Source organism: Marinobacter sp. LV10R520-4 (assembly GCF_002563815.1).
In the GTDB taxonomy this organism is placed as follows: Bacteria; Pseudomonadota; Gammaproteobacteria; order Pseudomonadales; family Oleiphilaceae; genus Marinobacter.
In genome coordinates, this window is record NZ_PDJM01000001.1 from 2,290,736 (window position 1) to 2,745,474 (window position 454,739).

The 454,739-nt window shown below is 53.8% G+C and carries 451 protein-coding genes, 7 tRNA genes and 17 pseudogenes (2 of these 475 running past the window's edge); 239 read left to right on the plus strand and 236 right to left on the minus strand.

All coding sequences use genetic code 11. From position 1 onward, the window contains the following. A protein-coding gene (locus ATG98_RS11040) for an MFS transporter (protein WP_098421145.1) crosses the window boundary here: on the minus strand, positions 1–712 show its 5' portion. The gene continues 287 nt to the left of window position 1, outside the view; only the first 712 of its 999 coding nucleotides appear in the window; the start codon lies at positions 710–712; its stop codon lies beyond the left edge, outside the window. Between the two features lie 280 nt (positions 713–992). Here ATG98_RS11040 and ATG98_RS11045 point away from each other — a divergent pair, with 280 nt between their 5' ends. Together ATG98_RS11045 and ATG98_RS11050 are read left to right on the plus strand one after the other, a co-directional pair. Then, complete coding sequence (locus ATG98_RS11045) at positions 993–1,454, plus strand: universal stress protein (RefSeq protein WP_098421146.1); 462 nt, start codon at positions 993–995, stop codon at positions 1,452–1,454. Positions 1,455–1,497: 43 nt separating this feature from the next. Continuing rightward, positions 1,498–2,997 (plus strand): MFS transporter, encoded by a 1,500-nt coding sequence (locus ATG98_RS11050; RefSeq protein WP_098421147.1) that lies wholly within the window; start codon positions 1,498–1,500, stop codon positions 2,995–2,997. Positions 2,998–3,091: 94 nt separating this feature from the next. On the opposite strand, the gene cysQ is transcribed toward ATG98_RS11050, so the two are convergent. The 4 genes from cysQ to ATG98_RS11070 form a co-directional block, all read right to left on the minus strand. Continuing rightward, positions 3,092–3,877, minus strand: a complete 786-nt coding sequence (cysQ, locus tag ATG98_RS11055) for a 3'(2'),5'-bisphosphate nucleotidase CysQ (RefSeq protein WP_098423039.1) — start codon at positions 3,875–3,877, stop codon at positions 3,092–3,094. Beyond that, a complete protein-coding gene (locus ATG98_RS11060) occupies positions 3,874–5,184 on the minus strand; it encodes a DUF3422 domain-containing protein (RefSeq protein WP_098421817.1) in 1,311 nt (436 codons plus the stop codon). The genes cysQ and ATG98_RS11060 overlap by 4 nt, the downstream gene beginning before the upstream one ends. A gap of 194 nt (positions 5,185–5,378) precedes the next feature. Further along, a complete protein-coding gene (locus tag ATG98_RS11065) occupies positions 5,379–6,971 on the minus strand; it encodes an antiporter (protein WP_098421149.1) in 1,593 nt (530 codons plus the stop codon). A 229-nt stretch (positions 6,972–7,200) separates the two neighbouring features. Next, positions 7,201–8,355 carry an NnrS family protein gene (locus ATG98_RS11070; RefSeq protein WP_098421150.1) on the minus strand — a complete coding sequence of 385 codons (1,155 nt, stop codon included), beginning with the start codon at positions 8,353–8,355 and terminating at the stop codon, positions 7,201–7,203. A gap of 163 nt (positions 8,356–8,518) precedes the next feature. On the opposite strand from ATG98_RS11070, the gene ATG98_RS11075 reads away from it, so the two are divergent. Next, on the plus strand, positions 8,519–9,481 hold the full coding sequence (locus ATG98_RS11075; RefSeq protein WP_098421151.1) for a 2-hydroxyacid dehydrogenase: 963 nt from the start codon (positions 8,519–8,521) through the stop codon (positions 9,479–9,481). Between the two features lie 40 nt (positions 9,482–9,521). Here ATG98_RS11075 and ATG98_RS11080 read toward each other — a convergent pair whose 3' ends face one another. Next, on the minus strand, positions 9,522–10,235 hold the full coding sequence (locus ATG98_RS11080) for a Crp/Fnr family transcriptional regulator (protein ID WP_098423041.1): 714 nt from the start codon (positions 10,233–10,235) through the stop codon (positions 9,522–9,524). Between the two features lie 228 nt (positions 10,236–10,463). On the opposite strand from ATG98_RS11080, the gene ATG98_RS11085 reads away from it, so the two are divergent. The 3 genes from ATG98_RS11085 to ATG98_RS11095 all read left to right on the plus strand — a co-directional run bounded on the left by ATG98_RS11085 (position 10,464) and on the right by ATG98_RS11095 (position 13,603). Then, complete coding sequence (locus tag ATG98_RS11085) at positions 10,464–11,381, plus strand: AEC family transporter (protein ID WP_098423043.1); 918 nt, start codon at positions 10,464–10,466, stop codon at positions 11,379–11,381. A gap of 139 nt (positions 11,382–11,520) precedes the next feature. Next, complete coding sequence (locus ATG98_RS11090) at positions 11,521–13,122, plus strand: BCCT family transporter (RefSeq protein WP_098423045.1); 1,602 nt, start codon at positions 11,521–11,523, stop codon at positions 13,120–13,122. After that, a complete protein-coding gene (locus tag ATG98_RS11095; RefSeq protein WP_098421155.1) occupies positions 13,112–13,603 on the plus strand; it encodes a universal stress protein in 492 nt (163 codons plus the stop codon). Before ATG98_RS11090 ends, ATG98_RS11095 begins: the two co-directional genes overlap by 11 nt. 69 nt (positions 13,604–13,672) lie before the next feature. On the opposite strand, the gene ATG98_RS11100 is transcribed toward ATG98_RS11095, so the two are convergent. Both ATG98_RS11100 and ATG98_RS11105 read right to left on the minus strand, forming a co-directional pair. After that, positions 13,673–14,290: an SCO family protein gene (locus tag ATG98_RS11100; protein ID WP_098423047.1), complete on the minus strand. Its 618-nt coding sequence runs from the start codon at positions 14,288–14,290 to the stop codon at positions 13,673–13,675. Positions 14,291–14,305: 15 nt separating this feature from the next. Further along, on the minus strand, positions 14,306–15,160 hold the full coding sequence (locus ATG98_RS11105) for a cytochrome c oxidase assembly protein (protein ID WP_098423049.1): 855 nt from the start codon (positions 15,158–15,160) through the stop codon (positions 14,306–14,308). A 207-nt stretch (positions 15,161–15,367) separates the two neighbouring features. Between ATG98_RS11105 and ATG98_RS11110 the strand changes: the two genes are divergently transcribed. Continuing rightward, positions 15,368–16,156, plus strand: coding sequence for a CbbQ/NirQ/NorQ/GpvN family protein (locus tag ATG98_RS11110; RefSeq protein ID WP_098423051.1), 789 nt, complete (start codon positions 15,368–15,370; stop codon positions 16,154–16,156). Between the two features lie 28 nt (positions 16,157–16,184). Then, a complete protein-coding gene (locus ATG98_RS11115) occupies positions 16,185–16,496 on the plus strand; it encodes a hypothetical protein (protein WP_228706093.1) in 312 nt (103 codons plus the stop codon). Between the two features lie 66 nt (positions 16,497–16,562). Here ATG98_RS11115 and ATG98_RS11120 read toward each other — a convergent pair whose 3' ends face one another. From ATG98_RS11120 to ATG98_RS11160, 9 genes are all read right to left on the minus strand, one after another. After that, the gene (locus tag ATG98_RS11120) at positions 16,563–16,802 is read right to left on the minus strand and encodes a cytochrome C oxidase subunit IV family protein (RefSeq protein ID WP_098421160.1); all 240 of its coding nucleotides are present in this window, start codon (positions 16,800–16,802) and stop codon (positions 16,563–16,565) included. A 12-nt stretch (positions 16,803–16,814) separates the two neighbouring features. Further along, on the minus strand, positions 16,815–17,399 hold the full coding sequence (locus ATG98_RS11125; protein ID WP_098423055.1) for a cytochrome c oxidase subunit 3: 585 nt from the start codon (positions 17,397–17,399) through the stop codon (positions 16,815–16,817). Position 17,400: 1 nt separating this feature from the next. Beyond that, positions 17,401–19,224 carry a nitric oxide reductase activation protein NorD gene (locus ATG98_RS11130; protein ID WP_098421162.1) on the minus strand — a complete coding sequence of 608 codons (1,824 nt, stop codon included), beginning with the start codon at positions 19,222–19,224 and terminating at the stop codon, positions 17,401–17,403. Positions 19,225–19,269: 45 nt separating this feature from the next. Then, positions 19,270–20,220 carry a 4Fe-4S binding protein gene (locus ATG98_RS11135; RefSeq protein WP_098421818.1) on the minus strand — a complete coding sequence of 317 codons (951 nt, stop codon included), beginning with the start codon at positions 20,218–20,220 and terminating at the stop codon, positions 19,270–19,272. Positions 20,221–20,298: 78 nt separating this feature from the next. Further along, the gene (locus tag ATG98_RS11140) at positions 20,299–21,714 is read right to left on the minus strand and encodes a cbb3-type cytochrome c oxidase subunit I (RefSeq protein WP_098423057.1); all 1,416 of its coding nucleotides are present in this window, start codon (positions 21,712–21,714) and stop codon (positions 20,299–20,301) included. Positions 21,715–21,724: 10 nt separating this feature from the next. After that, positions 21,725–22,174, minus strand: a complete 450-nt coding sequence (locus ATG98_RS11145) for a c-type cytochrome (RefSeq protein ID WP_098421164.1) — start codon at positions 22,172–22,174, stop codon at positions 21,725–21,727. 159 nt (positions 22,175–22,333) lie between these two features. Next, entirely contained in the window at positions 22,334–22,786 is a 453-nt protein-coding gene (locus ATG98_RS11150) for a cation diffusion facilitator family transporter (protein ID WP_098421165.1), read from the minus strand. A gap of 87 nt (positions 22,787–22,873) precedes the next feature. Further along, positions 22,874–23,338, minus strand: a complete 465-nt coding sequence (locus ATG98_RS11155) for a Cd(II)/Pb(II)-responsive transcriptional regulator (RefSeq protein WP_098423059.1) — start codon at positions 23,336–23,338, stop codon at positions 22,874–22,876. A gap of 37 nt (positions 23,339–23,375) precedes the next feature. After that, complete coding sequence (locus tag ATG98_RS11160; protein ID WP_098423061.1) at positions 23,376–24,908, minus strand: cryptochrome/photolyase family protein; 1,533 nt, start codon at positions 24,906–24,908, stop codon at positions 23,376–23,378. A gap of 235 nt (positions 24,909–25,143) precedes the next feature. Between ATG98_RS11160 and hemN the strand changes: the two genes are divergently transcribed. Continuing rightward, complete coding sequence (gene hemN / locus ATG98_RS11165; protein WP_416376595.1) at positions 25,144–26,526, plus strand: oxygen-independent coproporphyrinogen III oxidase; 1,383 nt, start codon at positions 25,144–25,146, stop codon at positions 26,524–26,526. A 109-nt stretch (positions 26,527–26,635) separates the two neighbouring features. Here the strand turns inward: hemN and ATG98_RS11170 are convergent, their stop codons facing one another. Further along, positions 26,636–28,660 carry a methyl-accepting chemotaxis protein gene (locus ATG98_RS11170; protein WP_098421168.1) on the minus strand — a complete coding sequence of 675 codons (2,025 nt, stop codon included), beginning with the start codon at positions 28,658–28,660 and terminating at the stop codon, positions 26,636–26,638. A 287-nt stretch (positions 28,661–28,947) separates the two neighbouring features. Here ATG98_RS11170 and ubiU point away from each other — a divergent pair, with 287 nt between their 5' ends. The 4 genes and pseudogenes from ubiU to ATG98_RS22945 all read left to right on the plus strand — a co-directional run. Further along, entirely contained in the window at positions 28,948–29,943 is a 996-nt protein-coding gene (gene ubiU, locus ATG98_RS11175; RefSeq protein WP_098421169.1) for a ubiquinone anaerobic biosynthesis protein UbiU, read from the plus strand. A gap of 13 nt (positions 29,944–29,956) precedes the next feature. Next, positions 29,957–30,871 (plus strand): U32 family peptidase, encoded by a 915-nt coding sequence (locus tag ATG98_RS11180; protein WP_098421819.1) that lies wholly within the window; start codon positions 29,957–29,959, stop codon positions 30,869–30,871. Between the two features lie 76 nt (positions 30,872–30,947). Then, the gene (locus ATG98_RS11185; protein ID WP_098421170.1) at positions 30,948–32,039 is read left to right on the plus strand and encodes a methyl-accepting chemotaxis protein; all 1,092 of its coding nucleotides are present in this window, start codon (positions 30,948–30,950) and stop codon (positions 32,037–32,039) included. Positions 32,040–32,083: 44 nt separating this feature from the next. Next, a pseudogene (locus ATG98_RS22945) lies at positions 32,084–32,143 on the plus strand (hexameric tyrosine-coordinated heme protein); the annotation flags it as partial. Positions 32,144–32,268: 125 nt separating this feature from the next. On the opposite strand, the gene ATG98_RS11190 reads toward ATG98_RS22945, so the two are convergent. Then, positions 32,269–32,982: a succinate dehydrogenase iron-sulfur subunit gene (locus ATG98_RS11190; protein ID WP_098421171.1), complete on the minus strand. Its 714-nt coding sequence runs from the start codon at positions 32,980–32,982 to the stop codon at positions 32,269–32,271. Positions 32,983–33,160: 178 nt separating this feature from the next. Beyond that, a complete protein-coding gene (locus ATG98_RS11195; protein WP_179888124.1) occupies positions 33,161–33,832 on the minus strand; it encodes a hemerythrin domain-containing protein in 672 nt (223 codons plus the stop codon). 297 nt (positions 33,833–34,129) lie between these two features. Between ATG98_RS11195 and ATG98_RS11200 the strand changes: the two genes are divergently transcribed. From ATG98_RS11200 to ATG98_RS11210, 3 genes are all read left to right on the plus strand, one after another. Next, a complete protein-coding gene (locus ATG98_RS11200) occupies positions 34,130–34,795 on the plus strand; it encodes a response regulator transcription factor (protein WP_098421173.1) in 666 nt (221 codons plus the stop codon). Further along, positions 34,792–36,123 (plus strand): ATP-binding protein, encoded by a 1,332-nt coding sequence (locus tag ATG98_RS11205; protein ID WP_098423067.1) that lies wholly within the window; start codon positions 34,792–34,794, stop codon positions 36,121–36,123. Before ATG98_RS11200 ends, ATG98_RS11205 begins: the two co-directional genes overlap by 4 nt. A 112-nt stretch (positions 36,124–36,235) precedes the next feature. Further along, complete coding sequence (locus tag ATG98_RS11210) at positions 36,236–36,721, plus strand: hypothetical protein (protein WP_098421175.1); 486 nt, start codon at positions 36,236–36,238, stop codon at positions 36,719–36,721. A gap of 297 nt (positions 36,722–37,018) precedes the next feature. Here the strand turns inward: ATG98_RS11210 and ubiT are convergent, their stop codons facing one another. From ubiT to ATG98_RS11225, 3 genes are all read right to left on the minus strand, one after another. Further along, positions 37,019–37,579: a ubiquinone anaerobic biosynthesis accessory factor UbiT gene (ubiT, locus tag ATG98_RS11215; protein WP_098421176.1), complete on the minus strand. Its 561-nt coding sequence runs from the start codon at positions 37,577–37,579 to the stop codon at positions 37,019–37,021. A 92-nt stretch (positions 37,580–37,671) separates the two neighbouring features. Then, positions 37,672–38,331, minus strand: a complete 660-nt coding sequence (narL, locus tag ATG98_RS11220; RefSeq protein ID WP_098421177.1) for a two-component system response regulator NarL — start codon at positions 38,329–38,331, stop codon at positions 37,672–37,674. A gap of 26 nt (positions 38,332–38,357) precedes the next feature. Beyond that, positions 38,358–40,244 (minus strand): histidine kinase, encoded by a 1,887-nt coding sequence (locus tag ATG98_RS11225; RefSeq protein WP_098424427.1) that lies wholly within the window; start codon positions 40,242–40,244, stop codon positions 38,358–38,360. Between the two features lie 157 nt (positions 40,245–40,401). On the opposite strand from ATG98_RS11225, the gene ATG98_RS11230 reads away from it, so the two are divergent. The 14 genes from ATG98_RS11230 (at position 40,402) to ATG98_RS11295 (ending at position 59,094) form a co-directional block, all read left to right on the plus strand. After that, positions 40,402–41,739, plus strand: coding sequence for an MFS transporter (locus tag ATG98_RS11230; RefSeq protein ID WP_098423069.1), 1,338 nt, complete (start codon positions 40,402–40,404; stop codon positions 41,737–41,739). Positions 41,740–41,863: 124 nt separating this feature from the next. Continuing rightward, on the plus strand, positions 41,864–45,607 hold the full coding sequence (locus tag ATG98_RS11235; protein WP_098423071.1) for a nitrate reductase subunit alpha: 3,744 nt from the start codon (positions 41,864–41,866) through the stop codon (positions 45,605–45,607). Continuing rightward, positions 45,604–47,175 (plus strand): nitrate reductase subunit beta, encoded by a 1,572-nt coding sequence (narH, locus tag ATG98_RS11240; protein ID WP_098423073.1) that lies wholly within the window; start codon positions 45,604–45,606, stop codon positions 47,173–47,175. Before ATG98_RS11235 ends, narH begins: the two co-directional genes overlap by 4 nt. A gap of 10 nt (positions 47,176–47,185) precedes the next feature. Further along, positions 47,186–47,938, plus strand: coding sequence for a nitrate reductase molybdenum cofactor assembly chaperone (narJ, locus tag ATG98_RS11245; RefSeq protein ID WP_098423075.1), 753 nt, complete (start codon positions 47,186–47,188; stop codon positions 47,936–47,938). Positions 47,939–47,958: 20 nt separating this feature from the next. After that, positions 47,959–48,636: a respiratory nitrate reductase subunit gamma gene (gene narI, locus ATG98_RS11250; RefSeq protein WP_098423077.1), complete on the plus strand. Its 678-nt coding sequence runs from the start codon at positions 47,959–47,961 to the stop codon at positions 48,634–48,636. A 24-nt stretch (positions 48,637–48,660) separates the two neighbouring features. Further along, positions 48,661–49,467: a peptidylprolyl isomerase gene (locus ATG98_RS11255; RefSeq protein ID WP_098423079.1), complete on the plus strand. Its 807-nt coding sequence runs from the start codon at positions 48,661–48,663 to the stop codon at positions 49,465–49,467. A gap of 134 nt (positions 49,468–49,601) precedes the next feature. Continuing rightward, the gene (locus ATG98_RS11260) at positions 49,602–50,399 is read left to right on the plus strand and encodes a Crp/Fnr family transcriptional regulator (RefSeq protein WP_179888126.1); all 798 of its coding nucleotides are present in this window, start codon (positions 49,602–49,604) and stop codon (positions 50,397–50,399) included. Positions 50,400–50,421: 22 nt separating this feature from the next. Beyond that, entirely contained in the window at positions 50,422–50,823 is a 402-nt protein-coding gene (locus tag ATG98_RS11265; protein WP_098423081.1) for a ribonucleotide reductase subunit alpha, read from the plus strand. Positions 50,824–50,969: 146 nt separating this feature from the next. Continuing rightward, on the plus strand, positions 50,970–53,135 hold the full coding sequence (nosR, locus tag ATG98_RS11270) for a transcriptional regulator NosR (RefSeq protein WP_098423083.1): 2,166 nt from the start codon (positions 50,970–50,972) through the stop codon (positions 53,133–53,135). A gap of 59 nt (positions 53,136–53,194) precedes the next feature. Next, positions 53,195–55,093 (plus strand): TAT-dependent nitrous-oxide reductase, encoded by a 1,899-nt coding sequence (gene nosZ, locus ATG98_RS11275; protein WP_098424429.1) that lies wholly within the window; start codon positions 53,195–53,197, stop codon positions 55,091–55,093. A gap of 277 nt (positions 55,094–55,370) precedes the next feature. Next, positions 55,371–56,669, plus strand: a complete 1,299-nt coding sequence (locus tag ATG98_RS11280) for a nitrous oxide reductase family maturation protein NosD (RefSeq protein WP_098423085.1) — start codon at positions 55,371–55,373, stop codon at positions 56,667–56,669. After that, positions 56,666–57,598 carry an ABC transporter ATP-binding protein gene (locus ATG98_RS11285; RefSeq protein ID WP_098421189.1) on the plus strand — a complete coding sequence of 311 codons (933 nt, stop codon included), beginning with the start codon at positions 56,666–56,668 and terminating at the stop codon, positions 57,596–57,598. Before ATG98_RS11280 ends, ATG98_RS11285 begins: the two co-directional genes overlap by 4 nt. Further along, entirely contained in the window at positions 57,595–58,425 is an 831-nt protein-coding gene (locus tag ATG98_RS11290; RefSeq protein WP_098423087.1) for an ABC transporter permease, read from the plus strand. The genes ATG98_RS11285 and ATG98_RS11290 overlap by 4 nt, the downstream gene beginning before the upstream one ends. 66 nt (positions 58,426–58,491) lie before the next feature. After that, positions 58,492–59,094 carry a nitrous oxide reductase accessory protein NosL gene (locus ATG98_RS11295; RefSeq protein WP_098421191.1) on the plus strand — a complete coding sequence of 201 codons (603 nt, stop codon included), beginning with the start codon at positions 58,492–58,494 and terminating at the stop codon, positions 59,092–59,094. Here the strand turns inward: ATG98_RS11295 and ATG98_RS11300 are convergent. Both ATG98_RS11300 and moaA read right to left on the minus strand, forming a co-directional pair. Next, entirely contained in the window at positions 59,073–59,690 is a 618-nt protein-coding gene (locus ATG98_RS11300; RefSeq protein WP_098421192.1) for an FAD-dependent oxidoreductase, read from the minus strand. The two genes, ATG98_RS11295 and ATG98_RS11300, sit on opposite strands and share 22 nt — an antisense overlap. Positions 59,691–59,891: 201 nt before the next feature. Then, positions 59,892–60,884 (minus strand): GTP 3',8-cyclase MoaA, encoded by a 993-nt coding sequence (gene moaA / locus ATG98_RS11305; protein WP_098421193.1) that lies wholly within the window; start codon positions 60,882–60,884, stop codon positions 59,892–59,894. 194 nt (positions 60,885–61,078) lie between these two features. Here moaA and ATG98_RS11310 point away from each other — a divergent pair, with 194 nt between their 5' ends. From ATG98_RS11310 to ATG98_RS11320, 3 genes are read left to right on the plus strand one after another with little or no spacing between them, the layout of a single operon-like run. After that, entirely contained in the window at positions 61,079–61,312 is a 234-nt protein-coding gene (locus ATG98_RS11310) for a hypothetical protein (protein WP_228706095.1), read from the plus strand. Positions 61,313–61,359: 47 nt separating this feature from the next. After that, the gene (locus tag ATG98_RS11315) at positions 61,360–61,728 is read left to right on the plus strand and encodes a YbaN family protein (RefSeq protein ID WP_098421194.1); all 369 of its coding nucleotides are present in this window, start codon (positions 61,360–61,362) and stop codon (positions 61,726–61,728) included. Positions 61,729–61,757: 29 nt separating this feature from the next. Beyond that, entirely contained in the window at positions 61,758–62,195 is a 438-nt protein-coding gene (locus tag ATG98_RS11320; RefSeq protein ID WP_098421195.1) for an RrF2 family transcriptional regulator, read from the plus strand. Here the strand turns inward: ATG98_RS11320 and ATG98_RS11325 are convergent. The 5 genes from ATG98_RS11325 to tmpT all read right to left on the minus strand — a co-directional run bounded on the left by ATG98_RS11325 (position 62,188) and on the right by tmpT (position 69,582). Continuing rightward, positions 62,188–63,657, minus strand: a complete 1,470-nt coding sequence (locus tag ATG98_RS11325) for a WS/DGAT/MGAT family O-acyltransferase (protein ID WP_098421196.1) — start codon at positions 63,655–63,657, stop codon at positions 62,188–62,190. The two genes, ATG98_RS11320 and ATG98_RS11325, sit on opposite strands and share 8 nt — an antisense overlap. Before the next feature lie 192 nt (positions 63,658–63,849). Further along, positions 63,850–65,421 (minus strand): SpoVR family protein, encoded by a 1,572-nt coding sequence (locus ATG98_RS11330; protein WP_179888128.1) that lies wholly within the window; start codon positions 65,419–65,421, stop codon positions 63,850–63,852. Continuing rightward, a complete protein-coding gene (locus ATG98_RS11335; protein ID WP_098421197.1) occupies positions 65,418–66,713 on the minus strand; it encodes a YeaH/YhbH family protein in 1,296 nt (431 codons plus the stop codon). Before ATG98_RS11335 ends, ATG98_RS11330 begins: the two co-directional genes overlap by 4 nt. A gap of 58 nt (positions 66,714–66,771) precedes the next feature. Further along, positions 66,772–68,694: a PrkA family serine protein kinase gene (locus ATG98_RS11340; RefSeq protein ID WP_098423089.1), complete on the minus strand. Its 1,923-nt coding sequence runs from the start codon at positions 68,692–68,694 to the stop codon at positions 66,772–66,774. A gap of 228 nt (positions 68,695–68,922) precedes the next feature. After that, positions 68,923–69,582: a thiopurine S-methyltransferase gene (gene tmpT, locus ATG98_RS11345; RefSeq protein WP_098423091.1), complete on the minus strand. Its 660-nt coding sequence runs from the start codon at positions 69,580–69,582 to the stop codon at positions 68,923–68,925. 130 nt (positions 69,583–69,712) lie between these two features. Between tmpT and ATG98_RS11350 the strand changes: the two genes are divergently transcribed. From ATG98_RS11350 to ATG98_RS11365, 4 genes are all read left to right on the plus strand, one after another. Then, positions 69,713–71,212, plus strand: a complete 1,500-nt coding sequence (locus ATG98_RS11350; RefSeq protein ID WP_098421200.1) for a COG3014 family protein — start codon at positions 69,713–69,715, stop codon at positions 71,210–71,212. Between the two features lie 34 nt (positions 71,213–71,246). Continuing rightward, the gene (locus tag ATG98_RS11355) at positions 71,247–71,651 is read left to right on the plus strand and encodes a YcfL family protein (protein WP_228706096.1); all 405 of its coding nucleotides are present in this window, start codon (positions 71,247–71,249) and stop codon (positions 71,649–71,651) included. Positions 71,652–71,660: 9 nt separating this feature from the next. Further along, on the plus strand, positions 71,661–72,263 hold the full coding sequence (gene lpoB, locus ATG98_RS11360; protein WP_098421202.1) for a penicillin-binding protein activator LpoB: 603 nt from the start codon (positions 71,661–71,663) through the stop codon (positions 72,261–72,263). Between the two features lie 135 nt (positions 72,264–72,398). Continuing rightward, positions 72,399–73,736: a YihY/virulence factor BrkB family protein gene (locus ATG98_RS11365; RefSeq protein ID WP_098423095.1), complete on the plus strand. Its 1,338-nt coding sequence runs from the start codon at positions 72,399–72,401 to the stop codon at positions 73,734–73,736. Positions 73,737–73,824: 88 nt separating this feature from the next. Here the strand turns inward: ATG98_RS11365 and ATG98_RS11370 are convergent, their stop codons facing one another. From ATG98_RS11370 to ATG98_RS11380, 3 genes are all read right to left on the minus strand, one after another. Then, positions 73,825–75,054 carry a DUF445 domain-containing protein gene (locus ATG98_RS11370; RefSeq protein ID WP_098421204.1) on the minus strand — a complete coding sequence of 410 codons (1,230 nt, stop codon included), beginning with the start codon at positions 75,052–75,054 and terminating at the stop codon, positions 73,825–73,827. 63 nt (positions 75,055–75,117) lie between these two features. Further along, the gene (locus ATG98_RS11375; RefSeq protein WP_098423097.1) at positions 75,118–75,852 is read right to left on the minus strand and encodes a 16S rRNA (uracil(1498)-N(3))-methyltransferase; all 735 of its coding nucleotides are present in this window, start codon (positions 75,850–75,852) and stop codon (positions 75,118–75,120) included. Between the two features lie 24 nt (positions 75,853–75,876). Then, positions 75,877–77,226: an adenosylmethionine--8-amino-7-oxononanoate transaminase gene (locus ATG98_RS11380; RefSeq protein WP_098423099.1), complete on the minus strand. Its 1,350-nt coding sequence runs from the start codon at positions 77,224–77,226 to the stop codon at positions 75,877–75,879. A gap of 206 nt (positions 77,227–77,432) precedes the next feature. Here ATG98_RS11380 and ATG98_RS11385 point away from each other — a divergent pair, with 206 nt between their 5' ends. From ATG98_RS11385 to ATG98_RS11395, 3 genes are all read left to right on the plus strand, one after another. Further along, entirely contained in the window at positions 77,433–77,723 is a 291-nt protein-coding gene (locus ATG98_RS11385) for a type VI secretion system PAAR protein (RefSeq protein ID WP_098421207.1), read from the plus strand. A 72-nt stretch (positions 77,724–77,795) separates the two neighbouring features. Then, positions 77,796–78,068, plus strand: a complete 273-nt coding sequence (locus ATG98_RS22360) for a hypothetical protein (protein ID WP_098421208.1) — start codon at positions 77,796–77,798, stop codon at positions 78,066–78,068. Continuing rightward, a complete protein-coding gene (locus tag ATG98_RS11395; RefSeq protein ID WP_416376573.1) occupies positions 78,058–78,582 on the plus strand; it encodes a helix-turn-helix transcriptional regulator in 525 nt (174 codons plus the stop codon). Before ATG98_RS22360 ends, ATG98_RS11395 begins: the two co-directional genes overlap by 11 nt. A gap of 151 nt (positions 78,583–78,733) precedes the next feature. Here ATG98_RS11395 and ATG98_RS11405 read toward each other — a convergent pair whose 3' ends face one another. From ATG98_RS11405 to ATG98_RS11440, 8 genes are all read right to left on the minus strand, one after another. Next, on the minus strand, positions 78,734–78,940 hold the full coding sequence (locus ATG98_RS11405) for a type II toxin-antitoxin system VapB family antitoxin (RefSeq protein WP_098421209.1): 207 nt from the start codon (positions 78,938–78,940) through the stop codon (positions 78,734–78,736). A gap of 210 nt (positions 78,941–79,150) precedes the next feature. Continuing rightward, positions 79,151–79,897 carry an amino acid ABC transporter ATP-binding protein gene (locus tag ATG98_RS11410; protein WP_098421210.1) on the minus strand — a complete coding sequence of 249 codons (747 nt, stop codon included), beginning with the start codon at positions 79,895–79,897 and terminating at the stop codon, positions 79,151–79,153. A gap of 13 nt (positions 79,898–79,910) precedes the next feature. Next, positions 79,911–80,582, minus strand: coding sequence for an amino acid ABC transporter permease (locus tag ATG98_RS11415; protein WP_098421211.1), 672 nt, complete (start codon positions 80,580–80,582; stop codon positions 79,911–79,913). An 85-nt stretch (positions 80,583–80,667) separates the two neighbouring features. After that, a complete protein-coding gene (locus ATG98_RS11420; protein WP_098423101.1) occupies positions 80,668–81,426 on the minus strand; it encodes a transporter substrate-binding domain-containing protein in 759 nt (252 codons plus the stop codon). Positions 81,427–81,719: 293 nt separating this feature from the next. Then, positions 81,720–82,589, minus strand: coding sequence for a methylenetetrahydrofolate reductase [NAD(P)H] (metF, locus tag ATG98_RS11425; RefSeq protein WP_098421824.1), 870 nt, complete (start codon positions 82,587–82,589; stop codon positions 81,720–81,722). Between the two features lie 110 nt (positions 82,590–82,699). After that, positions 82,700–84,094 (minus strand): adenosylhomocysteinase, encoded by a 1,395-nt coding sequence (gene ahcY / locus ATG98_RS11430; protein WP_098423103.1) that lies wholly within the window; start codon positions 84,092–84,094, stop codon positions 82,700–82,702. A 26-nt stretch (positions 84,095–84,120) separates the two neighbouring features. Continuing rightward, positions 84,121–85,311, minus strand: a complete 1,191-nt coding sequence (metK, locus tag ATG98_RS11435) for a methionine adenosyltransferase (protein ID WP_098423105.1) — start codon at positions 85,309–85,311, stop codon at positions 84,121–84,123. Positions 85,312–85,462: 151 nt separating this feature from the next. Next, positions 85,463–86,464 carry a metalloregulator ArsR/SmtB family transcription factor gene (locus tag ATG98_RS11440; protein WP_098423107.1) on the minus strand — a complete coding sequence of 334 codons (1,002 nt, stop codon included), beginning with the start codon at positions 86,462–86,464 and terminating at the stop codon, positions 85,463–85,465. A gap of 214 nt (positions 86,465–86,678) precedes the next feature. Here ATG98_RS11440 and tkt point away from each other — a divergent pair, with 214 nt between their 5' ends. From tkt to ATG98_RS11470, 6 genes are all read left to right on the plus strand, one after another. Then, positions 86,679–88,679 carry a transketolase gene (tkt, locus tag ATG98_RS11445; protein WP_098423109.1) on the plus strand — a complete coding sequence of 667 codons (2,001 nt, stop codon included), beginning with the start codon at positions 86,679–86,681 and terminating at the stop codon, positions 88,677–88,679. Next, positions 88,679–89,710: a type I glyceraldehyde-3-phosphate dehydrogenase gene (locus ATG98_RS11450; protein ID WP_098423111.1), complete on the plus strand. Its 1,032-nt coding sequence runs from the start codon at positions 88,679–88,681 to the stop codon at positions 89,708–89,710. Before tkt ends, ATG98_RS11450 begins: the two co-directional genes overlap by 1 nt. A 77-nt stretch (positions 89,711–89,787) precedes the next feature. Continuing rightward, positions 89,788–90,954: a phosphoglycerate kinase gene (locus ATG98_RS11455; protein ID WP_098423113.1), complete on the plus strand. Its 1,167-nt coding sequence runs from the start codon at positions 89,788–89,790 to the stop codon at positions 90,952–90,954. Between the two features lie 42 nt (positions 90,955–90,996). Further along, the gene (fba, locus tag ATG98_RS11460; RefSeq protein ID WP_098423115.1) at positions 90,997–92,061 is read left to right on the plus strand and encodes a class II fructose-bisphosphate aldolase; all 1,065 of its coding nucleotides are present in this window, start codon (positions 90,997–90,999) and stop codon (positions 92,059–92,061) included. A gap of 598 nt (positions 92,062–92,659) precedes the next feature. Then, positions 92,660–93,511, plus strand: coding sequence for a tyrosine-type recombinase/integrase (locus tag ATG98_RS11465; RefSeq protein WP_098423117.1), 852 nt, complete (start codon positions 92,660–92,662; stop codon positions 93,509–93,511). Further along, positions 93,508–94,632: an IS91 family transposase gene (locus tag ATG98_RS11470; RefSeq protein ID WP_228706097.1), complete on the plus strand. Its 1,125-nt coding sequence runs from the start codon at positions 93,508–93,510 to the stop codon at positions 94,630–94,632. Before ATG98_RS11465 ends, ATG98_RS11470 begins: the two co-directional genes overlap by 4 nt. Positions 94,633–95,946: 1,314 nt before the next feature. Here ATG98_RS11470 and ATG98_RS11480 read toward each other — a convergent pair. Both ATG98_RS11480 and ATG98_RS11485 read right to left on the minus strand, forming a co-directional pair. Continuing rightward, entirely contained in the window at positions 95,947–97,020 is a 1,074-nt protein-coding gene (locus ATG98_RS11480) for a transposase (RefSeq protein ID WP_098423121.1), read from the minus strand. Then, positions 97,017–97,928: a tyrosine-type recombinase/integrase gene (locus tag ATG98_RS11485; RefSeq protein WP_007350691.1), complete on the minus strand. Its 912-nt coding sequence runs from the start codon at positions 97,926–97,928 to the stop codon at positions 97,017–97,019. Before ATG98_RS11485 ends, ATG98_RS11480 begins: the two co-directional genes overlap by 4 nt. 574 nt (positions 97,929–98,502) lie before the next feature. On the opposite strand from ATG98_RS11485, the gene ATG98_RS11495 reads away from it, so the two are divergent. The 3 genes from ATG98_RS11495 (at position 98,503) to ATG98_RS11505 (ending at position 101,196) form a co-directional block, all read left to right on the plus strand. Then, a complete protein-coding gene (locus ATG98_RS11495) occupies positions 98,503–99,312 on the plus strand; it encodes a hypothetical protein (protein ID WP_098423123.1) in 810 nt (269 codons plus the stop codon). Between the two features lie 312 nt (positions 99,313–99,624). Next, entirely contained in the window at positions 99,625–100,119 is a 495-nt protein-coding gene (locus ATG98_RS11500) for a hypothetical protein (protein ID WP_098423125.1), read from the plus strand. A 3-nt stretch (positions 100,120–100,122) separates the two neighbouring features. Further along, a complete protein-coding gene (locus ATG98_RS11505) occupies positions 100,123–101,196 on the plus strand; it encodes a ComEC/Rec2 family competence protein (protein WP_098423127.1) in 1,074 nt (357 codons plus the stop codon). Positions 101,197–101,559: 363 nt separating this feature from the next. Here the strand turns inward: ATG98_RS11505 and ATG98_RS11515 are convergent, their stop codons facing one another. After that, positions 101,560–102,339 (minus strand): DDE-type integrase/transposase/recombinase, encoded by a 780-nt coding sequence (locus ATG98_RS11515; protein WP_179888130.1) that lies wholly within the window; start codon positions 102,337–102,339, stop codon positions 101,560–101,562. 353 nt (positions 102,340–102,692) lie between these two features. Continuing rightward, positions 102,693–103,535 (minus strand): transposase, encoded by an 843-nt coding sequence (locus ATG98_RS11520; protein WP_228706098.1) that lies wholly within the window; start codon positions 103,533–103,535, stop codon positions 102,693–102,695. A 604-nt stretch (positions 103,536–104,139) separates the two neighbouring features. Here ATG98_RS11520 and ATG98_RS11525 point away from each other — a divergent pair. From ATG98_RS11525 to ATG98_RS11535, 3 genes are read left to right on the plus strand one after another with little or no spacing between them, the layout of a single operon-like run. Beyond that, positions 104,140–105,981 carry a Z1 domain-containing protein gene (locus ATG98_RS11525; protein WP_098423133.1) on the plus strand — a complete coding sequence of 614 codons (1,842 nt, stop codon included), beginning with the start codon at positions 104,140–104,142 and terminating at the stop codon, positions 105,979–105,981. Beyond that, the gene (locus tag ATG98_RS11530) at positions 105,978–106,421 is read left to right on the plus strand and encodes a hypothetical protein (RefSeq protein WP_098423135.1); all 444 of its coding nucleotides are present in this window, start codon (positions 105,978–105,980) and stop codon (positions 106,419–106,421) included. Before ATG98_RS11525 ends, ATG98_RS11530 begins: the two co-directional genes overlap by 4 nt. A 17-nt stretch (positions 106,422–106,438) precedes the next feature. After that, positions 106,439–107,620 (plus strand): hypothetical protein, encoded by a 1,182-nt coding sequence (locus ATG98_RS11535; protein WP_098423137.1) that lies wholly within the window; start codon positions 106,439–106,441, stop codon positions 107,618–107,620. Between the two features lie 376 nt (positions 107,621–107,996). Here ATG98_RS11535 and ATG98_RS11540 read toward each other — a convergent pair whose 3' ends face one another. Together ATG98_RS11540 and ATG98_RS11545 are read right to left on the minus strand one after the other, a co-directional pair. Then, entirely contained in the window at positions 107,997–108,284 is a 288-nt protein-coding gene (locus ATG98_RS11540) for a hypothetical protein (RefSeq protein ID WP_228706099.1), read from the minus strand. Between the two features lie 331 nt (positions 108,285–108,615). Continuing rightward, positions 108,616–109,503 (minus strand): transposase, encoded by an 888-nt coding sequence (locus ATG98_RS11545; protein WP_228706100.1) that lies wholly within the window; start codon positions 109,501–109,503, stop codon positions 108,616–108,618. A gap of 250 nt (positions 109,504–109,753) precedes the next feature. On the opposite strand from ATG98_RS11545, the gene ATG98_RS22950 reads away from it, so the two are divergent. The 3 genes from ATG98_RS22950 (at position 109,754) to ATG98_RS22955 (ending at position 111,007) form a co-directional block, all read left to right on the plus strand. Then, entirely contained in the window at positions 109,754–110,152 is a 399-nt protein-coding gene (locus tag ATG98_RS22950; RefSeq protein ID WP_098423139.1) for a GFA family protein, read from the plus strand. 274 nt (positions 110,153–110,426) lie between these two features. Then, positions 110,427–110,699: a CopG family ribbon-helix-helix protein gene (locus ATG98_RS11555; protein WP_098423141.1), complete on the plus strand. Its 273-nt coding sequence runs from the start codon at positions 110,427–110,429 to the stop codon at positions 110,697–110,699. Between the two features lie 188 nt (positions 110,700–110,887). Next, positions 110,888–111,007, plus strand: coding sequence for an SHOCT domain-containing protein (locus ATG98_RS22955; RefSeq protein ID WP_179888132.1), 120 nt, complete (start codon positions 110,888–110,890; stop codon positions 111,005–111,007). 101 nt (positions 111,008–111,108) lie between these two features. Here the strand turns inward: ATG98_RS22955 and ATG98_RS11560 are convergent, their stop codons facing one another. After that, on the minus strand, positions 111,109–111,399 hold the full coding sequence (locus tag ATG98_RS11560) for a type II toxin-antitoxin system RelE/ParE family toxin (protein ID WP_098423143.1): 291 nt from the start codon (positions 111,397–111,399) through the stop codon (positions 111,109–111,111). Beyond that, positions 111,392–111,613: a TA system antitoxin ParD family protein gene (locus ATG98_RS11565; protein WP_007349581.1), complete on the minus strand. Its 222-nt coding sequence runs from the start codon at positions 111,611–111,613 to the stop codon at positions 111,392–111,394. The genes ATG98_RS11560 and ATG98_RS11565 overlap by 8 nt, the downstream gene beginning before the upstream one ends. 216 nt (positions 111,614–111,829) lie before the next feature. Here ATG98_RS11565 and ATG98_RS11570 point away from each other — a divergent pair, with 216 nt between their 5' ends. Continuing rightward, a complete protein-coding gene (locus tag ATG98_RS11570; protein WP_098423145.1) occupies positions 111,830–112,753 on the plus strand; it encodes a M14 family metallopeptidase in 924 nt (307 codons plus the stop codon). A gap of 147 nt (positions 112,754–112,900) precedes the next feature. On the opposite strand, the gene ATG98_RS11575 is transcribed toward ATG98_RS11570, so the two are convergent. The 5 genes and pseudogenes from ATG98_RS11575 to ATG98_RS11595 form a co-directional block, all read right to left on the minus strand. Further along, positions 112,901–114,112 (minus strand): c-type cytochrome, encoded by a 1,212-nt coding sequence (locus ATG98_RS11575; RefSeq protein WP_098423147.1) that lies wholly within the window; start codon positions 114,110–114,112, stop codon positions 112,901–112,903. A 2-nt stretch (positions 114,113–114,114) separates the two neighbouring features. Next, on the minus strand, positions 114,115–114,660 hold the full coding sequence (locus ATG98_RS11580; protein ID WP_228706264.1) for a (2Fe-2S)-binding protein: 546 nt from the start codon (positions 114,658–114,660) through the stop codon (positions 114,115–114,117). Between the two features lie 26 nt (positions 114,661–114,686). Further along, positions 114,687–117,518, minus strand: coding sequence for a xanthine dehydrogenase family protein molybdopterin-binding subunit (locus ATG98_RS11585; protein WP_098423151.1), 2,832 nt, complete (start codon positions 117,516–117,518; stop codon positions 114,687–114,689). Positions 117,519–118,112: 594 nt separating this feature from the next. Next, a complete protein-coding gene (locus ATG98_RS11590) occupies positions 118,113–118,673 on the minus strand; it encodes a YdhK family protein (RefSeq protein WP_098423153.1) in 561 nt (186 codons plus the stop codon). 195 nt (positions 118,674–118,868) lie between these two features. Beyond that, positions 118,869–119,135, minus strand: a pseudogene (locus ATG98_RS11595) (helix-turn-helix domain-containing protein); the annotation flags it as partial. A 741-nt stretch (positions 119,136–119,876) separates the two neighbouring features. Between ATG98_RS11595 and ATG98_RS11605 the strand changes: the two are divergent. The 10 genes from ATG98_RS11605 (at position 119,877) to ATG98_RS22965 (ending at position 128,304) form a co-directional block, all read left to right on the plus strand. Beyond that, complete coding sequence (locus tag ATG98_RS11605; protein WP_098421249.1) at positions 119,877–121,043, plus strand: GTPase; 1,167 nt, start codon at positions 119,877–119,879, stop codon at positions 121,041–121,043. 336 nt (positions 121,044–121,379) lie between these two features. Then, on the plus strand, positions 121,380–122,303 hold the full coding sequence (locus ATG98_RS11610) for an STM3941 family protein (protein WP_098421250.1): 924 nt from the start codon (positions 121,380–121,382) through the stop codon (positions 122,301–122,303). Between the two features lie 288 nt (positions 122,304–122,591). Beyond that, positions 122,592–123,026, plus strand: coding sequence for a DUF4234 domain-containing protein (locus tag ATG98_RS11615; RefSeq protein WP_228706101.1), 435 nt, complete (start codon positions 122,592–122,594; stop codon positions 123,024–123,026). Between the two features lie 971 nt (positions 123,027–123,997). Next, positions 123,998–125,716 carry an L-lactate permease gene (locus tag ATG98_RS11620; protein WP_098421252.1) on the plus strand — a complete coding sequence of 573 codons (1,719 nt, stop codon included), beginning with the start codon at positions 123,998–124,000 and terminating at the stop codon, positions 125,714–125,716. A gap of 192 nt (positions 125,717–125,908) precedes the next feature. Next, entirely contained in the window at positions 125,909–126,085 is a 177-nt protein-coding gene (locus ATG98_RS22960; protein ID WP_416376574.1) for a transposase, read from the plus strand. Between the two features lie 463 nt (positions 126,086–126,548). Beyond that, positions 126,549–126,926: a cupin domain-containing protein gene (locus ATG98_RS11635; protein WP_179888134.1), complete on the plus strand. Its 378-nt coding sequence runs from the start codon at positions 126,549–126,551 to the stop codon at positions 126,924–126,926. A gap of 322 nt (positions 126,927–127,248) precedes the next feature. Then, positions 127,249–127,389, plus strand: coding sequence for a hypothetical protein (locus ATG98_RS11640; RefSeq protein ID WP_218925857.1), 141 nt, complete (start codon positions 127,249–127,251; stop codon positions 127,387–127,389). Between the two features lie 16 nt (positions 127,390–127,405). Continuing rightward, a complete protein-coding gene (locus ATG98_RS11645) occupies positions 127,406–127,678 on the plus strand; it encodes a CopG family ribbon-helix-helix protein (RefSeq protein WP_098423155.1) in 273 nt (90 codons plus the stop codon). Further along, the gene (locus ATG98_RS11650) at positions 127,675–127,956 is read left to right on the plus strand and encodes a type II toxin-antitoxin system RelE/ParE family toxin (protein ID WP_098423156.1); all 282 of its coding nucleotides are present in this window, start codon (positions 127,675–127,677) and stop codon (positions 127,954–127,956) included. The genes ATG98_RS11645 and ATG98_RS11650 overlap by 4 nt, the downstream gene beginning before the upstream one ends. A gap of 195 nt (positions 127,957–128,151) precedes the next feature. Beyond that, positions 128,152–128,304 carry an excalibur calcium-binding domain-containing protein gene (locus ATG98_RS22965; protein WP_416376596.1) on the plus strand — a complete coding sequence of 51 codons (153 nt, stop codon included), beginning with the start codon at positions 128,152–128,154 and terminating at the stop codon, positions 128,302–128,304. A gap of 83 nt (positions 128,305–128,387) precedes the next feature. On the opposite strand, the gene ATG98_RS11660 is transcribed toward ATG98_RS22965, so the two are convergent. Beyond that, positions 128,388–128,696 (minus strand): hypothetical protein, encoded by a 309-nt coding sequence (locus tag ATG98_RS11660; protein ID WP_143751194.1) that lies wholly within the window; start codon positions 128,694–128,696, stop codon positions 128,388–128,390. 208 nt (positions 128,697–128,904) lie between these two features. Between ATG98_RS11660 and ATG98_RS11665 the strand changes: the two genes are divergently transcribed. Continuing rightward, positions 128,905–129,153: a DUF3297 family protein gene (locus ATG98_RS11665; RefSeq protein ID WP_098423158.1), complete on the plus strand. Its 249-nt coding sequence runs from the start codon at positions 128,905–128,907 to the stop codon at positions 129,151–129,153. Positions 129,154–129,370: 217 nt separating this feature from the next. After that, the gene (locus ATG98_RS11670) at positions 129,371–129,856 is read left to right on the plus strand and encodes an acyl-CoA thioesterase (protein WP_098423160.1); all 486 of its coding nucleotides are present in this window, start codon (positions 129,371–129,373) and stop codon (positions 129,854–129,856) included. Positions 129,857–129,927: 71 nt separating this feature from the next. Here the strand turns inward: ATG98_RS11670 and ATG98_RS11675 are convergent, their stop codons facing one another. From ATG98_RS11675 to ATG98_RS11690, 4 genes are all read right to left on the minus strand, one after another. Beyond that, on the minus strand, positions 129,928–130,986 hold the full coding sequence (locus ATG98_RS11675; protein WP_098423162.1) for a betaine/proline/choline family ABC transporter ATP-binding protein: 1,059 nt from the start codon (positions 130,984–130,986) through the stop codon (positions 129,928–129,930). 11 nt (positions 130,987–130,997) lie between these two features. Further along, positions 130,998–132,029: an ABC transporter permease gene (locus ATG98_RS11680; RefSeq protein WP_098423164.1), complete on the minus strand. Its 1,032-nt coding sequence runs from the start codon at positions 132,027–132,029 to the stop codon at positions 130,998–131,000. A gap of 101 nt (positions 132,030–132,130) precedes the next feature. Further along, positions 132,131–133,099 (minus strand): ABC transporter substrate-binding protein, encoded by a 969-nt coding sequence (locus ATG98_RS11685; protein ID WP_098423166.1) that lies wholly within the window; start codon positions 133,097–133,099, stop codon positions 132,131–132,133. A 301-nt stretch (positions 133,100–133,400) separates the two neighbouring features. Beyond that, positions 133,401–134,621 (minus strand): dicarboxylate/amino acid:cation symporter, encoded by a 1,221-nt coding sequence (locus ATG98_RS11690; protein WP_098421261.1) that lies wholly within the window; start codon positions 134,619–134,621, stop codon positions 133,401–133,403. Between the two features lie 233 nt (positions 134,622–134,854). Here ATG98_RS11690 and ATG98_RS11695 point away from each other — a divergent pair, with 233 nt between their 5' ends. Then, positions 134,855–135,235 (plus strand): DUF2237 family protein, encoded by a 381-nt coding sequence (locus tag ATG98_RS11695; protein WP_098423168.1) that lies wholly within the window; start codon positions 134,855–134,857, stop codon positions 135,233–135,235. A 67-nt stretch (positions 135,236–135,302) separates the two neighbouring features. On the opposite strand, the gene ATG98_RS11700 is transcribed toward ATG98_RS11695, so the two are convergent. From ATG98_RS11700 to ATG98_RS11725, 6 genes and pseudogenes are all read right to left on the minus strand, one after another. Beyond that, on the minus strand, positions 135,303–135,971 hold the full coding sequence (locus tag ATG98_RS11700) for a glutathione S-transferase family protein (protein ID WP_098423170.1): 669 nt from the start codon (positions 135,969–135,971) through the stop codon (positions 135,303–135,305). Positions 135,972–136,108: 137 nt separating this feature from the next. Then, positions 136,109–139,260: pseudogene (locus ATG98_RS22970) on the minus strand (efflux RND transporter permease subunit). Continuing rightward, on the minus strand, positions 139,257–140,468 hold the full coding sequence (locus ATG98_RS11710) for an efflux RND transporter periplasmic adaptor subunit (protein WP_098423172.1): 1,212 nt from the start codon (positions 140,466–140,468) through the stop codon (positions 139,257–139,259). The pseudogene ATG98_RS22970 and the gene ATG98_RS11710 overlap by 4 nt, the downstream one beginning before the upstream one ends. A gap of 52 nt (positions 140,469–140,520) precedes the next feature. Further along, positions 140,521–142,818, minus strand: coding sequence for an FdhF/YdeP family oxidoreductase (locus ATG98_RS11715; RefSeq protein WP_098423174.1), 2,298 nt, complete (start codon positions 142,816–142,818; stop codon positions 140,521–140,523). Between the two features lie 49 nt (positions 142,819–142,867). Then, a complete protein-coding gene (locus ATG98_RS11720; RefSeq protein WP_098423176.1) occupies positions 142,868–143,068 on the minus strand; it encodes a PLDc N-terminal domain-containing protein in 201 nt (66 codons plus the stop codon). Positions 143,069–143,127: 59 nt separating this feature from the next. Beyond that, positions 143,128–144,561 carry an aldehyde dehydrogenase family protein gene (locus tag ATG98_RS11725; RefSeq protein WP_098424432.1) on the minus strand — a complete coding sequence of 478 codons (1,434 nt, stop codon included), beginning with the start codon at positions 144,559–144,561 and terminating at the stop codon, positions 143,128–143,130. A gap of 259 nt (positions 144,562–144,820) precedes the next feature. On the opposite strand from ATG98_RS11725, the gene ATG98_RS22375 reads away from it, so the two are divergent. The 3 genes from ATG98_RS22375 to ATG98_RS11735 are packed head-to-tail and all read left to right on the plus strand — an operon-like array spanning position 144,821 to position 146,600. Then, positions 144,821–145,012, plus strand: a complete 192-nt coding sequence (locus ATG98_RS22375; RefSeq protein ID WP_228706102.1) for a hypothetical protein — start codon at positions 144,821–144,823, stop codon at positions 145,010–145,012. Beyond that, on the plus strand, positions 144,972–145,349 hold the full coding sequence (locus ATG98_RS11730) for a hypothetical protein (protein ID WP_267283835.1): 378 nt from the start codon (positions 144,972–144,974) through the stop codon (positions 145,347–145,349). The genes ATG98_RS22375 and ATG98_RS11730 overlap by 41 nt, the downstream gene beginning before the upstream one ends. Positions 145,350–145,385: 36 nt before the next feature. Next, entirely contained in the window at positions 145,386–146,600 is a 1,215-nt protein-coding gene (locus ATG98_RS11735) for a serine hydrolase domain-containing protein (RefSeq protein WP_098423178.1), read from the plus strand. A 74-nt stretch (positions 146,601–146,674) separates the two neighbouring features. Here the strand turns inward: ATG98_RS11735 and ATG98_RS11740 are convergent, their stop codons facing one another. The 5 genes from ATG98_RS11740 to ATG98_RS11760 form a co-directional block, all read right to left on the minus strand. Further along, positions 146,675–146,983, minus strand: coding sequence for a hypothetical protein (locus ATG98_RS11740; protein WP_228706104.1), 309 nt, complete (start codon positions 146,981–146,983; stop codon positions 146,675–146,677). Positions 146,984–147,168: 185 nt separating this feature from the next. Further along, a complete protein-coding gene (locus ATG98_RS11745) occupies positions 147,169–147,813 on the minus strand; it encodes a PEP-CTERM sorting domain-containing protein (protein WP_098421269.1) in 645 nt (214 codons plus the stop codon). A gap of 481 nt (positions 147,814–148,294) precedes the next feature. Beyond that, positions 148,295–150,355 (minus strand): ABC transporter permease, encoded by a 2,061-nt coding sequence (locus ATG98_RS11750; protein ID WP_098423180.1) that lies wholly within the window; start codon positions 150,353–150,355, stop codon positions 148,295–148,297. 17 nt (positions 150,356–150,372) lie between these two features. Next, the gene (locus ATG98_RS11755; protein ID WP_098423182.1) at positions 150,373–151,425 is read right to left on the minus strand and encodes a quaternary amine ABC transporter ATP-binding protein; all 1,053 of its coding nucleotides are present in this window, start codon (positions 151,423–151,425) and stop codon (positions 150,373–150,375) included. Positions 151,426–151,630: 205 nt separating this feature from the next. Further along, a complete protein-coding gene (locus ATG98_RS11760) occupies positions 151,631–152,560 on the minus strand; it encodes an ABC transporter substrate-binding protein (protein ID WP_098423183.1) in 930 nt (309 codons plus the stop codon). Between the two features lie 618 nt (positions 152,561–153,178). On the opposite strand from ATG98_RS11760, the gene ATG98_RS11765 reads away from it, so the two are divergent. From ATG98_RS11765 to ATG98_RS11800, 8 genes are all read left to right on the plus strand, one after another. After that, positions 153,179–153,562, plus strand: coding sequence for a PAS domain-containing protein (locus tag ATG98_RS11765; RefSeq protein ID WP_098421273.1), 384 nt, complete (start codon positions 153,179–153,181; stop codon positions 153,560–153,562). A 69-nt stretch (positions 153,563–153,631) separates the two neighbouring features. Next, positions 153,632–154,774, plus strand: a complete 1,143-nt coding sequence (locus ATG98_RS11770; protein ID WP_098421274.1) for a zinc-binding dehydrogenase — start codon at positions 153,632–153,634, stop codon at positions 154,772–154,774. Next, positions 154,774–155,832 carry a proline racemase family protein gene (locus ATG98_RS11775; RefSeq protein WP_098423185.1) on the plus strand — a complete coding sequence of 353 codons (1,059 nt, stop codon included), beginning with the start codon at positions 154,774–154,776 and terminating at the stop codon, positions 155,830–155,832. Before ATG98_RS11770 ends, ATG98_RS11775 begins: the two co-directional genes overlap by 1 nt. A gap of 21 nt (positions 155,833–155,853) precedes the next feature. Then, positions 155,854–156,159: a hypothetical protein gene (locus ATG98_RS11780; protein ID WP_098421276.1), complete on the plus strand. Its 306-nt coding sequence runs from the start codon at positions 155,854–155,856 to the stop codon at positions 156,157–156,159. 106 nt (positions 156,160–156,265) lie between these two features. Next, positions 156,266–156,919, plus strand: a complete 654-nt coding sequence (betI, locus tag ATG98_RS11785; protein WP_098423187.1) for a transcriptional regulator BetI — start codon at positions 156,266–156,268, stop codon at positions 156,917–156,919. Between the two features lie 12 nt (positions 156,920–156,931). Further along, positions 156,932–158,401, plus strand: coding sequence for a betaine-aldehyde dehydrogenase (gene betB, locus ATG98_RS11790; protein ID WP_098423189.1), 1,470 nt, complete (start codon positions 156,932–156,934; stop codon positions 158,399–158,401). A 26-nt stretch (positions 158,402–158,427) separates the two neighbouring features. Then, positions 158,428–160,113: a choline dehydrogenase gene (gene betA, locus ATG98_RS11795; RefSeq protein WP_098421279.1), complete on the plus strand. Its 1,686-nt coding sequence runs from the start codon at positions 158,428–158,430 to the stop codon at positions 160,111–160,113. 117 nt (positions 160,114–160,230) lie between these two features. Beyond that, positions 160,231–160,653, plus strand: a complete 423-nt coding sequence (locus tag ATG98_RS11800; RefSeq protein ID WP_098423191.1) for a tetratricopeptide repeat protein — start codon at positions 160,231–160,233, stop codon at positions 160,651–160,653. Positions 160,654–160,671: 18 nt separating this feature from the next. On the opposite strand, the gene ATG98_RS11805 is transcribed toward ATG98_RS11800, so the two are convergent. From ATG98_RS11805 to ATG98_RS11820, 4 genes are all read right to left on the minus strand, one after another. Continuing rightward, positions 160,672–162,390 carry a cation:proton antiporter gene (locus ATG98_RS11805; protein WP_098423193.1) on the minus strand — a complete coding sequence of 573 codons (1,719 nt, stop codon included), beginning with the start codon at positions 162,388–162,390 and terminating at the stop codon, positions 160,672–160,674. Next, positions 162,387–165,188, minus strand: coding sequence for a cation-transporting P-type ATPase (locus tag ATG98_RS11810; protein ID WP_098423195.1), 2,802 nt, complete (start codon positions 165,186–165,188; stop codon positions 162,387–162,389). Before ATG98_RS11810 ends, ATG98_RS11805 begins: the two co-directional genes overlap by 4 nt. A 332-nt stretch (positions 165,189–165,520) precedes the next feature. Further along, positions 165,521–166,930 carry a sodium-dependent transporter gene (locus ATG98_RS11815; protein ID WP_098423197.1) on the minus strand — a complete coding sequence of 470 codons (1,410 nt, stop codon included), beginning with the start codon at positions 166,928–166,930 and terminating at the stop codon, positions 165,521–165,523. 84 nt (positions 166,931–167,014) lie between these two features. Beyond that, positions 167,015–168,115, minus strand: a complete 1,101-nt coding sequence (locus tag ATG98_RS11820; RefSeq protein WP_098421284.1) for a Leu/Phe/Val dehydrogenase — start codon at positions 168,113–168,115, stop codon at positions 167,015–167,017. Positions 168,116–168,534: 419 nt separating this feature from the next. Here ATG98_RS11820 and ATG98_RS11825 point away from each other — a divergent pair, with 419 nt between their 5' ends. From ATG98_RS11825 to ATG98_RS11835, 3 genes are all read left to right on the plus strand, one after another. Continuing rightward, on the plus strand, positions 168,535–169,428 hold the full coding sequence (locus ATG98_RS11825; RefSeq protein WP_098423199.1) for a DMT family transporter: 894 nt from the start codon (positions 168,535–168,537) through the stop codon (positions 169,426–169,428). 124 nt (positions 169,429–169,552) lie between these two features. Beyond that, positions 169,553–170,059: a C40 family peptidase gene (locus ATG98_RS11830; protein WP_098423200.1), complete on the plus strand. Its 507-nt coding sequence runs from the start codon at positions 169,553–169,555 to the stop codon at positions 170,057–170,059. A gap of 56 nt (positions 170,060–170,115) precedes the next feature. Continuing rightward, complete coding sequence (locus tag ATG98_RS11835) at positions 170,116–170,355, plus strand: VF530 family DNA-binding protein (RefSeq protein ID WP_098421288.1); 240 nt, start codon at positions 170,116–170,118, stop codon at positions 170,353–170,355. Between the two features lie 195 nt (positions 170,356–170,550). Here the strand turns inward: ATG98_RS11835 and ATG98_RS11840 are convergent, their stop codons facing one another. Genes ATG98_RS11840 through ATG98_RS11850 form a run of 3 tightly spaced genes read right to left on the minus strand, consistent with a single transcriptional unit; the run spans position 170,551 to position 173,318 of the window. Beyond that, a complete protein-coding gene (locus ATG98_RS11840) occupies positions 170,551–170,844 on the minus strand; it encodes a hypothetical protein (protein ID WP_098423202.1) in 294 nt (97 codons plus the stop codon). A gap of 15 nt (positions 170,845–170,859) precedes the next feature. Continuing rightward, a complete protein-coding gene (locus ATG98_RS11845; RefSeq protein WP_098421290.1) occupies positions 170,860–171,951 on the minus strand; it encodes a DMT family transporter in 1,092 nt (363 codons plus the stop codon). Continuing rightward, complete coding sequence (locus ATG98_RS11850) at positions 171,948–173,318, minus strand: NAD(P)-binding domain-containing protein (RefSeq protein ID WP_098423204.1); 1,371 nt, start codon at positions 173,316–173,318, stop codon at positions 171,948–171,950. Before ATG98_RS11850 ends, ATG98_RS11845 begins: the two co-directional genes overlap by 4 nt. Positions 173,319–173,814: 496 nt before the next feature. Here ATG98_RS11850 and ATG98_RS11855 point away from each other — a divergent pair, with 496 nt between their 5' ends. From ATG98_RS11855 to pntB, 3 genes are all read left to right on the plus strand, one after another. Continuing rightward, positions 173,815–175,695 carry a methyl-accepting chemotaxis protein gene (locus ATG98_RS11855; protein WP_228706105.1) on the plus strand — a complete coding sequence of 627 codons (1,881 nt, stop codon included), beginning with the start codon at positions 173,815–173,817 and terminating at the stop codon, positions 175,693–175,695. 143 nt (positions 175,696–175,838) lie between these two features. Continuing rightward, positions 175,839–177,416 carry a Re/Si-specific NAD(P)(+) transhydrogenase subunit alpha gene (locus tag ATG98_RS11860; RefSeq protein ID WP_098423206.1) on the plus strand — a complete coding sequence of 526 codons (1,578 nt, stop codon included), beginning with the start codon at positions 175,839–175,841 and terminating at the stop codon, positions 177,414–177,416. Between the two features lie 12 nt (positions 177,417–177,428). Continuing rightward, entirely contained in the window at positions 177,429–178,823 is a 1,395-nt protein-coding gene (gene pntB, locus ATG98_RS11865; protein ID WP_098423208.1) for a Re/Si-specific NAD(P)(+) transhydrogenase subunit beta, read from the plus strand. 17 nt (positions 178,824–178,840) lie between these two features. Here the strand turns inward: pntB and ATG98_RS11870 are convergent, their stop codons facing one another. Both ATG98_RS11870 and ATG98_RS11875 read right to left on the minus strand, forming a co-directional pair. After that, positions 178,841–179,635 (minus strand): enoyl-CoA hydratase/isomerase family protein, encoded by a 795-nt coding sequence (locus tag ATG98_RS11870; protein WP_098423210.1) that lies wholly within the window; start codon positions 179,633–179,635, stop codon positions 178,841–178,843. 17 nt (positions 179,636–179,652) lie between these two features. Continuing rightward, positions 179,653–180,969 (minus strand): cation:proton antiporter, encoded by a 1,317-nt coding sequence (locus tag ATG98_RS11875; RefSeq protein ID WP_098423212.1) that lies wholly within the window; start codon positions 180,967–180,969, stop codon positions 179,653–179,655. A gap of 294 nt (positions 180,970–181,263) precedes the next feature. Between ATG98_RS11875 and ATG98_RS11880 the strand changes: the two genes are divergently transcribed. From ATG98_RS11880 to ATG98_RS11905, 6 genes are read left to right on the plus strand one after another with little or no spacing between them, the layout of a single operon-like run. Then, complete coding sequence (locus ATG98_RS11880) at positions 181,264–182,130, plus strand: ABC transporter ATP-binding protein (RefSeq protein WP_218925935.1); 867 nt, start codon at positions 181,264–181,266, stop codon at positions 182,128–182,130. Continuing rightward, positions 182,131–183,009, plus strand: a complete 879-nt coding sequence (locus ATG98_RS11885) for a branched-chain amino acid ABC transporter permease (protein WP_098421296.1) — start codon at positions 182,131–182,133, stop codon at positions 183,007–183,009. Position 183,010: 1 nt separating this feature from the next. Then, complete coding sequence (locus ATG98_RS11890; RefSeq protein WP_098423214.1) at positions 183,011–184,054, plus strand: branched-chain amino acid ABC transporter permease; 1,044 nt, start codon at positions 183,011–183,013, stop codon at positions 184,052–184,054. Positions 184,055–184,090: 36 nt separating this feature from the next. Next, complete coding sequence (locus ATG98_RS11895; RefSeq protein ID WP_098423215.1) at positions 184,091–185,299, plus strand: ABC transporter substrate-binding protein; 1,209 nt, start codon at positions 184,091–184,093, stop codon at positions 185,297–185,299. Positions 185,300–185,307: 8 nt separating this feature from the next. Next, entirely contained in the window at positions 185,308–186,117 is an 810-nt protein-coding gene (locus tag ATG98_RS11900; protein WP_098421299.1) for an ABC transporter ATP-binding protein, read from the plus strand. Beyond that, entirely contained in the window at positions 186,114–187,928 is a 1,815-nt protein-coding gene (locus ATG98_RS11905) for an AMP-dependent synthetase/ligase (protein WP_098423216.1), read from the plus strand. The genes ATG98_RS11900 and ATG98_RS11905 overlap by 4 nt, the downstream gene beginning before the upstream one ends. On the opposite strand, the gene ATG98_RS11910 is transcribed toward ATG98_RS11905, so the two are convergent. Continuing rightward, positions 187,922–189,034, minus strand: coding sequence for an NADH:flavin oxidoreductase (locus tag ATG98_RS11910; RefSeq protein WP_098423218.1), 1,113 nt, complete (start codon positions 189,032–189,034; stop codon positions 187,922–187,924). The genes ATG98_RS11905 and ATG98_RS11910 overlap by 7 nt on opposite strands. 226 nt (positions 189,035–189,260) lie before the next feature. On the opposite strand from ATG98_RS11910, the gene ATG98_RS11915 reads away from it, so the two are divergent. From ATG98_RS11915 to ATG98_RS11930, 4 genes are all read left to right on the plus strand, one after another. Then, the gene (locus tag ATG98_RS11915; protein ID WP_098423220.1) at positions 189,261–190,145 is read left to right on the plus strand and encodes a ZIP family metal transporter; all 885 of its coding nucleotides are present in this window, start codon (positions 189,261–189,263) and stop codon (positions 190,143–190,145) included. A 101-nt stretch (positions 190,146–190,246) separates the two neighbouring features. Beyond that, positions 190,247–191,554 carry a short-chain fatty acid transporter gene (locus tag ATG98_RS11920; RefSeq protein ID WP_098423222.1) on the plus strand — a complete coding sequence of 436 codons (1,308 nt, stop codon included), beginning with the start codon at positions 190,247–190,249 and terminating at the stop codon, positions 191,552–191,554. Between the two features lie 160 nt (positions 191,555–191,714). After that, positions 191,715–192,395 carry an AzlC family ABC transporter permease gene (locus tag ATG98_RS11925; RefSeq protein WP_098421304.1) on the plus strand — a complete coding sequence of 227 codons (681 nt, stop codon included), beginning with the start codon at positions 191,715–191,717 and terminating at the stop codon, positions 192,393–192,395. Next, the gene (locus ATG98_RS11930; RefSeq protein ID WP_098423224.1) at positions 192,392–192,703 is read left to right on the plus strand and encodes an AzlD family protein; all 312 of its coding nucleotides are present in this window, start codon (positions 192,392–192,394) and stop codon (positions 192,701–192,703) included. The genes ATG98_RS11925 and ATG98_RS11930 overlap by 4 nt, the downstream gene beginning before the upstream one ends. Before the next feature lie 11 nt (positions 192,704–192,714). Here ATG98_RS11930 and trpS read toward each other — a convergent pair. Beyond that, a pseudogene (trpS, locus tag ATG98_RS11935) lies at positions 192,715–193,716 on the minus strand (tryptophan--tRNA ligase); the annotation flags it as partial. Between the two features lie 271 nt (positions 193,717–193,987). On the opposite strand from trpS, the gene ATG98_RS11940 reads away from it, so the two are divergent. Further along, the gene (locus ATG98_RS11940; RefSeq protein WP_228706106.1) at positions 193,988–194,461 is read left to right on the plus strand and encodes a hypothetical protein; all 474 of its coding nucleotides are present in this window, start codon (positions 193,988–193,990) and stop codon (positions 194,459–194,461) included. 21 nt (positions 194,462–194,482) lie between these two features. Here ATG98_RS11940 and ATG98_RS11945 read toward each other — a convergent pair whose 3' ends face one another. Further along, positions 194,483–195,808 carry an RNA-guided endonuclease InsQ/TnpB family protein gene (locus ATG98_RS11945; protein WP_098423227.1) on the minus strand — a complete coding sequence of 442 codons (1,326 nt, stop codon included), beginning with the start codon at positions 195,806–195,808 and terminating at the stop codon, positions 194,483–194,485. Positions 195,809–195,954: 146 nt separating this feature from the next. Here ATG98_RS11945 and ATG98_RS11950 point away from each other — a divergent pair, with 146 nt between their 5' ends. The 29 genes and pseudogenes from ATG98_RS11950 to ATG98_RS12085 all read left to right on the plus strand — a co-directional run bounded on the left by ATG98_RS11950 (position 195,955) and on the right by ATG98_RS12085 (position 222,966). After that, positions 195,955–196,203 (plus strand): hypothetical protein, encoded by a 249-nt coding sequence (locus ATG98_RS11950; RefSeq protein ID WP_228706107.1) that lies wholly within the window; start codon positions 195,955–195,957, stop codon positions 196,201–196,203. After that, positions 196,196–196,393: pseudogene (gene zapE, locus ATG98_RS11955) on the plus strand (AFG1/ZapE family ATPase); the annotation flags it as partial. The gene ATG98_RS11950 and the pseudogene zapE, both read left to right, overlap by 8 nt. Positions 196,394–196,478: 85 nt before the next feature. Then, a complete protein-coding gene (locus tag ATG98_RS11960; RefSeq protein ID WP_098421308.1) occupies positions 196,479–197,492 on the plus strand; it encodes a zinc-dependent alcohol dehydrogenase family protein in 1,014 nt (337 codons plus the stop codon). A 124-nt stretch (positions 197,493–197,616) separates the two neighbouring features. Further along, complete coding sequence (locus ATG98_RS11965; protein WP_098423229.1) at positions 197,617–198,690, plus strand: extracellular solute-binding protein; 1,074 nt, start codon at positions 197,617–197,619, stop codon at positions 198,688–198,690. Between the two features lie 21 nt (positions 198,691–198,711). Further along, positions 198,712–199,863 (plus strand): ABC transporter ATP-binding protein, encoded by a 1,152-nt coding sequence (locus ATG98_RS11970; RefSeq protein WP_098421310.1) that lies wholly within the window; start codon positions 198,712–198,714, stop codon positions 199,861–199,863. After that, on the plus strand, positions 199,860–200,741 hold the full coding sequence (locus ATG98_RS11975) for an ABC transporter permease (protein ID WP_098421311.1): 882 nt from the start codon (positions 199,860–199,862) through the stop codon (positions 200,739–200,741). The genes ATG98_RS11970 and ATG98_RS11975 overlap by 4 nt, the downstream gene beginning before the upstream one ends. Further along, entirely contained in the window at positions 200,738–201,595 is an 858-nt protein-coding gene (locus tag ATG98_RS11980; RefSeq protein ID WP_098423230.1) for an ABC transporter permease, read from the plus strand. Before ATG98_RS11975 ends, ATG98_RS11980 begins: the two co-directional genes overlap by 4 nt. A gap of 164 nt (positions 201,596–201,759) precedes the next feature. Beyond that, positions 201,760–203,286: a diguanylate cyclase domain-containing protein gene (locus ATG98_RS11985; RefSeq protein WP_098423231.1), complete on the plus strand. Its 1,527-nt coding sequence runs from the start codon at positions 201,760–201,762 to the stop codon at positions 203,284–203,286. Between the two features lie 279 nt (positions 203,287–203,565). Next, on the plus strand, positions 203,566–204,864 hold the full coding sequence (gene urtA, locus ATG98_RS11990; protein WP_098423233.1) for an urea ABC transporter substrate-binding protein: 1,299 nt from the start codon (positions 203,566–203,568) through the stop codon (positions 204,862–204,864). A 123-nt stretch (positions 204,865–204,987) separates the two neighbouring features. Continuing rightward, positions 204,988–206,592 (plus strand): urea ABC transporter permease subunit UrtB, encoded by a 1,605-nt coding sequence (gene urtB / locus ATG98_RS11995; RefSeq protein ID WP_098423235.1) that lies wholly within the window; start codon positions 204,988–204,990, stop codon positions 206,590–206,592. A gap of 87 nt (positions 206,593–206,679) precedes the next feature. Then, positions 206,680–207,804, plus strand: a complete 1,125-nt coding sequence (urtC, locus tag ATG98_RS12000) for an urea ABC transporter permease subunit UrtC (RefSeq protein WP_098423236.1) — start codon at positions 206,680–206,682, stop codon at positions 207,802–207,804. Continuing rightward, the gene (urtD, locus tag ATG98_RS12005; protein ID WP_098423238.1) at positions 207,801–208,625 is read left to right on the plus strand and encodes an urea ABC transporter ATP-binding protein UrtD; all 825 of its coding nucleotides are present in this window, start codon (positions 207,801–207,803) and stop codon (positions 208,623–208,625) included. Before urtC ends, urtD begins: the two co-directional genes overlap by 4 nt. A 53-nt stretch (positions 208,626–208,678) precedes the next feature. Next, positions 208,679–209,377 (plus strand): urea ABC transporter ATP-binding subunit UrtE, encoded by a 699-nt coding sequence (gene urtE / locus ATG98_RS12010; RefSeq protein ID WP_041635655.1) that lies wholly within the window; start codon positions 208,679–208,681, stop codon positions 209,375–209,377. Further along, positions 209,374–210,306 (plus strand): urease accessory protein UreD, encoded by a 933-nt coding sequence (locus tag ATG98_RS12015; RefSeq protein WP_098423240.1) that lies wholly within the window; start codon positions 209,374–209,376, stop codon positions 210,304–210,306. Before urtE ends, ATG98_RS12015 begins: the two co-directional genes overlap by 4 nt. A gap of 18 nt (positions 210,307–210,324) precedes the next feature. Then, the gene (gene ureA, locus ATG98_RS12020; protein WP_007352270.1) at positions 210,325–210,627 is read left to right on the plus strand and encodes an urease subunit gamma; all 303 of its coding nucleotides are present in this window, start codon (positions 210,325–210,327) and stop codon (positions 210,625–210,627) included. 10 nt (positions 210,628–210,637) lie between these two features. Beyond that, the gene (locus ATG98_RS12025) at positions 210,638–210,955 is read left to right on the plus strand and encodes an urease subunit beta (protein ID WP_098424435.1); all 318 of its coding nucleotides are present in this window, start codon (positions 210,638–210,640) and stop codon (positions 210,953–210,955) included. Then, the gene (gene ureC, locus ATG98_RS12030; RefSeq protein ID WP_098423242.1) at positions 210,952–212,655 is read left to right on the plus strand and encodes an urease subunit alpha; all 1,704 of its coding nucleotides are present in this window, start codon (positions 210,952–210,954) and stop codon (positions 212,653–212,655) included. Before ATG98_RS12025 ends, ureC begins: the two co-directional genes overlap by 4 nt. Before the next feature lie 35 nt (positions 212,656–212,690). Further along, complete coding sequence (gene ureE, locus ATG98_RS12035; RefSeq protein WP_098423244.1) at positions 212,691–213,152, plus strand: urease accessory protein UreE; 462 nt, start codon at positions 212,691–212,693, stop codon at positions 213,150–213,152. Positions 213,153–213,157: 5 nt separating this feature from the next. Next, positions 213,158–213,853, plus strand: coding sequence for an urease accessory protein UreF (locus tag ATG98_RS12040; RefSeq protein WP_098423246.1), 696 nt, complete (start codon positions 213,158–213,160; stop codon positions 213,851–213,853). Positions 213,854–213,905: 52 nt separating this feature from the next. Next, positions 213,906–214,544 carry an urease accessory protein UreG gene (ureG, locus tag ATG98_RS12045; RefSeq protein ID WP_098423248.1) on the plus strand — a complete coding sequence of 213 codons (639 nt, stop codon included), beginning with the start codon at positions 213,906–213,908 and terminating at the stop codon, positions 214,542–214,544. Positions 214,545–214,586: 42 nt separating this feature from the next. Further along, the gene (locus ATG98_RS12050) at positions 214,587–214,766 is read left to right on the plus strand and encodes a hypothetical protein (protein WP_098423250.1); all 180 of its coding nucleotides are present in this window, start codon (positions 214,587–214,589) and stop codon (positions 214,764–214,766) included. Between the two features lie 239 nt (positions 214,767–215,005). After that, positions 215,006–215,935, plus strand: a complete 930-nt coding sequence (locus ATG98_RS12055) for a 2-hydroxyacid dehydrogenase (protein ID WP_098423252.1) — start codon at positions 215,006–215,008, stop codon at positions 215,933–215,935. Between the two features lie 76 nt (positions 215,936–216,011). Further along, the gene (locus ATG98_RS22380; RefSeq protein ID WP_228706108.1) at positions 216,012–216,230 is read left to right on the plus strand and encodes a hypothetical protein; all 219 of its coding nucleotides are present in this window, start codon (positions 216,012–216,014) and stop codon (positions 216,228–216,230) included. Beyond that, positions 216,191–216,649 (plus strand): transposase, encoded by a 459-nt coding sequence (locus ATG98_RS12060; RefSeq protein ID WP_228706109.1) that lies wholly within the window; start codon positions 216,191–216,193, stop codon positions 216,647–216,649. The genes ATG98_RS22380 and ATG98_RS12060 overlap by 40 nt, the downstream gene beginning before the upstream one ends. A gap of 357 nt (positions 216,650–217,006) precedes the next feature. Further along, positions 217,007–218,743, plus strand: a complete 1,737-nt coding sequence (locus ATG98_RS12065; protein WP_098423254.1) for a hypothetical protein — start codon at positions 217,007–217,009, stop codon at positions 218,741–218,743. Further along, positions 218,740–220,482 (plus strand): hypothetical protein, encoded by a 1,743-nt coding sequence (locus ATG98_RS12070; RefSeq protein WP_098423256.1) that lies wholly within the window; start codon positions 218,740–218,742, stop codon positions 220,480–220,482. Before ATG98_RS12065 ends, ATG98_RS12070 begins: the two co-directional genes overlap by 4 nt. 116 nt (positions 220,483–220,598) lie before the next feature. Next, positions 220,599–221,846 carry an AAA family ATPase gene (locus ATG98_RS12075; RefSeq protein ID WP_098423258.1) on the plus strand — a complete coding sequence of 416 codons (1,248 nt, stop codon included), beginning with the start codon at positions 220,599–220,601 and terminating at the stop codon, positions 221,844–221,846. Further along, positions 221,839–222,405, plus strand: coding sequence for a DUF4276 family protein (locus ATG98_RS12080; protein ID WP_179888136.1), 567 nt, complete (start codon positions 221,839–221,841; stop codon positions 222,403–222,405). The genes ATG98_RS12075 and ATG98_RS12080 overlap by 8 nt, the downstream gene beginning before the upstream one ends. Positions 222,406–222,771: 366 nt before the next feature. Beyond that, a complete protein-coding gene (locus tag ATG98_RS12085; protein WP_098423262.1) occupies positions 222,772–222,966 on the plus strand; it encodes a hypothetical protein in 195 nt (64 codons plus the stop codon). Between the two features lie 96 nt (positions 222,967–223,062). Here the strand turns inward: ATG98_RS12085 and ATG98_RS12090 are convergent, their stop codons facing one another. The 4 genes from ATG98_RS12090 to ATG98_RS12105 all read right to left on the minus strand — a co-directional run bounded on the left by ATG98_RS12090 (position 223,063) and on the right by ATG98_RS12105 (position 225,906). Further along, positions 223,063–224,316: a hypothetical protein gene (locus tag ATG98_RS12090; protein WP_228706110.1), complete on the minus strand. Its 1,254-nt coding sequence runs from the start codon at positions 224,314–224,316 to the stop codon at positions 223,063–223,065. A 303-nt stretch (positions 224,317–224,619) separates the two neighbouring features. Then, the gene (locus tag ATG98_RS12095; protein WP_007352686.1) at positions 224,620–224,910 is read right to left on the minus strand and encodes a helix-turn-helix domain-containing protein; all 291 of its coding nucleotides are present in this window, start codon (positions 224,908–224,910) and stop codon (positions 224,620–224,622) included. Then, a complete protein-coding gene (locus tag ATG98_RS12100; RefSeq protein WP_098423264.1) occupies positions 224,907–225,230 on the minus strand; it encodes a type II toxin-antitoxin system RelE/ParE family toxin in 324 nt (107 codons plus the stop codon). The genes ATG98_RS12095 and ATG98_RS12100 overlap by 4 nt, the downstream gene beginning before the upstream one ends. A 121-nt stretch (positions 225,231–225,351) precedes the next feature. Then, positions 225,352–225,906 (minus strand): nucleoside 2-deoxyribosyltransferase, encoded by a 555-nt coding sequence (locus ATG98_RS12105; RefSeq protein WP_098423266.1) that lies wholly within the window; start codon positions 225,904–225,906, stop codon positions 225,352–225,354. A gap of 29 nt (positions 225,907–225,935) precedes the next feature. On the opposite strand from ATG98_RS12105, the gene rho reads away from it, so the two are divergent. Further along, positions 225,936–227,009, plus strand: coding sequence for a transcription termination factor Rho (gene rho, locus ATG98_RS12110; protein ID WP_228706111.1), 1,074 nt, complete (start codon positions 225,936–225,938; stop codon positions 227,007–227,009). 89 nt (positions 227,010–227,098) lie between these two features. On the opposite strand, the gene ATG98_RS12115 is transcribed toward rho, so the two are convergent. Beyond that, entirely contained in the window at positions 227,099–227,374 is a 276-nt protein-coding gene (locus tag ATG98_RS12115; RefSeq protein ID WP_228706112.1) for a hypothetical protein, read from the minus strand. Positions 227,375–227,909: 535 nt separating this feature from the next. Further along, positions 227,910–228,240: pseudogene (locus tag ATG98_RS12120) on the minus strand (thioredoxin family protein). Between the two features lie 53 nt (positions 228,241–228,293). Between ATG98_RS12120 and ATG98_RS12125 the strand changes: the two are divergent. From ATG98_RS12125 to ATG98_RS12135, 3 genes and pseudogenes are all read left to right on the plus strand, one after another. Continuing rightward, positions 228,294–228,464: pseudogene (locus ATG98_RS12125) on the plus strand (urease accessory protein UreG); the annotation flags it as partial. A gap of 43 nt (positions 228,465–228,507) precedes the next feature. Further along, positions 228,508–228,693: a DUF6732 family protein gene (locus ATG98_RS12130; protein ID WP_098423270.1), complete on the plus strand. Its 186-nt coding sequence runs from the start codon at positions 228,508–228,510 to the stop codon at positions 228,691–228,693. A gap of 444 nt (positions 228,694–229,137) precedes the next feature. Beyond that, on the plus strand, positions 229,138–229,695 hold the full coding sequence (locus tag ATG98_RS12135; RefSeq protein WP_098423272.1) for a sce7726 family protein: 558 nt from the start codon (positions 229,138–229,140) through the stop codon (positions 229,693–229,695). Here the strand turns inward: ATG98_RS12135 and ATG98_RS12140 are convergent. From ATG98_RS12140 to ATG98_RS12155, 4 genes are all read right to left on the minus strand, one after another. After that, complete coding sequence (locus tag ATG98_RS12140; protein WP_098423274.1) at positions 229,685–230,755, minus strand: beta family protein; 1,071 nt, start codon at positions 230,753–230,755, stop codon at positions 229,685–229,687. The genes ATG98_RS12135 and ATG98_RS12140 overlap by 11 nt on opposite strands. Continuing rightward, positions 230,748–231,641 (minus strand): ImmA/IrrE family metallo-endopeptidase, encoded by an 894-nt coding sequence (locus tag ATG98_RS12145; protein ID WP_098423276.1) that lies wholly within the window; start codon positions 231,639–231,641, stop codon positions 230,748–230,750. The genes ATG98_RS12140 and ATG98_RS12145 overlap by 8 nt, the downstream gene beginning before the upstream one ends. Continuing rightward, on the minus strand, positions 231,638–232,318 hold the full coding sequence (locus ATG98_RS12150; RefSeq protein WP_098423277.1) for an N-acetyltransferase: 681 nt from the start codon (positions 232,316–232,318) through the stop codon (positions 231,638–231,640). The genes ATG98_RS12145 and ATG98_RS12150 overlap by 4 nt, the downstream gene beginning before the upstream one ends. 305 nt (positions 232,319–232,623) lie before the next feature. Beyond that, positions 232,624–233,982: a hypothetical protein gene (locus ATG98_RS12155; RefSeq protein ID WP_228706114.1), complete on the minus strand. Its 1,359-nt coding sequence runs from the start codon at positions 233,980–233,982 to the stop codon at positions 232,624–232,626. Between the two features lie 324 nt (positions 233,983–234,306). On the opposite strand from ATG98_RS12155, the pseudogene ATG98_RS12160 reads away from it, so the two are divergent. Together ATG98_RS12160 and ATG98_RS12165 are read left to right on the plus strand one after the other, a co-directional pair. Next, positions 234,307–234,420: pseudogene (locus ATG98_RS12160) on the plus strand (type II toxin-antitoxin system RelE/ParE family toxin); the annotation flags it as partial. A 17-nt stretch (positions 234,421–234,437) separates the two neighbouring features. Beyond that, entirely contained in the window at positions 234,438–234,731 is a 294-nt protein-coding gene (locus ATG98_RS12165) for a HigA family addiction module antitoxin (RefSeq protein WP_018403444.1), read from the plus strand. 88 nt (positions 234,732–234,819) lie between these two features. On the opposite strand, the gene ATG98_RS12170 is transcribed toward ATG98_RS12165, so the two are convergent. After that, positions 234,820–235,674: an ATP-grasp domain-containing protein gene (locus tag ATG98_RS12170; protein ID WP_098423280.1), complete on the minus strand. Its 855-nt coding sequence runs from the start codon at positions 235,672–235,674 to the stop codon at positions 234,820–234,822. A 254-nt stretch (positions 235,675–235,928) separates the two neighbouring features. Between ATG98_RS12170 and ATG98_RS12175 the strand changes: the two genes are divergently transcribed. Next, positions 235,929–236,576 carry a nucleotidyltransferase domain-containing protein gene (locus tag ATG98_RS12175; protein ID WP_098424438.1) on the plus strand — a complete coding sequence of 216 codons (648 nt, stop codon included), beginning with the start codon at positions 235,929–235,931 and terminating at the stop codon, positions 236,574–236,576. Between the two features lie 262 nt (positions 236,577–236,838). Here ATG98_RS12175 and ATG98_RS12180 read toward each other — a convergent pair whose 3' ends face one another. Together ATG98_RS12180 and ATG98_RS22720 are read right to left on the minus strand one after the other, a co-directional pair. Further along, entirely contained in the window at positions 236,839–237,036 is a 198-nt protein-coding gene (locus tag ATG98_RS12180) for a hypothetical protein (RefSeq protein WP_228706115.1), read from the minus strand. After that, positions 237,036–237,251 (minus strand): hypothetical protein, encoded by a 216-nt coding sequence (locus tag ATG98_RS22720; protein ID WP_267283836.1) that lies wholly within the window; start codon positions 237,249–237,251, stop codon positions 237,036–237,038. Before ATG98_RS22720 ends, ATG98_RS12180 begins: the two co-directional genes overlap by 1 nt. Between ATG98_RS22720 and ATG98_RS12185 the strand changes: the two genes are divergently transcribed. Further along, positions 237,156–237,404 carry a metallophosphoesterase family protein gene (locus tag ATG98_RS12185; protein ID WP_267283860.1) on the plus strand — a complete coding sequence of 83 codons (249 nt, stop codon included), beginning with the start codon at positions 237,156–237,158 and terminating at the stop codon, positions 237,402–237,404. The two genes, ATG98_RS22720 and ATG98_RS12185, sit on opposite strands and share 96 nt — an antisense overlap. 53 nt (positions 237,405–237,457) lie before the next feature. Here the strand turns inward: ATG98_RS12185 and ATG98_RS12190 are convergent, their stop codons facing one another. From ATG98_RS12190 to ATG98_RS12210, 4 genes are all read right to left on the minus strand, one after another. Further along, complete coding sequence (locus tag ATG98_RS12190) at positions 237,458–238,072, minus strand: PEGA domain-containing protein (protein ID WP_098423284.1); 615 nt, start codon at positions 238,070–238,072, stop codon at positions 237,458–237,460. 36 nt (positions 238,073–238,108) lie between these two features. Beyond that, positions 238,109–238,588, minus strand: a complete 480-nt coding sequence (locus tag ATG98_RS12195) for a hypothetical protein (protein ID WP_228706116.1) — start codon at positions 238,586–238,588, stop codon at positions 238,109–238,111. A gap of 519 nt (positions 238,589–239,107) precedes the next feature. Next, a complete protein-coding gene (locus ATG98_RS12200; protein ID WP_098421338.1) occupies positions 239,108–239,911 on the minus strand; it encodes a DUF3750 domain-containing protein in 804 nt (267 codons plus the stop codon). Between the two features lie 756 nt (positions 239,912–240,667). After that, entirely contained in the window at positions 240,668–241,603 is a 936-nt protein-coding gene (locus tag ATG98_RS12210; RefSeq protein ID WP_098421340.1) for a LysR family transcriptional regulator, read from the minus strand. Between the two features lie 263 nt (positions 241,604–241,866). Between ATG98_RS12210 and ATG98_RS12215 the strand changes: the two genes are divergently transcribed. Then, complete coding sequence (locus ATG98_RS12215; RefSeq protein ID WP_098421341.1) at positions 241,867–242,739, plus strand: DMT family transporter; 873 nt, start codon at positions 241,867–241,869, stop codon at positions 242,737–242,739. A 219-nt stretch (positions 242,740–242,958) separates the two neighbouring features. Then, positions 242,959–243,636, plus strand: coding sequence for a glutathione S-transferase (locus ATG98_RS12220; RefSeq protein ID WP_098423288.1), 678 nt, complete (start codon positions 242,959–242,961; stop codon positions 243,634–243,636). A gap of 211 nt (positions 243,637–243,847) precedes the next feature. On the opposite strand, the gene ATG98_RS12225 is transcribed toward ATG98_RS12220, so the two are convergent. The 4 genes and pseudogenes from ATG98_RS12225 to ATG98_RS12240 all read right to left on the minus strand — a co-directional run bounded on the left by ATG98_RS12225 (position 243,848) and on the right by ATG98_RS12240 (position 246,909). After that, positions 243,848–245,206: a hypothetical protein gene (locus ATG98_RS12225; RefSeq protein ID WP_228706117.1), complete on the minus strand. Its 1,359-nt coding sequence runs from the start codon at positions 245,204–245,206 to the stop codon at positions 243,848–243,850. Between the two features lie 64 nt (positions 245,207–245,270). Beyond that, on the minus strand, positions 245,271–246,020 hold the full coding sequence (locus tag ATG98_RS12230; RefSeq protein WP_098418337.1) for an IS5 family transposase: 750 nt from the start codon (positions 246,018–246,020) through the stop codon (positions 245,271–245,273). Between the two features lie 359 nt (positions 246,021–246,379). Continuing rightward, complete coding sequence (locus ATG98_RS12235) at positions 246,380–246,616, minus strand: HigA family addiction module antitoxin (RefSeq protein WP_098421344.1); 237 nt, start codon at positions 246,614–246,616, stop codon at positions 246,380–246,382. A 14-nt stretch (positions 246,617–246,630) separates the two neighbouring features. Continuing rightward, positions 246,631–246,909: pseudogene (locus tag ATG98_RS12240) on the minus strand (type II toxin-antitoxin system RelE/ParE family toxin). Positions 246,910–247,152: 243 nt separating this feature from the next. Between ATG98_RS12240 and ATG98_RS12245 the strand changes: the two are divergent. Further along, complete coding sequence (locus ATG98_RS12245; RefSeq protein ID WP_098423290.1) at positions 247,153–247,632, plus strand: FKBP-type peptidyl-prolyl cis-trans isomerase; 480 nt, start codon at positions 247,153–247,155, stop codon at positions 247,630–247,632. Between the two features lie 41 nt (positions 247,633–247,673). Next, positions 247,674–248,129 (plus strand): metallophosphoesterase family protein, encoded by a 456-nt coding sequence (locus tag ATG98_RS12250; RefSeq protein WP_098423292.1) that lies wholly within the window; start codon positions 247,674–247,676, stop codon positions 248,127–248,129. A 76-nt stretch (positions 248,130–248,205) separates the two neighbouring features. Here ATG98_RS12250 and ATG98_RS12255 read toward each other — a convergent pair whose 3' ends face one another. Then, positions 248,206–248,586 (minus strand): cupin domain-containing protein, encoded by a 381-nt coding sequence (locus ATG98_RS12255; RefSeq protein WP_228706118.1) that lies wholly within the window; start codon positions 248,584–248,586, stop codon positions 248,206–248,208. A gap of 314 nt (positions 248,587–248,900) precedes the next feature. Beyond that, positions 248,901–249,734, minus strand: a complete 834-nt coding sequence (locus ATG98_RS12265; protein ID WP_218925860.1) for an FkbM family methyltransferase — start codon at positions 249,732–249,734, stop codon at positions 248,901–248,903. Positions 249,735–250,433: 699 nt separating this feature from the next. Here ATG98_RS12265 and ATG98_RS12270 point away from each other — a divergent pair. After that, a complete protein-coding gene (locus tag ATG98_RS12270) occupies positions 250,434–250,979 on the plus strand; it encodes a PIN domain-containing protein (RefSeq protein ID WP_098423294.1) in 546 nt (181 codons plus the stop codon). 216 nt (positions 250,980–251,195) lie between these two features. Here the strand turns inward: ATG98_RS12270 and ATG98_RS12275 are convergent, their stop codons facing one another. Further along, on the minus strand, positions 251,196–251,975 hold the full coding sequence (locus tag ATG98_RS12275) for a cobalamin-binding protein (RefSeq protein WP_098421348.1): 780 nt from the start codon (positions 251,973–251,975) through the stop codon (positions 251,196–251,198). 122 nt (positions 251,976–252,097) lie between these two features. On the opposite strand from ATG98_RS12275, the gene ATG98_RS12280 reads away from it, so the two are divergent. Together ATG98_RS12280 and ATG98_RS12285 are read left to right on the plus strand one after the other, a co-directional pair. After that, a complete protein-coding gene (locus ATG98_RS12280; RefSeq protein WP_098421349.1) occupies positions 252,098–252,805 on the plus strand; it encodes an SDR family NAD(P)-dependent oxidoreductase in 708 nt (235 codons plus the stop codon). 176 nt (positions 252,806–252,981) lie between these two features. Beyond that, a complete protein-coding gene (locus tag ATG98_RS12285) occupies positions 252,982–254,778 on the plus strand; it encodes a DEAD/DEAH box helicase (protein ID WP_098421350.1) in 1,797 nt (598 codons plus the stop codon). 109 nt (positions 254,779–254,887) lie between these two features. Here ATG98_RS12285 and ATG98_RS12290 read toward each other — a convergent pair whose 3' ends face one another. From ATG98_RS12290 to rhuM, 12 genes are all read right to left on the minus strand, one after another. Then, the gene (locus ATG98_RS12290) at positions 254,888–255,310 is read right to left on the minus strand and encodes a type II toxin-antitoxin system VapC family toxin (RefSeq protein WP_098421351.1); all 423 of its coding nucleotides are present in this window, start codon (positions 255,308–255,310) and stop codon (positions 254,888–254,890) included. Continuing rightward, a complete protein-coding gene (locus tag ATG98_RS12295) occupies positions 255,310–255,546 on the minus strand; it encodes a type II toxin-antitoxin system Phd/YefM family antitoxin (RefSeq protein ID WP_098421352.1) in 237 nt (78 codons plus the stop codon). The genes ATG98_RS12290 and ATG98_RS12295 overlap by 1 nt, the downstream gene beginning before the upstream one ends. A gap of 170 nt (positions 255,547–255,716) precedes the next feature. Further along, positions 255,717–257,219: a type I restriction-modification system subunit M gene (locus ATG98_RS12300; RefSeq protein ID WP_098423296.1), complete on the minus strand. Its 1,503-nt coding sequence runs from the start codon at positions 257,217–257,219 to the stop codon at positions 255,717–255,719. Further along, positions 257,216–258,274: a virulence RhuM family protein gene (locus tag ATG98_RS12305; RefSeq protein ID WP_098421354.1), complete on the minus strand. Its 1,059-nt coding sequence runs from the start codon at positions 258,272–258,274 to the stop codon at positions 257,216–257,218. The genes ATG98_RS12300 and ATG98_RS12305 overlap by 4 nt, the downstream gene beginning before the upstream one ends. Positions 258,275–258,454: 180 nt before the next feature. Beyond that, positions 258,455–259,498 (minus strand): macro domain-containing protein, encoded by a 1,044-nt coding sequence (locus tag ATG98_RS12310; RefSeq protein ID WP_098421840.1) that lies wholly within the window; start codon positions 259,496–259,498, stop codon positions 258,455–258,457. Positions 259,499–259,515: 17 nt separating this feature from the next. Beyond that, positions 259,516–260,157: a DUF4433 domain-containing protein gene (locus ATG98_RS12315; protein ID WP_098423298.1), complete on the minus strand. Its 642-nt coding sequence runs from the start codon at positions 260,155–260,157 to the stop codon at positions 259,516–259,518. Further along, positions 260,157–261,728 (minus strand): LA2681 family HEPN domain-containing protein, encoded by a 1,572-nt coding sequence (locus tag ATG98_RS12320; protein ID WP_098423300.1) that lies wholly within the window; start codon positions 261,726–261,728, stop codon positions 260,157–260,159. Before ATG98_RS12320 ends, ATG98_RS12315 begins: the two co-directional genes overlap by 1 nt. Next, positions 261,725–263,272 carry a restriction endonuclease subunit S gene (locus ATG98_RS12325; protein ID WP_098423302.1) on the minus strand — a complete coding sequence of 516 codons (1,548 nt, stop codon included), beginning with the start codon at positions 263,270–263,272 and terminating at the stop codon, positions 261,725–261,727. The genes ATG98_RS12320 and ATG98_RS12325 overlap by 4 nt, the downstream gene beginning before the upstream one ends. Beyond that, positions 263,269–266,043 carry a DEAD/DEAH box helicase family protein gene (locus ATG98_RS12330; RefSeq protein ID WP_098423303.1) on the minus strand — a complete coding sequence of 925 codons (2,775 nt, stop codon included), beginning with the start codon at positions 266,041–266,043 and terminating at the stop codon, positions 263,269–263,271. The genes ATG98_RS12325 and ATG98_RS12330 overlap by 4 nt, the downstream gene beginning before the upstream one ends. A gap of 535 nt (positions 266,044–266,578) precedes the next feature. Next, positions 266,579–267,475, minus strand: a complete 897-nt coding sequence (locus ATG98_RS12340; RefSeq protein ID WP_228706119.1) for a crotonase/enoyl-CoA hydratase family protein — start codon at positions 267,473–267,475, stop codon at positions 266,579–266,581. Between the two features lie 113 nt (positions 267,476–267,588). Continuing rightward, complete coding sequence (locus tag ATG98_RS12345; RefSeq protein WP_098423305.1) at positions 267,589–268,557, minus strand: ribonuclease Z; 969 nt, start codon at positions 268,555–268,557, stop codon at positions 267,589–267,591. A 16-nt stretch (positions 268,558–268,573) separates the two neighbouring features. Further along, a complete protein-coding gene (gene rhuM / locus ATG98_RS12350) occupies positions 268,574–268,789 on the minus strand; it encodes a RhuM family protein (RefSeq protein ID WP_267283837.1) in 216 nt (71 codons plus the stop codon). A 166-nt stretch (positions 268,790–268,955) separates the two neighbouring features. Here rhuM and ATG98_RS22850 point away from each other — a divergent pair. From ATG98_RS22850 to ATG98_RS12370, 3 genes and pseudogenes are all read left to right on the plus strand, one after another. Then, positions 268,956–269,304: pseudogene (locus ATG98_RS22850) on the plus strand (DUF1294 domain-containing protein). A 153-nt stretch (positions 269,305–269,457) separates the two neighbouring features. Next, positions 269,458–269,712: a type II toxin-antitoxin system ParD family antitoxin gene (locus ATG98_RS12365; RefSeq protein ID WP_098421363.1), complete on the plus strand. Its 255-nt coding sequence runs from the start codon at positions 269,458–269,460 to the stop codon at positions 269,710–269,712. Continuing rightward, the gene (locus ATG98_RS12370) at positions 269,709–270,008 is read left to right on the plus strand and encodes a type II toxin-antitoxin system RelE/ParE family toxin (RefSeq protein WP_098421364.1); all 300 of its coding nucleotides are present in this window, start codon (positions 269,709–269,711) and stop codon (positions 270,006–270,008) included. The genes ATG98_RS12365 and ATG98_RS12370 overlap by 4 nt, the downstream gene beginning before the upstream one ends. Positions 270,009–270,319: 311 nt before the next feature. Here ATG98_RS12370 and ATG98_RS12375 read toward each other — a convergent pair whose 3' ends face one another. Both ATG98_RS12375 and ATG98_RS12380 read right to left on the minus strand, forming a co-directional pair. Continuing rightward, positions 270,320–270,877, minus strand: coding sequence for a cytochrome b (locus ATG98_RS12375; RefSeq protein WP_098421365.1), 558 nt, complete (start codon positions 270,875–270,877; stop codon positions 270,320–270,322). 90 nt (positions 270,878–270,967) lie between these two features. Further along, a complete protein-coding gene (locus ATG98_RS12380) occupies positions 270,968–272,137 on the minus strand; it encodes a DUF418 domain-containing protein (RefSeq protein ID WP_098423311.1) in 1,170 nt (389 codons plus the stop codon). Positions 272,138–272,301: 164 nt separating this feature from the next. On the opposite strand from ATG98_RS12380, the gene ATG98_RS12385 reads away from it, so the two are divergent. Beyond that, positions 272,302–273,360 (plus strand): serine hydrolase, encoded by a 1,059-nt coding sequence (locus ATG98_RS12385; RefSeq protein ID WP_098423313.1) that lies wholly within the window; start codon positions 272,302–272,304, stop codon positions 273,358–273,360. A 112-nt stretch (positions 273,361–273,472) separates the two neighbouring features. Here ATG98_RS12385 and ATG98_RS12390 read toward each other — a convergent pair whose 3' ends face one another. Continuing rightward, complete coding sequence (locus ATG98_RS12390) at positions 273,473–273,970, minus strand: DUF2780 domain-containing protein (protein WP_098423315.1); 498 nt, start codon at positions 273,968–273,970, stop codon at positions 273,473–273,475. Here ATG98_RS12390 and ATG98_RS21545 point away from each other — a divergent pair. Together ATG98_RS21545 and ATG98_RS12395 are read left to right on the plus strand one after the other, a co-directional pair. Further along, positions 273,954–274,172 carry a hypothetical protein gene (locus ATG98_RS21545; protein WP_143751469.1) on the plus strand — a complete coding sequence of 73 codons (219 nt, stop codon included), beginning with the start codon at positions 273,954–273,956 and terminating at the stop codon, positions 274,170–274,172. The genes ATG98_RS12390 and ATG98_RS21545 overlap by 17 nt on opposite strands. A 105-nt stretch (positions 274,173–274,277) precedes the next feature. Further along, positions 274,278–274,952: a class I SAM-dependent methyltransferase gene (locus ATG98_RS12395; protein WP_179888142.1), complete on the plus strand. Its 675-nt coding sequence runs from the start codon at positions 274,278–274,280 to the stop codon at positions 274,950–274,952. Here ATG98_RS12395 and ATG98_RS12400 read toward each other — a convergent pair. The 6 genes from ATG98_RS12400 to ATG98_RS12420 form a co-directional block, all read right to left on the minus strand. Next, positions 274,882–275,685: a cytochrome c oxidase assembly protein gene (locus ATG98_RS12400; RefSeq protein WP_228706120.1), complete on the minus strand. Its 804-nt coding sequence runs from the start codon at positions 275,683–275,685 to the stop codon at positions 274,882–274,884. The two genes, ATG98_RS12395 and ATG98_RS12400, sit on opposite strands and share 71 nt — an antisense overlap. Next, positions 275,682–276,038 carry a hypothetical protein gene (locus tag ATG98_RS12405; protein WP_098423318.1) on the minus strand — a complete coding sequence of 119 codons (357 nt, stop codon included), beginning with the start codon at positions 276,036–276,038 and terminating at the stop codon, positions 275,682–275,684. Before ATG98_RS12405 ends, ATG98_RS12400 begins: the two co-directional genes overlap by 4 nt. After that, complete coding sequence (locus ATG98_RS22975) at positions 276,035–276,484, minus strand: cbb3-type cytochrome c oxidase subunit I (RefSeq protein WP_416376575.1); 450 nt, start codon at positions 276,482–276,484, stop codon at positions 276,035–276,037. The genes ATG98_RS12405 and ATG98_RS22975 overlap by 4 nt, the downstream gene beginning before the upstream one ends. Before the next feature lie 255 nt (positions 276,485–276,739). Further along, positions 276,740–277,495 carry an ion transporter gene (locus tag ATG98_RS12415; RefSeq protein ID WP_098421370.1) on the minus strand — a complete coding sequence of 252 codons (756 nt, stop codon included), beginning with the start codon at positions 277,493–277,495 and terminating at the stop codon, positions 276,740–276,742. 493 nt (positions 277,496–277,988) lie between these two features. After that, positions 277,989–278,246: a DUF6538 domain-containing protein gene (locus ATG98_RS22980; protein ID WP_416376597.1), complete on the minus strand. Its 258-nt coding sequence runs from the start codon at positions 278,244–278,246 to the stop codon at positions 277,989–277,991. Between the two features lie 150 nt (positions 278,247–278,396). Then, a tRNA-Leu gene (locus tag ATG98_RS12420) sits at positions 278,397–278,483 on the minus strand. 332 nt (positions 278,484–278,815) lie between these two features. Here ATG98_RS12420 and rnr point away from each other — a divergent pair. From rnr to ATG98_RS12465, 9 genes are all read left to right on the plus strand, one after another. Beyond that, complete coding sequence (rnr, locus tag ATG98_RS12425) at positions 278,816–281,377, plus strand: ribonuclease R (protein ID WP_098423320.1); 2,562 nt, start codon at positions 278,816–278,818, stop codon at positions 281,375–281,377. A gap of 111 nt (positions 281,378–281,488) precedes the next feature. Continuing rightward, positions 281,489–282,232 carry a 23S rRNA (guanosine(2251)-2'-O)-methyltransferase RlmB gene (gene rlmB / locus ATG98_RS12430; RefSeq protein ID WP_098423322.1) on the plus strand — a complete coding sequence of 248 codons (744 nt, stop codon included), beginning with the start codon at positions 281,489–281,491 and terminating at the stop codon, positions 282,230–282,232. A 262-nt stretch (positions 282,233–282,494) separates the two neighbouring features. Next, positions 282,495–282,911, plus strand: a complete 417-nt coding sequence (rpsF, locus tag ATG98_RS12435; RefSeq protein ID WP_098421373.1) for a 30S ribosomal protein S6 — start codon at positions 282,495–282,497, stop codon at positions 282,909–282,911. Positions 282,912–282,936: 25 nt separating this feature from the next. Beyond that, complete coding sequence (gene rpsR, locus ATG98_RS12440; protein WP_007348899.1) at positions 282,937–283,167, plus strand: 30S ribosomal protein S18; 231 nt, start codon at positions 282,937–282,939, stop codon at positions 283,165–283,167. Between the two features lie 25 nt (positions 283,168–283,192). Next, positions 283,193–284,059 (plus strand): hypothetical protein, encoded by an 867-nt coding sequence (locus ATG98_RS12445; protein WP_098423324.1) that lies wholly within the window; start codon positions 283,193–283,195, stop codon positions 284,057–284,059. A 20-nt stretch (positions 284,060–284,079) separates the two neighbouring features. After that, positions 284,080–284,526 carry a 50S ribosomal protein L9 gene (gene rplI / locus ATG98_RS12450; protein ID WP_098421375.1) on the plus strand — a complete coding sequence of 149 codons (447 nt, stop codon included), beginning with the start codon at positions 284,080–284,082 and terminating at the stop codon, positions 284,524–284,526. Between the two features lie 192 nt (positions 284,527–284,718). Next, positions 284,719–286,125 (plus strand): replicative DNA helicase, encoded by a 1,407-nt coding sequence (gene dnaB / locus ATG98_RS12455; RefSeq protein WP_018404828.1) that lies wholly within the window; start codon positions 284,719–284,721, stop codon positions 286,123–286,125. Next, positions 286,125–287,204, plus strand: a complete 1,080-nt coding sequence (alr, locus tag ATG98_RS12460; protein ID WP_098421376.1) for an alanine racemase — start codon at positions 286,125–286,127, stop codon at positions 287,202–287,204. The genes dnaB and alr overlap by 1 nt, the downstream gene beginning before the upstream one ends. Positions 287,205–287,239: 35 nt before the next feature. Next, positions 287,240–288,109, plus strand: coding sequence for an SDR family oxidoreductase (locus tag ATG98_RS12465; protein WP_098421377.1), 870 nt, complete (start codon positions 287,240–287,242; stop codon positions 288,107–288,109). Between the two features lie 9 nt (positions 288,110–288,118). Here ATG98_RS12465 and fnr read toward each other — a convergent pair whose 3' ends face one another. The 3 genes from fnr to ylqF all read right to left on the minus strand — a co-directional run bounded on the left by fnr (position 288,119) and on the right by ylqF (position 291,238). After that, complete coding sequence (gene fnr / locus ATG98_RS12470) at positions 288,119–288,871, minus strand: fumarate/nitrate reduction transcriptional regulator Fnr (RefSeq protein ID WP_098421378.1); 753 nt, start codon at positions 288,869–288,871, stop codon at positions 288,119–288,121. Between the two features lie 89 nt (positions 288,872–288,960). Beyond that, positions 288,961–290,169, minus strand: a complete 1,209-nt coding sequence (fabB, locus tag ATG98_RS12475) for a beta-ketoacyl-ACP synthase I (RefSeq protein ID WP_098423326.1) — start codon at positions 290,167–290,169, stop codon at positions 288,961–288,963. Positions 290,170–290,290: 121 nt separating this feature from the next. Continuing rightward, on the minus strand, positions 290,291–291,238 hold the full coding sequence (gene ylqF / locus ATG98_RS12480; RefSeq protein WP_098421380.1) for a ribosome biogenesis GTPase YlqF: 948 nt from the start codon (positions 291,236–291,238) through the stop codon (positions 290,291–290,293). Positions 291,239–291,517: 279 nt separating this feature from the next. On the opposite strand from ylqF, the gene ATG98_RS12485 reads away from it, so the two are divergent. Beyond that, a complete protein-coding gene (locus tag ATG98_RS12485; RefSeq protein WP_228706121.1) occupies positions 291,518–291,952 on the plus strand; it encodes a Spy/CpxP family protein refolding chaperone in 435 nt (144 codons plus the stop codon). 45 nt (positions 291,953–291,997) lie between these two features. Here the strand turns inward: ATG98_RS12485 and lipA are convergent, their stop codons facing one another. The 10 genes from lipA to tnpA (ATG98_RS12540) form a co-directional block, all read right to left on the minus strand. Next, positions 291,998–293,077 carry a lipoyl synthase gene (gene lipA, locus ATG98_RS12490; protein ID WP_098423330.1) on the minus strand — a complete coding sequence of 360 codons (1,080 nt, stop codon included), beginning with the start codon at positions 293,075–293,077 and terminating at the stop codon, positions 291,998–292,000. Between the two features lie 161 nt (positions 293,078–293,238). After that, positions 293,239–294,516 carry an O-acetylhomoserine aminocarboxypropyltransferase/cysteine synthase family protein gene (locus tag ATG98_RS12495; protein WP_098421383.1) on the minus strand — a complete coding sequence of 426 codons (1,278 nt, stop codon included), beginning with the start codon at positions 294,514–294,516 and terminating at the stop codon, positions 293,239–293,241. Between the two features lie 116 nt (positions 294,517–294,632). Then, complete coding sequence (locus ATG98_RS12500; protein ID WP_098421384.1) at positions 294,633–295,253, minus strand: trimeric intracellular cation channel family protein; 621 nt, start codon at positions 295,251–295,253, stop codon at positions 294,633–294,635. 123 nt (positions 295,254–295,376) lie between these two features. Further along, a complete protein-coding gene (locus tag ATG98_RS12505) occupies positions 295,377–295,820 on the minus strand; it encodes a PACE efflux transporter (protein ID WP_098421385.1) in 444 nt (147 codons plus the stop codon). 149 nt (positions 295,821–295,969) lie between these two features. Beyond that, positions 295,970–296,046: transfer RNA gene (locus ATG98_RS12510), tRNA-Met, on the minus strand. 69 nt (positions 296,047–296,115) lie between these two features. After that, positions 296,116–296,778, minus strand: coding sequence for a class I SAM-dependent methyltransferase (locus ATG98_RS12515; RefSeq protein WP_098421386.1), 663 nt, complete (start codon positions 296,776–296,778; stop codon positions 296,116–296,118). Continuing rightward, positions 296,778–298,124, minus strand: a complete 1,347-nt coding sequence (locus ATG98_RS12520) for a PAS domain-containing protein (RefSeq protein ID WP_228706122.1) — start codon at positions 298,122–298,124, stop codon at positions 296,778–296,780. The genes ATG98_RS12515 and ATG98_RS12520 overlap by 1 nt, the downstream gene beginning before the upstream one ends. Positions 298,125–298,340: 216 nt before the next feature. After that, a complete protein-coding gene (gene tnpA / locus ATG98_RS12525; protein WP_098423334.1) occupies positions 298,341–298,745 on the minus strand; it encodes an IS200/IS605 family transposase in 405 nt (134 codons plus the stop codon). 680 nt (positions 298,746–299,425) lie between these two features. Next, complete coding sequence (locus ATG98_RS22390; RefSeq protein WP_098424440.1) at positions 299,426–299,740, minus strand: methyl-accepting chemotaxis protein; 315 nt, start codon at positions 299,738–299,740, stop codon at positions 299,426–299,428. A 48-nt stretch (positions 299,741–299,788) separates the two neighbouring features. Further along, entirely contained in the window at positions 299,789–300,205 is a 417-nt protein-coding gene (gene tnpA, locus ATG98_RS12540) for an IS200/IS605 family transposase (protein WP_098423336.1), read from the minus strand. Between the two features lie 51 nt (positions 300,206–300,256). On the opposite strand from tnpA (ATG98_RS12540), the gene ATG98_RS12545 reads away from it, so the two are divergent. From ATG98_RS12545 to ATG98_RS12560, 3 genes are all read left to right on the plus strand, one after another. Then, positions 300,257–300,784 (plus strand): hypothetical protein, encoded by a 528-nt coding sequence (locus ATG98_RS12545; RefSeq protein ID WP_098423337.1) that lies wholly within the window; start codon positions 300,257–300,259, stop codon positions 300,782–300,784. Positions 300,785–300,790: 6 nt separating this feature from the next. Beyond that, positions 300,791–301,735, plus strand: coding sequence for an RNA-guided endonuclease InsQ/TnpB family protein (locus ATG98_RS12550; protein WP_098423338.1), 945 nt, complete (start codon positions 300,791–300,793; stop codon positions 301,733–301,735). A 301-nt stretch (positions 301,736–302,036) separates the two neighbouring features. Further along, a complete protein-coding gene (locus tag ATG98_RS12560; RefSeq protein WP_098423341.1) occupies positions 302,037–303,005 on the plus strand; it encodes an asparaginase in 969 nt (322 codons plus the stop codon). 73 nt (positions 303,006–303,078) lie between these two features. On the opposite strand, the gene ychF is transcribed toward ATG98_RS12560, so the two are convergent. The 8 genes from ychF to ATG98_RS12600 all read right to left on the minus strand — a co-directional run bounded on the left by ychF (position 303,079) and on the right by ATG98_RS12600 (position 310,240). After that, the gene (gene ychF, locus ATG98_RS12565; protein WP_098421390.1) at positions 303,079–304,170 is read right to left on the minus strand and encodes a redox-regulated ATPase YchF; all 1,092 of its coding nucleotides are present in this window, start codon (positions 304,168–304,170) and stop codon (positions 303,079–303,081) included. Between the two features lie 148 nt (positions 304,171–304,318). Continuing rightward, complete coding sequence (gene pth / locus ATG98_RS12570) at positions 304,319–304,909, minus strand: aminoacyl-tRNA hydrolase (protein WP_098421391.1); 591 nt, start codon at positions 304,907–304,909, stop codon at positions 304,319–304,321. Between the two features lie 24 nt (positions 304,910–304,933). After that, positions 304,934–305,566 carry a 50S ribosomal protein L25/general stress protein Ctc gene (locus ATG98_RS12575; RefSeq protein ID WP_098421392.1) on the minus strand — a complete coding sequence of 211 codons (633 nt, stop codon included), beginning with the start codon at positions 305,564–305,566 and terminating at the stop codon, positions 304,934–304,936. A gap of 186 nt (positions 305,567–305,752) precedes the next feature. After that, a complete protein-coding gene (locus tag ATG98_RS12580; RefSeq protein ID WP_098421393.1) occupies positions 305,753–306,703 on the minus strand; it encodes a ribose-phosphate diphosphokinase in 951 nt (316 codons plus the stop codon). Positions 306,704–306,755: 52 nt separating this feature from the next. Next, positions 306,756–306,830: transfer RNA gene (locus ATG98_RS12585), tRNA-Gln, on the minus strand. A gap of 19 nt (positions 306,831–306,849) precedes the next feature. Continuing rightward, positions 306,850–307,713: a 4-(cytidine 5'-diphospho)-2-C-methyl-D-erythritol kinase gene (gene ispE, locus ATG98_RS12590; protein WP_098421394.1), complete on the minus strand. Its 864-nt coding sequence runs from the start codon at positions 307,711–307,713 to the stop codon at positions 306,850–306,852. Then, positions 307,713–308,312, minus strand: coding sequence for a lipoprotein insertase outer membrane protein LolB (lolB, locus tag ATG98_RS12595; protein ID WP_179888295.1), 600 nt, complete (start codon positions 308,310–308,312; stop codon positions 307,713–307,715). The genes ispE and lolB overlap by 1 nt, the downstream gene beginning before the upstream one ends. Before the next feature lie 50 nt (positions 308,313–308,362). Next, positions 308,363–310,240 carry a tetratricopeptide repeat protein gene (locus ATG98_RS12600; RefSeq protein WP_098423343.1) on the minus strand — a complete coding sequence of 626 codons (1,878 nt, stop codon included), beginning with the start codon at positions 310,238–310,240 and terminating at the stop codon, positions 308,363–308,365. A 206-nt stretch (positions 310,241–310,446) separates the two neighbouring features. On the opposite strand from ATG98_RS12600, the gene hemA reads away from it, so the two are divergent. From hemA to ATG98_RS12620, 4 genes are all read left to right on the plus strand, one after another. Beyond that, positions 310,447–311,736 (plus strand): glutamyl-tRNA reductase, encoded by a 1,290-nt coding sequence (gene hemA / locus ATG98_RS12605; RefSeq protein WP_098424441.1) that lies wholly within the window; start codon positions 310,447–310,449, stop codon positions 311,734–311,736. Continuing rightward, entirely contained in the window at positions 311,733–312,821 is a 1,089-nt protein-coding gene (gene prfA / locus ATG98_RS12610) for a peptide chain release factor 1 (RefSeq protein WP_098423345.1), read from the plus strand. Before hemA ends, prfA begins: the two co-directional genes overlap by 4 nt. After that, positions 312,811–313,713 carry a peptide chain release factor N(5)-glutamine methyltransferase gene (prmC, locus tag ATG98_RS12615; protein ID WP_228706124.1) on the plus strand — a complete coding sequence of 301 codons (903 nt, stop codon included), beginning with the start codon at positions 312,811–312,813 and terminating at the stop codon, positions 313,711–313,713. Before prfA ends, prmC begins: the two co-directional genes overlap by 11 nt. 110 nt (positions 313,714–313,823) lie before the next feature. After that, complete coding sequence (locus tag ATG98_RS12620) at positions 313,824–314,573, plus strand: molybdopterin-synthase adenylyltransferase MoeB (RefSeq protein WP_098423346.1); 750 nt, start codon at positions 313,824–313,826, stop codon at positions 314,571–314,573. Positions 314,574–314,708: 135 nt separating this feature from the next. On the opposite strand, the gene phrB is transcribed toward ATG98_RS12620, so the two are convergent. Continuing rightward, positions 314,709–316,175, minus strand: coding sequence for a deoxyribodipyrimidine photo-lyase (gene phrB / locus ATG98_RS12625; protein ID WP_098423348.1), 1,467 nt, complete (start codon positions 316,173–316,175; stop codon positions 314,709–314,711). Between the two features lie 171 nt (positions 316,176–316,346). Then, a complete protein-coding gene (locus ATG98_RS22395) occupies positions 316,347–316,544 on the minus strand; it encodes a transposase (protein ID WP_416376576.1) in 198 nt (65 codons plus the stop codon). A 69-nt stretch (positions 316,545–316,613) separates the two neighbouring features. On the opposite strand from ATG98_RS22395, the gene ATG98_RS22400 reads away from it, so the two are divergent. The 9 genes from ATG98_RS22400 to ATG98_RS12670 all read left to right on the plus strand — a co-directional run bounded on the left by ATG98_RS22400 (position 316,614) and on the right by ATG98_RS12670 (position 326,730). Next, positions 316,614–316,775, plus strand: coding sequence for a helix-turn-helix domain-containing protein (locus ATG98_RS22400; protein WP_267283862.1), 162 nt, complete (start codon positions 316,614–316,616; stop codon positions 316,773–316,775). Positions 316,776–316,782: 7 nt separating this feature from the next. After that, a complete protein-coding gene (locus ATG98_RS22405) occupies positions 316,783–317,148 on the plus strand; it encodes a transposase (protein ID WP_267283838.1) in 366 nt (121 codons plus the stop codon). After that, entirely contained in the window at positions 317,087–317,287 is a 201-nt protein-coding gene (locus ATG98_RS22410) for a zinc ribbon domain-containing protein (RefSeq protein WP_228706268.1), read from the plus strand. The genes ATG98_RS22405 and ATG98_RS22410 overlap by 62 nt, the downstream gene beginning before the upstream one ends. 532 nt (positions 317,288–317,819) lie before the next feature. After that, a complete protein-coding gene (locus ATG98_RS12645; RefSeq protein ID WP_098421400.1) occupies positions 317,820–318,287 on the plus strand; it encodes an ATP-dependent zinc protease in 468 nt (155 codons plus the stop codon). Continuing rightward, complete coding sequence (gene rimK / locus ATG98_RS12650; RefSeq protein WP_098421401.1) at positions 318,284–319,189, plus strand: 30S ribosomal protein S6--L-glutamate ligase; 906 nt, start codon at positions 318,284–318,286, stop codon at positions 319,187–319,189. Before ATG98_RS12645 ends, rimK begins: the two co-directional genes overlap by 4 nt. 3 nt (positions 319,190–319,192) lie before the next feature. Next, entirely contained in the window at positions 319,193–320,257 is a 1,065-nt protein-coding gene (locus tag ATG98_RS12655) for a succinylglutamate desuccinylase/aspartoacylase family protein (protein ID WP_098421402.1), read from the plus strand. Between the two features lie 181 nt (positions 320,258–320,438). Next, positions 320,439–322,325: a DUF1302 domain-containing protein gene (locus tag ATG98_RS12660; RefSeq protein ID WP_098421403.1), complete on the plus strand. Its 1,887-nt coding sequence runs from the start codon at positions 320,439–320,441 to the stop codon at positions 322,323–322,325. 33 nt (positions 322,326–322,358) lie between these two features. Next, complete coding sequence (locus tag ATG98_RS12665) at positions 322,359–323,720, plus strand: DUF1329 domain-containing protein (protein WP_098421404.1); 1,362 nt, start codon at positions 322,359–322,361, stop codon at positions 323,718–323,720. Positions 323,721–323,976: 256 nt separating this feature from the next. Continuing rightward, the gene (locus tag ATG98_RS12670) at positions 323,977–326,730 is read left to right on the plus strand and encodes a LuxR C-terminal-related transcriptional regulator (RefSeq protein WP_098423350.1); all 2,754 of its coding nucleotides are present in this window, start codon (positions 323,977–323,979) and stop codon (positions 326,728–326,730) included. A 303-nt stretch (positions 326,731–327,033) separates the two neighbouring features. Here the strand turns inward: ATG98_RS12670 and ATG98_RS12675 are convergent, their stop codons facing one another. The 11 genes from ATG98_RS12675 to pilB form a co-directional block, all read right to left on the minus strand. Further along, positions 327,034–327,597 carry an antitoxin Xre/MbcA/ParS toxin-binding domain-containing protein gene (locus ATG98_RS12675; protein ID WP_007348856.1) on the minus strand — a complete coding sequence of 188 codons (564 nt, stop codon included), beginning with the start codon at positions 327,595–327,597 and terminating at the stop codon, positions 327,034–327,036. A gap of 328 nt (positions 327,598–327,925) precedes the next feature. Beyond that, complete coding sequence (locus ATG98_RS12680) at positions 327,926–328,585, minus strand: DUF2235 domain-containing protein (protein WP_228706126.1); 660 nt, start codon at positions 328,583–328,585, stop codon at positions 327,926–327,928. Positions 328,586–328,672: 87 nt separating this feature from the next. After that, positions 328,673–329,602: a glucosaminidase domain-containing protein gene (locus ATG98_RS12685; protein WP_098421406.1), complete on the minus strand. Its 930-nt coding sequence runs from the start codon at positions 329,600–329,602 to the stop codon at positions 328,673–328,675. Positions 329,603–329,740: 138 nt separating this feature from the next. Beyond that, on the minus strand, positions 329,741–330,301 hold the full coding sequence (locus ATG98_RS12690; protein WP_098423352.1) for a YfaZ family outer membrane protein: 561 nt from the start codon (positions 330,299–330,301) through the stop codon (positions 329,741–329,743). 182 nt (positions 330,302–330,483) lie between these two features. Then, a complete protein-coding gene (gene yacG, locus ATG98_RS12695) occupies positions 330,484–330,681 on the minus strand; it encodes a DNA gyrase inhibitor YacG (protein WP_098421408.1) in 198 nt (65 codons plus the stop codon). Positions 330,682–330,754: 73 nt separating this feature from the next. After that, positions 330,755–331,534, minus strand: a complete 780-nt coding sequence (gene tsaA, locus ATG98_RS12700; RefSeq protein ID WP_098423354.1) for a tRNA (N6-threonylcarbamoyladenosine(37)-N6)-methyltransferase TrmO — start codon at positions 331,532–331,534, stop codon at positions 330,755–330,757. A gap of 5 nt (positions 331,535–331,539) precedes the next feature. After that, entirely contained in the window at positions 331,540–332,649 is a 1,110-nt protein-coding gene (locus ATG98_RS12705) for a hypothetical protein (protein WP_179888144.1), read from the minus strand. Next, positions 332,621–333,229 (minus strand): dephospho-CoA kinase, encoded by a 609-nt coding sequence (gene coaE, locus ATG98_RS12710; RefSeq protein WP_098421410.1) that lies wholly within the window; start codon positions 333,227–333,229, stop codon positions 332,621–332,623. The genes ATG98_RS12705 and coaE overlap by 29 nt, the downstream gene beginning before the upstream one ends. A gap of 63 nt (positions 333,230–333,292) precedes the next feature. Continuing rightward, positions 333,293–334,174 (minus strand): prepilin peptidase, encoded by an 882-nt coding sequence (locus ATG98_RS12715; protein ID WP_098421411.1) that lies wholly within the window; start codon positions 334,172–334,174, stop codon positions 333,293–333,295. Between the two features lie 3 nt (positions 334,175–334,177). Beyond that, positions 334,178–335,395, minus strand: a complete 1,218-nt coding sequence (locus tag ATG98_RS12720) for a type II secretion system F family protein (RefSeq protein ID WP_098423356.1) — start codon at positions 335,393–335,395, stop codon at positions 334,178–334,180. A gap of 2 nt (positions 335,396–335,397) precedes the next feature. Then, positions 335,398–337,116, minus strand: coding sequence for a type IV-A pilus assembly ATPase PilB (pilB, locus tag ATG98_RS12725; RefSeq protein WP_098423357.1), 1,719 nt, complete (start codon positions 337,114–337,116; stop codon positions 335,398–335,400). Positions 337,117–337,437: 321 nt separating this feature from the next. Here pilB and ATG98_RS12730 point away from each other — a divergent pair, with 321 nt between their 5' ends. Then, on the plus strand, positions 337,438–337,920 hold the full coding sequence (locus tag ATG98_RS12730) for a pilin (RefSeq protein WP_098421846.1): 483 nt from the start codon (positions 337,438–337,440) through the stop codon (positions 337,918–337,920). Between the two features lie 157 nt (positions 337,921–338,077). On the opposite strand, the gene ATG98_RS12735 is transcribed toward ATG98_RS12730, so the two are convergent. The 7 genes and pseudogenes from ATG98_RS12735 to ATG98_RS12765 form a co-directional block, all read right to left on the minus strand. Then, on the minus strand, positions 338,078–338,485 hold the full coding sequence (locus ATG98_RS12735; RefSeq protein WP_416376598.1) for a MerR family transcriptional regulator: 408 nt from the start codon (positions 338,483–338,485) through the stop codon (positions 338,078–338,080). 87 nt (positions 338,486–338,572) lie between these two features. Further along, positions 338,573–338,893 (minus strand): annotated as a pseudogene (gene ihfA, locus ATG98_RS12740) (integration host factor subunit alpha); the annotation flags it as partial. Between the two features lie 98 nt (positions 338,894–338,991). After that, on the minus strand, positions 338,992–339,315 hold the full coding sequence (locus ATG98_RS12745; RefSeq protein WP_228706127.1) for a hypothetical protein: 324 nt from the start codon (positions 339,313–339,315) through the stop codon (positions 338,992–338,994). A gap of 280 nt (positions 339,316–339,595) precedes the next feature. After that, the gene (locus ATG98_RS12750) at positions 339,596–340,027 is read right to left on the minus strand and encodes a type II toxin-antitoxin system HicB family antitoxin (RefSeq protein ID WP_098423360.1); all 432 of its coding nucleotides are present in this window, start codon (positions 340,025–340,027) and stop codon (positions 339,596–339,598) included. A gap of 40 nt (positions 340,028–340,067) precedes the next feature. After that, the gene (locus tag ATG98_RS12755) at positions 340,068–340,241 is read right to left on the minus strand and encodes a type II toxin-antitoxin system HicA family toxin (RefSeq protein WP_098421416.1); all 174 of its coding nucleotides are present in this window, start codon (positions 340,239–340,241) and stop codon (positions 340,068–340,070) included. A gap of 110 nt (positions 340,242–340,351) precedes the next feature. Then, the gene (locus ATG98_RS12760; protein ID WP_098421417.1) at positions 340,352–340,642 is read right to left on the minus strand and encodes a type II toxin-antitoxin system RelE family toxin; all 291 of its coding nucleotides are present in this window, start codon (positions 340,640–340,642) and stop codon (positions 340,352–340,354) included. Then, positions 340,632–340,880 (minus strand): type II toxin-antitoxin system Phd/YefM family antitoxin, encoded by a 249-nt coding sequence (locus ATG98_RS12765; protein ID WP_098423361.1) that lies wholly within the window; start codon positions 340,878–340,880, stop codon positions 340,632–340,634. The genes ATG98_RS12760 and ATG98_RS12765 overlap by 11 nt, the downstream gene beginning before the upstream one ends. A gap of 203 nt (positions 340,881–341,083) precedes the next feature. Here ATG98_RS12765 and ATG98_RS12770 point away from each other — a divergent pair, with 203 nt between their 5' ends. Continuing rightward, on the plus strand, positions 341,084–341,476 hold the full coding sequence (locus ATG98_RS12770; protein ID WP_179888297.1) for a DUF2784 domain-containing protein: 393 nt from the start codon (positions 341,084–341,086) through the stop codon (positions 341,474–341,476). A 279-nt stretch (positions 341,477–341,755) separates the two neighbouring features. After that, complete coding sequence (locus ATG98_RS12775; RefSeq protein ID WP_098423363.1) at positions 341,756–342,211, plus strand: phosphate-starvation-inducible protein PsiE; 456 nt, start codon at positions 341,756–341,758, stop codon at positions 342,209–342,211. 135 nt (positions 342,212–342,346) lie between these two features. Here the strand turns inward: ATG98_RS12775 and ATG98_RS12780 are convergent, their stop codons facing one another. The 3 genes from ATG98_RS12780 to ATG98_RS12790 all read right to left on the minus strand — a co-directional run bounded on the left by ATG98_RS12780 (position 342,347) and on the right by ATG98_RS12790 (position 344,414). Further along, on the minus strand, positions 342,347–342,553 hold the full coding sequence (locus ATG98_RS12780; protein ID WP_098421420.1) for a hypothetical protein: 207 nt from the start codon (positions 342,551–342,553) through the stop codon (positions 342,347–342,349). Positions 342,554–342,764: 211 nt separating this feature from the next. Then, the gene (locus tag ATG98_RS12785; protein ID WP_098421421.1) at positions 342,765–343,451 is read right to left on the minus strand and encodes a hypothetical protein; all 687 of its coding nucleotides are present in this window, start codon (positions 343,449–343,451) and stop codon (positions 342,765–342,767) included. Between the two features lie 219 nt (positions 343,452–343,670). Continuing rightward, positions 343,671–344,414 carry a ParA family protein gene (locus tag ATG98_RS12790; RefSeq protein ID WP_098423365.1) on the minus strand — a complete coding sequence of 248 codons (744 nt, stop codon included), beginning with the start codon at positions 344,412–344,414 and terminating at the stop codon, positions 343,671–343,673. A gap of 255 nt (positions 344,415–344,669) precedes the next feature. On the opposite strand from ATG98_RS12790, the gene ATG98_RS12795 reads away from it, so the two are divergent. Beyond that, the gene (locus ATG98_RS12795) at positions 344,670–346,445 is read left to right on the plus strand and encodes an acyl-CoA dehydrogenase C-terminal domain-containing protein (protein ID WP_098423367.1); all 1,776 of its coding nucleotides are present in this window, start codon (positions 344,670–344,672) and stop codon (positions 346,443–346,445) included. A gap of 160 nt (positions 346,446–346,605) precedes the next feature. Here ATG98_RS12795 and ATG98_RS12800 read toward each other — a convergent pair whose 3' ends face one another. Next, a complete protein-coding gene (locus tag ATG98_RS12800) occupies positions 346,606–347,406 on the minus strand; it encodes a dienelactone hydrolase family protein (RefSeq protein WP_098421424.1) in 801 nt (266 codons plus the stop codon). A gap of 158 nt (positions 347,407–347,564) precedes the next feature. Here ATG98_RS12800 and ATG98_RS12805 point away from each other — a divergent pair, with 158 nt between their 5' ends. After that, positions 347,565–348,137: a glutathione S-transferase family protein gene (locus tag ATG98_RS12805; protein ID WP_098421425.1), complete on the plus strand. Its 573-nt coding sequence runs from the start codon at positions 347,565–347,567 to the stop codon at positions 348,135–348,137. Positions 348,138–348,206: 69 nt separating this feature from the next. Here ATG98_RS12805 and ATG98_RS12810 read toward each other — a convergent pair whose 3' ends face one another. From ATG98_RS12810 to ATG98_RS12825, 4 genes are all read right to left on the minus strand, one after another. After that, a complete protein-coding gene (locus ATG98_RS12810; RefSeq protein ID WP_228706128.1) occupies positions 348,207–349,523 on the minus strand; it encodes an MATE family efflux transporter in 1,317 nt (438 codons plus the stop codon). Positions 349,524–349,764: 241 nt separating this feature from the next. Continuing rightward, a complete protein-coding gene (locus tag ATG98_RS12815; protein ID WP_098421427.1) occupies positions 349,765–350,316 on the minus strand; it encodes a hypothetical protein in 552 nt (183 codons plus the stop codon). Between the two features lie 138 nt (positions 350,317–350,454). Then, positions 350,455–351,489, minus strand: a complete 1,035-nt coding sequence (locus tag ATG98_RS12820; RefSeq protein ID WP_098423371.1) for a hypothetical protein — start codon at positions 351,487–351,489, stop codon at positions 350,455–350,457. Positions 351,490–351,925: 436 nt separating this feature from the next. Next, positions 351,926–352,420, minus strand: coding sequence for an MgtC/SapB family protein (locus ATG98_RS12825; RefSeq protein ID WP_098421429.1), 495 nt, complete (start codon positions 352,418–352,420; stop codon positions 351,926–351,928). Positions 352,421–352,678: 258 nt separating this feature from the next. Here ATG98_RS12825 and ATG98_RS12830 point away from each other — a divergent pair. Next, positions 352,679–352,945 (plus strand): annotated as a pseudogene (locus ATG98_RS12830) (CoA transferase); the annotation flags it as partial. 194 nt (positions 352,946–353,139) lie between these two features. On the opposite strand, the gene ATG98_RS12835 reads toward ATG98_RS12830, so the two are convergent. Continuing rightward, positions 353,140–354,381, minus strand: a complete 1,242-nt coding sequence (locus tag ATG98_RS12835) for a saccharopine dehydrogenase family protein (RefSeq protein WP_098424443.1) — start codon at positions 354,379–354,381, stop codon at positions 353,140–353,142. Positions 354,382–354,464: 83 nt separating this feature from the next. Continuing rightward, positions 354,465–355,562, minus strand: a complete 1,098-nt coding sequence (nspC, locus tag ATG98_RS12840) for a carboxynorspermidine decarboxylase (RefSeq protein ID WP_098424444.1) — start codon at positions 355,560–355,562, stop codon at positions 354,465–354,467. Between the two features lie 100 nt (positions 355,563–355,662). On the opposite strand from nspC, the gene ATG98_RS12845 reads away from it, so the two are divergent. After that, positions 355,663–355,842 carry a hypothetical protein gene (locus tag ATG98_RS12845; protein WP_048384520.1) on the plus strand — a complete coding sequence of 60 codons (180 nt, stop codon included), beginning with the start codon at positions 355,663–355,665 and terminating at the stop codon, positions 355,840–355,842. A 25-nt stretch (positions 355,843–355,867) separates the two neighbouring features. Here the strand turns inward: ATG98_RS12845 and ATG98_RS12850 are convergent, their stop codons facing one another. Then, on the minus strand, positions 355,868–356,881 hold the full coding sequence (locus tag ATG98_RS12850) for a class I fructose-bisphosphate aldolase (protein WP_098423374.1): 1,014 nt from the start codon (positions 356,879–356,881) through the stop codon (positions 355,868–355,870). Positions 356,882–357,027: 146 nt separating this feature from the next. Continuing rightward, positions 357,028–359,703: a mechanosensitive ion channel domain-containing protein gene (locus ATG98_RS12855; protein WP_098423376.1), complete on the minus strand. Its 2,676-nt coding sequence runs from the start codon at positions 359,701–359,703 to the stop codon at positions 357,028–357,030. Positions 359,704–359,853: 150 nt separating this feature from the next. Here ATG98_RS12855 and ATG98_RS12860 point away from each other — a divergent pair, with 150 nt between their 5' ends. From ATG98_RS12860 to ATG98_RS12870, 3 genes are all read left to right on the plus strand, one after another. After that, a complete protein-coding gene (locus ATG98_RS12860; protein ID WP_098423378.1) occupies positions 359,854–360,936 on the plus strand; it encodes an endonuclease/exonuclease/phosphatase family protein in 1,083 nt (360 codons plus the stop codon). A gap of 202 nt (positions 360,937–361,138) precedes the next feature. Further along, positions 361,139–363,157: a PhoX family protein gene (locus ATG98_RS12865; protein WP_098423380.1), complete on the plus strand. Its 2,019-nt coding sequence runs from the start codon at positions 361,139–361,141 to the stop codon at positions 363,155–363,157. Positions 363,158–363,405: 248 nt separating this feature from the next. After that, positions 363,406–364,785, plus strand: a complete 1,380-nt coding sequence (locus tag ATG98_RS12870) for an NAD-dependent succinate-semialdehyde dehydrogenase (RefSeq protein WP_098421435.1) — start codon at positions 363,406–363,408, stop codon at positions 364,783–364,785. Positions 364,786–364,890: 105 nt separating this feature from the next. Here ATG98_RS12870 and ATG98_RS12875 read toward each other — a convergent pair whose 3' ends face one another. After that, on the minus strand, positions 364,891–365,253 hold the full coding sequence (locus ATG98_RS12875) for a DUF488 domain-containing protein (protein ID WP_098421436.1): 363 nt from the start codon (positions 365,251–365,253) through the stop codon (positions 364,891–364,893). A gap of 271 nt (positions 365,254–365,524) precedes the next feature. Between ATG98_RS12875 and ATG98_RS12880 the strand changes: the two genes are divergently transcribed. After that, positions 365,525–366,133 carry a Yip1 family protein gene (locus ATG98_RS12880; RefSeq protein WP_098421437.1) on the plus strand — a complete coding sequence of 203 codons (609 nt, stop codon included), beginning with the start codon at positions 365,525–365,527 and terminating at the stop codon, positions 366,131–366,133. An 81-nt stretch (positions 366,134–366,214) separates the two neighbouring features. Here ATG98_RS12880 and ATG98_RS12885 read toward each other — a convergent pair whose 3' ends face one another. Then, positions 366,215–367,024, minus strand: a complete 810-nt coding sequence (locus ATG98_RS12885) for an OmpA family protein (protein WP_098423382.1) — start codon at positions 367,022–367,024, stop codon at positions 366,215–366,217. Between the two features lie 24 nt (positions 367,025–367,048). Continuing rightward, positions 367,049–367,435, minus strand: a complete 387-nt coding sequence (locus ATG98_RS12890) for a DUF4398 domain-containing protein (protein ID WP_098421439.1) — start codon at positions 367,433–367,435, stop codon at positions 367,049–367,051. A gap of 169 nt (positions 367,436–367,604) precedes the next feature. Between ATG98_RS12890 and ATG98_RS12895 the strand changes: the two genes are divergently transcribed. Next, positions 367,605–368,354 carry a ZIP family metal transporter gene (locus ATG98_RS12895; RefSeq protein ID WP_098421440.1) on the plus strand — a complete coding sequence of 250 codons (750 nt, stop codon included), beginning with the start codon at positions 367,605–367,607 and terminating at the stop codon, positions 368,352–368,354. On the opposite strand, the gene ATG98_RS12900 is transcribed toward ATG98_RS12895, so the two are convergent. The 10 genes from ATG98_RS12900 to ATG98_RS22415 all read right to left on the minus strand — a co-directional run bounded on the left by ATG98_RS12900 (position 368,296) and on the right by ATG98_RS22415 (position 376,283). After that, positions 368,296–369,351: an ArsA family ATPase gene (locus tag ATG98_RS12900; protein ID WP_098421441.1), complete on the minus strand. Its 1,056-nt coding sequence runs from the start codon at positions 369,349–369,351 to the stop codon at positions 368,296–368,298. The two genes, ATG98_RS12895 and ATG98_RS12900, sit on opposite strands and share 59 nt — an antisense overlap. A 55-nt stretch (positions 369,352–369,406) precedes the next feature. Then, complete coding sequence (locus tag ATG98_RS12905; protein WP_098421442.1) at positions 369,407–369,685, minus strand: cory-CC-star protein; 279 nt, start codon at positions 369,683–369,685, stop codon at positions 369,407–369,409. Positions 369,686–369,792: 107 nt separating this feature from the next. Next, entirely contained in the window at positions 369,793–371,472 is a 1,680-nt protein-coding gene (locus tag ATG98_RS12910) for a carbon starvation protein A (protein ID WP_098421443.1), read from the minus strand. A 183-nt stretch (positions 371,473–371,655) separates the two neighbouring features. After that, positions 371,656–373,011 carry a PhoH family protein gene (locus ATG98_RS12915; protein ID WP_098421444.1) on the minus strand — a complete coding sequence of 452 codons (1,356 nt, stop codon included), beginning with the start codon at positions 373,009–373,011 and terminating at the stop codon, positions 371,656–371,658. Positions 373,012–373,096: 85 nt separating this feature from the next. Further along, positions 373,097–373,588, minus strand: coding sequence for an HPP family protein (locus ATG98_RS12920; RefSeq protein ID WP_098421445.1), 492 nt, complete (start codon positions 373,586–373,588; stop codon positions 373,097–373,099). A 58-nt stretch (positions 373,589–373,646) separates the two neighbouring features. Beyond that, entirely contained in the window at positions 373,647–373,904 is a 258-nt protein-coding gene (gene minE, locus ATG98_RS12925) for a cell division topological specificity factor MinE (protein WP_018403132.1), read from the minus strand. A gap of 3 nt (positions 373,905–373,907) precedes the next feature. Beyond that, positions 373,908–374,720 (minus strand): septum site-determining protein MinD, encoded by an 813-nt coding sequence (minD, locus tag ATG98_RS12930; protein WP_098421446.1) that lies wholly within the window; start codon positions 374,718–374,720, stop codon positions 373,908–373,910. 76 nt (positions 374,721–374,796) lie between these two features. Then, positions 374,797–375,564, minus strand: a complete 768-nt coding sequence (gene minC, locus ATG98_RS12935; protein ID WP_098421447.1) for a septum site-determining protein MinC — start codon at positions 375,562–375,564, stop codon at positions 374,797–374,799. Next, positions 375,564–375,842 (minus strand): DUF1244 domain-containing protein, encoded by a 279-nt coding sequence (locus ATG98_RS12940; protein ID WP_098421448.1) that lies wholly within the window; start codon positions 375,840–375,842, stop codon positions 375,564–375,566. The genes minC and ATG98_RS12940 overlap by 1 nt, the downstream gene beginning before the upstream one ends. A 243-nt stretch (positions 375,843–376,085) precedes the next feature. Continuing rightward, entirely contained in the window at positions 376,086–376,283 is a 198-nt protein-coding gene (locus ATG98_RS22415) for a transposase (protein WP_416376576.1), read from the minus strand. A 9-nt stretch (positions 376,284–376,292) separates the two neighbouring features. Here ATG98_RS22415 and ATG98_RS12950 point away from each other — a divergent pair, with 9 nt between their 5' ends. The 6 genes from ATG98_RS12950 (at position 376,293) to ATG98_RS12975 (ending at position 383,938) form a co-directional block, all read left to right on the plus strand. Beyond that, a complete protein-coding gene (locus ATG98_RS12950; RefSeq protein WP_098423384.1) occupies positions 376,293–377,507 on the plus strand; it encodes an RNA-guided endonuclease InsQ/TnpB family protein in 1,215 nt (404 codons plus the stop codon). After that, positions 377,495–378,613, plus strand: coding sequence for a DNA polymerase IV (dinB, locus tag ATG98_RS12955; protein ID WP_098421450.1), 1,119 nt, complete (start codon positions 377,495–377,497; stop codon positions 378,611–378,613). The genes ATG98_RS12950 and dinB overlap by 13 nt, the downstream gene beginning before the upstream one ends. 183 nt (positions 378,614–378,796) lie before the next feature. Then, positions 378,797–380,989, plus strand: coding sequence for an acetyl-CoA hydrolase/transferase C-terminal domain-containing protein (locus ATG98_RS12960; RefSeq protein WP_098423386.1), 2,193 nt, complete (start codon positions 378,797–378,799; stop codon positions 380,987–380,989). A 17-nt stretch (positions 380,990–381,006) separates the two neighbouring features. Next, positions 381,007–381,477 carry an FKBP-type peptidyl-prolyl cis-trans isomerase gene (locus tag ATG98_RS12965; RefSeq protein WP_098421452.1) on the plus strand — a complete coding sequence of 157 codons (471 nt, stop codon included), beginning with the start codon at positions 381,007–381,009 and terminating at the stop codon, positions 381,475–381,477. A 22-nt stretch (positions 381,478–381,499) separates the two neighbouring features. After that, complete coding sequence (locus ATG98_RS12970) at positions 381,500–382,231, plus strand: response regulator (RefSeq protein WP_098423388.1); 732 nt, start codon at positions 381,500–381,502, stop codon at positions 382,229–382,231. A gap of 99 nt (positions 382,232–382,330) precedes the next feature. After that, positions 382,331–383,938 carry an ATP-binding protein gene (locus ATG98_RS12975; RefSeq protein ID WP_098421454.1) on the plus strand — a complete coding sequence of 536 codons (1,608 nt, stop codon included), beginning with the start codon at positions 382,331–382,333 and terminating at the stop codon, positions 383,936–383,938. On the opposite strand, the gene ATG98_RS12980 is transcribed toward ATG98_RS12975, so the two are convergent. Further along, positions 383,859–384,938: an ABC transporter ATP-binding protein gene (locus tag ATG98_RS12980; RefSeq protein WP_098423390.1), complete on the minus strand. Its 1,080-nt coding sequence runs from the start codon at positions 384,936–384,938 to the stop codon at positions 383,859–383,861. The genes ATG98_RS12975 and ATG98_RS12980 overlap by 80 nt on opposite strands. 2 nt (positions 384,939–384,940) lie before the next feature. Beyond that, the gene (gene argF / locus ATG98_RS12985) at positions 384,941–385,855 is read right to left on the minus strand and encodes an ornithine carbamoyltransferase (protein WP_098421456.1); all 915 of its coding nucleotides are present in this window, start codon (positions 385,853–385,855) and stop codon (positions 384,941–384,943) included. A 312-nt stretch (positions 385,856–386,167) separates the two neighbouring features. On the opposite strand from argF, the gene grxD reads away from it, so the two are divergent. After that, on the plus strand, positions 386,168–386,494 hold the full coding sequence (gene grxD / locus ATG98_RS12990) for a Grx4 family monothiol glutaredoxin (RefSeq protein WP_098421457.1): 327 nt from the start codon (positions 386,168–386,170) through the stop codon (positions 386,492–386,494). Positions 386,495–386,702: 208 nt separating this feature from the next. On the opposite strand, the gene tnpA (ATG98_RS12995) is transcribed toward grxD, so the two are convergent. Next, positions 386,703–387,107, minus strand: coding sequence for an IS200/IS605 family transposase (tnpA, locus tag ATG98_RS12995; protein WP_098423392.1), 405 nt, complete (start codon positions 387,105–387,107; stop codon positions 386,703–386,705). Between the two features lie 60 nt (positions 387,108–387,167). Between tnpA (ATG98_RS12995) and ATG98_RS13000 the strand changes: the two genes are divergently transcribed. Next, positions 387,168–388,331 (plus strand): RNA-guided endonuclease InsQ/TnpB family protein, encoded by a 1,164-nt coding sequence (locus tag ATG98_RS13000; protein ID WP_228706129.1) that lies wholly within the window; start codon positions 387,168–387,170, stop codon positions 388,329–388,331. A 49-nt stretch (positions 388,332–388,380) separates the two neighbouring features. On the opposite strand, the gene ATG98_RS13005 is transcribed toward ATG98_RS13000, so the two are convergent. The 3 genes from ATG98_RS13005 to ATG98_RS13015 all read right to left on the minus strand — a co-directional run bounded on the left by ATG98_RS13005 (position 388,381) and on the right by ATG98_RS13015 (position 392,892). Further along, complete coding sequence (locus tag ATG98_RS13005; RefSeq protein WP_098423394.1) at positions 388,381–390,582, minus strand: DUF1631 domain-containing protein; 2,202 nt, start codon at positions 390,580–390,582, stop codon at positions 388,381–388,383. Positions 390,583–390,757: 175 nt separating this feature from the next. Beyond that, the gene (locus ATG98_RS13010; RefSeq protein WP_098421460.1) at positions 390,758–392,038 is read right to left on the minus strand and encodes an HlyC/CorC family transporter; all 1,281 of its coding nucleotides are present in this window, start codon (positions 392,036–392,038) and stop codon (positions 390,758–390,760) included. A gap of 47 nt (positions 392,039–392,085) precedes the next feature. Beyond that, entirely contained in the window at positions 392,086–392,892 is an 807-nt protein-coding gene (locus tag ATG98_RS13015; protein WP_098421461.1) for a cytochrome C assembly family protein, read from the minus strand. A 192-nt stretch (positions 392,893–393,084) separates the two neighbouring features. Here ATG98_RS13015 and ffh point away from each other — a divergent pair, with 192 nt between their 5' ends. The 14 genes and pseudogenes from ffh to ATG98_RS13085 all read left to right on the plus strand — a co-directional run bounded on the left by ffh (position 393,085) and on the right by ATG98_RS13085 (position 405,336). Beyond that, positions 393,085–394,470 carry a signal recognition particle protein gene (gene ffh / locus ATG98_RS13020; RefSeq protein ID WP_098421462.1) on the plus strand — a complete coding sequence of 462 codons (1,386 nt, stop codon included), beginning with the start codon at positions 393,085–393,087 and terminating at the stop codon, positions 394,468–394,470. Positions 394,471–394,632: 162 nt separating this feature from the next. After that, on the plus strand, positions 394,633–394,872 hold the full coding sequence (gene rpsP / locus ATG98_RS13025; RefSeq protein ID WP_007348783.1) for a 30S ribosomal protein S16: 240 nt from the start codon (positions 394,633–394,635) through the stop codon (positions 394,870–394,872). 50 nt (positions 394,873–394,922) lie between these two features. After that, entirely contained in the window at positions 394,923–395,450 is a 528-nt protein-coding gene (gene rimM, locus ATG98_RS13030) for a ribosome maturation factor RimM (RefSeq protein WP_098421463.1), read from the plus strand. Position 395,451: 1 nt separating this feature from the next. Next, positions 395,452–396,210, plus strand: a complete 759-nt coding sequence (gene trmD, locus ATG98_RS13035; protein ID WP_098421464.1) for a tRNA (guanosine(37)-N1)-methyltransferase TrmD — start codon at positions 395,452–395,454, stop codon at positions 396,208–396,210. Between the two features lie 25 nt (positions 396,211–396,235). Beyond that, positions 396,236–396,592, plus strand: coding sequence for a 50S ribosomal protein L19 (gene rplS, locus ATG98_RS13040; RefSeq protein ID WP_018403116.1), 357 nt, complete (start codon positions 396,236–396,238; stop codon positions 396,590–396,592). 13 nt (positions 396,593–396,605) lie between these two features. Next, positions 396,606–397,405: pseudogene (locus tag ATG98_RS13045) on the plus strand (site-specific tyrosine recombinase XerD). A 99-nt stretch (positions 397,406–397,504) separates the two neighbouring features. Beyond that, positions 397,505–398,254, plus strand: a complete 750-nt coding sequence (locus ATG98_RS13050; RefSeq protein ID WP_098423396.1) for a thioredoxin fold domain-containing protein — start codon at positions 397,505–397,507, stop codon at positions 398,252–398,254. A gap of 120 nt (positions 398,255–398,374) precedes the next feature. Further along, positions 398,375–399,676 (plus strand): homoserine dehydrogenase, encoded by a 1,302-nt coding sequence (locus ATG98_RS13055; protein ID WP_098423398.1) that lies wholly within the window; start codon positions 398,375–398,377, stop codon positions 399,674–399,676. A gap of 26 nt (positions 399,677–399,702) precedes the next feature. Continuing rightward, positions 399,703–401,103, plus strand: a complete 1,401-nt coding sequence (thrC, locus tag ATG98_RS13060) for a threonine synthase (RefSeq protein ID WP_098423400.1) — start codon at positions 399,703–399,705, stop codon at positions 401,101–401,103. 5 nt (positions 401,104–401,108) lie between these two features. Next, positions 401,109–402,839, plus strand: coding sequence for a single-stranded-DNA-specific exonuclease RecJ (gene recJ / locus ATG98_RS13065; RefSeq protein ID WP_098424445.1), 1,731 nt, complete (start codon positions 401,109–401,111; stop codon positions 402,837–402,839). A gap of 247 nt (positions 402,840–403,086) precedes the next feature. Beyond that, positions 403,087–403,338, plus strand: coding sequence for a type II toxin-antitoxin system Phd/YefM family antitoxin (locus ATG98_RS13070; RefSeq protein WP_098423401.1), 252 nt, complete (start codon positions 403,087–403,089; stop codon positions 403,336–403,338). Continuing rightward, positions 403,335–403,589 carry a Txe/YoeB family addiction module toxin gene (locus tag ATG98_RS13075; protein WP_098421470.1) on the plus strand — a complete coding sequence of 85 codons (255 nt, stop codon included), beginning with the start codon at positions 403,335–403,337 and terminating at the stop codon, positions 403,587–403,589. Before ATG98_RS13070 ends, ATG98_RS13075 begins: the two co-directional genes overlap by 4 nt. Before the next feature lie 13 nt (positions 403,590–403,602). Then, positions 403,603–403,818, plus strand: a complete 216-nt coding sequence (locus tag ATG98_RS13080) for a BrnA antitoxin family protein (RefSeq protein WP_228706132.1) — start codon at positions 403,603–403,605, stop codon at positions 403,816–403,818. Between the two features lie 108 nt (positions 403,819–403,926). Continuing rightward, on the plus strand, positions 403,927–405,336 hold the full coding sequence (locus tag ATG98_RS13085; RefSeq protein ID WP_098423402.1) for a plasmid pRiA4b ORF-3 family protein: 1,410 nt from the start codon (positions 403,927–403,929) through the stop codon (positions 405,334–405,336). A gap of 118 nt (positions 405,337–405,454) precedes the next feature. On the opposite strand, the gene ATG98_RS13090 is transcribed toward ATG98_RS13085, so the two are convergent. The 6 genes from ATG98_RS13090 to ATG98_RS13115 all read right to left on the minus strand — a co-directional run bounded on the left by ATG98_RS13090 (position 405,455) and on the right by ATG98_RS13115 (position 408,081). Continuing rightward, a complete protein-coding gene (locus tag ATG98_RS13090; RefSeq protein WP_098421473.1) occupies positions 405,455–405,802 on the minus strand; it encodes a type II toxin-antitoxin system PemK/MazF family toxin in 348 nt (115 codons plus the stop codon). Continuing rightward, positions 405,799–406,032 carry a DUF2281 domain-containing protein gene (locus ATG98_RS13095; RefSeq protein WP_098421474.1) on the minus strand — a complete coding sequence of 78 codons (234 nt, stop codon included), beginning with the start codon at positions 406,030–406,032 and terminating at the stop codon, positions 405,799–405,801. Before ATG98_RS13095 ends, ATG98_RS13090 begins: the two co-directional genes overlap by 4 nt. 525 nt (positions 406,033–406,557) lie before the next feature. Next, entirely contained in the window at positions 406,558–406,884 is a 327-nt protein-coding gene (locus ATG98_RS13100) for an addiction module antidote protein (protein WP_098421475.1), read from the minus strand. Between the two features lie 12 nt (positions 406,885–406,896). After that, positions 406,897–407,193 carry a type II toxin-antitoxin system RelE/ParE family toxin gene (locus ATG98_RS13105; RefSeq protein WP_098421476.1) on the minus strand — a complete coding sequence of 99 codons (297 nt, stop codon included), beginning with the start codon at positions 407,191–407,193 and terminating at the stop codon, positions 406,897–406,899. Between the two features lie 308 nt (positions 407,194–407,501). Beyond that, a complete protein-coding gene (locus ATG98_RS13110; protein WP_098423403.1) occupies positions 407,502–407,789 on the minus strand; it encodes a HigA family addiction module antitoxin in 288 nt (95 codons plus the stop codon). A gap of 13 nt (positions 407,790–407,802) precedes the next feature. Continuing rightward, a complete protein-coding gene (locus ATG98_RS13115) occupies positions 407,803–408,081 on the minus strand; it encodes a type II toxin-antitoxin system RelE/ParE family toxin (RefSeq protein ID WP_098423404.1) in 279 nt (92 codons plus the stop codon). A gap of 737 nt (positions 408,082–408,818) precedes the next feature. On the opposite strand from ATG98_RS13115, the gene ATG98_RS13130 reads away from it, so the two are divergent. Then, positions 408,819–409,412 carry a hypothetical protein gene (locus ATG98_RS13130; protein WP_098421480.1) on the plus strand — a complete coding sequence of 198 codons (594 nt, stop codon included), beginning with the start codon at positions 408,819–408,821 and terminating at the stop codon, positions 409,410–409,412. A gap of 176 nt (positions 409,413–409,588) precedes the next feature. On the opposite strand, the gene ATG98_RS13135 is transcribed toward ATG98_RS13130, so the two are convergent. Further along, positions 409,589–409,969, minus strand: coding sequence for a helix-turn-helix domain-containing protein (locus ATG98_RS13135; protein ID WP_098423405.1), 381 nt, complete (start codon positions 409,967–409,969; stop codon positions 409,589–409,591). Positions 409,970–410,052: 83 nt separating this feature from the next. On the opposite strand from ATG98_RS13135, the gene ATG98_RS13140 reads away from it, so the two are divergent. After that, complete coding sequence (locus tag ATG98_RS13140) at positions 410,053–410,172, plus strand: BrnA antitoxin family protein (RefSeq protein WP_228706133.1); 120 nt, start codon at positions 410,053–410,055, stop codon at positions 410,170–410,172. 118 nt (positions 410,173–410,290) lie between these two features. Here ATG98_RS13140 and ATG98_RS13145 read toward each other — a convergent pair whose 3' ends face one another. Next, positions 410,291–410,578: a HigA family addiction module antitoxin gene (locus ATG98_RS13145; RefSeq protein WP_098421483.1), complete on the minus strand. Its 288-nt coding sequence runs from the start codon at positions 410,576–410,578 to the stop codon at positions 410,291–410,293. A gap of 13 nt (positions 410,579–410,591) precedes the next feature. Then, complete coding sequence (locus tag ATG98_RS13150) at positions 410,592–410,870, minus strand: type II toxin-antitoxin system RelE/ParE family toxin (protein WP_098423406.1); 279 nt, start codon at positions 410,868–410,870, stop codon at positions 410,592–410,594. A gap of 418 nt (positions 410,871–411,288) precedes the next feature. Here ATG98_RS13150 and ATG98_RS13155 point away from each other — a divergent pair, with 418 nt between their 5' ends. Both ATG98_RS13155 and ATG98_RS13160 read left to right on the plus strand, forming a co-directional pair. Beyond that, positions 411,289–411,573, plus strand: a complete 285-nt coding sequence (locus tag ATG98_RS13155; RefSeq protein ID WP_098423407.1) for a type II toxin-antitoxin system RelB/DinJ family antitoxin — start codon at positions 411,289–411,291, stop codon at positions 411,571–411,573. Continuing rightward, positions 411,560–411,829 (plus strand): annotated as a pseudogene (locus ATG98_RS13160) (type II toxin-antitoxin system YafQ family toxin). Before ATG98_RS13155 ends, ATG98_RS13160 begins: the two are co-directional and overlap by 14 nt. Before the next feature lie 160 nt (positions 411,830–411,989). Here the strand turns inward: ATG98_RS13160 and ATG98_RS13165 are convergent. Continuing rightward, on the minus strand, positions 411,990–412,271 hold the full coding sequence (locus ATG98_RS13165; RefSeq protein ID WP_007348764.1) for a type II toxin-antitoxin system ParD family antitoxin: 282 nt from the start codon (positions 412,269–412,271) through the stop codon (positions 411,990–411,992). A gap of 168 nt (positions 412,272–412,439) precedes the next feature. Between ATG98_RS13165 and ATG98_RS13170 the strand changes: the two genes are divergently transcribed. The 3 genes and pseudogenes from ATG98_RS13170 to ATG98_RS13180 all read left to right on the plus strand — a co-directional run bounded on the left by ATG98_RS13170 (position 412,440) and on the right by ATG98_RS13180 (position 413,532). Next, complete coding sequence (locus tag ATG98_RS13170) at positions 412,440–412,763, plus strand: nucleotidyltransferase family protein (protein WP_098423408.1); 324 nt, start codon at positions 412,440–412,442, stop codon at positions 412,761–412,763. Between the two features lie 22 nt (positions 412,764–412,785). Further along, a pseudogene (locus tag ATG98_RS13175) lies at positions 412,786–413,094 on the plus strand (DUF86 domain-containing protein). A 183-nt stretch (positions 413,095–413,277) separates the two neighbouring features. Further along, entirely contained in the window at positions 413,278–413,532 is a 255-nt protein-coding gene (locus tag ATG98_RS13180; RefSeq protein ID WP_098423409.1) for a BrnA antitoxin family protein, read from the plus strand. Positions 413,533–413,637: 105 nt separating this feature from the next. Here the strand turns inward: ATG98_RS13180 and ATG98_RS22430 are convergent, their stop codons facing one another. The 3 genes and pseudogenes from ATG98_RS22430 to ATG98_RS13195 form a co-directional block, all read right to left on the minus strand. Beyond that, the gene (locus ATG98_RS22430; protein WP_228706134.1) at positions 413,638–415,263 is read right to left on the minus strand and encodes a flagellin; all 1,626 of its coding nucleotides are present in this window, start codon (positions 415,261–415,263) and stop codon (positions 413,638–413,640) included. A gap of 59 nt (positions 415,264–415,322) precedes the next feature. Next, positions 415,323–415,619 carry a hypothetical protein gene (locus ATG98_RS13190; protein ID WP_098423410.1) on the minus strand — a complete coding sequence of 99 codons (297 nt, stop codon included), beginning with the start codon at positions 415,617–415,619 and terminating at the stop codon, positions 415,323–415,325. Between the two features lie 95 nt (positions 415,620–415,714). Then, positions 415,715–416,194: pseudogene (locus tag ATG98_RS13195) on the minus strand (flagellin); the annotation flags it as partial. 394 nt (positions 416,195–416,588) lie between these two features. On the opposite strand from ATG98_RS13195, the gene ATG98_RS22855 reads away from it, so the two are divergent. The 10 genes from ATG98_RS22855 (at position 416,589) to ATG98_RS13245 (ending at position 426,071) form a co-directional block, all read left to right on the plus strand. After that, positions 416,589–418,385 carry a flagellin gene (locus ATG98_RS22855; protein ID WP_098423412.1) on the plus strand — a complete coding sequence of 599 codons (1,797 nt, stop codon included), beginning with the start codon at positions 416,589–416,591 and terminating at the stop codon, positions 418,383–418,385. Between the two features lie 70 nt (positions 418,386–418,455). After that, complete coding sequence (locus tag ATG98_RS13205) at positions 418,456–418,932, plus strand: flagellar protein FlaG (protein ID WP_098423413.1); 477 nt, start codon at positions 418,456–418,458, stop codon at positions 418,930–418,932. Positions 418,933–419,214: 282 nt separating this feature from the next. Beyond that, positions 419,215–421,203: a flagellar filament capping protein FliD gene (fliD, locus tag ATG98_RS13210; RefSeq protein ID WP_098423414.1), complete on the plus strand. Its 1,989-nt coding sequence runs from the start codon at positions 419,215–419,217 to the stop codon at positions 421,201–421,203. Between the two features lie 57 nt (positions 421,204–421,260). After that, the gene (fliS, locus tag ATG98_RS13215; protein ID WP_098423415.1) at positions 421,261–421,677 is read left to right on the plus strand and encodes a flagellar export chaperone FliS; all 417 of its coding nucleotides are present in this window, start codon (positions 421,261–421,263) and stop codon (positions 421,675–421,677) included. Between the two features lie 85 nt (positions 421,678–421,762). Next, the gene (locus ATG98_RS13220; RefSeq protein WP_098421510.1) at positions 421,763–422,974 is read left to right on the plus strand and encodes an argininosuccinate synthase; all 1,212 of its coding nucleotides are present in this window, start codon (positions 421,763–421,765) and stop codon (positions 422,972–422,974) included. Between the two features lie 164 nt (positions 422,975–423,138). Further along, positions 423,139–423,339, plus strand: coding sequence for a DUF2281 domain-containing protein (locus ATG98_RS13225; RefSeq protein WP_098421511.1), 201 nt, complete (start codon positions 423,139–423,141; stop codon positions 423,337–423,339). Continuing rightward, positions 423,308–423,670: a type II toxin-antitoxin system PemK/MazF family toxin gene (locus ATG98_RS13230; RefSeq protein ID WP_218925862.1), complete on the plus strand. Its 363-nt coding sequence runs from the start codon at positions 423,308–423,310 to the stop codon at positions 423,668–423,670. Before ATG98_RS13225 ends, ATG98_RS13230 begins: the two co-directional genes overlap by 32 nt. 127 nt (positions 423,671–423,797) lie before the next feature. Next, positions 423,798–424,280, plus strand: a complete 483-nt coding sequence (locus ATG98_RS13235) for a YajQ family cyclic di-GMP-binding protein (RefSeq protein ID WP_098421512.1) — start codon at positions 423,798–423,800, stop codon at positions 424,278–424,280. 74 nt (positions 424,281–424,354) lie between these two features. Beyond that, on the plus strand, positions 424,355–425,701 hold the full coding sequence (locus tag ATG98_RS13240; protein WP_179888146.1) for an AmpG family muropeptide MFS transporter: 1,347 nt from the start codon (positions 424,355–424,357) through the stop codon (positions 425,699–425,701). 16 nt (positions 425,702–425,717) lie between these two features. Beyond that, positions 425,718–426,071, plus strand: a complete 354-nt coding sequence (locus ATG98_RS13245) for an MGMT family protein (RefSeq protein WP_098421513.1) — start codon at positions 425,718–425,720, stop codon at positions 426,069–426,071. Here the strand turns inward: ATG98_RS13245 and ATG98_RS13250 are convergent. Both ATG98_RS13250 and ATG98_RS13255 read right to left on the minus strand, forming a co-directional pair. Further along, the gene (locus tag ATG98_RS13250) at positions 426,066–426,341 is read right to left on the minus strand and encodes a helix-turn-helix domain-containing protein (RefSeq protein WP_098421514.1); all 276 of its coding nucleotides are present in this window, start codon (positions 426,339–426,341) and stop codon (positions 426,066–426,068) included. The genes ATG98_RS13245 and ATG98_RS13250 overlap by 6 nt on opposite strands. Positions 426,342–426,438: 97 nt before the next feature. After that, positions 426,439–427,200, minus strand: coding sequence for an SDR family oxidoreductase (locus ATG98_RS13255; RefSeq protein WP_098421515.1), 762 nt, complete (start codon positions 427,198–427,200; stop codon positions 426,439–426,441). A gap of 139 nt (positions 427,201–427,339) precedes the next feature. Between ATG98_RS13255 and ATG98_RS13260 the strand changes: the two genes are divergently transcribed. The 4 genes from ATG98_RS13260 (at position 427,340) to ATG98_RS13275 (ending at position 430,383) form a co-directional block, all read left to right on the plus strand. Beyond that, on the plus strand, positions 427,340–427,861 hold the full coding sequence (locus ATG98_RS13260) for an FxsA family protein (RefSeq protein ID WP_098423416.1): 522 nt from the start codon (positions 427,340–427,342) through the stop codon (positions 427,859–427,861). A gap of 153 nt (positions 427,862–428,014) precedes the next feature. Next, positions 428,015–428,302 (plus strand): co-chaperone GroES, encoded by a 288-nt coding sequence (gene groES, locus ATG98_RS13265; RefSeq protein ID WP_007348748.1) that lies wholly within the window; start codon positions 428,015–428,017, stop codon positions 428,300–428,302. Positions 428,303–428,384: 82 nt separating this feature from the next. Next, the gene (gene groL, locus ATG98_RS13270; protein WP_098421517.1) at positions 428,385–430,037 is read left to right on the plus strand and encodes a chaperonin GroEL; all 1,653 of its coding nucleotides are present in this window, start codon (positions 428,385–428,387) and stop codon (positions 430,035–430,037) included. 103 nt (positions 430,038–430,140) lie between these two features. After that, on the plus strand, positions 430,141–430,383 hold the full coding sequence (locus ATG98_RS13275; protein WP_228706135.1) for a hypothetical protein: 243 nt from the start codon (positions 430,141–430,143) through the stop codon (positions 430,381–430,383). 84 nt (positions 430,384–430,467) lie between these two features. Here the strand turns inward: ATG98_RS13275 and ATG98_RS13280 are convergent, their stop codons facing one another. The 3 genes from ATG98_RS13280 to purE form a co-directional block, all read right to left on the minus strand. After that, positions 430,468–431,046, minus strand: coding sequence for a superoxide dismutase (locus tag ATG98_RS13280; RefSeq protein WP_098421518.1), 579 nt, complete (start codon positions 431,044–431,046; stop codon positions 430,468–430,470). Between the two features lie 94 nt (positions 431,047–431,140). After that, a complete protein-coding gene (locus ATG98_RS13285; protein WP_098421519.1) occupies positions 431,141–432,259 on the minus strand; it encodes a 5-(carboxyamino)imidazole ribonucleotide synthase in 1,119 nt (372 codons plus the stop codon). A gap of 69 nt (positions 432,260–432,328) precedes the next feature. Next, complete coding sequence (purE, locus tag ATG98_RS13290; RefSeq protein WP_098421520.1) at positions 432,329–432,820, minus strand: 5-(carboxyamino)imidazole ribonucleotide mutase; 492 nt, start codon at positions 432,818–432,820, stop codon at positions 432,329–432,331. 109 nt (positions 432,821–432,929) lie between these two features. On the opposite strand from purE, the gene ATG98_RS13295 reads away from it, so the two are divergent. From ATG98_RS13295 to ATG98_RS13310, 4 genes are all read left to right on the plus strand, one after another. Next, complete coding sequence (locus tag ATG98_RS13295; RefSeq protein ID WP_098423417.1) at positions 432,930–433,928, plus strand: hypothetical protein; 999 nt, start codon at positions 432,930–432,932, stop codon at positions 433,926–433,928. A 176-nt stretch (positions 433,929–434,104) separates the two neighbouring features. After that, positions 434,105–434,180 (plus strand) — tRNA-Val (locus ATG98_RS13300). Between the two features lie 66 nt (positions 434,181–434,246). Further along, positions 434,247–434,323, plus strand: a tRNA-Asp gene (locus tag ATG98_RS13305). A 7-nt stretch (positions 434,324–434,330) separates the two neighbouring features. Continuing rightward, a tRNA-Val gene (locus ATG98_RS13310) sits at positions 434,331–434,406 on the plus strand. Positions 434,407–434,638: 232 nt separating this feature from the next. On the opposite strand, the gene ATG98_RS13315 is transcribed toward ATG98_RS13310, so the two are convergent. The 3 genes from ATG98_RS13315 to ATG98_RS13325 form a co-directional block, all read right to left on the minus strand. Then, positions 434,639–435,751: a HigA family addiction module antitoxin gene (locus ATG98_RS13315; protein WP_098423418.1), complete on the minus strand. Its 1,113-nt coding sequence runs from the start codon at positions 435,749–435,751 to the stop codon at positions 434,639–434,641. Further along, complete coding sequence (locus tag ATG98_RS13320; RefSeq protein WP_098421531.1) at positions 435,744–436,088, minus strand: type II toxin-antitoxin system RelE/ParE family toxin; 345 nt, start codon at positions 436,086–436,088, stop codon at positions 435,744–435,746. The genes ATG98_RS13315 and ATG98_RS13320 overlap by 8 nt, the downstream gene beginning before the upstream one ends. A 301-nt stretch (positions 436,089–436,389) precedes the next feature. Then, complete coding sequence (locus ATG98_RS13325; RefSeq protein WP_098423419.1) at positions 436,390–437,793, minus strand: 3-oxoacyl-ACP reductase; 1,404 nt, start codon at positions 437,791–437,793, stop codon at positions 436,390–436,392. A 236-nt stretch (positions 437,794–438,029) separates the two neighbouring features. Here ATG98_RS13325 and ATG98_RS13330 point away from each other — a divergent pair. Continuing rightward, a tRNA-Met gene (locus tag ATG98_RS13330) sits at positions 438,030–438,106 on the plus strand. Positions 438,107–438,551: 445 nt separating this feature from the next. Here the strand turns inward: ATG98_RS13330 and ATG98_RS13340 are convergent. The 3 genes and pseudogenes from ATG98_RS13340 to ATG98_RS22735 all read right to left on the minus strand — a co-directional run bounded on the left by ATG98_RS13340 (position 438,552) and on the right by ATG98_RS22735 (position 439,458). Then, entirely contained in the window at positions 438,552–438,794 is a 243-nt protein-coding gene (locus ATG98_RS13340) for a BrnA antitoxin family protein (protein WP_098423421.1), read from the minus strand. Then, a pseudogene (locus ATG98_RS22985) lies at positions 438,769–439,026 on the minus strand (BrnT family toxin); the annotation flags it as partial. The gene ATG98_RS13340 and the pseudogene ATG98_RS22985, both read right to left, overlap by 26 nt. Positions 439,027–439,329: 303 nt before the next feature. Beyond that, positions 439,330–439,458 carry a hypothetical protein gene (locus ATG98_RS22735; protein ID WP_267283839.1) on the minus strand — a complete coding sequence of 43 codons (129 nt, stop codon included), beginning with the start codon at positions 439,456–439,458 and terminating at the stop codon, positions 439,330–439,332. Positions 439,459–439,618: 160 nt separating this feature from the next. Between ATG98_RS22735 and ATG98_RS13350 the strand changes: the two genes are divergently transcribed. Next, on the plus strand, positions 439,619–440,980 hold the full coding sequence (locus tag ATG98_RS13350; protein ID WP_098423422.1) for an O-antigen ligase family protein: 1,362 nt from the start codon (positions 439,619–439,621) through the stop codon (positions 440,978–440,980). Between the two features lie 287 nt (positions 440,981–441,267). Here ATG98_RS13350 and ATG98_RS13355 read toward each other — a convergent pair whose 3' ends face one another. Beyond that, a complete protein-coding gene (locus ATG98_RS13355; protein WP_098423423.1) occupies positions 441,268–441,714 on the minus strand; it encodes an REP-associated tyrosine transposase in 447 nt (148 codons plus the stop codon). A 324-nt stretch (positions 441,715–442,038) separates the two neighbouring features. Here ATG98_RS13355 and ATG98_RS13360 point away from each other — a divergent pair, with 324 nt between their 5' ends. Both ATG98_RS13360 and ATG98_RS13365 read left to right on the plus strand, forming a co-directional pair. Then, positions 442,039–442,380 (plus strand): type II toxin-antitoxin system RelE/ParE family toxin, encoded by a 342-nt coding sequence (locus ATG98_RS13360; RefSeq protein WP_098421543.1) that lies wholly within the window; start codon positions 442,039–442,041, stop codon positions 442,378–442,380. Continuing rightward, positions 442,377–442,655: a helix-turn-helix domain-containing protein gene (locus ATG98_RS13365; RefSeq protein WP_098423424.1), complete on the plus strand. Its 279-nt coding sequence runs from the start codon at positions 442,377–442,379 to the stop codon at positions 442,653–442,655. The genes ATG98_RS13360 and ATG98_RS13365 overlap by 4 nt, the downstream gene beginning before the upstream one ends. Positions 442,656–442,668: 13 nt before the next feature. On the opposite strand, the gene ATG98_RS13370 is transcribed toward ATG98_RS13365, so the two are convergent. Continuing rightward, complete coding sequence (locus tag ATG98_RS13370) at positions 442,669–443,391, minus strand: hypothetical protein (RefSeq protein WP_416376577.1); 723 nt, start codon at positions 443,389–443,391, stop codon at positions 442,669–442,671. A gap of 48 nt (positions 443,392–443,439) precedes the next feature. On the opposite strand from ATG98_RS13370, the gene ATG98_RS13375 reads away from it, so the two are divergent. Further along, the gene (locus ATG98_RS13375) at positions 443,440–443,706 is read left to right on the plus strand and encodes a hypothetical protein (RefSeq protein ID WP_098423425.1); all 267 of its coding nucleotides are present in this window, start codon (positions 443,440–443,442) and stop codon (positions 443,704–443,706) included. Positions 443,707–443,813: 107 nt separating this feature from the next. Here ATG98_RS13375 and ATG98_RS22740 read toward each other — a convergent pair whose 3' ends face one another. The 10 genes from ATG98_RS22740 to ATG98_RS13415 form a co-directional block, all read right to left on the minus strand. Beyond that, entirely contained in the window at positions 443,814–443,939 is a 126-nt protein-coding gene (locus tag ATG98_RS22740; RefSeq protein ID WP_267283840.1) for a hypothetical protein, read from the minus strand. Then, positions 443,918–444,364, minus strand: coding sequence for a PhnE/PtxC family ABC transporter permease (locus tag ATG98_RS13380; RefSeq protein ID WP_228706136.1), 447 nt, complete (start codon positions 444,362–444,364; stop codon positions 443,918–443,920). The genes ATG98_RS22740 and ATG98_RS13380 overlap by 22 nt, the downstream gene beginning before the upstream one ends. Then, positions 444,361–445,167 (minus strand): phosphonate ABC transporter, permease protein PhnE, encoded by an 807-nt coding sequence (phnE, locus tag ATG98_RS13385; protein ID WP_098421546.1) that lies wholly within the window; start codon positions 445,165–445,167, stop codon positions 444,361–444,363. The genes ATG98_RS13380 and phnE overlap by 4 nt, the downstream gene beginning before the upstream one ends. Continuing rightward, a complete protein-coding gene (locus tag ATG98_RS22030) occupies positions 445,164–445,319 on the minus strand; it encodes a hypothetical protein (protein ID WP_218925863.1) in 156 nt (51 codons plus the stop codon). Before ATG98_RS22030 ends, phnE begins: the two co-directional genes overlap by 4 nt. Positions 445,320–445,333: 14 nt before the next feature. Further along, positions 445,334–445,582, minus strand: a complete 249-nt coding sequence (locus tag ATG98_RS22035; RefSeq protein WP_218925864.1) for an ATP-binding cassette domain-containing protein — start codon at positions 445,580–445,582, stop codon at positions 445,334–445,336. A 156-nt stretch (positions 445,583–445,738) separates the two neighbouring features. After that, complete coding sequence (gene phnD / locus ATG98_RS13395; RefSeq protein ID WP_228706137.1) at positions 445,739–446,548, minus strand: phosphate/phosphite/phosphonate ABC transporter substrate-binding protein; 810 nt, start codon at positions 446,546–446,548, stop codon at positions 445,739–445,741. 137 nt (positions 446,549–446,685) lie between these two features. Then, the gene (locus tag ATG98_RS13400) at positions 446,686–447,099 is read right to left on the minus strand and encodes a PIN domain-containing protein (RefSeq protein ID WP_098423427.1); all 414 of its coding nucleotides are present in this window, start codon (positions 447,097–447,099) and stop codon (positions 446,686–446,688) included. After that, positions 447,096–447,329 carry an AbrB/MazE/SpoVT family DNA-binding domain-containing protein gene (locus ATG98_RS13405; RefSeq protein ID WP_098423428.1) on the minus strand — a complete coding sequence of 78 codons (234 nt, stop codon included), beginning with the start codon at positions 447,327–447,329 and terminating at the stop codon, positions 447,096–447,098. Before ATG98_RS13405 ends, ATG98_RS13400 begins: the two co-directional genes overlap by 4 nt. Before the next feature lie 64 nt (positions 447,330–447,393). Then, the gene (locus tag ATG98_RS22445) at positions 447,394–447,732 is read right to left on the minus strand and encodes a GAF domain-containing protein (protein ID WP_228706138.1); all 339 of its coding nucleotides are present in this window, start codon (positions 447,730–447,732) and stop codon (positions 447,394–447,396) included. A 47-nt stretch (positions 447,733–447,779) separates the two neighbouring features. Beyond that, positions 447,780–448,787: a hypothetical protein gene (locus tag ATG98_RS13415; RefSeq protein ID WP_098421550.1), complete on the minus strand. Its 1,008-nt coding sequence runs from the start codon at positions 448,785–448,787 to the stop codon at positions 447,780–447,782. A 182-nt stretch (positions 448,788–448,969) separates the two neighbouring features. Here ATG98_RS13415 and ATG98_RS13420 point away from each other — a divergent pair, with 182 nt between their 5' ends. Beyond that, positions 448,970–450,733, plus strand: coding sequence for an autotransporter assembly complex protein TamA (locus ATG98_RS13420; RefSeq protein WP_098423429.1), 1,764 nt, complete (start codon positions 448,970–448,972; stop codon positions 450,731–450,733). Then, positions 450,730–454,533 (plus strand): translocation/assembly module TamB domain-containing protein, encoded by a 3,804-nt coding sequence (locus ATG98_RS13425; protein ID WP_098423430.1) that lies wholly within the window; start codon positions 450,730–450,732, stop codon positions 454,531–454,533. Before ATG98_RS13420 ends, ATG98_RS13425 begins: the two co-directional genes overlap by 4 nt. Positions 454,534–454,562: 29 nt before the next feature. On the opposite strand, the gene ATG98_RS13430 is transcribed toward ATG98_RS13425, so the two are convergent. Next, positions 454,563–454,739: the 3' end of a gamma-glutamyl-gamma-aminobutyrate hydrolase family protein gene (locus ATG98_RS13430; RefSeq protein WP_098423431.1), read on the minus strand. Its footprint extends 555 nt past the window's final position; the window shows 177 of its 732 coding nt (coding positions 556–732); its start codon lies beyond the right edge, outside the window — the gene reads right to left on this strand; the stop codon is at positions 454,563–454,565.

The following is a 454,739-nucleotide window of genomic DNA, read 5'->3' on the forward strand; positions in this document are numbered from 1 at the left end:
TTTGGCTAGATAATGTCGCTTGGCCAAGAGCAAGACATAAGCCCAATGCAATCATCAGCATGGAAAAAAGTGGCAGGCTGAGGCTTAGGGTAAAGAGAATCTCGCGGTCGATGCCATGCACCTGATAATGGGTGGGCGGGTAGCTGAGTATGAACGTCACAATCAATATGCCGGTCAGACTGTGGTACATCATTCGCCGCGCGCCGAATCGCCGCGCCAGCTTTATGGCGGGGGCATGAAATAGCGCGGCGGGTATTATCCAAAGCAAGCCGGTAAGCGCTGCGTGAGCAACATCAAGCTGATACAGCTCCGCCAAATAATGCGGCAGCCACAACGAAAGAACAATAAAACTGGCAGCCACGCCGCTGTAAGACACTGCAAAACGCCACATCAGACGGCTTTGCTGAGCGCAAGGTGTTCCGGCATCGTGCGTAACTTCTGTTGCGCCTATGACATGCGAGAGCATTACCCGCCGGTCAAGATTTATTGCGAACGCCAGGCGTAACGCAGAGCCTGCCAAAACAGCCAGCCCCAATGTCAGGCTCAGGGTGTTTGCCTGCAGGTGCAATCGGTTTTCCAGTATTAATCCGCTGATCCCACAAAGCAGTAGCGCAAAGGCACCCAAAAGGTATGCCAATGTTTTTGGTGCGAGCTCCGGCTCAAGCGGCATTTTCAGCGCTTGATGATGGGATTGAAAGCGGTTTTTTTGCACGCCGCGGCCTCATTTAAACAAATTTTTACCATGTGCAGATGTTACCAAAATCATGAATTTTGGGGCCGAGGCATCAGGGGTACCTCCTGCTGGGGAGCCGTGGGGTAGGCTTTTGCGTGGCAATAGGTGCAGGGTGATAGAGTCTTGATTTCTCTGGTGGGGTAGGCGCCATTAACGTTGATATACGTCAATTATAAGCGACTGTTAAGTGTGGGCTAATACACTCATAGATCACCGCAACGCCTGTAACGGTGCCGATGAATTCGCCGGAAAACGCCTTATGAAAATAATGATCGCCTACGATGGCTCGCGCAACGCCAAACTGGCGTTGGCACAAACCATCACCATGTTTCACGAGCTCAAGCCTACCCTTAGCCTGGTTGCCGTGGCCGAGAACCCGCGGGACATAAGCGCAAGCAACGAGGACTTGTTTCAGGAAGAGCTGGCCAGTTTGAAAAAGGCCCTGCAAGAAGCTCTGGAAATGTGCGTCAAGGAAGGCATAAGTGCCGACTCCCTGTTGCTTGAGGGAGATGCCCGCAAGATGTTGCTCTACGCAGCCGAGAGTAAAGTGCAGCCAAACATGCTGGTGATTGCCCGCCACAGTGAAGAGCCCGACGGCGGTTTTATTGCCCGCTCACTGACTTATTTCGTGGATGAGTTGGACTACATGACATTCGGCAAGGTCAGTTCGTTTCTGGCGCGCCGGGTGCAATGCCCACTGCTTATTCTGCCTAGCTGCTGATGGCCGCTAGTACTGCAAGAACTACGAGCCCCCGGAGGCTTAAATGAAAGTCGCTGCTATATTCGGTTTTAAAAATCCAGAGATCAAAGCGCTGCACCTGACCTGGATCGCGTTCTTTATCACATTTTACGTGTGGTTCAACATGGCGCCTTTGGCGTCGAGCATGCTAAAAAGCGTGAACTGGCTGACCGCCGACGATTTGCGCCTGTTTGCCATCTGTAACGTAGCGCTGACCATACCGGCACGGATTATTGTGGGCATGGCACTGGACCGCTTCGGCCCGCGCCGGGTGTTTTCGATTTTGATGGTGCTGATGTCAATACCGGCGCTGACGTTCGCTTTCGGTAACACGATGACCCAACTGCTGGTAAGCCGTTTGATACTCAGTTCCATTGGCGCCAGCTTTGTAGTGGGTATTCACATGACCGCCATGTGGTTCAAACCCCGTGACATTGGTTTTGCCGAGGGCTTCTACGCCGGTTGGGGCAACTTTGGTTCGGCCGCTGCTGCGCTGACGCTGCCGACCGTTGCCCTGCAAATGTACGGCGGTGATGATGGCTGGCGCTGGGCCATTGCCCAGAGCGCCATCGTGATGGCGCTGTATGGCGTGTACTACTGGTTTGCGGTTACCGATGGCCCGGTGGGAACCGTACATCGCAAGCCCCGTAAATCGAGTGCGATGGAAGTCAGTACCTGGGGCGACATGGTCAAGCTGATTCTGTGGACCATTCCGCTGATTGGTGTACTGGCCATTCTGGTGTGGCGAATTCAGAACATGGGTTATTTGAGCGTAACCGGCGCGATTATTGCCTACGCGGTAATCTGCCTGATCGTTTGCTACCAGATTGTGCAGATTCTACGGGTTAACGTTCCTATCCTGAAAAAGGGCGTACCGGAAGACGACAAGTACCCGTTTAACAGCGTTGCCGCATTGAACAGCACCTACTTTGCCAACTTTGGTGCGGAACTGGCGGTGGTGTCCATGCTGCCGATGTTCTTTGAGGAAACCTGGGGCCTGGGCGCTGCCGCCGCCGGAATGGTGGCTGCCTCTTTCGCCTTTGTGAACCTAGTTGCCCGGCCTATGGGTGGCCTGGTGTCAGACCGCATGGGTAACCGCCGGTTTGTAATGCTGAGTTATATGTTTGGTATTGCGGTGGGCTTTGCGATGATGGGCATGCTGAATTCTAGCTGGCCGCTGATCATTGCTGTAGTGGTCACCGTGTTTACCTCGTTCTTTGTGCAGGGTGCAGAAGGCGCTACCTTTGGTATTATCCCGTCCATAAAGCGCCGCCTGACCGGGCAGATTTCCGGCATGGCCGGCGCTTACGGTAACGTGGGTGCGGTGGTTTATTTGACGATCTTCACGTTTGTGACCCCCTCCCAGTTTTTCTACATTATCGCCGCTGGAGCGTTTATAAGCTGGGTACTGTGCTTTATGTGGCTGAAAGAGCCGGAATCGGGCTTCGCCGATGAGTACGCGGTGTCGTCGGTAGACTTGCAGATCGAGGAAGAGAATCGTATTCGCAAGGCTTCTCTTAGCTGAGACAGTCTGGCGCAAATAAAAACCCCGCTGGGAGCGATTTCAGCGGGGTTTTTGGTGATAGGGGACAGATTTGAAATCTGTCCCCGGTTTCCGTCTAAGATCTGTCCCCAGCCTCCAGGCCCCAGGCTGAAAAGTGCGGGTTGGCAAAATTTGGCTTGCCGTACACCATGGGCGTGTTGTCCAGGGTAATCAGTCGGCCACCGGCTGCACGCAGCACAGCGTCACCGGCGGCAATGTCCCATTCCATGGTGGGTCCCAGTCGGGGATACACATCCGCTTCACCAGCGGCTAGCAGGCACAGCTTTAGTGAAGAGCCCGCACTGGTCTGGCTGGCCACCTTGGAACCGGCTAAAAAGTGCGCCAGAGCAGCCTCGTCGCCGTGGGAGCGGCTGGCCACAACGGTTAACCCGGCCGCTGGCGCCGGGCGGCACTGAATGGTTCTGCGCTCGCCGTTTTCCTCTACAAAAGCACCCAGCCCCAGGCCACCGGCGAACAGGCGCTTCAGCGCCGGCGCCAGAACCACGCCCAGTATCGGCACGCCGTTTTCAATCAAGGCAATGTTAACGGTGAACTCGCCGTTGCGGTTGATGAACTCTTTGGTACCGTCCAGCGGATCAACCAGCCAGAAGCGGTCGCCGGTTTCTGGCGTATTGCCGGCGGCAGCCTGTTCTTCCGCCACAATAGGAATTCGTCTGTCCAGCGCCTGCAAGGCCGGCAAAATAAGAGCTTCAGCCAGCTCGTCGGCTTCCGTTACTGGCGATGCGTCGTCTTTCGTGCGGACGTCAATATCGCCGGCGTAAATGCTCATTATGGCGTTGCCGGCGTTATGAACGATGGGTAGAAGCTTTTCAAGCAGGGATGCGTAAGCGTCTATTTTCATTGATTTTTCGCCATTCGAATAAAGTGGTGGTGAACAAGACGCACGCTGAGATATACCAAAGCCAGAGTTACCGGTATGGCGATGCCCAGAGCAAGAGACTTGTTAAAAACAATACCGGCTTCATAAACGGAATCGAGCACCAGTTTAAGCAGCCCTATCAAATAGTAGGTAATCGCAACCACTGAAAAACCTTCAACGGTGTGTTGCATCATTAGCTGAATTTTGGAACGCCGATCCATAGAATTCAGCAACTGCTGATTCTGGCTTTGAATCGCCAGCTCTACCCGCGTTCGCATCATGTCTGAGGCACGGTCTACCCGCCTCGACAGGTCTTCGAGGCGTTCGCCAACGGCTTCGCAAGTTTTTACCGCCGGCGTCAGGCGCCGTGTCAAAAACTCGGTCAGGGTAAGGTGCCCAGACAGTTCATCTTCTTGGAGTTCTTCCAGACGTGTCATTACCAGCTGGTGATAGGCCCTTGTGGCTGAAAAGCGAAAGGTAGCGCGGGCGCGAAAGGCTTCAATGCGCGCGGCAATGTGGGTCAACTGGGTTAGCAGCGCCTGCTCGTCTACATCTTGATTGTCTGCCAACGTTTGGGTGACCAGTGCGAGCTGCTGATCCATATCATTTAACGAGGGTGTGATCTCGCGAGCGACGGGCAGAGCCATCAATGACATCAGGCGATAAATTTCTATTTCCATCAGGCGCTGGGTCAGTCGCCCTAGCTGGCTGTTCGACATTTTGTGATTTATTACCATAAATCGCCCGAAGCCGTCACTGTGCAGCTGGAACGTACTCCAAACCTTAGCGGCTCCCTCCTGCGGACTGCTGCCTATAAGGCGCAAACCCTCGAAATGTGTACGCACGTAGTCGGGGTTTTCGCGGGCCCTATCAGCACTGCCTTTCTGGACATCCAGATGAAATGCAGCTATGACGGTGCCGCTTAATTCCGCGAGCCAGCCCTCTGGCAACAGGTTAATGGCGTTTTCGGAAAAAGCTACAGACCGGTTGGGGGCCAGATTCACAAACGTGTATGAGGCAAATTCCATATGCATTTCCCGCCTAACCCGCAGGTCACCAAAGGTTTGCTCAAAACAGCCTACTTCTTGCTGGGGTGGAACATGGCCAAGCAATGTATGAAGGGCTTGCAAATGTTGGAACTGCTGCTGGCGTTGCTCTGGAGTGGTCAGCACCGCAATGTGGCTGACTCGCGCAGGCGAGGGAAGTATCTGGAACGGGCGAGAATGCAGCTCGTCATAGAAATCACCCCGTAACGGGTGGATATCGAGGTTGGCCAGTAACTCGCTCACGCTGGGGCTCATCCTGTTCTTTAAATAGAATAGTCTGGAGGATAACCCGGAAGAGGCTAGTGAAACTAGCGACTGAAAAAAGTACGGCTGGAGTGATTCGGGTGCAATGGCCCTGCTGAGCGAATTGCATTTCGCTCTGAATAAAAAACCCCGTCAAGCGATGCCTGGCGGGGTTTTTTATTTGCGCTTTAAGATTAAGGATTCTTGATATAAGCATCCTTACGCAAGTAGAACCACCAGTTCACCACCAGGCACAGGGTATAGAACACCGCGAAGCCGTACATGGCGTACTCTGGGGTGCCCGCCTGAATCTGCTGGCCCAAAAGCTTGGGTGCAATAAAGGCGCCGTAGGCGGCAATCGCGCTGGTCCAGCCCAGTACCGGGCCTTTCTGCTGTTGGTCGAAAATGTAGCCGATGCTGCGGAAGGTAGAGCCGTTGCCGATGCCGCTGGCGGCGAAGATCACCACGAACAGAATCATGAAGATCGCGAACAGGCTGTTGGGGTCGGTGGAGTTGTAGGCCAGCATCATCACGTAACCGGTGGCTACAGAGGCGACCACCATAATCACCGAGATGATCTGGGTAACAATGGATCCACCCACTTTATCGGAAATCCAGCCGCCCACCGGGCGAATCAAAGCGCCTACCAGCGGGCCAATCCAGGCCCAGGTCAGCGCACTTGGCGCATTCGGATTTACAATGCGGGTAATGGTGCCGTCTGCGGCCACATCCATCATATTGCCGAAAATAACGCTGATGGACAGGGGCAGTGCAGCGGAAAAGCCGATAAAGGTACCGAAAGTCAGGATGTACAGAACGGTCATAGACCAGGTGTGTTTGTTACTGAAGATCGCAAACTGATTTTTGATGCTGGGCTTGATATCGCCGGGAATCAGTCGCAACAGAACAACGGTCAGCACGATGGTCAGCGGCAGCGCCAGCCACATGTTCAGCACACTCAGAGCCCATACGCCAACAATCGAGGTAGCGAGACCCACGCCATACAGGCCCAGAATCTTGCCAAAGGCAGACGCCGGCGTACCCGGGTTCGGAGTAACCACCTTCAAGTTGTTCATGCCGAACCAGCCCAGGAAGGCTAGCGGAATCAAAAACACCAGCCAGATAAAACCAGCGTTCTGAATCCAGGTATCTGTGCCCGCTTCAATACGGCCGATAATTGTGCCGCTTGGGTTTTGCAGTGCTAGCGGATCACCCGCCAGAGCGCCAAAAATGCCCACAGTCATCACCAGCGGGATCACCACCTGCATGGTGGTCACGCCAAAGTTGCCCAGCCCGGCGTTCATGCCCAGCCCGTAACCCTGTTTGCTTTTGGGGTAAAAGGTGCTGATGTTACTCATGGAACAGGCAAAGTTCCCACCACCAATACCGGACAGCAGCGCCAGTGCCTGAAACACGATGAAAGGCGTACCCGGGTCCATCAGCGCAAACCCTGTGCCAGCCGCCGGAATCATCAGCAGTGCGGTGGTCAGGAAAACGGTGTTACGGCCACCGGCAATCTTGATCATGAACGATGCCGGAATGCGCAGTGTCGCGCCGGCCAGGCCGGCGATGGCCGACAGAGTAAAGAGCTGGTCGATGGTAAAGGGGAATCCCAGGTTTTTCATCTGGGTGGTAATCATGCCCCACATCAGCCACACCGCAAAACCCATCAGCAAGCTGGGGATAGAGATCCACAGGTTGCGGGACGCAACGCTCTTGCCAGTCTGCTGCCAGAAGGTTTCGTTTTCGACATCCCAGTGTTCAATGTCGCCGTTGAGTTTGCCCATAATCGTGCTCCTTATGATACCCGGCCTGCCGACGCGCAAACGCGCTAGCAGACTACTTGGCACTATTGTGCAGAGAGCGGTGGGTAGTCAGACTTGAGAAAAATCAAGGATTAGGAGCGGTATTCCGAGAGGTGTTTCCAAAAGACTTTTCAAGCCTGTTGGTGATCATTTTTGTTAATATAAATCATAGGCTTGAAAGAGTAATACCTAGCGTTAGGTAGTTACTGGGTCAGGCTGACGCAGTAGAGGTAGCCACTCGTTGCCGGGCCATTTTGCCCAGTCGCAGAAGTTCAACAGTCATCAGCAGCCATACTCCGGCCCACAAAGCCGCCGACCACCAGAGTATCTGTGGATGACTGAAGGGTTCGGTACCGGCCACAAAACGCAGTAAGGTGGCTGCGGCGATAGCAACAGCCAGTGGCACTGTGCGGTTCGCTGGCGGCAGTTGGCGACAGGCGCGCTGCCAGGCCAGCTTCAGCATTACGCTGCCGGCCAGTGTGCCCAGCGCGCCAATGGTAATCAGGTGCAGGCTGGCGCTCATCTGGCGCCCGCTCACTAGCGCAATACCGGAGAGCAGGCCGCCGACCACCAACCAGCTGTAACCCGCTGCGAACACCATCAGATCGGGCCGTTCCAGGCAGCGCCAGAGCTTCCAGCGCGCAAGCCTAACAGTGGTGATCAGGGCCGCTGCAACCAGCAGGGCTCCGGCCGCGTGCCGCAGCGGAGGTATCAGGGAAAAGGGCAGGGCTGCGGCCAACAGAATAATTAACGTACCTTCCACCCGCGGTTGCAGGCGAGCACTCAAGGCAACGCCTTTTTTATCCAGTGTGTTGGCCACCGAAGGCGCCAATATGCGCCCGCCCATAAACGTCATCAGCAATAAAAGGCCAATAATGGCTGCGTGCATGATGCGAAATGGGTCGACCTCCGCTATTTCACTTTGCCAGATAGCGGTGCGGCTCAGGCCGAACGCAACCGCCATGATTGCCAGAGTGCCGATAAGTGGCCCGACCATTTTGTTGCGCCATTTTTTGGCGGCACGAAACCGCGGCAGCACCACCGCAGCCAAAGCCAGGGCAAACGCCGGGCTGAGAGCATTGGCTAACAGAGTGCCGGGCATAAACCACCAGCTGATTCTTGCTGCCAGCCACAAGGCAAATAACAGATACAGGCGCTCCGGCGATTGCGGCCCCAAGGTGTAGCCGGCAATCAATGCCAGAGCAAAGCCAAAAATCATTTCGTGGCCATGGCCGGTATTCAGCAGTCCCGCAGGCCAGCCACCACCGCCCAGCACCGCCCATACCAACAGTGGCACTGCGGCGGCGGCCAGAAGCGCTGCGGCGGGAAAAAACAGCCAGAAAGCCTGGGGGCGACGGGTTGGCATTAAAGCATCCACAAAGTATTTTGGAACAGGTGCTAAGGTTACTAAAATTGAGCCGCTGTAGTCGATGTATCCGTCAGGCTACCAGTCAGTAGAAAAGGCGCAACGTTATAGCGCTAATTCCCGCGGCTGATTATTTACGTTCTAACTTATCAGGTGTTCAACCATGTCTGCATTTAACGCCGTTTTTCTTGATGCCACGTCTCTGAACCAGAACGATCTTGACCTGGACCCGTTGCGCAATGTGTTCTCAAAACTTGACTGTTACGAGCACACCTCTTCCGCCGAGATCCTTCCCCGCCTGCAAGGCGCCCAAGTCGCGATCGTGAATAAGGTGGTTCTCAGTGCCGATGTGCTGAAGGCTTGCCCGGATCTGAAACTGATTCTGGTGTCGGCTACGGGTTTGAATAATGTGGATTTGCAAGCCGCAGAAGAAGCCGGCGTTACGGTGTGTAATTGTCAGGGCTATGGCACCGCCACCGTTGCTCAGCACACCCTGATGTTGCTGCTGGCAATGGCGACACGCCTGCCGGACTATCAGAGCGCGGTTCGAGAGGGGCGTTGGCAAACGTCTACCCATTTCTGCTTTCTGGATTTTCCGATTGTGGAGCTGGATGGAAAAACCCTGGGTGTTCTGGGCAGCGGTGAGATTGGTAGCGCGGTCGCGCGCCTGGGCGAAGCTTTGGGTATGCGGGTGATTGCCGCCAATCTACCGGGCCGTCCGCCAAAAGCAGGACGGGTAAGCCTGGACGAGTTACTGCAGCAGGCCGATGCTATTACGCTGCATTGCCCGTTGAATGAAAACACCCGGCATATGATCGGGGAGGCAGAGTTGGCGAAGATGAAGTCCCACGCATTCATTGTGAACACCGCCCGCGGCGGTTTGATTGACGAGCAGGCATTGGCGGCCGCACTGCGCCGGGGCCACCTGGGTGGCGCGGCAACGGACGTGCTGACTCAAGAGCCCCCGGTGGATGGCAACGTGTTATTGGCGCAGGATATTCCACGGCTGATTGTGACACCGCACACTGCCTGGGGTAGCCAGGAGGCGCGGCAGCGGATAGTGGCTCAGGTAGCAGAAAACGCGGAAGCGTTTCGATCCGGCAAGCCTGTGCGGCGGGTGGCCTGAGGCTCTGCGGACCATTGCAGAGCCAGCTTTGTCATTTCAGTTAACCATGTATATGGCGGCCTGACGCCGCGCTTTTCAGGCGCGAAAATGTCGCGGGCACAACCCCGAGCCAGGCAGCCAACTGGTTGTCTGGCACCCGTTTTGTAAGCTCTGGGTACTCTTCCTGCATCAGCGCATAGCGCTCGCTTGCGGGCATGGTGTGTTTTCGAAACTCGCGCATACTGGCTAACTCGGCCAATTCCTCTGTCAGCGCCAACGCAAATTTGGGCCACTGGCCCTCACCGTGGCTTTGTACTTCCGAGCGGAATGCGGCGAAATCTGCCACCCATGCGGTGACGGCAATACTGCTGTTCAGGCATAAGGTATTTCGCACGGTGCGGCTGCGGCCGAACACCGGCCAAATAATATCGCCCTCCGAGAAAAAGTGATGAATCGCCACCTTACCGCTCGCGGTTTCGCGAAACATTCGCACTACGCCGTGCTGAATCAGGTACACATTGGCCCAAGGGCGGTCGTGTTTTTCCATAACCGTTTCAGCATCTATTTTGCGTACGCTGAATAAGCGTGCCAAATCGCTCAAAAGCAGGCTTTCTGGCGCCGTCTTGTCGTCACTCAGGCGGATACCAAAAACCCGGCTCAAGCTGTTAAGCAAAATCGTTTCGGGGGGCGTGTGCGGCAGCTTAACCATATCCGGATGTTGCTCCGACAACAGACAAGGCGATGAGGACACATCAGGCCGAAAAATACTGTTCATGGCGTTGCCTCCTCCTCATTAATGCAATGACTCAAATAGCCTAACAGAAAACGTGTACTCGAGATGGCTCTGATCATTAACGCTCGCTGATGCCATTTTGCTATAAATGATCATGTCTTAAATACGCAAAAATCCGCTAATAGTTCAGCTCTGCACTGCTTTTCGAAGCTGTTTTGGGGTGAGTGCGGTGCTAGACTTGCGCGCTTCACGAATCGGGATGGAGTCTTCATGGCAGCGGCGCTGGCGCTTTTCTTCAAATTGACACCGCTCTACGTCACCGTGGTGCTGGGTTGGGTGGCCGGGCGCTATTTGCAGGCCAGTGGCCGTCACATTGCCGGCATCATGTTGTATATCGTAACGCCGTCTATCATGTTTTCCGGCGTGATGGCGGCACCCTTGTCCCCTGAAATCATTTTGCTGCCGTTTCTGGTGTTCGGTTTTTGTTGTTTTCTGGGCATTACCCACCAGGCATTTGCCCGGCGCTGGATCGGCGACAGTAGCGCTGCGCTTATGCCCCTGTGCGTTGGCAGCCCGAATGGCGGGTATTTTGGCGTACCGGTGGCGCTGCTGCTATTCGGCGAAGAAGGGCTGGCAATTTATATTGTGTGCGTGCTGGGCACCTCGCTTTACGAAAGCTCGGTGGGTTTTTATCTGGCGGCTCGCGGCCGTTACAGCGCATCCGACGCGCTTAAACGGGTGGCACGGTTGCCGTCTTTGTATGCGTTTGCTCTGGCGGTAATGCTGAATCTTTCGGGCGCTGATATCCCGCAGGTTTTCGAGCCGCTGTTTGATAATTTGCGCGGCACCTACAGTATTCTGGGCATGATGATTATTGGCATGAGCATATCCAGCTTTCGCGGGCTGGCGGGCGACCTGCGGTTCACGGCGCTGGCGTTTTTCGGAAAGTTTGTATCCTGGCCATTACTGGCCAGTGCCTTCTGGTGGCTGGACGCGACCCATATGGGCATCTATTCAGAAGCCGTGCATAAGGCCATTTTCCTGATTTCCATTACCCCGATTGCGGCCAATACGGTGGTGATTGCCACCATGCTGGACACATCGGTAAAACAGGCCGCCGGTACAGTGCTGTTGTCTACGGTAGTGGCGTTGGTGACCATTCCGATCATGGTGGCGATAGCGTTTTAGGTGCTGCGTCTACGTTTCCGTTATGCCGTCACCGTTGCCATGGATGTCAACCTCGTTTGGACGGTGCCGGAGCTTTTCACCTGCTAGTCTATGGTAGGGTAACTAGCAAAGCCTTGCACACGACATAAGGAGAAATATCGTGCTTAACCGGCTACAGCGTCTGATGGGATTACAGACCATTCCGGGGGTGTTCTTTACCTCGGCAGGTATTGCCGTGTTGTTTGTGGCTTTGGCTATTCCGTTTGATGAGGCGGTATCTGGTTTTTTTGGCGGCCTGACGGCCTGGGTTGCACGCAATCTGGGTTGGTTTTACATCGCCACCGTCAGTTTTTTGCTGGTGTTTCTGCTGGGTCTGGCGTTTAGCCGCTTCGGCTCGATTCGGCTGGGTGCAGACGACTCGCGGCCGGATTACTCCAACCTGACCTGGTTTACCATGCTGTTTGCCGCCGGTATTGGCACCATTTTAATGTTCTGGGGCGTGGCCGAGCCGGTGTCGCACTTTGCCAACCCGCCATTTTCAGATGTACTCCCCGGCAGTGAGCGTGCCGCCCGCGATGCGATGACCATATCGTTGTACCACTTCGGGCTTCACACCTGGACGATCTTCGCCATGCCCGGTCTCGCCATCGCCTATTTTGCTTACCGCCATCATTTACCCATGCGCATCAGCAGTCTGTTCTATCCGGTTTTAGGTGACCGAATAAACGGGCCTTTGGGCTGGGCGGTGGATGTAATTGCGGTGCTGGGCACTTTGTTCGGGGTAGCAACATCGCTAGGCCTGGGCACCTTGCAGTTGAACAGCGGTTTGAATTATTTGCTGGGCGTGCCGGTATCCGGTTCTGTGCAGGTGATGCTGATTGCGGTGATTGCCAGTATTGCCGCGGTGTCGGTGGCACTGGGGCTGGATAAGGGCGTACGCCGTCTGTCGCAGCTGAACATCATACTGGCGGGGATTCTGGTTGCGTTTGTGGTGCTAGTCGGCCCAACCGTGTTTATAGCCGAAGGCATGGTGCAAGGGATAGGAGACTATTTAGACGCTTTGCCATGGCTGGCGTTCTGGACCCAAACCTTCAGTGAAACCGACTGGCAGCGCAAGTGGACTCTGTTTTACTGGGCCTGGACAATTTCCTGGGCGCCCTATGTGGGCATCTTTATTGCGCGAATTTCCCGCGGCCGCACCATCCGCGAATTTATTGCGGGCGTGTTGTTTGCGCCCACGGTGTTCACCCTGGTGTGGTTTGGAGTGTTTGGTTTGTCGGCCATCCACGTAGAGATGAACGGCCAGGTCGCGTTGGCTGCGCAGGTTGAACAAAACCCTGCCGTGGCTATTTTTGCCTTTTTGCAGGCGCTGCCCCTTGCGCAGTTTTCATCATCGCTGAGCATCATCATTATCGTGATTTTCTTCACCACCTCGTCGGATTCCGCGTCGCTGGTGATTGATATGCTGACCCGCCGTGACGATCAGCCATCGCTGATACGCCAGCGCATATTCTGGGCTGCCGCCCAGGGCGTGGTGGCGGCAAGTCTGTTACTGGCAGGGGGGCTGGATGCCTTGCAGAATGTAATTACGGCGTTGGGATTGCCGTTCTGTATTTTGCTGATTTTTATGGCGGTGTCTCTGTTCAAAGCGTTGCGAGCAGACAGCCGCGGTTATTCGGTTGATGAATTAGTTCAAGGCCGTGCCTACGACACAGTGTCATCTACCAAAGACGTTAAACAGGAGCATCACGATGTTTCATAAAATATTGTTGGCAATTGACACCGAAGACGACGACGAAGCCAAACGCACTCTGGCTGAAGGCGTTCGCTTGCTGTCTGAGGGCGGCGAGCTGCACCTGGCCAGCGTGTTCAGCCCGGGCGGGTCAGGCTTCTTTCCCCACGTGAGTGACGATACACCGGAAGACCGCGAGAAGGTGGTGCGGGACAAGCTGAACCTGCTGGCGCGTAAATATCTGCCGATGAACCAGGCAGCACACTTACATGTGATGTGCGGCACACCGTCGGAAAAGCTGGTGGCATTGGCGGCACAGGCGGAAGTCGATATGTTGCTGCTGGTGTCCCGCGGTCCGGGTGGGCTTTGGCCCCTGCGCCGGGCAACGGTGGAATACATTACCGTGAATGCGCCCTGCGCAGTGCTGGTCATGCCGTTTGTAGCTGTGGCGGAAAGCGCTGGGGCCAGCAGTAACCCGTCTAACAATGAGGAGGCTGAAGAAAACCGCTGAGTCTCTGTTTTAGGCCCGGTTTCAGGCCTAGTTTTAGGCCCGGTTTCAGGGTTGGTTTTAAGAGCCACTTCAGGACCGGTGCTCCTGGGCCAGCGCGCTGATGTCATCACGAATCTGCGCCACGGTCAGGTCGGGCCTTAGCAACAGTCGCGCCTTACCACGAGTATCGAACACATACACACCGGCGCTGTGAGACACATTATAGTTGTTGTTCTCATCCGGCTCGTCGTAACCGAAGGTGGTGCGATAGCGCTTCACCAGCTGCCGTAGTTGGGACTCGCTGCCGGTCACGCCGGCAATCCGGTCACCGTAGAAGCGGGTGTAGGCGGCAATCTGTTCGGGTGTGTCACGATTCGGGTCTACGCTGACAAACATAATGGTTATCCGTTCACGTTCGTTTTCTGGCAGCTTGCCTACGGCTTGGGACAGCCGTGCCAGCGTGGTGGGGCAAATGTCCGGGCAATGGGTGAAACCAAAAAACACCAACCGCACCTGGCCCTCGGAATCGCTGGCGTTGACCGCTTCGCCCTCGGTGTTTATGAGCTCGAACTCTAAAGGCGGCATCAAATTGCTGATGTCTTTGCCGTGCCATTCGCTGACGCTCTGATTGCAGCCCGCCAGCGCAAAGGCCGCCAGCAATAGCGCCAATAGCACGGCGATTCTTGTGCCTGAAACGAAGGTCGGCATAACAGTGTGCTCCTGTCAGGTGTTCATGTGCCCTGATGGCTGGGCCAGCGTTGCAGTCTGTTTTGGGTAACGGCCATCTTCGTACATGGCCCGGCGCAGAATGATCAAAATGCCCAGCACGCTCATCATTGCCGGCGGAATCCAGGTCAGCAAGCCGCCAAGCAGCTGGTCAGTCTCTGGTGCCAGCGGCCAGGCGCGCCCGCACACCTCGTAAACGTCGTACACCATGCCCCGGGAAAACACGATCCAGGCGCCTAGCAGCATTTGCGGAACCGCAACTACCGCAAGCAAAAGCATTCGTTTGCCGTAGCCCAGAGCGTTGGTCAGGTAAGGGGAGCGGGGGTCGAATATCAGCCACCAGAACAGCAGGCCGTCGAGCAACATGCTCCAGTTCATTACCCAGTAAAGCTGGCGGCTAAGCATTGCGTCGAAGTGGATTCCGGGCGACAGCCAGAAATAAACCAGGCCCACGAACAACACCGGCGCTACTACCGGATTTTGCAAAACCCGGTAACTGATCCGCACGGGTTCCAGCCACGGCAGTGCAGCTTGGGGAATTTTACGGCCCCAGAAACGCATCACCGGTAACGGGTTAGACAACGCGATCAAAAACGGGCCCAGATGATGCAGTATCAGGTGCTGGCCCCGGTGAACAAAAAACATGTACTGGGAATAGTAATCGAAAGCGGTTTGCATCACTGCGTAGCACATCACCACGCCCAGCACGAACGTAATAATGCGCCCGGGGCCGGGGCGTTCGCCATCGGGCATGCGTATCAGCGCCACGCCATAAAACATCAATACCAGCATATAGCTGGCAATGGTCAAAGGTGAAAAATCGTAGGGCAGCAGGGCATTAACGCCGTTCATAGGTGCTACTCGGGATTGCTCTGTTGCAAGCGTTGGCACGGATTTGTTGTTCTACTTAGTAGAGTGTTGACCGCCCTTGCCTTTATTTCAAGTACAGGGCCTACCTAACCGGAGGTATTACCAAAAAAAGGTTGTGAAGAGCAGGCTTTTAAACCAATATTCAATATGAATTTTATAGATTGCACCAGCCGCAAAGGATCTCTGCAGATGACGTTTTACCACCCTGTAGGTAATGAAGTTGAACTTTTCCATGCCGCCGCGAATAACGGCCTGCCAGTTCTGATCAAAGGCCCCACAGGCTGCGGCAAAACCCGCTTTGTTCGTTACATGGCCGAACAACTGAACCGGCCGGTTTATACCGTCGCCTGCCACGACGACCTGACGGCAGCGGACCTGGTTGGGCGGCATCTGATCGGCCCGCAAGGCACCTACTGGCAAGACGGGCCCTTGACCCGCGCGGTTCGTGAAGGCGGCATTTGTTACCTGGATGAAGTGGTAGAAGCGCGCAAAGACACCACGGTTGTACTGCATCCGCTGGCGGATGACCGCCGCGAGCTGCCGATTGAGCGCACCGGTGAGCTGCTGGCGGCGGCACCGGGCTTTATGCTGGTGGTTTCCTATAACCCGGGTTATCAAAGCCTGCTGAAAGGCATGAAACCAAGCACCCGCCAACGATTTGTATCGCTGCGGTTTGATTACCCTTCGGAGGAGATAGAACAAGCCATCGTGATGGAAGAATCCGGTTGCGACCGCGACCTGGCAAAGCAACTGGTTAGCCTGGCGACAGCGCTGCGCAACCTGAAAGACCACGACCTGGAAGAAGCCGCATCCACGCGGTTGCTTATTCACACAGCTCTGCTGATACGGGCAGGTTTGCCAACAGCGGTCGCCTGCCGCGCGGGCATGATCGAGCCGCTTTCAGACGACGAAGCAACAGTCAGTTCATTGATGGAGGTGGTATATGCAGTATTCGGGCGCCCAGACGAAACCCACTAGCGGAGCGGTTGTACCGGTTATCTGGTACTTGCTGAATTTATTGGCAATGCCGGTGGTTGGTTTTGTGATATTGCTCTGGATGTATGTCGGAAGTTCCGGGGTTAACGAACTGCGCCGTGCTCACACGCGAGCGGCTCTTTATATGTCGCTAATCGGCTTCACTTTGATCAGTTCGGGCGTTGCTATCGGCTGGATGTTCTTCGCCGATGTAGGGCATTTCGGGACCTTTGCTTTGGTGTGGGCCATCGCCTTGCATACTGGCTTTGTGCTCTGGGGAATGATTTCATTGGCGCAAGCCATGTCTGATAAAAGACCTTTATTTCCCGCGAAGTGGCTCTAGCCTATTAGCTTGCCGAATTTTGAGAGATGTCCGCCCCCAGTAATCGGTTTCGGGGGCTGCTTATATTCACGTAATCGCATGAAATCCCGCAACCGCAACAATTACCACCGGCGCCCATAGTTGAGCCGCCAACCGCCACCCACGGGGTGCATTCTTCATCTCCATGAAGTGATCCACCAGCAGCAAGGATTTCACGATCACCATCCCGAAAACCAGCCAGGCCAGAAATTCAGGGCCTATACCTGCCTTAAGCGCAATGACCGGTAAAGCCGTGCAAATCATCAGAGCAAAATAAACCGTCAGCATTGCTAACCCTCCCTAGGCCATTACGTAAAGCACCGGAAACATAACCAGCCAAACCAGATCCACCATGTGCCAATAGGAGGCGCCAGATTCCATGCCGTTCATGTCGGAGCCGTCGTAGTCTCCGTTGCCTATTTTTACGGCAAGCACAATCAAAACAATCTGCCCCAGTATCACGTGCATAAAGTGGAAGAAGGTCAGGAAGAAATAAAACATGAAGAAAGTATCTGTGCCGAGGTTATAGCCTTGGCTGTACAGATCCACGTACTCATAAAGTTTGCCAACGGTGTAAATGCAGGAGACTGCAACGGCCAGCCATAAGCGCCATTGCGCGCCGGAGAGCTTTTCACGAAACTGGTGAACGGCAGTCGCGACCAGATAGCTGGAGGTGATCAGTGCAGCGGTATTCAGCAGCCCGATCCAGGCGTGCAGAAGATCGCGGCCGGCGTGGAAGGTGGCTGGGTCGAGGCTGCGGGCCACGGCGAAACCGATGATTATGATTCCGAATACCGCCAGCTCGGCGAAAATGAATAGCCATACGGCGATATCGCCGGGAAGCTGATGGCAATCGGGCTCTGGCTCACCAATCAGACCTGTCATATCACTGTGTCAGGTTCAGGTAGAGCTTGGGCAGCTGCAAGGGCAGTTGTGCCGGGTCGCGAATTACCACGTAATTGTTGCTGCCGAACACATAGGGCAGGTACTCGCTGGCATCGTCATCAATGGTGACGCAAAACGGCGTCAAGCCAGCTTTGATGGCTTCCTGTACCGCCATTCGTGTGTCTTCAACACCGTAGCGGCCTTCATAGATATCCAGATCATTGGGTTTGCCATCGGTCAGCAGCAGCAGAACCTTTTGTTGTTCGTGGCGCGCCTCCAGCAATTTGGTGGCCTGGCGAATGGCGGCGCCCATGCGGGTATAAAAACCCGGTTCCAGCGCCTGAATCCGGCCCCGAATGGTGCTGGTATAGGCTTCATCAAAACCCTTCAGGTGATGAAAGCGCACGTGGTCACGCCGTCGTGATGAAAATGCAAACAGGGCGAAGGGGTCGCGGCTGGCCTGCAGGGCTTCGCTGAGCAGTTGCAGGCCGTCCCGGGCAATGTCGATGACCCGTTGATGATTGTTTATATAGGTCTCGGTTGACAGCGACACATCCGCCAGCACCAGGCAGGCGAGATCGCGCTGGCTCTGCTGGCAGCGGCGAAACAGCTTCTGATCGATCGCGCCCTGGCCGCGCCGGTTTTGAACCTCCCGTTCCAGGCAGGCGTCCAGGTCCAGCTCGTCTCCGTCCAGCTGCCTTTTTTGCCACTGTTTGAGGGGCTTTAGCGCGCTGAACTGGCGCTGAAGAAGTTTGGCGGACCGCCGCAACTCTTCCGGAAGCTCCGCAGGCTTAACGTCTTTTGCCAGCATAGGCTGCACGCAGCAGAAGGCTTCCCGATAGCTCTGGCTGCGCCAGTCCCACTCCGGTAAATGAATACCCGGGCCAAGGCGCAGGTCGTCGTGTTCTTCCGAGGGCAGATCCAGGTCAAACTTGATAGACGACGACGTCTCCTTGCGGTCATTGGACACAGAGATCATGTCCATGTCGTCTGCAACGGCCTCGGCGTCTTCCTCTTTGGTGTCGTCACCCGCTCGGTCAACCGGAATGAAGTCGGTCCAGGAAAACAGACTTTCCAGGCGGAAAATCATCAGCCCCTGATCGCGGTCGAAGGCTTCCACGCGCTCTGCCTGGCGGCGCTTGTTCTTCTTGGTCAGCCCTCCGGGGCTGGATTGAGTGTCTTCATCGCCGGTTACCGGCCCGTTAGCTTTTCCTTGTTCCAGCGCCGGGTATAACCAAAGAATGACCGGCCAGGGATCCGTTCCAGCAGCGGGCAGGGCAGGAACACTGCCCGGATGGATAAGCGCCTGGCGGATCGCCTGTTCACGGATGGCTTCCTCGGCCGAGAGGCCTTCTGGATCCGGGCGCCAGCGCAGAACCTGTTTCACCAGGCGCTGGTAAACACTTTCCAGCCCCGGCCAACGCGCAATCACATCCTGAACCAGCGCCTGATTGCCGGTAAACCAGTCACTATCAGCCGGAGCCGGGTTAGCTGCGAGTGCGGCCAGCCATATATAGAGTTCGCGGTTCAGGCGTTTGGACGGGAATTTAGCCACTTTTTCCGGCAGGCGCAGATTTTGTTCATCCCGCCAGGCCAGCTCAAATTTACGGTGTGTTCCGGCAATTTTGTGCAAAAACCGTCGGCGCAGTCGAAAGTGCCTGGGTTCTGCCGTCACCAGGCTGAGCGCCGGATCGCCGCCGAAGGCGCGGAACACAATGCCGAGGCTGCGGGCTTCGTCTTTTAGATAAACGGCGTGCTCGGGGAATTCCCCCAGAGCCTGGCGGGTAATGTATTCGTGCCACTTGTAGCCGACCCATTCTTCCATTTCAGGCTCCTTTTTACCTAAGATACATCGTCATTTCAGGTGCTGTTAAGCCCGCGGTCTGGCGGGTTTGCTGTCAAGCTGGTGGCTGGGGATCAGAACAGTCTGCCGGCTGGGCTCGCCCGGTTGCCAATGCAGCAGGCTGCCTTCTGGGTTGTTTTTTTGCACCTCACGGCAGGCGCTTACGCATTGCAGGCACTGGGTGCAGGAAAATTTTGCGCGTTTGTGGCTGCGAGTAGGCAGGCGCATAGGGCAGGCCTCGTCGCAGGCTTTTGTGCAGTCGCGGCAGGCCGCGGCGCGGCTGGTGTCAAAGGTCACTAGCTGCCCGCGGCCATGGGCCATCCAGGCAACACTCTGTACGACGCCGAACACGCAACCGTATTTGCAAAAAAGATGGCGGGCAAACAGAAAGTCCAGCGTGAAGGCCGTGGTTGCGGCGGCCAGAAAAATACCCGGGTAAAACGCCAGGTTGCCAGTGATCAAGTCCGTATATAACGGAATAGGTGGCAGTAGGTAAGAAAGCAGAGCGAGGGCCCAGGAAAAACCAATCAGGCCGCAAACCAGGGTCAAGCCCGCCCAGTGTATAACCTTGCCGCGGCGGCCTTTTTTAAGGGCTTCCCAGAGTGTCGGGCGGCCGGTAATACGTGTCATCAGTTGGTTGATGGTTTCCACCACAGAGAAATGCGGGCACAGCCAGCCGCAGTATATTCGTCCCCACTTCCAGGCAACCCAGAGTACAAGGGGAACCAGCACCAGAATGGGAAGAATGAACCACAGCAGTATCTGGCTGGCGACGTCCACAGGAGAACTTTGCACCACCCAGTCGAGATTCAGATTGAACGAGAGCGGAAAACCGAGCAATACAAATCGGGTTTCCGTCAGGTCATAGCGAAAGATATTCAGTACCGGTGCCAGCAGGAACAACCCAAAGAAGGCAGCGCGGGTGATCAGCCGCTTGTCCTGGAGTGTGTCTTTGGGATTTGCTTGCTGCACGGTCACAATTGCGTTCCGGATAAGCAGGGCCGGAAACATGTTCCGGCCCTATGGATTTACCCTATGGATTTCAGGGTGGCGGGCTTACGCGTCCTGAAGTACAGGGCCACGAGCTTCTTCATCAAAGGACGCCTGTCCCTTGATAAAGAAGCTGCAGAAGTACACCACCAATCCGCCTGAAAAGAAGCAGCCAGCGATCAGGCGCGCCCAGTAAAACACCGCGATCTTGTCCTGGGTGACCATAAACGACAATGCTTCACCGCTTTCTGGCATACGTTGCAGCCAGATTTGCAGGATGCCTGCACCCGTCAGGAACAGAGTGATGAACACCATGGAGATGGTCATCAACCAGAATCCCCACATTTCCACCACCTGGGCCTCGTTGCTGTTGCCGTAAGGCCGGCCCCGCATGATTGGCATGGCGTAGGAAATGATGGTGAGCACGATCATCACATAGGCGCCGTAGAACGCCATATGGCCATGGGCTGCCGTGATCTGACTGCCGTGGGTGTAGTAGTTTATCGGTGCCAGCGTATGCAGAAAGCCCCACACGCCTGCGCCCAGAAAAGCCATCACAGCAGTACCCATAGCCCACAGAGTTGCGGCCTTATTGGGGTGGTTACGCTTGCGCCGGTTGATCATAGTGAAGGCAAACAGCACCATCATGAAGAACGGAATCGGTTCCAGTGCGCCGAACACAGAGCCTAGCCACAGCCAGTATTCGGACGGTCCGATCCAGAAGAAGTGGTGACCGGTGCCGATGATGCCGGTAATCAGCGCCATGGCAATGATGACGTACAGCCACTTCTCGATGACTTCCCGATCTACGCCGGTGATTTTGATCAGTACAAAGGCCAGGATGGCGCCCATGATCAGTTCCCACACGCCTTCAACCCACAGGTGTATTACGAACCACCAGTAGTACTTGTCGGTGGTCAGGTTTTCGGGGTTGTAGAAGGAAAACATCCAGAGCACGGTCAGGCCGATCAGGCCGGTGATCAGTATAATATTGACCACGGTTTTGCGGCCTTTGAGGGCGGTCATCAGGATGTTGAACAAAAACCCGATGAACACCAGGGCCAGACCTATTTTGGTAATCGTGGGTTGTTCCAGAAACTCCCGGCCCATAGTGGGCCACAGTTTGTTCATGGTGACTTCCGCCAGAGTGGCGTAATCCACAAACAGGTAACCCAGAATGGTCAGCGTGCCGGCAACCGCAAACACCCAGAACAGAATCCACGCAAGCAGCGGGCTGTATATCTCGGTTTGCGCTTCTTCCGGTACCAGATAATAGGTTGCACCCATAAAGCCGAACAACAGCCAGACGATCAGCAGATTGGTGTGAACCATCCGGGCAACGTTGAAGGGTATTTCCGGGAACAGAAAATCACCCACCACGTATTGCAGGCCCAGAATCAGACCAAATAGGATTTGGCCGGCAAACAGAATCAAGGCAAAGATGAAGTAGGGCATGGCGACCCGTTGAGACTCGAATTTCATATTTTTTCCCTTAGCCTTCGATGTTGGGTGGCCAGCCGTTATCGTCAATCTTGGACGTCCACTCGAGGAACGATGCCAGATCTTCGATTTCCTGGTCTGTCAGGTTGAATTGCGGCATTTGCCGGCGGCCGGGTGCTTTGGTAGGCATGGCGTTCATCCAGGCGTTCATGTACGCCTTGAACACGTCGCTGTTGCCGGCGCCGCGGCGGTCGAATACGTTGGCCAGTTCCGGTGCAAAGTAAGCGCCTTCGCCCATAATGGAGTGGCAGCCGACGCAGTTGTTGTTTTCCCAAATGTGTTTGCCATTAACAACCTGCTCGGTGAGCTGGTCCCGGTTATCCCGCTCGGGCATCGCCCGCGATTGAGTGTCAAAAGTCAGAACCAGAAACAGCAGGATGAAGAAAGTGCTTCCTCCCAGATAGATGTTTCTGGCCATGCTTTTGGTAAAGCGTTCGGCCATTGGACTGCCCCCTTGGTTGGTTTGAAATACCTGACGAGCTCATTAATGAGCAAAAAGATGTATCAGTAATGAATATTATCGGTCGTCATGGCGTTTCATGCCAGCACGCAGGGGAGTTACCTCTAAAGAGGTATGCGGCAGCGTTAGCAGGTTTTTCGGTTAGCGGAACACCGTCTTCACGTTGGCGCCAGTGGGGCTTTTGGCCTCAGAAATATCGATTCGAGCGTGGAGTACAACGCTCAGGTTGGCTATCAGGGCCAGCAGGCCAATGGTGCCCATGGTAAAGGGTTCGGGGATAACGCCCTGTTCCATCACCCAAAGCGCACGGGCCCACACCACAATGCCGAACGCCGTCATGGTAATACCTTTGACCATGGCCGCGCGCCCGCGCCAGAGCATGCCGAGGGACAGAACGGAAAGTGACAGAATGTAGTTGGCGCTATCGCCAAAGAAGTCGATGGCGTCTGCCATCAGGGAAACGGAGCCAGATTGCAAACTGGCAGCACCTTCCACGAAAAACATGGCCAGATTAACCCAAAGGGCGATCCACAGTGCGCGACGAAAACCCGGAGCCGGGGATTTTAGTACTGGACCAGAGCAACCGCACGCCATAAACACCTCGTTCTATTTGGTAGGTGTGTATTAAAAACCCTGTAGTTACTACAGGGTCAATGTCCGGCAAGCTGTTTTCGCAAATTTTTAGTGGTTACCCGGTTTGTGGGTTCCAGGTACGTGATTGCGCTGGTCTGTGTTGTTGCCAGACAGGTCGCCCAACTCTGAACTCAGGCCCCCTATAATGCCGCACTGCTCAACGGTGCCTGCCTTTGCGCAGGCCTGTTGCAGCTGCTGCAGGGCCGTTTCAAGGTTTGCGAGTTCATTCAACCGGTCGCGCACGTGGTTCAGGTGACGAGCCAGAAGGGCGTCAACTTCATAGCAGTCTGCTTCGGGGTTTTCGGACAGCCGAATTAACTCCCGAATTTCGTCCTGAGTCATATCAAGGTTACGGCAACGTTTGATGAACAAAAGGCGGTTCAGGTGTGCGTTACCATAAACGCGGTAACCGCTGGCGTCCCGATCCGGCTTTAGCAGCAGACCGATTTTTTCATAGTAGCGAATCGTTTCCACGGGAACGGATGCGTGCCCGGATACCTCACCAATTTTCATTGCATCGGTTCCCTGTTGTTGGTTTTGCCCGGGAGTTTTACAGGCTGTCCAGGTTGTCCAGCAAATAGTTGGCGCGTTTCAGCAGAGCGTCGCGGCGCTCCGGTTTTTGTTTTTCCCAGTTGCGATACATCATAGTCATGCGCGGATTTTTAGCGAACTGATCACGGTGGCGGTCAATAAAGTGCCAGTACAGCGAGTTGAAGGGGCAGGCGTCGTCTTCGGTGGCTTTGGCCACTTTGTAATGGCAGTTGCTGCAATGGTCAGACTGGCGCTGAATGTACTTGCCGCTGGCGGCGTAGGGTTTTGAGCCTAAATAACCGCCGTCGGCGTGCATCACCATGCCCAGCACGTTGGGCAGTTCCACCCAGTCGTAGGCATCCACATACACCGCCAGATACCAGTCGCAAATTTCATCGGGCGTAATACCGGCCAGCAGGGCGAAGTTGCCGGTCACCATCAAGCGCTGAATGTGGTGGGCGTAGCCATTACGGCGAGTGGCATCAATGGCTTTGTGCATGCAGCGCATACGGGTGTCGCCGGTCCAGTAGAACCCGGGTAGGGCGCGGTCATTGCCCAGCTGGTTGTTGCGGGCGTACTCGGGCATGTGCAACCAGTAAATACCGCGCACAAACTCGCGCCAGCCGACGATTTGACGAATAAACCCTTCCACCGCGTTGATGGGCGCCCGCCCGGTGTACCAGGCTTGCGCCGCCTGCTCGCACACCATAAGTGGGTCTAGCAGGCCACAGTTAATATAGGGCGACAATATGGAATGGAACAGCCAGTCCTCGTGGTCAGAGATTGCGTCTTGATAATCGCCAAAGCAGGGCAGGGCGTAGTCAATGAAGTGTTCCAGGGCTTTCTCGGCGTCGGCGGCGGTCACTGCAAAATGAAAGTCTTCGCTGCTCCCAAAATGGTCGCCCAGGTGTTCTTCAACCATGTCGATGACTTCTTGGGTGACGGCATCCGGTTCAATCCGGAACGGCGAAGGCGCCAGCGGTTTGCCCGTCCATTTGCGGCGGTTTTCGGCGTCGTAGTTCCATTCGCCGCCTTCGGGCTTTTGCTCCGGGGTCATCAGTAGCCCGGTTTTGCGCCGCATTTCCCGGTAGAAATATTCCATGCGCAGCTGTTTGCGGCCTTCGGCCCAGTCGGCAAATTCTTGTTTAGTGGCAATAAAACAGCTGTCCGGGCGAATTTCTGTGGTTACGCCCAGGGTTTTATGCCACTGGCTGATAATGTCGTGCAGCCGCCATTCGCCGCATTCGGTGGTAATAATGCGCTCGGGCTGATGGGCTTTTATCTGCTCGGCCATCACCTGCTCCAGGCTTTGCGCCGTGTTATCCGGGTGATAGCGCTGGTAATGCACACTGTAGCCGTCGGCTTCCAGCTGGCTGGCAAAATGGCGCATGGCGCTGAACAGCAGTATCAGTTTTTTCTTGTGGTGGTTGGTGTAGCTGGCCTCGCTGTGAACTTCCGCCATAACAATGCGGTCGGTATCGCGATCGGCGCCTTCCAGAGCGCTCAGGCCTGGCGTTAGCTGGTCTGCGAGAATCAAAATCAGGTTGGCCATAGTGCTTTATCCAGACAGTGTGTGTTCCAAAAGGGGTAGGCAATATACTCAACAAGCGCAACAGCTGCGTTATTTCTGACTTGATATACTGTTGCCGGTTTCACAGATGATTCGAATCAAGATGGCTGCGCTGAAACACGGTTACGATGCCGGTTTACAGCCTGCTCCATATTCAAGGCGCCCAGAGTTTTTAATTATGGCTTCCACAAACGCAGTTCCGTCTTCTGACACCATTATTCTGCCCGAATTTACCTGGGATGACGCGCTGATTCGCCGCTACGACCTGAGCGGCCCGCGCTATACCTCTTACCCTACGGCGGTGGAATTCAATCAGACGTATCCGATTAACGATATGGTGCAGGCGGCCGCACGCAGCAAGGCCACCGGCCGACCGCTGTCGTTGTACACCCACATCCCGTTTTGCGCGCACCTGTGCTACTACTGCGCGTGCAACAAAGTGATCACCAAAAAGCGTAATAATGCCCAGCCTTATGTGCAGCGCCTGCTAAAAGAAGCGGCCATGCAAGCCGAATTATTCGGTGCTCACCGGCCGGTGAAACAGTTGCATCTGGGTGGTGGAACGCCAACGTTCCTGCCCCGCGATGTGATGCGCGAATTGATGCACGGCTACGGCGAACTGTTCAATCTGCAGACCGATGGCAGCCACGACTACAGTATCGAAATTGATCCCCGTGAAGTGGATGAAGACACCCTTTCCACACTGTGGGAGTTGGGCTTTAACCGTATCAGCCTGGGCGTGCAGGATATAAATCCCGAGGTGCAAAAAGCGGTCAACCGGATACAGCCTAAGGAAATGACCCGCGGGGTGTTGGATGAAGCGCGCCGCCTGGGTTTTGGTTCCATTAACCTGGACCTGATTTACGGCCTGCCGTATCAGACCCCGGACAGCTTTGCGGCAACACTGGAAGAAGTGATCGACATGTCGCCAGACCGGCTGTCGGTGTTCAGTTACGCCCATTTGCCAGAGCGGTTCTACCCGCAAACACGGCTCAAGGGCGACACCATGCCCACGCCGCAGCAAAAGCTGACTATCTTACACAACACCATTAATCGATTGCTGGATGCCGGCTACGAATACATCGGTATGGACCACTTTGCCAAGCCGGATGACAGCCTGGCGTTGGCTCAGCGCGCCGGTCGCCTGCATCGCAATTTTCAGGGTTACACCACCCACTCGGATTGCGATCTGGTGTCGCTGGGTGTGTCGGCCATTGGCCAGACCGATGACGCATACTTCCAGAACAACCACGATCTGCCATCCTGGGAGGCCGCGATAGATTCAGGCCAGCTGGCCATCACCAAAGGCGTAAACCTGACCCGTGACGATCGTTTGCGGCGCTGGGTAATAGGCCAGCTAATCTGCCAGTTCCGTCTGGACCGCCAGCAATTTACCGCCGAATGGAACGAAGACTTTGACCGGTATTTTGCTGATGAGCTGTCGCGTCTGAAGCCGATGATGGCAGACGAGTTGATTGCAGATAACGGCCGCGTGCTGCAGGTGCAGCCGGCCGGACGGCTGCTGATTCGTGCTATCTGCCAGGTTTTTGATGCCTATCGCAAAGAAGGCGCCACTCAGCGGTTTTCGCGAATTATCTGATGTTTATTCGGGCAGTTCTACTCTGGTAAGCCTACCCTGATTTCTGTTAAAGCAATCTGGAACATAAAACAGGGTGCCTTCACGGCACCCTTTTTTTTCACCGTTAAATCTAAGCTGTGGCAACCTTGAACTCGTTGGCCAGGTCATGCAGTTGGCGCGCCAGGCGAGCCTGCTCTTCAGTCACCTGGGTGATTTCCTGGGAGCCGGTCAGGGTCAGCAGTGCTGATTCGCTAACCGATTCCATATTGCCGGCGACCTCTCGGGTGACTGATACCTGCTCCTCAGAAGAAGCGGCAATCTGCGTCGCCATGCCGGAAATGTTGTTAACGTCGGCCAGAATGTCGGCAAAGGTCTGCTCCAGTTCTTCGGCCTGTTGGCTGGTTTCCGTCGCCAACTTGTGGCTACTTATGATGGATCGGCTGGCGCTTGCGGTCATATCCGTCACACCCTTGATGATATCTTCGATGCGGGTGGTCGATTCATGGGTCTGGCGTGCCAGGGTGCGTACTTCGTCGGCCACTACCGCAAAGCCGCGGCCGTGCTCACCGGCGCGGGCGGCTTCAATAGCCGCGTTTAGGGCCAGCAGGTTGGTCTGTTCTGCTACCTGACGAATCACATTGACTACGTCACTGATATGGCTGCTGCGCTCCTCCAGCTCTGCAATCACCTTATTAACCTGCTGCACCGAATCTGCTAGCGAGCGGATACCGCTAACACTGCTGTGCAGCACTTGCTCGCCGGTTTTGCTTTTCGCCATAGCGCTGTTGGCCGCATCTGCCACCTGCTGCACGTTGCGTGAAATTTCTTCTGACGTGGCAGACATTTCTTCGGTCGCTGCTGCAACCTGCTCGATCTGTTGCTGCTGGCTGCGGATTTGCCCCGCATTTTGGCTCGCGGTGGAGCTGGTTTCTTCGGTCGCCGTGGCCAGCTGTATGCTGGACTGGTCGATCAGCTTCAGAGCTCGCCCGAACACACTGAATAGCTCGTTGGTGGCTTTGCCAAAGGAGCCAAGTTCATCGCTGCTGGTAATCACAATGGGCTGGCGCAGATCTTTGTTGTCCATGGCAAAACGGATGCCGTCGAGTAAATTGGTTATTTGCCGGTTAATCGCCTGAATAATCAGCACCATCAGCGCCAGAGCAATCAGCGTTGCCAAACCCGCCAGCACGACGGCAGTAATAAGTTCTGAGCGGGCGCTGTCAAGGTGGCGCTGAGCCATGTTGTGGGCTTCATCCAATATCAGGGTACGAATCTGGTTCATGGCCTGAATACGGTTGGTGGTTGTGTCGAACCACTCAGCGAAATTAAGGTCGAACATGCCAGCTGTTGAACTGAACAGGGTGTTGCGCATTTCAGTCATGGCGAGGCTTTGATTCGACGCTTCAAAATCCACCAGGCTTTGGCGCTGGGGTGAATCAGCTGGCAGCCTGGCAATGGCTGCGCTTATATGCCCGTCTTGTGCACCGGCCAATGCAGCCAGTTGATGCAGGCGGCTCAGGTTGAATTCGCCGGTGTTGATCAATGCTGCGCCTTGGGCTCTTTCTAATCCTGAATTCTCGGCCGCTTCTGCCATATTCAAATAAGCGTTTACCTGGCGGGTCAGTTCGGCGTTGTCGGTGCGGCGGATAATCAATGGAATGCGGTCAATCAGCTGGCGGATCAAAGCCGTATAGCGCGCCGCTGATTCCGGGGGTGTCACGCGGCCATCCAGTACGGATTGACGCAAAGTGGCCAGGTTCGACAGGCTGCTTTGAGATTCTTCGATAGTGGATAGAACACCAGGATCAAATTTTTGGGCCTGCATCATATCGGGTAGCTGGCGACGGTATTCTGCCAGCTGTTGATCGGTGCGCTGTTGCTGGGTTTGCAGCGTCTGCACTGCGGCGCGTCTTTCATCGCTGCCGGCAACGCTGGACAAGACAACGGCGGAACGGCCGCGCTCTACTTGAAGAGCGTCGAGCACAGGATCGGCAAGGGCCACGAGGTCAGTCATGCCCTGCAGTTCACGCATCCCTTTTAAATCACCATAGTTGCTGATGACGCTTTGGCTGGCGAACAACAGCATGGCCAGAAGCACCGGTAAAACAAGAGCTATCAGTTTGCTGCGCATAGATAACGATCTAAGCCAATTCATAGCGTTCTCCTGCGCAGAGGGCCGGTTTTTGATGGTGAGTCAGGCGTGCCTGTCTTTTTGGTGTAAAGGATTAGACCAAGACCAGTCGGGAGAAGTGTGCTCATGGGAATCTGACAACTTAAGATGTGGACGTTGGTGGGAGTCTAAGAAAGAAGCAGAGTAACGTCTAGCTTAGTAATACTACGCAGAATACCTATTTAGAAGTATTCGCTGAACCCCTGACAAAGGTCAATGCACTGCAGATTGCACGGCGTATGGTTTCGTAACTCTATGTATGGAAGACGATTATGGAACTTGTATGTCCGGCCGGCAGCTTGCCGGCGCTGAAAGCAGCGGTGGATAACGGCGCCAACGCGGTTTACCTTGGCTTTAAAGACAGCACCAATGCTCGCCAGTTTAAAGGTTTGAATTTTAATGACAAACGCGCAGCAGAGGGTATTGAGTACGCCCACAAAAACGGCGCGCGGGTGTTCTGCGCAATCAACACCTTTCCTCAGCCTCAGGGCTGGAAAACCTGGACCGCCGCGGTAGACCGAGCCGCAACGCTGGGCATAGACGCGATGATACTGGCAGACATGGGTTTGTTGGATTATGCCGCCAGTCGCTACCCCCAAATAGACAGACATTTGTCTGTACAGGGGTCAGCCACCAGCTACGAAGCGTTACGCTTTTATAAAGATAATTTTGGCATTCGCCGTGCGGTGTTGCCGCGGGTGCTATCGCTGGACCAGATTCGCGGCCTGGCGAAGCACAGCCCGGTAGAGCTTGAAGTATTCGCCTTTGGCAGCCTGTGCATTATGGCCGAAGGCCGCTGTTACTTGTCTTCCTATATCACCGATGAATCTCCTAACACCCGCGGTGCCTGCTCGCCGGCCAAAGCCGTGCGCTGGCAGGAAACTCCCCAGGGATTGGAATCGCGGCTTAATGGCATCTTGATTGACCGCTACGGCAAGGGCGAATCCGCCGGTTACCCAACCCTGTGCAAAGGTCGCTTTGAAGTAGAAGGCAGTGTTTACCATGCTATTGAAGAACCGGTCAGCCTGAACACCATAGACCTGCTACCGCAGTTGCAGGAACTGGGCATCAGCGCGGTGAAAATTGAAGGCCGCCAGCGCAGTCCTGCTTATATCGCCGACGTGGCCCGCACCTGGCGCCAGGCTCTGGACAGGCTTGAAAATAGCGCCGCTGAATTTGCGGTAGACCCGGCCTGGAATGCCACCCTGGCAGGTTTGTCAGAAGGCGGACTGACCACCATCGGCGCCTATCACCGCAAATGGAAATAAGGTGGAATATTCTATGCTCAAACTCTCATTAGGCCCTGTACTTTGGTTTTGGTCACGGCAAACCGTGTTTGATTTCTACGCCAACGCTGCGGAATGGCCGGTAGATACGGTGTACCTGGGTGAAACCGTATGCGCCCGCCGCCGCGAACTGAAACTCGCCGACTGGCTAGACATCGCGGGCGTGCTGAAAGACGCCGGCAAGCAGGTGGTGTTGTCTACCCAAACCCTGATTGAATCCGAAGCCGACCTGCGCCTGCTGCGCCGCATTTGCAGTCAACAGGATTATCTGATTGAAGCCAATGACCAAAGCGCGCTGCAGCTGGCCAGTAGCAATAATTTGCCCTTTGTAACGGGGCCGGGCCTGAATATTTACAACGTTGCGACCTTGAAGGTGCTGGCAAAGCGGGGTTTGAAGGGATGGAACCTGCCCGTGGAGTTGGGCCGTGAAACTCTGGTCGAGTTGATTGCAGAGTTAAAAGCCGAAGGCCTGGATTTGCCGGCTGAAGTGTTTGCCTGGGGTTTTTTGCCGCTGGCCTGGTCGTCGCGCTGCTTTACCGCACGCCATTACAACCTGCCAAAAGACAACTGTGAATTCCGCTGCCTTCAGCATCCGGATGGTTTGGAATTGCGGTCCCGTGAAGCCCAGGAGCTGTTTCGCCTGAACGGCACGTCTACCTTGTCTGGCGCCCGTTATGATTTGTTGCGGGAGCTTCCGGATATGGTCGCCATGGGTGTTGATACCGTGCGCTTGAGCCCGGAGTACCAAGGTATGGCTGAGGTGGTGCAGCGCTTTGATCAGGTGCGCCGGGGTGAAATGCCAGATATTGACCCACTGCAATTGGTGGAAGCGCCCCCCTGTAACGGCTACTGGTACGGCAAACCGGGGATGGATCTGGTGGCGGATCGGCTTTGGGCACCGATGTTATAAAGCGTCATTAAATTTCCCTACGCTGCGCCTAAAACATGTATATAATATAAATCTATTTTGTTGTCGGAGCCTCACCATGTTTTTTTGGCAGTACAAACAGCGGGCTAAAGTGCTTGAGCTGGAGTTGTCTGCGGTACATAACAGTGTGGCGCAGCTCAACGAAGACAAGCGTCTTCTTGAACTCCGGTTCGAAGCAGAAGCCAGCGCGCTAGAGGAGGTAAAAACGCAGCAGGCGTTGAGCCGACGTTTGATGGCAGGGCTAGGCCAGTTTGGCAATTCACTGAAAGAACTGAAGGGTTCTTTCAGTGAATTGTCGCAGCTTCTGGGGTCTCGCCGCAGTGAGGCGCTGAGGACACGAGATGAATCCGGACAAGTAAGAGACCGGATGGTATCGCTGGTGCAAAGACTAGGAGATGCCCGCAATAGTGCTGCCAGCTCGGCACGGGATATGGACTCTTTGGAATCTGAAACTGGCAGCATTACATCACTGGTGGATGTGATTGACGGTGTTTCTGACCAAACGTCGCTGTTGGCATTGAATGCGAGCATTGAGGCTGCCCGCGCTGGCGAACATGGGCGCGGGTTCAGTGTGGTGGCAACAGAGGTCAGAAATCTTGCCCTTCGTGCAGGCGAGGCTACCCAAGAAATTGAGTCAGCCATCGAGCGTATCCGAGCGCAGACGAAAATTGTGGCCGGGGCCAGCCGTTCTAATAGCGAAGAAATGGAAAAGCTTGCTGCAGAGGCTGACGGCGCACGCGAACGGTTGCTGATGTTGATTGATATGGCTGGTACGTCTTCGGATGCATTGGGGCACGCCGCTGTATTGTCTGAAATTGAGTTGGCCAATCTTGAAGAGCTCGACATTAAGCTGACTGTATACCAGATTCTGGCAGGCCTTTCTGACAGGGCAGCCGACAGCTTGCCTGACGCCACGGAGTGCGCATTGGGGCAATGGTATTATCAGGGAGGAGGCCATAAACAGTATGCGGGCCAAGTGGATTTTAGAACCATTGAAAAGCCCCACCGGCTGGTGCACATTTATGCCAAAGAGGCTGTGCGAGCTCATCATGACGGCCGCGCAGAGGATGCTTTAAAGGCCCTGGAAGCCATGGAAAGCAACAACCTGGACGTGATGGCGCGCTTGCGCCGCTTGGTTGCGAGAGGTTAGATAGCTGAAAACGATACTTTGGAACGAGAAGGTCCAGACACGCATCGGAAGTGATTGCTGTTCATTTTCAAACCGTGGCGGCCGCAAATAACTACTGGAAATAATTCATGCGGTGGCGACTGTTGAGGTCGCCACTGTAGCAATCGTGATGAGCTCAAAGATAGTTAGAACGGAAGCAATTGGCGGATATTGGGTCAAATGATCTGAACCAACAAAGGGCCATGGCCGATTATATCTGTTCCCGCAGCAGCATCGTTTTGATGTGACCGATGGCCTTCATGGGGTTGAGCCCCTTCGGACAGTACGCCATGCAGTTACCTATCCCACGGCAGCGAAACACACTGAACGGATCGCCCAGTTTTGCCAAACGCTCGCGGGTGGCAGTGTCCCGTGAGTCCACCAAAAATCTGTTAGCTTGAAGCAAGCCTGCTGGTCCGATGTACTTTTCCGGATTCCACCACCAAGACGGACAGGCAGATGAACAGCAAGCACAGAGAATGCACTCGTATAATCCATCAAGTTTTGCGCGGTCCTCCGGACTTTGCAGTCTTTCAATCGCCGGATTTGGTGTGTCGGTGATCAGCCATGGCTGAATACGTTCGTATTGTTTGAAGAACAGTGCTTGGTCAACCACCAAATCGCGGATCACTGGCATGCCTGGTAGTGGGCGAATCTCCAGAACGTTCTTCTTACCCAAAGCGTCCGCTACCGCAGTAATGCAACCCAGGCCATTGCGGCCATTCATGCTGAGTCCGTCAGAGCCACAGACACCTTCTCGACAAGAGCGCCGAAACGTGAGCGTGGTATCCCGGGTTTTCAGGTGCTCCAGTACATCCAGCACCATGCGGCTCCGAAACTCGTCGCCCACCTCAACATCCTGGTTGTACGGTATGTCGTCCTGCTCGGGGTTATAGCGGTATAGCCTGACGATAAAATCACTCATGACGTTGCACTCCCGCGCATCGGCTTGATGCACTCGAAAAAGAAGTATTCAGTTTGAAGGTTAGCCGATGATCCATACAAACATGTTCGGCGTCAACTATCCTGTCCGACCGGTCATCCTAATTGTCGCCGAACACAAACAAGCGAAATGTTTAAACGCCATGATTTTATCCTCGTCTTCAGAGCTGAAATCTTGGGAATAACACATCCCGTTCAAGATAAATTCGCTCAGACAGCCTGAAATCCAGAGCTTTCAGTTCTCGATAAAACCGCTGCCACGACCGGCAGGCAGATTCTGGAGCGCTATAGCTCTGGGTCATCTGACGCAACTTACGCAGTTGCAACTTAATGAGCGAATGCTCCTCGTTCATCTGAGCGATCGGCGCTTCCAAATTGAGTGGCTGCTCATGCAGCATTCGTTTCAGAACGTGAGCGTTCTCTTGTTCAAGGTGGGCGGTGAGGCTGCGCTCCAGTTTTTTAATGGCCAGCGTGATGCCTTTAGGAACGTCAGGATTTGTTCTGTGGACAGCCTCGATCTTTCGAGCGAGCCGGTGCAGCTTCGACAGTTGTTCAACATGACCGACGTCGTAGCCGCGTAGGATGAGCTCCAGCAGCACGTCTGTATCTAACGTCTCAATCGGTGTCTGTTCCATTATCGTATCGAACAGCTCCTGGCACAACTGATCCGGGTTGATGTCGGCAATAGATGCGACGGCCTCAACGGTGGCCTGGTGATGCGCGTCAAGATCAGGCACATACTTGCACAATATATCAACGGTTTGGGGGCATTGGTTGATGAGCTGGGCGACCGTAGTGTCGTGGTAGCAGCCGAGAATATCCTGATAGTTCATTGTTGATTCTCCTCTTCCATTTAACATACATATATAATAGATGTTATAGGTTGTCAAGAATTGTTCTCATTTTCATTGAGTGCCCCAGAGCAGCCGCCCTTTCATGGGTACTGGCGGCGCCCATATTTATCCAGAGACTGCGTATTCCGGTCGGTCAACTAAGTAGTATTAGCACGTTGGGAGCTAAAGTGTACGGAGGCAGATTTGATAATCATTCACTCTGGCAAAATTCCCGACGCAATCGGGTTGGTCCGGACCTTCTCCGGCTAACAGCATTCACCTTACCAGTTGCTGCGTATGAAAATTCTCCTCGTTGAAGACGACAAACTACTCGGTGACGGAATTGCTGTCGGCATTGCCCAGTCAGGCCTGGTGGTTGACTGGGTATTGGATGGGCAACAGGCTGATACGGCCCTCGCCACGGGCAACTACGACGCTGCCGTTCTTGACCTCGGCCTGCCGCGGCTATCAGGCATGGAACTTTTGAGACGGGTCCGGGCAAGAGGGCAGATCTTACCGATTTTGATCCTGACTGCTCGTGATGCCGTGGAGGACCGAGTCGCTGGCCTGGATGCGGGTGCCGATGATTATCTGGTAAAACCTTTTGATCTCAATGAGTTGCAGGCACGGCTCCGGGCATTGCTGCGACGCTCCAAAGGATACGCTGAACCGATCATCAGTCACGGGGAGCTCCGAGTCGATCCAGCCAGTCATTCGGTGTCTTTGTCTGGCGGCACTGTCGATCTCTCTGCACGTGAATTCGCCATTCTCCACACACTATTGCTCAACGCAGGGCGAGTTATGTCAAAGGCACAAATTGAGGAGCATTTGTACGGCTGGGGGGAGGAAGTCGAGAGCAATGCAATTGAAGTTTTCGTACATCATTTGCGCCGAAAACTGTACCCGCAACTGATCCGTACGATCCGCGGTGTTGGGTACATGATTGAGAAGTCTGGGCTATGACGTCGTCATTGCGTTGGCGTCTTTTTGCGATTCTTGCGGTATCAGTGCTGTTTGCCTGGATTGCGACGGCGTTCTTTACCTACCTTGATGCGCGCAGTGAAATTGGCGCCATGCTTGATGCCCGCTTGGTGAAAACGGCTGAACGTGTCTCAGTGCAGGTTGCGAGTTCAGAGAATTTAGAAAGCATGGGCTCACAACAGATTCCTGACTATACCGACACCATACTGCAGGTATGGCTGCATGACGGCACCTTGCTTTTGAATTCAAGTACGGCTCCTGAACAACGCTTGGGCACACAGTATGATGGATTTGAAAACGCCACCATCAATGGTGCTCGCTACCGTATCTATAGCCATTGGGACAAAGCCGGTCATCGTAATGTGCGCGTTGGCGAGCGTTATGAATTACGCAACGCACTTGCCGAAAGCATAGCCACCCATCTGCTGCATCCCTTGTATTTTGCGGTTCCTGCACTGGGCATACTGATCTGGATATCTGTCGGTGCAGGGCTTGCGCCCCTGTCCCGCTTTACTCGTGAGGTAAAGAAGCGTGAGCCCGACAAGCTTGAACCGCTCGATATCACGGATACCCCCCGTGAAGTTTTACCGTTGCAAGATGCTCTCAATGCTCTTTTTATCCGCTTGCAGGCTTTACTTGAGCACGAGCGTCGTTTTACAGCGGATGCTGCCCACGAACTGCGCACACCGCTTGCCGTCATAAAAACACAGGCGCAGGTGGCCTATGCTGCACTTGATACGAGCCAACGGGAGCAGGCGTTGAAAAAGGTGATCAGTGGTACCGACCGTGCCGCTCATCTGATCGAACAATTGCTTGTGCTTTCGCGTCTTGATCCCGAGAAAACCCCGGTTGATCAACACCAGGTCAAACTCTCTACAGTGGTGAATGAGTGTGTCGCCTTGCATGCACCGGTTGCGATACGCAAGGGCGTAGACCTGGGGTTCGAGGCAAATGATGAAGGGTTGGTCCTTGGTGATCGAACCTTGCTGGCAGTTCTGGTGCGAAATCTCATTGATAACGCCGTTCGTTACACGCCGAGCGGTGGACTGATTGATGTTCGAGTCAAACGGATTGGCAGTCAGGTATTACTTCAGGTTGTTGATACCGGACCCGGAATTCCGGTGAAAGAGCGAAAGGGGGCGGTGTCGCGTTTTTATCGTGTGCTTGGCAGTGGTGAGGAGGGAAGTGGACTGGGGCTATCGATTGTAGAGCGTATAGCCCAACTGCATGGAGCATCGCTAACGCTTGAAGATGGTGATGCGGGGAAAGGCCTGGTTGCAACCGTGTGTTTCAGGGCGATGTCAGTATAAGGGCGGTCGACATTTTATATTGACGGTAATCCGTTTCCTTAAGCTTAGATTAAGGTGAGTCTGAGATACTCCTTTAACGCCGAAGACACGGTGTTACCCACAGGAGAATTTTATGAATATCAAATCCAGACTTTCGAACTTTGCAACCATCACGGGCATGGTGCTGAGTTTGCTGGGGGCTACCGCAATAGCTGCGCCGGCAAATAACGATCATGACCACGGCGACGGTGTGGCGGAACTTAGGCTCGATAACGGCAGCAAGTGGGCGATCGATGCACCGCTAAGTCGGGCTATGACTAATATCCGAAATGCCGTGGACAAAGACTACGAGGCTATCCATTCCAATCAACTAGCAGGCGAAAAGTACGCTGCATTGGCCACGAAGGTCACCAATGAAGTCGCTTACATGGTTGAGAACTGCAATCTTGAGCCTGAAGCAGATGCTCAGCTGCACCTGATCATTGTGGACCTGATGGAAGGCTCAACGGCGATGGAAAGCAAAGCCAATGCGCAGGATGGTGCGGTAAAGGTGATCGGGGCGATTGGAAAATACATCACTTATTTTAATGACCCGGATTTTAAACCGATTAAGCATTGATGGCTAACCCATTCCGGTTTTCTGGGGACCGCACAGGGAGGTAGTATTTCGCGAGGGGTTCAATGCGGTTCGGCATAGAATCCAACCGTAACCGGGGCTTTTTGATAGACTTTTATAGAACGAGTCATTTGGAATGTATCCTGGAGGTTGAGCAAGGGGCAAGAAACGAGCTCTCGAATTGCTGACTCGTAGTAAGCCGGAACTCCAGCCCGTTTTGGCCCCCACGCTCTCAGGCGCCCGCTATGACTCGTTGCGAAAGCTGCCTGACATAGCTGATGGCTCCAACAGTGAAAGATTTCAGAAGAAAAGCAATTGGCGGATATTAAGTTTCCACTCCAGGCTGTCCAGCAGATTTTTCAGTGCCAGGCCCAGTTCGGTGTCGCCCTCAATCACCAGGCGGCGCTGGAAAAACAGCTGGTCTGGGTCCTGATTCCGTTCGGCCAAGGTTTTGAAAGCGCTGAGAGAGCCCCGAATGGTCGCCTCACCTGGGCCGTCTACAATGCGCAGCCTGCCGGCCCAGAATCCAAAGGTGACACCGGGCTGACCTCCATTCAGCTCCAGGCGAATTCTGTGCCCTTCAAAATCATCAAATTCGCCGTCAGCAATGGCCTCGGCAAACAACCGGTTCAGCGGCGCTTCGACGACCAGCTGTTTTAATACCAACGGCAGGCGCTGGTCAATAGCGGCCAGCAGTGGTGAAGGCGAGGGTAAATACTCTTTCACTAGCGCCAGTGAATCGGTCATTAGCGGGTTAGCGGCCAGTTTCTGGCTAACAGCTTGCGCGCGTGACATGCCTGGCAGTGTATGAAATGCGGGTAGCGAGGGGCGCGGCAAAAAGGTTGGCATGTGCAGGGCCATGAATGTCTCCGTTGGTGATCAAACACGCCACTAAGGGCGTGTTCAGAAACACCTACATTAACCAAGGCTGGCCCGTGCCGCGTTGATATAGCTCAGCTCTTGTGCAGACCCTCTTCCACGGCCCACACCGCGACTTCCACCCGCGAGCGCAGGTTGAGTTTTTTCAGCAGGTGCTTTACGTGCACTTTCACAGTGCCGTCGCTGATGTCCAGTTTGCGGCCGATCATCTTGTTGGAAAGACCTTCGGCAATGAGCTTCAGAATGTCTTTTTCCCTTGGCGTGAGGCTGTCGAAGTCTGGCCGCGCCGGCTTTTGCGGTTTGTTATTGCGCAGTGCTTCTGCCAGCAGGGAGGTAAGGCGTTCGCTGATGACCAGCTTGCCTACGGCGGCCTGGTGCAGCTGGTTAATCATATCTTCCGGTTCCATGTCCTTCAGCAGATAGCCGTCGGCACCGGCGCGCAATGCTTCAACCACATCGTCTTGCTGGTCTGACACCGTGAACATAATAATGCGCGAGCTGATGTTGTGGGCTCGTAACTGCCGCAAGGCTTCAATACCGCTCACATCTGGCATATTCAGATCCATCAGAATCAGGTCTGGCTCCAGCTCCAGGGCAATGCGCACACCGTCTGTGGCATTGCTTGCCTCGCCTGCTACCTCAAGGTCTGGTTCCATTTCAATTAGCTGCTTGATGCCTTTGCGTAACAAAGGGTGATCATCTATCAACAGTATGCTTGCAGGTGTGTCAGACATGGCTCTCTCTTTATAGGGGTAAACCGTCAAATGGAATCCGCGGTTTGCGGGTTATTGGCCGGTTTAACCGGGATCAGGTTCCGGGCTTGGGGAATAAAATGCAAACTCACTTCCACACCTCCTTGCGGATGATTAGCAACCGTTAGCTGGCCGCCCAGTGAGCGGGCGCGATCCTGCATAATGATCATGCCGTAATGGTTCTCTGGCTGGCCTGAGTCGGGTAGCCCTCGACCGTTGTCACGGATTTTAGCCTTAACCTGCGGGGACTCGAAACTGACGTCAACCCACACGGCCTCGGCCTTGCTGTGCTTTACCGCGTTGGCCAGCGCTTCGCGCACAACCTGCAGCGTGTGGATTTCTTCATTGGGCGACAGCGTTTGCGCGGGCAGCTTGTACGCCAGATTGACGGGTTTGGCCATGCGTTCAGAAAATTCGAGCACGGTCTGGCGCAGTGCAGCGCCAAGGTCCGGTGTGTCCAGCTTCAAACGGAAGGTTGCTAACAGTTCCCGCAACTGACGATAGGCACTGCTTAAACCTGTACTTAGTTCGTCCAATACCGCGTCGTACCCCGTTTTTTGTGGGCCGTCCATATTCATTCTGCGCAATCGAGTAACCTGGATTTTAAGGTATGACAAAGATTGGGCCAAGGAATCGTGGAGTTCGCGGGCAATAACGGTGCGTTCTTCGGCCAGCGTCCGCTGTTGTTCTTCGGTAACTTGCCGTTCCAGAAATATGGCCGTGGCCAGCTGGTCGCTTAGTGTTTCCAGCAGCCGCCGTGCGGTTTTGGACAAATCCTGGGAGGCCGGGTACCAGACTTCCAGCGTGCCTAGCAGTTGGCCAGGGGTGCGAATGGGCAGCAGCAAACGGCGGCCATCATTGCCAGGCAGTGGCAGCTCGTCATGTTCCTCTTCGGTCACCAGACAGGCGTTGCAGCTGTGATCGCGGCAGTAAAATGGGCGTACTGTGGTGGCAGTGGTGACGGCTTGAACCGGCTCTGCGGAGGCTTTGTCGTGCAGGTACAGGTTGATAGGGCCTATGCCGAGCATCTGCTCCAGCTGTTTTAACATTGGCACTGCACCATCGCACAAGCTGTGATTCGCAAACAAAGAGCGGCTGGACGAATGCAGTAATTCGAGCGCAGCGTGGCTTTTCTCCAGCTCTTCGGTTTTGGCTTTGACCTTGCTTTCCAGTTCGTAGTAGGTGAGCGCCAGCTCGCTGGTCATCTGGTCAAACGCCGACCCGAGCTGCGCCAGCTCATCAGAGCCACGCAGCTCGGCCTTGCGGGAAAAATCTTGCTTGCTCACGGATTCGGCAATGCTCACCAGTTTTCGTAGCGGCCGCAGAACTCGCTTTTTCAAGTCCAGAAACAACGCCAATACGATCAGGATAGCGAACACCAGACTGATCACCTGTATCAGGTCCAGCAGGCGGATGCGGGCTTCAGTTCGGTTTTCAAGCATAGACACCAGTACATCGACATTGTCTACGTAGCTATGGGTGGTGTTGATCATGGAGCCGGTTAGCGGGTCTCCGGGCCGGTGTTGCGCCAGCATGGGGCCAACGCTGGAGCCCCACTGGTTGACGATGTCGCGGTAGCGTTGCGCCAGCGGGTGATCGGCGGTACGTGGTAATGACTGGATGATATCAGCGTGGACCAGGCGCTGATCGTAGCGGCTTATCATCTCATCCAGGGCCTGGCGTGCATTGGCGGCATTATGGTCTTCCAGTCGCGCTACCTGCGCCAGCAACTGATACGCGCCCATGCGCAGAGTGCCCGCCAGGTTGATGGCAGTGGCGTTGCCGGAAATGCTTTGGGACACCCCCAGGGTGACCCCCATGCTGACAATGGCGGTGAGTACCACCGCGCCAACGGCGATGGCAATCCGGTTTACTAGCGAGCTTTTGGAGGCCATAAGGTATTTGTTAGGTGGCGAGTGGGTATCGATGAATGCCATCTACCTCTTTACGGATAGACAGCTACCCACGAGGTTATTAAGCCATCATAGTCTTTGACCGCCAGACAGGCAAAGTAAGACACTCGAAGGCACGTCTGCCAACAGGATAAAATCGATGAATGTGGGGTCAGGACCGTCCGAAATACGAGCCTTACAACTATCGGCCGGCAGCACCGAACCGGATGACGAACTGGGCGACGAACGGGGCGAAGAGCGCTATGCATCGCTGTTGTTAGTGTTACCGCTAGCGCTGGCCGGTTTCATTATTGCGGCCGCCTGCTGGACCCTGTTTGCAGTGGTCGGCGTGACTCTGCGCAACGATTTTCAGCTGAGTGAACTTCAGTTTGGTCTGTTATTGGCAATGCCGATGGCGGTGAGCGCATTGCTAGCGGTTCCGGCAGGACTGTTTGCGGGTGTGTGGGGTGCCAGAAAAGTCATGTTGTGGTGCCTTACAGGCCTTGCGTTAAGTATGGCGCTGGTGTTCTTTGCCGATAGTTTTGCCGGTTATATTGTTGCCGCCGGCGGTTTGGGCCTGGCCGGTGGTTTTTACAGTGCAGGTCTGCAATTTGTGACCATTCATTGCCGGCCGCGACGGCTGGGGCTGGTGTTGGGTGTTTTTGGTGCGGGTATTACCGGCGCCGGTTTCAATTATTACCTGGTGCCGCTTCTGCACCAGGCCTACTCCTGGCAAGGCGTTCCTCTGGCTTACGTCATTGTGCTGCTGTTGATATTGGCACTGTTTCTGATGCTCACCGAGCCCGACGACCAAACCGCACCCTTTGCGAGCAATGCCGTGGCCTGGCGCAAATTTTGTGCGCCAAGGGTTTGGAGTTTGTGTGGTTATTTTTCCATTATTGCCGGCAGTTTTTTCGCATTGGCCCTGTGGCTGCCGGATTACCTGTCAGCACGCTCGGGCCTGCCGGTAGGCTTGGGTGCGCATCGGGCCTTGTGGTTTGTATTGCCGGGCGCTCTGGCACAAATTGCGGGCGGTGCGCTGGCCGATCGTTTGGGTAGCAGCCGGGTTGTTATATGGGCTTTGCTATCGGCGCTGGCAGCGCTATTTGTACTGTCTTACCCACCGATGACTCTGTCGATACAGGGTGTGGGGCGCTCCTATCATTTAGAACTTTTGCTGCCGCGGGTGTGGGAGGGCGGTGTGATGATTATGCTTGGCGCGGCTCTGGGCGCTGCTATTGGTGCGCTGCAGCGGATGATTATTCTGGAAAGCCGCGAAGCGGCGGCGGTAATGGCGGGCGTTTTGCTGCTGGGTGCGTTCGCTGTGGCATTCGTGTTGCCCATTGTATTCGCCGCCATCAATGCCTGGCTGAATGTGCGTTCTGCCGTGTTCATGCTGCTGTTCGTGATGCTGGCGGTCTGTATTTTATTGTTCGCCCGAAACACCCGGCGGTGTGAGCGCCGCAAGCTCTCGTTCGCACAGCCCCGAGTGGTCTAGGTGCCTTCTACCCCGCTGGTGGTAGGGGCTGGTTAAGAGGTAGTAACCACGCTGCTTTCGCTATTGGGTTGTCACACAATGGTCTCAAATCGTTAACGCGATCCGGCAAACGGAGAGAGAGACCATGAGTCATTTGATCGACAAGCTGAGCTACTTCAGCAAAAAGCGTGAATCCTTTTCTGGCGACCACGGCGAAACCCATACCGAAAACCGCGACTGGGAAGACAGCTATCGCCAGCGCTGGCAGCACGACAAAATTGTGCGCTCCACCCACGGCGTAAACTGCACCGGCTCTTGCAGCTGGAAAATCTACGTTAAAAACGGCCTGGTTACCTGGGAAACTCAGCAAACCGACTATCCCCGTACCCGTCCGGATCTGCCCAATCACGAGCCCCGTGGCTGCCCCCGCGGTGCCAGTTATTCCTGGTACATGTACAGTGCGAATCGCCTGAAGTACCCGCTGATGCGCAAGCATCTGATGCAGCTGTGGCGCGCCGCCCGCATTCAGTTCAATGATCCGGTCGATGCCTGGGCCTCGATCGTGGAAGACCCGAAGAAAACCGCTGAATACAAACCTCGCCGCGGCATGGGCGGTTTTGTGCGTTCCGACTGGAACGAAGTGAACGAGCTGATTGCTGCGTCTAACGTTTACACCGCGAAAAAGCACGGCCCGGACCGCATCATCGGCTTCTCGCCGATTCCTGCCATGTCTATGGTGTCTTACGCTGCGGGTAGCCGTTACCTGTCATTGATCGGCGGCGTGTGTCTGAGCTTTTACGACTGGTACTGCGACCTGCCGCCGGCTTCCCCGCAAACCTGGGGTGAACAGACCGACGTTCCTGAGTCCGCAGACTGGTACAACTCCAGCTACATCATTGCCTGGGGCTCCAACGTTCCACAAACCCGTACCCCGGATGCCCATTTCTTTACCGAAGTGCGCTACAAAGGCACCAAAACCGTTGCCATTACTCCGGATTACGCCGAAGTTGCCAAATTGTCCGATGAGTGGCTGAACCCCAAGCAGGGCACGGATGCGGCTCTTGGCATGGCCATGGGCCACGTGATTCTGAAAGAGTTTCACGTTGATAACCCCAGCGCTTACTTCACCGACTACGTGCGCCGCTACACCGATATGCCGTACCTGGTGAAGCTCGACAAAATGGAAGACGGCCGCTACGTGCCGGGCCGGTTCCTGCGCGCCAGCGATCTGGTGGGCGGACTGGGCGAAGAGAACAACCCCGAGTGGAAAACCATTGCCATTGATGAAACCACCAACCAGCTAACCGCGCCTAACGGCTCTATCGGTTACCGCTGGGGTCAAAAAGGCAAGTGGAACCTGAAGCAAACGGCTAAAACAGAAGACGTGAACCTGCAGCTGTCGATGGTTGAAAAGCACGACGAAATTGTGGACGTTGCCTTCCCGTATTTTGGTGGCATCAAGCACGACCACTTTAAATCTGTTGAGATCAGCGACACCCTGACCCACAAACTGGGCAGCCGTAAAATTGAACTGGCAGACGGCGAAAACGCTTTAGTGGTCACCGTATACGACCTGATGATCGCCAACTACGGCATTAGCCGTGGCCTGGGCGAAGACGACGGCGCTACCGACTACGACCAGATCAAGCCGTACACACCCGCCTGGCAGGAAAAGATCACCGGCGTACCGGCCCACAAAGTGACCCGTATTGCCCGTGAGTTCGCCGAGACTGCCCACAAAACCAATGGTCGGTCGATGATCATCGTCGGCGCCGGTATGAACCACTGGTACCACATGGACATGAACTACCGCGCGCTGATCAACATGCTGATCATGTGTGGCTGTGTCGGCCAGAGCGGTGGCGGTTGGGCCCACTATGTAGGTCAGGAAAAACTGCGCCCGCAAACCGGCTGGCAGCCGCTGGCGTTTGGTCTGGACTGGCAGCGCCCGCCACGCCAGATGAACGGCACATCTTTCTTCTACGCCCACTCCGGCCAGTGGCGCTACGAGAAGCTGGATGTGAGCGAGATTCTGTCGCCGCTGGCGGACAAGTCCAAATTTGGTGGCAGCCTGATCGACTACAACGTACGCGCCGAGCGTATGGGCTGGTTGCCGTCTGCGCCGCAGCTTAACCGTAACCCGCTGGGCATTGCCGCCGAAGCTGAAAGCGCCGGTATGGATGTGCCAGCCTACGTGACTCAGTCCCTGAAAGACGGTTCACTGGCATTCGCCGCGGAAGATCCGGAAGCCCCGGAGAACCACCCGCGCAATATGTTTATCTGGCGCTCTAACCTGTTGGGTTCTTCCGGCAAGGGCCACGAGTACATGCTGAAGTACCTGCTGGGTACGACGAGTGGTCTGCAGGGCAAAGACCTGGGTCACGACGGTGGTGTGAAGCCGCAGGAAGTGAAATGGCACGACGAAGCGCCGCAAGGCAAGCTGGACCTGCTGGTGACTCTGGACTTCCGCATGTCCACCACCTGCCTGTATTCCGACATCGTTCTGCCGACCGCTACCTGGTATGAAAAAGACGACCTGAATACCTCGGATATGCACCCGTTCATTCACCCGCTGACCGCAGCGACGGATCCGGCGTGGGAATCCCGCAGCGACTGGGAAATCTACAAAGGCATTGCCAAGGCATTCTCCAAGGCGTCTGAAGGCCACCTGGGTATCGAGAAAGACGTGGTGACCGTGCCTTTAATGCACGACGCGCCCGCCGAACTGGGTCAGCCGTTTGATGTAAAAGACTGGAAGCGCGGCGAGTGCGATCTGATTCCGGGTAAAACCGCGCCCAACTTTATGACGGTTGAACGCGATTACCCGAACACCTACGCGCGCTTTACGTCCCTTGGGCCGCTGCTGGACAAGCTGGGTAACGGTGGCAAAGGCATCAACTGGAACACCGAAAAAGAAGTGACCTTCCTGGGTGAGCTGAACCACAAACACTTGGAAGGCGCGAACGCGGGCCGGCCGAAAATTGATACGGCCATTGATGCCTGTGAGGTGATTCTGAGCCTGGCTCCGGAAACCAACGGCCAAGTTGCCGTGAAAGCCTGGGCTGCGCTGTCTGAATTCACCGGGATGGATCACTCACACCTGGCGCTGAACAAGGAAGACGAGAAAATCCGCTTCCGCGACATAGTGGCGCAGCCACGCAAAATCATCTCTAGCCCAACCTGGTCTGGCCTGGAAGACGAGCATGTGTCCTACAGCGCCGGCTACACCAACGTGCACGAGCTGATTCCCTGGCGCACGCTGACCGGTCGCCAGCAGTTCTATCAAGACCACGAGTGGATGCGCGCCTTTGGCGAAAGCCTGCTGGTATATCGCCCGCCCATCAACACCAAAGCGGCTGCACCGTTGCTGAATGCCAAGCCCAACGGCAACCCGGAAAAAGCGCTGAACTTCCTGACGCCGCACCAGAAGTGGGGCATTCACAGCACCTACAGCGACAACCTGCTGATGCTGACTCTGTCTCGTGGCGGCCCCATTGTGTGGCTGAGTGAAGACGACGCCCGCGATATAGGTGTGGAAGACAACGACTGGATAGAAGTGTTCAACGCCAACGGTTCTTTGTCAGCGCGGGCGGTGGTTAGCCAGCGGGTGATGCCGGGCATGGTGATGATGTACCACGCTCAGGAACGCATTGTGAATATTCCCGGCTCGGAAATTACCGGCAGCCGCGGTGGCATTCACAACTCGGTCACCCGGGTGTGCCCAAAGCCCACCCATATGATTGGTGGCTATGCCCAGTACTCATACGGCTTCAACTACTACGGCACCGTGGGTTCCAACCGCGACGAGTTTGTGGTGGTGCGCAAAATGAAGAACGTTGACTGGCTTGATGGCGAGGGCAACGACACTGTTCAGGAGAGTGTGAAATGAAAATCCGTTCCCAAGTAGGCATGGTGCTGAACCTGGACAAGTGCATTGGTTGCCACACCTGTTCAGTGACCTGTAAAAACGTCTGGACCAGCCGTGAAGGCATGGAGTACGCCTGGTTCAACAACGTTGAAACCAAGCCCGGTATTGGTTACCCGAAAGAGTGGGAAAACCAGGACAAGTGGAAAGGCGGTTGGCTGCGTGACCCCAGCGGCAAAATCCGCCCCCGCATCGGTGGCAAGTTCCGGGTGTTGGCGAACATTTTCGCCAACCCCGATCTGCCGGAAATTGACGACTATTACGAGCCGTTCGATTTCGACTATCAGCACCTGCACACCGCTGACGATAGCAAACACCAGCCGGTTGCACGGCCGCGCTCGCTGATTACCGGCAAGCGTATGCAGAAAATTGAATGGGGCCCGAACTGGGAAGAAATCCTGGGCACCGAGTTTGCCAAGCGTCGCAAGGACAAAAACTTCGATCAGATTCAGGCCGACATTTACGGCCAGTTTGAAAGCACATTCATGATGTACCTGCCGCGTTTGTGCGAGCACTGTCTGAACCCCACCTGTGTGGCTAGCTGCCCCAGCGGCGCTATCTACAAGCGGGAAGAAGACGGCATTGTGCTGATTGACCAAGACAAGTGCCGCGGCTGGCGGATGTGTGTATCCGGCTGCCCGTACAAGAAAATCTACTTTAACTGGAAAACCGGTAAATCCGAGAAATGCATTTTCTGCTACCCGCGGATTGAAGCCGGTATGCCCACCGTGTGCTCGGAAACCTGCGTAGGCCGCATTCGCTATCTGGGCGTGCTGTTGTACGACGCCGATCGCATCGAAGAAGTAGCCAGCACCCCCGGTGAGCAGGATCTATACGAGAAACAGCTGGAAATCTTCCTCGACCCGTTTGATCCGGAAGTGATTGCCCAGGCGACCAAAGACGGCGTGCCCATGAACGTAATTGAAGCGGCCCAGCGCAGCCCGGTGTACAAGATGGCGGTGGACTGGAAACTGGCCCTGCCGTTGCACCCGGAATACCGCACTCTGCCCATGGTGTGGTATGTGCCGCCCCTGAGCCCGATTCAGTCAGCTGCCGAAGCCGGCCAGGTCGAGTTTGACGGCGTACTGCCGAAAATCGAAAGCCTGCGCATTCCGGTGAAGTACCTGGCCAACCTGCTTACCGCCGGTGACGAAAAACCCATCGTACGTGCGCTGAAACGCATCATGGCCATGCGCCTGTACAAGCGTGCTGAAACAGTTGACGGCGTGGAAGACCTGAGGGCGCTGGAAGAAGTCGGTCTGACCAAGGCCCAGGCGGATGAAATGTACCGCTACCTGGCCATTGCCAACTACGAAGACCGCTTCGTGATTCCTACCGGCCATCGTGAGCTTGCAAAGGAAGCATTCCCTGACGCATACGCTGAACGGGGCGGCTGTGGCTTCAGCTTTGGTGACGGTTGTGGTGGCAGCACCAGTGAATTCAACATGTTCGGCGGCAAAAGCCAGACCTCCACCATGGTGCAAAAACTGACCACGGTGAAACAGGTTGACCCGAAACAGCTGCAGGATTGAGGAGCAGATTATGAAAATTCTAAAAGTGATGGCGTTGTTGCTGGAATACCCGAGCGCCGATCTACAGCGTGGCCGCGACGAACTGACGGCTGCGGTGCTGGAAGACAGCCGTCTGCCGCGGAAAAACAAAGAGCAGCTGCTGCGCTGCATTGACATGCTTTGTGACGGCAATCTACTGGACCTGCAGGAAAGCTACGTAGCCACTTTTGACCGGGGCCGCGCCACGTCCCTGCTGTTGTTCGAACACGTGCACGGCGAATCCCGCGATCGCGGGCAGGCCATGGTAGACCTGATGGAGCAATACAAAACCAACGGTCTGGAGATTGATGCCCGCGAACTGCCGGATTACCTGCCGTTGTTCATGGAATATCTGTCTACCCGGCCCTGGGAAGAGATCAAAAACTGGCTGGAAGATATTCACCACATTCTTGGCTTGCTGGGTGAGCGTTTGTATCAGCGTGAAAGCCTGTACCACGGGATTATGGATTCGCTGCTTGAATTGTCTGGTCGTAAAACCGACCGCAAGGAGCTGGCGAAGATTGTGGCCTCGGAAGAGCGCGACGACACCCCCGAAGCGCTGGACAAAGTGTGGGAAGAGGAAATGGTAAAGTTTGTGGATGATCAGGGCAGCTCCTGTAGCACCGGCGGTGTGGTAGGTCAGCGGCGTCGTGAATTGGAGCAAACCCAAACCATTCACTTGAGTGATCAGCTGATGGCGGATGTTACACCTCGCCCGGCTCAACAACCGGTGAACAACGCCTGAGCGCGTAGGAGGAGATGACAATGTCCTATTTACATACACTGGTGTTTGGGATTTATCCCTATATCGCCTTGGTTGTGATGGTTGTTGGTACCTGGGCGCGCTACGACAACGCCCAGTTCACTTGGCGGGCTCAGTCCACCCAGATATTGACCAAGAAAAACATGGTCTGGGCCAGCGCTCTGTTCCATGTGGGCATACTGATCGTGTTCTTTGGCCATTTGGTTGGGTTGTTAACGCCGCATTTTGCATACGAGTGGTTCATGTCGGCCGGCACAAAGCAGATTATGGCCATCGTAGTGGGTGGTATTGCTGGCACCATGGCCCTTATCGGCGGCGGCGTTCTGACAATGCGTCGGCTAACGGACCCCCGGGTCCGGGCCAGCAGCACCTTTGCTGACGACGCCATTATCGTCATCCTGATGATTCAGCTGGCGCTGGGTATGCTGACCATTTACCCCACGTTGGGCCATCTGGATGGCAGCACCATGCTGTTGCTGGCCGCCTGGGCTCAGGGCATCTTTACCTTTCAGTTTGATGCTGCATCGCACATTGCGGATGTGCACTGGATCTACAAAACCCATATGGCTCTGGGCCTGACGATCTTTGTGCTCTTCCCGTTCACGCGTCTGGTGCACATGCTCAGCGTGCCGGTAGAGTATTTTGGCCGCAAGTACCAGGTTGTGCGCAAGCGGGCTTAGTTTCACTGTGACGAGGGTAATGCCATGCAATTAATACCTACCGGCGAAGCCGAAAAACCCAGAAACCGGTTCCCACCGGTGACCGTTGGCGACACGCTGATCAACGAAGATGACATAGCGCGGGAAATGCAGTATCACCCCGCCGATGAAGCCGCAACCGCCTGGCACGACGCGGCCAAAAGCCTGGTAATACGCCAGCTGCTGCTAGACCAGGCCACGCTGTTGAACCTGCCTGAAGAGCTGGATGAAGAAGACCGTATCGCCAAAGTGCTTGAATCAGAGCTGGGTGTTCCAGACCCGACAGAGCAGGACTGCGAGCGCTTCTTTAACGCCAACCCCAGGCGGTTTTGCAGCCCGGTGGTAATGGCCGTGAGCCACATATTGCTGGCGGCGGCACCGGATGACGTGGCCGAGCTAATGCGCCAGGAAGAAGTAGGGGATCAATTGCTGAAAGCGCTGTTTGAAGGTCGTTCACGGTTTGACGACCTGGCCAAGCAGTATTCAGCCTGCGAATCTCGCCATCAGGGCGGCAGCCTCGGGCAGATCAGCAAAGGCCAGACCGTCGACGAGTTTGAGCGCCCGGTGCTGAATTTGAAGGAAGGCCTGCATTCCGAGCTGATCGAAACCCGTTACGGCTACCACATTGTGCGCGTAGACCAGCGCATTGATGGCCAGCCATTGCCTTACGAGCATGTAAAACCACAAATCCGCCAGTACCTGAGCGAAAGTGTGACCCGTCGCGCCTGCCGCCAGTACTTGCTGGTGTTAGCGGCCGAAGCCGGTGTTGAAGGTGTTGATCTGGAACTGCCGGATTCACCGCTGATGCAATAAATCCGGTTGCGGATTTTAAAAGCAATATGTGCGGCCTGGCTGGAAACAGTGCAGGCCGCACTGCTAATGGGTTACCTCCGAAGAGGGAGCGATTTTTGCGGTCGATCCCTCTAGTATTCATACATAGATTATGAATGCATGAACATGCCAAAGAGGATGCCGCCATGGCGCTGATACAGGCTGCCGATACTCGCACGCAGGACACCCCCATGAACTACTCAAAACCGGTTCTGGTGGCGGTTAAGCCTGGTGACCACGAAGACGGCCTGGCGCTGTTGCGTAGCCACGCCATGTTCAGCGCTCTGGAAGAAGACGACTTGCAAGAGCTTCTGCATCATGCCCGCCGCTTGCGGCTGGGCCATCACCAGTTGCTGTATCGGCAGGACATGCCGGCCCACCACTTCTTCTTTGTATTGTCTGGCCGCTTGCGCTTGTACCGGCTGGATCCATCGGGTATTGACCGTACTCTGGACAGCATCGCGCCAGGCGACTGCATTGCCGAAGTGATGATATACGCCGATCCCGCCCGCTACGCCTGTTACGCCGAAGCCTTGAAAACCAGCGAAGTACTGATGATTCCGGTGAAAGCCTATCAGGATTTGCTGGATACCAATCACAGCTATACTCAGGCCGCCTTGCGCCACTACGCGATGCGCGCCGTGACCCGCTTTCACGATCTTGAAATCATGACGGTTCAGAGCGCCCGCGATCGGTTAATTCGCTATTTAGTAGATTTGTTGCCAGAAGGCAGCGAGCAGGGTGGTGAAGTTGAATTGCCACTGCCCAAATGCCTGGTGGCCTCGCGGCTCGCCATGCAGCCGGAAACTTTCTCACGTATTCTGGCGGATCTGAAAGCCAACGGCTTGGTGCGGGTAAATCGCAGCCGGGTGTTTATTTCCGACCCGAGCAAGTTGATTCAGATCAGCCAATAGTTATCATTTAAGGATTTACCAAATGATCAGCAATTACAGCGAATTGATTGCCGCCACCAAACAGGAACACGAGCCCCAGCGACTGTTGTTTGTGTTCTGCCGTGCCGAGTTGCCAGGCGATGCCACAGCCGACGAACGCGCAGCGTTTAAGCGGGGCGAGGGTGGGGCACTCACGCCGGTTATCTGCGTGGATAAAACACCTGCCGAAGTCGCAGACTTCAGTCAGTTGGTGGAGGAGTCCCGCAGCACCGGCGAGAACTGGGAGGTTGTATTTGTGGCGGCTATGTCTGGCCGTGGTGGCGTTCCTCCGTCCAGCGACGAAACACAGCAGCCGATGACCATGATGGTCGAAAGCATTCGTATGGGCCACGTTGGCAATTACTTGCCTTTGGACGCCAGTGGTGAAGCCGTTAGCCTGGGTTAGCTGTAAGCGCTGATGGCCGTCTGCCATCGGCGCTAATCAGAGATAGGGCGGTATCAACAGCCTCCTAGGTGTATCCCATAAGAGGTATTCTAATTACTTTTAAATAATCTAATCTGTGCAACAACTATAGTCAGCGGGGACATGTTGTGAGTATCCGTTTTAGCAATATCGTAAATCTGATTGTAATGGCGTTGGTACTGGCACTGTTCGCAGGCGTCGACCATGTAAAAGCCGACCCCGTTGACCAGTACCAGCCTGTTTCAGGCCGCCAGGTGATCACGCAAACCCTGCCTCAGGTCACCGAGGTGCGCCCCCGCGAGAGCAATCGCGCCATTGGCGAACTCTTCGCTGGCGAAGAGCTGGTGGGCTACACCTACCAAAGCCTCGACTTCGTGCAAACCCCCGCCTATTCGGGCAAACCCCTGAACATTCAGGTATTGATGAATACCGACGGCGAAATCCTTAAAACCCGCGTAATTCATCACTCCGAGCCAATTCTGCTGATCGGCATTCCCGAGTACAAACTGCACGACTTTACCGACCAGTACACCGGCCTGAAAGCTGATCAGCGGGTGACTGTGGGCGGCAACACCAACGAGCGCAAGGTGGCAGTAGACGGCCTGTCCGGCGCGACCGTTACGGTGATGGTGGTGAACGAAGTCATCATGCGCACGGCCCACAGAGTCGGCGTAGAGCTTGGCCTGGTGGAGGATGCGGGCGTAAAACGGCCACCCATTGCTGAGGTTAATAACGAGCAGTTTGAGCAAGCCAACTGGCAGCAACTGACGGGCGATGGCTCCATTCGCCGCCTGCTGCTGACCCGTGGCCAAGTGGATGACTCGTTTAAAGGCACCGACGCGGAAGGCGTAGAGGCCGCCGCTCCCGATCAGCGTGAAGACGCATTGATAGACCTGTATGCAGCCTATCTGGACGCCCCCACCATTGGTCGCAATCTGCTGGGTGAAAGCCAGTACGAATGGTTGAACTCTCTGCTGAAAGAAGGCGAACACGCCATTGCGGTGATGGCCAGCGGCTCCTATTCGTTCAAGGGCTCCGGCTATGTGCGCGGCGGCATTTTCGACCGCATTCAGATTCGCCAGTTTGGTGACACCTTCAACTTCCGCGACCTCGACTTCTATCGTTTAAGCGATGTGTACAGCGAAGGCATGCCGGACTTTTCCGAAATGGCGATCTTCATCATTCGCCAACAGTACAACTTTGACCCGGGTACGCCCTGGACCCTCGAACTGACCGTAAAGCGCCAGACCGGCCCGCTGGACAGCAAATTCCAGGTGTTCCCGCTGGAATACCAACTGCCCGATCAGTATTACACCCGTGCGGATGTTGTGGTCAGCCAGGAAGAATGGCTGGAAACCCAACCCATGTGGGTGCAAGTGTGGTACCAGAAGCAGTTCCAGATTGTGGTACTGGGCGCAGGCATATTGGTGCTGATGTTTGTTCTGTTCTTCCAGGACTGGCTGGTAAAGCGGCCCAATTTAACCCGCTGGATTCGCCACGGCTTTCTTACCTACACCCTGTTCTTTATTGGCTGGTACGCCTTGGGCCAGTTGTCCATCGTGAACGTGCTGACTTTTGTGCACAGTTTCATGTCTGGTTTTAGCTGGCAGACGTTCCTGATCGACCCGATCATGTTCATATTGTGGGCTGTGGTAGCCGGCATTGTGTTGCTTTGGGGCCGCGCGGTCTATTGCGGTTGGTTGTGCCCGTTTGGTGCGCTGCAAGAGCTGTTGAATGAAATCGCCCGCAAGCTGAAAATACCCCAGTACAGCGTGCCGTTTGCCGTGCACGAACGCCTTTGGGCCATCAAGTACATCATTCTGCTGGTGCTTTTCGGGGTGTCGCTGGAATCCATGGCGATGGCAGAAAGACTGGCGGAAATCGAACCTTTCAAAACCTCCATTACCTTACATTTCGCCCGCACCTGGCCGTTTGTGCTCTACGCGGTGGTGTTGCTGGTGATCAACCTGTTCACCCGCAAGGTGTATTGCCGCTACCTGTGCCCGCTGGGCGCCGCGCTGGCGCTGCCCACCAAGCTGCGGGTATTCGACTGGCTCAAGCGTCGCAAGGAATGTGGCACCCCCTGCCGCCTGTGCGAAAAAGAATGCGAGGTACAGGCTATTCACCCAGACGGCACCATCAATTTCATGGAATGCCACTACTGCCTGGACTGCCAGGTAACTTATTTCGACGACAACAAATGCCCGCCGCTGATTGTGAAGCACCGCGGCAAGCGCCGTGGCCAAAATTCGCCGGGGCGTCCGGAACAGATTCCAGTCGTCGAAGTGAAATGAAAAGCAGTGCCATAACGAAAAAAGAACAACCCCTCAAAACTGAACCGGAGTTGAGCATCATGAACAAAGATCATGAGAAGAATCAAAAAGAACTGGTGAAAACGGAACACACCGGCCTGAGCCGCCGGCGTTTTCTGGGCGCCACCGCGGTGGCTGGTGTTGCCGGTGTAGCGGGCCTTGGCGGCGCAGTCATGAGCCGTGAGGCGTTTGCAGCCGCAGCTAAAGAAGCACGCAATAATATTCAGGTGGGCCCTGGCGAGCTGGATGAGTACTACGGTTTCTGGAGCGGTGGCCACCAGGGCGAAGTGCGGATAATGGGTATACCGTCTATGCGCGAGCTGATGCGTATTCCGGTGTTCAACGTGGATTCAGCAACCGGTTGGGGCCTGACCAACGAAAGCAAAGACGTACTGGGCCACGACAACAAATTTCTGAACGGCGACTGTCACCACCCGCACATCTCCATGACCGACGGCCGTTACGACGGTAAGTACCTGTTCATCAACGACAAAGCCAACACCCGCGTGGCCCGTATCCGTCTGGATATCATGAAGTGCGACAAGATTACCCACATTCCTAACGTGCAGGCCATTCACGGTTTGCGCCTGCAGAAAGTGCCTTACACCAAATACGTGTTTTGCAACGCCGAATATGTGATTCCGCACCCGAACGATGGCAGCGACTTCTCGATGGAGAACAGCTACACCATGTTCAACGCCTTGGATGCGGAAACCATGGAAGTGGCCTGGCAGGTGATTGTCGACGGCAACCTGGACAACACTGACGCTGACTACACCGGCAAATACGCGGCCTCTACCTGCTACAACTCTGAGAAAGCGAAAGATCTTGCCGGTACCATGCGTAACGACCGCGACTGGGTGGTGGTGTTTAACGTTGAACGCATCGAACAAGCGGTCAAAAACGGCGACTTCAAAACCCTGGGTGATTCCAAAGTGCCCGTTGTGGATGGCCGTAGTAAATCCCCGTTAACCCGTTACATTCCGGTGCCGAAGAACCCGCACGGCGTGAACACGTCACCGGATGGCAAGTACTTCATTGCTGCCGGCAAGCTGTCGCCAACCTGTTCGGTGATTGCCATCGACAAACTGGATGATGTGTTTGACGACAAAATCGAGCTCCGTGACGTGATTGTTGCTGAGCCCGAGCTGGGTCTCGGGCCTCTTCACACCACGTACGATGGCCGCGGTAACGCCTACACCACGCTGTTTATCGACAGCCAGGTGGTGAAGTGGAACATTGCGGATGCTATCAAGCATTACAACGGTGAAGACGTAAACTACCTGCGCCAGAAACTGGATGTGCATTACCAGCCGGGCCACAACCACGCGTCGCTGACCGAAACCCGCGATGCCGATGGCAAGTGGCTGGTGGTGTTGTCGAAGTTCTCGAAAGACCGTTTCCTGCCGGTTGGCCCTTTGCACCCGGAGAACGATCAGCTGATCGATATTTCTGGCGATGAAATGAAGCTGGTGCACGATGGCCCGGCCTTCGCCGAACCACACGATTGCATTATGGTGCGTCGTGATCAGATCAAAACCAAGAAAATCTATACCCGTGACGATCCGTACTTCGCCAGTGCCCGCGCCCAGGCCGAGAAAGACGGTATCACGCTGGAAGGCGATAACAAGATCATCCGCGACGGCAAAAAAGTGCGCGTTTATATGACGTCGGTGGCGCCTATTTACGGTACAACCGAGTTCACCGTGAAGCAGGGTGACGAGGTGACGGTGTATGTGACCAACCTGGACACTATTGAAGACGTTACCCACGGCTTTTCGGTGGTGAACCACGGTGTGAGCATGGAAATCAGCCCGCAGCAGACGTCGTCGGTGACGTTCGTGGCGGATAAGCCAGGTGTGCATTGGTACTACTGCAACTGGTTCTGTCACGCTCTGCATATGGAGATGACGGGGCGGATGTTGGTCGAAAAGGCCTGATTAAGTGGTTTGGCCGGAGCCCTGTTCTAAGGCTCCGGCTTTTTACTTTGGAGAAGCAAGACACTGAAAGAGCACTTTCCAAAACACGCTCAAGCCCATCCCTGGGGCGCTTGAGCTCCGCCATCCATGGCTCCGCACAGTTTTGGAAAGTGCTCTTCCAGTGTCCTGCCCGAGAGTCGGTAATCGCGCCGCAGATGGGTTTGGGCAGATACTTGAAAAGTCTTTTTACTTCGGTTCGCCAGAGTTTGGCGGTTTTTACCTTACTGAGTAATCATTGATGCACCAACTTTTACGCGTAGTGGCGGTTTTCACCGTCGCTTTGCTGTCGCTAACCGCACAAGCGGATATCCAGCAACAACTGGACGCACTGGAGCCGGGGGCGGTTTTTGAGCTGCCGCCTGAACAGGTTTCACCGATCGTTATCCGGGTAGCGGATGTGACGGTGCGCTGCCATGCCGATACGGTGATTGATGGCGGCGGCGAGGGCAGAACCGTTCATATTGTGGCGGCAGGGGTGACGTTTAGCGGCTGCACGGTGCGTAACTGGGGTTCAGACCTTAACAAGCTGGACGCGGCAATTTTTGTGGCCCGTGAGGCTCAGGGCGTTACGGTTGCGGATAATAACTTGCAGGGTCCGGCGTTTGGGGTGTGGTTGGATGCTACGCCGGATGCGACGGTTCTTGGCAATGTGATTCGTGGCGATGCCAGTATGCGCTCCAACGATCGGGGCAATGGCATTCATTTGTTCAATGTTCAGGGCGCGCTGATTGAAGGCAATGATATTCGTCAGACCCGCGATGGGATTTATATTGAAACCTCTAACAACAACCGCATTCGTAACAATGTGATGGCCGATTTGCGCTATGGCATTCATTACATGTATTCGATGGACAATCTGCTGGAAAACAATGTTACCCGTAATACGCGCACCGGCTATGCGTTGATGCAGAGTAAGCGGTTGACGGTGCTGAACAACCGTTCCGAGAACGATGAGAATTACGGCATTCTGATGAACTTTATTACCCAGTCCGAGCTGCGGGGTAATGTGGTTACCGGTGTGTCCAAGGGGCAGTTTGCCGGGGCGGCGATGTCCGGTGCCGAGGGTAAGGCGGTGTTTATTTACAACTCTCTGTACAACATCTTTACCGATAACGTGTTTGCCAACAGCAATATTGGCATTCACTTAACCGCCGGTTCGGAAGACAACACGATGTTCAACAATGCCTTCGTGAATAACCAGCGCCAGGTAAAGTATGTGGCCACCCGCACCCAGGAGTGGTCGAAAGACGGCGTGGGTAATTACTGGAGTGACTACCTGGGCTGGGATCGTAACCAGGACGGCACCGGTGACGTTCCTTACGAGCCTAATGATAACGTCGATCGTCTTCTATGGACCTATCCGGAAGCCAAAGTGCTGATGTTCAGCCCGGCGGTGGATACCCTGCGCTGGGTGCAGGATGCGTTTCCGGTGATCAAGGCCGCCGGGGTTCAGGATTCCCATCCGCTGATGTATCCACCTGAGCCCGAACGCGTTCCATCGGCTGTTTCTAACCCGAATTCTGCGGAGCCGCAATGAGCTGTTTTCGTCTTGAAAATGTCAGTTACCGTTACGACAAAGCCACTGTGCTGCAGGGTGTGGATTTGCGCCTGGAGCCTGGGGAAATTCTGGGCCTGTTTGGCCACAACGGCGCTGGTAAAACCACCACCATCAAGCTGATTCTGGGTCTAATGCAGCCGGTAGGGGGTTCTTTGTCGGTGCTGGATGGCAGTGCGGGCGACCCCCAGGTAACCCGGCACATCGGTTATTTACCGGAAAACGTGATGTTCTACCCGCAGCTGACCGGCCGTGAAATTCTGGCGCACTTCGCTCGTCTGAAAGGTGCAGACTTGCGCCAGGTGCCGGAGCTGCTGACCCAGGTTGGGTTAGACGATGCCATGGAAGCGCGGGTGAAAACCTATTCGAAGGGCATGCGCCAGCGCCTGGGCCTGGCTCAGGCGTTATTGGGCAAGCCAAAACTGCTGATGCTGGACGAACCCACGGTGGGGCTTGACCCGGTCGCGACCGCCGATCTGTACCGACTACTGCGCATCTTGCGTGATAGCGGCACCGGCATTGTGCTTTGTTCCCACGTGTTGCCGGGTGTGGAGCCTTATATCGACCGCGCGGCGATTCTGACCGACGGCGCCTTGAAGGCCACCGGCAATCTGGAAGCGCTGCGGCGCCAGGCCAATATGCCGGTCACGTTGATGCTGGAGCCGACGGGCTCTCTGGATTCCCTGGAAAACGTCATTCGTCAGTGCGAAAGCGCCACCAGCCCGGTGATGAAATCGGTGAACAACCGTTTGCAGGTTGATGTACGCCCCGCCGATAAAATGCCACTGCTGACGGCGCTAATGGCCTCCGGCGAAGTGGCGGACGTGGGCATTCACCAGCCCACCCTGGAGGACATTTACGTGCACTTTATTGGCTCCGGTGGCCTGGCTCACCGTGGGGGTTTGCAATGAACAGCGTATGGACCATCGCCCGTAAAGAGCTTAGCGACAGCTTGCGTAACCGCTGGCTGCTGGCCATTGCTGTTGTGTTTGCTGTTCTGGCCGTGGGCATCGCCTGGTTTGGTGCGGCTGCGTCCGGTCAGGTCGGCTACGCATCTACCCCCGCGACCATCGCCAGCCTGGCCAGCCTGGGCATCTTCCTGATTCCGTTGATCGCGCTGCTACTGGCCTATGATGCGATCGTTGGCGAAGACGAAGGCGGCACTTTATTGCTGCTTATGACCTATCCCCTTAGCCGCGGTCAGTTGTTGTTCGGCAAGTTTCTGGGCCACGGCCTGACTTTGGCGTTTGCCACGATTCTGGGTTTTGGTGTAGCGGGTATTGCCATTGCCGTGCTGGTAGAAGACGTAGGCATTATAAGCCTGGCACTGGCGATGCTGCGATTTATTGGCTCTACCATTTTGTTGGGCTGGGGCTTTATAGCCCTGGCTTATGTGGTGAGCGTGCGCGCTAGCGAGAAGCCGGTTGCCGCGGGCCTGGCCTTGGCGATCTGGTTTTTCTTTGTGCTGGTGTTCGACCTACTGCTACTGGGCTCACTGGTGGCCAGCGAAGGCAAGCTAAACCCGGAACTGCTGCCCTGGTTGCTGATGCTGAACCCGACAGATATCTACCGTTTGTTGAATATTCTGGCCTTTGGTGAGGGTCGTCAGCTCAGTGGAGTGCTGAGTCTTGGCAACGACTTGCCCATCGGCCAAAGCGGCCTTTGGCTGGGGTTGGTGCTGTGGTGCGTAGCGCCGTTGACTCTCGCCTGGGCGTTATTTCGCAAACGTCGGATTTAAAGCTCTCTGCATGTGTTTCAGGTTGCTGTCACTCAAAAACTGTTCCTTAGAATGGAGTTTTTCCGGATGAGTATCGTTAACGAAGGTCGTCGGTTTACCAGGGTGCCCGCCCTGAGATTGTTGCTGTTGCTCGCGGGCTTTTTCGCGCTGGCAGGCTGTTCTGAGCCGACAACGCAAAGCACAATAGAAAAACCGGCGGCGGTGCATATGGAAGACGGCGACGAGTGCCACGTTTGCGGTATGGCAATAACAGGCTTCCCCGGGCCGAAAGGGGAGGTGATTACCGAGAAGCAACAGCAGGTACACAAGTTTTGCTCCACAAAAGACATGTTCTCTTGGGTGTTGCAGCCAGAAAACGTAAAGCGCGATCACACTCTGTACGTTCACGACATGGCGCAATCCGAATGGGACAGCCCGGTGGATACGGCGCTAATCGATGCCCGCGAGGCGTTTTACGTTATTGGCTCCGAGCGCTTGGGCGCCATGGGCCCCACGCTGGCGTCGTTTGCAGACAGCACGGCTGCCGACGGTTTTGCCGCTGAATTCGGTGGCCAGGTAAAAGCGTTTGCTGACATTACAATGGATGATTTAAACGCTGCCCGTCCGGCAGCTATGGATCATGGCTCTACGGGGCAAGGCTCCATGAATCACGGTTCGATGGAACACTGATCACACCGCAACCAGGGGGGCAGACCGCTTGGCGGACTGACTCCCAAAACACGCCTTAAAACGTCCCTGTGCGGCTTGGGCTCCGCCATCCATGGCTCTGCACAGTTTTGTGAGGCGGTTCCAACCAGCACTTTTCTGATTTTGTTCTGTCGCCATTTTTTACTGAAAACGCTTGGGGATGCCGCCAAGGCTTTTGCGGCTGACCAAGCGTTGACGAATGGCGGCGGGCCGTAGCAGGTGTCCCAGTTTTGGCGTACTTTTTCCAGGTTGCCGTTAATGCCGCCACTGCACACCACGGTGTTGGCGATGCCGCGGCCGCAGCCCCAGGCTATGTGGTCGTCGGCTTGAAATTCGCCGGCGCGCAGCCAGTCTGCCAGTAGCAGTTCGGGGCTGTCTTTTATGCGGTTACGGGCCTGTTCCGCGGTGCCTGTAAGCAGCATGCCACCGAAGGCATCGTTGGCCTGGCCACCCAGAGCTCCGTCTGGCGAGCCGTCCAGTAATGCAACGGTATAGCCGCAATCTAAGAGTTCCAGCGCGGTTACAATGCCGGCCAGGCCGGCACCGATCACGGCAACGTCGGTTTGATAGTTTTTCATGGCGTTTTATGATTGGTTTTGTTAAAGAGCACGTTAGAACAGCATAGCAACCGCGCAAAGTTTGTGTGAAAAATAAGCGAAGTTGAAGTTAATGGGGCTAGCCAACAAAAAACCCCGCGATGCGGGGTTTTCCGGTTCTGTTGAGGCTTTTGTTTGCCTGGAGTGCGTCTGAGGTCTGCTTGAAGCGCGCCTTGGTCCGCCTTAGCCGCCGGTCATGTTCATAAAACGCAGCACCTGCACCTCACCGTTGACGGAAAAGTGGTGTTTTTCCGGTTTTAAATCCATCGCCTGGGCGATGGCATCTTGCAGGCGTTGGTCAGAAATGGGGTTAGCGCGCAGTACTCGACGCAGGTCCACGGAGTGTTCATTGCCCAGACACAGCAGAAGGCGGCCTTCCACGGTGACCCGCACCCGGTTACAGGTAGAGCAGAAGTTGTGGGAATGGGGTGAAATAAAACCAACCTGAATCGGGCTGTCTGTCATGCGGTAATAGCGCGCCGGACCACCGGAGTCTGCGGTGGCAGGCACCAGCTCGTGATGGCGGGTAATGATCTCGCGCACTTCGTCGCTGGTGCAAAGGGCTTCGCCGCGATCGTGTTCGGAAATCTCGCCCAGGGGCATTTCTTCAATAAAGGTGATGTCTACCTGCTTGCGGCGGGCGTACTCAACCAGTTCGGGCACATCCTGATCGTTGCGGCCCTTCATCACTACCGTGTTCAGTTTAATGCCACGGAAGCCGGCCTCGCGGGCGGCGTCTATGCCGTCAAGCACCTTTGACAGTTTGCCCGTGCGGGTAATGCTGTGAAATTTATCGGCGTCTAGCGAATCCAGGCTGATGTTCAGGCGATGAAGTCCTGCTTTGCGCAGCGGCTCTGCCATGGAGGACAGCTGGTTGCCGTTGGTGGTCATGGCGAAATCACGCAGGCCATAACTACCGATTTCTTTTACCAGATCAACAATGCCCTTTCGCACCAGTGGTTCACCGCCGGTCAGGCGTATTTTTTCGGTGCCCAGCTCCACAAAATTGCGCGCCAGCCTGGCGATTTCTTCCAGGGTGAGTACCTGTTGACGGGGCAGAAACGTCATGTCTTCTGCCATGCAGTAAACACAACGGAAGTCGCAACGGTCGGTCACCGATAAACGCACGTAATTGATGGTGCGCCCGAAGCGATCTGTCAGCTTAGTGTTAGACATTGGCACGGTTCCCGTAGCAGCCAGTTCGAATCTTTCAGAAGTTATAGCACAGAGTATCGCAGACCACAGCGTGAAATCCGATACCACTGGCGGGGTAGCTTTGCCTGAATTTGGAGGGCACATCATCTAGATCATTCGCAGGTCAGAAAAGATTGTGCTTTTCTTAAAGATAACTATAAAATAGATCTTTAAAGATGGCAGAGGGTAAAAAGATGGAAAAGATGCTGTTTCGTGCCAATAGCGCAATTGTCTGGTCGGTGCTGGGCCTGCTGGTGAGCGTTGCTCTGGCTTACCCGTTGGCGGGCTGGTTGCCAATGATGCTGCAGGTTCTGGCCCACATTGGCACCTTGTTGTTCGCGGTGGGTATCAAAATTGCCTACATTGTGAGGCTGGTTTTTCTGAGTCGTTTGGGCAGACCGGTCCACTGATCAAGGTTATACTGAAGCTATAGTTTAATGGCTGTGAGATCAGCACTATGAGTAACCATTATCGCAAAACCGGATTCCGTGTACTCGCGTATATCTCGATGTTTTTTGCGATGGTCGGCGTGGTTCTTCCGGTGTTACCGACCACCCCTTTTGTTTTGCTGGCTGCTTTCTTTGCCAGCAAGGGGTCGCCGGCCTTTGCTTTTTGGTTAGATAATCACCCTAAGTTTGGCCCTGTTATTTTGCAGTGGCGCACCCGCCAGGCCGTTCCGGCCAGTGCCAAAGCGCTTGCCTGCTCGATGATGACGCTAAGCTGGGGTTTTTTGTTCTGGGGCGGCGCTAAGCCGCTGGTTTTAATAATAGTGGGGATTACGCTGGTGGCTGTTGCATGCTATTTGCTGACCCGTCCGACCTATTGATGTCAGTTGTATGCTAGCTGGAGTAGTTTATGCACATTACCCGTTATACCGATTATTCCCTGCGAGTGCTGGTTTACCTGGCGGCTTGTGGCGACCGGCTGGTTACCATTCAGGACGTAGCCGATGCCTATGATATTTCCAAGAACCACCTGATGAAGGTGGTGCACCAGCTCAACATTAAGGGCTACATAGAAACAGTGAGAGGCAAAAATGGTGGCATGCGGCTGCGGCGTCTGCCGAGCTCCATCAATATTGGTGCTTTAGTGCGCGATACCGAGCCGGATTTCAATCTGGTTGAGTGCTTTTCCGCGAACAATCAGTGTTGCATTACCCCGGTTTGCGGTTTGCAATCGATGTTACGGGAAGCCTTGCAGGCCTTTTTAGCAACCCTGGACACCTACACCCTGGCCGATGTGGTGCAGCAGCCACAGCAATCGCAGTTGCTGCGGCTGCTACAGATCAGCTAGTGTCGCTTTTCGCAGCCGGCTTCTTTTTTGCAGCCGGTTTAGGCTTGCGCGGGCTGGGCTTTTTCTTTGGCGCTAACACCAGGGTTCTAAGTTCTTCCAATGCTTCCCCGGTATACACCGCTAATTTTTGCATGCTTGGCAAGGTGTCGCGGCAACCGGTAAAGCCAAAGTTCAACGATCCGGCATAGCTCAAGCAAGTAATGTTCAGCGCTCCGCCGTGTGTAATCAGAGACACCGGATACATGGCCTCCAGTTTCGCGCCTTCGTAATAAAGATCTTCGGTGGGCCCCGGAACGTTAGAGATTGTCACGTTCCATACCGGTCGCATGCGCCCGCCCAAGCCAGACATCAGCTGCAATATGTAGGGCGACATCAGCATCATGGTGTATTGGGTCAACGCTTTTTTAGGCAACTTTTGCAAGTGCTCTTTGGCTTTGCACGAGGATTCCTTGATGGATTGCAGGCGCGTTAACGGGTCGGGTTCGTTGGTGGCCAGGGCGGCAATCATAAAGCTGATCTGGGTGCCGGTGGCGTCGTCGCCTGCAGGACGAATATTAACCGGGATACCTGCGGTCAGCGACGTTTCTGGCAGGTCGTCCTGCTCCAGAAGAAAGCGCCGCAGCGCGGTGCCGCACAAATACAGCACAATGTCGTTCATTGAACCGCCAGACGCTTTGGCCATGGCTCTTATGTCTGCCTGCCGGAACTGCTGGGTGGCAAAACGGCGCTGGCCGGTAACCCGATGATTGATTTTGGAAGTCGGCCCAGTGAAAGGAGCGGTCAGGCCGTCTTCCGGATGGCGCACCGAGTGAATCAGGCGATTGCTGGCCTGCCACAGCCGCGGCGCCAGATCCAACTGCAGCTTGAGAGCGCCCATGGCTTGGGAAATGGCGCCCGGTACGCTGGCTTCGCTGTCGGTCTTGCTGCCGCGCCGGCTTTCCGGCCTTACTGACCAGGGCGGCAGCATGCCGCGCTCGTCGGGGGATTTGCTCAGTACTCTTTGCAGCAGTCGCACGCCGCTGATGCCGTCAATCATGCAGTGGTGCATCTTGGTGTACAGGGCAAAACGGTTGTGTTCCAGCCCTTCGATCATGTGGCATTCCCACAGCGGCCGCGACAGGTCCAGCGGATTGGAGTGCAGGCGCGATACAAGTACTCCCAGTTCCCGTTCATCGCCGGGTTTTGGCAAGGCCGAGTGGCGTACGTGATAGTCCAGATCAATGTGCTTGTCGTGCTTCCAGGTGGGCGCTAAAACGCGACCTAGAAAACTTGGCCATACCAGCTTGCATCCCCAGGGGAGCTCAACATTACCGGCTTGCTTCATGCTTTTGACCAGGTCGCCGGTGAAGGTAGGCGCGGCGTTTTCGGGCAGGCTGAAAATTTGCAAGTTGCCCACGTGCATGGGGGTATCGTCAGACTCGACCGCTAGCCAAGACGCATCCAATGTTGCCAGGCGTTTCATTCCGTGCGCACCCCTACTGTATCTGGAACATGAAAAAAGGGCGGTGAGCCCTGATCTGTCAGTATATGAGGTACTGTCACGATAAACGAATGCTGACACAAGAAAATTCTGTAGAAACGGCAAGACTGAAAGCGGGAGAACAGAGGCTGGAACGGGACGGCCGCCTGGTTGAGCGCGGCTGAACCGCCGCCATTAAGCACTTGGCGCTGCCGGCGGGCACTGATATTCCTCCACCACCGTGCCGTCGCTTACGCTTTGAAGATGCACATCGAAGCCCCACAACCGGTGTATGTGGCGCAGCACTTCTTCGCTGTCGTCCGCTAGCGGCCTACGCTCATTCACAATGTGGCGCAGGGTCAGCGAACGGTCGCCACGCAAGTCTACATTCCATACCTGAATATCCGGCTCGCGACTGCTCAGGTTGTATTGCCGCGCCAACTTTTCTCGCAGGGTGCGGTAACCGGTTTCATCGTGAATGGCGGTCACCAGGTAGGCGTCTTCCTCATCGTCGTTTTCAATGGCAAACAGCTTTAGATCGCGCATCACTTTGGGCGACAGAAACTGCTGGATGAAGCTCTCGTCTTTGAAGTTTTTCATGGCGAAATGCAGGGTTTCCCGCCAATCGGAGCCGGCAATGTCCGGGAACCATTCGCGGTCTTCGTCTGTGGGCTGTTCGCACAGACGACGCAGATCGGTGAAGATCGCAAACCCCAAGGTGTAGGGATTTATGCCGGAATAATAACGGCTGTTGAACGGCGGTTGGTACACCACCGCAGTATGGCTAGCCAACAGTTCCAGCATAAAACCATCGGTTACCAGCCCTTTGTCGTACAGGGCGTGAATTAGGGTGTAGTGCCAGAAAGTCGCCCAGCCTTCGTTCATCACCTGGGTTTGCCGCTGAGGGTAAAAGTACTGGCCCAATTTACGCACAATGCGAATAATTTCCCGCTGCCAGGTTTCCAGCAAAGGTGCGTTCTTTTCAATGAAATACAGGATGTTTTCCTGGGCCTCCTCCGGGAAACGCTTTTTCTTACTTTCAGGGTCGCTGTCATCGGTGGGCAGGGGAATGGTGCGCCACAAATCGTTGATGCGGCGCTGCTGGTATTCCTCGCGTTCGGTTTGGCGCAGCTTTTCTTCGCCGGCGGAAATGGGCGACGGCCGCTTGTAGCGATCCACTCCGTAGTTCATCAGCGCGTGGCAGGAGTCTAGTACCTCTTCCACCGCGTCTACACCGTGGCGTTCTTCGCATTCGGCGATGTAGTGCCGTGCAAAAACCAGATAATCAATAATCGCACTGGCGTCGGTCCAGGTGCGAAACAGGTAGTTGCCTTTAAAGAAAGAATTGTGACCATAGCAGGCGTGGGCAATCACCAGCGCTTGCATGGGCAGGGTGTTCTCTTCCATCAGGTAGGCGATGCACGGGTCTGAATTGATGACGATTTCATAGGCCAACCCCATTTGCCCGCGCTGGTAACCTTTTGAGGTGTTGAGGAATTGCTTGCCGAACGACCAGTGGTTGTAGCCTACCGGCATGCCCACAGAGCTGTAGGCGTCCATCATCTGTTCAGCGCTGATCACCTCCACCTGGTTGGGGTAGGTGTCCAGGCCGAACTCGGCTGCACATTTTGCAATTTCTTCGTCGTAGCGCTGTATCAGGTCAAAGGTCCATTCTGACCCGGTCGAAATCGGCTCCCGTGCTTTTAATGCCTTAGGCGGCACGGGCGGGGTGTCAACGCGCGGTGCGCGGTCGTCGTGTTCACTCATGCGGCTTTCCTCTCGAACAGCCGGCGGAAGACCGGGTAAATATCGCTGGCATCGGCAATTTGCTGCATCGCGAATGCGTGCGGAAAGCGCGCCAGAATCTTCTCGTATTCGTACCAGAGCATCTGGTGGTTCTGGGGCGTAATCTCGATGTAGGCGTAATACTGCACCAGCGGAAGCAGCCGGTCTGTTAACAGTTTGCTGCACACCGGGGAGTCGTCATTCCAGTTGTCGCCGTCGGATGCCTGGGCGGCGTAAATGTTCCACTCCGCCGGTGAATAGCGGCTGTCGATGATTTTCTGCATCAGCTTCAGGGCGCTGGACACAATGGTTCCTCCGGTTTCCCGCGAATAAAAAAACTCTTCTTCGTTTACCTCTTTGGCGCTGGTGTGGTGGCGAATAAATACTACGTCGATTTTTTTGTAGTTCTTCTGCAAGAACAGATACAGCAAAATAAAGAAGCGTTTAGCGATGTCCTTGTGGGTTTGAGTCATAGAGCCGGATACGTCCATCAGGCAGAACATCACCGCGCTGGTGGCCGGTTGCGGTTGCTTCAGGTGCTGGCGGTAGCGCAGGTCGATTTCGTCAATAAACGGAATGCGTTTCACGTTGGCTTTCAGCCGTGTAATTTCTTCTTCCAGAACCTGAATCTGGTCGGCGTGGCTGAACGCAGTATTCAGGTCATCCGGCGCAACTTTCAGCGCCGCAAGCTGCTCTTCCAGTTCGCGGATTTTACGTCGGCGGGCTCCGCTTAAGCTCAGGCGGCGAGCGTGGGCTCCGCGTAAAGAACGAATAACATCCAGCTTGGCGGGCACCCCCTGAGTGCTAAAACCAGAGCGTACGTATTTGAACGACTCGGTGTCTTTCAGGCGTTTGCGCACCAGATTAGGCAGCGCCAAATCGTCAAACAGGAAGTTCAGGAACTCTTCTTGGGTAATCTGAAAGGCGAATTCATCCATTCCCTCGCCATCTTGGCTGGCCTGGCCATTGCCTTGCCCCTGCCCACCACCGTCAGGCGGTTTGGGCAGGGTGTCGCCGGCCAGAAACTCCTGGTTGCCGGGGTGCACCACTTCCTGGCGCCCACCTTGGCCGTGGTGAAAAATCGGCTCCTGAATGTCGCGGTTGGGAATGCTCACGCTCTCCCCGTGCTCCACATCGGTAATGGAGCGCTTTTTCACCGCTTCAGCCACGGCCTTCTTTATGTGATGGCGGTAACGGCGCAGGAATCGTTCCCGATTCACTGCGCTTTTGTTTTTACCGTTCAGGCGCCGGTCAATAATGTGGGTGCTTCCCATAACGCTTCCCTCTATAAAGTGCGCCATAAAGCGCGCTATTCAGTGCATCCGCTATCGGTTAATGGGATTTGCGAACCCGCAGGTACCACTCGGCCAGCAACCGCACCTGTTTCTCGGTATAACCGCGGTCTATCATCCGGTCAACGAACTGCTTGTGCTTTTTCTGGTCTTCGTTACTGGCTTTGGGATTGAATGAAATCACCGGCAGCAGGTCTTCGGTGTTCGAGAACATTTTCTTCTCGATTACACTGCGCAGTTTTTCATAGCTCAGCCAGGAAGGGTTGTCGCCCTGGTTATTGGCACGGGCACGCAGCACAAAGTTGACTACCTCGTTGCGGAAATCTTTGGGGTTGCTGATGCCCGCCGGCTTCTCGATTTTCTCCAGTTCTTCGTTAATAGAGACTCTGTCCAGAATTTCCCCGGTGTCCGGGTCGCGGAATTCCTGGTCTTGAATCCACAGGTCGGCATAGGTGACGTAGCGGTCGAACAGGTTCTGGCCGTATTCGCTGTAGCTTTCCAGATACGCAGTCTGAATTTCTTTACCAATAAACTGCACGTAGTGGGGGGCCAGAAATTCCTTGATGTAGCGCAGGTAGCGCTCCTGAATCTCGGGCTGGAACTGTTCCTGTTCAATTTGCTTTTCAATCACATACAGCAAATGCACCGGGTTAGCGGCCACTTCGTTGGTGTCGAAGTTGAACACTTTCGACAGGATTTTGAAGGCGAATCGGGTGGACAGGCCATCCATGCCTTCATTCACACCGGCCGCATCGCGGTATTCCTGAATCGATTTGGCCTTGGGGTCGGTGTCTTTGATGTTCTGGCCATCGTAGACCCGCATTTTCGAGAAAATACTGGAATTGTCCGGGTCTTTTATGCGTGACAGCACAGAGAACTGGGCCAACATGTCTAGGGTGTCCGGCGCGCAGGGCGCACCCGCTAGGGAACTGTGTTCCAGCAGCTTGCGATAGATATCCACTTCTTCGGTTACCCGCACGCAGTAGGGCACTTTTACAATGTACACACGGTCCAGGAAGGCTTCGTTGTGTTTGTTGTTGCGGAAGGTCTGCCACTCTGATTCGTTAGAGTGAGCCAGGATAACGCCATCAAAGGGCACAGAGCCCATGCCTTCGGTGGTGTTGTAGTTGCCTTCCTGGGTGGCGGTCAGCAGCGGGTGCAGAACTTTGATGGGCGCCTTGAACATCTCTACAAATTCAAGTAAGCCCTGGTTGGCTTTGCACAGGCCACCGCTGAAGCTGTAGGCGTCTGGGTCATCCTGGGAATAGTCTTCCAGCATGCGGATATTCACCTTGCCAACCAAAGCGGAAATATCCTGGTTGTTGTCGTCACCCGGTTCGGTTTTGGATACGCCGACCTGGTCCAGAATGGACGGATAACGTTTCACCACCCGGAACTGGCTGACGTCGCCGCCAAATTCGTGCAGGCGCTTCACGGCCCAAGGCGACATGATGCTTTTTAGATAACGCGGGGGGATGCCGTATTCTTCGTGCAGAATTTCGGTGTCTTCAGCTGGATCAAACAAGCCCAATGGCGACTCGTTCACCGGAGAGCCCTTGATGGCGTAAAACGGTATCTTCTGCACCAGAGATTTAAGTTTTTCTGCCAGTGACGATTTACCACCGCCTACCGGGCCCAGCAGGTATAAAATCTGTTTCTTTTCTTCTAGCCCTTGGGCGGCGTGGCGGAAGAAAGACACGATGTTTTCCACCGCTTCTTCCATGCCGTAGAATTCGGAAAATTCCGGATAGCGTTTGATCATTTTATTGGAAAAGATACGCGACAACCGGGTATCACGTGAGGTGTCTATCAGTTCGGGTTCGCCAATAGCCAGTAGTAAACGTTCGGAAGCGCTGGCGTAAGCGCCGGGGTCGTTTTTGCAGATCTCCAAGTATTCCTCTAGAGAAAATTCTTCTTCTTGAGTCCTTTCGTAACGGTTTTTATACTGTTGCAGAATGCTCATGAATGCCCCTCGCTTGCAATGGTTTAGCCGTTCGTAACGCGTATTCCTCATTATGTGTTGTTGCCGCCCGCCTGGGCCGGACTGCCCTCAGCTCGACGTGCGTACTATGACTAGTTATAGAGTTGTTTTTTGTTTTTGGCCTACTTATCGGAAGCTTAGTTTAGCTTTGCCTGTTTGGACAGTGGCTTAACGGTGGCGGTTCCGTGGCCAACCGATAAATCCGCCCAATCAGCGTTTGTGTAGCCGGAACACACTTTCCGTGGCGCTGCCCAGGCCTTTGCGTTTGGCGAAGGGATCGTCTTTCCCCATGCTGTTTTGGCGCAGGCGCTCAACGGTGAAGTCATCGCTGAACAGTTCGTACACCTCGCTGTCAGTCACGTTGAACGGCGGACCGGTCATTTCACTGCCGTCGTAATCCAGGGTAATCAGCAGTATGTCGCAGCTCTCAGGCAAGATAGCGCTCAGGTGGCTGGCATAGCGCTGGCGCATGGACGGCGGCAGGGCAATCAGCGCGGCACGGTCGTATACCCAGCGCACGTTTTTTACGTCCGCCGGAGATAGCTGGTAAAAATCACCGCACCACAATTCCAGGGTGTCGTCATGGCAGAAACGGGTAAACGGCGAACCGGGTGTCACCATTACTTTTTCGCCGGCTTCTTCAAAAAAATCTTTGCAGGCAATGCTGCTGAGCTCTACGCCCAGAATGGGGTGGCCGCGATCGTGAAGCCACCAGATGTCATGGGATTTACCGCACAGCGGCACCAGAACCTGGCTTTTTTCCGGCCCTGTCAGGTCTGGCCAGTGCTCGTGCAAATAGTGATTGACCGACTCTTGGTGGAATCCGATCTCTTTGCGTTCCCAGCGGGTATGCCAAAATTCATGATCCATAATTTCGCCTTTTGCGATTGGTTTTGACGTGTGGGGCAGAATTTCGCCGTATGATGATATTAGGAATAGTATCAGTATAGGCAAAATTGGGCGGCTTGGGCCGCACCTTGTAAGCTCAGGGAGTGTTTGAGTGGAAGTTGTGTTTCGTTTTTTGGTGGCCGCTTTTCTAGCAACGCTGATGGTGGGGTGTTCTTCGTTCCAGCAAAAAAATCAGATGAACGCGTTTAATGATGCTTACGCGGTAGGCGATTACGACCTTGCGTTGCAAGCGGTGAGCTTCAAAACCGCCAAGGGTAAGGCTGTAGATCCCGATGAACATTTGCTGGATCTGTTGCATCAGGCCGAGTTATACCGGTTGTTGGGCCGCTATCAGGAGGCCACCAACACCTATGATTTGGCGGAAGAGGGTATGAAGAACCTGGACCTGGCCAATATTCTGGAACAATCGTCAACGGCCTTCATGGCGTTGATGGTGAACGACTCCGAGCGCGACTATCAAGCGCTGATGTCGGAGGCGATTCTCGTCAACACCTACAAGGGCCTGGCGTTTCTGGCCGAGGGCAATAACGAATTTGCGCGTGTCGAGTTTAACCGGGCGGATGACCGTACACGGCGTGCGGTGGAATACTTCAGTAAGGAAATCACCGAACAGCGGGCGGCGCTGAACCAGCAGGCGCAGAGCGGACAAAACACGGCAGCTATGGTTCGCAACAGTCTGAGTAACCAAAGCCTGCGCAATGGGGTGTCGCAGCGCTACGAGGGAGGATCTGAGTGGTCGGTGCTGCCTGAGTTTATTGTGCCGGCCAGCACATATCTGCATGGCCTGTTCTTCCTGGCCAACGCCGGTGGCCGCGCCGATTACGAAAAAGCCGCCACGTCCCTCACACGTGTTGCCGCTATGAACAGCGCTAGTGGTGTTCTGCAGCGTGACGCCAAACTTGCCGAGGCGCTGGCCGCAGGCCAGCAGTCGATAGCTGAACTTGGCCCGCAGGTGTGGGTTGTTTATGAAAACGGTCTGGGCCCGGTATTGGAAGAAACCCGGATTGATGTGCCTTTGCTGTTGTTTCATGGCAATCAGCAGGCACCCGCTTACTTTGGCATTGCACTGCCCAGATACAGAGACCGTGCGGCTGTTCCGGGGAGCCTGGGGGTGCTTGCCGGCGCTGATGTTGCGGTGCAAACAGAGTTCATATCGGACATGGGGTCGGTGATTCGCACTGAAATGAAAGAGCGATTCCCCGGTGTTTTAGCACGGGCAGTATCGTCTGCTGTGATAAAAGCGGTCATCCAGAACGAAGCTGCAGAAAAGTTTGGCGTTTGGGGTCAGCTCGGTGCTGCCGCGCTGACCATTGCCACTACCCAGGCTGATTTACGCAGCTGGCAGGCGTTGCCTGACCACTGGCAGGCCGCTCGGATCGATCGCCCCGAGAGTGGTAAACTAACGCTAACAGGCACAAATGGCCGTTCTTTGGGTACTATTGTTCTACCTGACCAGCCGTTTACCTTGCTGTACGTAAAACGGCCCACTTTGGCTGGCCCGGCCAGCGTCGTCGCGCTTGATTTGCAAGGGCGTAACCCGGCATCAACGGTGCAACTGTCGGGGAATGATTTGCTGACAGCTACTCAATGAGCCCAATCAGGGACAAGCTATGAGAACCCGAACTATGAAATTTCAAAAACAGATCATCGCCTTCAGTTGCGCACTGGTATTGGCCGGTTGCGCTATCCAGCCACCCGCCGAAACAGTAGCTGCAATCGACCGCGAGCAACTTCAGATCGACCCGGAAGTAAACTATTTTGTGGCCGTAACAGAGCTGCTAAGCCAGCGTATTGCTCAGCCTGGCGGAGAAACCCTGTTGCAAATCCAGTACGCTATTGAGGCACGCTCCAACGGCGATCTGGCTTGGAAAGTGACCTGGTTTGACCCCAACGGCATGGTCGTAAAAGGCGTTGGCGAGGGCTATCGAAAAGTCTCGTTATTAACCGGTCAAACCCGTTATTTCACCGCAACGGCGCCCCACGCCCGCGTTACCGATTATCAGCTCCATCTTCGTGAGCCCCAGCAATAAGGATTCTGTATGTTCAAACTTCCCATTGTGTTTTGTATCAGCATGCTCATGCTTGCCGGCTGCGCGACGCCTACCCGATATATCGACCCGGCTGCTGACGATGGGCCTGTGACCATGACCATGGATTACCGGGATTTCGAAAAAGCGGCCACCGAGGCCGTTGATGACATGCTTGCCAGCGGCGCCGTTAGTAAGCCCAATGGCGAGCGTTACATCATGGTGGTCAGTCGCGTTACCAATGACACCATGCAGCGTATCGACACAGATCAGCTCACCAAGAAGATCCGTGTGGCGCTGCTGCGCTCCGGCAAAGTCGTGACCACCACAGCGGTAGGCCTTGATGGTGCTGAAGATGAAATGAGCGCGCGCGTGCGTGAGCTGCGTGATTCTGAAGAGTTTGACCAGGCGGGTGTGCAACGCAAAGGCACTTTGATAGCGCCAGACCTGAGCCTGTCGGGCAAGATTCTGCAGCGCAACCATAAAGCAGGTAAAGAGCAGCAGGTTGAATATTACATCCAGCTGTCTCTGACCGACCTGGCGACTGGTCTGGCAACCTGGGAGGTAGAAACGCCCATTATCAAGCGTGGGTCCAATGAATCCGTTTCCTGGTAAACGGCTGCGGCTGAAGGTGCGGTTTCTTGTGCGCCAGCGGCTGGTTTCCCCCCGGCACTCATTTGAGCCATACTTGAATCTGTATGCCCCCGCTTCAAGCAGGGGCGCTTTCACACTCTGGCAACGGGACAAAAAGTGGCTTCTCTTCAGATACAGGAACGTCTTGCTGCTGCTGAAAAATGGATCCTGGCAAATCCTAATCCGCCGCAACACTGGCCCTGGACCTGGCTTTATAAAACCGGGCGCTCGCTGTATGCGCTGATTCGGGACTTTATTGGCGGGCAGCTTACTCTTCACGCCATGAGCCTGGTTTACACCACGTTACTGAGCATTGTGCCGTTGCTGGCCCTCAGTTTTTCGGTGCTGAAGGCTTTGGGCGTTCATCAGAAAATGGAGCCGTTCCTGTACCAGTTCTTCCAGCCGCTGGGGCCCGACGGCATTGAAATGGCAGACCGCATTTTGGGCTTTGTGGACAATATAAAAGTGGGTGTGTTGGGCTCGGTAGGCCTGGCGGTGCTGGTGTACACGGTGGTGTCGCTGGTGCAGAAAATAGAGCGCTCGTTTAATATGATCTGGCGGGTGCCAGAGATGCGATCTCTGGCGCAGCGCTTCAGTAACTATTTAAGCGTTATCATGGTTGGGCCGCTGCTGATGGTGTCCGCTATTGGTATCAGCGCCACCATTTTCTCTTCATCGTTTGTGCAAACCCTGATTGCGATAGAACCTTTCGGCTCGGTGATTTTACTGATCAGCCGCTTTACACCCTTCTTCCTGGTAGTGGGTGCATTCACGTTTGTGTACGTGTTCATTCCCAACACCCGAGTGAAGGTACGTTACGCGTTTCTGGCAGGCCTGATTGCGGGTGTGTCCTGGCAGGCCGCCGGAATGCTGTTTGCGTCGTTCGTGGCCGGGTCTGCCAGATACGCCGCCATTTATTCCAGTTTTGCCATCGGCATTATCATGCTGATCTGGCTCTATCTGAACTGGATGATACTGCTGCTGGGCGCCAGTTTGAGCTTTTACCTGCAGAATCCGGGCTCTGTAGCCAAGCGCCACCAGGTGCAGCTGGCGCCGGAGTTGCAGGAACATGTTGCCCTGGCATTGATGTGGATGGTGGCCAAGCCGTTCCACGAGGGCCGGCCCGCGCCGCGGCAGGAGGTGGTTGAGCAAGAGCTCAGAGTTCCGGGGGAGGTAACCCGTAATGTCAGTGACAAACTGATCCGCGCCAAACTGCTGACGCTGGCAGGTAGCCAGGGCGACTGCCTGCACCCGGCCAGGTCGCTGGAGCGAATTTCAGTGGGTGACGTATTGAAGGCGGTGCGTAACGATGAAGATAACGTGGTGGCCCGGTTGCCGGCGCTGCTACCGAAAAGCCTGTTTGGCCGGTCCACGCAGGGCGACGAGCTTACTTTCGCTGAACTGCTGGCCGGTGAAGACAGACAGAACCCGGTAACGCCGGATCAAGCAGTATAAATTGGCATCCAGGTTCCCGACCATCGTTTCTGTGTCTTCCACTGTCTTCCACATAGGCACTCAGCGTTTACCACTTTTGCGGGGTGGCCTACGTCAAGGCTTGCCCAAACACCAGAAGCAGTTGGCCAATACCGGCCAGCATACCCAGCGCCGCACCCACCAGAATCAGTTTGATTTCATCTTCCTGAAAGCACGGTCGCAGCAAATCCTGAAACTCGCCAGAAGACAACGTCATCATGCGCTCGACCATAATGGATTCAATGGCTCGCGCACGGTCTTTCTGAAAAGCCGGTTGGCTTAACGCGCTGCGGGACAGCTCAACGGCTTTGCTTTCCAGCTGGTTGCGTAAGCTGGCAGCGGCAACGGGGCCCAGCGCCATGTGTGCCAGAGTTTGATTGACGCCTGCGTCTGCGTTCAGCAGCGGCCGTAGGTGCGTTTTGATGATATCCAGAGCCTGCCCGCCCCGCGGCCCATCCAGTATGGCCTCTATAATACTGCCCACCGTGAGTATGTCGTGGGCCACAATGTGGCAGAAGGATTCAGCAACCTCTGGCTGACGTTTCAGAAACAGCCCCTGAATGCGCCAACGGCCAATTCGCACCGGGTACAGCGGGCGGAAAATAACGTTCAGGGCAATCCAGTTGGTGGCAAAGCCCACCACTAAACCACCCAGGGGCAGCACCCACCACACTGGAAATACGTACCACAGCAGCATCTGTAACAGGCCAAAGCCAAAACCCAGATACAGGCCTGACTTCACAATAAAGTGGAACTCACGGTAGCCGCAGGTCAAAAATATGCGGTTTAGCAGGGTTTTGTCGGCGGTGAGCTGGTCTATCACCATGGTTTTGATGTCCAGCAACTCTTCTGCGTTTTGCGCTATGTCGTCCATTACCTGCATCACCAGTGCGGGCAAGGCTTTGCGGGCGCGCTCGTACACCAGCCGTTTGGCTGGGCCTGGCAAGCTTTGCCACAACGCCGGCGACTCGCGCATCATCAACTCGTCTACGTAGCCTTCAAGTCGCGGGTTTATGGTGTGGATCAGTTGGGTGGCGAGTACGTTGGGGTCCAGCTGCTGAAAAATTTCTGGCACGGTGCCAATCTTGGCGATGGTGGTGTCTACGCTGATGAGCGCCATTTTGCGGGCTTTGGAGGGAATAATGCCTTGCCAGCCCAGGTACGGTGGCCAGCCGAAAAATTTGATGGGGTAAAAGGTCATTTTAATGGCCAGCCAGTTGGTGACCCAGCCGATTAATGCCGCGATCACCGGGATGCTGAGGTACTGCAAAAGTTCGATGGACGTGGCCAGGCTTGTCATCTGCACGTCTTAACTGTGTGACGTGTGGATGATGTAGCCAGTTTGGGAACGCACATACGGAGATCAGGCACCAAAATCACCCCACAGCCACTGGCACAGTGCCATGGCGGCAACCGGCGCGGTTTCCGTGCGGAGCACTCTCGGGCCGAGCGCAACCGGAAGGAAGCCGGATTTTTCGGCCTGGGCAATTTCGTCGGCGCTCAGGCCGCCTTCGGGGCCGATCATCAGGGCAACGCTGTTGGGTTTGGCCAGAGAATCCAGTGACTGCTCGGTGCGGTGGTGCAGCACCAGGCGCAGATCGCAGTGTTGGCTGTAATCCAGCCATTCGGTGATGTTCATCACCGGTAAAATGTCTGGCACTCGTGCGCGGCCGCATTGTTCGGCGGCGCTGATGGCTACCGAACGCCAGTGGCTCAGGCGCTTGTCTTCGCGGTCGCCTTTCAGGCGTACATCGCAGCGTTCGGTTGAAAGAGGCACGATTCGGCTAACGCCCATTTCCGTCGCTTTCTGCACCGCGTAATCCATGCGGTCACCCTTTGACAGGGTTTGCCCGAGCACTATCTCCAGCGTTGATTCACTGCTGTTTGCAGTGGGTTGCCCCACCTGAACCGTCACGTTTTTCTTGCTGGCGCTGGCAATCAGCGCGGGGTAGTCCTGGCCATCGCCGTTGAACAGGCTTAATGCCTGGCCAGGTTGCATGCGCAATACCCGGCCTATATGTTGTGCGGCCTTGTCGTCCAGCTGCGCTTCTGCGCCGGCCTGTAACGGAGTGTCGGTGTAGATTCGTGGTATTCGCAACGCAGTTTTCCTTAAAGGCGCAACTCAGTCGCGCACAGCGATATTGATGCCCTCCGTGGCTACCCGGGCCAGATGCTGAATCTGATCCTCGATGATCACATAGGGTGGCATAAAATACACCACATTGCCCAGCGGGCGTAACAAGGCCTGGCGGGTGAGTGAGTGCTGGTACACTTTCAAACCGCGCCTTTCTTTCCAGTGGAAGGGTGTTTTGTCGGCTTTGTTTTTAACCATTTCAATGGCCAGTGTCATGCCGTGTTGGCGAATATCACCCACGTTGGGGTGATCGGCCAGATGAGCGACCGACTCGGCCATGCAGGCCGACAGGCGCCGATTATTCTCGATGACCCGATCATCACGGAAAATGTCCAGAGTTGCCAGTGCTACGGCGCAGCCAATGGGGTTGCCGGTGTAACTGTGGCTGTGCAAAAACGCCCGCATGGTTTCGTAATCGTCGTAAAACCCGTTGTAAACGGTATCAGTGGTCAGCACCACAGACAATGGCAGGTAGCCTGCGGTCAGGCCTTTTGACAAACACATGAAATCCGGTGTGATGCCCGCCTGCTCGCAGGCGAACAGGGTCCCGGTGCGGCCAAAGCCCACGGCAATTTCGTCGGCAATCAGATGTACGCCGTACCGGTCACAAGCTTCGCGCAGTTTGGTGTGGTAAACCGGGTGGTGCATGCGCATGCCGCCGGCGCATTGAATAAGCGGCTCTACCACGACCGCGGAGATTTCATGGTGCCTTTCTGCCAGCAACGCTTCCATCGCCTCGAACTGGCGCAGGGCGAAGGCTTCGTCGGTTTCGCCCGGCTCTTTCAGGTAGGCGTCCGGTGAGGGCGCAGTAATCACCTCCATCAACAATGGCTGGTAGGTGTTTTTGTAAAGCGCTACATCACCCAGCGCCAGCGCGCCCAAGGTTTCACCGTGGTAGCTGTTGGCCAGATTCACGAAGTTCTTTTTGCTCGGTTGGCCCTGGTTCTTCCAGTAGTGAAAGCTCATTTTCAGCGCCGCTTCGATAGCCGACGAACCGTTGTCGGCGTAAAAGCATTTGTTCAGTCCTTCCGGCGTTACCTCAATCAATCGCTCTGAAAGATTCACCACCGGCTCATGGCTGAAGCCGGCAAGAATCACGTGTTCCAGCTGGCCGATCTGTTCGATGATGGCGTTGTTGATGCGATCGTTGGAGTGGCCAAACAGATTGACCCACCAAGAGCTGACCGCATCGATATAGCGGTTGTTTTCGAAGTCTTCCAGCCACACGCCTTTGCCCTTTTTAATCGGGATCAGCGGCAGGCTTTCGTGGTCTTTCATCTGGGTACAGGGGTGCCACACGGATTTAAGATCGCGGGCGACAAGATCGGCATTGCGCATTGAGGGGCTCCGGGCAAACAAGAATTTCGGGTTGCGATGAATCGGCTGTTAACCTTTTTAAATTTTACAGTTAACAGCGGGTTCAGGCTACTGCTTTGCAAGAAGCACTGAAGGCGATAACATAAACGCACGCGTTTGTTGGACTAGGATTGTTCGCGGCGCGTAGAAGAAATAACTAGGGACGAACTCAACGCAAAGGATGCGACATGAGCAAAGCAGTGGTGCTTCTCGGAGACTTGGGCTCCGATCATAGTGGATTCCCGCCAACGCCGGTCATTGCCGGCTCCCCCGATGTTTTAATTGATGGCAAACCCGTTGCCCGCCTGGGCGACCCTTTAGCGCCGCACTCAAAACCCAAGCATTCTCCCCATCCCCGTACCATTGCTGGCGGTTCTTCCACCGTTGTTATAAACGGAAGTCCGGCGGCCGTAACCGGCAGCGCGATTTCCTGTGGGGGCGTGGCTATTGGGTCTGGTTCGGTGGTGATTGGGGAATAGCAGATTCTCGCTTTCTGCTTGGTTGTCATCTGACAACTTTAAGAGTATTGTTTAATAAAGGTGCAGCCGATCGTGAAGCGAAAACGCCACACGAATAAAGACATTGAGTCCGCTATTCTCCATGCAGAAGCAAAGGGTTGGCGTATAGAAATGCGCGGTGGCCATGCTTGGGGGCGGATGTATTGCCCCTTTAATGACGCGGCGTGCCGGTGTGGTGAGTTTTGCGTGGCCAGCATTTGGAGTACACCGAGGAATACAGGCAATCATGCCCGGCAGATCCGTCGCATCGTGGATAACTGCGCGGGTCGCTATGACGATACGGGAGAGAAAGGCCATGAGTCCTAGTTTTGATTTTACTCTGACCTTTGCGATTTCAGAGACTCTTGGTGTGGATGAAATGGAGGAGCGGCTCTTTGAGGCTGGCTGCGATGACGCCATCATTGGGTTCGGCCAAAAAGGGCGGTTTGCCCTGAACTTCACTCGTGAGGCTGAATCAGCGGAAGTCGCGATTCTAAGCGCACTGCGGAACGTCAAAGCAGCTCTGCCACATGCCGGTCTTGTTGAGGCCGCGCCTGACTTGGTTGGCGTATCTGATCTGGCAGGAATCCTGGGTTTCTCCCGCCAGAATATGCGCAAGCTTATTCAGACTCACTTCGCCAGTTTTCCTCTGCCATTGCATGACGGCACTTCGGCTATCTGGCATTTGGCAGATGTGCTGGCGTGGTTTTCAGAGAAGCAGAAGCGCGCTATTAAGCAAGAATTGATGGGTGTGGCGCAGGTGACAATGGGCGTGAATCTCACTCGGGAAACGGATCGTGTTGATCGTCGTTTGCTGGCACAGCTGAGAGCTATTGCCTGAGCCCTGAATAATGGATATCAAAGCGTTTCGCAGGCGAGTTCGGCAACCGCTATAGGGTGTGTTAGAACTCTGTCTGAGAGCAACAGCTTGGTAAGCGTTGTATTGCGATTACGAAAGTGCTCTGCCCAAATTGATGTATCAACCAGTACATTCATGACGCCGGAGCGTCTTCATGGCGGCGAGGGATGTCTTGCATTTCGGGTGCGGTACTACCCAGCGCCGCCAGGCGTTTGGCTGCGCGAGTTCTTACGAACACTTTTATTGCTTCCCGAAACAGTTCTGCCTTGTCCATGCCGGGATCAGCCATGCTGAGCGCCTGCTGGTATAACTCGTCGTCGATGGTTACTGTTGTCCGCATGACGCTTCCTGATCTTTAATTTGATGACCATATGCATCAAAATTAGCATCAACAAATGGCGCGTTCAAGTAAGATTTGCTCGAAGTTCCTGCTGACTATGTTGACCCGGCCCGTGAACGAGGCTTAAAACAACAAAGCCCCCGAATACGGGGGCTTTGTTGTTACTCTTTAATTAATGCTGTAACTCTGTAAATCAACTTCAACAATTCATCAGTTTCCCAGTACCCGTGACAAAAATGCCTGGGTCCGTTCGTTCTGGGGATTATCGAACACGTCGTGGGGTTTGCCTTCTTCCACAATCTGGCCTTCGTGGATGTAAATCACCCGGTCGGCCACTTCGCGGGCGAAGCCCATTTCGTGGGTCACCACCATCATGGTCATGCCTTCTTTGGCCAGTTCGCGCATAACGTCCAGCACCTCGCCAACCATTTCCGGGTCTAGCGCCGAGGTGGGTTCGTCGAACAGCATTACTCGCGGCTCCATCGCCAGGGCGCGAGCAATGGCTACCCGTTGCTGCTGGCCGCCAGACAGTTGGCTGGGGAACTTGTCGGCCTGATCGCTGATGCCAACACGCTCAAGCAAACGATCTGCAGTGGCATTAGCAATGGTTTTGTCGGCACTTTTCACCTTCATAGGCGCCAGCATAATGTTCTTCTTCACCGACAGGTGAGGGAACAGATTGAACTGCTGGAATACCATGCCCACTTCTTTGCGGATTTCAGCCAGGGATTCCTGGTTGCCGCCTTTGGGCGCCAGTTTATGGCCGTCGACTTCCAGGTGGCCGGATTCGTATTCTTCCAGACCGTTAACGCAGCGGATCAGGGTGGATTTACCAGAGCCGCTGGCGCCGATAATCACCACTACTTCGCCGGCCTCTACGGCCAGATCAATATCTTTCAGCACGTGAAGCTTGCCAAAGTACTTGTTCATGCGTTTGAGCTGCACAATATGAGTCATCAGTCAGTTTCCTTCACACAGAGGCCCGGCCGCGCTTTTCCATATAGCGCAGAACCATAGACAGTGACAGGGTTATAGCGAGGTACATAAGGGCCACTACAAAGTACACCTCAAAGGCGGTGAAGGTATTGGCAATGTACACCTGGCCCTGGCGAACCAGTTCACCCACGCCGATAACAGAAAACAGCGAGGTGTCTTTAATGCTGACGATGGCCTGGTTACCGAGGGGTGGAATCATCCGGCGAAACGCCTGGGGCCACACAATCGACCAGAAACTCTGGGTACGGGACAGGCCTAACGACAGGCCAGCTTCGGTTTGGCCGCGGTCAATAGACTGCACACCACCACGAACCACTTCAGAGATATAGGCACCCGAGTTCAGAGCGATGGCCGCAATACCGGCGACAAGCGGATCAATCGGGCCGCCAACAAGGTCGGGTAAACCGTAAAATATGAACAGCACCTGCACCAGAATGGGCGTGCCGCGGAATATTTCAATATAAGTCGTTGCGGGCCAGCGGAAATACCAGTGTTTGTTAATGCTCAACAGGCCAAACAGAATGCCCAGGAGAAAACCAATAGCAAGGCCGCCGAACGAAATCATCAACGTGTAAGGAATACCCTTCGCCAGGAAGGGTATGGAATCTATGGCGGCTTGCCAGTCAAATTGGAACTGTGATTCCACAGTGAATGTCTCCGCGGGAGTTAGCGAGATAAAACACCGGGGCTCTTGGCCCCGGTGCAGTAGAACAGATCGTTAAACCCAGAGCTTACTTAGCTTCGGGCAGGGGGCCAAACCATTTTTCATAAATGGTTTTGTAGGTGCCGTCTTCGCGGATTTCTGCCAGGGCAGAGTTCACTTCGTCTACCCATTCGCTACCGGCCTTCAGAGCAATACCGTACTGCTGACCTTCATACAGGGCGCCAACGGTTTTTACTTTGCCTTCGCCTTTGGTACGGGCGAAATAGGCCACGTTGGGGGCGTCGTAGAACACCGCATCAACAGCGCGGGACATCAGCGCCAGATACATGTCTGCGCTGCCCGGATAAGGCGTTACGCCAGCGCTATCTTCGAGATTGTTGGTCAGATAGTCATAGCTGGTGCTGCCGATCTTGGAGCCGATCTTTTTGCCCTCTAGGTCTTTGAATTCCAGAATGTCGTCGTTACCAAGGCGCACCAGCAGGCGCAGGCCTGAATCGTAGTACGGGTCAGAGAAGTCGACGATTTTCCCGCGAGCTTCCGTGATGGTGATGCCCGCAATAGCGATATCGATACTGCCAGTCTGCAGGGCTGGAATAATGCCGTTGAAATCCATGGTGTTCATGTCGTATTCAAAGCCAGCCCGTTTGGCGACTTCGGCAATGATTTCCATGTCGAAACCGATCATTTCACCGGTTTCTGTGTCCAGCATTTCGAAGGGTACGAAGCTTGGGTCGGTTGCAATTTTCAGTTTTTCTGCGCTCACGGTGCCAGCTGCTGCGGTCAGAACCAGACCAGCCGTCAGTGTTTTCAGCCATTTTGTGCTCATGCTTTCTCCTTGTTTTTTATAGGACCCCGGCTGTCGCAATATGAACAGTTTTCCGAGCCGGTAAGGGCAAGGGATAACCGGAGCGAATTGTCGGGGCTATTTTAAGAGCTACGTTAAGAGCTGGGTTCAAAACTATGCTAAGAGCCATGTTTAGAACTGCACTCAGTACACTTTAGACTATTACTCAGACAGCGGTGCAAAATCAAATGTGTGAAACTCGGAAAGGCTTTTCTAAGGCAAAAAAATACCCGTATTAGCAAATGGTTATAAGCTATTACGGGTTTTTGTGTCGGTTAAAACGATATTTTTTCGCGCTCGCCCAATCCAAGATTTTTCCAGATGCCGAGGCTGGGTTCAACCTGGTTCAACGTGTAAAAGTGCAAACCGGGCGCACCGGCTTTCAACAGTTTTTCACACATGCGGGTAACCACTTCCTCGCCGAACTGGCGAATGCTTACGCTGTCGTCGCCGTAGGCTTCCAGCTGCTTGCGTATCCAGCGCGGAATTTCGGCGCCGCACATGTCGGAGAAACGTACCAGGCTGGAGAAATTAACGATGGGCATAATGCCGGGAACCACCGGGATGGTAATGCCTGATTTTTCAAGCCGGTCAATAAAATAGAAATAGCTGTCGGCGTTGAAGAAATATTGGGTAATAGCGCTGTTGGCGCCGGCTTCTACCTTGCGTGCGAAGTTCTTCAGGTCTTCCTCGGCGCTGCGGGCCTGAGGATGAAACTCCGGGTAGGCGGCCACTTCCAGATTGAAATAATCGCCGCTGTGCTCGCGAATAAAGCTCACCAACTCGTTGGCGTAGCGCAATTCACCGGCTGCACCCATGCCTGAGGGCAGGTCGCCGCGAAGCGCCACAATGCGATTAATGCCTTTTTCTTTATAGGTGTCGAGCAGCTCACTGATTTCTGCCCGGGTGCCACCGACGCAAGACAGGTGCGGGGCGGTAGAAATGCCCTGTTGGTGCAGGCTGAAAACGGTTTCCAGTGTGCGGTCACGGGTAGAGCCACCGGCGCCAAACGTCACTGAAAAGAAATCGGGGTTTACGGCTGCCAGTTCGTCGCGAACGCCTTGCAGTTTTATTTTGCCCTGTTCGGTCTTGGGCGGAAAGAACTCAAAACTGAACCGCCGCTTGAATTGTTTTTGGGATTCCATGTTGCTGTCCAGAATGTAAGGTTGGAACCGGGCCAGCCGAAGCTGGCCCGTGATCACATCCGCCGTGGCGGCTTAGTGCTTATACAAGTACTTGTAGATAGCCTTTATAACTAGTATTTGTAGCTTTCCGGCTTGTACGGGCCTTCCACCGGAACACCGATGTAGTTGGCCTGCTTCTCGGTCATTTTGGTGATTACGCCACCAAAACCTTCGACCATGGCACGAGCCACTTCTTCATCCAGGTGCTTGGGCAGAACCTGCACATACACGCCTTTAGCGCGGGCTTCTTCCGGCAGGTCAGCAAACTTGCGCTCAAACAGATACATCTGAGCCAGCACCTGGTTGGCGAAAGAACCGTCCATGATGCGCGACGGGTGACCGGTTGCGTTACCCAGGTTCACCAGACGGCCTTCAGACAGCAGAATCAGGTGGTCGTTGGCCGCTTTGTTGCGGTACACAATGTGAACCTGCGGCTTAACCTCGTCCCATTCCCAGTTCTTACGCATGAACGCGGTGTCAATTTCGTTATCGAAGTGACCGATGTTGCACACAACCGCACCAGACCTCAGAGCCTTCAGCATGTTGGAATCGCACACGTCGTAGTTACCGGTGCTGGTGACCAGAATGTCGATTTTAGACAGCAGGGCTTTGTCGATGCTGGCTTCGGTGCCGTCGTTTTCGCCGTTGATGTACGGTGAAACCACTTCAAAACCGTCCATGCAGGCCTGCATGGCACAAATGGGGTCGGCTTCGGTGACTTTTACAATCATGCCTTCCTGGTTCAAGGAAGCAGCAGAACCTTTGCCCACGTCGCCGTAGCCAATAACCAGTGCTTTCTTACCAGACAGCAGGTGGTCGGTGGCGCGCTTGATCGCGTCGTTCAGGCTGTGACGGCAACCGTATTTGTTGTCGTTCTTGGCCTTGGTGACGGAATCATTCACGTTGATCGCCGGAATCTTCAGGGTGCCGTCGCGCAGCATTTCCTGAAGGCGGTGTACACCGGTGGTGGTTTCTTCGGTCACGCCGTGGCAGTTGGCCAGAATTGCCGGGTATTCTTTGTGCAGCAGTTCGGTCAAATCACCGCCGTCGTCCAGAATCATGTTGGGCGCCCAGCCTTCCACGTTCGCGCCTACGGTTTGATGCAGGCACCACTCGTATTCGTCGTCGGTCTCGCCTTTCCAGGCAAACACCGGAACGCCTACTGCGGCAACGGCAGCTGCGGCCTGATCCTGGGTAGAGAAGATGTTGCACGACGACCAGCGCACGTTGGCACCCAGCTCGATCAGGGTTTCAATCAGCACGGCTGTTTGAATGGTCATGTGGATACAGCCAAGCACGTTAGCACCGGCCAAAGGCTGTTCGGCTTTGTACTTGTGGCGCAGCGCCATCAGTGCCGGCATTTCGCCTTCGGCGATGTTCATTTCCTTACGGCCCCAAGCGGCCAGCGAGATGTCACGTACTTTAAAGTCTTCAGCGGTGTTCATTTTTTCTGCGGGAGTGCTCATTCAGGTGTTCTCCAGTTCATTGTCGATTAAAGGCCGGCTGCGTCTTTCAGAGTTGCCGCGCGATCGGTTTTTTCCCATGGGAATGTGGTAAATGTTTCGCCATTTACGGTGACTTGTTGCGGCTCGCGGCCGAAGTGACCGTAGGCTGCTGTGTTCCGATACATCGGGTGCAGTAGGTCCAGCATGTTGGTAATAGCGTAAGGGCGCAGGTCAAAGTTCTGGCGTATCAGTTCAATGATTTTTTCATCGCTGATTTTGCCAGTGCCGAAGGTGTTTACGGAGATAGACGTGGGTTGTGCCACACCAATCGCGTAAGAAACCTGAATTTCGCATTTCTCGGCCAAACCGGCAGCCACCAGATTCTTCGCCACATAGCGGCCAGCGTAAGCGGCGGAACGGTCAACTTTTGACGGATCTTTGCCGGAAAAGGCACCGCCACCGTGGCGTGCCATGCCGCCGTAGGTGTCTACAATGATTTTACGGCCGGTCAGGCCGCAGTCACCTACCGGGCCACCGATCACGAATTTGCCGGTGGGGTTGATGTGAAACTGGGTGCCTTTGTGCAGCAATTCTGGTGGCAATGCGTGCTTCACAATCATTTCCATCGCCGCTTCTTTCAGGTCGGCCTGGCTGATGTCCGGGTCGTGCTGGGTAGACAGCACCACCGCATCAATGCCCACAACCTTGCCATTTTCATAGCGGCAGGTTACCTGGCTCTTGGCGTCTGGGCGCAACCACGGCAGTGTGCCGTTCTTGCGGGCTTCGGCTTGGCGCTCTACCAAACGGTGAGCGAAGGTGATGGGGGCGGGCATCAGCACGTCGGTTTCGTTGCTGGCGTAGCCAAACATCAGGCCCTGATCGCCGGCGCCTTGGTCTTCTGGTTTCTGGCGGTCTACACCTTGGGCAATGTCCACCGACTGTTTGCCGATGATATTGATAATGCCGCAGGTATCGCCGTCAAAACCGACGTCAGACGATGTATAGCCGATGTCCTTAATCACGCCGCGCACCAGATCTTCCAGGTCTACCCAGGCGCTGGTGGTTACTTCACCACCAATAATAGCCACACCGGTTTTCACCATGGTTTCGCAGGCAACACGGGCGTGCCGGTCTTGGGTAAGGATGGCGTCTAGCACGGCATCCGAAATTTGGTCTGCCAGTTTGTCCGGATGGCCTTCCGAAACGGATTCGGAGGTGAAAACACTGTAGTCAGACATTAGCGGTGGCTCCTTCTATGAGTGATCTATGAGCGATCTAAAATTATGTGAGCGGTCCAAAATTGTACTTCTGAATAGGTATACGTAATAACACTTACACCTATATCAAAGTTTTTTGATATTCATCTTCAATGCCCTGCAAGGCCGGTGTTTATCGCTTTGCAGTGGTCTTCCAAAACTCCCGAACCTGCACCTGAAAGCCGTTGCGCAGGCCAATAAATATGCATTCGCGGGATTGCAGGCCCGCATCGGTGGCCCAGGCGGTCAACTCTTCAGGCTCAAAACCCAGCCACAGGTCACCGCAATTCTCCCGAGCCCACACCTGATCGTGGCGGCACAGCTCGCTGATAATCAGGCAGGCGCCGTTGTTCATAAGAGCTGCAGCGTCTAGAAAAATATCCGCAGGGCTAGGTACGTGGTGCAGCACCATATTGGCCACCACCAGGTCAAACCCATCGCCCCGTGCCAGCAGGGTGTCGGTTACGCCTTCAATCAAATCCACGTTATTCAGATTTTCGTCAATGCAGGTCTGCTGGGCTTTGGCCAGCATGTCACCGCTGTTATCCAGCGCTACCAGGTGATGGCACAGAGGCGACAGTACCGGCAAGAAGCTGCCATCCCCTGGGCCAATTTCCAGCGCGGTTGGCCAGCTTTTTTTAGGTGTACGTTGGCGTATCAGCCTTGCTGCGGGCTTGGCGTAAAGCTCGAACGGTGCAATCAGTTCCTGCTGCTCGCGGAATTGCGCCGCGTGGCGGGAGAAAAACACTTGGGACTGATCGGCCCGCTGGCCGCGAATCACATCTATTTTCTGCTGCAAATGTATGGGTAGCGGCACCTGATCAACGGTGGAGAAAACCTGGCGAATGGTCTGTCCGGTCAGAGTGTTCACGGTCAGGTTTAACGGGCGGCGGTAAAAAATAGAATTGCCTTCGCGCTGTGGCTCCACCAGGCCGGCCTTGTGCATCACCTTCAAGTGATGGCTCATGCCCGACTGGCGCATATCAAACAGTTGGCTCAACTCCAGCACGCCAAACGTGTCCCGCCGTAATACCCGCATAATTTCCAGGCGCAAAGGGTCACCGCTGGCTTTGTAGATAGTGGCCAGGGCGTCCGCCGGAGCGGTGTCGGGAATAGCGGTGCCGGTGTTTGTCATAGAAAGATAGTGTAAGGAGCTTTTTTGAGCCAGGCAAGTGCTATATCAAAGTTTTTTGATATAGCTTGTTAGTGCAAAGTCGATTTGCCCCCACACCCCGTAATCGGCGAAAATATGCGCCTTATTTTTGAGCGCTCTGTGGCTGCTTTATTGAACTGCGGTCAGCAGACCGGGATTTATCCTTACGTCCTTGAAAAACATTGGAGAAATGTTAATGCCCTCTCGTAAAGATCTCGCCAACGCCATTCGCGCGCTGAGCATGGATGCGGTTCAGAAAGCTAAATCTGGCCATCCGGGTGCGCCCATGGGCATGGCTGATATCGCCGAGGTGCTGTGGAATGATTACCTAAGCCACAATCCTGCCAACCCGCAGTGGGCCAACCGCGACCGTTTTATGCTGTCTAACGGCCACGGCTCCATGTTGCAGTACTCCTTGCTGCACTTGAGCGGTTACGACGTTTCCATTGATGACATCAAAAACTTCCGCCAACTGCACTCCAAAACCCCGGGCCACCCGGAATACGGCTACACCCCGGGTGTTGAAACCACCACCGGGCCTTTGGGCCAGGGTTTGGCTAACGCCGTGGGTTTTGCCCTGGCTGAGAAAACCCTGGCGGCGCAGTTCAACCGGCCGGGCCACGACATTGTTGACCACTACACCTATACCTTTGTCGGCGATGGCTGCCTGATGGAAGGCATCTCCCACGAAGTGTCGTCATTGGCCGGCACTCTGGGGCTGGGCAAGCTGATCTGCTTCTATGACGACAACGGCATCTCCATTGACGGCAAAGTAGACGGCTGGTTCACCGACAACACCCCGCAGCGTTTTGAAGCTTACGGCTGGCAGGTGATTGCCGACGTAGACGGCCACAACGCCGACGCCCTGAGTGCGGCCATTGAAGTCGCCCGCGCCAACACCGATCAGCCCACGCTGATTTGCTGCAAAACCGTGATTGGCTTTGGCTCGCCCAACAAACAAGGCAGCGAATCGGCCCACGGCGCACCGCTGGGCGAAGACGAAATCGTTCTGACCCGCGAAGCACTGGGCTGGAAACACGGCGCATTCGAAGTGCCGGAAGACATTTACGCCCAGTGGAACGGAAGAGAAAAAGGCCAGACCGCCGAAAGCGCCTGGAACGACACCTTCGCCGCGTATCAGAAAGCCGAGCCGGAACTGGCCGCAGAGTTCAAGCGCCGCATGGCCGGTGATTTGCCCGCCGATTTCGCTGGCAAAGCCCAGGCTTACATCCAGAGCGTTCAGGACAAAGGCGAAACCATCGCGAGCCGTAAGGCGTCTCAGAACAGCTTGAATACCTTCGGCCCGATGCTGCCGGAACTGTTGGGCGGCTCTGCTGACCTTGCCGGTTCTAACCTGACCATCTGGGGTGGCTGTAACGTTGTCACTAAAGAAGACGCCAGCGGCAACTACATCAATTATGGCGTGCGCGAATTCGGCATGGCCGCCATCATGAACGGCCTGGCCCTGCACGGCGGATTCGTGCCCTACGGCGCCACCTTCCTGATTTTCATGGAATACTGCCGCAACGCCGTACGCATGGCCGCGCTGATGAAGCAGCGCGCCATCTATGTGTTCACCCACGACTCCATTGGCCTGGGTGAAGACGGCCCCACGCACCAACCCGTTGAGCAGCTGGCCAGCCTGCGCACCACACCTAATGTGAGCACCTGGCGCCCGGCCGACGCGGTAGAATCCGCCATTGCCTGGAAAGCCGCGCTTGAGCGTACCGACGGCCCCACTGCGTTGGTATTCAGCCGCCAGAACCTGCCCCACCAAAACCGTTCTGCGCAGCAACTTGCCGACGTTGCCCGCGGTGCCTATGTGTTGTCAGACAGCGAAGGCACGCCAGAGCTGATTCTGATTGCAACAGGTTCCGAAGTTGGCTTGGCGCAAGAAGTAGCCGCCAAGCTGCGCGAGCAGGGCAAAGCCGTTCGCGTGGTGTCTATGCCGTCTACCGACACCTTTGATGCCCAAAGCGCCGACTACAAGCAGCAGGTATTGCCGCTGGACGTCACCAACCGCATCGCGGTGGAAGCCTCCATTGCCGATTACTGGTACAAGTACGTCGGCCTGGACGGCCGCATTGTGGGCATGACCACCTTTGGTGAATCGGCACCTGCTGGCGAACTGTTCAAGGAATTCGGCTTTACCGTCGATAACGTCCTGGACGTGGCCGCCGAGCTATTGGAAGCCTGATGACCCAGCGCGCACCTTTCCGTGTTGCCATCAACGGCTACGGCCGCATCGGCCAGTGCGTGCTGCGGGCGCTGTATGAAAACGGTTATCGCGACCACTTCCAGGTGGTCGCGATTAACGAGTTGTCAAACATCGACACCATTGCGCATTTAACCCGCTACGACTCCACCCACGGCCGCTTTCAAGGCACGGTGTCGGTAAAAGGCGACAGTCTATGGGTGAATGGCGATGTTATTCGTGTTTTAAACAGCACCGACCCGGCCGAACTGCCCTGGCAACAAATGGGCATCGACCTGGTATTGGAATGCTCCGGTGCATTTTCTGACCGTGCGACGGCGGAACAGCACCTGGCCGCTGGTGCTAAACGCCTGCTGTTCTCGCAGCCGGCCGAAGCCGATGTAGACCGCACCGTGGTGTACGGCATCAATCACCTTGAAATGGACAAAGACGACCGCATTGTGGCCGCGGGTTCCTGCACCACCAACTGCCTGGTGCCGATGATCAAAGTGCTAGACGACGCGCTGGGCATAGAGCAGGGCACCACCACCACCATTCACGCGGCAATGAACGACCAGCCGGTGATTGATGCGTACCATCATCAGGATTTGCGCCGCACCCGCAGCGCGCTGCACAACATAGTGCCGGTAGACACCGCGCTGGCCCTTGGCATTGAACGCCTGCTGCCCCACATGCAGGGCCGCTTCAGTTCCGTAGCCATGCGCGTGCCTACGCTGAACGTGTCTGCCATTGATATGGTGCTGAACGTGCGTACGCCGGTGACCGTAGCAGACGTTAACGGCATACTGCAGCGGGCGGCGACCACCTTACCGTTGATGGGCATATTGGGTTACACCAACGAACTGCTGGCAAGCTCCGACTTTAACCACGACTCCCGCTCTGGCGTGGTCGACGGCGGCCAAACCCGGGTAACCGGGGAAACCATGGTGAAAGTGCTGTGCTGGTTTGATAACGAATGGGGCTTTGCCAACCGCATGCTGGATGTCAGCCGGCACTGGCTGGCCGCGCACTGACATTCGATCTGATTCACGATCTGACGAACAACCTGATTCACATTTCACGCTGACGAACTGTTGAAGGGAAAAAGAGTATGGCCATCAAAAAAATGACCGACCTGAATCTGGCAGGAAAGCGCGTACTGATTCGCGAAGACCTGAACGTACCGCTGAAAAACGGCAGCATCACCAGCGACGCCCGCATCCGCGCCGCGCTGCCCACCATTAAAGCGGCCGCAAGCGCCGGCGCCAAAGTCATGCTGATGTCGCACCTGGGCCGTCCGGAAGAAGGCGTGTATGACCAAGCCGCTTCCCTTAAGCCCGTGGCCGAGCACCTGAGTGAAGCCCTGGGCCAGAACGTACGCCTGATCAAAGACTACCTGAACGGCGAAGACCTGCACCTGGCCGACGGCGACGTGGTGCTGTTCGAGAACGTGCGCTTCAACAAAGGCGAAAAGAAAGACGACGAAGCCCTGGCCAAACAATACGCCGTGCTTTGCGATATTTACGTGATGGACGCCTTCGGCACCGCTCACCGCGCCCAGGCCTCTACCCACGGCGTCGGCAAATTTGCCCCCGAAGCGTGCGCCGGTCCGCTGCTGGCGGGTGAGCTGGAAGCTCTGGGTAAAGCCCTGGATAACCCGGCCCGGCCCGTGGTTGCCATTGTTGGCGGCTCCAAAGTCTCCACCAAACTGGACGTGCTCAACGCCCTGGAAAAAATCTGTGACCAGATTATTGTGGGTGGTGGCATAGCCAACACCTTCCTGGCCGCTGCAGGTTATCCAGTCGGCAAGTCCCTGTGCGAGCACGACCTGCTGGATGTTGCAAAAAGCATAGCCTCCCGCGTTGAAATCCCGCTGCCGGTTGACGTAGTGGTTGCCGGCGAGTTCTCTGAAACCGCGACTGCCACCATCCGCAATATTTCGGACGTGACCGAAAACGATATGATTCTGGACGTAGGCCCCGAGACAGCCGGCCAATTTGCCGATCTGCTGAAAAACGCCAAAACCATTTTATGGAACGGCCCGGTGGGTGTATTTGAATTCGACCAGTTTGAAAACGGCACCAAAGTGCTGGCCCATGCCATCGCCGACAGCGCGGCATTTTCACTGGCCGGCGGCGGTGATACTGTGGCGGCCATTGACAAGTACGGTGTAAATGAGAAGATTTCCTATATCTCTACCGGTGGCGGTGCCTTTCTGGAATTCGTAGAAGGCAAAACCCTGCCCGCAGTCGCCATGCTGGAAGAGCGTGGCGCGTAAAACGCATTTAACCAATCGTACAAATTTTAAGGAGACAACCTAATGGCCCTGATTTCGATGCGGCAAATGCTGGACCACGCCGCCGAGCATGGTTACGGTGTGCCAGCCTTTAACGTGAACAACCTGGAACAAATGCGCGCAATTATGGAGGCGGCGGACAAAACCGACTCACCGGTGATTGTTCAAGCCTCTGCCGGCGCCCGCAAATACGCCGGAGCCCCCTTCCTGCGCCGCATGATTCTGGCGGCCATTGAAGAGTTTCCGCACATTCCGGTGGTTATGCACCAAGACCACGGCACCAGCCCCGCCGTGTGCCAGCGTTCCATTCAACTGGGCTTCAGCTCGGTGATGATGGACGGCTCCCTGGGTGAAGACGGTAAAACACCGACCGACTACGACTACAACGTAGACGTTACCCGCCGCGTAGTGGAAATGGCCCACGCCTGTGGCGTATCGGTAGAAGGCGAGCTGGGTTGCCTGGGCTCCCTGGAAACCGGCCAGGCCGGTGAAGAAGACGGCATAGGCGCCGAAGGCACTCTGGACATGAGCCAGATGCTGACCGACCCCGAAGAAGCCGCCGACTTCGTGCAAAAAACCCAAGTAGATGCACTGGCCATTGCCATCGGCACCAGCCACGGCGCTTACAAGTTCAGCCGCCCGCCCACCGGCGACATCCTGGACATCGGGCGAATCAAAGCCATTCACAAGCGCATTCCAGACACTCACTTGGTCATGCACGGCTCTAGCTCTGTACCCCAGGAATGGCTGAAAATCATCAACCAATACGGCGGCCAAATCCCCGAAACCTACGGCGTACCCGTCGAAGAAATCGTGGAAGGCATCAAACACGGTGTGCGTAAAGTCAACATAGACACCGACCTGCGCCTGGCAAGCACCGGCGCCGTTCGCCGCTTCCTGGCCGAAAACCCAGCCGAATTCGACCCACGAAAATTCCTGAAAGCCACCATGGTGGCCATGTCAGATATTTGTATTGCGCGTTACGAAGCGTTTGGTTGCGCGGGTAATGCCAGCAAGATTAAGCCTATTAATCTTGAGCGGATGTATGAGGCTTATGAACGTGGGGAGTTGGATCCTAAGGTGAAGTGATTTGGTGTTGAGGTAGGTAGTGATTTGATGAAAAGCCTTCGGTGCGAGCCGGGGGCTTTTTTTGTGTTGTTTGGTCATTTGGGGAGGTGGGACGGGCCAGAATGGTCTAGTGTGTAGGTATTAGCGCAATGGACGCACCCGCTTGTTAAGGATGACAGACGATGATTTCTTCTGTATTGATTCTGTCTTTTCTTGGCTTTTTGCATCCTGTAGCAACTACATCTTGGGCCACTGACTTTTTTGTGATTCGTGGTGAGTTTGCCTGAAATCCTGCCCGAAGGTGTGGGGGCTTGAGGTGAGGAGGGTAGAGAATTCTTCGTTATTGCAATAACGAAGCGGTCAAACGATTACAGAGAGCTATTTAGCTTTAATTTTTTAAGTAATTGTTATTTATGGGGAAAAGTAATAACCTCCCGTTACAGGATTGCGTGTTATGCGGCGGTCAGTTTTTCGCAATAATGAAGAGCGCTATCTAATACGCTGTTGAACTAAACCGCTTCGCGGTAGCGAATAAGCCTGGAAGTTTCCTGCGAGATCTGGTGAATTGACCGATACTTTTGATAAGCCCGAGTGGGCTTTCAAAAGAGGAGTGTCCGTCATGACACCGTTACGTCAGACCATGATCCAGGCCATGTGCCAACATGGCTTTTCCCCCCGAACCCAGCACAGCTATCTTTACGTCGTCACCGCGCTGGCCCGCTATTATCGGCGCTCGCCCGATCAGTTGAAGGTGGAAGACTTACAAGTCTTTTTCAACTATCTGGTGCAGGAGCGTTCTCTGTCACCGGCCAGTTGCCGTGTTTACCTCCATGGCATTCGGTTTCTGTATCTGAAGGTGCTGCATTGGGCGCACTTCGATGTAACGTTGGTGCTGCCGAAGCGACCTCAGCGTATTCCGGAATTACTGACACGCCAGGAAGTCGCGCGCCTTCTGGCCGCTGTTCTTAACCCCAAGCACCAAGCCCTGTTATCCGTCACCTATGGATGCGGTTTGCGCGTCAGCGAAGCGGTCGCGTTGAAGGTTAAAGACATTGATGGTGAACGCCATCTGCTGCGGATTGAACAAGGTAAGGGCGCCAAAGACCGGATGGTGCCCCTGGCTCCCGGAGTACTCCAGGCGCTCCGTCGCTATTGGCGGATTCGCCATCCCATGCTCTGGTTATTTCCCAGCGATTTACTCCCGGACAGACACCTTCATATCACCACGCCCCAGAAGGTCTACCACACAGCCAAGACAACCAGTGGCATTGAAAAATGCGGTGGCATTCACGCTTTGCGCCATGCCTACGCCACGCACCAGCTGGAGCGGGGGTTGCCCATTCATGAGCTGCAACGGCTCTTGGGGCACAGCGATTTGCGCAGCACTCAACGGTATCTGCACTGGTTGCCAGGCGTCACACCCCAAAACGGGGGTCCCGCTGACCTGATCGCAAATCTCGGAGGTGCATGATGGCGGGCACACTGAGCGTTCAAAACATACTGGCGCGATTTCTGCCAGGTCAGACACTGGACAGTCACCGTCGTAAAGTCTGCGCCCGCCTAACGGACTGCCGAACCGCCCGCATGGGCGGTATGGAAATGCGTTGTGATCATTGCCAGGCCCACTCCGTCTGCTACTACGGATGCCGGGATCGCCATTGTCCGCAATGCCAGGGCCATGCAACTGAACAATGGAGCGCACGTCAGCGCTCCCTGTTACTGCCGGTGCCTTACTTCCATTTGGTGTTTACGCTGCCTCACACCTTGAACGGCTGGGTTCAGCTCCATCCCGACGTGATCTATCGCTGTTTGTTTGCCGCAGTCTGGGACACGCTTAACCAGTTTGGGCGCAACACCCGGCACCTCGGCGGCGAACTGGGCATGACAGCGGTGCTCCACACCTGGGGACAGAACCTGAGCCGTCATGTTCACGTGCATTGCTTGATCCCCGGGGGAGTGTTGACTGGCACCGGTGATTGGCACAAAGCCAAAAGCCACTACCTGTTCCCGGTACGGGCCTTATCCCGGCGTTTTCGAGGACGAATGGTGTCGTTGCTAAGAGCGGCGGTGAACGCCGGCGAACTGCACCGGGTAACCCGCAGCGGTGAGGTTGATGGCGTGCTCAACGGCTTGATGCAACACGAGTGGGTGGTCTACACCCGACACTGCCTGAACCAGGCCGAGAGCGTGGTGGATTATCTGGCTCGCTACACTCACCGAATCGCCATCAGTAATGGGCGTTTGTTGACGATGGAGGATGACCGGATCGCGTTCCGCTATAAGGACTATCGGGATCATTCCCGATTGAAGACCCAATGGCTGGATGGCCAGGAGTTCGTACGGCGATTCCTGATGCATATCCTGCCGAAGGGCTTCATGCGAATTCGCCATTTTGGCTACCTGAGCAACTGCACTCGACGCCGCAAACTGGCGGTTATCCGGCACTGTTTATCGCAGCCGCTCAAATCAGAAGCGACACTGGAGAGCCCGGCGTCTCAGCGATGCTGGCCGTGTCTCCTCTGTGACAGCGGTGTGGTTCGGATGATTCGTCAGATCCCACGGTTCAAAACAACGGCTGTGCCAACGGGCTAGCTTGTCTGCCTTGATCCAGCGGGTGGAAACCGACAGTTCCTTGTGAGCTGGGCGTCTATACGGCCGAAGACTGGAAATACAGGTATCTGCAGGGTAATCTGAGGGAAATCACAACAAGGAAACGCCTCGTGAAGGATCGAATGAGACCAAAACCCGCCGACATTGCTTCGTACCTGGCCACAGATGTACCGTTTCGGTCCGGCCTTCAAATTACTTTATCCTTAAGCGTCGTTCGATAGCTGCGGAGTTGGCGGCTTAGTCCAACAGACATTTAAAGGTCATGCTGCGCACGACCATTAAATGCTTAGGTGTTAGCTGGATTGATGTGGTTCCTTTTTGGTGGCTCGGTATCAGTGGCCTTGGTTCAGGTTTGGCAGCAAACCGGTGAGTTTCGGTGTTTGCCAAGGCCGTCGAAATCAGTGGTCAGTTGGCAGCACAGCGGTTAAAAAGTGGCGACAGAAAATTGGGCGTTCTGTTTGTGGGGCTGTCCGGCGTAAGCAAGTTTTTGGCCTGCTAATCTGGCGTTCTGGTTCATTCGCCGCATCGTTTGCAGTGTTTTTGACACTGTGCATCTGCGGATCTTGGCATAAGGGCAGCAGCGGAATAGGCTATCATTTTGAGTGCCAAGAGTTGGGCTATCAGTTACACCCAGCTAACAAATCGCAGCAGTACGCGGCCTACGGCCGCCGGACGTCACTGTCGTGCCGCCGCTGTGCTCAGCGTTAGGCCTTTAAAGATAGGAGGGTTGAGATGCCACCACCATACCCAAATTGGAACCATGGAATAACGCCGAATACCAACTCTCGAGCGACTGCTAGCTCGTGGCGATATGTAAAAAATGCAACGGTCATAAAGGTCAGTGACTCAACGTATCGAAATTGTAATTTTATCAGCGATACATTTGAGCTAGTCAACCTCAAAATAGTCATGGTGCCCTAAGAATTGAAGCGCTCTGCTCTTGGTTTGGAGTGAAACCACCCACTACTCACCCAAACATAATAGTGATACCAGGGAAGTTCCAAATAGTACAAGGGTATACCGGTGCTGTGGTTGATAACATACAGGCCTAACAAATAAGGATAGGTCGCGCGCAGCCGCGACCTGATCCGGTGTTGGACGAGCCCGGTGCTTCTCTATTAAGGAAATATCATCGGCGAACTGAGAGGTGCTTTGGCCCTGGCATTGGGCGGTCATTTCCGTCAGGCCAGAGGTTCCCGTGACCCTCGGTGGAACCGATAGCCGATCTGTCCTGGTGGTGGTGTCATAGGGTGCTCTGATCCCTCCCTGTGAGGTGCATGTCGGACGGATGTAGGCCTATGCCAGACATCGTCGCCGGGTTGTCGGCACGGGCCACCGGCAGGGGCGCCGCCAAAGCGTGATGCCCATGGGCTCGCCACAACAGGGGCAAACGCGTTGTTTCCGGGGTTGGGTGACGATCCCGGGTAGCGCCACCTGCAAGCGCAACTGCAGCCGGTGTAAGGTTTTGCGGGCACCGCCGTGCAGGAACCCGTATTCCCGCACCCGTCGCAGCCCCTTGGGCAGGACGTGCTGCAGAACCCGCCAGAGGAACCGGCTCGCCGGTTCGGTCAGGGTCTGCCAGCGCCGGGTCTGGCTGTCCTGGTAGCGGAAGGTGACCTGCTCACCGTCGTAATCCACGATGTTCTGCTCCCGGAGCACACCACGATACAGATAGCGGGCCAGATAGGTCAGCGCCTGGTCGCCACGGCCGACCTGCTCGCACTGGGCGACCCAGTGCCCGGGAATCGATTCCGGCAAGGTAAAGCCTTGCTCGCGCATCCGGGTGAGGAATTTGGCGCGGAACACGGTGGCCAGGGCCCGGCCGTTGAACAGGTATCGCCCGGCCCGGGCGTGCCAGTGATGGCCCGTCAGCCCGCCCCCAGGGACCACGATGTGGACATGGGGGTGGAAAGCCAGGCGCCGGGAGTGGGTGTGCAACACCCCGACCAGCCCGAGCTGGCTCCCCAGGCGTGTATCGTTACGGGCGAACTGGGCGAGGACCTCCCGGGCGACCTGGAACAGGGTGTGGCAGGTCCACCGGAGGTGGTGCCAGGCAAAGCCCCGCAACTGGGCCGGGAGGGTGAAGGTCACCAGGAAATAGTCCACCGGCAACAACTTCTGCCGCTGCCGGTCCAGCCATTGGCGGTTGGTGCCGTGCTGACAGGCCGGGCAACTGCGATGGCCGCAGGACGGGTACGCCTGTTGCACCTGCTGACAGGCGCGACAGTGATAGCGGACCTCGCCACAGGCGGGTGTGTGGCAGGCCAGGATCGACTGCAGGGCGGCGTGATGCTCCGGTCGCAGTCGCGCCCCGACGAACTGCTGCAGGCTGGCCTCATGATCGCGCAGAATCTGCGCCAGGGTGATCATTGGGTCACCCAGTCAACTTGCAGCCGCTCCACCAGGGCATTGATCATCAGGGCACTGTTCTGCTGGGCCTCATGGGTCATCCGGGTGTAGCGGGCGGTGGTTACCGGGCTGGCGTGGCCGAGCAGAGTCTGAATCGAGCGCAGGTTCACCCCATTTTCCAGCAGATGGGTGGCAAAGCTGTGGCGCAGGGAGTGAATGTGAACATGCTTGCGGATACCGCAGTCCAGGGCGACCTGCTTGATGGCCTTCTGCACCCCACCCCGGGCCATCACCCGGGGCTTGCCGGAGGTGGCAACCGACGCATACGGCGGGTGCCACCCGGGAAACAGCAGGTCTGGATGACGGTGAGTGGCCCAATAGCGCCGCAAGGCCTTGAGTGTCATCAGCGGTAAAGGCACGAAGCGATCCTTCTTGCCCTTGCCACAGCGCACATGCACCCGCATCAGGTGACTGTCGACATCGGCGATGGTCAGGTTCAGGGACTCGCTCAGTCGCAGGCCCAGACTGTAGGTGGTGAGGAAATAGACCTGATAACTGAGTTTGCGTGTGCGACTGATCAGGCGCTCGACCTCCTTCAGGGAGAGCACGTCCTGCAGGGTCTGAACCTTGGGGGCCTTGACGATAGGGACGTATTCCCAGGGCTTGCCCAGTACATACTGATAGAAACTCTGCAACGCATTGCGGGCAATCTTGACCAGACTCCAGGACCGATGCTCGACCAGATGCATGAAATACTGCTGGAGCTGATCGGTGCTAAGCTGATCGGGACAGGTCTCGAAATAGTCGCAGACCTGTCGCAGGCAACGGGTGTACAGATCGATGGTCTTGGGGCTTTTGCCGCGCAGGGTGAGTTCGGTGAGGTAGCGTTGGTGCAGAGCTTGAAAACGAGCGTGTTCGTTAGCGTTCATCACACTTCTCCTGACAGGCCCTCCGAAATGGAAGGGGTCAGAGAAGTACAGTCGAATTTGGCCTCTGCCGCGTAGCGGCTTCGTTCAACAAGTCACGGAAGACGGACGCGTGAGACGCGCCGCTTCGTTCAGCGTTAGCTGGATTGGTGTGGTGCCTTTTTGGTGGCTTGGTGCCAGTGGCCTTGGCCCCAGGTTCGTAGCAAAACCGGTAACTTTCAACTACGCCAAGGCCGTCTGAGTCCGTGGTCAGTTTGGTAGTTCAATCGTTCACCGGCATTGCCATAAAATTTGGTGTTCGCCGTGTGGGGCCGTCCACGCAAACTTGGGCCTGCGCCTGGTAATCTGGCGTTCAGGTTCATTCGCCGCATCGGCTGCGGTGCTTTTTGACACTGTGCATCGGCGGATTTTGGTGCAAGAGCAGCAGCGGAGTAGGCTATCACTTTGAGTGCCAGGGGCTGGGTTATCAGTTACACCCAGCTAACAAATCGCAGCAGTGCGCGGCCTACGGCCGCCGGACGTCACTGACGTGCCGCCGCTGTGCTCAGCGTTAGGTTTTTCTCGACTGGGAGGTCAAATGTTAAAATTCAGGATTGTATCTTTAATTGCATTTACGATTTTAAGTAATAATGTACTTGGAAATGAATGGGCTTATTCAAATAAGGTTGATGAATTTGCTGATACATCTATACACACAGCACTTGTGAGTTCTCATGATAATAAGGGCATTGCGGTAGTTAAATGTAATGAGAAAGAAAATTTGGAATTGTACTTCTCTGTAGGTGAGTTTATTGGTTCTGAAGATAACTACCCCGTTCGCTATAGAATTGATAAAAATGCTCCAGAATCCAGTAAATGGGGGGTATCAACCAAAGGTACTGCTAGCTTCGTTAGTAACCAAGATAAAGTCCATTTGGCAAGAATGCTAATGTCAGGTAATCAATTTTTGCTAGAGCTAACAGATTTCAGAGGCACTCCTCATAAGTCGAAGTATTCACTAACTGGTAGTAAAGAGACTATCGGTAAAGTTCTAGATGCATGTGCTATCGCTAGAATTGAAACAAAAGTGGAAGGAGTTGATTCTTCTGTCAAAAAACAAATCTCAATGTGGGGGCCGAAAAACACTCAATGTACAAAAGGCATGCTTTTATCACTTGGTTATCCTATTTCAGATAAGAGTTCCTCAAAAACACCTGATGTTTATAAGGCTTTACAACAATATATGGACGACAAATATGCAATATGTGGTACTGATAAAGTCAGCATAACTGATAAAATCTATGCCTGTAAGCAAAAAGATCGTTTCTTAAATGGCGTATATGGAGATGCGGTTAAAGTCGATAAGTCATTTAAAGAACGATGTGGTTCTCTCTATATGGGGGATTAAAAACCTAACAAGGGTTTTCAAGTCGGACAAATTACAGTTGGCTTTTTGTTCGTGCCTCACTTATTTTAGCCAACTGCAATTTGCCGCTTAAAACGGCGTTGAGGCTGTAGAAAAAGGTCAAAGGCTTTTTTCGGCCTTGAATCGATCAATAATTAAGCTAAAAATAGCACCTATTCTTAAAATCTGGAGCACTCCCTTATCGTTGAAGGCAGACCTAGATTTTACGTAGGAACGTTATCACAAAAGGGCTCGAGGGTTTTACTACAGCCTTGTATGCATCCAGATTAGTCATGAATAGGACGAGTAAGCTAGATGAAAGATTTAATTGAGAAGCTTTCTTCATACAACATCTTTAACTATCTCTTGCCGGGAGTAGTATTTGTTGCAATATCCAAATCGTTAACGAAGTATAACTTTGTTCAAGAGGATATTGTTATCGGTGTCTTCTTTTATTATTTCATTGGGTTAGTGATTAGCAGGATCGGTTCTATTGTAATTGAGCCGATCCTTAAGTGGGTTAAATTCGTTAATTTTTCGGAATATAGAGACTATATTGAAGCGTCTAATAAAGACAAACTTATAGAGGTTCTTTCAGAGGCAAACAATATGTATAGAACTTTCTTATCATTATTTCTATCTTTGTCTCTTTTAAAGATATTTGAAGTTTTTTCTGAGCGCTTTCAATTATTAAATAATCTTTCGTCAGGAATAGCGATTGCAGGGTTGCTACTTTTATTTGCTTTCTCATATAAAAAACAAACTGCTTACATAACTAAACGCGTAGCTAGCGCAAAAGACAAGGAATAAATTATGTCTGATTTTTTCGAAATAGATTTCTTAGACGTTGAATCCAAAAAAAGCGGAGATGCAATACCTCTCCGTTATTCAATCGGCGGAGTTACCAGAATCCATGTAACCGATGGGGGGTTTCAAGCTACAGGTGACTTGGTAGTCAAGCATATAAATAAATATTACGGGGCTCCAAAATATATAGATGCTGTAATCGTAACGCACCCTGACGGCGATCACGCGGGTGGACTTAGAAAGCTGTTTGATGAGTACGAGATTGGTGAATTATGGATGCTGTGCCCTTGGTTATATGCTGACGAGCTTATTGATCGATTCAGCCGCTTCACATCTTCAGCTAATCTAGCGAAAAGGTTAAAAGAGATATATCCAAACTTAGCAGTTCTAGAAGAACTCGCACAAGAACATGGGGTAAAAATATCAGAGCCATTTCAGGGTGCAAAGATAGGAGAGTTTAATGTTATGGCTCCATCTAAAACGAGATACTTAGATCTTGTTGTAGAATCGGAAAAAACTCCCGAAGCAACAAAGGTAGAGGAACAAACTTTGGCCGAAGCTGCCGGAACGTTTATTAAAAAAGCTATTGATTTAATCAAGTCGGCGTGGGGGGAAGAGTATTTTCCAGAGGACGATACAAGCCCTGTAAACAACATGAGCGTGATTCAGTATGCTTGCCTATGTGATAAGAAGGTCTTACTAACTGGTGACGCAGGTAGGGCAGCTCTTGATGAGGCGGCAGATTTTGCTCCAAATGTTGGATTGCAACTTCCAGGGATTGATCAAATACAAGTTCCTCACCATGGTTCTAGGCACAATGTATCAACAGAGGTATTGGATAGGTGGCTTGGTACTAAACATGATGCACAGCCTGATTCGGGGAGCTTTACCGCAATCGTTAGTGCCGCAGATGAAGATAAAGATCACCCGCGAAAGTCTGTTGTTCGCGCCTTCATTCATAGAGGAGCAAAAGTAATTTCTACGGAAGGAAGTCACAAGCGAACTGGTCACAACGCACCAGAACGTGAAAATTGGGTGGCTGTCACTCCCCTACCATATCCTCAAGATCAAGAAGATTGATTTGCAGCAATGCCTAACGAATAAGGATAAGTCGCGCTTGCCGCGACTTATTCGGTTGTTGAACGAGCCCGGTCGGCCTCGACACTCTCTATATAGCAAATATCTAAAATGAACTTGAGGGGAATAGCGACGTTATGAAACGCCGCTATTTCTTTCAAGACCCTATGGACAGGCATGCCAGGTCGCGGGGTCAGGTCTTGCGTTTTGCTTCTGCCTTGCTCTTTCGTTGTAATCATTCCATTCTGGTACGTCTCAATTTAGAACTACGGAAGAAGTCAAGGAATGGCCAGACCGCTGCGACTGGAATTTGCCGGTGCGTTGTACCGGAACGTGTCAACCTTTTTTGAACCAACTCTTCACTAATTAAATTGCTTTCAGTATGGCTCTTTGCAGTGTCGGGAAGTTTACTCCTTGTTCGGCGATAGATGGTTCAGCATCGTCCGGTATTGGGTTAATAGTCACCTCTTGTGGTGGCAGTTTGACGAGAGGTCGTCCCTGGCTGAACCGTTCTGGATGCGCGGCAAAGGCTTCATTCAGAGCCCCTTGACGTACTCGGGCAATGTCTACGTATTGGCCTGTAAACACCTGTGCTGGCGTAAATCCTTCAAGACTGCTGTGGTGGTGCACGTGGTTGTACCACTCCACGTAATCGTTACACCAGCGCATGGCGTGATCATAATGATCAAAACGTCGCGGGTAATCTGGCTGGTACTTGAGTGTTTTAAATTGTGCTTCACTCATTGGGTTATCATTGCTCACGCGAGGCCGACTGTGACTGGCGGTGATGGCCAGCTCGGAGAGCAAGTCCAGGTAACAGTGGGCGGTCATGGGCGCACCACGGTCTTGGTGCAGCGTGAGATTTCCAGGCACGATGTCGTAGCGCTGAGCGGCTTCGTCTATCAGTTGTGATGACAGGGCGCTATTTTCCTTGCGGGACAGCATCCAGGCGACAATATAGCGACTGAACAAGTCCATAACCACGTACAGCGACAGGTACTCACCGCGCTTGCGCGTTGGTAATTTAGCAATGTCCCACGTCCAGACCTGATTGGGCGCTGTTGCCAATAAACGCGGCATCGGATTCGATTGTGGTGCGCGCTGGGCGCGTCGTTCGCCCTGCAAAAGACCACTATGGACAGGCACAACATAGCCTGGGCACAACATAGCCTGGGCACAACATAGCCTGACCTGATATAAAAAGCCCGGAGGTTCTGCATTCGGGGCTTTGCTTTTTCTGACGCGGGTATTCCGGGTTTATTTCCAAGCGTGTGTGTGAAAAATGAACAATCTTGTCCAGTAGCGCTGTGTACCAGGCACGCCAAAACTCCGGCAAATCTGCCAGATTAGAAAGTGTTACTCAGAGGGGAGGGAAGCGCTCAGGCTGCCTGTCGTCGGCGGCTCTGTCGGTAATCCTGATAGGTATCCTCAAACCTAGTGGCCCTTTCGCACCATCGGTCAGGATCAAGGTTCAACCGCTCCAAAATCGGCAAAGCCTTCTAATCAATGGTCCCACGCTTGTTGTCCCGGCTAATCCGGCCGGTGCAGTCGACCAATTCCAGGTAATCTTCAAAACTGAACAGGATGCCGTGCTGGAAGCCGTTGCGGATGACGCCTTCAAAGCCCAACAGTGGTTTCAGGGGCACTGCAAATTCGTTCAGCGCCTGTTGCTGGGTCTGGCGGCGAATGGCTTCGGCCAGATCGAACTGCGGAGCAATGCGCTCTTTGATGCTGGTGTGGTTTGACTGCTCTGGAGTCTCTGCCATCGCAGCACGAACCGGATTCAGATCCACATAGGCCATGCAGGAGAGCAGGGCTTCTTCGGTATCCAGGGGCTGGGACTTGAAACGACTTTCCCAGAAATGTCCGGTGCACTGGTCTTCCCGGTTCGCTTGCCACGCAATCGGTTGATTCAGACACTTCATAAACCAGCTCAAGTCCCCGAGCCGAGCCCGAAAGCGGTCCGCATATTCGTCCACCCGCCGCAACTCTGCCGGGCAGAGATTGTCGCCGCGGAGGTAACGTTGAACGAGAGGCGGCCCCTTATGCAGGCTGCACCACCGCGCTAGCACCTCATCATTGCTCCAACAGTCTACTTCTGCCGGGCTGAGTTTCACCACCAGGTGATAATGGTTCGACATAACCGCATAGGCCGCTACATCCAGCGAAAACACAGAGGCCAGCAGGCGAATCCGCTGTTCAATCCAGCCACGCCGGTGTTCGTAAGAGCGCCCGGTAGCCCGGTCTTTGCCACACAGGAATGCGCGCCGTACGCAGCGTGAAATGACATGGTAGAAGGGGGTGTCGGCAATGCTGATCTGCTCGCTGCGTGGCCTGGGCATAATGACTCCTTGTCGTTTTCTGTCCCTGTAAGGTTTATCACAAAAGGCTGTATAAATGTGCAGCTTTTTATCACAATGTGTAGAGTGCCTGTCCTTCGTGCTTCGTGTTTATGGTTTTTCATAGATTCGGGCATGAGGCAGACAGGGTCTATCTTGCCGGATTCTGGATCGCTACGCTTGCGTTGACGTCCGTGGGGATTGGGCTTGGTTCTCTGATGTCGGCGAGGATAGCCGGGTTGGTCGAGCGTTGGGGAGTATTGCGGTTGCTGCAGGGGCAGTTTTGCCGCTGGTTAGTGAATTCGAGAGATCGCAATGGTCTGATGCTCAGGAGTTGCATAGGGAGCTGTGCAGCCTTTTTATTTTTTTTTGGGGGGGGGGTAAATTTTTAATTGAATTACATAGGCATAGAGGATGAATTGGTCTAGGGTTTGTTTGGTGGTGAAGTCACTTGAGCATAATCCAAAAAAAGATCAGGCTTTGCTCAATTGATTGGAGACCTTCGGTTGACTGTTGTTCACCGGTACAACATCTATACGATGTTAGAAATTAGTGCTACATCGTAAGAATGTTTGGATAGAGTTTTCTTGCCAGTTTGGAGCTATTCATGAAATGGAAAGATATTGTAGGAGACGTAGGTAGTAATCAATATAATAAACGCATCGCATCTTTGAAAGAAAAAGGCCTTTACACCGATTCAATAGAGAACACAGTTGACAAAACAATAGAAAACATTAAATCTGGTAATGGGCGTTCATTTGTAATTTTTGGTGAACCTCAAAGCGGAAAAACTGAAATGATGATCGCTTTGAATGCTCGTCTATTAGATGAAGGTAATGGAATCATAATAAATCTTTTGACAGATAGTATTGATCTTTTGGGCCAAAGCCTTGATCGTTTTCGTGAATCTGGGTTGAGTCCATCGCCGAAACAATTTTCTGATCTGCCAAGCGAAAGAAACGACTTGAAAGGAAAGAAGTGGTTAATCTTTTCTAAAAAGAATGCGAGAGATCTTGAAAAGCTTATAGACTTAATAAGCTATGAAAAAAACGTCGTTGTAATTGACGATGAAGCTGACTATGCTTCGCCTAATGCTAAGGTGAACAAAGATGAGAAAACAAAGATTAATCAGTTGATATGCAAGCTGATTGGCAATCACGGCCAATATATCGGGGTAACTGCAACCCCAGCACGATTGAATCTGAACAATACCTTTAAAAACGAGTCTGAACTTTGGGTCGACTTTCCGCCCCATCCAAAATATGTCGGCCAAGAATTTTTCTTCCCGGAGTCAGGAAAAGTTGATTATAGATTGCATACTTTTCATGCGGATGAGGGCTCAGAAAGGGTTGAGCTGCAATCTGCAGTTCTTCATTTTTTATGCGGTGTGGCAGAACAGCATGAACAAGGAAATGAAGAAAATTTCACAATGCTGATACATACCAGTGGGAAAAAGGACGAGCACCAAGATGACGTCCAGGTTATCCAAAAGACCCTGGCAACGTTATCAAATGGAACTGATCTCAATTTTTCAGCAATGACAACGAAGCTTGAGAACATCGCGAGGGAATATGCGGTCAATGACTCCGATTCCTTAGTCGAGTTTGTGATGCGTAATATTAACAGGCATATGATTGTGGAGATCAATTCTAGGGGCGCATCTGGTGGCGTTTCAAAGATAGCTAAACCTACAAGCCTTTTTTCATTTGGTGCTGGCGGTAATATTATTTCACGAGGAGTTACATTTGATAACCTCCTTTCAATGTACTTCACGCGATCTGTTAAGGGGAAGTTCTCTCAAGACACTTATATCCAAAGGGCAAGAATGTTCGGAAGTAGAGAGAACTATAAGAATTGTTTTCAACTCTGGATTCCGGGGTTGTTGCTTGGCAATTGGAGTAAATGTTTTTCATTCCACAAGTTAGCTATACAGGCTATGAGGAGCAAGAGTGGAGCGCCAGTTTGGCTAGCAGATCACAAGACTACCCCCACATCGGCTGCATCAATCGACAAATCCACGGTTGATTTCGAGGGCGGTGAGATGTCTTTTGCTCTTTTTGATTTCAGCAAAAAAAGGCACGAAACTCTCTTCCTAAGAGACAAATATTCTGATTTAGAGATGCTTGAGAAACTGAGGAGAGATTTCTCCAAAGATGAGTTTCCTGAATACCTATATCGTTATCTTAAGCAGCAGATTACTTATAATCCTGATTGTAGGTTGTCATTTCATAAGCCCAGTAAATTCGGCACTGGAAGTGGCGCCTACGACGACGAAGAAAAGAAAACAATACGTCGTAAGAAAGGCATTTTTTCAAACAATGAGTTTTCGAGAAGCGAGAGACCTGAAGCTCTGCATCATCTGAAGATTTTTAACAATGAATACGGCAATGCTAGACTTTTTTATAAAATAAATGGTAGCGCTATAAAATTTATGCAGAATAGAAAATGATAAAAGATTTTAGCCGGTATCATGGGGCAGCGATTATCCAGTTACTAGAAGTTGTTGGTGGTAATTTCAAAATTCGCTCCCATAGCAGCGTAGGATTCTATATAATTGACGATGCGTTTCCTGTCTTCATTAAATATTCAACGAGTCGAAAAGGGCCTTGGGTTTTTAACTTTGCATGTGCTCATCAAGTTGTTGAAAAGGAACTTTTTGAAGAGTTTGGTGGATGCTTAACGGCCTTTGTTTGTGGCAAAGATGGAATAGCGGCCATCCCACATGCAGACCTAAAGCAGTTGCTTGACGAGGATTTTGATGTTCAGGAGTCAGTAATTATTAAGAGAAGACACCAACAGATGTATCAGGTTCGGGGCAGGAACGGCTCACTTGATAGAAAAGTTTCGCGGTCAAGTTTGTCCGATGCGTTTCTCAATTTTCGTCAATAAAGTAAGTTGGTATCAACATGATCCATGTACATCCTTTCCCAGCGCGGATGGCTCCAGAGATTGCACTCTCGAAAATTCAGGCCCTCCCAGAAGGTACCACCGTCCTGGACCCAATGGCGGGGTCTGGCATGGTGTTATCGCAGGCTGCGAGAAATGGATTGAAATCTTTCGGTTATGATTTGGACCCACTTGCACACCTGATTTCTAGAGTAGGTGCTACCAAGGTGAATGAAGAGGAAGTCCTTGAGGCGAGTTTTGCACTAACATCAAGATGTCATACTAGCGCTAATAGGGGGGAAGAAGTAGAGCTTCCATGGATAGATCAGGACTCTGAGACCTCTAAGTTCATAGAGTTTTGGTTTTTTCAAAAGCAGAGAAAGCAACTTCGTATTTTAGCTCACTTTCTGATTGAACAGCCGTTTATCGAAAATTCAATCGTAATTGATGTGCTTAAAGTTGCCGTTTCGCGCTTAATTATCACCAAGGAGCCAAAGGCATCGCTCGCTAGAGATACGGCTCATAGTCGTCCGCACCGGACTATCATAGAAAATGAATTCGATATTTTTGACGAGTTACCCAGGTCAGTAAAGCATGTGCTCAAAGCGCTAAATAGTCCTGGAATTGTTGTGAACGCAGAGAGCCAATTAGGTGACGCGAGAAGGATGAATGGCGTAGAAAATTCTTCCATTGATATAGTTATCACTTCTCCTCCATATTTGAATGCGATCGACTATATGCGCGGCCATAGGTTGTCGCTAGTTTGGTTTGGTTATCGGATCAAGGATCTTAGGTGTATTAGGGGCGAGTCGATCGGAGCTGAAAGCGCTTCACACATTGATATTGAAGAGCCCTTTTGGGATGTGATTTATAAATATAATCTTGAAGGACTTCATATCCGGACGTTAAAGATGTTGAACCGATATTTTGTAGATCTTCGGTCCCAAATGATGGAGACACACCGAGTTCTCCGGAATGGTGGTGAAGCATCATACGTCATAGGAAACTCGAATGTAAGAGGGAAATATGTTCCCAACAACAAATTTCTGCTTTTAGCTGCTGAGATTGCGGGTTTAGAGGTGAATTCCGAAAGTGTTCGCGACCTTCCAGACAACCGACGGTATTTACCGTTTAGTCGGGAATCTAATAGTGCACTATCTGCTCGCATGAGAACGGAGCATATAATTGAATTTAGAAAATAACAGGCACAATACGAAAATCGTAGCACGTCTATTTTTTTGATGATTTTCCGACCTTAAACTGCCGCCAGCTGGGGGTTGGCGTCGCCAAAGGCACCCGAAATCCAGTTCATATAGCCTTTGAAAAAAACAGTGCCGGGTCAGGTCTCGCGTTTTCCAATAGCCTTAATGGACAGGCACAACATAGCCTGACCTGATCTAAAAAGCCCGGAGGTTCAGCCCTCAGGGCTTTACTCTTTCTGGCGCGTGTATTTCGGGTTTATTTCCAAGCGTGTGTGTGAAAAATGAACAATCTTGTCCGGTAGCGCTGTGTGCCAGGCACGCCAAACCGCCGGCCAGTCTGCCAGATTGGGAAGTGTTACTCAGAGGGGAGGCGTGCTTAGGCTGCCTGTTGTCGTCGGCGCTGTCGGTAATCCTGATAGGTGTCCTCAAACCGCGTGGCCCGTTCGCACCATCGGTCAGGATCAAGGTTCAGCCGCTCCAGAATTGGCAAGGCCTTCTCGTTAATGGCCCCACGCTTGTCATCCCGGCTAATCCGGCCGGTGAAGTCGACCAGTTCCAGGTAATCTTCAAAACTGAACAGGATGCCTTGTTGTAAGCCTTTGCGGATGACGCCTTCAAAGCCCAGCAGCGGTTTCAAAGAAGCCTTAATGGACAGGCACAACATAGCCTGACCTGATCTAAAAAGCCCGGAGGTTCAGCCCCCAGGGCTTTACTATTTCTGGCGCGTGTATTTCGGGTTTATTTCCAAGCGTGTGTGTGAAAAATGAACAATCTTGTTTGGTAGCGCTGTGTGCCAGACACGCCAGAACTCCGGCAAATCTGCCAGATTAGAAAGTGTTACTCAGAGGGGAGGGACGTGCTCAGGCTGCCTGTTGTCGTCGGCGCTGTCGGTAATCCTGATAGGTGTCCTCAAACCGCGTGGCCCGTTTGCACCATCGGTCAGGATCAAGGTTCAACCGCTCCAGAATTGGCAAGGCCTTCTTATGCAGCGTCAACTATCTTGTCCGGTTCGGCCAAGTTAATTGTCGCGCTATAGCCTTCTCGTTAATGGCCCCACGCTTGTCGTCCCGACTAATCCGGCCGGTACAGTCGACCAGTTCCAGGTAATCTTCAAAACTGAACAGGATGCCGCGCTGGAAGCCGTTGCGGATGACGCCTTCAAAGCCCAACAGTGGTTTCAGGGGCACTGCAAATTGGTTCAGTGCCTGCTGCTGAGTCTGGCGGCGAATGGCTTCGGCCAGATCGAACTGCGGAGCAATGCGCTCTTTGATGCTGGTGTGGTTTGACTGCTCTGGAGTCTCTGCCATCGCAGCACGAACCGGATTGAGATCCACATAGGCCATGCAGGAGAGTAGGGCTTCTTCGGTATCCAGGGGCTGGGACTTGAAACGACTTTCCCAGAAATGTCCGGTGCACTGGTCTTCCCGGTTCGCTCGCCACGCAATCGGTTGATTCAGACACTTCATAAACCAGCTCAAGTCCCCGAGCCGAGCCCGAAAGCGGTCCGCATATTCGTCCACTTGCCGCAACTCTGCCGGGCAGAGATTGTCGCCCCGGAGGTAACGTTGAACGAGAGGCGGCCCCTTATGCAGGCTGCACCACCGCGCTAGCACCTCATCATTGCTCCAACAGTCTACTTCTGCCGGGCTGAGTTTCACCACCAGGTGATAATGGTTCGACATAACCGCATAGGCCGCTACATCCAGCGAAAACACAGAGGCCAGTAGGCGAATCCGCTCTTCAATCCAGCCGCGCCGGTGTTCGTAACAGCGCCCGGTAGCCCGATCTTTGCCGCACAGGAATGTGCGCCGTACGCAGCGTGAAATGACATGGTAGAAGGGGGTGTCGGCAATGCTGATCTGCTCGCTGCGTGGCCTGGGCATAATGACTCCTTGTCGTTTTCTGTCCCTGTAAGGTTTATCACAAAAGGCTGTATAAATGTCCAGCTTTTTATCACAATGCGTAGAGTGCCTGTCCCTGGTGCTTTCCCTGGTGCTTTCCTTCCAGCGGTGGGTATAGCATGAAGGCGATCGGCGATTTCTTTGGGCTGCATTATTCTCGCATAAGCCGGATTATTCGAGAGGCAAAACGCAAGACCTGACCCCGAGAATTGACCCCATAGGAGATTTTGTTATGACGCATTCTGGACAGTGTTTGTGTGGAGCAATTCGATATCAACTTTCGGGCACACCAAAGGTTGTTGCCTTGTGTCATTGCTGTGATTGTCAAAGAAGCGCAGGAGCGCCGATGGTGGCTTGGGCAGTGTTTTCCGAGACTGATATGACCGTGACAAAGGGGCAGCCGAAGACGATTAATTCATCAGGTACAGCGATGCGTAGTTTCTGCGCCGACTGTGGGAGTGGGTTGTTCTACCGGAATGCAGAGGTGCTTCCAGGAATCGTCAACGTACAGTCTTCAACACTTGACGATCCCGAAGCGTTACCTCCAGTGGTGCAAATACAGACTGCCGAACGGCTAAATTGGATGAAGCGTGCTCATGAACTTCCTGAGCACGAGAGGTTTCCATCATAAGAACAAAGGTCCCGCAAAGGTCCCGGGGTCAGGTCTTGCGTTTTGCCCCTGTCTTGCCCTTTCGTTGTAATCTTTCACTCTATCCGGCATCAATTAGAACCACGAAAGAGCTAGGGAATTGCCAGCCAGCGGCGACTGGAATTTGCCGGCGCGTTTTTCCGTTTGAGGTTTCGCCGAAATCGGCGTGAGATGTTTTTTGAATCTGGCGATGACCGCCACACCTTTACCGACTATAATGTAATACAGTGTAGTTGTTGAGTCTGAGGGTATCGTCATGAGTGTCACTACAGTTCGTCTTCAAGCAGAAGTTGAGCAGCATCTGGAAGCCATCGCCGGTAGGCTTCATCGGAGTAAGAGCTGGGTAATCAACCAAGCATTGTCGGAATACATAGAAAAGCAGCAGTTAGAGCAGGAGCGATGGACGCAAACGCTGGAAGCAATGGAATCTGCCGCACAAGGCAAATTGGTTGATGCCAGTGAGGTACACAGTTGGCTTAATAGTTGGGGAACCGAGAACGAGCAGGATGCGCCGAGGTCAGGTAAGTGAAACTGGTTTACACGGCCTCTACGGTAGTACTGTACCGAGGCCAGGTCTTGCGTTTTGCCTCTGCCTTGCTCTTTCGTTGTAATCGTCTCATTCTGTCTCATCTCAATTAGAACCAAGTTAATTGTCGCGCTATAACGAATATATGGGGAGCGCTAAACGAGTTCGGCAAAGTAGGGCGCAGAGTTGAGGTGGCTGCGATTGAGCGCGGGGAAGACAGATTGGAGGAGCTCCAAACGTTGCGTCCCAAGGGTTTGATAACTGATGAGGAGTACACGCGAGCGAGATCCCAGATTTTAGAAGATCTCTAGCAAATTGTTCCAATGCATTCCGGGCCTGACGGCCCTCCACCGGACGCCCTTTTCTTCGCTTTGTTACAAAAAGGTCGCCGTTGAACAAAAGCGTTACAACGTCACTCTTTCCGCTTGATATCGCGGTAGAAGTTTTCGTGTAAGCCCAGAGCCATCAGTTCAAGGACAAGGGCGCCATCATCAAAACTATAGCCTAACAGTGTCACTTGCTTGTTCATTTTGAACTTATGCACTCGCAGAAAGGCCAGATCCCCTTTCTTCTGCTCGCCAATGTTGGGGTTGGCCATCAGGTCCTTAACGGCCAAATCAAGGTCTTTCTTCTGGTTGGGCTTGAGCTTCTTTACCGCTTTTTTGAATGTAGGGGTCTGTAATACACTCGTGGCTTTAACCAAAATCGTAGGCCTCCAGCTTTCCGGCGTCCCGCTCTGCCTGCGCGATGATGGCCTGTCTTACAAACTCGTAAGGTAAATCGGGGTTATCTTCCATCATCTCGCCGATTTTTGCCCAATGTTCTATTTGTTTGGGCGGCGTTCGATTAAGCGCTTTGGCCATAATAGTGGCCTTTTCAATTAGGTTTTGGTCTAAGCGAATACTGTTTGTAGCCATTTGTACCTCCTGCATTGAGTTGCCTCAATTGTAGCAATACGCCACAATTGAGGCAATTTGTAACAAGGCGCTGTTGTCGGCCTGTTTTTCCGCTGACGCTACAAAGCAGCCGCAAATCGAGGCGTTATGCTTTAGTAGTTCCGGGGTCAGGTCTTGCGTTTTGCCCCTGTCTTGAAGGGTTTACGCCAGCATTGGCCATCACTGGAGAAAAGCGATATGAACACAGCTTTCGCACCCTATCCAATCGGTACGCCCGGCGTTCCTTGGGGCGACGAGGAACGCGCCGAGTGGTTGTCACAACAGCCCCTTCAACGCAGCTACGAGTCCGAGGTGTTGAGTGTGATCGAGCGCCTGCGCCCGCGCTTCGACGCGGAACAATATGGCCTTCTGGACTATGGCCCCGAAAGCTATCCACTGATGGCGATCCGGAGTCGCGACTGGCGTGACGATCTGCCGGTCGTGCTGATAACGGGCGGAGTACACGGCTATGAAACCAGCGGTGTACACGGCGCGCTGCAGTTCGTCGACCGGCATGCGGCGGATTACGCGGGCCGCGTCAACTTGCTGGTTGTGCCCTGTGTTAGCCCTTGGGCTTACGAGCGCATCCATCGTTGGAACCCGAACGCGGTCGACCCGAACCGTTCGTTCCGCCATGGCAGTCCGGCTGAAGAGTCGGCGGCACTCATGCGATTGGTGGCGCTCGTTCGCGATAGAGTACTGATGCATATCGACCTGCACGAAACCACCGATACCGACGAAACCGAGTTTCGTCCCGCGCTGGCTGCTCGCGACGGCAAGCCGTTCGAGCCGGCTGGGATTCCCGATGGCTTTTATCTGGTCGATGACAGCGAGAACCCGCAGCCTGGGTTTCAACAGGCGGTGATCAAGGCGGTGGAACAAGTCACTCATATCGCTCCGACCGATGACAGCGGCGAGCTCATCGGCTCACCGGTGGTCGCTCGGGGCCTTATCCAGTATCCGCTCAAGCAGCTGGGCCTGTGCGCCAGTATTACCAGCGCCCCATACAAAACCACCACCGAGGTCTATCCTGATAGCTCCCGTACAACGCCCGAGCAATGCAATGCCGCCCAGGCTGCCGCAGTGTGTGCGGCCATCGACTACGCGCTGGCGCGTCAGTAATCAGGATGAAGTGGTTGAATTGAGTTTGTATTCCGGATAATTCGAGAGGCAAAACGCAAGACCTGACGCCGATGCCTGTTTTCCCAATCGTAATGCCGATCTTCATCCAGTCCGGTATAAGCCAGCGCATCGGCGCCCTTTGTTTATTTATTCGTTCTTCGCGGTCAACTCGTCCACGGCAGCGGCATCGATGGTCGCATCCAGACCGCCCCACGTCTGGCGCAGATAGTTCACCAGTTCGGCGATTTCCGCACTGCTCAGCTTGTCGGCAAAACCGGGCATGGCCTGCATGCGCTCGAAGCCACTGAATTTCTGGGCGCCAATACCGTCGTGAATTACCTTCACCAGGTTACGGCCATTGTCGAGACGCAAGGTGGTATTCCCCGCCATGGCAACTGCCACATTAGGCACCCCTTGGCCTTGTGCTCCGTGGCAACCGGCGCAGACGTTGAGGTAATGGCGACGGCCAGGGCTGTCTGCGCCTGCACTTTGCCCTGCGTCTACGATCCGGGCCTCCGGCGGGTTTTCGCCCATCAGGTAAAGGCTCATGGCCTTCAGGTCCTCGTCACGCAGATAGCGGGTGCTGTGATGAAAGACGGTGTACATCTCACTGAACATGGTGCCCTGGTCGCTGATGCCTTCGCGCAGGAAGGTTTGCAGATCCTCGGGTGTCCAGCCGCGGCCGGCGAGTTCGTCTGCCGTCAGGCTGGGGGCCTCATAGCCGGCAATAACCCCGCCTTGAAGATGCTTGTCGCGGTCCAGCGCACCCAAGAGATTGCGCGGTGTATGGCATTCCCCGCAATGTCCCAGAACATCCACCATATAACGACCCCGCTGCCATTGCCTGGATTCGCCCTTGGCGTCGCCGGGGCTCTTGCCGGCGAACATGAGGTTCCAGAAGTTAAGCGTCCAGCGCATGCTGAACGGCCAGCTGAGGTCGGTTTCCGGAGCCTCAATGTTCACTGGCCTAAGACTCATCAGGTAGGCATACATGGCATCCGAATCCTGACGCGGAATGCTGTGGTAGGCCGTGTACGGCATCGCCGGATAGAGTTGGGTGCCATCGGGCAGCTCGCCTTCAGTCAGCACGTGGTAGAACTCATCGGCACTGTAATCGCCGATGCCGTACTCCTTGTCGGGCGTGATGTTGGTGCCGTAAACGGTCCCGAATGGTGTTGCTATCGGAGCTCCGCCCGCGTAGGGCGTACCGCCTTCCTTAGTATGGCAGGCGGCGCAGTCAGCGGCGCGGACCAGATACTGACCCTGCTCCAGGATGCTGTTGTCTGATGTCGCGCTCCAGGCACTGGTGGTGCTCAGGCCCAGCACGAGGGCCGTTACGAGGATGCGGCGATAATTCATAATCAGCTCGCCTCTTTGGTGGTGCCCGGTGTCTTCAGAACGGCATCGCGGACGGCTTCAAAATAACGCACATAGCCGGTACATCGGCAGATGTGCGATTCCAGTGCCTCGCTGATTGTGTTTTCCAGCTGTGAACGCGCGATCGGCTGCCGCTGCAGACGCTCCACCAGAACGGTGGCAGCATTGACGAAACCTGGGGCGCAATAGCTGCACTGGAAGGAGAAATGCTCCAGGAACTGCTGTTGCACCGTGGAGAGGGTCTCGATATGGCCTTCTTCGTCTCGTTGTGCGTGCCCTTCAACCGTGCGGATTTTCTTGCCGTTAAAGTAGTGGGCACCGGTGATGCAGGTGCGCACTTCCTCGCTGCTGCCGTCGGGCTTGTCAACGATCACCGTGCAGGCGCGGCACATGCCCTTACCACAGCCGAACCGGGTGCCGGTGAGGTTGCGGTATTCGTGCAGGTAGTCGAGCATCATCAGCTCTTCGGGGATGTCTTCAACCGGCTGAGCCTGTCCGTTAATCGTGACCTCCAGTGAACGCGCCGGGATGGTGGCGGTCTTGAGCTGCTCCGTTGTCATAGGACCTCCCTGATCTTGTCCGGCGTAATGGGCAGGCTGCGGAAATGGTGGCCGATGGCATGGGCGATGCCGTTGCCGATGGCGCCGACGATGGGGATCATCACCACCTCTGCGATGCCTTTAGGTGGGTCGGTTCGCGACAGCGGCGGCAGGATTTCTGAGGTTTGCTGCCACACAGCGACTTCACTGGCCCGGGGTACATGGTAGCGATTCATATTCCAGGTGCCGTTGCCGGGGCCGTCTTCGTATAGGGGCATTTCTTCATAGAGCGCATGGCCGATACCCATGGCTGTCCCGCCCTGGATCTGCCCGGATACTAATTGCTCCACAAGCGTGTTACCACATTCCAGGAACGTGTGATGGTTCAGTAGCGAGACCTTGCCGGTTCCCGTATGCACGGCCAGCTCTGCTAGAGCGCCGCAGGCACTGTAGTAGGTGACGCCGGCATTATTGCGCTGGGTTGGTGGGATATAAGTATTCTTGCGGGTCAGCAAATGATAGCCCCGCTTGCTGGTCATCAGGGCTTTCTGGGCGTCGGTGGCGCCTGTGCCGTACTGGACGGCGAGCCCGTCCAGGGGTAGATTTTCGGCTCGACCGTTGATGTCATAGTCGGCCCTGGACCATTCCCAGCGATTGAAGGCGTGGCTGATGACACCGGTTACTAGGCCCATCTCGTGGGCGCGTTTGGCCAAGAACTCCAGAGGCAGTGGTTCCATTCCCCGTGCTGTCAGCTGGCCGGCTTCCCAGCGGGCGTTTTCCTCCCGCACCACATAAGGTGCCGACTGGCCGCCGCCAATCCCGCGCTGCCAGAAATCCTGGGCGGCGGGCCAGAGACCGTGGCGGAAGATGATCCGGGCCGCCTCAAGGGTGGAGAAAGAGAAAAAGTAGGCCGAGTTGCTGGCACTGGAAGCCTGCAAGAGTAGCGGCGTCCAGCGAGGGTCCTGAACGGCCTTGTCCTGTTCCTCCTGGGAGATGAGGTAGGGATTGGTGGTCTCGTACATCTGCATGTCGTCCCACTCCATCTCCGCTGTACGCACCTGATCGGCGGCACGACCCAGCCAGGCGGCTACTACGGCGGCCTGGCTGGTGGAGTAGCCGGTGCCCATTTCGGCGCCGGTGTTACGCACCTCGATACGGCCCTCTGGGGTCAGGCGAACTTCGGAGAAGGCGGACTCAGCGCCATGGCCAAAGTCTTTATGCACACACGCAAACCCGACGCCGTAGCGCTCTTCCGGGTGGGCGGCTTCATACGCCTGCTTGCGTGTCTCGCGTTCGGTCCAGATGGCGTGTTTCTGGGCCTTACGCAGAATTTCTTCACTTCGAAGGTGGCCGGCCGGAATCGCACCCTGAGTATTCTTCATGCCGCTTTTGAACACGTTGCGGAGGCGCAGCTCGATGGGGTCCATACTCAGCTGGCCGGCGATCTCATCCACCATCAGTTCTGTGGCGGACATGGTCTGCAAGGTGCCGTAGCCCCGGAACGAACCGGCTTCTGGCATGCGCGAGTATATCGCCGTGGCGGTCAGGTCGCTGCTGGGCATGTAGTAAATCGATTGCGCGGCCGTGGCGCCGACGAAGGCTACAGAGTTGGAGAAGTTGGCGCGGCCACCGCCGTTGGCCGTCAGATCCTGTTTGAAAATCTGGAACTTGCCGGTCTTTCGATCCACCGCCAGGCGGTTCTTCATGGTGAAGGGATGGCGTTTCATGGTGGCTTGGAACTGCTCGAAGCGGTCGTTGGCCAGCCGCACCGGGTTGCCGTCTGCGTAAAGTGCAGCGATTAGCCCGTAATACGGGAAGATGCTGGCATCCTTGGAACCGTAGCCCACGGTGTAGGCCGGATGCAGGAAGAATCGCGTGCTCTGGAAGGAGCTCTTGGATAGGATTTCCGGCATCCAATTGGCGAGTTCGTGGGGTGACTGAGTGCCGCAGACCACATGCATATCGCCTTTGCTCTGGTCGAACCAACAGTTGGTGTTATCCGCCTCCAAAGCGAAATGATCCGTGTACTGGGAGTTGTATTCGCCTTCGAACACCAGCCAGTCGGCAGACGCATTGTCCAGTTTGTCCTGCAGTTGCTGGGCGTAGAACATCGCCTTTTCGGTGTTTTTGCCGTTCTCCAGTGCTTCAGGCCATATCGGGTGACGCTTGCGGAAGTCCGGATAAAGGATGGTCTCCTGCAAGGCGGAGAAGGTGTCTTCTGCGAAGGGTGTGTCGCCCCCAACACGAATGTAGCGGAAGGCACCGTAGGGTGGCTTTTCCGGAAGCGGTGTCTGCTCGCCGTAAACGATCACATCGTCGGCGAATTGGATGCGGTTCTTGGCCAGCCGATAACGGGCGAAGTCGTGGTAGATCAGCATGGCCACCGGGTAGCCGAGGTAGAGTGGTGTATCGCCTTTGGCCAGAAAGAAGTCGGGGCCGAAAAAACGGGGTACTTCGATTTTATCCCGGTCCATGTCTTCCGCGGTTACGAGGCGATCCGGCATTAACCCGGCCTGCTCCAGGCGGCTCAGGTTGATGTCCTTGAGCTTATGATCACAGCGGGTCGCACGGATGATAAAGGCGTGGGATTGATGATCTGGCCAATGGGGCATGTCTTTCGCCCGGATATCGCGGGCAAAGACCTTGCTGCCGGTCACCTTGGCGATGCCGTCAAGACGGAAACGCATTTTGCCCTCCGCAAGCTGCCAGGCCTCATTGGTCGGCGACAGTACGCGACCCTCGAAGAGGGCGCCGAAGGCATCGCTGCCCAAAGGAGCGAGGTAGGCAGTTACGCCCGCAACAGCGCTCCCTTTGAGAAAGGAGCGTCGGGATAGGGACGATCTGGACATACCGAGATCCCTCATCGGTGTGAATTGCTAACTCTCACTATAGATAAGATCTGACAACTTGCATACGTTTGTACGTTCCACATTCATAAGCCCTTGGGCTTTAACATAGACGATTTACCCTCGCCGGGTCACCAATGCCAGCGCATTGGCCAGCTCCATAAACGGCTCGGGCTATGCCTATAAGAAGGGAAATTGCCGGGGTCAGGTCTTGCGTTTTGCCTCTGTCTAAGGAAATTGCCGGGGTCAATGTGACGTCACGCGGAGATCGGTGTGAGATAATTTTTGAATCTGACGATGGCCGCCGCGCCTTTTTGTCAGTTTTCGACGAAGTGTGTGAGACCTTCAACCGGGAATGCGGCGCCTACTGCTTGGTGGGCAATCACTACCATCTTTTGATTGAAACACCTGAAGGCAATCTACCGGAATCGTGTCGATACATCGAGCTGAACCCGGTTCGTGCTTCCATAGTTCAATCTGCGGTCGATTGGCCGTGGAGTGCGTATTTCGGATTATTTGTGAGGCAAAACGCAAGACCTGACCCCGTGTTATTTCTTACGTTTTGTAGGTAATGAGCGTAAAGAAATGCCTAAAGGCTCACTTTTCTGATAGCTCATCTTCAACAACCCATTTATGATTCGTTACCTTATTCCCGTCTGTTGTTGAGAAATAATCGATCATATAGACGGTAGTCTGTTCGGCAGATTCAATTTCTGCTTTTGCTCCTTCCATCCCTTTCATATGGTTAGCAAGTACCGTCACTTCAGTTCCTTCCTCAAGAGGAGCAGATGCTGGATTTTCAATTTCTTCATGAATAACCCATTTGTGATCTAATACTTTCTCACTGCCATCTGTCGGTGTGTAGTTAATGGAATACGCAGTGGTGTCAAATGCCCCAACAATTGTTGCGGTGGCCCCTTTCATGCCTTCCATATGATCAGTTTGAATAATTGCTTCAGATCCGACAACGTATGTGGAATCTTCGGCCTTCATCAGACCATTGGGAACAATTCCATCGTTAGTATGAACCATATCTTTCATATCTTCGTGGGCAACCTCTTCGCTCTTGGTGGAATCTTTTTCATCTGTCCCCGTCGGTCCACAGCCCGCAAGCACAAGAGCAAACGTAACGCCCATTACAAGTAATTGTTTTTTCATCTAATATCACTCCTTTTTAGGTTAATTCTAGTGTAGCTATTATTTATCCAGCTATAAGCTGAACTCTTAAACTGCCTATAAATTAGACAGTCACTAGGAGCAGGGAAAACGCATGAAGATTGCAGTCCTACCTGTAACAATATACTTAAAAAATAATGCGGCATAATAATTTTTATTTAAGTTGCTGGGGTCATTGCCGCGGTTCTGAATCTCTCTTAATAGCACGGTTGCCGGTATCCAGTGTGGCTTCGCCGCTTCGATCCGCGCCAGCAAATAATCTTTATAGGGATCCAGCTTAGTCGCTCGCTGCGTTCGGTCTGGATAGGTGGGCACCGCGCTCAGATCCCGCAGATAGCGGCGAACGGTGTTGCGGGATACACCCAGCTTCTGGGCGATGGCGCGAATACTCTCGCCCTGACGATGCAATACATGAATTTCCACAAGTGTCTCCTGAGACAACATCGGCCGCCGCTCTGATCGTGTGATTAGGCGGCCATTTTGCCTTAGGTGGGTCAGTTTTAAGTTGGCGCTAGTGGGTCAGTATTACTGTGGGGGGTGACAATCGGGCGACAGTGGGCTATCAGCAGGGTCGATAGGGATTGGATTTTTTCTGCTTTTGGTGAGCGTTGTGAGGCAGCAATAAACGGTTATGAGCGATTCGTGGCTGAAGGGAAGAGCCAGCAGTCCCCATGGGAACATTTGAAAAATCAGATTTATCTGGGGAGCGACCAGTTTGTCGATGACATGCAGAGACGGATTGAGAGACCAGATCTGCTGAGCGAGATACCGCCCAGCCAATGTCGCTCCTTGGCAAAACCTTTACAGCATTATGCGCATGTTGTTTCCTCTTGGAACGAGGCTATCGTTCTATCCTATTCAAGCGGCGGGTACAGGATGAAGGAGATCGGCGATTTCTTTGGACTGCATTATTCTCGCGTGAGCCGGGTTATTCGAGAGGCAAAACGCGAGACCTGACCTCGGGGATTCTCGAGGAGCTCGTTCAGGCGTCAGTTCCTGAGCCGGGGGAGGGTGTGTTGCATTTTGTTACAATTTTTGGGCTGTAGCAGCTATTCCAATAGGCTAGTATTCATCAAAGATCTTCATAAACACAGCGCCTGCCAAGGGTGGCAATTGGTAATATTTCAATTCAGCTGGTTTTAGTAACACCCCTTTCTTTAAATTCTTTGATCAAGGAAGTATTGAATGTTTCAGGAAAGTGACGTAAATGATGCAGTCGACGATGCTCTGGATGGTTTATCTCATCAGATAGAGAACGAACTATCTATTGTAGTTGGGGGTAAAGTTAGTTCTGGTAAGAGCTCCTTTCTGAACGCACTTTTTAGTTGTCCTCAACATGAGCCTAAGTTCCATGTTGGTGCAGAAGCTGGAGTAACTACTAAACCAAAAGCTATAGAATTGAGCCCTCAAGTAACTGTATGGGACACACCAGGACTGAATGACTTAGATGCCGTTAATGTCGAGATAACATTGGATTTTTTGAAGAAGGGTCATGATCTAGCAATTTTGGTATTATCGGGGGCCGCTGATACGGCCCAAAAAGAAAATTTTGACGTGCTAAAACGCAATACCGATAACAATATTATTATTATTTTGAATAAAGTCGATGGTATATCTAAAGCCGATGTTTTGCTGCTTAAAAGTCAATGGAAGGAATCGCTAGCTTTAGATGCAAATGAAGAAATATACTGCTGTGTATCCTTGGGTTATGGCGAAAATGATCGTATAGTGTGCCCGTTTAGTGGGGAAGAGACTGAAGTTCCTGTTGACGATTTCGGCATGCCGAGAACAGTACAAGGTGTTGATGAAGCGCGTAAAGCTGTTTTAAAGAAATTAGAAAAAATAGATAAAGATTTGCTCTTCTTAAAATCTCAGCAGAGTAAAAAGAAAGCGGCTATCGTTACTATAAGTAGTGCCTGTGTGACCTCTGCGGGGTTTGCTTTCATACCTGGCAGTGGGGTGACCATAACGGCAACTCAAATAGGTGCTATATGTCGTCTTCATTATATTTACAAAGAAGAGTTGATTTCTAAAAGCCAAGTGGTTGCGATTTTACCGGCTTATGCCATGCAGGCTGTTGGGCGAAACTTATTTCTTTGGGCGAAATCTATACTCCCGCCTACAGGTGTTGTTGACGCAGTTGCCGCAGGTATAGCTGTTTCTTTGACAGCATCTATGCTGGTAACGATTAATTACATACTTAAAAATGATTCGAATTTGACTGACAAAGTAGAAACGAAAATTAATTATAAAAAATTCAGTGCTGAATTGAGTGGAAAAGTTAAGAATGCTTCTCTCGGTGATTGGATTAACCCCAGTTATTGGGCGTCTATGATATCGAAGTTAGTATGAATTTTGCGAAGTTGGCATTTTCTAAAAGCCTGAATAATTGTTTTGGCGAACGTAAGACCTGACCCTGTGTTCAAGGCTCGGAAAACGGCATCTGATAGGTAATCTGAGGCGAATCACAAGAAGGAGCAGCCGCGTGCAGGATTTAATGAGACCAAACGCCGTCGGTATTGATTTACGTCTGGCTCCAAATGTATCTTTCAGGCGCTGCCTCAAAATTACTTTATCCTTATACGTCGCTTGATAGTTTTGGCTTGGCGGCGTAGTCCAAAAGACATTTAAAGGTTATACTGCGCACGGTCGTTAAATACTTAGGTGTTATGCCTTATAAAGGAAACAGTGGAAATAATCACGGCGGTTTGCGGCTGTAAGGAACTGACTGAACAAAACCTGGTGATAGCCGTAAAGCGGGAGAGGCTTGGGTTTCTAGAGGAGTGGGGTTCTTTCACTTGGCTAGGGGTTATAGCCAGTCTTATCGTGACTGGTGGAACCTGGATATTTTTTATACTTGGTTTTCATGCAGGCGATATCCTTAATCCAAAATATATGTGTAATCAGTGCCGCACGACGATTCTGCCGGTGCAATTCCGAATACCTGGTTACTCAAATCCGAAAGATGTGGAAAGAGAAACGTACGTTGACGAAGAGTTACCGAAAACCGAGACCTCATTCGATGCGCTGCCCTTGTATTCGAAAAAGTCTGTTGCGCTTGAGCCCAACGAAACACTTGACAGAAAAACAATTGAAACCAGCAAAGTAAAAATACTATTACTTATCATTATAGCATTTGGTTTTGTTGCCCTTGGAGCGTCGTTCTTGTCCCTGGACCCCGCGGAAATTGCGTCTAGACGCCGTTTTAATAGTCCATTGCTTATCCATGGCATTGGTGTTGTGTCCGTAGGATTTTTTAGTTTGTGTGCTATTGCTGGAATTTGGAAACTATTTTCTTCCGGACCAGGTCTGGCGCTCTCTTCTAAAGGCATAGAAATTTTTGGCATTAGGTCGAATACGCTGGTCCCATGGATAGATGTATCTGGGTTCTCGGTGTACGAGATGCAAAGTCAAAAAATGTTAATTGTAAAGTTGCGCAACCCGAAGAAATACATTGAAGCAGATAGTAGTTTTCGTCGCTTTATGGCGGAAACTAACTACAAAATGTGTGGCAGCCCAATATCTGTTTCAGCTAATTCGCTAAAAATAAGCTTTAAAGAACTATGCGAGCTTTTTGAGCAATATTTCGAGCGTTATACAGAAAATACTTAACAGAGTGCTCCTGTGGATACCTGCTTTGCAGGCTTCGCCTGTCCCTGAGGATCAAGCGTTGAGGCTTTAGAAAAACCCATAGTTGGACCGATTTTGGAGAGTTATTCAGAGCTTCCCTAAAAATTCTTTTGGAGAAGAAGCGGTGCAGGATCTAGGCTCAACCATGTCGAAAGCACAAATAAATCTATTTGTAAAAGAGCTTTATAACGACGAGCCTTTGTCATAAAATAATTAGGTACATTAACTTTCAAATCAAATTAACCAGTATGAGTGAAACAAGGAGACATTATGTCAACAATCACGGATCTAAAAGACGCCATTGACACAAAAACTTTAAACTTGGTTCTTTTATCAGTAGCAACGGCTGGTATTTATCCAATACTTTGGCTTTACAATAATTATAATTTGATTGATAAAATCACGTCATCTACTACTGCAAATGATACATATATTATATGGATTGCGGTCTGTGTAGGACTAGGAGGTGCTGTTTCTGGCTGGGGAGAAGAAGCTTTAGAGGTTATAAGTGGAATTCTAGCTATCGCTTCAAGCGTACTATACATAGTTTGGGCATTTAGAGCGAAGAAAAAAATTCAAGAGTATGCACTTAATACTCATAAAATAGATTTTAAAATGAATGGTTTTTATACATTTGCTTTTAATATTTTTATATTAATTATTGCATCAACGACTTGCCAGAAGCAAAAAGAAAACAAGATGTGATCAATGGAAAAAAAGTAGCACAGCAAAGCTAACAAGTTGTTCAGTCAGAAAATTACTGTTGACTAGTGTACGTGCCTCGCACATTTCAGCCAATTGTAATTTTCCGCTTAGCAAGGAGGTTTTAGCTTAAAAAACCGAGGAAGTTATGGAAAATTACAGAGAATATGCCGAGTACACTAAAGAGCAGGACTGGAAATCGCTATGTGAGCTCAATGAAGTTAACTTTGATTCTTTTGGCACAAAAAGGAACTAAAGGCTTTACCTGAGTCCCCGTTCAGGCTTGGCCTCCAAATTACTGTATCCTTAGGCCCCGTTGAATAGCTGCGGCGTTGGCGGCTTAGTCCAACAGTCATCTAATGGTCCCTGTGTCATGCTGCGCACGACCATTAGATGTTTGGGTGTTAATGTTATCAAAGTGGTCGTCATTTTTCCTACTCAAGTTCCAGTAAAATAGTGTTCCCTCAACGATCAAAGGAGTGATCTTGAAATGAATTTGTATTACATCCGGGTCGGGTTGCCATGTTTCGTGGTGTGCAGGGACTCGAGTTCAACCCGGTGACTGGGTCATCCTGACCAAGGGCGATGTGTATAACTCGCACGGCGGCACCAATTCGATGAAACTACTGCACGTAGGCGAGCAGCTGGTCTGAGGCTTAATAGCTTGTGCTCCTGTCCGAACACAAGCCATTTACCACGCAATCCACTTCATCCCTGTTCTCATAACCCCCATGACCGACCAGGCAGCTGATCTGACCAGCTGAAAAGCTGGCTATAAATATCACTCACATCTCTATAACAGACTGTGTTTAATGGTATTTCAAGCTAGATCAAATTGGTCTACTAAAAATAACTGGTCCTACCAGTCAGATAGCGTCTAGACCTGACTGCGCTGCAGTAGCAGTATCTAACAGTTACAAAATAGCGTTATAGTCGAATGCACACTCCTCATAAGAAAAACAAGGGAAATCCAGATGAGTCAAACGCTCCTGTCTCTCCTCGCATTTTTTCCTCTGGTTCTGGCGGGTATCCTGTTGATAGGATTCCGCTGGCCTGCGAAACATGCGATGCCTGTCGTCTTTGTCGTGACAGTTATCATTGCCCTGCTCGCCTGGGACATGACCGTAATACGCGTGATCGCTTCCAGTCTTCAGGGATTGGTCCTAACCGCAGCCATACTGTGGATCATCTTTGGCGCGATTTTACTGTTGAACACGCTCAAGCATTCCGGCGGCATTCTGGCGATCCGCAAAGGTTTCACCGGCATCAGCCCTGACCGGCGCGTGCAGGCGATCATTGTGGCTTGGCTCTTCGGCTGCTTTATTGAGGGCGCTTCCGGCTTTGGTACCCCTGCCGCAGTAGCCGCGCCATTGATGGTCGCGCTCGGTTTCCCTGCGCTGGCTGCCGTCGTGGTCGGTATGATGGTGCAATCTACCCCGGTATCCTTCGGCGCTGTCGGTACACCGATGATAGTGGGCGTTGGCGGCGGCCTGGATCAGGTTACCATAGGCGCGCAGTTAGCCACAGTGGGCTCCGACTGGGACAGCTTCTTTCAACTGATCGTGTCGGAGGTCGCCATCATACATGGCATCGTCGGTATTCTCATGCCGCTGTTCATGGTCATGGTCATGGTGCGCTTTTTCGGCAAGAATAAATCCTGGCTGGAAGGCCTGCAGATTGCACCTTTTGCGATCTTTGCGGCGTTTGCCTTCGTCATACCTTATGTAATGGCTGGCGTGTTTCTTGGCCCGGAATTTCCTTCAATGATTGGCGGCCTGGTAGGTCTGATGATCGTGGTTCCGGCTGCCAAGGCAGGCTTTCTGATCCCGAAACAACCCTGGGACTTTGCCGACCCGAAAGATTGGCCAGCCGAGTGGATGGGTAGCATCCAGATGAAACTGGACGATGTCGCCGGCAAACGCCCTGTGGCTATCTGGATGGCATGGCTTCCCTATGTGCTGCTGGCAGCGCTGCTGGTGTTTTCACGCACCAACGCCACTGCCAAGGCAGCGTTGAACTCCCTGAGCCTGCGCTTTACCGACATTCTGGGCGAGACTGGGGTATCGGGCAGCCTTGAGCCGCTGTACCTGCCGGGTGGGCTTCTGGTGATGGTGGTCATCCTCACCTACTTCCTGCACCGCATGTCCTTCAGCGAGATGAAGCGCGCCTTTGGTGAGTCCACCAACACCATCGTCGGCGCAGGTTTTGTACTGGTGTTCACCATTCCGATGGTGCGCATTCTGATCAACTCCGGTGTGAACATGTCAGGCCTGCCGTCCATGCCGGTCGCCATGGCCGAAGCGGTCGCGTCATCCGTGGGTGGCGTCTACCCTCTGTTCGCTCCAATGGTCGGTGCACTGGGCGCTTTTATCGCCGGCTCCAATACAGTGTCCAACCTGATGCTCTCGCAGTTCCAGTTCAACACAGCTGAGCTGCTGGGTATTTCCGGGGCGTTGATTGTCGCAGCGCAGTCTGTCGGCGCTGCTGCGGGCAACATGATTGCCATTCACAACGTCGTGGCAGCATCGGCTACGGTTGGGTTGCTTGGGCGTGAAGGTATTACGCTGCGTAAGACCATTCTGCCAACCATCTACTACGTAACGGCAGCGGGCATTCTGACCATGCTTGCGGTCTATGTCTTCGGTGTTGGCGATCCGCTATCTTTGGCGGGCCTGACCACCACCGATAACTAGTCGAGTACGGAAGCTCCCCGGCCCATGTCCTGCTAACCCAGGGCATGGGCCGGGGCTGTCAGTGCCAGCCTTCCAAACGCATGGTGGCACGCTCCAATCGCTGTTCTTCTGTTTCGATATCGCGCAGGTTGTCTCTGATACTCCGAATGTGATCGACCGCTGCGTCTGAAATTTGCTGGCGCGTTGTACCATGTGACGTCTCGCGGAAATCGGCGTGAGATAATTTTTGAATCTGACGATGGCCGCCGCGCCTTTTTGTCAGTTTTCGACGAAGTGTGTGAGACCTTCAACCGGGAATGCGGCGCCTACTGTTTGATGAGCAATCACTACCATCTTTTGATTGAAACACCTGAAGGCAATCTACCGTAATCGTGTCGATACATCGAGCTGAACCCGGTTCGTGCTTCCATGGTTCAATCTGCGGTTGATTGGCCGTGGAGTCCGTATTCCGGATTATTTATGAGGCAAAACGCAAGACCTGACCCCGTGTTCGTGTGACCCCGTGTTCGTAATCCAGACATGAACCTGATAGAAGTATCAAATCGCGTGCATGCCTAACGTGCCTGCAGTGCTATTGCTCAAGCTAGCGCGGGCATGATATTTTGACTCAAGTGCGTGGGCAAACGCAAGTTCTGCCGGGCCAAGCCACAGCCGGCGTAGTCACTTTCAGCGTCAGCTTTAAGCCCTGCCTAGCCAAGGGTTCAAGTCGTTCGCTGCGCTCACTGGGACCGGCTAAAGCCAGCCCCTTAACCTAAGCGTTAGGTTTCTCGGGAGCAACCGCAAGCGCACTGTCTCCCCAAATCGCAGGCAAACCCCAAAGGAAGTCGGCCCCATGAGCATCAAACGCATCTTCCCCAGCGCCAATCATCTTCAGCCGGTTGATGGCGAGCCCTTCAGGTCTGTCATTACGGAGTCGGTTGAAGCCGCAATCGTGGCTTGGTACGTAAAGCCAGGCCAAAGAGTTTCAGCTCATCTGCATCCTGAAGGTCAAGACACCTGGACAATCCTGTCCGGCCACGGTCAATACCAACTCGATGCCGCCGGCAGCTCAAAGCAGATCACCGCAGGCGATGTCGTCGTTGCTCACAAAGGTGAAGTTCATGGCGTACTAAACACTGGTTCTGAACCGCTGGTTTTCATATCTGTCGTGTGCCCCGCTCTTTCCGGGTTTGAGCTACTCGAAAGCCAATATGCGCACACAGAGATCTAATCCTTCCGTAGAGAGAACGTGCCCCGGCACGCCAGGGCACGGTTCTCACCTCAAACGTTAGGCGGCTTAAAATAATTACGCCGTTTATTTACGCTGTGACAATTGGCCTTAATGTACGTGCAGGCTATCGCACAAACGCCGCCCAGGCTGGCGCTCGGGCATCGTGCAAAAGTGTCTTTTCTGAACATCCGTTTGGATTTGTTGGTTTGTGGCGCTTGCAGGAGCCGGGGTCAGGTCTTGCGTTTTGCCCCTTGCCTTGCCGTTTCGTTGTAATCGTCTCAGTCTATCCCGCCTTAATTAGAACCACGGAAGGAGCCAGGGAATGGCCAGACCGCTGCGACTGGAATTTGCCGGTGCGTTGTACCATGTGACGTCTCGCGGAAATCGGCGTGAGATGATTTTTGAATCTGACGATGACCGCCGCACCTTTGCCGACTATGATGTAATACAGTGTAGTTGTTGAGTCTGAGGATATCGTCATGAGTGTCACTACAGTTCGTCTTCAAGCAGAAGTTGAGCAGCATCTGGAAGCCATCGCCGGTAGGCTCCAACGGAGTAAAGGCTGGGTAATCAATCAAGCATTGTTGGAATACATAGAAAAGCAGCAGCTTGAGCAGGAGCGATGGACGCAAACGCTGGAAGCAATGGAATCTGCCGCACAAGGCAAGTTGGTTGATGCCAGTGAGGTACACAGTTGGCTTAATAGTTGGGGAACCGAGAACGAGCAGGATGCGCCGAGGTCAGGTAAGTGAAACTGGCTTACACGGATGAAGCCATTGAAGATTTGAAACGCCTCAGGGCGTTTATCGGGGTTAACAACCCGTCGGCGGCGGCCAAGATCGCCATCGAATTGGTTGGTAAAATCGAGTTGCTTTCAGACCTCCCCAAAATGGGCACACAAGTGGAAATGGCACCGGTGCCTGATTCCATTCGAGATATGGTTTTCGGAAAGTACATCGTTCGATACTCAGTTCACGCCAATGCCATCATCATTCTGCGGGTATGGCATAGCCTGGAGGGTGAACGATAGCAATTTAGCCAGGCGCCCCCCCCCGGATGCCTTTGCCTCCGCTTTGCTACGTCAAACGCACCGGTGCGCTCAGCGTTATAACTCAAAAAGGAAAGCAGAGTGAGCGGCGGGGTATCGTCCGTCACAGCCGCAACTCCAGACTTCTCCAGCCTAAACTTTTCCGTGCCCGCAAGTTCAAGCTTTTCTAAGCCCGCGGTGTCGAGCCAGCAATTCAGCTGTGATGGGAGAACGTATTGCTCTCAGATGACATCTTGTTCAGAAGCGACCTATTTTCTGAGGAGTTGCCCCAATACAAAAATGGACGGAAATAACGACGGCGTTCCATGTGAGAGGCAGTGGTGCAGGTGACGAGCCAACTATGTTGACAGGCTCCGACAAGACCTGAACCCGAGGAGCTGCCTAGCTGGAGTGTCGAAAGCTAACCATCTTCATTAGGCGACCTCTAAGACAAAGTTACCTGAATGTCCGTTCACAATAAGCCGGTCGCCTTGTTTTAAGACCGGTGCAGCCACCTTCTTATTATTTGCTTTGCCTTCACTTCGCTCGACCATTGCGAGTCGACTAATCTCGGCCGTACTGCGCTTTGTTTGCTTAAGGAATTGAGTTTTCAGTGACATGTTGATCTCCATATTTTGACTATCCCTTACGTCATTTTCAAATTTAGAGGTCATCTCATCATGGGTGCATGACAGCATGAAGTCATTGGCTTGGCGGCGCCTCATATAAATGCTTTTGAGCAACAGAATTACCTGTTGAAGGGTTTTGACGGTGAGTTGCTGGTGGCATCGGCACTGGACAATTACGCTGACACATAGGGGGAGGCGGGCGCTATGAGATCAGCCCAATTGTTACAGGTGCTTACCCTTTAGCGTGTTGTCAGTACGCTTCTTGAGCGCAAGCCGTGCATTATCTACAATGGCGCACTTTCACATACTTCAGGCCATGAATATGAGCGACACAAACTCAAAACCAACCTTGCCAGATCGTCTTGCGGGCAACCCTCGCAGCCCACACCATCTGGAAGAATTTTTCGAGCACCAAATCGGTATTCGGCTGAATGGCAAAGAGCGTAAAGATGTCGATGAATACTGCATCAGTGAGGGTTGGGTGAAAATCGCGTCTCCTAGAGCATTGGATCGTCGTGGCCAGCCTATGATGATCACGTTAAAAGGCACTGTTGAAGCTTACTACCTCTAATCGGTTCCTATCGCAATTACCTGCGACGAGCGCATAGAGCCTGGCGTGATGTAGGGTGTATGTGCTGCTTCGCCCGGGCGGCAAGGACAATATATCTGTCCGAGAGATAGGGGACAGATTTGAAATCTGTCCCCGGTTCTCCCGGTTTGACGGTTTCCCAGCTCCAAGACCTGCGTTCTACGCATACACTGAAATACCAAATAACAAAGAGAGCATTATGGAACCCGGATCTGCAACACTGACCATGACCGTTTTGATGACGCCGGATATGGCCAACTTTTCCGGCAATGTGCACGGTGGTGCTTTGCTGAAGCATCTTGATGAAGTGGCCTATGCTTGCGCCAGCCGGTATGCAGGTGCTTATGTCGTTACCTTGTCGGTCGATCAGGTTATGTTTCTTCAACCCGTTCATGTGGGTGAGCTGGTGACCTTTCTGGCCAGCGTTAACTACACTGGGCGCACATCGATGGAGGTGGGGATTAAGGTGATCACTGAAAACATTCGTGAAAAGCTGGTCCGGCATACCAACAGCTGCTTTTTCACCATGGTGGCGGTTGATGAGAATGGGAAAGCCGTCGGGGTGCCCAAGCTGGGACCACGTACGGGTGATCAAATCAGGCGATTTGCGAACGGCCAGGAACGCCGTGCGATTCGTGTGGAGCTAGAGGAGCGTTATAAGGCACTTCAACGTCCGGGGGCATAGCAGACACTGCAATACTCGAAAGCCGGGCAGGCCTGATCCTGAAGATTAGACTTGGCCCGGTTTTCGTTCTTTCAATAATGCGAGCGGGTGTCGCTTTCTGGGCTTTCGGTAGGCACCAGAGCCTTGAACAGGTCTTGGACTTCCAGAACCCCAACCTGCTTACCTTTGCGAACCACGCGATAGGTGAGGCTGGTATCGCCTCCAGACAGCGCAATCACCGATTCCAGGTTGTCTCTTTCACCGATATCGCCGGCAACGTTTTCAGGCGCTTCCGTGGTTTTCTTCATGACGGACCGAACCCGCAGTACCCGGGCGCGATTGATGTCGCTGATAAAGTTGACGATGTAAGGATCGTTCGGGTGCATCAGTATTTCTTGCGGTTCACCCTGCTGAACAATATAGCCTTCTTTGAGTATGACCAGGTGGTCTGCCAATTTCAGTGACTCGTCCAAATCGTGGGTAATGAAGACGATGGTCTTCTGCAGCTCGTCCTGTAGCTCCAGCAGCAGGTCTTGCATGTCTGACCGAATCAGCGGGTCCAGTGCCGAGAAGGCCTCGTCCATCAGCATGATCGGCGAGTTAGAGGCCAGTGCCCGGGCGATACCGACGCGCTGTTGCATACCACCAGACAACTGGTGCGGGTACTGGTATTCATTGCCTTCCAGACCCACGCGGGCAATCCATTTTTTAGCTTCCGCTTCGAATTCTTCAATTTTATGGCCGCGCACAGAAAGCGCCATGCCGGCGTTTTCAAGAACGGTTTTATGCGGCAGCAGCGCGAATTTCTGGAACACCATCGACATGCGTTCCCTACGCAGGTTGCGCAACTGGTCTTCGTCAAACGCCAGCACGTTCTCGCCATCTACTGCTATTTCACCGCCGGTGGGTTCAATCAGTCGGTTGAGATGCCGGATGAGCGTGGACTTGCCAGATCCCGACAGCCCCATGATGACGGTCACATGGCCCTCGCGCATATCCACGTTGATATCCTGAAGGCCCAGCACGTGCTGATGCTTTTCGAGCAGTTCGGCCTTTCCCATGCCTTGTTTTACGTACTCAAGGGCAACGTCGGGAGTAGGGCCGAAAATCTTGTACAGGTTCCGGATTGAAATTTTGATGTCCCGATCCACAATGCGCTTCCTTACTGTTTTTGCGAGGCGTTAATACGCGCCAGCGATGCTTTGGTGACCCGGTCCAGAATGACCGCCAGAATAACAATGCCAAGACCCGCTACCAGGCCAACGCCGAGTTCCAGGTTGCGTATGCCCTGCAGTACCAGCACGCCAAGGCCGGGCGCCGACACCAAAGAGGCAATAACAACCATGGCCAGGCTCATCATGATGGTCTGGTTTACCCCCGCCATGATGTTAGGAAGCGCCAGCGGGATCTGTACCTTGTATAGCATTTGCCGGCTGGTCATGCCGAAGGCATTCGCCGCTTCAATCACGTCTGGGTCTACCAGCCGGATACCCAGGTTGGTCATGCGTATAACGGGCACAATGGCGTAAAGAATAATGGCGATGCCGTACAGCTTGGACTCGGTCACGCTGAACAGAAAAATCAGCGGGATCAGATACACGAAAGGAGGCAGGGTCTGCAGCATGTCGAGTACCGGGATCGTCAGCCTCTGCATCAGGTTGTTTCGGGACATGCCGATACCAATGGGCACGCCCAGCAGCACACAGATGAACGCGCAGACAAATATAATCGCCAGTGTTTGCATGGCGTATACGTAGTAGTCGATGAAGGCAAGCAGGCACAGGCTGCCAGCCACGAAGCCGACCAGCTTCCAGGATTTGGTGACAAACAGAACAATCGCCAGCAGAATCGGAATAACGATCCACCATGGCGTAGTGATCATGCCGTAAAGAGTGCCATCAAGAGCCCAGCTCAGGGGCTGGGTGATGGGGTCCAGCACAACGCTGAGATTGTCTTTGATGGCAAGAAAACCTTGTTCTAACCCCTGAGTTAATTCCCGGGACTGGGGGAAGGCTGCGCAGGAGTCATTGAGTGCATCCATGGATGGAAACGGTACGTCCCAGAGGGATTGCTCGGCTTCCGTACCTTTTGATTTGTTGAGTAACTCGGCCATCGACATGGGCGCGTTGCTCTTGCCTTCAGCGCACCACTCTGTGAGTCCGAGCGATGAAAATAGGAAGTCGTAGGTTGCCATGAGCGTTCAGTATTCCTTGCGCATTCAGAATGAGGTATTGGGTATGACTTTCATTGGCTAAATAAAATAAGAGCCGGTGAACCGGCTCTTATTAAGGACTTCTACTGGCCAAGCACGTTGGCAAGTCGTTGACTGGCTGATTCGTTCAACCAGCTAGACCACTCGTCGCTGTTGTTGCTCAGAAAGTAAACGGCAGCCTCTTCGGCGGAAGCGTTATTTTCATCCATCCAGGCCAGCAGGCCACTCATGGTGCTGGTCTTGAAGGTCATCTTGCTCAGCATCTCAACCACTTCCGGCTCGCGTTCACCAAAGCTGGTGGTGACTGCGGTCAAAACGGGGGCCGCAGGGAACTCGGAGACGCCGGGGTTTTCGGCTTCCTGGGTCTGGTTACGGGTATGAACGTCTGGCTTGTACTCGCCAATTTTAACGCGGGTCATGTCGTACTTGCCCATTGGCACAGTGGGGCCCCAGTAGTAACCGAACCAGGGCTCTTCATTCTGAACCGCGGATGCCATAGAAGTCGCTTGGGTTTCGCCGGAACCGTGATCGAATACTGTGATGCCTGACGCTTTCAGATCGAGAGCGCGGATCAGGTTGTCACTGACGACACGGCAGCCCCAACCAACGGGGCAGTTGTTAAAGCGGCTGTCCACCAGTTCGGGATTCGCCATGATGCCTTCGATGGTTTTCAATTCCGGGTGCTTCTCGGCCAGATACGTGGGAATCCACCAGCCTTCAATTCCACCGGGGTCCAGTACTTCGGCCACGCGCTTGATTTTGCCTTGCTCTTCCAGTCGCAGGTAGGCCTCGCCGGCAGAGTTCAGCCACAGCTCAGTCACAATGTCTGGTTCGCCGTTTTCAGCGACCGATGTGACGGCAGGAACGGTATCAGAAGGAATCACGCTTACGTCACAGCCGTAGCCTTGTTCCATAATGAACTTGGCGACGCCTGTCACTACGGCGTTGGAGGCCCAGGTCATCTGGGTAATGGTTACTTCACCGCATTCGGCGGAAGCGAGCGAGGGTACAGACAGGGCGCACAAAAGCGCCACGGGCGTTAGTTTACGCATGGTTGGTACTCCATTTGGGTTTAAACGTGCACGGCACAGGGGCCAATGAGGGAGTCCGGAAGACTTCTCGGGAGATGATCTCGCGCTTTGTAAGCGTATTTGAAAGGCAATGCAAACGGTAAGACCTCGGTTATTACTTAGGTACCAGAGTAATGATTTGAGTAGGAGTTACAAGTGATTAATTTTAAATGTCGCTAAAAATTCCACATTGCGGTCGTATTTTTCTGACCGGATTGTCAACGGAAGATAGGGGACAGATTTGAAATCTGTCCCCGGTTTTTTGGCCAGTTTCCCACGACCGTTAAGCAGTAACGACTTCTTTCTCATCAATCACGGCGGCGCCAATGATGTCGCCGACTACGTTGGAAGCGGTGCCGCCCATGCCGATCAGAGCATCTACGCCGGCAATCAGGGCGACTATTTCCAGCGGTAAACCAAACATGCTTAGAACTGCTGATAAGGTCACCAGGCCGGCGGCGGGCACTCCGGCCGTGCCAATAGACAGTACTGTTCCGATCACCACGATGGTTACCAGATCAACCAATGCCAGATCCAGCCCCATGATGTTAGCGGCGAATACCAAAGATACGCCCATGCGCAGTGCGCCACCGTCGGAGTTAAAAATGGCGCCTAGCGGCAGGGCGAAGTTGGCGGTTTTAGCCGATACGCCTGCTTTTTTTGCAACAGAGATAGCGACTGGTAATGTCGCCAGGCTGCTTGAGGTAAAAAATGCGGTGGCATAAGCCTCTTTAATGTCGCCAAAAAAGCGCAGTGCAGCGTAGCCATAGAACTTTAAAAACCCGGTGTAGACCAGCGACCATAAAATGGCTAGGCCGAGGTAAAACGTGGCGGTGAATACTAATAATGATTTGAGGGTCGCCCATCCCTGAGTACCGAAAGTAGCGGCACTGATCGCCATTACGCCAATGGGCGCATAGAGCAAAATGCCGCCCAGTATTTTATAAAATAATTCGTTAAAGGCGTTGAAAAAACGCTCCAGCAACAGGCCTTGCTCTTTTGTCTGCTCGTCGGGTGAAAAGGTCATGGTTGAAATAGCAATGCCTATAATAATGGCAACAAAAAGAATGGCCATTAAATCGCCCGCTGCAAAGGCTCCAAACAGGTTGTTGGGCACAATTTTCAACAACATGGCAGACGCGCCCGGTATCTCAGGTTGCTGGACAACCACATCGGGCAGGCTTAGATTATTTCCCGGATTAAAAAACAGAGCCAGTGATACGCCAATACACACGGCCATGGCCGTAGTAACAGCGTAATAGAGTATGAGTTTGCCGCTTAATCTGCCCATTTGCCTGACATTCATCTTGCCAATTGCCAGCGCGACCGTCAAAAAAATTACGGGTGTTGCAATTAAACTGAGTAGGCGAATAAAAATAGTGCCCAAGGGGCTGAGAATAGCGGCTTGTTCACGGAAGATGATGGCGATAGCAATGCCCAGAAAAAACCCCGCTGACATTTTAATCACCAGCGAGGTTTCTTTATACGTTTTCCATATACTCATGTGTTTAGTTTTGCCTTGTAGAGCTAGGTATTAACCGTAGGCGGGAATTATTACGATTCAAGCTGCGTCAATTATCAGTGCAACGTGCCGGGAGCGGCAGGTTACCTGAATACAGCCGTGGGACGTAAAACCGACCTCGGTTGACGCTTGCTGACGGTCAATGGGTGATGTAGTGCCCGTCTATAGCGTATATTGGTTATCATATTGTCCACATAGATAAGGAGCAACCCAGCATGCTGGCAAAGAAAGAACCCACCAACGTTATTGGTGAACCATTGGAAGTCTGCGGTAAAGATCCGGTAACCGGCTTTTTCCGGGACGGTTGCTGCAATACGGGCCCCGAGGACATGGGCAACCATACGGTATGTGCGGTGGTGACTGACGATTTCCTGGCGTTCTCCCGCAGCCGGGGTAACGATCTGACCGAAGCCCGCCCGGAGTTTGGCTTTCCGGGATTAAAGGCCGGAGATGGCTGGTGTCTGTGCGCGGGCCGCTGGCGTGAAGCGTTGGATGCGGGCTGCGCCCCTCGGGTTCGGCTGAAGGCTACCCACAGCGCCGCGCTGGAAGTTTGTGACCTGGCAGACCTGAAGAAGCATTCTGTGGATCTGAGTTAGTGGCACAAAGCGAGGAGGGCGCCTGAGTGCCCTCCACCGTTTACTGCAAAACGCCCCCACCGTCTACTCAGGAAAAATCGTATTCCCCGCCTTTTTCAAGGGCGATTTGGTAAGCCGGTCTGGCGTGCACACGTTTTACCCAGGCCGTGATATGAGGCCGGTTCTTGCCGGTGATACCCCGGGCCACTGAGGCTTCCAGCGGAAAGCTCATCTGAATATCCGCAGCGCTCAGGTTGTCCCCAAGAAACCAGGTGTTTTTTGCCAGGTGAGATTCGACAAAATCCAGGTGGGTTTTGATCATCGGGCCGATGAAAACTTCATTGGTTTTGTTCGCAATGCCTTTTGCCACCGGCTTGACAAAAAACGGCATCGGGCTGGTTTTTACCTTTTCAAACACCAGGCGCATCACCAGCGGCGGCATCAAAGAGCCTTCGGCGTAATGCAGCCAGTATGTGTAATCAAGCCAAGCCTGGCCGCCGCTCTCTGGCAGCATGGTGTCTTTGCCGTAGGTGTGGGCAAGGTACTCGATAATGGCGCCGGACTCCGCGATAACCAAGTCGCCGTCGATGATCACCGGTGATTTACCCAGCGGGTGTATTTTTTTAAGGCTGTCAGGCGCCAGCATGGATTTGGGATCACGCTCGTAGTGCTGGATCTTGTAGGGCACTCCCAGCTCTTCCAGCATCCAGAGAATACGTTGTGAGCGGGAGTTATTGAGGTGGTGAACTGTAATCATGCAGAATCTCCGTTTGCCTCGATAAAATGAGCAGTCTAGTAGAGTAGTCTTAAAATAGCTTTTTGGTTCACCACTATCATCCGCAGTACTCCATTGCTGAAAAATGACTTGGGCAGGCAACTCGCGGTTGAGCGGCGTCAGGCATTCTTGCGCTTGCCGCGTTTACTCGCCAGCCAGTCGGAAAAGCCTGCGATCATAGCGTAGAACGAAGGTACGAAGAGGCTCGCCAGCACCGCCACCGATAACATACCCATAACCACGGTGGTACCAATCTGATTGCTGCTCGCGCCGCTTGCGCCACCTGCAATGGCCAGAGGGAGAGTCCCGAATACAAACGCCAGTGACGTCATTACGATGGGTCGGAAACGCTGCTCTGCCGCATGCTCCGCCGCTTCGCGAACGGACAGGTTTTGCTCATGTCGTTGCAGTTCGGCGAATTCGACGATCAAAATGGCGTTTTTCGCCGCAAGGCCCACCACCACCAGCATCCCAACCTCGACATAAATGCCCAAATTAAAACCCCGTAGCGCAACCCCGCCAACGGCGCCGAGAAACGCGAAAGGCACGGCGGTCAATACCGATAATGGCAAAGTCCAGCTTTCGTACTGGGCGGACAGAATCAGGAACACCATAAACAGGCCGAAGGCGATCGCAATAACCGCTGCGTTTCCGGTATTGGCCTCCTGATAGGCAGTGCCGGTCCAGCCCATGGTCCAGCCGCTTCCCAAGGTTTCGGTGACCACCTCGTCCATCGCGGCGATTGCCTGGCCGGAGCTGTAGCCCGGTGCGGGCCCACCTTGGAACTGCGCAGCGGTGTACACGCTGTAACGGGTCGATACCGCCGGCGCAGTGATGCGATTTAAGGTAATGAACTCTGCCAATGGAATACGGTCGCCGTTTCCGCCGCGAACGAAAATATTGCTTAGATCATCTTCGGAACGACGATATTCGGCTTCGTTCTGCAGAAGCACCTGGAAGTTGCGGTTTTGGTAGGAAAAGTAATTGACGAAGCCATTGCCCAACGTATTCGACAGCGTTGTGTTAAGCGCTTGTATCGAGACGCCATAGCTCAGCGCCTTGCGTTTATCAATCTTGGCGCGGTAGGCCGGCACGTTAGGGTTGAAGGTGGTGAAAACCTGGGCCAGCTCCTCACGCTTGTTGGCAGCCTGCATGACTTTGTTAGCTGCTTCACCCAGCTCGTTAGCGTTGGCGCCCTCCAGCGACTGCAAATAGCCTGTGAAACCACCGGTGGTAGACAGCCCGGGGATGGGTGGTAAGTTAAATGCACGCACCGTTCCCCCTTGCGTCTCCGTGCCGATCTTGTTGATACGGTCGATTACGTCAGTAACGGTAAGGTCGCGCTTACCCCAATCCTGCAGACTGATGAACATGGTACCGCGAGCGGTGTTTACCGAACCGCTAAGCACGTCATAGCCAGAAATGGCCGCCGCGTAAGCGACGCCAGGAATCTTTTCGATTTTGGCAGCGACCGCGTCTACGTAATTGGAGGTGCGAGCCACCGAGGCCGCGTCGGGCAGACTGATGGAAACCAGTGCGATGCCCTGATCTTCCGAAGGCACCAGGCCAGAAGGCGTGGTCTCGAAAAGCCAGAAAGACAGTGCCAGAACGCCGACGGTCAGGGTCAGAGTCAATACCCACAGTTTGATCAGGGCGCGAACAATGGCCATATAGCCCCAGGTTAATCCGTCAAAGCCTTTATTAAACCAGCGCCCTGGCGCTTGTATTGCGCGCCTGAACTTAGACTGTTCTCCTGGCTTTTTACGCTTCAGTAGAATCGCTGAAAGCGCTGGGGTAAAAGTGAGTGCTACAACCGCGGAAATGGCAACGGAGATGGCAATGGTTAACGCAAACTGCTGATAAATCTGGCCGGTAAAGCCACCCAGAAACGCGACCGGTATAAAGACAGCCGCCATAATGAACGCGGTCGCGATAATGGGCCCTGACACTTCGCGCATGCCTTCACTAACCGCTTTGACGATGGAAATATCTTCATCATCTTCCAGCACTCGTTCAACGTTCTCTACCACCAGAATGGCATCATCCACGACTATGCCAATGGCCAGAATCATTGCGAACAGCGATAACAAATTGATCGAAAATCCAGCATGTACAGTCCGGCAAAGGCACCCAGCACCGACACCGGCACCACAGTCATGGCGATCAGGGTAGAGCGCCAGCTTTGCAGGAACAGGAAAACGATCACCGCAACAATCAGAAAAGCCTCAATAAACGTTTGGGTGACGGTCGAGATCGAAGCATTAATAAACAGGGTGGTATCGTAAGGCACCACGTATTCCAGCCCCGCCGGGAATCGCTTGGCAAGCTGTTCCATGGTTTCTTTGACCAGCACCGCCGTGTCCAGCGCGTTGGAGCCTGGCTGCTGATTGATGACAATCGGCGCCATGGTGTCGCCATTAAGCTTGGCATTCACCGCATAAGAAGAAGCACCTAGCTCGACCCGTGCTACGTCTGCCAGTAACAGTGAGGAACCATCCGGGTTGGTGCGCAAGTAAATATCACGAAACTCATCAGCACTGCTCAGACGGCCGCCGGCAGAAATGGTGTAGGTATAAGGCGCGGGATTGGGTTGCGGTTCAGCGGCAAGACTGCCCGCCGGCACCTCGGTATTCTGCGCCTTGATGGCGTTCGCCACTTCCGACGGAGTCAGGTTGTATTGGGCCAGTTTATTCGGATCCAGCCAGATTCTCATGGCGAATTCACTGCCGCCCAGGGCATCGGCTTTGCCTACCCCCGGCAGCTTGCGTAATTCGTTGAGAATATTAAGGCCCGCATAGTTCTGCATGTAGGTCTTGCTGTACTCACCGTTGGGGGAGCGCAAGGCGACCAGCAGCAGAATGCTGCTCGATTGAAGCTCGACCTTTACGCCCTGAGCCTGAACTGCTTGGGGCAGCTGAGACAGCGCCGACTGCACCTTGTTATTGACGTTGATGGTCGATGTGTTGCCATCGGTGCCAATTTCAAAGGCGATACTCATGCTCATCTGGCCATTGTCAGAACTGGTTGAGGTCATGTAGATCATGCCTTCAACCCCGTTTATCGCCTCCGCCAGTGGCGCCGCCACGGTTTGGGAAACGGTGTCGGCGTTCGCCCCCGGGAAGGCCGCCGTTACCGCCACAGTCGGCGGTACCACGTCGGGATACTGTTTGATGGGCAAGGCCTGCATCGCCAGCGCCCCAACCACCACAATAATGACCGATAGCACCGTGGCGAAGATCGGACGCTTGATAAAGAAGTCTGAGAAATTCATGACTCTTTCGCCGGTGGCTTAGCGGAAGTCTTGTCGCCTTGAGCGGAAAGCTCGGCTGAATCACCGGAGTACGGCTGGGCTTCGATTAAATCACCCGCTTTGAGGCCACCGGGATCGCTGACAATTACCCGGTCGCCAGGCGCTAACCCATTGGTAATGATTTGCAGAGGCCCGGCTGGTTCACCCAGGGTGACGCTGCGAGTACGGGCCTTGTTATCGTTGTCGAGCACGAATACCTGCGGCCCCATCAGGCCCTGGGTTACCGCGATTGCGGGGACGGCCAGCACATTAAAGCGCCGCAGGCCTTGGAGTTCAACGCGCACAAATTGCCCCGGCAGGAACATGTTGTCCGGGTTTTCGAAAACAGCTCGGGCCTGCACCGTGCTGGTCTCTTGGTCGACTCGGGAGCCTAGAAAATCGAGCTGTCCTTCAAGCGGCGGCGTCTCGCTTTTGTTCAAACCCGGGAACTGAAGAGTGGCGGTAATTCGGTCCTGCTGTTGACTGCGCTGCTGGCGTAAATCGAATGCCTGCTGCTGAGGAAGCTGGAAGCGCACCTCAATGGGGTTCATCGGGGTAATGATGGCAAGTTCAGTACCCGCATCGACCACGTTGCCAACATTGACATCGCTTAGGCTGATCATGCCGGATACCGGGGCGTTAACATCGGTGTAATCCAGGTCGACTTGCGCGCTCTCCAGGCCCGCCTGCGCCTGGGACACATTAGCCCTGGATACCCGCAGCTCTGCCATGGCCTGATCGTAGTCCTGCTGGCTGATCGCGTTTTTTTTCACCAGGCTTTGAAAGCGCGCTGCGTCTTGCTGGGCGCGATATTCTCTGGCCTTGGCACTTTCCACGTCGGCCTTACGCTGGTTCACCCTTGCCTGATAAACAACCTGCTCAATGGCGTACAGGCTCGTACCTTTTTCGACCAGATCCCCCGGCTCGAAATGACGTTGCTCGAGCATTCCGGCAACGCGCGCAATCACCACGACTTCGCGATCGCTGAGCAGCTTGGCGGAATAGGACTTTTCCAGATCAATATTGCGCTTGGTCATTTCCATGATCTGAGCCGTTCGGGAGGACGACTGGCCGCTTTGATCAGCCTGTTCTTTCTTATCGTCGTCACCCGAACTACAGCCTGCTAATAATAAGAGCAGAGCAATCAGAATCACTGGCGCTCGGTGTTTATTCGGTGTTGTGGAAATCATGCGATTTTCCTTTTCCTTCGCCCTATAACGATAAAATCAAGTAACGGACGGATTAAACTGCCGGTTCACCGGTTTCCCGTTCAATCCTTACCGGAACAGACTTCGACCCCGGCGTTTTCGATAGCTGATCATGATGGCTGACCGGCACCAGCACATTGCACTCCGGGTAGTATGACGCCACGGTGCCTGCGGGAATCTGGTAAGGGGTTAGCACCAGCCCGCCAAGACGACGGTCAACGCCATCATCCAGGTCCGTAATCATTTGCACACGGTCTCCACCCGACAGCCCGGCACGTTTAATGTCATCCGGGTTCATCAACAGCACATCCCGCGTTCCTTCAATGCCATGAAAACGATCTGAGTAACCATAGATGGTGGTGTTGAACTGATCGTTTGAACGCATGGTCAGCAAACTGTAACGGCCTGGTTTTGCATCGAATCCCAGTGATGTCAGCCGCTCTGGCGTGGTGAAGAGTGCTTTTTTCTCCGGTGTTTTCCAGATTCGTTCGTGGGCAGCAATGCCTCGATAAAAGCCACCGGGCTCGAACATCCGCGCGTTGAAATCGCCAAAGTCGTTGGGGTATGTTTGCTCGATCAGATCCCGCACCAGCGAATAATCTGCGGTCCACGCCTCCCACTTCACCTTCGGATTCTCTGGCAACAGTGCCTTGGCGATACCGGTGATGATAGCGAGTTCGCTTTTCAAGTGTTCGGATATGGGCGACCGGTGGCCGGTAGAACCGCTAATCATCGAAAAGCTGTCTTCGGTGGAAACGGCCTGCGGTCCGCTGGCCTGTTCGTCCACTTCAGCACGGCCGAGGCAGGGCAATATATAGGCCGACTTGCCAGGAAAAATATGGCTGCGATTAAGCTTGGTAGAAATCATCACCGTCAAGTCCTGCTCGGCCCAGCTCTTTTCCATCCGTTGCTGGTCCGGCACGGCGCGCAGCAGATTGCCACCCAAACAAATACTCGCTTTGACCGATCCGGCGATCAAACCCTCGACCATCTCGACAATGTTCACACCGTCTTTTAAGGGCGGATTAAAGTCGAAAAGCTCGCGCAGCTTGTCCATGGGAATAAGGCCGGCTTTCTCTGCGATGCCTACGGTTCGCTGGCCCTGAACGTTGGAGTGCCCGCGCACCGGGCAAATACCCGCGCCAAGCCGACCCATGTTGCCTCTGAGCATCAGCAAATTGACTAGCATGCCCACATTCACCGAGCCGTGGGTGTGCTGGGTGAGTCCCATGCCGTAAACGCCAATGACGCGTTCCGCCTTTATATACACGTCGGCGGCTTCTTTCAGTGCTTGCCTCGTGAGCCCGCTACCGACTTCGATATGGCTCCAGTCGGCAGCCTCAACCGAGTTCAGGAAGCTGTCGAAGCCTTGGGTGTGCTCCTCAATGAAGGCCACATCGATGATACGTTTCTTGCCATTGCGTTGAGCGGCCTTGTCCGCTTCGATGACATATTTGCAAATACCCATGATGGCCGCCACATCGCCACCGGAGCTCAACTGGTGATATTGGTCGGAGATTTTGGTTTGGCGCCCCGTGGTCATATCAATGGCATTCTGGGGATCTACAAACGCCACCAACCCCTGCTCGATAATGGGGTTGAAGGTGACAATTTTAGCGCCGCGTTTTTTTGCATCTTTCAGGGGGTGAAGAAAGCGGGGGCTGTTGGTGCCAGGATTTTGACCGAAGAAGAAGAAGGCATCGGCCTGTTCCAGGTCTTCCCAGATGATGGTGCCGACGGGAGAGCCAATCACCTTGCTAAGGCCAACTGAGGTGGTCTCGTGGCACATATTCGAGCTTTGCGGCAGATTGTTATTGCCGTGCAGTCGCGCCATCAATGCGTAGAGATAGGCAGCCTCAAGCCCGGCATGACCGGAGGCATAGAAAACCGCGCTTTCGGGATCGAGTGCATTGAGGGTATGCGCGATGTCTTTGAACGCCGATTCCCAGTCGGTTTCTTCATAGCGGTCGCTTTGTGGGTTATAACGCAGGGGGTGGGTCAGCCTGCCGGTTTTCTCCAGCTCATGATCGGTCCAGCTACGAAGCTGTTGCACCGTGTGTGTTTCCCAGAATGCGGGCGTGCAGCGGTCTGTTGTCAATTCCCACATGACCGCTTTTGCGCCGTTTTCGCAGAACTCGAACTCGCTGTAGTTCTTGGGCTTGGGCCAGGCGCAGGACGGGCACATAAGGCCACCAGGCTTGTTCATCCGGCGCAGTGTGTCCGCAGCGGAAAGTGAGGCCGACGATTCAATAGAGATACTGGCGATGCCTTTCAGCGACCCCCAGCCACCGGCTGGTCCCTTACCGGTGACGATGTCATTCTTATTGCTCATATGCTTCCCCAATCAAGTTTTTTCGTTTTCAGTATCCCAATCACTATTCCTATCCCCGGGGACCAAACAGTAACCAGATGATGAAGCCAACCAAGGGAAACGCAAGCAGCACAACAATCCAGATCACTTTGGCGATGGTGCTGGCCCGGCTCTTTGCTACTTTAACGATGGCCAGGATAATGATGACCAGCCAGGCCAGGCTCAGCAAACCACCGAAGGCATTACCTACACTACTAAACAGGCTATCCATAGACTTCTCCTTGGTTGTTGATTGGCGATTCTAAGCGGGTGGTTAACCCGACAGGCTAATTACCAGTCGGTAACAGATTTAACTTCCAGAAACTCTTCCAGCCCCCATACGCCGCCTTCGCGGCTGCCGTTGCCAGATTGCTTCATGCCGCCAAACGGGAAGCCTGAAGATCCGGATTTGCCGTTAATTTCGATCATGCCCGACCGCAGTTGCCGCGCCAACCGGTGAGCTTTTTCTTTATCGGAGGTCTGGATGTAGTTGGTCAGCCCGTAGTGGGTATCGTTCGCCAGCTTTACTGCTTCTTCTTCTGTTTCAAACGACGTGATGGCCAGAACCGGGCCGAAAATCTCTTCGCTCCAGATGGTCATTTCAGGTGTAACGTCCGCGAAAACCGTTGGCCTTACAAAGTAGCCCTTTTCCAGCCCTTCTGGCCGGCCTTCGCCACCGGATACCAGCGTCGCGCCTTCTGCTATCCCCTGTTTGATCAGTGCCTGAATTTTCTGGAACTGTTGGTCAGAGACCACCGGGCCGATTTGGCGCCCGTCTACGTCTGCTGAGCCAACGTCTGTTTTGCTGGCAATCAATGCCGCGGTTTCAACAGCCTGCTTGTAAAGTGATTTCTCGACAAGCATCCGTGTGGGCGCGTTGCAGGATTGGCCTGAGTTCGCGAAGCAATGGCGCACGCCACGAGTGATGGCTTTGTCATCGGCGTCGGCAAAAATGATGTTAGCGCCTTTGCCACCCAGCTCCAGGCCAACTCGTTTCACGGTGTCTGCTGCGGCAATGGTGATGGCCTTGCCGGCACGGGTTGAACCGGTAAAGCTGACCAGATCAATATCCGGGTGCTTTGATAGTTGCGAGCCAACGCCTTCGCCATCGCCATTAACCAGGTTGAACACGCCGTCCGGAAAGCCCGTACTGTCGATCATTTCTGCCAGCAGCATTGCGGACAAGGGTGAAATCTCTGACGGCTTGAGAACCACTGTGCAGCCAGCCGCAATGGCAGCTGGCACTTTCAGCATTATTTGGTTCATCGGCCAGTTCCAGGGGGTTATCAGAGCGCAAACGCCCACCGGTTCGTGCATGATTCTGTTTTCTGGCGCGTGGTCACCCAGGGCGTGCTCAAAGTTGAAGGTTTTTAAAGCACGAATGGTGTTTTTCAAATGCGCAGCGCCGGCACCCACTTGGGCCGTTCTTGCCAAATTGATGGGTGCTCCCATTTCTTTACTGATGGTTTGTGCCATCTCTTCAGCACGCGCGCTGTAGGTTTCCAGCAAGCGCTCTAGCAGGCCAATACGTTGTTCTCTGGTCGACATCGACCAGGCCGGGAATGCGCTTTTTGCGGCGCTGACGGCCGTATTCGTATCAGCTTCAGAGCCCAGAGTGATCTTGGCAAACCCGGTTTCATCAGAGGGGTTGATGACATCTATCGTTTGAGTGCCCTCAGGCGTTACCCATTTTCCGTTAATGTAGAATTTGGTTGTATCCATAATGTGTCTGCTCTTTTGTGGGAGTCGACTCATGGTAGCAGACTCGTGAACTTTGACTTTCCTATTACCTCTTTCAGCAGTTTCTTTTGCTAGCACCCGCGGCATGCGCTAATTTGACGACTTCAGAGTTATTGTGGAGGGAGTACGGAATGTTGGAGTCGATCGAGGCCGGTCTAACCGCGTGGCTAGTACCGGGGGCCTCTGCGTTATTGGCGCTGGTAGCGACCTACGCCGCCTACCGCGCTGTGTTGGGGGCGCCCTGATGACCTTTGACGGCGTGCGCCACGTTGGTGGCAGCCTGCTGGCTTCCGCCGGCATTGGCGGTATTGTTTTGGGTTTCGCGGCCCGCCCGGTGCTGGGTCGAGGAAGTGACAGCGACTTACGTGGTGTTGCGGGTTTGGGACTTGCGCCGGATGATCGTGCCGTTGCAGTGGTTTATCGAGAATCCGTTTGAAAACTGGTCGCGCAATAGTGCCGACCTGATGGGTACGGTTTTTCTCTCACTCGATTACGCCATGCCGGTGCAGCCCTTGCGCGAGAAGTTCGCGCGGCTGCTCAGACAATCTTTCCTGTGGGACGGAAAAACGGAGACGGTGCAGGTGACCGACTCGAACGAGCGGGCGTTACAGATACGCTTCCTGATGAGCGCCTCGAATTCCAGCAAAGCCTGGGATTTACGTTGCCCGGTGCGGGAGGGGTTGGTGGCCTTTGTTCAGGCCAACTATCCGGAGTATTTGCCAAGGGTTCGAGCGCGGCTGGTGGATGATCCAGACGCTGCCCTTGATTCGTAAATTGCTTTAAAAACCACACAACAAGGTGCCTTCACTATGACGGAACTCAAACAGGTTGCTGGCCTTTCAGCAGACCAGCTTCGCAATATTGAACGTCATCTTGATCGTTGCTATGTCCAGCCTGGAAAATTACCCGGCACGCTGACACTGGTCGCGCGGCGAGGGGAAATCGCCTATGTGAAAGCCCAGGGACTGATGGATGTGGAGCGCAACAAACCTGTCTGCCGGGATACGGTTTTTCGCATTTATTCCATGACCAAGCCGATCACGTCTATTGCCATGATGCAGCTTTACGAGCAGGGGCGGTTTTTGCTGGATGACCCGGTACACAAGTACATTCCGGCCTGGAAAAACCTGCGGGTTTATAAAAGCGGTGTTTATCCCAATTTTCTGACCACGCCTGCCACCAGCACCATGACCATCCGCGACCTGTTCACCCATATGTCGGGGCTGACTTACGGGTTCATGAACCGCACCAATGTTGACGCGGCCTACCGCGAGTTAGGGCTTGATGGCAGCCGGAACCTGACGCTGGAAACGCTGGTGAACCAGCTGGGGGAACTGCCGCTCGAGTTTTCACCGGGTACGGCCTGGAATTATTCCGTCAGCACGGATGTGCTGGGGTATTTGGTGCAGTTGCTGGCGGATCAGCCTTTAGACGAGTATTTGCGGGACAATATCTTAGACCCCCTGGACATGCCAGACACCGGCTTTCAAGTCCGTGACGATCAGCTTGACCGCTTCGCCGCTTGCTATCAGTACCAGTCGGGCGATCAGCTCACGCTGCAGGACGATCCTGAGACGTCACATTTCCGGCACAAAAATAAGTTTGTGTCAGGCGGCGGCGGGCTGGTGTCCACCATTGACGATTATTACCATTTTGCCCAGGCGCTTTGCCAGGGCGGAGAGTTTCGGGGGCGACGGATTATTGGCCGTAAAACCCTGGAGTTCATGCGTTACAATCACCTGCCGGGTAATCAGGACCTGCCGGGCCTTGCGGTGGGAGCCTTCAGCGAAACGCCTTATGCCGGAACCGGCTTTGGCCTGGGTTTCTCGGTTAAAACCGACGTTGCCAAATCCCAGACCAACGGGTCGGCCGGCGAATACGGTTGGGGCGGCCTGGCGAGCACCAACTTCTTTATCGATCCGGTCGAGGAGCTGGTCATGATCTTCATGACGCAACTGATTCCCTCGTCGTCTTACCCGATCCGGCAGGAGTTGCGGGCCATTGTGAATGGCGCTTTGGTGTGAGCCGCGGGCGCTGGTTGTTAAGGGGCGTAAGCAACCGGCTTAGTGACACTTAAGTAGTGCCACATAATTTGATGTTACTGGTTGAGAATATCGATGATTTCGCGGGTATCCTTGATAATCGTATAGACTCGACCCTCGATCTCTACCCGCTGACGGTTGCCATCGACGTCGCGGGTATTGCCGAAGCGCAGCAACTCCCGGTCGAAATGATCACCTTTCCGATAGTTCAGCTTTTTCTGCCAGCCCGGCGGCAATGGCTGACCACGCTCGACTTTTTTCTGCAGGCCCGGCGGTAGCTGATTGCTATGAGATGACTTGGCCATCGCAGGCACGGCGCCAATCATTGCGCCCAACAGGGCAAACATCAGAATAGACCTCATCATCTATTGACTCCGAAAATCACGATATACCACTAAGCTAACACGGGATTGAACGCGGTGACGTTAACGCTGGTTCATACCCGACAAGCCAGGCCCCCAAGAACCGGGACAGGGTATTTCAAGACCGTACAGAAGCATAAAAAAAGCCTCGCAATCAGCGAGGCTTTCCATCTCTGCGCCCGTCGATGTCAGGATTTTATGAATCGACGTCTGAATCCCATGCCAAACAGACCTAACCCCAGAAGTGCGAGTGTTGTTGGTTCAGGAACGACAACCGGGGGAACTACAACTTCGCGTCCAAAGATACTTATATGAGATAGCCCAGGAGTATTTCCACCGTTGTTTTGTAAGGATATAGTGCTGAACGTTCCCGTGCCTGAGTTTGGGTTTGTGTCGAATGTAAGGTCTTCAAAGAGATAAAAACTATATTGAGTTGAACCTTTTACACTGGCGATTAAATCTATGGATATCGGAAGGTCGTTACCGTCAGCAGCGGACCAGGCAAGAGTCCATGTTCCTGTTGTGCCGTTGCCAGACGCTGCAATCACAAAGTTGACGCCACCGATCGAATTCTCTGCCCCTGCCGGGTTTGAATCTGATTTAGTTAATAAGGTAAAAGCGTCTCCAGCCCACGGGTCAGTAACCGGTATGTTATCAAGCAATGTGCCTTGGGCACCTGTGTCGTTGCCAGCAAAGGCACCTTCACAAGCACTAGCGTTCGATCCGTTCCAGCTAACATCCGTTATCGAACAGTCCAGAAGTACAGCTGAGCTAAAAGAGCTATATGAAAGCACCGCTCCTGTTAAAACTAGTTGTAAAAGTCCCTTTGACATTTCGACACCTCAACTGAGTAATTGATCGCACTTTATTCTTAGCAATTACCAAGCCAATATCTTAGATTTTTGTTTTTAAAAGCTTTCTTGGTTTTAAGGTTTTGTAGGGTGTAACAAAAACTGACATGTTGTGGAGGCCTTCCGGCACACCAGGAGTAAAGGTAGATGCTCGTTTGGCTTAGGCGTTTACAACGGGCTATGGCCGTTCGGGCCGATTCATGAGGGTTTGCGGCCATTGGGCGAGTTTTTATGGACTAGAGCTGACTCTATATAACGGTTTTATGTCAATACGCTGCCTTAGAACAGAGTGTAAATAATATCGACAGTTTTGGATTTCGTTTTCGTTTTGTTTCTTCCGACGCCCCGCAAGCGACACCGGCCGGCTTCACCCACCCGCCAGCGCCAACAGCAGATGAATGATTTGTTGTCGGGAAACCGGGTAGGTTAGGTTCCGAAAAATAAACCTGCCCCGGTTTATCGGTTAAGCAAGCCCCAGCACCTTCTTACGCTGCTCTGCCCAGGTATGAATCAAGTGGTCTACGGCCAGACCAATAAAGGCAACGCACAAGCCGAGCACGATGCCTTGGCCCATACCGTTGGCTTCAGACAAAGACTGCATGATCAGCTGACCCAAGTCGTCGGTACCGATAAAGGCGCCGATGATGATCATAAACAAAGAGAATATGACGGTCTGGTTGATGCCCAGCATGATGTGCGGGAACGCCAGCGGCAGTTCGATTTTCAATAAACGCTGGGTGCGGTTCACCCCTGACATAGAACCGGCTTCTTGCAAGCTTTTTGGCACGTTACTCAACCCTTCCACGGTGTAACGTGTGGCAGGGATGGTGGCGTACACGATCACCGCAATAAGCACTGATAAATCGCTCACACCAAACAGCATGATAACCGGGATTAAGTAGACGAACGACGGAAATGTTTGAAACGTGTCACAGACCAGCAATATAAACTTGGTTGCCTTGGGGCTTCGCGAGCACAAAATGCCAACGCTACAGCCAATAGTGACGGAAATGATGACTGCAAAGGTGGTCATATAGGCTGTAATCAGGGCGCGGTCCCACCAAGGTGTTAGGGCAATAAAGGCAATAAAAGCCGTCGCAACAATCGCGGAGCGAAGGCCGCCAACGATGTAACCGGTACCGGCAACCAGGAACAGGGTGGCCGCGACGGGCATTGCTAAATAGGCTTCTTTCATGGGCATCAAAATCGAGATGATCATGAAGGCATTGAAGCTCTGTACGCTGTCGTAAGTGTTGGTGATAATCCAGTCAACAATGGAATCCCAGAACTTTTCGGTAGTAAGCCCCTGTGATTCGTGAATAAAGTAGAAGTAATTGGCCTTGTCTGGAAAAGCTACGGATGCGACATAGGCAGCAACGGAGGTGAAGATTAAAATCCCCACGAAGGCGAGTGAGTACTTGTGACGCAAATGAAACGGTACGTCAGCAAAGTAATCAACCTGCTTTTTTGCCCAGGCCAGGGATAACCTATCCAGAACCACCGCAATCAAGACAATGGATATACCCAATTCGAGGGCCTGGCCTATCTTGAGCATATTCAAAGACACCAGTAAGTCGTAGCCCAAGCCCTTTGCGCCAATAAACGATGCAATAACGGCCATAGCCAAACACTGCATGATGACCTGGTTAACACCGATTAGAATGTCATGGCGTGCGGTAGGGATGAGTACTTTAAACATCAGCTGGCGTGAGTTGCAGCCACTCATCATGCCGGCTTCCACCACTTCCGGAGAGACCTTTTTAAGGCCCAGAATGGTGAGGCGGATCATCGGGGGGGTGGCAAAAATAACCGTTGAAATAGCACCCGCGTGGTCACCAATGCCGAAGAACACCACCACCGGGATCAGGTACGAGAAGTGGGGCATGGTTTGCGCCACGTTCAACAGTGGCGCCAGGATGGATTCGAAGGTTTTGTTTCTGAAGGCGACGATGCCTAAGGTTAACCCCAGCAAAACCGATAAGGGCACGGCCACCAGCACAAACGATAAGGTTTGCATGGCGGGTGTCCACTGACCAAACACGGCAATGTAAATGGTGCTGATGCCGGCCAAAAGTGACAGGTTGCGGCCCCCAAGATACTGCCCTGTTAAAAAGGCACCCGCAGCAACAGCGGGCCATGGCAATGCCGGAATTCGAGCCCACTCGTTTTCGCTAATAAAGTCCCAGCTGGTGAAAGTCACAACGGTTTTGACGCCCCCTAACAGGAGCTCACGAATCAAATTGATGCTGAACAGAACCACGCCAGACAAGTCGCGGGTAAACTCTTTCATCATGGTTGACTGTTCGGTGATGTCTAACTCGGCATCGTAAGTCTCGACCACCCAAAAATCATTGATGAGGAACTTAAGGCCGTCGTTAACAACGTCAGGCAGCAGCCAGAATCGGGTTTCTTGCAGGCGCCACAGGTTGCCACCTGTGGCCGGATCGATGGCCATCACAAGGGCAAAGAACACCACCAATAAGGCGACAAACTGCGTCCATTTATGTTCGATAAAATAGTGCATTAGGCTTTGCTCATAACTTAGTTATTAACTGGCATGCTGTTAGTTTCACCAAACAAGACGTCTATCATAATGTTGCGGTTTAAAGCGCCAACAATATTGCCCTCGGTATCAGTGACAGCCACTGGCTTTTGCTCGGTTAGCACGGATCCGGCTACGGTTTCGATAATGGCATCGGCAGAAACAGTGACGTCGCTCATCTTGGCGGTTGCGTCGTATTCTTCCATGATGGCTTTGCAAGAAAGTACGCGCTCACGCGGCACGCCACGGGTAAACTTGGCGACGTACTCCGTAGCTGGCTTGAGTACAATGTTGGCTGGGGTATCAATTTGTTCGATGACGCCGTCTTTCATGATGGCGATGCGGTCGGCAAGGCGTAGCGCCTCATCGAAGTCGTGGGTAACGAATAAGATGGTTTTGTGCAATACACTTTGTAAGCGCAGGAACTCGTCTTGCATTTCCTTGCGAATCAGTGGGTCCAGAGCTGAGAAGGGCTCATCGAGAAACCAGATTTCAGGTTCTACGGCTAATGAGCGGGCAATGCCGACACGCTGTTGTTGACCACCGGAGAGCTGGCGGGGAAAGTCGTTTTCGCAATTTGTGAGCTCTACCAGGTTCACCATGTCCATCGCACGGGCCATGCTGTCGCGAGTGCTTATGCCCTTTGCCTGTAGTGGTAAGGCAATGTTTTCCAAAACGGTTTTGTGAGGCAGAAGGGCAAAACTTTGGAACACCATGCCCATTTTATTACGGCGAATGTTGATCAGTTCTTTCGCATTCATAGCCAGCAGGTCTTCACCGTCAATAGAAATATCGCCTGCGGTCGTGCTGATTAGCCGTGAAATACAGCGCAAGAGTGTGGATTTGCCAGAGCCGGACAGGCCCATGATGACGAGCATTTCACCTTTGTGTACTTCAAAAGAAGCGTTGTTAACACCAATAACACAGCCGGCTTTAAGTAATGATGCTGTATCTACTTTTCCGCCTGATTGTTCTAGAGTTTTTACAGCGTTAGCGCCAAAAATTTTATAGACAGACTCGCACTTGATGACCGGTTGAGCTGACGTTGACATAATCAAATTCCTGTAAAAAAAGAGGTGCTGAAAGATAGGGTTGATGGCAATAATTCAGTGAATATATCGGACAAACAAGCGCAAGAAATTATTGTTGCACCGCGTCAATAGCACTGCTGTTATTGAAAAAAACAGAACAAATAAATAGAGATTATGAATATGAAAGCTAACCTGAACGCAGCACGCTCAGGTTAGCGTATTTGGCTTACAACCAGGCTTTCCAGGTTGCTTCGTTATCAGCCAGCCATTTAGTAGCGGCTGCTTCGTGGCTCATACCATCGATGTCCACCAATGCCGCCATGTTGCCGATATCGCTTTTGGTAAAGGATACGTTGTTAAAGATTTTGTAAGCGGTTGGCCATTTTGCAGGCATTTGATAATAAGCGGCCTTCTTCAACCAACCTGCGGGGGGCGAACCACATTTGCCATCACCGCCGTCTGACTTCTTGCAGCCCTCTGTATACGCGGGGAATTTAACGAAGCTGCCACCGTCACCGGCATCGGTGAAGTTGGGTGACCAGTTAAATACAACCACGGCACGGTTGTCTTTGGCTGCCGACTCCAGTTCCGCCCAAAGTGCACCGGATGACCCGGCAAACTTGGCTGTGAAGTCCATATCAAGTGCTTCAATGCGGTTCAGGGTTTCTTGGCCATGCCAGTCCATAGGGCCGTCAAGATAACGACCTTTGCCACCACTGCCGGGTGTTGCAAACAGTGCGGCACAATCGTTCAGCGCTTTCCAAGAGGGTAGGCCCGGGCATAAGTCGCCTACATACGCAGGGTACCACCACTCTTCCTGAGTAACAGAGGCGTGGGTGCCCACATCAATAATGCCGCCAGCGTCTAAAGCGTTGTTGAAAGACTTGCCAAAAGTAGACTGCCAGACTTCATGGGCAATAGTAACGTCGCCGTTACGAACAGATTCGTAAACCGCTTGGCTGTCAGCAGGTACGTAAGAAACGTTATCTCCAATGCTTTCAAAAATACCGCCAATAACGTAAGCCATAGTAATTTGGCTGGTCCAGTTATGGGTGGCAATTACAATAGGCTCTTTTGAATCTGCCTGGGCTACAGTTGCGCCAAGCACCAGTGAGCTAACTGCAGCGGCAGTAGCAAGCTTGTTCAAAAATCTCATACACATCTCCGAAAAGTATTGTTATCGGTAATTGATCGTTTCTCTCTTTCTTACTTTCTCTCTTTCTTACTTTGATTACAGGCAAAGTCCTGTTTCGCTTTTAATTCAAGATTATATCTGGGCAAAAAAATAGACGGCAACGGCGGCGTAGCGAGCTTTTTTTAAAAGCACGACATTGGGCCAGCGCCTAAAATGGCACGTCTAAAAGTCATAATGACTTCGGTTTTTAGGTCAAGCGCGCCAGGGTCGAATGTGTCAATGGCGCAATGCTATGAAGGCTGTATCTATCTTTGAAAAGGCTGTATCTGTCGGTGAAACAGAGGGCCGAGGGCGGGCAGGCCGCCGATGAAACGCGAGATCTCGAGAACACGCCGGAAGGAAGCGCTCGAACTGGTCAAGCAGGAAAAATACTTGATAACTCGTATGCCAGGGCCGACAGGCTAACACATCTTGGCTGTCAGCGTTTTTTCACTTACGCAAAACCGGTTAAAGCCGGTTCTGAAAATAAATGTGCCCTTGTCTATCGTGTTGCCGGAGTTGATACAGCACTGGTTACTGTGCGTATAATTTTGGTCGGTCCTTCAACCCGGACCATTTTTGCAATACAAAAGGAAATGTATGAATCATTCCAAAGAATTACTGCAATCCCCACTTTTTCAGTCTGTTGCGGGTCTGGCTTTCGAGTCGGTGATGGTGACGGACGTGACCGGTGACCATAAGAATTCTGTGATCATTTATGTCAACCAAGCCTTTACTGACCTGACGGGCTATTCGGCTGACGAAGTTCTGGGCAAAACGCCTGGTCTGCTGCAGGGGCCGGAGACCGACAAAGCGGAGACAGACCGTTTGTCTGATGATCTGAAGCACAATCGGACCTTCCACGGCAGTACCATTAATTATCGCAAAGACGGCACGCCTTTCACCATTGAGTGGAAGGTATCACCGGTGATGGATGGGGCTAAGGTTACCCATTACGTGGCGGTACAGAGAGCGGTTGGTTAAGGTTTGAAAATGCGTCTTTGAGCAGATCGCGTCAGGCCAGCACGCTGGCTTGACGTGGAGGGTTTGCCTATGATTCCTAATACTATGAAAGCGATGGTTCTAACCGGTCACGGTGGGATCGACAAGCTCGAATACCAGAGCGTATCGACACCGCATCCAGCGCCTGGGCAGGTGCTGGTGCAGGTGACGGCAACCGCCAAGAACAATACCGACCGTAAGGCTCGCGAAGGGCTTTACCCCACCAAAAAGGGAGAGATGACGTCTTTCCAGATGGGTGGCAAGCCGACGTTGATTTTTCCCCGCATTCAGGGCGCCGACATAGCGGGTCGCGTGGTGGCCGTGGGTGAGGGAGTGAGTGAAAGCTGCCTGGGCGAGCGTGGGTTACTGGATTTTAACATCTACGCCGATGCCCGCAGGGATATCAACCTTACCCCTGATTACTACGGCCACGGTGCAGACGGTGGCTATGCAGAGTATGTCGCGCTGCCTTCGGACCAATTTCATTACATTCCCAACCCAGAATTGTCCGACGCTGAACTGGCGTCAATGGGCATGTGCTCCTACCAAACCGCCTATCATATGGTCACCTCGGCTAATATTCAGGCAGGCGAGCGGGTACTGGTTACCGGTGCCAGTGGCGGCGTGGGTACCGCGCTAATCCAATTGTGTCGCATTGTGGGCGCTATCCCTTTTGCTCTGAGTAAAGACGACAAGGCCGATGCGTTGCTTAAGCTTGGGGCCGAGGCCGTACTGGATCGCTCTGATATGAACAGCTTTGTTGACCGGGTAAAGGCGGTAACGGGCGGCAAACCGTTTGACGCGGTGATGGATCTGGTTGGCGGAGAGATGACCGACAGGTTCATCGACGCCATGATCTTCGACATGAACGCCCGCAGTACCTACCCGCGGTTGAGCATCGCCGGTGCCAGTGGTGGCAACATCAGCGAGATTCTCTGGACCCGCATTTACCTTTATCAGGTACAGATTTTCGGGGTGTCTCACGGTACCCGAGAGGAGGCCGATCAGCTCATGGCCTGGATTCGCGGCGGGCAATTGAAGCCGGTGCTTCACGGCGCGTTCAAACTATCGGATTTGCATCATGCCGAGGTCTATTTTGAGAATCGGGGCAGCAATTACCTCGGCAAGATCGTGATTGTTCCCGACGCGCAGTGGAACGAGCATGGCAAGCCTTTCACCCTGGGGGATTTGTGATGAAACCGGAATTGACCATTCAGTTGATGGATACCCATGCCGGTGGCGATGTCAGCCGGATTGTCACCGGCGGTATTGATCCGCTGCCGGGGGACACCGTGCGAGCCCAGATGGAATACCTGCGGGACAATGCCGACGGCTTGCGCCGGTTGTTGCTGGAAGAGCCCCACGGTATTCCCGAGATGTCTGTAGACCTGCTGGTACCGCCGACGGATCCGCGGGCGGCGGCCGGATACATCATCATGGAAGTGATGGGCTATCCGATCTACTCCGGCTCTAACACCATTTGTACGGCCACCGCTGTTCTGGAAGCGGGCATTGTGCCCAAGCAAGAAGGCAAACAGCAGTTCCTGCTGGAATCACCCGCCGGGCTGGTGCAGATAGACGCAACGGTGTGTGACGGGGTGGTGGAATCCATCACCTGCGAAGGCCTGCCCAGCTATATTCACACCTACAGGGCGACCGTTGAGGTGCCGTCTTTGGGGAAGGTGACCTACAGCGTTGCTTACAGCGGCGGTTTCTATGCCTTGGTGGATGCGAAAGAGCTGGGGTTCGACCTTACTCTGGACGAAGAGCGCAGGCTTGCCGAGGCGGCTCACGCCATTGTTGAGGCAGTGCAGGCTGAACGGGGTTTTTTGCATCATACGCTGGGCGATTTGGGGCCCTTGCCGTTCCTGCACTTTATGGGGCCGGTGGAACATGTGGGTGAGGGCTATTATCGTTCCCGCTCTGCCACTTATGTGCACCCCGGCGTCATCTGCCGCAGCACCACCGGTACCGGAACTTCGGCGCGGCTGGCATTGATGAACTATGAAGGCACCATCAAACCCGGCGACCGGCTGGAAACTGTTTCTCTGCGGGAAACCAGCTTCATCGGCGAGTTCAGTGCCGTGGAGCAGAACGGCGAGGTCCAGATGGTGAAGAACCAGATTACCGGCAAGAGTTATGTGATTGCCCGTTCCGACATCGTCGTTAACTGCGACGACCCCATGGTGGATTGCCGCAGCCTGCATCACATTTTGTCCGGTCAACAATCAGGCGCTGCAGACCCGCTGTGAACAAGTTTGTGAGGAAGAACATTGAAAAAACTCATCACGATTGTTCTTGCCGTTCTTCTTGGCGGCTGTTCATCGCAACAAGGTGCCATTAACTCAGATGACCTGGACGCCGCTGTCATTGGCAAAAAGCCGGAGGGGTATCCAAAAACCTATATTAAGTCTCTTCCTGACCGCCCTGGCTTTTGTATAAAAGTGACAGAAAACTGGAAAGCACATGATTATCAAGGGCAGACGATTTGGCTTAAAGAAAAAAAGATCGAGAGCCTGAACTGCCCTTGGGATCAGATGCAATGGCAAGACCGATCATTCCTTCGGCGAGACCAATAGCTGGGGCTGTATTTCTGCAGGTTGCAGATCCGTTTTGGTTTCTGTAGCCTTAAAATTAATTGAACGTTCAATTAATAAATTCAGGGCGATAAAGCAGCGAATAACCATGGCCAAAGTTGGAGTGAAAGACACCCGAAAACAGCAGCTGATCAACGCAACGATGGAGTCGATTGCCGAACTGGGGATGCAGAACACTACCATCATCAGCATCAGCAAACGCGCGGGCATGTCCTCGGGCATCATCAGCCACTATTTCGGTGGTAAGCGGGGCCTGATTGAAGCAGCGCTACGATATTTACTGGCCCACCTCGGAAAAGAGCTTCGTGAGCGCATGGCGGAGACCGACGGGTCGCTGGAACAGCGCCTGAACTGCATCGTTGATTCCAACTTTTCCAACTTCCAGCGCTCGGCACTGGCGGCAAAAACCTGGTTGAGTTTCTGGGCGCGGTCCATGCATGAGCCCGGGCTGCAGCGTTTGCAACAGATCAACAATGCGCGTCTCTATAGCAACCTGCGCTACGCCTTCGCCCAGGTGATGGAGCCTACGGCAGCGACCGAGGCGGCGAGGCAAACGGCGGCGATGATAGACGGCTTCTGGCTGCGTAGTGCGTTGAGTCTGGACCCACAGGAAAGTTTCGAAGCGGGCCAGCGGCTGTGTAAGCGCTTTGTACAGGACACGCTGGCCCGGCCCCAGACAACATCCGTTAGCGTCACTCAGAGAGAACAACCGCTAGAGAGAACAATCCATTATTCACGTTGAGGTAAAGTTTTTATGTCCCATTCAATACCTCGTTTACAGAACTTCATTCACGGTCGCTTCTTTGCCAACAATACCGGTGAGGTGTTTCCAGTGGTCAATCCGGCCACGGGCAAAGTGATCTACGAAGTAGAAATAGCGGATGAATCTGTGCAGCAGGCCGCCATTGAGAGCGCCCGGGTTGGATTTACAGAGTGGGCTGCCATGCCCGCCGTGCAGCGCAGCCGCATTCTTCTAAAAGCCGTCGCATTACTGCGTGAACGTAACGACGAGCTGGCCGCTATTGAGGTTCGGGATACCGGCAAACCCTTGCAGGAAGCGCAAGCGGTAGACATTGTGACCGGTGCAGACTCTATTGAATTTTTTGCCGGCCTGGCGCCGTCGATTGAGGGTAACCAGCAGGATCTTGGGGGTGACTTCTATTACACCCGCCGAGAGCCGCTGGGAATATGTGCCGGTATCGGCGCCTGGAACTACCCGCTACAGATCGCTTGTTGGAAGTCTGCTCCGGCACTGGCGTGTGGCAACGCGATGATCTTCAAACCGTCTGAAGAAACCCCAATGGGAGCGACCAAACTGGCCCAAATTTATATCGAAGCAGGTGTTCCCGCCGGTGTGTTTAACGTCGTGCAGGGCGCGGCGGAAGTCGGCTCTTGGCTGACTCACCACTCTGAAATCGCCAAAGTGTCGTTTACCGGCGAAGTAGGCACCGGCAAGAAAGTCATGGCCGCGGCGGCCAGCACTGTGAAAAGTGTCACCATGGAACTGGGTGGCAAATCCCCGCTCATTATTTTCGACGATGCTGATCTGGAGAATGCCATCTCGGCCGCCATGGTGGGTAATTTTTACACCCAGGGCGAAGTCTGCACCAATGGCACCCGAGTGTTCGTGCATGAGGATATCTATCCGAAATTCATGGAGCGTTTGCTGGAGCGCACCCGCAACAACATCCTGCCGGGCGATCCGATGAACCCGCAAACCAACTTTGGGGCGCTTATTTCTGACAAGCACCGCGAGCTGGTATTGAGCTATATCGCTAAAGGTGTGGCAGAAGGCGCAACACTCCGTCATGGAGGTCACGCGTTTGAGCCAGAAGATTCCAAGGGTGGCTACTTTGTTGAACCGACCATCTTCACTGACTGCGCTGACGATATGGCCATCGTACGGGAAGAAATTTTCGGGCCGGTGATGTCGGTGCTTACGTTCAGCACCGAAAATGAAGTGATTGATCGCGCGAATTCGACTGAAACCGGACTGGCGGCGGGCGTGTTCACTAATGATATTCGCCGCGCTCACCGGGTTGTTCATCGGCTGCAGGCAGGTATTTGCTGGATTAACAGCTACGGAGCTTCGCCGGCAGAAATGCCCGTGGGCGGCTACAAACTCTCTGGTATTGGCCGCGAAAATGGCCGCGAGACGATCTCTCACTACACCCAGCTCAAAGCTGTGTATGTAGGTATGGAAGACATCGACGCACCATTTTAATTTCGGAGATACAAAGGAGAACGTGTGTGAAAGAAAACCAATACGACTTCATCATTGTGGGCGCAGGCTCTGCTGGCTGTGTGCTGGCTAACCGCCTGACCGAAGATACCCAGCGTAAGGTTCTGCTACTGGAGACCGGTGGTAGCGACAAAAGCATCTTTATTCAGATGCCGACGGCCTTATCCATTCCGATGAACACCAAAAAGTTCGCCTGGCAGTTTGAAACTGAACCGGAGCCTTATCTGGACAACCGTCGCATGCACTGCCCACGGGGCAAAGTGCTGGGCGGATCGTCGTCCATCAATGGCATGGTGTACGTGCGTGGCCACGCCCGCGACTTTGATGAATGGGAATCGGGAGGCGCAGAAGGCTGGAATTACCAACAGGTACTGCCCTATTTCAAAAAAGCGGAGACCTGGGCCTTTGGCGGTGATCGCTACCGTGGCGGTGACGGTCCGTTGGGCGTAAACAACGGCAACAACATGCAAAACCCCCTGTATAAGGCCTTTATTAACGCAGGTCAGGACGCCGGTTATTTGCCTACAAAAGACTATAACGGCGCCCAGCAGGAAGGGTTTGGTAGCATGCACATGACGGTCAAAAATGGTCGTCGCTGGTCTACTGCGAATGCGTATCTGCGGCCGGCTATGGGTCGCCCTAATCTGACCGTGGTTACCCATGCTCTGGTGCACAAAGTGCTCCTCGACGGCCATACCGCTACGGGTGTGCGTTACGAACAGAGCGGTAAGCTCCGAGAGGTGAAAGCCACTGAAGAGGTGATTTTGTCGGCAGGGTCCATTGGTTCTCCGCATCTGTTGCAGCTTTCCGGCATTGGTAACCGCGAGGTTCTGGAAAAGGCTGGCATTGAGGTGAAGCACGAGCTGCCGGGAGTGGGTGAAAACCTGCAGGATCATCTGGAGTTTTATTTTCAGTTCCGCTGTGAACAGCCGGTGTCGTTAAACGGCAAGCTCGACTGGTGGAACAAACTGAAAATAGGCGTGCGCTGGATTCTGAAAAAAGATGGCCTTGGTGCCACCAACCACTTCGAATCGTGCGGTTTTATACGTTCCAAAGCGGGCGTGGAATGGCCCGATATGCAATACCATTTCCTGCCTGCGGCAATGCGTTATGACGGCAAAGAAGCGTTTGACGGCGACGGATTTCAGCTGCACGTTGGCCACAACAAACCCAAAAGCCGCGGCACCGTGCACGTCCATTCTGCGGATCCAAAAGAAGCACCACGGATACAGTTCAACTATTTACAGCACGAAGCCGACCGGGAAGGTTTTCGGGCGTGCGTTCGCCTGACCCGGGAGATTATTAATCAGCCAGCAATGGATGAGTACCGCGGGGAGGAAATTCAGCCAGGTACCGCGGTTGACAGCGCCGAGCAAATTGACGCTTTTGTTCGGCAGACGGTAGAGAGCGCTTATCACCCATCCTGCACCTGCAAGATGGGCATCGATGAGCGTGCAGTGGTAGACCCGCAAACTCGGGTTCATGGCATCAAAAATCTGCGTGTTGTGGATTCATCGATTTTTCCAACCATACCCAATGGCAACCTGAACGCGCCTACCATCATGGTTGCAGAGCGCGCCGCCGATCTGATCCGGGGCAAGGAGCCCCTCCAATCTTTAGAGGCACCTGTTGTCATGGATGAACAATGGCAGGTACGTCAGCGTCCAGGAGAGGCAAAACGGCAACAGAGCTAGCGCTTTGGAGTGCTGAGTTGAATGACAAAGGTACTTAAGTACCGTTCACCTTTTCTGCCGGCGCTGCTAACGTGAATTGGTCAAACAATCTTCACGCCACCCGCAAAGGACGCTCTTATGCAACCCACCAGGCACGAGCTCAAGGCGATGGCGCTTGTAGTCCTGATCGCCCTGATGCCGAACACAACACAGGCACAGCCGGCAGACTACCAGACGCGTGTTGCCCGGGATATGATCCGGGTTCTGGAAGCCTACGCAGTGTACAAAATGGGCCAGTATGATCTGGCGTTTGAACGCTATATTGCCCTGGCCGAGGATGGCAACCGCCAGGGAATGCTGAACGTCGCCAACATGTACGCGGAAGGCAAAGGGGTTGAGCAAAATGACACACATGCCTTCCAGTGGTACCTCAGGCTGGCCGAATCAGGCGACCGGTTCGGTATAGCCGAAACAGCAAAGGCCTACCGGGCAGGCAGGGGCGTGCAAGAGGATGCGGAACGGGCCCGCTACTGGGAAGAGCAGGCCGGAGTTGGGGGCTGAGCGGATCGGTCGTTCTTGTTATTTCAACAACTCCTTCTGGCCGGCCGGGTCTTCCATGGGAACATTCTGAGCGGTTTCTCCGCTCAGAATCATACGTGCCGCAGCAACGGCGGCATCGCGGTAGGGCATCAGCACAATGTCTGCTTCAGCCCGAGTCAGTTCCGCCGCAGTCTGTTCCCTATGGGCGGCAACCGCTATCCGGCCGTGATAACCAAAGTCTCGCACAGATCTCAGCAGCGCGCGCCGCGGATCGCTATGGGTCAGTCCGGTGTCGTGTTCGGGCACCGCTAACACCAGCCATTTGGCCGCGCCAAGGGGAAGGTGTGCAAGAAATTCCGGGTCGGTTGCATCGCCGAAGATCACGTCGTACCCATCTTTGCGAGCATGGCGGATCGCTTCTGGGCTGAAGTCGACGCCAAGCACTTTCAGCCCGGTCTCGCGCAGCGCGCCCGCAATGCCAAGCCCGTAACGCCCCAGCCCAAACAGAATCACATCGTGTCCTTGCGTGTTTGATGGCGCATCCTCCCGCGGGGTCGCGGCCATGCGCCGGTCGAAGATGCCCAAAAGCGGCTCCATCCGGTTATATATCTGGTGTGAGTAGGTGATCATGTAGGTTGAGGCCGCAATTGTGATAAGGCCCACCAGCGTCACAAGGCCGAGCGCCTGGTCAGAGACATGGCCAATGGTCACGCCCATCGCCATGAAGATCAGGGAAAACTCACTGATCTGCGCCACGGTGAGGCCCGCAAGAAAACCCGTACGTTTGCGGTAGCCCATGGTCACCATGATGATCAGCACGATCAGCGGATTGCCGATCAGCACGAAGAGCGACAGAACAATGGCCGGCCCTACGCTGTCGCCCAGAATCGACAGGTCCAGAGAGGCGCCGAGTGCGATAAAGAAAAACAGCAGCAGGAAGTCTCGCAGCGAGGCGAGACGTGCGGCAATCGCCTCACGGTAGGCAGTGGAGGCCAGTGAAACACCCGCCAGAAGCCCGCCAAGTTCCTTGCCGAAGCCCAGATAATGGCCAACTGCAGCCAGCAGCGCCGCCCAGCCGATGGCAAACGACACCAGCAGTTCCGGCGCCCGCGCCAACCGGTCGACCAGCGGGTTGGCCACATAGCGGATGAACAACGCCACGGCGAAGAGCATGGCCAGGCCGTAGCCAAGTAACACCAGAACGTCGGTCAGCGCCGCATCGTCGCCGGCACCTACCCCGATGGCCGACAGCACGATCATCGCAATTACCACAACCACATCCTGCACAATCAGGAAACCGAGCGCGATCCGGCCGTGGAGCGAGTCGATCTCGCGTTTGTCAGACAACAGCTTGACGATGATAATGGTCGACGAAAACGTCAGTGCCACGGCGACGTAAAAGGCCGTCAGTGCATCAAGGCCAAGTGCCAGCCCGATGCCAAAGCCGAAGACCGTGGTAAAAACTACCTGTCCCAGCCCCGTGACAAGTGCCACGGGGCCAAGTGTGCGGATCAAGTTAAAATCGAGCTTCAGGCCGACCAGAAACAGCAAAACCGCAATGCCCAGTTCGGCCAGTAGGTCGATCTGTTCGTCCGATCGCGCGATATCCAGCACCGAGGGGCCCGCCACAATGCCCACCGCAATAAAGCTCACTATCAATGGTTGGCGCAGAAGAAGCCCGGCAAAGCCGACGCCAGCCGCCAGCACCAGAAGTGCCGCGAACTCATAGAAGATGTAGTCTTGAAGTACCTCGGTCACGATGTCTTCCTGTCGCTTTCGCTCTGCGAATTTTGCCCTGGGTTGCAGGGGTTGTGCGTTCGATGAAGCAGGACACGTTTTTCGATTTCAAGAATCACAAGCAGTGCTGGCCCAACCGCAATTACCGTCAGACCTTGCGCCAGGCTCAGCGGCCGAGTATCGAAGAAGACTTCCATGAAGGGCGCGTAGGTGAACAGGAATTGCAGCGCGGTGACCACCGCAATGGCAATAAGCACGGGCCGCGTTCCCAGCAAGGCCTCGAACGACAGCGAGGTGGTGTTCAGAAAACGCACGGAGAAAAGATAGAATATCTCCATCACCACCAGAGTGTTGACCGCGATAGTGCGAGCCTCCTCGATGCTTGCGCCCTGCCGCTGCGCCCAGGTAAACATCCCAAAGATGCCCGCACAGAACAGAATCGATACGAACGCTACGCGCCACATAACGAAGCGCGACAGGATCGCCTCGGAGGCCGGGCGTGGCGGTCGGAGCATAATACCGGGCTCCGGCCCTTCGAAGGCAAGCGCCATGGCCAGAACGACCGAACTGACCATGTTAACCCAGAGGATCTGCACCGGCGTGATCGGTAGCGTCAGGCCCAGAAGTAGCGCGGCGATCAGCGCCAACGCCTCGCCGCCATTGACCGGCAGAAGAAAAACAATGGCCTTCTGCAGGTTATCGTAGACGGTTCGACCGGCTTGGATGGCGGCGGTGATGGTGGCAAAATTGTCGTCGGCGAGCACGATCTCGGCCGCCTCCTTCGCGGCCTCGGTTCCGGTTCGGCCCATGGCGATGCCAATGTCAGCGCGTTTCAACGAAGGTGCGTCGTTGACCCCGTCGCCGGTCATCGCCACGACGAGTCCGCTGGCCTGCAACGCCTCGACCAGGCGCAGTTTGTGCTCGGGGCTGGTGCGCGCGAAGACGTCGATGCGCGTGGCGTGCTCCCGCAGTTGTTCGGTGCTCAGCCCGTCGATCTGCGCGCCTTCCAGTACCTCTTCGGTGTTCTTGAGGCCCAGTTGCCGTGCGATGGCCAGGGCAGTGCCCGCATGATCGCCGGTAATCATCTTGACCCGTATACTCGCTGCCTGGCATTCGGCAACTGCGGCGATGGCTTCCTCGCGCGGCGGGTCGATCAGGCCGACGAGCCCTAGAAGCGTTAGCCTGCCTTCGACATCGTCAAACGTTAGCTTACGCGCGCCCTCCGGCCCACGTCTTGTGGCGATGGCCAGAACACGCTGGCCCTGGGCGGCAATTTCGGACGCTGCACGCTGCCAGTATTCGGCATCCAGCGGACCGGCCTCGTCGCCCTCCGCTTGCTGGTCGGCGCACATGGCTAGAATGCGCTCGGGCGCACCTTTAACATGGATTGCAGCCGTATTGTGTTGATCATGATGCAGCGTTGCCATGAAGCGGTGCTGCGCATCGAAGGGGATAGCGTCGGTCTGCGGATTGGCGCGGCGGACATCACCCGTCACCAGCCCTGCCTTGCAGGCAAAGGCGATCAGCGCACCTTCCATTGGGTCGCCCTGAACGTTCCAGCCCGTTTCCGTTTGGGCCAGTTCGGCGTCGTTGCAAAGCATGGCTCCAAGGGCGAGGTCGCGCAGGAGCGAGTGAGTGCCAGGCCCGACCTCCTGTGTTTCAAACATGATGGTGCCATGGGGCGCATACCCCACCCCGGTCACGGCAAAGCGCCGTCCTGCGGTGACCACCGTAGTCACCGTCATCTCGTTGCGGGTGAGCGTGCCGGTCTTGTCAGTGCAGATGACCGAAACCGAGCCCAGGGCCTCTATCGCGGGAAGACGACGCACGATCGCGTTGCGCCGCGCCATCGCCTGCACGCCGATGGCGAGTGTTACGGTCATGATGGCCGGCAGGCCCTCGGGGATTGCCGCTACCGACAGGCCGACCACGGCGATGAATATCTCGGCAAAGCCCATTTCAGCCACGACATAGCCGAAAGCAAGAATAATCGCGGCCAACACGAGGATAACGCCGGTAATGCGGCGGGCGAAGACCTCCATTTGCAACAGAAGCGGCGTGGTTGTTGTCTCTACGCTGGTTAGAAGCCCGCTGATTCGCCCGATTTCGGTCGCCGCTCCCGTTGCCACAACAACGCCGCGCCCGGTGCCGGCGGCGACCAGTGTGCCGCTAAAAGCCATTGAGTGGCGGTCGCCGACAGGCGCATCGGCGGCGACGGAATCTATGTCTTTGTCGGTAGGGACGGATTCACCGGTCAGCACCGCCTCCTGCACGCGCAGGCCTTTGGCTGCGACCAGCCGAAGGTCGGCGGGCACCTTGTCGCCTGCGTCCAGAAACACGATGTCTCCCGGCACCAGTTCCTCGGCAGGCACCGTTGCCCGACGCCCGCCACGCAGCACGCGCGCGTCCGGTGCCAGCATATCGCGGATCGCCGACAGCGCCTGTTCGGCGCGGCCCTCCTGCACAAAGCCGATTACCGCGTTAACCAGCACGACCGCCAGGATCACGCCGGTATCGACCAGATGACCCAGCGCGGCCGTGACAACGGCTGCGGCCAGCAGCACATAGATCAGAACATTGCGGAATTGCCTGAGGAACCGGCGCAGCGGCCCGTCGGGTGCAGCTTCCGGCAGCCGGTTTGGCCCGGTTCTGCGAAGCCGGTCCGCGGCCTCATCCGCGCTCAGCCCATCTAGCCTGGTGTCAACACCTTTGAGAACCTCGCCCTCTGCGAGCGAATGCCACTTAAGGTCCGCCGCGCTGCCACCATCATGCCGGACCGATGGGGAATCATCGGCGTCATCGCCGGATCGGTCGTTCATTTGTTTTCTCCAAGGCTGGCATCCTTCCAGCCGGGTTTGCGCGTTGCGTAGCCTGGTATTGTCAGAAAGGGCTTGTTCAGCATGCGGGCGTCCTTAAGAGCGTTCACGTCAATGAAGAGTTATCCCTCACTATAGAACATCTCAAACGTGGTTGAACATATGTCAGGAGCTGTGAGACTGAGGCAAGCGATACATTTGCCTTGTGGGGGGGTGGGAAAACTACGTTGATGACTAAAGTTGGAGCATTTTCCGTGTGCCAACCGGGTGTTAGGTCGGGGAGGCCCTAAAAGCCTTCCCGACGTGTCAAAGGCTAACTCATTACCTAACGCTGCTTACGATCCGAACAGGTTATAGATAAACACCGCACCCACAGCCACTGGCGTTATGTAGCGCACGGTGATGTACCACAGGCGAAACATAGGCTTTGAAAGCGCGAGTTCCTTTTCCATCGCCTCCCGCGACATCACCCAGCCGGCAAACACAGCAACCAGCAGGCCGCCCAAGGGCAACAGAATGTTGGCGGTGAAGAAGTCCAGCAGATCAAAGACGGTCTTGCCCTCTAGCATGCCAATCCAGCCCAGTGGTGCAAAATCTGACCACAGGTTCAGGGAAAGGATCGACGCAATGCCCAGTAACCAACACACGAAGCCTGCTGCCAGCGTGCTGCGGGTGCGATTCATGCTTTTTTGTTCTTCCAGCCATTCAACGATGGGCTCCAGCAGGGAAATGCCCGACGTCCAAGCGGCGAATATCAGCAATACAAAGAACAGGGTTCCGAACAAGCTGCCCATGGGCATCTGGCCGAATGCCAACGGCAGGGTCTGAAAGATCAGCCCAGGGCCGGCTCCAGGCTCAAGGCCGTTTGCAAACACAATCGGGAAGATGGCCAAACCGGCAAGCAGCGCTACCCCGGTATCGATGACGCAGACGGCAATGGAGGTTTTAGCGATGGATATACCTTTTGGCAGGTAGGAGCCGTAAGCCATCATGACCGCCATGCCCAGGCTCAGGGTGAAGAAGGCGTGGCCGAGCGCCACCAGAATGCCCGAGGTAGTCAGTTTGGAGAAGTCCGGCTGGAACAGGAATGTCACGGCCCGGCCGAATTCACCGGTGGTCATGGCGTAGCCGACAACCGTGAGCAGCAGCAGAAACAGGGCCGGCATCAGAATACTGACCGCGCGCTCAAGCCCCGCACGAACGCCTTTCGCGACTACAAACATAACCAGAGCCATAAACAGGGTGTGCCACATCAGCAGCGTTACCGGATCGGCCAGCAAGTTGGAGAAGATGGCACCAATGGCATCCGCAGACTGGCCGGTGAGTTGCCCGCTGGCCGCTGTGCCCACATAGGATACGGCCCAGCCACCAATCACCGAGTAGAACGACAAAATCAGGAAGCCGGCGATCACCCCGACTGCGCCGACCATACGCCAGGCCGGGTTCAACCTGTCGTGACTGGCAATCGCTTTGAGGCTGTTAACCGGGCTGCGACCGCCGCGGCGACCAATCAACACTTCGGCCATCATGATGGGCAGGCCAATCGCCGCGATGCACAGAAGGTAAACCAGTACAAAGGCGCCACCGCCATTTTCACCGGTGATGTAGGGGAATTTCCAGATATTACCCAGGCCCACGGCAGAGCCTGTGGCCGCAAGAATAAACGCAAAGCGTGAGGACCAGAGCCCCCGTTTGGCGTTGGAGCCTTCTATTGCTTCCGCAATGGGCGCATGTGATTCAGACATAATTTTTCCCTGCTAGGTCGTTGTTTTTGTTTGGAAGAACAGGGCCGTGAATGAATCACGGCTCTTTAAAGCAGATGCCGCTAACTACCCGGCGCCCACAAGTTGCTCGCGCGGTGCCTGAGCTACGCTTGAGTGCTTCTGGAAGCGTTCTTCGGCGAGCGTATTGGCCACCGCACCGGTTGGCATGCCACTGGCGTCCGAGCGTGTAAAGATCTCGGTAAGCGTGCGGCCTATGCCCTCCACATGGGCGCGTACTTTCTCTGGTGGAGCGCCGGTGCGTTCGTAGAACACGTCGATGATGCCGCCGGCGTTAATGGCGAAGTCCGGCGCATAGAGAATACCGCGGTCTTTTAATGCCTGATCGTGATCCGGGCGTTGCAACAGATTGTTGGCGGCGCCCGCAATGATCGTGGCCTTCAGGCGGGGAATGCTGTCGTCGTTAAGCACCGCGCCCATGGCGCAGGGTGCAACCACGTCTACCGGCAGGAAAAGAATGTCCTCGGCTGAAGCCGCATGGGCACCCAGTTCATCTATCGCACGCTGCATGTTCGCGTGATAAATGTCGTATACCCAGAGCTCTGCGCCGGCGTCTCTTAGATGACGGGCCAGGCGGTAGCCCACGTTGCCCACACCCTGAATAGCCACCTTCAATCCGGTCAGATCCTCGCGGCCAAGCTTGTACTTTACCGCTGCTTTCAAACCCACAAAGGTGCCGTAGGCTGTGGTGGGGGAGGGGTCTCCATTGCTGGGTTGGCCGTCAAAAGCGATGCGCTCGACAATGCCGGCGACGTGCTTCGTATGCCGCCCCATGATTTTCAGATCTGCCACACTGGTGCCGGAATCTTCGGCGGCAATGTACTGGCCTCCAAGCCCGTCCAGGTGTTTGCCCATGGCTTCCAGCAAGGCTTCGCTTTTTTGTTTGCGCGGGTCGCCGATGATCACCGATTTACCGCCGCCGAGGTCAAGATTGGCCAGTGCGGATTTGTAAGTCATGCCTTTCGAAAGGCGCAGTACATCGCGCAGCGCTGCTTCATCGCTGGCATAGGGGAACATTCTGCAACCGCCCAGTGCGGGCCCGCGGGAGGTGTTGTGCACCGCGACAATGGCTTTAAGCCCGGTTTCCGGATCACAGACAAACGACAGGTGTTCGTGGTTATCAAATTCGGGATGGTTGAATACAGTCATGGGGGATCACCTCTCTTCCTTGGCCCGGGTGGACGCTAATTCGTGGAAACAAAGGGTGACTATCTGAACAGGTAGGCGCGATTGTGCACGGCGCAATACGCCTTGGAGACGTGTTGACATAAGCATTTTGAAATCCTCTCCACCTGGCCGGATCTCGGCGGCAGTGGCGGTGTTGTTTTTGTCGTCCGGCTTGTGGCCGGCGTTTGATTTCAGGTGCCCGGATCTCCCATAGGGGGTTGCCCTTGTGGGGCCAGGCTGACTGTAAGCTAATCGCTGGAAGCTCGGGGGTCAATCCTTAACCGGAAAATCTCCTGTAAACTCAACTTCATTGTGGAACCTCTCGCTTTACCAGCTCTATGGCTGGAAAATAGGCGCGCTCCGGATTCCAGTCACGATTCCACGTTTATAAGGCTATTTGCATGCGTTCCGCGTTTCAGATTTATGTTGTGCCCGCTGTGTTTGTATGGCTCTGGAGCACCGGGTTTATTGGTGCCAAGTACGGCTTGCCCTACGCTGAACCTTTCACGTTGTTGCTTTACCGGATGCTGTTCACGCTGGTGCTGTTGGGCGTACTGGCCCTGGTGCTGAAGGTTACCTGGCCGTCCTGGCGCGGGGCGGGACACACTGCGGTTACCGGTTTGCTGGTGCATGGCTGTTATCTGGGCGGTGTCTATTACGCCATTCAGGGTGGCATGCCGTCCGGGATTATATCCCTGATTGTTGGGCTGCAGCCGCTGGTTACGGCGTTGGCGGCGGTGGTGATATTGCGTGAGTCGGTCACTACGCGGCAGTGGGTGGGTTTGTCGCTGGGCTTGCTGGGCGTAAGCCTGGTGCTGATGGAAAAGCTGGGTGGCGGGCCTGGGATAGAGGGCTTTCCCCTGTGGACTCTGGGGTGGGCGATGCTGTCATTGCTCGGTATCTCGGTAGGCACGGTTTACCAAAAGCGCCATGGCGGGAGCGTTAACCTAGTGGCGGGGACCTTTATTCAGTACAGCGCCGCCTCGGTGTTTTTCGCGATCGGTGCGTTCGCGCTTGAAACCCGCGAGGTGGTCTGGAACATCCAATTACAGTTGTCCATGGCGTGGCTGGTGTTCGGGGTATCGATTGGTGCCATTCTATTGCTCATGCTGCTGATTCGTCGGGGTGCGGCGTCGCAGGTGGCCAGTCTGTTTTATTTGGTGCCGCCGGTCACAGCGCTGCAAGCCTTTTGGTTGTTCGATGAGCGCCTGGGTGTCTTGGCCATAGCCGGTGGTGTGGTTTCTATCACCGGTGTGGCGTTTGCGGTTACGGGGCGCAAGCAACCGGCACAGTGAACCTGTCATGCGCCAGCTTCTTTCAGTTGGCTGGCAAGACACACATAAACGCAATGTTTAACCTGACACGGAGCACGCGGGCTTTTACAGTAGGCCAATGCTGAACGTTTCGAGGACAATTCCAATGACATGGCGATCGCTGCTACCGCTGTTTACTATCGCGATACTGTTTGGCCTTGGCGGTTGCGCCAGTAATCAGGATCTTGGTACATCAGACAACAATCGCTGGCAGCCGTCAGAGCGGCCCGCGACCGGTAGTGAAATGGCTGCAGCCCAGCAACTCTGGCAGGTGTTCGAGCGCTATGAAGGCACGCCTTACCGCTACGGAGGCATGTCTGCCAGCGGTTTTGACTGCTCCGGTTTCATCACCACTGCATACCACGAAGCCATAGGGCGCCGTTTACCCCGCACCACTCATCAGATGCTGGCCGCCGGAGAAAGAGTTCCCCTGGATAACCTGCGCACCGGCGATCTGGTGTTTTTTACTATAAAGGGAAAGGATCAGCACGCCGGCATCTACATGGGCGATGACAGTTTTATTCACGCATCGACATCGTCTGGCGTTATGCGCTCATCCCTTAATGGCTACTATTGGCGCGGCCGGATCAGTCAGGCTCGAAGATTTTATTAGTCTTCGGTCGGGATGCCATCGGTTACCCCCTCAATGAATAACGGTGTATTTAAAGCATGAGTGAAGAACAACCGAATAGCCCATTGCACGGAGTGACGCTTGAGAAGATTGTTACCAGGCTGGAACAACATTACGGCTGGGAGGGGTTGGCTCAAAGAATCAACATAAATTGTTTTAAGAGCGATCCGTCCATCAAATCGTCGTTGAAGTTTTTACGCAGAACCCAGTGGGCCAGAGATAAGGTTGAAGATCTGTATATATCAACGTTTGAAGGAAATTATACGGGGAAGGTGTGACCACAATGGGTGCTGGCGCGCCCGAAAGGGCGGCCAGCGTTTGCGTTTAAAGCTTGGTTACAAAGGTGCGTGCCTGGTAAAGGGCCAGGCCACTGAGCACAATAATGACGGCAACGGCGAGCATGTCAGCCCCCGGATAACCCCAGAAATCAGACATAGTGTCTCCTTGGTGAAAAATTTAAGTTCCACTGGCTATCAGGCCAGTGCGGTGTCGCGCATCCGTTGACGACCGAAGTCGTTAAGCTTGAACTTGAACAACACGCGGCCTGCGCCAAAATAAGCTTGATGATCGAGCTCTTCCTCAACGCTTTCGATAATGCCGCTGGAGAACAGGTCAGTCAGTGTGACGCGGGTATTTCCACGCCAGTAGGCGCCGCTGAGGCCGTATTCACTCATCACCGCATCGGCGATTTGCCAGTCCCAGATGCCGCCATGCTGCTGGTCATGGATCAGCTGTAGAATGCGGCCTTTCATGTGCAATTTATTCATGGTTTGCTCCAATGATCACGAGTGGGCTGCACTCGTCGTGGCGGTGGACGTTTTGGTGTCGCTCGACACGGCACGGACGACCTCAAGCACTTCGTCGCTTTCAGTGAACATGACAAACCCGCCTATTACGAACAGGGCCAAGCCTGCAAGGAAGTTCCAATCCGGAAATTCGAGGGTGAATGCGGCTAGGAAGATGACGGCAAAAAGCCCGTACAACGCCGCAATTGCTTGCCCTCGTCCAACACCTATCAGTGGGAAAGATTTGTACCAGGAGACATAGCAGAAAGCGAAGCTCACGCCCGCCAGCATTAGCCAGCCGATCACTGCCCAGTTGAACGTGGCGATGACCAGTTCCACAACCGGTTGGTCGGTGAAGAAGTAGATTGCAGGTAAAATCAGTAGAACCCAATACAGGACTTCGGCCGTGAACCTCACCGTAATACCCACATCCGGATCGGCCACATCCAGCCCGCGGCCTGCAATTGCACCTTCTACACCCCAGCCAATGGCCGCCATTGCACCGCCCAGATAGCCCAGCCAGCCGGCGTCGCCGGTGCCCGTGATTTCAGCAATAATGCCGGGCGCATAGACGGTCACGCCACCGGCCAGAATGATAAAAATACCCACCGCTGCGCGTTTGGTGATCTTCTCCTGATACCAGAGTCTGGCCAGGGTGGCGCCGATGATGGGGTACATCAGCGCGGAAATGGCCGCGAAGGCCCCGCCGATGTAGCCTATCGCCAGATAAGAGCCAAAAATGGCCATCGGGCCGCCAAATATGGCGCCGATGAAGAACCACTTGGATATAAAACGCATCTGCCTGATGGTGCGAACGTATTCCCCCAATTTGCCTAACACTCCGTTCCAGACAAACAGAAAGAACAACACGGCAATGGCGTTGAAGGTGGTCAGCACCGCCGCTGCCAGCAGAAACTGGGCGTTGGTATCGAAGCTCAAGTTAATATAGGGCGTTTCAAACCACACCGCGGACCCTGGCACATACCAGGCACCCCAGAGCACGGCTGCCCACATAGCCCACATAAAGCCCCAGCGTATGCTGCTGGAGGTGAAGCGCGACCGAGCCTGGCTCAGGCTTGGTTGATTCATACAGTCTCCTTTGCTGGCTGCGCTTGCTTCACCTTGAGGAAGGCTTCAAGAGAATCGTCCATCGCATCCATCCAGGGCGTATGGTGCACCGGTGCCAGGGTGCCCGTCAGCGTGGAGCGGTAGCTCTTGTTGCGGTACCCAAGAATGTCCGCTTCCTTATCGTGTTCCCACTGTTTGAAAATAGCGGCAACGGCGGTTACATCGAACGCCGGGTAGTCGGTAGGTTCAAGCAGATTCTGTATATAGGCTGCCTGAAAATCGATCTCGTCGACGGGGTCAACGAGCTTCAGCTCGCGGGCGACCCATTCACGGCTATCGGCCGCCATGGCGTCGTCTGCCGGCAGTGTGATGCGGCCGAGCATGACATCACGGGCATACCAGGCCTGGGCGTCGAACATGTTGAAGGTGTAGTACTGATCCTGCATGCCCAGGAATATCAGCTTGGGATTGGCCAGGGAAACAATGCCCTTGTACAAACCTTCCGGGTACATCCGGTTGTGGGTGGTCAGCGTCAGTTCGTTGGGCAGGAACGGGAAGTGATGCTGATACCCGGTACACAGGATGATCGCATCGACTTTTTTGCTGGTGCCATCCTTGAAGTGGGCTGTCTTGCCGATCACTTCGGTGAGCAAGGGCACTTCGGTGAAGGACTCCGGCCACTCGAAGCCCATGGGCTGTGTGCGATAGCTGAAGGTGACCGACCTTGCGCCGTACTTGTGGCACTGCGTGCCTATGTCTTCTGCGGAATAGCTGCTGCCGATCAGCAAAAGATCCTTACCTTTGAACTCGCATGCGTCGCGGAAATCGTGGGCATGCAGCACACGGCCGGGAAACTGCTCCAGACCTTCAAAATAGGGCACATTGGGGGTCGAAAAGTGCCCGGTAGCCACGATGACATGGTCGAACTCTTCGGTGTTCAGTTTGTCCTGTTTCAGGTCCCGTACTGTCACCGCGAACTTGCCGGTGGCTTCGTTGTGGTCAACCCAGTGCACCGCGGTGTTAAAGCGGATGTACTGTCGGACATTGCTCTTGGCTACACGGCCCATAATGTAGTCGCGCAGCACGGCGCGGGGTGGGTAAGACGGGATAGGGCGCCCAAAATGTTCCTCGAAGCTGTAATCCGCGAACTCCAGACATTCCTTGGGTCCGTTTGACCATAAATAGCGGTACATGCTGCTGTGAACCGGCTCGCCATAGGCGTCCAGGCCCGTACGCCAGGTGTAGTTCCAAAGACCGCCCCAGTCATTCTGTTTTTCGTAGCATACGATTTCGGGGATATCTGCACCGGCGTCGCGGGCTGCTTCAAAAGCACGTAATTGGGCCAAGCCGCTTGGGCCTGCACCTAAAATGGCAATTTTAAAACTCATAATGATTCCTGTTTAAGGCGTTGTATCGAGCACCGGGCAAGAGCGGCCAGGGCGACAACTGGAAGCGAAAAAGGGCTCAGCTTTGACCGGCAACGATCAAGCCATGAGGTTTCGCAGTGAGACACACCAAATTCGGACTGACCGATGGCGGAATAGGATATCAACGGCAACTGTCGGAAGAGACAGGGCGTCAAGAGTGGGAAGACCACAGATCTGTATGCGAGATATCGAGAAAACGCTGGAGGGAAGCGCTCGGATGGCTAAAGCATATTGAAAATGCTTCGTAGCTCGCACGTCAGGGCTGCACCTTAGCACATCTGGGGCTGCGACGTTTTTGCTGGGTGCCAGTTCACGCTCGAGAAGCTAAAGTTACTCCTTACAATGCCGATACGTCACTAACAGAAATAGAAATTTTGTATTGACTCAAATCAAACACCTCGATTATATGTCTTACCTTTATACGTAAATGCCCGACAACACCAATGGAGACTACATCGTGAAGTTCAATTTGTCCTGGCGTCAGAAGTTCCAGATGCTCATCATCGCAACACTGACTGGTATGACTATTATTGCCGGGGCCATTCTCTGGGGATTAGAGACCGTTTCATCTTCCTATGAGTCCGTCTATCAGATATCACGCTACGAAACCAGTGCGAGTAATCTTGCCAGTAAATGGAACGCTGTTGAAAAACAGCTCAACACGCTCTCCGGGGATGACCAGAGTGAGTTGCTGGCAGATCTTGATGAGCTCACATCAGACGCCAAGGCACTGCAACGCCAAGCAAATCAGCTGAACGATCCAGGCAGTATCCGCTTTGCAGAATCCATTCATACGGAAGCCGAACGTTATGTGACGCTGCGTCGGGAATGGCTGCAGCAGATGAATGTGCTCGGTTTGTCTGACGCCACCGGGATTCGCCAGGAACTCGCTGTTGTAATGACAGAACTGAAGTCATTGTCATTCAGCCTGATTGATGAGGCTGTTAGTGAAGTCGAGAGCACATCAGGTAAGTACATTAATACTCGTGATCCCGCACTGTCGGAAGCTTCAAACCGAGCCGTTGAGGTGCTGGAAAATTTAGTTGAAGAGTACGAGTGGGAAAAAACCGTGATTGGTGAAAACACGAACCTGTACCGTGCCGTATTTGATCGGGCTGATGCGGTTCTGCAGCAAATTGCCATCATTTCCAACAACGCAGAGCAAGCTGGCGACACCCTTCAACAGCAAGTTATAACGCAAAATGAGGCTCTGCAATCCGGTCTTATTGCGCGCACCCTGCTAAGCGCTGAAAACGCCAAAATGTCGGCCAAAATGGTCAGCATTGGTTCTATTTTACTGTTTGCACCTTTGTTGGTTCTGGTTCTATTCCTTACCTCTCGGGCGCTGGTTAGCCAGCTCAACCGAGTGGTTGAGCTGTTGTCACGGGTGTCAGAGGGCGACTTAACCAAGAAGCTGTCACTCGGCAATAACCCAAACGACGAATTCAACACTCTGGGCAGAGCAACGAATCAGATGATCGACAAAATCGGCGTGCTGATGAAAGAGTCCATCGCAGGCACGCGGGATCTGATCGAGGTTCATCACGAGCTTGAAAAAACCATGGTTCGACTGACGCAGAACAACGAAATAGTTGAATCCCAAACCATCTTGGCGGCCACTGCCAGTCAGCAAATATCCGTCACCCTGAACGATGTTGCCGAACGCGCATCGCAGGTGGGTGTTGCGACTCAAGCCGCCAACGAGTCGGCGCAGTCAGGGGCTCGCGTGGTTGAAGACAGCGCAACCTCGATGCGCATGCTGTCCGGCGTTATTCAGAATACCCATGGCCATGTCAAATTGCTCACCCAGGCCAGCGCCAAAGTCACCGGCATTATCGGCGTTATCAACAGTCTGGCGGACCAAACCAATCTGCTGGCGCTCAACGCTGCGATTGAAGCTGCACGGGCGGGTGACGCAGGCCGCGGTTTTTCAGTGGTGGCTGACGAAGTTCGCACCCTGGCACAAAAAACCGTTGCCGCCACCACCAACATTGTTGGCATTATTGACGAGCTCAATTTGCAGACCACCAGCATGGACACCCTGGCGAACAACGGGCTCAAAATTGCGAAAGAAGGTGAGCACCATGCGTCGCTGATCGCAGGCGCTATGGGTGGAGTGGCTCAATCGATTGTCACCCTGAACTCGGAAATGGATCAGGTTGTGGTTGCCGTGGAGGAAATTTCCGTCACCACTGAGGACATTGCGCAAAAAATGGAAGAAATCCGCGGGCAGAGTGTCGAGACGCAAGCCATTGGCGCTGAGCTTGGCAGGCAGAATCAGCGTTTGTCCGAGCAGGCTAACGTGATTTCCGAAAGCACACGGCGCTTTAATGTCTAACCAACTGGCCCCTACGTCGAGCGGCCAGTTGGCTTCGTTTTTGATGTTTGGGTAGAAAATCGGCCCGAGCAATGTCCTGAAGTTGCACTAGGCTATAGATAGCCATTCATCGGTTCATGGGTTCAGCTGAAGGATATCTACATATGAAGATCGGTATTCCAAAGGAAATTTACGCAGACGAGCGACGGGTTGCGGCAACGCCACCCTCGGTACACAAACTGATTGGGCTGGGGTATCAGGTTACGGTCGAGACGAGCGCAGGCGAGGCGGCGCACTATCACGACTCAGCCTATGAAGCCGTTGGTGCGACGATTGCGACGGATGTCGGCGCTTTGTGGAGCGACTCGGATTTTATTCTAAAAGTGCGCGCACCCATGGAAAATCCGGCGCTGGGTAAGCACGAAGCCGATCTGATTAAAGAAGGCGGTTTTCTGGTCAGTTATATCTGGCCGGGGCAGAACCCTGAGCTTCTGGAAAAGCTTGCCGCCCGTAAGGTGACTACTTTCGCTATCGACAGCCTGCCGCGAATCAGCCGGGCCCAGAAGATGGATGCGCTAAGCGCCATGGCGAATATTGCCGGATACCGCGCGGTGGTGGAGGCGGCCAGTCACTTTGGACGCTTCTTTACCGGGCAGATGACGGCCGCAGGAAAAGTGCCGCCGGCCAAGGTGATGGTGATCGGTGCTGGTGTAGCGGGCCTTGCGGCTGTGGGCGCTGCCAACAGCTTGGGGGCTATTGTGCGGGCGTTCGACACCCGGCTGGAAGTGAAAGAACAAATTGAAAGTATGGGCGCCGAATTCCTGCAACTGGATTTTGGTGAGGAGGAGGGCAGCGGCACTGGCGGTTATGCCAAGCAGATGAGCGACGAGTTCATCAAAGCCGAGATGGCGCTGTTCGCGGAACAGGCCAAGGAGGTGGATATCATTATTACCACCGCTCTTATTCCCGGCCGGCCCGCACCCAAGCTGATTACGGCAGACATGGTGAAATCCATGAAGCCCGGAAGCGTAATCGTCGATCTTGCCTCCGAGCGTGGCGGCAACTGCGAACTCACCGAGCCTGGCAAAATTGTCGAAAAGCACGATGTTACGCTGATCGGCTACACCGATCTGCCAAGCCGCATGGCCAAAGTGGCCAGCGACCTTTACGCCACCAACCTGTTTCACCTTGTTACCGAACTGACGCCAGAGAAAAACGGCCAGCCAAAGGTAAACATGGAAGACGATGTTATCCGTGGCCTGACCGTGGTGCTGGATCAAGAGGTAACCTGGCCACCACCGCAACCGCAAACGCCGGTCAGCCCCAAGGCTGCGCCCGGCACGGAAGAGCCCTCAGCGGAACAGAAGGCAGCAGCGCGCAAGAAGTCGGATCGCCGCAGTTTAATTAGTAAGGGCGTACTGCTAATTGTCACCGTTGCCGCGCTTTATGGCATTGGCGCTCACGCACCGGATAGCTTTTTGAGGCACTTCACCGTGTTTGTGTTGGCGTGCTTTATTGGCTATCAGGTTGTCTGGAATGTAACGCCTTCTTTGCACACACCCTTGATGAGTGTAACCAACGCCATCAGCGGCATTATTGTGATTGGTGCCATATTGCATCTGGCCCAGGCGGAAAACCTAGCGGTCGGGATTATGGCGTTTGTGGCGGTGCTGATTGCCAGCATCAACGTAGGGGGCGGCTTTCGGGTTACCCATCGCATGCTCAAAATGTTCCGCCGCTAGGAGGCGCCCGCTATGAGTTCAGGACTTGTTAGTGTGGCCTATGTGGTCGCCAGCGTACTGTTTATTCTCAGCCTTGGAGGCTTAAGCCATCAGGAATCGTCGCGCCGCGGCAATCTTTACGGCGTTGCCGGCATTCTTATTGCGCTGGTGGCTACTGTGGCCAGCGTTAGCGACAGCGGGCTTGTGGCTATTGTGATTGCTGTGCTGGTGGGGGCCAGTATCGGCATTGTTATCGCCAACAAAGTGGAAATGACCCAAATGCCACAGCTGGTGGCACTGCTGCACAGCTTTGTGGGTTTGGCCGCGGTGCTGGTGGGCTTTTCTGGCTACATCGAACCGCTGATACAAACAACCGGTGCCGAGCACACCATCAAACTGGTGGAAGTGTTTTTAGGTGTATTTATTGGTGCCGTTACCTTCACCGGCTCACTGATTGCCTGCGGCAAACTGGATGGCCGTATCGACAGCAAAGCTCTTACGCTGCCGGGCAGGCACCTGATGAACCTGGCAGCGTTGCTGGCGTCAGTACTGTTGGGCGCCTGGTTTTTGGGCACCGACAGCGTGGCTCTGGGCGTGATTGCACTGGTGCTGATGACCCTGATTGCCGCCGCTTTGGGTGCGCATCTAATCATGGCCATTGGCGGTGCCGACATGCCGGTGGTGGTTTCGATGCTCAACAGCTATTCCGGCTGGGCCGCAGCGTCTATCGGTTTCATGCTCGGTAATGACTTGCTGATCGTAACCGGTGCGCTGGTCGGCAGCAGCGGCGCGATCCTCAGTTACATCATGTGCAAGGCCATGAACCGGTCGTTTATCAGCGTTATTCTGGGCGGCTTTGGTCAAACCAGCAGCAGCTCTGCCGCCGCTGGGCCTGATCAAACGGCTGCGGAAACCAATATTGACGAGGTATGCGAGGAGCTGCGTAACGCGGATACGGTGATTATCGTACCGGGTTACGGCATGGCTGTAGCTCAGGCCCAAAACGGGGTTAGCGAGATGACCAAGCTGTTGAAAGCGCGCGGAACAACGGTGCGCTTTGGCATCCATCCGGTTGCCGGTCGCCTGCCCGGGCACATGAACGTGCTGCTAGCAGAAGCCAATGTGTCTTACGACATTGTGCTGGAGATGGACGAAATTAACGCCGATTTCCCGCAAACGGATGTGGTGCTGGTTATTGGTGCCAACGACACGGTGAATCCGGCTGCAGCAGAAGACCCCGGCAGCCCCATTGCGGGAATGCCGGTGCTTGAGGTTTGGAAAGCACGGCAGGTGGTGATTCTGAAACGCGGAATGGCAACGGGTTATGCCGGAGTAGAAAACCCTCTGTTCTTTAAAGACAACTCCCGCATGCTCTTTGGTGATGCCAAAGACAGCATCGATAAGCTGGTCAGCGCGTTGCGGGTCTGAGGCGTGACAGTAAGCGGCTACATACCGGAAAATTCAGCGGGCCGCTTGCTGATAAAAGCGGACACGCCTTCCTTGAAATCCCGGGTCTCGGCTGCTTTCAAAAATGCCAGCCGCTCAGCTTCAAGCTGCGCGGCCAATGGCCTTCCGCCGGCTTGATCAACAAGCCGGCGGAAGGCACCGAAGGCCCGGGTTGGCCCGGTGGCCACACGCTTCACGATAGCCGCCAGTGTTTCGTCAAAGGAACCTGAAGAGGCGACCTCGGTCAACATGCCCCAGTCTTTGGCTTCCGTTGCTGTGAGCTGGCGTCCCAGTAACATCATCGCCGACGCACGTGCTGCGCCGATCTTATGCGGCAACGACCAGCTGCCACCGCAGTCCGGTACGGCGCCTATGCCGTTGTAGGCGATCAGAAATTTCGCGTTTTCTTCTGCTACGATTAGGTCTGCTATCAGCGCGAGGCTGAGCCCGGCGCCCGCTGCGGCACCTTTCACAGCGGCAATAATCGGTGCATCCATGCTCCGCAGCAGCAGAATTGCTTCATGAAGCGGTACGAGTAAGCCATTGATCAGGTCTTGGGTCTGTTCGGGGGTGCCGGTCATGCTGGCGACATCGCCGCCGGCCATAAAGGCTTTCCCTGCGCCGGTTAACACAATGCAGCGTAATCCCTGTTGTTTTTTCAATTCTATTACCGCTTCCAGGAACGCCTCGGCCATGGCTATGTTGATGGCATTGCGAACCTCGGGACGGTTGAACGTAAGGGTAGCGACCCCGGTTTTTTCATCAAATAACGAGATTAATGGGTTGGCGGTCATGGTTCTGCCTTTTAAGATTAACCATAGTGGTTGCGCGATCTCCAAAAGCGGGCAATGGCTGGTTTAGCACTCACGCCATGAACCATTATGGAAAGGGCGACCACAACCAGGGTCAGGTGCATTAACTCAAGTGCCACATTCTTTGGTAGCCCGTGCTGGATCGCGTACATCAGATAGTATAACGAGCCAATGCCCCGCACCCCGAACCAGCTTGCCATATTGCGCAGGTCCATCGGCGCCTTGCTTCCCAGCAAACCGAGATGAACGCTGACGGGGCGGGCAATGAAGAACAAAAATGCGGCGAAACCAACGGCCCGCCAACTCCAGGAATCCCAGAAAAGCGAACCGCCGATCAACAAGACCAGCACAATTTCCGCAAGTTTCTCCAGATGTTCGTTAAAGACCAGGGAGCTTTGATGGATGTGGACGATGGCAGGAGGTTCACCCTTTTCAGCAATCTCCTTTTCAGACTCTTCAGCAAACTCTCCGGAGGTTACAGACGCGTAGTTTTGCATCAGGCCCGCGTGCTTCAATTCAGTATGGCGCAACGCGACTGCGGCACTGAATACCGCCAGAAAGCCCCAGGCATTCACCAACAAACTGAGCCCGTAGGCAAAGGCAAGCAGCCCCAAACCCAGAAAGTTTTCCAGCAACTCTGAGTGGGTAAACGTTTTGCGGGTCATATGGACGACCCAGCCGACACAACAGCCCGCCATAATACCAATTCCGATACCCGCGCCGCTGGCCCAGATTACATCCACTGCCAGCCAGCGCCAGCCGTTGTCGCCAAGATCGTGCAGCCCCAGCAATCCAAGGCCCAGCATAACGAAGGGGAAGGCGCTGCCGTCGTTCATGCCCGCCTCGGAGGTTAAGGCAAAGCGTAATCGGTCGGGGTCGTTGGCGTGACGCGTCTGTACTTCGGTCGCCAGCACCGGGTCCGTAGGTGCCACCACAGCGCCAAGCAATACGGCTGCACCAAGCGGTAAGCTGAGCCAGTAGTAACCAAAGAGCGTTACAAGACCAACCGTAAGCGCCATGGACACAACCGCCAGCCGCAGAGGCGTACGCCATCGCGCAAAATTAACCGGTACCGGCATTTTTGCGCCGGCGCAGTACAGTGAAATAAGCACCGCTATTTCAGTCAGCAGCTCCATCAGCGCCGACTCTTCCAACGGATTGAAATGAAACAGGCCAAAGCCCATCGGCCCGATAACGGCTCCGATAACCAGATACACGATGGCTGACGTGACGGGAATCGTATTGATATAGGACGCTGTGAAGCCCACCGCCAGCAACAGCGAACCAACTAATATAAACCAGGTGGCAGTGGTCATGAGTGACCCTGTGGTGCGTGTTAAAGAGAGAAAAACGTGTTCAGCATTATCGGCTGTGAGGTAAATATGGCGCTGCGCATCCGGGTTCGTCAAGTACTGTTCGAGGCCTGGCTACTTTGCGCCTTCCTGTAGGCAAGATTATTGAATAATAGACATTTTTTCCTGGTGTTTGCCTGAAGGTTGGACTATTTTTAATTCAGCTCACGCTGGTCGTCTGAAGGCGGCAACAAAAACAATAACATCCGGATCATTCTGGAGTGCGATTTGGCGACTACCGGGTTTTTTAATAGTGATATTGATAGCGATAGTAGAGTTGAGGGTTCGGCGTCAGGCAAGACTGTAAATAACAAAAGCATACTTGAGATTAATAATCTGTCCTTGTCTTTTGGCGGGGTGAATGCGTTGCAGGATGTCAGCTTCAGTGTCCCGGAACAGACCATCACCACGATTATTGGTCCCAACGGAGCGGGCAAGACCTCTCTGTTCAACTGTATTTCCGGTTTTTATACACCTCAGCAGGGCAGCATTCGCTATCAAGGCGAGGTGCTCGCGGGGGTCAAGCCTCCTGCCCGTGCGGCAATGGGGCTGGCCCGTACCTTCCAGAATATAGCCCTGTTCCGGGGCATGACCGTACTCGATAACATCAAGCTGGGCGCTCATGTGCATATGAAAAGCGGCTTGCTGAGTTCACTGGCGTACTTCGGCGCGGCCCGGCGCGAAGAAATGGCTGTGAGAAAAGACGTAGAACGCCACATCATCGACTTCCTTGAAATTGACCATATCCGGCGCCAGCCGGTAGCCAGCTTGTCTTATGGCCTGCAGAAACGGGTGGAACTGGCCCGTGCTCTGGCTATGCGGCCGAAGGTACTGATGCTGGACGAGCCGGTTGCAGGAATGAATCGGGAAGAAAAAGAAGATATGGCCCGGTTTATTCTCGATATTCGCGAAGAGTGGGGCATTACGGTGCTGATGGTGGAGCATGATATGGGCATGGTCATGGATATTTCCGACCACATTGCCGTGCTCAATTTTGGTCAGGTGATTGCCGAAGGCCGGCCTGCGCAGGTGCAGAAGAACCCCGCGGTCATTGAGGCGTATCTGGGCACCAGCGATATGGACAGCCTGCGCAAGAAATTAAATCCCGAACGCGAGGTGGCTTGAGTGGACTGGCTGTTTTTTGGCGAAATCAGTCTTGCGGGCCTTGCGATGGGCGGGCTTTACGCTCTGATCGGGCTGGGTTTTGTGATCATTTACAAAGCCACGCGGGTTATCAACTTTGCCATCGGCGAGATTATGATGTTCGCGGCCTACCTGTTTCTGACCTTTGCCGGAGGTATGGAAATGTCGCCCTGGATTGCGCTGCCGCTGGCGGTGCTTGGGGGTAGTATTCTGGGGGGTGTGATTGAAAAAACGATGATTCGCCCGATGCTGGGGGAATCCTCTATTTCAGTGGTGATGGTCACCATCGGTATTGCCAGCATTCTGGTGGGGCTGGTAGAACTGATATGGGGCGCAGACCCGCAGCTTTTGCCAGGTTTTCTGCCGCGTAAACCGGTGTTCATCGGCGAAATGTATCTGGCGCCTAAAATCGCCTACGGATTCCTCATTGGCGCCGCCTTGCTTATCGTTTACCTGTTGTATTTTCGCTTCTCCCGGGGCGGCGTGGCGCTTCGCGCTACCGCGTCAGACCAGGCTGCGGCCTATTCCATGGGTATTAATGTGCGGCGGGTGTTCAATCTGTCGTGGGTGTTTGGCTCTCTTGCAGCCTCACTTGCGGGTGTACTGGTGGCGGCAACCGGTGGGCTTAGCCCGCAGTTTGGTGCTATTGGCCTGAGCGTATTGGTGGTGGTTATTGTGGGGGGTCTTGACAGCATCGTTGGTGCGCTTGTTGCCGGGATATTCATTGGCTGGCTGGAAACCGTGGCTGGCGCCTACCTGGGGGGCGAGTATCGGATGCCGGCAACATTCGCCGTGCTGGCCGTCATTCTGATTTTCCGCCCGTACGGCCTTTTTGGCACCCATGAAATAGAGCGAGTGTAAGATGCGCATCGGTGACGCGAAACACAACTATGAGGCCGATGAGGCCATCTTCAGCAGTTCCACCCAGAAAATCTGGTTCGCGCTTTTTTTACTCGCTCTGCTGATTTTTCCGTTTATGGCCGACTCCTACCTGATGTATCTGGGTTGTTTGGTGGGCATTGCGGTTATCAGTACCACGGGACTGAACATACTGACCGGATTTACCGGCCTGATCTCTCTTGGTCAGGCGGGTTTTATGGGTGTGGGCGGGTATACCGTGGCCTGGTTATCCATGAATACCGGGTTGCCTTTCCCGGTAACGCTTTTGCTGGCCGGGTTGTTGGCTGCTGCGGTGGGTATTCTGGTGGGTTTACCTTCTCTTCGGGTTAAAGGGCTTTACCTGGCGATTGCCACGCTTGCGGCCAGTGTTTTTCTGCATTTTATCTTTGCCGAGTGGGAGTCTGTAACCGGAGGTATGGGCGGCCTGAGCCTGGAGCCGGCGCATCTGTTCGGGCTGACGTTCCAGACCGACTTTGCGATGTATTTTATCATTGTGCCGCTGGCGATACTGATGGTGCTTGCCGCTAAAAATGTGTTCCGCACCCGCATTGGTCGGGCGTTTATCGCCATCCGGGACCGAGATATTTCGGCCGAAATTCTTGGCATTAACCTGCTGCATTATAAGTTGATGTCGTTCGCGCTCAGCTCATTTTACGCCGGTGTTGCCGGTGGTCTGTTTGCTTATTTCTTCCGGGTTGTCACACCAGAAAGTTTCCCGCTTTCTATGTCTATTTTCTATCTGGCGGCCGTCATTGTTGGCGGTATGGGCAACCTGCTGGGCGGAATTCTCGGTGCTGCTTTCATGACGCTGATTCCGGAAGTTCTCAAACTACTCACCGCAGCCCTGACACCGTTTTACCCGAACGCACCGATATTCATGTCGCCGATGCTCGAAATCATTTTCGGCGCGCTGATTGTCGGTTTCCTTATTTTTGAACCGCACGGGCTGGCGGAGATCTGGCATCGCATTCGGCGCTTTTTCAGCTTATGGCCTTTCAGAAACTAGTGGATTTAACAACAAGAAGCCGCAAGGAGAAGAAACATGTTCAAAAGCATCCTCAACAAAAGCCGTAGGCTCGCAGGTATCGGCAGTATTGCCGCCGCCCTCGTGGCAGTGGCGCCCGCAATGGCACAGGATAAAGAGCCCATCGTATTTGGTGGCTCAATACCTCTGTCTGGCGTTTTCGCTTTTGCCGGCGTGCACATTCACGCCGGCCTGACTGACTATACAACCTGGATCAACAGCCAGGGTGGAATCAACGGTCACCCGGTGGAATATGTAATGGAGGACACCGGTTATGAAGTAGATCGTTCCGTCGCCGCCTTCAAGAAAATTACCGGCAGTAACAATGTTTCGGTTTACTACGGTGACAGTACCGGATTCATGAAAACAATCGCCTCGGAACTGAACAGCAGAGGCACCACCTTGATGAGCGGCGCATCGTTTGCGACCGCGCTGACGGACAATGAACAGTACCCGTATCAGTTCATTCCCGGCCCGAATTACACCCAGATGCTCGGGATTATTCTTGAGTACATTGCGACTCAGGGCAAAGACGGCGAGATGCCAACCGTCGCGTTTGTATACAGCGATACCGAGTTTGGTAAAGATCCTATTGAAAACGGCAAGGCCAAAGCCGCCGAGATGGGTATCGAAGTCGTAGAAGATATTGTCACCAAGCCCGGCAGTGTGGATGTGTCTGCAGAGATACTGAAGCTGCGCCGGGTGCGCCCCGACTTTGTAGTATTCCACGGCTATGTGTTGTCGCCCATAAACGAGTTCATGGTGCAGATGCGGCAGATGGGCCTGGATACCCAGTTTATGGGCACCTTCTGGTCGTCTGACAAACTCATCATCAACAAGATGGGTGCAGATGCTGATGGCTATATGGGGGTTATGCCATACAACTATTATGACAGCGCTGAAGGCGGACCGATGCTCGACGCATTGCGTGCCGTAGCACAAAAGAGCGACCCGGATACGGGCTATCGCCCCACCGGCTATATGCAGGGCTGGTTTAATGCGATGGTATGGACCGAGGTGATCAAGCGCACCATGGATGCGGGCAAAGAGCTGACTGCTGAGAATATGGCCGAGTCTCTGGCTTCTATCAAAGACTGGGACACCGGCGGCATTATCGGTATTCCGGTTTCGGTGCAGGACATGTCGTTCCCGGTGGGTCGTATCTGGCGTGTGAACGCTAAAGAAGAACGCTACGAGCCCGTATCTGACTGGATTCACCTCGACTGAGACGCTGTATGGAAGCCTTGCTGGAAATCGATAACATAGAAGTGGTTTACAACAAGGCGGTGCAGGTTCTTCGGGGCCTGTCACTGCGTGTGCCACACGGCGCCATTGTGGCGCTGCTGGGTTCCAACGGCGCTGGAAAATCCACGACGCTGAAAAGCGTGTCGGGGCTGCTGGCGCTGGAAGACGGCGAGGTGACAGCCGGAGAAATCCGCTTCAAGGGCCGTTCTTTAAAAGGAGTAGCACCGGAAAAGCTGGTTCGTGGCGGTCTTTTTCACGTGATGGAAGGGCGCCGCGTCTTCGAGGATCTGACCGTTGAGGAAAACCTTGTTGCGGCAACCTATGCGCTCAGTGGGCGTAAGATTTCGCTGAACGATTCCTATGAGCTGGTTTATGACTATTTCCCCCGCCTCAGGGACCGCCGCAAGCAACTGGCGGGTTACCTGTCTGGCGGGGAGCAACAGATGCTGGCGCTTGGCCGTGCGCTGATTGCACAGCCAGAAATGATGATGCTGGATGAACCGTCGCTGGGCCTGGCGCCACAGTTGGTAGAAGAAATATTCACCATTATTGCGCGGATAAACCGGGAGCAGGGCACGGCAATACTGCTGGTGGAACAGAATGCGGCCGTATCTCTGGCGATTGCTTCGTATGGCTACATTATGGAAAACGGAAAAATAGTGATTGACGGCCTGGCGGACAAGCTTGCCACCAATGAGGATGTGCAGGAATTCTACCTGGGGGTGGGAGGCAAGGAAGGAGAGGCCCGCAGTTACCGGGACATCAAACACTACAAACGCCGTAAGCGGTGGCTATCATGACAACACCGCAGGTTCGTGATCTTACGCTCGTGCAAATGCTCCGTGCCCACGCAAAAGAACGCCCGGACATGCTGGCGCTTCGACAGAAAGATTTCGGTATTTGGCAGGCCTATTCCTGGCAGCGTTATTATCAGCGCGCGCGACACTTTGGCCTGGGCCTTCGCGCTTTGGGTCTTTCCGAAGGTGGCCACGTTGCCATTATTGCGGAAAACAGGGCGGAGTGGGTCATCGCTCAGATGGGTATTGGCCTGGTGAATGGTATCTGTGTGGGGGTTTATCCCACCAGCCCCTGGAACGAAATCGCTTATGTGCTGGAGCACAGCGATGCACAAATGGTGGTCTGTGAAGATCAGGAGCAGACCGATAAGGTTCTGCAGGCCTGGCCCGAACTGCCACAGCTAAAACACAATATTGTTATTGACACCAAAGGGCTGCGTTCCTACGCGTCGCCGCCGTCTGCGTTTGAAGAAATCGAGACCCTTGGGCGGGAGTTCGAAAAAAGCCACACCGGGTTGATTGACGAGTTGCTCGACAGCCAGAAGATGGATGATATCGCTCTGATGATTTACACCTCCGGCTCTACCGGCCGGCCTAAAGGCGCAATGATCAGCTGGGGTAACCTGCAGGCGGGTGCGCCGGGGCTGATTGAATTGCTGGGAGTGGACCCGCGCAGTACCAGCCTGTCCTATTTGCCTCTGTGCCATGTGGCGGAGCAGGCGCTGACTAATATTGCGCCGGTTTACGTGGGCAGTGCAGTGAGTTTTGGCGAGAGCCTGCGCACGATTCAGGAAGATCTGCGGGAGATTGCACCTACGTTTTTCCTGGGCGTTCCGCGGATATGGGAAAAGCTCCATTCCGCCATTTATATCAAAATGCAGGAAACAGGGCGTTTGCGGCAAGGGCTTTTCAATTATGCAATGAGCGCCTGTGAGCCTCTGGTGAGCAAACCAAAAGCTCAATGGAGCCTTGGGGAGCGCCTCACCTACAGTATTTATTATTGGCTGGTGTTCCGTGCTCTGCAGAATTTTATCGGGTTGCGTCGTTGCACCATCGCGCTTACCGGCGCCGCCCCGATTTCAACGGGCATTCTTCAGTTCTTCCGAACTTTGGGCGTACCCCTGGTTGAGGTATACGGCCAAACCGAGAGCACGGGTGTCGCGACGGCCCAGCGTCCGGATAATGTGTGCCTTGGCACTGTCGGCATAGCGATTGCCGGGTTGGAGGTAGCATTGGGTGAGCAAAACGAGATCCTTATGCGCGGAGGCACAGTATTTAAGGGCTACTACAAGAATGCTGAGGCAACGGAAGCGACCCTAAAGGAAGGCTGGCTGCATACCGGCGATGTAGGTGAGTGGCAAGACGGGCAGCTGCGAATCGTCGACCGGCTCAAGGACATTATGATTACTGCCGGGGGTAAGAATCTGTCGCCCACGGAAATTGAAAACACCATCAAGGCGAGCCCTTACATCAAGGAGTGCATTGTTGTGGGCGAGGCCCGAAAGTATGTTTCGGCGCTGATCCAAGTCGATTTTGACTCAGCAGCAAAATGGGCGGAACAAGAACGGATTGCCTACACCACGTTCCGCAGCCTGACGGAGCACGACAAGGTGCGAGAGCTGATTCAGGCGGAGGTTACCAAGGGCAATGACAGGCTGCCACAGGTGGCGCAGATCAAACGTTTTTATCTGCTAAACAAAGAGCTGGATCACGATGACGGCGAGGTGACCGCCACCATGAAAGTGCGTCGGAGCAAAATTTATGAGAAATACGCGGAGGTAATTGAGTCGTTATATGGTCAACAGACTCAGTAAAGTTTGGTGAGGGATTTGCGGGCGAAATCGTCCACATCGCCAAGCCGTCCTTCCTTCACTTTGGTGAGCCATTCAGGGTCTTGCAGAAGCGCCCGGCCCACAGCAATAAGCTCAAACTCGTGGTTGTTCATGCGCTTTACCAGCTCGTCGATACCAGACTGTTCAACCGACTCCTGCTTGCTGGCCATAGTGCCGCTAATGAAATCTTCTGTCAGGCCAACGCTGCCAACCGACATAGTGGGCTTGCCCGACAGCTTCTGAGTCCAGCCTGCAAGGTTGAGGTCAGAGCCTTCGAATTCTGGTTCCCAGAAACGGCGATTTGAGGCATGGAAAATATCCACACCGGCGTCAACCAGCGGCTTGAGGAACTGCTCGAGCTGTTCGGGGCTGTGCACCAGTTTTGCGCCATAGTCCTGCTGCTTCCATTGAGAGAAACGCAGCATGATGGGAAATTCAGGGCCCACGCGATAGCGAATCGCCGCCACGATCTCGACCACGAAACGCAGGCGGTTTTCCATGCTGCCGCCGTACTCGTCATCGCGCTGGTTGGTGCCTTCCCACAGAAACTGATCAAGTAAATAACCGTGGGCGCCGTGAATCTCCACGCCGTCAAATCCCAACGCTTTGGCGTCTTGTGCGGCGTCGGCAAACGCGGTCACAACATCATTGATGTCTTCTTTGCTCATTGCCTTGCCACTGGGCTTGCCGGGTGCAAACAGGCCTGACGGGCTGTAGCCGGGAACCGAAGGATTTGGCTCTGTGCCTTCCTTGCGCACCGAACCCACATGCCAGAGCTGCGGGAAGATAGCGCCACCGGCTTCGTGCACGGCATCCACTACTTTCTTCCAGCCCTCCAGTGCATCAACACCGTGAAACGCGGGTACATCGGGATAGCCACTGGCTGCGGGATGATTCACCGTGGTGCCCTCCGTAATAATAAGGCCCACACCGGCTTCGGCACGGCGCCGGTAATAGGCAACCACGTTCTCGCCGGGAACGCCATTGGGCGAAAAATTCCGGGTCATAGGTGCCATGGCAACGCGGTTGCGAAGTGTCAGGTTATGAACGTTGAAAGGTTCAAACATTGGGCCCAGGTTCATGGTCATCAGTAACTGCTCCTGAAAAATTGATGTTTAAAATAAAACTGCGAAATTCGATAGGTACCTTATTATGGGGCCCGCAGTCTGGCCAGGCCATCAGCGTTTTCAACACTGCCTTTAACTGCCCCAGATTTTGTGGAAATCGTGGAACTCAAGCATGATTAACTCTTGCTGATTGTCGGTTAGGGTCTGAGGCGCCATGATGGCGGTATTACTAACATAAGGTGAGTTTATGGCATTGCGATACTGGGTAGTTCTGACGATTCTTATCGGTGGTCTCGTCGCATTGTTGCCCGGCATATACGTGCGTTTGGCGGCGGGTGATCCGCACATGACAGGCGCGCTGCTGGGTGGCCTGGTTGCCGCTGCGGCGACGGCGCTGGGCACGATTCCCGCGGTGTTAACGCGTCAGCTTTCGCAGCGCTTTATCGATACACTAATGGGGTTTGGTGCCGGCGTTATGCTAGCAGCAACGTCGTTTTCATTGATTATACCGGCACTGGATACTGCCGCTGATCAGGGCGCAGGTTCGTGGCTTGCAGGGGGCATTGTTGGCGGCGGTATTATACTGGGCGCTCTGGCTTTGCTGATGATTGAGCGGGTTGTGCCCCATGAGCATTTTGTGAAAGGTGTCGAAGGGGGCGCCAGCTCTGAAATTAATATCGAGCTGGCGGCAAGGCTCAAACGCGTCTGGCTCTTTGTAGCGGCAATCGTGTTGCACAACTTTCCTGAAGGCATGGCGATTGGTGTTTCATTTGCCGGGCCTGACCTGGTCGGTGCACAGGCCCTGGCGGTAGGTATTGCGATACAGGATATTCCCGAAGGCTTTGTGGTTGCTTTGGCCTTGATGAGCGTTGGTTACAGTAAAGGGTTAGCCCTTGGCGTTGGTGCTCTTTCTGGTTTGGTGGAGCCTGTCGCGGCCCTGTTGGGTGTCGCATTGATTGGCCTTTCGGTTCATCTTCTGCCCTGGGGGTTGGCGATTGCGGCAGGTGCAATGCTGTTTGTGATCAGCCATGAAATTATTCCCGAGTCCCATCGCGCCGGCCACGAAACCTGGGCAACGAGTGGGCTTATAATCGGATTCGTGCTGATGATGCTTCTCGATACAGCGCTTTGAGCACCAAACTCCCGAATCATTAGTGCCGCAATTATTACTTGAATTCGGGCTCAGAAAAACCTAAGCTACTGTAAATTAATAAAAAAATAAGGAGAATATTAATGCTCGATAGAGCCGCCCGGCCCATGGTCAGTCTGGTCGACAAATATCTGCCAGATCCGTACATCTTTGTAATTATCCTAACCTTGGTCTCTTTCGGTGCCGCTATGGCGTTTGAAGGTCATGGCCCAATGGCTGTGATTGAAATGTGGGGCGACGGTTTCTGGAGCCTGCTTACTTTCTCGATGCAGATGCTGCTTGTTCTGGTTACAGGGTTCATGTTGGCGAGCACGCCGTTTGTTCGGGGAATACTGAACCGCGTTGCCGCACTGGCCAGTACGCCGGGCCAAGCTATTATTCTGGTGACCTTTGTAGCGCTTATTGCAAGCTGGATTAACTGGGGGTTTGGCCTGGTTGTTGGCGCTCTTTTCGCCAAGGCACTCGCCCGGCACGTCAGGGTTCACTATCCGCTTTTGATCGCAAGCGCCTACTCTGGTTTTATTGTTTGGCACGGGGGCCTTGCCGGCTCAATTCCGCTGGTTATAGCGACCGAAGGGCACTTTAGTCAGGATATTATTGGCGTTATTGGTTCGGGCGAAACCATCTTTGCATTCTTCAATCTTGCCATCATCGGGGCGCTGTTTATTGTTGTTCCGCTGGTAAATCGCCTGATGTTGCCGAAAGAAGAAGACAGCGTGTACGTAGACCCAGCGGTGCTGAATGACGAACCAGACACCAGCGTTTCTATAAAACGCCCGGCAGATCACCTTGAAAATAGCAGAGTACTGGCCTGGCTGATTGGCTTTAGTGGGTTAGCATTTATTTTTCAGTACTTTATGGACGGCGGTGGTTTGAACTTGAACATCGTCAATTTCATGTTCCTGTTCCTGGCCGTTATTCTGCACCAGACGCCTAAACGGCTACTGGATAGCCTGCACGAAGCGGTTAAAGGCGGTTCAGGTATCGTTATTCAGTTTCCGTTCTATGCCGGTATTATGGGCGTAATGACGGCTTCGGGCCTTGCCGCCAGCATTTCATCGGGCTTTGTGTCCATAGCGACAGCGGAGAGCTTGCCGTTCTGGAGCTTCATCAGCGCGGGGCTGGTGAACATATTTGTTCCCTCCGGCGGTGGACAGTGGGCTGTGCAGGCGCCTGTTATGTTGCCTGCAGCTCAGGAACTTGGGGCAAGCATTCCGCGAGTGGCCATGGCCGTTGCCTGGGGCGATGCATGGACCAACCTTCTGCAACCTTTCTGGGCATTACCGGTTTTGGCTATTGCAGGGCTTAAAGCCAAGGACATTATGGGATACTGCCTGATGCTGCTGATTATCACCGGCGTGATTATCAGCGTGGGCCTTACCTGGCTATAAAGACTTGTGGTTACAACCCGGGGCATGCTGGCTCCGGGTTGTATTTTGGCTTAGAGAAAAACGACTGACACATGCGCCCTTAAAATCGACTTAGCTAGTGCCTATGAAAAGCACGTTATATTCCTATCGGTTTCAACCCGCCCAGGTTCGCTCTGAGCTCATGCGGATGCTCCCCATTTCCCTGTTCGTGGTGGCGTTTGGTGCTGCGTTTGGTTTGGCGGCAGTGCAAAAGGGGCTGGCTCCTTTAGACACACTTCTGATGAGCACCCTGGTATTCGCCGGGGCAGCGCAGTTTGCCGCGATCGACATGTGGGGAGCGGAAGTGTCTGTTATCCCGGTTATGGTCGTGGTATTTGCCATCAATTCCCGCCATCTGCTGATGGGCGCGTCGCTTTACCCCATGTTAAAAGACGTTGCACCCGCCAAACGGTATAGCCTGCTTCTGGTTCTTACCGACGCCAACTGGGCCGTAGCCGCTCAGGATTACCACAGAGGCAATCGCAACCTGGAGGTCATTCTGGGCGGTGGTTTGGTGCTTTGGCTGGCGTGGATTGTTGGCACCTGGGTGGGTGTTTACTTTGGCGGGCTGTTACAGAACCCGAAGAGCCTGGGGTTAGACATGGTGCTGGGCTGTTTCCTGTTGGCCATGGCTTTGGGCGGTAAGAAAAACCCTCGAATTCTAGTTGCCTGGGCGCTGGCAGCCCTTGCGTCCCTAGCCGCGTGGAAATGGCTGCCCGCCAACACGCACGTCGTCGCAGGCGCCCTTGCTGGTGGTGTGGTTGGGTTCTTTTGGCTCGAGAAAAAACCGGGCAACGAGAATGCCGGGGAGGCGCCCTCGTGACCATTGAGACCACCACAACCGGCGTTATGGTACTGATACTGATCATGACCCTGGTGACCTTGGCCACCCGTTTTGGCGGCGTGTTTATTATGTCCTTCGTGCGGATAAGCCCTCGTATAGAAAGCTTTATCAACACCATGGCCAGCTCTGTGCTTATCGCCATCATCGTGCCCATGGCATTCGAGGGCGATGCAGGGGCGCTTGCTGCTTTGTCGGTAACGGCCGTTACCATGCTCATCCTTCAAAAACCGTTGCCAGCGATTGCTGCCGGTGTTTTCGCCGCAGCTGCTGTGCGATATCTGTTTTAAGCCAAACCGTGAATGCCCACCGCTTCACGCACCTGCTCCAATAACGGCGAGGCTGTGGCGCGGGCTTTAACAGCGCCTGCTTGCAGAATGTCTTCCATATCAGCCGGGCGGGTCATCAGTTCGTTGTAGAGCTCTCGGGCTTCGGCCAGCTCGGCGTTTACCAACTCAAACAACTGCTTTTTGGCATCGCCCCAGCCAATGCCGCCGGCGAAAGCCTCACGCATATTCAGAGTCTGCTCAGGCGTGGCAAACGCCTGCCAGATTTGAAACACCGTCGACGTATCCGGGTCTTTGGCTTCACCCGGCTCCAGCAGGTTGGTTTTGATTTTGTTGATGTGCTTTTTCAGCTGCTTTTCGGCGAGAAACAAAGGAATGGTGTTGCCGTAGCTCTTGCTCATCTTGCGGCCGTCCAGGCCCTGCAGTACCGCAACGTTATCGTCTACCTGGTAATTCGGCAGGGTCAGCAGCGGTTTGTCATTGCAGTAGATGTGGTTGAAGCGCTGGGCAATATCCCGGGCCATTTCAACGTGCTGAATCTGATCGCGACCGACCGGAACCACATTGGCGTTGAACATCAGAATGTCTGCGGCCATCAATACCGGATAACTGAACAGGCCCATTGTGATTGCCTTATCGGCATCTTCGTTCTCTGCCAGGTTGGTATCTACCGCCGCTTTATAAGCGTGGGCGCGGTTCATTAAGCCCTTGGCGCAAACGCAGTTGAAAATCCATGTCAGCTCGGGAATCTCGCGGATATCTGACTGCCGGTAAAATACCGAGTTGTCTGTATCAAGCCCAAGCGCCAGCCAGGTGGCAGCAATCTCGGCCGTGGATTTGTGCACAGCAACAGGGTCCTGGCTTTTAATCAGCGCATGATAATTGGCTAAAAAATAGAAAGCTTCGTTACCGCTGTCCTGGCTGGCCCGGATAGCCGGACGAATTGCCCCTACGTAGTTGCCCAGGTGAGGTGTTCCAGTGGTGGTAATACCGGTTAGCACACGTTTCTTGTTCATGTAATTAAATCGCCATATTGAGCCATGAGTGCGGGCCGATAAGTTAAGCCCGATGAATTGCTTTCGATGTTACCGTTTCATATGGGCGTGTCAGTCGTCATATTACCTGATGTTACAAAGCAACAACCCTTTAGCAACAGCGGACGATGACTCTATTGGCTATTTTCAGAGAGTACCAATTTCAGAGTACCAATTTCAGAGAGTGCCAATGCCTAAAAATAACAATTTCGAGCGTCCGGAATAAACAACACCGGTTGCTTAAGTGGACGCCATGCCAGTATCTGCTACCCAGCTTGAGGAACGAACTCAGGATTCGTCGGAGTTGCTCGAAGGCATTATGCCCTCAGCGATCACCTTTGCCATGATGCTGCGCCACAAGACTATGTCGGCCTGGTTGAGGGCTGAATTCGACGGCTATGAGAATGCGGACGCCGCACTGCCGTATCGCCGCGGCTTGCCCGGCCACATTGTTGCTAACTCTCCCCAATATGGCTGGATTCCAGCGCCGGTGAACCCCCAGCAAACAACGGACTTTGGCCGGCTTGATCTGACCGAAGGCGTCAAAGATCTGGAAGAGTTCTGTCTGACCAGCAAAAAAGGCAATGGCAAACGGATTCAGTTGAATAAAGAGGTAACCGCCGTTCTTCAGAAGCAAATCAACCTGAGTGCGGAGCTTGCGATTAATGTGAGTCGCGAGGAGTACAGCAAAATTCGTGAATTACCAACACTAAATCAAAGATTTTGAGTTGGCATCTGGGTAAACCTACTACGCGGCGATCGGCTGCGCAGTATTTTCCCTTCTAATAACAACGGATTTGCTGGGCAAAAGATCCATCATTATGGGGTTGGACACGCACCCCTTACAGGCTAGCCCTAAGGCCTCACCCGTTGCTTTTCTGAGGATATTAAGAGCGCCGTTGATGTCGGCGTTTATGATCCCGTGTTTGCTTTGATACAACCCTCGGCGGATTCGCTTTCCGCTGAATAGTGGTACGACGTTTTCAGGATTGTTGCCGTAAACCGGCAGGAAGTCGTTGTCCAGAGGGGATGCCTTGGAGGTGTACGACTCTTCCTGAATAACGGTGGTGATGCCGAGGGATTGGCACTTGTATTGGATTTGAGAGATCAAAATCGAATGCGGAATACCGACAAATTTCTGGTTATTCACGCGGCCAATATTGACCTCTTGCTTCCAGTGTTTGTTATAACCGATGACCAGCGTGCCGATGTTGTTCTCCCGACAATACGCGATCACCTTGCTGGACGCTCTGTGCAACAGGTCTTTTATCCGGCGATTGCGTTTGTTGGTCACGGCGCGAATGTGGGCGTATTTGCCTTGGGAGCGAAGTTTGGCCACACGCTTGTTGTACCAGGCATTGATCGATTTCAGCGCTTTACCGTTGATCAGAACAGGGCGAACGCCCGGCTGATCGGTTGCGAGTGCGATAAGGTTGTTGATGCCTAGATCGATCCCGGCCTTGCGGGATTGGTCGAGAAGACGGCAAAAGTTGCCCGCCTCCACAATTTTTGATTCGTTGTAGATAATTTCGATAATGAAGCAGTTGCCCTTGGGTACGATCCGCACCTCAAGCGCAACGGTGTCGCCGACAGACGCGTTCCATTTTTGTGAAAACCGAAACTGCGTTTTGATCGGTGGCAATACACCGTTGGCAAAATACAACGTGCCGTCGACAAACTTGAAGCCGTTTCGACCGATGTGCACGGTGGCCGCTTTGTGGGCGTAACCGGGCTTCTTTGGTTGGGCTTTGAAGGCTGAAGGTGTTTTCTTGAAAGCCGATAAGGCGGCAAAAAACGCCTTCCATTCCTGGCCGACAATCTGTGTGCTCCGCTGGGCGATGGCTGACGGGAGCTTGGTGTACAGTTCCGAGTTGTTTCTCTTGAGCCATTTGTCAGCGTCTCGATGCGACAGCATCTGATCTTTGCCGTCAGGATGGTGCTGCATTAGATAAGAGGTGGCGTTCTTTATCCTGCGAACAATCTGAGTACAAACGCTGGCCCCGCGAAACGCCTCATGATTCTTTCGAATGAGGATTTGCTGGGTGCGAATGTGGGTTGATTTCTCGTTATTCATGTTGATAATATTACGGCTTGACCAAATTGGTGTCAATCGTTTATACAGTGGAATTTACCGACGAAAAGAAGCCACAATTCGTGTGCACATCGAAAACCAAGATCGATCCAAATAGACGCTATCCATCCAACACTAAATCAGAGATTTTGAATTGGAATTCCGCTCATTTCGTTAAAATCGTTCGCGGCGCCATTTACCTCTGGGCAAAAGCCTTGATCGCACAGGGCTTAACCGGCGTACATAACCATTACACCGCGGAGCAGCGGGCGTTGGTGGAAGAACTGGACGACCCGCAGCAGTTCTGGAGCAAGGCAACGGCCGAAGTAGACAGCTTGCCCATGCCAGAGATAAAAACCGCCGGTTTCTTCGAACGTATGTTCGGGCGCGCCAGCTGAGGACAAACAAGATAACGGTGTGCGCCGGTTCATTGCGTTGGTAGATGAGTGCTACGATCGCAGTATTCCGCTGTATCTGAGCGAGACTGTGCCGTTAAACCAGCTATGCAGCCGGTGCGCGTTAGGGTTCCCGTGTCGCCGCACCCTTAGCTGCCTGCAAGAAATGCAGTTTCAGCGGTTTGGGCAGTAAGTCGACCTTATAGCAACGCGTCATCGTTATTTTTCCGAACCCTGGCCACCCGACCCGACTAATTTTCCAAAAAAAGGATTTATCCGTGAAAAAAACAATACTGGGACCCAAGCCGGGCATTGCCAACCTTCAGGTTGTCGACGCTGAAACTCCGCCTTTAGGCGCTAAAGACGTTTTGATTAAAATACAGACGGTTTCTTTTAATTACCGGGACTTGGAAATAATCAACGGAACCTACAGCGAAGCCTTTCAGCCAGGGCTGGTGCCTTTTTCAGACGGTGCTGGTGAAGTTGTCGAAGTGGGTGCGGGTGTCAGTCATTTCCAGCCTGGAGACCGTGTTGTCACCAGCTTTTGGCAGAATTGGGCGAGTGGGGAATTAAAGTACGCAAGGTCCCCTAAAGCATTGGGTGGACATCAAGACGGCGTATGGAGCGACTGCACTGTGCTGGATGAAAGTGGCGTGGTAAAAGTCCCTGATGCTATGTCACTGGTTGAAGCAGCTACTTTTCCGTGTGCTGGCGTGACGGCTTGGCAAGCCTTGGTGGTAAAAGGGCAAGTAAAAGCGGGAGAGTGGGTTCTGATACAAGGAACGGGAGGGGTATCAACTTTTGCCCTGCAAATCGCAAAAATGCACGGAGCTCGGACAATACTGCTTTCTTCGAGCGATAAAAAACGTTCAGCCATGGAAAAGATGGGAGCAGATCACACCATTAACTATATCGATTGCCCCCACTGGGAGACGGCGGTAAGGGATTTGACCAACGGAGTGGGCGTTGACCACGTCATCGAAACCGGCGGGCCATCCACGTTTGAAAAATCGCTCAAATCGATCCGCATGGGCGGACAGGTGTATGTGATTGGCTATAAAGGTGGCAAAGGCGGAGACATTAACCCGCTGTTGATTCTTGCCAGCCAAGCCGAAGTGAAAGCGATTGGCGTAGGCCCGACAAGTTCACTGTTACAAGTACTTGCTGCCTACCTGTCGCTTAATCAAAGGCCGGTTGTTGACAAAATTTTTGGCTGGGATGAATGCGCCGAAGCGCTCGACTATTTTTCTAAAGGACAACACATGGGGAAAGTGGTGGTTGAAAAGCGATAACGGCTTAAAAACGCAATGCAGCTGAAACGAACCGTTGCCTTGTCAAAAATCTGTAACCCACTACAGTTAGGCTCATGAATTGCATCCCCATTGTTTTTCATTGCTCACAAGGACAGGCCGCATCATGAAATTTCTTCATCAATTCAAGGTTCTGACACTGGCTACTGCTGTAACCACAGCGTTTTCGATGTCGGCCCAGGCTGAAACACTTCGGCTGCTGACATGGGGCGGTTACGCGCCACAGGATGTGGTTGAACAGTTTGAGAAAGAAACCGGCATCGAAGTGAAAATAACCCTCTCCAATAACGAAGACATGATTTCAAAGCTGCGTGCCACACGCGGCGCGGGCTTCGACCTGGCCCAGCCAAGCCAGGATCGCATTGTTAGCGCCCAGGCTGATTTCGATATTTATAAGCCGATGGATCTGAGCAAAATCGACACGGCAAAAATCATCCCCTCCATGCTGGCAGCGACTAAAAAGAACACCGAATTTGAAGGCGAGGTGTACGGTGTTCCGCACGTTTGGGGCACCAGTGGCCTGATCGTCAACCGCGAGGCCGCGGGCACGGTGAAAGATTACACCGACCTGTGTAATGACTCGTTAAACGGCTCTGTGTCTTATCGCTTAAAGCGCCCCACATTGATTGGTTTTGCGTTCGCTCTGGGTGAAGACCCGTTCGCAGCCTACGGCGACACGGCAAAATACCAGGCCATTCTGGATAAGGTGGAAGAAAAACTGGTGTCCTGTAAGAGCAACGTAAAAGCCTATTGGTCCGGCGGCGATGCCTTGCTGAACCTGATGCGTTCGGGCGAAGTGTCTGCGGCCATGGCCTGGGATGCGGGTGGCTGGAAGCTTAACTCAGAAAACCCGGACATTACCTTTGTGGCGCCCGCATCTGGTGCGCTGGGCTGGATTGATACCTTTGTGTTGCCGCGCAAAACCAAGGCTGAAGACGCCGCTTACAAGTGGATCAACTTTGTGATGCAGCCCGAAGTGGCGGCTCGTATTACCGAGTCTGCCGGTAACTTTACGGCATCCAAAGGCAGTGATGAATTTGTCAATGACACGCTGAAAGCCCAGTTCAAACAGAGCTTTCCAGAAGCGGACCTGGATAACATCAACTGGTACCCGCCTGTTCCCGCCGGTTTGGAGGTAATGGAAGGTAAGGTTCTCGATCGGGTAAAAGCCGCAAACTAAGCTCGATTAAGGTTGTTGTCTATGTCGGATCACGCAAGCGCATCGAGCGCAGATGCGGGGGTGCAGGAAGATCTTGCCTGCACCCTGCTGAGCAAACATTTTGGTGAGTTTGCCGCGGTCGACGGGGTGTCGTTCAGCATCCCTCGCGGGGCGTTTTTTTCCATTCTTGGCCCTTCTGGCTGCGGTAAAACAACGCTGCTGCGAATGCTGGCTGGTTTTCAGCAACCGGATTCCGGCGATATTCTGATTAAAGGCAAGTCAGTGCTGAACACGCCGCCGAACAAGCGGCCCGTCAACATGGTGTTCCAGCACCTGGCGCTGTTCCCCACCATGTCGGTGGCCGAAAACATTGCTTATGGGTTGAAGCGCAAAGGCATTCCCAAGCGTGAACACGCCACCCTGATTGACGAAGTGCTGGCCAAGGTTCACTTGCCCGGGTTTGGCGACAAGCGCATTGATCAGCTCTCTGGCGGGCAAAAACAGCGCGTAGCCATAGCCCGCTGCCTGGTGCTGAACCCCGCCGTGTTGTTACTCGATGAGCCGTTAGGCGCTCTGGATTTAAAACTGCGCGAGCAAATGAAAATTGAGCTCAAACGGTTGCAGCGCGAGTTCAACACCACGTTTGTCTACATCACCCATGACCAGTCTGAAGCACTGGTTATGTCTGACCAAGTAGCGGTAATGAACAAGGGCCGGTTTGAGCAGGTAGGCACGCCGCAAGAGCTTTACTACCAGCCAAAAACCGCCTTTGTGGCAGGCTTTGTTGGCGACAGCAATCAGTACGCAGGCAAAGTGCAGTCGCAGTCTGGCGACGCTGTCACCATTGTGACCGAGCAGGGCGTTCGTCTGTTGAGCCACGCCAACCAACCGTTGCTGTCGGGCTCACCCATTACCTTGTTTGTTCGGCCGGAAGTGATGCAGATCAGCACATCCAGGCCGGCAACGGAACAAGACAATTGCCTGGCCGTCACCGTTTCACGCGTATTGTTTGATGGTGCACAAAGCCGGGTTCAGGTGGAAACCGCCGAAGGCGCCGAGCTAACAGTAGCGCTGCCGCAGACCGCAGACTTTCAGGCATTAGAGCCGGGCCGATCGGTGCATGTCAGTTGGCAAGCCAGCCAGTGCCTCTGTTTCGTCGCACCCGCGGATACGAAGCCGCTGGGCACGCAATGAGCAAAACCAGCGGCAACTTCAACCGTACCCAGTACCGCCTGGGCTTTTGGTTGCTGCTGGCGCCTATCGTGCTGTGGCTCAGCCTGCTGATTATTCTGCCGCACATCGATATGGTGCTGGTGTCACTGCGCGAGCGCATTGCATCGCGGGAATATGCGTTCAGCTTTGGTAACTACACCGCGTTTTTTACCGAACCCCTTTACTGGAATACCTTTGTGCGCACCGCGGTGATGTCGATTATCGCCACAGTGATGACGTTGATTATTGCCTTCCCTGTCTCGTTTTACATTGCCAAAGTGCTCACCGGCAGGCCGCGGATTGCGTTGTTTATTTTGTGCCTGCTGCCGTTCTGGGTCAGCGAACTGGTGCGTACCTACGGCTGGATGATATTACTGCGCGAAACCGGGCTGATCAGCGGCGCGCTGCAGTGGTTCGGGCTTGCGGATCAACCCGTTGAAATGCTGTATAACGACGTCGCCATCATGGTGGGGCTTATCTACACCTCCATGCTGTTTATGGTAGTGCCACTGGTAACCACCCTCGACAGCCTGGACAACAGCCTGATTGAAGCCGGATACGACTTGGGCGGCAGCAGTTGGAACGTGATGCGCAGCATTGTAATTCCCCACGCCATGCCTGGCATTATGAGCGGCTGCATCGTGGTGTTTATGCTCACGCTCGGAAACTACCTGACCCCCACGTTACTGGGCGGCAAATCAAGCCTGTGGTTTACCGAGCAGATCTACACCCAGTTTATTACCCGCTTTAACTGGGAGCAGGGCGCCGCTTTCGGCATTCTGCTGCTGATACTCTCATCACTCATTGTTTGGTTGGGCCTGAAAATCACCAGGCAGTCGTTTACACGGGTGATGTCATGATTCCCTCTATTCCCAGCAGCCGTTTCTTTCGGGTTTCCTACCTGAGTTATGTAACGCTGTTTTTCATTTTTTTAATCACGCCCCTGGTGGTTGTGGCGGCGTTCTCGTTTAACGACGCATTATTCCCGTCGCTGCCGTGGAATGGTTTCACCTGGGACTGGTATCTGGGTAAGGGCGATCCCAGGCTCGGCCTGTTTCACGATAACGCCCTGCTCGACAGTATTGGTGTGAGTGTTCAGGTGGCCATTGTCACCACGTTGGCCAGTCTGGCACTGGCCACCTGCAACGCCTTTTTGTTCGAACGCGAGCAGTTCCCGGGTAAGAACTTTCTGTACGTGCTGATGCTGATGCCGCTGGTAATACCGGGGGTGATACTCGGTGTGTCTATTCTGGTGTTCAGCAGCACCGTGGCTAACTGGTTTGAGGTGCAGTTTGGTTATGAAATAGAAGCCCTGCGCCCGGGCCTGGTGCTAGTTACCCTTGGCCAGTTTGCGTTCCTGACCACCATTGCCACTCTGGTGATCTCTGCGCGCCTGCGCAAATTCGATATTACCCAGGAAGAAGCAGCCATGAACCTGGGCGCCAGCCGTCTGACCGCCATTGCCACCGTTACCCTGCCGTTCCTGAAACCAGCGCTGTTTGGTGCCGGCGTGGTGACGTTTTTGATGTCGTTTGAAAACTTCAACACGACTTTGATGCTGGTGGGCTCCGATGCCCCTCTGACCATTGCCATGTTTGACCGGCTGCGGGAAGGTTCAACACCGGTATTAAACGCGGTGTCGGTGTTGCTGATGGTGGGCTCCGCGTGCCTGGCGCTGGTGTCGCTGTTCGTGCAGCGCCCGGCCAAGCCGTAATCGGCACCCATAACATGTCGCAGAAGATTGCGTGTTTTTCACTTGCCCCTGCTTGGTATTCACATCAATAACCTGAAAGTTGTGCTAAATTCACGTAAGAAGCCGAGGGTTGCATCGTCATAGACACATTTTGGAAATAGTATGCTTATACCCAGAGATAGGACATGATCGGTCAAAAAACACACAGGTATTTGGCAAATGCGGCAATTACCTCATCCTGCACCAAATATTGTTTCGTTGTACTTGCCGTTGTCAGCTTGGTCGCAAGCATTGCGATATGGCCGTTATCTGTAAGTCACTCTTTTATCGAGCATGGATTTTACTTTTTGTTGATGGCCACGTTTGCCATTACCTGCACAATCATTGCTTACCATATCCACGTTACTCATCGCATCCAAAGAGAAGCACTAAAGCAGGCCGATTCCGTATCAGCGGCCAGCCTGAAGAGTGATCAACTCATTAGAACCATCATTAATAGCACCCCAAACATGATGGGTTATTGGGACCGGGATTTACGTTGCCGTTATGCGAACAATGCCTTCAGTGAATGGTTTGGCATGCCGCCTGAGGACGTTATCGGAATTCGGTTTCAGGACTTGGTCAGCGAGCAACTTTATGCTCTGAATGAGCCCCATATTCGTGCCGTGCTGGCTGGCGAACCGCAGCGCTTCGAGCGCACTCTGAACAAAGCCGATGGCAGTGTCGGGCATATCATCGGGAACTATATTCCTGATTTTGAAGCCGACGGTACGGTTCAGGGGTTCTCTATTCAGGCCAGCGAAATAACGGTTCTGAAGGAGGTTGAGGCAAAGCTCAAGCTGGCCGCGTGTGTTTTCGACAATACGCTCGATGGTGTTTTAATTACCGATGTTAACGGTGTAATTTTGTCGGTTAATCCAGGGTTCGTTGAAATTACGGGCTACACCCTTGAGGAATCCGTCGGGCAAACGCCTCGTATCCTGCATTCCGATCGGCATGACCAGGCGTTTTATGCGTCCATGTGGGAGGAAATAAACGCCAAGGGGCGCTGGCATGGCGAGATATGGAACCGCCATAAAGACGGAGAGCTTTACCTGCAACGCATGACCATCAGCATGGTGCTTGATGAAGCCGGCGAACCCATGCGCTATGTTTCTGTATTCAGTGACATTACGGCGCTTTGGCAAAAAGACGAGCACATCCGGCACTTGGCGTTTCACGATGCTTTGACCGACCTGCCCAACAGAACCTTATTGATGGACCGGATTAACCAACAGATTCTCCACGCCAATCGCGAAGAGAGCCATTTCGCACTGATGTTTCTCGACCTTGACGGGTTTAAGCTCGTAAACGACCAGCTGGGTCATAAAATCGGAGACGATCTGTTAAAAGATGTGGCGAAACGGCTACTGGCGCTGGTGCGAAGCTCCGATACTATAGCCCGTGTGGGTGGCGATGAGTTTATATTCATCCTTAACAACCCGCGGGGAAGAGACGAAATTACCGAAGTCGCGAACCGTATTGTTGCCTCGATTAATGAGCCCATAGAGATTCTTGGTGTAGTGGTCCAGATAGGCGTATCGCTGGGTATTGCCACTTTCCCTGCTGACGGGGACAGCTCCTCGGACTTAATCATAAATGCCGATAGTGCAATGTATGCTGCCAAAAGCTTGGGCAAGAACAATATCCGGTTCTTTTCGGCTGAGCACTAGCCCCTCCCGAAACCTATTTTGCTGAAATAACTCCCCGTACCTTTCAATCTAACCTCGCGTACCTTCGCACGCACCAATTGTGAGCATGGGGCTTTCGGCTGCGTGTGTTTTGGTGCGTTGCGCTTTTAGGTTGTTTCGGTTTTATTCTATTTTATTCGTCTTTTTGGCGTTAACTTGTTGAATTTATATGTAAATGATCATGGTTGGAACGTTCCGTGCAGAGTGAGGGTTGTGTTGCTGACGAACAGCGCAATCCATCAAGACGCAAAGGAAGACGAAATGAGCATCAGAAAACACGTGAAACTGGGCCTCTCTGCACTGGCGCTATCCATCTCTTTCAATACCGTCGCCGCAGAGGACCCCATTAAGGTGGGTATTCTGCACTCCCTTTCCGGAACCATGGCCATCAGCGAATCCACCCTGAAAGACACCATGCTGATGCTGATTGAAAAACAGAACGAAGCGGGCGGTATCCTGGGCCGCCAGCTTGAGCCGGTAGTGGTGGACCCCGCGTCTAACTGGCCGCTGTTTGCTGAAAAAGCCCGCGAGCTGCTGGCGAAAGAAAAAGTCGACGTTATTTTCGGCAACTGGACCTCGGTGTCACGAAAGTCGGTACTGCCAGTCATCGAAGAACTAAACGGCCTGCTGTTTTACCCGGTTCAGTATGAAGGCGAAGAGTCGTCTGAAAATGTGTTCTATACCGGTGCAGCGCCCAACCAGCAGGCGATACCCGCCGTTAACTACCTGATGAACGACATCGGCGTTGAGCGTTGGGTGTTGGCCGGTACCGATTATGTGTACCCGCGCACCACCAACAAGATTCTGGAAACCTACCTGAAAGCCCAGGGCGTGGCCGCCGAAGACATCATGATTAACTACACGCCTTTCGGCCATTCCAACTGGCAGGCGATTGTGTCGGATATCAAAGCGTTCGGCAGCGCCGGCAAGAAAACCGCCGTTGTTTCCACCATTAACGGCGACGCCAACGTTCCTTTCTACCGCGAACTGGGTAACCAGGGCATCGATGCCGCTGACATTCCGGTGGTCGCCTTCTCTGTGGGTGAGCAGGAACTGTCGGGTATCGATACAGGCCCACTGGTCGGCCACCTGGCGGCCTGGAACTACTTCATGAGTGTAGATGCCGACGCCAACTACGACTTCATCGACGCCTGGGTTGCCTACACCGGCCGTGAAGACGCCGTCACCAACGACCCGATGGAAGCCCATTACATTGGTTTTAACATGTACGTGGAAGCGGTGAAAAAAGCCGGCACCACCGATGTGAACGCAGTGAAAGACGCCATTATCGGCGTTGCCGTGCCTAACCTCACCGGTGGTATCGCCACCATGATGCCGAACCACCACATCACCAAGCCGGTACTGATTGGCGAGATTCAAGACAACGGGCAGTTCTCCGTGGTGTGGCAAACGCCGTCTACCGTTGTGGGCGATGCCTGGTCTGACTTCCTGCCAGGGTCAAAAGACCTGATCAGCGACTGGCGCAAGCCGATGTCCTGCGGCAACTTCAATGTGGTCACTGGAACCTGCGGCGGTAAAGCGGCGGTGGCTGCCGAATAAGGCCAAAACGGCCATACCCTTTTGCGGGCGGGAGTGGTTCCCCGTCCGTCTTTTTAACACAGCTTCTTTTAGCACAGCGTTTTTCGCCTGACCCCTTTATTTATACAAAAACAGGACTCAACCATGGGCATCATCCGATTGCTCAGTCAGCTTCTGCTTGTCTGTTCTCTGCTCTGGCCGGGCTTTGCCCAGGCCCAGGTGGAAGACACCGAAGCGCAACAACTGCTCACGGCACTGGCGGACTCGTCATTTGCAGACAAAAAAGCCGTGGTTAATCGCATTGCAGGCAGCGGCGATGAACGCGCCCGGGGCTGGCTGGAATCGTTTGCCAGCAACAAACTGGCGCGCATTGAATCCAGCGGACAGTTCATCATCGTGACGGACAATCGCGGCCGGAACTGGACCGTGCAAAGCGCACTGACCGGCGAAAATCTGGGCGAATTCTCCCGCCGGGACATCGACACCGTACGCGTGAACAACGCGTTACGTGGCGAACTGGAAGACATCCTGTCGGTGATTGACCTCAAAAGCCCTAACCAAAGCAGCCGTTTATCCGCCGCCCGCGCCCTGAAAGGGAGCGTAGACAGCGCCTTGGCCGAACGCGTGCCGGGCCTGATTGATACCGAAAAGAATGAACCAGTTCGCGCCGCATTAACCGAGGCACTGGCCATCTACCGTGTGGCCGAGCAGGGCGATCTGGCGGCGGTTGAAACCTTGTCGGGCAGCCTGAATTCGCAAGCCCGCGCTGCCCTGCAGCAAGCCATGCGCAGCGATAACCCGGAGCTGGTCGCCGCCGCCACCAAAGCTATAGACAGCATCGAACAAAAACTGACGCTGAACCGCGCCGCCGAAACCCTGTATTTCGGCCTGTCAATGGGCTCGGTTCTGGTGTTGGCCGCCATCGGCCTGGCCATTACCTTTGGTGTGATGGGCGTTATCAACATGGCCCACGGCGAGCTGATTATGCTGGGTGCCTACACCACCTGGGGCATGCAGCAACTGCTGCCGGGCCAGCCGGGCCTGGCGTTGATTCTATCAATTCCTGCCGGTTTCATGGTGGCGGCATTGGCCGGCGTGGTGATTGAACGCACCGTTATCCAATACCTGAAAGGCCGCCCGCTGGAAACGCTGCTGGCCACCTTTGGTGTCAGCCTGATTCTGCAACAGCTGGTGCGTACGGTGGTTTCCCCGCTGAATCGCACGGTGATTACACCGGAGTGGATGAGTGGCTCGGTGATGATCAACGAAGCACTGTCACTGACTCTCAACCGGCTTTACGTGATTGGTTTTGCGCTAGTGGTGTTCGCCGGGTTGATGCTGATTATGCGTAAAACCCGCCTGGGGCTAGAGGTTCGGGCGGTTACCCAGAACCGGGCCATGGCCCGTTCCATGGGTATAAGAGCCACCCGCGTCGACATTCTCACCTTTGCCCTGGGTTCTGGCGTTGCCGGCCTGGCGGGCGTGGCCTTATCACAGATTACCAACGTCGGCCCCAACCTGGGCCAGAGCTACATCATCGATTCGTTCATGGTGGTGGTGTTCGGCGGTGTGGGCAATCTGTGGGGCACGCTGCTGGCCGGATTGACGCTGGGCACCATCAACCAGCTGCTGGAACCCTGGGTGGGTGCGGTGCTGGCCAAGATTATGGTGCTGGTGATGATCATCCTGTTCATTCAGAAACGGCCTCGGGGATTGTTTCCCCAGAAAGGCCGTGCGGCGGAGGGGTGAAGTGTCTCGTTTAGCCAATCTTATAATTCACTGCGTGACACAAGTTTCTCGCAGTGAATCAAATAATCAGCCAGAAGGGACACCAGTATGTGGCTAACAAGACCTTTAGCTGAACGCTCCACCCGAACATTTTTGGGTGTTCTGTTCGCGGCGCTGGTGATCGTCACAGTGCTGCACGTTTTTATGCCGCAAGACAGCGCGCTGCATGTAAGCGCCTACACCGTCACCCTGCTGGGCAAGTATCTGTGCTACGCCTTGCTGGCCGTGGCCGTTGATTTGGTGTGGGGTTACTTGGGCATTCTGAGTTTGGGCCACGGCGCATTTTTTGCCCTCGGCGGCTACGCCATGGGCATGTACCTGATGCGTCAGATTGGCGATCGCGGCACCTACGGCGACCCGGTTTTGCCGGATTTCATGGTTTTTTTGAACTGGCAGGAGTTGCCATGGTACTGGCTGGGTTTCGACATGGCCTGGTTTGCCTTTGCAATGGTGCTGCTGGCGCCCGGCCTGTTGGCGCTGGTGTTCGGCTTTTTGGCGTTTCGCTCAAGGGTGACCGGTGTTTACCTGTCCATCATCACCCAGGCGCTGACCTTTGCGCTGATGTTGGCGTTCTTCCGCAACGAAATGGGCTTTGGTGGTAATAACGGCCTGACCGATTTCCGCGACATTCTGGGCTTCAATCTGCGCACCGATGCCACTCGCCTGGGGCTGTTCCTGGCCACCGGTGTGGCGCTGGCGATTGGGTTCGTGATTTGCCGCGGCATTGTCACCAGCAAACTGGGCCGCGTGGCGGTGGCCTGCCGCGACGCCGAAGCGCGAACCCGCTTTCTGGGTTATCGGGTGGAACGGGTGCAGTTATTCGTATTCGTGATATCGGCCATGCTGGCGGGAGTAGCCGGCGCCTTGTATGTGCCCCAGGTGGGCATCATCAACCCCAGCGAATTCTCGCCGCTGTTCTCCATCGAAATTGTGGTTTGGGTGGCATTGGGTGGTCGCGCCACGCTTTACGGTGCGGTGATTGGTGCAGTACTGGTGAACTACGCCAAAACCGTCCTTACCGGCGTGATGCCAGACGCCTGGCTGTTCGCCTTGGGCGGTCTGTTTGTTCTGGTTACGGTGTTTCTGCCCAAAGGCATTGCCGGGTTGGTGTTCAAGCCTAAAAAGGCCGCTGCTCCCGCCAACAATTCCGACTCGCAGGAGGCCACCGTATGAGCTTTTTTCAGGAACTCGCCAATCGCGACAAGGTGTTCAACTTTCTGATTCCAGAAGTATCACCGGTTGACGTTCGCCACGGGCCTATTCTGTATTTGGAAGACGTCAGCGTGAGCTTTGACGGCTTCAAGGCCATCAACAACCTGAGCCTGACCATCGACGACGGCGAGCTGCGCTGCATCATCGGCCCAAACGGCGCCGGTAAAACCACCATGATGGACATCATCACCGGCAAAACCCGACCGGATACCGGCTCGGTCTGGTTTGGCAGCCGCCACAACCTGCTGACCAAAAGCGAACCTGAAATCGCCTCGCTGGGCATTGGCCGCAAATTCCAGAAGCCCACAGTGTTTGAAGCACTCACAGTGTTTGAAAATCTGGAATTGGCCATGGCGGCGGACAAACGTGTACTGCCTACGCTGACCGCGGTACTGAACGGCGAATGTCGTGACCGCATCAACGAAGTATTGGAACTGATTGGCCTGCGCAACCTGCGCGCTGCCTTGGCTGGAATTTTGTCCCACGGCCAGAAACAATGGCTGGAGATTGGCATGCTGCTGATGCAAAAACCGCGTTTGTTGCTGGTAGACGAACCCGTGGCTGGTATGACCGAACAGGAAATGGAACGCACCGCCGAATTGCTCACCACTCTTGCCGGCAAACAGTCCGTTGTGGTGGTGGAACACGACATGGGCTTTGTGCGCTCCATTGCCCGCAAAGTCACCGTGTTGCACCAGGGCAGCGTGCTGGCGGAAGGCACCATGGACCAGGTGTCTAACCACCCGGACGTTATCAAGGTGTACTTGGGGGAGGAAACCTGATGCCAGTTGAGAGCTTGATGCTGATTGAGCGCCTGTTGCCGATGAAAAGCCTGATGCTGAAAATCCAGAAAATCGACCAGTATTACGGCGAAAGCCACACCCTTTGGGATCTGGAACTGGACGTGCCCGAGGGCCAGTGTACCTGTGTTATGGGCCGCAACGGCGTGGGTAAAACCACGCTGATGAAATGCATCATGGGCGAAGAAACCGTAAAAAGCGGTTCCATCACGTTCGCCCAGGAGGTCGAGCTTACCCAGAAAAAAATTGAAGACCGTTCTCGCCTCGGCATAGGCTACGTGCCTCAGGGCCGGCAGATTTTCCCGCTGCTGACGGTGGAAGAAAACCTGCGTACCGGTTTGGCGGTGCGTAAAGACGGCAGCAAAAAAATCCCCGAGCGCGTGTACGAACTGTTTCCGGTGCTGGAAGAAATGCGCCACCGCCGCGGCGGCGATCTCTCTGGCGGCCAGCAACAGCAACTGGCCATTGGCCGTGCTCTGGTGATTGAACCCCGCCTGCTGATTCTGGACGAGCCGGGGGAGGGCATTCAGCCCAACATCGTTGCTCAGATTGGCGAGGTTATTCGCACGCTGATCAAAGAAGACGGCCTGACGGTGCTGCTGGTGGAGCAAAAACTGCCCTTCGCCCGCAAATACGCTGACCGCTTCGCCATCCTCGACCGCGGCCGCCGCGTAGCCGAAGGCGAAATCGCCGGTCTGACCAACGAACTCATTAAAAAGCACCTGACGGTATGACCGTATTTGAGCGCGTCGCGCCTGTGGATCAGCGCACAGCGCCCCTGCACTCGCCAGAACAGGATTCCGGCCACCGCTTCGACCCACAAAGGCGTTGGGCTGCGGCTCTGTCTTTGGGTTTTGACCTGCGCAGCGACGGGTCAGGCAACGCCATTACTCGATTAGCGCGGCGTAAACACCACGGCCCGTTAAGAGTGCAGCGGCCGTTTTACCCGGAAGGCCGCAACGGCTGCTGTCACGTGTACCTGCTTCACCCGCCGGGTGGACTGGTCAGCGGTGACGAACTGCGTATTGAGGCCACCGTGGAAGAAGGCGCGCACGTGCTGCTAACCACACCCGCCGCCGCCAAACTCTATAAAGCCGACAGCCATGGTGTGGCTTGGGGCCAACACACCCGCTTGCAGGTCGCCAGCAACGCCACACTCGAATACCTGCCGCAGGAAACCCTGGCGTTTGACGGCTCCCGCGGCGAACAAACCACCACCATCGAACTGCAAACCGGCGCCAAATGCCTGGGTTGGGAAATTCTCGCCCTTGGCCGCCCGGCCAGCCAGTTGCCGTTCGCATCCGGCCATATGGAACAGCGTTTCCAACTGCGGATGGACGGCCAGCCGTTATGGCTGGAACGCCAAATTATGAGCCCGCAACACCGCCGCTTCAAAGGCCCCTGGGGCCAGGGTGGCGCAACCGTCCAGGCTACCTTGTGGGTGGTTGGCCTGGAACACGAAGCCGCCGCGATAGAAGCGTTGCGAGCTGCACTGCCGGCAAACCCACGGTGGGCTGTTACTCGTCGCCGGGGCGTGGTGCTGTTGCGTTATCTGGGACACGAAAGAAACGAAGCCTGGGCTTTATGCCAGCAAGCCTGGGAGTTATTGCGGCCCTTGCTGACCGGCAAAGCGGCGACAGTGCCGCGGATATGGCTGACCTGAGATTAGAGGAATAACAAAATGGAACTGACACCAAGAGACAAAGACAAGCTGCTGCTGTTCACCGCCGGCCTGCTGGCCGAACGCCGCAAAGCCAAAGGCCTGAAACTGAATTACCCCGAAGCCATCGCCCTGATCAGCACCGAAATTATGGAAGGCGCGCGGGAAGGCCGAACCGTTGCCGAGTTGATGAGCAGCGGCGCAGAAATTCTGACCCGCGACGACGTGATGGACGGCATCGCCGAGATGATTCCCGAAGTGCAGGTAGAAGCCACCTTCCCGGACGGCACCAAACTGGTGACTGTTCACAACCCCATTGTATGAGGGCCGCGCCATGATCCCCGGAGAGTACCAACTGAAAGACGGCGACATAGAACTCTGCGCCGGCCGCAAACGCATCACCGTTGACGTTGCCAACACCGGCGACCGCCCGATACAGATCGGCTCCCACTACCACTTCGCCGAAGCCAACCCGGCGCTGAAATTTGACCGGCCCAAAGCAACAGGCTACCGGCTTGATGTCGCTGCGGGCACCGCCATTCGCTTCGAGCCTGGACAGTCACGAAAGGTCACCCTGATTCCGTTTGCCGGCAGCCGCAACATCTACGGTTTCCGCGGCGAAGTGATGGGCAATCTGGAGACGAAGACATGAAAATCACCCGACAAGCCTACGCCGACATGTACGGCCCCACCACCGGCGACCGAGTCCGGCTGGGCGACACCGAGCTGTGGATAGAAGTAGAAAGCGACGCCACCCATTACGGCGACGAAGTAAAATTCGGCGGCGGCAAAGTCATCCGTGACGGCATGGGCCAAAGCCAGCGCGCCGACGACAGCGTGATGGACACCGTCATCACCAACGCCCTGATTCTGGATTGGTGGGGCATCGTTAAAGCCGACGTTGGCCTACAAAACGGCCGCATCGCCGCCATCGGCAAAGCCGGCAACCCCGACACCCAGCCAGATGTCACCATCGTTATCGGCCCTGGCACCGAAATCATCGCCGGCGAAGGCAAAATCCTCACCGCTGGTGGCATCGACGCCCACATCCATTTCATCTGCCCCCAGCAGATTGAAGAAGCCCTGATGAGCGGCATCACCACCATGCTCGGCGGCGGCACCGGTCCGGCTACCGGCACCAATGCCACCACCTGCACACCCGGTGCCTGGCACATGGGCAAAATGCTGCAGGCCGTCGACAGCATGCCGATGAATATCGGCTTCCTCGGCAAAGGCAACGCCAGCCTGCCCGAAGCCCTGGAACTGCAAATAAAAGCCGGTGCCATCGGCCTGAAACTGCACGAAGACTGGGGCACCACCCCGGCCAGCATCGACAACTGCCTGACGGTGGCGGACAAATACGACGTACAGGTGGCCATTCACACCGACACCCTGAACGAATCCGGCTTTGTGGAAGACACCCTGGCCGCGTTCAAAGAACGCTGCATTCACACCTACCACACTGAAGGCGCCGGTGGCGGCCACGCGCCAGACATCATCACCGCCTGTTCTAAACCCTACGTGCTGCCGTCATCCACCAACCCCACGCGGCCTTACACCGTGAACACCATCGACGAACACCTCGACATGCTGATGGTGTGCCACCACCTGGACCCGAACATTCCCGAAGACGTCGCCTTCGCCGATTCACGCATTCGTCGCGAGACCATCGCCGCAGAAGACATCCTTCACGACCTGGGCGTTATCTCGATGATTGCTTCTGACTCCCAGGCCATGGGCCGGGTAGGTGAAGTGGTGTGCCGCACCTGGCAAACCGCCCATAAAATGAAACAGCAGCGGGGCCTGCTGCCGCAAGACGAAAGCCTGGGCGCCGACAACTTTCGCGCCAAACGCTACATCGCCAAGTACACCATCAACCCTGCCATCACCCACGGCATCAGCCACGAAGTGGGCTCGGTGGAAGTGGGCAAGATGGCAGACCTGGTGTTGTGGAACCCGGCGTTTTTCGGCGTAAAGCCGGCCCTTATTGTGAAAGGCGGCATGATTGCAGCCGCGCCCATGGGTGACCCCAACGCCTCTATCCCCACGCCCCAGCCCGTGCACTACCGCCTGATGTTTGGCGCTTTCGGCAAAGCGGCCAGCGCCACGCGCCTGACGTTCGTCAGCCAGGCTGCGTTAGATGCGGGCGTTGGCAAAGCACTGGGCCTGGACAGCCCGTTGGCGGCCTGCAAAAACGTGCGGCAGGTGCGTAAAGCCGACATGAAACTGAACGACGCCTGCCCGCACATCACCGTAGACCCGCAAACCTACGAAGTGTACGCAGACGGCGAACTGCTCACCTGCGAGCCGGCCAGCGAATTGCCGCTGGCCCAGCGCTACCACTTGTTTTAAGGCGTAACTGTTTTAACGCGCAACCGGAGAACCCTATGCTGGAATTAATAGAACGCATCCACAACATCGACAGCGCAGAAATTCACGACAACCTGACTCTGCCTTACGAGCTGCGTATGCGCGGCCGCCTGCGCGCCACCACCGAAACCAGCCTCGACGTAGGCCTGTTTCTGGACCGTGGCCCGGTACTGCGTGATGGCGACCTGCTGCAAGCCCGAACCGGCGAAGTTATCCGCATTCGCGCCGCCGACGAGCCGGTGGTAACCGCACGCATTGCCGCCGGCCTGCCGCTGGCGCGCCTGTGCTTCCACCTGGGTAACCGCCACGTGTCACTGGCCATTGGCGAAGACAAGCAGGGTGGCTGGATTCGCTTCCCACCAGACCACGTGCTGGAAGAACTGGCCGAGCACCTGGGCGCCACTCTTATACACCACAACGCCAAATTCGACCCCGAACCGGGTGCTTATTCGCCGGCCGCGCACAACCATGAGCATTGACAGCCATGACGATTGACAGCCAACCAAGCGCCTCGAGCGATCTGGCATTACTGGGCCTGATGCAACTGGTCAGCCCCGCGCTGCCCATCGGTGCCTTTGCCTGGTCCCAGGGCCTGGAGAGCGCGTTTGAACTGGGCTGGGTGAAAACCGAAGCCGACTTACGCGAATGGCTGGAAGGTGTTCTTGAAGATGGCTTAAGCCGCTGCGAACTGCCGCTGCTGGCGCGGCTGCAAACGGCCTGGGCATCGGAAGACGCAGAGGCCATTGCCCATTGGAACACCTGGCTACAAGCGATCCGTGAAACCGCCGAACTGAGTGACGAAGACACCCGCCTGGGCGCCGCCCTGGTGACGTTGCTGCGCAGCCTGGGCCTGCTGCCGGGTGCGAACCTGATTCCAAACCAACCGGGTTACATCACCATGTTCGCCTGGGTAGCCCATTACCGACAGGTACCGCCGCGCCAAACACTGATTGGCTTTGCCTGGGCCTGGCTGGAAAACCAGCTGTCTGTCGCTTGCAAAGCGCTGCCCCTTGGCCACACAGCCGCCCAGCGCATCACCGAACACATGCGCCCGCTGCTGGTGACAGCCGTGGAGGTAGCACTGCAAAGGGAAGACGAAGAACTCGGCCCCATTCTGCCGGGGCTGGCGCTGGGCAGTGCGTTGCACGAAACACAGTATTCGAGACTTTTTAGAAGTTAACTTTTTCAGAAACTGACGTCTTCAGAAACGAATAGCGACCGAGGAAATAACCATGATACATTGCTTGAGAATAGGCGTTGGCGGCCCGGTAGGCTCCGGCAAAACCGCATTGCTGCGCCAGCTGTGCAACGCCCTGAAAGACCACTACGACATCGCCGTGGTCACCAACGACATCTACACAAGAGAAGACGCCGACTTCCTGCTGAAGCACGACGCCCTGCCGGCAGACCGCATACTGGGCGTTGAAACCGGCGGTTGCCCCCACACAGCCATACGCGAAGATGCCTCCATGAACCTGGCGGCCATCGACGACCTGCAAAACCGACACCCGAACCTGGAACTGGTGCTGGTGGAATCCGGTGGCGACAACCTCTCCGCCACCTTTAGCCCGGAACTGTCTGACCTGACCCTGTACGTGATTGACGTATCCGCCGGCGACAAAATTCCCCGCAAAGGCGGCCCCGGCATCACTAAATCCGACCTGTTGATCATCAACAAAATCGACATCGCCGAATACGTGCACGCCTCGCTGGACATCATGGAGCGTGATTCCAAAATGATGCGCGGCGAGCGGCCATTTGTGTTTGCGAACCTTTACGACGGAGTGGGGCTGGAGACGATTATCAGCTTTATTTTAGAACGGGGCATGCTGCCAGAGCGCAGGCCGGAAAAGCTGGCTGAGACTGCCTGACCAAACACCTTTTTTCTTTCGAATTAAAACGGAGAAACAGTCATGAAAAACATCAAAAAAATGAGTATCAGCGCGATGCTCCTGCTGGCCTCCACGAACGCGCTGGCGCACTCCGGCCACGAAGCCATTGGCGACATTCTGCACATCGAATATCTGGTTGCGGCAGTGATCGTCAGCGCGATAGCGTTCACGGCCTGGAAGAAGATTAAGCAACGTCGCTGAGAGTTAAGATGACGACTGTGCAGCCTTTCCCCGTACCCGTTTTGAATCGTGCGACTTCTGGGTTATTGCAATAACCTGGACGTCGCGCGGTGCCATGCGCTCACGTAATTTTTGAGCTAAGGTATTTTTTCGATATAGCTTGGCTGAACCTTTGTTCTGCATCAGTGCGTGACAATGAGGAAGTCGCGTTTTGGCGGTGATGAAGCGTTCGGTATGGTTACGGGAAAAAGCAAAATAACATGACAATATCAATTATTTGTACCAATAAAGACCCTGAACCCTGGGTAGCCGCCCTAAGGGCATTAGACCCTACTCTCGACGTTCAAATATGGCCAAACGAAAGCCGCAAAGATGACGTTGAGTTTGCCTTATGTTGGAATCATCCTGATGGCGTTCTACGAGACTACCCAAATCTGCGATGCGTTTGCTCTATGGGCGCAGGTATAGATCATTTACTGAATGATCAATTTTTTCCAAAAGATTTACCGGTGATAAGAATCATAGATCCTCTCTTAGCACAGTCTATGTATGAATATCTCCATACAGCCGTTATGTATTACTTCCGGGATTTTGACATATACAAAACCCAGCAATACCAATCGAACTGGAAACAGCAGCCACCCAAAGCGATAGCCCATACGACCATCGGTGTAATGGGGTTGGGTAAGCTTGGAGAATATTCGGCGAACAATTTTTCTAAGATTGGATTTAATGTCATCGGTTGGTCCCGCACTCAAAAAACGATGACCGGAGTAAAGTCTTATGTAGGTGACAGGCAACTAGAAGAATTTCTTTCACAAGTAAATATATTGATTTGCCTATTGCCCCTGACAAACGAGACGCGTGGTATTCTTAACCTTGAAAACTTTAATAAACTGCCTTTTGGGGCTTGCTTGGTCAATGTAGCAAGGGGCGAACACTTGATAGATGAAGATCTGATAACAGCACTAAATGAAGGTCAGCTGAGAGGAGCGTGCCTTGATGTTTTTAGAGAGGAGCCATTATCTCAGATGCATCCATTTTGGCAGAACAACAAAATACTCCTGACCCCTCACTGCTCAAGCATTACAGACCCTAATTCAGTCGCGCCTCAAATTTTGAAAAACTATCGACTGATGAAAAGCGGTCGGGCCTTAATGAATCAAGTAGACGCTTTTCGAGGTTATTAATCAGTTGGATTGAATCATATCCACAAAGGACAGGCACAATAGGCAGGTATAGTGTATCCCCGGGAGATTAAGTGGTGTGAAGAGCGCCTGCCTCTGGTGTTTTCCCCAGGCCAAAAACCACTACCTGTTCCCGGTACGGGCCTTACCCCGACGTTTTCGAGAGCGAATGGTGTCGATGCTGAGAGCGGCGGTGAACGCCGGCGAACTGCACCGGGTGACCCGCAACGGTGAGATTGATGGTGTGATCGACGGCCTATGCAGCACGAGTGGGTGGTTTACACCCGACACTGCCTGAACCAGGCCGAGAGCGTGGTGGATTATCTGGCTCGCTACACTCACCGAATCGCCATCAGTAATGGGCGTTTGTTGACGATGGAGGATGACCGGATCGCCTTCCGCTATAAGGACTATCGGGATCATTCCCGATTGAAGACCCAATGGCTGGATGGCCAGGAGTTCGTGCGGCGGTTCCTGATGCACATTCTGCCCAAAGGCTTCATGCGGATTCGCCATTTTGGCTACCTAAGCAATCGAACCCGACGCCGCAAACTGGCGGTTATCCGGCACTACTTATCGCAGCCGCCCAAACCAGAAACGACACTGGAGAGCTCGGCGTCTCAGCGATGCTGGCCGTGCCTCCTGTGTAACAACGGTCTGGTTCGTATGACTCGCCAGGTTCCACGATTTAGACCAGCGGTGGTCCTAACGGGGTAACCCATCTCCGCCTGGTTCGGTGCTTGGAAAACAGCCATTTTAAAGGAGCTGGGCGTTTCTGCGAGCGAACGCTGGAAAAAGGGGTATACGAGGGGTAATCTGAGGGTAGTCACAACAAGGAACCGCCTCATGAAGGATCGAATGAGACCAAAACCCGCCGGCATTGCTTCGTACCGGGCCCCAGATGTACCGTTCAGGCTTCGCCTCCAAATTACTTTATCCTTAAGCATTGTTCGATAGCTGCGGAGTTGGCGGCTTAGTCCAACAGACATTTAATGGTCATGCTGCGCACGACCATTAAATGCTTAGGTGTTAACTGTCCAACATCACAGATTATCGTTATAGGAATGAAAAGACGTGGATGATCTAAAAGGCAAATTGATTCAGGTATACAAGGATGGAAACTTTTTAGATTTCATCCAAGAAATTTATTATCAAGATCGAAAAGATGAAAAGCTTCTCCCTAGCCTTTTAGCTAAATTACATAATGAAGGTAAATTCAATCTTGTTGAATTATTTCACAGTTTTAAAAATACAACTGAAAACCATGACTTTTTTTTAGTACGACGAGTTTTCAAAGAAGTTTTACCTCATATAAATGCTCCAGTAAAAGACGTTGCTGATTGTGTGAAACACCTTACGCTAGAAGCAGGCCAAGATATGGCCGCATATATGCTTTTGTCTCCGCTTAGAGAGTTTTGTAAAAAAGATACTGATAGATCTAAAACTCTTTTAGATCTCGCATTAACAGATATTGACGAAAAGTTTGATCACCTATCAACTGCTATTGAAGCTGGAGCAAGCAGCGATGAGGCTTTTTATGTTAATAAAGCTATTGCGTTACTTAGCAATAAAAATGAATTAGTCAAGCAAAGAGCCATTTTTGCATTAGGTAGAATTGACTATCGAAACGAAAATCTATTGGAGCCTGTAGCAATAGCCATAAGGAAAGCATCTATTTCCTCACCGAGTGATATTATCTTGGCAACGTCGATGCGTGCACTGTTTGCTATTGGCTCTCAATCTAGCGATTTAGAAAGCTTATTCTTAGAGTTTTTAAGCACACACTCCAAGCATTTGGATGACCGATATATTCATGCTGCTTCTGAAATTCTATTCTATGACGGAAAAAAGGTAACTGATAATGTAGAGCCGGAATTATTGGATATTTGTAGTAACACCAAACCAGAAAACAAAGGCACTATAAATAACATTGATTACGCATTAGAGCGGATATTGAAGCGAAATAATTTTGATGATTGTGTCGCATTTTTAGAACACTTTTTTGAGTTGAGCAATTACCAGTTATCAGTCAAACATTTCGATAGTTTTGTTAGAGAGCTACATAATAATAAAGATACTCACCTATCTTCATTGCTTACTCGATGGTTGTTGTCAAAAAAAGTAAAACTAGGAAAGTGCGCCGCTGACCTTCTTCAAGAGTCAGACAAAGATATTTTTATTGGGTTTGATAGTGGCTGCTTTATCAATGAAAGCAAAGGCGTGCATCTGTTTCTGGCGAGAAAAGCTTGTGGGTGGTTCTTCAATCAGCCTAAAACAGCAGTTAGCTTAATTGAGTCGTTAATTCTTGATGCTCCTGAAGATGAACTAAATGATATTCAACAACTCATTTTTCATCCTCTTTGCGTGAGTTATCCGGGAAGTATACGTAAACATATGAAAGAATTGAGAGAGTCAAAAGAAAAGAGGCTCAAACAGATAGCATCTAATGTGTTATCTGAATACGAAGAGTATCAAGCATCAGTGAAAGCGGCTTTAAAAATAAATGAATTAAGCCCTAGTGATCAGGACAGGCATACGTATTGGAGGCATCACAATAAACTAATGAGTGAGTCTATGAAGAAGGCCAGAAGTAAGTCTCTTCTTACCTCTTTGTTTGCTGGGAATGAATCAGTATTACTATATGGAAATAATTCGATTCACTATATACATCATGGTGAGCAAAAGACCCGTCAGGAAGTTCCTCTTAGTGAAATTAGTACATCATTTGAATTTGCATCAATGCATAACCTCGACCCAAATGGTTTAAAAAACATGATCTGGCAGTTTAAAACGGAGGGCTGCACATCATGAAATTAGTGATTAGACAATACTTAGCGTCTTTGAAAGAGCGAGGCGAATTGGATGCCTTACTGCCTGACTTACTCTCGCAAATGGGCTTAGAAGTATTTTTAAAACCTGGCGTTGGCAGCAGACAATACGGAGTGGATGTTGGTGCTTTCGGTAAGTTGTCTAGTGAATCTGAAAGCAAGGTTTATCTATTCTCGGTGAAATCTGGCGATTTAGACAGAAAGGATTGGGATAGCGGCAACCCACAAGATTTGCGTCCTTCTATCAATGAAATTATAGATGTGTTTATTCCGACCCGTATTCCAGCAGAGTACAAAGATAGACCTGTTGAGATTTGTTTATGTTTTGGTGGTGAAGTTAAAGAAGAAGTAAGATCTAACGTAAGTATGTTTTTAGGTAAATTAAAGGCAGATGACTTAAATTTCACTGAATGGAATGGCGATAGGCTTGCAGATTTAATTGAGCAGCATATGCTTCGTGAGGAATTGTTACCCAAAAACTGTCGCGGTCTACTCCGTAAGTCACTGGCGATGATTGATGAGCCAGAAGTATCATTTAAACACTTTAGCCAGCTTGCCATTAGCCTTACTGTCACTGATGACAAAAATCCAAAAGATATCTTAACAGGCATTCGCCAGTTATATTTATGTCTTTGGATATTATACTCATGGTGTAGAGATGAGGGCAACTTAGAAAGCGCATATCTATCGGCAGAGTTTACAATGCTGAATGTTTGGGAAGCTGCGAAGTTTGCGTTTGGTAAAAAAAATAGGGTGGCAGTTTCTTCGCTTACAACTTTGGATTCAATTATTAGGTTAAATCTCCAAGTATCAAATCAATATATTGAAGAAAAAATAATCCCTCATTGCAATAGTCTGTATGCTATATCACATGCGGTTAGGCCTTCTTGCGCCATAGATGTGAACTTAAAACTGTTTGATGTGTTGGGTCGGTTAGCTCTAATTGGCTGTTGGTCATACTGGTATCTAGGGCAAATCAGCGAAGAAAATGTAGATAGTCGTAAGTTTTTTTCAGAAGCAGTTGCCAAGTACCAAGAATCGATAAAAAAACTAATAGTCAATAATCCTATTTTGTTCACTCCATATAAAGATGAGCAAGCAATAGATTTAGTCTTAGCGCTCTGGTTTCTTTCTTTAGACCAAAAACACTGGTGTGATATCCAATCTTGGCTAGTCAATATGACTCGTGAGATATATCAAATGCTTATGATCAGCGATAAGTATCCTACAACCATAAGAAGCTACGCTGAATTGATAGAGCATCCTATTGACAAAACTGACGAGTATAAGAAAAGCGTAACTAAAGGCTCAAACCTATACCCCTATATCTCTGCTTTCTCAGCAATAATGGGTTTTTCAGAGCCATATGAAATAATTAAAAAAATTAAAGAAGAATTTTTACCACACTGCAACTTTCAAGTGTACTTCTTTGATGGGTCATCTGAAGAACACTTTTATAAATTCGATAAGATGCATGGCGCAACATTATCTGATGTATGCGTGACCGAAGAGCCAGATGAATTGATTAAGCAGTTGATTTTTGAGTGTGACCAATCAAATAAGGTTTATGAAATGAGCGCTTTTAAATATTCATTTTGGCCGATTATATTGACTGGCTGTAGGCATTACAGGTTGCCAGTGCCCATGCATTTCATAATTGATATTTTTAAACAAAGAAAAGAGCATGAAACTGCAAGTAGTAAAGACGCAAAAGAATCTTAAAGATGCAAACCCTTTAACAAACGCATGTTGTCGGGCTGGTTTTCCGCTGCGCTGCAAACCAGCCGCAAATGCGAGCGTCATGCATATATCTCATTCGTAGGAGACTTAGAAGGTAAATGAAGATATCAAAAATTAGCATCAAAAGTTATCGCTCTTGTGAAGCCACCACTTTTTCTCCCGACGAAGAATTGACAGTATTAATTGGTCCCAATGGTAGCGGGAAAACAAATATTCTTTCTGCAGTTAGATTATTGTCCTCACTCTTATTTGTGAGGCGTAGATCACGTATAAAAAACCGTGAAGATTCCCTTTTCTCTGCCAGTGAAATAAAAACTTGGTTTGATTTAGACGGGAAGACCGTTATTCACACTGCGAAAGTAAATTTAGTAGTAAACGAAAGAAACGAAGATGAAGTTATAGAGTCCAATGAAAATTGGTACATGTTTGATATCACTGGAAGTCGAAAAAAGGTAAACATACCTTTAAAGATAATATCCGATCTTTCTCATTTCAGGAATATAAATGCCCACGGAGGCGCGAGAGATCGCTCTCATTTTTTAAGGGAATACTTAGCAGATCGTGGATTTAACGATAAGGCACTGTCAGCAATGATTTCTATCTCAGAGTATATTTCAAGCATCGGTTATTATAGCGCATCCCAATTTACGAACCCCTCAAACTGTCCAATATCTTTTGAGGTGGAAGCGGCCGGGGTGTCAGGCATCCGCCGAGGAATTTCAATAAGGAGCAGCCATAAAGCATTTCTCTATGAAATGTATTCCGAGCGGAAGGAAAAGACCGATGCCTATCAAGAGTTTTTCGACATTGTAGGACCAGCCGGCATTGGGTTGGTTGACAACATCGATTTCAAAGAAGTTGAGACATCATCTTCCAGTATTAACGTATTAACTGGTGGTGCCGTTAGAAAGCGTGAGAAAGTAAATTTAATGGTAGTTCCTGGATTTACCATATCTGATAATACATTATCACCTAGCCAGCTCTCTGAAGGCACTTTCAAGACCTTGGCTTTGATATTTAATCTAATAACCGATAAGAGCAGTATGCTCATGATTGAAGAGCCCGAGGTATGTGTTCATCATGGGCTTTTGAATAGCATCATAGAATTAATAAATATATATTCAAAAGAAAAACAGATATTTTTATCAACGCACTCTGACACCGTATTGGATAGAGTTGAAATCAAGAACGTTTTCGCCGTTAAAAGAGACGTGTTAAAAGGAACCATTGTCAGAAACATTTCCAAGTCTATGAAAAGTCAAGAGATGAGGGCATTAAAAGACTACCTTGAGACTGAGGGTAGTTTGGGGGAATTCTGGAAACATGGTGATCTTGAAAATGTCTAAGAAAATTGGGATAATAGCAGAAGACCTAAGTGATATCGAAGTGATATCTGAAATACTAGGAAAATACATCAGTCAACGTGATTTTTCAGTAAAGCGTTTCGTGGGTAATGGTTGTGGTAAGCTCAAGAGTAAATGTAACTCTTGGGCTTCACTTTTATCCAAATCGGGATGTGATCATATTCTTCTATTCCACGATCTTGATAGAAACGATGAAGCGAAATTGCGTGGAGATCTTGAACGCAAGGTTGGCAAAGACCAGTTTCCTAATTCGCTTATTGTCATTCCAATAGGAGAGATGGAGGCATGGCTGTTAACGGATCCAGCCGCCATAAAGAAGGTATTTGGGCTGCCAAAAGATCCTAAAGTTCCTGCTCAGCCTGAGTCAATAGATTCTCCTAAAGAGCACCTTAGAGATGTGATTTGGAAAAGTGGTAAAAAGCGTTATATGAATACAACTCATAATAGAAAAATAGCTTCTGAAACTTCATTAGATAGACTAATGATCTGCAAATCTTATAGTAAACTTGATACATATATTCGGGAGTCGATCTGTGCATAACAAAGCCAATCACAACGCCATCATTTCCGTTGCGACTTCATCTTTACTTCAAAGCTATGTGAAAACCGGGACAGATTTATTTTAGCGGCTTCTCTGATGGCTTGGCGCTGATTTGCATCATTACCAACCCTCTTCGCACTTCGGTTAATATCGGATGGCAGCGCACAGAATGGAATCTGTGTTTCAGAAGCAAGGAGATGCTTATGCCAAGACAGCGCGCGCTCAATAACTAAGTGCAACACCCTCTAATCGAGTACCGTGTTGCCATGGAAAAACGAAAGATGACGGGGTCAGGTCTTGTGTTTTGCCCCTGCCTTTCTATTCCGTTGTAACCGTCTCAGTCTGTCTCGCGGAAATCGGCGTTAGATGAATTTTGAAACCAACGATGACCGCCGTGCCTTCTTTTCATTTTGCGACGAAGAGTGTGAGACCTTCAACCGGGAATACTACGCCTACCGCCTGATGGGCAATCACCATCATCTTTTTGATCAAAGCTATTTCTTTGGACTGCATTATTCTCGCGTAAGCCGAATTATTCGAGATGCAAAACGCAAGGCCTGACCCCGAGGAACTTTGCGAGGAACTCTGGGCACTGAAGGAATTCAGTGCCACAGACGCAGGGGGCATTTCACAGCGAAAAATCGAGGCAAGCTTATTTTACGAACTTTCCGCTGACTGATCCGCTGCATCCGATTGTTCAGTTTCTTCAACATCCGGCTCTTGAGAGATTTTTGGAGGTGCCGGACTCCAAGCCTTCAACCATTGACCAGCTTCATGATAGAAATGAGGTACAGCTTTTTCCAGCTCTTCAATGAATATCTTTCGACCGCTGAACTTAGCTGCCAAATCTACCTCGTACACCACCTCCAGGTTCGTGGCGGTGGTATTGGAAGTCTCGGACTCCAGCAATTCAGGTGATTCCCCCCGCAGGGCACTCAACGGCTGATATGTGGTCTCGGCTTTCCCGGGTCTGGTTGCCCGAACAAAGAAATTAGCCGGGCTAGTGCGTTTCAGTTGCCGGAGCAGCCAATTGACTCTGGCCTTCGTGCTTTTTTTATCTTTCGGCGCTGTGAGTTTCATGGAGCAATAAATCATTCGTCGCTGCAGGTCTGCGTGTATTTCCAGATCAGCAGCGGCGTTGATGATGCTTAACGCGCATTTGAGTACGGGTTCTTTGCAGAAATCCGTCGCGTCATCTTTGACACGCTCCGCTGCGTCTGTCCGATGGCTGTTTTTGAGCTTTAGAGAAACGTTGCTGCCGGTCAGCCGGGACATGATAAGGCAAAGGTCCCGCTGTTCCTGATGCCAGGCTGCAATGGTGTTTTGTACCTCGTCACTGGATTTTGCAAGTGAAGCATGGCTTTTCACTTTGTTGACGACATCCTTCCACTCGCTATTCATCTGGTCAAAGTTACTGATGCCAGACCGGTCACTTTCGAAATACCGGAGAATTTCACTGAGGATGAAGACTTGGTCTACGTCTTCAACATTATTATTCTTGAGCAGGAGTTGGCACTGGGTGCGGATAAATGCCCAGGACCAGTGATAAAGCGCAACTGAGCGAGTAGCGATTTTTGGAAGCTTTACCGGGTGATGAGTTGGGAGTGCTGCGAACTGATTGGTGATGGTAATGACTGCGTCCAGCTTATGGTTCTTCGCTTGTTGTAGATAGCGTGATATCTGTTCTTCGCCGATTGTTTCGTTCCCCACTTTCGCCTCAATCAACGCTCGCCATTCACGCTTCCCCGTACGGAGAATCAGAATTCCGTCTGGTCGGTCTTTTTGTTGGGCGGTCTTCTTGTCTTCATTCGCAAAAACCACTTCAGTCCAGGTCTCTAACGTGGCGCTGCTTCCGACACGGGTGCCAATGGATTTTAGCAGTGCTTGGCGAAGTTCAAGCACGGAGCGCATACCTGCAAGTAATACGGATATAGATTTTTGTTCACGGGCACTGTCTGCGGTTATCGGGATAAGACGGGCAGGTTCACCACCAGACAGGAATTCAGGACGAGTCGTCACAGCGCTAGCTCCATGCTTCGATTTATTTCAATTCGCTAAGGAAGACTAGCAGTGATGATTGGGTGTGTCTGTTTATCGGTTAAGGAATTATTAAAAGTAGGAGAAAGCTGGGACAGATTTATTTTAGCGACTTCTCTGGTGGCTTGGCGCTGATGCCAAGACAGGCCAGGGTGATTGTGCCTGGTTTTCCGAGGGTTATGCGGAAACTCGGTCGTTTTCTGTGGTTTCCAGTTTCACTCGAAAACCACAGGCTGCGGCGTACTTGCTGAGCGTTCCCCAGCTAGGGTTCCCCCGGCCACGCTCAAGTCTGGAGATGTTGCTTTTGCTCGTTCCCAGCTTCTTGGCAAGATCCTCTTGGGTAAGGCCCGCTTTCGTTCTCATAGTGATCAGTTGGTCGATCAGGTTGAATTCTTCCTGAAGGGCATCGTACTCTTTACGCACTTCAGGATTTTCGAGTGCCTTCTGCTTAAACTGTTTGAAACTCATAATTTTTTGACCTCCCTCAAACGCTCTTTTGCTAGCTCTCGGTCTTTCTTCGGTATTTTTTGATCTTTCTTCACAAAGACATGGAGAATGATGATTTTCCTATCCTGCATGTAGCAGAAAATACCTCTTCCAATGCCTTCTTTGGCTTTTGCGCGGATCTCGAACAGCTCATCACCAAGTGACTTGGTGTGTGGCTCCCCAAGGTTCGCTCCGTGCTTTTCCATCAATTCCATTAGCCGGATCATTCTCGCCTGAATTTTTGGCGGCATCCCGGCCAATTCTTCGTCTACCTTTCTGTAGAATTCAATGTCCCAGTCCATGGGTGCTCCGTATTTTCAGGTTATCATATATGATAACTCCAGCTATGGGAAATATCTTGAAAACCCAGGGCGGGGTGGCGCTGCCCGGTCGCTTGGTGCATGGTTGATGTTGTCCCCGACTTTATCTCGATAGGGCATAGGTAAGCGCCTGAACACAGCGGTCGAACAACGCTGCAGAGAAAAACGGGTGTTCGCTTGGCTGCTCAGCCAAAAATAGTTGACCACCGGATTCGCGGATGCCGCCTTCAATCATCAGGTTGTCACTCAGCTCAAAGTCCTCGATTGTATGGCTCATGTTGTCCAGGCCGGTTGCACCTGCCCGTTCCCGGTAGTGCCGGCTATCCAGGGTGAATCCGAATGCGGGCTTGCCCTGACCAATCATGTAACCCACCTCATACACGGTACCAGGGTCGCCGCTGATGCCGCGAAAGGGTGTCAGGTTGGCGATGATGGCATCGCAGCTGTCCATCAGTTCACGGTTGGCCTTGTATATTCTATGCCCGCGATCAGGTTTTGGTTGGCCATCTGAAAATGTCAGCTCGGTATCCAGCGGGTCTACGCCTTCAAACCCGTATTCCCGAAGGAGGCGCTTTTTCTCGGCCACGATGAGCTGGTGTTCGCTGGCTGGGAAGAAGACTTCCGGGCCGGCAAGGTAGATGCGTTTTGGCTTTGCCATAGGGGCCTCTTGAGGCTGGTTGTATATAATTGGGACAGACTAATTTTATTCACACTGGTTTTTTGCCTTGGGCTGTCTTCGTGACGTTATCAGCCCATTTCGAAAAATATCTATCAAACAAGAGCTATCAAACAATTATGACGAGAAAGACATTAGGTTTAACCCGAAAACCAATTAAAGACGCTAAACCAGTGGCTGGGGAAGCCGAAGCTATGGTTGAAGTTGAGGCTGATCCACAAAAACGTTTTTTAAATGGTGTGGCTATCAATCCAGCGCCGGGGATTCGCCTGGAGTCAGGTTCAGAAGAACTTACGGTGCGCGCGATGGATTTGATCACGCCTATTGGAATGGGGCAGCGAGGTTTAATAGTTGCACCGCCGGGGTCTGGAAAATCGACGGTTTTAAAACATATTTGCCAGGCGGTGGGAAAGGCGTATCCCGAGATTAAACTTTACGCGTTATTGATAGATGAGCGACCCGAAGAGGTCACTGATTTCAGGCGTAGCGTCCCGGCTGAGGTACACGCTTCTTCTTCGGATGAAAGCTATGCTCATCACGTTCGCGTTGCCGATGAACTTCTTGATATCGCCCGCCAACAAGCGGGCGAGGGTCACAACGTCATGATTGTGATTGATTCTCTCACGAGGCTTTCACGTGTGCATAATGCGGAGCGAAAGAGCAGCGGTCGTACGATGTCTGGCGGGGTAGATGCCCGAGCGATGGAGATTCCGCGGAGGTTGTTTGGCGCTGCACGAAACATTGAGAATGGCGGCTCGCTGACCATTTTGGCAACCGTTTTGGTGGATACCGGCAGCCGTATGGACCAAGTTATCTTTGAGGAATTTAAGGGCACGGGGAACATGGAGCTGGTTTTATCGAGAGACGTGGCGAATCAGCGAATCTTTCCCGCGCTGGATATTTCGAAAAGCAGTACACGCCGTGAAGAGCTGCTGTTGGATTCAAAAGATTTAGACAAAATAAGAGCATTGCGCCGGGCGCTTGGCGGTCTCAAACCGCTAGAGGGCACAAAAAAGCTGGTTGAGCTGCTTGAGAAGTACCCCACAAATGCCGAGCTTCTGAAAAACATTCCCGGGCCAGGATGATGATGTGCGGTAAAACCGGGACAGATTTATTTTTAAAACCGGGACAGATTTATTTTCGAGTGCCCGGTCTTCTAAGGTAACCCTGACCACTATTCCAGAACTTTTGGCCAGTTCGCGTCTGCCTGCCTAATGAATCCTCTGGTGTCCTCTAGCCATCGGTTCTGCACAGACTGGTTGTAGTTCAGATATAGACGGCCATCTCGGATGGCCCAGTGTTGTGGATCACCTTTGGCGAGGTAGCCTTGGGCGACCGCCCAGGTGTCGTAGCCGCCCGCTCCCGTATCGCTCAGCAGGCCCGTGTAGACGGAAGGTTGGGAAGCCCATGCACCAGTGGTCAGGAATAGTGCGAAGGTGATGAGTATCATTCGTCTGTTCATGTCGGTTCCCTCGAAGGATTGCAGGCTTAGCCTCATAGCCCTGAAGCAACAGCTCGTCAATGGGCGTTGCTCCTCTGCGCCGTTAGGCGTGTCAGAGCATGATTGAGGAAGCATGCTTCAAGAAAAGGTCTGTAGGGACGTTAAGCGACGTTTTTAGTTTCCTTTTTTGAATTTTGCTTTGCAATTGCCGCTCATGCACATCGTACAGTAATGCTCCCGGTCCTCGTGTTTGGGGCCCTCAGCGATCGTGATGCCGCAGCCGTTGCAAGGTCTCCGTCAAATTTTACAATGGCGTGTTCGTATTTCATAAGATGACCCTTCTCTCACACTCCTTTCGACTGAGCTATCAAGCATAAATCTAAGCACTGTCGGTGCCCGACTTTTACGCACTCATACTATATTACGAGGCTCGCGTCGGGTCAGACTGTTGGTTAGCCATCTGCCCTACATACGAAAACCGGGACAGATTTATTTTCCAGTTTCCGTATTTTTCCTGGCAGGCCAGCAATTGCCGGCGCCGGCCTTAGTGAATTTTTAGCAGTGCATCTTCGATGTCGCTGCTGTCTTCTGGGCGGACGACCCGCGCTATTTCTTCACCATCCTTCAAAAAAATCAGGGTCGGCCAGAGCTTAACGCCAAACGCCAAACGTCCGCCCCAATCTGCGGCCTTTGCCATCCTCAATCTTCACATGCGGAACGTCTGGGTGATTGTCCATTGCCGCCTTGATGTCCGCCTGAGCACCCTGGCAGATCCCGCACCAGTTGGTGCCGGATTCAATCACCATTGGGCCCGTGCTCTGGTCCAGCTCATCACGGCTCAGGGTTTCGGGTGTATATCGGCTGGTGTACGACATGGTGTCTCCTTGTTGGGTTATCCGTCTGGAAAATAAATCTGTCCCGGTTTTCCCACTCCTCGCTGGAAATCATGGAACGCGACTCCAAAATGATGCGCGGCGAACGGCCATTTGTGTTTGCGAATCTGTACGACGGGGTAGGGCTGGAGACGATTATCAGCTTTATTCTGGAACGGGGAATGCTGCCGGAGCGCAGGCCGGCAAAAATTGTTGAGACGGCCTGACTGAACACCCTTTTTTCTTTCGAATTAAAACGGAGAAATAGTCATGAAAAACATCAAAAAAATGAGTATCAGTGCAGTTCTCCTGCTGGCCTCTACCAACGCGCTGGCACACTCCAGCCACGAAGCCATTGGCGACGTTCTGCATATTGAATACCTGGTTGCGGCAGTGATTGTCAGCGCAATAGCGTTGGCGGTTTGGAAAAAGAGTAGGCAGCGAAGCGACGACTGAGCAATAGGCCAATTGGCCGTACAGATGATCTCGGTCGGCGCCTGCATCCTCCGCGCCGGCATTGCCTGGCGTGGACTGAGAGTTTCGGGTGTAGAAGTCGAAATTGCGTTCTCTGTAATACTGCCAGACACTATAATTGCGACCATGGCGAGGCCGCCGACTGGGGTAACCGGTTCACTGGTTGGGTGTTTATGGTATTGCGAACGGGGCTGACATGCCGGCCGGAGCGACGTTGGTCGCTTACTTGGCAGGGTTCTCTAGTGTGACGGGCTCTTTCCTTTGCTGGCTACGGCGCCCAGATGCAGGAGGTCGATCACTGCGTCGCTGACATGCAGGGGTTAATTCGATTAGCAGAAGAATTGCGCGTATAGTTTTGCGGTCGGAGTGGAACTTTGACTCATTATTTGGGTAAACCAGTTTGCAAAAAACGATAGGGCATCTACGATGCGGCTGAATGATTTCGAAATTAGAGCAGCGCTGAAGGAAAAACTTTGCGACCAGTCGATTAAACCAAGAGCTATCGTCGATGAGTTGCGTGTTCATAACGGAAATGCAATTGCAGATGTAGTCGCTTTATATTCTGAAGCGCACTGTTTTGAAATCAAAGGATATAACGATAAAATCGAAAGAGTTTTGAGGCAAGGGAATTATTATAATACTGCATTCAGAAAAATAACTTTAGTAACCACTGAGAACCATTTAAATAAAGCTTTGGAAATCATCCCTACTCATTGGGGAGTAATTATAGCATGCAGCTCGTCAGGAAAGGTTCGGTTGAAGCATGTGCGCAGATCAAATAGTAACCCATTTTTTGATAAAGAATTAGCTCTTCTTACTCTATGGAAGAGCGAGATGCTTGACATTTTAAATGAGAATAAACATAAGAAAAAGCCAAGAGAGCTTTTAGCTCAATTGATTTCTGGAAGTAAGCGGAAAGTAGAATTGAGTGTTAATATATGTGATGCTTTGGTGGATAGAAGTATGAAATCCGCTACGGTTTAATAGGGTTTCTAACTGAATAAGTTATATGTGCATTTACCGATGGCTTAACAATTGTGTTCGGATAGCAGTTATTGCCTAGACTTTGACTTTTTTGATAAAAGTATTTATCGCCAAGAGAGTATGGGCTGCCACGAAAAAAAGTTTTAGCACAAAGAACTGCAGCTAAATCAAAATATTGTTTCGCCCCCCGCGTTTTTAGAGAGCCACCTCTAATGAAATAATGTTGGTCGCCAAAAGAATAACTTAGTTTAGCTGTTGTTCTGTTCTGCATTTGCTCTGGAGGAATATCGGCATCTGAGTAATTTGGACTTACAGTAGTATAGTCACCGAAAGTAAATTTAATATTTGGCCCGGATTTGCAGGTTTTCTTGAAAATATCCGTTTCCTTTCTTTGCACATAACTTTCATTGTTTGGCGCAAGAATCTCAGCAATGGATGCAGGTATGGAAGATCCCGTGACTATGATTTTCCGGGTTGAATACTTTGCGGTAAAACCTGTTGAGAAATTGATGATTTCATTTGCAATAGTTTGAGCGTCAAAGTTTGAGCAGACTCTGCAGTCAAAAATAAGATCAATTTTTTCAAATTCATTGAAAACGAATTGTAGATCTTCAGTAATTTCATTTTCAACAGCTTTGAAGTTCTGAAAGTCTTCTGGGGTGACCCTGAATGCAACAACAGATGATTTAATGGTGCCATTGATCTTTAGCGCTGATACAGATTTTTGATGCAGAGTGCTACGATCAATTGATACTACAGGAATAACTGGAAAATCTTTGAGCAGCTCCAGTATATATCTATATACGTGTTTTCCGTCAATGGTATGGCTATCTTTCAAGTCGTAGGTGTCATAATAAAAGGTTTTCGACGTTCCTAGGTGCTTCTTGAGACTTTTAATGAGTTTTTCAGATGAGGATTTGAAACTTTCTTCGATTTCACAGTTCTTTCTTTTCGGATAGTCAAAAAATGGTATTACTTTTTCAAGAATATCGGCATCTAGTTCGGCTAGTGCAATAATTTCATTAGACTTGCTTTTCAGAAAAGGAATGTAATTAATCATGTCCAAAAATAACTTCCCTAGTGTTTATTTCGTTAACTAAACGGCTGAAAGAAGAATAGTTTCCTTGTTCTCTCCGTAACAGTCCTGCTATAACACTCTTGTGAATGCCAATTTCAGAGGAAAATTTTTCTATTGCTTCGAAGCTTTTATCGTACTTTGGCTCGCAGTTTCGCCAAACATGTCTATCCACAATGGCAGACTTTGCAAGTCTGTTAGCGGATATTTCAATTTCACTATTTGACTCAATATCGAAATTTTCTAGAATTGGGTTGTTTAGTAAATCCATGTGAAGGTAAATATGCGAAAGTTCATGCAGTAGCGTGAACCAGAAATTATCCAAGCGGGAGTATCTGAGGCTCATTCCAATTACTGGATGTCCAGAATCAATTTTGAAAACAACACCGTCCAGTTTCATGGACGGTAAAGAACGCATATATATGAGAATAATTCCAAGATTAGAAAGGATTTTCGGAAGCTCGGTAATGATATTAACGTCTACACTAAGTTGTGCGATGGTTCTTAGTTTATTCTTATCTATTCCCTCAAACGAGCGAGTGGAATTCTTAAAGGCGGACACTTCCGCTTGGGATTTGATCTTAGAAAACCAGAGTGATGTTAGAGAGAAGCTTGCTGTGTCGGACTTTCTATATAGTGCTGAATCGTGGTTTCTATGTATTTCTTTAAAGAGATTTACCAGCGAAGTGGTGTCGTTTTTCGAAGAAATCCAGCCCCGCTTAACTAACTCTGATTTTGGTAGTGATTTTAATTGGTTTTTGTATATTTTAAAACTTTCATAAAGCTCTGTCGCGCTAGAATAGGATGTCTTGCTCGATACACTAAAGTCTTCCCAAGCGTCCAAGCTGAAGCTTTCTCCATCCTTATTCATGCCGCCCCCAATAATCGTAAAGCATCGTCTTCTAGAAGTTCAAAATATAGTAAATTTTCTTTATTTCTGTTCTCAACATTTACCATCTTTAATTTTTCGTAGTAGGCGCTAGCTTGAGGCAGAGAGTGTAAAGAAAATCCTGGTTTTAAGTTGAGTTGGTTAACCGCGAATTTTAAAGCTGCAGTAAGCATCGTTGAACCAATACGAAAATAATCTCGCTCACGCACCAAGCAGCTTCTATTCCATGGCGCAACAGCCAAAAATTCCACATAAAAAATATTTGAATCGCAGAGAGCACTGTTCTTTGGGTGGAAAATCAGACAGGCTGCTTGAGGTTTGCTATCAGCATAAAGGTAGAACCATTCGTAATCATCGCCCGTGGTACCTAAAGATTTTTTGAACCAATTCCAGTGATGGTCTTCGGTCTGAATGCTGTTTAATACCTTATTTAAGTACTCATCATCAAAGTTCTGTTGCTCTATATACCCAAATAGCTCAAGGTTTGAGCGGGCCCAGCTTTCGTCACAATCAAGCGATGCAGCAATATCCCACCCGTGATGAATAGAATAAGAACTACTTTCACCAGAAGAATTTTTCAGAGTTCCTTCTTTTATAACTTTGCTATCTGATTGGATCTCGCCGTTTGCTATAAGTTTTTTTAATTCGTCGGAAGTCACGATGAATTATGCCCTAAATAAGTTTATTCTATCAATAATATCATAGTGTATTCGCGAATTATATGTCAATTAAATGCTACGTTATTTGATAGTTTAAAGACAGTGAAAATATAATTTTTAAGACTTCCCGAGAAAACCAAGATAACTTTTTTGATTAGCGCTCCGGTTAACCGGCGTTGAAGCCTTGCTTGATCGATATGAGACTCCGCAGCACTGGGGTTAGAGGTTGCGGTCGATGCACTGAAGGAATTCAGAGCCACAGACGCAGAGGGAATGTTACAGAGGAAAATCGAGGCAGACTTATTTTACGAACTTTCCGCTGACTGGTCCGCTGCATCCGATTGTTCAGTTTCTTCAACATCCGACTCTTGAGAGATTTTCGGAGGTGCCGGACTCCAGGCCTTCAACCATTGACCAGCCTCATGATAGAAATGAGGGACAGCTTTTTCCAGTTCTTCAATGAATATCTTTCGACCGCTGAACTTACCTGCCAAATCTACTTCGTATACCACCTCCAGATTGGTGGCGGTGGTATTGGAGGTTTCGGACTCTAGCAATTCAGGCGATTCCCGCAGGGCACTCAACGGCTGGTATGTTGTCTCGGCTTTCCCGGGTCTTGTTGCCCGAACAAAGAAATTAGCCGGGCTAGTGCGTTTCAGTTGCCGGAGCAGCCAATTGACTCTGGCCTTTGTGCTTTTTTTATCTTTCGGCGCTGTGAGTTTCATGGAGCAATAAATCATTCGTCGCTGCAGGTCTGCGTGTATTTCCAGATCAGCAGCGGCGTTGATGATGCTTAACGCACATTTGAGTACAGGTTCTTTGCAGAAATCCGTCGCGTCATCTTTGACACGCTCCGCTGCGTCTGTCCGATGGCTGTTTTTGAGCTTTAGAGAAACGTTGCTGCCGGTCAGCCTAGACATGATTAGGCAAAGGTCCCGCTGTTCCTGATGCCAGGCTGCAATGGTGTTTTGTACCTCGTCACTGGATTTTGCAAGTGAAGCATGGCTTTTCACTTTGTTGACGACATCTTTCCACTCGCTATTCATCTGGTCAAAGTTACTGATGCCAGACCGGTCACTTTCGAAATACCGGAGAATTTCACTGAGGATGAAGACTTGGTCTACGTCTTCAACATCGTTATTCTTGAGCAGGAGTTGGCACTGGGTGCGGATAAATGCCCAGGACCAGTGATAAAGCGCGACTGAGCGAGTGGCGATTTTTGGAAGTTTTACCGGGTGATGAGTTGGGAGTGCTGCGAACTGATTGGTGATGGTAATGACTGCGTCCAGCTTGTGGTTCTTCGCTTGTTGTAGATAGCGTGATACCTGTTCTTCGCCGATTGTTTCGTTCCCTACTTTCGCCTCAATCAATGCTCGCCATTCACGCTTCCCGGTACGGAGAATCAGAATTCCGTCTGGTCGGTCTTTTTGTTGCGCGGTCTTCTTGTCTTCATTCGCAAAAACCACCTCAGTCCAGGCCTCTAACGTGGCGCTGCTTCCGACACGGGTGCCAATAGATTTTAGCAGTGCTTGGCGAAGTTCAAGCACGGAGCGCATACCTGCGAGTAATACGGATATAGACTTTTGTTCACGGGCACTGTCTGCAGTTATCGGGATAAGACGGGCAGGTTCACCACCAGACAGGAATTCAGGACGAGTCGTCACAGCGCTAGCTCCATGCTTCGATTTATTTCAATTCGCTAAGGAAGACTAGCAGTGATGATGGGGTGTGTCTGTTTATCGGTTAAGGAATTATTAAAAATAGAAGCCGGGATAGATTCATTTTTTGATTAGCGTTGAAACTTGGTTTGATTGATATGAGGCGCTGGGGCCAGGTCTTGCGTTTTGCCCCTGCCTTGTCCTTTCGTTGTAATCGTCTCAGTCTGCCCGGCGGTTCTGCCAGTAATCCTGATTGGTATCCTCAAACCTCGTTGAGGGCTTAACCGTTGCACTATTGTTGCGTGATGCGCAACATGCTAGAATTCCACCATGATTAAATCATTCCGTCACAAGGGACTGAAACGGTTCTACTCAACTGGCAGCACGGCAGGGATACAAGCCGACCATGCCAAGAAGCTGCGTATGCAACTTGCCGCCCTTGATTATGAGGTTTATCACTAATGACTATGCATAATCCGCCGCATCCCGGTGACTTTATCCGGGAGGTATATTTGGAGCCTTTCGGCATAAGTTCTCGCCAGCTAGCTTTAAGCTTGAGGGTTTCGCCTTCAACCCTGTCTCGGTTGCTAAAAGGCGATAGTGGCATTAGTCCGGAGATGGCATTGCGGTTATCAAAGGTTCTTGGTCGCACACCGGAAAGTTGGTTGGCGATGCAGGATATCTATGATCTCTCGGTGGCGCGGAATACGCTTAACCTGGATGACATTCATCCCTTGGACTTCGAGGCGGCTTAACCAGGCTGCCAACCAGAAAAAAAAAGCGCACCGCTTTTTGTTTCTGGATTTAAGGACCGACCTGACTCCGAGGAACTTGTTTCTAGGCCTACCTTTGACCCTTTTTTTTAAGACTCTCAGATCTATGAATCAAATAGGAGGCGGTGGCGTCGAGGGGATCGCGACCAAGTACGGCTGTCGCTCCGGGATGAAAGCTGGAAACTGGGTTCAGGTCGATGAAAACGGGATTGTCCTTTTCGTCCAGAAGGTACTCGACTGCGCCGAGCTCCATCCTTGCGGCCCGTAGAATTTTTTTGACTGACTCGGTCACCTTCGGGGCAATTTCGCGAGGAGGCAAGAGGGTAACATCCGATTCCGGGAGAGCCAGGCAGTAGTTGAACTCGTCAGCTTGAATCGGTGAGCGGGCTTCGTAAAGGATGTCGGAGCCGAGGACTTCGATCCGGTGGACGCAGCCGTCTGCGGCGGTTAGCATCTCTTGCTCAATCCAGCCTTCTTCTCGACTGAAAAGTCCATCCGGGGCGGGTTCGCCGTCTTCAAGCGCCCGAATCCCTCGCCCAAAACCACCTGCAGGTGGCTTGAGAAGGACAGCCTGCCCATGTATGGCGCGTCCGCCGGGAACGGCGGGGTACGTTTGCGGCGTACGCACTCCGCACTCGGTAAAAAGCTTGGCTTGAGCCAACTTACTGTAGCCGATTTGGAAGCAGAGTGATCCGTTGATCACAGATCTACCCTCGGCCTCCCAGGTTCGCAAAGAATGGGTGATCCGATCCGCCCGAGCCTTATCCCGCTCAGCAAGAAGGGCGGATACGCGGTTGACGATTAACCCATTCGCTACGATCTCCTCCGGATCATCAGTGACTTGTACTTTGATGCCCCTCGATTCTAAAAGGTCAACGAGGGGGCGAACCCATTCTGGGATATCTGTGAGAATTAAAATAGACATTGATTAGTATCCGGCTGGCTGAGGCAAAGGTCCCCGTGCTTGCCTAGCAAGGGGTTGCGCAGGGTCGCGCGAGGAGCTTTCCGCAAAGCGGGCGCTTACGAATTTTGCTTTGCAATTGCCGCTCATGCGCATTGTACAGTAGTGCTTACGGTCCTCGTGCTTGATGTTCTCTGCGATAATGATACCGCAGCCGTTTCAAGATACCCATTTTGGGTATAAAATTACCCAAAATGGGTTTTAGGGGCGCCGTTAACATGCCAGCAGTAACAAGATCGAACCGCACTGGGTTAGCGGATGCCCTGTTCTCACAAACCCGCCAAAAGGTACTGCGACTGTTCTTTGCACGCCAGGAAAGGGACTTTTCGGTCAAAGAACTTATCGAGCAGGCGGAAGCAGGTTCGGGGGCTGTGCAGCGGGAACTGTTGCGTCTGGTGGACAGCGGCCTGGTGCAAGTGAAGCTGCAGGGGCGCCAGAAACGATATAGGGCCAATCCGGACTCGCCCGTTTTTCCGGAGTTGTCTTCTCTTGCCTCCAAGCTACTCGGCCCAGAACAACAGGTTGAGGACGCTCTCAATTCGATTAGCGATAAAATCGATCTGGCCCTGATTTATGGGTCGGTGGCGAAGAGAACCGATCATGCCAATAGCGATATCGACCTCATGTTGGTATCGGATTCCCTCACCCTGGAGGAGGTCTTTGAAGCGTTAGGGCCAGCAGAGATCAAGCTTTCCCGCACCATCAACCCAACCCTCTACAAGCAAGAAGAGTTTAAGAAACGTCGAGCCAACAAAAACCCTTTTTTGAGAAAAGTCCTGGGAGGACAGTACAAATTGTTGAAAGGGGGCATTAATGAATGCAGAAGCACTGGAGAACCTGGTTCGTATACACAAACTCCACCATGAGGCGGTAGACGCCCTGATCATGTTATTAGGCGGCTATTTTGCCTCAGGTGGGTCAATTTTCAGTTGGCGCTGGTGGGTCAGTATTACTGTGGCGGTGACAGCTCGTCGACTGACTTGCGGATGCCAATGTCCTGGTGAACATTGAACGCTTTTCTTCATGGCTCGAAAAGACAAGCCTGCGCGACTGCCCATGATTCACGGCGATGTGGCGTTGTGGGGTGGTATTGATCGGGCGCTTGATGCTTTGTTAATGTTGCCCCCGTCAATTGGCACCTGAAACCTGCTCCATAACCGGGGCTTTGTGCCACGTTGAGCGATCCATCCAGGGGTCGCGCAGGCCAATGTGCCCGATCCCGGGCAATTTGACGGCCAAAGCCAGAGGGTCAATACCAATGTTGAGGCCGAGGATGTTCAGTTCAACACCTTCCCGGATACTCGCCATAATCGTCGCAGTCTGCATTATTCTCGCGTAAGCCAGATTGTTCCAGAGGCAAAACGCAAGACCTGGCCTTCGAGGGCTCGATTCGCGGCAATGTCGATAAGACCGGCCGTGCTGCGAATCTTCCCGATGTCCAGAAGCTGGAGTTCTTCGGGCACGATTTTTATATGCTCCACGACGTCAAACTGATCGGCATCGATCTGCAAAGCTGTTGCCGCGTGGTAATCGCCGGCCATTCTCACAAACCCCGTAACGAGTGGATCGGCGACGTGCTTTACTTCAATCCTGGTGGCGCTGGGCCCCGTCACTTTACGCTACCGATCATGGTAGGTCGGCTACAGGTGGGCAAATGCCGTGTGACCGGTAAAATCATCGAACTGCCGGGTTGATTCATTCGGCCCACCGCTTTGGTTCAACCCGTGTCCCGTTTCAACGGTAACCCTCACTGAACGCCATAGACCTCAATAATCGTGTTGGCCAGCTCAAGGTCATTCTCATTTGACAGCGCAAGCTGGTTCAGTGCCCGACTGGTGGTGTCTTTTTCTGAAAGGTCGATATCGAGCAACTGAAGAAGAGCATCCAGTTTTTCACCACCGCCAGTAGCGAGTTGATGGCGAAGCTCACCGCTGAACGCAATGATGATTTCCTTTATCTGTCGCGGTTTGGAAGTCGAGATCCCTGTTGGTGTGTCCGGATTTAGTGTTACGAAGTATTGGTCCGGTGAGAACTCATGGATGGCACCGGAAGCCCCATCTGTAGTCGAGCCCAGCAGGCCCCCCAACACGATGTTGCCAAAAAACCATGGATTGGTCGAAGTTGACAGCTGAGCTGTATAAGTTTTGTAGCCTTCCTTTTCAAATGTAATGGATTGGTTAGACGCACGATCCACCGGTACAGTAAGCGGTGTCTTACCGAGCACACGACCGGAAACGGTAATCGTGGCCTCGTCTGGCTCGCTGTTGAACGTAAGCTTTTGGTCAGTTCCAGAAACAACTGATGCGCAACCGGCGAACAAAAACGCGACGGCGACCAGTGCGAATAATGCAAAGTGCTTCATAATACTTCCTTGTTGTGGAGCAGGCGGTCAGGCGGATTATTGATTCAGGGATATTTCGCCGGGCTGGATATGCAGTTCAGAGAGTTTCTTTAGCAGGCTCATAATGTTGGCTTTTCCAGCACCCTCGTTGGCCAGCCTTAAGCGCTTAATAGCCGCAAAGGCGTCGCCAATCGTAGCGGTGTAGGGGGCGACAATGGTTTCGTTCATGACGATCGCATCATTGTTTTCGCGATCAGTCAGGATGTACCTCACGTTTGTTGTCACTTCGAAGTCCAGCCCGAAAATGGGTTGGTCCACTTCCAGCAGGAGAGCCTCAAGCTGGTAGCGGCCGTTGCCGGACAGGAGCCCCTGTTTTCTTAAGCTTTGCTTTAGAGCGCCAGCGAAGGCGTCATTGTCTATTTCGGAGGTCCAGGCAGGGTTTGTTTCTTCGCCTCCGGAGACGTTGGTCACATTCAAATTGTTGTTAAGATCTGTGTCGTAGGCCTCGACTGGCCCGTCATAGACCATGTTTTCCATTTTCGCTCCTGAAGCGCACCCTGATAAATAGAGCAGCGCGGCCAGTATTACCAAAACCTTTGCGTTTCGCATAGTAGATTCCTTTTTACTTATTCGATTGATGTGTATATTTCTCGCTGATTACATGTAGCTTTTAAGAGCGCGACATAGTAGCTGAGCGTTGATGAGTTTGCTATTGATAAAGGCGCTAAATGGAGTGAAATTTTGTGATATCACTTGGGATAGCGACGTGAGTTTACTAGCAGATCAGGAATGTGACTCTCTGATCGCTTGCGGTAAACTTACTTTCAAATCGCTGCTGGATATATCGCAATCGGCAATGCGACAGTCATTCACAGCTTGAGTAATATGGAGCGCGGCACTCAATATGCTTTTAAGCTGGTATCAGCTGAGATTCCACATCGGTGGAGTAACTTGAAAACCGGCGAGGTTCTGGGGTCAGCTCTTGTGTTTTGCCCCAAAGAACTATGGAACTATCGCTAACTGCGGGCGCTTGCTGCCTGGTTAATATTGCCCCCGTCAATTGGCGTCTGAAACCTGCTCCATAACCGGGGCTTTGTGCCACGTTGAGCGATCCATCCAGGGGTCGCGCAGGCCAATGTGCCCGATCCCGGGCAATTTGACGGCCAAAGCCAGCGGGTCAATGCCAATGTTGAGGCCGAGGATGTTCAGTTCAACACCTTCCCGGATACTCGCCATAAGGCCGAAATAACCATTGAGGGAGAACTGGTAGCCCGAACCGCTGGGAGCTTTCGCAAATACTCCGTCAGCAAGATAGTCTTTTCCGATGGCAATGTTGGGCAGCGCAACATTCAGTTCGGGTACCTGCCGGATTACCCAGGCTACAAAGGTATTACTGTTGGGCCCGGGCCAAGCGTTGTATTCATTCGCGAAGGGGTAGGCGTCGATAGCTGTTCGGATATTGATGATGGCGGCGTCCGCTTTCTCACCACGGAGATCTGCCAGCAACATCGGCGGGTTGCCATACCAAGCGGTATCCGGCTCACCGGGGCGTGACCGCACCGCCTTATAACCCCAGCCAGTGACATCGTGAACTTCGTAGGTGGATGCCCCGCGCACCTTGGTCGCAATCCAGGTATGGACCGCAAAATTGCCGCGCCAATTATAAGCACGGGCACCATAAACCTGCACAATGGCTTCTTCCGTCTGGCTGGGTAGTGGCGCAATGCCTGCGCTGGAGCGATCGGCGTCACGCCAGCTCTGGCCAGACTGACTACTGCAGGCCGTAATCAGTGCGGGGCCGGCCAGCAGAACCAACAAAAATACGGTGGTTCTGACGAGCCATCGAAGGGGTTTAATCATTCCAGGGTTACCTCGGACTGCATGCATTGGTTGGTGATTACAACTCAGCTAATATACGTCCCATATAATCTCAAGTATCAATGCGAAGCATTACCGGCAGCTATTGTTAGGGCTTCCGGTGGCTCAAACAGGAACCAGCTCCCAGACCGTATTTGTTTATGGCTATCCCTGTTCCCGGTAAGGTAGTGCCGCTTGAACAAGGTGCCGGGGTCCGGGTCTTGCGTTTTACCCCTGCCTTTCCATTTCGTTGCAATCGTCTCAGTCTGTCCCGTGAAAATCGGCGTGAAATGATTTTCGCATCTGACGATAACCGCCGCGCCTTTTGTCAGTTTTCGACGAAGTGTGAAACCTTCAACCGGGAATGCCACGCCCACTGCCTGATGGGCAATCACTACCATCTTTTGATTGAAACTATTTCTTTGGACTGCATTATTCTCGCGTAAGCCGGATTATTCGAGAGGCAAATCGCAAGACCTGACCCCGAGGAGTTTAACGGCTCCCTGTCTGTTTGCTTAGTACTGTCAAAACCGGCCTGGTTTGGGGTTTTTTGGTCGCGTTCTTATGTAAAATCTGAGCGTACTTTCAACAATAAGTGCTCCAGATTTTAAGAACAGGCACTATTTTAGATCATTTATTGATCAATTTCGCACCACGGCTTGTCCTTGACCTTTTTTTACAGCTTCAACGTGAAACTAAGCGGCAGCCCGTCAGGCCGGGAACGAACTTGAGTGACTGGTTAGGGGGAATGCGCCGAGTTTACCCCCTAACAGAAATCCGCCATGGTGGCTTTGCGTTGACTTCTGAGTCCCGTTGCAAATGGGGTGATAACTGCTTACTTTCATCCTTTTCAGCGAAAAATTCGATTATTGCACTTTCGACAGCTCTAATGGGATCGCCAGAATTTGTGTATTTGGCTGCTACGGAAATATCTACGTTACCCAACTTAGGGAGAGTGCCAATGTTATCCAAGATGGATACGCCTTCCCCTAAAGCAATGTGTGGGATGGCCGATATGGCAAAGCTATGCTCCACTGCTGAGAGTACGCCTGCCAGAGACGATGCTGAGAAAGCTACTTCATACTCCAATCCGAAATTGTCCAACGCGCTCGTTATTAATGAACGATCAGAGCATCCCGTGGTGAAACACGCTATTTTTAATTGCTCTGCTTCCCAGCAAAAATGCTCGTTTGGTGCAATCCACACCATAGGAGAGGACAACAATAGTCTACTGGAGATAGTCCCAGGGCAGTTCTGGGTCAACGCAATATCAATTTCCCCAGCAGAATAAGAGCGCCATATTTGCTCGCTATATCCTGATATGACTTCTATCGATAGGCTTGGAAGTGATTTTCGGCAGGAACGGAGCAAGTGCGGCACAAAGCTAGCTAAAAAAGCGTCGCTGGTGCCTATTATGACCTTTTGCTCTGTAGCCAACCCAGACAATTCGCTTATGGCAATCTCGTTTATTTCCACAATCTGGCAAGCTCTTTTCAGAAAAAGCTTGCCAGCGCGTGTCAGACTCACGCCTTTGCTGTGCCTCTGAAAAAGTGAGGTCCCTACCTGTTGTTCAAGCTTCTTAATTTGCCAACTGATAGCTGACTGGACGCGGTGCCGGCGCAAAGCCGCCTTCGAAAAGCTACTTAATTCGGATACCGTGATGAAGCTGCGCAAACAATCGATATCGAGGTCCATCTACTTTCTCCCATGTCACGAGGCGCGATCCCATCGAGCTACTTGATGGGCCCCTATCAAATTCTTTCGCTTCTATCGTAATTCAATGATTGCTAAGTTGAAACCTCGGTTCTAATTTGGAGAAAGCAAATGTCCTCTTACATCGTTGGGAAGCTTGACCTACGTAATGTCCATTCTCGCGAAGAAATCGAGTGGCTTAACAGTTTTCCTAAAACCCATGAAGAATATGATGAATTTGCCCAAGGGTACTGAGCATAATAATCATGTGGCAAAATAATCGATTAGATTTGGCTCGTATGGCACCGCTATTGTTTCTATTAATGTGGGGTAGTGGTGCTATTTTCGTTAAAGCGGGCCTCCAAGAAGCCTCTGTTCTCTCCTTCCTCCTGGTAAGGTCGTTGGGCGCTTTATTGGTTATGATCTTAATGGTGGTGATATTCAAAAAGGGCGAAGTTCGGAGTTTCCAATTACTGACCTGGAAATCATGGCTCAACATTGTTCTTGTGGGTATATTTCTCCAGGTTTTATATCAGGGATTTTTCTTTAGCTCAATCGCATACGGGCTCTCCCCTGGGATGCTCGCCATCGTTCTCGGCTGTCAACCATTACTGACGCCGTTACTTGCTTTTGAACGAATCGGGGTCAAGGGATACTGTGTATTGCTTTTCGGCTTCACTGGCCTGGTAATAGCCATCCTCGGGGGAGGAAAAATCGATGTAATTACCCTACCCGGAGTTATTTCTGCGCTCTTGGCCGTATTGGCAATGACAATAGGCACTATCTTGCAGAAGCGGACACACGTTAACGTTATTGGCTCAGTGCTCGCTCAATATTGTGTTTCTTCATTTGTATTTACAATAGCAGTTTTACTTTTTAGTTTCGAAGTCAATCCAAGTCTTCAGTTTGTCTTTTCGGCTATTTGGATGATTCTAGTCGTTTCAGTGGGTGCGATACTGCTGCTGGTTTTTATGCTCAACAATGATAAGGCTAGTAAGGTTGCAGCTCTATTTTTCTTAGTTCCAGTAATCACTTATACCCTAGATTATTTGGTATATGACACGCCGGTAACACTCATGACATTTGGTGGTGGAATTATGGTGGTCGCTTCATTATTAACGTACCGAAAAATTGCCTAGTAACCGAAAATTCTCGAATGCAGCTTGGCCATTGTAATGTTAAGTGGAAACAGTTCATGCAATGCCAATAGCATTTCTCGTGAACTCCAAGGTAGCACCCTTCTCCACTCTCACTTAGGAGGTCCGTGCCCTACCTAAAAGTTCATGACCTGATCCTATTTCGCGTACTCGGTCATGTGAGCATTTATATTTCGTTCGACCTATAAAGGAGTGGAAACCATGGATTTGATAGGAACACTGGACTCTCCTTATGTCAGGCGCGTTGCCATCTCTCTCGAGTATTACGGCATCCGATACCGACATAAGCCCATCTCAGTATTTGATTCGTTTGACGAGTTCGCAAAAATAAATCCTGTCGTAAAAGCGCCAACAATTGTTCTTGATGATGGTGGTGTTCTGCTCAACTCAAGCCTGATCCTCGATTACTTCGAACGACAAAACCATACGGGGCGCCGCCTGATGCCAGACGAGCCATTAAAACAGGCGCGTGCGGTGCGAACAATCGGACTTGCTCTTGCAGTCTGCGAAAAGGCTATTCAAATTATCTACGAGAGAAAAATGCGTCCACTGGACAAACAATATGAACCGTGGGTGGATCATATTACCGCACAACTTTTGGCGGCTTTTCGTGAACTTGAGTACGAAATAGATAGCTCAAAACCATCGACAGACGGCTCTATTGAGCAAGCTGGAATCACCGTCGCTGTGGCGTGGTCTTTTAGTCAACGAATGTTGGGCGATATTGTCGTGGAAAAACAATTTCAAAATATCAACGCTTATGTGAGGGCTATCGAAAAACTACATGTATTTCAAACGATCCCGCTTTGTTCCACCCACAACATCGAAAGGGCGAAAAGAAAGGAAGCGCGTTTCAGACAGGCGCTGTTTCGATCCTAACAGATTAGCGTGCCGGGGCTAGGTCTTGCGTTTTGCGCCTGCCTTGCCATTTCGTTGTAATCGTCCCAGTCTGCATTATTCTCGCGTAAGCCGGATTGTTCGAGGGGCAAAACGCAAGACCTGACCCCGAGGAACGTTGCGAGGCACTGAAGGGATTCAGTGCCACAGACGCAGAGGGAATTTTACAGAGGAAAATCGAGGCAGACTTATTTTATGAACTTGCCGCCGACTGATCCGCTGCATCCGATTGTTCAGTTTCTTCAACATCCGACTCTTGAGAGATTTTCGGAGGTGCCGGACTCCAGGCCTTCAACCATTGACCAGCCTCATGATAGAAATGAGGCACAGCTTTTTCCAGCTCTTCAATGAATATTTTTCGACCGCTGAACTTAGCTGCCAAATCTACTTCGTATACCACCTCCAGGTTGGTGGCGGTGGTATTGGAGGTTTCGGACTCTAGCAATTCAGGCGATTCCCGCAGGGCACCCAACGGCTGGTATGTTGTCTCGGCTTTCCCGGGTCTGGTTGCCCGAACAAAGAAATTAGCCGGGTTAGTGCGTTTCAGTTGCCGGAGCAGCCAATTGACTCTGGCCTTTGTGCTTTTTTTATCTTTCGGCGCTGTGAGTTTCATCGAGCAATAAATCATTCGTCGCTGCAGGTCTGCATGTATCTCCAGATCAGCAGCAGCGTTGATGATGCTTAACGCGCATTTGAGTACGGGTTCTTTGCAGAAATCCGTTGCGTCATCCTTTACACGCTCAGCTGCGTCTGTCCGATGGCTGTTTTTGAGCTTTAGAGAAACGTTGCTGCCGGTCAGCCTGGACATGATAAGGCAAAGGTCACGCTGTTCCTGATGCCAAGCTGCAATGGTGTTTTGTACCTCGTCGCTGGATTTTGCAAGTGAGGCATGGCTTTTTACTTTGTTGACGACATCTTTCCACTCGCTATTCATCTGGTCAAAGTTACTGATGCCAGACCGGTCACTTTCGAAATACCGGAGAATTTCACCGAGGATGAAGACTTGGTCTACGTCTTCAACACCATTATTCTTGAGCAGGAGTTGGCACTGGGTGCGAATAAATGCCCAGGACCAGTGATAAAGCGCGACTGAGCGAGTAGCGATTTTTGGAAGTTTTACCGGGTGATGAGTTGGGAGTGCTGCGAACTGATTGGTGATGGTAATAACTGCGTCCAGCTTGTGGTTCTTCGCTTGTTGTAGATAGCGTGATACCTGTTCTTCGCCGATTGTTTCGTTCCCCACTTTCGCCTCAATCAACGCTCGCCATTCACGCTTCCCAGTACGGAGAATCAGAATTCCGTCTGGTCGGTCTTTTTGTTGCGCGGTCTTCTTATCTTCATTCGCAAAAACCACTTCAATCCAGGTCTCTAACGTGGCGCTGCTTCCGACACGGGTGCCAATGGATTTAAGTAGTGCTTGGCGAAGTTCAAGCACTGAGCGCATACCTGCGAGTAATACGGATATAGACTTTTGTTCACGGGCACTGTCTGCAGTTATCGGGATAAGACGGGCAGGTTCACCACCAGACAGGAATTCAGGACGAGTCGTCACAGCTAGCTCCATGCTTCGATTTATTTTAATTTGCTAAGGGAGACTAGGGGCTGTTGACGTTTCATTACATCGGCAACCATAAAAATCCACAAGCCATGGCGACGACGCTCTCATAGTTGCGTTTCAATTTGTCATAGCGCGTCGCCAGCCCACGAAAATGTTTCAAGCGTGCAAACGCATTTTCCACCAAATGACGGTGGTGATATAACGACCAATCCATATCTGCATTACCTATGACCGAATTCGACTTTCTTGGAATTACGGCGATGGCACCTCTGCTTCTAATCTGTTCGCGAATCTTTTCACTGTCATAACCTTTGTCCGCTATCACGGCTTTAGCCGGCGGTAATGGTTCAATTAATTCGCTTGCCGCCGTGCTGTCATGGATCTCGCCGCCCGTTACTGTAAACTCAATCGGTAAGCCGTAACTATCGACTGCCAAATGAATTTTTGTTGTATTTCCGGCGCGACTTTTACCGATAGCTTGCGAGTCAGCACCTCTTGCGCCCGTGCTATGCTGATGGGCTTTCACATAGCTTCCATCAATAAATTCCCACTCAGTATCCGGTTCGCTGACCAGGTTTTTGAACAGCAGCAACCATTTTCCTTTTTTTGACCACTCATTGAATCTTTTATACACCGAGTTCCATCGACCGAAACAAGAAGGTAAATCTCGCCACGGACAACCCACTCGCAGTCGATAAAACATGCCTTCGACCATCATCCGCAGGTCGCGCTTGTTATAAATATTTTCTTGAAGCATCATTCCTTTTAGCTTCGACCAGTGCTCATCACTGAGCATGAATCGGGGCATGGCAAACTCGTTTTATTGGTGGTGTAGGAACCTTAATATTACGAGTTTACCTATTTTATTCAATGCCTTATGCGAAAACGTCAACAGCCCCTAGCAGTGATGATGGGGTGTGTCTGTTTATCGGTTAAGGAATTATTAAAAATAGCAGCCCGGACAAATCCATTTTTTGATTAGTGTTGAAGCTTGGCTTGATCGATATGACGGGGTGCCGGGTGACCGGCATTCTTACTGCGACCGAAATGACGACCCCCACTATTGGTAGCGGTAGGTTTGGGAAGTTACCCGCCAGGGTAACGCTGGGGCAAGCATCACATGACCGCTGCGAAGCGCTCGATGGGTGGCTGAGCGCGGTGATGTGCCTACCACAGATCGTAATCCATCTGGGCGCCCAGCCAGACACGCGCTTTGCCGATGCCGGCCAGCTCAAGCCGAACCGCGAGATCAGGGCTCACTGGGGCGCGCCCATGCATTATGCGTGACAGCGTCTCACGCGCCATGCCAAGACGGCGGGCCAGCTCGGTAACGCTAAGTTTGAGCTCGGGGAGCACGTCTTCGCGCAATGTTTCACCTGGGTGAGGGGGTTGATACATAGTCATGAGTTGCCTCCAGTTCAGTGATAGTCGAGGTAGTCGACCAGCTCAACATCATGGCCGCTGAAGCGAAGTATCAACCGCTAGTTGCCGCTTACCGTCAGTGACCAAAATCCCACCATCTCGCCTTTGAGTGGGTGCAGTCGCCAACCGGGAATATCAAGATCTTCCGGGGCTGTCGCTAGATCCATGAATGCCAGAATGCGAGCTAGTCGCTTGGCATGATCGGCGCGTATGCCACGAGTTGAACCCGTATCATAGAACTGGCGAAGTCCCTTGTGTTTGAAGCTTATGATCATGTTTTAATGTGATGTATTGGGTCACGGTTTGCAAAGGAAAAAAAGTGTCAGAGCAGACAATCTTGATCAACTCTGCGGCCTAAATCTTAACGTGGCAATGAAAGGGCGCGTAACCATTTAATTTGGATCAATCCGGTTCAACCACCCTGTTGTTATCCAGATCGCCAGTCGACCGCAGCGCCCGCTGGAATCAGCACCGTCTCTGGTTATAATGGCGTACTTTGAACCTTCGCAGAGAATCCTATGCCAATCGAAAAGAATCAGGTGGTCTTGTTTCACTACAGCGTCAGTGATGAACAAGGCAAGGTCGTTGAAAACTCCCGTGGCGGCGAGCCGAACGCCTACCTGCATGGCCACGGCGGCATTATCCGAGGCCTGGAAGAAGCCCTGCAAGGTCGCGACGCCGACGAAAGTTTCAGTGTCACCATCACTTCGGAAAAAGCCTACGGCCCGCGTAAAGCCGATTCCATACAGCGTGTGCCGATCAAGCATTTGATCGGTGCCAAACGCTGGAAGCCGGGCATGATCGCGCAGGTAAAAACCGAGCAGGGCCAGCGCCATGTGATCGTCGTTAAGGTTGGCCTCAAGTTTGCCGATATCGACAACAACCATCCGATGGCCGGTAAAACCCTGACTTTCGATGTCGACATCATCGAAGTACGCGCCGGCAGTCCGGAAGAGATAGCCCACGGCCACGCCCATGGGCCGGGTGGGCATCATTGAAGGATTATCTTCACGAGAAAAAACCGATAAAAGGCTGAAGCATGCAAATCGGCGTCATCGCAGACACCCACGGTAAAATGCGTCCAGAAGCTCTGGAGGTATTGAAAGGCTCAGACTTGATCCTTCACGCCGGTGACGTCGGTCGCGACGAGGTTCTGGAAGCGCTGGAGGCGATTGCACCCGTGATTGCAATTCGCGGCAATATCGACAAAACAGGCCGCGCAGCAAAACTTCCCGATGTTCAGGATTTCGAATTCCTCGGCCACGCTTTCTACATGCTCCACGACGTCAAAATCCTCGACATCGATCCGCAAGGTCGTTACCGCGTGGTGATCGCCGGCCATTCCCACAAACCCCGTAACGAGTGGATCGGCGACGTGCTTTACTTCAATCCGGGTGGCGCCGGGCCCCGGCGCTTTACTCTGCCGATCACGGTAGGGCGGCTGCAGGTGAACGAAGACTGTGTAGCTGGTGAAATCATCGAATTGCCGGTTTGATCAATTCGGCCGGCTGCTTCAGTTCTAGGAAAACGGCGGAGAAGAAAACTGGGACCGGTTTATTTTTCGTTCAAATTCATTCCGCGGCATCTGCTTCACCTTTGGTTTCATGCTCGGTTCCAGGCGCATGCTCGGGTGGGCTGTAAGTTGTGTAAAGCTTGAGCATCCCACTGCCGGTGTTGCGGAAATTGTGGAATGTTCCAGACGGCACGATGCTCACGTCGCCTGGTTTCACCGAAACCTTGACATCGTCGATGGTAGCTTCACCCTCGCCCTCTACAAAGTAGAGCAATTGGTCGTGGCCTTCGTGAACTTCACCACCGATCTCACCGTTTTCCGGAATGGCCATCAGAACCAGCTGAGTGTTTTTTCCTGTCCAAAGGACCTGACGGAACTCGTCGTTTTGTTTTGCCATTTCAACAACGGGCAGTGTCGTTTTACGAGCTTCTTTCATCATTCTGTCTCCAATCGTGGTCACGGTGTGGAGCTTTGGATTCTAGCCGGGTCCTTCCGTGCCAACCTGATCTTTGTCGAATTGAGAATGGGTACCATCACAGTATGGGGCATCATTGGTGCGTTTGCACTGACAGAGGAACGCGTGGCCGTCTTCTGCTGCCAGGAAGCTTTTGGGAGTGAAGCCTGTGCCTGCGTGCGAGCCATCGCAGAAGGGTTGATCGCTGGAACGCCCGCAGGTAGGATTCAATCTGATCCTGGGCCTGATCCTGGGCCTGATCGTAGTGGTGATCGGTTCTACCGGGCGGTCACAGAGGCTCAGGTGACAAGCCGGGCATAAATATCCCCCGAGGCAATTCCGTCAGCTCCTGCATTAAGCCATTGCCGGAGTGACTCAGGATCCTGCCATAAAGGCCAGATAAAACGGCGTTGCTCACCGGCAACAACATTGAATTCGTGCCGACCCAACCGCTCCAGCTCCTGAAGGCATCGCAATGCCTGATCCAGGGTGCCGTTCACGAATTCAAAGGACAGTGCCGGCAGTGGCTGGTTCAGCCCCGCCAGCACTTCCACCTCAAAGCCTTCCACATCAATCTTGCAGAAGCTGGGCTGGCCATACTGTCGTATCAGCTCGTCCAGCGTGGTGACCGTCACGGTGACCGAGTCTTCCCAGCGCACATGTTGGAAACCGGGACTGGTTGTGCGCAAGTGTTCGCGCCAGCGGCTGTCCAGTGAGGCCACCGTCGGATTACGCAAGCTCAGCGCCAGTTCGGCTTTGCCCGGGGCCCGCCCCGCCGCCAGTGGCAGGCACACTATCTTGGGTTGATGCCGGGTCAGGCGCTGCAGCCAGCGCAGCAGTCGTGGCTGCGGCTCCAACGCCACCACCCGTGCCCCCAACGCGGCAAACGCGGAGCTGCGGTCCCCCAGGTGGGCGCCGATGTCGAATACCAGATCGCCGGGGCGGATGAATTCACTGTAGAGCCGGCGTAAAGCTCTCTGGCGCCCGGGACGTCGATAGATGACAAAGGACCGTAGAAGTCCCAGGCCGCATTTAAGTTGATCGGTAATGGCAACCCGCAAGGTCATCTCCTTTTGCTTTAAGCCCCAAGGGTTTTCTTGGTCTTTATAATAGCCGGCAATAGGTTGTTTCATAAGTCCCAGTCTAGCAGCCTGTCCGACTTAACCAAGCAGTATCGAAGTGAGATAACCGGGACGACACGGGCCATAACCGGAATTCAATGATGGGACATTTCGTAATTGCTGATCGGAAAACCGACTACCCGAAAATCGGTACAGCGCTGTTTTTTCAGTTTTCGACGAAGTGTGTGAGACCGTCAACTGGGAATGCCACGCCTGTTGCCTGATGGTCAATTATCACCATTCTTTGATTAAAACTATTTCTTTGGACTGCATTATTGGCGCGTAAGTCGGATTATTTGAGAGGCAAAACGCAAGACCTGACTCCGAGGAATCCGTTCGCGGTAAAAGAGAAGCTGTCTACGGCAAGCCTGATTTGCCCGGGGCCAGTGGCGAGTCGGTTGCGTTAGCGCCGAGAGGAACCAGGCGTTGCGTTAGAAAATCGTCTTTTCGTATCTGGAATTGCGACATCGTCAGATCCTTTTTAGTTTAGGGATTGGTCGGCTCAAGGAATCAACATATATATAAAGAGCTGGCGTAAAAAATCCAACCGAGGCCATTCCAGCCGCGAGTGGTGATCGGTGACCACTGTTCGTTGCAAACAGAATAGTGGAGGTTTGCAGGAAAGTCGGTGATTTTCTTGAACTGTGTTTCCGACGTTGCCGTGGCACAATGCGTTAAAACAAAGGACGCTAAAATAAAGGACGTTAAAATATGAAATGGGCCTTCATTGATTACGAAAACGTTGGAAGTCTGGGAAAGGTTGATCTCTCCGGCTATGAGCGCGTCATTGTGTTCCTCGGTGCCAAGCAGCCCCGGCTAGACTTCACCGACACGAAATACGACAAGCCGATTAACCTTGTGGTGGTTCAAGTGAAGGACTCACAGGCCAATAATCTGGATTTCCATCTCGCCTATTACCTTGGCAAGTTTGATGCGCAGGCAGAGAGCTCCGTAGCGTTCGAGGTGATCAGCAATGACACCGGTTTTTCGCCTCTGATTGCTCACATCAAGACGAACGGACGGTCATGTAAACAGGTCAAAATCACCGGCGCTGCGGACGAGCCTCAGAAGCTCATCAAAAATTTGTCATCAATGCAGAAAGAAAAGCGGCCGCAGAAAGTGGCCAGCCTAAGAAACCACATTGCCGCGCAGCTTAAGATTCAGGGCAATGAAATGGCGATTCAGAAAGAGCTTAACCAGCTTGTGAGTGCTAAATTTCTGAAGTTGTCTGATTCAGGCGTGGAATACTTGGCCTGACTTTTTGGCTCCGTTAAAGAAGTACCACAAGGGCGCCCGTTAAATGGACATTAACCCCATTTTCCAGCCGTTGGTTGCGGTGCTCTGGTACTTAGGAGTGTGCCGGGGTCAGGTCTTGCGTTTTGCCCCTGCCTTGCCATTTCGTTGTAATCGTCTCAGTCTGTCTGGCCTCAATTAGAACCACGGCACGGAAGGAGCCAGGGAATGGCCAGATCGTCACACCCGGTCAATGATCTCACACAACGCGTCCAGCCCATCCGTCAGCGCAGCTGGCCCGGGCTGAAGAATCAGGGGTGACTTAATCTCGTAGAGGTGGTTGTTCGCCACGGCAGGGATAGCTTCCCAGCCGGATCGCCCGGCCACTTGATCCGGGCGGAATTTACGTCCGCACCAGGAGCCGATGATGATATCCGGCTTGCGGTTCACGACCTCTTCGGGATTCTGGATGATGCGTTCCTTCGCACCGGGTTCGGCTGCTTTTTCAGGAAAGATATCTTCGCCACCCGCGATGCCAATCAGCTCCGATACCCAGCCTATGCCGGTGATCATGGGGTCGCCCCACTCTTCGAAGTAGACGCGCGGGCGATGTGTTCTCGCCTTTTCGCGCCGGACTCGCTCAACTCTGGCGGCCAGCTCATGGGCGTAGGCGTCTGTCTTGGCGGAGAGGCCCAGCATGCCGCCAAGGGTTCGGATCATGGACAAAATCCCGGCCACGGTACGTTGATTAAAGATGTGTACGGCCACGCCATTCCGCACCAGCTCGGCAGCGATATCCGCCTGCATGTCCGAGAACCCCAGGACCAGGTCCGGCTTCAGCTCCAGGATTCGCCCGATCTTGGCGGAGGTGAAGGCGGAAACCTTGGGCTTTTCCTTCCTGGCCCGCTCGGGCCTGACCGTGAATCCAGATATGCCAACGATGCGATCCTCCGCGCCGATGGCGTAGAGTGTTTCCGTGGTTTCTTCAGTGAGGCAGGTAATGCGTTGGGGATAATTCATGGCTGTATATTCCTTTGTACGCCGGATTCCCAAACAGGGCAGAAAACCGGGAGGTGGGCCAGGGTCTTTTCGATGGCGTAGATACTTACTACGTTCAAAGAAATTGATAAGCTGGAGGAATAATGACAAGAAATATTGTTTTGATTGGCGGCACAACCGGGATCGGTAAGGCCTTGAAAGAGAATCTGGAAAAAACCAATGTACATCTTTACATCGCTTCCCGGAGTGCGACTTCGCGGCTCAAAAGCAGCAGCAATATTACGGTCGCTGATATCGATGCGACAGACGATTCTGCAGATTGGTCATTTTTGCCGGAAGAGATACACGGAGTGGCGTATTTGGGTGGAAGCATTAATCTGAAACCCTTTCACCGACTGAGCAACAAAGATTTTATAGAGGATTTTACTGTAAACGTTATTGGCGCCGTAAATACCGTTCAGGCTTGCCTGCCGGGGATGAAAAAAGCCGGAAATGCAGCGGTTGTTCTTTTGAGTACCGTCGCGGTACAAAGAGGACTCACCTTTCACGCGTCGGTTTCTGCCGCTAAAGGCGGAGTAGAGGGTCTGGTAAGGGCATTGAGTGCCGAGCTTGCACCCAATATTCGTGTAAACGGAATTGCGCTCTCACTGACCGATACGCCAATGGCGGAGCGCTTGCTCAGCAATGATTCGAAGAAAGAAGCGGGAAAACAACGCCACCCGCTAAAAAGGTATGGAAAGCCCGAGGACACCTCTGAGGCCGCTGCATTTTTGCTTGGTGAAAAGGCATCCTGGATTACGGGACAGATATTGGGTGTAGATGGCGGAATGTCGACCATTCAAAACCTCTGATGCACTTCTCGCGAAAGGGGGAGCTCAGGGTCAAACCTTGCGTTTTGGCTCTGACTTGCCCTTTTGGTGTGATCGTTTCAGTCTATCCCGCCTACTTTCAAACCGATGCAGGTAACGGCATCGGTATTTGCTAGTATGACCGCCTTCCCATCCTGATAACGATTAAGCGCTGCAACATGAATGCTCCTTTTAAACTGCGGCCTTACCAGCAGGAAGCCGTTGATGCCACGTTGAAACACTTTCGCAAATCGGATGATTCTGCGGTTATTGTGCTGCCGACCGGTGCGGGTAAAAGTCTGGTCATTGCCGAGTTGGCCCGTCTTGCCCGACGTAAAATTCTGGTGCTGACCCACGTAAAAGAGCTTGTTGAGCAGAATCACGCCAAATACCAGAGCTATGGGTTAACGGGCGGCGTTTTCTCCGCCGGGTTAAAGCGTAAGGAAAATCAGCATCAGGTGACCTTCGCCAGCGTGCAGTCCGTATCGGCTAACCTGGATCAGTTCAGAGATGAATACTCATTGATCATTATCGATGAGTGCCATCGGGTCAGTGGTGATGACAGCAGTCAGTATCAAGTAATCATCGAGCTGTTACGGCAACAGAACGACTCCCTGAAGGTGCTCGGGCTAACCGCCACACCCTATCGCCTGGGCATGGGCTGGATCTATCGCTATCACTACCGGGGCTTTGTTCGCAGCGGTAGCGATGAACAGAATAAGCCCTTTGGGCATTGCATTTATGAACTGTCGTTGAGCTATATGATTAGCCGGGGGTATCTCACCAGGCCTGAGCTGGTTAACGCGGCGGTGGCGCAATACGATTTCTCTGCGCTGTCTCAAAACCGCTTTGGCGAATACGCCGAGAAAGACGTTAATCAGCTGCTGGGCAAACATCAGCGTGTGACTCGCGCCATTATTGAGCAGGTGATGGAACTGGCCGTTAAGCGTAAGGCGGTGATGATTTTTGCTGCAACGGTGGATCATGCGCGGGAGATCAACGGCTATCTGCCGGAACACCAGACAGCCTTGATTACCGGCGGCACCGATCTGAATGAACGGGATTCGCTGATTCAGCGCTTCAAACAGCGGCAGTTAAAGTATCTGGTGAATGTGTCCGTACTCACCACGGGCTTTGATGCGCCTCATGTGGACTTTATTGCCATTCTTCGCCCTACCCAGTCGGTCAGTCTGTATCAGCAAATCGTGGGTCGCGGTCTTCGTCTGGACGAGGGTAAACAGGATTGTCTGGTGATTGATTACGCGGGCAACAGCGTCAATCTGTTTCACCCGGAAGTGGGGGAGAAGAAACCAAACCCTGATTGTGAGCCGGTGCAGGTATTCTGCCCGGGCTGCGGTTTTGCCAATATCTTCTGGGGCAAAGCAGACAGTGAAGGCCATGTTATCGAGCACTACGGTCGCCGTTGCCAGGGGTTGTTAGAGCCTGCTGAAGAGGATGAACCTGCAGCGCAGAACAGGCGCCCTGAACAGTGCGATTACCGTTTTCGTTTCAAGGAGTGCCCACATTGCGGTGCCGAGAATGATATCGCGGCCCGTAACTGCCAGCAGTGTAAAAAAGCCATTATCGACCCGGATGATCAGCTAAGAGATGCCCTGAAACTCAAAGATGCCATGGTGATCCGTTGCGCCGGGGTCACTTTAAGCGCTCATAAAGTCAAAACCGACAGCAAAAACGAAAGCAAGCTGAGAGTCACCTATCACGGTGAAGATGGGGAAGAGCTCAGCGAGTCTTTCGATTTCAGCAAGCCGGCACAGCGCAACGTCTTTAACAAATTGTTCGGACGGCGTTTAGCGAATGGCCAGGCCCCGCAAGCGTTCAGCAGGATTGAAGAGGTGCTTGAGGTGCAAGCCTTGTTGCCTGCACCGGATTTTGTCATTGCCCGCAAACAAAAGCACTACTGGCAGGTGCAGGAGCGGATCTTTGATTATCAGGGTCACTATCGTAAGGCGTATTAAGTGTTAAGCCTGTTACGTGTTAAGTCCGCCAGTTTGTACTGACTGAACGCCACGCAATGGACCGGCACAACATAGCCTTGAATAGAATTCGCTTACGCTGGGCGAATATTCACGCAAGGCTTGCGTCGATGCCAAAAAATGCAGCTGCTGTCACAAGCGCGTCATCCTCACTGATTAGACGAGCCTGGTGGTGTTCTGCGCAGGCCAAATGCAGTGCATCCAATGTCCTGAGACTCGTTTTTCGTGTCCCGATCCAATGTTGGGCTCGTTGATAATGAGAAATTTCAATGGGGCAGAGGCAAAAACGTCCGTGACTGACATCGTCATGGAACGCACTTTCAATACGATTTGCCTGTGGATCGCTGAGCTCTCCCATGCGAACCCAACGGGCCAGTGCGCTCACAACCTCTACCTTTGTAAGATGGCTAATCAGAACCGGTCTGGTCTGTGACTGAAGTAAAGCCTGGACTCGATCACTGGCCTGTTCTTGGCGGTAATAGGGCAGTATGGCGCTGGTGTCGAAATAGAGCATCAGTAGCGCTCGCCGTCTCTGAGTTCTCGCACCACGTGTGCTGAGCTTTCCAGGGCCGGCGGTAGTGAAGCTCTAAGTTCTGAGCGGTTCGAGAACTGAATCTTTTCTGGCAGGATTGGCGCCAGGCGCGCAGCAGGTTTGCCGTGGCGGAGAATAATAATCTCTTCTCCAGTGGCGACAGCGTCTAATAAATTGGAGAGCCGTTCCCGAGTCTCCCGGACATTAATTGTTTGCATGATGTTCACCTTGATTGAGTACACAATGAGTGTACACTTTGTTGGCGATGATTCGCAATTGAACGCCATAAAGTCGTTACAGTTTTCCCAAAAATGCAAAGCGCCAATGAAAACCCCGCGTCGCTACGCTCCGATGGGTGGCAGCTTTGCTCCGGTCCGGGTGGCAGGCTTCAGGTGGAATGGGGTGTCCCCAGCCCTGCCAAAACCTCCCGAAAACTATTCAGCCCCGCCTCCAAGTTCTCAATGATTTCTTCAGCCAGTTCGTCTGGTTCTGGTAGGTTATCCAAGTCTGTCAGGCTTTTATCTTTAAGCCAGAACACATCCAGGCTGGTCTTGTCGCGGGTAACCAGTTCTTCGTAGCTGTACTTGCGCCAGCGACCATCAGGGTTGGTGTCTGGGTGCCAGCTGTCAGCGCGCTTTTGCCGGTTCTCCGGATTATAACAGGCGATAAAGTCGGCCATATCCTCGTAACGTAGGGGTTTTTTCTTCAGCGTGTGGTGCACGTTGGTACGGTAATCGTAAAACCAGACCTCTTTCGTCCAAGGGCTTGGGCTGGCCGGTTGGTTATCAAAAAACAGAATGTTTGCCTTTACGCCCTGGGCGTAAAAGATGCCGGTAGGCAGGCGTAAAATGGTATGCAGGTCAGTATTCTCCAGCAGCTTCCTGCGGATGGTTTCACCGGCACCACCTTCAAACAGCACGTTATCCGGTACTACCACGGCGGCCTTGCCGGTGGTTTTCAGCATGCTGCGGATGTGCTGCACAAAGTTGAGCTGCTTGTTCGAAGTAGTGGCCCAGAAATCCTGACGATTGTAGGTCAGGTCATCGGTTTCCTGTTCGCCTTCCTCATTGGTAAAGCTCATCGAGCTTTTTTTGCCGAAAGGCGGGTTCGCCAGCACATAGTCGAAGCTCTGAGGGCTGGCGGCTACCAGGGCATCGTTAGGCGACACAAGGCTATCACCGTCAATCTCGCCAATGTTGTGCAGGAACATGTTCATCAGGCACATGCGGCGGGTGTTGGCGACAATCTCGTTGCCGAAGAAGGTGTCATGCTTGATAAAGCTCTTCTGCGCCTTATCCAACTGGTAATTCTGTGGATCGGTCAGAAAATCGTATGCCGCAAGAAAAAACCCACCCGTGCCACAGGCCGGATCGGCGATAGTCTTGCTCGGTTCCGGGCGTAAACAGTCCACCATCGCCCGGATCAAAGCACGCGGGGTGAAGTACTGGCCAGCACCCGACTTGGTATCCTCAGCATTTTTCTCCAGCAGGCCCTCGTAGATATCCCCTTTGACGTCCGCACCCATGACCACCCATTGCGTGCTGTCCACCATATCAATCAGGCGATACAGTTTGGCCGGATCCTGGATCTTGTTCTGCGCCTTGGTAAAAATCTGGCCGAGCATTCCCTTTTGGGTACCGAGTGCTCGTAGCAGCTCCACGTAGAGCACTTCCAGCTCTGCACCCTTTTTGGTTTTCAGTGTATGCCAGCGGTACTGTTCCGGAATGCCCACATCACGGTTGTAAGGTGGTTTGGCGTACTCATCCGCCATCTTCAGGAAGATCAGGTAAGTAAGCTGTTCCAGATAATCCCCATAGCCAACGCCGTCGTCACGCAGGGTGGTGCAGAAACTCCATACTTTGGAGATGATCGGGGCACTTGCCGAGCTCATTCGGTTAAATCCTTATCGGTTTTGTCTTTCAAGGGTAAGTCGTTATCTGCCGTGTTATCGCGGTTTTCGACCAGTTTGTCGAAGTCGCTCTCGAACAAACGGTCCTGGATGATACGGTAGCTCTCGAATTCACTTTCGGCGTATTGGCGGGCCAACGCGGCGCTGATACGGCCGCGGTCCTGCAGAATGTTGCGTTCATCAAATTTCAAAAAAGCATCGAGGCGCTTCGCCCAGTCTTCCATTGTCATCGGGATTTTACGTTTGGCGCGGTCTTCCGCCAGCTCAAGGTAGGCGTTCACTATTCTGCCTAGGGAATCCAGCTCATCCTTGCTCAGGTAGTTTTTAGCCGTACCCACATCGGTCTTGAGAATCTTGCCCTCAGGCGCCTTGGCCCAACTGGTCAGCCCCATATTCGGCTTGCTGCTGTTGGCGCGCAGCTTTACCAGTTCGGCAGCGGTATGGCCATGAATGGCGTAATGCAGTTTGTTCTGCACCTTGGCAAAGAAGACCTTGGTGGTTGGCGCCTCGCCGTTGTAATCCAAGCTGGTGGCATAGATGTCGGTGATTTTCTGATAGAAGCGCCGCTCCGAAAGCCGGATTTCACGGATCTCTTCCAGCAAACGCTCAAAGTAGTCCTCACCCAGAAAGCTGCCGTTTTCCATGCGCTCGCGGTCAATCACATAGCCCTTGATCGCAAATTCGCGCAGCACCCTAGTGGCCCATTGGCGGAACTGGGTGGCTCGTAGGGAGTTGACGCGGTAGCCGACAGAGATGATGGCGTCGAGGCTGTAGTGTTGGGTGTTGTAGTTTTTCCCATCTGCGGCAGTTGTCCGGAATTTCCGGATAACTGAACGCTCATCCAATTCATTGGATTTAAATATGTTTCTCAGGTGCTCATTGATAGTGCGGACATCAACGCCAAACAATTCGGCCATCAGCTTTTGCGTCAGCCAGATGGATTCATCTTCATACCGTGCTTCGATGCTTTGCTCGCCCGATTGCCCGGTGAAAATCAAAAACTCGGCGGTGCTGTTACGGATCAGTTTATTGCTCATTGCTGCCTCCTTGCGGCGCGCCACTTGGCATAACGGTTAGCCGAAGAATAACAAAACACTGTATATGTGAACAGCATTAAGCTGACTTGTTCAGGGGGATCTCCCTCGAGCAACGGTCAAGCAAATCCAGATTAAGCCCACCAGGGCACATAGCGCATGGCTTTGTTGAATGGCGCTTCCCTAGACGGCTTCTGTCCATCCCTTCGCTTCTAATACCCGGGCAGCCAAATCAATCTGACGCTCTGAGAACTGATGTTTGCGATCATTCCAGTCATACACCTGGCGGATGGCCTGTTCCCGAGTAGAAGCTGACTCCTTCTTGATGACCCAGTGCACAGTGGATAGCAGCTCCAGACCAAAGGGCGATTCAAAGCCCTCAACCAGCTGCGCCACTTTATCAAACCGCGACAGGGTGTCCGGGTGTTGCAGAAGGAAACGGCTGGCATCGTCCACCGCACCGGGCACCAGTTGCAACGGTTTGTCTGGCGCATCGCCGCCATCGGCATAGCCAGACAGAAGGTGCCCTTCTACCGCGTTCAATACATGGCGCAGGTTCTCCGCATACGGGCCATAGCCCGCTTTTTGATATTTTAGCCGCAGTGGCTCGCCCGCCTCTTGCATGAAGTACATCAGCTTATGCACCTCCAGCAGCGTGACGGACGGATCCAGCAGGCCACCAAGATAACGGTTTACCAGTTCTACCAGCGCGGCCCTTCCGGCGGTCATCTCAGGCACCTTCCGGTTCTGCACCATCTTTTGTGCAGGCGGTGCGCCCTTGGGCTCATAAACAATCACCCGCACATCGCGGAGTAGTTGCAGTGCCGACTCAATGCGCGGCTTCACCTCTGCCCAGTCCAGACCCCCGAGGCCGCTTCCCAGAGGGGGAATAGCAATAGATTGAATCTGATACTGGTGGATCGTGTCGACAAGAGCCTTGAGTCCGACATCGATGTCTTCCATACGGCTGGCACCCCGCCAGTGGCGCTTGGTAGGGAAGTTGACGATGTAGCGTGGCGCTGTCAGTTGCCCGGTCTCAAAGACAAACATACGTCCCGGCTCAACCTGACGATTTTTACACGCGGCGGCGTAGGCCTTGAAATTATCTGGGAAGGCTTTTTTGAATTGAAGCGCAATCCCACGGCCCATGACACCGACACAATTTACGGTATTGATAATGGCGTCGGCGTCCTCACGCAGGATGTCGCCGGTTTTGTATTCGATCATCTTGGCCTCCTCCATTATCAGTAGTACCAGTCTGGTTTGATTTGCAGGTCTGGTCGGTTGGGTACACCGGCCAAAATATTTGCCACCTTCGTGTAGATCGCCTGCGAACATACCCCGACACGTTCAACAAGGTGCCAGGGGTAGCAGTTTTCCAGAAGGAACTCGGCTTGTTTGCCATCCTTGCAGGACATCCAGTTGCGCGCTTCAACAGCAGTCCAGTTTATCTCATTCAGCCTGGACAGGTCTGAACGATCTTCGAAGTAATACGAGCCTGCGTTAGAAAGGGTAAAAGCCCAGCGTTGCTGATTCGCCTCAGCCCAAGCCACAGAATCATTCAAGTCTGCCTCAAGGTGAATTATGGGGCCTTGCCCTCCCTTGTAGCCGAGATCTGGATGGTTACTCTGATAAATCATATACAACATGATAGAACGCGGGCAAAGGTAAAATGGTACACAAGCACCCACATTCAAATCGGGGTGGCTGGTCAAGGTCAACTCCGTGAGACGGCGCTGCTTGATTCCGTTCATGCCAATGGTAGTGCCTGCAGGCGCACGAGCGATGATTTGCGAATCGCTCCACAACGCCTGATCGGCGATAATCGACGCCAGGCGATCAACGTGGACGATGTGGTAGACTTTTGGTTGAGCTGGGACAGTCATTAAAATTGCTCCCACTGAGGTAATTTCATGGGCAACGTTAACTTGTCCGGCATTTGAGAGCGGCGAATATTTTCCTCGCGATGGACGGCTAACGATAAATAGGTCAGTCCTGCCCTTGCCATTTTTAATATTCTTATTGTCTTGTCATTCAGCTCTTGCATTGACAGGTGAAATGCCCACTCATCGGCAAATAATCCTTTTTCAGAGCGGTCGGTATAGTTCCATATATCATCATGGACTTTGATATATTTGTGTTCCAAATGGTTCCGAACTGAGCGCAACATAAATGCATCGGGTTCCATTGTTTTACCCAAAGCAATATTGCCATATCGGTCATTTTCAACAAAATCCTTGCTTAGCCAGTAGAGCCCTCTTAAAGGAAGATTCTGTTGATTCTGAAAACAATCACGCAAAACTGGAGAATTATTTCTATTGCCTTCTTTGAACCAAATGGACTGAAAGTTAATCGAACATTCCCGCATTCCCAACGACCAGTACTCGTTGATAAAGAATGCGATTTTATCGAATAGCGAATAAGCCATACGAAAAGCAATTTTGACCTGCTCAACGAAGATAGAGTATGCAGGATAATCCAAAGTATTGAATAGAAAAACTTTCTTATCCGAATAGTGTTTTTTGTGATTTTCAGATTCCATAATTCCTTGCCAACACAGAAAACGTGCGGAGGTAAATTCTTGTTTAATCTGGTTGAAGAACCCAATAAAATGAGGCGGCTCACCAATCGGCCGAACCATGTTAGGCAGGTTCAGAATATCTTGGGCGGCAATCGGATACGCACCAAGCTCATTAAGCGGAGACAAGAATAGTACATTATCCAAGGCCCACTCCCGGTAACGACGCTCGGTAAGTGAGCGGCCCAAGGAGTGCTCCGTAAGTGAAACATGTTGAATTGATCTAAAATCGACATTCGACTCAATTTTCTCGGCCTTTCCTACCATGTTTTTTTTAACTTCTTGGTAATCAATTCGATCCCATACGATGCCTTTGTCGGTGACCGATCGAAGTAGGCTGCACGCCTCTTTAAAAATAACAATCTGATGGCCCGCGTCATAAATATGATGTGAATACGATTCGAGGCCAAACCCAAGATTCCCGCGCGCCATCGCGAAGTTTGGCAAAACATTAATTGCGCGGGTCCAATGCTCGATTGCTTCTATCGGTCGCCCGATATGATTCAGTATATTTGCGGTATTTACCAATATTTGGCACTGCCTTGAAAGGTCAAGCGATTGAAAACCGGAAGACTGCACCGCAGAACGCAAGTAATAAATTTCGTACAGGATCTCAGGTTGATTCCATTCCCATATATTTGATCCGTTGCGGTGATTTGCATGACGGATTACTGACCAGGCATTGGCCCGAAAATAATTAAGTTCAACTAGTTGGCGTGCATCAAGATGTTCTTCTAATGCGTCGCATAGGCACAGCGCCTGCCTGGCCTGCTCAGGAAGTTCTTTGTCAGCGGCATCATCAACCAACTCGGCAATATGGTTCATTGATTCAAGCAGAGTGTGCTGGCCAAGCTCCCAATCGGTATATTTACGACTCATTCTTTCACCCTTGTCTTCACCGGAGACCGCCCGGCTCTTTCTGAATGAATACGGGCAAGCAGGGCGCTGGCGGGTTCGTCGTTGGCGTCTTGCGGGACGAGCTGGCCGGAGAAGGCTTTTTTCAAGATGGATTGGCGGAGGGTTTCGCATTTGGCAATCGAAGATTCAACCTCTGCCTCCAGCGAACCGATCAGGCTCATTGAATCATCAAGAGCTCTAATTACCATCTCCTGCTCCTCTATGCTTGGAAGAGGAACCGGGAACATGCTGAGGACGGTTTTGTTGATAGAGGCCAGATTTGTCGTTTGCTTTCCGCCTTTTTCAAAATAGTCCTTGCCGAACGTGTTTCCCCAGTGGGAGATGAATTTAGAATGAAATTCACTGGCAAAATAAGGGGACGACCGGAAAACATGGTTTTGTGTAATACAAGGCTCAACTTGCCCTTCCCATATCCAGCCACGTCCGAGCTTATCTCTATCGCCGCCCTCGTTAAAAAGGATGTCCCATTTTTCAAGCGCTAACTCGGGTAGCGCCTGCTTTTCAATTGGCATCCTTTTTATTTCTTCAAGAACCAACTCCCCACGCTGGACATTCGCTACACGGAGATATGCAACATCCACAGGATCGCTGAGTTTGCGATCTTTACTAACTGACATTCCCGATCCAATTTTGGAAATTTCAGCCAGTCTTGCGTAGCCCCAACTGGAGGGTAGAACCGGCAAAAGTGCTATTTCATCCTCAGTTATTGGCGGAAGTTCTTTGTGCTGTGAAGGCTTTCCCGGCTTTTTCCCTTCCTTGCCGTTCTTCTCCCACACCTTGACGGCGACCTGCCAGTCTTTTAGTTGCTGCTGGTAGCGAGCCTGGCGTTCCTGCTTGATGCGGGCGAGGAGTTGTTCAGGTGTTTCCAATTTGTCTCTGTTCTGTTCGCGCCATTGGGCGGTGAGCTTGCCTTCGAAGGCGTGTTTGAGCAAGGCCTGGTGGTAGACTTTGAGTTGCTCGCGGGCGGTTTTCAGGGATTCGATACCTTTGTCCAGTTCGGAGAACAGGGTTTCGATTTTGGCGACGATGCGGTGTTGTTCGTTTAGAGGGGGCAACGAAAGCGGCCAATCTTTTAGAATACCTTGAGATATATTTGGTTGAGCTCCGCCTTTTCCAGAATCAATCAGGGCTCGGCGTTCGGAAAGCAGGTAGTAGTATAGGAATTCGTTGCTTAGCAAGTCACACAGTGGCTTAGCAACAGCACAGGCCTGATTAGTCGAAGCATCTATCCCAAAAATTGAAAGCTTTCCAATCGTCGCTCCATACATTGCGATACCAACAGACCCAGCAGCGAAAATCTTCGCGCTGGATTTTTTAATTGCATCTTCGGATATATGCTCTTCAGTACCTCTTATAAATTTGTCGCCAAGTTCGCCCGTTTTTATCCAAGGGATGGAGCCATTGAAGAATTCAGGATTGCGCCGAGAAGGCGTCCCCCCAGAACCCCAGCCTGCGACGTCGCCTAAAGTTGTTACCTCCCACCCCACCGGTACTTCAATTTTCACGCCACCAACTCCCGATTCAATTCATCAATCACGTCATCCATCCCATCGCCAAATAACTGATACATTTTGCCCATGCCGCCTTTGCTGTCAAACGGTGCCATTTCCAGATCATCGCGTTCGATGTGGAAGGAGCTGATGATGTGGTCGCGGACCATTTGTAGCCAGGCCATTTGTTCCTCGTTGAATTTTTCACCGGCGCCGCTGTGGTGTTGCATGATCCAGCTTTGGAAGTTGCGGCGCACGGTGGAGGCGTAGGTCGAAAGGGTGTTGTCCAGCCCGGTGACGCGGCGGAGCAGGGCGACCAGCGCAGTCAGATCGCCGATGGGGCTGTCGCCCTTGTAGTTGTCTAGGTGGGCGTAGGCTTGCCAGACGCGCAGTGGGGCCAGCTTGGGACGGTCGCTGCGCAGGCGTTCGAGCAGCTCGCGGATCATCTGATAGGTAATGTCGCTGCGACGGGCCGGGGTCTGGAAGTAGATGCTCAGGGCTTCTATGTTGTCGCGGTGCTCTTGCAGGTAGTCGGCAAACTCCTGGGTGAGTGCCTTGGCGTTGTCTTCGGTGTCGCCTGCCCACTCTGCAGTGATAACACTGTCTAGGTCGTCGTGGACGAGGGTTTGTTCTTTATCGCGGCGGATGCTGTCAATCAGTTCCACCAGCTCGCCGTTGAATACATTGGCGGCGTGACCGACCAGTTGTTCGCGGGCCTGATCGCGGGCGCTGTCACCGGGGTTGGTGCCTTCTGGTTGCCCGGCGAGGGTCAGGGCTGTTTGCTCGATGGTGTCCGGGTTGATGGCGTTGAAGAGTTCGCCAACAATCAACAGCAGCGGTTTGCCCCCGGCTTTTTCACTGATGCGGGCGCGCTCCTTGTCGTTCAGTTGCTTGTCGAGCCGTGCCAAGCGGCCTGCCAGCGAGCTGACGGTGTCTTCGTCGTGCTGGCCCATCATTACGCCCATGGCGAGATTCTTCAGCGAGACCCCGGGTTTGGTGATCAGCGGCTGGCTGGCGGTTTTCAGGGATTTGGTCACGCCGATGGCATCGACAATCACATAATGGGTTTTGGCCGTCGTGGCGGAGGGCGTGACTTTTTTCAGGCTGTCGGCATCCAGGGTGCGAGTGCCGCGGCCTTTCATCTGCTCGAAGTAATTGCGGCTTTTGACGTCGCGCATGAACAGCAGGCATTCCAGTGGTTTGACGTCGGTGCCAGTGGCAATCATGTCTACGGTGACGGCGATGCGCGGGTAGTAATCGTTGCGGAACTGGGCGAGCAAAGATTTCGGGTCTTCCTCGATCTTGTAGGTGATCTTTTTACAGAACTGATTACCCTCGCCAAACTCCTCGCGCACGGAGTGGATGATGTCGTCTGCGTGGCTGTCGGTTTTGGCGAAGATGAGGGTTTTCGGTACTTCTTTCCGTCCGGGGAATATGTCCGGTAGTTTTTCTTTGAAGGTACGAATCACGGTGCGGATCTGGTCCGGGTTGACGATATTGCGGTCCAGTTGTTTGCCAGCGTAGGTTTCGTCTTCATCCTGAATCTCCCACCGCTTTTTTCGGGTCAGGCGTTCGCGCTTTTCTATCTGCTGCTTGGCGGTGAGGGTGCCGCCCTGTTTGGTCTTTTCGGTTTCGATGACATAGATTTCATTACCCACGTTGACGCCATCGGCTACGGCTTTTTCGTGGTCGTATTCGCTGACGACGTTCTTGTTGAAGAAGCCGTAGGTGCGGTTGTCCGGTGTGGCGGTGAGGCCAATCAGGTAGGCATCAAAGTATTCGATCACCTGGCGCCACAGGTTGTAGATCGAGCGGTGGCATTCGTCAATCACAATAACGTCGAAGAACTCCGGGGGAATCTTGTGGTTATACACCACCGGCAATGGGGTTTTGCTCAAAAGGTTGGCGCCGGTCGGCGGACTTTCCTCTGTGGCTTCATCCAGCTCTTCACCCTTGAGCAGAGAGTACATGCGCTGGATGGTGCTGATGCTGACCTGGGTGTCGGTGGCCATAAAAGACGATTTGAGCCGCTGTAAGCTGTACAGCTCGGTGAACTTGCGGTTGTCGTCATTGGGCAGGAAAGCCATGAATTCCTGCTCGGCCTGTTCACCGAGGTTTCTCGTGTCCACCAGAAACAGGATGCGTTTGGCACCTGCGTGTTTCAGCAGCCGGTAGGTGGCAGTAATGGCGGTAAAGGTTTTGCCGGAGCCGGTGGCCATTTGTACCAGGGCGCGGGGCTTGTCCTGCTTGAAGGATTTTTCCAGATTGGTGATGGCGGTAATCTGACAGTCGCGCAGGCCGTCATGAACCAGTGGCGGAAGCTGTTGCAAGCTGGCGCGCAAGGTTGTGGGCTGACTCAACCATTCTGCCAAGGTTTCTGGCCGGTGGAAGTTGAAGATTTCCCGTGAGCGAGGGGCAGGATCTCCGCCGTCGGTGAACCGGGTAATGACACCGGTGCTTTCGTATACAAAACGCAGGGCTGTTGGGTTGTTGACCCATTTCAGGGTCGCATTGGCATAACCCTGCGACTGATCCTCAACCATCGTAATCTTATGGCCCCAATCTTCCGGCTTGGCCTCAATCACGCCAGCGGCTTGTTTAGCCACAAACAATACATAGTCGGCTGGGCCAACGTCGGTCTGGTATTCACGGACGGCTATTCCGGGGCCAGCATTCAGGTTGATCGATTTCTTATTCTGCACCAGCCAGCCGGCTGCAATCAGCTGGCTGTCTATCCGGTCACGAGCCTTTTGTTCCGGGTTCTGGTTTGCCGAGGGCTTGCTCATACGGACTCCATGTTTTTATCCCGGTGAGCCTTGGCAATGCCCTGTCTCATGAGAAATACTTCGGCAAATTCCTGATAGAGCAAAAAACTTACCCTGTTGCCGCAGGGTTGTCGATGTTCAGGCAGCTGGTTTATCACGGTACACTGCAGTTAGTGTTCACACTTCCCTGCAAGGTGCTGCCCCCTCTGGAGTTGGGTCAGCATGTATAATTTTTCGCCAGTGTAGCAGTTATCGCGGTAGCGCATGTCGCAACAGAAAAACAGGACAGATTTATTTTTCGGTTGGGTTTTATTGAACTGTGTTCCCAGACGTGCCGTGGCACAATGCGTTAAAACAAAGGACGTTAAAACATGAAATGGCGATTCAGAAAGAGCTTAACCAGCTTGTGAGTGCTAAATTTCTGAAGCTTTCTGACTCTGGTGTTGAATACTTGGCCTGATTTTTCTGGTTCTGCTGTTTGGAATCGGTGCTATCGCAGTGAATGCTGTTTCGAACTTTTTTACGGGAGCAGCCGCGCTGGCCGCTTAATACCCGATCACAACTCCCGGCGATTCTGCCAAGGCTTCTCGGGAGAACTCGTATTCCGGGCTACCGCAATGCGCTGGTTGGCCCGGCCGAGAATCTTTTTTTGCAGTTTCGTTTCCCAATCCAGTGCCACCTTGTCGGTTGCGTTCCAACTGCGGTTAAACAACAGTTTGCTGGCTGCAACAGCATCCGGAGACCGCTCCGTTAGTTCTCGGGCAAAGGTAAGAGCGTCAGCCATCGGGTCATCGCTGATTCGGGTAACCAGCCCCATCGCCTTTGCCTCGGTGCCATTGAAGCGACGCGCGGTCATGGTTAGCTCTTTGGCAAGATCGATAGGGATCAGTTCGCGCAGGGTCACCGCCAGGCTCATGTCTGGGATCAGTCCCCACTTACTCTCCATAACCGAGAACTCGCAGTCGGCGCTAGAGAATCGGAAATCGGCCCCCAATGCAATCTGCAAACCGCCGCCAAAGCAGTAACCGTGGGTAACGGCAATAACCGGCGCAGGCACGTCGCGCCAGAGGTATCCAATATCCTGGGCGAGATTACTGATCTTGCGCCCTGGCTTGAAAAGTAGTTTGAGGAAGTTCACCGGGTTTCGGGAAACGGTTTTTATGTCCAGGCCGGAGCAGAAAGCCTCGCCTGCGCCACACAGAATAATAACGCGCACGCTGCGGTCTTTTTTCAGCGTTTTGGCGGCTTTAGTAACGGCATCGAACATGGGCATGTCCAGACCGTTGTATTTGTCTGGTCTGTTCAAGGTTACCGTGGCAATCCCGTCCTCGATATCGATCAGTACCCGTTCCTGTTTTTGCGGCTGTGCTTTTGGTTGCTGTGCTTTTGGTTGCTCTACTTTTGGCTGCTCTAGTTCTGGCTGCTCTACTTCTGGAGAGAGGCGTGCGCTCATATCGTTGGTTCCGTTCGTTAGTAGCGTCATGCATTCGTCAACGCCACTATATTAGTCTGATGCTACGCTTGAGCAAGTCAAAGCGGAGCGGGCTATGGGGGTTGCCTGCACGCTTATGCGCTCAGACATATCAGCGACAAGTCTTTCTCCAGCCGGTAAGCGTCGAAATCCCGGGCCATAAATAGCGGCCCCCGATAGTGTTGCATGGCTTCGGCTGCCAATTGGTTGATGTTGGGTGTGACGCCCGGCGCGGACTGGTAGCGCGAGCTGAAGTGGGTAAGTACCAGGTTAGGCAACTGGGCCTGTTGAGCAAACCGGGCCACCTGTTCTGCGGAGCTGTGCTGTGGCCAGGGGCCGACCCGGTTGGATACGTCCTGAGTGTAGGTGGCTTCGTGAATCAGCGCATGGCTGCCCTTGCAGGCGTCGGTCAGTAGGCCGGGGTCGTCATTGTCACCGGCGACGATCAGGCGGCGGGCAACGCGGGGAATCTGTGTGTAATCGTCGCTTCTTAGCAAGCGGCCATCCTCCAGCGTTACGTCATTGCCTTTCTGCAACTCGCCCCAGCTGGGCCCGGGTGCGATGCCGTCCTCGTTCAGCTTGTCCTGCAACAGTTGTCGTTCTATGTTTCTTTCAGTGAACACGAAGGCGCGGCAAGGTACTCGATGGGACAGCGCTACGTTCGTCACCCCGAAGTCTTGATCCTGCCAGTAAAAATCCGCTGCTTCGGAATCGATGAAGTTCAGGGTATAGCCGAGGCTGGAGTCGCTGTTTTCGAGCGTCGCGTTGATGAAGTGTTGGGTCTGTACGGGGGCGATGATGTCCAGAGGTCCTGTGCGGCCGAGCATGGAGGCGCTGGTGAGCAGCCCCGGCAGGCCGAAGGTGTGGTCACCGTGGATATGGGTGATGAATATCGCCCGCAATTGCATCACCGAGTAGTGAGCGCGTAGCAGTTGGTGCTGGGTGCCTTCGCCACAGTCCACCAGGTACCAGGGTTTGTGGCCAGAGTGCGACAGGGCCAGGGCGGTTACGTTGCGTGAACGTGTCGGCGTTCCGCCAGACGTGCCCAGAAAGGTGAATTCCATCGTTCCTCATTTTCGTTCAGCTTTGGGTCAACGCGGCGCTGATCGTGCCGCTGTTTTGCAGGATTTCGCGTTCATCAAACTTCAGAAAAGCATCCAGGCGTTTCGCCCAGTCTTCCATCGTCATCGGTATTTTACGCTTAGCGCGGTCTTCTGCCAGCTCAAGATAGGCGTTGACTATTCTGCCCAGGGAATCCAATTCATCCTTGCTCAGGTGGTTTTCAGCGGCACCCACATCGGTTTTGAGTATTTTGTCTTCAGGCTGTTATTGGTAATCAGGATGCGCGTCTTTTGCGAGACAAGGACAAGGCGTGTGCCCGGTATCAGGTTTTAAAGGGAGACGTGCATTGAATCAGACAGGATTACTGACCGCGTAGAACGACGCCAAGGGGTTTGGTTTCATTACGCCGGAGGGCGGTGGTGAACGGGTCTTTGCTCATATCAGCACTTATGCGGGCCGGGGTCGCCCGGTTTCCAATCGCAAGGTGACGTACAGCGTTGGCAGCGACAATAAGGGGCGGCCAGGGGCAGTGCGTTTCCAATATGCGGGAGCAGCACAGATCGGCCCCGCATGGACGCAGGTGTCTGGGTAGCGGGTGCGGCTGGCCCGGTGCGCTGATGGCCCAGCAGATTTTTCGACATAAAACGCGGAAAGGCAGTTATCGGTTTGTGTTCTGGCTGGCGGTTCTGGCAAATGTGGGCGCCTTTGGTTGGCTACTTGTTGCTCCGGAGGCCATGAGTTTCAGGTAGGGGTTGGGCTTTGATTTGTCGACGGCGTTACCATTAACATTCTGATCAAAGCTGGACCAGCTTTGGGTGACACGAAGAGGCTATCACAGCTTGAAGTTTGTGCTCTCGAGGGTATGATATTGTCATACGAAACGCCTTGGAGTTTTGACACTTATGAGCATGCATCGCAAGACAATCACGTTGACAGAACAGCAAGACCATTGGGTCAAGGGCCAGATTAAGAGCGGAAATTTCGGCAACGACAGCGAGTACATTCGCGATCTCATTCGCCGCGATCAACAATCACAAGAACGTATTGCCACTCTACGTCAGGCCCTGAAAGATGGAGAGGCGAGTGGAGCTCCCAGGTCGCTCAACATGGCAGCCGTTAAAAAGGCAGCGCGTGCCAAATCAACGGTTGCAGAATGACTCTGACGCTAAGAGTCACGCCTCAGGCAGAATCAGATTTCGTCAGCATTTGGTTGTACACCGCCGATGCCTGGGGTGTGAAGCAAGCTGACGACTATCTTGATCAGCTTGAAACCGGGATGGGGCATTTAACAGTACACCCATCGCTGGGTGTTGATTGCAGTCATATTCTCCCCGGTTATCGAAAAATCCGAATTGAGCATCATGACGTTTTTTATCGGGTACTTGTTTCAGAAATTTTGGTGGTTCGTGTGCTTCATGAAGACATGGATGCCCCGTGCAGACTCCTGGATTAGTTTATAGCATGGGGTTGAGTTGAGGGGCCAGATTATTATGGAGGCAAAACGCAAGACCTGACCCTGAGGACACAAAAGCTCAAAGCGCGTCATCAAAAACGTCAGCAACCGGCGAAACCACTTGCCGTATGTGTGGCTGCGCCAGACCAGTCCGTTAATCACAAAGTCATAACGGATCAGGTTCGGTATGAGCAAAATTCTGGAGTAGACAATTGCGAATTCCAGACTGTTCTTCCGGTAAAGGCTGCCTGACGCTCCTGATCCGCTGCCGTGGTGAGCATTGCTAAGCTGAAAAAGACAGTTCATTACCCTTAATCGAACAGGCTCATACGCTTCATAACGTTATCGCGCTTGATTTTCCAGTGGAAGATCGCACCAGACACGTGCAGCACCACCAACGCTAAAATGATCCAGCCCAGCCATTCATGCAGCATATAGAGCAGCTCAGAGAGCGGTTCATCCTTGCCAATGAACCCAGGCAACTGCCAGAGGAAGAATTCCACCGGGAAGCCGCCGCTGGCTGTAGCTGCCCAGCCGATTAACGGCTGGGCAATTAGCGCTAAATAGAGCAGGTGATGGACGCTGCTACTGACGATTCTCTGAAAGGTATTCAGGGGCGGGACATGATCTGGCACCGCAAAGGCCAGGCGCGTAATAACACGCAGTATCATCAGCAGTAATATCAACACCCCTAGCGTCTTATGACCACCGTATAGCACGTTCGTCAGCGTTTGGCCCATCAGGTCGACGGCGCTGTCAAAACCGAGGAAGCCCAGGGTTAAGCCGCTGGCTAAGGAGAGCAACACCGTGCCAGCCACTAACCAGTGGAGTAGTCGGTGGGGATAAGCATAGCGATTCAGTGCTTGCATGTGGCGCTCCTGATAACCATTTATTTCACTGTAGTTTAGTCACTGAAACGGCTTTGCGCTGATTAAAACATCGCGAAAAGAAGGCTGGATTTATTTTTTGAGTAGATGCGGCCGCTTGCCTTTCACCTGCCAACGCCAGAGCCATTCCAGCGGGCCGTAGTTAAACAGCCTGAGCCAGATCGCACTGACGATCATCTGCGTCATAAAGAGCACGACGGAAAACAGCATTAACCCGGCGAGGGAAATGGTGGCAAACCGGCCGCCACCAAAACCGTAGAATATGCTGATGCACACCGCCGATTGCAGAACGTAGTTTGTCATTGCCATTCGGCCAACCGGAGCAAACGCCGAGCGAACTCCACGTGTGAAGATGCCGTTGCCGCGCCACCATAGCAACAGAATGGCTCCATAACCCATGGCAAGAAGTGGCGGGCTGGCGACATCTTCTGCAATTGCTATAAACCGTCCGGTCGTGGTTTCGGTTTGAACACCTGCACCAGCCATGGCAAGTGCAACACCCGCCCCAAGTCCGGCAGCGGCCACTGCCGCCAGCAGCTTGATATGCCCGGTATTGCTTTCAGCCAGGTGCAGCCGCGCCGCAGCGGCGCCGAGCAGGAACATCGCAAGCACGCGAAGTGGGCGTAAACCTTCCAGCCGATCCATCAGCACGCTGACACTCAGATAAGCATTGGCCCTGATAACCTCAAAATAACTGCTTCCGCTGAGAGCGGGAACGTTTTCCTGCAGCAGCCGAAGCGCCAGTTCTCCCCGGCCCGCCGGTAGCCCCAGTTGAGGCCCGAACCAGAGCGCAACCCCCACCGCTAGCAGCAGCCCAAAGGCCCAGATGACAAGAGCTCCCGGCCGTGCGTTTAGGAATGCCCCGAGAAATACCCCCATCACGGCGTAGAGCATCAGAATATCCCAAGGTGAAAACAATAAAGAATGGGCCGTACCGATAACCAGCAGCCCCAGCATGCGCCTGAGATGACAGCGCACGGGCCCCTGCTCGATCTTCTGGGCCAGCATCATAAAACTGTAGCCAAACAGCAGTGAGAACAGACTGAAGAATCTGGTGCGCACCAGGGTGTCCAGCCAAGTGCCTATGGATTGATCCCATTCGGACCAGGCCAGTGCCTGCCTCGTTTCCAATGCGACAAATCCCCAACCGGAAAACACCTGTACGTTGATCAGCAGAATGCCCAGGATTGCAAAACCTCGCAGAGCATCCAAGCTGTCAATCCGACCACCGGTTTGTGTCACTTCGTCCCTCCATGTGCGTATTTAATCAGTTAGACATTAGTGTTTTCAGGACTGGATAGCCATAGGCTGTAATGTCTTGTAATGGGCGTTTGATTGACAGTATGGAAAGCCAAAGCTCAGCATATACGCGATCGCGGTTTGCCGCCCCCTCAACAGGAGAGTCCATGAAACATCGGAAAACATTGACGCACTTGAGCGCAATGGTAGTTACCCTTTTTGCTTTCAGTTCCCTGGCGATGGCTCAGCGCGATGACTGGTCAGCATCGCTGAAAGAAGACATAGAAGGGATTGATGCGGCCTTTTCGGGGGAGCTTGGCGTGTACGTCAGGCACCTGTCTGATGATCAAACGGTCGCCCACAACACCGGGCAGGACTGGTATCTCGCCTCCACCGTAAAGATCCCGCTCGCAATCGCCTTGATGCAACGTGCGGAAAATGAGGGCCTGGATCTCGAGCAGAAGCTCACGCTCCGCGACTCGGATTATGTGGATGGCAGTGGCGATCTTTTGTGGGTAGGCCCCGGTGCCCAATACAGTCTGGAAGAGCTCAACAGACGTTCGATTGAAGACAGTGACAGCACTGCAACCGATATGCTGATGCGCTTTCTCGGCGAGGAGTCCTTCAATGAGCAAACGCAGGCAATGGCCCCTGAGGGCATGGGTCCCATCACTACTATTCTGCAGGTACGTTACGATGCTTACAGTGAAGTACACCCCAGTGTCTCCAAACTCAGCAATCGCGATTTCATCGAGCTGAAAATTGCAGACAGCTATCAGGCGCGATACACCATGTTGCTTGAAAAACTGTCCGTAACACCGGCAGAGGCAAAAGCGGAGGGTATTCACCAAGCTTTCGAGCGCTATTATGAGCGGGGCATCAATTCAGGCAGCCTTGAATCTTTCGGGCGGCTACTTGAGCAACTGGTGAAGGGCGAACTTTTGAATGAAGCCCACACTGAGCGTCTAATTGGTTATCTCTCAGAGATCACCACGGGCGATCACCGGATTGCGGGTGGGATGCCCAGGGGCGTTCGTTTCGCCCACAAGACCGGAACTCAGGTAGCCCGGTCTTGTGACATCGGTGTACTGAACCCGCAAACACCCGAGGATGCGTTGGTTGTGGCGGTTTGTGCCAAAGATTACGTTACGCTTCAAGATGCTGAAAAGGCCTATCAGGCCATCGGTAGAGCTCTGCAAAAGGCCGGGTTGCCGAGGCAGACCTGATGCACCCAAAGCACTAACGGGTTTTGGTGAAATAGGCTGTGCCGGAGCTCCAGCGGCTGTGACTTTGGTGCGCTTTCAGCTGAATTAATATTTATCCCAGCTACTCAGCTATTCACCCTGCAGGCGCCCAAAGGCCCTTTAACTGGCCAAGCAACGATGAGCTAATCCCTTGCTCGCCCAGGAAGCCCAAAACAATCGGTACAAATTGCTGAATCATGGCGCTGTTCATGCCCAGCGCCGAGAAGGTCGACTGCACTCCGCTCATGGACGAAATATTAGGCAGCAGGCTTTTGCCCAGACTGCTGCCTCCACCCAACAGGCTGGACAGGCCCGGGGCTTCGCTCGTGAGCGAGCTCATAGCGCCGGTGCCGAGCTGGTTTTGCGCCAGCTTTAATAATGCACCGGTACCACCAACCGCCTGAGCGTCGGTGACGCCGAGTTGACCCTTGAGCTGCCCCAGCAATTGCCGGGCTTCACCGCTGACTTCCGTTGATGAGAAAAGTGCTTGGGCTCCGCTGGATAAAGGGTCATTCAGGCTGAAAGCGCCAGCGGTCGGCGCCAGCAGATAGATGCTCGAAACAAGGAGGAATTGCTTGAGAATAGCGCTCATTGAGTTGCCCCGGGGCGTGTATGGTCGACGTGCTTCTCTGTTAGTGGGGGTGCCTGGCGCAAAATTAAAGCCCCGGGCTCTCGTTCGCTCCGGTGTTTACGGCCTTCATTTTACTGCACGGCTGGAACAGGCCGCCGCTGCCGTTGCCTGGATGCTGAACAATACCGACATCAGCTCGGTGGGGGCGCGACGGCAAGGTTGATAGAACACTACGAGGTTGAGAGAACGCTACGAGGTTGAGAGAACACTACGAGGTTGAGAGAAAACTACTAAGGTTGAGAGAACACTACTAGGTCGAGAGAACACTATGGACAGGGAAACGGGTGGTCCGAAGTACGATTCAAACCGGAGAAAGAATCCAGCGGCGTTCTTCCGTGAATTTTTGCGAAAACCCAGCCAGGTGGGCTCTGTTATCCCCAGTTCGCGATTCCTTGAGCAGCGGATCATCGAGGCATCGGACTTGTCCGCCGCCAGGCGGGTAGTGGAGCTTGGACCCGGCACCGGTGGAACCACGCGAGCGTTTCTGCGGCACCTGGGCCAGGATGCACAACTGCTTTCAATTGAGTTGAGCCCCTTTTTTCATGAACTGCTCGGCGAGATCGCAGACCCACGATTCACCCGCCACCTGGGCAGCGCTGAGGATCTCGCAGCTATTCTGGCGTTGCACCACATGGGCAAACCGGATGTGGTTATCTCTGGCATCCCCTTTTCGAAAATGCCGGAAGCCGTTGCTTGCCGGGTGGCTCAGGCGGTGAAGGGCAACCTGGCTGAGGGCGGGCGCTTCATTGCCTATCAGTTCCGTCGGGATGTAGCCCGGATTACCAACCCGATCATGGGAACACCTGTCAGCTGTACGCTGGAAATGCGGAATATCCCGCCGATGCGGGTTTTTCGTTGGTGTAAAAATTCCATTACCAACGACGCTGCAATTGCTGATACATCCGCCAGCCTATCCAGCCGGAGCCAAGTAAATACGGTATAGCTCCCAAAACCCACATAATTAACCCTGCCAGCTGCTGGTCCTGCAGGCTGCGCCCGGCTCCGTATAAAGGGCTCTGAGCGAAGGTGAGCATTGCCCCCAGAAAACCGGTATGCATCAGAGTTAACAGCAGTGCAAGCAAGGCCCAGCCCACGGTGCGCCGGGGGCATTTCAGTACCGACCACCAGAACAGGCCAGCGGTGGCCAGAAAACACCCGTGCTCTACCAGATGCCACCAGGGGTTCTCAAGGGCCAGACGGTAAAACTGAGGAATGTGCCAGAACCAGATCATCCCACCATGGATGTACGCCATATAAACCGGATGTTGAACCAGTTTAAGCATGGGCTGCCACAGGCGTGTCAGCAATCGCCCGCTCCCTGCAGCAAGTTGGGGCAGGGGCCTCGACAGTACCCACAAAGGCGCAATCACCACCATGAACATCATGTGCTGAATCATGTGGGCTGCGGCGCTGCTTTGTGCCCAATGGTCAAGCGGTCCCCATATGGTGAGAAAACTGACAACCATGGTGCTGTGAAAGCTCAGGGCTTGCGGCCAATGAGGCGCTACCCGCCGTGCACCTGTCACATACGCTAACCAGACAAGGCCGAAGATGCCTAGCCCGAGCACGGCTGTTAGCTGCTCTGCGCCTCCACTGGTTATTGGGCTATGGCCAAAGGCAGGTTCGCTCAGGCCAAGCAGCGCCGCACCGCGCCACGGCCCATTGCGCAGACTCAAACACACGGTGGCAGAAAGACACCTGGCATCGTCAGCATCAGCGATGCAAAGGCCGATACCAGATAGACTGAGGCAGATATTTTGCTGATAAATGGGTTCACGGCTTCAGCCCCGGCGATGTGCGGCGGTGATGAGGCCTTCCAGCATCCGTAGGCACACGCCAAAAGATAACCCGCCACGATGAACGCCAATATCAGCGAAGCTGCATTTACCCAGGTCCAGGCACCCGCTTCAGCATCCGGAGGTGCGAAGGCACAGGCGACCGACAAACCGCCATAGAGCAGCACGAACCAAAGCGCCCATATAATCAGCCCCAGCACCAGGTTTACCGGATGAAACGGTGAGGGCTTCATTGTGCCCCCCAGGCCATCGGCAACAACAAAAACACAGCGAAACTGAGCCAGAAAACGCCCAGGGTATACACCCAGAACGGCTGAATCACGCCATTCAGCCCGCCGCACACAAAGACCACCAGAAATCCGACGATCCACAGCATCGGCAGGTGAAACACCACTTTGCCCTGCCACAGTGTCGCCAGCCAGGCAAAAATTTGGATGGCCGTGGGAATCGCCACCAGCATGCTGGCCATCGAGAAGAAGGCCTGGGCCAGTTGCGGAATGTCCACAGTAAACATGTGATGAACCCAAAGGCCAAAGCTGATAAACCCCATCGTAATAATACCCAGCACAATCAGCAACTCGATGGCCGTCTGCATGGAAGGCGCGACGGTTGTGTCTGCTTGGAGTTGTTGTCTGACGTTTGCCAGCGCAGCGTCGACATCAATGTTACTGATCTTCATGGGTCTGAGTACCGTCGAGTGATTCATTATCATCGCACGACTTTTTCAGGTCGAATTTTTCGTCCTGAGCGCGGATTTGACGGGGTTTTTCAAATCGACGTCGCCCCGGGGATGGACAACAAAACGAAAGGGCCGTGAAGGGATCTTGGAGGCTTTGCGCGTCGCTTAATGGGTTTGCGTTGAGTGTGGCCTAAATTCATAAAATTGGGGCCAAAACCCTGTCAAGAACTTTTTTAGAAAATTTGAGCTGAATAGTTACTGATCTGCTTCCTGTCGGGTTTGGAAGGCATCACTGAATGCAGCAGCGAGTATCCCGGTTGGCATTGCGACAATACCGATGCCTGAAATAGCCGTGAGACTGGCAAAGAACTTACCAGCAGCGGTGATTGGTGTGACGTCTCCGTATCCCACGGTTGTTAAAGTAGCAACGCTCCACCAGAGAGCCCTTGGGATACTTCCAAAGTCTTCAGGTTGCAGCTCTGCCTCAAACAGATAAAGAAACGCGCTGGAGACGAGCAGCAGGATAAAGGCGATGGTCGCGCTCATGAGCAGCTCGAACTTGCGTCTGGCGGTAGCTTCCCAAAGCAGGTCCCAGGCCTGTGTGAAGCGACCGAGTCGAGATACTCGGAGAATCCTGAATATGCGGGTCAGCCTGAAGTAGAAGGCCAGAGAGTTAGAGACGAAAGGCGCAAGGAACGATAGCAGTGCCAGTAAATCGAAAATAGCCCATCCGGATTTCATGTAGCGGAGCCGCCCAAATGCCCCGGCGTACTTTGGGTTCTCGGAGGCAACGTATACCCGGAGGCCATACTCAATGACAAACAGTGCAAACAGAATGCGCTCTGATATCACAAAGAAGTATGGGTAAGCCTCTCTAATCGGACGCTCGGTCTCAATGACCGCCAGCAAGACCGAGACAATGATCAGTACGCATATTGCAAAGTTGAAGGGGGATAGCCCTTTTCTGTTCCAAGCTGTGGTGTCTACATACCTGTAGAGAAGCTGACGCATTGCTGTTCCTTTCGATGATTGCGCGTTTCCGTAGCCATAGAACCTCGCTGATACGGGCGCCAGTGAAGGAACAAAGCCATGGCGCCCAGCGTCTGATATTGGCTGTCGCTTGCTTAACCCTTTGTCTTTTAGGGAATCTAGTACTTTGGAGTATTGCGACTACCTGCTCTCTTGTGTATGCCTGAATAGGCCGTGATTCCGCAACACTTGCTTTGACGCTGATCCCCTTGGTTGGATCGCTGGACAGTATCTCCTCTTTCATTGCCAAACTGTAGACATTGGACAGGGCGATTAGACAGTTGTCATTGATGGATTTCGCAGCTAGTGCCCGCCCCTTAGGGTTTGCCCTTATGTCTCCCTGTTGGAGTGCTTCAGCGAATGCCCGGATATCTTGTCTGGTGACGACTGAAGCAGGCTTGGCTTTGAGGAAGTTGTACGCTCTCAAAATATACGTCCGCCAGCCGCCAGCTGTTCTCGGAGCGAGGTTCATGCCTTAAGCGTACCGGGTGAATAGTTCAGGGAGGTTTAAGGACTGGTCAATGTTGGCGGTTGTGTAACTTGGTGGCGACCAATCGGCATCACCGAATAGCTGAGCGTATGCAGCTCGATAGGCGGCCAGCTCCTGCTCAATCTCTGCTAAGGCGATGAGAACGCGACTTCTGTCTTCTTTGGGGTCTGGCGCTTTCAGTGAGCGCTTGATCTCTCGCTGGCCGATGATGGGGCGGAGGTCATCCGGTACGCGCTTGCGTATCCAGTAATTGGGACTATTGTTTCAACGGAATGGTGAGCACATTTTCAAACCCACAAAAAAATCTCGATGTACCAGTTTAATGTACCAGCGAGATGTTTAAGCTATTGAATATGGGGTAATTCGTTGATCTGATAGGCCATTCAATCAGAATGGTGCCGAGGAGAGGACTTGAACCTCCACGCCCTTGCGAGCACTAGCACCTGAAGCTAGCGTGTCTACCAATTTCACCACCTCGGCAGGTGATTCGCAGGATGTCTGATATTTGAAAATCAGAGTCTTCCGCCGCCAGTTAAAGTTGCCTTCAACCGATGGCGCGTACTTTAATGATTCGCCGAAAAGCTGTCAAACACTTTTTTGAAAAAGGCCGATATGTTTATTTACCTTCCTTGAAGCAGTAAAAAGAAAGGGCTACGAGTCTGTCCAAGTGTAAATACTGATGCGCTTTCTACCTGCTTTATAAAGCCTGCGTATCAGGCAGTTTCGGCGAACCAGCGTTATACTGTTATGCTAGCGCCCATTGACTCAATACAGTTGTGCCGCTGAGGCACAGATAGCAAACAAGGATCCGAATGGTTTCCAGTAAGAAGACATCCAACGACCCCCACGCCAACCGTGAGGCCCAGAATTACGACAACCCGATTCAGAGCCGCGAGTTCATTCTTGCGCATCTGAAAGATCGGGGTGCGCCGGCCACACACGAAACCCTGTGCGAAGAACTGGGGCAGTCGTCCGAAGAGAGTATTGAAGCCCTGCGCCGTCGCCTGATTGCGATGTGCCGCGACGGTCAGCTTATTTGCAACCGCCGCAACGCCTTTTTGCCCATCGAAGAAGCCGACCTGGTGACCGGCCGGGTGACTGGCCATAAAGATGGATTCGGTTTTTTAATTCCCGATGGCGACGGCACCGACCTGTTTTTGACCGCACGCCAGATGCGCCAGGTGTTTCACGGCGACCGTGTGGTTGCCCGGGTTGACAAAGTAGACGATCGCGGTCGCCGTGAGGGCGTGATTGTTGAGGTGTTGGAGCACCGCACCACGCAAACCGTCGGCCGTTTCTTTAAGGAAAGCGGCATTACCTTTGTGGTGCCTGAAAACGCCCGCATCAACCACGAAGTATTGATACCCGACGAGATGGCCGGTGCAGCACGTCATGGCCAGTACGTGGTGGTCGACATCATTCGCCAGCCCACCCTGCGCAGTCAGCCCACTGGGCGCGTCACCGAAATACTGGGTGAGCATATGGCTCCGGGCATGGAAATTGACGTGGCGATTCGTGCCTACGACATTCCCCATTCCTGGCCGGACGCGGTGGGTGAGCAAACCGCGGCCATTTCGGAACAGGTCACCGATGCTGACAAGCGCAATCGCGTGTGCATTCGCGAACTGCCGCTGGTGACCATTGACGGCGCAGATGCGCGGGATTTTGACGATGCCATTTATTGCGAACCGCGCCCGCGCGGCGGCTACCGCTTGCTGGTTGCCATTGCCGATGTGTCGCACTATGTGCGCCCGGGCTCAGCGCTGGATGACGAAGCGCTGAATCGCGGCACCTCAGTGTATTTCCCAGACCACGTAGTGCCCATGCTGCCGGAAAAGCTGTCCAACGGTTTGTGCTCACTGAACCCGGAAGTGGATCGCCTGTGCATGGTGGCGGATATGACCATTAGCGCCGCGGGCAACATCAGTAGCTACACCTTCTACCAGGCGGTAATGAACAGCCACGCGCGGCTGACTTATAACAAGGTCAGCGACATTCTGGAGCACCCCGAGTCCCCCCGTGGTATCGAGCTGAGCAACCAGTATTCCGCCGTATTGCCCGAGCTGCACAATTTGTACGGCCTGTATAAGCTGCTGCGCAAGGCGCGCACTGAGCGTGGTGCCATTGATTTTGAAACCACCGAAACCCGTATAGTATTTGATGCCGCACGCAAGATTGAAGAAATCGTGCCGGTGCAGCGCAACGACGCCCACAAGATTGTGGAAGAATGCATGCTGGCGACCAACGTGGCTACCGCGCGCTTTCTGAAAAAGCACAAAATGCCGGCGCTCTATCGAGTGCATGATGGTCCATCGGAAGAACGTCTTGGTTCCCTGCGGCTGTTTTTGGGCGAGTTAGGGTTGCAGCTTGGCGGTGGTGACAAGCCAACGTCGGCTGACTACCAGCAACTGCTGGGTTCCATTGGCGATCGGCCTGATGCTCAGGTGATTCAGACAGTCATGCTGCGCTCCTTGAGCCAGGCCGTTTACAGCCCTGAAGAAGCCGGCCACTTTGGCCTTGGGTATTCGAGCTACGCTCACTTTACCTCTCCGATTCGGCGGTATCCGGACCTGATCGTGCATCGGGCCATAAAGGCCTGCATTCACGCAGACCAGCCAACGAAAGATGTGATTGCGCCAGACCAGACAGACGCGGAACTGGCGAAATATCCGTACGATTACGCCCGTATGGAGAAGTTTGGTGAGCATGCGTCCATGGCCGAGCGCCGTGCTGACGATGCGACTCGCGACGTAATGGCCTGGTTGAAGTGCGAGTTCCTGAGTGACCATGTAGGTGAGGAATACGACGGCGTCATTGCGGCCGTTGTCGGTTTTGGCTTCTTTGTAGAGCTTGCGGACATCTATATTGAAGGTCTGGTGCACGTGTCGACGCTGAACGGCGATTACTTCCAGCACGATCATGCCAAGCACCGGTTGATCGGCGAGCGCACGGCCATCAGTTTCCGCCTGGGTGATGAAGTGCGTGTGAAAGTGATGCGCGTGGGTATGGAAGATCGCAAGATTGACCTGGAGCTGGTAAGCACGCCAAAGCGTCGCCAGGCCGACCGCGATGCGCTTGAAGTGAACGGCCGTGCCGGTCGCGATCCAGGTAAGAGCGGCAAAGGTGGCAAGAAAGACGGTAAAGCCAAAGGCGAGCGCGGTAAGCGCGGTGGCAAGTCGGACAAGCCAGCTGCGGGCCGCGGCTCCAGATCCGCAGGCCCGAAATCGGATCGGGCCAAGCCGGCCGCCGGCTCCGCCCGTGATCAACTGGCTGCCGATGCGGCTCGCGCTGCTGGCGGCAAACCCTCGGCAGGTAACGCCGATGCCAGCGGCGGCGAATTGCGCAAGCCACGCAAGCGCAGGTCCAAGAGCTAGCGAGCCCAGCTAACTTCTTATAGTCTTTCGCTGACCACCACCTTGCCGGCTTTAATGTGCGCGCAAGGCGGTGGTAGATTTACCAAAAATTTTTAGCAGGAAATACCGTCAGTGGCAGAGCAATTTGTATTTGGCTGGCATGCCGTTGAAGCTGTCTTGAAGCGTGAGCCCGAGCGGCTGCTGCAAGTGTGGATCCAAACCGGCCGCCAGGATAAGCGGGTAAAAAGCACCACCGAACTGCTGGATACCCTGGGTGTGCCTTGGGAAATTGTGCATCGCAAATTGTTAGACAGTCGCGTTGCCGGTGTTCATCAGGGCGTTGTTGCGTCGGTTAGCGAAAGCCGCGAGTGGAGTGAAGACGACTTGCTGGCGCTGCTGGCAAACTCTGAAAAGCCTCCGTTTCTGTTGATTCTTGACGGCGTTACCGACCCCCATAACCTGGGCGCGTGCATGCGCACCGCCGATGCCGTTGGCGTACAGGCAGTGATTGTGCCGAAAGACAAATCCGCCACCTTAACGCCGGTTGCCCGCAAGGTTGCCTGCGGTGCGGCGGAAACCGTACCGTTTGTGCGTGTGACCAATCTGGCCCGCCTGCTGCGCACCTTGCAAGAACAGGGTGTTTGGCTGGTTGGTACCGCGGGTGAAGCCACCACCACCTTGCACCAGGCCAACCTGACCGGCCCGCTGGCATTGGTGATGGGCGCTGAAGGTAAGGGCATGCGACGGTTAACCCGTGAACATTGTGATCAATTGATCAACATACCCATGGTGGGCGAGGTTGAAAGTCTGAACGTATCTGTTGCCAGTGGCGTGTGTCTTTATGAGGCCCTGCGTCAGCGTACTGCTAAGGGCTAGCCACGGTGGTTTATCAGTCCTTGCATACCGGGCGGCGCCCGCCTAGAATACATCACCCCTTTTTCGGGGCGGTTTTTTATTGCCTCAACAAAGGCAATGCATTACCTCGCCAGCGCCGGCAAACGTTTTTTCGATAAAGCGTTCCTTGCCTGGCAAAAAACGGCAGTTCTGCTGCCACCTCCTTGCTTTTATGCTGTGCGGCATCAGATGGCGTTTACGCCCGCCGCAGATCTAGAAGCTGTTCAATCCGTAGGGAGAATTCATGCGTCACTACGAAGTTGTATTTATGGTACACCCGGATCAAAGCGAGCAAGTGCCCGCTATGATCGAGCGTTATACCAGCCTCATCACTGAAGATGGTGGCCAGGTAGATCGCTTGGAAGATTGGGGCCGTCGTCACCTGGCATACCCGATCAACAAGATTCACAAAGCTCATTATGTGCTGATGAACATTCAATGTTCACAGACCGCGATGGACGAGCTGACTCATAACTTCCGTTTCAACGATGCCATCATGCGTGAGCTGATTCTGCGTCGTGATGAAGCTGTTACCGATATGTCTCCGATGAAAGCTGCCGAGTCTCGCGAAGACCGCCGCCCAAGTGGAGATGATCGTCCGCGCCGTTCAGCCGAATCTGACGAAAGCCAGAAAGCTGACGCCACAGACGAAGAAGAGTAATTAACCGGAGTTAAGGAGTTAAGTTATGGCTCGTTTTTTCAGACGTCGCAAGTTCTGCCGGTTCACGGCAGAAGGTGTTAAAGAGATCGATTACAAGGATCTGGACACCCTGAAAGGTTATGTCACTGAAACTGGCAAAATCGTGCCTAGCCGCATTACCGGCACCAAAGCACGTTATCAGCGTCAGCTGGCCACCGCTATCAAGCGCGCCCGCTTCCTGGCACTGCTGCCGTATTCGGACAGCCACGATAACTAAGAACAGATAAACAGGACTTGGGACCATGCGTGCACTGGCACAATTTGTAATGCGCGGTCCCCTGCAGGCCAGCGGGATAGCGGCTTTAACTACGGCTATACCTCTGCTTTTCTGGGTTGGTACAGCGGTTGTCGGGCTGGTTATATTACGGCTTGGCATTCGCCAGGGGCTGAACGTTGGCCTTTGGGCATTGCTGCCGGCATTGGGCTGGAGTTGGTTCGGGCAAGACCCCACCGCTCTGGCCGTGCTGCTGGAAGTGATGCTGATGACAGCTCTGTTGCGGGTGACTTCGTCGTGGGACAAAGCTCTGTGTGGTGGTACTTTTCTGGCGATTGTGATCGGATTGGTTCTGCCGCAGCTGTACCCTGGTCTGATGGACATTCTGGTGCAAACCGGAGTTCAGTTTTACCAGCAATACAACGCCGACGTAGCACAGTCGCTGGGTAACAACCTGGAATCTGTGATTCGGCAAACCATGAGCGCCAGTATGGCGGGTACCTATCTGGCTTTGGCCATAGGTATGACCCTGCTAGCCCGTGGTTGGCAGGCAGCACTGTATAACCCTGGCGGTTTGCGCACAGAGTTTCACGGGCTGCGCCTGTCGCCGGTATTTGCGGTTGTGTTTGCGGTCACCATGGTGATTGGCCCCGTGCTGGGGTTGAACACTGTGCTGCTGGCCTGGGCTGCGGGAACTCCGCTGTTTCTGGCCGGGCTGGCGCTGGTTCATGGTGTTGTCGCGCGTAAAAAGCTGAGCCGCCAATGGTTGGTGATGTTTTACGTTGCGCTGGTATTGCTGGGTCCAAGCCTGATGATTCTGTTAGTAGTTCTGGCTTTTGTGGATAGTTGGCTGAATATTCGGGGGCGAATCAACCCTCCCGGACCGGTCGCATAAAGCACGAAGAGGTTAACGAGATGGAAGTTATTCTGCTCGAAAAAGTTGCAAACCTGGGTACCCTGGGTGACAAGGTTAATGTGAAATCCGGTTACGGCCGCAATTTCCTGCTGCCTTATGGCAAAGCGGTTCCGGCCACTGAAGCCAATCTGAACGCGTTTGAAGAGCGTCGTGCCGAGCTTGAGAAAGCCGCAGCCGGAAAACTGACTGTTGCGCAAGCCCGCGCTGAAAAGCTTGCAGACGCATCTTTCACCATCAGCTCTAAAGCCGGTGATGAAGGCAAGCTGTTCGGTTCTATTGGTGTGCGCGACGTGGCTGATGCCATCACCGCCGCCGGTACCGATGTAGAAAAGAGCGAAGTTCTGCTGCCAGAAGGCCCGCTGCGGGCTGTTGGCGAGTACGAAGTTGAGCTTAAGCTGCACAGCGATGTGTACGTAACCGTTAAGCTGGCGGTTGTTGCCGAGTAACCGGCAGCAGTTCAGCATCAGGCGATAGCGGTCAGTTCTGATCTTTATTGCCGCACAGCAAGCCCGGAACAGTAGCAATACGGTTTCGGGCTTGCTGCTTTCTGGTATGCTGCAAAGCTCTGTTTCCTCTCCCATTGCCCCTGAGCATCCGTAAGCCGTACGCCAGAGCAGTGGTCAACTGAAGACGTGTTCATGGCAAAGCCGAATCTTAAGCCCGCAAACAGCGACCCGGAAACCAGCCGAATTAAAGTGCCGCCGCATTCGTTGGAAGCGGAGCAGGCTGTGCTGGGTGGTCTGATGCTGGACAACCGCCGCTTTGATGAAATTTCCGAGATGATTTCGGCGGTGGATTTTTACCGCCAGGATCATCGGCTTATTTTTGGCGCGGTGGAACGTCTGGCCAGTGAAAACGAGCCGCTAGACGTTGTTACCTTGGCCGAATTTCTGGAGCGGGCAGGGGATATCGAACACGCCGGTGGCCTGTCGTATCTGGCCGAGTTGGCGGAAAAAACCCCTGGCGCAGCGAACATCCGCGCCTACGCCGATATTGTTCGCGAACGTTCTATTTTGCGCCAGTTGGTGGAGGCATCGGGGAAAATTTCCGATTCGGCTTTCAATCCGTTGGGCCGCAACAGCAGTGAAATTCTGGACGAAGCCGAGCGCACGGTGTTCCAGATTGCCGAGTCGCGGGTTAAAGAAGGTTCAGGCCCTAAGGGCATTAATCCGATCCTGACGCAAACCCTGAGCCGCATTGAGGAGCTGTTCGAATCTGGCGAACAGACCACCGGCTTGACCACGGGTTTTCGTGATTTGGATGAGCGTACCTCGGGCATGCAGCCCTCAGACCTGATCATTGTTGCCGGGCGGCCGTCTATGGGTAAAACCACCTTGGCCATGAACATCGTTGAAAACGCCCTGATTTCAAGTGGTCTACCCGTATTGGTGTTCAGCATGGAGATGCCAGCGGATGCCCTGGCCATGCGTATGCTGTCATCGCTGGGGCGTATAGACCAAACCAAAGTGCGCAATGGCAAGCTTGAAGAAGACGACTGGCCGCGGTTAACCTCAGCGGTGAGCCTGCTGAAAGACAAACCTCTGTATATCGATGACACCCCCGGCCTTAGCCCGACCGAACTGCGCTCAAGGGCGCGGCGCATCGCGCGGGAAAATGGCGGAAAAATCGGGCTGATCATGGTGGATTACCTGCAGCTGATGCGGGTGCCTGGGAACACCGAAGGCCGCACCGCGGAAATCTCTGAAATTTCCCGCTCACTCAAAGGTATCGCCAAAGAGCTGAGCTGCCCGGTTGTTGCGTTGTCGCAGCTCAACCGAAGCCTGGAGCAACGCCCCAACAAACGGCCCATTAACTCGGATTTGCGTGAATCCGGGGCCATCGAGCAAGATGCAGACGTCATTATGTTTGTATACCGTGATGAGGTTTATAACGAAGATACGCCAGATAAAGGTGTGGCTGAAATTATTATCGGCAAGCAGCGTAATGGCCCTATTGGTACGATACGCCTGGCGTTTATTGGCAAATACACCAAATTTGAAGATCTTGCCCACGGTAATTATGGCGAGTATGGAGACGACTACTGATGCCAAGGGGTTCGTTTGCGCTGATAGACTCAAAAGCGCTGCTGCATAACTACCAGGTGGCCTGCCAGCGTTCCGGGCAATCCAGTGCCATGGCGGTGATTAAAGCCGATGGCTACGGCCACGGCATTGCCGGGGTTGCGGTCGCCCTGGCGGCGGTGGCGCCCAAATTTGCGGTGGCGTGTATTGAAGAAGCTATCGCCATTCGTAACGCGGGCTTGGGCCAGCAGCCTGTTGCGCTGTTGCAGGGGGTTCACAGCGAGCAGGATCTGGCGACCTGCACAAAGCATAACTTTGAACCGGTGCTGCACTGCGACGATCAGCTGCAGTGGCTTGTGCGAGCGCCATCCGCGCCGGGCATCTGGCTGAAAGTAAATACCGGGATGAACCGCCTGGGTTTTCATCCCGAGGAGCTGGGCCAGGTGATGGCCACGCTTGCGCATCACCAGCTGACGCCAAAGGTGATAGGTTTTGTGACCCATTTTGCCTGTGCCGATGACAACCGCAGCACCATGACGCAGCAGCAGACCGAACGTTTCGAGCAGGCGACCGCGCCTTGGCCCGAGTTGCAGCGCAGCGTTGCCAATTCGGCGGCGTTGTTCAGGCCGGGCCAAAAGCTGTTTGGCTGGAGCCGCCCGGGCATCATGTTGTACGGCGCGTCGCCCATTGTTGACACGCCGGCTGCGGAGCTGGGGTTAAAGCCGGTAATGACGTTACAGGCGCCGCTGATCAGTACCCGCCTGTTGCAGCCTGGCGACAGCGTGGGTTACGGCGCAAGTTGGGTTGCGAACAAACCCACGCGCATGGGCATTGTCGCCTTGGGCTATGGCGATGGTTACCCTCGCCATGCGGGCACGGGTACCCCTGCTGCTATCCATGGCCAGCGCATACAGCTTATCGGCCGGGTGTCGATGGACATGCTGGCGGTAGATCTGAGCGCTGCTCCCGCGGCGCACGTTGGCGACCCGGTAGAGCTGTGGGGTGCTACGGTGCCGGTAGACGACGTGGCCGGCCACGCCGGCACAATTGGTTACGAGTTGCTGACGGGCGTTACAGCCCGGGTACCCCGGCGCTGGTGTTAGGCTTATATGAACAGAATTGGAGGTAAAGAAGACCCGTGCATGTTCTGGTAGTTCACGATTACGGTCCCTTGGGTAGAGTATTGCTGGAGCAGCTGCGCGCCACGTCTTTACAGGTTAGCCCTTTGCTGGTGAGTAACACGGCCAGCGTGGATCTGGCGGCCCTGGAAAGCTGGATTCCGGCGGACACAGACCTGATTGTCAATGCGCTGTGGCTGGCCGATCCGGAAGCCGCCCAGGAACACCCTGATGACGTCAAGCGTGCGGCTTTGTCGCTGCCTCTGGCGTTAGGCGAGTTTGCCCGCGGTCGCAATATCGCGATGCTGCAATTGTCCACCTGCTATATTTTTGATGGCCGCAAACAGACGGCTTACATTGCCTCGAACCCCGGGCAGCCGGTAAATCAGCTGGGTGTCTGGCAGTGGGAGTGCGAGCAGGGCCTGCGTGGTTTGTTAACCCGCCACATTATTTTGCGAACAGGATGGAGCCTTGGGCGCTTTATACGCAAGGTTCAGGCCAGCACAGCCGCCGGCACGCGCTTGTCGTTGCCCGGCCGCTGCGTTGGCCAGCCGTTGGCTGTAACAGATTTGGCGCGGGTTATGCGCGCTATTATTCAGCAGCTCGATTGCGGGGCTGAAGTGTGGGGCACCTATCAGTACGCCGGTTCTGAGGGTATTAGCTTGTATGAACTGGGCTTGGCCATCGCCGGCTTGCCGGGTATTCCCGAGGATTTGCATCTGGTGGATGAAGTAAGCGGATGGGGTCAGTTGGAGCCGGTGAACACACGTTTGGTGTGTACAAAAATCCGTAACACCTTTGGTATCAAACAGGTCCCGTGGCGCGTGGGGCTGACAGATGAGCTGACTCTGTTAAAAGGGCCAGACCCGGGCAAGCCAGCCAGCTCATAAATCGCTTTTTTAGCGACAGCCTTGGCGGGCAAAATCGCGGGTGACCAGTTGTAGGGCTTCCACGTCAAGCAGTTCGACTTCACGGCCACGAGCTTTGATGATGCCCTGATTCTGGAAGCGGGTGAATACCCGGCTAACCGTTTCTACCGCCAGTCCCAAAAAGTTTGCGATATCGTTGCGCGCCATCGGCAGGCTGAAATTCGTGGGCGACATGCGCCTGCGCTGAAAGCGGCTGGACAGCGACAACAACAGAGCGGCAATTCGCTCCTCCGCGGTGTTCTTGCTCAGCAACATAGCCAGTTGGTGACTGTTTTGTATCTCCTGGCTCATCAGGTGGTACATGTGGTGCTGAAGCTCAGGCAACTTGCGCGTAAGCTGTTCCAGTTTTTCTATTGGAAATTCGCATACGCTGGTGCGCTCAAGCGCTTTGGCGGTGCAGGCGTAGTTGTCGGTTGCCATGCTGTCGAGCCCGATCAGCTCGCCAGGCATGAAAAAACCGGTAACCTGCTCATCGCCGCCTTCGGTAATAATCGAGGTTTTTACCGACCCGCTACGCACCGCAAAGCACGACTTAAAAGGCGTGCTTTGGTCAAAAATATGTTCACCCCGATTGAAGATTTTGCCCTGCAGAACAATGTCTTCAAAGCGCTCCAAGTCATTCTCTTCCACTGCAAGAGGCAGGCAAAGATTACTCAGGCTACACTTGTTACATGTAGCCTTGAGCGATGACGCAACCTGGTGGAGTCGAATTGCTTGGTTCATAGCAGATAGCCCGTCAGATTTGATCCATGTCAACCGACACTGTAGTACGGATCAACCCATTTGCCAATGGCGTTTCTAGCCGGCCTTCCCTACAGACGCTCAAATATCAGCGATGCATTGGTGCCGCCGAAGCCAAAGCTGTTGGACATTACAGCGTTGAGGGTGGCTTCTTGCCCCGCTGGGCCCACAATGGGCAGATCAGCAATGGCCGCATCCACCTCATGCAGGTTGGCGGTTCCGGCGATAAAGCCGTTTTGCATCATCAGCAGCGAGTAGATAGCTTCCTGCACACCGGCCGCACCCAATGAATGTCCAGATAGCGATTTGGTGGAAGAGATAGGCGGTATGTTGTCGCCGAAGGTCGTGCGAACCGCGCCCATTTCCGCAAGATCGCCAACCGGAGTGCTGGTGCCGTGGGCGTTGATGTAGTCAACTTTGCCATGCATGGTCGCCATGGCCTGCTTCATGCAGCGCTGGGCACCCTCACCGGATGGTGCAACCATGTCGTAACCGTCTGAAGTAGCACCGTAACCAGTCAGCTCGGCAATAATGTTGGCGCCGCGCTTGCGGGCGTGCTCCAGTTCTTCCAGTACCAGCATACCGCCGCCACCGGCAATCACAAAACCGTCACGTTTGTTATCAAACGGCCGTGACGCGGTTTCCGGTGCATCGTTGTATTTGGTAGACAGGGCGCCCATGGCATCAAACATCATGGTCAGGCTCCAGTCTTCTTCTTCACCGCCGCCGGCAAACACAATGTCTTGCTTGCCCATCTGGATTTGCTCCATTGCCTGGCCAATACAGTGTGCGCTGGTGGCGCAGGCCGACGATATGGAATAGTTCACGCCGCGAATCTTGAAGGCGGTCGCCAGGCACGCAGAAACAGTGCTGGCCATAATGCGCGGTACCATATAAGGCCCAATGCGCTTCACGCCTTTTGCACGCAGAATATCAACGGCTTCCGCCTGGCTTGAACAAGACGCGCCGCCCGAGCCTGCAATCAGCCCGGTGCGATCGTTTGACACCATGTCGTCGGTCAAGCCGGCCTGGGCAATGGCCTGCTGCATCGACAAGTAGCTGTACATGGCCGAGTCAGCCATAAAACGACGTACTTTTCGGTCAATTACCGAGGTGTCGACATCCGGTGCGCCGCAAATCTGGCTGCGGAACCCCAGTTCTTTATAGGTTTCACTGAAGCGGATGCCGGATTTTCCCGTTTTCAGGCTGTTGGTAACTTCTTCCAGGCTGTTGCCCAGGCAGGAAATAATTCCCATTCCGGTGACGACGACACGTCTCATAATTCTCTCCTTACCGGCGCCAGGAACAGGCGCTTGTGTTGCGTTATATAAGTGTGATGGTAAAGCTTTTCATCAGTATAGGGTATATGACCTTGGTTCAGGCGTAGATGCAAATACGACACTAACGTTTGCGGTTGCGTCGAGTTTTCGCTTTCTTTTTAGCGTCTGCGATAACTTTTTCTGCGTCCAGTGCAGCTTGAACTTCGGCTTCAGCCAGAGCAATTTCGGTTTCGTGCTGGATCAAGCGCGGTGTTTCCAGTGAAATGCGCCCCAGAGTGCCAGCGCGGAATTCGTTCAGCAACACCTCCGACACTTTGTGTAAGTCCGGTATGCCGCCGCGCCCAAAAAAACGGCGCCTGGCTGCAATGGCGTCCATTGCAGCTAAGCCGTCAACCGGCAGCGGGTCCAGCCCGTAACGGCTGGTCAGGAAATCCGGGTAATGAGCCAGCAAATACTCGGCGGCAAACAGTGCAACGTCTTCAAAATCCAGTACGGCGCTGCGAATAGCGCCGGTAACCGCCAGGCGATAGCCACAGGCCGCCGGTGAAAGCTTGGGCCACAAAAAGCCGGGGGTGTCGTAGAGCAAAATGTTGTTCGGCAGTTTGATCGCTTGCTGAGCTCGGGTGACGGCCGGCTCGTTGCCGGTTTTTGCGGCAGGTCGTCCGGCCAGGGTATTAATCAAGGTCGATTTGCCGACGTTAGGAATGCCCAGAATCATTACCCGCAGCGCGCTTTTCTGGCGATCGTGATTCGGCGTTAGCTGTTCTGCCAAGGTAAGAATGTCCAGTGCTTCGCCGCGCTGGTTGTGGGTCAGGGTAATGGTTTTTACACCACGCTCCCGTTCTAGCCAGCTTTGCCACTGCCCTGTCACATCGGGGTCGGCCAGGTCGCGTTTGTTAAGCACTTTGATCAACGGCGTATCACCGCGCAGTTCAGGCACCAGCGGGTTTTCGCTGCTGAAAGGAATGCGGGCGTCCACCACCTCGATGATCAGGTCCATCTTCGGCATGACTTCTTTGATCTCCTTGCGGGCTTTGTGCATGTGCCCTGGAAACCAGTTAATCGCCATTGTGCTACTCCCGCTGCCCGTAAGAGCGCTGAATTCTAAAACGCCGAATTCAAAACGCGCTGGCCAGTGTGTGTGAATAAAAAGAGCCGCCATTATGCAGCAATTTCAGCGCAATACCGAAAGTCGATGACCAAACTTTCATATTTGCCTGAAAATCGCCGTAATGGTGGGCTGGCAGCCGTTTTGGCGGCTATTATTCGAAATAAACAGCCATTATGGGGTGCGTCTTACCCACATGATGCTTTAGGGTGCGTGGAGTTATTCAAAACGGAGAGCAGTATGAAATTGTTAAAAGCACTGGGAACAGCACTGATTGCGGTAAGTCTGTCGGCGCCGGCATTGGCACAACAGGCGGATGGCCAGCCCGACCGTATTGACCAGCTGGCGCAAATGGTTGGCCTGAACGATGAGCAACAAGAACAGATCCGCGGCGTGTTTGACGAGTTGCAAAGTCAGATTGTCGATCTTCGCCAACAGGCGCAAACCCTGCAGCAGCAGTTGCAAGCCGAGGTAAAAGCAGATTTCAGCGAAGATGCTATTCGCGAACAGGCGGAAGAGCTGGGTGATGTGACCGGTGAGATGGCGGCACTGTCTACTCTCATGCAGGCGAAGGTAGAGAGTATTTTTACAGATGAGCAGCGCAACGAGCTAAAAATGCAAATGCAGAAAATGCAGCAGATGCAACAACAGCAAATGCAGCAGGGCGGCCAGTAGGCGCAGCCCCGCCGCTAGCGGGAAGATGTCAGTGCGGGTGCCCGGTCAGCTTACGGATCTGACCGGTATCTGCATGGCGTTGACTGGCTCCGGGTTCGCCGGTGCAGTTTCTGCTGGTGAAGGAACCGCCGGCACCGCTAATCCAAGGTTGTTCTTGTCAAACACCCGGTCTGCACGGTAGCTCGACCGCACCAAGGGGCCTGATGGCACTTCCATAAAGCCCTTGGCCAAGCCAATTTCCCGGTAACGATTGAATTCTTCCGGGGTGACGTAACGCATCACCGGCAAATGGTTCGGAGTAGGGCGCAGGTACTGGCCCAGCGTCAGAATATCCACGCCCACCGCCAGCAAGTCGTCCATGGTTTGCTGAATTTCTTCGTCGGTCTCACCCAGACCTAGCATTAAGCTGGTTTTTGTCAGTACGTCTGGTCGGTACTGCTTGGCATGCTTCAGTACGCTTAGGGTTTTTTCGTAGCCGGCCCGTGGGTCGCGTACCGGATGAGTCAGGCGGCGAACGGTTTCTACGTTCTGGGCGAATACATCCAGCCCCGAATCCACAACCTGCTCTACGTGCTGCATAACCGCATCGAAGTCTGGCGTGAGTGCTTCCACTCTAACATCCGGCGTGCGGTGCTTGATGGCCGACACGCAGGCCGCGTAATGACTGGCACCGCCGTCGGGCAGATCGTCACGGTCAACCGATGTCAGCACAATGTATTGTAAGCCCATCAGTTCTACCGATTTTGCCGTATTCTCGGGTTCGTCTTTATCTAGCCAGCCGTTGGGGTTGCCGGTGTCTACCGCGCAGAATTTGCAGGCACGTGTACATACCGAACCCATTACCATAATCGTTGCAGTGCCGTTGGCCCAGCACTCACCAATATTGGGGCAGTGGGATTCCTGGCACACGGTGGCAACCTTGTGGCTTTTCACATTCTGTTTGACCGCCTCGTAGCGCTCACCACCGGGCATACGTGCGCGCAACCACTTGGGTTTTGGGTCGTTGCTGACGCCTTCGTTGGAAACATTGCGGCTTTGCTTAACGCCGTCCTTAATAGCAGCAAAGCCATGTTCACTGCGGAACTTGGCGCCACTGGCCACACGGGGCTTGGTGTTTGCGGTCATGGATGCGGAGCTCTCGTTCTGTACAAAAGACTTTGGTTAGGCTTAAAGGGTAAAGCCGAGGCGCGCCAGATACAAGAACAGTAGGGATAAACACGGGCACGGTACTGGTACTCAACATCTGCGCTACCGAAACAAGCCGGCAGCGCAGATGGCTGGAGTTCTCAGCGAACGGCCGCGTCCAGAGCCTGGGCAACATCGGCGATTATGTCGTCAATGTGCTCAATACCAATGGACAGGCGTACCAGATCTTCGCTAACACCTGCAGATTTCAGCTCGTCCGGGTTTAGCTGGCGGTGAGTGGTGGTTGCCGGGTGGCAGGCAAGAGATTTGGCATCGCCAATATTGACCAGGCGCAGCACCATGTCCAGCGCGTCAATGAAGCGTGCGCCAGCGTCTCGGCCGCCTTTAATACCGAAACTGAGAATACCGGAGGCTTTGCCGTCGCAGATTTTTTCGCAGGTGGCGCGGAACGGGCTGTTGGCCAGGCCAGCGTAGTTAACCCATTCCACCGACGGGTGATCCTGAAGGAACTGCGCGACTTTCTGGGCGTTCTCGCAGTGGCGTTCCATGCGCAGAGCGGCGGTTTCTATGCCCTGCATGATCAGGAACGCGTTAAACGGCGACAGCGCGGCACCGGTGTTGCGCAGTGGTATCACCCGGCAGCGGCCAATAAATGCGGCTGCCCCCAGGGCCTCGGTGTAAACCACACCGTGATAAGACGGATCTGGCTTGTTCAGCATCGGGAACTTATCTTCGTTGGCTTTCCAGTCAAATTTGCCAGAATCCACCACAACGCCGGCAACGGTAGTGCCGTGGCCGCCCAGGTATTTGGTCAACGAGTGAACTACGATGTCTGCGCCGTGTTCGATAGGGCGGCACAGGAACGGTGTGCCAACGGTGTTGTCCACGATCAGCGGCAATCCGTGCTTGTGCGCTATCTCGGCCCAGCGCTGAATGTCGACCACGTTGCCGGCCGGGTTGCCGATGGATTCACAGAACAGGGCGCGGGTGTTTTCATCTATGGCGTTTTCTACGCCGTCAAAGTCATCGTGGGTGAGCATTTTGCAGGTAATGCCCTGGTTCGGCAGGCTGTGGGCAAACAAATTGTAGGTGCCGCCGTAAAGCTGACTGGTGCTGACGATGTTATTGCCCACGGTGCAGATAGTTTGCAACGCATAGGTGATGGCTGACATGCCCGAAGCCACGGCCAATGCGCCAATGCCGCCTTCCAGTTGCGCCATACGCTCTTCCAGCACCGCGTTGGTGGGGTTCATAATGCGGGTATAGATATTGCCCTGTACTTTTAGGTCGAACAGGTCGGCGCCGTGCTGGGTGTCATCAAAGGTATAAGAGGTGGTTTGATAAATTGGCGTGGTTGCCGCTCTAGTGGTGGGGTCGCTTTTGAACCCGGCGTGCAACGCGATGGTTTCCCGCTTCATAACAGCTCATTCCTTTTGGTTATAGAAAGTGGACATGTGCAATCTTGCAGTATGCCACAGTCACAACCGGTTAAAAGAGCCGCCTTTCGAATTAGAAATTCTAAGCTAATGCGCGATCAGTTCTTCCAGCGCGCGGGATCGTAGGAGAACACCGGCAGTGACCAACGCCAGCGAATAGCTGACATGCGCAGGGCCAGGCCAACGCTGAAAGCCGCCAGCAAACTGATGTCGTCGTGCACATGTTTATGCTGCAGGTAAAGATAGAGCAGGGCAACAACCAGCGACACGCTGGCGTATAGCTCGTGGCGCAAAACCTGGGGCGTCCGGTTGCAAAGAATGTCCCGCAGTATGCCGCCAAAAATGCCGGTGATCAGGCCTGCCATAATCACAACCGGAATCTCGTAGTCCAGCTTCAGAGCCACCTGACAGCCAATAATGGTGAAGGCGATCAGGCCGAGGGAGTCCAGAACCAAAAACAGCTGATGCAGGCGCCGCATATAACGGGCAATCACCATAGTAAACAGGCCGGCGCTGACGGTGATGTAAATGTAGCCGGGGTGCTGGGTCCAGTTAATCGGGTAGTTACCCAGCACCATGTCCCGCACGGTACCTCCACCTAACGCCGTAACGAAGGCAATCAGCGCCACGCCAAACATATCCATGTTGCGCCGGCCGGCAGCAAGCGCGCCAGACATGGCTTCGGCGGTAATGGCAATCAGATAAATCGAGATGAGCACACACAATTCCTATGCTGCGAGGCGCGCTATTATACAAGCGCTGGCATGGCTGTAGGGGACAGATTTAAAAATCTGTCCCCGATTCGGCTCTCAGTTTGCGGAGACAGATTTCAAATCTGTCTCCTACTTGAACTCGGTCCCCGGTTTTTGAAAAGGCTGGCTGATCGGGAAAATCGTGTCGTATGCCCAGGTAAAGGCAAAGGCGTACACCAGATAAAAGGCTATAAAGCCAAGATCTATTATCAGGGCTTCCATCAGGCTTACGTCGAGTATGCGGGTAACAATCGGCAGGAATACAACCATCAGCCCCAGCTCAAAACCAAAGGCGTGGGCAACTCTTAGCTTGACGGTTTTCTTTGGCGTGCCGGTGTACTTCAGCAGAGCATGATCAAACAGCAGGTTGTAAATGTAGTTCCAAACGGTAGCGATGGTGGCACCAATGGCACCTAGCAAGCCAAAATCCACCATGGAATAGCCCAGCACCAGAGTGCCAAAGCTGATAACAACAATCAGACCAATCACTTCAAAGCTGACCGCCTGGCGAATACGGTCTGGCGTGGTGCGCATCAACAAAACTCCGTTGCAGCGGGCCGTCCCGAATGCTGTGTCCCTAAATAGGCGAGGTCGTCCTCGTGATGTTTGCGAAAGTACGATTATACCCGGAAATCTCCCGCAAAAAAAAAGACCCACAGCGTTAACTGTAAGTCCTTGAAGTCTGGTAGCAAGGGGCGGAGTTGAACCGCCGACCCCAGCATTATGAGTGCTGTGCTCTAACCAACTGAGCTACCTTGCCATCACTCCATCAACGATGGAAGCGGCGCGTATAGTAAGTTTCGCTGCCGAATGTGTCAAGGGTTGGGCGTTAGATATTTCGAGAAAACTCGAGTATATGGCCTTTAAACGGCTTCTCAAGGTAGTCCGTGTGAACGGGTTTTGTGTGGCTGTTGCTGAAACCGTGCGCGGCCAGTTTTACGCTGATTTTAGTTTTTCGGCCACGGCCGGGGTCCGCCAGAATCACGTCGCAGCGGGGCTTGGCGTGATTGTTAATAAATTCGGCCAGTAACGGAACGTGCTCGTCTTCGTACAACAGATCACTGCCAATAATCAGGTCAAAAAGCCCCAGTTCACTGTGGTCATCGGCCCAGTCTGCACGCTCAAACGCAATGCTTTTGCCCTGATTCAGCAGAGTGTTGCGAACCAGGAAGTGTTCAACTTCGGGGTGATAGTCGGTCGCCGTGATATCGGCTTGGCGCCCGTTCAGCAGCAGGCTTGATAGCGCCATGCCGCAGCCGATTTCCAAGATGCGTTTGCCCTCAATCGGGTAGTCCAGCATATGGTTTGCCAGCACTATGCTAGACGGCCATAACACGCCAAAAATCGGCCAGGCCGCAGAGGAAATACCAAGGGCATCGGCCGCGCCTTCGGGGTCGTTAAACTGTTGATTGTCGCGCAGGGTACACAGATGGATATCAGTATTACCAACTTCGATGGTTTGGTAACGCAGACGCAAAGGAAGGCTGTCCATTATGGCTTGAAAGCTCCTTTCTGAATGACCGATACCTGTGTCTGGTTACGGCCTGATGTCTTAGCGCTATAAAGGGCTTTATCAACGCGCTCAATCAAATCCGCTAAAGCTTCCTCGGGCTGCAATTCGCCCAAACCGATCGACACGGTGACGGGGCCCACGTTTTCGTGATGTTTGTTCTGCACGGCCTGCTGGCAACGTTCGGCCAGCAGCAGTCCCTGGTCTAAATTGCAGCCACCGAAAATAAGCAGGAACTCTTCGCCGCCCCAGCGTATCACGGTATCATTAGCCCTCAGTGTAGCAATCATCGTGCTCGTAACAGCTCTGAGAACTATATCGCCGGCGGCATGCCCCCAACTGTCGTTAACTTGTTTGAAATGGTCGATGTCAGCCATCATGATCGACATAGGCAGTTTGGACCCGCGGTGCTGCATATAGGCCTTTTTCAGCGCTAGCTCTCCGGCTACTCGGGTCAGGGCTCCCGTTAGCCCGTCAAAGCGCACCATTTCACGGAACGTCTGTTCTTCCAATACTCGAGTTGTCAGGTCGCGAAATATACTCACGTAATGACTGACATTATTCGCTTCATCGGTCAGCGGCGTTATTGTCTCGTCACAGTAAATCAGCTCGTTATTCTTGCCGCGGTTAACAAAAGTGCCCTTGTAAGAACGCCCCTTCTTCAGGGTGTCCCACATGTCCTTATAGAATTCAAAATTCTGTTCTCCGGAATTGAACATGCTCGGATTTCGACCCAGTACCTCCGTGAGTCCGTACCCGGTGATTGTCTCGAAGGCCTTGTTAGCAAATTCGATGGTTCCGTGGCTATCGGTGATAAGCACGCCATCATCGGTAGCGTTGATTACGTGGGCAAAAAGCTGAGTTGTTTTCTGCGCGGCTATCAGGCTGCTGATGTCCCGCTGTAACGAAATGAAATGCGTAATCTCACCTGCCTCATTACGTACAGGAGAAATGTTCCACTCGACCGTGTACGGGCGGCCATCTTTGCGGTAGTTAATCGTCGAACCTTGAAAATGGGTGCCGTCTTGAAGGCAATGGCGCAGTCTGTCAATCACATCAGGATTGGTTGCTGGCCCCTGAAGAAGGCGCGGGTTTCGTCCGAGTAACTCTTCTTCGTTGTAGCCCGTCATCCGCAGAAAGGCCTGATTGGCGAAGACAATACGGTGCCCTTCTTCGCCAGAGTTTGCATCTGTCAGTAAAGCAGCGTTGTAAGACTGTTCAAAAGCAAAAGCAGTGACGTTCGGATCGGTGTGGTCAGCAATCGTATTCATACCAAGGGCAACATTTTGCGTGAGTTGATTGTCGTATGTGGCCGTTGTTGCTTGCAACCGCACTTGGCCTGATCATGCAGACGGCCGCTTTATGTCCAGCGCCAATGTTTGAATGTAACAAAAAATCAGTCAGGCCGTAGGGTCAACCTCATTTTCTTAGCGCTCAGCGGCCTCGAGTACCAGAATCCCTGAGCGATATCGCAACCCTTATTTTTAACGAACTGCGCGGAATTCCAATTCAAAATCTCTGATTTAGTGTTGGATGGATAGCGCCTATTTTGGTCGGTCGTGGTTTTCGATGTACGCACGAAGAACGCTGATCGGTGCGCCACCCACCGACAATAAACAGTACGATCGGCTCCAAAGCGCGTTTGTGCCCCAGTAGTACTGCTTGAGTTGCGCCCCATACTCTTTCTTAATCATCCGGCTGCTGACGGTTTTCAGCGTGTTGATCAGCTTTGCCGGCGTGATCATCGGGTGAAGCGTGATGAGCGCGTGAATATGATCCGCCTCGCCATTGAGCTCGTCCAGACCGCAATCATCGGCGCTTAACAGTCGGATAAACTCATCTTCAAGCCAGAGCAGCATCTCGTCATTCAGGCATTTGTGTCTGTACTTGGTCACCAGGACCAAATGATATTGGAGTTTGTAGATGCAGGAATTATGGCTTCTTTTCATACTAAAATATCACTGTATAAGAATTGACACCAATTTTGGCTGTCTGTAATATTATTAACATGAGCAAAGAGAAATCAACGCCTATCCGCACCCAACAGATTGTCATTCGGAAGCCGCATGAGGCGTTTCGTGGGGCCGGCGTTTGTACTCAGATTGTTCGCAGAATCAAAAACGCCACCTCCTATTTGATGCAGCACCACCCTGAAGGCAAAGATCAAACGCTGTCGCACCGCGACGCTGATAAATGGCTCAAGAAAAACAACCGAGAGCTGTACGCCAAGCTCCCCCCGGTCAAAACACAGTTTCGTTTTTCGCAGAACTGGAACGCTTTGGTGGGCGACACCGTTGCTCTTGAAGTGCGCATCGTACCCAAAGGCAACTGCTTTATAATCGAACTCATCTACGACGAATCAAAAATCGTGGAGGCGGGCCGTTTCTGCCGTCTTCTCGACAAATCCCGCAAGGCCGGGATCGATTTAGGCATCAACAACCTCATCGCACTCGCAACGGATCAGCCGGGCGTTCGCGCTGTGACCAACAAGCGTCATCGCCGGATGAAAGACTTGCTGCACAGAGCGTCCAGCAAGGTTGCCTCCAAAATGGCACTTTGGAGGCCAAAGGCCGTACGCAGCTGTTCAATGTCCAGGTCTTCAACTGCGTCAGAGCCTGGTAAGGTGCCTTTAGGCATTAAAGCGCTCCGTCAGGCCATGGAGGTCGGCCGTTATTTTTTCCAAAGCCTGGTCACTATCGCTTGTTTTAGAAACGCTTTCCAAGCTTTCATCCTTGGCACTGGATCGAAGGGTAGTGATGATCTTCTGAATGGATTCGGTTGATCCACAGGTTTTTTGCGCCAGTGAGCGAACTTCGTCTGCTACAACCGCAAACCCGCGGCCGTGCTCGCTCGCTCGGGCGGCCTCAATGGCAGCATTGAGGGCCAGCAGGTTGGTTTGGTCTGCAATGGATTGAATTAAGCTGGCTGCTGTATTGATCGGAATCTTTCCGGGCGCAAACCCCTTGCTTTAGCTCGGGGATAGCCCGGGTATTCAGAGCGGACGAGCCTGCTCCTGAATATACTTTGTCACAGCGTCCAAAGACGCTCCGCCGGTTGAGACCACACAATAACTCGGACTCCAGAAATGGCTTCCCCACAACCACGGCCGGATTTCCTCATGGAAGTCTCTGCGCAGAACGTAAGCACTTTTGCCTTTCAGTTTTCCGACAAAATTCGAGAGGGAGTGCCTGGGGTGAGCGCTGACGATGAGATGTACGTGGTTGCCCTCGCCGTTGAATTCCAGAAGCTCCGAACCCATCTGTTCACAGGTTTCCCGGAGGATGCCTTCGATGGCCGTCAGGATCCCGTCGGTGAAGACGGATCGACGGTATTTTGTCACAAAGACTAGGTGGACTGTGTTCTTGTAAACAACGCTTCGACCTTTTCGCCAGTGGTTATTTTCGGACATAGTGTGCTCAATATACTAGAATTCAATGCCGGTATGGTTTACCTTTAAGGCATGATTGTAAAGCACGGAAAGTCCATCGAAATTACCGACCAGTTGTCGCCTAAAGCGGCCACTGCGATCGCGCAATGGATCGGTGGTTACACCGTGATTTACAACCAGAAGACCTTGGCCTCTCGGGCGGAGTGTCAGTCGTGGATCGAGGCCGGCAAGCCTGTCGAACATCGACCAAAGGTGGACGCTTCAGCCGCCCAATTCCAGGCAGAGATGCCTTTTTTGAAAGACATTCCGGCGCAGATTCGGCGAAACGCCGGGGCCAAGTGGTTCGAATCAAATCAGGCCGCCCTGAAAGGGCTTCGCAGTCGTCCCACCGTTCGCCCCAAACACAAAAAACGGAATTGTTACGTCACCAACGAACTGTTCGATGTCCAGGAACTGGACAACGATCGCTGCCTTGTTCAGCTGAAAGCCAACTCCGGCAAGCGCCATCGCGGCCAGTACCTAACCGGCGTGGTGATGCCGTTCCCGGCAAAAGACGCGGGCAAGGCGTTGTATTTGTCACGCAAAGGGCGCCGATTCTAGCTGTCCATGAGCTTCGACAAAGCTCTCGATGTGATGACCGAGAACGACGTTCGGCAGTACGCCGCATCGCTCTCCGACACCGAGCTGGAAGGCCAGGTTGACGGTTATGATCTGGGTGTTAAGCGTCAGCTCACGGACTCCGCCGGCGAGGTGTATCACTTGCCGGATGACACCGTCGCAGCTTTGAGTCGATTGGAGAAACGCCGAATCCGGTACCAGCGCCGGTATTCGCGCATGGCCCGAGCCAACGATCGAAAGGCCGGAACGATAAAGCGACCTCGCACCGGTGGCGAGAAGAAGATGCAACGCAAAATCGCTCATTACAGCAAGAAACGGGCTCATATTCAGAGCAACAATTCGCACCACATTTCCAAGCGAATTGCCGATAAAACACGACTCATCGCGGCATTCGAAGACATCAAAATCAACAACATGGTTCGCCGGCCAAAAGCGAAGATCTGCCCGAACACCGGTCGCTGGCTGGTCAACGGCGCCAGCGCGAAGCGCGGCCTGAACAAAGCGATTCATTCTGTGAACCTGGGGCAGATTCGCCAGTTCACCGCCTACAAATTAATAGACCGCGGTAAGCTCATGGTGCGAGTCAAACCGCACTATTCCAGCCAAGAGTGCTCTCAGTGTGGCCACACTGAAAAAGGCAACCGACCGTCACAAGCGACGTTCAAGTGCCTCGGTTGCGGCTTCGCCGCAAACGCGGATGACAACGCGGCCTGCGTGATCAAGCAGCGCGGAATAACGCACGTTCGAAGTGAAGCGTTCTTGCAAGGGAAAACACCTCGAACCACCAAAGTGCGACGGAAAAAGGCGCCCGAACTGGCGTCTTCAGGAAGCGGAGATCTTGTAAGCCCTGGTTGTCAGGCAACGATCGGCGATGCTCTACATTCTCGACGGACGATAGATCATTATTGTCTTTCGGAAGCTCGGCGGCTTTAGCCACGGGTAGTTCACGTGGTCAGTTTCAGTCGCCAGGCTTTCCACAGCAGTGCGCACCTGATCAACCGTAACGGACAGCGCTTCAATCACCGTCAGCGTGGTCTGGGCGACATCACTGCCCTGTGCAACCAGGGAGGTAGCGCTTTGAGCCTTTTCAGCCGTCAGCTAAATGTTGTGCGGACTGCCAATCAGCTCTTCCCTGGTGAAACCGCTGACGGCCTCGAACTCATTGTTGCAGTAAAGTATTTATTCTATATTGTACGATCAAACATCCTGACCATTTTTTTCTGAAGATACGAATATGAAAAGTACTGTCGTACTTATTTCACTGGGCGGCACCATCGCCAGTCTTCCGGGCAGTTCGGGGCGGGCGATTGCGGGTGCCCTTTCAGGCAAAGAGTTGATGGATACGTTGCAGATTGATAGCGACGGTCCGGTGGAAGTTATCACTCTTTACCAGAAGCCCAGCAATGCCATCACCACCGACGATCTGCTGCAGTTGAGAACGTTGTGTCTCGAGTTGTCGCAGCGTAAAGATGTGGCCGGGTTGGTTGTGTCTCAAGGCACGGACACCCTCGAAGATACGGCCTATTTCCTCGACACAAGCCTGGCGCTTGAAGACACTGCTCTTGTGGTCACGGGCGCTCAGCGAGTGCCCTATGCCACGGGATCGGATGCCGGCCCCAATCTTCGCGATGCGTTGAAGGTAGCGAATGCGCCGCAGGCACGGGGCGCCGGCGCACTGGTGGTGTTCAATGAAGAGATTCACGGGGCAAGCTCTGTGCGCAAACTCAGCAGCTATCAGCTTAATGGCTTTGGTTCGCCGGGTATCGGGCCCGTGGGTTTTGTCGACGGCGACGAGGTCCGGCTCACCAAGCGATTGCAACGCTTATGCGCAATTGCGCCGGGCGAGCAGCTGCCGCGGGTGGATATTATTCCGGTAGCGCTTGGCGCATCGCCGGCTCTGCTTGAAGCGGCGGTGGCCAACGGCGCCCAGGGGCTAATAATAGACGCTGTCGGCCGTGGCCAGGTTCCACCGGACTGGATGGAACCGCTTGGCGTCCTGCGTGCCACGGGCGTCCCTGTGGTGGTCGTGTCGTCGACCCAATGGGGCAGGCTCGCAGAGGCCTATGAGTACCGGGGGTCACTGGCTGAACAGGTCGCGATAGGCGTGCTCAAGGCCAGCCACCTTAATGCCAGAAAGGCCCGGCTGCGGCTTATGTGCGCTTTGTCGTGCAATATGCCAATCGATCAGTCGCTATTTTCCTGACAGTCTGGCTGCCCCTTGCAGTAGCGACCGTTTCAGGCTCTTCAAAAAGCGCTGAGTGTTTCCGTTATTTTAATCAGACATTAAAGCGGAAGTGCACCACATCGCCGTTTTTGACGATGTATTCTTTGCCTTCCAGGCGCCATTTTCCGGCGTCTTTGGCGCCGGCTTCACCTTTGAACTGGATGAAGTCTTCGTAGCCAATCACCTCGGCACGAATAAAACCGCGTTCGAAGTCGGTGTGTATCACGGCGGCGGCCTGGGGCGCAGTGGCGCCAATTTTTACGGTCCAGGCGCGTACTTCCTTCACACCGGCGGTAAAGTAGGTCTGCAGGCCCAGCAAGCCGTAGCCAGCGCGAATCACGCGGTCAAGGCCGGGCTCTTCCATGCCCATCTCGTCCAGGAACATGCTTTTTTCGTCGTCTTCCAGTTCGGAGATTTCTGCTTCAATTTTGTTACAGATGGGCACCACCACGGCGTTTTCGGCAGCGGCGATTTCGCGCACGGTGTCCAGGTACGGATTGTTCTCGAAGCCGTCTTCGGCCACGTTGGCGATGTACATGGTGGGCTTGATGGTCAGCAGGCACAGTTCCCGAATCAGCAGCAGTTCGTCTTTAGTCAGGCCCATACTGCGTACCGGTTGGCCTTCGTTCAGAACCGGAAGCAAGCGTTCAAAAATATCCAGCTGGGCTTTGGCTTCTTTGTCACCGCCTTTGGCGATGCGCTGTACCCGCCTGATGGCTTTTTCCACGGTGTCCATGTCGGCCAGCGCCAGTTCGGTGTTGATCACCTCTATGTCATCCGCCGGGCTTATCTTGTTGGCCACGTGAATAACATTGCTGTCGTCAAAACAACGCACTACGTGGGCAATGGCTTCGGTCTGGCGGATGTTGGCCAGAAACTGGTTGCCCAGGCCTTCGCCCTTGGACGCACCGGCTACCAGCCCGGCAATGTCCACAAACTCCATGGTGGTTGGCACAACACGCTGGGGCTTAACAATCTCGGCCAGCTTGGTCAGGCGCGGGTCGGGCATGGCCACTACGCCGGCGTTGGGCTCGATGGTGCAGAACGGAAAGTTTTCTGCGCCAATGCCTGCGTTGGTCAGTGCGTTGAACAAGGTAGATTTGCCGACGTTGGGAAGGCCGACGATGCCGCAGTTAAATCCCATGGAGTGCCTCTGATGCTGCTGAAAATGTGCCTAGGGGACAGACTTAAAGTCTGTCCCCGCTGTGTGATGCTTGCTTAGGGACAGATTTGAAATCTGTCCCTGGTTTCTCGGTTCGTGCTTAGGGACAGATTTCAAATCTGTCCCTGATTTAAGCGTTGGCGTCAAAGCCGTGCAGGCGGTTCATGGCCGCGGCCATGTTGCCGTTGGCGGCGTCTGGCAGCACGCGCATGGTTTCATCGAAGACCGCGTTCAGTGCTTCGGCTTCCTGTTTGCCCAGGCGGCTCAGTACATAGCCGGTTACCTGACGGGCTTCGCCAGGGTGGCCAATGCCAAGTCGCAAGCGCTGGAAATTGTTGGTGCCAAGGTGTGCAATGCTGTCGCGCAAACCATTATGACCGCCGTGACCGCCGCCTTTTTTCAGTTTCGCGGTGCCCGGGGGTAAATCGAGTTCGTCGTGGGCGATCAGAATCTGTTCGGGGAGTATCTTGAAAAAGTCTGCCAGCGCTTTTACCGACAAACCGCTGCGATTCATGAACGTTAAAGGGTTCAGCAAATGCAGTTCCACGCCTTGCCATTGAATACGGGCATAAAGGCCGTGGTATTTCTTTTCAAGGCGAAGCGCCTGACCCGCATCGCGGGCCAGTGCCTCAACGAAGAGGGCGCCGGCATTATGGCGGGTATTCTCGTAATCGGCACCAGGGTTACCCAGTCCAACCACCATGACAATATCCTGTGCCATCTGCCGTCGTCCCCGCAGTGATTACTACTTGTCTTCGCCTTCTTCTTCGTCTTCAACGGTGTCAGACTTCACGCCTTTAGGCTTGTTGATGGTAACAATAGCCTGGTCGTGCTCTGCGCCGTGCTGCAGTGCTGGAATGCGAACGCCTTCTGGAAGCTTCAGTTCGCTCATGTGCACAATGCCATCCATCTCGACGTCAAACAGGTCGATTTCGATGAACTCTGGCAGGTTCTCCGGTAAACAGGCTACTTCTACCTGGGTCATCAAACGGAAGGCAACGCCACCAAAGGTCTTGATGGCCGGAGCAGTTTCTTCGTTCACCAAGTGCAGCGGTACGTGAACGAAGATTTCTTCGTCTTTGTTAACGCGCTGGAAGTCAGCGTGGCTCAGAAGCGGCTTGTACGGGTGACGCTGCAGATCCTTCAGGATAACGCTTTCTTTTTCGCCGTTCAGTTCAATGGTCAGAACGCGAGAGTAGAACGCTTCGTTTTCAAGCGCCTTTTTCAGATCGTTGTGCCAGATGGAGATGGGCGTAGCGTCTTTGTGACCACCGTAGATGATGGCCGGGATTTTACGCTCTTCGCGACGCAGGCGGCGGCTCGCACCTCTCCCCTGGTCGTCACGAGGAAATGCTGTAAGTACAAAGTCCTGAGACATGGTAAGTATCCTTATCGTCATCTGCACGGCCCGCGACCAGGCCCTTTACAGATGAGGTTTTAAAAAGCCGGCGGTGCCAGCTATGAAAAGGTACGGGAGCCGTTGTGGCTCCCGTACCGGTATTTGCTTTTGCGGTCTATTTGAAACTGTTCCAGTTATTCGGAACGGCTCAAAAATCAGATCGACTTAGACATTCTCGAACATGGCGCTGATAGATTCTTCGTTGCTAACGCGGCGAATAGACTCCGCGAGCAGTCCGGCCATACTGAGGGGACGGATTCTATCACATTGCCGGGCTTTTTCACCCAGAGGAATGGTGTCGCACACCACCAGTTCGTCCAGTTCGGAATTATTGATGTTTTCGATGGCTTTGCCTGACAGCACCGGGTGAGTGATGTAGGCCACAACTCGCGATGCTCCGTGCTTTTTCAGGGCTTCGGCGGCTTTGCACAGGGTGCCGGCGGTATCAACAATGTCGTCAACCAGAATGCAAACCTTGCCACGCACGTCACCAATAATGTGCATAACCTGGGACACGTTGGCTTTGGGGCGACGCTTGTCGATAATCGCAAGATCTGCGTCATCCAGGCGCTTGGCCACGGCGCGGGCCCGCACAACACCGCCAACGTCGGGCGATACCACAACAAAGTTTTCAAAACGTTGCTTTTCAATGTCTTCAATCAGTACCGGTGTGGCGTAAATATTGTCTACCGGAATGTCGAAGAAGCCTTGAATCTGATCGGCGTGCAAGTCTACGGTCAGTACCCGATCTACACCAATGCTGGAAATCATGTCAGCAACCACTTTGGCGCTGATGGCGACACGGCTGGAGCGAACTCGACGATCCTGACGGGCGTATCCGTAATAGGGGATAACCGCGGTGATACGTGACGCTGAAGCCCGGCGCAGGGCGTCGGCCATCACAATAAGTTCCATCAAATTGTCGTTGGTGGGGTGGCACGTAGGCTGGATGATAAAAACATCGTGGCCGCGCACATTTTCGTTAATTTCAACGGTGGTTTCACCATCGCTAAAACAACCGACTGTTGCGTTGCCAACTGGAATATGGAGTTGCTTGGAAATCGCGTGGGCAAGGTCAGGATTGGCGTTGCCGGCAAAAATCATTAACTTGGACACGATAGCATCCTTCTCGGTATCGGCGTGTGATTCAGAGGAAGCAGGAGAAAGATGGCTGGGGTGGCAGGATTCGAACCTGCGCATGACGGGATCAAAACCCGTTGCCTTACCACTTGGCGACACCCCAGTGTCGTGCTTATTTGGCATCATTTTAACTCTGCTAGTTTCTGGTGTAGAGGTGAATGATTCACCCCTCTAGCTACGAAACCCTTGATGCCGGAGGGTCTGCTTTCCCAGATAATCCGGGCTGCGGATTCTGTCGGGAAACGGCCAAAAATGCAAGCCCCTGTTCCGGTTAATCTTGCAGGTCCGAATTGCGAAAGCCAATCCAGGCTTCTGGCGACATCAGGATACAGTTCGCGAACCGTTGCTTCACAGTCGTTTTTGTACCTCGAGGCGTCTCCCTCAAAAGCGGGCGCCATTGTCATTTTTGGAGTGTTCCTTGTCAACCCTTTTGCTGAAAAAATCTTGGCGGTCTGAATGTCACATTCGGGCTTGAGCACCACGAACCAGTCTTGTGGCGGGTTTGCAGGCGTCAGCTGTTCACCGACGCCTTCGCCGATGGCTGCGTGACCGCGTACAAAAACCGGTACATCGGCGCCCAATTTCAGGCCCATTTCTGCCAGAGCGTCTTCGTCATGGCCAAGCTGCCACAGGTGATTCAACGCCAGCAGGGTGGTTGCGGCGTTAGAACTTCCGCCGCCCAAGCCACCGCCCATGGGCAGTTTCTTGCAGATACTGATGGTTACACCGGGCAACTGCCACAGCGCGTCCCCGGCCAATGCGAGAGCCGCCTTGATAATCAGGTTGTCCGCATCGGCTATCCCGGGCATCGATTGCGCCAGGCGTATGCCGGGCTTATAGGGCGTCAGCTCAAAAGTCAGTTCATCGCCGTAGTCCAGAAACTGGAACAGGGTTTGAAGCAGATGGTAACCGTCGGCGCGGCGGCCATTGATGTGCAAAAACAGATTCAGCTTTGCCGGCGCTGGCAAGGTAATGCTCGTCATCATTAAAGCGCCTGCCAGTCAGTGATCGCCATGCGCACGCGCTTCTCGCCCTTGGTTGCAGTGATGCGGGCGGGCAGTGCCGGCAGTTCGGCGCTGGCGCTGTACCAGCGGTCGTATTGGATATGCCAGCCGCTCTGGCGAATAGCCACCAGTTCCCCGGTGCTGTCGAACAGCAGGCGGAAGTCGCCATCGGGCGCGGTTAAACCCCGCACCCACCAGGTCAGCTGGTTCAATGGCAAGCGCCAGCCCGTTGCCGCCAGTACCAGCTCGTCTGGTTCAGCGGATTGGTAACGCTCGCCATCGGCCAGTGTCAGTTCGATAAAGTCGGGTGAGCCTTTAAGCCGAGTGCGGCCCATGCCCAAAAAAGCAGAAGACAGGGTCAGGTCATAGTCTTCGTTGTGTTGTACCCATTGGTTAATCAGCGCGCTACCGCTGTCTGAAGGCTGCTTAACGGCAAGCTTGCCGGTCAGTTGCCAGTGATTAAGATTCTGCCGCTGGCGCACGGTGTCTGGCCAGGAGGTGGGAGGCTGGTCGGTCAGGCCTTCCGGTAAGGGCTCCAGAATAATCGTGCTACAGGCGCTCAGCGTAGCCAGCACAAGCATTAAAACAGTGTGGCGAAGCCACGCTTTGGTCAAGGTTAAAAAAAACACGGTTATTCGCCAGCCGTAGCATCAACAGTGTCGGTATTGGGTGCCGGCTGCGAGCCTACCCGTTCAATGGTTTCCAGCAATACTTCGTGCTGTGGGTCCTGTTTTAGCCCCTGCTCCCAGATAATACGTGCCTGCTCGTCGGCGCCGGTCATCCACAAGACTTCGCCGTAATGGGCGGCTACTTCGGGGTCCGGGAAGGCGGCCCAGGCGCGGGACAGGTAATCCAGAGCCTGTTGCAATTTGCCTTCGCGGTACAGTAGCCAGCCCATGCTGTCGAGAATGGCCGGGTTTTCGGGCGCAAGCTCCAGCGCTCGCCCAATCAACTGTCGGGCCTCAAAAAGGCGCTCGGTGCGAATGGTCAGAATGTACCCGAGTGCATTCAAAGCCACCGCGTTGTCGACGTCGTCGCGCACAATCTGCTCCAGGTCTTGCACCGCTTCTTCGGTATTGCCCTGGCTGTCCATCAGCATGGCACGAGCGTAACGAATCTGGATATTGTCCGGATGTTGCAGCAGCGCCTGGTCAATGGCGGCGGTGGCCTGCTGCTGTTGGCCCTGCTCTAGCAGCAGGTTGATTTCAATCATCCACAGCGCTTCGGAGCGGCCTGGATTGGTTTGGCGTAGTCGCTGAATGGCATCAACCGCTTGCTTCAGCTCGCCGGTTTCAGCCAACAAAGTGCTGGCTCTGGCTTGGGCGGGCAGGTAATAAACGCCATCGCCCACGGCCTGATAGAAATTAATCGCCTGTGCAAAGCGGTTTTCATTGTCTGCCAGTCGGCCTAAATAATAGTTTGCTTCAGGGGCTTGCTGGCCACGGTTCAGCAAAAACGTCAGCTCTTTGCGGGCGATGTCTCCTTGCTGGTTTTCAATCGCCACCAGCGCGTGGGACAGGCGCAGCTCAGACATATCCGGGTAGCGGTTCACCAGTCGCTCGAATTCGTCTTGCGCGGCTTGCAGCTCGCCCTCGTTAACCAGCATGCGGCCATACAGAGCGCCCATTTGTCGGTTGCCGGGAAAGCGCCGGGTGTTGGTCATCAGGTGGTCAAGCGCGGCGCGTTTTTGGTCGCTGCCGTACAGAAGGTCCCCTTTCAGAATAATGGCTGGTTGAAAAGTGGGGTGTTTATCCAGCAGCGTTTGCAGGCGCGCCATGGCCGACTGCGGCATGTCGCGTATTTTCATCAATAGGGCAATGCTGTATTCCAGCTCTGGGTTGTCGCTGTGGCGCTCAGCCAAATCCAGGTACAGCGACAACAACTTCTGCTGGCGCTCAGCCGAAAGGCTGGCTGTCATGGCTGCCAGGCTGTCAAAGTCGGCGTCGCCGCCGAGTTCCATAATGCGCTCCATATGCACCAGCGCCAGTGTCAGGTCATTATTTTTTACCGCCTGAATGGCGGCGGAGCGATGGGCTTCGATGCTGTCGGGGTCTACTTCCAGCCACAACTTCACCAGCTCCTGCTGAGCGTTGTCGCTGTTCAGGGATTGGGCGATGCGGGTTGCCCGTTCAATAACGCCGACATCACGGGACACCTGGGCGGCCCGCACGTAGTGGCCCAAAGTGATATCATAGCGACCGCGTTGGGCCGCAATTTCCGCAGAGGTCAGCAGGTACAGAACTTCTGGCTCGAAATCCCCGTACACCGGCGTAGAGTTGGTTTCCTCAGCGGCGGGCACCGAGGCATTCGATTCGGCGGCATCCATGTCTGGATTGGCGTCGTCAAAGCCCGAAAGGCTGCTGCAGCCCGAAATCGCCAGGCCCAGCAGGCCGGCGGCCAGAGCGCGGGGAAGGTTGCGATGGCGAGTAGAGTGGCGAGTGGAATGGCGAGTGGAATGGCGATTGCCATCAACTGCGCGATAAAAGAGCCCGAAAAAGAATGTTTGCATGCAAAATTCCGTATGTTAAGCAGGCGTAAAATCCGACGTGGAGCGCCAAAACCTTATAATGGCACAACCGCCAGATGTTGCCTAACGTGTCCGCACTTGCCGCAGCTCAAGGCTTATGGGTGGCAGCGCGGCCTTCAGAACGTTAAAATACCGGTAATATTAAAATTTCATTAATCGCAAAGCGCGCAGGGGTGTTGAATCACAAAATGGCACTGGTAACGCTGGGTATTAATCATCGCACGGCGCCTGTGGCAATCCGCGAACGGGTGGCCTTCACCCCTGAGCGCATGGCCGAGGCCTTTGCAGAGCTGCGCGCGGCTGCCGGAGCAACCGAGGCGGCCATCCTTTCTACCTGTAACCGCACCGAAATTTACCTGGCAGCTGACGACGATTGTGCTCCTTTGATATTGCGCTGGTTGGCCGGTTTTCACAACGTCGATGCCGGCGATCTGGAAGACGTAATATACGTCCATCATGACAGCGAGGCGGTGCGCCACCTGATGCGGGTGTCGGCCGGGCTGGACTCCATGGTTTTAGGGGAGCCGCAGATACTGGGGCAGCTTAAAGACGCTTATGCCCTGGCGCGGGAACACAAAGCCTGTGGCTCTTTCCTGGCACGCTTGTTCGAGCACACCTTCTCGGTAGCCAAGCGGGTTCGCACCCAAACCGCTATTGGCGAAAATCCGGTGTCTGTTGCCTACGCCGCGGTCAGCATGGCCAACCGCATATTTGCCGATATGTCGCGCAACAAAGCGCTGCTGATCGGCGCTGGTAAAACCATCGAACTGGTTGCCCGCCACCTGGCAGACGCCGGCGTAAAAGATTTCCTGGTGGCCAACCGCACCCTGGAGCGGGCGCAAACCTTGGCTCAGGTCCACGGCGGTAGGGGCATACTGCTATCTGACATTGCCGAACATCTGCACGAAGTGGATATTATTATCTCGTCCACCGCCAGCCCGCTGCCTGTTTTGGGCAAAGGCACCGTGGAGCGGGCCCTGAAAAAGCGCAAACACCAGCCCTTTTTCATGGTGGATATTGCGGTACCGCGGGACATAGAGCCGGAAGTGGCCGAGCTCGACGACGTGTATCTTTACACCGTTGATGACCTGCGCCAGGTGATTGAAGAGAACATTCGCTCCCGCGAGGGCGCCGCCCGGGAAGCCGAAAACCTGATTGACCTGGGTGTGCAGGAATTTCTGAACCAGCTGCGCGCACTGGACGCCGTATTTACCCTGAAGCAGTTCCGCCGGCGAGCCGAAGACCTGCGCGATGCCGAAACCGAAAAAGCGCTGCGCTCCTTGCGCAACGGCGCCGATCCGGAAACCGTGATGCGCAGCCTGGCCCGTGGTATTACCAACAAGTTGCTACACCAACCGTCAATCCAGGTACGCAAGGCCACCACCGCCGGGCGCACCGAGGTCACCGAATGGTTGCGGGAATTGCACCAGCTTGATGCAGAAGAAACCGACCATAAGACCCCCGTTGGAAAAATATGAAGCCGTCTATTCAGTCTCGCCTTGAACAGCTTGTTGAACGTTTTGAAGAAGTCAGTGCCTTGCTCAGCGATGCCGGCGTGATTGCCAACCAGAACAAATTTCGCGAGCTGTCCCGTGAATACGCCGAAATAGAGCCGGTGGTGCAGTGCTTTCAGGCCTGGCAGCACTCTCTTGTGGACATCAATGAAGCCCGCGAAATGTGCAAAGACGGCGACGCCGACATGCGTGAAATGGCGGAAGACGAACTGCACACCGCCCAGCAAGCCAGCGAAGGGCTGGACGCAGAACTGCAAGGCCTGATGCTGCCGAAAGACCCGAATGACGGCAAAAACGTGTTTCTGGAAGTGCGCGCCGGTACCGGCGGCGACGAAGCCGCCATATTTGCCGGCGACCTGTTTCGCATGTACAGCCGTTTTGCCGAACGCCGGCGTTGGCAGGTGGAAATTCTCAGCGCCAGCGACGGTGAACACGGCGGTTACAAAGAAGTGATTGCACGGGTGGCAGGCAGTGGCGTTTACGGCACGCTGAAATTCGAATCCGGTGTGCATCGTGTGCAAAGGGTACCGGAAACCGAATCTCAGGGCCGCATTCACACCTCGGCTTGCACGGTGGCTGTTATGCCGGAAGCCGACGAAACTGAAGCCGTAGAAATCAACAAAGGCGACTTGCGAATAGACACCTTTCGCGCCTCTGGTGCCGGCGGCCAGCACGTTAACAAAACCGACTCTGCCATCCGCATTACCCACCTGCCAAGTGGCATGGTGGTGGAATGCCAGGAAGAGCGCTCTCAGCATAAAAACCGTGCCAAGGCCATGAGCCTTCTGGCTTCGCGCTTACAGAACATTGAAACCGAACGTGCCCATCAGAGCATGGCTGAAACCCGCAAGAGCCTGGTGGGCAGCGGCGACCGTTCCGAGCGCATTCGCACCTACAACTTTCCCCAAAGCCGGGTGACTGATCACCGCATTAATTTGACCCTGTACAAGCTGGATGAAGTGATTGCCGGCGATCTGGATTCGGTGGTCAAGCCATTGCTGCAAGAACACCAAGCCGAGCTGCTGGCTGCACTGGCCGATGACCGCTGATTCTGCTGACGACCCCGGTGCTTTTAATCCAGGCGCTTTCGGCCCCGCCACTTTCGACCCGGCCACTTTACGCTGTGACGATTTGCTACGGGCCGCCGCAAGCCGCATCGGCAGTGACTCGCCACAGCTAGACGCCGAGCTGTTACTGGCCCAGGTAACCGGGTGGTCCCGAACCCGCTTTCGCGCCTTTCCCGAACAACAGGTCAGCCAGGTGCAAGCGGCCGCGTTTCAGCAGCTTGTAAGCAAACGCGCAACCGGCGAGCCCGTTGCTTATGTGCTGGGGCAGCAGGAGTTCTGGTCATTGCCGTTGCAGGTAAGCGCTGCCACGCTGATTCCAAGGCCCGATACTGAATGCGTGGTCGAACACGCCCTGACCCTGGATCTGCCAGCCCAGGCGCGGGTTCTGGATTTGGGCACGGGCACTGGCGCCATTGCCCTGGCGCTGGCCAGTGAACGGCCTGATTGGAATATAATCGCCAGTGACCTTATAGATGACGCTGTAGCCTTGGCGCAGAGCAACGCAGCGGCGCTGAATCTGTCAATTCAGGTGGTGAAAAGCCATTGGTTCGACCAGCTCGCGGCTCTCTGTTTTGATTTAATCGTATCTAATCCGCCGTATATTGCCAGCACCGATCATCACCTGAGTGAAGGCGACGTTCGTTTCGAGCCGGCCTCTGCGCTGGTATCGGGTGCCGATGGCCTGGATGATATCCGCCATATCGTGGCCGCCGCGCCCAGTTGGCTGAACGCTGGCGGCTGGCTGCTGCTAGAGCACGGTTATGATCAGACACAGGCGGTGCAGGCATTGCTTCAGCAACAGGGTTTTGACCAGGTACACAGCCGTCAGGATTACGGCCGCAATGACCGAATGACTCTCGGCCAGGCCAGGTAGGGGACGGATTTCAAATCCGTCCCCGCTTTCTCCCAAGACAGGGACAGATTTCAAATCTGTCCCTTATCTAAAAACCGAAATCCGTCCCCGATCTGTCAACGGAGCCCACCATGCTAACTGACGACGAACTATTACGTTACAGCCGCCAGATTCTAATGCCGAATTTTGACATTGCCGGCCAGCAGGCGCTGAAATCCGCGCGCGTATTAATAGTGGGCTCCGGCGGCCTGGGCTGCCCCGTAGCACTTTACCTGGGCGCAGCCGGAGTAGGGCACCTGACCCTGGTAGACGACGACCACATTGAAGTAGCTAACTTGCAACGTCAAATCGCCTTTGAAACCGCCCAGCTGGGTGAGTCCAAAGCCGAGCGGCTGGCTGATCGCATTCGCGGTATAAACCCGTTAATAACGGTAGACGTGATTCGCCAGCGGCTGGAGAACGAAGATTTTGACGCACCTGTGGCACAAGCAAGTCTGGTGCTGGATTGCTGCGACAACTTCAACACCCGCTTCGCCCTGAACCGGGCCTGCGTGAAAGCCGGCGTACCGCTGGTGTCTGGTGCAGCCATCCGTGGCGAAGGTCAGATCAGCGTGTACGACAGCCGCCAGCCGCAGTCGCCGTGCTACCACTGCCTGTATCCGGAACAAGGCAATGAAGACCTGACCTGCTCCGAGGCCGGCGTAATCGCCCCGCTGGTGGGCATGATCGGCGCCGCCCAGGCGATGGAAGCGATAAAAGTCATCAGCGGCGTGGGCAAAACCCTGGTCGGCCGCCTGTTGATTGTCGACGCCTGGCGCATGGAATGGCGCGAAATGAAGCTGGCCAAAGATCCCGCTTGCCCGGTGTGCAGTAACAGATAGGGGACAGACTTCTACCAAGTAGGGGACAGACTTCAACCAAGTAGGGGACAGACTTCAAGTCTGTCCCCGGTTAGGGGTTGCGATTAGGGGACGGATTTCGAATCCGTCCCCGCTTTTTCTGTTCCAGATTTCTCGTTAGTCCCGCAACGCCTGAAACCGCGCTATCGCCTCTTTCCGACTCTCCTTCAAATCCACAATCGGCCTGGGATACCCCCCAGGTATCACCCCGCCTTTACCCGGATTATGAACCCGCTTGCTGTCCAGCTTCGCCAGTTCCGGCACCCAGTGGCGAATAAACTCGCCGTCTGCATCAAAGCGTTCGCCCTGGGTCATGGGGTTAAAAACCCGGAAGTAAGGCGACGCATCGGTGCCGGTAGACGCACTCCACTGCCAGCCACCATTGTTCGACGGCAGGTAGCCATCTGCCAGTTTCGACATGAAATAGGCCTCGCCCCGGCGCCAGTCAATAAACAGGTTTTTGGTCAGAAACATCGCCGCCACCATCCGCAGACGGTTGTGCATCCAGCCGGTGGCGTTGAGTTGGCGCATGGCGGCGTCTACCATCGGTATGCCTGTTCGACCATTTTTCCAGGCTTCGAAATGCTCGTCGGCGGTGTTCCAGTGTAGGGCTTCGGTTTCGGGCTTGAACGCCCGGTGCATACTCACCCGCGGGCAGTGGTAAAGAATATGAATGTAAAAGTCGCGCCAGGCCAGCTCGGTTACCCAGGTGAAAAACCCTTCCTCGGCGTCGGCCGTCTTGCCAAGAGAGCTGCCCATAGACTGCTTCAGTTGCCACGCCGCCTGCACACACTGGCGGCCAGACAACGCACCTATGGCCAGGTAAGGCGACAGTTTGCTGGTGCCCTCAATCGCGGGAAAGTCGCGGTCTGTCTTGTAATCACCCGCCCGCTCCTGCAAAAAATCCTGTAGGGCATCGTGGGCGGCGTTCTCCCCCGTGGCCACCAGCGCCGGCGGTGCTTCGCCAAACAGCTCACCCACTTCTTTTTTCAAAATCACGCTGCTGCTGTTTTTAACGTCGGTGCCTGTTATCGCTTCGCCTATTTTCTTCGGCACCGCTAACAAAGCCGGCTGCTGTTCTTCCTGCCAGCTGCGCCAGCGCCGGGAAAACGGCGTGAACACCGAATAGGGCTCGCTTTGTTGGGTCAGCACCTCACCCACCGGCACGGCAGCCTGGTCACGGTACTTGCTGACCTTAACCCCAAGCGCGTCCAGTCGCGGTTTCAGAGCTTTGTCGCGGCGGCGCTCGTTTACGCCGTATTCTTCGTTAAAATGAACCTGGCTAATCTTGTGCTCGCGGCAAAACGCTTCCAGCGTATCCAGCGACTGCTCAAAGTCTGCGGCCCGCAAAAAACTCAGGGCAATGCCCAGCTTGGCCAGTTCTTGTGCCAGCGCATCGGCGTGGTCTAACATCAGGCGCACTTTGGCCGCCGACCAGTCGTGGCTAAGCCATTGCTCTGTAGTGACTATAAAGCAGGCTTCAACCGGCTCGCCGGATGATTGCGCAGCGCTCTGGCAGGCGGCGGCCAGGGCCGGATTGTCGGCGGCTCTAAGGTCGTTACGGAACCAGACCAGCTGAGTCATGGTGTCTCCTGAGTATGGGTAAAGGGGTTGGGCAGAGCTAACCATACGGGTAATTACACCTCGTGCATCCAATAAAATCATGCGTTTATCGGAATGCGCGGAAAACCTCGGCCGTCAGGCCGGGGATGAATAGCGCGGACACCGCAGGTGTCCCTCTCGTTAGCAACATTCTCATTCCGGCGTTTGCTGCTGCTCAATGTACTGGCGAATAATGCTAATGGGTGCACCACCACAACTACCAGCGAAGTAAGACGGCGACCATAAGGCATTACCCCATAACTTTTTCTTAAGTGTCTCGTACTTTTTCTTCCCTAAAAACGCAGTGCCGCCCGTGCCTAATATCATTGTTTTTTTCCATGGACCAACCATAATTGAGCTATGAAACGCCTTCAAGCATTCAAATTTCAGATTGAGCCAAACGGTGAGCAAATCCGCGCCATGCGTCAGTACGCGGGTAATGCTCGCAAGATTTGGAATTTGGCTTTGAATCGTCAGCAAGAGCTACATACGGCCGGTGAAAAATTCACCAACAGCTTTGGCATGAATAATTGGCTGCCAGCGTGGAAGCAGGAATTCTCGTACTTGTGCGACGCTCTCTGACGGCACGATGTTCGAGCCGGTCAATGCGCTGCGTACCCGCGCTGCGAAGATGGCAACGTATCAGCGACGCATGAGCCGCAAGGTCAAATTCAGCCGCAATTGGAAAAAGGCGAAGGCCCGTATCACCAAGTTGTATCAACGGGTTGCTCATACCCGCAATGACTTTCTCCACAAGATCTCGAACATCATCAGCAAAAACCACGCGGTGGTCGTCATCGAAGATCTGAACGTCACGAATATGAGCAAGTCAGCAAGCGGCACACTTGAGGCACCAAGGCGAAGCGTAAAAGCCAAATCCGGCCTGCGGTCATATTTGTGCAGAGAATTGCAAGACTCAATCGCAATTCGAATGTGTCGAATGTGGGTATGCTGAAAATGCAGACCTCAACGCCGCAATCAATATTTTAAGGGCAGGTCATGCCCGGTTAGCCTGTGAAGTGAACGGTGCGGTAATGCCGTCAGCAACAGGAACCCACCGAAGCGACTCAAGGGTGGCTCAATGCCACGCCTGAGCGCAGTAGGAATCCCCCTCTTTCAGGGCGGGGAGGATGTCAAAGTGAGCGCAACATGGCGACTGACAAAACAGGAATATAACGGCGTATGAAACAGCCCGCAGAGCGAGCTCTGGCCGCTGACTAGCGCTGGAAGTCCAGCAATGATGACGGTCTGTGGGCCAGCCCGTACACCCTGAAATCTGGCGAAACCCAGCATCATAGCCTGGGCCACTCACTGCCATCGTCAGACATACCAGTGCAGCATTTCATCCGTAACAACGATGCCGAAATGGTGACCTATGTTCCCGCCATGGCGGACCGCCCAACGGTTATTCGGCCTTACTAACCGCTGTGCCGTTACCCCGGTTAATATTCTCAACCGGCCCCTGCGAACCCCTGGGCCCGGCCCGGGAACACGTCAGCCGCGGGCGCTTTGTGCGCACTCTGGACCGGATATTCGGTTGACTTTCAAAATGGCTAGCCTTTTACTCAGAACCTTTCCGTGTGCAGCTGATGGCGCCGCAAAATTTGTCAGAAAAGGAACAACCAGATGTCCACAAAGACAGCTGAAACTGAACATGTGCGCCTGGGTTGGCGCGAATGGGTGGCTTTGCCTGATTTGGGCATTGGTCGTATCAAAGCCAAGGTAGACACCGGTGCCCGTACATCCTGCCTGCACACATTCCGCACCGAACCCTACACCAAAAACGGCGAGCGCCGGGTAAAGTTCTGGGTGCACCCGACACAGAATGACCTGCAAGAGGTGATTGAGTGCGACGCGCGGGTGCTGGATGAACGCAACGTGTCCGACTCCGGCGGCCACAAAGAATCGCGGCTGGTGGTTGAAACCACCGTGGTGGTGGGCAACCAGAGCTGGCCCATAGAAATGACACTCACCAACCGGGACTCCATGCGTTTTCGCATGTTGATTGGCCGTACCGCTATGGCGGGCCGAGCCACCGTTTGTCCGGAAGCATCTTACCTGGCCGGGCAACCGACATTGAGGAACGAATCATGAAAATTGCCGTGCTATCCCGTAACCGCAAATTGTATTCTACCCGCCGGCTGGTGGAGGAAGGAGTCAACCGCGGCCACGAGGTGCGGGTAATTGACTGCCTGCACTGCTCCATGAACATTACCTCGGCAAATCCGGCGATTCATTATCACCAGCAGGTACTGGAAGATTTTGACGTTGTTATTCCTCGTATCGGCGCCTCGGTCACCTTCTACGGCACTGCGGTACTGCGTCAGTTTGAAATGATGGGCACGTTTCCGGTGAACGAATCGGTGGCCATTACCCGCTCCCGCGACAAACTGCGCTCGCTGCAGCTGTTAGCCCGCAAAGGCGTTGGCATGCCCGTCACCGGTTTTGCCAACAAGCCCGATAGCGTTCCTGACCTGCTGAAAATGGTAGGCGGCGCCCCGGTGGTCATCAAACTGCTGCAAGGCACCCAGGGCATTGGCGTGGTGCTGGCGGAAACACGCACCGCTGCGGAAAGCGTCATTGAAGCCTTTATGGGCCTGAAAGCCGACATACTGGTGCAGGAGTTCATCAAGGAAGCCGGCGGCGCCGACATTCGCTGCTTTGTAATCGGCGACAAAGTCATCGCCGCCATGAAGCGCCAGGGCGCCGACGGTGAGTTCCGCTCTAACCTGCACCGCGGCGGCACCGCCTCGCTGATTCGGATTACGCCGGAAGAACGCCGCACCGCCATCACCGCCGCCAAGGCCATGGGCCTGAACGTGGCCGGTGTAGACCTGCTGCGCTCGTCCCGCGGGCCGCTGGTGATGGAAGTAAACTCCTCGCCTGGGCTTGAAGGTATTGAAAATGCCACCGGCAAAAACGTCGCCGGCTTGATCATAAGCTGGATTGAAAAAAATCAGGCCCCCAGCCGCACACAAACCCGGGGCAGAGGATAACCGATGGCACGAGCTCCCTTTGAAATTGCCGGCATTCAGGTTCAGCCCGGCACCCGCCAGACCATAGAAGTTCAGGTGGCCAAACTCTACACCCACACGCCCTTGCACATTTCGGTGGAGATTGTGCACGGCCGCCGCGAAGGCCCGGTACTGATGGTGTGTGGCGCCATTCACGGCGATGAAATCAACGGCGTGGAAATTGTGCGCCGGGTGCTGATCAACACCGCACTGCGTAATTTGCGCGGCACCTTGGTAGCCGTGCCCATTGTTAATATCTTTGGCTTTGTGCAGCGCAGCCGCTACCTGCCAGACCGGCGTGATCTGAACCGCTGTTTTCCCGGTAGCGAAAGCGGCTCTTTGGGCGGGCGTATTGCGTACTTGCTACGCACCCAGATTATGGAGCACGTTACCCACATTATTGACCTGCACACCGGTGCCATACATCGTTTTAATCTGCCACAGATTCGCGCCGAGCTAAAAACCCCTGAAACCGCCCGCATGGCCCAAGCCTTCGCGGCGCCGGTGATTATAGACGCAAGCCTGCGCGACGGCAGCCTGCGTGCCTACGCCGATTCGCAGAATATTCCAGTGATTACCTATGAGGGCGGTGAAGCTCTGCGCTTTGACGAAGTAGTCATCGCAAGTGGTGTTAAAGGCGTGCTGCGGGTAATGCGTGAGCTGGAAATGACCCCGGCCAAAAAGAGTGTAAAGCCGCCTCGCAAACGCTCAGAAGTCGCGGCCAGCTCCCAATGGGTAAGGGCCGATATAGACGGCATCATGCGCCCGGTGGCCAAATTGGGGCAAAAAATTAGAAAAGGGCAAAAGCTGGCGATGGTTGCTGACCCTTTCGGGGCCTCGGAAACCGCCATTATTTCTCCCTGTTCCGGCATTGTGATTTGCGTGAATAATTTGCCGTTGGTGAACGAGGGCGAGGCAATTTACCACATTGCCCGTTTTGACGAGCTCGGCGAAGCAGAAAAAGCCATGGACTATTTCCGCGACAGCATGGAATCAGAAGTCAGCGAAGCGGTATTGCCAGTTCACCCCTGGGATGAACTGCAAAAATAATAATCACGCCCACTGCGTGCAGGTTGACTATAGTCAGGCGAGGTAAGCCCACGCCTAAGCAGTGGGGATGAAAGTGAAAATCATACTTTTGACTGATAAGAACAGGAGAGAGCGTTGGTATAGTGTGATTCTGGTAGTGCTATTACAGCAAGAACACAATAATAAACGGAGTAGTCTCCTAATGATAAAAAACCAACACGCGCCGCGTATCTGGAAGCGACTGCCGCTGGCGATTGCCATCGCGGCCGGCTTTTCCGGTTATGCCTCAGCTTATACCTTTGATTCAGAGAAATTGGGCGGCGTAGAAGCCCAGTTCAATACCACATTGTCTGCAGGTGCTACCTGGCGTACCGAGAACCGTGACAAGGGCCTGGTGGGCCTTGGTAACGGAGGTACAGCTTCCTCGACTAACTACGACGACGGCAACCTGAACTTTGATCGAGGCGATACGGTTTCCAAACTTGTCAAAGGCAACAGCGAACTGTTCCTCAGTTACGATGTCGACAGCAGTGTGCTCACCCGAGTAGGTGCGTTGGTGCGTGGCCGCTATTGGTATGATTTCGAACTGAAAGACGAAAATCGTCAGTTCGCGCCACTGAGCTCGGATGGCAGCGACAACGCTTCTGGTGGCGAAATTCTTGACGCCTATATTTTTACCGACTGGTATCTGGGCAATGTGCCGGTCAGCGCGCGTTATGGCAACCAGGTGGTCAGCTGGGGTGAAAGCACCTTTATTCCGGGTGGTATCAATACGATCAATCCTATTGATGTGAATGCTTTTCGTGCGCCGGGCGCTGAGCTCAAAGACGCGCTGCTACCGGTAGAAATGTTCTATATTTCGGCGGGTATTACTGAAAACGTCACTATTGAAGGTTTCGTTCAGACCGACTGGGAGAAAACTCGTATTGATGATTGTGGTACTTTTTTCTCCACAGTAGATTTTGTGGCTGATGGCTGTGGGCCCGTTTGGCTTGAGGGGGACAGAAGTGATGCAGAAAACGCCAATGACTCATCGCGGGTTCTTCAAAGGGAGGGAGACCGAGAAGCCGACAGTAAAGATCAGTTTGGCGTAGCGATGCGATGGTATGTGCCGAGTTTGAATAATTCTGAGATCGGCCTTTATTATACGCAGTATAACAGTCGCCTGCCGTATATTAGCGGTGTGGTAAACCAAGGCACATTTTCGCGGACGAATCCTCAATATTTTATTGAATATCCTGAAAATATCGATCTGTATGGAATCAGCATTAATACGACCACACCGGGTGGGTGGTCATTGGGTGCTGAATACAGCTTTCGCAAAGATATGCCGATCCAGGCAAATGCCTTCGAGCTAATTACTGGCGGTCTCCAACTTACGCCTCAGGCTGTTGCTGTTGCTGGAGGCCTCGACCCCACGACAGCGCAAGGGAATGCTGTCTTCAATTCATTATCGAGCGACCCTGTAAGTTTGTTGGCAAAACAAAGGATGAGGGAAGCCGGAGTCACCAATTTAAGCGCACTGTCGGGACAGGATGTCGATGGTTATGATCGTTACGATGTGTCCCAAGCTCAGTTTACTCTGATCAAGTTCTTTGATCAGATAATGGGCGCAAGTCGGATGTCACTGATCAATGAGGTTGGCGCCGTTTATGTGCACGGTCTGTCCGGCCGTTATGGTCGATCAGGACTAAGCGGGAATGGACCAGTACCTTTGGCGGATAATCTTCTGGGCTGGGACGATCTGTGTCCGGTAATTAACCTCAACCCCGCCTACTGCGAAAACGAAGGCTTCACCACAGACTTCTCTTGGGGCTATCGCACCCGTTTCGTGTGGGATTACCTCAACGCATTCTCTGGCGTAAACCTTTACCCGCGTCTGGCGTGGAGCCACGATGTGAAAGGCTACGCCCCGCAACCCGGTGGCGCGTTTAACGAAGGTAACAAGTCTATTGGCTTCGGCTTAGAGGCGGTGTATCAAAACAAGCTCAGTGCTGATGTCAGCTACACCAACTACTTCGGTGGCAAACCCTATAACGAATTCAGAGACCGCGATTTCATCAGCGCGAGCGTTTCCTACTCGTTCTAATCCGGCTCTTATTCGTTTAGCGAGGTATTATTTATGAAATTGAACAAGAAACTACTGACCACCGGAATACTTGCGGCATCGCTGTTCAGCATGAACGCATTTGCCGCAGTGTCAGACAGCGAAGCCGCCAAACTAGGCGACACGTTGACCCTTATGGGCGCCGAAGTGGCTGGCAATGGCGGCGCTATTCCGATCTTCGCGGGCGGTTTAACTACCCCGCCGGCTGGCTACAAGAACGATGGCATTTACGTCAATCCGTTCCCGTCAGACACGCCAGAATTCACCATCGATCGCAGCAACGTGGATCAGTACCGCGATAATCTGTCACCGGGCCAGGTGGCGATGATCGAAAAGTACGACAACTTCGTGATTCCGGTGTACCAAACCCGCCGCACCATGGCGTACCCGCAAGCCGTGCAGGACCAAACCCGCGCCAATGCCACCACGGTGGCATTGAAAGAAGGCGGTTCCGGGCTGGAAAATTACCAGGCCGGCACGCCTTTCCCGATGCCACAGAGTGGCGTGGAAGTTTACTGGAACCACATCACCCGTTACCGCGGCGGCTCGGTGCTGCGTAACATTGGCCAGGTAACACCCACAGAAAGCGGTGATTTCAGCGTAGTGCGGTTTCAAGAAGAGCTGACCTACCGCACCTTCCTGGAAGATGCTAACCAGAACCTTGACCCCAACGTGCTGTTTTACTTCAAACAGGCCATCGTAGGGCCGGCCCGGTTGGCAGGTAACGTGCTGCTGGTGCACGAAACCATTGACCAGGTCGCCGAACCCCGCCGTGCGTGGATTTACAACGCCGGCCAGCGTCGTGTTCGCCGTGCGCCTCAGGTAGCCTATGACGGCCCAGGCACCGCGTCTGACGGCATGCGTACCTCTGATAACCTGGACATGATGAACGGCGCCCCAGACCGCTACAACTGGGAACTGGTAGGCAAAAAAGAAATGTACATTCCGTACAACTCTTACAAGCTGCTTGATCGTAACCTCAAGTACACCGATATCGTGCGGCCTGGCCACATCAACCAAGAACTGGCCCGTTATGAACTGCACCGGGTATGGCATGTGCGCGCTACGTTGAAAGAGGGCGAGCGCCACATCTATGCCCAGCGTGACATCTACTTTGACGAAGATTCCTGGCAGGCAGCAGTGATTGACCAGTACGACGGCCGCGGCGAACTGTGGAGGGTGTCAGAAGCCCACGCTCTGCAGTTCTACGATCGTGATGTACCATGGTACGCCATTGAAACCATCTACGATGTGCTTTCTGGCCGCTACCTGGTGCTGGGCCTGACCAACGAAGAATCCAACCCTTACGAGTTCGGTATTCAGCGGCAGTCCCGTGATTACACGCCGGCAGCACTGCGCAGGTCTGGTGTGCGCTAGTTCTTAAGGTAGTAGATTGTAGACAGCACCTTGTAGAAAGTACTTTTGAAAGTAGAAAGTACCTGGAAATAGAAGGTACGTGGAAATAGAAGGTACGTGGAAATAAAAAGGCGGGCCTTGGTGCCCGCCTTTTTTATGCTAACCTGCCGTGTACCTTAATCGCGGCAGCTAAGCCGTCGATTACAATGCCACTTTTGGAATTTGCCGGTCAGCTCAGGGCTTTGTTCGCCACGCGCCGGTATCGACGGGGCAGTGCGTGAAACAAGTTGAACAGGGTAAAGCAGCAAACGACGAATTCCAGACCGCTAACAGCGCGCTTCAGCGTGGCGAGCGAGTACGTGAGCTCCTGCAGCAGCGGGTAAAACTGCCATTTGATGAAAAACATCTGCACGGTTTGCTGGTTCGGCCGGAGTTAAATCAGGCGCTGATGGCCAACGTGGTGCCCGCCGGATTGCTGAACATTCACGGCCCTTGCGGCTATGGCAAGTCGGCCGCCGTTACCCAGGCGTTGCTGGCGTCTGATTTCTCCCCCGCTCATATTCGCTGGTTAACCCTGAACGCTCAAGATAACGCCCCCGAGCGTTTTTTAATGCTTCTAGCGGTAGCGCTGAATCAGCCTGAACCTGCACACAGCGGAGCCTTTGCTGACGGCTTGCAGTGGTTGCTGGCGGCCACAGAAAGGCCGGATTCGGCGAGTTTTCTGCCTCAAGTGCTGGTGCTAGACAACCTGGATGCAATCAGCAACCCGGCGGCCTTGGCATTGTTGCAACAACTGGTGGATAACCTGCCAGCGCAATTGCGCCTGCTAGGCATATCCCGTGGCCCATTAGCAATCAGTACCCATTCCCTAGAGCTGCAAAACCGTTTTACCAGCCTCGGCCCGGATAAACTCGAATTCAGTCGCAGCGAAGTGTTTGAATTTTTCGCCAGCGAACTGCGGCAACAGCAGTTGACCACCGTTTCGGTAGACCATCTTTACAGCCTCACCGAAGGCTGGCCAACGCCCCTTGGCTTGTACCGCGGTGAGCTGCGCAGTGGCCGCGAGCGCAAAGCCCTGCAAGACACCGCAAGTGTTCAGAAGTTTCTGGCGGATGCCGTATTGGGCCATTACACAAACGCGCAGCTGTTGGCGTTACGGGCGCTGGCCGAGCTTGACGTGTTTTCTGACGATTTGTTCACTGCCTTGGCGGATACTACGGCTGAACGAGCCTCAGCACCTTCACAAACAGCGCTTTCGCAGATAACGCCTACCTCCATAACACTTACGCAAATAGTACCCTCACAGGCGGTCGAGCGCGGCTTGCCCGCAAAGCTGATGGCCGGCCGTGGTCGCTGGTATCGGCTGAATCCACTGCTGCTGGATTGGTTGCAAACGCCGGTATTGAGCGGCAGCGCCCAGCGCATGTTGCGGGTGAGTGAGTGGTTCGCCCAGCGTCGGCAGTACTCCGAAGGTTTGAAATACGCTCTGTTGTCTGCAGACGTGGGGCAGATTCGGCGCATGGCCGCGGAAGGCTCCGAAGCTCTACTGCTGGGGCAAGACACCGCATCGCTGTTACGCCTGCGGCGTAGCTTGCCGGCAACGGTGCTGGCCGCCAATCCGCGGCTGCGGTTGGTTTTTGGCTGGGTACACGCCATTGGCGGGCAATGTCGCCAGGCAACCGAGCTGGTTGAACATCTGGGCGAGGTGGAAACACACGATATTCCACTTGGGCGAATTCAGGCCTTACAGGCGTTTATTGCTCGTTCACAGGGCCAGGTAGAGCCGGCCCTTGTGCTGGCCGAAGCTGCCCTCGAAGATCCGGAGTTATCCGTTCAGGGCCAGCTGGTTACCCAACTGGTGCGATCCAGCGCCTTATGTGCGCTCGGCCGTTTCGCCGATGCCCGGCAGGCCAGCCGCGAAGCCGCACGCCTGGCGCGACAGGCTGGCGATACCGGCTCCGAAGCCCTGGCGGTTTACGCCCATGCCCGCATCGAACTGAGCAAAGGCGAACTTCGCCATACCGAACACCTGCTGCGCAGCAGTCTGGACACGGCCATGCAAGAGTTGGCGCGGCCGGCGCGGGTAGGGGAAATCCGGCTACAGCTGAATCTCGCGCTGGTGTTATGGCACCAGGGTAGATATCAGGATGTAGATCGGGTTTTGGCCGTGTGCACCCGTCAGGCCGAACAAACCCGGGATCTGGGTCTGTTAATGGCTATGTGTTTACGGGTATTCATTTGCCGCGGCCAGAGCCATTTTGACGAGGCCTTTGCCTGGATTGCTCGCGCTGAACGCACCATGCAGTCATGGCAGGTCGACGGCGACCTTTACGTGCCGGTACTGGAAGCATTGAAAGCATCGTGCTGGCTGGCACAGCGCCAGACAGACAGAGCGGCCCAGGCGCTGGCCAAAATATTGCCTTATCGCCAGGCTGGCTATTCACCGGAACTCTTCCCTACCATGCCGGGGCTGATGGATTGCCTACAAGTGCGCATTGCCATGGCCCGCGGGGAATATGGCGCGGCCAGAACCCGGCTGAACGGCCTGCGTGCTGGCTATCGCGATGCTATTCCCATGGGCGTAGACATGCACATGAGCCTGTTAGACGCCGCGCTGCTTGCCCGGGAAAAAAGCCCAGCCCAAGCCGCCAAACGCCTGGTGAGTATTGTTGAGTTGGCCGCCAAAGAGCATTTCATCAGCCCGTTTAACGAGCTCAAACAAGAGCTTGAGCCGCTGCTACGGCAAACGTTTGACCAACTCCCAGCCAATGTTTTCACCGACGCTCTGGCAAAACTGTTCGGCATCAAAGCCGCGACAAGCACGGTTGCGCCCCTGGCCGAGCCCATCAGCGAACGGGAAAAAGGCGTGTTAGAGTGTATTGCCCGCGGCCTGTCGAATCAGGAAGTCGCAGACAAACTGCACATTTCACTGCACACCGTCAAAACCCACGCCCGCCGAATAAACGCCAAGCTGGGTGTAAAATCCCGTACCCAGGCCATTGTTCGAGCCCGCGACTTGGGCGTGCTTTAAACCTCAGGCCCCGAATAGGATCCAAATCTGCATTCCCATTACCCGGCGTGCGGATGTTGCTGCTGAAAGTTGGAAAATCCAACAAGGGCGAAAGAAGTTTTAGTTTTCAGCGAAGATTCGATCATCAAAGCTGAAAGGTTCAATAGTGCCGACACGAACCTGTTTGAAGTCCGGGTGCGTTGGTCGAAGGATGACGTTACGCTCGCCGGGGATGACCGCGCTGGGTAACGATAGACCCACTAAGCATCTCATCAATGGTTTTTGCGTGCTGTGGAGCACTCATGCGCCAGAGAGTAATAACACTCATGACGGTATGCCGTGCTCCATTCTGCCAATGAGAGTTTCAACCTCATTGTTGCCATATTCCGTTCGAGCATGTTCCAGAGGCGTCTCGCCCTTAAAAGCGTAGGCTGGGGATTTGAGCCACCGCAGCGCCTCTTCCTGGTCACCATGAAACATGTTGGTAGCAAGAGAGATCAATCGGGAATAGCGATAGACCTGGCCTGACTCTCTGCCGGTAAGTCGTTTCGCCTCACCTTTCATTCTACGATTAAAGGTAGCTTGTGAGATGTCCAGATATTTCAGCACTTTGTCTTTAGGAAGCTTGAGAACTTTTTTGATCCGATGAACACTTTCTAATGGGACGCCTTCGCTGATGATCTTGTAAAGATTCAAATGGCGCTTATCAACAGCTTCAGCGTCAATACCCATCACAACATCGATAAAAAAATGTTCCGGATTAGAAATCCAGCGAACAGTACCAGGCGCAACTTCTTCATTTGAAGGACGAAAAACTTTTGGATTCACTGATCTTCCACGCAGCTCACCCTGATTTGGTGTGCCGTGCATGTCATCACGAGCCGACATTTGATAGCCTCCAATTACTCATTTGATTTCATTGTAGGCCCGCGCATAAGCTATAGCCAGCGTAACCGTCTCAACAGGTGGCCCGACTGGTGAGCCACCACACCCTCAATCTACGGGGTGATCGCACGCTATCTGATTTGCATCAACCCGGGGGCATTTTTAAATCTTGAAATGGGCTGGCCCTCCGGCCTGTATTGGTATTGACACCCAGGCCTACCCTCAGCGCGCTTCTTCGTAAATGATCTTCACCAACGATCAAGCTGAAGTCCGTGTTGTTTGAGGTAATCACCCTCACGTTCCATATAAGCCTCCAGAGCACCAGTGATGCCTATCGGCCACCACCAGCGCCATCCCATACTTCGTTCACAAAATGCCGGGCGGCTGCGGCTCCCCGGCTGAAGCCGAAAACGTCGAGTATCAGCTCGTCAATTGGTTCACTTGTTGCACGGTCAATTCGTGATGCGACATCATCACAACCCGATCTAATCTTGGCTAGGATCCCACGTTCCCCCATACCGGTTCCCATGGCCCAGGCATCGTCCTCTTTACCGGATTTGGTGCCAGCGCCTGAGGCGTATACGCGGATACGGTGATTCTCTACGGTGAGCGTGTCGGTGGAAAAGGGCTGATAAAGCGTGTGGAGCTTCAGCACATTGGTCTCAGCATTAAGATAACTCCCCTCCATCAGTTGCGAGATTTCAGCGCTGCAGGCCTCCTCACTGGTGGCTCTCGCTGCCTGAGCGGTCAGGCCTTCATCTACTTTTCGCTCAAAGGCACCTGAGTTATCGCGGCTGTTGCCGGTGCCGTCGAAGAACATGCCAGCTTCAACGGTCACTTTGGGGCGGAAGTCAGACTGGCCTTCTGCATGGCGTTTCGAGGCGTCAATTTCTTCCGGGGTCGCGCCGTTCGCAATAATGGGACTGCTGCCGTGGCCGCGAACGGGACAAACGTGAGTGTCGCCAACGCAGGCGACTATGAGGTTGCTCATGATGTATTCCTTCCATGGATGATAACCAGTTTTAATCCGAAAACTGGCTTGCTTTAAGTCAACAATGCTTCTGGTTACCGGCCGCTTCTAGCGCGGCATCAGTTCGTTAATATTGCGAGCGCTGGCCAGTTGTTGCAAGTGAGCCGGGGTACGATCCTGCAAAATCTCGGCAAACGCCTGATCGTAAACGCTCAGATTGTTATTGCGAATCATCGCCGTTATCTCGCCGATGTACTCGTCCCCGCGCTCGGAGTAAAGCTCCAACCCTGCAGCCAGCCCCTTGCCAGACAGCGGTTCCTGTTGTTTGCGATCGGTCAGGCGAATATCCCGCAATGTTTGATAGGCAGGGTGGCGGTTCAGGTTCTGGATATAGGCCAGTACCGAACGATAGGGTGAAGAGAACTTCGCTACCTCGTGGCTGGCCCCCGACACCCGGCTAAGCGGCACCAGGCCGCAGCCAGCGGTGAAACACCATTGGCCGAACAGATTGTTCCCTTCCACCGCAAAACGCGACGTGCCCCAAGCGGACTCGTTAGCCGCCTGGGCCATAATCAGCGACGGCGGTATTACGTCCAGGCGCCTTTTCAGCTTGGCAATCTGGGCTTTGCCCGCCGGCGCAGGGTCTACCCGCAGGCGCTTGGCTTCGTCTTTCAGCCATTGCTTTTCTTTGCCGGTAAACTCGGATTTTGCCGCCAAAGCGTCCAGGTACTCGCGTTCCAATAAAATGCGGCTGTTGGCCAGCACAATGCGGGGGAACAGAAATTCAAAAAAAGCGGCTTTTTTTTCGTCAGTATCGGCGTAGCCAGAAAAATCTGGCAAAGGTGCATTGGCCCAGCCGGGCAACGCCGGTAGCGAGGCAAACTGAAACTCCTCGCCGGCATAGTCACGGCTGCTGAATGCACCAGGTGACGGTTTATAAAATGCTCCAAACAAAGCACCGGCAAGTAGCAATAGAATGAACGCCAAAGCATGACGCTTCTTGGCAGCGGGGGAAGGTGCGCCTGTGTTGACTGACATATCACCTCTGGGCTCGGTAATAACCTGATTGGTTATTGTGGTTAGGTGATTAAAATACCAGCAGCGCGGCCAATACACAAAAATCCCCGGGCCGCAGTGCGCGGGCCGGGGATTTTTTCAGGCCTGGCGGCAAATCGATCAGAAGTACAATTTCATACCGGCCATAACGCCTTCATCCAGGTTCAGATCGCTGCGGCCATCCAAATCTGTGTTCAGGTAGCGGTAACCACCAAACAGCTCTGCGTTACGAATGACACGGTAGCTGACACGGGCTTCAAGGCTGGTCATGTCATCGGAATCGCCAAACGCCAGAATGCTGGGCGCATAGTGCAGGCCGCCAGTGACAGACAAACCCGGTACATCGGGAATATTCACCGTTGCATAGCCACCCAGCGCCAAAGCGCCGCCGTCGACCCGGTCGTCGTCCCAACCGATCAGTCGCATACCAAGGCCTGCGGTGGTAGGCAGATTACCAAGGGCTGTGCGGCCTTGGGCGTGAAAATCCACGTTGCCGATGTGGCGGCTGCCTTCGTGGTAGGTGTAACCGGCGCCCAACTGCATGTCGTCGCGGCTGTCAAAAAAGTTCATCTGTGCTTTTGCGGAATCTTTGGTCAAGCTCAGGTCAACATCGCTGGCAAGCGCAGGTGCTGCGCTCATAGCAAGTGACAGGGCCATCAGGGAAATACGAGAGGCTTTCATAATGCTACCTTTTTGGTGATGAAAGAGTGATGAGTGGGTCATGAACGAAAGTGTAAGCGGCCGGCAATGGCGGAATGCTCTTAAAGTGATGATAAAGCGCACGACGGAAACCCACAACTTAAAAGCCCGTAACCGCTGGGTATGAATGGTCAGCACAATCCACACTGTTTTTTAAAAAGCACTCAGTGCCGGGTGTCGTCTTCCAGCTGGTCCAGTTGGTCCAGGTCTTCCGAGCTTACATTCTGTGCCGGTACCCGGTACTCCTCATTGGCCCAGGCGCCCAGGTCAATCAACTTGCAGCGGTGCGAGCAGAATGGGCGCTCCGGATTGGCATCGGTCCATTTCACGGTTTTACGGCAGGTGGGGCATTCAACGTTCATGGCAACCTATCTAATCATTGGTGAAAGAAATTTATCTGATTATTTATGAAGTAAAAAACCTAACGAAAACAGCTTAACAAACCGTCAGCACCTCTACGCGGCTGCCGGTTTCGTCGGTCACAAATCGAAAACGCACATTCACATCGTACAGATGCGCGCCGTAAATTCGCTCTTCTTCGCGGCCGCGGCGAAACGACGGGCGCGGATCGTAGCTCACCACATCCTCAATCAGCGAAGCAAAATCCGGATATTTTTGTGGAGATTCCTTTGACGAATTTTCTAAAGAATGCTCTGAACAAAGCTCATCCAGCTGCTGCTGTGCCTCGGGTAAAAATACCACCGGCAAACGCTCTACCGGCGCCTCCGCGGCCCAACCCAGGTGTGCGCCGCTTACCGCGTCTGCGAAGGGAAGGTAGGGCTTTATGTCCAGAATGGGTGTGCCTTCAATTAAGTCGTGATCACTGATTTGCAACACCAGCTTGCCTTGCTTGCGCACCAGCCCGCGGTTACGCACAACCGACAGCCCCAGGCTGTTGGGGCGAAACGGCGAACGGCTGGCAAACACGCCAATCTTTTGGTTGCCTCCCAAACGGGGTGGCCGCACCACAGGCCGCCACTCGGCTCGCACCGCCTGGTGGAACTGAAATGTTAGCCAAAGGTGGCTGGCGCTCTCCAAGCCGCGAAAAGCGTCCTCGCGGTCAAATGGCGGCTGAATCAGCAAGTCGGCGTGGGCGTGGCGGGTTAACCCCGGCTGCCGCGGCACGCCAAACTTATCAGCAAAGCAGGAGCGGGTGATAGCAATGGGCGTGAGTGTAAGGGCTTCAGTGGCATCTTTCGCGTTATGGCGGGGCATAGGCGTTAGTTGCGCCGAACAATGTTGCCGGAAAAATACATCTCCAGTCGCAAAACCAGTGAACTGTCGTCTTTAAACGAATTCTCCCGCTCAAACTGCAGCGCCGGAATTACCTCTCCGAACAACCAGTCGCTGTACATACGATAGCGCCAGGTTACGTCGGCAAAGGCTTCGGTGGTACGCCAGCCGGGCTGGCTTTCACCCAGCACACCCACACGGGGCGTAAGCACCGCACGGTTATTCAACCGCTTGCTAACGCTAAACACTTGGGCTGCCACAAACTCCCTGTCGCTGTGTACCCATTCAAGCTCAGACGAGTTTATAAACTCCCAGCCCTTACCTAAATCGTGCCGCGCCTCAAACCAGCTGCGCGAACCCCAGCCGTTTTGATGGTAATAATAAAAACGCTGTTGAGCCAACAAGCCCCAGTCGCCAGATGGCTGCCAGTTCTTGCGCACGGTGGCGCGCCAGAATGCATCGGGGGGCAAGTGCAGGCGCGCGCCAAAATCATTGGAGAAATTAACCGAGTCACCCACCTGGCCCAAAAACCGGAGAGCGCCCGTGGTACCGGTTGAAGAGCGTTCCGGTTCTGTAAGCTGACGGTCGCGCTGCCGCTCTGCCAGCGGAATCAGCTCGTCGCTTTCGCTTTCAATCACCAGTCTGAGCTTTTTGCGGGCAGTGGGTATATCCACCCGAAAGCGCACCTCTGGCTCAAAATCCAACATTGCGCCGGCACGGGTTTCGGTGGCAAAGCTTAGCCGCAAATAACTCTCGTTCATTGGTAAGCTGTGACGTTCGCCGGACAGGGTTCGGTCTGCCCACTGCCCCAGCTGTCCCACGCGCTCACCTTGAGTGCGCTCCTGCAACAGCACCCAGTTACTGAAGGTCATCCAATAGGAATCTTCCGGTTCGGCCCAATATTCCTCTGGCGCGAAGTCGTAAAAGTTGCTGGGTAACGCCTGCGGGGCAAGGTGCTGTGGAATAGATCGCTGGTAGAACTGTATTGAAGGTTCCAGTGCATGGGTTGATGGCGCTGTAAGCAATGCAGCAAGAGTAACGAACCCCGCGCCAAATAGCTGGCACCGGTTAATGGCCAAATTCCACCAGCAGGGCATTGTGGGCGTCTCGCACCTGTTGGCGCATGTTGTCTTTGGTGCCGCCGTTATCAATAATCAGGTCGGCTTTATCCAGCCGCTGCTGGCGCGGAATCTGGGCGGCAATAATGCGTTCAACCTGGTCTCGCGGGTTGTTGTCCCGGGCCATGGTGCGCTGTATTTGCACGCTTTCCGGGCTGTCTATCACAATCACCCGCTCGGTAATGGTGTGCTGAATGGTTTCAAACAACAGCGGCGACACCAGCAACACGTAAGGCAAGTTGTAGTCGTCGGGCTTTAGCTGGCGCTCAAGTTCTGTGTGAATAATGGGATGTATCAATTCTTCCAGCCACCTTCGCTCGTCGGCGTCATCAAACACCAGCTTGCGCAAGGCTGCGCGATTCAGAGCGCCACCAGACGTCAAAATGTTGTGGCTAAAATGCTCGGCAATCAGCTCCAGCGCTCGGGTGCCGGGCTCTACCACCTGGCGGGCGACATCGTCTGCGTCTACCCAATGCACGCCAAGGGCGCCAAAGAGGCTGGCAACCATCGATTTTCCTGATCCAATACCACCGGTCAGCCCCACAATTTTGGGTGCCATACGCGCGCCTACTCCTTATGAAACCAAAGCTATGCAGCCAAGCTTATAAATCAAGCTTAAGCATCAAGTTTGTACACCAAGAAAACCGAACCACACACCCACAATTTCATCACCAAACCACAAACACAGCAAGCCAGCCGTGGCCAAATAAGGCCCAAACGGAATGGGCACCTCGCGGCCCTGCTTTTTGAACACCATCAAGGCTATACCAACAGCTGCGCCCACAACAGAGGATAACAGAATAACCGCCGGCAATAACGTCCAACCCAGCCAAGCACCCAGCGCTGCCAGCAGCTTGAAATCGCCGTAGCCCATGCCCTCTTTACCGGTCACCAGCTTGAACAGCCAGTACACCGACCAAAGCGCCAGGTAACCGACAACGGCGCCCCAGAAAGCTTCGTTAAAAGGCACCAGCTGGCCAAAGTAATTCACCATCAGCCCTAACCACAGCAAGGGCAGGGTGATGGAGTCTGGCAGCAGTTGAGTATCAAAATCAATCATCGTCAGCGCGATCAGCGCCCACACCAGCAATAACGCCCAAAGCGCCGCAGGTGTCGGCCCCAGCAGGTACACGGTAAGCACCGAGAACACCGCTGTTACCAGCTCAATAATCGGGTAGCGCACTGAAATCGGTTGGCTGCAACTGGCGCACTTGCCTTTCAGTACTAGGTAGCTGATGACCGGTACATTCTCCCAGGCGCGAATGCCGTGGCCGCAGTGGGGGCAAGTGGAGGCCGGCTTTGACAGGCTGATCACCTTCACCGGTTCCCGCCTGGCATCCGGTACTTCCAAAAGCTCTTCACACTGGCAGCGCCATTCCTGCTGCATCATCGCCGGCAGGCGAAAAATAACCACGTTCAGAAAACTGCCAATGCACAAAGACATAAAAGCAACCATGGTGTACAGCAACCAGGGTGTGTCCAGAAAAATGCTTAAATCGACCATGAATTAAACAACCTGGCCCATTTGGAAGATCGGTAGATACATGGCGATAATCAGGCCACCCACCAGAATGCCCAGCACAACCATGATCATCGGCTCCATCAGCGCAGTCAGGTTGTCCACCATGTCATCCACTACGGCCTCGTAGTGCTCGGCCACTTTTTCCAGCATTTCGTCCAGGTTACCGGATTCCTCGCCAATCGCCGTCAGCTGAACCGCCATCACCGGAAACACGTCCTGCGCGCGCATAGAAGCCTGAAGCTGCGTACCGCTGGAAACATCACTGCGAATGCGCATGATGGCATCCCGATAAACCGCGTTGCCGGTCGCGCCCGCAACGGATTCAAGGGCATCTACAAGGGGAACACCGGCTGCGAAGGTGGTTGAAAGCACCCGGCCAAACTTCGCGACGGCGGATTTGTCCAGAATTTCCCCCATAATCGGCAGCTTCAGCACGTATTTGTCGACAATGTCTGAAAACTTCTGCGACCGCCGTTTTGACTCTTTGAATAAAACAATGGTGCCGATAATGCCCAGCATCACCACGAACCACCAGGTTTGCATCCATTCTGACAGGCGCACCACCATCTGGGTGAACACCGGCAGTTCCGCACCAAACCCGTTAAACAGCGATTCAAACTGCGGCACTACTTTTACCAGCAAAATGGCCGTTACCACGATCGCAACCACCACAACAGCGATGGGGTAAGTCATTGCCTTCTTAACTTTCTTCTTCAGAATTTCTGTTTTTTCCATGTAGGTGGCAATACGGTCGAGCATCTTCTCGAGCGCACCGGCTTTTTCGCCCGAATCCACCAGATTGCAGTATAGGTCGTCAAATTGACGGGGGTTCTTACGCAACGACCCCGCGAAACTGTTACCAGAAGCAATGTCGTTCCGAACCGACATCACTAGTTCCTGCAGGCCTTTGTTTTCCAAACCATCGGCCACAATGTCAAAGCTTTGCACCAGGGGTACGCCGGCTTTCATCATGGTGGCCAGCTGGCGGGTGAGCATGGCAATGTCAAAGGGCGTAATTTTTTTGCTGCCACCGAACAAGGGCTTGGATTTCTTTTTCACCTTGTCTGGAACTATGCCCTGCTTGCGCAACTGGACCCTGGCCAAAGCCAGGCTAACGCCAGGCATCTCACCCTTGGCTTTGTTGCCCCGGCGATCTTTGCCTTCCCATATATAGGATTCCAGTTTCTTCGCTTTCTGAGCCATGCTTAATCCTTGGTCACGCGGTTGGCTTCTTCAAGGCTGGTTACACCCTCAATCACTTTTAACAGGGCGGATTGGCGCAGGGTTCGGAAGCCTTCGGCCTGAGCTGCTTTTGCAATCTTGATAGAGCTGGCCTCTTCCATAATCATATTGGCCAGCTGCTTGGTTACTTTAACCACCTCGTAAATGCCGACGCGGCCTTTGTAACCATTAGTGCATTTATCACAGCCCTTCGGGTGGTACAACGTGAACCCTGTGTCAATTTGTTCAGTTGAGAACCCTTCGGCTAAAAGTACGTCTTTTGGAACGTCTCCGGCCTGTTTGCAGCTGCAAAGTCGCCGGCCCAGGCGCTGGGCAATAATCAGGCTAACAGACGTGGCAATATTAAACGCAGGCACGCCCATGTTCATCATACGGGTTAAGGTTTCGGCGGCGCTGTTGGTGTGCAGGGTGGATAACACAAGGTGACCGGTTTGCGCCGCTTTGATGGCAATGTTGGCGGTTTCCAGATCTCGAATCTCGCCCACCATAATAACGTCGGGGTCTTGCCGCAAAAACGCCCGCAGCGCTTCGGCGAAACCAAGCCCTACTTTGTTGTTCACGTTTACCTGATTCACGCCTTCCAGGTTGATTTCCGCCGGGTCTTCCGCGGTGGAAATATTGCGCTCGTCGGTGTTTAGAATATTCAGGCCGGTATACAGCGACACGGTTTTACCGGAACCGGTGGGGCCCGTTACCAGAATCATGCCCTGGGGTTGCGCCAGGGCGTCCATATACAGCTTCTTCTGATCTTCCTCATAGCCAAGGGCGTCAATGCCCAGCTTGGCCTGGCTGGGGTCCAGAATACGCAGTACGATTTTCTCGCCCCACAAGGTGGGCAGGGTGTTCACCCGAAAATCGATGGACTTGGTTTTGGACAGCTTCATTTTTATGCGGCCGTCTTGCGGCAAGCGCCGCTCGGAAATATCCAGCTGCGCCATGATTTTTATTCGCGCGGATATTTTTGGTGCCAGCTTTATAGAGGGTCGCGACATTTCTTTCAGAATGCCGTCAGTGCGAAAGCGTACGCGGTAGGTTTTCTCGTAAGGTTCAAAGTGAACGTCTGACGAGCCTCCGCGAATCGCATCCAGCAGCATTTTATTGACATATTTTACGATGGGCGCATCGTCTATTTCTGCAACAACAACGACGGCGCCGTCGTCCTCGCTTCCCTCCGCGCCTTCCGTTTCTATGCCTTCAAGGTCTGAATCAGCCAAGTCGCCCATGGAGCTTTCATTAGACGCCAGATACTTTTCGATAGCCGCCCGCAGCTTGGCGTCGTCCACCAGAATCGCATCGGTACTTAGGCCGGTGTTGAACTTGATTTCATCCAGCGCCTGAACATTGGTGGGGTCGCTCACTGCAATAAAAAGCCGGTTGCCACGCTTATAAAGGGGCAGGGCGTTGTGCTTGAGCAGCAGTTTTTCGTCTACCAGCTTGTCTGGCATCATCTCCGGCAAAAACGCATCCAGGTCCAACACCGAAATACCAAACTCCATGGCCGCCGAAAACGCCAGCGCTGAGCTGTCTGCCAGCTTGTGTTGGGTCAGGTAGGTAATCAGCGGAATGCGATTTTGCGACGCCTGCAAAAAGGCGTCTTTGGCGGTGGATTCATCCAGCAAGCCGTCGCTCACAAAGCGCCGTGCCAGACCCGTTAAGGTGATGTTGCTTGTGTTTGCTGTCATAGATTGGGGCGCTGCAGCCTGATGGTTGGGGTGCGGGTAATAGCGAGGGTTGAGTTTAGATGGGTGGGGGCGGTTTGGAAAGCTTGGGGTGGGTTGGGGGTGTGCGGGTTGGAAGTGACAAAAATTGTCAGGTTTTGACGTTGGGTGGTGGGGGTTTTGGTTTTTGGTCAATGGGGGTCGTTTTACGAAAGGCGGGAGTGCGTTGATTTATTGCTATATTTAGGAAAATGAATCAATTGGCACGGGCTCTGCGCGGTATTTTAAAATTTGAAAAGATTTCCTAACGATAACGATAGAGGTGTTCCTGTGAGAAATATGCAAATGAAGAATAGTCAGCAGGGCTTTACGCTGATTGAATTGATGATTGTTGTGGCTATTATTGGTATTTTGGCGGTGATTGCTATTCCGCAGTATCAAAGCTATGTGGCTCGTGCGCAGGTTGCCCGTGTCGTTGGCGAAGTGAATTCGCTGAAAACCGCAGCTGAAGATATGATGTTGCAAGGTAAGATGGATGATAATGTAACAGTACTACAATTGGGATTTTCTGGTTCGAATTTACTTGGGGAAGTGCCTGATCCGGCTGACGATGCTGATGACGGTGCGACTTTAGATAATCCATCACTAGCTCTTGCCGTCGGTGAGCTAACTATGGCGGCCACGCTCAATGGCGACGTTGCTTCTGCTATTAAAGGTTCTACGGTAACTTTGACTCGCACAGCTAAAGGTAGTTGGAGCTGTAAAACTGCGTCAGGCGGAGCTGCTGGTTGGGATGATGACTACGCGCCAGCTGGCTGCAAGCCATAGAGTGATTGATCACAAATCTGATCATGGACAGGCACTGTTAATTCGCCGTATAATCAGTTGCTTGCAGGGTAAGCCGATATAATCATGGACAGTCACCTCGCCGTTCATTCTGACCTATCTTCCAAGCAGTTCGGCATACTAACAAGCCTGAACGGCCTTATAACGACGATGCATAACCGATACCTTGACGTCTCCAGACTGGCTCATCCTTCAAACCAGAATCCGTGACAGTTCGGTTCCCTATTACGAACTCGAACCAAGAAGCCAACAGACTCTCCTGAGAGGCGTTGGACAGCTGCTGTTTGGCACCGCCAATGGTGTGGCCCTGGTCATACAACAAGCTGCGAATCTGGCGGATAGTGATGACGTCTGCGCGCTGGTAATAACGGCGGTTACCGCGACGCTTGACTGGGGACAGGTGGGGGAATTCCTGTTCCCAGTAGCGCAGTACGTGGGCTTTTACGGCGCACAGTTCTGCTACTTCGCCGATGGCGAAATAGCGTTTGCCGGGGATGGCAGGTAGTTCGTTGTTGTTGCTGGGTTTCGATCTGGCTGTACCAGGGATAGACTTCAAGTGGGGACGGACTTGAAGTCTGTCCCCTACCTCCAAGCTCCAAGCGGGGACAGATTTTAAATCTGTCCCCATCTGTTTATTGCTCGATGCAACGTAGGCTTCTACTTTTGCTTTGAGCTTCTGGCCGGGGCGGAAGGTGACCACGCGGCGGACGCAGATGGGGATTTCTTCACCGGTTTTTGGGTTGCGGCCGGCGCGCTCTTTTTTGTCGCGCAGGTCAAAGTTGCCAAATCCTGACAATTTCACCTGTTCGCTGTGGCTGAGTGCGCCGCGGATCTCGTCAAAGAACGCCTTTACCATTTCGTTGGCTTCACGTTTGTTCAGGCCAAGTTCGTCGTACAGGCTATAGCATCCAAAGGGCAATTCTCCAGATAAAACTGGTCGACGATCACCCGCCATTCTTTCGAGATATCGGCGAGCAAGAACGAGTGCCTGTCCACGCGTCGTCGCGTCCCTTGGTTGCCGTTGCCATGCTTGTAGCTCACATTGAATTGCGGTCAGTGCTTGATCTCTGACTTTAACCGACTGACCTCATCAACCGTCAAACCAGCAATCTCTGCAATCATCTGATCATCCATTTCAGTGCGGTTGATCAGGTTACGGGCGATTTGTTCAGCCTTCATGTGTTCACCTTCTTGGCGACCTTCCTGGCGCCCTGCCAGCATGCCCTCAAGTCGCTCCTTCTTAACCAAATTTTCAAGATTTTCTGCCAACATATCTCTATCCTCCACCAAACTGCTCAACCGATCCAAATCAAGCCTGGCCTTGGGAGCCACTCTCTGTAAATGGCGCTTGATCCAACGAGTAATGATTTTGTCCACCCGATCTTTGTTCGGGTCTGAGGAAGGAGTGCCTGTCCACAAATCTGATCATGGACAGACACTGTTAATTCGTAGTCTAATCAGTTGCTTGCAGGGTAAGTGGATTGTTTATGGGTAGACGTAATGAAATCTGATCATGGACAGGCACCACGAATATCTCGATTGATCATATGCTTACAAAAAAGGCTCGCGGATTCGTCCCCGGGCCTTCTTGCTGTTCTGGGCAGCGGATCATGGACCGGCACACAAGATTCCTCTCAATAATCAGAGCGACCCGGCGTTATGCCAGGGTCTTAGCCTTGTCGTGCGATTTACGCATCCTTTCCAAAGCTGCCTCAGATAGAAACGCAGAGCGTGACCGCGCCTCGTTCGGGTGCTCCTTCACATATCTGTCAATCTGACGCAAAACCAAACGGGGCACGGTGATATTGATCTTTTCCGCCTTGCCCAGGAATGGTGTTACATCGATCTCGATGAAGCCCCACACCGCACCCTCAAAGTCTGTGTTTGTACGGTGCTCCGCAATGGAGTTTGCATTAGGAATGTCTTCTCCAAATTCTGCTAATAGCTCAAGGTGACCAAGAATTGCCTCACGTGCGTTGTCTAAAGCCTTGTCTTCATTGCTGCCTGCAGAGAAGCAGCCAGGAATATCGGGCACAGTAACGCCGTAGTTCTTTCCGTCATCTGTATGAAGTGCTACTGGGAAACGCATAACGATTACCTCAAGTGTGATCAGTGGCCCTTTGGGGCCGTTATTTCCAACCGGCCTGCTTCCAGATATTGTTCAATGTACCCTTTGGCAGTTCCGACTTAGGGTGTGGCAGCGTAACCAGCCCCGGCTTTGTGGGATGCTTAAAGTGATGATGGCACCCATTCACTCGCACCAACTCCCAGCCATCTTTTTCCAGTTTCTTTTGAGTGATCATGGACAGGCACTGTTAAAAGCTGATCATGGACAGGCACAACTAATATCGTTATTTATCAATCTGATCATGGGCATGATCATGGACAGGCACAGCTCAGGATCGGGCACAGCTCAGGATCGACGGTGTGCTCGGCTGTAAACCTCGCCACCCTCCCGCTTGCCAACGGCCACCACGGTTACGACAACCCGGTTATCCTCGACCTCATACACCAAACGATATCCGGCGCTACGTAACTTAATTTTGTAGCAGTTAGACAGGCCAAAAAGGGCATCCGCCGGCACATGTGGCTCTTTGAGCCGCTGTTTTAGTTTTTTCTTAAACTGCTGTTGCAGAACTGGCGCAAGTTTTTTCCATTCCTTCAACGCAGAAGCTTTAAACTCAAGGGCGTACTTATAGGTCATCTAAGTTAACCGGAATGCCTGGTTCTGCGCGGCGAGACTCTACCAGACGAGTTAACTCCTGATCGTCCAGGCGCTCCAGTATGGCTTCATAGACATCGGCCGGCACGCAATAAAAGGCCGGTTTGTTCCGATTTAGCACAGCAATCGGAAATCCCTCGCCGGCGTTCACAACGGCCATCGGATTTTTTTTCAACTCGGAAATGCTAGCTGTAATTTCGGTGTAAACGGGGTGTGTCATAAGCAAATCTCTAAGACCTGTTAATAGGTCTTAGAGTATCATAAGCTAGCCTCTGGGAAATGATTTGTTCGAATGACCATGGACAGGCACACATCCCGGGCACACACCCCGGGGACAGATTTCAAATCTGTCCCCTAACGGCCCACGAACAGCCACACAGGCCCCAAACCGACGCGTTAGGAGGTTTTATCAACTTCAGTACGCTGTATTCTTTTGCCGCTGACGCGATACTTGTCACGCATGTATTGTTCGTGGCTTTTGTCGTTTTCGGGCTGATGCTGGTTTATGCGGGCTTTTTTCTGAAGTGGCAGTGGGTGAGAAATGTGTGGTTCCGTAGTGTGCACCTGGTTGCAATCGGCGTTGTCGTTTTGCAGTCCTGGTTTGGTTTCATTTGCCCGCTTACAACCTGGGAAATGGGTCTACGGGCGAGGGCAGGTCAAGCTGTCTACGATGGTTCTTTCATAGCCCATTGGCTGCACCAGTTTTTATATTTCCAAGCGCCGCCGTGGGTCTTTATTGCCTGCTATACGGCTTTTGGTGGGCTGGTGTTGCTCAGTTGGTTTCTGGTTCGGCCAAACCCTGCCTCTCGAAATTGATTGTCGTAGATGGGCGCACAGGTGATGTTCATGGACAGGCACTTTTCATTCATGGACAGGCACTTTTCACAGGGTCGATTATGGACAGGCACAGTAATCTGCACAACTGTTTGGAAAAGCGCAGCAGCAGTCTCTCGGCACAGCAGCCTTTCAGGGCCGGACTGATCAAAAGCTACGTAATGTACGTATGATGTGAATGCAGATGAGCCCATGTGTGCTCAGCTTAGTCCACCGTTGCCTTAATGTGCGCTAAAGTCACCTGACGCTAACATCATAATTATGAGCACTAAAGAAAGTACAGATTGCAGTCAAAACTCAGAAGCGCAGTCAACGGCAAGCGCGCATGACGACGTACCGGGTGTCGATTCTGGCAAAAAGACTTTCGCTCTTACTACTTTTAAGGCGATCGAAAATTTGTTGCTGATCATCGTTGTGTTGATGACGCTGGGCGGTGTGGCTTTCGAGCTTCTTACGGTTTACGGTGCCCACAAGATCCGCCTTGCGGACATCCTGCTGATGTTTCTTTACCTAGAGGTGATCGGCATGGTGGCTGTGTTTTACTCGGATCGGCGCTCTGCCTTTGTCTACCCGATTTTCATTGCGATTACGGCACTCGCCCGATTGATTATTCTGCAGGGTAAAGACATGGCGCCTGAGAATATTCTGTACGAGGCAATTGCAATCCTAATCTTGGCTTTGGCCGCGATTGTTATCATTCGTTTGAACCGAGTTTGAAGAAGGGGCAGTAGCAATCTGGACACGCACAGATCCTAGTTTGACCTGGTTGCTACTTAAAAATTGCAGAGTTCCCTACGACAGGGCAGTTAGCAGTGACAGGTCATTTAGGTTTATTAAGGACCATAAGAACGCCTATTTCTCGCTTGTGTCGTCGTCTTCCACCTCATCCGGATGCTCCTGCTTATAACGCTCCCAGTCTTCCCAGTCATGAGGCGTTCCGGCATGGGGTTTTTTCAGGTGCCGAGCATGCTCTTTTGCGTTATGTTGCAGGCTGTGGTCCCCCTTTTCTTCCTCGTCGTAGCCGTGCTTCTTCAGAAAATCCGTCGCGCTGATTGGCATCTTGAAATACCTCCGGGGTCATTCATACGTTAAGTAATATTACGCTGGCCTTCCAACGGCGGATTTGCAAGCGGTTGTGTTGGGCTTGAATACCGAGTTCACCGTTAACAAATATAGTTTGTTCCTCCCGGGGACAGATTTCAAATCCGTCCCCTAGCTTCTCAAATCTGTCCCCTAACGGCTACCCATGGACGGGGCGAGAACGCTTCTGTCATCGTGCCAACAACTTTGTCCGGAACGAACTTTGCCGCCAGGGCAGCGCAACCCAGAGCGCGTGCAGGTTTATGAGTAGCGCCAATATCCATTCAAAAGCATTGTCGATCTGGCTGTACAGGTCAGGTGCTGCGGCGGTAAGGATGACGGAGAGAAAACCCACCGCCAACGTCACTTCGCTCAGCCACAGCAGGCGCTTTCCGCTCTGGTGCCAGCGCGGGTGATCTTTCAGGGCCGAACTGATCAGTAGCTGCGCAATGTACGTAAGCGAGAAATACAGCACGACTCCGATACGGCGGATGAGGTTAAAGCCCTCACCTTCGTGGTCAAGCGCCAATGTGTAGGCGGCCAGGGCAACGCAGGCCACCAGCCCAAGCCATGGTATCCAGAGCTGGCCACGACCAGGCGCGCCCAATTGCAGCAACCAGAGGCTATTGAGCCACCAGAACAGAATACCGAGCAAGGCCGCGGGCAACATGGCGCCCTTGAAGATGAAGTAGGCAGTGCCATGGCGCCCTGTTCGACTGATGCTGGTGCAACTATCCCAGTAGGGTACGCACCAGGAAATGTAGCCTTCGAAGACCGCAACGGCAAAAGTAGCGTGAATGCTTAATAGCGGGATTAGCGCGGCAGCGAGTGCCAGCCACCATAAGGGAACGGAGCGGCTTCGGATTGTCGTATTCATCCCGCCTCCCGATAGTGCAGGTCTCATCCAACAACAGACGCAACTATTACTCTCAAACATGACCTTTGCAAAGTCGGAAAGTTTCAACCCCTGAGCGCCGAAGCCCCGCGACCGGATTCACTGTGCCGCTACACACAGCTCAGCTTACTCCCGGGGACAGATTTGAAATCTGTCCCCTAACTCAAATCTGTCCCCCTAACTGACCAAACCAATCCGGTCTCACCAAAGGTCTTTTTTAATGCTGGCCCAAAGCTGGCGATAAGCCCCGGCCGCGGTGCTTCTGGGACTCAGTTTTTCCAGAGGCTTGCCCTCTTCGCCCATGCGCTCAACCACGCTTGCGTAGGGTATTGCCACATTCAGGCAGTTGTTTATCAGTTCCGGACCACGCTCAACCAACTCCCGGTGCAGTTTCTTGCGGCGATCGACCATAGAGAAAAACGGGCGTAGCTTTTTAACACCTAACTTCTTGCTCTTGGCAAAATCGTGCAGCTGATTCCAGCTGTTCATGGACAGCCAGGTAGGCACGAGTGGCACGTAAACCTGGTCTGCAACCTCCAGCACCTGTTCGGTTAGTCGTGACAGCGTAGGCGGGCAGTCCAGAATCACCAGGCTGGTTTCTTCGGAAAGTGGGGCAAGCAGTTTCTTGAGTTGGTTGCCATCGGTTTCCTGCTCAAGCTTGATGTCGAAGTTGCGGAAGCTCGAGTGTGCCGGAATAAAATCCAGGCGGGGGTAAACATCATCGTGGATAAACTTGGCTATGGGCGATTTGCCCTCAAGCAGTTTGGAGAGTTTGTTGCCTTTGAGCGGCGCGGCACCGGAAAGATAGAAACTGGAGGCGCCCTGGGGGTCGAGATCCCACAACAGAGTCTGGCGGTTGTCCTTGCTTGCCAGGTATGCAACGTTCACGGCCGCCGCCGTTTTGCCAACTCCGCCCTTGGGACTGTAGAACGCAATAATCCTCATCGCTGCCCTGTTCCTGTATTGAACCCAGTGAATTAACATCTACAGGATAGCAGGCGTTTGGTTTTGTTTGATGACACTTTTATGACACAGCCTGGCCATGGGCAGGCACAGGTTAACCCTGCGCGGAAAGCCGGATCCTGAACAGGCACAAATACGCCGTAAACGGGTGAACCACAAAATTAAAACAGTCGTATGAATTGTCACTGATAAGACCAAAGAAGCCTATTAAGTAAAAAACCTGACCAAGGAGTGCTCATGAAATACCAGGCCCCGGCGAATGATCTTCGTTTTTTGTTGTTTGATGTACTGGGTGTAGACCGGCTTCATGAGCTGGAAAAATACGCCGATGCCACACCGGATCTGATTTCTGTGGTTATTGATGAAGCCGGCAAACTGGCGGCTGAAGTCATTCAGCCTACCAATCAAGCCGGTGACCGTGAAGGCTGCCATTACGACCCTGAAACCCATGCGGTGACAACGCCTGACGCGTTCAAACCGGCCTACAAAAAACTTGTAGACGGTGGCTGGACCTCACTGGACGCGCCGGTGGAGTTTGGCGGGCAGGGGCTACCCCATACGCTTAAGTTTGTAGTGGATGAAATGCTCTGCTCCACCAACCTTTCACTGGGCATGTACCCGGGGCTAACCCACGGTGCTATCAGCGCACTGCACGCCCATGGCTCCGACGAGCTCAAGCAAACCTATCTGGAAAAACTGGTGTCCGGCGAATGGACAGGCACCATGTGCCTAACCGAGCCCCAGTGTGGTACTGACCTTGGCCTGATTCGTACCCGTGCCACGCCCAACGCCGATGGCAGCTACGCCATTGAGGGCACCAAAATCTGGATTACCGGCGGTGAGCACGACCTGACCGACAACATTGTGCATCTGGTACTGGCAAAGCTGCCCGGCGCGCCGGACACCACAAAAGGCATTTCGCTGTTTGTGGTTCCGAAGGTTCTGCCTGAGTCTGGTGAGCGCAACCCTGCTTTCTGTGGTGGCCTGGAACACAAAATGGGCATTAAAGGCTCCGCGACCTGCGTGATGAATTTTGAGAGCGCCAAAGGCTGGCTGGTGGGCGAGCCCAACGACGGCATGCGCGCCATGTTTACCATGATGAACGAAGCACGCCTGATGGTGGGTATGCAGGGCCTCGGCCTTGCCGAGATGGCTTATCAGGAAAGCCTTGGATTTGCCCGCGAGCGTCTGCAAGGCCGTTCGATGAGTGGCGCAAAGAACCCTGGCGGCCCGGCCGACCCGATTATTGTGCACCCCGATGTTCGCCGCATGCTGATGCGGCAGAAAGTTCTGAACGAAGGCATGCGTGCCATGGCCCTGTTTGCCGGTCATCAGTTGGATCTCTCGGTTGCCCATCCGGATGAGTTGGTGCGGGAATCCGCCGATGATCTGGTGCAATTGCTGACCCCGGTGGTAAAAGCGTTTCTGACCGACGAAGGTTCCAACAATACGAACATCGGCCTGCAAGTGTTGGGCGGTTCGGGTTTCACCACCGACTGGCCGCTGGAGCAGCTGGTTCGCGATGGCCGCATTGCGCGCATCTATGAAGGCACAAACGGCATACAGGCGCTGGATTTGGTGGGCCGTAAACTGAGCCTGAAAGGTGGACGGCTGGTGCGCACCCTGTTTGGTGTATTTTCAAGCTACCTGAAAGAAAACCCGGAAGCACCCCATCGCGATGAGCTGAAAGGCGCTGTAAGTGCGCTTGAAAAGGCCACTCTATGGCTGGCAACCAACGCGCCAAAAGATCCGGAGCAGGCCGGCGCGGCTGCCACGCCTTATCTGCGCCTGATGGCCCTGACGGTTATTGGCTATATGTGGTCACGCATGGCCAACGTTGCCGGCCAGCAGATTGCAGCCGGGGAGGGCAACAAGCCTCTGCTGGAAAGCAAGCTGGTGTCTGCCCGCTTTTACTTTGAAAAGCTGCTGCCGGAAATTCACTGGTTGCTAAGCGACATCGAAAGCGGCAAGGACAGCCTGATGGATATGGGAGACGATCACTGGGCTGCGTGAGCCTCTAAATTCCGGCGTTTTGAATCAAGCCACGCACCGCGTGGCTTTTTTAGGGGCGATCAATCCACCAAACCCGAAGGCTACTATCTGATCACTGATTTGGTGATGGACAGGCATGTCCAAACTCCCAAGTGTTCTCCCTGACAACCGACACGGCCGATTACTGGGCAAATATATCCTGATAGAACGCCATCGTGCCTTCCCATGCACGATTGGCGGCTTCTTTATTATAAGCCATGGGCAACCCGAACTTTTCACCGGTATCATCAGCCGCTTTGGAGGTGAAGGAGTGCTTGACGCCGGGGAACACAGTCAGGCTAAGGTCTGCACCGGCTTTGGTCATTTCACTGACAAAACCGGTGACCTGCTCCACTGGAACGAACGGATCAGCGCCACCGGTGTAGGCCAAAATCCTAGCCGTAACTGCGCCCTGTTCGGGCTGGATGTCGCTACCCAGTGATCCGTGCAGGCTGACGACGCCGTCAAGATCGAGGCCGAGCCGCGCCATGTTAAGCACGACAGCACCACCAAAACAATAACCCTGGGCCGCAATCCGGGATTCGTCAACCGTTTCATGGTCCTGCAGAATGCTCATGGCCTCGCGGAAGCGGGCTTCGAGTGCCTGTTTGTCGCCCATGGTGGCCTGCATGAATTTCTTGGCGTCGTCAGGATGTTCGGCCAGCTTACCGGTGCCGTACATGTCCAGTGCAAACGCAGTATAGCCCTCTTCAGCCAGCCTTTCGGCCTGGCTGCGGGCAAATTCGTTGTGGCCCCACCACTCGTGAACTACCAGTATTCCCGGGCGCTCGCCCTCAACATCGTCGTCATACACCATATAGCCGGTGAACGAATCACCATCGACGGTATACTCCACTGTTTCAGACACTATCTCGGCAAAGGCTGCCGTAGTGAAAACGAGAGAGGTCGCCGCGGTAAGCGCGAGTCGTTGTATCATGTTCATTATCCGGTTCCTTTTGCTTTGGTTATTGTAAGGCCTGATTGTTCACTATTCATGAGCGGCCGCTCCGTGCCATATTGTCGGGACTTCCTGTTGCCCAGTCTGGCGCTATGAGGTTAGCTACAGACACTTATACGATAACACGATAAATCGGAGGCTCCATGAAGCTGCTTGGCTCGACCACATCCCCTTATGTCCGACGCACCCGGCTGTTGCTGGCGGACCGTCCTTATGATTTTGTGAACCTGGATATCTACGGCGAGGGGCGAGACGAGTTGCGTAAAAATAACCCGGCGCTCAAAATTCCGATGCTGGATGATGATGGCCAGGAAATATACGATTCCCGGGTTATCGCTCGCTATCTTGGGGCTAAGCTGGGCATCGCCGCCCCGAGCTGGGATCAGGAAAACCAGCTAACGTTGATTGATGCGGCTAACGATTCCTGTGTCACGATGCTGTTGTCGAAACGATCCGGCCTCGACATCGAGCAGGATGCGATGTTTTACAACATCCAGCGCGAACGAATCATGACGACCTTGCGTACGTTGTCAGCCATGGTGGATGCGGGCGAATTCACAGACTGGCATTATCCGTCAATCTGTCTGTTCAGTCTGATTGACTGGCTGGATTTCCGGGCTCTTGTCGATTTTGAGGGCATCGAGAGTTTGTTGTCATTCCGGGGCCATAATTTGCAACAACCTATGGTCGCGGAAACGGACCCCCGCAAAGCCTGACTTCTTTGCGACCAGCGCGGCGCGCCCGCCACCGCGATCAATCCACCAAACCCAAAGGCTACTATCTGATCACTCGAGTGCACCAGCCCGAGGCAGCCTGCTAATTTCCCGCTTAGTATAAACGTGCGCGATCACAGAACTGACCATCACCACAATCACGATGGTGTAGAACATGGACACCATGGGATAGTCCCAAAGCACAATCAGCACATAATTGATGATTGCTGGTATCACCAGTTGCCTTGCAATACCAAGGTACATCGGGAACATGGGCTTGCGCATTGCCTGCAGCACAGCCACGCTTTGGAATAAAACCACATACGCATAAAACGCTAAAGCATCGATCCTGAGATAGGTTACGCCGGTGTTCTTGATTGCATCTGTGTCGGTGAAAAAACCCATCATAAGCGGAGACAAAAAGTACATAACAGGTATTGAAACCACTGCCATAGCTAGCCCAATCAACAAACTCTTTTGATAAGTCTCTGCCACGCGCGCATTGTTGCCTGCGCCTAAGTTCTGACCGGCAATCGCCATAACCGCACTGTTTAAACCCAATGCGGGCAACAATAGTAGTTGTTCGAGCCGTAAGCCCACTGTGTAACCTGCCACGTGATGGCTGCCAAACTGCCCAATGAGCGCCACGGTAATGAAACCACCCAGAACAATAGTGAGTGTATTGAAGCTGGCGGGCAGCACTTGTTTGAGCAAAGCTTGCCACCGAGGCCAGTTGAACGCCGGTCTTATGCGTATGTTCAACCGTTTAGCAAGCACTCGTAACAAGTAAAGTGCAGTCGCTATTTTAATAGTAACGGTCGCTAATGCTATGCCAGTCACGCCAAGCCCAAGGCCGAACGTGAAAAGTGGGTTTAATGCGAAGTTCGCAAAAAAGCCAATGCCCAGTGCGTTGCGGTTGGACTTCGTATCGCCCAGGGCCATCAAAGCACCCGCGGCACCAAAAGAGAGGGTGAAGCCGATAGAACCTGCCAATGTTACCCACAAATATTCCATGGCTAACGGCTCAATATTCGGCTCTGCTCCCAGTAATACGACCAATGGTCGCGCCGCGAAAGCCCCGAGCAAAAAGGATAAAACACTGAATCCAATGGCCATTCCAGTGACGTTGTCGATCCAGTGCTTGATCTCACTTGTGCCACCCTTTATGGCACCTTTTATGCCGGCCCGCCCAACCTCCGGTGCAATCATGGCTGACGCACCCGCCTGTATCCCGAGACCAATGGAGAGTAAGAGGAAAAACACGCTGCCAGCTATTGATAAGCCCGCCAGTGCATCGTCACCCAGGTAGCCCGCGAACCAGATGTCTGTGAGGTTGTACAGGGTGTTGAACACCATTCCCATTGATGCCGGGATTGACAGCCTTACCATGTGGGCTAAGACCGAGCCTCTCGTAAGGGAGGGTGAGGACTGGGCGTACTTCAAGACGAATTTCGAATAATAAATATGATTGAACCTGATAAGCTCAGCAGCGCTTGTTTTACTGAGCTCTTCACGCTTACATTTCGCCTGTTGCTATGGGGAGTGTTAAAAACCGTCATAGAGGATACATATTCAAGCACCAGCATGAGGTGCTCTGTTTTCATCCCGGACGGGCACCGTTAAGCTATCTCTAAACCAGCCGGACGGCCAAAGTTGGGTCGAAATCTATCCACTTGCTATTTTCCAGTTTGCCTTCGGCCTGTTCTATATCTTTTGCCTGATTTTTGCGAAGAAGGTCAATCACTTGCTGTGTATCCGATTGGCTTACATTCACCGCCAAGTGCATGCCGGATTTGCGTTCCGTTATGCGGTTGTCTGGTTCCGCTTTGTCGGGTTTATCCGTTTCCGCGGCCTCATCCGTAGAATGTAAAGCGCCTGCCAGTGACCCTGTGTAAGCTCCCACGCCACCTCCAATCACGGCACCAACAGGGCCGGCTACAGAGCCTGCAGCCGCTCCCGCTACGGACCCTACACCGGCGCCTGCCCATGCGCCGGTGTCAGCATTTTTGGCGCCTGAAGATGCACCTTCATCGCCACCAACGGGGTGGGTGGCATGCTGACCAGCGGGATTAACAAAGAAAATCGATAACGAATCGGCTTCAAAACCCGCGTCTTGTAGCGCCCGATGTGTGTGGTCTGCGCTTTCTTGAGCGTCAAAACGTCCGGCAATAATGTGTCCCATGATAAATTTCCTTTTATTATTCGCTCTGTATATCAGTGCTTAGGTTAGCCAATTAGATAAACGTTGGATACATGCCAATGGATCAGTTACCGATAATTGGTGTGGATAGAAAGGCACAGGTAATTTCGAGCTAATTCATTAGGACTCCGGCTCAAGAATCTTGCGTGCTGCTGCGGATTTATAGAAAGCTGACAGCCGCCGCCGTACCAGAGCCTCGATATAACCTTCTTCTTGAAGCACGCCTATAACCGGAATGGCCCAGGCGTCCGCTTCTGCCATGATGACTTTACGGGTAACGCCCAGGTCGTCCAGCAGATCGGTCAGTGGTCGATCACCGTATTTCGCAAACAAGTGCGCAACCACCGCTCGGGCGCAGCCCTCAAAGTAGTCGGTTTTGCGGAACTGCAGCCAGAACTCATAGCCCAGCGCCACAAAGTCCTGTAGCTGAACTGCACCCAGCCCTCCTTGCAGATCGGCAAGCGTTTTATCCTCCACGTCTGCCCAGGCAGCCAGAACCGTTTTGCGCACTTCTTTGTCGGATATCGCGCCCTGCAAAAACTGTTCGCTACGGCTAATCAGCCCTGGCAGGCTCTCTGCAAGCCACGCTTTCAAGCGGCGCTCAAAGGTTTCATCAAGCCCTGGCACAGCCCTGTTTGCCATGCGCTTGCCAAACTTCATCATCGAACCAATGCCGGGCACCGACTTGGTAATCAGGTTGTCTTCATACAGGTAATTGACCACGCCGTGGTACACCATGTTTGAAATCAATTCCTGGTAAATCGGGTGCGCAATAATCTCACTGATTATCCGCTCACGTTGGTGCCTTAGCTCTAGCGCCGCATCCAGAAAGCCGGTCACTTGGTCTTGGGTGACAATTTGCCCCAATGTGGTTGATTCCTGAATCGGCGCGTTTAGAACTTCGGTTGCCATCTCGGCTGCCAGTTCTGGGACGCCTGCGTTTAGTTCCATGTTCACAACAACGCGCTGAAGGGTGTCTGCCACCTGGTTTTCCGAGGCGATGCGATTCAGCGTGATACTGCCCGCGTGATCAAGAAGCTCATTAACCTCTTGCTTCAAAAACTTGCGAAGCTTTGCGCCCTTCAGTGAGGCAACCTCATGCTTCACGTGCAATTCAAGCAGTTGGCTGGCTGTATCGTTGTTGAGCGTGGGCATGGTGTTGGGTGCCTTGTTGATGCGATTGAACAGTGTAAACCAGGGACAGATTTAAAATCTGTCCCTATCTTAAGGATTGGTGATGGACAGGCACAGTTTAACCTGCCGGTGAAACTTATCCTCCTTTCGCGTGCCGAGTAACAGCCCGTGGATTGAAGGAGTCCATTTGCGATGACCACATGCAACGTAGAACATCTACGTTGAGATACTGCATCAACGGCTGATGCAATCAGCCCTTTTGTCCAGGTATTCAGTCGACGGTTCGTCGTTTTACCGTAGCTGCGCTTGCGGGCGATGGGTGAGGTCAAGTCCTCACAAACCACCATCCCAGCTTTGTCTATGAGCTGATGCGCTGCCGTGTACACAAGCGTTGTCAGCTTGGCGACTTGCATGGCCTGTCGCTTGTCGAGTTTTTTGCGCCCGAGCCCGCTTGAAATCAGTCGTCCGCCTTATCCGCAGTTTTGCGCTCCAGCAGAAGCGGCACCAGATGCAAGATAATCAATGCCAGCAACGTAGTCATAATGGCTATCACTTCCTGGCCCAGACCTATCGCGACACCCATGGCGGCCGTCAGCCACAAACCAGCCGCGGTCGTCAGACCCCGGATATTGGACAGCGACGCGCTCTTGATGATGGTGCCCGCACCAAGAAAGCCGATGCCGGCCACCACACCTTGAATAACGCGACTCATTGCGTCATTGAAAGTGCCGGTGGGATCTGCGCCGATGACAAACAACGCGGCGCCCAGGGACACCAGCATATGGGTGCGCAAGCCCGCGGCCTTGCCCTGACTTTCACGCTCATAGCCGAGCACTCCGCCGAGCAAGACAGCCAGCACCAATCTCACCCCGACGCGTGTGTTCTGCTCGATATCGTTGATATCCGAAAACTCCGCGGCGACGGTTGCGACAATCACTTCCCATACGGACATCCTGTTACTCCTTGTATTGCACTGCACTGCACTGCACTGCAGGACGGGCGCTGAGCTCGCGCCCGTTACATGTGAAAGGTAAAATGCAAGAAGGTTTCGGCCCCATGGGCGATTCCTGCAGGAACCCCGATCGCTACAGTCAGTCTATACCCTGTGCCGCGGTATCAAAGCCTACAAGGCCAGCCGTGATGCCAACCAGACCAGCATAAACATGGCCACACGACCAGGTCTCACTGCCGACAAGCGTGAGACTACCGAACACCCTCTTCCATCCATACCAACGCCGATGGTAAGGCAGTTCAGATCGGCGCCAATGGCGATGCGATCTTCAGGCGTTTAATGTTGGCGATCGGCCGTTCCGATCTGGCCGGGGACCCTATGCTGAACGACAACGCCGGCCGTGACGCCCGGCGAGATGAACTCTACGCAGTGATAGCTGCCTGGGTGGGATCGTTAGAACAATCGGTGGTACTTGAAACACTGGCGAAGGCTGAAGTCCCCGCAAGTAACAGACTGAGCATGGACAGGCAAGACTGAGGACGCAAACAGACTGAGCATGGACAGGCATGGGACCCTGGTTGGCAGGCGACCCTGGGAAAGTGCAGGCCAGGGACAGATTTGAAATCTGTCCCTTATTGAAAAGGCACGGACCTATTTATTGGGCGCTTAAACAGCAAAAAGCCAGCAATAGCTGGCTTTTGTCTTTACTGAAGAATAAATCAAGAAAAGATCAGCGGCCTTTCACCTTCTTCATCACGAATACAGGTGGGCAGCCCCATCTGGTTAAGCAGGTTCAGAAAAGGTCGGGGTGGCAGTTCTTCCACGTTGGCCATGGTGCCTATATCCCAGGTGCCATCAGCAATCAACAGGGCCGCAGCCACTGGGGGAACACCTGCGGTATAGGAAATGCCCTGGCTACCCACTTCTTCGTAAGCGGCTTCATGGTCGGCGACATTGTAAATGAAGACCTCCTTCTCCTGGCCGTCTTTCTGACCTTTGATTAGGTCACCAATACACGTTTTGCCCGTGTAATTTGGCGCCAGGGAAGAAGGGTCGGGCAAAATGGCTTTCACCAACTTCAAGGGAACCACCTCCAGGCCTTCTGCCGTTTTCACGGGTTGCTCAGACAGTAATCCCAGGCTATTGAGTACCGTGAACACCGTAATATAGTGCTCACCAAAACCCATCCAGAAACGAATGTTGGGCACATCCAGGTTTTTGGACAGTGAATGAATTTCATCATGCCCGGTCATGTAGCTGGTATGTTCACCCACCACAGGCAGATTATCTGTGCGCTTATTCTCGAACATCTTGTTTTTGGTCCACTGGCGATTCTGCCAGGACCAAACGCGCCCGGTAAATTCACGGAAGTTGATCTCGGGATCAAAGTTGGTGGCAAAATAACGGTCATGATCCCCGGCATTGATGTCGATAATGTCGATAGAATCAACCGTGTCAAAATATTCACCAACCGCCAGCTTGGCATAGGCATTAACGACACCCGGATCAAAGCCCACACCTAGAATGGCCGTGATCTTGGCCTTTGCAAATTCATCCTTGCGCGTCCATTCATAGTTACCGTACCAGGGCGGCTCTTCGCAAATCTTATCCGGCTCTTCGTGAATGGCGGTGTCCAGATACGCAGCGCCGGTATTGATGCAGGCGGTCATCACCGACATATTGATAAAAGCCGAGCCAACATTGATAACAATCTGGGATTCTGTCTGATAGATCAGTTCTTCAGTGGCGGGGATATTCAGGGCATCCAGCGCAAAGGTTTGAATTTTGCCGGGCACTTTCATGCTGCCTTTTTCTTCTACGCTTTTAACAATGGCATCACACTTGGATTGAGTACGTGAAGCCAAAGTGATTTGGCCCAGAACGTCATTATTCTGAGCGCATTTATGGGCGACCACCTGAGCAACGCCCCCACCTCCGATAATCAAGACATTTTTTTTCATTTCCAGACAAAACTCCATTGTTTAAACTGCTGTGCATTCGTTGAGAGCGAGATGTTGTCAGGTCATGCCGCCTACGGCAAACTCTACGACAATGCCTGCACAAAATCCTCATAGCTAAACGACTTGACGAGCTCGATACGCCCATCTAGTTGTTTAACCGCAATAGATGGCATCTTCACGCCGTTAAACCAGCTTTTCTTGACCATCGTATAGCCTGCTGCATCCTGAAAAGAGAGGCAGTCACCGATCTGCAAAGGCTTTTCAAACTGAAAATCGCCAAAAATATCACCGGCCAGGCAGGATGTTCCACAAACCTGATACGTGTAATCACCACGATTGGGCTCAAGCTTCGCGCTTTCCCGGTAGATCAACAAATCCGGCATATGGGCTTCAATAGACGAATCAACAATCGCCAGGTCTTTGTCGTTGTTGAGCAGGTCAAGAACAGTGACTTCCAGGCTGGTAGAGTTGGTAATGGCAGCCTCGCCGGGTTCCAGATAAACCTGCACAGTATAACGCTCAGCAAAGGCCTTCAGTCTTTGGCAGAAGCGCTCCAGAGGGTAGCCTTCTCCGGTAAAGTGAATGCCTCCACCCAGGCTGACCCAGCTGACTTTCTCCAGCAGGTGTCCAAAGCGTGTTTCGATGACCTGCAGGAGTTCATCAAAGCGCTCGAAGGAGGCGTTTTCACAGTTGTTGTGAAACATGAAGCCGGAGACCTGATCCACAACGCCGGCGATTTTTTCCGGGTCGTGCTCACCCAAGCGGCTGTGCGGGCGGGCCGGATCGGCAAGGGTGAAATCCGAGGAACTAACACCAGGATTGACTCTCAAACCCAGGGTTTTGTTTGCAGATGCTTCAGAGAATCGCTGCAGCTGACTGATGGAGTTAAAGATGATTTTATCGCTGTGAGCCAGCACGCCTTCAATTTCATCATCAGCATAGGCGACACTGTAGGCGTGTGTTTCCCCTGCAAATTTTTGCTTACCCAGTTTGACTTCATTGAGAGAAGAGGAGGTTGTGCCATCCATATACTCTTGCATCAAGTCAAAGACACCCCAGGTGGCAAAGCACTTGAGCGCCAGCAAGGATTTAGCACCGGATTCTTCCCGCACCCGGGCAATGATTTCCAGGTTACGCAGAAGTTTGCTTTTATCGATCAGATAATAGGGCGTTTTGAGCATTTTCTTCCCCCAAAAACGCGAGATTATATACGATAAACGCTCTTGGTCATCACTTTTGACATCTGTTTGCACCAACATCCGGTATTCAAGGACTTATATTATGGAAACACTACTGATCATACTGGCGGTGCTGTTTGTGGCGCTGATCGTTATTCTGCCGCTGGTTGAGAAATATGCGCCGAAAGGTGAATCCCGTGATTATGGCAACATCACGCGGTTCATTTTCCCGCTTATGGCCGTGTTGATTTTGGCGCAAATGATTCGGCATTTCTTTTTCTGAGTTTCAGGGTACAGCACAGCTGATTTTAGCCTTCCATTTCTGCTTTATACTCCCCGGTGCTGGCCGCGCCGTTGAGCCTGGCCCGTTTGCGCATGGCCTCCTGTGCAGCGTGTCCATTGTCCAGTTTGCCGGCCCAAGCTTTCTGTGCCGGTTCCTGTAGGGCGCGCCCATAAGAAAAACTCAGGCTCCAGGGTTGCTGGCCAAAGCTGTTCATCGCGTTCAGATTGAGGGTAGCTTCTTCGGGAGTCTGTCCGCCGGAGAGGAAGTTAATACCCGGAACGGCCGCTGGAACAACTCTGCGTAATACCCGCAACGTGGCTTCTGCTACTTCTTCCGGAGATGCTTTCGCACACGCTTTGCCGGGCGTTACCATGCTTGGCTTCAGGATTATGGTTTCCAGTTGCACGCGGTGGCGGCGCAGGGCGTTGAACACCTCCGCAATCACAGCTTCGTTCACTTCTGCAGACCGCTCGAGAGTGTGGTTGCCATCAATCAGCACCTCTGGTTCTACAATGGGCACAATACCTTTGGACTGGCAAAGCGCGGCATACCGGGCCAGCATTTCAGCGTTGGCTTCCACCGCCTGGCGTGAGGGCAGTGTGTCCGAAACGTTGTACACAGCGCGCCACTTGGCAAAACGGGCGCCCTGGTTCTTGTAGATTTCCAGCCGGTCATCCAGGCCGTCGAGGCCATAGGTTATTTCGTCGTCCGGGGCATTGATCAGGGGCTTTTTTCCTGTATCTACCTTGATGCCCGGCACAATTCCCTGGCTTTGCAGTAGCTTGGTGATGGGTACATTATCCAGGCTGTTCTGGCCCAGGGTTTCCTCAAAAAGAATCACACCGCTGACAAATTCTCCAAGCCCGGGTGTGGAAAAGATCAGGCTGCGGTACTCCCGGCGTTTATCTTCTGTGGATTCAACACCCACCGCCTTGAAGCGTTTTGCGATGGTCGGGTGGCTTTCATCCGCAGCAAGAATCCCCTTGCCTGGCTGAACAAGATCCTGAATCGTTGAACGTAATTCCGCGTGAATATCCATGCCCGCTCCTATGCCATAGTGAATGTTTTAATCTTTCTCGGTTTTCTTTGCTCAACAGTATAGTCCGCTCCTCGGCCATGGGCGCTGAAGTGTCGCTCACATTCAGGGTAGGGGACAGATTTGAAATCTGTCCCCGGATTCAAAGCTCAGCTCGGCTCCGGCTGGGTGTGCAGGTGAATATCACGCCGCGGGAACGGAATGTCTATGTTCGCTTTTGTTAAGGCCTTTGTGATGGACGCGTGAAGTTCGTGAGACAGCGGCATCATGTCTACTAACAGGTCTCCTACAAACACCCAAACCTCAAAATTAATGCAGCTGTCGCCAAATCCGACGCAGAAAACCGACGGTGCCGGGTCATCTACAACGCGCTCGTTAGTTTGGGCAACGTCGGTAAGTATGGCCTGAACTTCGTCTACGTCAGAGCCGTAAGCGACACCCACCTTCACAACGATTCGGGTAATCGGGTCTGACAGAGTCCAGTTTGTAAGTTCTTGAGTGACGAAGGTTTTATTGGGAATGATCTGCTCTTTGCGGTCCCAGTCGAGCAATGTGGTTGCGCGAATGCGTATGCGTGACACAGTGCCGGTAACGCCGCCAATGGTGACGGTGTCGCCCACTCTTATAGGGCGCTCAAAAAGCAGGATAATGCCCGATACAAAATTGGCGACGATTTCCTGAAGCCCGAACCCAAGACCAACTCCCAGGGCCGCTATCAGCCATTGCAGTTTCGACCACTGAACACCAATCACCGCAAGGCAAAACACCACGCCCATAAGCACGACTACATAAGTGGTAATGGTTGTAATGGCATAACCGGAGCCAGGTTGAAGATGCATTCTGCTCAGAAGGGTGACTTCCAGCGTGCCCGGAAGGTTTTTTGCGGCAATAACGGTGCCCGCAGCAATCAGCACCGCCAGCAGCGCATCTGCCAGCGTAATAGGCAGTGGGTCACCACCGTCCAGGTCGGTTGCAATGGTCCACAGGGTGATGTCGTTAAACAGTTGCAGGGCGGGAATAACATCGGCCCACAGAAACAGAAGGCCGGTCAGGGCTAGCACGAAAACCATAACCCGGAGCAGGGAAGAGCTTTGCTGGCTAATGTCTGCAAGGTCCATTTCTGGCATATCCGGAGTCAGTGGAAGTGCGTCGCCGGGTGCGTCGGCCGCTTCTTTGGCTTCCGCTATTTTTTGTTCGGCCGCGCGCTGTTCTACCAGGCGTTCCAGAGTGATCCTGCGTTCACGCACGGAAAGTGCCCGTAAACCCAGGTAATAAAGCACCGCATTAAACGCCAGCCAGCAAATGGAAATGAACAGGCTGCGTTCAAGCTGAAGGGCCGTATAGTGGTAGCCCATCAGCGACGCCATGGCCAGCGCGAGCGGTGTGGCAACCGAGATAATGTGAAGGAAACGCAAAAGCCGGCTGTGGGGTCTGTGCGCTCTTACTGCCGTCATAATGCGCTGAGCGAACACCGCCAGCACAACAGACACAACCATAAACAGCAGGCGGCCCAGGCTGTCATCAAACTGCGCGCCTTCCTGGGTGGAGCCGTAAGTGATGGTTAGAATGGCAACGGGTATAACAAACGCCATAAGAATGGGGAGTGACCGGCGAATAACCTTCAGGGAGCCGGCGTTCCAGTGGAAATGGCTTTCCCCAAGCCCATGCTTACGGGCAACGTTTCGTATAAGAGCCAGTAAAAACATGATGAAGGCGGCCGCGGTAAAACCTTTGGATAAAGCCGAAAAGAACGCGGCGCCTTCCATAAGAACAAGCGCCGCCAGGGAGAATACAAGAACGCCGGGCAGCGCCAGCAGAATGCTGTTCATAAGCGCAAGCAGGGTAGACCCTGTAAGGTCGCGTCCTACATTGCCAATAAACTGGCCGTTGGCGGCCAGATTTTCTTTGATCGCCTGCCGTTTGAAAAGCAGCACGATGAGCAGCATTGCGATCAGCCCAATGCGGCCAGCACGTTCAGCCAGCGACGCGGAAATGGCTTCTTTCAACGGGGCATATTTGAGCTCTGAATGCAGCCACTGGATTGCCTGATAAAGTTCACCGAAGGTTTCGGTACCCACCCTTGAGGCGCTGGGAAGCCAAAATAGCCTTTGTTGCAAAAGCGTCTGGTAGTCCAGAACCTGGTCCTGAAGTGCGGTCGCGGTGCCGTAATAATCGTTCAGCACGTCGATATGCTCGGTAACCGATTTGTGGAGCGCCCGCAGTAAATCTGACCGGCGGCTGCGCAGTTGGCCCCTTACATCGTCGCCGGGCCCGGTAATGGCTTCGAACTCTTCAAGCTTGAGCTGCTCCTCCCGCGCTGCGGAGAGTTTGTCTTGTATGCCTTCAATCAAATCGCTGGCAATACTCTGCCGCTGCAGCCGTTCAAGCCGCTGTTTTAAAAGGCTGGCATAGTTGGAGGTCAGATTCAGCCCCGCGGTTTCAAGCCTCAGTTCGAAGCTTTCGTATTCGTCTTTCAGGCGGCTGAGTAAAGACTCGGCGTAAACCAGCCGTTGGCGGCTGGAGGCAACGGCAATGCGGCGCTGTTCCAGTGAGAGGCCCAGCGCACGGACTTGCTGCTGAATGTCGGCGTTAACGGCGTCTGGCAGTTCAATCTCGGTGGTTGCATCGGAGCCGGTCTGCAACTGCGGTTGCACTGCCGGGCGGGCTTCTTCTGGTTTTTGAGGCGTTTCTTCCGCTTGCTCTGGGGCTTGATTCGCGGCTTTGTCGGTGTCTTCGGCAAGAGCAGACGACGTTGAAAAGCACAGCAGAAACATCCCGACCAGCCATACTGTCAAAAATGCGTGTCGGGAAAAACGTTGCTTCATGAACGTGCGATCCTGGCGGTAAAAGGTAGGGGACAGATTTCAAATCTGTCCCCGGTTTGGCAAAGTTGACCACAGAAAGTTGAATATGGACACGCACCGCAGAGGCGCGCAGGATATAACCAACTTCATTCATTGTGAAATTGTAGCCTAATGACTCTGACTCTTGTTTTTTTTACCGCTTTTATCGTGTTGGCAACGTTATTGCCGTTATGGCGGAACCCCCACTGGAGCGTTCGTGGGTTCGATTTTCCGCGGCTGCAGATCGCCGTGGTGGCATCATTGGTTATTGTGTTTCAGCTGGTGTTTCTAGACTGGAGTAGCATTTTTAGCTGGCTGTTAATTGCGGCCACGGGGCTGTGCCTGGCCAGCCAGTTATGGCGGGTTCTGCCTTACACGCTGCTGTGGCGTAAAGAGGTTAAATCTGCGGCTAGTGGTGATTCGGCGCGGGTTATTACGATTATGACCTCGAACGTGTTAACGCCCAACCGCAACGCCGGGGCTTTGATTGCGTTGGTTAAACAACACCAGCCTGATGTGCTGGTAACCCTGGAATCGGACCAGTGGTGGGAGGACCAGCTTGCGGTGCTGGATGCGGATATGCCGTTTTCGGTGAAATGTCCGCTGGATAATTTGTACGGCTTGCACGTGTTTTCCAGGCTTCCATTGCACGAGGCAGAGAAGGCGTATCTGGTGGAAGACGGTGTTCCGTCTGTGCATGGGTTGGTAGAACTCAGGTCTGGCGATAAAGTACGGATTCACTTCGTGCATCCGGCGCCACCCAGCCCCAGCGAAAATGAAGAGTCTTCAGAGCGGGATGCCGAGTTAATCATTGTGGCGCGAAGCGTTGCTGACGATGATCAGCCGACCATCGTGACCGGCGATTTGAACGATGTGGCCTGGTCACCCACTACGCGGCTGTTTCGTAAAATCAGCGGGCTGCTGGATCCGCGGGTTGGCCGGGGTATGTTCAGTACGTTCCACGCGAAATACCCTTTCATGCGCTGGCCGTTAGACCACCTGTTTCACAGCGAGCATTTTGACCTGAAAGGCATTCGCCGCTTGCCAGACATCGGGTCTGATCATTTTCCGCTGCTGACAAGTCTTGAGTATGTGTCAGACAGGCGCTCCAAACCAGAAACGCCGGATGCGGATTCGGACGAACGCGGCAGGGCCCGGGAAATCGCCCGGGATGAAGGTGTTAGCAAGCAGGATGTGCCCGAGCCAGGCAAATAGGGCCCAACAAGATAGGGGACAGATTTCAAATCTGTCCCCGGTTCCCAGCTTTATACTCAAGATGTGCCTGCCCATCACTCCCTCCTCACTCACTCATGCTTTTTCTTTTGACCGTCTCCGCATTGTCATATCTCCCGCCGACACTGTGCTCCAGACACCATCTGTTTTTTCGATGATTGAGAGCAACTAGGAGAGGCATAACATGGCGAAGCACAACGTTGATTCCAAGTATCTGGACCCCGATTACGAGCCGGTTGTTAATCACTCGGGCAACAAAGTATTCGATGATGTGCTGAATGCACGTATGCAGCGCCGTACCCTGATGAAAGGCGGTGTTGGTGCGGCGTTGGCCAGCATCATGGGTTTCGGCCTTGCAGGCTGCGGCAGCGATAGCGCTAGTGCGAGTTCAAACCCTGATGGCGATAACGTTAGTACAACGGCCCTTGGCTTTGACGCGATCGCCGTATCCACCGCCAATAATGTTGTTGTACCTGCGGGCTACTCGGCAAAAGCTTTCCTGCCCTGGGGAACTCCAATTACCGGGTCTTACCCGGAATTCAGGGCTGACGCGTCTAACTCTGGCGCCGAGCAGGAGCAGCAGGTGGGCATGCACCACGATGGCATGCACTTTTTCCCGATTGATTTCAAAGCTGGCGGCAACCGCTCTGATGAGGGGCTGCTGGTAATGAACCATGAATACATGAACCAGAAAGCCCTGCACCCTGACGGCCCCACCTATAACCAGAGTGGCATGCGCCCGGCCGATGAAGTGCGCAAGGAAATAGCCGCGCACGGCGTGTCGGTGGTGCATATAAAGCAAGACAGTGCGGGCATCTGGGACATCGTGTTTGGAAGCCCTTTCAATCGCCGGGTGACGGGCAATACAGAAATGGATATCCGCGGGCCGGTTCGTGGTTACCAGAAGCTGTCAACCCGCTTCAGCCCGAATGGCACCCAGACACGGGGCACGCTGAACAACTGCTCGATGGGCCCTACGCCCTGGGGGACCTACCTTGCGGCGGAGGAAAACTGGCACGGCTACTTTGCGAACGGCTCGCAAACGCAGCCACGGGAGCAGACCCGTCACGGTGTTGGCAGTGCTACCCGCTACGACTGGGAACAGGCAGACAGTGGCGAGGACCAGTACGTTCGGTTCAACATTACACCCGCGGCTGCAAGCGCTAAAGACGACTATCGGAACGAAGCAAACACCTACGGTTATATGGTCGAAATTGATCCGTTTACGCCGGAAAGCAAACCTCAGAAACGCACAGCTCTGGGTCGATTCGGGCACGAGGGCGTCATTTTTGCGCCGGTTGAAGAAGGTAAACCCGTTGTCTGTTACTCCGGCGACGACACCCGCTTTGAGTATATCTACAAGTTCGTTTCCTCGCGGCCTTATTATGCGGCAACCGCCAGCGGCTATCTGCTGGATGAAGGCACCCTGTATGTCGCCCGCTTTAACGAAGACGGCTCCGGTGACTGGCTTCCGTTATCGCTTGATAACCCGGATTTTGCGGCCCGCGTGCAGGCTGCACAAGGTTCATCGGTGGGTGCTGTTCTGTTCGAGGGTTTTGAAAATCAGGCGGATGTTCTTTTGAATACGCGTTTGGCCGCCGATATTGCCGGAGCTACGCCGATGGATCGCCCGGAATGGGGCGCGGTTGACCCGAACACGGGCGAAGTTTATTTCACCCTGACCAACAACTCGAAACGCACGGAAAAACAGGTGAATGCGGCCAACCCCAATGCAGAAAATCGCACGGGCCACATTATCCGCTGGAGCGAAGCCAATAAAGACTTTGCCGCAGCTGAATTCCAATGGGATATCTTTGTGTTTGCTGGGGCGCAGGGTACAGAGACGATCGTAGATGGAAAAGTTGTGGTGTCGCTGACGGATGACAACATCTTCAACAGCCCGGACGGCCTGTGGTTTGACTACAATGGCCGCCTCTGGATTCAGACCGATGGCTCTGACGCCGCACCCTACCAGAACAACATGATGCTAGCGGCCAACCCCGCAACCCGGGACATCAGGCGCTTTTTTGTGGGGCCTCAGGGTTGTGAGGTAACCGGTGTTGTGACCACGCCGGACGTTAGATCCATGTTTGTGAACATTCAGCATCCGGCTCGAGATTGGCCCTTTGGCACCGAGGGCGATCACCCGCGGGATGCAACCGTCATCGTTACCCGCGACGACAACGGGGTGATCGGCGCCTGAGCGCGCGGCCTGACATGGACAGGCATAAGGCGGCGCAAACAAGATAGGGGACAGATTTCAAATCTGTCCCCGGTTTTCTGCCCAGAGTGTGTTGCCCTCACTCCGTCGGCGTTTTATGGCCACCGCTATACGATTCTGTAACCTCGCCGTTAGCGCCTTGTCGGCGTGTTAACGTCTATGGACTGCTTTCGTTCGGATTGACCGGGCGATGGTTCTGAAACGCAATTCCACCTGAAGGAGGCATAGCGATGTCAGATTCAAACCAGACAATCAATCCGGCAACGGAAGAAGTGATTGAAACCTATTCTTTGATATCCCGGGAAGAAGCCGAAGGCATTGTTGATCAGTGCCACGAGGCCTTTCTGGACTGGCGGAAAACGCGGTTGCAGGATCGCGCGAATGTGCTGCGCAAAACCGCTGAACTGATCCGCGAGCGCAAGAACGATTACGCTGCGCTGATGACTCGTGAAATGGGTAAAACTCTGGCGGATGGCAAGCAGGAATGCGATTTGTGCGCGGCCATTTGCGAGTACACCGCAGATCAGGGCGCCCAGGTACTGGCTGACGAAACCCGTGACATTGACGGTGGCCGTGGCTTGGTAACTTATCAGCCCCAAGGCGTAATTTACGGCATTCAGCCTTGGAATTTCCCGCTGTATCAGGTCATTCGCTACAGCGCCGCTAACCTGATGGCCGGTAATACCGTACTGCTGAAGCACGCCGCCAACGTGTGGGGTATGGCCCTTGAGGTCGAGCAGCTGTATCGCGATGCCGGTTTGCCCCAGAACGCTTTTCGCACGCTGCTGATCAGCCACGACGTGTCGGACGCGATGATCGAACACAAGCGTGTTCGCGGCGTTACGTTTACCGGCAGCCCGGGTGCGGGCCGCGTGGTCGCGGAAAAAGCGGGTAAGGTACTGAAGAAAACAGTGATGGAGCTGGGCAGTAATGATGCCTATTTGGTTCTGGCGGATGCCAATATTGAAAAAGCGGTGAAGTTTTGCGTCCAGGGCCGGGTTAATAACGCGGGCCAAACCTGTGTTGCGGCTAAACGCTTTATAGTTGAAGGCGCGGTTTATGATCAGTTCCGTGACGCCTATGTCGCCGCGATGAAGAACATTACATTTGGCGATCCGACCGACCCTAAAACCGACATCGGCCCCATGGCACGAAAAGATCTGCGGGATGGCCTGCATGATCAGGTACGCCAGTCGATCGACGCCGGTGCCACCTGCTTGTTGGGCGGCGAGATTCCAGAGGGTAAGGGCTACTATTACCCTCCCACAGTCCTGGAAAATGTCACCCCAGGCCAGCCTGCTTACGACGCCGAGCTGTTCGGCCCCGTGGCCGCGCTGATTCGGGTAAAAGACAAAGCCGAAGCGATCGAAGTCGCTAACGATTCTGTGTACGGCCTGGGTGGCGGTATTTTTTCTACAGATGAAGCAGAAGCGACCCGCATTGCCCGTGACGAAATGGACACCGGAATGGTGAATATAAATGGCTACAACATAGCGCTGCCAAACATGCCCTTTGGCGGGGTAAAAGGAAGCGGTTATGGCCGTGAGCAAGGTGGTTTTGGCATGCTCGAGTTTGTGAATGTGAAAGGCGTGATGATCAACGATGGTTGATTGAAGTGAATTGCTGTTAGTCTTAACAAGATAGGGGACAGATTTGAAATCTGTCCCCCTTCTTTCTGGCTCCCTCTGGAGCAGCAAGTTTCGGGCTTTATTTCGTTATACGTCGCCGTTTTTTATGAAGGCCTTCAGTGCCACGGCGTTGTTGTGTTCCGTGTCTTTGGCGGCGAACACCAAGGTAAGTCGCTTGTGCTGCTGAACGCACTGCTTGAGTTCTGTAAGCGAATCATTATCTGTAGAGTTCAATTCTTTCAGATAGCGTTTCTGAAATTCTTCCCATTTCTCCGGATCATGATCGAACCATTTTCGCAAATCGGTAGACGGAGCCAGCTCTTTCAACCAGTTTGAAATATTCGCATCTTCCTTGCTGACACCGCGGGGCCATAAACGATCTACCAGCAAGCGTGGTCCGTCGGAATTAGCTGCGTCCTCGTAGGCGCGTTTTAGGCGAATTTCGGTCATGGCATCCTCCAATAGGCTTTTATGTAAAGATAGGGGCAGATTTGAAACTTGTCCCCGATTTCACTCATTTCAAGAGACTTTTTAAGGACAGGCATGGCTAAATCCTGCTATCAGCATAGCTCACGAACGCGCATAGCAGGGCTGATTGATGACAGGCACGACGGTAGGTGGGCAAATCTTAATGTAACTATGTCAATCGCCGCTGATCTGGCGTAATCGGAAGTGTCGTATATACTAATGTAATCAATAGCAATAATAATAGGTGGTGCTCATGCTTCTTTCACACGCTTTTGGATTATTCACGAAACCGGATGCCGAATGGGCTGCCATTCGCAAAGAGCACGAAACACCCCGCCGGCTTTATGTTGCCTACGTATTGATTCTGGCAGCGATTGCACCAATTTGTGCTTATATATCAACGGCTATTTTCGGTTGGACAGTGGGCAGTGAAAGAATTGTCAAGCTCACCGAAATCAGTGCAGCCCAACTTAGTGTATTGACTTACATTGCCATGCTGGTAGGGGTTTTCGCTCTGGGTTACGCCGTAAACTGGATGGCCAAAACCTACGGTGCCAAGGAAGAAGTAACGCCGTCTAACGGCATTGCACTGGCCGCTTATTCTTGCACGCCGATGTTTCTCGCAGGCTTTGCCTTGTTGTACCCGGTGCCCTGGTTTAATGCCCTCGTGTTTCTGGCCGCCGCCTGTTACGGCGCCAAGCTGATGTACGATGGGCTTCCCATCGTGATGGGGATTGATCAAGACAGAGCCGTATTTTATGGCGGCGCACTACTGACTGTGGCTCTTGTTATTCTGGTGGCGACCCGCGTGGGTTCGGTGATTATCTGGAACTTTGTAGCAGCCCCTGTTTTTGTGGGGTAGCGCGAGTCAACATTAAGTAAATCCGCGATTAATGCATTAAGCCCCGAAGCTTAAAACTTCGGGGCTTAATGCTCAGTCTTTTTAGCGCGTCTCAATATTTCCGTCTTTATCTGAAATAACGATTTCAACGCGGCGATTCTGCTGGCGCCCGGATGAGCTGTCATTGCCAGCCACCGGGTATTGTTCGCCATAGCCCTTGACTTCAACGCGTTGGGATGCTGTGCCCTGATTTATCAAAGCGTTTCTTACCGATTCAGCGCGGCGCTCCGACAGTTGCTGGTTGTAAGAGTCGGCACCGGTGCTGTCTGTATAGCCCTCAACCCTCACCCGGCGGTCTTCATACTCGCGCATAAATTCAGCCAGGCGGGCTACAGTTTGCTCACCGGCAGATTTTAGGTCGGCTTGATCCAGATCAAACAGCACATCGCCAAGAGTGAGCACCATGCCGCGATCGGTCTGTTCTGCCTGCAGTTCGGCCATGCGTTGGCGCAGCGCTTCTGCTTCGCGGCGGGCTGAATCGGCATCGCCGGTCTGCTCTGCCAGCATTAGCTCGCGCCGGCGCTCCTCGGCCGATTCAATCTGGGTTTGCAGTTCTGCACGTTCACCCTGCTGACTGGCGATTTGTGCGTGGCGGTGGGCCATGTAGGCGGCGTGTTCAATCAGGCCGTTGTCGGCGCTGTCTTTCAATAACGACTCTGCGCGGTCGAGCTGGTCCCGCGCACTGCGCAACTGGGTGTCGCCACTGCGTGCTACGGCAGGATCATTCTTGACGCGGTCGTAGGAAGCGCGAGCTTCGTCAACTTTCGCATTTTGCGGTGGTGTGGAAGCACAGCCGGTCATCAATACAGATAAGCCTATGGCCAAACCTAACGTTATGTTGCGTTGTTTCATCACTGTCCCCTTTGGCAATGGCGATTACTGGCTCTGATTAATGCGCTGGCGCAGCGCTTCAATATTGTGATTTACCTCTTCGACCGCCTGGCTGGCCTTGGCGGTTTCAGCGCGGGCTCCGGCTAACTGCGCATCTACCGAGGCCTTTTGCAGCAAGCGTTCGGCGTTCTGATATTCTTCTTTTTCAATCAGATCTTTGGCGTCGGCGACTTTATTTTGCGCGTCGTTTAAAAGTACTGGCTCGTACTGCCGGGCATCGGCAGCCACCGCTTGCTGTAAGGCCGACTCGGCGCTTTGCAGGTCGGCATCCGGGCGTTCACCGGGACTTGCACAACCACCCAGAGCCAGGGCAAGGCCCGCTAGCAAGGCAGTTTTGCCTGAGCGAAGCGTTATTAAGCTGTGTTTTTTCATGCGTACTCTCCTGTTAGGGATAGGCAAAGGATGCAGAATTAAAGCCATTCGCATCTAATAAAAGCCTAGCAGCCTATTGGCAATACACCATGACTGATTGATAATAATAGCCTCAGTAGCGAGTGTGTAAGCTACGGTTTTTACATTCATCAAGGTGAGACATGCGTTTATGACGTCGTTATGGACAACCGTTGTTTTAGCAACGCTGGCTGGAGCAGCTATTCCAATTGGCGCGGTGCTGGCAAAATTCGAGCACATCGGCCCAAACTGGCTGGAAAGTGAGTTTCGCCACGGGGTAATTGCCTTCGGTGGTGGCGCATTGCTGTCGGCAGTGGCATTGGTGTTGGTACCAGAAAGCGTTGAATTGCTAAACGGTTGGTTGATTGCGCTGGCCATGATGATGGGTGGGCTGGGATTTGGCTTGCTGGATGTGTTGCTGGCGAAGGCCCAGAGCTCGGTGTCGCAGTTGATTGCGATGCTGGCGGATTTTATACCGGAAGCGCTGGCGCTGGGGGCAATGTTCGCGGTGGGTGGCAAGGGCGGGATGCTGCTGGCGTTGTTGATTGCGGTGCAGAATTTACCAGAAGGCTTCAATGCTTACCGTGAAATGACCGCAGCGGAGGATCCGGTGACCATTCATCGCGGCCGCAAAGCCCAGGACATGAAGGACAAAAAAGTGCTGCTGATGTTCTGCTGCCTGGTGCCGTTGGGGCCGGCTGCAGGCATTGTCGGGCACGTGTGGTTGGCGCAGTACGATGCAGTTCTGGACTTTATTATGCTGTTTGCGTCTGGCGGTATTTTGTATCTGGTGTTTCAGGATATTGCTCCGCAGGCAAGGTTAGACAAACACTGGCTACCGCCTATGGGCGCGGTTCTGGGGTTTCTGTTCGGGGTGTTGGGGCAGTTGGCGATAGGTTGATAAAAAAGCTGGCAAAGGCTTCTAATTGCTTGATGCCCTGAATGTCGCTGGCCATTAACGGCAATTGCAGAGTGGCAACGCCCTGCAGCCGGCTGGCGATATCTTCAAGCTGTTGCTGCTGGCGCTGATAGCGGGAAGACCAGAAAGGGTCATCGCCTGGGTTTGGCATAATGCGGTTGATAACGGCACCGGCGATCGGAATGTTGGAATCGTGCAGCGACTGAATGGCGCGCTGGGTTTCCAGAATTGGCAGTTTTTCGGGAGTCAGTACGAACACGAACGCGGTGTTGGCGGCGTCGTTCAGGGTGCGGCGGGTGCGATGAAACAGGCGCTGGCGCGCCAGCAGGGTTTCGGTCAGCTCGGCGCTGCGCGGGTCCATGCCCTCGGTGGCGTTGGCGGTCGGGTCTTGAAACGGGTTATCCACGCTGCGCGCAGGCGTCAGGTGGGCCAGCGCCTTGCCCAGTTTTTCCGAGCGTTTGTTGTGTTTTAGCAGGCCGTCGGTCCAGGCAGCCATGATTTCCGGCAGCGTTAGCAGGCGCAAGGTATGGCCGGTAGGAGCGGTATCAAAAATCAGCAGGTCGTAATCTTTCTCGCTGTTTTCAATCAGCCGCGCCATACGCTCTAGAATAGCAGCTTCCTGGGCGCCGGGGGACTGGCTGCTTAGCCGCAGTTGGCGCCGCAGCTCGTTGACCTGGTCAGGCCCGGCGTAGCGCCGCATTTGTCGCAGCACGCGGTCCAGATAGGCTTCTACTTCGGCGTCTGGGTCTAGCTCCAGGGCGTCCAGATTGGGCGCCATGCGGGTAATTTCCCCGCCTATTTCGCGGTCAAAGGCGTCAGCCAGGCTGTGAGCCGGGTCGGTGGATATCAGCAATACTCGGCGGCCGCTGGTAGCAGCGGTTACGGCCAGGGCGGCAGCGGTGGTGGTTTTGCCCACGCCGCCTTTACCGCCCACCATAATCAGTTTTCGTTCGGCAAGAAGTGTTGGCAGGTCTAGCATTGGTTGGCTCCGGGTTTGGCAGCGGCGAAAGTGGGTTAGCAGTAGCGCAAACTGGCTAGCAGCATCGAAAATTATCCAGCGGCGAGCGTTCCATGCCCATGCGTGTGTGCCAGTCGTGAAAGCGTTCCAGTAACAAAGGTTGCAGCTCCAGGCAGTACCAGCTGGCAGGGTTGGGTATGCCCATCATCTCGCTGAACACCAGCAGCATGAACAGGTCGTCTTCATCACGTTGGGCGCGGGCAATGGCCGCCCGGTAGGGGGCGTTATAGTATTCAGCGCCGGCAACGCTGACCTGTTGATACAGATACTTGAGTTTGGAAAGTGTATTTTTCACAATGGGCCCTCGTTGATTGGGGCGGGGAGTGCAGAGCTGGCCGCTGCAAATAATCGCAACGGCCAGCTCTTTAGTCGAGTGTTATAAGGTTTAGTAGAACCGAAAACTCAGTTCGCTTCCACTTCTTTAAGCTCGGCTTTGGCCCGCTTCAGGGCAGCAGCGGATTCCAGGGTCACAAACACCGCGGCAATCAGTACCACAATGTCCAGCCCGAACAGGAACCAATCGGCTTTGTCGTAGAAGCCTTTCAGCTGCTGCAGCAGGGCGAACAGGCTCATGGCCAGAATGAACACCAGCGGCGCCATGGTGTAGATGGTGGGCCGGCCGCGGCGAACCAGCATAACCGTAATCACCAGCAAGGTAAGGCCCGCCAGCAATTGGTTGGTGGTGCCGAACAGAGGCCATATCAGCAGCCCGCCGGAACCGTCTGCGCCACCGGCGCCGAACGCCAGTGCCAGGCACGATACGACTGAAAGAAGGGTCGCTGGTAACGGTTTGGCCATCCATTTGATGTTATAGATTTCGCCCCATTCCTGAAAGATATAGCGCTGCAGGCGCAGGCCGGTGTCCATGGTAGTGCCGGCAAACAGGGCCGCCATAACCGTCAGCATGGTGGCTGCAACCGCGATGTCCAGCCCAGTGCCCGCGCTTAGAATGTTGGCGCCGCCGTTAACAAAAGCGAGTACGCCGCCTTGGCCAAACGAGTGGTAAACTGCCTGCCAGTCTTCCAGTGAGGCAAAGCCCGCGGTAGCGGCAATAATAGCGGCCAATGCCAGAGCACCTTCGCCGGTGGCGCCAAAGTAGCCAACAAAACGGGCGTCGGTATCTTTGTTCAGCTGCTTGGAGGTAGTACCAGACGCAACCAGGCCGTGGAAGCCGGAAATGGCGCCACAGGCAATGGTCACAAATAGCAGCGGAATCATCGATGGCGTACCCGGTGGCACGTCTATGTTAATCATTGGTGCAACAACGGTAGGGTTGGCAATCAGTACCGCGGCATAAAGCGCGGCCAGGCCAACAAACAGTTGCAGGCCGTTTATGTAATCGCGGGGTTGAAGCAGTACCCACACGGGCAGTAGTGAAGCAATCGCCGCGTAGATGAACAGAATTATGATCCATGCAGCACTGGGCGACAGGCCAAGGGTGCTTTCCGGCAGCGACACCGGCATGGAGGGGCCAACCCAGATCAGTGCGTACAACGCCACTACACCCACCAGCGACACAATCGGCAAGCTCATCTTGGCGCGGTAAATGGCCTGGCCAATCACCAGGGCCACGGCGATGGCGCCCCACACCGGAACCACGGCACCGGGGTTGTTGATCAGCAGGCGGGCGATAACAACGCCAAACACGCCGTTTACCATCAACAGAACCAGGAAGATAACAATCGAGAAAATGGCGCGGGCGCGATTACCCACCACTTCGCCGGTCAGCGTACCTACGGATTTGGCACGGTTGCGCACGCTGGCCCAGATGGCGCCCAAATCGTGAATGCCGGCAAAAAAGATGGTACCGAAGGTGACCCACAAAAAGGCCGGTAACCAGCCCCAAATAACGGCAATGGCGGGCCCTACAATGGGTGCGGCGCCAGCGACCGAGGTAAAGTGATGGCCCCACAGCACAAATTTGTTGGTGGGCACAAAGTCGATGCCGTCTTCAAATTCGTGAGCCGGCGTTACGAAGGCGTCACTGAGTTTGAACACCACATGGGCAAGAAATTTTGAGTAGACAAAGAATCCCAAGGCCATACCGCCAAGCCCGAGAACCATTAAGATTATGGAGCTCATGGATTATTACCTTTTTTTTAGTTAGCAAACTAGAATTGTCGTCATTAGGCTGGGAGTTTCAAGTATTGAATTGCGGCTTTAGACTAAAGTATTAGTTGGCAGTGTAAATCTATGATGTCACTGCAACAGGCCGGGCAGCGGATGCCCGGCCTGGCCAAGGTTGAGAAACGTTTGGAAAAAAGCTTATAGATTGGCTTCGGCGAATTCCGCCAGTGCCGAACGGGGCACGCCTTGCAAGTGAATGTGGCCACCGTGGCGAAAGGTTTTGAAACGTTCGGTCATGTAAGTCAGGCCGGAGCTCAAAGCACTCAGGTAAGGGGTGTCAATCTGCGCCAGATTGCCCAGGCAGATCACCTTGGAGCCGTTACCGGCGCGGGTGATGATGGTTTTAATCTGGTGCGGGGTCAGGTTCTGGGATTCGTCAATAATAATCAGGCTGTGCTGGAAGCTGCGGCCCCGAATGTAGTTCAGGGATTTAAAGTGCAGGGGTACTTTGCTGAGAATGTAATCCACGCTGGCGGTCATGTTTTCGTCATCTTCGTGCAGCGCCTCCAGGTTGTCCACAATGGCGCCTAGCCAGGGCTCCATTTTGTCCGCTTCGGTGCCCGGCAGAAAACCTATGTCTTCGTCTAACCCCTGGGTGCTGCGGGTCGCAATAATGCGCTTGTAGAGTTTGCTGGCCACGGTCAGCTCGATGCAGGCCGCCAGCGCAAGAATGGTTTTGCCAGAGCCGGCGGCGCCGGTCAGGTTCACTAGGTGAATGTCTGGGTCTAGCAGCAGGTTCAGTGCAATGGCCTGATAGATATCGCGGGGAATCAGCCCCCAGACTTCTTCGTTCATCAGGTCATGCTGGTGCAGGTCGCGAATAACCAGGTAGTCGTCGCCCAGCTCGCACACTTTGCCCACAAAGCCCTGTTCGTCCAGCACAAACTCGTTGATGTTCAGCCGTGCCAATTCGCCTTCGCGCTTGAATTGGTGTTCGGTGGCGCCATCCCGCTGCTTTGTTTCTACTTTGCTGATGGTGTCCCAAAAGGAACCGGGGAACTCGGTATAGCCTCGGGGCAGCAGGCCTATGTCGTCTACCAACTGGTCATTGTGATAAGCCTGGGCTTCTACGCCAAAGCCGCGGGCTTTCAGCCGCATGTTGATGTCGTTGCTAACCAGAATGATGTCGCGGTTGGTGTGGCGTTCTTGCAGGGCGGCCAGGCTGTTGATGATTTTGTTATCGTTCAGGTGCTCGGGCAGGGCATGGCCGCTTACTGATTCCGAACTCATCAGAATCGACAGCGTTCCCATGGGCTCTGCTTTTTCGCCCCGTGCAATAGGCACACCGTTTTCAATCTGCTTCGGGCTGGCGTCGCCTAACAGCCGGTCGATGGTGCGAATGGCCTGGCGACAATCGGCCGCTACCGTCTGCTTGCCGGATTTCAGGCTATCGAGCTCTTCCAGCACGGTCATCGGAATGATGACCTGGTGCTCTTCAAAATTCAGCAGGGCGCTGGGGTCGTGAATCAGAACATTGGTGTCTAGCACGTACATCTTGCGGCGTTCTTGCGATGCTGCGGGCATAAGGGGCAGTACCTCTAATACTGGTGAATCGGGTGACGGATACAGGCTGGCCGGATCACTCTTGCATTGCGCAGCGCTGGGTCATATCGCGATCGGCAATAATTTTCAGAAGATCATAAGTAGTTATAATTCCTGTTATTTTTCCATCAAGGGTGACAAATATACGGTGCAGATGCTCGGCCATCATGGTTTTGGCAATTTCGCGCACCGGCGTGTCTTCGTCAACCGACAGCAAAATAGGGGTCATTATGTCTCTGACCTCCACCGGCAGTTTGCCCATACCCTCGTAAATAACCATGCGCAAACGGCGGGCCTCGCGGGCTTCGTCCTCCGTCAGCCGTGCCTCGGTCTCTGGGCGGCTGGCGTTCCAGCGAAATTCGGTAATATCCTTCAGGGTGACTATACCGATAATGTCGCCGCTATCGTCGGTCACCGGGCTACCAGCGATTTCGTTGTCGGTCAGAAAGCGGGCCAGCCTGTCCATAGTCCAGGATTGGGGCACCGCTTTGATACTCGGGGTCATTATCTCGCGTGCAAGCAACAGCATGGTTCAGGCAGCCTATTTTTAAAAGAGGGTAAAAGCTTAGCCCGAACCCGTGCCGGCGTCACTTCTCGGGCAGCGTTACGTTCAGCTCAAGCACCGAACAAGTGTCGGTGCGGTCTATCTCTACTTGTACCATGTCGTCGCTGATGTCCACATATTTGCGGATAACCGCCAGCAGTTCCTGCTGCAGCGCCGGCAGGTAATCCGGCTGTTTGCGGTGGCCACGCTCGTGGGCCACAATAATCTGTAGTCGTTCTTTGGCCACGTTAGCGGTATTAGTATTGGTTTTTTTGCCCCTGAAATAGTCCAGAAAACTCATGCTTTAGCCTCCCTTGAACATCCGTGAAAAGAAGCCCTTCTTCTGGGCTGTCATGAAACGGTGTTCCCGTTCTTCCCCCACCAGGCGAGCCACGGCGTCATCATAAGCTTGGCCAGCGTCGGTTTCGGTCTCCAGAATAACCGGTAAGCCTTGGTTAGAGGCGTTCAGCACCACTTGGCTTTCGGGGATAATGCCCAGCAGAGGTATCGCCAGAATTTCTTCCACATCGGCCACCGACAGCATTTCCCCGCGTTCTACCCGAGCCGGATTGTAGCGGGTAACCAGCAGGTGTTCTTTTACTGGGTCCTGGCCCTTTTCGGCACGGCGTGACTTGCTCTGCAGAATGCCCAGAATGCGGTCAGAGTCGCGCACGGATGACACCTCGGGGTTGGTCACCACAATCGCTTCGTCTGCAAAATACAGAGCCATTTGAGCGCCGTGTTCAATGCCTGCGGGCGAATCACAGATGATGTAATCGAAGGTTTGTGACAGCTCGTTGATGACCTTCTCTACGCCTTCTTTGGTCAGCGCTTCTTTTTCCCGGGTTTGCGAGGCCGGCAGAATAAACAGGGTGTCTACCCGCTTGTCGCGGATAAGCGCCTGGTTCAACGTGGCTTCGCCCTGAATCACGTTTACGAAGTCGTACACTACTCGGCGTTCACAGTTCATGATCAGGTCCAGATTACGCAGACCCACGTCAAAATCGATGACCACGGTCTTGTGGCCGCGTTTGGCCAGGCCGGTGCTGATCGAAGCGCTGGTGGTGGTTTTGCCAACGCCGCCTTTTCCTGAGGTTATTACAATAATTCTAGCCAAGGTACGGTTCCTGTCATGCAATGTCGTGGTTGTCGAAGCCGAGTAAACCGGTTACTGCTGGAACACCGGAGTCGGGTCAGGCCTTTTCCAGCGGCGTTACCAACATCAGATCGTCCCTGAGCTGAAGTTGCACGGCACTTTTCCAGCCGCTCCCCTGCAGATCTTCAGAGATTTTATAGTGTCCGGCGATGGACACAAGTTCTGCCTCCAATGACTGGCAGAAGATGCGTGCGTTTTCATCGCCGTTTACGCCCGCCAGTGCGCGACCGCGCAGCGGGCCGTATACATGAATATTACCGGCTGCCATCACTTCGGCACCGGGTTGCACCGGCGCCAGAATCACAAGGTCACCGTCTTCAGCGCAGACTTGCTGGCCGGAACGCACTGGTTGACTGATGATTCTTGCGGGCGTTGACTGGGCTGGCGCAGGTGCAGCTGTTAACTCTGCGACTGGCGCGGTGGGCGAAGTCGTTTCCGCCGTCGGCTGACTGCCGTGTTTTTTATCGCGCTGGCTGTTACCAGGCACTAGCGCCAGCGATGCACCGCGGGCCATACGCCGATGGTTTTCATTACCACCGCGCACGCCCACCACGTGAATATGGTGGCGACGGCAGGTGCCAATGATGCTGAAAAAATCCAGCTCGCTGTCCAGGCCTTCGTATTTTTCAAGACTTATGATCAGCGGGACGTCTTTAAAAAATCCGGGCGCCTGGCTGATTTTGTCCCGCAGCGTGGCTTCAAAATCTTCGCTCTCGAAATAATAAAGTTCCAGAGCTGTCATCGACACACTGGCGCTTTTTAGCTGAAAGCCCTGTTTTGCGCCAGTGGTTGGGGTATCGGTCATTAATGATGGTCCTGCTTGGGGCCGCTCTGATAGCGTTGTTTCCATTCATCGTAGGGCATGCCGTAAATCGCTTCGCGCGCTTGCGGATCCGTCATATTTACACCCTGCTCCTGTGCTGCGGCAAGATACCATTTTGACAGACAGTTGCGGCAAAAATCGGCGAGGTTCATCAGGTCTATATTCTGCACCTCGGTATGTTCACGCAGGTGGCTGACAAGACGGCGGAAAGCGGCTGCTTCAAGCTCGGTGCGCTGGGCGTCTGAAATGAGTTCAGTCATGGTATAGGTGGCCTTTTACGATGTCAGAAAAATGGATAAAAATTCATGTAATGCAGCTTTAGTAAGCGGCTTGCCGAGGACAATCCTGACATTTTGAGCAACTGGAGGTAAGATACAAGGCTGTATGCATATACAGCGGGCGCGGCCAAGCGGGGTTTTATCGGAATGCGCGGAAAACCTCGGCCGTCAGGCCGGGGATGAAGAGCGCGGACACCACAGGTGTCCCTCTCGTTAGCAACATTCTTATTCCGGCGTTTGCTGCTGCTCAATGTACTGGCGAATAATGCTAATGGGTGCACCACCACAACTGCCAGCGAAGTAAGACGGCGACCATAAGGCATTACCCCATAACTTTTTCTTAAGTGTCTCGTACTTTTTCTTCCCTAAAAACGCAGTGCCGCCCGTGCCTAATATCATTGTTTTTTTCCATGGACCAACCATAATTGAGCTATGAAACGCCTTCAAGCATTCAAATTTCAGATTGAGCCAAACGGTGAGCAAATCCGCGCCATGCGTCAGTACGCGGGTAATGCTCGCAAGATTTGGAATTTGGCTTTGAATCGTCAGCAAGAGCGACATACGGCCGGTGAAAAATTCACCAACAGCTTTGGCATGAATAATTGGCTGCCAGCGTGGAAGCAGGAATTCTCGTACTTGTGCGACTCTCCCTCACAAACACTGCAACAAGTCACAAAAGACCTGGCCGCTGCGTACAAGAACTTCTTTGAGAAGCGTGCCGATTTTCCACAATTCAAGAAAAAAGGTAGGTCGTCAGACAGCTTTCGCTTTCCGCAAGGTTTCGAGATTGACGAAGCCAATCGACGTATTCGACTCCCAAAGCTAGGCTGGATTCGCTACCGCAAGAGCCGTGGCATCCTCGGACTGGCAAAGAACATCACCGTTTCCTGTGTGGCTGGCAAGTGGTACGCCAGCATTCAGACCGAGCGCGAAGTGGGGCAGCCAATACATCCATCAACGTCGATAGTCGGCCTCGATGCGGGTATCACTCTATTCGCGACGCTCTCTGACGGCACGATGTTCGAGCCGGTCAATGCGCTGCGTACCCGCGCTGCGAAGATGGCAAAGTATCAGCGACGCATGAGCCGCAAGGTCAAATTCAGCCGCAATTGGAAAAAGGCGAAGGCCCGTATCACCCAGTTGCATCAACGGGTTGCTCATACCCGCAATGACTTTCTCCACAAGACATCTAACATCATCAGCAAAAATCACGCGATGGTCGTCATCGAAGATCTGAACGTCACGAATATGAGCAAGTCAGCAAGCGGCACACTTGAGGCACCAGGACGACGCGTAAACGCCAAATCCGGCCTTAATAAGTCGATTCTCGATCAGGGCTGGGGCGAGTTCCGCCGCCAGTTGGAATACAAGCAGGCATGGCTGGGCGGTGAAGTGTTTGCCGTCAACCCTCGTAACACCAGCCGGGCGTGTCCGGCCTGCGGTCATATTTGTGCAGAGAATCGCAAGACTCAATCGCAATTCGAATGTGTCGAATGTGGGTATGCTGAAAATGCAGACCTCAACGCCGCCATCAATATTTTAAGGGCAGGTCATGCCCGGTTAGCCTGTGAAGTGAACGGTGCGGTAATGCCGTCAGCAACAGGAACCCACCGAAGCGACTCAAGGATGGCTCAATGCCACGCCTGAGCGCAGTAGGAATCCCCGTCCGTCAGGGCGGGGAGGATGTCAAGTCTCAACGCAAGATAATTCACGTAGATTGCGACTGCTTTTACGCCGCCGTGGAAATGCGTGATGACCCTTCCTTGCAAAATGTTCCGCTGGCGGTGGGCGGGCAGGGTGGGCGCGGCGTGGTGACCACCTGCAATTACCAGGCTCGCGCCTACGGCGTGCGTTCGGCCATGCCCGGCGGCGAGGCTCGGCGCCTGTGCCCGGACTTAGTGACCGTGCCGGTGGATATGCCGCGCTACCGGGCGGTGTCGCAGCAGGTGATGGCCATATTGCGCGAGGTAACCGATCTGGTAGAGCCCCTGTCGCTGGACGAAGCATTTTTGGATGTGTCTGACGTGACTGAACATCAGGGCAGCGCCACGCTGATTGCCCGTCACCTGCGCGAGCGGGTCAAGCAGCAAACCGGTATTGTTATTTCCGCCGGGGTGGCGCCGAATAAATTCTTGGCCAAAATTGCCAGCGATTGGGAAAAACCCGACGGCCTGTTCGTGATTCGGCCCCAGGACATTGCCGGGTTTGTGGCGAAACTACCGGTGCAAAAGTTGTTTGGTGTAGGTCAGGTAACCGCGGGCAAGCTCCACGCCATGGGCGCCCAAACCTGCGGCGATCTGCAGCAGCTGGGCGCGGAAATTCTGATAGAGCGTTTTGGCAAGCAGGGTTACCGCTTGCACGAAATGGCCCACGGCCGCGACGAACGCCCTTTGGTGGTGTCGCGCATCGCCAAGTCCCTGAGCGTTGAACGCACCTTTGCTCAGGATTTGCCAGACAAAAACGCCTGTGATGCGGTGCTGGTGAATCTGCTGGACGATTTGCACGCGCGCCTTGTCCGCAAGGCCGAGCACAAGCCCTTGCACAAACTGTTTGTGAAAATCCGTTACAGCGACTTCTCCACCCACACTCTGGAGCGGGTGCGCGAATCCGCGGCGCTGCCCGTTATTGCAGACTATCAGCAACTATTGAATGAACTGATGACAGATACTCAGCGGCCGGTGCGGCTGCTGGGAATGGGTGTAAGGTTTCGGAATGATGAGGCACCGGTCACACAACTGCGTTTGTTTGACTGATCAGGCAGTAAACAGTGGGACAATGTGCGTTGAGACACAGCGCAGAGGCTGAAGTGGACCTTTTGAAACCGCTGAATTAGCCTGGCGGAACCCCCGATTACTGATCTGATGCATTGTTTGGCCGTGCTGCCCGTGTGATGATTCCGTTAACAGAATTCATTATGGGTTAACGGGAACCGGAAAATGGCCGAAAATTGCACGGTGCGAATGGATGACGCAGATGCCTGTGTTGAAGAAGTAATCCGCCGTGTTGGCAACAAGATTATTCTTGGCCTGCCTCTGGGTTTGGGTAAGCCCCTGCGCTTTGTGAATGCCCTGTATCAGCGCGCCAAGCGCGACCCCCAAATCGAATTGCACATTCTCACGGCCCTGTCGCTGGTGAAACCCAGTGGCCGCTCAGCCCTGGAAAAGCGCTTCCTCGAACCTTTCTCAGAGCGCTTGTACGGCGCGATCCCGGATTTAGAATACGCTTTGGATTTGCGGGCCAACAAACTGCCGCCGAATGTGAAAGTGTCGGAGTTCTTTTTCAAGGCCGGCAGTTTTATGCACAACTCGTCCCAACAGCGCCACTATATCAGCCTGAACTACACCCATGCAGTGCGCGATTTGATGGCCATGGGTATCAACGTGGTGGCGCAAATGGTGGCGCCAGGTGATCAAAACGGTGAGCCAGGGCAGGTGAGCCTAAGCTGTAATCCGGACCTGACTCTGGACATTATCCCACTTCTGCGCGCGCGCCAGCGCGAAGAGGACGTGCCCACCGTTTTGGTGGGTGAGCTGAACCGGCATTTGCCCTGGCTGGGCCGTGATGCCCAGATGCCCGAAGCCGATATAGACTTGGTTTTGGCGCAACCGCAAAGTGATTACCCGATGTTTCCGGCGCCACAAATGGCCATCAGCCCGCCGGATCACCTGATTGGTTTCTATGCCAGCACCTTGGTAAAAGACGGTGGCACCTTGCAGGTGGGTATCGGTTCCCTCGGGGCTGGACTGATCAACAGCACCATTTTGCGCCACCGCCATAACGACGCCTGGAAACGCTTATATCAGCATCTGGACATCGCCGCCCGTTATCCGGCTGTCGATGGTATTGGTGGCACCGGCACGTTTGATCAGGGCCTTTACGGTTGCAGCGAAATGATCATTGACGGTTTTATGCACCTGTTGGAAGCCGGAGTGTTAAAGCGTGAAGTGTTTGCCCACCAGGGGTTGCAGGAGCTGCTGAATCGCGGTGACATCAGCGCGCAGATAAGCCTGAACACCCTGGACGTGCTGCTGCGCGAACACATTATTGCTTCGCCGCTGCGGCCGCAGGATCTGGAGTTCCTGCAGCGATTCGGGATTGTGCATTCCGAGCTGCGTTTGCAAGATGGCCAACTGAGCCTGCAGCAGCGCACCGTGCCCGCCGACATTAACCACCCCGACACCTGCCGGCTACTGAAAGACGGCGGCTTGGGCGACACGCTGAGCAACGGCGTGGTGATGCACGGAGGCTTCTACATCGGTCCCGAATCTTTCTACCAGGCACTGCGTGACCTGTCGCCACAGCAGCGCCGGCGCATCTGCATGACGAGCGTGAACTATATCAATGATCTGTACGACCACCGCTTTGGCAATCAGGCGCTGAAAACCGCCCAGCGCCAGCACGGCCGTTTTATAAACACCACCATGATGTACACCCTGGCGGGCGCGGCAGTGTCTGACGGCCTTGAAGACGGCCGCGTGGTGAGTGGCGTAGGTGGCCAGTACAACTTTGTGGCCATGGGTATGGAATTAGCGGGCGCGCGTTCCATTTTGTGCTTACGCAGCACTCGCAAGGCGGCGGGCAGAGCAGTGTCGAATATTGTGTTTAGCTACGGCCACTGCACCATTCCCCGCCACCTGCGGGACATTGTGATCACCGAATACGGCATTGCCGATTTGCGGGGCCAGTCTGACGAACAGGTTTATCTGCGGCTGATCGCGATTGCCGACGCCCGCTTCCAGGCCGGCCTGTTGCAACAGGCGAAAAAGGCCGGCAAGGTTGCGAAGAGTTTCAAACCGCCAAAAGCCTGGGCCGACAATACACCGGAATATATCCACCAGGCCTTGGCAGCGGTGCCGGGCAACAACCATTTTCCACCGTTTCCCTTTGGCTGCGACTTTACCGCTGAAGAGTTGGTGATTGCTAAAGCACTGAAACGCTTACAGGCTGAAACGGCCACAGGTCGTGGTAAACTGATGACTCTGGTGCAGGCCGCCCGTACCCGCGACGAACAAGGCCGCTTCCAATCGCTGCTAGAACGCATGCAACTGGCCTCGCCTAAAGGGGTGCGCCAGAAGCTGGACCAGCGGCTACTGATTTACGGCCTGCAATTGACTAATACACCCCATTAAGAGCAACGACGCAACCTATGCAAGATTCTTCTCCTACAATTGATGTGTTCACTGTTCACTATGTACTTAAAAATGCCGTTGGTGAGCTGGTAGATACTTCTGAAGGCAGTGAGCCGCTGCATTTTGTCTACGGCAGCCCGGCTATTATTGAGGGCATTCAGCGCGCCGTGAAAGACCGCCGCGTGGGCGACTGTCTGGAAGTTACTGTGCCGCCGGCGATGGCCTACGGTGAGCACCGGGCCGACCTGGTGCGAAAAGTGCCGCGCTCGACGTTCGAAGGCGTAGAGAACTTGCAAGCGGGCATGAAGTTCCAAACCAACACGGGCACCGAGGCACAGGTTGTCCAGGTGATGGGTTTTGACGGCAATCTGGTGCGAATTGATGCCAATCACCCGCTGGCTGGTCTAACCTTGTATTTTGATTTGGAAATTGTTGGCCGCCGCAGCGCCAGTGCAGAGGAAATTGCCCAGGGCCGGCCCCTGTCATAGCCTGAAGTTAGGAAAGACTGTTATGGAACTAACGACTGACAACTGGCGAATCCTGATTGTAGAAGACGACGAACGGCTGGCCAGTCTGACCCGCGATTACCTGCAGAATAACGGGCTTACGGTGTCTGTTGAGTCCCACGGTGGGGCGGCTGTGGAACGTATTCGAAACGAACAGCCAGACTTTGTGGTGCTTGATCTGATGCTGCCCGGCGAAGACGGCTTGTCTATCTGCCGCCGGGTGCGGCCGCAATACAGCGGCCCGATATTGATGCTAACCGCCAGAACCGACGACATGGACCAGATATTGGGCCTGGAAATGGGCGCCGATGACTACATTGGTAAACCGGTTCAACCGCTGGTGTTATTGGCGCGTATTCGTGCGTTGATGCGCCGCGTCACCGAAAAAAGCCAGCCTCTGGTCGGCAGCGACTCGGTGAGTGAAGGCCCGGTGCGGGTGCAGTTCAACGAGTTGGTGATAGACCGCTCTATGCGCGAAACCTGGCTTTCTGGCGCCACCGTGGATTTAACCAGCGCCGAGTTTGACTTGCTGTGGTTGCTGGCCAGCAACGCGGGCAGGGTGCTCAGCCGTGAAGAAATTTTTACCGCTTTGCGTGGTATTGAATACGACGGTCAAGACCGCTCGATTGACGTGCGGGTGTCCCGTATAAGGCCAAAAATTGGTGACGACCCCATTCACCCACGGCGCATAAAAACCGTGCGTAGCAAAGGCTATCTGTTCGTAAAAGAAGCCTGAGCAGTTGCTAATGGCTGAGTAGTTGCGAAAGCTTGAATAGTTGCGAAAGCCTGAATAGCTGCTTAAACCCGAGTTTTTGTTTGAGCCAGAGTGCGCACCATGCCCCTGATCTACCTTCTAAAACTGTATGCCCGCCTAGCCGGTTTCGTGCTGTTGATGGTGGTGCTCTGTGTATTGCTGTTTCAGGGCCTGAACGGTATTCGCCAGCAAATGTGGCTGGAACACCATGGCACAGCGCTGATGCAATGGCTGGCGTCGTCTGCAGACCCTGTCGGCCATTACGCTTGGCTGGTGCCGACCTATAACCTTGAGGTAGGCCCGGCCACGCAGTTGGCCGATACCGCGGTTGTTCGCGAACGCCTGAGTTACGGCCAGGTGGTGGTATTGCCATCCAGTCTGGGCCAGCGCCTGTTAATTGCCCGTGAAGACGGCCAAGTACTCGCCCTGAATCTGGCCACGCCTTATCGCGACATTGTGCGCGCCAGCGCGCTGGTTTTTCGCTGGCACCTGGACAGCTCGCCGGTTGAACGTCGTCCCGAAACCCTGCGTTATTTAAGCGCGTCATTGGGCATTGGCGCTTATTCCATTGATACCAGTGAGCGCTTGCCACCCACCGATGTGTTGCGACAATTAGTCCGTGACGGCCTGGTGCTGTACACCGCGAAATCCGAAGAGGCGCCCCGGGTGGCGTTGCAGCTGGCTGACGGCGAAATGGTGGTGCTGGTGCCACCACCGCCGTTCACATCCTGGAACCTGGCGATTATTTTGCTACTGTGTCTGCTGATGGCAGCGGCGCTGGCACTGTTGCTCGGATTTGTGGCACGCGCTTGGGATGGGCGTTTGCTGAAGGTTGAATCCGCAGCCCTGCGCATTGCCCGTGGTGATTTGGCGGCGCGGGTAGAACCCGGCTCCAGCCTGCTGCAACAGCGCTTGGGGGCGGCGTTCAATAGCATGGCCGAACATATTCAGCGCCTGGTGCAGGTGCAGCACGACATGATCCATGCGGTGTCCCACGAGCTACGCACCCCGGTGGCGCGCATTCGCTTTGGCGTGCAGATGTTGGCCGACAGCGACAAGTCTCAGCGCAGCGAGGAGCAGTTGCAGGGCATAGACGGCGACATTCAGGAACTGGACGACTTGATAGACGAAATACTGACTTACGCTCGGCTAGAGCAGAGCGAGGCCAAGTTCCTTCTGCAGCAGACATCTATGCCAGATCTGCTGCGCCAGGTCATTGCCCAACAGCAGCTCTTGCACCCAACCGTGGTGATGGAGCTGGATGTAGATGGCGCCAGTGAGGCACTGTTCACGGCCGACGTAGAACCGCGCTATTTACACCGTGCTATTCAGAATCTGGTGGGTAACGCCGCACGCTACGCCAGCCACCAGGTGCGTGTGCGCTGCCGGCTAGACACCGACAATTGCCGCATTGATGTGGAAGACGACGGCCAGGGCATACCGCGTTCAGACTGGGACCGGGTGTTTATTGCATTTTCACGGCTGGATGACAGCCGCACCCGCACCTCGGGCGGGTACGGATTAGGGCTGTCGATTGTGCGGCGCATTATGTACTGGCACGGTGGCCAGGCATTTGTAGGCGCAAGTGCCACCCTCGGCGGCGCTTGCTTTAGCCTCGTATGGCCTCGTGTTCAAACGCAATCAGGTGGTCTGCATCAACTCGCACAGGAACAAGATCACCCACATTGAAATCCAGGTGGCTACGGAACAGCGCCTCAAACTCGGTGGATTCGGAACAGCGAAAACGGTAGAGCGTGGATGTACCGGCAAAGGTTTTTTCAATCACCCTGGGCCGCAAAGGCGAATGTTCATCATAAATGATGTCATCGGGCCGAATCAGTACATCGACCGGTGTGCCCGCGTCCCATTTGTAAGCCCGGTTACCGTGAATAACGCCGAGTTCCGACTGTATGGCGTCTGGCCCCAGAGTGCTGCCTAATACAAAGCTGCCCTGGCCCACAAAGCTGGCAACAAAGCGGTTTGTTGGCTCGTGATACAGGTTGAACGGCACGTCCCATTGCTGAATACGGCCTTTTTGCAGTACCGCCACTTGGTCGCACATGGCAAAGGCTTCTTGCTGGTCGTGGGTCACCAGAATGGCGCTGATCCCCAGAGTTTTCAGAATGTCTCGTACATCCAGACTTAGCCGCCGGCGCAAGTCCGCGTCCAGATTGGAAAACGGCTCGTCCAGTAAAATCAGCGTGGGCTCTGGTGCCAGCGCGCGAGCCAGAGCAACCCGCTGCTGCTGCCCGCCCGACAATTCGTGAGGGTAGCAGTTGGCAAGGTCCTGCAGTTGCACCAGCTCCAGTAATTCCGTGACCTTGCGTTGGCGCTCGGCTTTGCTCAGGCGGTTCAAACCAAAACCCACGTTGTCGGCAATGCTCAAGTGCGGGAAAAGCGCGTAATCCTGAAATACCATGCCAATACGGCGTTTTTCCGGCGGCAGAGCGCGGCCGGGCAGGCTGATGGCCTGGCCCTGAAGGCTGATTTTGCCATCGCTAAGGGGTAAAAAGCCGGCCAGGGCCCGCAAAATAGTGCTTTTGCCACAGCCGCTAGGGCCCAGCAGGCAGCCAATGTCGCCCTGGCGCAGGGCAAAACTGACGTTCTTCACCACAGCTTCGCCGCCATAACCGCAGCACAGATTGTTGACTTCGAGCAGCCAGTCAGACGCGATTGCGGGCTTGTCCATAATTAATCCAGACGTTTAAGAATCAGGAATTCCAGCAGGGCTTTTTGTGCGTGCAGGCGGTTTTCTGCTTCCTGCCACACAACCGAGCCCGAATGCTCCATCATGTCTTGCGAGATTTCTTCGCCGCGATGTGCCGGCAGGCAATGCATAAACAGGGCGTCTTTAGCGGCTAATGCCATCAACTGCGGGTTAATCTGGTAACTCGAAAACGCCTGTTCACGGGCTTTCTGCTCGCTTTCCTGGCCCATGGAGGCCCACACATCGGTAACTAGCAGGTTGGCGTTGCGGGCAGCGTCTGCTGGCTCACGCATCACCGTGACATGTTCTTTGTGTGCTTCAAATACGGAGGCGTCTGGCTCATAGCCTTTCGGGCAAGCCACATTCAGATGAAAGCCGAACATTGCCGCAGCGTTGATGTAGGAATGACACATATTGTTGCCATCGCCGATCCAGGCCACCGTGGCGCCGCGAATGCTGCCGCGGTTTTCGCGATAGGTTTGCATATCTGCCAGCAGCTGGCAGGGATGGAAGTCGTCGGTCAGCGCGTTTATGACCGGCGCTGAGGATGCAGCCGCAAAGCGCTCTACGGCATTGTGGGCGAAGGTACGGATCATAACCGCGTCAACCATGCTGGAGATAACAATGGCTGAATCTTCAATCGGTTCGCCACGGCCCAACTGGGTGTCGCGGGGCGACAAAAACAACGCCGAGCCACCAAGCTGCATCATGCCGGCTTCGAAGGATACCCGGGTGCGGGTAGACGACTTTTCAAAAATCATCGCCAGTACCCGATTCTTCAAGGTGTCGCGGGTAACGCCCTGGTGCCATTCCTTACGCAGGCGTGAGCCGTGGTCCAGCAGCGCTTCCAGTTCATCGGGAGTCAGGTCGTTCAGTGTTAAAAAATGTCGTATCGCCATGGAATGGCCCTTACCTCGCTGGAGGCCCGTGTTGCCGGGGCTTCTAGCCTGATGATTGTTGATATAAAGTGAAAAAATAGGGGCAATCAGTCTAGCCGCTCTATGGTGGCATGACAACGATCAGGGCCAGCCGGTGCCCCGTCTTTAGCGATAAGGGACAGATTTCAAATCTGTCCCTGCATGTTCTGAGTCAAAGCGCGAGCGGTCGGCGACGGTTGGTAGGTCTGCCGGGTCCGTGTACAATGGCTGGAACTGATTGCATTAACGCAAGCCTTCCCTTTTTCATTTTAGCTTCCAGCAGAGGTAGATAACATGGATATGAACGACACCATTAAAAGCCAACTCGAAGAAAACTCGGTCATTCTGTATATGAAGGGTTCTCCTCAAGCGCCACAGTGCGGTTTTTCGGCAAAAACAGTTCAGGCGTTAATGGCCTGCGGCGAGAAATTTGCGTTTGTAAACATTCTGGACAACCCGGAACTGCGTGAAGCGCTGAAAGTGCACTCTAGCTGGCCTACTTACCCGCAGCTGTATATTAGCGGCGAATTGGTTGGCGGCTGCGACATCATTATGGAAATGTCGGAAAACGGCGAGCTGGCCACAGCTGTCAAAGCTGCGTGCAAGCAGGCAGAGGCCTGATACGCCATTTTCAGTGCCAGGAAACGCTGCGCAGCGTTAATGAAACCTTTGCGGCTGGGACAAAACCCAGGCAATTGAGAAAGAGTGTGCAGTGAGAATAGAAAATGCCGGCTATACGCCGGCATTTTTTGTTCGAGGTACGAGGCTTTTAACGAAATGAGCGGAATTCCAATTCAAAATCTCTGATTTAGTGTTGGATGGATAGCGACTATTTTGGTCGGTCCTGGTTCTCAATGTAGGCACGGAGAACGTCGATCGGCGCCCCACCCACTGACAATAAGCAGTACGACCGACTCCACAGCGCGTTTGTGCCCCCGTAAAACTCTTTGAGTTGGGCGCCATATTCCTTTTTGATCATCCGGCTGCTGACGGTTTTCAGCGTGTTGATCAGTTTTGCCGGTGTAACCATCGGGTGAAGCGTGATCAGTGCGTGGATGTGATCGGCTTCGCCGTTGAACTCATCCAGACCGCAGTCATCGGCGCTTAACAGTCGGATGAACTCATCTTCAAGCCAAAGCAGCATCTCGTCATTCAGGCACTTGTTCCGATATTTGGTCACCAACACCAGATGATATTGGAGTTTGTAAACGCACGAGTTATGACTTCTTTTCATCGGAAAATTTCACTGTATAAATGATTGACACCAATTATTTCAAGTCCTAATATTATCAACATGAACAACGAGAAATCAACCCACATTCGCACCCAGCAAATCCTCATTCGAAAGCAGCATGAGGCGTTTCGCGGAGCCAGCGTTTGCACTCAGATTGTTGGCCAGGAATGGACCTCTTATTTTGCGGCTCTGCGGGCGTACAAGAAGATGCCTTCCAGCTTCAAGGCCAAGCCGAAGAAGCCCGGTTACGCCCACAAAGCGGCCACCGTGCACATCGGTCGAAACGGCTTCAAGTTTGTCGACGGCACGTTGTATTTTGCCAACGGTGTATTGCCACCGATCAAAACGCAGTTTCGGTTTTCACAAAAATGGAACGCGTCTGTCGGCGACACCGTTGCGCTTGAGGTCAGAATTGTACCCAAGGGCAACTGCTTCATTATTGAAATCATTTACAACGAATCAAAAGTTGTGGAGGCGGGCAACTTTTGCCGTCTTCTCGACCAATCCCGCAAGGCCGGGATCGATTTAGGCATCAACACTCTTATCGCCCTCGCAACCGATCAGCCGGGCGTTCGCCCTGTTCTGATCAACGGTAAAGCGCTGAAATCGATCAATGCCTGGTACAACAAGCGTGTGGCCAAACTTCGCTCCCAAGGCAAATACGCCCACATTCGCGCCGTGACCAACAAACGCACTCGCCGGATAAAAGACCTGCTGCACAGAGCGTCCAGCAAGGTTGCTTCTTATTGCCTGGAAAACAATATCGGCACACTGGTCATCGGTTATAACAAACACTGGAAGCAAGAGGTCAATATTGGCCGCGTGAACAACCAGAAATTTGTCGGCATTCCACACTCAATTTTGATTTCTCAAATCCAATACAAGTGTCACGGGCTGGGCATCACCACCGTTATTCAGGAAGAGTCGTACACGTCCAAAGCCTCCGCTCTAGATAATGACGTCCTGCCGGTTTACGGTGAAAAACCCAAAAACGTCTTACCACTATTCAGCGGAAAGCGAATCCGCCGAGGGTTGTATCAAAGCAAACACGGGATCATAAACGCCGACATTAACGGCGCTCTTAATATCCTGAGAAAAGCAACGGGTGAGGCCTTAGGGCTAGCCTGTAAGGGGTGTGTGTCAAACCCCATAATGATGGATCTTATGCCACACAAATCCATCGTTATTAGAAGGGAAAATACTGCGCACCAGATCGCCGCGTAGTAGGTTTACCCAGATGCCAATTCAAAATCTTCGATTTAGTGTTGGTAGTTCACCCTGCTTTGCTTCGAAGAGACCCCACCACCGCGTTCAGTGCGCGGTCAATCAGCGCTCCTTGCTCCAGCAGCGTCAACCGGCCACGGCACATTTCCTGGGCAAGCTCGGTGCGGGTTTTTTCAATCACTTTCAGCCCCATGCGGTTAACGAACACAAAGCAGTCGGCTTCTTCAATAATAGCCGACAGTTTGCAACGGAAGCTGGCGCCGTTTACCAGGCTGAATTCTACCCAGCTACCGGTTTCAATCTGGTCAATCTTATCCATGTATTCAGAAATGGAGTTGTCTTGCAGTTCTTCGCCGATGTCCTCTTTTGCAGGGCCTGGCGTTACTACTAAAGGCTCTGGGCGGGTTTCTATAGCCGCGTTGGTGCGGAACGCCTCGGCCAGTTCATGTTTGAGCTGGGCCATCATTTCGTCGAGTTTGGACGAATTAAACGACACTTCTTCAAGCCCGGCGCGCAAGGTTTTCAGCAACCCCGGTACCACACGAACCCACTGGTCGCGTTCGGCATCCTCGTGATGGGGGTGCAGGCACCAGATCAGGTCGTCCAGTACTTTTACCGACTCGTTCCAGCGGTGCTCCATCTCGTCCCTGAGGTAGGTCAGGAACATAACCCGGCTCCAACCATTAACAACAATGGTATGAATGGTGTGCGGCAGTTTGTAACGGGCCAGCTTCTCTTTCAGTATCGTGTCGACAGTCTGCTGGGCTTTCTGTGATTTTATACGGCCACGCTCAGATTCGCGGGTGCGCTGCTCCACCAGGGTTGAACGCTTGTTTTCCCGCTCCAGAAAAGCGTCGAATTCGTCATGTAGGGCAACAAACAACGATATGTCGCCGTCAAACTCTTCAAGAATCCGCTGCACAATGGTGTGAATCTGGTTGTAAAGTTTGTCTCGCGACTTTTCATCGCTGTTGCTCCAGCCAATGCCGGCGCGGGCAAGGTTGTTGAGCAGGCGCCGAGCGGGATGGCCGCCATGGCTGAAGAACGTTTTGTCGCGCATCACCACTTTCAGTATCGGTATCTGCAAGCGGCTGATCAGCACCTGAATGGGTGCTGACAGGTTATCGTCGTCGAGAATGAAATCGAACAGCATAGACACAAGATTAATGAGGTCTTCATCGGCCTCGGTTATAGCGGCTTTGCGGCCATCTTTGCGCTTTACCTGCGCCAGAAGTTGGTGCATCAACTCCAGTAAATCTATAGTCAGCGGCTCGCCTCGGCTGAGGTCTTCGCTGAGGCCTGTGTAGCCAAAGTTGTCAAATGTGTTCTGCGCCGGCAAAGCGTTAAGAAGTTCGCCAAGTTCAGCGGCAGACACACGGTATACCGGGCGGCTGTCAGAACGCTGCTGCGGCATACCGGCATTGCTACGTTGGTGCGCAAGCATGCTGCGTATCTGTTCGAATACCGCGCTTTCGCCTGCGGCATCAGCCTGCGAGGCGCTCGTTGAATCCGCGCTACCGGCTGCTTTGCCGCCTCTACCCGGGCTTTGCGAGGTATTTTTACCCTGATGGCGAAAGTGGGGGATCACCCCCGCCTGCACCAAAATGCGGTTGGCTTCGTCTAGCAGCATGCCCAGATTAGACATAACGTAGCGGTCAAACTGCTTCAGCAGAATCAGGCGCTCGCGAATCTGGATTTCCATGGGCTGTATGGCGTGTATAAACGCCTGGCCCAAGTGCTCTGGCGCCAAGGGGTTGGATATAACGCCGTCTGCTGTTTTATATACTTGACTGAAGCGCGCCTCCAGCTGAATCAGCTGGCCTTGAAAGTGCGCTTTGGCTTTTCCGGCCATGGCGTTTAACGCAACCTGTTCTTCCAGGTCGTCATTGCCCACCAGCGCGAGGTTGTCTGCGTCTATGGCCTGGGGCTGGTTATCGGAACTGGTCTGGCTGGGTGGCGACACAAAAAATGCACTTATCGCTTCGCTGAACTCGCGTTCAACGCCTTTGCGCTTGATGCGAATTTCCCGCATGGCTTCAAAGTAGCGGTTTTGCTCATTGTTGTTGCGGCAGTTGTTAGCAAGTTCAAATAGCGAATCGTCGACGGCGTCCAGCGCACCCTGTAACAAGTCACCCAGGCCTGCAACAACCGTTTCCCGAATGCGTACCACCTCGGGTGGAACAGGCGCGACTTCCCCGTTAGCGCCTTTCGAACGCTCGTGGATATAATGAATGCCGGACTGTTCGCTCATGGCAGGTTTCTGTCTCTCTCTCCGCCTTGGCCCTTTATAGGCTGCTTCTAAAAAGGGAATTACGCTTATTGGTCAAATTTAACCCATCTGAATCTTTTTTTATACGTTTGCTTTTCAGTTTTCACGACAGGCTCACAAAATCAGGCGCCCGCGGTTACCAAAGCTGGCGCTGTATTCACCGGCCAAGCCCGCGGTTTTTGCGTTTTTTGGGGTGAACAATGGCCGCCTTCACAACATTATCTTTAATTTGTAGTACTTCAACCCGATGTCCACCAACCCTCAGGCACACATTGCTGTCGGGGATATTCTCCAGGGTTTCGGTAATCAAACCGTTCAGGGTTTTCGGGCCGTCTATGGGCAACTTCCAGGCCAGGCTTTTGTTAATTACCCGCAGCGAGGCGGAGCCATCAATAATATAAGTGCCATTGTCTTGGGGAATAATGTCTGGGCTGGTGGATGCATAGTCGGTGGTGAACTCGCCCACGATTTCTTCAAGTATGTCTTCCAAAGTGGCCAGGCCCAGAACTTCGCCGTATTCGTCTACCACAATGCCAAAGCGACGGCGGCCCTTCTGGAAGTTAATCAGCTGGGTGTTCAGTGGTGTGCTTTCCGGTACAAAGTAGGGCTCGGTGCACAGCTGTACAATCATGTCTTTGTTCAGGTCATCTTTTTGCAGCAGTTTGGCGATGTTGCGCAAATGCAGAATGCCCTGAATTTCATTGATATCGCCTTTATAAACCGGCAGGCGGGTGTGCTGGCTATTGCGTAACAAGCGCAGAATGCTGTTCAGGTCGTTATCCAGATCAATCCCGACGACTTCGTTACGGGGCACCATAATGTCCGTCACGGTGACTTTTTCCAGGTCCAGTATGCTCACCAGCATATCTTTGTGCTTGGCCGGAATCAGCGCGCCGGCTTCGTTTACCAGGGTGCGTAACTCCTCGCGGCTGAGGTGGTCGTTGGCAATGTCTTCCGGCGACACCCGCAGCAGTTTCAAAATGCCGCCGGTGAACAGGTTTACCGCCCATACCACCGGGTAGAGTATTTTTAGCAGCGGAGCCAGAACATAACTGGCAGGAAAGGCGATTTTTTCCGGAAACAGTGCGGCCAACGTCTTTGGCGTAACCTCCGCAAAAATCAGGATAACAATGGTCAGTAGTACGGTGGCTATGGCAATACCGGCGTCGCCCCAGATGCGTATGGCGATGACCGTGGCAATGGCCGAGGCAGAGATGTTAACGAAGTTGTTGCCAATCAGGATAACGCCGATCAGCTGATCGGTGCGCTGCAGAAGCCTGTGGGCGCGCTTGGCGCCTTTGTGACCGGTTTGCGCCATGTGCTTCAGGCGATACCGGTTCAGCGTCATCATTCCGGTTTCGGAGCTGGAAAAGAAGGCCGATAGCAAAATCAGTCCGGCTAGCGTAATAAACAGCGCGGTCAGCGATGTTTCGTTCAAGCGAGGTGTCCTCTCTATTTTTGAAGAGCGTGGAAGGCGCTACCGTTTTACAGGCCGCGATGGAAAATCAGTTCCAGCACCAGCTTGCTGCCATAGAACGCTACCATTAATAACGCGCAGCCTGCCAGTGTCCAGCGGCTTGCGGTCACCCCGCGCCAGCCTCTGGTGTGGCGGCCAATCAGCAAGGCCACAAACACCAGCAACGAGAGTATCGAAAACAGAGTTTTGTGGGCAATGTCCTGGGCGAACAGGTCTTCGACAAAAAGAGCGCCGGTAACAATGGCTAGAATCAGTAGCACAACACCGGCCCACACCAGTTCGAACAGCACCGACTCCATGGTTTGCAGGGGGGGCAGGTTGCGCACCAGGCGGCTGTTGTAGTTGCTCTTCAGTTGGCGGTTTTGGATATACAACAACACGGCCTGAATCGCCGCCAGGCTGAACAGGCTGTAAGCGGTGACCGACAGGGCAATGTGGGTCAGCATGCCATAGCTGTGCTCTGGCACCAGCCGCGCTGGAGTGGGCGCTGCCAGCGCAACAATAATGGTCAGGCCGGCCAGGGGGTATACGCCTAATAGAAGGTTTTGTAGGGGTTTGGTAAGATTCAGGCCAAGTAGCAGGAATGTGATCAGCCAGGAGATGATGAGCGAGCTGCGCACAATGCTGAAATCGAAACCGCCGTCATGATGCACAATCTGAGTGATCAGCAATGCGTGGCCCACCAAGGCCAAAATGCCCACCAATGTGGTCATTGCCAAGCTGCTTTGCACCCGGCCGCGGAAATGAAGGGCCTGCAGGGCCGTGCCGATGCTGTATAACAGAAGTGAGGTAACCGCGAGAATCAGCGTTCCCATAAAGTGTTAATCCTGGGCTGCCCTATATGCCACTGTTCAGGCTGAGGTTTACGGCGCATTAAAAGTGATTTCACTGAGCTGGTCGTTTCGGGACGATAGTCTGGTTATAATGTGCCAATTATGCAACCGGAATCAACAGGCCCCGGGGTCTGATGTTTCCTGAATACTCTTATCCGGGTACGGAAGAACCGCATGTTTGAAAATCTACAGGACCGACTCTCCGGCAGTCTGCGCAAAATCACGGGTCAGGCGCGGCTTACCGAAGACAATATCAAAGATACGCTGCGTGAAGTTCGCATGGCGCTGCTTGAAGCCGACGTTGCTTTGCCGGTGGTTAAGGACTTCGTAGAGGGTGTTCGCCAGCGTGCCATTGGCCAGGAAGTTCAGCGTAGCCTGACACCCGGCCAGGTGTTTGTGAAAGTGGTGCAGCAGGAGCTTGAGCGGGTGATGGGCGAGGCCAACACTGGCCTGAATCTGTCGGTTGCTCCGCCTGCGGTCATCATGATGGCGGGCCTGCAGGGTGCCGGTAAAACCACCACCGTTGCCAAGCTGGCGCGATTCCTGAAAGAGCGCCAGAAGAAAAGCGTGATGGTGGTCAGTGCTGACATTTACCGTCCGGCTGCTATTAAACAGCTGGAAACCCTGGCCAACGAGGTAGGCGTAGAGTTCTTCCCCAGCTCCGCCGACCAAAACCCGGTTGCCATTGCCGAAGGCGCCATTAGCGCAGCGCGCAAGAAACACATTGATGTGGTGATACTGGATACCGCCGGCCGCCTCGCCATCGATGAAATGATGATGGGCGAAATCAGCCGCCTGCACGCTGCGGTAAAACCGATAGAAACCCTGTTCGTGGTAGACGCCATGACCGGGCAAGACGCCGCCAACACCGCCAAGGCCTTTAACGAAGCCTTGCCGCTGACAGGTGTGGTGCTTACCAAAACCGACGGCGATGCCCGTGGCGGTGCTGCCCTGTCGGTACGTCACATTACTGGCAAGCCGATCAAATTCCTGGGTGTGGGTGAAAAATCCGACGCTTTGGAGCTGTTTCATCCAGATCGGGTGGCGTCACGCATCCTGGGTATGGGCGATGTGCTTTCTCTTATAGAGGAAGCCGAGCGCAAGCTGGACCAGAGCAAAGCCGAGAAGCTCACCAAAAAGATCAAGAAAGGCAAAAGTTTTGATCTTGAAGACTTCCGTGACCAGCTTCAGCAAATGAAAAGTATGGGCGGCATTGGCGGCCTGATGGACAAGCTGCCGGGCATGGGCCAGATGGCCAAGGTAGCCCAGCAGCAGGTAAACGATAAGTCGATGGGGCAAATGGAAGCGATCATCTGTTCCATGACCTCAAAAGAGCGCCGTTACCCGGACACCATCAACAACTCCCGCAAGCGCCGTATTGCCAACGGTTCCGGTTCGCAGATTCAAGATGTGAACCGGCTGCTTAAGCAGCACAAGCAAATGCAGAAGATGATGAAAAAGTTTAGTAAGAAAGGCGGGATGGCCAACATGATGCGCGGTTTGGGTGGTATGATGCCGCCCGGCGGTGGAGGCGGTCAGCCTCCCTTTGGTCGTATGTAAAATGCCTTACGCCTAAAACAGGGAAACAACCGGTTTCGCTGTTTTCTTTGGCGCTTTTTTAGCATAGAATAGCGCCCCTTTCGAGTATGGGTCTTCATGTTAGCCGCTTTTGGCTGCATTGAATCGTACAAAGTTCGTACAACAGAACAGGATATTGGTTAAATGGTAAAAATCCGTTTGGCTCGCGGCGGCTCTAAGAAGCGCCCGTTCTACCATCTGACAGTGACCGACAGCCGCAAAGCACGCGACAGTCGTTTTATTGAACGTGTCGGCTTCTTCAACCCGATTGCCCGTGGACAGGAAGAGCGTCTGCGTGTTGATCGTGAGCGTGTTGCGCACTGGATCAGCCAAGGCGCACAGCCTAGCGATCGCGTTGCCCAACTGCTGAAAACCGCAGACTGATCTATCAGAGCAATCTGAAGATTAGCCTGACACACACCGGGGTGACACACATGGCAGAATCCTCGCAGGAAACTGTGATTGGCCGTATTACCGCGGTGTTTGGGATCAAGGGCTGGCTTAAAGTCTACTCTTTTACCGATCCCAGAGACGGAGTGCTGAACTACCGCAACTGGACCCTGGTTCAGGAAGGAAAGCGTATTCCCGTCAAGCTTGAAGAGGGTCGCCGCCAAGGGCAGGGGATCGTCATCAGGCTGAAAGGTATTGATGATCGTGATGTTGCCCAGCGCTACTGCGGGTTTGACATTCATGTGCCAACAGAACAATTACCAGAGCTGCCCAAGGGCGACTATTACTGGTATCAGTTGGAAGGCCTTGAAGTGTTCACGGTTGAAGATGAATGCCTGGGAACAATGCATCATATGCTGGAAACCGGCGCCAACGACGTATTGGTAGTGCAGGCAAGCCCTGCTTCTATTGATCAGCGCGAACGGCTGATTCCTTACCTGCCTGACGAAATCGTTTTGCAGGTAGATTTAGCCAAAAAGCGCATGGTGGTTGACTGGGATCCGGAGTTTTAGGGTGTGGATTGGCGCTGTCAGTCTGTTCCCGGAAATGTTTGCAGCGGTAACCGATTATGGCATCACCAGCAGGGCCGTGCGTGACGGGTTAATCACCTTTCACAGCTGGAACCCGCGGGATTTCACCCATGATCGTCACCGCACGGTAGACGACCGCCCCTACGGTGGCGGCCCCGGTATGCTGATGAAAATTCAGCCGCTACGGGATGCTATTCACGCTGCACGGCAAGCGGCTCCGGGCCCGGCTTGTGTGGTGTATTTATCGCCTCAGGGTGAAACCCTGAATCAGGCAGTTGTGGAATCTCTGGCAGCAGAGCAACGGCTAATACTGGTGGCGGGCCGTTATGAAGGTGTGGATGAACGCTTGATTACGGCAGAAGTAGATCGTGAAGTGTCGCTGGGAGACTTTGTGCTTTCCGGCGGTGAACTGGCAGCCATGGCTGTGATTGATGCGGTTACGCGCCTCATCCCCGGAGCGCTGGGTCATGCGCAGTCGGCAGAGCAGGATTCGTTCGCCGACGGTTTACTGGATTGTCCGCACTATACCCGGCCCGAAGTGTATGAAGGTCAGGCGGTGCCGGATGTTTTGTTGGGCGGTCACCATGATCAGATCCGGCGTTGGCGGCTTAAACAGTCGTTGAGGCGAACCAGCGAGCGACGCCCCGACCTGCTTAAAAAGCGGGAGTTTTCGGAAGAAGAGCGCAAGCTACTGGCAGAGATTTTAAACGAACCGTGTGCCTCTGAATCTTCAGGGCATTAAAAGATTGGGAATCAGGAGCATAACGATGAGCGGCAAGAACAACATCATCAATCAAATTGAAACAGAACAAATGACCAAGGAAATTCCGCCGTTCGCGCCGGGTGATACCGTGGTTGTTCAGGTTCGCGTAACTGAAGGCACCCGTGAGCGTCTGCAGGCGTTTGAAGGCGTTGTCATTGGTAAGCGCAACCGTGGCATGAACTCTTCTTTCATCGTACGTAAGATTTCTTACGGCGTGGGCGTAGAGCGTACATTCCAGAGTTTCTCCAAGCTGATTGAAAGCATTACAGTGAAGCGTCGCGGCGTTGTTCGCCAGGCCAAGCTGTACTACCTGCGCGACCTGTCTGGTAAGAAAGCTCGTATCAAGGAAAAGCTGGGCTGATTGGCTTCCCGCCATGCTCAGTGTTAAAAAAGGCAGCCACGGCTGCCTTTTTTGTGTTTCGGCAGAAGACGAGGCAACCATCGCACGCTTCTGCGACGCCATCTGGCTGGAAGACGGCTTAAGCGAAAAAACCCGCGAAGCCTACCGCAGTGACTTGGGCGGCCTGGCGCAGTGGCTTCAGGGCCAGCCCGGTACACCGTTGCTGACAGCCGCCCAGCGTAGCGACCTACTGGCTTGGCTATCCGACGGGTTACCCTCACCGAAGCCGAAGTAGACGCGCTGCTGGCCGCGCCTGATCCCGAAGTGCCTATAGAGCTGCGCGACAAAGCCATGTTGGAAATTCTGTATGGCTGCGGATTGCGGGTTACCGAATTAACATCACTGCGGCTGGACCAGGTGAACTTGCGCCAGGGCGTGGTGCGCATTACCGGCAAAGGCGATAAAGACCGCCTGGTGCCCTTAGGCGAAGAGGCCATAGACTGGCTACTGCGCTACATAAAAGAAGCACGACCGGAATTGCTGAAAGGCCACGCCTGTGACGATCTGTTCCCCGGCAATCGCCCAAAAGCCATGACGCGTCAAACGTTCTGGCACCGCATCAAGCATTACGCGGTGCGCACCGGTATCCAAAAACACCTGTCGCCGCACACTCTACGTCACGCGTTCGCAACCCACTTGCTCAATCACGGTGCAGATTTACGGGTGGTGCAAATGCTGCTGGGCCATGCGGACTTGTCCACTACCCAGATATACACCCACGTGGCGCGCCAGCGTCTGCAGGAACTGCATCGGCAACATCACCCTCGCGGGTAATATCTTTGTTTTGCTGCTCTTCTACGTCGATTTTTTGCTACCCTAAGTCCGTGCTGAATTAACTCGGTCTGTTTTTTTATCCACATTGCGGACACCCATATGTCTTTTTCTCTGCCTGTTATGTCCCGCCTTGTTGCCGCGGCCCTGTTGGGTGGCTTACTGCTGCCAGCATTCGCCGTTGCAGAGGATATTGAAGAGCGCATCACCCAGCGCCTGCAAACCGCCGTACCCGGCCTGCAGGTAGAAAGCATGGCGCCGGCAAAAGCGCCGGGCATATACGAGGTGCGCACCAACAGCGGTCAGATTGTGTACGCCACCGAAGATGCGGAATATCTGTTTATTGGCGACCTGGTCAAACTTGAAAACGCCGGCTACGTTAACCTTACCGAACAGGCACGCACCAGCCAGCGCCGGCAAACTATAAACGAGCACGCCAAAAAGGGCGGCTTGATCCAGTACGCGGCCAAGGGCGAACAAAAAGCGGTGATTGACGTGTTTACCGACATCGATTGCGGTTACTGCCGCAAATTACACGGCGAAATGGACGAACTTAACGAACTGGGCATTACCGTAAATTACTACGGCTTTCCCCGTTCCGGTCCGGGTACCGAATCCTTCCGCAAGTACGTGTCCGTGTGGTGCGCCGAAGACCCGCAAGCGGCTATGAACAAGGCCAAAAGCGGCGGCGCCGTCAAGCCCGCTGACTGCGCCAACCCGGTGGCTGAGCAATACAACCTCGGCCGACTGGTCGGCGTAACCGGCACCCCCGCTATCGTATTGGAAGATGGAACATTAATGCCGGGCTACGTGCCCGCCAAAACCCTGGCGCGCGGTTTGGGTATTCTCTAAATAATGTGCATTCTTTAGGCAATCAGCTGCCGCCAGGTCTTATTCCGCAGGCTGTGAGTGGGTATACTGTGCGGCCTTAATCATCAGCTATCAGCAGCCATCGTCATCAGAGGTAAAAGAGTGAAACAGGTCAGTGTTGGAATTTGCGGACTCGGAACCGTGGGCAGCGGAACCTTCAAGGTACTCACTCGCAACGCGGCGATCATTGCCGGTAGGTCAGGGTGCAACATCCAGATTACCCGCATTGCCAGCCGAACCCCTCGCTCAGACATCGACCTGGGTGGGGTTCCCTTCAGCACTGACGTCTATGACGTGGTGAACGATCCCGCTATTGATATCGTGGTGGAAGTGATTGGCGGCTACGATGCCGCCAAAGAACTGGTGCTGACCGCGATCAAAAACGGCAAGCACGTAGTTACCGCCAACAAGGCATTAATAGCTGAGCACGGCACCGAAATTTTCGCCGCAGCTGAAAAAGCCGGCGTAATCGTGGCTTATGAGGCGGGCGTGGCCGGTGGTATTCCGGTTATCAAAGCCATCCGCGAAGGCCTGGCGGGCAACCGCATTGACTGGATTGCCGGCATTATGAACGGCACCGGTAACTACATTCTGACCGAAATGCGCGCGGGCCGTGAATTCGCCGGCGTGTTGGAAGAGGCCAAGGCTCTGGGTTACGCCGAAGCCGATCCCACCTTTGACGTGGAAGGCATAGATGCCGCCCATAAGCTCACCATTCTGGCCTCGGCCGGCTTCGGTGTGCCGCTGCAGTTCAGTAAAGCCTACACTGAAGGCATCTCTAAAATTACCCCTTACGACATCGCCCACGCCGAACAGCTGGGTTATCGCATCAAACATCTGGGCATTGCCCGCCGCCGCGAAGACGGCATAGAGCTGCGAGTTCACCCAACGCTGGTTCCCCAGAGCCACCTGATTGCACAGGTAGACGGCGTACTGAACGCCATTCTGGTAGACGGCGACGCCGTTGGCCAAACCATGTACTACGGCCCGGGTGCCGGCGATGAAGCCACCGGTTCCGCCGTGGTTGCCGACATTATCGACGTTGCCCGCATAGTCGCCAGCGGCAGTAGCTTACGCGTACCCTTCCTGGGTTTTGCACCGGAAGCCATGGAAGATCTGCCCGTATTGGAAATGGAAGACGTACAGTCGGCGTATTATCTGCGTATCACCGCGTTTGATCGCCCCGGTGTGCTGGCCAAAATCGCGACTATCCTGAGCGACAGCGGCATCAACATCGAATCCATTATGCAAAAAGAATTCGAAGTGAAAGACGGCCGCATCCCGGTGATTATCCTGACTCACACCGTGCAGGAACGGCAGATGAACGGCGCCATTGCAGAATTGGAAAACCTGCCAGACATAGACGGCCAGGTGGTTCGTATTCGCGCTGAAAACTTTAACTAACAGCTTTCACTAACAGGTAGTCGCACGTGAGATACATCAGCACGCGGGGTGAAGCGCCCGCACTGGGTTTTGAAGACGTTCTATTAACCGGCCTGGCGCCAGACGGCGGTTTGTACGTGCCTGAAAGCCTGCCCCAGTTCAACCTGGAAGAAATTCGCAGCTGGCGTGGCCTAAGCTACAGCGAACTGGCGTTTAACGTCATGTACCCGTTTGTGGAAGGCGACATTCCCGCCGACGATTTCCGCACCATGCTGGACGACACCTACGGCGCATTCGCCCACAAGGCCATCGCCCCGCTGGTACAGATCGACAGCAACGAATGGGTGCTGGAACTGTTCCACGGGCCGACTTTGGCGTTCAAGGATTTCGCACTGCAACTGCTGGGCCGCCTGCTGGATTACGTGCTGGAACGGCGTAAGCAGCACGTGGTGATTATGGGTGCTACCTCTGGCGACACCGGTTCGGCCGCCATCGAAGGCTGCCGCCGCTGCGAGCACGTGGATATCTTTATACTGCACCCTTACCAGCGCGTGTCTGAAGTACAGCGCCGGCAGATGACCACGGTGCAAGGCGACAATATTTACAACATTGCCGTGAAAGGCAATTTTGATGATTGCCAGCGCATGGTGAAAGCCAGCTTTGGCGACCAGTCATTCCTGGGTGGTAAAACCCAGCTGGCGGCGGTGAACTCCATCAACTGGGCGCGCATTATGGCCCAGATTGTGTACTACTTTCATGCGTCCTTAGCCTTGGGTGGGCCGGACCGCAGCATGGCGTTCTCGGTGCCCACCGGCAACTTTGGTGATATCTTTGCCGGTTACTTGGCGCGAAAAATGGGCCTGCCCATTTCCCAGCTGGTGATTGCAACCAACCGCAACGACATACTGCATCGCTTTATGAGCGGCAACAAATACGAACAACAGCATTTGGAGCATACCCTTTCGCCCAGTATGGATATTATGGTGTCCAGCAACTTCGAGCGCCTGTTGTTTGATCTGCACGGCCGCGACGGCCACGCCGTGAAAACCCTGCTGGAAGACGCTTCCAAAGGCCCTGTCAGCATCGACGACTTCCGTTGGAAACAGGCCCGCAGCCTGTTTGACAGCAGTGCTGTAGGCGACCAAGACACCTGCGACACCATCCGCGACGTGTTCCAGCAGAACGCGTATCTGCTAGACCCGCACACCGCCATTGGCGTGCGCGCCGCCCGCAACTGCCGCCGCGATGCCAGCATACCGATGATTACCTTGGGCACGGCCCACCCGGCGAAATTCCCCGATGCGGTGGCCGAATCCGGCGTAAGCGCCAGGCCCGAACTGCCGGCGCACCTGGCCGACCTGTTCGAGCGGGAAGAGAAATACACCGTGCTGGACAACAATATTGCCGACGTTCAGGCCTTTATTGCCAAGCATTGGAAAAACACCTGAGCGGCATGACCCCCAAAAAAATCCTGCGGCGCCCCCAGCCAGCCAACGTGCCCGGCTGGGGGCAAGATTTGCCGCCCATATTACGCCGTTTGTACGCCGCCCGCGGTGTAACGTCAGACGACCAACTCAGCTACACCCTGCGCCATCTGGCATCGCCGCTGCAATTACGGGGCATAGACCGTGCCGTAGAATTGCTTGCCGAAGCCATTGAAAAACAGCAGCGGGTGCTGATACTCGGGGATTTTGACGCCGACGGCGCCACCAGCACCGCCGTCGCCCTATTGGGCCTGGGCATGCTGGGCTTAAAGCAGGTGGATTTTAAAGTACCAAGCCGGTTTTCTGACGGTTACGGGCTAACCCCCGGCATTATTTACCGCTTGCAAGAAGACGGCCCGCTGCCAGATTTAATCGTCACCGTGGATAACGGCATAGCCGCCGTGGAAGGCGTACGCGCCGCCCGCGAACTGGGCATGCTGGTGGTCGTAACCGACCACCACCTGGCGGGCGACGAACTGCCCCAGGCCAACGCCATTGTGAACCCCAACCAGCCAGGCTGTGAGTTCCTCAGCAAAAACGCCGCCGGCGTAGGCGTGATGTTCTACGTGCTAACCGCCCTGCGCAAACACCTGCGCGAACTTGGCCGGTTGCCAAACCCCGAACCCAATCTGGGCACCTTGCTGGACCTGGTAGCCCTGGGCACCGTGGCCGACGTAGTGCCGCTAGACCACAACAACCGCATATTTGTCGAACAGGGCCTGCGCCGCATACGCCAGGGTGAAACCCGCCCCGGTATACTGGCGCTGCTGGAAGTGGCGGGCCGTGACCATACCGCTATCAGCAGCAGCGATTTAGGCTTCGTAGTGGGCCCGCGCCTGAACGCCGCCGGCCGCCTGGACGACATGAGCGTGGGCATCGCCTGCCTGCTGGCGTCAAGCCCGGACGAAGCCCGCCGTTTGGCGCAAGAGCTGGACACCTTCAACCGCGAACGCCGCACCATCGAAAAAGATATGAAAGTCCAGGCCCAGGATTTGCTGGCGTCTATGTCGCTCGATTTGGAAGGCTTACCCTGGGGCCTGGCGCTGTTTGATCCGGACTGGCACCAAGGCGTCATCGGCATACTGGCCGCCCGTATACGCGAACAAACCAACCGCCCAACCGTGGCGTTTGCATCCGATGAAAACGGCAAAGACATAAAAGGCTCCGCCCGCTCCATCCCCGGCCTGCACATCCGCGATGCCCTGGCCGTCGTCGACGCCCGCCACCCCGGCCTGCTGAAAAAATACGGCGGCCACGCCATGGCCGCCGGCATGACCCTGGCCGCCGGTGACCTGGAAGCCTTTTCCAACGCCTTCGACAAAGCCGTACGCGACAAGCTAACAGCCGGCGACCTTGAAGCCGCCATCACTACCGACGGCCCCCTAAGTGCCAGCGAACTCAACCTTGACACCGCCGCCCTGCTAAAACGCGCCGGCCCCTGGGGCCAACACTTCCCCGAACCGCTTTTTGATGGCGAATTCAAAGTAGTCAGCCAGCGCATCGTCGGCCAGAACCACCTGAAACTGGTGCTTCAGCCTACCGACGGCGGCAATATAATCGACGGCATAGCCTTCAACACCGGCGCCGAAGTGCCAGACTATACCCATACGGGTGTGAGGGTGGTGTACAAGCCGGATGCCAATACCTTCCGTGGCAGGACTAACTTACAGCTGATGATTGATTACCTGGAGCCGCGCTGACCCAGAGGAAGGGGACGGATTTCAAATCCGTCCCCGGTCTTTCTTGTTCGTCCCCAATCTGCCAAAACCTCGCTCAAGGGGACAGATTTGGAAACCGGGGACAGATTTCAAATCTGTCCCCGGTTTCCAAATCTGTCCCCGGCTTCACTAGTGCTCCAGAACGCCCGGCCGGCTCGTACCCTGATTGTTTAATTTCAGTGCGTACTATATCCTGTACAATAACAACATCCTGTACAGGAGCAATATTATGGATGCAATCAGTTACACGGCTGCCAGAACCAATTTAGCGAAAACCATGGATCAGGTCTGTGAAGACCGCTCGCCAATCATTATCACCCGGAGTAAATCGCAATCCGTGGTAATGATCTCTCTTGAAGACTACGAAGCGCTGCAAGAGACCGCCTACCTTCTGCGTTCGCCAAAGAATGCCCGCCGCTTGTTGGAATCCGTTGCCGAATTGGAGCAAGGCGGCGGGCAGGAAAAGGAACTTTTTGAATGAAACTCATCTTCTCCGAGAACGCCTGGGAAGATTATCTGTATTGGCAAAAAGCCGACAAAAAAGCTCTCACCCGAATCAACAAGTTGATTAAAGAAACCAAACGCGAACCGTTCGAAGGCATTGGTAAACCAGAACCCCTAAAGCACAGTCTTGTCGGTTACTGGTCTCGTCGAATCAATGAAGAAGATCGCATGGTCTACAAAGTCACGGATGACGCTCTGCTTATCATTCAGCTCCGGTATCATTACTGACTCAGCGTTGTCGTTGAGTGAAGCCGGTGTGCCTGTCCAGCGCTTTCTGCTTGAGCTGGTTGATGATTTCTTTCGGAATGCAGAACTTCGCGTTCCAGCAAAACAGCCAGTGACTCTGCGCATCGATGAAGATGTGCTGGTCTGGTTCAAGGCACAGGGGAAAGGGTATCAGACCCGTATTAATAAATTACTCAGACAATATATGAAAAGCCAGACTGCAAAGCGCTGATACATAGGGGGACGGATTTCAAATCCGTCCCCAAATCCGCCCAAACTTCGCTCGAGGGGACAGATTTTAAATCTGTCCCGGCTCTCTTTCCATCACTGTGGAGGTTTCATGACGAAAACAAGTAACAATCTATACCAAATCAAAGTCTCACTCATCGGCGCCCAGCCACCCATCTGGCGCCGATTGCTGATCGAACCAGACACAACCTTTCAAGACCTCCACCGCATCATCCAGCTGGCCATGGGCTGGCAGGTTTCGCACCTGCATTTATTCCAGGCCCAAGATGGCAGGCTGCTAGGCGACCTGGCCGAAGACGAAGACAGCATGCTGAACGTTGAGGACGAATCCGCTGTAGCGGTTTCCAGCCTGCTGGCCAGAGAAGGGCAGGTGCTGATGTACGAATACGACTTTGGCGACGGTTGGGAGCATGACGTAACGCTAGAAAAAATTCTGCCGGGCAACCAAGAAGAGCCTTTGCCCCGGTGCATAAAAGCTGTACGCCAGTGCCCACCAGAGAATGTAGGCGGCCTACCGGGCTTTTATGATTTTCTCGAAGCCATGGAAGATGCCACGCGCCCCGAGTACGCTGCGGCGCGGGAATGGCGTGGCGGTGAGTGGTTTGACCCCGAGTATGTGAACCTGAACCAGATCAACGAAGACCTGCTTGAACGCCATGCCCTGTTTGCCGAATACGCGAATGACGAACCGCCGATGGCAGCCATCGATCTCTGCGGCATCAACCCAAACCAGATGCATGAATTACTGCAAAATCCTTTAAATTGCCCCTCAGTATTTAAACCTCTGCTCAATGCAGAAGCCGTGAACCAGGTGCTCGATACCGCCCCGATAATCCGCATGGCCAAGGTGCTGGTGGCCGCTTTGGAAGGCAAAGGCATTCGCCTGACCAGCAACGGCAACCTGCCTTTGAAACAGGTTCAAGCCATGATTCAAGCGGGTGGCGAAGAGATTGTTTTTCCCATGGGCAGGTTTCGTAAAATACGTTCAGAGGAACACGTTCTGCCCGTCATCCTTACCCGCGTGCTGCTGGAGCTTGCCGGCTTTACAAAAACGCAAAAAGGTCACCTGCTGCTGAAAAAAACAGCGCAAACCCGCTTGGCGAAAAAAGGCTGGCTGACGTTTTATCAGGACATCTTCTCAACAGCGCTGTCACAGTTGAACTGGGCCTGGATAGATAACCGTGAAGGCATGGAAGGGGTTCAATACGTTGCTCCGTTCTGTTTCTGGTTGCTGTCAGAAAAAGGTGACCAGTGGCGGCCGGTGCAAGAATACCTGGCTGACATGCTTCGAACCTTTCCGCAGTTGCCGTTGTCCGCCGAGCCTAGCACTTACATAAGTGGGGAACAGCAGGCTAATTGGGCATTAGACGCAAGAATGCTGGAACTTTACCGAATACTCGGGCTGATAGAGCGAAACCCGGAGCAGGCCGAGTTTCAGGAAGCAGATAAACAAACGATGCGACGAACGGCGTTGTTTGAAACGATGTTTGTGCGGGCGTAAAAAAAGGGGACGGATTTCAAATCCGTCCCCGCTCTACAAATCTGTCCCGGCTCTGTTTGCCCAGCTCTGCATACCCCCCGGGACAGATTTCAAATCTGTCCCGGCTTTGTCAGTTTGTTCAAGCCCCCGCGATCCAGTCAGCAATGCGATGCCGCAGACTGCTAAGCTGATTTTCGGGTATCTCTCCAAGCTTGCCGATAAGCAGAGATCCGTCTAAAACCGCAATTCTTGACAGCCGGAACACGCTAGAAGCCTTTAAGCCTGAAGCAGTGAACTCTGGATCTGAATCCGATAATATCCAGTCCAAATCGGGGTCTAATTGGCGTAACTGCGAAGAAATCATGCAGACAAGCCAGTCATCATGGGCGTTATCCAGTTTTCTCAGCAGCAAAACCGGTCTCTTTTTACTGCTTTCCAGATTTGTGAATGGGAACGGCATTAAAGCGACGTCGCCTGCAGTCTTCACCGCCAGTGCTCCTTGACATCTTCCTCTGAATAAAGCTCTGGCTCATCTTCGATACCACGCATAGCCTGCTCTGTACTCAAAGTCCTGAACTCCTGTTCTGTCCAGTCGGCCACCGCCGCTTGATCTTTTTCACCATAGCGTTGCTCTAAAAAAGCGGCGAAATCCATCACTTCTTGCTGTCTTGCCGGTGGCAAGCGGCTAACCATATTAACGAGTTTTTCGAGTTGCATTTTGGAAAGCCCCACTTGTCTAAGTTGAATTAAGTTATCACAGTCAACGTTTTCTCTGAAGCGGGTTTAATCCTGCCTTGACGAGGAACCGGTGTGCTTGTCCATGGTCAACTGGCTGCTCAGCCTAGCGCTTAAGTGGGGAACAGCAGGCGAAATGGGCGTTAGACGCCAGAATGCTGGAACTTTACCGAATACTCGGGTTGATAGAGCAAAACCCGGAGCAGGCCGAGTTTCAGGAAGCAGATAAACAAACGATGCGACGAACGGCGTTGTTTGAAACGATGTTTGTGCGGGCGTAAAAAAAGGGGACGGATTTCAAATCCGTCCCCGCTCTGGTTGCCCAGCTCTGCATATCCCTCGGGACAGATTTCAAATCTGTCCCGGCTTTGTCTGTCCGACTATAACCCTGCAACAACTGCAACACTTGGAGTGGCTCTGAACATTCCAAATCCAGGCCTACGCACTGGCTTATCCCGCCATCAGGCTAAGCTGTGCCTGTCCCTAGTCTTACTGAATCCAGTTCGTCTACCGATTCTTACCAATAGCAGCGGGAACCGCCTGCAAATGAACGCCCAAGGCGTGCAAAACGCGGTTTATGGTGTCAAAGCGCGGACTCGCGCCCGGCTTCAGAGCTTTGTAAAGGCTCTCTCTGCTCAGCCCGGTAACGCCAGCAATCTCAGTCATACCTCTGGCGCGGGCAACATGCCCCAGAGCCCTCAGCAGTTCATCGTTATCGCCATCCTCGATGACTTCAGACAAGTAAGCCGCGATAACCTCATCGTTATCAAGGAACTCAGTGATATCAAAAGGGGTGAAACCGTGTTTTTCGTACGCTTCTTGGTTGATAGCCATAGTCAAATCCTCTTACTTCTGCAGCTCAGCCGCCATGCGCTTGGCCAGCTCTATATCTTTATTCTGGCTGGCCTTATCACCACCAACCAGTAAGAAATACACCCTTTCGCCATCCTGCATGTAATACAGCCGGTAGCCTGGCCCGGTCGGGATACGCATCTCGTTAACAAAATCGCCAACACTTTTGGTGTCGCCAAAGTTGCCATTTTCAGCCCGCTCAATTCGGCGCGCAATGCTGATAACGCCCATCGGGTCTTTCAGCTTCTTCAGCCAGCTTTTGAATGTTTTGCTTTGGCGAATAATGTTCATAGACTGACTGTATCCATTCGGATACATAGATACAAATTAAATAAAAGGAAACACCCATTTCACTCCGTCTGACGAGCCCGAAAACAGGGTGAACGCGTTATGCTCGCCTCCAATTAATAATGTATGGGGAAGAACGGTGGGTCGCGATTGGATTAGCGCAGGAATGGAGAGCCAGGCTGCAAAGCTCTGATACACAGGGGGACGGATTTGAAATCCGTCCCCAAATCCGCCCAAACTCAGCTCGAGGGACAGATTTCAAATCCGTCCCCATTTTCGTCCGCCAGTGCTGCTTGATTATTTTCACCAAACTAACCCTGGGTTGGCTGCAGTGCGCGAATCGGCGGTTGAACGTGTAGCTTGGCCTGGGCAAGGTCATAGTTCACCTGCATGGCAAGCCAGGCGCGGGCAGTACTTACGCCAGCCATTTCCAGGCGTAAAGCCAGAACAGGGCTAATTGCGGCGCGGCCATTTAATACGCGAGACAGGGCAACGCGAGACATGCCAAGCCTGGCGGCGGTTTCGGTGACTGACAAGCCAAGTTCCGAGACCACGTCCTCTCGCAGTAGTTCGCCAGGGTGCGGAGGGTTCGTCATCATGGTGTGATCTCCTTTAGTGATAATCAACATAATTGACCAGTTCGACATCAACCCCGATAAAACGGAAGGTCACTCGCCAGTTGCCATTTACCCAAAGTGACCAATATCCCTTCAAATCGCCTTTCAACTGGTGCAGCTTGAACGAAGGTATATTGAGATCATCTGGACCTGCGGCAACGTCCAATAAAGCAAGAATTCGCCGGAGCTTTGCAGTACGCGCTGCTTGGATGCCCCGGATTGTCCCAGTTTTATAAAAGGCCTCGAGCCCCTTGTGTCGAAATCCTATAATTATAAAGAAAGTGTATCTTGTAGCGTTACGGGATGCAATTTGAGTTGGGTGATGATTTCTTTCGGAATGCAGAATTCGTCGCGCCAGCTAAACAGCCAGTGACTCTGCGCATCGATGAAGATGTGCTGGTTTGGTTTAAGGCACAGATACATAGGGGGACAGATTTCAAATCTGTCCCCAAATCCGCAAACTCCGCTCGAGGGGACGGATTTGAAATCCGTCCCCGGTCTGTCCGCTATGATCGCCGAACTCCGCGTTTCGCTTACGGGACAGATTTCAAATCTGTCCCGGCTTTGTCTTTTACCTGCTTTTCAGGCTTAATCCTGCAACGACTGCAACGCCTGGAGTGGCTCGGAAGATAACGACACGTTTACTAGTGAGCAGAAAATAGGCAGTTGAAGTGTACGCCAATTATCGTACAATGGAGGTATGGTTTGGGGTTTAGGGATGTAAAAGCCAAAGTTCTGGCGTGTTTAGAAGCTGGCGCTGTATCTCACGAGCAAAGATCGAGCATCGACATCAAGAACCGGCTCGCAACGGGACAAGTTACGTTGCATGAGGTGGCAGCTGTAATCGGGCAGGCCCGTGGCAATCAGTATAGGTCCAGCCCGCACCATCTTGTCAGCAGTGTGGATGTTCATGTAATTACCGCCCGGCGAAAGGGCAAAGACTGGTATATCAAGTGGTATTTCGTTGAACCCGATTGTGTTTTTATCAGCGTGCATCACTGAGGTAACCAAATGAAAATTTTTAAGGTAGGTGATTCGCAAAAAGCAATTTGTGAGCATTGCGGATCGCTCCAAACTGCCATTTTTAAGCTGCGTGATGTGCCACTGAGTGATGGTAGTGGAACAGTGAAGAACGTCTTGGCTGGAGTGTGCGACGAGTGTGGTCAGGTATGTCTGCTTCCCCATCAGTCTACACCTGCAGTGCGGCGGCAGCTTGAAGCCCAGCGGCGATCTGTTGAGAGCCGGTTACCGGCGCATCTGATTGATATTCTAAGTCTCGCTGTTTGTGAGCTGGGCGGTACGGCGGATTTTGTCCCCAGCTTAATGAAATACTACATCCACCAGCTGGCGAAAGATCCGGAAGCGGCTGCGGAACTTTCAGCAAATCTGGAGAGCGAGTTGGCTCAGGGAAAAGGTGATAAGCGGCTTTCATTGAAGGGCCGGAGAGTCAGCGAGGAACTAAATCTACTCAAAGTAGCGTCTCACATTAGCCACACGACAGATCTTATCAAAAGCGTGATTATTAAGATTAACGACGATGTACTGGTGAAGAAAAGCCCGGGGCCATTACAAGAGCTAAAGTCTATCGTTGCTGCGGTCGCCTAGACGCTTGCCGCGCTTCCTTACCCGAAATGGAGAGGGGACAGATTTCAAATCTGTCCCCGTTTTTGTATCTAGCCTTGCAGATTCGGTTGCGAAGTCGGCATCGCGGGAAACGGTGCGCCTGTCCATGATCAATGCAAAGATCACTGAACACTCCAAATCCAGGCCTACGCACTGGCTTACCCCACCATTAAATCGTCTATATCTACCTGCAGTGCTTCCGCCAGCGCCATTAATACCCTCGCAGAGCCCGTTTTACTGCCAGCTTCAATCTGGCTGATATAAGACTTACCGACGCCCGCGGCCTTACCCAAGACTTCTTGAGTGAGCCCACGATACTCCCGCCAGACTTTCAGCGGATGGTCATCTCCAACAACCAAGCGGCCAACAATCTCGGCGGGTATGGCTTCGTCTTCACCGCTGACGAGCTCGCGCATCGAATCTTTGGCGTCTGCGACATCCTGCACGTCCTCTACCAGGTGCAATAGCCTTAGATATTCATGGTAGGGCAGCACGGCATACTCCGGCTTTCCTTCGCGTTCAATAATTTGTGCGCTCATTTGTAAACATCCCCTCTTGAACCAACCCTCAGGCTTTTTGGCAATCAGGTCAGGCTAAGCTGTGCCTGTCCCTAGTCTTACCAGTGACTCTGCGCATCGATGAAGATGTGCTGGTCTGGTTCAAGGCACAGGGGAAAGGGTATCAGAGCCGTATTAATAAATTACTCAGACAATCTATGGAGAGCCAGGCTGCAAAGCGCTGATACACAGGGGGACGGATTTGAAATCCGTCCCCAAATCCGCCCAAACTCAGCTCGAGGGACAGATTTCAAATCCGTCCCCATTTTCGTCCGCCAGTGCTGCTTGATTATTTTCACCAAACTAACCCTGGGTTGGCTGGAGTGCGCGAATCGGCGGTTGAACGTGTAGCTTGGCCTGGGCAAGGTCATAGTTCACCTGCATGGCAAGCCAGGCGCGGGCAGTACTTACGCCAGCCATTTCCAGGCGCAAAGCCAGAACAGGGCTAATTGCGGCGCGGCCATTTAATACGCGAGACAGAGCAACGCGAGACATACCAAGCCGGGCAGCGGTTTCGGTGACTGACAAGCCAAGTTCCAAGACCACGTCTTCTCGCAGTAGTTCGCCAGGGTGCGGAGGGTTCATCATCATGGTGTGATCTCCTTTAATGATAATCAACATAATTGACCAGTTCGACATCAACGCCGATAAAACGGAAAGTCACTCGCCAGTTGCCATTTACCCAAAGTGACCAATATCCCTTCAAATCGCCTTTCAACTGGTGCAGCTTGAACGAAGGTATATTGAGATCATCTGGACCTGCGGCAACGTCCAATAAAGCAAGAATTCGCCGGAGCTTTGCAGTATGCGCTGCCTGGACGCCCTGGGTTGTCCCTGTTTTGTAAAAGGCCTCAAGCCCCTTGTGTCGAAATCCTATAATTATAAAGAAAGTGTATCTTGTAGCGTTACGGGATGCAATTTGAGCTGGACGATGATTTCTTTTGAAATGCAGAATTCGTCGCGCCAGCTAAACAGCCAGTGACTCTGCGCATCGATGAAGATGTGCTGGTTTGGTTTAAGGCACAGATACATAGGGGGACAGATTTCAAATCTGTCCCCAAATCCGCAAACTCCGCTCGAGGGGACGGATTTCAAATCCGTCCCCGGTCTGTCCGCTATGATCGCCGAACTCCGCGTTTCGCTTACGGGACAGATTTCAAATCTGTCCCGGCTTTTCTCGTCTCGGCTTTTCTGGTGTGCCTGTCCCTGAATTGTCCGAACTGTTCCAAACACGTCAAGAGTGCACGGTTATCTCGCGATTGTGCTACTATGTTTTACAATGCATGACAAAAGGGGGCGTTATGAAGTCAGAGATGCTTAGTACCCGCATTGACCACGAGACCAAGGTTTTGTTTTCACACATCTGCAGTGAAGTGGGTCTCAGTCCTTCTCAGGCGATCAAGCTGTTCGCCCGAGCGGTGATTAATCACGGCGGAATACCGTTTGAAGTGAAGGCGCCACAGCCCAATGAAGCCAGCGTCCGAGCCATGCAGGAACTGCTGGAAGGGAAAGGGCACCGCGCCGAGACATTGGATAGTCTTTTCACGGAGCTTACGGACGGCAACATCACGCGTGTACAGCCTTGAATATTCAGCGCAATTTAAAAAAGACTTCAAAAATATTACCAAGCGGTCCATTCCGGACGTCTTAGAAGTCGGGGGTGTTATTTCAATGCTGCAGCGCGACCAGCCACTGGACGCCAAGCATGTTGATCACCCACTTATCGGCAATTGGTAAGGCCTCAGAGATTGCCACGTTAAACCGGACCTGGTTCTGATTTATAAAGTGAGTGGTGGTGTACTGCAACTTGCCAGAATTGGCAGCCATAGCGAACTGTTTTAACAGACTAACCGGAAGCGCAGGCTTACTCACTCAGCTGACGAACTCTGTGTTGGCGAGAATTCTTGGTGGGGAACCGGTGTGCCTGTCCATGATCAATATCGTCGAAATCAGAAGATGCATTTTTGCGAAAATTCCACCTTCCATAGTGGATGCATAAAAGTCAGTCCTTTTTAGTGAGTTCAGCGGCCCGACGATAGAGGTAATCGGTAATCTCCTCGCCAACGCCGAGGCTGACCGTGCGGCCTGCTTCGATATCTTGAAGACCTTCAGCCACGGCATCCCGTAAAGCTAGAAGCTTTTGCTGATATTGCAGTTCCTTTTCTTCAACCAAGCGAAGCCCTTCCCGAAGAACCTCACTGGCATTCTGATAGCGACCGACCTTGATAAGAGTGCCAAGCAGCTGCTCTTGGTGATTGGTTAGAACAATATTCCTTGTTGCCATGCGTAAGTCTCCAGCGTGTCTACTGGCATATAATGCCATTTGCCAGCCTGCTCGCCAAGCCTGCACTGATCGGTTTGATTTGAGCGGGGTGCGGGCGTTATTCCGAATTTATCTATTGTGTCAGCTTGGGGTAGACTTCAGTCATTGAACCGGCAAAGCGAGAACACCATGCCTGACTTAGATATGCTGCAGGAGTTGCGGAGCAAGCGAGATGAAATTCGCCTGCTCTGCGAGAAGCACAGCGTCAGTGATTTGGCCATATTCGGGTCAGCAGCTACTGGGAAATTCACTGCTCACAGCGATCTGGATTTCCTCGTAGAGTTTGAACCATCACTTACAGCAACGAGAAGAGCCTCTGCTTTTTTCGGTCTCAAAGAAGATTTGGAGTCCATGTTTTCTTTGCCCGTGGATTTAGTTACTGCGTCTTCATTAACCAATCCATATTTCCGCAGTGCTGTAATGGAAGAAAGGCAGTCACTCTATGCAGCGTAAAACTTTGAAGTATGTTTTCGATATGAAAGCTGCGGCAGAAAAGATCCAGCGATTTGTTGTTGATAAGTCAGAAGCTGACTATCTCGCTAGTGAACTCTTGCAATCAGCCGTAGAACGACAGTTCGAAATCATTGGTGAGGCAATGGGGAAATTGCACAAAGTGGATCCGGGTGTGGCTGAGAGTATTGCCGATTAAAAGAAGATGATCGCATTCCGTAATGTGTTGATTCACGGTTACGCGACGATTGATCCGCTGATTGTATGGGGTGTAATCGAGAGCAATCTTGAAAACCTGATCAAGCAGGCGACTGCGATCCTTAATGACGTATGAGTTCTTTCAATTCGGTGTCAAACGAAAGCCGTTCAAAAAAGCCCGAATCAAATTACGAATCGGGCTTTTTCTTGGGCGGTTGTTAACCCTGAAGCCGCTGCTGCATTGAATGGTATTTTTTTGGGTTAGCTGTTAGTTTGTATGTACAACTGTAAATAAAAAAATGCGGCGAGGACAAATCGGATGGACCAAGCGCCTAAAACCGACTGGAAGCGATTGGCCGAAATGGATGACGACACAATCGATATCAGCGATATTTCCGAGCTAGATGATGAATTTTTTCAGAACGCCGAACTTCGCGTTCCGGCAAAACAGCCAGTGACTCTGCGCATCGATGAAGATGTGCTGGTCTGGTTCAAGGCGCAGGGAAGAGGATATCAGACCCGAATTAATAAGCTGTTGAGACACTACATGGAGAGTCAGGTTACGAAGCGCTGATGCAACGGGGACGGATTTCAAATCCGTCCCCAGCCCGCCAAACTCCGCTCGAGGGGTCAGATTTGAAATCTGCCCCGGCTTTGCCCTTCCGTCTGCGTTGCGCGATTAACCCTGCAGCAACTGCAACACCTGCTGTGGCCGCGCGTTGGCCTGAGCCAGAACCGACAAGCCTGCTGACTGAAGTACCTGGGTGCGGGCCAGTTCCGCTGTTTCTGCTGCAAAATCCGCGTCGCGGATTCGGCTGTTGGCCGCTGACAGGTTCTCTGAGGTGGTGCTCAGGTTGGCAATGGTAGACTCGAAGCGGTTCTGCAGGGCGCCCAGTTCCGCCCTGAAACTGTTGATCTTGTCGAAGGCGTAATCGATCGCAACCAGGGTCTGTTCGGCGCCAGCGGCGGTGTCAACTGCGAGATCGTTCACGGAGACGGTGTTGTTTGCGGGCGTCGCAGTCAGGATCTCGTTTATGCGAGGCGTTATGCCATCCACGTCGAGAAGATTGGGGCTTGTAATCGAGATATCGTAGCTTTCACCAAACTGGGTGGAAAAAATAATACTTTCATTGGCAGCGTTCAGGTTGGCGCGAATGCCGGTCTCTATGGTCAGAGAGTTGATTTTTGCGACGATGTCATTGAGTGACCGTGCTTCAATCTGAAACGCTGTTCCATCAACGTCTACGTCAAACGTGACGCTGTCGCGGTTTGCAAAGCTTTCGGCGAGCGTCGGCCCTGTGGCGGCATCGATGGGCGTTGTGCTGGTGACAGAGCCGTTTGCTGTGCCGCCGTCAGCGGCGGTGAAGTCAGAGATTGAATAGGACGCGCCCGTGGAGCTGTTGGCCAGATCGACCTGGGTGGCGGTGCCACTATTAAACGACGTACTCAGGTTAGCATCCAGCCCGGCATTGGTCAGCCCATCATTGATGGCAGTATTAAGCATGGTGAGGGTGTTATCGGTGCCGGGTGCCAGGGTGAAGCTGACCGTGGTATCGGTTGTGCCGTCGTTAACCACAAAGGAGCCGGTGACCCCCAAGTCCAGATTAATGGTGTTGCCGAAATCAGCCAGGGCAGCGGTGTCAGGCGTGGGTGCGCTAGCAACGGCAGCGGTAGGGGTAGGGGTAGTGCCAGAGATTGAGTTGACAGAACTATCAGTAATGTCGGTGGCAGCAATCGTGTAGGTGTTGCCCCCAGCAGTCGCGGCGGTTGTAAGATCAATGGCGCCGTTGTTTTCAACCACGCCGAGGTCGGAATAGGCATTACCCAATGCCGTGTTAAGACCAAAGATCAGGGTAGCAAGATCATCTCCAGGCGTCGTTGTATAGCTAAAATCTTGGGAGCCGCCGCCTAGGCCGTCATCGACAGTGAAAGAGATCGTGTTGGCAGTCGTCAGGTCAAGGGTGTCCAAACCTTGAGAGTCGGTAGCTGCGAACAGTTCGAAGTTTGCAGCACCAGGGCCCATGGCTGGGTCAGTGCCAGTGATTGAGTTGGGACTATTATAGGCAATACCGCTGTTAGTAATAGCGAAAGTGTCAGTCAGCGAGCCGTTTTGAAGATCAATGGCGCTGCCGTTTACAGCAACGCTGAGGTCGGCATAGCCGTCAGTGATCAGTTTCCCGTTAATGCCACTGACCAGGGCGAGAAGATCGTTGTCTCCATCTGCAGGCAATGTATAGGTAAAGGCCTTGCCGTCGACACTACTGAAGGAGACCGTTGCCCCCGTCTTCAGGTCAAGGGTGTCCAAACCTTGAGGGCCGGTAGCTGCAAACAGCCCGGTGTTTGAAGGGTTCGCTGTGGCTGCATTCAGACTGGGGGGGTGAGCCCGAAAACGTTCACCTGGGTGCCTGTACTGTCGTTAATGGCGACGCTCGTTGTCACTTCATCACCGGAGGCGTTGGAAAACACCAGGGATTTGCCGTCCGCGGAAAGAGCCGCAGAAAAACCAACGGTAGTAATCGCTGTATTGACTGCTGATGCAAAATCAGCGGCATCGATGTACGTGCTTGTGCCCAGGCCGAGGTCGGCGCCGCCATTGAGAGAGATGTTCGCCGTCACACCTGCACCTTTGGTGAAGTCCAGGGCGGAGATGTCGAGGGACAATTCTCCAGCTGGCCCTGGGCCCAGCGGTTGGGTAAGCAGATTGGCTGTTCGAGAAATGACCCCCCCCGATTTGGCTACCGCGGGGCATCCAGTCCACTCACTCCAATGGTCTCACCAGCATTGGCGCCAACCTGAAACGTTTGTTCGTTAAATGTGCCATTGAGTATTTTGAGTCCGTTAAACGAAGTCTGGCCAGCAATGCGGTTAATCTCCGCAATTCGCTGCTGCACTTCCTGGTTCAGGGCCTGACGGTCTGACGTACTGTTAGTTGCGTTCGATGACTGGACCGACAACTCACGAATACGCTGCAGGTTGTTGGTTACTTCGTCCAGAGCACCTTCGGCCGTTTGCGCCAGGGAAATGCCATCGTTGGCATTACGCTGAGCCATGTTCAGGCCGGTAATCTGAGACTGAAAGCGGGTAGAAATGGCGAGGCCCGCCGCGTCATCCTTGGCGGAGTTGATGCGCAAGCCGGAAGACAGGCGCTCAAGCGCTGTATTTGCCTGTGTCTGGGAAGCGTTCAAATTCCGCTGTGCGTTTAGCGATGCGATGTTGGTATTAATGACCTGAGGCATTGTATGTCTCCCTGCTCTTGTTAAAAGGCCGGAACAGGGCGGTACTAAAAACAGAACCCCTGGCCAGCAAAATTCAGATAATTGCCGTTTGGCTAATGCAATGCGAAAGCCATTCCAAAACCAAATCACCGCTGTCAGTGAACTGTTTTTAAAAGGAACGTGGTAAAGGTGGGCGTTGTTGTCCTGATTGCCGCGGCGATTTTCTGGCAGCGAGGGGGCAGCGCCTTGCCGCTTTTTTGAGCAAGTTACATTCCTTTACAAAGTTTTTAGAAATCCGCCTAAAGGAAACTAGGGATGCGCCGTTAAGTGAAATAACAGGGCGGCGCTCCAAACCTAAAAGAGAACGCCAGACCTCTTTCATGAAATAACGACTCACAGTCGAAGGAGAATCACCATGGCTCTCGGAATCAACACCAACGTAGCCTCACTAACAGCCCAAAACCAGCTGAGCAAGTCCCAGGATATGAACAGTCAGGCGCTGGAGCGTTTGTCTTCTGGTTTGCGAATTAACTCTGCGAAAGACGATGCGGCGGGTTTGGCGATTTCAACTCGTTTTGACTCCCAGATTACCGGTCTGAATGTGGCAACTCGTAACGCCAACGATGCAATCTCTTTGGCCCAGACAACTGAAGGCGCGCTGGAGGAAGTCACCAACAACCTGCAGCGTATTCGTGAACTGTCTGTACAGTCTGCCAACTCCACCAACAACGCTTACAGCCGCGATGCACTGAACCAGGAAGTTCAGCAGCGCATTGAAGAAGTAAACCGCATTGCGGGGCAAACGGCTTTCAACGGTTTGAAAGTATTGGATGGCACCTTTGGCAAAGCCGAATTCCAGGTGGGCGCCAACGTGGGTGAAACCATTAGCCTCGACTTTGGCAAAGGCGTGCGCAGCAGCGCTATCGGCGGTGTCGCCACGGCGGTGTCGGAGGATCTGAGCGCGGTGATCGGGGGGCAGGATGCGGTTGCCGGTTCATACTCAACGGGTAATTTGGATAGTTTGAACTTTTCAACTGTGTTTTCAGGCGGTTCGGCTTCAACTGCAGTTAGTGGAGGGGTCACTGTCACTGATTATTCAGCTGCTGCTGCTGAAGTTTCTTTCGACGTGGATGGTAATACAGTAACCCTCGACGATGATTACACCAACTCTGCTGGTATTAAGTCGGCAATCGAAACCCAACTGAACGCGAGTGCGACCGGCGAGTACGCTGTTTCTGATGATGGCACAAATTTTACTATCACCAAAACCGCTAAGGCGACAAATCCTACGACAGCTGTGGTTATTGATAGCGGTTCGGGTACGACTGAAAGCGAATTCACAGATGCATTGGGTGCGGTCGGAACTCAAACCAGCAACCTGGTGTTCGATGTTGACGGCCAGGAAGTCACGCTTGATGGGGACCATACTGGCAACATTAGCGCCTTAAAAACTGCGTTGCAGACTAAGCTCGATGCTCTGGGTGCCAACAATACTTATACGGCTGCTGTTGTCGATGGTGATAGTTTCAGCATTACCAGTGCCACGCCCGGCGCGACACCGGGCGCAGTGGTTGACAACTTCCAGACCACATCAATCACCGGTGCCGATGGTGGAACGCAGGTGGATGCGGCAGCCGCTGTAGGCGCTGGGGCCCTTACCCTGGGTGAAGGCGATCTCACCTTCGAGTTTGATGGTGGCGACGCGGTAGCCGTTGACGCCGGTACTTACACTTCGGCTCAATCCTTCGCAGACGCGGTTACTAAAACGTTGGCTGGCAACGCCACCGCCGTTTTGGGTGAAGATAACAGGCTCACCATCACATCTGGTGAAGACTTCGAAATCGCAACCGGGGGGAATGCCGGAAGCGCTTTGGGCGCCGCTTCAGTTACTGCAAGTGGCAGCCTCGAAGACGCCAACGTGCTCACAGCGGATGCCGCCAACGAGACTATCCAGCGTGTGGATGCGGCGCTGAACTCCGTTAGTGACCTGCGCAGCACCTTGGGTGCTACCCAGAACCGCTTTGAGTCCACCATTGCCAACCTGGGCACGTCAGTGGAAAACCTGTCAGCGGCTAACAGCCGCATTCTGGACGCCGACTTTGCTTCCGAGACGGCGGCGCTGGCCAAGTCTCAGGTGCTGCAGCAGGCCGGTATCTCGGTTTTGTCCCAGGCCAATGCCCGTCCGCAGCAGGTTCTGTCTCTGCTCCAGTAAGCGGTTAACGGATAACAGCCAGAGCCTTCGGGCTCTGGCTTTACGCCGTATCAGACCAGTGAGGTAAGCTATGAATGACGTTACCCTGAACAGTTCGGATCTGAAGATGGCTCGCTTTGGCGAGGCGGTTCCGGCTCGGGCACTGTCGTCATCTTCGGCTGAGGGCAAGCGTGCCGCTGGCTCTGTTGCCAATAGCTCCGCTGCTAACCAGAATACCAACGCGAATGTGAATAGCGCGTCTGTAACAGGCAATGTGGTACAGCCGCAAACTCTGAGCCCAGCTGACCAGGCCGCGCAGGCCAGGGAAGCGAAAGAGTCTCAGAAAGAGCAGCTGACCAGTGCCGTATCGCAATTGAACGACTATGTTCAGAATGTGCAGCGCGATTTGCAATTCGAGGTGGACAACGAGTTGGGGCAAACCATTGTGCGTGTGGTCGATCAGCAAACTCAAAAGGTGATTCGGCAAATTCCCGATGAGCTGGCGTTAAGGTTGGCAGAGAAATTGCAGCAAGATGAACCGCTGACGTTGTTTAACATCAAGGTTTAAATTAAGTGTAAGCAGTTGCCGCTTTTGATTTGATGTTGGCAATGGTTGTTCAGCACCGCCGCACCCGCAAGGGGCCGGCGGTGTTATTGTTTTAGGTAGGGGGCGGACTTAAGTCCTAGGTAGGGGGACGGACTTAAGTCCGTCCCCGGTTCAGCCAGTCGGGGACAGACCTAAGGTCTGTCCCCTGGATACGGAATATATTTTACGCAAGAGGCAAAGTTTTGCCGCTTGCGGCCGTTAACTGAAGTATAAAGCGATTGGCCCCTTCAAGGAGGCATGGGTATGGCAGGTATTTCATCACTGGGAATCGGTTCTGGCGTATTAACGTCGGATTTGGTCGATCAGTTGGTCGCGGCAGAGCGCGCACCCGCTGACAACCGGTTTACTCGGAAAACCCAGCAGTCAGAGGCAATGCTGTCAGCTTATGGCAAGCTACGCAGTGCCATTACTGAGCTGCGCCTGCCCATGCGCCAGCTAAGCTCTGCGGACAACCTGAAGGCATTTTCCGCAAGTTCGTCCAATGAAGACATTGGTGTGTCGGTAGACAGCGCAAAAGCCAGTCGCGGCAGCTATAGCCTGGATGTCACCAGCTTGGCGACTGCCCAGGCTCTGAAATCGACGGAGGTGTTTGCCGATAGAGACACTACGGCCGTGGGTGAAGGTAAACTGACCATCGCTGTGGGTGACAAAACCGCCGATATTACGATTGATAACAGCAACAATTCTTTGCAAGGGCTGGCCAACGCCATTAACGATTCTGGCGTGGGTGTGTCCGCCGGCGTGATTGATACGGGCAACGGCTTTCAGCTGGTGCTCTCCAGCGATGAAACCGGTACCGCCAATGCAGTGAGTATCACGGCCACCGACAATAACGGCACCGCCCTCACCGATGGTTTGGGTCTGTCGCGATTTGACTTCAATACGGGTGTGGACGATGGCGCGGGACTCAGCCAAACCATTGCCGCTACCGATGCCAAGATGGATATAAACGGTATCACCGTTACCCGTCCCAGCAACAGTTTTGAAAATGTGATTGATGGCTTGTCTTTCGACATAAAAGACATTGGCAAGTCTACGGTAAAAGTCAGCCAGGACGTGGGCGCGGTAACGGATCGTGTTCAGGGCTTTGTGGACAAGTTCAACGCGTTGCAAGGCACTATCGATAGCCTGGCAGGTTTTAATTCCGACGCCGGCGTAGGCAGTTTGTTGACCGGCGACAGCACCGTGCGCGCCCTGCAGAGCCAGCTGCGCCAGGTGCTGACCAGCGTAGTGCCAGGGTTGGAAAACGCCAGCGTACGCAGCCTGGTCGATGTGGGCATCAGCACCGATCCGAAAACCGGTGCTTTAGAGTTTAATCGCAGTATTTTTGAAACCCAGCTTAAAGAGAATCCGGATGACGTAACCGCGCTTTTTGCCGAGCAGGGCAGAACCACCGACGGCCAGGTGGAGTTTGTGCGCAGTGGCTTGAAGACTCAGCCGGGCAGGTACGATATTAACGTCACCCAGGCCGCCACTCAGGGCAAGTTAATGGCAGGTTCGGCGCTTGCTACTGACGGAATAAAGATCAATGGCGACAACGATGAGTTAACGCTGGAGTTGAATGGCGAAACCAAGGTCGATCTGAAGCTGACCCAAGGCGAAACAATTTCGCCGCAAGATCTGGTGAGTGACATTCAGGCGCAGCTGGATAGCAACGCTGCCCTGAAGGCCTCTGGCGAATCGGTGCAGGTGGCGTTGGATGACAGCGGAAAGCTGACCTTCACCTCGGGTAAATACGGTTCGGAATCCAGCGTTAGTGTTAGCTCGCAAGAAGGCACTGATGTTTTGGGTCTGACCGGCGCCGGCGGAACCGCTGGCCAGGATATAGCCGGTACCATCGGCGGGCGGACCGCTAAAGGCGATGGCCAGGTTTTGTTTCTGAGTAGCGATTCCGGCCCGGCATCCGGCCTGCAGGTACGCATTCTGGGTGACCAGACTGGCGACCGTGGTTCTATTAATTTTGTGCAGGGTATTGGTAAAAGCACCGTTGACCTGGTCACCCGTTTTGTTGGCGCCGATGGTGACCTGGATTCTCGAACTAACAGCCTGAACCGTGAACTGGAAGAAATTCAGCAAGATCGGGTAAAGCTGGAGGTACGCATTGAATCCTACCGCGAGCGCCTGGTGAAGCAGTTCAGCGCGGCCGATTCGCTGATTTCCCAGCTCAACAGCACCCGCGATTTCGTAACCCAGCAGCTAGAAGCACTGGCACCACAGAATTTCAACAAGTAGTCATTCCGGCTAACGCTTTAATAAGTCCGGCATTGCCGGCAATAAACGAGGTTACTAATGAAAGGTTTAAGAGCGTATCAGCAGATAAATACCCAAACCAGCATCACCGATGCAGACCCGCACCGGTTGATTCAATTGCTGTATAACGGTGCGTTAGAGCGCATCAATATGGCCAAGGCCCGCATGCAAGCCAAAGATTTTGAAGGCAAGGGCAAGCTGATAATCAAGGCTGTTGAAATTATTGGCGGCCTGCGCAGCTTTCTGGACTTTGAAAAAGGCGGCGAGCTGTCAGCAAGGCTGGAAGGCTTGTACGACTACATGGAACGCACTCTGTTCGAAGCAAATCTGAAGAACGATATTGCCAAATTGGACGAAGTGGCCAAACTGTTACACGCAGTAAAAGAAGGCTGGGACGGCATTCGCGGCGAAGTCATGGCCCAAGCCCAATCCCAAGCCCAAGCCCAAGCTGTATAAGGCCTAATAGCCAAGGCACCCTTGCTGCCGTACAATGTGTCGCTTAAATTCGATACATCGATAGTATTGTGTGTGGAGCAAGGGCATGTCTGATATTAACAAAGTAGTACTGGCCTATTCCGGTGGCCTGGATACCTCGGTTATCGTGCGGTGGCTGCAAGACACTTACGGCTGTGAAGTGGTTACCTTTACCGCCGACATCGGTCAGGGCGAGGAAGTAGAACCGGCGCGGTTAAAAGCCAAAGCGCTGGGCGTAAAAGAAATATACGTTGAAGACCTGCGCGAAGAATTTGTGCGTGACTATGTTTTCCCTATGTTCCGCGCCAACACGGTTTATGAAGGCGAGTACCTGCTGGGTACCTCTATCGCCCGCCCTTTGATTGCCAAGCGCCTGATTGAGATCGCCAACTCTACCGGCGCTGACGCCATTTCCCACGGCGCAACCGGTAAGGGTAATGACCAGGTTCGTTTCGAGCTGGGCGCTTATGCCCTGAAGCCCGGCGTAAAAGTGATTGCGCCCTGGCGTGAGTGGGATTTGAATTCCCGCGAAAAACTGCTGGCCTACTGCGCCGAACGCGACATTCCGGTCGACATGAAAAAGGGCAAATCGCCTTATTCCATGGACGCCAACCTGCTGCACATCTCCTACGAAGGCATGAACCTGGAAGACCCCTGGTGCGAAGCCGAGGACGACATGTGGCGCTGGAGTGTTTCGCCACAAGAAGCGCCGAATACCCCGACCTACATTGAAATCACCTACGCCAAAGGCGACATTGTTGCGGTAGACGGCCAGGCTATGAAAGCCCACGAAGTGCTGGCGCACCTGAACAAGGTTGGCGGCGACAACGGCATTGGCCGCTTGGACATCGTAGAGAACCGTTACGTGGGCATGAAGTCCCGCGGCTGCTACGAAACCCCGGGTGGCACGATTATGCTGCGCGCTCACCGCGCCATTGAGTCTTTGACTCTGGACCGCGAAGTAGCGCACCTGAAAGACAGCCTGATGCCGCGCTACGCCGAGGTAATCTACAACGGTTACTGGTGGTCGCCAGAGCGCGAAGCTCTGCAGGCGCTGATTGACCAGACCCAAACCTACGTCAACGGCACCGTGCGCCTGAAATTGTACAAAGGCAACGTAGACGTAGTGGGCCGCAAGTCAGACGATTCCTTGTTTGACGAGAAGATTGCCACCTTTGAAGAAGACGAAGGCGCTTACGATCAGAAAGACGCCGAAGGCTTCATCAAACTGAACGCCCTGCGCTTGCGCATTGCGGCTAGCAAGGGTCGCAAGCTTTAAGTTTCAGTTGGCGACTGGAAGATAGCCCGATACTTCAGGGCTGGCTTTGCCGGCCCCGGTTGCTTTGGCCGGAATTTTTACTTTAATTTGCCCGAACTCTTCGAGGAATTTTGATTTACGTTGTGTGATACTAATTCAAAGCAACTGAGCTAGCGGGAGGCATGATGGAAAGCCGGGTTCAGCAGTTGATTAAAAAGCTTGAGCATCTTCCGTCGGGTCGCTTGTCGGAGGTGGAAGACTTTATTGATTTTTTAAGCCAGAAAGATCGAGAACATCACATGCGCAAGGACTTCGCGCAAGGGGCAGAGGCTCCTTTCCAGAAGGTATGGGATAATGACGATGATTCAGTCTACGACAAGTTATGAATTTGGGAATGTCGTTCTTGTTGGCTTTCCCTTTACCAATCTTAAGACGACCAAAAAGCGCCCCGCAGTCATTCTCAGCTCCACTTCCTATCAGGCTTACCGCCCCGATGTTATATTGCTGGCGATAACCAGCCGGATTAAGGATCCCCTGACTTATGGCGAAGCTATGATTGCTGACTGGGGGCAGGCAGGTTTAATCAAACCGTCATTATTCAAACCCCTGATAGCGACAGTCGATCAAGTGATTGTTCTTAAAAAGCTGGGCACGCTCAGTGCTGGTGATCAACTAAGGCTTAAAAAGCTGGTGCAGAATGTTCTAGACCTTGTCTGAGGTGTAATTCGCACCGCGTTGCCTATTGCAGTCCATTGTCAGGTGCGGGGAGAGCCTCGGCTTGGTATGCTTGCTCACCTTTTTACGTTGTGGGTATACCCGCCTCAGGTTTTGGAGAATAACGATTATGCCTTCTTTTGATATTGTTTCTGAAATCGATATGCACGAAGTAACCAACGCGGTTGACCAAACCAAGCGCGATCTTGGCAATCGTTGGGACTTCAAAAATGTAGACGCCGATGTAGAGCTGGACGACAAGGGCATTACCATCAGCGCCCCGCAAGAATTCCAGTTGGAGCAGCTGCTGGACATGCTGCGTATGGCTTTCGCCAAGCGCAATATTGACGGCCGCGCGCTGTCGGAAAACGGCGACAGCAAAGCCGGCAAGCTGGTGAAGCAGCATCTGGAGCTAAAACAGGGCCTTGAAACCGATATGGCCAAAAAGATCGTGAAACTGATCAAAGATCAAAAGATGAAGGTTCAGTCCAGTATTCAGGGCGACAAAGTGCGGGTAACCGGCAAGAAGCGTGACGACCTGCAAGAAGCCATGGCCATGCTGCGCGAAGCCGAGCTGGACGTGCCTCTGCAATTTAATAACTTCCGCGAATAAGGCGGCTTATCATTTCTGTTGAACCCCGGCGGGCCGCCTGGCGGGAAACCCTGCGCGTTTATTCCCGCTGGCAGGTGGTTGCCCTGTTGTTTCTGGGGTTTTCGGCTGGCCTGCCATTTTTGCTGGTTTTCTCAACGCTGAACGCTCGTTTGGCAGATATTGGCGTGGAAACCGCCACCATCGGCTTTTTCAGCTGGCTGGGTATTACGTATTCCATAAAAGTGTTCTGGGCGCCGGTGGTCGACCGCTTGAAATTGCCCATTCTGGATAAGTGGCTGGGCAAGCGCCGCAGCTGGATGTTGCTGGCCCAGGTAGGCATAGCCGCTGGCCTGTATCTGATGGCCCACACCGATGCCACTAGCGCACCTGAAATGATGGCCCTGTGTGGCCTGCTGGTGGCTTTCTCGTCCGCCACTCAAGATGTGGCTATAGACGCCTACCGTATTGAAATCGCTGAACAACGCTTGCAAGCCGCGCTGGCTGCCACTTACATATTCGGCTACCGGCTGGCGTTACTGGTAGCTGGCGCCGGCGCTTTGTATCTGGCGGAATTTTGGTCCTGGCAGGTGTCTTACGAAGTGATGGCAGCGCTGGTGGGCGTAGGCATGGCGACGGTTCTAATCGTGCGTGAGCCGACCGTCAATCACTTTAAGGCCGCGCAGGATATTGCCGAAAAAATTCAGCTGCAGGCCGCACATCATTCCCATCTTTCGCCACGCCTGGCCAGGTTCGCAAGCTGGTTTTACGTGGCGATTGCCGGGCCGTTTGTGGATTTCTTCCAACGTTATCGCGAGCTGGCGGTGGCCATACTTCTGCTGGTGGCGGTATACCGTATTTCCGACATCGCTATGGGCGTGATGGCCAATCCGTTTTATTTAACCTTTATGGGCTTCAGCAAAACCGAGGTTGCGGACGTTACAAAGATCTTTGGATTTTTCATGACCATAGGCGGCTCGCTGCTGGGTGGGCTGCTGGTAATACGCTACGGCGTGCGGCGTATATTGCTGCTGGGCGCCATTATGACGGCGCTGACCAACCTGCTGTTTGTGGTGCTGGCACAATATCCACCGAATCTTGCAACGCTTGCCGTTGTGGTCAGCGCCGATAACTTAAGCGGCGGCATCGCCAACGTGGCGTTGATTGCCTGGTTGTCCAGCATGACCAGCGCTTCCTTCACGGCTACCCAATACGCGCTGTTCAGTTCGTTGATGACATTACCCGGCAAGTTTTTGGGCGGTTTCTCCGGCATGGTTGTGGCCAACTACGGCTACGCGGAGTTCTTCCTGGTGGCGGGATTGCTGGGCGTGCCGGCCATCGTGCTGACCATGATAATGATGCGACATGGTAAGCGCCTGGATGCGCTGGCGCCGGACAACTCTGGCAGCGAGGATGCGCCTGCGAGTGACACGGCAAGGGAGTAGGCTAAGGAGTAGCGCTATGAAGGGTAGTTCTGTGAAAAGTAAGACAATAAAGCCTGACAGCGTTGCAGAGCCCAACAAAGACCAGAAAATCTGGTTGGTAGTGCTGGCAATACCGGCGGGCAAGGTGGCAAGTTATGGCCAGGTTGCCGCCATGGCAGGCCTGGGTCGGCAAGCTCGTTACATAGGCCGAGCCCTGGGCAAGCTTCCACAAGGCCACAGCGTGCCCTGGTATCGCGTAATTCGCAGTAACGGCCAGATCGCCTTTGCGCCAGGCTCAGAGACCTATCAGGAACAGGTCAACCGCTTACGGGAAGAAGGCGTCTACGTGGTTAACGGGCGTGTTTCGATGTCGCGATTTGGTTGGTTATAAGAGCTTGCCATGCACGCGAATATTCCGTTCATTTTCATCACGCAGCTCCTCAAACGTCGGGAACGGCGATTTATCTCGAATAACCAGCTCTTTGCCCAGGTAATCGAGTATTTTCATGACTTTGCGGATGCCGATGTCGCCTGATCGGTTATTTTCAAGAGCGTTAATGGTGGCGCGGGAAATATCGAGGTGGTTTGCCAGCGTTTGCTGGGATACGCCGTTTTGCTGGCGCAGTGTTGAGAGGGTTTGCCCTAAGCTTTGATAGTCCACAATGCACCTCGGCTGGCTAATATACTTTACATTTAAGCTTCAATTGCACTTTTTGTAAAGTATTTTAGCCAGTCGAGGCGATTTTTTAGCTACTTAGCTACAGACGCATCGCGCCGTCGACTTCAATCACGCGGCCGCTGACGTAATCGTTCTCAAGAATGAACGCGACGGTCTGGGCGATTTCGTAAGGCTGGCCCATGCGCTTGGCCGGGATGCCTGCGCACAATTTTTCCAGAGCTTCCTGCTTCATAGACGCGGTCATATCGGTTTCGATAAAGCCCGGTGCAATGGCCATGCTGCGGATGTTGTAACGGGCTAGTTCCTTCGCCCATACGGTTGCCAGTGCCGCTACGCCGGCTTTTGCGGCAGAGTAGTTGCTTTGACCCATGTTGCCTGCGCGGGCAATGGATGAAATGTTGATGATCGCGCCGCGGCTGCCGGTTTTGATCATCTGGGTGGCGGCTTCACGGCCACACAGGAACACGCCGGTCAGGTTGACGTTGATAACCGCCTGAAATTCTGACAGTTCCATGCGCTTAATGATTTCGCCGTCTTTTGCTTTAACCATCAGGCCATCGCGCAGAATACCGGCGTTGTTGACCAGTCCGTTAAGCTGACCAAAATCTTCAGCAATTTGCGCGAAGGTTTTCTCAACATCTTCTTCTTTCGATACGTTGCAAACGTAGGCTTTTGCTTCAACCCCGGCTTCCTTGCAGGCGGCAACGGCTTCTTCCAGTTTTTCCGGCATCAGGTCAATCAGCGCCACACGGGTGCCTTTGGACGCCAGGAATTCAGCCATGGCGCGCCCCAAACCCTGGCCACCGCCGGTAATCGCAACTACGGAATCTTGAAGTATCATAATTTGCCCTAAAATAGTGAGTTAACATTACTATTGCGGATACTGTGTGTCCGCTGAGCAGTTATAGGTATTTTGCGAAGCAGTATAGCAGGTCATTATCGGTACGTTGCTATCGAAATTACGCGTAAAGGAGAGTTCAGTGCCATTTTTTTTGTTGCTGTTTGTTGTTGTGCCCGTTGCAGAACTGGTCGTCCTAATAAAGGTAGGCACCATGATCGGCGTTTTGCAGACGGTGGCATTGGTGTTCCTGACGGCGATTCTGGGCGCCTGGCTGCTTAAGCAGCAGGGCCTTGCCACGCTGCTAAGGGCCCGCCAGCGCATGAATTCTGGCGAGTTGCCCGCCCAGGAAGTGGCCGAGGGTCTGATTCTGGCAGCCGGCGGCGCGATGTTGTTAACGCCGGGGTTCATTACGGATTTCTTCGGTTTTATGTGTTTGCTGCCGTTTACCCGCCAGTGGCTGGTGGGGCAGGCCATCAAGCGGCTGACGGTTGTTGGTTCGGCTGGCGGCTTCTCGTTTAGCGGTCAATCCGGTCAGTTTGGTGGTGAGCAAGGCCCGTTCGGGCGCCAAAAACCGTTTGACCGCGACGCCAACGGCGACATCATTGAAGGCGAGTACCGCGACGAAACGGAAACCCGCCACGACCGCATTGATAAAAAGTAAAAATTTTTTCGTGCGGGCGTTGAAAACCCCTACGCACTACCCCAAATACCCTTCACAAGTTCACCGCAGACAGGCAGCCGCTGATACGTCAGCAGGCGCGCAGGTCGGGTAATTCATGGCCACTTTTAATCTGACTATTGGAGCATTCGAACAATGAAAATTCGTCCGCTACACGACCGCGTTGTCGTGCGCCGTAAAGAAGAAGAAGAGAAAACCGCAGGCGGCATCGTGCTGCCGGGTAACGCCAAAGAAAAGCCGTCCCAGGGCGAAGTGATCGCTGTTGGCAATGGCCGCGTTCAGGATAACGGCGAAGTTCGCCCTCTGGCCGTTAAGGCCGGTGACACCGTGGTATTCGGCCAGTATGCCGGTAACACCGTGAAAATTGACGGCGAAGACCTGCTTATCATGAGCGAAAGCGACATCTACGGCGTGCTTGAGTGATCTGAAAGCTCTGGCATATTGCGCACATTCTCATTAACCCGGTGATTTCATCATTTCGGTTTAACGAACAGGAACAGAAGACATGGCAGCTAAAGAAATTAAGTTTGGTGACAGCGCACGCAAGCGCATGGTTAAAGGCGTTAACGTTCTGGCCGACGCAGTACGAGTCACCTTGGGCCCCAAAGGCCGCAATGTGGTACTGGAAAAGTCATACGGCGCACCTGTTGTCACTAAAGACGGCGTATCTGTAGCCAAAGAAATCGAACTGAAAGACAAGTTCGAAAACATGGGCGCGCAGATGGTGAAGGAAGTTGCTTCACAGGCCAACGAAACAGCCGGTGACGGCACCACCACCGCTACCGTTCTGGCCCAAGCCATCGTTAATGAAGGCCTGAAAGCCGTTACTTCCGGCATGAACCCGATGGACCTGAAGCGCGGCATCGACAAAGCCACTATCGCTGCAGTTAAGGCGATTGGTGATATGGCCAAGCCCTGCGACGACAGCCGCAGCATCGCCCAGGTAGCGACCATTTCTGCCAACGGCGACGAAACCATTGGCCAGCTGATCGCTGACGCCATGGAGCGTGTGGGTAAAGAAGGCGTTATCACCGTTGAAGAAGGCCGTGGCCTGGAAGACGAGCTGGACGTGGTTGAAGGTATGCAGTTCGATCGCGGCTATTTGTCGCCGTACTTTATCAACAACCAGGACAACATGAGCGTCGAGCTGGATGACCCGTACATCCTGCTGGTAGACAAGAAAATCTCCAACATTCGTGAACTGCTACCGGTGCTGGAAGCGGTTGCCAAAGCGGGTAAGCCGCTGATGATCATCGCCGAAGACATTGAAGGCGAAGCGCTGGCGACTCTGGTCGTCAACAACATGCGCGGCATTGTGAAAGTAGCCGCTGTGAAGGCGCCTGGTTTTGGTGACCGTCGCAAGGAAATGCTGCAGGACATCGCCATTTTGTCTGGCGGTACTGTGATTTCCGAAGAAGTGGGCCTGAGCCTGGAGAACACCACTCTGGACGACCTGGGTACCGCCAAGCGTGTGAACCTGACCAAAGAAAACACCACGATCATTGACGGTGCCGGCGCACAGGCTGACATTCAGTCGCGCGTTGAACAGATCCGTAAGCAGATCGAAGACAGCACCTCAGACTACGACAAAGAGAAGCTGCAGGAACGTGTAGCCAAGCTGGCTGGCGGCGTTGCCGTTATCAAGATTGGTGCCGGTTCCGAAGTAGAAATGAAAGAGAAGAAAGCCCGCGTTGAAGACGCACTGCACTCCACCCGCGCAGCGGTTGAAGAAGGCATTGTGCCTGGCGGCGGCGTAACCCTGATTCGCGCTCTGGCGGCTCTGGACAGCGTTGAGACCCTCAATGAAGAGCAAAGAGCCGGTGTGAACATTCTGCGCCGCGCGATGGAAGCTCCTCTGCGCCAGATCGTATACAACGCCGGCGGTGAAGCCTCTGTTGTTGTTGCGAAAGTACGTGAAGGCACCGGTGCTTACGGCTACAACGCCGCCACCGAAGCCTACGGCGACATGCTGGAAATGGGCATCCTTGACCCAGCCAAAGTGACCCGCTCTGCGTTGCAGGCCGCGGCTTCCGTAGCCAGCCTGATCATCACAACCGAAGCGATGATTGCCGACGAGCCAGAAGACGAGAAGTCTGGCGGCGCCATGCCTGATATGGGCGGCATGGGTGGAATGGGAGGCATGGGCGGCATGATGTAATGCCCCCGGCCGCTGGTTAACAGCGGCCAGCCTGCTTTACCATAGTTTAAAAACCTCCGAATGGTGACCGCAGAAAATTGCGGCCATTTTCGGGGGTTTTTTTATGGCGCTTAGAAACCTTTTTTGGCCCCGGTATCGCCTTTTACTGCTGGCGCTGGTGCCTATCCTGCGCCCGACCATCATGCTGGGCAAAGTAGACGCCGCCGCCGTCACCGACAACAAGTACCAGTCGTTGCGGGAAATCGACCTGCACCTCCGCGAAAAGCTGGGCCTGCCGGATAACAGTGTGGACCGTTCGATTGACAGCCTGTTCAGCCCCGGAAGTTCACAAAAATGCCCGCACTAGGCGGGCATTTTTGTATAACGGGTAGGGGGTGAAACCGGGGACGGATTTGAAATCCGTCCCCGATTCGTCACCGGTCTGACCTACTTAAGCCAGATTCTTGTTCACGAAGTCCCAGTTTACCAGCTTCCAGAAAGCGGCAAGGTAGTCTGGGCGTGAGTTGCGGTAATCAACGTAGTAGGCGTGTTCCCACACGTCGACTGTCAGCACTGGCTTGTCTGCGCCAGTCAGCGGTGTTTCTGCGTTGCTGGTGTTTGCAATGGCAACGCTGCCGTCGGCTTTCTTAACCAGCCAGGTCCAGCCAGAACCGAAGTTGTTGGCGGCTTTGTCGTTGAATTCTTTTTTGAAGTCATCGAAAGAACCGAAGGCTTTTTCGATAGCGTCTTTGGCTGCGCCGGTTGGCTCGTTGCCGCCGTTGGGGCTCAGGCAGTGCCAGTAAAATGTGTGGTTCCACACCTGGGCTGCGTTGTTGAACAGCGGGCCGCTGGCGCTTTTGATGATGTCTTCCAGCGACTTGTTGGCGTCGTCAGTACCTTCAACCAGGCCGTTCAGCTTGGTGACATAGGTGTTGTGATGCTTGCCGTAGTGATAATCCAGAGTTTCCGCGGAAATGTGCGGTTCCAGAGCGTTTTTTTCGTACGGCAGTGCAGGTAGTTCAAAGGCCATGAGGTCGTTCTCCGTTTTCTCTCGATTTTATATGAATAGCTTCGTTATCAGAGCTTCGTTACAACTACTAACTATAGGTCCGCATTGGGCCAGATCAACCCTTTAAGATTAAGGAACTGTTAAATTCCGGGCAACCGGGCAAAAATTGAGCGCAATTACGCACTCGCCAAACCAGCTCTTGGTAACTGTCGGCAAGAATATTCACGTGGCCCAGTTTGCGGCCAGGTCGTTCTTGCTTGTTGTACAGGTGAACATGGGCGTAGGGCAGTTGTAAAATCCGCTCGATCTCGCCGTGCTCGCCAATAATGTTAATCATGCAGCTAACGCCCCGCGGTTCTACGTTACCCAGAGCGTGTCCGCTGACGGCACGTACATGATTTTCGAACTGGCTGGTCATGGCGCCTTCTATGGTCCAATGCCCGGAATTGTGCACTCGCGGAGCCATTTCGTTCGCCACAAGGCCGTTTGATGTTTCAAACAGCTCAAGTGTCAATACGCCCACGTAGTCCAATTCGGTCAGTAAGCCGCGAATATAGTCTTCAGCTTCGCTTTGCAGGTGGGGTTGTAGTTTTGGTGCCGGGGCAACGGAGTAGCGCAGAATGCCCTGGTGGTGGTCGTTATCCGCCATGGGATAAAACGCCACATCGCCGCATTCGGCGCGTACGGCAATAATCGACAGTTCGCGATTGAAGTTGACAAATTTTTCGACCATCAGGCGTGAGTGGCCAATGCTCTGCCAGGCAGCGGCGGCGTCTTCCGGGCTTTTCAATACGGCCTGGCCTTTGCCGTCGTAGCCTTCGGTGTTGGACTTGGCGACCACCGGGCAGCCCAGTTCTTTAGCGGCGGCTTTTAGGGTTTCGGCGCTGTCTGCGATTTTCCATTGCGGTGTAGGAATGCCCAGCTGGCCAAACAGTGTTTTTTCGGCTTCGCGGTTCTGGCATATCTGCAATGCGCGGGGGCAGGGGTGCACGGTGGTTTTCGCTGCAATCTTTTCGGCGACTTCTACCGGTAGGTGTTCAAATTCGTAAGTTACGCGGTCAACCTTGCTCAGGAACTCGTCCAGCCTTTGGCCTTCAGGGTCGCTGATGGTTTCGCCTATGCCGGCACTGGGGCTGCCTGACATGTCGTAGAATACAAAGTTCTTGGCCAGTGGGTAACCTGCCAGGGCGAGCATTCTTCCCAGTTGGCCGGCGCCTAGTACGCCAATTCTCATTTGTTTTCTCCTGTCATTGTGTTCGCAACTTAATTTGAGTGTTTGCACGGATGGGCTTTGGCACTAACGTTATGAATCCGACGGATCCGGGTTGTCCAGAATCGATTGGGTTTGAGTGCTGCGGAATTCGTCAACAGCTTGGCGCACGGTGTGGTCAAAGGTGCCGATTATCTGGGCTGCCAGCAAACCTGCGTTGGTGGCGCCGGCGTTGCCGATGGCCAGGGTGCCTACGGCGATGCCGCCGGGCATTTGTACGATAGACAGTAACGAGTCTAGTCCGTTCAGGGCTTTGGACTGTACGGGCACTCCAAGCACCGGTAAGGAGGTTTGCGAGGCTACCATACCCGGTAGGTGGGCTGCACCGCCGGCGCCGGCTATGATAACTTTCAGGCCGCGGTCGGCTGCTGTTTTGGCGTATTCGAACAGCAGGTCTGGGGTGCGGTGGGCAGAGACGACTTTGGTTTCATAGGCCACGCCAAGCTTGTCGAGCATGTTGGCGGCGTTTTCCATGGTGGGCCAGTCGGATTTGGAACCCATAATGAGTCCTACCAGCGGTTGCATAAGCAACAATCCTTCGATGATTGGAAAGCCGGCTATTGTATGATGTGGCCCAAAGCCATGCAATCGGCGCGGCGCAAGCACAGAACAGCGACTCAGTTAAGGACCCGATATGGAACCTATTCGACCAGATAACGATGAATTAAGAGCCGAGCGGCCGGATAGCCCAATGGGCTCTGCGAGGGCTGCAGGCAGCGCCAAACCTGCGCCAGCCAGCCAGAGCAAACCGCCGAAGCCCCCGGAAACTCCGAAAGCCGCGGCCGGCGGCGGGTCGAAAGGCAGCAGTAATGGCAACGGTGGCGCAGGGATTTTGTGGCTGCTGGTTATTGTGTTGGCGTGTGTGGCCGTTGGCGGCTGGTACATACAGGGCCAGCGTATTCAGGCGCTGGAAAGCGAAGTGGAGGAAGCCGACAGCTGGGTACGCCAAAGCAAGCTGGCGCTGGCGCGATTTGAGGGTACCTTGTCTGAAACCGGCGAGAACCTTCAGGAAGCCGGTGTGTCGCTGGATGAGCAACTGGCGTCACAGAAGGCGCGGCTGGATAACGCCGATAGTGAAATTCGTAAACTGTGGGTTATTGCCAATGAGCGCAACAAGCAGCAGCTAGAGCAGCAGGCGGCGGCGATTAGCGAACTTGAAACGGCACTTGGCAAAAATCGCAACGATTTGGTGAGCGTTCAGGCCTCGCTGGCGAGTGCGGAAACCGCTATGAGCGAAGCCGTCAAACTACAACAGGGCGAGCGCGCTGAGCTGGCGGCCAGGGTAAGCGCTGTTCAGACCAGCGCATTGTCGCTTAAAACCGAACTGGCTGCGGCAAATCAGAAAACGGAGACCTTAGCCAAGAGCGTTGAAGAGCGCATTGCAACGTCTATCCGCCGTTTTGAGCAGGAACAGAAACTGACCACCAGCAGTATTGAAAGCCGCATTGCTGCGCTGGAAAAAGAGGTTACAGGCACAGCCAGCGGTAACCGGCTGGAGGCCGTGCAGCGGGAAGTGGCCGGCTTGAAACAAACCGTTGAGGTGATTGATTCGTCGCGCTCGCAAATGACATCGCGCCTGGTGCGATTGTCGCAGGAAGTAAATGACGTGCAGGCAAAGCTAGCAGGCCAGTAGGCGGATCGGTAAACAGGTCAGTGAATGAACGGATTTCCGGCGTGACGGCTTTTTAAGGGAATTTTCGGCAAAACATTTGACACCGAGGCAGAAATACTTAAAATGCGCAGCTCACTTGTTTGAGACACGTTTGCCAAGTGGCAGATGCAAACAGTGAATCTTTGAAAGGCCAAAGCGGGCGGTTAGCTCAGCTGGGAGAGCATCGCCCTTACAAGGCGAGGGTCACTGGTTCGATCCCAGTACCGCCCACCACTTAGCCTTCAAAGATATGTCAGGCACAACACCTGACATTGCATTCGGGTAAATCCGGATGGCTGCGGAGCGGTAGTTCAGTTGGTTAGAATACCGGCCTGTCACGCCGGGGGTCGCGGGTTCGAGTCCCGTCCGCTCCGCCAACTATCTGGGTGGTTAGCTCAGCTGGGAGAGCATCGCCCTTACAAGGCGAGGGTCACTGGTTCGATCCCAGTACCACCCACCATATTTGGAAAACGGGCATCCTCACCGAGGCTGCCCGTTTTTTTATGCGTGACAATAACGGCCGGCACTAAGCGCCCAGCAGAGATTGCCCGCAAACCCGCACCACATTGCCATTTAAGCCACCCGACCCAGGGCTGCAAAGCCAGCTGACTGTTTCGGCTACATCCACCGGCTGTCCGCCCTGCGACAGGCTGTTTAGGGTGGTGTCAATTCTCGTTTTAGGTGCTGTTTATTCAGGAATTTGTTTCGTGCGCCCACTGGTAGAATTTCTTGAGGTCATTGCAGAATTTGTAGTCCAGCATGCCCCTGTGCTGTAGTTGTCCCACCACGATTCCCGGTGCTATTCCTACCTGTTCTGCAAACTCACAAATTGCGGCTTTAGTTCGAGCGCCGCTTTGAATGAATTTATCCAGCTCTTTTGCGGGTATGAGTTCGCTTTGAGCAAAGTGATTGGCCTCTAACTCCTTCTGTTCGTCCAAGCCGTTGCTGCTTTTGTTCGTGCTCTCAAGGAATAAGTCTTTCTTCCCGTGAAGCAGGATATGTCCCGCTTCGTGAAAGAACGTAAACCATAGGTGGTCGTTAGAGCGATACCTAAGGCTGAGCTGAATGACCGCTTTGTTGGAATGAAGCCACCGCGTAGCTCCGCTGACTCCAGTTTTGGGCAGTGACGGAACAAAAACAATGGCTACCCCCGCCTCAGCACATAGAGCCTGCATCTTCGGAATAAACTCATTCGGGGTCATATCTGTAAGTGAGCGAATCTCATCGAGCGCTCGTCGGAATTTTTGCTTGTTGTATGGATCGCAGTCAATTGACGCAGCATCACACTCTCCCTTTCTCAGCCAGGCCGAAACAGCTTCCGGGAAAGTTTCGTGCTGGTTGCTTTGACGATAGGCAACACTAAGCCTAGGCCACATCTCGCCCCACTGGTCGACACTCGCAATACCGAAGAACCTCAGCACTTCCCTGAGTTGGTCTTTTTTGTCTCTGTGGCGCTCAATCCACTCGAGTTTTGCCATCTCATTAACTGGAACACTTTTTAACCAGCTCAAGTCAGTTTCAAGCTTTTCTTCTTCAGCCAGGCGAGCCTTTATTTCCTGATAGTTGCTTTCAAGGTTCAACCAGTAGTTGACGGGCATGCCAATGGCCCTCTCCAGTTTTATGGCAGTTTCAGGCGTAATGGGGGACTTCCCCTTGATAATCGAGACAATATGTTTCGCAGACAGCCCGATTCGCTTTGAAAGTTCCTGCTGGCTCATGTTTCTCATTTCCAGCTCATCACTTAACACTTCGCCGGGCAGAATCGCGTAATTGGGCTCGTATTGGTTGTTTACCGAATCACCCATGTGTGTCCACCACTCCAATAATTTTGATTTGTGTAACTGATTGCCAATCCAGCCCACCTTCTTTGCGCTGCGGCACCGGATCATGGTCTGGCTTCAAGATAAGCCTATAGGGATGATCCAGGTCGACGCTAAGTTGTCCTTTACGATTGCCTGTTAATTCATGACATCTATGCGGCGGGCTATAGGGCGGCGCGAAAGCGCCGAGGCTTGGAACGGCCCATAGCTGGGTGAGCACAATTTGAAGCTTTTTGGCTCGTTTGGCTCCATGAACCTTAGCCATCTCCCTGCCGTCATTCATTTGCTTCATCAGTTTATTTGTTGCGAAGGTGATTTCCATAAATTTCAGCTGTTTTATTAACCTAACAGGTTAATGACTTTTCCTTTGTAAGTCCAGTGGGAGTCGTCGTCCCCGCCATGGAATGCAGCCAAAGGCGCTGGCAAAGGCCACGGGCCACGGGAGCTTTGAAGCTCACCGTGAGCCGGGGCAACCACGCGGTAAAAGAGAAATTTTCGGGTATCTATGCGCCCCACCAGATGAAACGAAAAACACCGCCACCTTTCGAATCAAGGAGCGCCAACCACTGCTGGGTAGGGAGTTGTCCCTGTCTTTTTTTTATAGGGCATGACAACGGCCGGCACTAAGCGCCCAGCAGAGATTGCCCGCAAACCCGCACCACATTGCCATTTAAGCCACCCGACCCCGGGCTGCAAAACCAGCTGACGGTTTCGGCCACATCCACCGGCTGCCCACCTTGAGACAAGCTGTTTATGCGTCGCCCCGCTTCGCGAACGGCGATGGGCATGGCGTCTGTCATTTTGGTCTCTATAAAACCTGGCGCGACTGCGTTTATGGTGGTGCCGTTTTTGAGCTGCCGTGCCTCGGCCTGTACATAGCCAATAAGCCCGCTTTTTGCCGCCGCGTAATTGCTTTGCCCGCGATTGCCGGCAATACCGCTAACCGATGACAGGCACACAATGCGCCCGTTAGCGTGCAATAACTCATGCCGTTGGATTCTTTCTGTAATAGCCATGGCCGCTGTCAAATTCACATGGATGGCCGCGTCCCAGGACTGTTCTGGCATATTACCCAGGGTTTTGTCGCGGGTAAGGCCGGCATTGTGAATCAGCAGGTCTAGGCCGCCGTGCTGCTCAATAAACGTGGCAATCAGCTGGGGCGTATCGGCTTCGGTTATGTCCAGCGCCAGGGCGTGGCCTTTCAGGCTTTGCATCTGTTGCTGTAACTCCTGCCGCGCGGCGGGCAAGTCCACTCCGATGACGGTTGCGCCGTCGCGGCTCAGGGTTTGTGCGATGGCCAGGCCAATGCCGCGGGCCGCGCCGGTCACCAGGGCCAGCTTGCCGGTAAGAGGTGCCACAGGGTTGGAGGCTGCTGCGCTGGTGCTTTTATCGATCTGGGCAACCTGTCCGGACACATACGCTGATTTCGCAGATAGAAAAAACCGCAGGCTGGAGTTCAGGTTGTTTTGGGCGCCCGTGGTTACCCTCAACAGGTTCGCAGTGGCGCCTTTGTTGCCAATTTCTTTTGCGATGCTACGCACGAACCCATCTAACGCCTGTTGTGCCGCCGCATGAGCTGGTTTGCGGCAAATTTTTACGGGCTGGCCTAGCACCAGCACTCGCCCGTTCTGAGTCAGGCTTTTTATACTGGCGTGAAAAAACTGATAAATTGCGCTTAGCTCGCCGGGCGTTTTGATGCCGCTGGCGTCAAACACCAGGGCAGAAAAGTTGCCGGGCTTGCTCAGCGGCAGAACCATGGGCTTTGTCCGGTTTCCAGCCTTGGCTGAATCCACCAGTCGTTTATCGCCGCTGGCGTGATAGAGCGTGGCCGCACTGGCGCCCAGTATTCGCCCAACCTCGGAAATCAGCTTCCCTCCGCCGCCGGCGCCCAGCAGAACATCACCTTCAATAAATGGCTGGTCTACCCGTTTTAGCCGCCGCAAAGGAATTGGCGCGGGTAAGCCCAGAGTATTGGCTGCGGTTTGCCCTAATGAGGTGTTGATCAGCTTGAAATACAGATCCGACATGGCAGTGATCCTCTGGCGATGATGACGTTTTCTTTGAACCGGTGACGCAAATCATACTCTATTTGGGCACAGCCCCAAGGACGATGCTGGAGGGGATTGGCAAGCGGTCGAGCAGGCTCGCGCGATTTATGGCTGATTGCCAATTTAGTCTTTGACACAGTGTCGAGTTGCCCGTAGTATGCGCTCCTCGTTAGCCGGAAGCAGATTAAAAAGCTCTCAGTTAACAACAAGTTTGATGCGGGGTGGAGCAGTCTGGTAGCTCGTCGGGCTCATAACCCGAAGGTCGTAGGTTCGAATCCTGCCCCCGCTACCATATAAGAAAAAAGGCAGACCAGTATCTTATTGGTCTGCCTTTTTTGTATCTATATTCTGGTTAACGTACTGGTGATCAGCCAATACTTCGGCCTGGAAAAACTCAAAGACCGCTTAACCAAAACCCAAAGGCAAAATCAACAACTCGCGCCGAGGCGACGCTCCTACAAAAACCACGGCGCTCCGACAAAAGCCACAATGCCGCGCCACATAACCGCACAATCCCTGTAGGAGCGGCGCCCCGCCGCGATGCGGGCTGCAGGCCCGCCACATAACCGCACAATCCCTGTAGGAGCGGCGCCCCGCCGCGATGCGGGCTGCAGGCCCGCCACATAACCGCACAATCCCTGTAGGAGCGGCGCCCCGCCGCGATGCGGGCCGTCAGCAGCAGAAACCTACCTCGCCGCCCTGAAGGGACGGTGAGGATGTTAAGGAGTCCGTTGGTGTTACTTGTTAGCCTTTTTTTGATGTGCTACATACTCATCCAGTAACTCACGAATCATTTTTTGATACTGCATGTGATTAGTTTTGGCGGCCTGTTTAAAATATGCAACACTCTCGGAACTTAATGAAATAGTTACTTTAGTATTTTCACTTTTTAATTTCAGCTCTTCAGGTGAAGATAAGAAATCAGCAACAAGTCTTAATTCACCAATTGGCTCATCAGTGTATTGAATTTGCTTGTTCATACAATTTTTTCCCTTTTCTCCAGTAACCAGCACCAATAATTCTGATCTGGTTATTTCGATAAGTAAAACGAACAGTTAAGATACCTGAATTTTTTTGATTTAAACCAAAACAAAAATAACGTTTTTCATCTTGGCTATGCACAGTATCTTCGGCGATAACACGTCGCTCATCTTTGAATGCATGCTGAGCATCGTAAAACGATACTCCGTGCTTTTCTTGATTTTCGAGGTTCTTCGCGTCATCTCACTCAAAGTTTGATTTGCTCATAGGGAAATTATAACGATAGTATGGGCATATAGCCATATTTGATCTGTGTTTTTATGCTAACGAGGCTGTAGAAAAACCTTTTTCAGAGCCCAGTCCGCAGCCATTTTTTTGTTTTTTCGCACCTTGCGATCAACTGCCGCAAGTTTGATCATTTGCTGGCGACACCACAGCATTATCGATATCCAGCGCTGAATTTTTCGTATCTAGCGATCCATTACTCGGAATCAGTGCTTAACCTGCGAGCGCATATCGCTCACTTCAGCCACCTCAAGACACCACCACGGTGCCCAGAATAACCACAAAAATCATCGTTACCCGGGGCCACGCCAGAGTGTTCAGCGCGCCCAGTGCCGGGGGCTCCTCAGGCTTGATTTGCCCGCGCGATTGTTGGCTCATTGCCAATTTAGTCTTTGACACCGTGCCGCGTTGCCCGTAACATTTTTGCTCGTTAACCGGAAGCAGATCAACAGCTCCCCCGCCGCCACATAAGAAAAAGGCAGACCAGCATCTTACTGGTCTGCCTTTTTTATATTTATTTACGGATTGACCCAAGCCAATGTCCCAGCCTACCAGCCGCCTTGATCGATTCCTGTTTGTCGCCGTGCTTGTGGTGCTGGTGTGGCTGCCGTTACCGCTGGGTAGCAATCGCGACTGGTCTGTGGGCTTGCTGGTGCTGTTAATCGGCGGGCTGGGCAGCCTCTGGGCCATCGGCCAACTGCGCGGCAGCGTAACACCCGCCCTGCAAATCAAGTCAGTTAGGGCCGCACTCCCGCTTCTAGGGCTGCTTTTACTCACACAAACCTGGGTTGCTGTGCAGTGGCTGGCCGGGCTAACGGTCGACAATGGCGCAACCTTCCAATACCTGATGCTCGGGCTGGCTTACAGCCTGCTGTTCCTGCTGGTGGTCAGCCTGTGCCATACCCGTAAACGGCTGAGCCTTCTGCTGGGCACCTTAGTCGTCAGCGGCGCCTTGCAAGCCTTTTGGGGAGCCTTCATGACGTTATCCGGTGTTGAATGGCTGCTGGCCGGCCCCAAAACCAGTTACGTCGGCCACGCCACCGGTACCTTCGTTAATCGTAACCACCTGGCGGGCTACCTGGAAATGAGCCTGGCTTGCGGTATAGGCCTGCTGCTGGCGCTGCGTGACAACCGTCCCTTTAGTTGGGTAAACCTTCTGGAGCTGTTGATGGGCCCCAAGGCACGCCTGCGCTTGGCCTTGGTGGTTATGGTCATCGCACTGGTGATGAGCCACTCACGGATGGGCAACGCTGCGTTTTTCATCAGCCTGCTAATGGTTGGCGGGCTGTTCATCCTCATCGAAAAAGAACACCGCCTGCGCAACAGCCTGATCCTCGTCAGCCTGATTCTGATTGACGTACTGGTGATCAGCCAATACTTTGGCCTGGAAAAACTCAAAGACCGCTTAACCAACACCCGCCTGAACGATGTGGTGGTCAACGGCGACGTGGTACAGCGGGCCAACGAACTGCGAGACGACGTGTTCGGCTACGCCATTCCCCTGTTAACAGAACGCCCAATGGTCGGCCAGGGCGCCGGCAGCTTCGAGGCAGTGTTCCCGCAATACCCCGGCGAAGACATTCGCCTACACTTTGACCACGCCCACAACGACTATCTACAGTTCGGTATCGAGTTTGGCTTGCTGGGCAGCCTGCCGCTGGTGGCATTCACCCTGATGGCACTGTGGTATGCATTAAAAGCGTTGCGGCGGCGCGATTCGGTGTACCGCAGCGGCGTTGGCTTTGGTGCGGCCATGGGCATTATTGCCCTGCTAATTCATTCCAGCACCGACTTCAACCTGCAAATTCCCGCCAACGCCGCAACGTTTGTGGTGCTTTGTGCCATTGCCGTGCTGGCTGGCAGCCACAGCAACCGGCGGCAACACAAACAACCCCTGTAGGAGCGGCGCCCCGCCGCGATGTGGGCCGCAGGCCCGCCACACAACCGCAAACACCGCAAAACCCAAAGGCAAAATCAACAGCTCGCGCCGGGGGCGACGCTCCTACAAAAGCTACGGCGCTCCGACAAAAAAAACCACAGCCCCGCCGCGATAGCACCTGTAGGAGCGGCGCCCCGCCGCGATGTGGGCTGCAGGCCCGCCACATAACCGAAACCACCGCAAACACCGCAAACACCGAACACCACAAACACCACAAACACCGCAAAACCCAAAGGCACAACCAACCGCTACACCCAAATGGCATCCCAATGTGGGTAGAGGCCCACGCGCGTAACCAGGCCTGCCCTGCGCGGATTGGCGACCACATAGCGCGCCATCGACTGCAAATCCTCTTCGCGACGTAATGCCCGGTCATGAAACCCCGTCTGCCAGACAGGCCCGCCCAAGCGTTTGGCTGATATGGATTTGACCCGGCCCACCAGAGCCGACAGCGACCCCTGCTCCAGCTGAAGTAACCAATGTAAATGATCGGGCATCACCACGAACGCCAGAGTCGTGCAGCGGCCCAAAGTCGACTCCGCATGCAACACGCCAATCAACGATCGGGCTGAAGCAAAATCAGCGAAAACCGTACGCCGCTCGCGCGTCACCGTAGTCACCAAATAAATCTGCCCAACCTCCGACCAGCGGCCGGTGCGCAACCGACTGGCAAATCCCTTTCTTTCAGGTAGCATCATGGAACTCCTTTCCATAAATCCAACAGCTCGCGCCGAGGGCGACGCTCCTACAAAAGCTACGGTGTTCCGACAAAAACCACAACGCCAACCCCCTGTAGGAGCGGTGCCCCGCCGCGATGCGGGCCGCAGGCCCGCCACATAACCTCATAACCCCTGTAGGAGCGGCGCCCCGCCGCGATGTGGGCCGTCAGCAGCAGGAACCTACCCAAGCAGCCCAGCGCCGTAGGAATCCCCATTTTTTTCGCGAAGCGAGAGGGCGGGGAGGATGTCAAAGACAAAAGGCGCTTGCCCCCTCATACAAAATTTTGTATGATTTAATTCATGAAACGAAACCATAAACCCATCGCGTTCTGCGGCAGCTCTCTCAGTGAACTGCGCACTTTTCCAGAAGATGCCCGGCGAGAAGCTGGCCACCAGCTGGATCAGGTTCAGCAAGGTCGCGAGCCGGACGATTGGAAGCCAATGGCAAGCATCGGCGCTGGCGTTCGTGAAATACGCATCCGTGAAGCCTCTGGAGCTTTCCGGGTGATCTATGTCGCGAAATTTGAAGACGCCATTTTCGTGTTGCACTGCTTCCAGAAGAAAACCCAGAAAACCAACCGCGCGGACGTTGTGCTGGCCACCCAACGACTGAAAGACTTGATAAAGGAGTTAGGCCCATGAGCCAACGTTTCGAAAGCGTCTGGGATGCCATTGAGGACACCCCAGCACAAGCCGAAAACATGAAGGTGCGTTCCGCCTTGATGATCGCTTTGAAGAAGCGCATTGAGGCTGAAGGCCTGTCGCAAGCGAGCGCGGCCAAACTGTTCGGTGTGACTCAGCCACGCATCTCCGATCTGCTACGCGGCAAGGTCACGCTGTTCAGCATCGATACGCTAATCAACATGCTGGCCACTGCCGGACTGCATGTAGAACTGCAAATCGCTCAAACGGCCTAAGCGTCAGTTGCAGTTAATGTGAGCCAGCGCAAATGGAACACAAACCGGCGCGTGTGAAGTGCACGTCGTGCGCAAACGCCCCGCCACAACGCCAACCCCTGCAGGAGCGGCGCTTGAGGCCAGGTCTTCCAGAATCTGGTGAACAATGCGACAGTTCGATGTTTTGCTGCAGGGCGTGGTCAATCCGGGCAGACAGCCAGTTAGTGATCATTTGCCGCCTTGGATACAGCACCTGCTGCTGAATTTGATTCACCAGCGGTGAACCCCGGCCGGCTTCGGACTGGATACCACCGATGACGTTCAGAACGATACGGTCTGACAGCTCTTCCATGAACGCTTCGTAATAGAAGTTGATGAACTGATAAGCCCGATACTGGGTAACATCGATGATGCCGTAGCGGTGCAACCGGTGCACAATCGAGATTAGCCGTAGCAGGCGTAAAATACGGAAGCCGCCAATCGGTATGCAGCCCACCAGGTCATACCAGTGAATGAAGGGGTAGAAGTACCAGCGGCCGTAGTCGTAGGTTTTTACCGCGTGGACCCAGCGCACAAAAAATTCCGTCAGAAAGACCGCTACAAACAGCAAGTCGTAAAAAATAAAGTTTTCGTGAATTGGCTGATAAGCCGCTTGCAGTGCCGGGAAGACTTCTTTCAGGGTATTTTGAATGGCGACAAAGTTGTAAATGGAATCCCAGATGATGAAGGCCATATTCACCATCAGCAGGCCCAACATCAGAAAATCCAGCAGAAACCAGATAAACTCGCGGCTGGATCTGAGTTTTTGACGGTTTATATTCTGGCTATGGCCGCCAGGCAGGAAGTTGGACTGTCTGGACCGTTACGGCTTACGCCCGCGCGCGAACACTTGGCGGTGGCCGTTCTAGTGCTGTTGCCACGAGCGCAGGCCATCGCAGACAAAATTCTGGCCCGGGCAGCCGCCATCGCCAAACCGGTGGTAGTAAACTTTCTGGGGCAGGGCAGCGCGGATGTGAATCCTGAGGGCGCTTTACCGCAAACAGCCTGTTCCGCGGGCCCGGCAAAGCAGTGAAGCCGGTGAGCGTCGCGCAGCCAGTTTGGGCAATGGCCTGAATTCTCAGCAGCGCCGCATTCACAGCAGGTACGTCCACTCAGGGCCGTCAAATAGCTGTGCCAGGCTCAGCGAATCGCATTCCGAACTTTCGAAGACACCCACTCAGACACCACCACGGTGCCCAGAATAACCACGAAGATCATTGTTACCCGAGGCCACGCCAGAGTGTTCAGTGCGGCCTGTAATTGCAAGCCAATACCACCAGCAACAGCGCCCAAATCAGGGAATTTATGGAGCGCGATGCAACAATCACCAATAACGCCAGCGGCCTTACAAAACGACGTGAGGGCGTGGTGTTGCGAGCCGCCAGAAAGGCGATAGGAACGGCAATGACAATGCCGATCAAGGTGCCAAGCGTTGCGATATTCAGGGTGTCCCAGAGCGGCCCCCAGAGAGAATTAATGTACGACCAGCTCGGCGGAAACATGCGCCCGCCCAGATCCCGAATCTGTTCCGGCGCATCCGCCAGAAAAAACCAGAGCGTGTTCTGGTTCATGATGCGCCAGGTCACAATAAAGGCCGCAATCGTGATTAGCCAGGCAAACCAGACCAGCCATGCGTGTTTGCGGGTGTTGCGTTTCCAGACGTTCAGTGCGGTTAAACGTTGAGTCATCATTGCACCCACTTACGAACGTAACCAGACAGATACTCCGTCGCCATCACAATCACGATGATGATGATCAGTACAGCGCCAGCCGAGTCGTATTCGTAGCGATCAATGGACGTGTTCAGAGTGGCGCCAATACCGCCTGCGCCGACGATGCCGATTACCGCCGATTCGCGAAAATTAATATCCAGCCGGTATAACGACAGACCAATCAGCCGGGGCATTACTTGTGGCATCACACCAACATGGATCAGCTGCAGCCAGCTGGCCCCCGTGGCTCGAATGGCCTCAGCCTGCCGTTCATCCATCTCTTCGATGTCTTCTGCCAGCAATTTGGCCATAAAGCCAATGGTGGCGAAGGTCAGGGTCAGGAATCCAGCCAGCGGACCAAAACCCACCATGGCTACAAACAGAATAGCGATGATGATTTCCTGCAAGCTGCGCGAAACAGCAACAAAACTGCGGCAAATCAGATAAATCGGGCCGTTGGAAATATTGCGTGCAGCACCCAGACCAACCGGTATGGCCAACAAAACGCCAGCGATGGTCGACGTTAGCGTCATAGTAAGGCTTTCTACCAGGCCGATAGATATATCACGCCAGCGGGTGGTGAAATCTGGTTGTAAAAAGCCCATGGCAAATCGGCCTCCCCGGTCTAGCCCCTCGTAGGCCCGCTGCCAGTTGACATCCAGCGAGCTGCTGGCGGCCAGCAGGTAAACCAGCGCAACCAGGTATAAGCCCCAGCGCCAACGTGGATCGGGAATCAGAACGGGCGGGCGTCGCCAGGTTCTGGGATATTGCTGTGTTGTCATTGGGCGCTCTCCAGGCGATTCGCGTCCAGTGCCGGGGACTCCGGATCTTCACCCTCTCGGCCGGGCTTACCCCGCAGGGCTGCCCAGTCTTCCTCGCCATAAATCCGTGTCAGAACATCGTCAGATAATTCAGAGGGTGCACCATCGAACACCACCTGTCCCTGATTCAGGCCGATGATTCGAGTAACGAACGCCTGCGCCAGAACGGAACGTATCCCAGGCGACCGGAGAGCACGTTTTCCATAACAGTCAAGCGTTCAACCAGGCGGTTAATACAGCGAAGGAGGCTTGACTTGCCCGCGCCTGAGGGGCCAATCAAGCCCACTACCTGGCCGGCTTCTACCGACAGGTTGATGTTGGTCAGCGCCTTGTCTCCAGTTTTGTAGACCTTGGTTAACTGTTCCAGTTTTAACACATTGCCACTCCTTACGCCCCGTCAAGATTGACTGTTGGCGATTGGCATCGACGCACCCAAACTGAGTGGTCAATAAACAAAAAAGCCCGGCAATTGCCGGGCAAAAGTCTGAGTTATGAATTGATTTTTAGTGGCCCATAGTGCGTAGAGTTAGCCTTATTGGCAGCTGTACTGCACGCCGTTGGCATCGTCGATCTGACGAATAACCGACCATTCTTTTTGAAAGGTAATAGGAACAAACTGCGCCTCACCCGATTTGGAAAATTCTTCTTCCAGCTTTGTTCCTGACCAGTCGAAGGAGAAAAAGGCATTCTGAACGGCTTCCTGCAGATCCGGATGCAGATCGTGGGCAAGACCGTAAGAAGTAGTCGGGAAGGTTTGTGATTTGTACAGCGTTTTGATCTGATCTTCAGAGACGATGTCGCGGCTGAGCATACGGCTCAGTACAGAGTTGGCAATGGCCGCTGCCGGGTAATCCTGATTTGCTACGCCCAGAATGGAGTTGTCGTGCTTGCCGGAAAAAACCGCCTCAAAATCGCGACCCGGCTCCATTCCGTATTCTGATTTCAAAATGGCGGAAGGCGCCTTAAAACCCGAGTTGGAGGTTTGAGAAGTAAAGGCCAGTTTCTGTCCGCGCAGGTCTTCAATGTCATTGAAGCCGGAATCCGGGTGGGTGATGATTTCCATTTCATAACCGAACGATCCATCAGCCGCGGCCATCATCGCAAACGGGCGATAACCAGAGCAGGCAACAGCCAGCGGGTTGGAGCCGGTGTTGAAGCCAGCAATGTGCAAACGGCCGGCACGCATAGCTTCGATTTGAGCGGCATTCGACTGAACAGGGAAAAACTGGACGCGCTTGCCAGTTTCAGCTTCCATGTGGGCCAGGAATTCGGACCAGACACCACCTTCACAGAACGAGCGGTTAACGGACTGGATCCGTCCATCGGCACCGGCAATAACCACGGCTTCAGACGTCTGGTCTAGAAACGTTTGGCTGGTAGCCGGTTGCAGCAGTGGCTGCTGGCTGAGCTGTTTGGTAAATGCACGGGCCAGATTCTCGGCGGCCTCGATTTGTATGTTTGTCTAGGGCGCCCTTTTGTTTATCGGAATGCGCCAGTCTCATTGATATATACCATCCCGACTGACTGAGCTTTCTTGTCAAAGGTCAATGTCGAACTGCATCCCCGGTTTTCGCTGATAACAGCAATAAGTGCGTCACTGAAATCCGCATTCCCACCTGAAAAGCGTTTAAGCGCGAGATAAACCAAGTCAGCTTCATCGACCACGAGTTGGCGTGTCATCAGAAGCCCGTTTACTATCGCCTCAATCGCACTTTGGGTCTGGTTGTAACAGGTCTCCAGCACCCAGACCACTTCGACCAATACAATCGACGATATGAAGCCGGGATTACGCGGTGTCAGTTGTTCTTCAATGACTTGATTGGCCAGTGCAGACTGGGCCGCATCGTCCTGAGTCAAGTAGCGCACCAGAACGTTGGTATCAAGGCCGATCATCGTCCCGCCTTTTGCCGAATTGCTGAATCCATTTCTTCAATGCTTACGACTCGTTTAGCTGCAACAATGCCTCGTAGTCGGCTAACGTCCTCAACCGCCGCGAGAACTTCCCATCGGCCTTCGGACACCTTCACAAACTCTACGCGATCACCAGGCCCTACCTTTAATTCAGCCCGCACGTTGGCCGGAATCGTTATTTGTCCTTTACTAGTTACCGTTGCTGTGGTCATTGCCTGCCTTTCCTTTTTTCATTCGCCTTACATAGCGTAAGGTATTACGGAAGCAAAAAAATAGCTACTGAAAATAGCGACTGGAAGACTCAAATTCAATGGCAAAGCGATCGACGGCCAGATCGTCTGGGTTAGTATTTGTAATGTTTTCAAAAGTCATACTATTTTTTCTATAGTTACCAACTTTATCAACAATATGATCCCACGTCAGCATGCCCCATAGCCTGCCATTCTGGATCAGTGAAATGGTCAGAGCAGCTGCTACACCCATATTGCCCAGATATGCCAAGTGCATCAGTGGCCGTGAACGGTAAGCCGAATAGGTCATATTCAGGGGCTGGTTGGTACTGATATCCGGGGCGCCATGCACGGGCACCGTGGCGCACTTTCTGTTAGCGGTCACCCAGGTCAGGTTTTGGCTGTTAAGCGCCCGGGCTTTGGCCTTCGTTATTACGGCAGGTTTTCGCGCCAGCGTTTGACCTTCACCTGGGTTTTCACGGCTTCCAGAATTTCCTGAATCATCTCGACCAGCGCCTGGTTGGCCTGGTGCTCCTTGCGCCCGGGTTCGACATTGGGTAACACGGCTGCCACCAGGTCATCAATAAAGGCGTGATTGGCGCTTGAGGCCAGGTCTTCCAGGATTTGATGAACAATGTTGGCGACAATATCCCCCACCGAGTCTTCCAAGGTGCGCGCGATGGTTCCACCCACCACCGGTAACAGCTTCAAACGTGACAGTTCGATGTTTTGCTGCAGGGCGTGGTCAACCCGGGTTTCCAGATAGTTGCGCAGGGCACCGCGGTTTGGCACGTAGCTTTCCGCGGCGGCCTTCGCAACCCGGGCAGACAGCCAGTTAGTGATCATTTGCCGCCTTGGATACAGCACCTGCTGCTGAATTTGATTCACCAGCGGTGAACCCCGGCCGGCTTCGGACTGGATACCACCGATGACGTTCAGAACGATACGGTCTGACAGCTCTTCCATGAACGCTTCGTAATAGAAGTTGATGAACTGATAAGCCCGATACTGGGTAACATCGATGATGCCGTAGCGGTGCAACCGGTGCACAATCGAGATTAGCCGTAGCAGGCGTAAAATACGGAAGCCGCCAATCGGTATGCAGCCCACCAGGTCGTACCAGTGAATGAAGGGGTAGAAGTACCAGCGGCCGTAGTCGTAGGTTTTTACCGCGTGAACCCAGCGGACAAAAAATTCCGTCAGAAAGACGGCTACAAACAGCAAGTCGTAAAAAATAAAGTTTTCGTGAATTGGCTGATAAGCCGCTTGCAGTGCCGGGAAGACTTCTTTCAGGGTATTTTGAATGGCGACAAAGTTGTAAATGGAATCCCAGATGATGAAGGCCATATTCACCATCAGTAGGCCCAGCATCAGAAAATCCAGCAGAAACCAGATAAACTCGCGGCTGGATTTGAGTTTTTGACGGTTTATATTCAACATAATGAAAGAGGTCCGGCTGGTAACGGGTGATCGTTCTAAAAAGAGTTGCCCGCCAAGGTTAGCGCATTTTGGGTGGCTGAACGACTTGTCAGCAGTGGGCAAGCTACACTGCGACATCTCATAAAATTTCAGGCGCGCCAGGTTACATAGATTCCTGGTGGCTTAAGAACAGAATTCACTCTATGGCACCACAAAAAATTTTGGCCTGTCTGCGGCGCACCGGGCTGGTAATGCTCGCACTGGTTGGCGTGTCAATGCCAGCCCTGGGCCAGCAGGTGAAGGTGCAGGTGCAGGGCGATTATCCGCAATTGCAGGATAACGCCGAAGCGTTTATCGGCGATGTGGAAGGGCGCAGTGTCAGTAATCTGCGGCGCTATGCCTCTACCGCGGTAAACCAGGCCAGCGAAGCACTGCGGGCACTGGGTTATTACAACCCGGATATCAGCTGGCAGCTGGAACAGGGCGATGCCGACGCTGACAAGCCGCCGCAACTTCTTTTAACCATCGTGCCCGGTGAACCGGTGCGGGTAAAAACGCGGCAGGTAGATATTAGCGGGCCAGGGGCAGAAGATGCCAAGTTTAGTGGCAACCTGCCGGCCAAGCCGTCGTTGGGGGACGTGCTCAACCATGGCGAATACAACGCTCTGCGTGACACTTTCCCTACCCGTGCCCGCCGCCGCGGTTATTTTGACGGCAAACTGACCACCCATGCACTGACCGTAAATCCGAAAACCCTCGAGGCCGACATTGCCCTGGCGTATGACAGCGGTGAGCGGTATCGCCTGGGCGAAGTGACCTTTGCCGAAGGCCATTGGTTCGAACTCGACCTGCTTGAGAACTTCGTTACCTTTGAGCCCGGCACGGCCTACCACGCCGATGAGATTGCCAAACTAAGCAGCGATCTGTCTGCAAGTGGCTATTTTGCCGGGGTTAATATTGACGCCGTCCCGGAGAGTGCGGAAGGCGGCGTCATTCCGGTGCAGGTTGCGCTCACCCGTCGCGAACGCCGCTCGGTGTCCGCCGGTGTTGGCTTTTCCACCGACGTGGGGCCGCGTTTTCGCGTTAACTGGCGCGAGCATTGGGTAAACCCGCAGGGCCATACCCGCGGCGCCGATACCGAGCTTGCGCAGCTTCGTCAGAGCATCAGCACCTGGTACGAAGTCCCCCTTGACCCACCAATGACTGATCGACTGCGCTTTAGTGGTGGTCTGCAGCGGGAAGACATCGAAGATGTGGAATCGGAGCTGGCCACCTTGGGCATGCAGTGGCAACACCGATTTGAAAACGACTGGCTCCAGATTTTATCGCTGCGCTGGGAGGGCGAGCGCTATACCATCGGTAATGATGACGAATCCGATACCAGTAGCCTGCTGTTGCCAGGCGCGGGGTATTCCCGGCTGGTTCAGGACTCGGCGCTGAATCCTTCGCAGGGCTACAACCTGCGCTTTGACATCAGCGGCGCCCACAGTGCCTTGCTGTCTACCGCCGACATCCTGCACGTTAAGGCTTCCGCCAAGGGCCTGACCACCCTGGCGTACAAGCATCGTTTTCTGGCGCGTTTCCAGATCGGCGGGCTAGGCACCAACAGCTTCACGGATGTGCCACCGTCATTACGGTTTTTTGCCGGTGGTGACCAGAGCGTGCGCGGCTACGGCTATGAAACCCTGTCACCATTAAATGCTAGTGGTGCCACCGAAGGCGGCCGCTACCTGATTGCTGGCAGTGCTGAGTACCAGTACGAGTTTGTAAACAATTGGCGTGCTGCGCTGTTTGTGGACCATGGTAATGCCGTTAATGATTTGCTTGATCCACTGGCCACCGGAGCCGGCGTTGGTGTGCGCTGGATAAGCCCGGTAGGGCCGCTGCGGCTGGATCTTGCCAAGGGCTTGAACCCGGAATTTGGCGGTGACTGGCGCATACACTTTTCCATGGGGCCGGAATTGTGAGTACCGAACAGAATCAAAAACAGCAGCTGCAGCCGCCGGCCACGTCCGCAGCCACGAAAAAACCGCGGCGCCGACGCTGGTGGTTCTGGGTGCTAGTTGTTACTGCCATCGTACTGCTGCTGCCGCTTTTACTTTTGACGTTTGCGCTGCTGGCGCTGCGCTCGGAAACCGGCACGGCCTGGGTTATTGAGCAGGTCCCCGGGCTGGAAGTGCAAGCCGGGCAGGGCTCGTTGCTGGGCCGCTGGCAGGCCACATCGTTAAGCTGGCGCGGTTACGGCGTTGATTTGCAATTGCAGGCGCCGGATTTGCAGTGGTCGCCCCGGTGTTTGCTGCAAAAGCGGCTGTGTGTGGACCATCTACGGGCGCAAACCATAGAGCTGAACTTGCAGCCGTCTGCCGACGAAGACGATAGCCCCAGATTGGACATCCAGCTGCCCGATATCGGTCTGCCGTTGGGCATTCGCGCAGACCAGATTCGCCTGGGAGAGTTTTTTGTTAACGACAACAAGATCTGGGACACGGTCGAACTGGATGCTGGCGGCGCCGGTGAAAGCTGGCTGATAGACCGGGCGTTTTATCAGCGTGACGACGTTCAGGTAACCGTATCCGGGCGGATTCAAACCCGCGGCGACTGGCCGGTTGACCTGGATGTCAGTGCCGTATTGCCGCCGCCCTCGGGGGATCGCTGGAAAATAGATCTGACTTTGGCGGGCAGCGTGCGCGACCTGCGCGTTAGCGGCAGCAGTCAGGGCTACCTCGACGCAATTCTGGAAGGCAGTGTCGAGCCACTGCAGGCAGACCTGCCTGCTAGCCTGAACATTCGTTCCGATACTTTTTTGGCAGCTCCGTCTTTACCACCAACGCTCAGGCTGAACAGCCTGAAACTGGCGTTGCAGGGTTCTTTAGCCGACGGTTTCGAAACCAGCGCCCAGGCTACTTTGCCCGGCACCACTGGCCCGGTTGAACTTAACCTGGCCGGGAAAGTGACCACCCAGGGCGCCGACAATATTGAGCTGACATTGGCTGCAGACAACGCCGGGCGAGACGGAACCTTGGCGCTGACCGGCAGCGCAGCCTGGCTGCCCGAGCTGGCCGCCGATGCCAATCTGACCATGAACGCCTTTCCCTGGTACACCTTGCTGCCCGATATGCAGGAACCTCCGGTCAACATTGATACCTTGCAGCTGCGGGCAAACTGGCAAGACCAACGCTATACCGCCACGCTGGCGGCTACTGCCGGAGGCCCTGCCGGTGAGGCCAGTCTGGAGTCAGAGCTTGAGGGCGATCTGCAGCAACTGAATATTTCCCGCTTACAGGTGCAAACCGGCGCTGGCACCTTAACGGGTAATGCCAACGTTGGCCTGGCACAGCCGCTGTCGTGGCAGGCTTCGCTGGAGATGCAGAAATTCAACCCGGGTTATTGGGTGCCGCAATTGCAGGCCAGTCTGGATGGCAGCATCCGTTCCAGTGGCCAGTGGCCAGAATCGGCTAGCATGCCAGAGATGTCGGCAGAGGTAGATCTTGCCGGCCTGTGGCGTGGGCAAACCACCCGTATAAAGGTTAAAGCCAGTGCCGCAGACGGGCTCTGGCAGGTGCCTGAATTAAATGCCGCTATTGGCGATAACACCTTGGCCGGCAAAGGGCAGTGGGGCAAAGAATCACAAGCCCAGCTGGACCTGAATTTGCCTAAGCCGGAAGCGATTCTGGAAAGTCTGCGCGGGCAGGCCAACGCCCGTTTAACGGTAAAAGGCACGGTGCAGCAGCCCCAGGCGGATATCCGTATTTCAGCAACGGCTTTGGCCTGGGACGACCAGCTGCAACTGGCGGATATAGAACTCAGCGCCAGCCTGGATGCGGCGGGCGCAATCCGCAGTCGGTTGCAAGCACAGGGCATTGAAGCCGGTGGTCAGACCGTTGAGCAGCTGGACGCAACGCTGGATGGCACGCGCCAGAATCATGAGCTGGTGCTGGAGATGATTCACCGTGAGGTTGAAGTTCGCCTGGCGCTGGCGGGTGCGGCGGGTGAGCAGTGGCAACAATGGCAAGGCGAGCTCAGCCGCGGTGAAGTGCTGGTGCCGGGGCAGGACCAACGCTGGCAGCTGCGCCAGCCCGCGGCTCTGTTCTTCAAGGCCGCGACAGGCGGCGCCGAGCCGCAACTGACCTTTGCCGAACATTGCTGGCAGTGGCAGCAAAGCGCCTTGTGCGCCGGTGACCAGACCCTGCTGCCGGCAGCAGACATTGAATACCGCATCATCAACTTGCCGGCGCAGGCGCTGGCGCCATTATTGCCGGAAAATCTGCGCTGGCAGGCCAATATCAATGGCAGTATCGATTTTTCCATGGGCGCCGAAGGTCCCAGCGGCGCGATAGAGCTGGATGCCGGTGCGGGTGACTTCGAAATTCTGCTGGATGGCGACTGGGAAACCTTGCGCCACAGCGCATTGTCTACCCGCTTGACGTTGCAGCCGTCTGAGGCTCAGTTAACGTTGACGTTGGTTGGGCCAAAACTGGGATCGCTAAAAGCAGACCTGAGTATTGACCCGGCGGCTTCTGAGCGCACCCTCAACGGCGACTTCCAGCTCAGCGGCATGAACATTGCGCTGCTGGGCATTTTCACCGGTCTGGAAGAGGTAGCCGGCCAGATCAACGGTCGGGGTGAGCTGTCTGGCCCGCTCATGCGGCCCGCGGTGAATGGCGAATTAACTCTGTCTGATGGCCGGGTGGTTGACCCACGCCTGCCCCTGGCCATGGAGCAAATCAACGTCACCGTTGAGATGCTGGGCTACAACGCCAATATTAACGGTTTGATTCGAGCCAATGAGCGCAGCGAACTGGCGCTCCAGGGCGAACTTGACTGGCAAAGCGACCTGCCCAGCGGCAGCGTGTCTTTGCGCGGCGAGCGCCTGCCCATCAACATTGAGCCTTACGCCGAGCTGGAAGTAGCGCCGGACTTGACCATCGCCTTTTCCGGCGGCGAATTGCAGGTCAATGGCCGTGTTGACGTACCCCGTGGCGCTATTGAAATTCGCGGGCTGCCGCCGCGGGCAGTATCGGTGTCTGATGACGAAGTGATTGTGGGGGTGGAAAGGCCCGAACCGGTGATTCGTTCATTAATAGTAGATGTGGTGGTGAACGTAGGCAGCCCCGATGACAAGGTCACGTTTGCGGCGTTCGGCGCGACAGGCGACCTTAGCGGTACCCTGCGCATTGGCAACAATATGGATACCCGCGGCAGCTTGCAGCTTAACAATGGCCGCTTTGAGGCTTATGGCCAGGATCTGACCCTGCGCAAAGCCAGGCTGCTGTTTGTCGGCAACCTGAGCCAGCCTTATCTGGAACTGGAAGCGACGCGCACGGTGGGGTCGGTCGTCGCAGGGCTGCGGTTGACGGGCCCTGTACAGTCGCCTGAGACCGAGGTGTTTTCCAGCCCGGAGATGCCACAAACCGATGCGCTGTCGTACCTGATTCTGGGCCGCGCTCCGCAAAGCCGCCAGGACGACGGCCAAATGAGCCGGGCAGCGCTGTCATTGGGTTTGAACCAGGCTAATAAGATTACCGGCGCGCTGGGCGCAGAGTTTGGCATTCGTGATTTGACCCTTGAAGCCGAGGGCAGCGGCGACCAGACTGCGGTGGTGGCCAGCGGTTATCTGACTGACGAACTCAGCATTCGTTACGGCGTGGGCATTTTTGAGCCGGTGACCACGGTGGCGTTGCGGTATGATTTGGGGCGCTATTTCTATCTTGAAGCCGCCAGTGGTCTGGCGGCTTCGCTGGACATTTTCTATACCCGGGATTTTTAAAAAACGGTTAAAAAACCGTTAACGCACGGCTAAGGCGCGGCGCTCAGTCTGGCTATTTTCAGGCGACAGGCTTCGTCTACAAAATGGCGGAATATACGGCGGTGGCCGTTGTGGTAAAGCAGATACTCTGGGTGCCATTGCACCCCCATTAGCCACTGGCCACGGGTATTTTCGATGGCCTGCACGAACAGATCGTTATCCACCGC

Excerpts from the sequence above, each read along its gene's own strand:
- fliD (WP_098423414.1), top strand. The coding sequence starts at position 419,215 with ATGGCAGGTATTTCATCACTGGGAATCGGTTCTGGCGTATTAACGTCG.
- urtD (WP_098423238.1), top strand. The coding sequence starts at position 207,801 with ATGAGCTTTTTTCAGGAACTCGCCAATCGCGACAAGGTGTTCAACTTT.
- ATG98_RS13280 (WP_098421518.1), bottom strand. The coding sequence starts at position 431,046 with ATGGCCTTTGAACTACCTGCACTGCCGTACGAAAAAAACGCTCTGGAA.
- ATG98_RS12390 (WP_098423315.1), bottom strand. The coding sequence starts at position 273,970 with ATGAGCGCTATTCTCAAGCAATTCCTCCTTGTTTCGAGCATCTATCTG.
- ATG98_RS11985 (WP_098423231.1), top strand. The coding sequence starts at position 201,760 with ATGATCGGTCAAAAAACACACAGGTATTTGGCAAATGCGGCAATTACC.
- fnr (WP_098421378.1), bottom strand. The coding sequence starts at position 288,871 with ATGAACCAAGCAATTCGACTCCACCAGGTTGCGTCATCGCTCAAGGCT.
- ATG98_RS22395 (WP_416376576.1), bottom strand. The coding sequence starts at position 316,544 with ATGGTTGGTCCATGGAAAAAAACAATGATATTAGGCACGGGCGGCACT.
- ATG98_RS11575 (WP_098423147.1), bottom strand. The coding sequence starts at position 114,112 with ATGAATTATCGCCGCATCCTCGTAACGGCCCTCGTGCTGGGCCTGAGC.
- lolB (WP_179888295.1), bottom strand. The coding sequence starts at position 308,312 with ATGCTTGTGCTGGCTACGCTGAGCGCCTGTAGCACGATTATTCTGGAG.
- tnpA (WP_098423336.1), bottom strand. The coding sequence starts at position 300,205 with ATGTCCGAAAATAACCACTGGCGAAAAGGTCGAAGCGTTGTTTACAAG.
- ATG98_RS11680 (WP_098423164.1), bottom strand. The coding sequence starts at position 132,029 with ATGGCAACCTACGACTTCCTATTTTCATCGCTCGGACTCACAGAGTGG.
- ATG98_RS11230 (WP_098423069.1), top strand. The coding sequence starts at position 40,402 with ATGAATGTGGGGTCAGGACCGTCCGAAATACGAGCCTTACAACTATCG.
- ATG98_RS12050 (WP_098423250.1), top strand. The coding sequence starts at position 214,587 with ATGAAAAACATCAAAAAAATGAGTATCAGCGCGATGCTCCTGCTGGCC.
- ATG98_RS12845 (WP_048384520.1), top strand. The coding sequence starts at position 355,663 with ATGGAAACACTACTGATCATACTGGCGGTGCTGTTTGTGGCGCTGATC.
- betB (WP_098423189.1), top strand. The coding sequence starts at position 156,932 with ATGTCCCATTCAATACCTCGTTTACAGAACTTCATTCACGGTCGCTTC.
- ureG (WP_098423248.1), top strand. The coding sequence starts at position 213,906 with ATGATACATTGCTTGAGAATAGGCGTTGGCGGCCCGGTAGGCTCCGGC.
- ATG98_RS11285 (WP_098421189.1), top strand. The coding sequence starts at position 56,666 with ATGAGCTGTTTTCGTCTTGAAAATGTCAGTTACCGTTACGACAAAGCC.
- ATG98_RS11110 (WP_098423051.1), top strand. The coding sequence starts at position 15,368 with ATGACGTTTTACCACCCTGTAGGTAATGAAGTTGAACTTTTCCATGCC.
- ATG98_RS12550 (WP_098423338.1), top strand. The coding sequence starts at position 300,791 with ATGAGCTTCGACAAAGCTCTCGATGTGATGACCGAGAACGACGTTCGG.
- ATG98_RS12780 (WP_098421420.1), bottom strand. The coding sequence starts at position 342,553 with ATGCCAATCAGCGCGACGGATTTTCTGAAGAAGCACGGCTACGACGAG.
- ATG98_RS12970 (WP_098423388.1), top strand. The coding sequence starts at position 381,500 with ATGGAACTAACGACTGACAACTGGCGAATCCTGATTGTAGAAGACGAC.
- ATG98_RS13275 (WP_228706135.1), top strand. The coding sequence starts at position 430,141 with ATGGCGCTTAGAAACCTTTTTTGGCCCCGGTATCGCCTTTTACTGCTG.
- urtE (WP_041635655.1), top strand. The coding sequence starts at position 208,679 with ATGCTGAAAATCCAGAAAATCGACCAGTATTACGGCGAAAGCCACACC.
- ATG98_RS12730 (WP_098421846.1), top strand. The coding sequence starts at position 337,438 with ATGAAGAATAGTCAGCAGGGCTTTACGCTGATTGAATTGATGATTGTT.
- ATG98_RS13135 (WP_098423405.1), bottom strand. The coding sequence starts at position 409,969 with ATGAGCGCACAAATTATTGAACGCGAAGGAAAGCCGGAGTATGCCGTG.
- ATG98_RS11075 (WP_098421151.1), top strand. The coding sequence starts at position 8,519 with ATGTCTGCATTTAACGCCGTTTTTCTTGATGCCACGTCTCTGAACCAG.
- ATG98_RS11970 (WP_098421310.1), top strand. The coding sequence starts at position 198,712 with ATGTCGGATCACGCAAGCGCATCGAGCGCAGATGCGGGGGTGCAGGAA.
- ATG98_RS11180 (WP_098421819.1), top strand. The coding sequence starts at position 29,957 with ATGCTCAAACTCTCATTAGGCCCTGTACTTTGGTTTTGGTCACGGCAA.
- ATG98_RS11755 (WP_098423182.1), bottom strand. The coding sequence starts at position 151,425 with ATGTCAACGTCAGCTCAACCGGTCATCAAGTGCGAGTCTGTCTATAAA.
- ATG98_RS11670 (WP_098423160.1), top strand. The coding sequence starts at position 129,371 with ATGGAACCCGGATCTGCAACACTGACCATGACCGTTTTGATGACGCCG.
- ATG98_RS12890 (WP_098421439.1), bottom strand. The coding sequence starts at position 367,435 with ATGAAAAAACACAGCTTAATAACGCTTCGCTCAGGCAAAACTGCCTTG.
- urtC (WP_098423236.1), top strand. The coding sequence starts at position 206,680 with ATGTGGCTAACAAGACCTTTAGCTGAACGCTCCACCCGAACATTTTTG.
- ATG98_RS12600 (WP_098423343.1), bottom strand. The coding sequence starts at position 310,240 with ATGCAAACATTCTTTTTCGGGCTCTTTTATCGCGCAGTTGATGGCAAT.
- metF (WP_098421824.1), bottom strand. The coding sequence starts at position 82,589 with ATGGAATCCCAAAAACAATTCAAGCGGCGGTTCAGTTTTGAGTTCTTT.
- phrB (WP_098423348.1), bottom strand. The coding sequence starts at position 316,175 with ATGACTCAGCTGGTCTGGTTCCGTAACGACCTTAGAGCCGCCGACAAT.
- ATG98_RS11120 (WP_098421160.1), bottom strand. The coding sequence starts at position 16,802 with ATGCTGACGGTTTATTTTGCTCTGATGATTTGCACGGCTTTACCGGTC.
- ATG98_RS12760 (WP_098421417.1), bottom strand. The coding sequence starts at position 340,642 with ATGACCTATAAGTACGCCCTTGAGTTTAAAGCTTCTGCGTTGAAGGAA.
- ATG98_RS11920 (WP_098423222.1), top strand. The coding sequence starts at position 190,247 with ATGCTCGATAGAGCCGCCCGGCCCATGGTCAGTCTGGTCGACAAATAT.
- ATG98_RS11355 (WP_228706096.1), top strand. The coding sequence starts at position 71,247 with ATGAAATTTCAAAAACAGATCATCGCCTTCAGTTGCGCACTGGTATTG.
- ATG98_RS13205 (WP_098423413.1), top strand. The coding sequence starts at position 418,456 with ATGAATGACGTTACCCTGAACAGTTCGGATCTGAAGATGGCTCGCTTT.
- ATG98_RS11235 (WP_098423071.1), top strand. The coding sequence starts at position 41,864 with ATGAGTCATTTGATCGACAAGCTGAGCTACTTCAGCAAAAAGCGTGAA.
- ATG98_RS12665 (WP_098421404.1), top strand. The coding sequence starts at position 322,359 with ATGAAATTGAACAAGAAACTACTGACCACCGGAATACTTGCGGCATCG.
- ATG98_RS12285 (WP_098421350.1), top strand. The coding sequence starts at position 252,982 with ATGAATGCTCCTTTTAAACTGCGGCCTTACCAGCAGGAAGCCGTTGAT.
- ATG98_RS11820 (WP_098421284.1), bottom strand. The coding sequence starts at position 168,115 with ATGACTGTATTCAACCATCCCGAATTTGATAACCACGAACACCTGTCG.
- ATG98_RS12165 (WP_018403444.1), top strand. The coding sequence starts at position 234,438 with ATGACTATGCATAATCCGCCGCATCCCGGTGACTTTATCCGGGAGGTA.
- ATG98_RS11195 (WP_179888124.1), bottom strand. The coding sequence starts at position 33,832 with ATGAACTATCAGGATATTCTCGGCTGCTACCACGACACTACGGTCGCC.
- ATG98_RS13165 (WP_007348764.1), bottom strand. The coding sequence starts at position 412,271 with ATGGCAACAAGGAATATTGTTCTAACCAATCACCAAGAGCAGCTGCTT.
- ATG98_RS11410 (WP_098421210.1), bottom strand. The coding sequence starts at position 79,897 with ATGACTCATATTGTGCAGCTCAAACGCATGAACAAGTACTTTGGCAAG.
- ahcY (WP_098423103.1), bottom strand. The coding sequence starts at position 84,094 with ATGAGCACTCCCGCAGAAAAAATGAACACCGCTGAAGACTTTAAAGTA.
- ATG98_RS11295 (WP_098421191.1), top strand. The coding sequence starts at position 58,492 with ATGAGTATCGTTAACGAAGGTCGTCGGTTTACCAGGGTGCCCGCCCTG.
- ATG98_RS12290 (WP_098421351.1), bottom strand. The coding sequence starts at position 255,310 with ATGCTCTATTTCGACACCAGCGCCATACTGCCCTATTACCGCCAAGAA.
- urtB (WP_098423235.1), top strand. The coding sequence starts at position 204,988 with ATGGGCATCATCCGATTGCTCAGTCAGCTTCTGCTTGTCTGTTCTCTG.
- minC (WP_098421447.1), bottom strand. The coding sequence starts at position 375,564 with ATGACCGATACCCCAACCACTGGCGCAAAACAGGGCTTTCAGCTAAAA.
- ATG98_RS11810 (WP_098423195.1), bottom strand. The coding sequence starts at position 165,188 with ATGAACGACCGATCCGGCGATGACGCCGATGATTCCCCATCGGTCCGG.
- tkt (WP_098423109.1), top strand. The coding sequence starts at position 86,679 with ATGCCCTCTCGTAAAGATCTCGCCAACGCCATTCGCGCGCTGAGCATG.
- coaE (WP_098421410.1), bottom strand. The coding sequence starts at position 333,229 with ATGGCACCCAAAATTGTGGGGCTGACCGGTGGTATTGGATCAGGAAAA.
- ATG98_RS13100 (WP_098421475.1), bottom strand. The coding sequence starts at position 406,884 with ATGGCTATCAACCAAGAAGCGTACGAAAAACACGGTTTCACCCCTTTT.
- prfA (WP_098423345.1), top strand. The coding sequence starts at position 311,733 with ATGAAGCCGTCTATTCAGTCTCGCCTTGAACAGCTTGTTGAACGTTTT.
- ATG98_RS12920 (WP_098421445.1), bottom strand. The coding sequence starts at position 373,588 with ATGCTGTTGCTTGCACGCGAGATAATGACCCCGAGTATCAAAGCGGTG.
- ATG98_RS12140 (WP_098423274.1), bottom strand. The coding sequence starts at position 230,755 with ATGATTAATTACATTCCTTTTCTGAAAAGCAAGTCTAATGAAATTATT.
- ATG98_RS11735 (WP_098423178.1), top strand. The coding sequence starts at position 145,386 with ATGACGGAACTCAAACAGGTTGCTGGCCTTTCAGCAGACCAGCTTCGC.
- ATG98_RS13005 (WP_098423394.1), bottom strand. The coding sequence starts at position 390,582 with ATGAGCGAACAGTCCGGCATTCATTATATCCACGAGCGTTCGAAAGGC.
- ATG98_RS11480 (WP_098423121.1), bottom strand. The coding sequence starts at position 97,020 with ATGATCACCCTGGCGCAGATTCTGCGCGATCATGAGGCCAGCCTGCAG.
- ATG98_RS13235 (WP_098421512.1), top strand. The coding sequence starts at position 423,798 with ATGCCTTCTTTTGATATTGTTTCTGAAATCGATATGCACGAAGTAACC.
- ATG98_RS11505 (WP_098423127.1), top strand. The coding sequence starts at position 100,123 with ATGTCTGATTTTTTCGAAATAGATTTCTTAGACGTTGAATCCAAAAAA.
- narI (WP_098423077.1), top strand. The coding sequence starts at position 47,959 with ATGTCCTATTTACATACACTGGTGTTTGGGATTTATCCCTATATCGCC.
- ATG98_RS11045 (WP_098421146.1), top strand. The coding sequence starts at position 993 with ATGAAAATAATGATCGCCTACGATGGCTCGCGCAACGCCAAACTGGCG.
- ATG98_RS11260 (WP_179888126.1), top strand. The coding sequence starts at position 49,602 with ATGCATGAACATGCCAAAGAGGATGCCGCCATGGCGCTGATACAGGCT.
- ATG98_RS13380 (WP_228706136.1), bottom strand. The coding sequence starts at position 444,364 with ATGATGACTCAACGTTTAACCGCACTGAACGTCTGGAAACGCAACACC.
- ATG98_RS12375 (WP_098421365.1), bottom strand. The coding sequence starts at position 270,877 with ATGCAAGCACTGAATCGCTATGCTTATCCCCACCGACTACTCCACTGG.
- narL (WP_098421177.1), bottom strand. The coding sequence starts at position 38,331 with ATGTCTGACACACCTGCAAGCATACTGTTGATAGATGATCACCCTTTG.
- ATG98_RS12060 (WP_228706109.1), top strand. The coding sequence starts at position 216,191 with ATGCAGCACGAGTGGGTGGTTTACACCCGACACTGCCTGAACCAGGCC.
- ATG98_RS22975 (WP_416376575.1), bottom strand. The coding sequence starts at position 276,484 with ATGAAGATCAGTAACATTGATGTCGACGCTGCGCTGGCAAACGTCAGA.
- ATG98_RS12245 (WP_098423290.1), top strand. The coding sequence starts at position 247,153 with ATGCCAATCGAAAAGAATCAGGTGGTCTTGTTTCACTACAGCGTCAGT.
- ATG98_RS12915 (WP_098421444.1), bottom strand. The coding sequence starts at position 373,011 with ATGTACGTGCTAGACACCAATGTTCTGATTCACGACCCCAGCGCCCTG.
- ATG98_RS13365 (WP_098423424.1), top strand. The coding sequence starts at position 442,377 with ATGAGCCAACGTTTCGAAAGCGTCTGGGATGCCATTGAGGACACCCCA.
- ATG98_RS22950 (WP_098423139.1), top strand. The coding sequence starts at position 109,754 with ATGACGCATTCTGGACAGTGTTTGTGTGGAGCAATTCGATATCAACTT.
- ATG98_RS11750 (WP_098423180.1), bottom strand. The coding sequence starts at position 150,355 with ATGCACTATTTTATCGAACATAAATGGACGCAGTTTGTCGCCTTATTG.
- ATG98_RS13315 (WP_098423418.1), bottom strand. The coding sequence starts at position 435,751 with ATGGGTGATTCGGTAAACAACCAATACGAGCCCAATTACGCGATTCTG.
- ATG98_RS12330 (WP_098423303.1), bottom strand. The coding sequence starts at position 266,043 with ATGAGCAAGCCCTCGGCAAACCAGAACCCGGAACAAAAGGCTCGTGAC.
- ATG98_RS11210 (WP_098421175.1), top strand. The coding sequence starts at position 36,236 with ATGAATATCAAATCCAGACTTTCGAACTTTGCAACCATCACGGGCATG.
- rplI (WP_098421375.1), top strand. The coding sequence starts at position 284,080 with ATGGAAGTTATTCTGCTCGAAAAAGTTGCAAACCTGGGTACCCTGGGT.
- ATG98_RS11915 (WP_098423220.1), top strand. The coding sequence starts at position 189,261 with ATGGCATTGCGATACTGGGTAGTTCTGACGATTCTTATCGGTGGTCTC.
- ATG98_RS11940 (WP_228706106.1), top strand. The coding sequence starts at position 193,988 with ATGCCAGTATCTGCTACCCAGCTTGAGGAACGAACTCAGGATTCGTCG.
- ATG98_RS12070 (WP_098423256.1), top strand. The coding sequence starts at position 218,740 with ATGAAATTAGTGATTAGACAATACTTAGCGTCTTTGAAAGAGCGAGGC.
- ATG98_RS11330 (WP_179888128.1), bottom strand. The coding sequence starts at position 65,421 with ATGAGTGAACACGACGACCGCGCACCGCGCGTTGACACCCCGCCCGTG.
- ATG98_RS13105 (WP_098421476.1), bottom strand. The coding sequence starts at position 407,193 with ATGAACATTATTCGCCAAAGCAAAACATTCAAAAGCTGGCTGAAGAAG.
- ureC (WP_098423242.1), top strand. The coding sequence starts at position 210,952 with ATGAAAATCACCCGACAAGCCTACGCCGACATGTACGGCCCCACCACC.
- ubiT (WP_098421176.1), bottom strand. The coding sequence starts at position 37,579 with ATGGCCCTGCACATGCCAACCTTTTTGCCGCGCCCCTCGCTACCCGCA.
- ATG98_RS12190 (WP_098423284.1), bottom strand. The coding sequence starts at position 238,072 with ATGAAGCACTTTGCATTATTCGCACTGGTCGCCGTCGCGTTTTTGTTC.
- ATG98_RS11570 (WP_098423145.1), top strand. The coding sequence starts at position 111,830 with ATGAACACAGCTTTCGCACCCTATCCAATCGGTACGCCCGGCGTTCCT.
- ATG98_RS13085 (WP_098423402.1), top strand. The coding sequence starts at position 403,927 with ATGACGAAAACAAGTAACAATCTATACCAAATCAAAGTCTCACTCATC.
- ATG98_RS11300 (WP_098421192.1), bottom strand. The coding sequence starts at position 59,690 with ATGAAAAACTATCAAACCGACGTTGCCGTGATCGGTGCCGGCCTGGCC.
- ATG98_RS11765 (WP_098421273.1), top strand. The coding sequence starts at position 153,179 with ATGAATCATTCCAAAGAATTACTGCAATCCCCACTTTTTCAGTCTGTT.
- narJ (WP_098423075.1), top strand. The coding sequence starts at position 47,186 with ATGAAAATTCTAAAAGTGATGGCGTTGTTGCTGGAATACCCGAGCGCC.
- phnE (WP_098421546.1), bottom strand. The coding sequence starts at position 445,167 with ATGACAACACAGCAATATCCCAGAACCTGGCGACGCCCGCCCGTTCTG.
- ATG98_RS11470 (WP_228706097.1), top strand. The coding sequence starts at position 93,508 with ATGATGGCGGGCACACTGAGCGTTCAAAACATACTGGCGCGATTTCTG.
- ATG98_RS12750 (WP_098423360.1), bottom strand. The coding sequence starts at position 340,027 with ATGCGTTTCCCAGTAGCACTTCATACAGATGACGGAAAGAACTACGGC.
- ATG98_RS12195 (WP_228706116.1), bottom strand. The coding sequence starts at position 238,588 with ATGGAAAACATGGTCTATGACGGGCCAGTCGAGGCCTACGACACAGAT.
- ATG98_RS11835 (WP_098421288.1), top strand. The coding sequence starts at position 170,116 with ATGAGTGAAGAACAACCGAATAGCCCATTGCACGGAGTGACGCTTGAG.
- ATG98_RS12055 (WP_098423252.1), top strand. The coding sequence starts at position 215,006 with ATGACAATATCAATTATTTGTACCAATAAAGACCCTGAACCCTGGGTA.
- ATG98_RS11975 (WP_098421311.1), top strand. The coding sequence starts at position 199,860 with ATGAGCAAAACCAGCGGCAACTTCAACCGTACCCAGTACCGCCTGGGC.
- ATG98_RS11690 (WP_098421261.1), bottom strand. The coding sequence starts at position 134,621 with ATGAGTATATGGAAAACGTATAAAGAAACCTCGCTGGTGATTAAAATG.
- ATG98_RS12305 (WP_098421354.1), bottom strand. The coding sequence starts at position 258,274 with ATGAGCAATAAACTGATCCGTAACAGCACCGCCGAGTTTTTGATTTTC.
- ATG98_RS11860 (WP_098423206.1), top strand. The coding sequence starts at position 175,839 with ATGAAGATCGGTATTCCAAAGGAAATTTACGCAGACGAGCGACGGGTT.
- nosZ (WP_098424429.1), top strand. The coding sequence starts at position 53,195 with ATGAACAAAGATCATGAGAAGAATCAAAAAGAACTGGTGAAAACGGAA.
- betI (WP_098423187.1), top strand. The coding sequence starts at position 156,266 with ATGGCCAAAGTTGGAGTGAAAGACACCCGAAAACAGCAGCTGATCAAC.
- ATG98_RS11140 (WP_098423057.1), bottom strand. The coding sequence starts at position 21,714 with ATGAAATTCGAGTCTCAACGGGTCGCCATGCCCTACTTCATCTTTGCC.
- ATG98_RS11845 (WP_098421290.1), bottom strand. The coding sequence starts at position 171,951 with ATGAATCAACCAAGCCTGAGCCAGGCTCGGTCGCGCTTCACCTCCAGC.
- ATG98_RS22375 (WP_228706102.1), top strand. The coding sequence starts at position 144,821 with ATGACCTTTGACGGCGTGCGCCACGTTGGTGGCAGCCTGCTGGCTTCC.
- hemA (WP_098424441.1), top strand. The coding sequence starts at position 310,447 with ATGGCACTGGTAACGCTGGGTATTAATCATCGCACGGCGCCTGTGGCA.
- ATG98_RS12810 (WP_228706128.1), bottom strand. The coding sequence starts at position 349,523 with ATGGTAAGGCTGTCAATCCCGGCATCAATGGGAATGGTGTTCAACACC.
- ATG98_RS13130 (WP_098421480.1), top strand. The coding sequence starts at position 408,819 with ATGAAAATTTTTAAGGTAGGTGATTCGCAAAAAGCAATTTGTGAGCAT.
- ATG98_RS12115 (WP_228706112.1), bottom strand. The coding sequence starts at position 227,374 with ATGATACTCATCACCTTCGCACTATTCCTGACCACTGGTGCATGGGCT.
- ATG98_RS11745 (WP_098421269.1), bottom strand. The coding sequence starts at position 147,813 with ATGTCAAAGGGACTTTTACAACTAGTTTTAACAGGAGCGGTGCTTTCA.
- ATG98_RS12320 (WP_098423300.1), bottom strand. The coding sequence starts at position 261,728 with ATGAGTCGTAAATATACCGATTGGGAGCTTGGCCAGCACACTCTGCTT.
- ATG98_RS12515 (WP_098421386.1), bottom strand. The coding sequence starts at position 296,778 with ATGGACAGCCTTCCTTTGCGTCTGCGTTACCAAACCATCGAAGTTGGT.
- ATG98_RS12775 (WP_098423363.1), top strand. The coding sequence starts at position 341,756 with ATGAGCACTAAAGAAAGTACAGATTGCAGTCAAAACTCAGAAGCGCAG.
- ATG98_RS12495 (WP_098421383.1), bottom strand. The coding sequence starts at position 294,516 with ATGAAGCGGGAAACCATCGCGTTGCACGCCGGGTTCAAAAGCGACCCC.
- prmC (WP_228706124.1), top strand. The coding sequence starts at position 312,811 with ATGACCGCTGATTCTGCTGACGACCCCGGTGCTTTTAATCCAGGCGCT.
- ATG98_RS13360 (WP_098421543.1), top strand. The coding sequence starts at position 442,039 with ATGAAACGAAACCATAAACCCATCGCGTTCTGCGGCAGCTCTCTCAGT.
- ATG98_RS13320 (WP_098421531.1), bottom strand. The coding sequence starts at position 436,088 with ATGGAAATCACCTTCGCAACAAATAAACTGATGAAGCAAATGAATGAC.
- ATG98_RS12215 (WP_098421341.1), top strand. The coding sequence starts at position 241,867 with ATGTGGCAAAATAATCGATTAGATTTGGCTCGTATGGCACCGCTATTG.
- ATG98_RS13420 (WP_098423429.1), top strand. The coding sequence starts at position 448,970 with ATGGCACCACAAAAAATTTTGGCCTGTCTGCGGCGCACCGGGCTGGTA.
- ATG98_RS11620 (WP_098421252.1), top strand. The coding sequence starts at position 123,998 with ATGAGTCAAACGCTCCTGTCTCTCCTCGCATTTTTTCCTCTGGTTCTG.
- ATG98_RS11540 (WP_228706099.1), bottom strand. The coding sequence starts at position 108,284 with ATGTTGTGCCTGTCCATTAAGGCTTCTTTGAAACCGCTGCTGGGCTTT.
- ATG98_RS12085 (WP_098423262.1), top strand. The coding sequence starts at position 222,772 with ATGAATTTTGAAACCAACGATGACCGCCGTGCCTTCTTTTCATTTTGC.
- ATG98_RS11105 (WP_098423049.1), bottom strand. The coding sequence starts at position 15,160 with ATGAACGGCGTTAATGCCCTGCTGCCCTACGATTTTTCACCTTTGACC.
- ATG98_RS11850 (WP_098423204.1), bottom strand. The coding sequence starts at position 173,318 with ATGAGTTTTAAAATTGCCATTTTAGGTGCAGGCCCAAGCGGCTTGGCC.
- ATG98_RS11760 (WP_098423183.1), bottom strand. The coding sequence starts at position 152,560 with ATGAGATTTTTGAACAAGCTTGCTACTGCCGCTGCAGTTAGCTCACTG.
- ATG98_RS12620 (WP_098423346.1), top strand. The coding sequence starts at position 313,824 with ATGCTAACTGACGACGAACTATTACGTTACAGCCGCCAGATTCTAATG.
- argF (WP_098421456.1), bottom strand. The coding sequence starts at position 385,855 with ATGGCGATACGACATTTTTTAACACTGAACGACCTGACTCCCGATGAA.
- ATG98_RS11840 (WP_098423202.1), bottom strand. The coding sequence starts at position 170,844 with ATGAATAAATTGCACATGAAAGGCCGCATTCTACAGCTGATCCATGAC.
- ATG98_RS11770 (WP_098421274.1), top strand. The coding sequence starts at position 153,632 with ATGATTCCTAATACTATGAAAGCGATGGTTCTAACCGGTCACGGTGGG.
- ATG98_RS11465 (WP_098423117.1), top strand. The coding sequence starts at position 92,660 with ATGACACCGTTACGTCAGACCATGATCCAGGCCATGTGCCAACATGGC.
- ATG98_RS11340 (WP_098423089.1), bottom strand. The coding sequence starts at position 68,694 with ATGAGCATTCTGCAACAGTATAAAAACCGTTACGAAAGGACTCAAGAA.
- rimK (WP_098421401.1), top strand. The coding sequence starts at position 318,284 with ATGAAAATTGCCGTGCTATCCCGTAACCGCAAATTGTATTCTACCCGC.
- ATG98_RS12095 (WP_007352686.1), bottom strand. The coding sequence starts at position 224,910 with ATGAGTTTCAAACAGTTTAAGCAGAAGGCACTCGAAAATCCTGAAGTG.
- ATG98_RS12575 (WP_098421392.1), bottom strand. The coding sequence starts at position 305,566 with ATGTCTCAGGACTTTGTACTTACAGCATTTCCTCGTGACGACCAGGGG.
- ATG98_RS11715 (WP_098423174.1), bottom strand. The coding sequence starts at position 142,818 with ATGAGCAATAAGAATGACATCGTCACCGGTAAGGGACCAGCCGGTGGC.
- ATG98_RS11315 (WP_098421194.1), top strand. The coding sequence starts at position 61,360 with ATGAGTAACCATTATCGCAAAACCGGATTCCGTGTACTCGCGTATATC.
- ATG98_RS12100 (WP_098423264.1), bottom strand. The coding sequence starts at position 225,230 with ATGGACTGGGACATTGAATTCTACAGAAAGGTAGACGAAGAATTGGCC.
- ATG98_RS11395 (WP_416376573.1), top strand. The coding sequence starts at position 78,058 with ATGAGTCCTAGTTTTGATTTTACTCTGACCTTTGCGATTTCAGAGACT.
- ATG98_RS11665 (WP_098423158.1), top strand. The coding sequence starts at position 128,905 with ATGAGCGACACAAACTCAAAACCAACCTTGCCAGATCGTCTTGCGGGC.
- ATG98_RS12825 (WP_098421429.1), bottom strand. The coding sequence starts at position 352,420 with ATGTCCGTATGGGAAGTGATTGTCGCAACCGTCGCCGCGGAGTTTTCG.
- alr (WP_098421376.1), top strand. The coding sequence starts at position 286,125 with ATGCCAAGGGGTTCGTTTGCGCTGATAGACTCAAAAGCGCTGCTGCAT.
- ATG98_RS12645 (WP_098421400.1), top strand. The coding sequence starts at position 317,820 with ATGTCCACAAAGACAGCTGAAACTGAACATGTGCGCCTGGGTTGGCGC.
- ATG98_RS13355 (WP_098423423.1), bottom strand. The coding sequence starts at position 441,714 with ATGCTACCTGAAAGAAAGGGATTTGCCAGTCGGTTGCGCACCGGCCGC.
- rimM (WP_098421463.1), top strand. The coding sequence starts at position 394,923 with ATGGCAGAATCCTCGCAGGAAACTGTGATTGGCCGTATTACCGCGGTG.
- ATG98_RS12175 (WP_098424438.1), top strand. The coding sequence starts at position 235,929 with ATGCCAGCAGTAACAAGATCGAACCGCACTGGGTTAGCGGATGCCCTG.
- ATG98_RS11870 (WP_098423210.1), bottom strand. The coding sequence starts at position 179,635 with ATGACCGCCAACCCATTAATCTCGTTATTTGATGAAAAAACCGGGGTC.
- ATG98_RS11130 (WP_098421162.1), bottom strand. The coding sequence starts at position 19,224 with ATGGAAGAATGGGTCGGCTACAAGTGGCACGAATACATTACCCGCCAG.
- ATG98_RS12075 (WP_098423258.1), top strand. The coding sequence starts at position 220,599 with ATGAAGATATCAAAAATTAGCATCAAAAGTTATCGCTCTTGTGAAGCC.
- ATG98_RS13325 (WP_098423419.1), bottom strand. The coding sequence starts at position 437,793 with ATGTCGGATCTGTATTTCAAGCTGATCAACACCTCATTAGGGCAAACC.
- ATG98_RS12790 (WP_098423365.1), bottom strand. The coding sequence starts at position 344,414 with ATGAGGATTATTGCGTTCTACAGTCCCAAGGGCGGAGTTGGCAAAACG.
- ATG98_RS11225 (WP_098424427.1), bottom strand. The coding sequence starts at position 40,244 with ATGGCCTCCAAAAGCTCGCTAGTAAACCGGATTGCCATCGCCGTTGGC.
- ATG98_RS12690 (WP_098423352.1), bottom strand. The coding sequence starts at position 330,301 with ATGAAAGCCTCTCGTATTTCCCTGATGGCCCTGTCACTTGCTATGAGC.
- ATG98_RS11875 (WP_098423212.1), bottom strand. The coding sequence starts at position 180,969 with ATGACCACTGCCACCTGGTTTATATTAGTTGGTTCGCTGTTGCTGGCG.
- ATG98_RS12660 (WP_098421403.1), top strand. The coding sequence starts at position 320,439 with ATGATAAAAAACCAACACGCGCCGCGTATCTGGAAGCGACTGCCGCTG.
- ATG98_RS12960 (WP_098423386.1), top strand. The coding sequence starts at position 378,797 with ATGGCCGAAAATTGCACGGTGCGAATGGATGACGCAGATGCCTGTGTT.
- ATG98_RS12720 (WP_098423356.1), bottom strand. The coding sequence starts at position 335,395 with ATGGCTCAGAAAGCGAAGAAACTGGAATCCTATATATGGGAAGGCAAA.
- ATG98_RS12940 (WP_098421448.1), bottom strand. The coding sequence starts at position 375,842 with ATGACTGAACTCATTTCAGACGCCCAGCGCACCGAGCTTGAAGCAGCC.
- ATG98_RS13405 (WP_098423428.1), bottom strand. The coding sequence starts at position 447,329 with ATGACCACAGCAACGGTAACTAGTAAAGGACAAATAACGATTCCGGCC.
- ATG98_RS13415 (WP_098421550.1), bottom strand. The coding sequence starts at position 448,787 with ATGTTGAATATAAACCGTCAAAAACTCAAATCCAGCCGCGAGTTTATC.
- ATG98_RS13095 (WP_098421474.1), bottom strand. The coding sequence starts at position 406,032 with ATGCAACTCGAAAAACTCGTTAATATGGTTAGCCGCTTGCCACCGGCA.
- fba (WP_098423115.1), top strand. The coding sequence starts at position 90,997 with ATGGCCCTGATTTCGATGCGGCAAATGCTGGACCACGCCGCCGAGCAT.
- ATG98_RS11495 (WP_098423123.1), top strand. The coding sequence starts at position 98,503 with ATGTTAAAATTCAGGATTGTATCTTTAATTGCATTTACGATTTTAAGT.
- ATG98_RS11370 (WP_098421204.1), bottom strand. The coding sequence starts at position 75,054 with ATGACAAGCCTGGCCACGTCCATCGAACTTTTGCAGTACCTCAGCATC.
- ATG98_RS11440 (WP_098423107.1), bottom strand. The coding sequence starts at position 86,464 with ATGACAAACACCGGCACCGCTATTCCCGACACCGCTCCGGCGGACGCC.
- ATG98_RS11385 (WP_098421207.1), top strand. The coding sequence starts at position 77,433 with ATGAGCAAAGCAGTGGTGCTTCTCGGAGACTTGGGCTCCGATCATAGT.
- ATG98_RS11830 (WP_098423200.1), top strand. The coding sequence starts at position 169,553 with ATGACATGGCGATCGCTGCTACCGCTGTTTACTATCGCGATACTGTTT.
- ATG98_RS11925 (WP_098421304.1), top strand. The coding sequence starts at position 191,715 with ATGCGGATGCTCCCCATTTCCCTGTTCGTGGTGGCGTTTGGTGCTGCG.
- ubiU (WP_098421169.1), top strand. The coding sequence starts at position 28,948 with ATGGAACTTGTATGTCCGGCCGGCAGCTTGCCGGCGCTGAAAGCAGCG.
- purE (WP_098421520.1), bottom strand. The coding sequence starts at position 432,820 with ATGCAACCGCTGGTAGGACTCATTATGGGTTCCAAATCCGACTGGCCC.
- ATG98_RS12705 (WP_179888144.1), bottom strand. The coding sequence starts at position 332,649 with ATGCCCTGCTGGTGGAATTTGGCCATTAACCGGTGCCAGCTATTTGGC.
- ATG98_RS11910 (WP_098423218.1), bottom strand. The coding sequence starts at position 189,034 with ATGACCATGAACCTGGGCCCAATGTTTGAACCTTTCAACGTTCATAAC.
- ATG98_RS11635 (WP_179888134.1), top strand. The coding sequence starts at position 126,549 with ATGAGCATCAAACGCATCTTCCCCAGCGCCAATCATCTTCAGCCGGTT.
- tmpT (WP_098423091.1), bottom strand. The coding sequence starts at position 69,582 with ATGGATCATGAATTTTGGCATACCCGCTGGGAACGCAAAGAGATCGGA.
- ATG98_RS12870 (WP_098421435.1), top strand. The coding sequence starts at position 363,406 with ATGTCAGATTCAAACCAGACAATCAATCCGGCAACGGAAGAAGTGATT.
- ATG98_RS12235 (WP_098421344.1), bottom strand. The coding sequence starts at position 246,616 with ATGACTATGTATCAACCCCCTCACCCAGGTGAAACATTGCGCGAAGAC.
- ATG98_RS12980 (WP_098423390.1), bottom strand. The coding sequence starts at position 384,938 with ATGGACAAGCCCGCAATCGCGTCTGACTGGCTGCTCGAAGTCAACAAT.
- ATG98_RS13155 (WP_098423407.1), top strand. The coding sequence starts at position 411,289 with ATGAAGTCAGAGATGCTTAGTACCCGCATTGACCACGAGACCAAGGTT.
- ATG98_RS11685 (WP_098423166.1), bottom strand. The coding sequence starts at position 133,099 with ATGCGTAAACTAACGCCCGTGGCGCTTTTGTGCGCCCTGTCTGTACCC.
- ATG98_RS12210 (WP_098421340.1), bottom strand. The coding sequence starts at position 241,603 with ATGGACCTCGATATCGATTGTTTGCGCAGCTTCATCACGGTATCCGAA.
- ATG98_RS12315 (WP_098423298.1), bottom strand. The coding sequence starts at position 260,157 with ATGACTGTCCCAGCTCAACCAAAAGTCTACCACATCGTCCACGTTGAT.
- ylqF (WP_098421380.1), bottom strand. The coding sequence starts at position 291,238 with ATGGCGATTAACTGGTTTCCAGGGCACATGCACAAAGCCCGCAAGGAG.
- recJ (WP_098424445.1), top strand. The coding sequence starts at position 401,109 with ATGACCCCCAAAAAAATCCTGCGGCGCCCCCAGCCAGCCAACGTGCCC.
- ATG98_RS13000 (WP_228706129.1), top strand. The coding sequence starts at position 387,168 with ATGAACAACGAGAAATCAACCCACATTCGCACCCAGCAAATCCTCATT.
- ureA (WP_007352270.1), top strand. The coding sequence starts at position 210,325 with ATGGAACTGACACCAAGAGACAAAGACAAGCTGCTGCTGTTCACCGCC.
- ATG98_RS12080 (WP_179888136.1), top strand. The coding sequence starts at position 221,839 with ATGTCTAAGAAAATTGGGATAATAGCAGAAGACCTAAGTGATATCGAA.
- ATG98_RS11280 (WP_098423085.1), top strand. The coding sequence starts at position 55,371 with ATGCACCAACTTTTACGCGTAGTGGCGGTTTTCACCGTCGCTTTGCTG.
- ATG98_RS12505 (WP_098421385.1), bottom strand. The coding sequence starts at position 295,820 with ATGCGCACCACGCCAGACCGTATTCGCCAGGCGGTCAGCTTTGAAGTG.
- ATG98_RS11565 (WP_007349581.1), bottom strand. The coding sequence starts at position 111,613 with ATGGCTACAAACAGTATTCGCTTAGACCAAAACCTAATTGAAAAGGCC.
- ATG98_RS11170 (WP_098421168.1), bottom strand. The coding sequence starts at position 28,660 with ATGAATTGGCTTAGATCGTTATCTATGCGCAGCAAACTGATAGCTCTT.
- minE (WP_018403132.1), bottom strand. The coding sequence starts at position 373,904 with ATGAGTTTTCTGGACTATTTCAGGGGCAAAAAAACCAATACTAATACC.
- ATG98_RS12250 (WP_098423292.1), top strand. The coding sequence starts at position 247,674 with ATGCAAATCGGCGTCATCGCAGACACCCACGGTAAAATGCGTCCAGAA.
- ATG98_RS12180 (WP_228706115.1), bottom strand. The coding sequence starts at position 237,036 with ATGCAGACTGCGACGATTATGGCGAGTATCCGGGAAGGTGTTGAACTG.
- ATG98_RS11160 (WP_098423061.1), bottom strand. The coding sequence starts at position 24,908 with ATGGCCAACCTGATTTTGATTCTCGCAGACCAGCTAACGCCAGGCCTG.
- pilB (WP_098423357.1), bottom strand. The coding sequence starts at position 337,116 with ATGACAGCAAACACAAGCAACATCACCTTAACGGGTCTGGCACGGCGC.
- metK (WP_098423105.1), bottom strand. The coding sequence starts at position 85,311 with ATGTCTGACTACAGTGTTTTCACCTCCGAATCCGTTTCGGAAGGCCAT.
- ATG98_RS11100 (WP_098423047.1), bottom strand. The coding sequence starts at position 14,290 with ATGCCGACCTTCGTTTCAGGCACAAGAATCGCCGTGCTATTGGCGCTA.
- ATG98_RS12865 (WP_098423380.1), top strand. The coding sequence starts at position 361,139 with ATGGCGAAGCACAACGTTGATTCCAAGTATCTGGACCCCGATTACGAG.
- grxD (WP_098421457.1), top strand. The coding sequence starts at position 386,168 with ATGGATATGAACGACACCATTAAAAGCCAACTCGAAGAAAACTCGGTC.
- rpsP (WP_007348783.1), top strand. The coding sequence starts at position 394,633 with ATGGTAAAAATCCGTTTGGCTCGCGGCGGCTCTAAGAAGCGCCCGTTC.
- ATG98_RS11730 (WP_267283835.1), top strand. The coding sequence starts at position 144,972 with ATGATCGTGCCGTTGCAGTGGTTTATCGAGAATCCGTTTGAAAACTGG.
- dnaB (WP_018404828.1), top strand. The coding sequence starts at position 284,719 with ATGGCAAAGCCGAATCTTAAGCCCGCAAACAGCGACCCGGAAACCAGC.
- urtA (WP_098423233.1), top strand. The coding sequence starts at position 203,566 with ATGAGCATCAGAAAACACGTGAAACTGGGCCTCTCTGCACTGGCGCTA.
- ATG98_RS11190 (WP_098421171.1), bottom strand. The coding sequence starts at position 32,982 with ATGAGTGATTTTATCGTCAGGCTATACCGCTATAACCCCGAGCAGGAC.
- ATG98_RS12655 (WP_098421402.1), top strand. The coding sequence starts at position 319,193 with ATGGCACGAGCTCCCTTTGAAATTGCCGGCATTCAGGTTCAGCCCGGC.
- ATG98_RS11050 (WP_098421147.1), top strand. The coding sequence starts at position 1,498 with ATGAAAGTCGCTGCTATATTCGGTTTTAAAAATCCAGAGATCAAAGCG.
- ATG98_RS11775 (WP_098423185.1), top strand. The coding sequence starts at position 154,774 with ATGAAACCGGAATTGACCATTCAGTTGATGGATACCCATGCCGGTGGC.
- ATG98_RS12145 (WP_098423276.1), bottom strand. The coding sequence starts at position 231,641 with ATGAATAAGGATGGAGAAAGCTTCAGCTTGGACGCTTGGGAAGACTTT.
- ATG98_RS11500 (WP_098423125.1), top strand. The coding sequence starts at position 99,625 with ATGAAAGATTTAATTGAGAAGCTTTCTTCATACAACATCTTTAACTAT.
- rpsR (WP_007348899.1), top strand. The coding sequence starts at position 282,937 with ATGGCTCGTTTTTTCAGACGTCGCAAGTTCTGCCGGTTCACGGCAGAA.
- ATG98_RS12220 (WP_098423288.1), top strand. The coding sequence starts at position 242,959 with ATGGATTTGATAGGAACACTGGACTCTCCTTATGTCAGGCGCGTTGCC.
- ATG98_RS12875 (WP_098421436.1), bottom strand. The coding sequence starts at position 365,253 with ATGACCGAAATTCGCCTAAAACGCGCCTACGAGGACGCAGCTAATTCC.
- ATG98_RS12265 (WP_218925860.1), bottom strand. The coding sequence starts at position 249,734 with ATGAAACAACCTATTGCCGGCTATTATAAAGACCAAGAAAACCCTTGG.
- ATG98_RS11555 (WP_098423141.1), top strand. The coding sequence starts at position 110,427 with ATGAGTGTCACTACAGTTCGTCTTCAAGCAGAAGTTGAGCAGCATCTG.
- ATG98_RS12675 (WP_007348856.1), bottom strand. The coding sequence starts at position 327,597 with ATGTCGGCTCGTGATGACATGCACGGCACACCAAATCAGGGTGAGCTG.
- fliS (WP_098423415.1), top strand. The coding sequence starts at position 421,261 with ATGAAAGGTTTAAGAGCGTATCAGCAGATAAATACCCAAACCAGCATC.
- ATG98_RS13255 (WP_098421515.1), bottom strand. The coding sequence starts at position 427,200 with ATGATACTTCAAGATTCCGTAGTTGCGATTACCGGCGGTGGCCAGGGT.
- ATG98_RS11815 (WP_098423197.1), bottom strand. The coding sequence starts at position 166,930 with ATGTCTGAATCACATGCGCCCATTGCGGAAGCAATAGAAGGCTCCAAC.
- rplS (WP_018403116.1), top strand. The coding sequence starts at position 396,236 with ATGAGCGGCAAGAACAACATCATCAATCAAATTGAAACAGAACAAATG.
- ATG98_RS12395 (WP_179888142.1), top strand. The coding sequence starts at position 274,278 with ATGGACAGGGAAACGGGTGGTCCGAAGTACGATTCAAACCGGAGAAAG.
- ATG98_RS22855 (WP_098423412.1), top strand. The coding sequence starts at position 416,589 with ATGGCTCTCGGAATCAACACCAACGTAGCCTCACTAACAGCCCAAAAC.
- ATG98_RS11525 (WP_098423133.1), top strand. The coding sequence starts at position 104,140 with ATGAAATGGAAAGATATTGTAGGAGACGTAGGTAGTAATCAATATAAT.
- ATG98_RS12270 (WP_098423294.1), top strand. The coding sequence starts at position 250,434 with ATGAAATGGGCCTTCATTGATTACGAAAACGTTGGAAGTCTGGGAAAG.
- ATG98_RS13220 (WP_098421510.1), top strand. The coding sequence starts at position 421,763 with ATGTCTGATATTAACAAAGTAGTACTGGCCTATTCCGGTGGCCTGGAT.
- yacG (WP_098421408.1), bottom strand. The coding sequence starts at position 330,681 with ATGAACGTTGAATGCCCCACCTGCCGTAAAACCGTGAAATGGACCGAT.
- ATG98_RS12295 (WP_098421352.1), bottom strand. The coding sequence starts at position 255,546 with ATGCAAACAATTAATGTCCGGGAGACTCGGGAACGGCTCTCCAATTTA.
- ATG98_RS11740 (WP_228706104.1), bottom strand. The coding sequence starts at position 146,983 with ATGATGAGGTCTATTCTGATGTTTGCCCTGTTGGGCGCAATGATTGGC.
- ATG98_RS13050 (WP_098423396.1), top strand. The coding sequence starts at position 397,505 with ATGTCTTTTTCTCTGCCTGTTATGTCCCGCCTTGTTGCCGCGGCCCTG.
- ATG98_RS12860 (WP_098423378.1), top strand. The coding sequence starts at position 359,854 with ATGACTCTGACTCTTGTTTTTTTTACCGCTTTTATCGTGTTGGCAACG.
- ATG98_RS11095 (WP_098421155.1), top strand. The coding sequence starts at position 13,112 with ATGTTTCATAAAATATTGTTGGCAATTGACACCGAAGACGACGACGAA.
- ATG98_RS13180 (WP_098423409.1), top strand. The coding sequence starts at position 413,278 with ATGGACCAAGCGCCTAAAACCGACTGGAAGCGATTGGCCGAAATGGAT.
- ATG98_RS11825 (WP_098423199.1), top strand. The coding sequence starts at position 168,535 with ATGCGTTCCGCGTTTCAGATTTATGTTGTGCCCGCTGTGTTTGTATGG.
- ATG98_RS11585 (WP_098423151.1), bottom strand. The coding sequence starts at position 117,518 with ATGTCCAGATCGTCCCTATCCCGACGCTCCTTTCTCAAAGGGAGCGCT.
- ATG98_RS13225 (WP_098421511.1), top strand. The coding sequence starts at position 423,139 with ATGGAAAGCCGGGTTCAGCAGTTGATTAAAAAGCTTGAGCATCTTCCG.
- ATG98_RS12975 (WP_098421454.1), top strand. The coding sequence starts at position 382,331 with ATGCCCCTGATCTACCTTCTAAAACTGTATGCCCGCCTAGCCGGTTTC.
- ATG98_RS13295 (WP_098423417.1), top strand. The coding sequence starts at position 432,930 with ATGGAACCTATTCGACCAGATAACGATGAATTAAGAGCCGAGCGGCCG.
- ATG98_RS11800 (WP_098423191.1), top strand. The coding sequence starts at position 160,231 with ATGCAACCCACCAGGCACGAGCTCAAGGCGATGGCGCTTGTAGTCCTG.
- ATG98_RS12685 (WP_098421406.1), bottom strand. The coding sequence starts at position 329,602 with ATGTCAGTCAACACAGGCGCACCTTCCCCCGCTGCCAAGAAGCGTCAT.
- ATG98_RS22735 (WP_267283839.1), bottom strand. The coding sequence starts at position 439,458 with ATGAGCCAACAATCGCGCGGGCAAATCAAGCCTGAGGAGCCCCCGGCA.
- ATG98_RS12785 (WP_098421421.1), bottom strand. The coding sequence starts at position 343,451 with ATGAATACGACAATCCGAAGCCGCTCCGTTCCCTTATGGTGGCTGGCA.
- ATG98_RS12365 (WP_098421363.1), top strand. The coding sequence starts at position 269,458 with ATGAGCATGCATCGCAAGACAATCACGTTGACAGAACAGCAAGACCAT.
- pth (WP_098421391.1), bottom strand. The coding sequence starts at position 304,909 with ATGGCACAGGATATTGTCATGGTGGTTGGACTGGGTAACCCTGGTGCC.
- ATG98_RS12370 (WP_098421364.1), top strand. The coding sequence starts at position 269,709 with ATGACTCTGACGCTAAGAGTCACGCCTCAGGCAGAATCAGATTTCGTC.
- ATG98_RS12130 (WP_098423270.1), top strand. The coding sequence starts at position 228,508 with ATGAAAAACATCAAAAAAATGAGTATCAGTGCAGTTCTCCTGCTGGCC.
- ATG98_RS12910 (WP_098421443.1), bottom strand. The coding sequence starts at position 371,472 with ATGAGCTCCATAATCTTAATGGTTCTCGGGCTTGGCGGTATGGCCTTG.
- ATG98_RS11980 (WP_098423230.1), top strand. The coding sequence starts at position 200,738 with ATGATTCCCTCTATTCCCAGCAGCCGTTTCTTTCGGGTTTCCTACCTG.
- ATG98_RS11420 (WP_098423101.1), bottom strand. The coding sequence starts at position 81,426 with ATGAGCACAAAATGGCTGAAAACACTGACGGCTGGTCTGGTTCTGACC.
- ATG98_RS13015 (WP_098421461.1), bottom strand. The coding sequence starts at position 392,892 with ATGGGAACGCTGATTCTCGCGGTTACCTCACTTCTGTTATACAGCATC.
- ATG98_RS12545 (WP_098423337.1), top strand. The coding sequence starts at position 300,257 with ATGATTGTAAAGCACGGAAAGTCCATCGAAATTACCGACCAGTTGTCG.
- ATG98_RS12415 (WP_098421370.1), bottom strand. The coding sequence starts at position 277,495 with ATGCGTCAGCTTCTCTACAGGTATGTAGACACCACAGCTTGGAACAGA.
- ychF (WP_098421390.1), bottom strand. The coding sequence starts at position 304,170 with ATGGGATTTAACTGCGGCATCGTCGGCCTTCCCAACGTCGGCAAATCT.
- lipA (WP_098423330.1), bottom strand. The coding sequence starts at position 293,077 with ATGACCGCAAACACCAAGCCCCGTGTGGCCAGTGGCGCCAAGTTCCGC.
- ATG98_RS11255 (WP_098423079.1), top strand. The coding sequence starts at position 48,661 with ATGCAATTAATACCTACCGGCGAAGCCGAAAAACCCAGAAACCGGTTC.
- groES (WP_007348748.1), top strand. The coding sequence starts at position 428,015 with ATGAAAATTCGTCCGCTACACGACCGCGTTGTCGTGCGCCGTAAAGAA.
- ATG98_RS12255 (WP_228706118.1), bottom strand. The coding sequence starts at position 248,586 with ATGATGAAAGAAGCTCGTAAAACGACACTGCCCGTTGTTGAAATGGCA.
- ATG98_RS11065 (WP_098421149.1), bottom strand. The coding sequence starts at position 6,971 with ATGGGCAAACTCAACGGCGACATTGAACACTGGGATGTCGAAAACGAA.
- ffh (WP_098421462.1), top strand. The coding sequence starts at position 393,085 with ATGTTTGAAAATCTACAGGACCGACTCTCCGGCAGTCTGCGCAAAATC.
- ATG98_RS11535 (WP_098423137.1), top strand. The coding sequence starts at position 106,439 with ATGATCCATGTACATCCTTTCCCAGCGCGGATGGCTCCAGAGATTGCA.
- ATG98_RS12965 (WP_098421452.1), top strand. The coding sequence starts at position 381,007 with ATGCAAGATTCTTCTCCTACAATTGATGTGTTCACTGTTCACTATGTA.
- ATG98_RS11605 (WP_098421249.1), top strand. The coding sequence starts at position 119,877 with ATGTTTCAGGAAAGTGACGTAAATGATGCAGTCGACGATGCTCTGGAT.
- ATG98_RS12025 (WP_098424435.1), top strand. The coding sequence starts at position 210,638 with ATGATCCCCGGAGAGTACCAACTGAAAGACGGCGACATAGAACTCTGC.
- ATG98_RS13350 (WP_098423422.1), top strand. The coding sequence starts at position 439,619 with ATGTCCCAGCCTACCAGCCGCCTTGATCGATTCCTGTTTGTCGCCGTG.
- ATG98_RS12800 (WP_098421424.1), bottom strand. The coding sequence starts at position 347,406 with ATGAACATGATACAACGACTCGCGCTTACCGCGGCGACCTCTCTCGTT.
- ATG98_RS12170 (WP_098423280.1), bottom strand. The coding sequence starts at position 235,674 with ATGTCTATTTTAATTCTCACAGATATCCCAGAATGGGTTCGCCCCCTC.
- ATG98_RS11965 (WP_098423229.1), top strand. The coding sequence starts at position 197,617 with ATGAAATTTCTTCATCAATTCAAGGTTCTGACACTGGCTACTGCTGTA.
- ATG98_RS12895 (WP_098421440.1), top strand. The coding sequence starts at position 367,605 with ATGACGTCGTTATGGACAACCGTTGTTTTAGCAACGCTGGCTGGAGCA.
- ATG98_RS13285 (WP_098421519.1), bottom strand. The coding sequence starts at position 432,259 with ATGAGAATTGGCGTACTAGGCGCCGGCCAACTGGGAAGAATGCTCGCC.
- ATG98_RS12680 (WP_228706126.1), bottom strand. The coding sequence starts at position 328,585 with ATGAGCAACCTCATAGTCGCCTGCGTTGGCGACACTCACGTTTGTCCC.
- ATG98_RS12485 (WP_228706121.1), top strand. The coding sequence starts at position 291,518 with ATGAAATTGTTAAAAGCACTGGGAACAGCACTGATTGCGGTAAGTCTG.
- ATG98_RS12105 (WP_098423266.1), bottom strand. The coding sequence starts at position 225,906 with ATGGCAAAGCCAAAACGCATCTACCTTGCCGGCCCGGAAGTCTTCTTC.
- ATG98_RS11070 (WP_098421150.1), bottom strand. The coding sequence starts at position 8,355 with ATGCCAACCCGTCGCCCCCAGGCTTTCTGGCTGTTTTTTCCCGCCGCA.
- ATG98_RS12385 (WP_098423313.1), top strand. The coding sequence starts at position 272,302 with ATGAAACATCGGAAAACATTGACGCACTTGAGCGCAATGGTAGTTACC.
- ATG98_RS12820 (WP_098423371.1), bottom strand. The coding sequence starts at position 351,489 with ATGCCCACGCTCAACAACGATACAGCCAGCCAACTGCTTGAATTGCAC.
- ATG98_RS11125 (WP_098423055.1), bottom strand. The coding sequence starts at position 17,399 with ATGACAGGTCTGATTGGTGAGCCAGAGCCCGATTGCCATCAGCTTCCC.
- ATG98_RS22415 (WP_416376576.1), bottom strand. The coding sequence starts at position 376,283 with ATGGTTGGTCCATGGAAAAAAACAATGATATTAGGCACGGGCGGCACT.
- ATG98_RS11325 (WP_098421196.1), bottom strand. The coding sequence starts at position 63,657 with ATGAAACGCCTGGCAACATTGGATGCGTCTTGGCTAGCGGTCGAGTCT.
- ATG98_RS11150 (WP_098421165.1), bottom strand. The coding sequence starts at position 22,786 with ATGGCGTGCGGTTGCTCTGGTCCAGTACTAAAATCCCCGGCTCCGGGT.
- ATG98_RS11185 (WP_098421170.1), top strand. The coding sequence starts at position 30,948 with ATGTTTTTTTGGCAGTACAAACAGCGGGCTAAAGTGCTTGAGCTGGAG.
- ATG98_RS12805 (WP_098421425.1), top strand. The coding sequence starts at position 347,565 with ATGAAGCTGCTTGGCTCGACCACATCCCCTTATGTCCGACGCACCCGG.
- ATG98_RS11695 (WP_098423168.1), top strand. The coding sequence starts at position 134,855 with ATGCTGGCAAAGAAAGAACCCACCAACGTTATTGGTGAACCATTGGAA.
- ATG98_RS11615 (WP_228706101.1), top strand. The coding sequence starts at position 122,592 with ATGTCAACAATCACGGATCTAAAAGACGCCATTGACACAAAAACTTTA.
- ATG98_RS13400 (WP_098423427.1), bottom strand. The coding sequence starts at position 447,099 with ATGATCGGCCTTGATACCAACGTTCTGGTGCGCTACTTGACTCAGGAC.
- ATG98_RS11455 (WP_098423113.1), top strand. The coding sequence starts at position 89,788 with ATGGCCATCAAAAAAATGACCGACCTGAATCTGGCAGGAAAGCGCGTA.
- ATG98_RS12445 (WP_098423324.1), top strand. The coding sequence starts at position 283,193 with ATGCGTGCACTGGCACAATTTGTAATGCGCGGTCCCCTGCAGGCCAGC.
- ATG98_RS12950 (WP_098423384.1), top strand. The coding sequence starts at position 376,293 with ATGAAACGCCTTCAAGCATTCAAATTTCAGATTGAGCCAAACGGTGAG.
- ATG98_RS11145 (WP_098421164.1), bottom strand. The coding sequence starts at position 22,174 with ATGGCCGAACGCTTTACCAAAAGCATGGCCAGAAACATCTATCTGGGA.
- ATG98_RS11450 (WP_098423111.1), top strand. The coding sequence starts at position 88,679 with ATGACCCAGCGCGCACCTTTCCGTGTTGCCATCAACGGCTACGGCCGC.
- ATG98_RS22400 (WP_267283862.1), top strand. The coding sequence starts at position 316,614 with ATGCGTCAGTACGCGGGTAATGCTCGCAAGATTTGGAATTTGGCTTTG.
- ATG98_RS12755 (WP_098421416.1), bottom strand. The coding sequence starts at position 340,241 with ATGATCACTCAAAAGAAACTGGAAAAAGATGGCTGGGAGTTGGTGCGA.
- ATG98_RS12200 (WP_098421338.1), bottom strand. The coding sequence starts at position 239,911 with ATGATTAAACCCCTTCGATGGCTCGTCAGAACCACCGTATTTTTGTTG.
- ATG98_RS11700 (WP_098423170.1), bottom strand. The coding sequence starts at position 135,971 with ATGATTACAGTTCACCACCTCAATAACTCCCGCTCACAACGTATTCTC.
- ATG98_RS13110 (WP_098423403.1), bottom strand. The coding sequence starts at position 407,789 with ATGATGACGAACCCTCCGCACCCTGGCGAACTACTGCGAGAGGACGTG.
- ATG98_RS11155 (WP_098423059.1), bottom strand. The coding sequence starts at position 23,338 with ATGAAAATTGGTGAGGTATCCGGGCACGCATCCGTTCCCGTGGAAACG.
- ATG98_RS13145 (WP_098421483.1), bottom strand. The coding sequence starts at position 410,578 with ATGATGATGAACCCTCCGCACCCTGGCGAACTACTGCGAGAAGACGTG.
- ATG98_RS13230 (WP_218925862.1), top strand. The coding sequence starts at position 423,308 with ATGACGATGATTCAGTCTACGACAAGTTATGAATTTGGGAATGTCGTT.
- dinB (WP_098421450.1), top strand. The coding sequence starts at position 377,495 with ATGCCACGCCTGAGCGCAGTAGGAATCCCCGTCCGTCAGGGCGGGGAG.
- ATG98_RS12835 (WP_098424443.1), bottom strand. The coding sequence starts at position 354,381 with ATGAAAAAAAATGTCTTGATTATCGGAGGTGGGGGCGTTGCTCAGGTG.
- ATG98_RS12040 (WP_098423246.1), top strand. The coding sequence starts at position 213,158 with ATGACGATTGACAGCCAACCAAGCGCCTCGAGCGATCTGGCATTACTG.
- ATG98_RS12850 (WP_098423374.1), bottom strand. The coding sequence starts at position 356,881 with ATGGATATTCACGCGGAATTACGTTCAACGATTCAGGATCTTGTTCAG.
- cysQ (WP_098423039.1), bottom strand. The coding sequence starts at position 3,877 with ATGAAAATAGACGCTTACGCATCCCTGCTTGAAAAGCTTCTACCCATC.
- ATG98_RS12090 (WP_228706110.1), bottom strand. The coding sequence starts at position 224,316 with ATGCGCTCCGTGCTTGAACTTCGCCAAGCACTGCTAAAATCCATTGGC.
- ATG98_RS13070 (WP_098423401.1), top strand. The coding sequence starts at position 403,087 with ATGGATGCAATCAGTTACACGGCTGCCAGAACCAATTTAGCGAAAACC.
- ATG98_RS11905 (WP_098423216.1), top strand. The coding sequence starts at position 186,114 with ATGACAACACCGCAGGTTCGTGATCTTACGCTCGTGCAAATGCTCCGT.
- ATG98_RS12405 (WP_098423318.1), bottom strand. The coding sequence starts at position 276,038 with ATGAAGCCCTCACCGTTTCATCCGGTAAACCTGGTGCTGGGGCTGATT.
- ATG98_RS12310 (WP_098421840.1), bottom strand. The coding sequence starts at position 259,498 with ATGATCGAATACAAAACCGGCGACATCCTGCGTGAGGACGCCGACGCC.
- ATG98_RS13340 (WP_098423421.1), bottom strand. The coding sequence starts at position 438,794 with ATGAACAAGCAAATTCAATACACTGATGAGCCAATTGGTGAATTAAGA.
- ATG98_RS13245 (WP_098421513.1), top strand. The coding sequence starts at position 425,718 with ATGAAGGGTAGTTCTGTGAAAAGTAAGACAATAAAGCCTGACAGCGTT.
- ATG98_RS11530 (WP_098423135.1), top strand. The coding sequence starts at position 105,978 with ATGATAAAAGATTTTAGCCGGTATCATGGGGCAGCGATTATCCAGTTA.
- tsaA (WP_098423354.1), bottom strand. The coding sequence starts at position 331,534 with ATGCCCCGCCATAACGCGAAAGATGCCACTGAAGCCCTTACACTCACG.
- ATG98_RS12015 (WP_098423240.1), top strand. The coding sequence starts at position 209,374 with ATGACCGTATTTGAGCGCGTCGCGCCTGTGGATCAGCGCACAGCGCCC.
- ATG98_RS11590 (WP_098423153.1), bottom strand. The coding sequence starts at position 118,673 with ATGAAAAAACAATTACTTGTAATGGGCGTTACGTTTGCTCTTGTGCTT.
- ATG98_RS11485 (WP_007350691.1), bottom strand. The coding sequence starts at position 97,928 with ATGAACGCTAACGAACACGCTCGTTTTCAAGCTCTGCACCAACGCTAC.
- ATG98_RS12280 (WP_098421349.1), top strand. The coding sequence starts at position 252,098 with ATGACAAGAAATATTGTTTTGATTGGCGGCACAACCGGGATCGGTAAG.
- ATG98_RS11085 (WP_098423043.1), top strand. The coding sequence starts at position 10,464 with ATGGCAGCGGCGCTGGCGCTTTTCTTCAAATTGACACCGCTCTACGTC.
- ATG98_RS12815 (WP_098421427.1), bottom strand. The coding sequence starts at position 350,316 with ATGGGACACATTATTGCCGGACGTTTTGACGCTCAAGAAAGCGCAGAC.
- ATG98_RS11645 (WP_098423155.1), top strand. The coding sequence starts at position 127,406 with ATGAGTGTCACTACAGTTCGTCTTCAAGCAGAAGTTGAGCAGCATCTG.
- ATG98_RS12135 (WP_098423272.1), top strand. The coding sequence starts at position 229,138 with ATGCGGCTGAATGATTTCGAAATTAGAGCAGCGCTGAAGGAAAAACTT.
- ATG98_RS12765 (WP_098423361.1), bottom strand. The coding sequence starts at position 340,880 with ATGACACACCCCGTTTACACCGAAATTACAGCTAGCATTTCCGAGTTG.
- ATG98_RS12880 (WP_098421437.1), top strand. The coding sequence starts at position 365,525 with ATGCTTCTTTCACACGCTTTTGGATTATTCACGAAACCGGATGCCGAA.
- ATG98_RS11520 (WP_228706098.1), bottom strand. The coding sequence starts at position 103,535 with ATGCCCAGGCCACGCAGCGAGCAGATCAGCATTGCCGACACCCCCTTC.
- fabB (WP_098423326.1), bottom strand. The coding sequence starts at position 290,169 with ATGAGACGTGTCGTCGTCACCGGAATGGGAATTATTTCCTGCCTGGGC.
- lpoB (WP_098421202.1), top strand. The coding sequence starts at position 71,661 with ATGTTCAAACTTCCCATTGTGTTTTGTATCAGCATGCTCATGCTTGCC.
- ATG98_RS22720 (WP_267283836.1), bottom strand. The coding sequence starts at position 237,251 with ATGGCCGGCGATTACCACGCGGCAACAGCTTTGCAGATCGATGCCGAT.
- rpsF (WP_098421373.1), top strand. The coding sequence starts at position 282,495 with ATGCGTCACTACGAAGTTGTATTTATGGTACACCCGGATCAAAGCGAG.
- ATG98_RS13370 (WP_416376577.1), bottom strand. The coding sequence starts at position 443,391 with ATGTTGGGCCTGCTGATGGTGAATATGGCCTTCATCATCTGGGATTCC.
- ATG98_RS11895 (WP_098423215.1), top strand. The coding sequence starts at position 184,091 with ATGTTCAAAAGCATCCTCAACAAAAGCCGTAGGCTCGCAGGTATCGGC.
- nspC (WP_098424444.1), bottom strand. The coding sequence starts at position 355,562 with ATGCTCAAAACGCCCTATTATCTGATCGATAAAAGCAAACTTCTGCGT.
- ATG98_RS11200 (WP_098421173.1), top strand. The coding sequence starts at position 34,130 with ATGAAAATTCTCCTCGTTGAAGACGACAAACTACTCGGTGACGGAATT.
- ATG98_RS12345 (WP_098423305.1), bottom strand. The coding sequence starts at position 268,557 with ATGGAATTCACCTTTCTGGGCACGTCTGGCGGAACGCCGACACGTTCA.
- ATG98_RS11335 (WP_098421197.1), bottom strand. The coding sequence starts at position 66,713 with ATGGGAAGCACCCACATTATTGACCGGCGCCTGAACGGTAAAAACAAA.
- pntB (WP_098423208.1), top strand. The coding sequence starts at position 177,429 with ATGAGTTCAGGACTTGTTAGTGTGGCCTATGTGGTCGCCAGCGTACTG.
- ATG98_RS11710 (WP_098423172.1), bottom strand. The coding sequence starts at position 140,468 with ATGATTTCCACAACACCGAATAAACACCGAGCGCCAGTGATTCTGATT.
- ATG98_RS11405 (WP_098421209.1), bottom strand. The coding sequence starts at position 78,940 with ATGCGGACAACAGTAACCATCGACGACGAGTTATACCAGCAGGCGCTC.
- ATG98_RS11945 (WP_098423227.1), bottom strand. The coding sequence starts at position 195,808 with ATGAATAACGAGAAATCAACCCACATTCGCACCCAGCAAATCCTCATT.
- ATG98_RS12900 (WP_098421441.1), bottom strand. The coding sequence starts at position 369,351 with ATGCTAGACCTGCCAACACTTCTTGCCGAACGAAAACTGATTATGGTG.
- ureE (WP_098423244.1), top strand. The coding sequence starts at position 212,691 with ATGCTGGAATTAATAGAACGCATCCACAACATCGACAGCGCAGAAATT.
- ATG98_RS13170 (WP_098423408.1), top strand. The coding sequence starts at position 412,440 with ATGCCTGACTTAGATATGCTGCAGGAGTTGCGGAGCAAGCGAGATGAA.
- ATG98_RS12855 (WP_098423376.1), bottom strand. The coding sequence starts at position 359,703 with ATGAAGCAACGTTTTTCCCGACACGCATTTTTGACAGTATGGCTGGTC.
- groL (WP_098421517.1), top strand. The coding sequence starts at position 428,385 with ATGGCAGCTAAAGAAATTAAGTTTGGTGACAGCGCACGCAAGCGCATG.
- ATG98_RS11640 (WP_218925857.1), top strand. The coding sequence starts at position 127,249 with ATGGCCAGACCGCTGCGACTGGAATTTGCCGGTGCGTTGTACCATGTG.
- ATG98_RS12230 (WP_098418337.1), bottom strand. The coding sequence starts at position 246,020 with ATGCCCCGATTCATGCTCAGTGATGAGCACTGGTCGAAGCTAAAAGGA.
- tnpA (WP_098423334.1), bottom strand. The coding sequence starts at position 298,745 with ATGAAAAGAAGCCATAATTCCTGCATCTACAAACTCCAATATCATTTG.
- ATG98_RS11320 (WP_098421195.1), top strand. The coding sequence starts at position 61,758 with ATGCACATTACCCGTTATACCGATTATTCCCTGCGAGTGCTGGTTTAC.
- ATG98_RS11205 (WP_098423067.1), top strand. The coding sequence starts at position 34,792 with ATGACGTCGTCATTGCGTTGGCGTCTTTTTGCGATTCTTGCGGTATCA.
- ATG98_RS12340 (WP_228706119.1), bottom strand. The coding sequence starts at position 267,475 with ATGAGCGCACGCCTCTCTCCAGAAGTAGAGCAGCCAGAACTAGAGCAG.
- ATG98_RS12795 (WP_098423367.1), top strand. The coding sequence starts at position 344,670 with ATGAAATACCAGGCCCCGGCGAATGATCTTCGTTTTTTGTTGTTTGAT.
- ATG98_RS11720 (WP_098423176.1), bottom strand. The coding sequence starts at position 143,068 with ATGGATAGCCTGTTTAGTAGTGTAGGTAATGCCTTCGGTGGTTTGCTG.
- ATG98_RS11080 (WP_098423041.1), bottom strand. The coding sequence starts at position 10,235 with ATGAACAGTATTTTTCGGCCTGATGTGTCCTCATCGCCTTGTCTGTTG.
- ATG98_RS13075 (WP_098421470.1), top strand. The coding sequence starts at position 403,335 with ATGAAACTCATCTTCTCCGAGAACGCCTGGGAAGATTATCTGTATTGG.
- ATG98_RS11380 (WP_098423099.1), bottom strand. The coding sequence starts at position 77,226 with ATGCGCAATGCCGATCTTGTCGCCCGCGATCTTAAATCCGTGTGGCAC.
- ATG98_RS22405 (WP_267283838.1), top strand. The coding sequence starts at position 316,783 with ATGTTCGAGCCGGTCAATGCGCTGCGTACCCGCGCTGCGAAGATGGCA.
- ATG98_RS12885 (WP_098423382.1), bottom strand. The coding sequence starts at position 367,024 with ATGAAACAACGCAACATAACGTTAGGTTTGGCCATAGGCTTATCTGTA.
- ATG98_RS12300 (WP_098423296.1), bottom strand. The coding sequence starts at position 257,219 with ATGAGCTCGGCAAGTGCCCCGATCATCTCCAAAGTATGGAGTTTCTGC.
- moaA (WP_098421193.1), bottom strand. The coding sequence starts at position 60,884 with ATGTCTAACACTAAGCTGACAGATCGCTTCGGGCGCACCATCAATTAC.
- ispE (WP_098421394.1), bottom strand. The coding sequence starts at position 307,713 with ATGATGACGAGCATTACCTTGCCAGCGCCGGCAAAGCTGAATCTGTTT.
- ATG98_RS11310 (WP_228706095.1), top strand. The coding sequence starts at position 61,079 with ATGGCAGAGGGTAAAAAGATGGAAAAGATGCTGTTTCGTGCCAATAGC.
- narH (WP_098423073.1), top strand. The coding sequence starts at position 45,604 with ATGAAAATCCGTTCCCAAGTAGGCATGGTGCTGAACCTGGACAAGTGC.
- tnpA (WP_098423392.1), bottom strand. The coding sequence starts at position 387,107 with ATGAAAAGAAGTCATAACTCGTGCGTTTACAAACTCCAATATCATCTG.
- ATG98_RS11290 (WP_098423087.1), top strand. The coding sequence starts at position 57,595 with ATGAACAGCGTATGGACCATCGCCCGTAAAGAGCTTAGCGACAGCTTG.
- ATG98_RS12275 (WP_098421348.1), bottom strand. The coding sequence starts at position 251,975 with ATGAATTATCCCCAACGCATTACCTGCCTCACTGAAGAAACCACGGAA.
- ATG98_RS11265 (WP_098423081.1), top strand. The coding sequence starts at position 50,422 with ATGATCAGCAATTACAGCGAATTGATTGCCGCCACCAAACAGGAACAC.
- ATG98_RS11890 (WP_098423214.1), top strand. The coding sequence starts at position 183,011 with ATGCGCATCGGTGACGCGAAACACAACTATGAGGCCGATGAGGCCATC.
- ATG98_RS12715 (WP_098421411.1), bottom strand. The coding sequence starts at position 334,174 with ATGGTCGATTTAAGCATTTTTCTGGACACACCCTGGTTGCTGTACACC.
- ATG98_RS12560 (WP_098423341.1), top strand. The coding sequence starts at position 302,037 with ATGAAAAGTACTGTCGTACTTATTTCACTGGGCGGCACCATCGCCAGT.
- rnr (WP_098423320.1), top strand. The coding sequence starts at position 278,816 with ATGGTTTCCAGTAAGAAGACATCCAACGACCCCCACGCCAACCGTGAG.
- ATG98_RS11900 (WP_098421299.1), top strand. The coding sequence starts at position 185,308 with ATGGAAGCCTTGCTGGAAATCGATAACATAGAAGTGGTTTACAACAAG.
- ATG98_RS11545 (WP_228706100.1), bottom strand. The coding sequence starts at position 109,503 with ATGCCCAGGCCACGCAGCGAGCAGATCAGCATTGCCGACACCCCCTTC.